This is a genomic window from Tenacibaculum profundicola (genome assembly GCF_057220795.1).
Genome location: NZ_CM170137.1, coordinates 3,009,902 through 3,471,274, shown reverse-complemented (window position 1 = coordinate 3,471,274; position 461,373 = coordinate 3,009,902). Strand labels below are relative to the sequence as shown.

319 protein-coding genes, 3 tRNA genes and 1 pseudogene (2 of these 323 only partly in view) are annotated in these 461,373 nt (G+C 35.1%); 160 read left to right on the top strand and 163 right to left on the bottom strand.

From position 1 onward, the window contains the following. The 4 genes from alaS to AC2TDS_RS14535 form a co-directional block, all read left to right on the top strand. Positions 1–2,531, top strand: the 3' portion of a protein-coding gene (alaS, locus tag AC2TDS_RS14550) for an alanine--tRNA ligase (protein ID WP_484736304.1). The gene continues 85 nt to the left of window position 1, outside the view; only the last 2,531 of its 2,616 coding nucleotides appear in the window; its start codon lies off the left edge, out of view; its stop codon occupies positions 2,529–2,531. Between the two features lie 114 nt (positions 2,532–2,645). Beyond that, on the top strand, positions 2,646–2,912 hold the full coding sequence (locus AC2TDS_RS14545; protein ID WP_484736303.1) for a hypothetical protein: 267 nt from the start codon (positions 2,646–2,648) through the stop codon (positions 2,910–2,912). Positions 2,913–3,081: 169 nt separating this feature from the next. Continuing rightward, positions 3,082–3,432 carry a hypothetical protein gene (locus tag AC2TDS_RS14540; protein ID WP_484736302.1) on the top strand — a complete coding sequence of 117 codons (351 nt, stop codon included), beginning with the start codon at positions 3,082–3,084 and terminating at the stop codon, positions 3,430–3,432. A 377-nt stretch (positions 3,433–3,809) separates the two neighbouring features. Continuing rightward, positions 3,810–4,760: a GSCFA domain-containing protein gene (locus tag AC2TDS_RS14535; protein ID WP_484736301.1), complete on the top strand. Its 951-nt coding sequence runs from the start codon at positions 3,810–3,812 to the stop codon at positions 4,758–4,760. A gap of 166 nt (positions 4,761–4,926) precedes the next feature. Here AC2TDS_RS14535 and AC2TDS_RS14530 read toward each other — a convergent pair whose 3' ends face one another. Together AC2TDS_RS14530 and AC2TDS_RS14525 are read right to left on the bottom strand one after the other, a co-directional pair. Further along, the gene (locus AC2TDS_RS14530) at positions 4,927–5,202 is read right to left on the bottom strand and encodes a rhodanese-like domain-containing protein (RefSeq protein ID WP_484736300.1); all 276 of its coding nucleotides are present in this window, start codon (positions 5,200–5,202) and stop codon (positions 4,927–4,929) included. A 34-nt stretch (positions 5,203–5,236) separates the two neighbouring features. Further along, complete coding sequence (locus AC2TDS_RS14525; RefSeq protein ID WP_484736299.1) at positions 5,237–6,994, bottom strand: aromatic amino acid hydroxylase; 1,758 nt, start codon at positions 6,992–6,994, stop codon at positions 5,237–5,239. A gap of 113 nt (positions 6,995–7,107) precedes the next feature. Here AC2TDS_RS14525 and AC2TDS_RS14520 point away from each other — a divergent pair, with 113 nt between their 5' ends. The 13 genes from AC2TDS_RS14520 to AC2TDS_RS14460 all read left to right on the top strand — a co-directional run bounded on the left by AC2TDS_RS14520 (position 7,108) and on the right by AC2TDS_RS14460 (position 20,870). Next, positions 7,108–7,911, top strand: a complete 804-nt coding sequence (locus AC2TDS_RS14520) for a M48 family metalloprotease (RefSeq protein ID WP_484738962.1) — start codon at positions 7,108–7,110, stop codon at positions 7,909–7,911. Between the two features lie 448 nt (positions 7,912–8,359). After that, the gene (gene gpmI, locus AC2TDS_RS14515) at positions 8,360–9,877 is read left to right on the top strand and encodes a 2,3-bisphosphoglycerate-independent phosphoglycerate mutase (RefSeq protein ID WP_484736298.1); all 1,518 of its coding nucleotides are present in this window, start codon (positions 8,360–8,362) and stop codon (positions 9,875–9,877) included. Between the two features lie 16 nt (positions 9,878–9,893). Continuing rightward, positions 9,894–10,424 (top strand): TlpA family protein disulfide reductase, encoded by a 531-nt coding sequence (locus AC2TDS_RS14510; RefSeq protein ID WP_484736297.1) that lies wholly within the window; start codon positions 9,894–9,896, stop codon positions 10,422–10,424. Positions 10,425–10,453: 29 nt separating this feature from the next. Then, positions 10,454–11,272: a type I methionyl aminopeptidase gene (map, locus tag AC2TDS_RS14505; RefSeq protein ID WP_484736296.1), complete on the top strand. Its 819-nt coding sequence runs from the start codon at positions 10,454–10,456 to the stop codon at positions 11,270–11,272. Between the two features lie 2 nt (positions 11,273–11,274). Beyond that, entirely contained in the window at positions 11,275–12,045 is a 771-nt protein-coding gene (locus AC2TDS_RS14500; protein WP_484736295.1) for a class I SAM-dependent methyltransferase, read from the top strand. A gap of 440 nt (positions 12,046–12,485) precedes the next feature. Continuing rightward, a complete protein-coding gene (locus AC2TDS_RS14495) occupies positions 12,486–14,093 on the top strand; it encodes a phospholipase D-like domain-containing protein (protein WP_484736294.1) in 1,608 nt (535 codons plus the stop codon). A 41-nt stretch (positions 14,094–14,134) separates the two neighbouring features. Then, positions 14,135–14,674: a hypothetical protein gene (locus AC2TDS_RS14490; RefSeq protein WP_484736293.1), complete on the top strand. Its 540-nt coding sequence runs from the start codon at positions 14,135–14,137 to the stop codon at positions 14,672–14,674. Continuing rightward, a complete protein-coding gene (locus AC2TDS_RS14485) occupies positions 14,671–16,338 on the top strand; it encodes a GMC oxidoreductase (protein ID WP_484736292.1) in 1,668 nt (555 codons plus the stop codon). Before AC2TDS_RS14490 ends, AC2TDS_RS14485 begins: the two co-directional genes overlap by 4 nt. Next, the gene (locus tag AC2TDS_RS14480) at positions 16,286–17,461 is read left to right on the top strand and encodes a ferritin-like domain-containing protein (protein WP_484736291.1); all 1,176 of its coding nucleotides are present in this window, start codon (positions 16,286–16,288) and stop codon (positions 17,459–17,461) included. The genes AC2TDS_RS14485 and AC2TDS_RS14480 overlap by 53 nt, the downstream gene beginning before the upstream one ends. Before the next feature lie 15 nt (positions 17,462–17,476). Further along, on the top strand, positions 17,477–17,920 hold the full coding sequence (locus tag AC2TDS_RS14475) for an SRPBCC family protein (protein WP_484736290.1): 444 nt from the start codon (positions 17,477–17,479) through the stop codon (positions 17,918–17,920). A 29-nt stretch (positions 17,921–17,949) separates the two neighbouring features. Next, a complete protein-coding gene (locus AC2TDS_RS14470) occupies positions 17,950–18,351 on the top strand; it encodes a hypothetical protein (RefSeq protein ID WP_484736289.1) in 402 nt (133 codons plus the stop codon). 273 nt (positions 18,352–18,624) lie between these two features. Beyond that, the gene (locus AC2TDS_RS14465; protein ID WP_484736288.1) at positions 18,625–19,206 is read left to right on the top strand and encodes a TMEM175 family protein; all 582 of its coding nucleotides are present in this window, start codon (positions 18,625–18,627) and stop codon (positions 19,204–19,206) included. Between the two features lie 800 nt (positions 19,207–20,006). Beyond that, positions 20,007–20,870 (top strand): class I SAM-dependent methyltransferase, encoded by an 864-nt coding sequence (locus AC2TDS_RS14460; RefSeq protein ID WP_484736287.1) that lies wholly within the window; start codon positions 20,007–20,009, stop codon positions 20,868–20,870. Positions 20,871–20,923: 53 nt separating this feature from the next. On the opposite strand, the gene AC2TDS_RS14455 is transcribed toward AC2TDS_RS14460, so the two are convergent. The 13 genes from AC2TDS_RS14455 to AC2TDS_RS14395 form a co-directional block, all read right to left on the bottom strand. Further along, on the bottom strand, positions 20,924–21,958 hold the full coding sequence (locus AC2TDS_RS14455) for a hypothetical protein (protein WP_484736286.1): 1,035 nt from the start codon (positions 21,956–21,958) through the stop codon (positions 20,924–20,926). Beyond that, entirely contained in the window at positions 21,955–22,785 is an 831-nt protein-coding gene (locus AC2TDS_RS14450; protein ID WP_484736285.1) for a SagB/ThcOx family dehydrogenase, read from the bottom strand. The genes AC2TDS_RS14455 and AC2TDS_RS14450 overlap by 4 nt, the downstream gene beginning before the upstream one ends. 4 nt (positions 22,786–22,789) lie before the next feature. Continuing rightward, positions 22,790–23,428, bottom strand: a complete 639-nt coding sequence (locus AC2TDS_RS14445) for a hypothetical protein (protein ID WP_484736284.1) — start codon at positions 23,426–23,428, stop codon at positions 22,790–22,792. Between the two features lie 11 nt (positions 23,429–23,439). Continuing rightward, positions 23,440–24,726: a YcaO-like family protein gene (locus AC2TDS_RS14440; RefSeq protein ID WP_484736283.1), complete on the bottom strand. Its 1,287-nt coding sequence runs from the start codon at positions 24,724–24,726 to the stop codon at positions 23,440–23,442. 1 nt (position 24,727) lies between these two features. After that, on the bottom strand, positions 24,728–25,603 hold the full coding sequence (locus tag AC2TDS_RS14435; RefSeq protein WP_484736282.1) for a hypothetical protein: 876 nt from the start codon (positions 25,601–25,603) through the stop codon (positions 24,728–24,730). Between the two features lie 391 nt (positions 25,604–25,994). After that, entirely contained in the window at positions 25,995–26,144 is a 150-nt protein-coding gene (locus AC2TDS_RS14430; protein WP_484736281.1) for a hypothetical protein, read from the bottom strand. Positions 26,145–26,346: 202 nt separating this feature from the next. After that, complete coding sequence (locus AC2TDS_RS14425; RefSeq protein ID WP_484736280.1) at positions 26,347–26,496, bottom strand: hypothetical protein; 150 nt, start codon at positions 26,494–26,496, stop codon at positions 26,347–26,349. Positions 26,497–26,695: 199 nt separating this feature from the next. Further along, positions 26,696–26,845 (bottom strand): hypothetical protein, encoded by a 150-nt coding sequence (locus AC2TDS_RS14420; protein WP_484736279.1) that lies wholly within the window; start codon positions 26,843–26,845, stop codon positions 26,696–26,698. Positions 26,846–27,043: 198 nt separating this feature from the next. Beyond that, positions 27,044–27,193 (bottom strand): hypothetical protein, encoded by a 150-nt coding sequence (locus tag AC2TDS_RS14415; RefSeq protein ID WP_484736278.1) that lies wholly within the window; start codon positions 27,191–27,193, stop codon positions 27,044–27,046. 82 nt (positions 27,194–27,275) lie between these two features. After that, positions 27,276–29,492: a TonB-dependent receptor gene (locus AC2TDS_RS14410; protein WP_484736277.1), complete on the bottom strand. Its 2,217-nt coding sequence runs from the start codon at positions 29,490–29,492 to the stop codon at positions 27,276–27,278. Between the two features lie 75 nt (positions 29,493–29,567). Then, a complete protein-coding gene (locus AC2TDS_RS14405) occupies positions 29,568–30,386 on the bottom strand; it encodes a tetratricopeptide repeat protein (protein ID WP_484736276.1) in 819 nt (272 codons plus the stop codon). Between the two features lie 12 nt (positions 30,387–30,398). Further along, positions 30,399–32,552, bottom strand: a complete 2,154-nt coding sequence (locus AC2TDS_RS14400) for a tryptophan 7-halogenase (RefSeq protein WP_484736275.1) — start codon at positions 32,550–32,552, stop codon at positions 30,399–30,401. Positions 32,553–33,087: 535 nt separating this feature from the next. Further along, the gene (locus tag AC2TDS_RS14395; RefSeq protein ID WP_484736274.1) at positions 33,088–34,068 is read right to left on the bottom strand and encodes an FAD:protein FMN transferase; all 981 of its coding nucleotides are present in this window, start codon (positions 34,066–34,068) and stop codon (positions 33,088–33,090) included. A 124-nt stretch (positions 34,069–34,192) separates the two neighbouring features. Here AC2TDS_RS14395 and AC2TDS_RS14390 point away from each other — a divergent pair, with 124 nt between their 5' ends. From AC2TDS_RS14390 to AC2TDS_RS14335, 12 genes are all read left to right on the top strand, one after another. Continuing rightward, positions 34,193–35,041 carry an OmpA/MotB family protein gene (locus tag AC2TDS_RS14390; RefSeq protein WP_484736273.1) on the top strand — a complete coding sequence of 283 codons (849 nt, stop codon included), beginning with the start codon at positions 34,193–34,195 and terminating at the stop codon, positions 35,039–35,041. 103 nt (positions 35,042–35,144) lie between these two features. After that, entirely contained in the window at positions 35,145–37,127 is a 1,983-nt protein-coding gene (locus AC2TDS_RS14385; RefSeq protein WP_484736272.1) for an LTA synthase family protein, read from the top strand. Positions 37,128–37,203: 76 nt separating this feature from the next. Beyond that, entirely contained in the window at positions 37,204–37,659 is a 456-nt protein-coding gene (gene rplM / locus AC2TDS_RS14380; protein WP_484736271.1) for a 50S ribosomal protein L13, read from the top strand. Then, positions 37,659–38,045, top strand: coding sequence for a 30S ribosomal protein S9 (gene rpsI, locus AC2TDS_RS14375; RefSeq protein ID WP_484736270.1), 387 nt, complete (start codon positions 37,659–37,661; stop codon positions 38,043–38,045). Before rplM ends, rpsI begins: the two co-directional genes overlap by 1 nt. A 119-nt stretch (positions 38,046–38,164) precedes the next feature. Continuing rightward, positions 38,165–38,980 carry a 30S ribosomal protein S2 gene (gene rpsB, locus AC2TDS_RS14370; protein WP_484736269.1) on the top strand — a complete coding sequence of 272 codons (816 nt, stop codon included), beginning with the start codon at positions 38,165–38,167 and terminating at the stop codon, positions 38,978–38,980. A gap of 87 nt (positions 38,981–39,067) precedes the next feature. Further along, the gene (gene tsf / locus AC2TDS_RS14365) at positions 39,068–40,036 is read left to right on the top strand and encodes a translation elongation factor Ts (protein ID WP_484736268.1); all 969 of its coding nucleotides are present in this window, start codon (positions 39,068–39,070) and stop codon (positions 40,034–40,036) included. A gap of 366 nt (positions 40,037–40,402) precedes the next feature. Beyond that, complete coding sequence (locus AC2TDS_RS14360) at positions 40,403–43,009, top strand: ligand-binding sensor domain-containing protein (RefSeq protein WP_484736267.1); 2,607 nt, start codon at positions 40,403–40,405, stop codon at positions 43,007–43,009. 156 nt (positions 43,010–43,165) lie between these two features. Continuing rightward, positions 43,166–45,238, top strand: a complete 2,073-nt coding sequence (locus AC2TDS_RS14355; RefSeq protein WP_484736266.1) for a T9SS type A sorting domain-containing protein — start codon at positions 43,166–43,168, stop codon at positions 45,236–45,238. 154 nt (positions 45,239–45,392) lie between these two features. Continuing rightward, entirely contained in the window at positions 45,393–46,103 is a 711-nt protein-coding gene (gene pyrH, locus AC2TDS_RS14350; protein ID WP_484736265.1) for a UMP kinase, read from the top strand. 48 nt (positions 46,104–46,151) lie between these two features. Then, the gene (gene frr, locus AC2TDS_RS14345) at positions 46,152–46,706 is read left to right on the top strand and encodes a ribosome recycling factor (protein ID WP_484736264.1); all 555 of its coding nucleotides are present in this window, start codon (positions 46,152–46,154) and stop codon (positions 46,704–46,706) included. 97 nt (positions 46,707–46,803) lie between these two features. Continuing rightward, positions 46,804–49,170 carry an efflux RND transporter permease subunit gene (locus tag AC2TDS_RS14340; RefSeq protein WP_484736263.1) on the top strand — a complete coding sequence of 789 codons (2,367 nt, stop codon included), beginning with the start codon at positions 46,804–46,806 and terminating at the stop codon, positions 49,168–49,170. Between the two features lie 244 nt (positions 49,171–49,414). Then, the gene (locus AC2TDS_RS14335; RefSeq protein ID WP_484736262.1) at positions 49,415–50,146 is read left to right on the top strand and encodes a LuxR C-terminal-related transcriptional regulator; all 732 of its coding nucleotides are present in this window, start codon (positions 49,415–49,417) and stop codon (positions 50,144–50,146) included. Here the strand turns inward: AC2TDS_RS14335 and AC2TDS_RS14330 are convergent. Both AC2TDS_RS14330 and AC2TDS_RS14325 read right to left on the bottom strand, forming a co-directional pair. Beyond that, the gene (locus AC2TDS_RS14330) at positions 50,141–50,713 is read right to left on the bottom strand and encodes a P-loop NTPase family protein (RefSeq protein ID WP_484736261.1); all 573 of its coding nucleotides are present in this window, start codon (positions 50,711–50,713) and stop codon (positions 50,141–50,143) included. The two genes, AC2TDS_RS14335 and AC2TDS_RS14330, sit on opposite strands and share 6 nt — an antisense overlap. Before the next feature lie 131 nt (positions 50,714–50,844). Further along, on the bottom strand, positions 50,845–51,198 hold the full coding sequence (locus tag AC2TDS_RS14325) for a hypothetical protein (RefSeq protein WP_484736260.1): 354 nt from the start codon (positions 51,196–51,198) through the stop codon (positions 50,845–50,847). Between the two features lie 111 nt (positions 51,199–51,309). Between AC2TDS_RS14325 and asnS the strand changes: the two genes are divergently transcribed. The 3 genes from asnS to AC2TDS_RS14310 all read left to right on the top strand — a co-directional run bounded on the left by asnS (position 51,310) and on the right by AC2TDS_RS14310 (position 54,905). Then, positions 51,310–52,752 (top strand): asparagine--tRNA ligase, encoded by a 1,443-nt coding sequence (asnS, locus tag AC2TDS_RS14320; protein ID WP_484736259.1) that lies wholly within the window; start codon positions 51,310–51,312, stop codon positions 52,750–52,752. 84 nt (positions 52,753–52,836) lie between these two features. After that, positions 52,837–54,303 carry an RNA polymerase factor sigma-54 gene (gene rpoN, locus AC2TDS_RS14315; protein WP_484736258.1) on the top strand — a complete coding sequence of 489 codons (1,467 nt, stop codon included), beginning with the start codon at positions 52,837–52,839 and terminating at the stop codon, positions 54,301–54,303. Further along, on the top strand, positions 54,303–54,905 hold the full coding sequence (locus AC2TDS_RS14310; RefSeq protein ID WP_484736257.1) for a hypothetical protein: 603 nt from the start codon (positions 54,303–54,305) through the stop codon (positions 54,903–54,905). The genes rpoN and AC2TDS_RS14310 overlap by 1 nt, the downstream gene beginning before the upstream one ends. On the opposite strand, the gene AC2TDS_RS14305 is transcribed toward AC2TDS_RS14310, so the two are convergent. From AC2TDS_RS14305 to AC2TDS_RS14280, 6 genes are all read right to left on the bottom strand, one after another. Then, on the bottom strand, positions 54,900–55,589 hold the full coding sequence (locus AC2TDS_RS14305) for a porin family protein (protein ID WP_484736256.1): 690 nt from the start codon (positions 55,587–55,589) through the stop codon (positions 54,900–54,902). The two genes, AC2TDS_RS14310 and AC2TDS_RS14305, sit on opposite strands and share 6 nt — an antisense overlap. A gap of 154 nt (positions 55,590–55,743) precedes the next feature. Beyond that, positions 55,744–56,214: an ExbD/TolR family protein gene (locus tag AC2TDS_RS14300; protein ID WP_484736255.1), complete on the bottom strand. Its 471-nt coding sequence runs from the start codon at positions 56,212–56,214 to the stop codon at positions 55,744–55,746. An 18-nt stretch (positions 56,215–56,232) separates the two neighbouring features. Continuing rightward, positions 56,233–56,859, bottom strand: a complete 627-nt coding sequence (locus AC2TDS_RS14295) for an ExbD/TolR family protein (RefSeq protein WP_484736254.1) — start codon at positions 56,857–56,859, stop codon at positions 56,233–56,235. A 6-nt stretch (positions 56,860–56,865) separates the two neighbouring features. Continuing rightward, positions 56,866–57,306, bottom strand: coding sequence for a hypothetical protein (locus AC2TDS_RS14290; protein ID WP_484736253.1), 441 nt, complete (start codon positions 57,304–57,306; stop codon positions 56,866–56,868). A gap of 9 nt (positions 57,307–57,315) precedes the next feature. Continuing rightward, entirely contained in the window at positions 57,316–58,041 is a 726-nt protein-coding gene (locus AC2TDS_RS14285; protein ID WP_484736252.1) for a MotA/TolQ/ExbB proton channel family protein, read from the bottom strand. Positions 58,042–58,290: 249 nt separating this feature from the next. Beyond that, positions 58,291–59,325: an asparaginase gene (locus AC2TDS_RS14280; protein ID WP_484736251.1), complete on the bottom strand. Its 1,035-nt coding sequence runs from the start codon at positions 59,323–59,325 to the stop codon at positions 58,291–58,293. A 93-nt stretch (positions 59,326–59,418) separates the two neighbouring features. Between AC2TDS_RS14280 and AC2TDS_RS14275 the strand changes: the two genes are divergently transcribed. The 4 genes from AC2TDS_RS14275 (at position 59,419) to AC2TDS_RS14260 (ending at position 64,693) form a co-directional block, all read left to right on the top strand. Next, entirely contained in the window at positions 59,419–60,120 is a 702-nt protein-coding gene (locus AC2TDS_RS14275; protein ID WP_484736250.1) for a zinc metallopeptidase, read from the top strand. Between the two features lie 326 nt (positions 60,121–60,446). Next, positions 60,447–62,798, top strand: a complete 2,352-nt coding sequence (locus AC2TDS_RS14270; RefSeq protein ID WP_484736249.1) for a TonB-dependent receptor — start codon at positions 60,447–60,449, stop codon at positions 62,796–62,798. Between the two features lie 108 nt (positions 62,799–62,906). Then, positions 62,907–63,908 carry a sensor histidine kinase gene (locus tag AC2TDS_RS14265; protein WP_484736248.1) on the top strand — a complete coding sequence of 334 codons (1,002 nt, stop codon included), beginning with the start codon at positions 62,907–62,909 and terminating at the stop codon, positions 63,906–63,908. Positions 63,909–63,928: 20 nt separating this feature from the next. Further along, entirely contained in the window at positions 63,929–64,693 is a 765-nt protein-coding gene (locus AC2TDS_RS14260; protein ID WP_484736247.1) for a LytR/AlgR family response regulator transcription factor, read from the top strand. 61 nt (positions 64,694–64,754) lie between these two features. Here the strand turns inward: AC2TDS_RS14260 and lepA are convergent, their stop codons facing one another. Then, positions 64,755–66,551 (bottom strand): translation elongation factor 4, encoded by a 1,797-nt coding sequence (gene lepA / locus AC2TDS_RS14255; protein ID WP_484736246.1) that lies wholly within the window; start codon positions 66,549–66,551, stop codon positions 64,755–64,757. Between the two features lie 326 nt (positions 66,552–66,877). Here lepA and AC2TDS_RS14250 point away from each other — a divergent pair, with 326 nt between their 5' ends. From AC2TDS_RS14250 to dusB, 5 genes are all read left to right on the top strand, one after another. Further along, entirely contained in the window at positions 66,878–67,243 is a 366-nt protein-coding gene (locus tag AC2TDS_RS14250; RefSeq protein ID WP_484736245.1) for a hypothetical protein, read from the top strand. Between the two features lie 5 nt (positions 67,244–67,248). After that, positions 67,249–67,785, top strand: coding sequence for a YceI family protein (locus tag AC2TDS_RS14245; RefSeq protein ID WP_484736244.1), 537 nt, complete (start codon positions 67,249–67,251; stop codon positions 67,783–67,785). Continuing rightward, positions 67,763–68,152, top strand: a complete 390-nt coding sequence (locus AC2TDS_RS14240; protein ID WP_484736243.1) for a hypothetical protein — start codon at positions 67,763–67,765, stop codon at positions 68,150–68,152. The genes AC2TDS_RS14245 and AC2TDS_RS14240 overlap by 23 nt, the downstream gene beginning before the upstream one ends. After that, positions 68,137–69,006, top strand: coding sequence for a DUF5777 family beta-barrel protein (locus AC2TDS_RS14235; RefSeq protein WP_484736242.1), 870 nt, complete (start codon positions 68,137–68,139; stop codon positions 69,004–69,006). Before AC2TDS_RS14240 ends, AC2TDS_RS14235 begins: the two co-directional genes overlap by 16 nt. 607 nt (positions 69,007–69,613) lie before the next feature. Beyond that, positions 69,614–70,597 (top strand): tRNA dihydrouridine synthase DusB, encoded by a 984-nt coding sequence (gene dusB, locus AC2TDS_RS14230; RefSeq protein ID WP_484738961.1) that lies wholly within the window; start codon positions 69,614–69,616, stop codon positions 70,595–70,597. A 34-nt stretch (positions 70,598–70,631) separates the two neighbouring features. Here the strand turns inward: dusB and AC2TDS_RS14225 are convergent, their stop codons facing one another. From AC2TDS_RS14225 to AC2TDS_RS14205, 5 genes are all read right to left on the bottom strand, one after another. Continuing rightward, complete coding sequence (locus AC2TDS_RS14225) at positions 70,632–71,837, bottom strand: ABC transporter permease (protein ID WP_484736241.1); 1,206 nt, start codon at positions 71,835–71,837, stop codon at positions 70,632–70,634. A gap of 60 nt (positions 71,838–71,897) precedes the next feature. After that, the gene (rbfA, locus tag AC2TDS_RS14220; protein WP_484736240.1) at positions 71,898–72,293 is read right to left on the bottom strand and encodes a 30S ribosome-binding factor RbfA; all 396 of its coding nucleotides are present in this window, start codon (positions 72,291–72,293) and stop codon (positions 71,898–71,900) included. A 40-nt stretch (positions 72,294–72,333) separates the two neighbouring features. Continuing rightward, entirely contained in the window at positions 72,334–72,981 is a 648-nt protein-coding gene (locus tag AC2TDS_RS14215; RefSeq protein ID WP_484738960.1) for a response regulator transcription factor, read from the bottom strand. Positions 72,982–73,031: 50 nt separating this feature from the next. Further along, positions 73,032–73,781 carry a sensor histidine kinase gene (locus AC2TDS_RS14210; RefSeq protein WP_484736239.1) on the bottom strand — a complete coding sequence of 250 codons (750 nt, stop codon included), beginning with the start codon at positions 73,779–73,781 and terminating at the stop codon, positions 73,032–73,034. A gap of 597 nt (positions 73,782–74,378) precedes the next feature. Next, positions 74,379–75,050: a hypothetical protein gene (locus AC2TDS_RS14205; protein WP_484736238.1), complete on the bottom strand. Its 672-nt coding sequence runs from the start codon at positions 75,048–75,050 to the stop codon at positions 74,379–74,381. Between the two features lie 471 nt (positions 75,051–75,521). On the opposite strand from AC2TDS_RS14205, the gene AC2TDS_RS14200 reads away from it, so the two are divergent. The 9 genes from AC2TDS_RS14200 (at position 75,522) to AC2TDS_RS14160 (ending at position 81,369) form a co-directional block, all read left to right on the top strand. Then, positions 75,522–76,142 (top strand): DUF2589 domain-containing protein, encoded by a 621-nt coding sequence (locus AC2TDS_RS14200; protein ID WP_484736237.1) that lies wholly within the window; start codon positions 75,522–75,524, stop codon positions 76,140–76,142. Positions 76,143–76,212: 70 nt separating this feature from the next. Further along, positions 76,213–76,884, top strand: coding sequence for a hypothetical protein (locus tag AC2TDS_RS14195; protein ID WP_484736236.1), 672 nt, complete (start codon positions 76,213–76,215; stop codon positions 76,882–76,884). Between the two features lie 2 nt (positions 76,885–76,886). Continuing rightward, a complete protein-coding gene (locus AC2TDS_RS14190; protein WP_484736235.1) occupies positions 76,887–77,432 on the top strand; it encodes a hypothetical protein in 546 nt (181 codons plus the stop codon). A gap of 29 nt (positions 77,433–77,461) precedes the next feature. Further along, complete coding sequence (mce, locus tag AC2TDS_RS14185) at positions 77,462–77,860, top strand: methylmalonyl-CoA epimerase (RefSeq protein ID WP_484736234.1); 399 nt, start codon at positions 77,462–77,464, stop codon at positions 77,858–77,860. A 114-nt stretch (positions 77,861–77,974) separates the two neighbouring features. Next, a complete protein-coding gene (locus tag AC2TDS_RS14180) occupies positions 77,975–78,853 on the top strand; it encodes a cell division protein FtsX (RefSeq protein WP_484736233.1) in 879 nt (292 codons plus the stop codon). A 58-nt stretch (positions 78,854–78,911) separates the two neighbouring features. After that, positions 78,912–79,154 carry a DUF3098 domain-containing protein gene (locus tag AC2TDS_RS14175; RefSeq protein WP_484736232.1) on the top strand — a complete coding sequence of 81 codons (243 nt, stop codon included), beginning with the start codon at positions 78,912–78,914 and terminating at the stop codon, positions 79,152–79,154. A gap of 3 nt (positions 79,155–79,157) precedes the next feature. Then, entirely contained in the window at positions 79,158–79,952 is a 795-nt protein-coding gene (locus AC2TDS_RS14170; protein WP_484736231.1) for an undecaprenyl-diphosphate phosphatase, read from the top strand. Then, positions 79,953–80,645, top strand: coding sequence for a tRNA pseudouridine(55) synthase TruB (gene truB, locus AC2TDS_RS14165; protein ID WP_484736230.1), 693 nt, complete (start codon positions 79,953–79,955; stop codon positions 80,643–80,645). A 445-nt stretch (positions 80,646–81,090) separates the two neighbouring features. Then, positions 81,091–81,369, top strand: coding sequence for a hypothetical protein (locus AC2TDS_RS14160; protein ID WP_484736229.1), 279 nt, complete (start codon positions 81,091–81,093; stop codon positions 81,367–81,369). Positions 81,370–81,373: 4 nt separating this feature from the next. Here AC2TDS_RS14160 and AC2TDS_RS14155 read toward each other — a convergent pair whose 3' ends face one another. From AC2TDS_RS14155 to AC2TDS_RS14145, 3 genes are all read right to left on the bottom strand, one after another. After that, positions 81,374–81,853, bottom strand: coding sequence for an ABC transporter ATPase (locus AC2TDS_RS14155; protein ID WP_484736228.1), 480 nt, complete (start codon positions 81,851–81,853; stop codon positions 81,374–81,376). 71 nt (positions 81,854–81,924) lie between these two features. Next, the gene (locus AC2TDS_RS14150; RefSeq protein ID WP_484736227.1) at positions 81,925–82,515 is read right to left on the bottom strand and encodes a thioredoxin family protein; all 591 of its coding nucleotides are present in this window, start codon (positions 82,513–82,515) and stop codon (positions 81,925–81,927) included. Positions 82,516–82,599: 84 nt separating this feature from the next. Then, positions 82,600–83,559: an L-threonine 3-dehydrogenase, SDR-type gene (locus AC2TDS_RS14145; RefSeq protein WP_484736226.1), complete on the bottom strand. Its 960-nt coding sequence runs from the start codon at positions 83,557–83,559 to the stop codon at positions 82,600–82,602. A gap of 254 nt (positions 83,560–83,813) precedes the next feature. On the opposite strand from AC2TDS_RS14145, the gene AC2TDS_RS14140 reads away from it, so the two are divergent. Both AC2TDS_RS14140 and AC2TDS_RS14135 read left to right on the top strand, forming a co-directional pair. Then, the gene (locus AC2TDS_RS14140; RefSeq protein WP_484736225.1) at positions 83,814–84,242 is read left to right on the top strand and encodes a hypothetical protein; all 429 of its coding nucleotides are present in this window, start codon (positions 83,814–83,816) and stop codon (positions 84,240–84,242) included. Positions 84,243–84,353: 111 nt separating this feature from the next. Continuing rightward, the gene (locus AC2TDS_RS14135; protein ID WP_484736224.1) at positions 84,354–87,776 is read left to right on the top strand and encodes a T9SS type A sorting domain-containing protein; all 3,423 of its coding nucleotides are present in this window, start codon (positions 84,354–84,356) and stop codon (positions 87,774–87,776) included. A 51-nt stretch (positions 87,777–87,827) separates the two neighbouring features. On the opposite strand, the gene AC2TDS_RS14130 is transcribed toward AC2TDS_RS14135, so the two are convergent. The 5 genes from AC2TDS_RS14130 to AC2TDS_RS14110 all read right to left on the bottom strand — a co-directional run bounded on the left by AC2TDS_RS14130 (position 87,828) and on the right by AC2TDS_RS14110 (position 95,468). After that, positions 87,828–88,301, bottom strand: coding sequence for a regulatory protein RecX (locus AC2TDS_RS14130; RefSeq protein ID WP_484736223.1), 474 nt, complete (start codon positions 88,299–88,301; stop codon positions 87,828–87,830). A gap of 567 nt (positions 88,302–88,868) precedes the next feature. Further along, positions 88,869–92,333 (bottom strand): efflux RND transporter permease subunit, encoded by a 3,465-nt coding sequence (locus tag AC2TDS_RS14125; RefSeq protein WP_484736222.1) that lies wholly within the window; start codon positions 92,331–92,333, stop codon positions 88,869–88,871. An 11-nt stretch (positions 92,334–92,344) separates the two neighbouring features. Then, positions 92,345–93,523, bottom strand: coding sequence for an efflux RND transporter periplasmic adaptor subunit (locus tag AC2TDS_RS14120; protein ID WP_484736221.1), 1,179 nt, complete (start codon positions 93,521–93,523; stop codon positions 92,345–92,347). Between the two features lie 7 nt (positions 93,524–93,530). Beyond that, positions 93,531–94,853: a TolC family protein gene (locus AC2TDS_RS14115; RefSeq protein WP_484736220.1), complete on the bottom strand. Its 1,323-nt coding sequence runs from the start codon at positions 94,851–94,853 to the stop codon at positions 93,531–93,533. 3 nt (positions 94,854–94,856) lie between these two features. Next, complete coding sequence (locus tag AC2TDS_RS14110) at positions 94,857–95,468, bottom strand: TetR/AcrR family transcriptional regulator (RefSeq protein ID WP_484736219.1); 612 nt, start codon at positions 95,466–95,468, stop codon at positions 94,857–94,859. 126 nt (positions 95,469–95,594) lie between these two features. Between AC2TDS_RS14110 and AC2TDS_RS14105 the strand changes: the two genes are divergently transcribed. From AC2TDS_RS14105 to AC2TDS_RS14075, 7 genes are all read left to right on the top strand, one after another. Beyond that, positions 95,595–96,566, top strand: coding sequence for a polyprenyl synthetase family protein (locus tag AC2TDS_RS14105; RefSeq protein WP_484736218.1), 972 nt, complete (start codon positions 95,595–95,597; stop codon positions 96,564–96,566). A gap of 52 nt (positions 96,567–96,618) precedes the next feature. Then, positions 96,619–96,695, top strand: a tRNA-Ile gene (locus AC2TDS_RS14100). 84 nt (positions 96,696–96,779) lie between these two features. After that, on the top strand, positions 96,780–96,884 hold the full coding sequence (locus AC2TDS_RS14095) for an ATP-binding cassette domain-containing protein (protein ID WP_484736217.1): 105 nt from the start codon (positions 96,780–96,782) through the stop codon (positions 96,882–96,884). 252 nt (positions 96,885–97,136) lie between these two features. Continuing rightward, the gene (locus tag AC2TDS_RS14090; RefSeq protein ID WP_484736216.1) at positions 97,137–97,679 is read left to right on the top strand and encodes a DUF1572 family protein; all 543 of its coding nucleotides are present in this window, start codon (positions 97,137–97,139) and stop codon (positions 97,677–97,679) included. A 461-nt stretch (positions 97,680–98,140) separates the two neighbouring features. After that, on the top strand, positions 98,141–98,476 hold the full coding sequence (locus AC2TDS_RS14085; RefSeq protein WP_484736215.1) for a hypothetical protein: 336 nt from the start codon (positions 98,141–98,143) through the stop codon (positions 98,474–98,476). Positions 98,477–98,993: 517 nt separating this feature from the next. After that, positions 98,994–100,262 carry a glycosyl hydrolase family 18 protein gene (locus AC2TDS_RS14080; RefSeq protein WP_484736214.1) on the top strand — a complete coding sequence of 423 codons (1,269 nt, stop codon included), beginning with the start codon at positions 98,994–98,996 and terminating at the stop codon, positions 100,260–100,262. 361 nt (positions 100,263–100,623) lie between these two features. After that, the gene (locus tag AC2TDS_RS14075; protein ID WP_484736213.1) at positions 100,624–101,898 is read left to right on the top strand and encodes an alpha/beta hydrolase-fold protein; all 1,275 of its coding nucleotides are present in this window, start codon (positions 100,624–100,626) and stop codon (positions 101,896–101,898) included. Between the two features lie 810 nt (positions 101,899–102,708). Here the strand turns inward: AC2TDS_RS14075 and AC2TDS_RS14070 are convergent. The 3 genes from AC2TDS_RS14070 to AC2TDS_RS14060 form a co-directional block, all read right to left on the bottom strand. Next, positions 102,709–103,038: a GNAT family N-acetyltransferase gene (locus AC2TDS_RS14070; RefSeq protein ID WP_484736212.1), complete on the bottom strand. Its 330-nt coding sequence runs from the start codon at positions 103,036–103,038 to the stop codon at positions 102,709–102,711. Positions 103,039–103,107: 69 nt separating this feature from the next. Further along, positions 103,108–104,220, bottom strand: coding sequence for a GNAT family N-acetyltransferase (locus tag AC2TDS_RS14065; protein ID WP_484736211.1), 1,113 nt, complete (start codon positions 104,218–104,220; stop codon positions 103,108–103,110). Then, a complete protein-coding gene (locus AC2TDS_RS14060; protein ID WP_484736210.1) occupies positions 104,217–105,194 on the bottom strand; it encodes a polysaccharide deacetylase family protein in 978 nt (325 codons plus the stop codon). Before AC2TDS_RS14060 ends, AC2TDS_RS14065 begins: the two co-directional genes overlap by 4 nt. A 418-nt stretch (positions 105,195–105,612) precedes the next feature. Between AC2TDS_RS14060 and AC2TDS_RS14055 the strand changes: the two genes are divergently transcribed. Then, positions 105,613–109,116 carry a molybdopterin-dependent oxidoreductase gene (locus tag AC2TDS_RS14055; RefSeq protein WP_484736209.1) on the top strand — a complete coding sequence of 1,168 codons (3,504 nt, stop codon included), beginning with the start codon at positions 105,613–105,615 and terminating at the stop codon, positions 109,114–109,116. Positions 109,117–109,120: 4 nt separating this feature from the next. Next, on the top strand, positions 109,121–110,563 hold the full coding sequence (locus AC2TDS_RS14050) for a rubredoxin (protein ID WP_484736208.1): 1,443 nt from the start codon (positions 109,121–109,123) through the stop codon (positions 110,561–110,563). 87 nt (positions 110,564–110,650) lie between these two features. On the opposite strand, the gene AC2TDS_RS14045 is transcribed toward AC2TDS_RS14050, so the two are convergent. The 4 genes from AC2TDS_RS14045 to AC2TDS_RS14030 all read right to left on the bottom strand — a co-directional run bounded on the left by AC2TDS_RS14045 (position 110,651) and on the right by AC2TDS_RS14030 (position 114,419). Further along, complete coding sequence (locus AC2TDS_RS14045; RefSeq protein WP_484736207.1) at positions 110,651–111,238, bottom strand: precorrin-2 dehydrogenase/sirohydrochlorin ferrochelatase family protein; 588 nt, start codon at positions 111,236–111,238, stop codon at positions 110,651–110,653. Between the two features lie 9 nt (positions 111,239–111,247). Then, positions 111,248–112,051: a uroporphyrinogen-III C-methyltransferase gene (cobA, locus tag AC2TDS_RS14040; RefSeq protein ID WP_484736206.1), complete on the bottom strand. Its 804-nt coding sequence runs from the start codon at positions 112,049–112,051 to the stop codon at positions 111,248–111,250. A gap of 93 nt (positions 112,052–112,144) precedes the next feature. Next, on the bottom strand, positions 112,145–113,563 hold the full coding sequence (locus AC2TDS_RS14035) for an MFS transporter (RefSeq protein WP_484736205.1): 1,419 nt from the start codon (positions 113,561–113,563) through the stop codon (positions 112,145–112,147). Between the two features lie 232 nt (positions 113,564–113,795). Continuing rightward, complete coding sequence (locus AC2TDS_RS14030) at positions 113,796–114,419, bottom strand: Crp/Fnr family transcriptional regulator (RefSeq protein ID WP_484736204.1); 624 nt, start codon at positions 114,417–114,419, stop codon at positions 113,796–113,798. 212 nt (positions 114,420–114,631) lie between these two features. Here AC2TDS_RS14030 and nirB point away from each other — a divergent pair, with 212 nt between their 5' ends. Genes nirB through AC2TDS_RS14005 form a run of 5 tightly spaced genes read left to right on the top strand, consistent with a single transcriptional unit; the run spans position 114,632 to position 120,636 of the window. Continuing rightward, entirely contained in the window at positions 114,632–117,145 is a 2,514-nt protein-coding gene (gene nirB, locus AC2TDS_RS14025; protein WP_484736203.1) for a nitrite reductase large subunit NirB, read from the top strand. 21 nt (positions 117,146–117,166) lie between these two features. Then, positions 117,167–117,544, top strand: coding sequence for a nitrite reductase small subunit NirD (nirD, locus tag AC2TDS_RS14020; RefSeq protein ID WP_484736202.1), 378 nt, complete (start codon positions 117,167–117,169; stop codon positions 117,542–117,544). 27 nt (positions 117,545–117,571) lie between these two features. Continuing rightward, positions 117,572–118,153 (top strand): DUF4202 domain-containing protein, encoded by a 582-nt coding sequence (locus AC2TDS_RS14015; protein ID WP_484736201.1) that lies wholly within the window; start codon positions 117,572–117,574, stop codon positions 118,151–118,153. After that, complete coding sequence (locus AC2TDS_RS14010) at positions 118,150–119,934, top strand: ATP-binding protein (protein ID WP_484736200.1); 1,785 nt, start codon at positions 118,150–118,152, stop codon at positions 119,932–119,934. Before AC2TDS_RS14015 ends, AC2TDS_RS14010 begins: the two co-directional genes overlap by 4 nt. A gap of 54 nt (positions 119,935–119,988) precedes the next feature. Beyond that, positions 119,989–120,636 (top strand): response regulator, encoded by a 648-nt coding sequence (locus AC2TDS_RS14005; RefSeq protein WP_484736199.1) that lies wholly within the window; start codon positions 119,989–119,991, stop codon positions 120,634–120,636. Between the two features lie 99 nt (positions 120,637–120,735). On the opposite strand, the gene AC2TDS_RS14000 is transcribed toward AC2TDS_RS14005, so the two are convergent. Both AC2TDS_RS14000 and AC2TDS_RS13995 read right to left on the bottom strand, forming a co-directional pair. Then, positions 120,736–122,265, bottom strand: coding sequence for a patatin-like phospholipase family protein (locus tag AC2TDS_RS14000; protein WP_484736198.1), 1,530 nt, complete (start codon positions 122,263–122,265; stop codon positions 120,736–120,738). 144 nt (positions 122,266–122,409) lie between these two features. Further along, on the bottom strand, positions 122,410–122,997 hold the full coding sequence (locus AC2TDS_RS13995) for a riboflavin synthase (RefSeq protein WP_484736197.1): 588 nt from the start codon (positions 122,995–122,997) through the stop codon (positions 122,410–122,412). Between the two features lie 57 nt (positions 122,998–123,054). Here AC2TDS_RS13995 and pdxA point away from each other — a divergent pair, with 57 nt between their 5' ends. From pdxA to AC2TDS_RS13950, 9 genes are all read left to right on the top strand, one after another. Further along, complete coding sequence (gene pdxA, locus AC2TDS_RS13990; protein ID WP_484736196.1) at positions 123,055–124,089, top strand: 4-hydroxythreonine-4-phosphate dehydrogenase PdxA; 1,035 nt, start codon at positions 123,055–123,057, stop codon at positions 124,087–124,089. 72 nt (positions 124,090–124,161) lie between these two features. Further along, positions 124,162–124,698, top strand: coding sequence for a YceD family protein (locus AC2TDS_RS13985; RefSeq protein WP_484736195.1), 537 nt, complete (start codon positions 124,162–124,164; stop codon positions 124,696–124,698). A gap of 8 nt (positions 124,699–124,706) precedes the next feature. After that, positions 124,707–124,901: a 50S ribosomal protein L32 gene (gene rpmF, locus AC2TDS_RS13980; protein ID WP_068702687.1), complete on the top strand. Its 195-nt coding sequence runs from the start codon at positions 124,707–124,709 to the stop codon at positions 124,899–124,901. 152 nt (positions 124,902–125,053) lie between these two features. After that, positions 125,054–126,049 (top strand): beta-ketoacyl-ACP synthase III, encoded by a 996-nt coding sequence (locus AC2TDS_RS13975; protein ID WP_484736194.1) that lies wholly within the window; start codon positions 125,054–125,056, stop codon positions 126,047–126,049. Positions 126,050–126,074: 25 nt separating this feature from the next. After that, the gene (accB, locus tag AC2TDS_RS13970; RefSeq protein WP_484736193.1) at positions 126,075–126,563 is read left to right on the top strand and encodes an acetyl-CoA carboxylase biotin carboxyl carrier protein; all 489 of its coding nucleotides are present in this window, start codon (positions 126,075–126,077) and stop codon (positions 126,561–126,563) included. 66 nt (positions 126,564–126,629) lie between these two features. Continuing rightward, a complete protein-coding gene (gene accC / locus AC2TDS_RS13965) occupies positions 126,630–127,967 on the top strand; it encodes an acetyl-CoA carboxylase biotin carboxylase subunit (protein ID WP_484736192.1) in 1,338 nt (445 codons plus the stop codon). 73 nt (positions 127,968–128,040) lie between these two features. Further along, positions 128,041–129,279: a 3-deoxy-D-manno-octulosonic acid transferase gene (locus AC2TDS_RS13960; protein WP_484736191.1), complete on the top strand. Its 1,239-nt coding sequence runs from the start codon at positions 128,041–128,043 to the stop codon at positions 129,277–129,279. Continuing rightward, positions 129,279–129,839: a YeeE/YedE family protein gene (locus AC2TDS_RS13955; RefSeq protein ID WP_484738959.1), complete on the top strand. Its 561-nt coding sequence runs from the start codon at positions 129,279–129,281 to the stop codon at positions 129,837–129,839. Before AC2TDS_RS13960 ends, AC2TDS_RS13955 begins: the two co-directional genes overlap by 1 nt. A gap of 1 nt (position 129,840) precedes the next feature. Next, on the top strand, positions 129,841–130,254 hold the full coding sequence (locus AC2TDS_RS13950) for a YeeE/YedE thiosulfate transporter family protein (protein ID WP_484736190.1): 414 nt from the start codon (positions 129,841–129,843) through the stop codon (positions 130,252–130,254). Here the strand turns inward: AC2TDS_RS13950 and AC2TDS_RS13945 are convergent. After that, positions 130,251–130,859, bottom strand: a complete 609-nt coding sequence (locus AC2TDS_RS13945; RefSeq protein WP_484736189.1) for a DUF4230 domain-containing protein — start codon at positions 130,857–130,859, stop codon at positions 130,251–130,253. The two genes, AC2TDS_RS13950 and AC2TDS_RS13945, sit on opposite strands and share 4 nt — an antisense overlap. A gap of 70 nt (positions 130,860–130,929) precedes the next feature. Then, complete coding sequence (locus tag AC2TDS_RS13940) at positions 130,930–131,502, bottom strand: lipoprotein signal peptidase (protein ID WP_484736188.1); 573 nt, start codon at positions 131,500–131,502, stop codon at positions 130,930–130,932. A 594-nt stretch (positions 131,503–132,096) separates the two neighbouring features. Here AC2TDS_RS13940 and AC2TDS_RS13935 point away from each other — a divergent pair. Continuing rightward, the gene (locus AC2TDS_RS13935) at positions 132,097–132,516 is read left to right on the top strand and encodes a thiol-disulfide oxidoreductase DCC family protein (RefSeq protein ID WP_484736187.1); all 420 of its coding nucleotides are present in this window, start codon (positions 132,097–132,099) and stop codon (positions 132,514–132,516) included. A 28-nt stretch (positions 132,517–132,544) separates the two neighbouring features. On the opposite strand, the gene AC2TDS_RS13930 is transcribed toward AC2TDS_RS13935, so the two are convergent. The 10 genes from AC2TDS_RS13930 to AC2TDS_RS13885 form a co-directional block, all read right to left on the bottom strand. Then, positions 132,545–134,440 (bottom strand): M61 family metallopeptidase, encoded by a 1,896-nt coding sequence (locus tag AC2TDS_RS13930; RefSeq protein WP_484736186.1) that lies wholly within the window; start codon positions 134,438–134,440, stop codon positions 132,545–132,547. A 118-nt stretch (positions 134,441–134,558) separates the two neighbouring features. Then, positions 134,559–135,206, bottom strand: a complete 648-nt coding sequence (locus AC2TDS_RS13925; protein ID WP_484736185.1) for a hypothetical protein — start codon at positions 135,204–135,206, stop codon at positions 134,559–134,561. 67 nt (positions 135,207–135,273) lie between these two features. Further along, the gene (locus AC2TDS_RS13920; protein WP_484736184.1) at positions 135,274–135,651 is read right to left on the bottom strand and encodes a TraR/DksA family transcriptional regulator; all 378 of its coding nucleotides are present in this window, start codon (positions 135,649–135,651) and stop codon (positions 135,274–135,276) included. 4 nt (positions 135,652–135,655) lie between these two features. Next, entirely contained in the window at positions 135,656–139,060 is a 3,405-nt protein-coding gene (gene ileS / locus AC2TDS_RS13915) for an isoleucine--tRNA ligase (RefSeq protein WP_484736183.1), read from the bottom strand. 118 nt (positions 139,061–139,178) lie between these two features. Continuing rightward, entirely contained in the window at positions 139,179–141,110 is a 1,932-nt protein-coding gene (locus AC2TDS_RS13910) for an OmpA family protein (protein ID WP_484736182.1), read from the bottom strand. Between the two features lie 20 nt (positions 141,111–141,130). Next, complete coding sequence (locus AC2TDS_RS13905; RefSeq protein ID WP_484736181.1) at positions 141,131–142,054, bottom strand: PorP/SprF family type IX secretion system membrane protein; 924 nt, start codon at positions 142,052–142,054, stop codon at positions 141,131–141,133. Positions 142,055–142,071: 17 nt separating this feature from the next. After that, the gene (locus AC2TDS_RS13900) at positions 142,072–157,206 is read right to left on the bottom strand and encodes a T9SS type B sorting domain-containing protein (protein ID WP_484736180.1); all 15,135 of its coding nucleotides are present in this window, start codon (positions 157,204–157,206) and stop codon (positions 142,072–142,074) included. A 364-nt stretch (positions 157,207–157,570) separates the two neighbouring features. Continuing rightward, a complete protein-coding gene (locus AC2TDS_RS13895) occupies positions 157,571–159,523 on the bottom strand; it encodes an OmpA family protein (RefSeq protein ID WP_484736179.1) in 1,953 nt (650 codons plus the stop codon). A 21-nt stretch (positions 159,524–159,544) separates the two neighbouring features. Further along, on the bottom strand, positions 159,545–160,468 hold the full coding sequence (locus AC2TDS_RS13890) for a PorP/SprF family type IX secretion system membrane protein (protein WP_484736178.1): 924 nt from the start codon (positions 160,466–160,468) through the stop codon (positions 159,545–159,547). Between the two features lie 18 nt (positions 160,469–160,486). Then, positions 160,487–182,779 (bottom strand): PKD-like domain-containing protein, encoded by a 22,293-nt coding sequence (locus tag AC2TDS_RS13885; RefSeq protein WP_484736177.1) that lies wholly within the window; start codon positions 182,777–182,779, stop codon positions 160,487–160,489. Positions 182,780–183,579: 800 nt separating this feature from the next. On the opposite strand from AC2TDS_RS13885, the gene AC2TDS_RS13880 reads away from it, so the two are divergent. Beyond that, positions 183,580–183,798 (top strand): hypothetical protein, encoded by a 219-nt coding sequence (locus tag AC2TDS_RS13880; RefSeq protein ID WP_484736176.1) that lies wholly within the window; start codon positions 183,580–183,582, stop codon positions 183,796–183,798. A gap of 275 nt (positions 183,799–184,073) precedes the next feature. On the opposite strand, the gene AC2TDS_RS13875 is transcribed toward AC2TDS_RS13880, so the two are convergent. The 3 genes from AC2TDS_RS13875 to AC2TDS_RS13865 are packed head-to-tail and all read right to left on the bottom strand — an operon-like array spanning position 184,074 to position 218,171. Then, positions 184,074–186,020, bottom strand: coding sequence for an OmpA family protein (locus AC2TDS_RS13875; protein ID WP_484736175.1), 1,947 nt, complete (start codon positions 186,018–186,020; stop codon positions 184,074–184,076). 18 nt (positions 186,021–186,038) lie between these two features. Next, complete coding sequence (locus AC2TDS_RS13870; protein ID WP_484736174.1) at positions 186,039–186,962, bottom strand: PorP/SprF family type IX secretion system membrane protein; 924 nt, start codon at positions 186,960–186,962, stop codon at positions 186,039–186,041. 18 nt (positions 186,963–186,980) lie between these two features. Then, positions 186,981–218,171, bottom strand: coding sequence for a lectin-like domain-containing protein (locus AC2TDS_RS13865; protein ID WP_484736173.1), 31,191 nt, complete (start codon positions 218,169–218,171; stop codon positions 186,981–186,983). Positions 218,172–220,244: 2,073 nt separating this feature from the next. Between AC2TDS_RS13865 and AC2TDS_RS13860 the strand changes: the two are divergent. Next, positions 220,245–220,406 (top strand): annotated as a pseudogene (locus AC2TDS_RS13860) (IS3-like element ISPto4 family transposase); the annotation flags it as partial. Positions 220,407–221,313: 907 nt separating this feature from the next. On the opposite strand, the gene AC2TDS_RS13855 reads toward AC2TDS_RS13860, so the two are convergent. The 10 genes from AC2TDS_RS13855 to AC2TDS_RS13810 form a co-directional block, all read right to left on the bottom strand. Next, positions 221,314–223,266 carry an OmpA family protein gene (locus AC2TDS_RS13855; RefSeq protein ID WP_484736172.1) on the bottom strand — a complete coding sequence of 651 codons (1,953 nt, stop codon included), beginning with the start codon at positions 223,264–223,266 and terminating at the stop codon, positions 221,314–221,316. Positions 223,267–223,284: 18 nt separating this feature from the next. Beyond that, on the bottom strand, positions 223,285–224,208 hold the full coding sequence (locus AC2TDS_RS13850; RefSeq protein WP_484736171.1) for a PorP/SprF family type IX secretion system membrane protein: 924 nt from the start codon (positions 224,206–224,208) through the stop codon (positions 223,285–223,287). A gap of 18 nt (positions 224,209–224,226) precedes the next feature. Beyond that, complete coding sequence (locus AC2TDS_RS13845; RefSeq protein WP_484736170.1) at positions 224,227–240,813, bottom strand: Calx-beta domain-containing protein; 16,587 nt, start codon at positions 240,811–240,813, stop codon at positions 224,227–224,229. A gap of 342 nt (positions 240,814–241,155) precedes the next feature. Beyond that, positions 241,156–243,105 carry an OmpA family protein gene (locus tag AC2TDS_RS13840; protein ID WP_484736169.1) on the bottom strand — a complete coding sequence of 650 codons (1,950 nt, stop codon included), beginning with the start codon at positions 243,103–243,105 and terminating at the stop codon, positions 241,156–241,158. Between the two features lie 17 nt (positions 243,106–243,122). After that, on the bottom strand, positions 243,123–244,046 hold the full coding sequence (locus AC2TDS_RS13835) for a PorP/SprF family type IX secretion system membrane protein (RefSeq protein WP_484736168.1): 924 nt from the start codon (positions 244,044–244,046) through the stop codon (positions 243,123–243,125). Between the two features lie 19 nt (positions 244,047–244,065). Further along, entirely contained in the window at positions 244,066–258,594 is a 14,529-nt protein-coding gene (locus tag AC2TDS_RS13830) for a T9SS type B sorting domain-containing protein (RefSeq protein ID WP_484736167.1), read from the bottom strand. Positions 258,595–259,913: 1,319 nt separating this feature from the next. After that, on the bottom strand, positions 259,914–261,842 hold the full coding sequence (locus AC2TDS_RS13825) for an OmpA family protein (RefSeq protein WP_484736166.1): 1,929 nt from the start codon (positions 261,840–261,842) through the stop codon (positions 259,914–259,916). A 20-nt stretch (positions 261,843–261,862) separates the two neighbouring features. Beyond that, complete coding sequence (locus AC2TDS_RS13820) at positions 261,863–262,786, bottom strand: PorP/SprF family type IX secretion system membrane protein (RefSeq protein WP_484736165.1); 924 nt, start codon at positions 262,784–262,786, stop codon at positions 261,863–261,865. Between the two features lie 18 nt (positions 262,787–262,804). Then, positions 262,805–272,458 (bottom strand): lectin-like domain-containing protein, encoded by a 9,654-nt coding sequence (locus tag AC2TDS_RS13815; RefSeq protein ID WP_484736164.1) that lies wholly within the window; start codon positions 272,456–272,458, stop codon positions 262,805–262,807. 946 nt (positions 272,459–273,404) lie between these two features. Continuing rightward, positions 273,405–274,157, bottom strand: coding sequence for a TerB family tellurite resistance protein (locus AC2TDS_RS13810; RefSeq protein ID WP_484736163.1), 753 nt, complete (start codon positions 274,155–274,157; stop codon positions 273,405–273,407). A 201-nt stretch (positions 274,158–274,358) separates the two neighbouring features. Here AC2TDS_RS13810 and AC2TDS_RS13805 point away from each other — a divergent pair, with 201 nt between their 5' ends. From AC2TDS_RS13805 to AC2TDS_RS13785, 5 genes are all read left to right on the top strand, one after another. Next, on the top strand, positions 274,359–274,769 hold the full coding sequence (locus AC2TDS_RS13805; RefSeq protein WP_484736162.1) for a BrxA/BrxB family bacilliredoxin: 411 nt from the start codon (positions 274,359–274,361) through the stop codon (positions 274,767–274,769). Positions 274,770–274,932: 163 nt separating this feature from the next. Beyond that, entirely contained in the window at positions 274,933–275,394 is a 462-nt protein-coding gene (locus AC2TDS_RS13800) for an Lrp/AsnC ligand binding domain-containing protein (protein WP_484736161.1), read from the top strand. Then, entirely contained in the window at positions 275,394–275,975 is a 582-nt protein-coding gene (locus tag AC2TDS_RS13795; RefSeq protein ID WP_484736160.1) for a HupE/UreJ family protein, read from the top strand. The genes AC2TDS_RS13800 and AC2TDS_RS13795 overlap by 1 nt, the downstream gene beginning before the upstream one ends. 59 nt (positions 275,976–276,034) lie before the next feature. Continuing rightward, positions 276,035–276,460: a deoxycytidylate deaminase gene (locus AC2TDS_RS13790; RefSeq protein ID WP_484738958.1), complete on the top strand. Its 426-nt coding sequence runs from the start codon at positions 276,035–276,037 to the stop codon at positions 276,458–276,460. Further along, positions 276,453–278,057, top strand: coding sequence for a S41 family peptidase (locus tag AC2TDS_RS13785; protein WP_484736159.1), 1,605 nt, complete (start codon positions 276,453–276,455; stop codon positions 278,055–278,057). The genes AC2TDS_RS13790 and AC2TDS_RS13785 overlap by 8 nt, the downstream gene beginning before the upstream one ends. A 127-nt stretch (positions 278,058–278,184) precedes the next feature. On the opposite strand, the gene AC2TDS_RS13780 is transcribed toward AC2TDS_RS13785, so the two are convergent. From AC2TDS_RS13780 to thiL, 15 genes are all read right to left on the bottom strand, one after another. After that, positions 278,185–278,736 carry an MOSC domain-containing protein gene (locus tag AC2TDS_RS13780; RefSeq protein ID WP_484736158.1) on the bottom strand — a complete coding sequence of 184 codons (552 nt, stop codon included), beginning with the start codon at positions 278,734–278,736 and terminating at the stop codon, positions 278,185–278,187. Between the two features lie 4 nt (positions 278,737–278,740). Continuing rightward, positions 278,741–280,234 (bottom strand): GH3 auxin-responsive promoter family protein, encoded by a 1,494-nt coding sequence (locus tag AC2TDS_RS13775; protein WP_484736157.1) that lies wholly within the window; start codon positions 280,232–280,234, stop codon positions 278,741–278,743. Further along, entirely contained in the window at positions 280,235–281,098 is an 864-nt protein-coding gene (locus AC2TDS_RS13770; RefSeq protein ID WP_484736156.1) for a M23 family metallopeptidase, read from the bottom strand. It lies immediately after the preceding gene. A 75-nt stretch (positions 281,099–281,173) separates the two neighbouring features. Then, positions 281,174–282,055 (bottom strand): hypothetical protein, encoded by an 882-nt coding sequence (locus tag AC2TDS_RS13765; protein ID WP_484736155.1) that lies wholly within the window; start codon positions 282,053–282,055, stop codon positions 281,174–281,176. A gap of 73 nt (positions 282,056–282,128) precedes the next feature. Beyond that, positions 282,129–282,572 carry a hypothetical protein gene (locus tag AC2TDS_RS13760; protein WP_484736154.1) on the bottom strand — a complete coding sequence of 148 codons (444 nt, stop codon included), beginning with the start codon at positions 282,570–282,572 and terminating at the stop codon, positions 282,129–282,131. A gap of 40 nt (positions 282,573–282,612) precedes the next feature. After that, positions 282,613–282,993, bottom strand: coding sequence for a hypothetical protein (locus tag AC2TDS_RS13755; RefSeq protein ID WP_484736153.1), 381 nt, complete (start codon positions 282,991–282,993; stop codon positions 282,613–282,615). 6 nt (positions 282,994–282,999) lie between these two features. Then, positions 283,000–283,563, bottom strand: coding sequence for an RNA polymerase sigma factor (locus tag AC2TDS_RS13750; protein WP_484736152.1), 564 nt, complete (start codon positions 283,561–283,563; stop codon positions 283,000–283,002). A gap of 146 nt (positions 283,564–283,709) precedes the next feature. Continuing rightward, a complete protein-coding gene (locus AC2TDS_RS13745) occupies positions 283,710–284,555 on the bottom strand; it encodes a hypothetical protein (RefSeq protein WP_484736151.1) in 846 nt (281 codons plus the stop codon). Positions 284,556–284,610: 55 nt separating this feature from the next. Continuing rightward, entirely contained in the window at positions 284,611–285,198 is a 588-nt protein-coding gene (gene nadD / locus AC2TDS_RS13740) for a nicotinate (nicotinamide) nucleotide adenylyltransferase (RefSeq protein ID WP_484736150.1), read from the bottom strand. 18 nt (positions 285,199–285,216) lie between these two features. Next, a complete protein-coding gene (gmk, locus tag AC2TDS_RS13735) occupies positions 285,217–285,813 on the bottom strand; it encodes a guanylate kinase (protein ID WP_484736149.1) in 597 nt (198 codons plus the stop codon). Positions 285,814–285,815: 2 nt separating this feature from the next. Continuing rightward, a complete protein-coding gene (locus AC2TDS_RS13730; protein WP_484736148.1) occupies positions 285,816–286,682 on the bottom strand; it encodes a YicC/YloC family endoribonuclease in 867 nt (288 codons plus the stop codon). A 31-nt stretch (positions 286,683–286,713) separates the two neighbouring features. Beyond that, entirely contained in the window at positions 286,714–287,613 is a 900-nt protein-coding gene (locus tag AC2TDS_RS13725) for a DMT family transporter (RefSeq protein WP_484738957.1), read from the bottom strand. Between the two features lie 227 nt (positions 287,614–287,840). Next, positions 287,841–288,311, bottom strand: coding sequence for a peptidoglycan-binding protein LysM (gene lysM, locus AC2TDS_RS13720; protein ID WP_484736147.1), 471 nt, complete (start codon positions 288,309–288,311; stop codon positions 287,841–287,843). 85 nt (positions 288,312–288,396) lie between these two features. Continuing rightward, complete coding sequence (locus AC2TDS_RS13715) at positions 288,397–289,182, bottom strand: hypothetical protein (protein WP_484736146.1); 786 nt, start codon at positions 289,180–289,182, stop codon at positions 288,397–288,399. Between the two features lie 71 nt (positions 289,183–289,253). Then, positions 289,254–290,306: a thiamine-phosphate kinase gene (gene thiL, locus AC2TDS_RS13710; RefSeq protein ID WP_484736145.1), complete on the bottom strand. Its 1,053-nt coding sequence runs from the start codon at positions 290,304–290,306 to the stop codon at positions 289,254–289,256. Positions 290,307–290,466: 160 nt separating this feature from the next. Between thiL and AC2TDS_RS13705 the strand changes: the two genes are divergently transcribed. The 8 genes from AC2TDS_RS13705 to sufD all read left to right on the top strand — a co-directional run bounded on the left by AC2TDS_RS13705 (position 290,467) and on the right by sufD (position 299,220). Next, complete coding sequence (locus tag AC2TDS_RS13705; RefSeq protein ID WP_484736144.1) at positions 290,467–291,930, top strand: choice-of-anchor B family protein; 1,464 nt, start codon at positions 290,467–290,469, stop codon at positions 291,928–291,930. Positions 291,931–291,937: 7 nt separating this feature from the next. After that, positions 291,938–293,263 carry a hypothetical protein gene (locus AC2TDS_RS13700; RefSeq protein ID WP_484736143.1) on the top strand — a complete coding sequence of 442 codons (1,326 nt, stop codon included), beginning with the start codon at positions 291,938–291,940 and terminating at the stop codon, positions 293,261–293,263. Between the two features lie 3 nt (positions 293,264–293,266). Then, positions 293,267–294,019 (top strand): MbnP family protein, encoded by a 753-nt coding sequence (locus AC2TDS_RS13695; protein WP_484736142.1) that lies wholly within the window; start codon positions 293,267–293,269, stop codon positions 294,017–294,019. A 7-nt stretch (positions 294,020–294,026) separates the two neighbouring features. Beyond that, the gene (locus AC2TDS_RS13690) at positions 294,027–295,082 is read left to right on the top strand and encodes a cytochrome-c peroxidase (protein WP_484736141.1); all 1,056 of its coding nucleotides are present in this window, start codon (positions 294,027–294,029) and stop codon (positions 295,080–295,082) included. Positions 295,083–295,197: 115 nt separating this feature from the next. After that, positions 295,198–295,527, top strand: a complete 330-nt coding sequence (locus AC2TDS_RS13685) for a HesB/IscA family protein (RefSeq protein WP_484736140.1) — start codon at positions 295,198–295,200, stop codon at positions 295,525–295,527. 21 nt (positions 295,528–295,548) lie between these two features. Beyond that, positions 295,549–296,997, top strand: a complete 1,449-nt coding sequence (gene sufB / locus AC2TDS_RS13680; RefSeq protein WP_484736139.1) for a Fe-S cluster assembly protein SufB — start codon at positions 295,549–295,551, stop codon at positions 296,995–296,997. A gap of 78 nt (positions 296,998–297,075) precedes the next feature. Then, complete coding sequence (gene sufC / locus AC2TDS_RS13675; protein WP_484736138.1) at positions 297,076–297,828, top strand: Fe-S cluster assembly ATPase SufC; 753 nt, start codon at positions 297,076–297,078, stop codon at positions 297,826–297,828. 78 nt (positions 297,829–297,906) lie between these two features. Beyond that, positions 297,907–299,220, top strand: a complete 1,314-nt coding sequence (gene sufD, locus AC2TDS_RS13670; RefSeq protein WP_484736137.1) for a Fe-S cluster assembly protein SufD — start codon at positions 297,907–297,909, stop codon at positions 299,218–299,220. Positions 299,221–299,298: 78 nt separating this feature from the next. Here the strand turns inward: sufD and AC2TDS_RS13665 are convergent, their stop codons facing one another. Further along, positions 299,299–301,635, bottom strand: coding sequence for a trypsin-like peptidase domain-containing protein (locus tag AC2TDS_RS13665; RefSeq protein ID WP_484736136.1), 2,337 nt, complete (start codon positions 301,633–301,635; stop codon positions 299,299–299,301). 398 nt (positions 301,636–302,033) lie between these two features. Between AC2TDS_RS13665 and AC2TDS_RS13660 the strand changes: the two genes are divergently transcribed. Continuing rightward, entirely contained in the window at positions 302,034–302,744 is a 711-nt protein-coding gene (locus tag AC2TDS_RS13660; protein WP_484736135.1) for a DUF547 domain-containing protein, read from the top strand. Between the two features lies 1 nt (position 302,745). On the opposite strand, the gene AC2TDS_RS13655 is transcribed toward AC2TDS_RS13660, so the two are convergent. The 3 genes from AC2TDS_RS13655 to AC2TDS_RS13645 form a co-directional block, all read right to left on the bottom strand. Further along, a complete protein-coding gene (locus tag AC2TDS_RS13655; RefSeq protein WP_484736134.1) occupies positions 302,746–303,426 on the bottom strand; it encodes a PA14 domain-containing protein in 681 nt (226 codons plus the stop codon). An 85-nt stretch (positions 303,427–303,511) separates the two neighbouring features. Continuing rightward, on the bottom strand, positions 303,512–304,720 hold the full coding sequence (gene odhB / locus AC2TDS_RS13650; protein ID WP_484736133.1) for a 2-oxoglutarate dehydrogenase complex dihydrolipoyllysine-residue succinyltransferase: 1,209 nt from the start codon (positions 304,718–304,720) through the stop codon (positions 303,512–303,514). Between the two features lie 72 nt (positions 304,721–304,792). Further along, entirely contained in the window at positions 304,793–307,519 is a 2,727-nt protein-coding gene (locus AC2TDS_RS13645) for a 2-oxoglutarate dehydrogenase E1 component (protein WP_484736132.1), read from the bottom strand. Between the two features lie 271 nt (positions 307,520–307,790). Between AC2TDS_RS13645 and AC2TDS_RS13640 the strand changes: the two genes are divergently transcribed. Together AC2TDS_RS13640 and AC2TDS_RS13635 are read left to right on the top strand one after the other, a co-directional pair. Beyond that, positions 307,791–307,864, top strand: a tRNA-Asn gene (locus AC2TDS_RS13640). Between the two features lie 54 nt (positions 307,865–307,918). Then, positions 307,919–307,992 (top strand) — tRNA-Asn (locus AC2TDS_RS13635). Positions 307,993–308,193: 201 nt separating this feature from the next. Here the strand turns inward: AC2TDS_RS13635 and AC2TDS_RS13630 are convergent. Both AC2TDS_RS13630 and AC2TDS_RS13625 read right to left on the bottom strand, forming a co-directional pair. Next, entirely contained in the window at positions 308,194–308,274 is an 81-nt protein-coding gene (locus AC2TDS_RS13630) for a hypothetical protein (protein WP_484738956.1), read from the bottom strand. 257 nt (positions 308,275–308,531) lie between these two features. Further along, on the bottom strand, positions 308,532–310,496 hold the full coding sequence (locus tag AC2TDS_RS13625; RefSeq protein ID WP_484736131.1) for a putative porin: 1,965 nt from the start codon (positions 310,494–310,496) through the stop codon (positions 308,532–308,534). A gap of 70 nt (positions 310,497–310,566) precedes the next feature. Here AC2TDS_RS13625 and rnhB point away from each other — a divergent pair, with 70 nt between their 5' ends. After that, positions 310,567–311,166: a ribonuclease HII gene (gene rnhB, locus AC2TDS_RS13620; RefSeq protein WP_484736130.1), complete on the top strand. Its 600-nt coding sequence runs from the start codon at positions 310,567–310,569 to the stop codon at positions 311,164–311,166. A gap of 411 nt (positions 311,167–311,577) precedes the next feature. Here rnhB and AC2TDS_RS13615 read toward each other — a convergent pair whose 3' ends face one another. After that, positions 311,578–312,105, bottom strand: a complete 528-nt coding sequence (locus AC2TDS_RS13615) for a DUF8685 domain-containing protein (protein WP_484736129.1) — start codon at positions 312,103–312,105, stop codon at positions 311,578–311,580. 57 nt (positions 312,106–312,162) lie between these two features. Between AC2TDS_RS13615 and AC2TDS_RS13610 the strand changes: the two genes are divergently transcribed. After that, positions 312,163–313,212, top strand: coding sequence for a nucleoid-associated protein (locus tag AC2TDS_RS13610; protein ID WP_484736128.1), 1,050 nt, complete (start codon positions 312,163–312,165; stop codon positions 313,210–313,212). A 302-nt stretch (positions 313,213–313,514) separates the two neighbouring features. Here the strand turns inward: AC2TDS_RS13610 and AC2TDS_RS13605 are convergent, their stop codons facing one another. Continuing rightward, entirely contained in the window at positions 313,515–314,105 is a 591-nt protein-coding gene (locus tag AC2TDS_RS13605; RefSeq protein WP_484736127.1) for a PhnA domain-containing protein, read from the bottom strand. A gap of 62 nt (positions 314,106–314,167) precedes the next feature. Here AC2TDS_RS13605 and AC2TDS_RS13600 point away from each other — a divergent pair, with 62 nt between their 5' ends. From AC2TDS_RS13600 to AC2TDS_RS13575, 6 genes are all read left to right on the top strand, one after another. Beyond that, positions 314,168–314,671 carry a GNAT family N-acetyltransferase gene (locus tag AC2TDS_RS13600; RefSeq protein ID WP_484736126.1) on the top strand — a complete coding sequence of 168 codons (504 nt, stop codon included), beginning with the start codon at positions 314,168–314,170 and terminating at the stop codon, positions 314,669–314,671. Between the two features lie 347 nt (positions 314,672–315,018). After that, a complete protein-coding gene (locus AC2TDS_RS13595) occupies positions 315,019–315,939 on the top strand; it encodes a TauD/TfdA dioxygenase family protein (RefSeq protein ID WP_484736125.1) in 921 nt (306 codons plus the stop codon). A gap of 29 nt (positions 315,940–315,968) precedes the next feature. Further along, positions 315,969–316,541: an FcoT family thioesterase gene (locus tag AC2TDS_RS13590; protein ID WP_484736124.1), complete on the top strand. Its 573-nt coding sequence runs from the start codon at positions 315,969–315,971 to the stop codon at positions 316,539–316,541. Next, positions 316,534–317,415: a class I SAM-dependent methyltransferase gene (locus tag AC2TDS_RS13585; protein ID WP_484736123.1), complete on the top strand. Its 882-nt coding sequence runs from the start codon at positions 316,534–316,536 to the stop codon at positions 317,413–317,415. The genes AC2TDS_RS13590 and AC2TDS_RS13585 overlap by 8 nt, the downstream gene beginning before the upstream one ends. 14 nt (positions 317,416–317,429) lie before the next feature. After that, positions 317,430–318,476, top strand: a complete 1,047-nt coding sequence (locus AC2TDS_RS13580; protein ID WP_484736122.1) for a Rieske 2Fe-2S domain-containing protein — start codon at positions 317,430–317,432, stop codon at positions 318,474–318,476. A 367-nt stretch (positions 318,477–318,843) separates the two neighbouring features. Next, positions 318,844–319,269 carry a c-type cytochrome gene (locus AC2TDS_RS13575; RefSeq protein WP_484736121.1) on the top strand — a complete coding sequence of 142 codons (426 nt, stop codon included), beginning with the start codon at positions 318,844–318,846 and terminating at the stop codon, positions 319,267–319,269. A gap of 6 nt (positions 319,270–319,275) precedes the next feature. On the opposite strand, the gene rimM is transcribed toward AC2TDS_RS13575, so the two are convergent. The 3 genes from rimM to AC2TDS_RS13560 form a co-directional block, all read right to left on the bottom strand. Further along, positions 319,276–319,803, bottom strand: coding sequence for a ribosome maturation factor RimM (gene rimM / locus AC2TDS_RS13570; protein WP_484738955.1), 528 nt, complete (start codon positions 319,801–319,803; stop codon positions 319,276–319,278). Between the two features lie 18 nt (positions 319,804–319,821). After that, positions 319,822–320,331, bottom strand: a complete 510-nt coding sequence (locus AC2TDS_RS13565; RefSeq protein WP_484736120.1) for a 30S ribosomal protein S16 — start codon at positions 320,329–320,331, stop codon at positions 319,822–319,824. A gap of 153 nt (positions 320,332–320,484) precedes the next feature. Further along, complete coding sequence (locus AC2TDS_RS13560) at positions 320,485–320,676, bottom strand: cold-shock protein (RefSeq protein WP_484736119.1); 192 nt, start codon at positions 320,674–320,676, stop codon at positions 320,485–320,487. A gap of 240 nt (positions 320,677–320,916) precedes the next feature. On the opposite strand from AC2TDS_RS13560, the gene dnaE reads away from it, so the two are divergent. Then, a complete protein-coding gene (gene dnaE / locus AC2TDS_RS13555) occupies positions 320,917–325,245 on the top strand; it encodes a DNA polymerase III subunit alpha (protein ID WP_484736118.1) in 4,329 nt (1,442 codons plus the stop codon). Positions 325,246–325,249: 4 nt separating this feature from the next. Further along, complete coding sequence (locus AC2TDS_RS13550) at positions 325,250–325,606, top strand: hypothetical protein (protein WP_484736117.1); 357 nt, start codon at positions 325,250–325,252, stop codon at positions 325,604–325,606. A gap of 122 nt (positions 325,607–325,728) precedes the next feature. On the opposite strand, the gene AC2TDS_RS13545 is transcribed toward AC2TDS_RS13550, so the two are convergent. The 15 genes from AC2TDS_RS13545 to AC2TDS_RS13475 all read right to left on the bottom strand — a co-directional run bounded on the left by AC2TDS_RS13545 (position 325,729) and on the right by AC2TDS_RS13475 (position 340,940). Then, positions 325,729–326,595, bottom strand: a complete 867-nt coding sequence (locus tag AC2TDS_RS13545; protein WP_484736116.1) for a tetratricopeptide repeat protein — start codon at positions 326,593–326,595, stop codon at positions 325,729–325,731. Continuing rightward, complete coding sequence (locus AC2TDS_RS13540) at positions 326,586–327,755, bottom strand: hypothetical protein (protein WP_484736115.1); 1,170 nt, start codon at positions 327,753–327,755, stop codon at positions 326,586–326,588. The genes AC2TDS_RS13545 and AC2TDS_RS13540 overlap by 10 nt, the downstream gene beginning before the upstream one ends. A 3-nt stretch (positions 327,756–327,758) precedes the next feature. Further along, on the bottom strand, positions 327,759–329,054 hold the full coding sequence (locus tag AC2TDS_RS13535) for an HlyD family secretion protein (protein ID WP_484736114.1): 1,296 nt from the start codon (positions 329,052–329,054) through the stop codon (positions 327,759–327,761). 1 nt (position 329,055) lies between these two features. Continuing rightward, positions 329,056–331,248, bottom strand: coding sequence for a peptidase domain-containing ABC transporter (locus AC2TDS_RS13530; RefSeq protein ID WP_484736113.1), 2,193 nt, complete (start codon positions 331,246–331,248; stop codon positions 329,056–329,058). 128 nt (positions 331,249–331,376) lie between these two features. Next, on the bottom strand, positions 331,377–331,532 hold the full coding sequence (locus tag AC2TDS_RS13525; protein WP_484736112.1) for a hypothetical protein: 156 nt from the start codon (positions 331,530–331,532) through the stop codon (positions 331,377–331,379). A 340-nt stretch (positions 331,533–331,872) separates the two neighbouring features. Then, positions 331,873–332,070, bottom strand: coding sequence for a hypothetical protein (locus AC2TDS_RS13520; protein WP_484736111.1), 198 nt, complete (start codon positions 332,068–332,070; stop codon positions 331,873–331,875). Between the two features lie 10 nt (positions 332,071–332,080). Then, positions 332,081–332,272 carry a hypothetical protein gene (locus AC2TDS_RS13515; protein WP_484736110.1) on the bottom strand — a complete coding sequence of 64 codons (192 nt, stop codon included), beginning with the start codon at positions 332,270–332,272 and terminating at the stop codon, positions 332,081–332,083. 856 nt (positions 332,273–333,128) lie between these two features. Next, positions 333,129–334,022, bottom strand: coding sequence for a gliding motility-associated ABC transporter ATP-binding subunit GldA (gene gldA / locus AC2TDS_RS13510; protein ID WP_484736109.1), 894 nt, complete (start codon positions 334,020–334,022; stop codon positions 333,129–333,131). 2 nt (positions 334,023–334,024) lie between these two features. Next, a complete protein-coding gene (locus AC2TDS_RS13505; RefSeq protein WP_484736108.1) occupies positions 334,025–334,975 on the bottom strand; it encodes a dihydrofolate reductase in 951 nt (316 codons plus the stop codon). After that, positions 334,957–335,139 carry a hypothetical protein gene (locus AC2TDS_RS13500; protein ID WP_484736107.1) on the bottom strand — a complete coding sequence of 61 codons (183 nt, stop codon included), beginning with the start codon at positions 335,137–335,139 and terminating at the stop codon, positions 334,957–334,959. The genes AC2TDS_RS13505 and AC2TDS_RS13500 overlap by 19 nt, the downstream gene beginning before the upstream one ends. 90 nt (positions 335,140–335,229) lie before the next feature. Next, positions 335,230–336,054 carry a thymidylate synthase gene (locus AC2TDS_RS13495; RefSeq protein WP_484736106.1) on the bottom strand — a complete coding sequence of 275 codons (825 nt, stop codon included), beginning with the start codon at positions 336,052–336,054 and terminating at the stop codon, positions 335,230–335,232. 587 nt (positions 336,055–336,641) lie between these two features. Continuing rightward, entirely contained in the window at positions 336,642–338,405 is a 1,764-nt protein-coding gene (locus tag AC2TDS_RS13490) for a NupC/NupG family nucleoside CNT transporter (RefSeq protein ID WP_484736105.1), read from the bottom strand. Positions 338,406–338,424: 19 nt separating this feature from the next. After that, positions 338,425–339,036 (bottom strand): bifunctional nuclease family protein, encoded by a 612-nt coding sequence (locus tag AC2TDS_RS13485; RefSeq protein ID WP_484736104.1) that lies wholly within the window; start codon positions 339,034–339,036, stop codon positions 338,425–338,427. A gap of 137 nt (positions 339,037–339,173) precedes the next feature. Continuing rightward, positions 339,174–340,127, bottom strand: coding sequence for an electron transfer flavoprotein subunit alpha/FixB family protein (locus tag AC2TDS_RS13480; RefSeq protein WP_484736103.1), 954 nt, complete (start codon positions 340,125–340,127; stop codon positions 339,174–339,176). Between the two features lie 72 nt (positions 340,128–340,199). Then, positions 340,200–340,940: an electron transfer flavoprotein subunit beta/FixA family protein gene (locus AC2TDS_RS13475; RefSeq protein WP_484736102.1), complete on the bottom strand. Its 741-nt coding sequence runs from the start codon at positions 340,938–340,940 to the stop codon at positions 340,200–340,202. A 428-nt stretch (positions 340,941–341,368) separates the two neighbouring features. Between AC2TDS_RS13475 and AC2TDS_RS13470 the strand changes: the two genes are divergently transcribed. Together AC2TDS_RS13470 and AC2TDS_RS13465 are read left to right on the top strand one after the other, a co-directional pair. Further along, positions 341,369–342,349 carry a pyruvate dehydrogenase complex E1 component subunit beta gene (locus AC2TDS_RS13470; RefSeq protein WP_484736101.1) on the top strand — a complete coding sequence of 327 codons (981 nt, stop codon included), beginning with the start codon at positions 341,369–341,371 and terminating at the stop codon, positions 342,347–342,349. A 557-nt stretch (positions 342,350–342,906) separates the two neighbouring features. Then, on the top strand, positions 342,907–343,434 hold the full coding sequence (locus tag AC2TDS_RS13465; protein WP_484736100.1) for an inorganic diphosphatase: 528 nt from the start codon (positions 342,907–342,909) through the stop codon (positions 343,432–343,434). Positions 343,435–343,624: 190 nt separating this feature from the next. On the opposite strand, the gene ahcY is transcribed toward AC2TDS_RS13465, so the two are convergent. Then, positions 343,625–344,941 carry an adenosylhomocysteinase gene (gene ahcY, locus AC2TDS_RS13460; protein ID WP_484736099.1) on the bottom strand — a complete coding sequence of 439 codons (1,317 nt, stop codon included), beginning with the start codon at positions 344,939–344,941 and terminating at the stop codon, positions 343,625–343,627. Positions 344,942–345,003: 62 nt separating this feature from the next. On the opposite strand from ahcY, the gene AC2TDS_RS13455 reads away from it, so the two are divergent. From AC2TDS_RS13455 to arfB, 4 genes are all read left to right on the top strand, one after another. After that, entirely contained in the window at positions 345,004–345,627 is a 624-nt protein-coding gene (locus tag AC2TDS_RS13455; protein WP_484736098.1) for a 4'-phosphopantetheinyl transferase family protein, read from the top strand. 969 nt (positions 345,628–346,596) lie between these two features. Next, positions 346,597–347,229: a nicotinamide riboside transporter PnuC gene (pnuC, locus tag AC2TDS_RS13450; RefSeq protein ID WP_484738954.1), complete on the top strand. Its 633-nt coding sequence runs from the start codon at positions 346,597–346,599 to the stop codon at positions 347,227–347,229. Then, the gene (locus AC2TDS_RS13445; protein WP_484736097.1) at positions 347,190–347,840 is read left to right on the top strand and encodes an ATP/GTP-binding protein; all 651 of its coding nucleotides are present in this window, start codon (positions 347,190–347,192) and stop codon (positions 347,838–347,840) included. The genes pnuC and AC2TDS_RS13445 overlap by 40 nt, the downstream gene beginning before the upstream one ends. A 3-nt stretch (positions 347,841–347,843) precedes the next feature. Continuing rightward, positions 347,844–348,245: an alternative ribosome rescue aminoacyl-tRNA hydrolase ArfB gene (arfB, locus tag AC2TDS_RS13440; protein ID WP_484736096.1), complete on the top strand. Its 402-nt coding sequence runs from the start codon at positions 347,844–347,846 to the stop codon at positions 348,243–348,245. Between the two features lie 113 nt (positions 348,246–348,358). Here arfB and AC2TDS_RS13435 read toward each other — a convergent pair whose 3' ends face one another. From AC2TDS_RS13435 to AC2TDS_RS13425, 3 genes are read right to left on the bottom strand one after another with little or no spacing between them, the layout of a single operon-like run. Next, on the bottom strand, positions 348,359–349,900 hold the full coding sequence (locus AC2TDS_RS13435) for an acyl-CoA carboxylase subunit beta (protein WP_484736095.1): 1,542 nt from the start codon (positions 349,898–349,900) through the stop codon (positions 348,359–348,361). Continuing rightward, positions 349,890–351,338 carry an acetyl-CoA carboxylase biotin carboxylase subunit gene (accC, locus tag AC2TDS_RS13430; RefSeq protein WP_484736094.1) on the bottom strand — a complete coding sequence of 483 codons (1,449 nt, stop codon included), beginning with the start codon at positions 351,336–351,338 and terminating at the stop codon, positions 349,890–349,892. Before accC (AC2TDS_RS13430) ends, AC2TDS_RS13435 begins: the two co-directional genes overlap by 11 nt. 1 nt (position 351,339) lies before the next feature. Next, positions 351,340–351,828, bottom strand: coding sequence for a biotin/lipoyl-containing protein (locus AC2TDS_RS13425; RefSeq protein ID WP_484736093.1), 489 nt, complete (start codon positions 351,826–351,828; stop codon positions 351,340–351,342). Positions 351,829–352,204: 376 nt separating this feature from the next. Here AC2TDS_RS13425 and AC2TDS_RS13420 point away from each other — a divergent pair, with 376 nt between their 5' ends. Further along, positions 352,205–354,568: a TonB-dependent receptor gene (locus tag AC2TDS_RS13420; RefSeq protein ID WP_484736092.1), complete on the top strand. Its 2,364-nt coding sequence runs from the start codon at positions 352,205–352,207 to the stop codon at positions 354,566–354,568. Positions 354,569–354,607: 39 nt separating this feature from the next. On the opposite strand, the gene AC2TDS_RS13415 is transcribed toward AC2TDS_RS13420, so the two are convergent. Then, positions 354,608–355,030 carry a hypothetical protein gene (locus tag AC2TDS_RS13415; RefSeq protein WP_484736091.1) on the bottom strand — a complete coding sequence of 141 codons (423 nt, stop codon included), beginning with the start codon at positions 355,028–355,030 and terminating at the stop codon, positions 354,608–354,610. A 125-nt stretch (positions 355,031–355,155) separates the two neighbouring features. Between AC2TDS_RS13415 and AC2TDS_RS13410 the strand changes: the two genes are divergently transcribed. Next, positions 355,156–355,857 carry a Bax inhibitor-1/YccA family protein gene (locus AC2TDS_RS13410; protein WP_484736090.1) on the top strand — a complete coding sequence of 234 codons (702 nt, stop codon included), beginning with the start codon at positions 355,156–355,158 and terminating at the stop codon, positions 355,855–355,857. A 179-nt stretch (positions 355,858–356,036) separates the two neighbouring features. Here the strand turns inward: AC2TDS_RS13410 and AC2TDS_RS13405 are convergent, their stop codons facing one another. The 6 genes from AC2TDS_RS13405 to AC2TDS_RS13380 all read right to left on the bottom strand — a co-directional run bounded on the left by AC2TDS_RS13405 (position 356,037) and on the right by AC2TDS_RS13380 (position 361,376). Then, positions 356,037–357,575 carry a polyamine aminopropyltransferase gene (locus AC2TDS_RS13405; protein WP_484736089.1) on the bottom strand — a complete coding sequence of 513 codons (1,539 nt, stop codon included), beginning with the start codon at positions 357,573–357,575 and terminating at the stop codon, positions 356,037–356,039. A gap of 5 nt (positions 357,576–357,580) precedes the next feature. Next, the gene (locus AC2TDS_RS13400; protein ID WP_484736088.1) at positions 357,581–358,342 is read right to left on the bottom strand and encodes a hypothetical protein; all 762 of its coding nucleotides are present in this window, start codon (positions 358,340–358,342) and stop codon (positions 357,581–357,583) included. A gap of 132 nt (positions 358,343–358,474) precedes the next feature. Then, a complete protein-coding gene (locus tag AC2TDS_RS13395) occupies positions 358,475–358,957 on the bottom strand; it encodes a DUF4178 domain-containing protein (RefSeq protein WP_484736087.1) in 483 nt (160 codons plus the stop codon). A gap of 5 nt (positions 358,958–358,962) precedes the next feature. Further along, entirely contained in the window at positions 358,963–359,763 is an 801-nt protein-coding gene (locus AC2TDS_RS13390; RefSeq protein WP_484736086.1) for an ion transporter, read from the bottom strand. Further along, entirely contained in the window at positions 359,763–360,125 is a 363-nt protein-coding gene (gene speD / locus AC2TDS_RS13385) for an adenosylmethionine decarboxylase (protein ID WP_484736085.1), read from the bottom strand. The genes AC2TDS_RS13390 and speD overlap by 1 nt, the downstream gene beginning before the upstream one ends. Positions 360,126–360,164: 39 nt before the next feature. Beyond that, positions 360,165–361,376 (bottom strand): aminotransferase class V-fold PLP-dependent enzyme, encoded by a 1,212-nt coding sequence (locus AC2TDS_RS13380; protein WP_484736084.1) that lies wholly within the window; start codon positions 361,374–361,376, stop codon positions 360,165–360,167. 89 nt (positions 361,377–361,465) lie between these two features. Between AC2TDS_RS13380 and AC2TDS_RS13375 the strand changes: the two genes are divergently transcribed. Next, positions 361,466–362,791, top strand: coding sequence for a serine hydrolase domain-containing protein (locus tag AC2TDS_RS13375; protein WP_484736083.1), 1,326 nt, complete (start codon positions 361,466–361,468; stop codon positions 362,789–362,791). A 3-nt stretch (positions 362,792–362,794) separates the two neighbouring features. Beyond that, positions 362,795–363,136 carry an SdpI family protein gene (locus tag AC2TDS_RS13370; RefSeq protein WP_484736082.1) on the top strand — a complete coding sequence of 114 codons (342 nt, stop codon included), beginning with the start codon at positions 362,795–362,797 and terminating at the stop codon, positions 363,134–363,136. A 5-nt stretch (positions 363,137–363,141) separates the two neighbouring features. Here AC2TDS_RS13370 and AC2TDS_RS13365 read toward each other — a convergent pair whose 3' ends face one another. Further along, positions 363,142–363,819, bottom strand: a complete 678-nt coding sequence (locus AC2TDS_RS13365) for an SCO family protein (RefSeq protein WP_484736081.1) — start codon at positions 363,817–363,819, stop codon at positions 363,142–363,144. Between the two features lie 157 nt (positions 363,820–363,976). Between AC2TDS_RS13365 and rseP the strand changes: the two genes are divergently transcribed. Both rseP and dinB read left to right on the top strand, forming a co-directional pair. Next, positions 363,977–365,323, top strand: coding sequence for an RIP metalloprotease RseP (gene rseP, locus AC2TDS_RS13360; RefSeq protein WP_484736080.1), 1,347 nt, complete (start codon positions 363,977–363,979; stop codon positions 365,321–365,323). Between the two features lie 100 nt (positions 365,324–365,423). Next, on the top strand, positions 365,424–366,506 hold the full coding sequence (gene dinB, locus AC2TDS_RS13355; RefSeq protein WP_484736079.1) for a DNA polymerase IV: 1,083 nt from the start codon (positions 365,424–365,426) through the stop codon (positions 366,504–366,506). On the opposite strand, the gene AC2TDS_RS13350 is transcribed toward dinB, so the two are convergent. The 4 genes from AC2TDS_RS13350 to rplU all read right to left on the bottom strand — a co-directional run bounded on the left by AC2TDS_RS13350 (position 366,507) and on the right by rplU (position 370,728). Further along, positions 366,507–368,426, bottom strand: a complete 1,920-nt coding sequence (locus AC2TDS_RS13350; protein WP_484736078.1) for a tetratricopeptide repeat protein — start codon at positions 368,424–368,426, stop codon at positions 366,507–366,509. A gap of 5 nt (positions 368,427–368,431) precedes the next feature. Beyond that, on the bottom strand, positions 368,432–369,166 hold the full coding sequence (locus AC2TDS_RS13345; protein WP_484736077.1) for a LytR/AlgR family response regulator transcription factor: 735 nt from the start codon (positions 369,164–369,166) through the stop codon (positions 368,432–368,434). A gap of 649 nt (positions 369,167–369,815) precedes the next feature. After that, positions 369,816–370,076: a 50S ribosomal protein L27 gene (rpmA, locus tag AC2TDS_RS13340; RefSeq protein WP_484736076.1), complete on the bottom strand. Its 261-nt coding sequence runs from the start codon at positions 370,074–370,076 to the stop codon at positions 369,816–369,818. A gap of 34 nt (positions 370,077–370,110) precedes the next feature. Beyond that, entirely contained in the window at positions 370,111–370,728 is a 618-nt protein-coding gene (gene rplU, locus AC2TDS_RS13335) for a 50S ribosomal protein L21 (protein WP_484736075.1), read from the bottom strand. Between the two features lie 216 nt (positions 370,729–370,944). Between rplU and AC2TDS_RS13330 the strand changes: the two genes are divergently transcribed. Together AC2TDS_RS13330 and AC2TDS_RS13325 are read left to right on the top strand one after the other, a co-directional pair. Next, positions 370,945–372,261: a M16 family metallopeptidase gene (locus AC2TDS_RS13330; protein ID WP_484736074.1), complete on the top strand. Its 1,317-nt coding sequence runs from the start codon at positions 370,945–370,947 to the stop codon at positions 372,259–372,261. Between the two features lie 20 nt (positions 372,262–372,281). Beyond that, entirely contained in the window at positions 372,282–374,339 is a 2,058-nt protein-coding gene (locus tag AC2TDS_RS13325) for an insulinase family protein (protein ID WP_484736073.1), read from the top strand. A 53-nt stretch (positions 374,340–374,392) separates the two neighbouring features. Here the strand turns inward: AC2TDS_RS13325 and AC2TDS_RS13320 are convergent, their stop codons facing one another. Continuing rightward, positions 374,393–375,265 carry a DMT family transporter gene (locus AC2TDS_RS13320; RefSeq protein ID WP_484736072.1) on the bottom strand — a complete coding sequence of 291 codons (873 nt, stop codon included), beginning with the start codon at positions 375,263–375,265 and terminating at the stop codon, positions 374,393–374,395. 92 nt (positions 375,266–375,357) lie between these two features. Here AC2TDS_RS13320 and AC2TDS_RS13315 point away from each other — a divergent pair, with 92 nt between their 5' ends. Next, positions 375,358–375,711, top strand: a complete 354-nt coding sequence (locus AC2TDS_RS13315; RefSeq protein ID WP_484736071.1) for a cation transporter — start codon at positions 375,358–375,360, stop codon at positions 375,709–375,711. A 513-nt stretch (positions 375,712–376,224) separates the two neighbouring features. Here the strand turns inward: AC2TDS_RS13315 and AC2TDS_RS13310 are convergent. From AC2TDS_RS13310 to AC2TDS_RS13300, 3 genes are read right to left on the bottom strand one after another with little or no spacing between them, the layout of a single operon-like run. Next, complete coding sequence (locus AC2TDS_RS13310) at positions 376,225–378,036, bottom strand: lysophospholipid acyltransferase family protein (RefSeq protein ID WP_484736070.1); 1,812 nt, start codon at positions 378,034–378,036, stop codon at positions 376,225–376,227. Positions 378,037–378,077: 41 nt separating this feature from the next. Then, entirely contained in the window at positions 378,078–379,343 is a 1,266-nt protein-coding gene (locus tag AC2TDS_RS13305) for an aspartate kinase (RefSeq protein ID WP_484736069.1), read from the bottom strand. Between the two features lie 3 nt (positions 379,344–379,346). Next, positions 379,347–379,829: a GNAT family N-acetyltransferase gene (locus tag AC2TDS_RS13300; RefSeq protein ID WP_484736068.1), complete on the bottom strand. Its 483-nt coding sequence runs from the start codon at positions 379,827–379,829 to the stop codon at positions 379,347–379,349. A gap of 159 nt (positions 379,830–379,988) precedes the next feature. On the opposite strand from AC2TDS_RS13300, the gene fbp reads away from it, so the two are divergent. Together fbp and AC2TDS_RS13290 are read left to right on the top strand one after the other, a co-directional pair. Then, entirely contained in the window at positions 379,989–381,023 is a 1,035-nt protein-coding gene (gene fbp / locus AC2TDS_RS13295; protein WP_484736067.1) for a class 1 fructose-bisphosphatase, read from the top strand. Positions 381,024–381,146: 123 nt separating this feature from the next. After that, positions 381,147–381,755, top strand: a complete 609-nt coding sequence (locus tag AC2TDS_RS13290; protein WP_484736066.1) for a superoxide dismutase — start codon at positions 381,147–381,149, stop codon at positions 381,753–381,755. 88 nt (positions 381,756–381,843) lie between these two features. Here the strand turns inward: AC2TDS_RS13290 and AC2TDS_RS13285 are convergent, their stop codons facing one another. From AC2TDS_RS13285 to AC2TDS_RS13275, 3 genes are all read right to left on the bottom strand, one after another. Beyond that, positions 381,844–382,713, bottom strand: a complete 870-nt coding sequence (locus tag AC2TDS_RS13285) for a cupin-like domain-containing protein (protein WP_484736065.1) — start codon at positions 382,711–382,713, stop codon at positions 381,844–381,846. Positions 382,714–382,839: 126 nt separating this feature from the next. After that, positions 382,840–383,940, bottom strand: coding sequence for a biotin synthase BioB (bioB, locus tag AC2TDS_RS13280; protein ID WP_484736064.1), 1,101 nt, complete (start codon positions 383,938–383,940; stop codon positions 382,840–382,842). A gap of 64 nt (positions 383,941–384,004) precedes the next feature. Next, a complete protein-coding gene (locus AC2TDS_RS13275) occupies positions 384,005–385,162 on the bottom strand; it encodes a beta-ketoacyl synthase N-terminal-like domain-containing protein (protein WP_484736063.1) in 1,158 nt (385 codons plus the stop codon). A 118-nt stretch (positions 385,163–385,280) separates the two neighbouring features. Here AC2TDS_RS13275 and AC2TDS_RS13270 point away from each other — a divergent pair, with 118 nt between their 5' ends. Beyond that, positions 385,281–385,706 carry a cytochrome c oxidase assembly factor Coa1 family protein gene (locus tag AC2TDS_RS13270; RefSeq protein ID WP_484736062.1) on the top strand — a complete coding sequence of 142 codons (426 nt, stop codon included), beginning with the start codon at positions 385,281–385,283 and terminating at the stop codon, positions 385,704–385,706. Here the strand turns inward: AC2TDS_RS13270 and bioA are convergent. The 4 genes from bioA to bioF all read right to left on the bottom strand — a co-directional run bounded on the left by bioA (position 385,692) and on the right by bioF (position 389,228). Then, on the bottom strand, positions 385,692–386,957 hold the full coding sequence (gene bioA / locus AC2TDS_RS13265) for an adenosylmethionine--8-amino-7-oxononanoate transaminase (RefSeq protein ID WP_484736061.1): 1,266 nt from the start codon (positions 386,955–386,957) through the stop codon (positions 385,692–385,694). The two genes, AC2TDS_RS13270 and bioA, sit on opposite strands and share 15 nt — an antisense overlap. Continuing rightward, a complete protein-coding gene (bioD, locus tag AC2TDS_RS13260) occupies positions 386,954–387,565 on the bottom strand; it encodes a dethiobiotin synthase (protein WP_484736060.1) in 612 nt (203 codons plus the stop codon). The genes bioA and bioD overlap by 4 nt, the downstream gene beginning before the upstream one ends. Next, a complete protein-coding gene (locus AC2TDS_RS13255) occupies positions 387,565–387,942 on the bottom strand; it encodes a putative signal transducing protein (protein ID WP_484736059.1) in 378 nt (125 codons plus the stop codon). Before AC2TDS_RS13255 ends, bioD begins: the two co-directional genes overlap by 1 nt. Positions 387,943–388,076: 134 nt before the next feature. Further along, the gene (bioF, locus tag AC2TDS_RS13250) at positions 388,077–389,228 is read right to left on the bottom strand and encodes an 8-amino-7-oxononanoate synthase (RefSeq protein ID WP_484736058.1); all 1,152 of its coding nucleotides are present in this window, start codon (positions 389,226–389,228) and stop codon (positions 388,077–388,079) included. Positions 389,229–389,552: 324 nt separating this feature from the next. Between bioF and AC2TDS_RS13245 the strand changes: the two genes are divergently transcribed. Next, a complete protein-coding gene (locus tag AC2TDS_RS13245) occupies positions 389,553–390,290 on the top strand; it encodes an AAA family ATPase (RefSeq protein ID WP_484736057.1) in 738 nt (245 codons plus the stop codon). Further along, positions 390,271–391,002 carry a YggS family pyridoxal phosphate-dependent enzyme gene (locus AC2TDS_RS13240; RefSeq protein WP_484736056.1) on the top strand — a complete coding sequence of 244 codons (732 nt, stop codon included), beginning with the start codon at positions 390,271–390,273 and terminating at the stop codon, positions 391,000–391,002. The genes AC2TDS_RS13245 and AC2TDS_RS13240 overlap by 20 nt, the downstream gene beginning before the upstream one ends. 14 nt (positions 391,003–391,016) lie before the next feature. On the opposite strand, the gene AC2TDS_RS13235 is transcribed toward AC2TDS_RS13240, so the two are convergent. After that, a complete protein-coding gene (locus AC2TDS_RS13235) occupies positions 391,017–392,681 on the bottom strand; it encodes a Na+/H+ antiporter NhaC family protein (RefSeq protein ID WP_484736055.1) in 1,665 nt (554 codons plus the stop codon). Positions 392,682–392,760: 79 nt separating this feature from the next. Between AC2TDS_RS13235 and AC2TDS_RS13230 the strand changes: the two genes are divergently transcribed. Further along, complete coding sequence (locus AC2TDS_RS13230) at positions 392,761–393,783, top strand: metal-dependent hydrolase (RefSeq protein WP_484736054.1); 1,023 nt, start codon at positions 392,761–392,763, stop codon at positions 393,781–393,783. A gap of 156 nt (positions 393,784–393,939) precedes the next feature. Here the strand turns inward: AC2TDS_RS13230 and AC2TDS_RS13225 are convergent, their stop codons facing one another. After that, positions 393,940–395,157 (bottom strand): aminotransferase class I/II-fold pyridoxal phosphate-dependent enzyme, encoded by a 1,218-nt coding sequence (locus tag AC2TDS_RS13225; RefSeq protein ID WP_484736053.1) that lies wholly within the window; start codon positions 395,155–395,157, stop codon positions 393,940–393,942. A 164-nt stretch (positions 395,158–395,321) separates the two neighbouring features. On the opposite strand from AC2TDS_RS13225, the gene AC2TDS_RS13220 reads away from it, so the two are divergent. Continuing rightward, complete coding sequence (locus AC2TDS_RS13220) at positions 395,322–395,780, top strand: Lrp/AsnC family transcriptional regulator (protein ID WP_484736052.1); 459 nt, start codon at positions 395,322–395,324, stop codon at positions 395,778–395,780. A 2-nt stretch (positions 395,781–395,782) separates the two neighbouring features. Here the strand turns inward: AC2TDS_RS13220 and AC2TDS_RS13215 are convergent, their stop codons facing one another. After that, entirely contained in the window at positions 395,783–396,256 is a 474-nt protein-coding gene (locus AC2TDS_RS13215; RefSeq protein ID WP_484736051.1) for a retropepsin-like aspartic protease, read from the bottom strand. 44 nt (positions 396,257–396,300) lie between these two features. On the opposite strand from AC2TDS_RS13215, the gene AC2TDS_RS13210 reads away from it, so the two are divergent. Together AC2TDS_RS13210 and AC2TDS_RS13205 are read left to right on the top strand one after the other, a co-directional pair. Beyond that, positions 396,301–397,065: a TatD family hydrolase gene (locus AC2TDS_RS13210; RefSeq protein WP_484736050.1), complete on the top strand. Its 765-nt coding sequence runs from the start codon at positions 396,301–396,303 to the stop codon at positions 397,063–397,065. A gap of 154 nt (positions 397,066–397,219) precedes the next feature. Further along, positions 397,220–397,714 carry a methylated-DNA--[protein]-cysteine S-methyltransferase gene (locus AC2TDS_RS13205; protein WP_484736049.1) on the top strand — a complete coding sequence of 165 codons (495 nt, stop codon included), beginning with the start codon at positions 397,220–397,222 and terminating at the stop codon, positions 397,712–397,714. A gap of 79 nt (positions 397,715–397,793) precedes the next feature. Here the strand turns inward: AC2TDS_RS13205 and AC2TDS_RS13200 are convergent, their stop codons facing one another. After that, positions 397,794–398,240, bottom strand: coding sequence for a nucleoside deaminase (locus tag AC2TDS_RS13200; protein WP_484736048.1), 447 nt, complete (start codon positions 398,238–398,240; stop codon positions 397,794–397,796). Positions 398,241–398,342: 102 nt separating this feature from the next. Between AC2TDS_RS13200 and AC2TDS_RS13195 the strand changes: the two genes are divergently transcribed. After that, positions 398,343–399,095 carry a UDP-2,3-diacylglucosamine diphosphatase gene (locus AC2TDS_RS13195; RefSeq protein WP_484738953.1) on the top strand — a complete coding sequence of 251 codons (753 nt, stop codon included), beginning with the start codon at positions 398,343–398,345 and terminating at the stop codon, positions 399,093–399,095. Positions 399,096–399,527: 432 nt separating this feature from the next. On the opposite strand, the gene AC2TDS_RS13190 is transcribed toward AC2TDS_RS13195, so the two are convergent. After that, entirely contained in the window at positions 399,528–402,179 is a 2,652-nt protein-coding gene (locus tag AC2TDS_RS13190) for a TonB-dependent receptor (RefSeq protein WP_484736047.1), read from the bottom strand. Between the two features lie 235 nt (positions 402,180–402,414). Between AC2TDS_RS13190 and AC2TDS_RS13185 the strand changes: the two genes are divergently transcribed. From AC2TDS_RS13185 to AC2TDS_RS13120, 14 genes are all read left to right on the top strand, one after another. After that, complete coding sequence (locus AC2TDS_RS13185) at positions 402,415–403,404, top strand: AAA family ATPase (protein WP_484736046.1); 990 nt, start codon at positions 402,415–402,417, stop codon at positions 403,402–403,404. Between the two features lie 73 nt (positions 403,405–403,477). Next, positions 403,478–403,807: a hypothetical protein gene (locus AC2TDS_RS13180; RefSeq protein WP_484736045.1), complete on the top strand. Its 330-nt coding sequence runs from the start codon at positions 403,478–403,480 to the stop codon at positions 403,805–403,807. A gap of 3 nt (positions 403,808–403,810) precedes the next feature. Beyond that, complete coding sequence (locus AC2TDS_RS13175; protein WP_484736044.1) at positions 403,811–404,677, top strand: DUF58 domain-containing protein; 867 nt, start codon at positions 403,811–403,813, stop codon at positions 404,675–404,677. A gap of 26 nt (positions 404,678–404,703) precedes the next feature. Next, the gene (locus AC2TDS_RS13170) at positions 404,704–405,792 is read left to right on the top strand and encodes a hypothetical protein (RefSeq protein WP_484736043.1); all 1,089 of its coding nucleotides are present in this window, start codon (positions 404,704–404,706) and stop codon (positions 405,790–405,792) included. Then, a complete protein-coding gene (locus AC2TDS_RS13165) occupies positions 405,782–406,786 on the top strand; it encodes a vWA domain-containing protein (protein ID WP_484736042.1) in 1,005 nt (334 codons plus the stop codon). The genes AC2TDS_RS13170 and AC2TDS_RS13165 overlap by 11 nt, the downstream gene beginning before the upstream one ends. A gap of 13 nt (positions 406,787–406,799) precedes the next feature. Then, positions 406,800–407,843, top strand: coding sequence for a vWA domain-containing protein (locus AC2TDS_RS13160; RefSeq protein ID WP_484736041.1), 1,044 nt, complete (start codon positions 406,800–406,802; stop codon positions 407,841–407,843). Continuing rightward, on the top strand, positions 407,824–408,639 hold the full coding sequence (gene batC, locus AC2TDS_RS13155; protein ID WP_484736040.1) for a TPR repeat aerotolerance protein BatC: 816 nt from the start codon (positions 407,824–407,826) through the stop codon (positions 408,637–408,639). Before AC2TDS_RS13160 ends, batC begins: the two co-directional genes overlap by 20 nt. Positions 408,640–408,765: 126 nt before the next feature. Beyond that, on the top strand, positions 408,766–410,523 hold the full coding sequence (gene batD / locus AC2TDS_RS13150) for an aerotolerance protein BatD (RefSeq protein ID WP_484736039.1): 1,758 nt from the start codon (positions 408,766–408,768) through the stop codon (positions 410,521–410,523). Then, on the top strand, positions 410,520–411,284 hold the full coding sequence (locus AC2TDS_RS13145; protein WP_484736038.1) for a tetratricopeptide repeat protein: 765 nt from the start codon (positions 410,520–410,522) through the stop codon (positions 411,282–411,284). Before batD ends, AC2TDS_RS13145 begins: the two co-directional genes overlap by 4 nt. A gap of 56 nt (positions 411,285–411,340) precedes the next feature. After that, on the top strand, positions 411,341–411,631 hold the full coding sequence (locus AC2TDS_RS13140) for a hypothetical protein (RefSeq protein ID WP_484736037.1): 291 nt from the start codon (positions 411,341–411,343) through the stop codon (positions 411,629–411,631). A 172-nt stretch (positions 411,632–411,803) separates the two neighbouring features. Then, complete coding sequence (locus AC2TDS_RS13135) at positions 411,804–413,333, top strand: SulP family inorganic anion transporter (RefSeq protein WP_484736036.1); 1,530 nt, start codon at positions 411,804–411,806, stop codon at positions 413,331–413,333. Positions 413,334–413,344: 11 nt separating this feature from the next. Then, positions 413,345–414,136, top strand: a complete 792-nt coding sequence (locus AC2TDS_RS13130) for a universal stress protein (protein ID WP_484736035.1) — start codon at positions 413,345–413,347, stop codon at positions 414,134–414,136. A gap of 106 nt (positions 414,137–414,242) precedes the next feature. Then, positions 414,243–416,105 (top strand): SulP family inorganic anion transporter, encoded by a 1,863-nt coding sequence (locus tag AC2TDS_RS13125; protein ID WP_484736034.1) that lies wholly within the window; start codon positions 414,243–414,245, stop codon positions 416,103–416,105. A gap of 11 nt (positions 416,106–416,116) precedes the next feature. Next, entirely contained in the window at positions 416,117–416,746 is a 630-nt protein-coding gene (locus AC2TDS_RS13120; RefSeq protein ID WP_484736033.1) for a carbonic anhydrase family protein, read from the top strand. A gap of 311 nt (positions 416,747–417,057) precedes the next feature. Here AC2TDS_RS13120 and AC2TDS_RS13115 read toward each other — a convergent pair whose 3' ends face one another. From AC2TDS_RS13115 to AC2TDS_RS13100, 4 genes are all read right to left on the bottom strand, one after another. Then, complete coding sequence (locus tag AC2TDS_RS13115; RefSeq protein ID WP_484736032.1) at positions 417,058–419,007, bottom strand: DUF3858 domain-containing protein; 1,950 nt, start codon at positions 419,005–419,007, stop codon at positions 417,058–417,060. Positions 419,008–419,093: 86 nt separating this feature from the next. Next, positions 419,094–421,346, bottom strand: coding sequence for an inorganic phosphate transporter (locus tag AC2TDS_RS13110; protein ID WP_484736031.1), 2,253 nt, complete (start codon positions 421,344–421,346; stop codon positions 419,094–419,096). Positions 421,347–421,419: 73 nt separating this feature from the next. Beyond that, positions 421,420–422,661 (bottom strand): porin, encoded by a 1,242-nt coding sequence (locus AC2TDS_RS13105; RefSeq protein WP_484736030.1) that lies wholly within the window; start codon positions 422,659–422,661, stop codon positions 421,420–421,422. 248 nt (positions 422,662–422,909) lie between these two features. Then, entirely contained in the window at positions 422,910–423,794 is an 885-nt protein-coding gene (locus AC2TDS_RS13100; RefSeq protein ID WP_484736029.1) for a metallophosphoesterase, read from the bottom strand. 228 nt (positions 423,795–424,022) lie between these two features. Here AC2TDS_RS13100 and AC2TDS_RS13095 point away from each other — a divergent pair, with 228 nt between their 5' ends. After that, the gene (locus tag AC2TDS_RS13095; RefSeq protein ID WP_484736028.1) at positions 424,023–426,104 is read left to right on the top strand and encodes a M20/M25/M40 family metallo-hydrolase; all 2,082 of its coding nucleotides are present in this window, start codon (positions 424,023–424,025) and stop codon (positions 426,102–426,104) included. A gap of 64 nt (positions 426,105–426,168) precedes the next feature. Here AC2TDS_RS13095 and AC2TDS_RS13090 read toward each other — a convergent pair whose 3' ends face one another. Together AC2TDS_RS13090 and AC2TDS_RS13085 are read right to left on the bottom strand one after the other, a co-directional pair. Next, on the bottom strand, positions 426,169–427,479 hold the full coding sequence (locus tag AC2TDS_RS13090; RefSeq protein WP_484736027.1) for a DUF5689 domain-containing protein: 1,311 nt from the start codon (positions 427,477–427,479) through the stop codon (positions 426,169–426,171). 30 nt (positions 427,480–427,509) lie between these two features. Continuing rightward, positions 427,510–430,278: a carboxypeptidase-like regulatory domain-containing protein gene (locus tag AC2TDS_RS13085; RefSeq protein ID WP_484736026.1), complete on the bottom strand. Its 2,769-nt coding sequence runs from the start codon at positions 430,276–430,278 to the stop codon at positions 427,510–427,512. A 166-nt stretch (positions 430,279–430,444) separates the two neighbouring features. On the opposite strand from AC2TDS_RS13085, the gene AC2TDS_RS13080 reads away from it, so the two are divergent. Then, on the top strand, positions 430,445–431,494 hold the full coding sequence (locus AC2TDS_RS13080) for an endonuclease/exonuclease/phosphatase family protein (protein ID WP_484736025.1): 1,050 nt from the start codon (positions 430,445–430,447) through the stop codon (positions 431,492–431,494). A 28-nt stretch (positions 431,495–431,522) separates the two neighbouring features. On the opposite strand, the gene AC2TDS_RS13075 is transcribed toward AC2TDS_RS13080, so the two are convergent. From AC2TDS_RS13075 to AC2TDS_RS13065, 3 genes are read right to left on the bottom strand one after another with little or no spacing between them, the layout of a single operon-like run. Further along, the gene (locus AC2TDS_RS13075; RefSeq protein ID WP_484736024.1) at positions 431,523–431,867 is read right to left on the bottom strand and encodes a hypothetical protein; all 345 of its coding nucleotides are present in this window, start codon (positions 431,865–431,867) and stop codon (positions 431,523–431,525) included. A gap of 51 nt (positions 431,868–431,918) precedes the next feature. Continuing rightward, entirely contained in the window at positions 431,919–433,604 is a 1,686-nt protein-coding gene (gene recJ / locus AC2TDS_RS13070) for a single-stranded-DNA-specific exonuclease RecJ (RefSeq protein ID WP_484736023.1), read from the bottom strand. Positions 433,605–433,609: 5 nt separating this feature from the next. Then, complete coding sequence (locus AC2TDS_RS13065) at positions 433,610–434,035, bottom strand: OsmC family protein (protein ID WP_484736022.1); 426 nt, start codon at positions 434,033–434,035, stop codon at positions 433,610–433,612. Positions 434,036–434,159: 124 nt separating this feature from the next. Between AC2TDS_RS13065 and AC2TDS_RS13060 the strand changes: the two genes are divergently transcribed. Both AC2TDS_RS13060 and AC2TDS_RS13055 read left to right on the top strand, forming a co-directional pair. Beyond that, positions 434,160–434,750: a carboxymuconolactone decarboxylase family protein gene (locus AC2TDS_RS13060; RefSeq protein WP_484736021.1), complete on the top strand. Its 591-nt coding sequence runs from the start codon at positions 434,160–434,162 to the stop codon at positions 434,748–434,750. 211 nt (positions 434,751–434,961) lie between these two features. Continuing rightward, on the top strand, positions 434,962–435,966 hold the full coding sequence (locus AC2TDS_RS13055; protein ID WP_484736020.1) for a hypothetical protein: 1,005 nt from the start codon (positions 434,962–434,964) through the stop codon (positions 435,964–435,966). Between the two features lie 35 nt (positions 435,967–436,001). Here the strand turns inward: AC2TDS_RS13055 and mscL are convergent, their stop codons facing one another. The 3 genes from mscL to AC2TDS_RS13040 are packed head-to-tail and all read right to left on the bottom strand — an operon-like array spanning position 436,002 to position 438,159. Then, on the bottom strand, positions 436,002–436,403 hold the full coding sequence (gene mscL / locus AC2TDS_RS13050) for a large-conductance mechanosensitive channel protein MscL (RefSeq protein WP_484738952.1): 402 nt from the start codon (positions 436,401–436,403) through the stop codon (positions 436,002–436,004). A gap of 54 nt (positions 436,404–436,457) precedes the next feature. Then, a complete protein-coding gene (gene alr / locus AC2TDS_RS13045) occupies positions 436,458–437,558 on the bottom strand; it encodes an alanine racemase (RefSeq protein ID WP_484736019.1) in 1,101 nt (366 codons plus the stop codon). Then, the gene (locus AC2TDS_RS13040) at positions 437,551–438,159 is read right to left on the bottom strand and encodes a thymidine kinase (RefSeq protein ID WP_484736018.1); all 609 of its coding nucleotides are present in this window, start codon (positions 438,157–438,159) and stop codon (positions 437,551–437,553) included. The genes alr and AC2TDS_RS13040 overlap by 8 nt, the downstream gene beginning before the upstream one ends. A gap of 101 nt (positions 438,160–438,260) precedes the next feature. Between AC2TDS_RS13040 and AC2TDS_RS13035 the strand changes: the two genes are divergently transcribed. The 3 genes from AC2TDS_RS13035 to AC2TDS_RS13025 all read left to right on the top strand — a co-directional run bounded on the left by AC2TDS_RS13035 (position 438,261) and on the right by AC2TDS_RS13025 (position 440,840). Further along, on the top strand, positions 438,261–439,109 hold the full coding sequence (locus AC2TDS_RS13035; protein WP_484736017.1) for a DUF8457 domain-containing protein: 849 nt from the start codon (positions 438,261–438,263) through the stop codon (positions 439,107–439,109). A gap of 73 nt (positions 439,110–439,182) precedes the next feature. After that, positions 439,183–439,791, top strand: coding sequence for a DUF4254 domain-containing protein (locus tag AC2TDS_RS13030; protein WP_484736016.1), 609 nt, complete (start codon positions 439,183–439,185; stop codon positions 439,789–439,791). Positions 439,792–439,799: 8 nt separating this feature from the next. Then, the gene (locus AC2TDS_RS13025) at positions 439,800–440,840 is read left to right on the top strand and encodes a glycosyltransferase family 9 protein (RefSeq protein WP_484736015.1); all 1,041 of its coding nucleotides are present in this window, start codon (positions 439,800–439,802) and stop codon (positions 440,838–440,840) included. Positions 440,841–440,893: 53 nt separating this feature from the next. Here the strand turns inward: AC2TDS_RS13025 and infB are convergent, their stop codons facing one another. From infB to rimP, 3 genes are all read right to left on the bottom strand, one after another. Beyond that, complete coding sequence (gene infB, locus AC2TDS_RS13020; protein ID WP_484736014.1) at positions 440,894–443,881, bottom strand: translation initiation factor IF-2; 2,988 nt, start codon at positions 443,879–443,881, stop codon at positions 440,894–440,896. A 122-nt stretch (positions 443,882–444,003) separates the two neighbouring features. Beyond that, the gene (gene nusA, locus AC2TDS_RS13015; RefSeq protein WP_484736013.1) at positions 444,004–445,260 is read right to left on the bottom strand and encodes a transcription termination factor NusA; all 1,257 of its coding nucleotides are present in this window, start codon (positions 445,258–445,260) and stop codon (positions 444,004–444,006) included. A gap of 14 nt (positions 445,261–445,274) precedes the next feature. Beyond that, the gene (rimP, locus tag AC2TDS_RS13010) at positions 445,275–445,736 is read right to left on the bottom strand and encodes a ribosome assembly cofactor RimP (protein WP_484736012.1); all 462 of its coding nucleotides are present in this window, start codon (positions 445,734–445,736) and stop codon (positions 445,275–445,277) included. Positions 445,737–445,894: 158 nt separating this feature from the next. Here rimP and AC2TDS_RS13005 point away from each other — a divergent pair, with 158 nt between their 5' ends. Beyond that, on the top strand, positions 445,895–446,722 hold the full coding sequence (locus AC2TDS_RS13005; RefSeq protein WP_484736011.1) for a universal stress protein: 828 nt from the start codon (positions 445,895–445,897) through the stop codon (positions 446,720–446,722). A gap of 85 nt (positions 446,723–446,807) precedes the next feature. Here AC2TDS_RS13005 and AC2TDS_RS13000 read toward each other — a convergent pair whose 3' ends face one another. After that, the gene (locus tag AC2TDS_RS13000; protein ID WP_484736010.1) at positions 446,808–447,521 is read right to left on the bottom strand and encodes an outer membrane beta-barrel protein; all 714 of its coding nucleotides are present in this window, start codon (positions 447,519–447,521) and stop codon (positions 446,808–446,810) included. A gap of 222 nt (positions 447,522–447,743) precedes the next feature. Beyond that, positions 447,744–448,583 carry a MaoC/PaaZ C-terminal domain-containing protein gene (locus AC2TDS_RS12995; RefSeq protein ID WP_484736009.1) on the bottom strand — a complete coding sequence of 280 codons (840 nt, stop codon included), beginning with the start codon at positions 448,581–448,583 and terminating at the stop codon, positions 447,744–447,746. A gap of 973 nt (positions 448,584–449,556) precedes the next feature. Here AC2TDS_RS12995 and AC2TDS_RS12990 point away from each other — a divergent pair. Beyond that, positions 449,557–449,994 (top strand): hypothetical protein, encoded by a 438-nt coding sequence (locus AC2TDS_RS12990; RefSeq protein ID WP_484736008.1) that lies wholly within the window; start codon positions 449,557–449,559, stop codon positions 449,992–449,994. A gap of 272 nt (positions 449,995–450,266) precedes the next feature. Beyond that, entirely contained in the window at positions 450,267–451,424 is a 1,158-nt protein-coding gene (locus AC2TDS_RS12985) for an alpha/beta hydrolase-fold protein (RefSeq protein WP_484736007.1), read from the top strand. A gap of 1,017 nt (positions 451,425–452,441) precedes the next feature. Here the strand turns inward: AC2TDS_RS12985 and AC2TDS_RS12980 are convergent. After that, complete coding sequence (locus tag AC2TDS_RS12980; protein ID WP_484736006.1) at positions 452,442–452,777, bottom strand: winged helix-turn-helix transcriptional regulator; 336 nt, start codon at positions 452,775–452,777, stop codon at positions 452,442–452,444. Positions 452,778–452,870: 93 nt separating this feature from the next. Here AC2TDS_RS12980 and AC2TDS_RS12975 point away from each other — a divergent pair, with 93 nt between their 5' ends. The 3 genes from AC2TDS_RS12975 to AC2TDS_RS12965 all read left to right on the top strand — a co-directional run bounded on the left by AC2TDS_RS12975 (position 452,871) and on the right by AC2TDS_RS12965 (position 455,073). Continuing rightward, positions 452,871–453,548, top strand: coding sequence for an NAD(P)H-dependent oxidoreductase (locus tag AC2TDS_RS12975; RefSeq protein WP_484736005.1), 678 nt, complete (start codon positions 452,871–452,873; stop codon positions 453,546–453,548). Between the two features lie 33 nt (positions 453,549–453,581). After that, positions 453,582–453,884: a DUF1330 domain-containing protein gene (locus AC2TDS_RS12970; RefSeq protein ID WP_484736004.1), complete on the top strand. Its 303-nt coding sequence runs from the start codon at positions 453,582–453,584 to the stop codon at positions 453,882–453,884. Positions 453,885–454,569: 685 nt separating this feature from the next. Then, the gene (locus tag AC2TDS_RS12965) at positions 454,570–455,073 is read left to right on the top strand and encodes a hypothetical protein (protein ID WP_484736003.1); all 504 of its coding nucleotides are present in this window, start codon (positions 454,570–454,572) and stop codon (positions 455,071–455,073) included. 1,188 nt (positions 455,074–456,261) lie between these two features. Here AC2TDS_RS12965 and AC2TDS_RS12960 read toward each other — a convergent pair. Beyond that, complete coding sequence (locus AC2TDS_RS12960; RefSeq protein ID WP_484736002.1) at positions 456,262–457,146, bottom strand: glycosyltransferase; 885 nt, start codon at positions 457,144–457,146, stop codon at positions 456,262–456,264. 518 nt (positions 457,147–457,664) lie between these two features. Here AC2TDS_RS12960 and AC2TDS_RS12955 point away from each other — a divergent pair. The 4 genes from AC2TDS_RS12955 to AC2TDS_RS12940 all read left to right on the top strand — a co-directional run. Beyond that, positions 457,665–458,291, top strand: coding sequence for an HAD family hydrolase (locus AC2TDS_RS12955; RefSeq protein ID WP_484736001.1), 627 nt, complete (start codon positions 457,665–457,667; stop codon positions 458,289–458,291). 91 nt (positions 458,292–458,382) lie between these two features. Next, positions 458,383–458,766: a hypothetical protein gene (locus AC2TDS_RS12950; protein ID WP_484736000.1), complete on the top strand. Its 384-nt coding sequence runs from the start codon at positions 458,383–458,385 to the stop codon at positions 458,764–458,766. Between the two features lie 371 nt (positions 458,767–459,137). Continuing rightward, a complete protein-coding gene (locus AC2TDS_RS12945) occupies positions 459,138–460,586 on the top strand; it encodes an MBOAT family O-acyltransferase (protein ID WP_484735999.1) in 1,449 nt (482 codons plus the stop codon). Positions 460,587–460,590: 4 nt separating this feature from the next. Next, a protein-coding gene (locus tag AC2TDS_RS12940) for a hypothetical protein (protein ID WP_484735998.1) crosses the window boundary here: on the top strand, positions 460,591–461,373 show its 5' portion. It continues 156 nt past the right edge of the window; only the first 783 of its 939 coding nucleotides appear in the window; its start codon is at positions 460,591–460,593; its stop codon lies beyond the right edge, outside the window.

Sequence of the window (461,373 nt, the reverse complement as noted above, 5' to 3'; positions counted from 1 at the left end):
TAAAGAACGACCCTACCTTAATGTTTACCAACTCTGGTATGGCGCCTTTTAAGGAATACTTTCTTGGAAATGCCACCCCTAAGAACAACAGAATATCCGACTCTCAAAAATGTTTACGGGTTTCTGGTAAACACAACGATTTAGAGGAAGTAGGCTATGACACCTATCACCATACCATGTTTGAAATGCTAGGTAATTGGAGTTTTGGTGATTATTTTAAAAAAGAAGCTATCGCTTGGGCATGGGAATTACTTACCAAAGTATACAAAATAGACAAAAATATTTTATACGTAACTGTTTTTGAAGGTGATGACAAAGACGGTACTAAAATGGATCAAGAAGCCTATGATTTTTGGAAACAAATTGTTTCTGAAGATCATATTTTAATGGGGAATAAAAAAGATAACTTTTGGGAAATGGGTGAGCAAGGCCCTTGTGGTCCTTGTTCTGAAATTCACGTAGACATTCGTTCAGCTGAAGAAAAAGCCAAGGTTGACGGGAAATCGTTAGTGAATAAAGACCATCCTCAGGTAGTAGAAATCTGGAACCTTGTTTTTATGCAATACAATCGCAAGGCAGACGGCTCTTTAGAAGAACTGCCTTCTAAGCATATTGATACAGGTATGGGCTTTGAACGTTTATGTATGGTTTTACAAGGAGTTCAATCAAACTACGACACCGATGTTTTTACGCCGTTAATTAGAGAGATCGAAACAATTACGGGGGCTTCTTACGGAAAAAACGAAAAAATTGATATTGCCATTCGAGTAATAGCAGATCACGTTCGTGCTGTAGCTTTTGCTATTGCCGACGGTCAGTTACCTAGTAATAACGGAGCTGGTTATGTTATTCGTAGAATTTTACGTAGAGCTATTCGTTACGGATTTACATTCTTACAGCAAAAAGAGCCCTTTATCTATAAGTTAGCCGAAACATTATCACACCAGATGGGTGAAGCTTTTCCGGAAATTAAAAAACAAGATACGTTAGTACATAATGTTATCAAAGAAGAGGAGCAATCATTTTTACGTGCCTTAGATCAAGGATTACTGCTGTTAGATAAGGTTATTGAAACAACCGAAGGAACCGTTATTTCAGGAAAAAGAGCTTTTGAACTCTATGACACTTATGGTTTTCCTTTAGATTTAACCCAGTTAATCGCTCGTGAAAAAGGATATACGGTTAATGAAGATGAATTCAACGCTGGTATGAAAGCTCAAAAAGACCGCTCTCGTGCAGCTTCTGTTAGTGAAACGGGTGATTGGGTTGTTTTAATTGATGATGAAATAGAAGAATTTGTAGGTTATGACACCCTGAACGCAAATGTAAAACTCACACGTTACCGAAAAGTTACCAGTAAAAAAGACGGTGAACAATATCAATTAGTCTTTAATTTAACTCCGTTCTATCCTGAAGGAGGGGGACAAGTAGGTGACAGGGGAGCTATTGAAACACCAAATGGTGATGTTATCTATATAACAGATACCAAAAAAGAGAACAATGTAATTATTCATTACGCAAAAAATTTACCAGAAAACCTGCATGAAACTTTTAAAGCAGTGGTAAATGACGAATTTAGAAGATTATCAGCGAGTAATCATTCAGCTACTCACCTATTGCACCAAGCTTTACGAGCAGTGTTAGGTGACCACGTTGAACAAAAAGGGTCGTTAGTAAACCCTAAGCATTTACGATTTGATTTTTCGCACTTTTCTAAAGTAGACAAAGATCAATTACAAGAAATCGAAGCATTTGTCAATGCTCGTATTCGTGAAAACCTTTCGTTAGAAGAAAAACGAAACATTCCAATGCAACAAGCTATTGATGAAGGTGCTATCGCTTTATTTGGCGAAAAATATGGGGATAGTGTCCGTACAATTCGTTTTGGCCAATCGATGGAATTATGTGGAGGTACCCATGTACAGCGAACAGGTGAAATTTGGTATTTTAAAATCAAATCAGAAGGAGCCGTTGCAGCTGGTATTCGTCGTATTGAAGCAATTACCAATATTGCTGTGGGCGACTATTTTGAAGAGGTAGAACACAAGTACAATTCAGTAAAAAAATTACTGAAAAACCCAAAAGACATTACCAAATCGGTAAGCTCTTTACAAGATGAAAACAGCAGTTTAAAGAAACAAATTGAACAACTGTTAAAAGACAAAGCTAAAAACTTAAAAGGAGACATTAAAAACCAACTAAAAGAAGTTAATGGAGTACACTTTTTGGCAACTAAAGTTGATTTAGACCCTGGTAGTATAAAATCTTTATTATTTGAACTAGGTGGAGAAATAGACAATTTATTTTTGTTATTCGCTGCTTCTCCTTCCGCTGAAAAGGTCATATTAACCTGTTATATCTCCAAAGATTTAGCCAATGATCGTGGTTATGATGCGGGTAAGGTAGTTAGAGAATTAGGAAAATATATTCATGGTGGCGGAGGTGGTCAAAACTTCTTTGCTACCGCAGGAGGTAAAAACCCAGGAGGAATTCCAAAAGTATTAGATAAGGCTATTGAGTATATCGTATAAAGAGGAACGATATAGCATCGTGTTTTTTCTTTTCTCACTTTTGTTTACATCCAAAATATAATAAAAGGTTCAAAGACCCTTACTTTTTGAACCTTTTTTAGTTTATAAAAAACTATGAAAAATGAAGCTTCTTATGTATCTCTTTTAAAAAAAAGTATACCTTTTATTCTTTTATTGATTCTAAAAATAGTGTTCGGATTTGATATTAGCGATTATCTTAATTCCATCCCTAAACAATATGTGACAATCGGATTGTCATTGATACTATTATTAAGTATTCTAAATCTATTCCGAAAAAAAAGAAATAACCGCGAAGACACCTTGTTTCTGGCTAGTCAAAATGACTATAGTAATACCATTTACCATTTGAGTTTATCGTAATAAAACGTCCTTTTTCCCTTTCTATTTCAATATAAAAAGAAATCATAGCTACTGCTATTATTGATTTTTCTATCTTATATAAAGAAAAAATTATTCATTTTCTTTTACAGTAAACTCAAACAATAACTGGTATAACAAAGACGGATCCATCATATTTAGTACTTTTATTGTGATTGGAATATGTTTTTATACCCTTACTTTTAAAAACCACGATATAAATACAATTCTTTTATTAACCATCCTCCTATTTTGGTCAATTAACGGAAGTTTTTTAAGTAAAACCGCATTTTTTAAACTAGCAGATGATACATTGTACTTTAAAAACCAAAAAGAAAACCGCATCTTTAACATAAATGAAATCCGAGAAATCGTAGTTTCTCAGAAGGAAATAAAAGTCATCTACACAGACTCAGAAAAATTAATCTCCTTTTTAGAAATTAAAGAAAAAGACTACCAAGATTTTAAATGTTGGATGCAACGAAAAAACCCTAATATGCAAGTTAAAAAAGACTATTTATAAAATTATCATAGGCCCTACCAAACACATAACTAACAACCCCTAACAGGCGTTCTCTTTTTGTGTTTATTTTAATGAAAATCAACCCTATATAGAGCTACAGTACGTAAACAAAAAACCAAGCCATTAACTCAAATCAACGCAGTATGGTTATGGTTACATCTAAAAGTTGAACATTTAAGTTAAAGATAATACTCGTTTCTAAATAGCGAATAGAACCCACAAAGCCTAGCTGGCAATCCTCTTAATAAATTCCTTCTTCCCTTTTAAATCAATCATAGGAGTTTAATCAATTATTCACTAATTTTACTTCTTAGAAAAGATCCTTTTGTATATACAATAAATAATTCCTTTTCCTACTTTAGTTGAATTAGCCCACTATGAACTTACAAACACAAATACCATTAAAACCTCAACAAGAAAACCAAATAGGCTATCCTTCCCAACTACTATTATTAGGCTCTTGTTTTTCAGAAAATATAGGAAATAAATTGTCGTATTATAAATTTCAGGCTATTCAAAACCCTTTTGGTATTTTGTTTCATCCTAAAGCCATAGAACAACTAATCAAAAACGCGATCGATAAGAAAATATACACAGAAGAAGATGTCTTTTTTCATAATGAACGATGGCATGCCTTTGAGGCACATTCTTCTTTAAGCGCAACAAGTGCAGCTCAAATAGTACACCATTTAAATCACCATATAGCTTCAACCCTCAAACAACTAAAAAACGCCACGCATATTTTGATAACCTTAGGTACTTCGTGGGTGTATCGTTTTATCGAAACAGACACTATTGTTGCAAACTGCCATAAGGTTCCTCAAAAAAAATTCGTCAAAGAAATCTTATCTATTGAAGAAATTTCTGAAAGTTTATATACGATAAACTCCCTTATAAGATCCATTAATAAAAATGCATCTATAATTTATACCGTATCACCAGTTAGGCATCTAAAAGATGGCTTTATACAAAACCAACAAAGCAAAGCTCACCTATTAAGCTCTATACACCAAACAGTTAGTGGAAATAAAAACAATTATTATTTTCCTTCTTATGAAATTATGATGGATGAACTGCGTGATTACCGTTTTTATTCAGAAGATATGATTCACCCAAATACAACAGCGATCACCTATATTTGGGAAAAATTTAAACAGGTATGGATTGCTGAAAACGCACAAAAAACCATGCAAGAAATAGCAACAATACAGAAAGGATTACAACATAAACCATTTAATTCAAGCTCAGAGCAACATCAGCTTTTTCTAAAAAAACTAACTCAAAAAAAGGAAACACTTCAAAAAGTATTTCCTTTTATTAGGTTTTAACACCAATTATATTTTGAAGTTACCGTAAAAGAAAATGATGTTATTTTCTTTATAAAAATTAAGCACCCCTTAGTTTATTTCTTTTTCTAATGAAGAAGAATGTGTAAAAGGATGTTTTATTATCGTAATTTCAATTTATAAATAAATAATATAACATTGAATTTTTCTATAAATATTGATCCACATTTTGCCAAGGACCCCCATTAATAACATCAACTCCTTGCTGTACCAAAAATTCAGTTGCTTGTGCGCTTCTTCCTCCGCTTCTACAAACAGCAATTACTGAGGTATTCCAAGACTTTATTTCTTCAACTTGTTCGGGTATCGTATTCAACACTATATGCTTCGCCACCTCAGAATGGCCTTCATTCCATTCCGCCAGTGTTCTCACATCTAGTATTACCGCTCCTTTTTCTAAGTATTCTTTAATTTGGTTATCCATATTTTTCTTTCTAAATAAATTAAATAGTCCCATATTAGGCTTGTTGCAAATTCTTCAGCAAAAATAGCCCGTTTTCTATTAATTTACTGTATTCTTCATTACTTTTAAGTGTTTCCAAATACTTTTTGAGTTCCGTTTGTATCGAAAACCCATTACTCAAAGCAAGCTCTAACAACTCAAGAGGCAGTAACCAATCATTTTTAAACTTCATTTGTAGTTGCTCAAAAATTAGTTTTATCTTTTCTTCAGAAGCTGTATTACCTTCTCTCATTGTTCTTGCCAACTCATAAAGTGAATACAACTCTTTATCTGAAGTAGAATAATCAATTTTATGAGTTTTAGTTTCAGAAACCTTACCCAAATCTCCAAATGAACTTACATCTGCTGGTCCTGCATAAGCAGAGACAACCTCAACTCCTACTGCCATATCATAAATTCCCCAATTTGGATGAAATAACACTTTATCTCCATAGGTAACCATACAGTTCTTAAAAGAAATTAACAAAATTCTACCCCGTAAATCCCTTGTTCCTGTGATCACTTCACCAACTACTTTTATTCCTCCTTCAAACTCTAAAGTTACCTGTTTACCTTCATAAATACCATAGGCATCAAGATCTCTCGGACTCATGTTTTCAATAGGTATATTAATTCCTCTTAATTTTCCTATCGGACTTCCAAATCCTTCAGCATGATGTGTAACCCCATGACCTATAAGCTCCTTATCTCTACTAGACAAGGCTGTATTTCCGGTAGTTTGTATGTATATAGGTCGGTTTTTTTCATCAGAAATCACATTGCTAAAAATACCTGAAATTTGAATCCCAGTACTTAACTCAATAGTTCCTAGATTTTTAGATGCGATCAGTTTTTGAACCCCATTAAGACCACCTGTTCGAATGGCCATTTTATTAGCAAACTGCTCTAAAACTAAACTCAAATGTGCAAAATCAGGGGTCACAAATAATTGTGGCTGAGGCTTTGTAATATCAAAACTAACGGTAGCCGTATCTACCGAATACGGTAGCTTTTTAACATCTTTTTGCATACACCATTTACTCTCTCCAATTGAAGACAGCAATCCTGCTCCGTAAATCTTAGGATTTTCAACAGTACCTATCAACCCATACTCTACGGTCCACCAATGTAAATTTCTTATTTGAGCCATCTCAGACAGGTCTCCTAAATTATCTTGTAACCATTCAACCTTCTCTTGCGCCTCCTTAATCGATTTTTTACTTGAACTTGGATCTTCTTTTAAAATAGACAATAATCTCACTGCTTCATACATTTCATAATCCTTTGCTGAAGATATTGCCTTGGCTCCTATTTCTCCAAAACGACGCAAGTATTCGGCATATTCCGGATTAGCAATAATAGGTGCATGCCCAGCAGCTTCATGAATAATGTCAGGGGCAGGTGTATATTGAATATGATCAATGGTTCTCATATCCGAGGCTATAACCAATACATTATACGCTTGAAATTCCATAAAAGCATTTGGCGGAATAAACCCATCAACTGATACGGCAGCCCAACCAATTTCTTTCAAAATTCGATTCATCCCTGCCATATAAGGAATATGCTCTACTGAAATACCCGTTTTGTTCAACCCATCTAAATAGGAGCTGTGAGCTACTCTACTCAAATAATCTACATTCATTCGCATCACATAACGCCACACCGCCTGATTCTGTGCTGTATAATCGTCATAAGGTTGTTTTACTATAAATTTATGTAAATGTTTTGGTAACTTTTTAGTTACCTCATTCAATTCCAACTGAGTTTCCATGAAATGCTATTTTAACAGTGTAAATTTAGTTTTTTTATACTTCACAAAAAATCGATATCCGTTAAAATATATATTTTGTATATTTACCTGTAACGCTAAAAATGGCTTATAAAATGAGAAGAGGTGGGTTTAAGGTTCGTTTATTTATCGGTCTAATTATTATTGCCTTTGCTTATTTAAAAAAATGTAGTCAACAAACGGAAAACCCCTACACTGGTAAAACCCAATCCATCAGTCTCTCCCCTCGACAAGAAATCGCAATTGGTTTACAACAGGCACCTTCAATGGTACAACAACACGGAGGGCTTCATCCAGATAATAGATACCAACAACTAGTTGATCAGATTGGTAAAAACCTAGTAAATAATACCGTTGCAAAACAATCTGGCTATCAATATGATTTTCATTTATTAAAAGACGACAGAGCTATTAATGCTTTTGCTTTGCCGGGTGGTCAAATTTTTATTACCTATGCCCTGTTTTCAAAATTAACAGATAACAGCGGACGTCTCAACGAAAATATGCTTGCTGGTGTTTTAGGACATGAAATTGGGCATGTTTTAGGGAAGCATTCCAATGAAAGAATCACAGAAGCAAATTTTTGGAAATTATTAACCATGGGCGCTTCTGTAGGAGCCGACTTGGGGCAATTAGCCAATAATATCGGACAACAAACTTTATTAAAAAACGGGCGTGGTGACGAATTAGAAAGCGACGAATTAGGCGTTCGATTGATGATTAATGCAGGGTATGACCCTCGGTATTTGATCAATGTAATGGAAATTTTAAAAGCAGCTGCCGGTGCGAATAGAGTTCCGGAATTTCAAAGCACACATCCTGACCCTGAAAACAGAATTGACAAAATAAAACAAGCTATAAAAAAATATAGCAACTCAAATTATATACAACATAACTAACTGTAAATAAAAACCCTAAAGCACACCTTAGAAATACTTTAAAGTATGTTGCGTTTGTAACATTTTCATGATTCTCGGTACTAATACTATAAAAACACGTGAGAGGAAGAAATTTTAACGCAATAGCAAGTTTGACTGGTCTAAAATCCAATATAGGATCCAGTATGATTACCCGTTTAAATAATAATACACGAAGAAGGGAACCTAATTACCCGAAGAAAGGCTTCGGAAATATGATCTCTAAAAATATTGTATTCAATAAAAAGGCTACGCCTAAACAACTAAAAAGAATTCGCGAAAATTTGCAACGAGAAAACAGAAAACAAATTATAATCAATCTTTTATTGTTTACTACTGTTTTCATTGTACTCCTATCCTTAATCGGTTTCGTTATTTTTTAATAATTCACCAGAAATCTTTCTTATTTTTACGGTTCAATTTTTAGAGAATGAACAAGAAAGTAATTTTAATGATTTTAGATGGTTGGGGGATTACTCAAGACCCTAAAGTATCTGCCATATTCAATGCTAAAACACCTTATATTAATTCATTGTACCACAAATTCCCAAATGCAGAGTTACGGACTGATGGTGAACATGTTGGACTACCAGAAGGACAAATGGGAAATTCTGAAGTTGGGCATATGAATTTAGGTGCTGGTAGAATTGTATATCAAAATCTTGCGAAGATTAACAAAGCGGTTACAGAAGGAACCTTGGCTAAAGAACCTGAATTATTAAAAGCTTTCGAGTATGCCAAAGCAGCCAATAAAAAAGTTCATTTTTTAGGTTTGGTTTCTAACGGTGGTATTCATTCTCATATCAACCACTTAAAAGGCTTGCTCAGCGCAGCTGACCAATACGGGCTTGAAAATGTTTATTTACATGCGTTCACTGATGGACGAGATTGTGACCCTAAATCTGGCAAGTTCTTTATCAATGACATTCAAGAGCATATGAAAAATACCACAGGGGCTTTAGCTACTATCACTGGGCGTTACTTTGCAATGGATAGAGACAATCGTTGGGAAAGAATTGCACTAGCTTACAACGCTTTAATCCATGGAACTGGAAAGGCTTCTAAAAACGCCGAAGAAGCCATTCAAGAAAGCTATGACAAGCAGGTGTCAGACGAGTTTATCAAGCCGATCATTATGGTTGATGATAACAACGAACCTAAAGCAACAATTCAGTCTGATGACGTGGTTATCTTTTTCAACTTTAGAACAGATAGAGGTCGACAATTAACAGAGGTACTAAGTCAAAAAGATTTCCCAGAGTATCAAATGAAAAAATTACCATTGTACTTTGTTACATTGACAAACTATGATGATCGATTCTCCAATATTGACGTTGTTTACGATACTAAAAATATCGAAAATACGCTTGGTGAGGTCTTACAAAAAGCAAACAAAACGCAAATTAGAATCGCTGAAACAGAAAAATACCCACATGTCACTTTCTTTTTCTCTGGAGGTAGAGAAAAAGAGTTTGTTGGAGAAAACAGATTATTATGTCCTTCTCCCAAAGTAGCTACTTACGATTTAAAACCGGAGATGAGTGCTTACGATATTCGTGATGCTATAATTCCTGAACTCGAAAAAGGAAACGTTGATTTTGTTTGTTTAAATTTTGCCAATGGTGATATGGTAGGACATACAGGTGTATTTGAAGCGGCCGTTAAAGCCTGTGAAACTGTAGACCATTGTGTTCAGGATGTGGTAACAACAGCTCTTGACAATGATTACACGACTATTTTAATAGCAGATCACGGAAACTGTGAGACCATGATGAACCCAGATGGAACGCCTCATACTTCACATACTACAAACCCGGTTCCAATGATTTTAATCGATAATAACTTAAAGTCGATAAAAAGTGGTATTTTGGGCGATATTGCCCCTACTGTTTTACATTTGATGGGAGTGGAACAACCTATCGAAATGACACAACAATCGCTTATCTAAAAATATATTTATCATTATGAAAAACATACTTTTTATAATATCTATTGCACTATTTGCCTCTTGTGCTACTGTAAAAAAAGTCCCTGCAACAAAAAACAATAATGGCGATCTAATTGGTGTTGCTACCAAAAAGGATTTTCAACAAGAACCTTACGGAAGTGAATGGTTTAATGATTTCTACGGTTACTACGAGGTGAACAAACAAACGAGCGCACAATTAAAAAAGTATTTAAAAAACATTACTATAAAAGGGTTTATGGGAACTTGGTGTGGTGACAGTAAACGTGAGATTCCTAACTTTTATAAGCTTCTAGACGAAGTTGATTTTAATTATAAAAATTTAGAATTAGTTACCGTAAACAGAAAAAAAGAAGCCCATGGTTTAGAGAAAGGATTCAATATCATAAGAGTCCCTACTTTTATATTTTACAAAAAAGGGAAAGAAATAGGTCGTTTTGTTGAACATCCACTTGATGGATCGAGTATTGAAAAGGATATATTAAAAATTGTTTCAGGGCAACCTTATACACATCCATATCAAAAATAATCGTAATTTTGCGCTTCAAAATTTTCAATATGATCAAGCCAAAAACTAAAGAAGAAATAGAACTCATGCGCGAAAGCGCTTTAGTAGTCTCAAGAACATTAGGTATGTTGGCCAAAGAGGTTAAACCCGGAGTAACCACCCTATACCTTGACAAACTAGCGGAAGAATTTATCCGTGAACAAGGAGCTATTCCTGGCTTTTTAGGCTTATATGATTTCCCGAACACATTATGTGTAAGTCCTAACTCGCAAATAGTGCATGGGATCCCTAATGACACACCACTGAAGGAAGGAGATATTATTTCTATTGACTGCGGTGCTTTAAAAAATAAGTTTTATGGAGATCACGCCTATACCTTTGCTGTTGGAGAAATAACTCCTGAAACACAAAAATTACTTGAGATCACCAAAGAAAGTTTATACGTCGGAATTCGAGAGTTTAAAGCTGGAAATCGTGTTGGAGATGTTGGTTTTGCTATTCAAAATTTTACAGAAAAACATGGATTTGGAGTTGTTAGAGAGTTGGTAGGCCATGGGTTGGGGGAAAAAATGCACGAAGATCCAGAAATGCCAAACTACGGACGCAGAGGTCGTGGTAAAAAATTTGTGGAAGGTATGGTAGTAGCCATTGAACCTATGATTAATATGGGTACACACAAAATTTTCCAGCATAAAGATGGCTGGACAATCACTACTCTAGATAATAAACCAAGTGCTCATTTTGAACACGACATAGCCATCGTTGATGGTAAGCCAGAACTACTTTCTACTTTTCAATACATATACGAAGCTTTAGGTATTGAAAGTAATGAAGAAAATGAATTTAGACAACAACCTTTAGCTTTATAGATGTGTCACTTTTTAAAACAATTTTAAACACTATTCCTAGGCCTTTTTTAATAAAGGCAGGCTACTGGGTACGCCCAGCTATTGCTTGGTGGTTAAAAGGTGATAATTATACTGACCCGATAGATGGGAGGTCTTTTACTCAATTCCTATCCTATGGGTATGGAAGCCAGCGGAAAAACGCATTGTCTCCTTCCACTTTTTCTTTAGAGAGGCACCGTTTATTATGGTTGTTTTTAAAAAACGAAACAGAGTTCTTCTCCTCAAAAAAAAAGTTAAAAGTACTTCATATTGCACCCGAACAATGTTTCTTAGATGTTTTCAAAAAACAAAAAAACTTAATATATATCACTTCAGATATAGAGTCACCTATTGCAGATATTAAAGCTGATATTTGTAACCTGCCTTTTAAAGAGAATGAGTTTGATATTGTGTTATGCAATCATGTGTTAGAACACATAGCTGATGACACCAAAGCAATGCAAGAATTATACAGAGTCATCAAACCAAATGGTTTCGGTATTTTTCAAATTCCGCAAGACATGAATAGAAAAATCACCTTCGAAGATGACTCTATTACAGACCCTAAAGAACGTGCTGCCATTTTTGGTCAATACGACCATGTAAGAATTTATGGGGTAGATTACTTTGACAAACTACGCTCTATTGGTTTTACAGTAGATGAAGTTGACTACACAAAAAAAATGCCTCCTGCATTAGTGGAGCGATGTGCTTTAATAGAGGGAGAAATTTTACCTGTTTGCCATAAGTATTAACAAAAGCTACGAATCACTTTTTTACTGAGTACTCGCGAACCTTTAAACCTAATATTTATAAACATTTACGGCGTAAAATTACGATAATTACATTTTTGTAACTTTTACTTTTATCTATTATACGATTTACAAATTAAAATTCCTGCAATAAAACACCCAATTTAAACTTCTATAACCTACCTAAAAAATGATCATTTTACGGCTAAAACCGAAAGATTACTTAACGCGTTAGTTATGAATAACATACGCTTATACCTAAAATCCCATGCTTTAAGGAAATCACGAGTTATTTAAAGTCATTCTAAAAGTGTGTAAACACAGTACTTTAGCTTGTATAAATCTAGAAATGTTCATTTTACATACAAATCGCTAAGGAATTCAATCTCATTTCACATTATTAATTCTCTATTTTTACTAGAACTAACCAAACTAAAAACAATATGAGAGCACGAAACCAAGAAAGTGGTGTTTCTTTGCATGTCATAGCTGGAACACATGTGGTGTTACTTTGCTTAGATGTAGAAACAAATGCAAGAAAAAAACTACTAGGGTTTATCCTAAAACGAAAAGACATTACTACAGGAGAAACAACTAATTTACAAGGATTTAAAGAATTCAAAGAACATAAAAAAGATAACGATAGAAGTATTATTCAAGCCTTTCTTTGGGGTGATTACAATGCCAATCCTAACACTCAGTACCAATATTCAGCAACCCCCGTATACGGTAAACCAAATAAAAGAAGAAACGGAAATGAGATTTTGGTAAATATCACTACTGAAAATCCTGATTCTGGCACACATGGTGTCTATTTTAATAGAGGCACAGTAGGCCAAGCTTATGCTAGAAAATTTGACAATAAAAATCCAGATAAAGTACCAAACAATAAAGCCTACAAATGGTTATCAAGAGGTTTAGAAGAGGCATTACTAGCCTTTATTGCTGAAGCCAAAGGAACAGATTATTCATTACGAGTTGCTGCCTATGAGTTTGATTACGTACCTGTTATTCAAGCTTTATACGATGCATCAACAACGGGTGCTGATGTTAAAATTTTATACGATCATTCATCAAGAGGTCCATGGGAAAACACGAGCAAAGCAATTGCTAAAGTTCCAGGTATAGAAAAACTAATGACCCCGAGATCTGCCAATTCTTCTATCAAACACAACAAATACATTATCCTGTTATACAAAGGATTACCTATAGAGGTATGGACGGGCTCTACTAATTTCACCAAAGGTGGAATATTTGGACAATCTAATGTTGGTCATATTGTTAGGGATATTAAAACTGCTTCAGAATATATGGAATACTGGGCACGTCTTTCAAAGAATCCTCAAATGAAAGAAATACGTCCTGAAAATGACAAACACACCCCAACACCTAAAGGTAAAGCAAGCAAAGGGATTACCCCAATATTTAGCCCAAGAGAAGATTTAAGCGTTCTTGAGTGGTATGGCGAACAAATTAAAACAGCAAAACAATCAATCGGCTTTACAGCCGCATTTGGTGTCAATCAGGATTTTGCAGAGATCATAAGCAAAGAAGACGATTCCCTTCGATATATTTTATTGGAGCATGAGGGCAATACATTTGACGACTTTAAAAACACTCCAAACAACAGAATTGCCTTGGGAGCCCTTCTTAATAAAGAAGAAATTAAAGAAGAGGAACTAAAAAACTGGGAGGAAGAGCATCTTACAGGTTTAAATGATCACGTTAAATATTTACATACAAAATACCTTTTCTTAGATCCGTTAACAGACGACCCAGTATTGATCACTGGCTCTGCTAATTTCTCTAAAGCATCTACCCAAAATAACGATGAAAACATGATCATTATTCGTGGTAACTCTAATGTTGTTGATGTATACCTTACCGAATTTACGCGTCTTTTTGGTCATTATAAATTTAGAGATCAGATGTCTGATAACGGTTTAGATGAAACTTATTTTAGCGATTATCTAGCAACCGATAATTCTTGGACCAACATCTATTTTAAAGAAGGAACTCAACATTTAATGGAGCGTAAATTATTTCGTTAATACAACTAACTAACAAAAACTAACAAAACTATTTACACATTATGATTGGAGGTCCAGTATGTAATGAGAAACTTCCTGCAAATTTAATTTTTGCTGAAGGTCAACATCTCACACACCAAAACAAAGAAGGTTTATGGGAAATTTTTGAAGCAATAGGTATCAATTGGTCAAATACCCTTTACGATTCTAATAACCAACGTAGTTCTTGGTACGAAATGCTAAAAGCCAAAACAGAAAACGCGCCGAATTATACCGGAGAATATGTGAACGCTATCTACGTAATTAATGAACTTAAAGCCATCTATGGAAAAGGAGGTGCTTATAAGAAATTGTTCTTTGAGAGCGGTATTGACAACGATGCTCCACCAACTACAAGACTAGCACATTGCAAATACTATGTTGTTAACGAATTTATCCGAATGCAAATTACCGCAGGCGGCTTTAAAAGCTGGGGCACAAAACACGGAGGAGAACAAGCCAAAAACTACCATGGTTTCTTGGGAGGAACGCGCTACAATCGTATTTCGAGAGTGCGTGCCTACGAACCTAATTCCGATAATTTAAAAAACGACAACGCATGAAAGAACAATTTGACTACGTAATTGTTGGCGGTGGAGTTGCTGCTGCAACAATTGCCAAAAACTTGCTCGAACACAACAATGATACTTCTATAGTAATTTTAGAAGCAGGTCCTGAAATTATCGCTAAAGACAGGCGTTTTTGGTGGGATTATATAACGCGTGATGAAAGACCGTATACTTTTACTTACGATCAAAAATTCGAAGCAGACTCAACAGGTAACATTGATTACCAAACCGATGGAGTAAGGGTAAAAGCTTACGGAGGCTCGACCATGCATTGGGGAGCATGGTGTTTACGATTTAGGCCAGAAGATTTCAACCTCTTTTCTAATACGGGTGAAGGGGCCGATTGGCCAATTAACTATAACGACATAGAAACCTATTACAACGATGCCGAAGCTTTCTTATCTGTTTGTGGTGATAACAACGCGAATTGGATTCCTAGATCAAAACCGTATTCGGTTCCTTCTTTTGAATGGACTGCTGCCGATGGAGAAATGATCAAAGCATGGGAACAATTAGATGTAGTATATCAAGAAGGCGATACAAACCCCGGAACAAACAGTAAAATAAAATCAGGTAAAATGCCCATAGCGCGCTATAGAAAATGCATGACTACCGGTACCTGTAAATACTGCCCTATTGGAGGTCGATTTAGCGCGCAATATGTATTAGATGATTTAAAAACTGACCCTAGATTTGTGAATTTTGAGGTTCGTGTAAATTCACCTGTACATAAAGTAAACGCTCTAAGTAAATCAAAAATGGAGTCCGTTACATATATCGATAATTTAACAGGAAAAGAACATATCATAAAAGGAGGTAGCATCATTTTAGCTTCTGGTGCCTATAATGTTCCTAAACTATTAAGAGCTTCTAAAAATAACTTTTGGAAAGACGGTATCGGTAACGATCATGACTTGGTAGGGAGGTTTGTAGTATCGCACTCTATGTTGAAAGTTACAGGAAAAGCAAAGTCAAATCCGAACGGATGGTTTCAAGAATATGATTTCCCGACCCTAATGTCTCATAGTTATAATACAAAAGAACATCAGAAAAAAGGAAAAATTTTTATGTTTAAAAATCGAACTACCCCTAATACAGACATTGCCAAATTAATGATCGAAGGTAAAACCAGAAAAGAAATTGATGCTATTATTTATGGAGAAATGACAATTGAAATTCAAGCTTTTTTAGAAGAAAAGGGAAAACATAGTAATCGTTTAGAAGCAAAACCAGGAGTAGACCGCTTCGGCTTGCCACAAACTACAGTACATTTCAGTAGAACAGACGAAGAAATGAAAAATGCTCATGACCGTTTGAAGTTATTAAAAGAAATCATTGAAAAAATGGGCTTAGAAGTAATCTCATCGAGTGTTGACAATCCCGGCGGACATCATACCACTGGAACCGCTCGTATGGGAACCAACCCCACAAATAGTGTTACTGATAAATTCATGAAAGTACATCATACTGACAATTTATATGTATGTTCTAATGCTGCTTTTCCAACGGGAAGTGCCGTAAACCCCACTCTTACCCTAACAGCTATGGCTTTTAGACTGGCACATCATTTGAACCAAAAAGAACTAACAAAAACGAACCAAAAGAATGTCTACGAAAACAATACAATTAAAGAACTCATTTCAACAGAAAACCTCTAACATCACCAATGTACAAGAGCTAATTCAGCACTCTAAATCGGTACAAGATAAAAGAGATGGCCAATTACACGTTCTTAAAGAACTATTAAATTGTGCAGTAATCTTAGAGTTTGCCACCATTCCTATATACTTACAAGCAATGTGGAGTATCAAAGACAACAACTGTGAAGTAGCAAAGTCTATCCGAAATATTTTTCAAGAAGAAATGTTACATATGGCAATGGTGTGCAACATGATTGCAGGGATTGGTGGAGAACCTAAAATATACAATACAAAAAACGGACTTACCTTTCCTTCTGGGCTACCTGGGGGGGTGCATCCAGAACTATTTTTGTATCTGGAAGGGTTAAATGATTGCTCACTTAGAAACTTTATGGAAATAGAACTGCCTGAAAAAATTGCTAAAATTTACGACTACGATACCGATGAACTAGTCAGCATAGGCGGGTTATGTGACAAAGATGGAAAGACCAGTACCAAGGCTCATATTCAAAGTTTCGAGCATAACAACACTATTGGCGAACTATATGATCGAATTAATGAATTGTTTCAAGAGCTACAACCCAAAATGGATGTAGAACGTCAGTTGACAGGGCCCTTATCTTGGTGGGTTATGGCAGACGCTGAAAGCGTTTCTAAGGCGATTGACATGATTAAAGAACAAGGGGAAGGCGCTGCCCCCTCTAACATGGTTAAGGAGCAAGAAACAAGCCCTGAAGATGTATCTCCAATCGTTGAAGGTGATGATTTAGCACATTTCTATCGTTTTTGGGAAGTGTATTACCAAAAACGAATTGTTCAAGAAGGTAACAAATATTACTTTAAAGACCCAATGACAAGGCCAGAAACGTACAATATTGCGCGTATTCCTGAAGGTGGTTACCAAAAAGAAGACGTAGCCCCAGAAGTATGGCACCTAACCAATGAGTTTGACAAAGCATATACAGACTTGGTGAAATTATTACAAGACGCTTGGGCTATTGATGGCAGAGGGCAAGCCTCTCTAGTCAATGCTATTGAAGTCATGTTTAAGTTAGAACGATACGCCTTACCCTTGATAAAAACTCCGATTCCAGGAAACAAAAACGGACAACATTACGGTCCTTGTTTTAGAATGTTATAAACAAAAAATATTAGTATGAATAACAAAGAATATAAAGATTGGCGAGTAATTACAGTATGTGAATTGAATGCACCAGCAGCCACAGTATGGAATATGGTAGGTGGATTTTACAACATCAACCAATGGCATCCAGATATTGCTGTTTCTGAAGTACCAGAAGAGCAATACAAAGACCGAAACATTCGTAGAAAATTAACATTTCCAGGGCAACCGCCCACGTGGGAAGAGTTGGTATCTATCGACAATGAAAACATGTTTTATAAATACAAATGGCATAAAGGTAAATGGGGTGAAATGATTCAAAAGTATCACGCTCAAATACAAGTAATAGAAAAGGATTTAGACAAAACTTGCCTCCTACAGTGGTCTTCAACATTTTATTATCCTGAAGACGGTCTCACTGAATTCTATCATAATGGCTTTGATGGATTAATAAAAATGTACGGAGGAAAATATTAACTAACATAAAAATTTAAAACATTATAAAAATGGGAAGTTTCGTAGAAATTAATGACACCCTTGAATTAACCGCAGACCAAGGGTTTCCAGTAGATATTTTCAATATAGAAAAACACAGGAGTAATCCTTTAACATTAAAAGATGTAGAAGGCAAGGTTTTTGAATTTAAAAACAAGCCGAGCCCACGTATTTTTCAACTAGATCCAGTTAGGGTATATTATGTTCATAATATCGATGGCAAGTGGTTATTTTGGGGTCGAGTATTAATCCAATCACAAAAAATAGAAAAACAATTGGATGACAAGGGTATTTGGGATGGTCAATCATGGAAAACCTCTGGAACTTATACGATATTGAACGTATATAATCCAAAGTACCAACAGGAATTCACACTGGATGAAGCCCCTAATGGCAGAAATTATTTCAAATAAACTTTTAAACCTTGAGTTCGATTATTAGTATGATGCACTGGTACGAAGTTGTTATAATTACTACGGTAATCATGGCATACTCTTCTGTTAATTACAACAGTTTCAAAATGTATTTACTCAGTAATACTAAATCTCCCTAAAGTAGATGAAAAGATCATCATTTGGTGATTGTTTCAAGCAATCGAGCTCAGGGTTATACTAAAACTCATCTATATAAACACCATTATTTAGAGAGGTAATTACCTAATTCACCCTCTTAATCCCGATAAACAAATGACCTCAAAAAGATTAGAAGCTTTTAGTGATGGCGTTCTTGCCATTATAATCACCATAATGGTTTTAGAACTGAATTCACCAAACGAAACAACACTCAAAGCATTGTATGCAACATTTCCTGTTTTTATCAGCTATTTAGTTAGTTTTTTATACATAAGTATTTACTGGAATCATCACCATCAATTATTTAAAATAGCCGATAAAATAAACGGAAACATTCTCTGGGCCAACTTACATTTATTGTTTTGGCTATCTCTTATTCCGTTTACCACTTCATGGATAGGTGACAATCATGTAGAAGACATTCCTGTAACACTCTACGGTATCGTTCTTATAATGAGCGAACTTTCTCTACTTATACTAAAAACTAGCATTATTAAACTTCATGGAAAATCATCAAAAGTTAGTGAACGTTTGAGCATGAGCAAAAAAAACATGCTCTTCTTTGGTATTCATATAGTCGGTTTATCTCTCATGTCTATTAATGACTATATTCCTTTGGTATGCTTTTTAATTGCCGGGCTTGTTAAAGTTGCTGAACTAAAAAAAGTATATGATCATATGCATGCCCATGAATAGAATAAATTTCATTAAAAATCACATCAGAATTAATGGGGTGATATCTTTTCACCTAACTTCTAAATTAGAAACCCATATCCATTTTTCAATTAAAAATTTTTCAGAATGTAGCATACTCGTTTGTTATCTTAAGATCCGAAAAATAATGAACTTTTAGATATATAATACCTAACCTTACACCATTATATTTAAGCATAAATAACACAATTGTCCGTACTAAAAGTCACTTGTCATGAAAGTAATAGCATTTACCGTATTAAACGTCCTTTTTCCATTTCTATTTCAATATAAAAAGAAATCATAGTTCCTGCTATTATTGATTTTTCTATCTTATATAAATAAAAAATCACTCATTTTATTTTACAGTAAATTCAAACAACAATTGGTATAACATCTCCTTTTGTAAGTTCGAATTATACGATTTACAGATAAATATTTCGCATATAGGTATTGAATTATTTTAAGTTAGTTTAAGGCCTAAAACTTTAGCATAGCCAAGCTATGATTAAGTTTTATAACGCAAAAATAGCTACAAAAGAAATAATAGATATGCGAAATATTTATCTGTAAATCGTATTGATACTTTAATCAACATAAAACACCCTTATCTTGCATACTTAGTAATATTGTAAAACATTCTATATATTTGCCTAACCACAACTAAACTACTTTAAACTAACGCATTACACGAAATGTATTAAAATGCGATATTTGGTATATTTTACTACTACCTTCTTAATACTAAACATCACTGGCTAATGAGTATAAGATTATACTATGCCCAAAATATTTTATACAAGATGAAAAAAAATATACAAGACATTTCAGAAACCGCATTTTGGGTTGCACAATATAGAGTTAATGAAAGCAAAAGAAAAGATGCAATATTCAAAGACCCATATGCAGAAATACTAGCTGGAGAAAAAGGAGAATCAATATTTAATGCAATACCGCATAGTAAATCACAATCTTGGGTGTTTGTTACAAGAACTTATTTGTTTGATGAATTTATCAAACAGTGTATTACTGAACATAACATTACTTCTGTTATTAATTTGGCTGCTGGCCTAGATACTAGACCTTACCGATTACCAATACCTGTAGATATTGAATGGGTTGAAGTAGACTTTAAAGAAATTATAGATTTAAAAGAGAATTTATTAAAAGACAAAGAAGCGAACTGTAAACTTACGAGGATAGCTTGTGATTTATCAGACAAAACCGAAAGAACATCATTATTTGAAAACCTGAAAAACATTTGTAAAAACTCTCTAGTAATCACAGAAGGGTTATTGATTTATTTAACAAATGACGAAGTTTCTAACTTAGCACAAGAACTTACAGAACAACCATATATTTATTTTTATGCTACCGATATAATTTCCATCGCATTAAAAAAACAGATGTTAAAAAAACAAGGTAACAACTTCAATTTCACTAACAATATTATAAAATTTGCTCCGGAAAACGGCCCATATTTTTTTGAAAAGTTTGGATGGAAGCCCCTTAAAATTAGATCTATGCTCAAAACCGCTGCAAAACTAAAAAGATTATCATTATTTCATAGAGTTTTGGCTTTATTACCCGATTCGAAGGGGGAAAAACCAACTATTCCATGGGTAGGAGTTTGTTTATATATAAAAGACAAGTATACCTCTACATAACACGTATTAGTATAACCTATAGATACACAAAACGGAAGAATAATTATTACTTTCTAGAAAATAAATGGAATCCAATAGTGAAATATTATGCCTAAATAAAATATTATATTTAAAACTAATATTACAGAAAATAATAAAAAGTCTATTGTATATTCTAATTTCATCTTATACTTCCTTAAAAACTGAACAAATAGCCAAGCTCCTTTTTTCACGAAATAAAGAGGCTCATAACCCAATAGGTCTTTTGCAATATAAAATCCATCCGTTTTTCCAATTAAAGGATTTATATTAATCAGAGTTCTATAGGCAGTAAGAATTAGGTAATACGGGTCGAAATTTAAAACAATCATTCCTATAAAGAGTATCAAATCAATAACAATTCCACCAGAAGAAACAAAAACCTTTTCCCACTTTCTGAAATGTATAATTAATAAATCGTAGCAATACATCATAGGATAAACGTAAAAGAAAAGACCCCCACCAATTTTTCCACCTTGCCCTTTTAATAACTTATAAATTATGAGATGACCTAATTCATGTGCTGCAGTTGACAGCAGCACAAAGGGCAAAAACAAAATCACATAACTAAAGAAAATACTATTACTTTCACCCACTAAATAATTAATAGCATATAACCCTGAGAAAATAACAATTAAAGCTGTAAAAGAAACACTCAAAACTCTCTTAGAATTCACAGTAACGCTTACAAATTGAAAAATTCGATTCTTTTTAATTACCTGAAATTTAACTGTAAAAAGTGGAGATAACCAAAACAACAAGCTATTGAATTTAAACGACAAATAATTTGAAGGTAAATTATCCTCTAATTGATCTAGCACGAGCAACTCCATTTTTTTTGCTCTAGACACAATCTCAAAAATAATTTCTTCATTAGCCAACTCATACTTATCTTTAAAAAATAAAAAGCAGTCTTTTATATTGTTAAGCTGAACATATTTTTCAATAACGTCCATTTCAGCTCTCGATAATGTAACAATTTTACCGTTTTTCTCATTAAAAATAACTACGGAATCTTTGTTATGAATATTCTGTATATCTAAATACTGATTATCTAACACATATTTCATTCTTTCCCGATTAACATTGTCGTTACCACATTATGGTACCATGCTTTTAAATCCAGTGCCTTTTCAAACATTTCGTCATTATATCCTCCGCAAGCCACGCACCCTATATTTAACGCTGCTGCCGTTAACCATAAATTATTCAATATAGCGCCTGTATCTATATACGTTAATTTTAAACCGAAATCATTATATTTAAAAGATGCTTTATTTACAATACCAATAAAAACAATAATTCCTGAGGCATCGTGATAATCTATGTCATCCTTATAATCAGTGAAATACGCTTTTTTCATAAAATCCATCATATCCCTTTTATCCATTTTATTAAGAAGATCTAAAGATTCTCTTTGCACGTTGTAATGATAAAGTCCCTTTGGCAAACCAATGGTAGAAATATTAAAATAAAACAGTTCTATTGGATAAATTCCTCCACCAGAGGCAATATTCCTTTTCTTTCTACCTTCTTTTGTGATATGCTGAAAATAAGCCCCTTTTAAAAGAGTAAACAATTCTTTTTTATTCATTTTTTTCGAGAAAACCCGTGTACTTTTTCTCTTTTTCATTATGTTCTCCAACGCGTTAACCTCTTCGTTATTTTCAATTTTATCAACTTTAAAAGACTTCTCCACTCTACCTATCTCAAAGCTAGAATTAATAATTAAATCTTTATAAGCAGGATTTTTATTTACAATAGCAATTTTATCATTAAAATTATTACTCATTACCTGGAATGGTCTAAGTTTCATGCTTTCTATAAAATTGTACGCATGTTCTGTTAAACCTACACTAAAAACCAAGTTTTCAAGTTTATCTCTTTTTGTAATCATTTCTTTAAAATTTAATTATACTATTTATATATTCACTAGTAGGATAAAATTTCAACGCCTCCTCTTTATACTGATTATAGGAATTAGTGTCTTCATTTCTCTTATAAAACAGTAATAGGAACGCATAACACCAATCTTCGCCCCATTTTACCGGATTTTGAGCGTCTAGCTCGCTCCTGATTATTTCAATAGCATCTCGAAGGTAGTCTATCGATTTTTTATAGTCAGTATTTCTATTCAACTCCATGTGCACCACAGCAAGTGCATAGTGCGCCCTGATGTTGAACTTATTTAAACTTAATGAAGCGGAAGCAAACATCTTTGTTTTTGTAATAATGTTTTTGTGCAAATTCAGTGCCCTTTGCCCTTTTAGAGTTATTCCATAGAAAAGAGCCAATAAAGCGAAGTCTTCTGAGTTTTTCTTTTCTTGCCTTTCTAACACTTTGATTGCATTATCAACAATACTTCTATTTTGATTAATGCTGTTATATCTCATTACAAGAAGTCCTGTAAACAAATCAAAAACCATTTGGTAATAGGGGCTTAATTTGTCTTTGTCTTTAAAATTCAGCAGCATGTTCTCATCTTCTTTTATTAATGCCGCGTTAAACAGCTTATAAATAATATTTTCTTGATCGTTCATAATTATTATTTTTAAGGAAAAAAATGTGGCATTTCAAGAAACAGGTTTCTTCCTTTAAACAAATCATAATTTATATAAGGAATGGCGTGATTTCCTGTTAACAGTACCAAATCAGGTGTTAAAACTCGACAAACATAATAACCAAGCTCTGCTATATCTGGATCCGTAAAATCTATAACTATTAAATTTTCTACACCAGAATGCACTTTAAATGTTTCAAAATCTTTTATTATTAGATCACTGTGATCTATAACTGGCGAGTAATTATCTTTTTTAAGTTCATTAAAAATAGGAACAAATTTTCTTTGTGATGGGTAAGCATGGTAAAACCAAAAATGTTTATTAAACTGGTTCAGTGTTTTTTTAAGATTCATAAATCTAAGAGGTTTTCTCTCCTCTTTGAACCTCTGTTTTAAGATGTACCCATAACCAATTCCTTGATAAGCCTCTAAACCAGCTTTTATAAGCGCTTCCTCTTGTGTAAATCTAGAAGCACATCCCAAACTATATTCGTATTTCCCTTGATAATGGTATTCAACAAACACAAAATAAGTAGGCGTATAAGTGAACTCTGTTAAATCAAAAATGGTATGTTTAACACGTTTATTATCAAAAATAGCTTTTATCTTTTTATTGTTTGGAAAAAAATCCAACACCATTTGTGCACTATGCTTTTTAAATTTTATTTCCTTTTGGAGATACCAAAATTGTGAGAATCCATGCCTTTCGATAGCCTCTAACAATGCACCGTTTTTTGCATCTTCAAATGTTGCACCAGCAGCCATTCCAGTAGTGGTAGAATAAAAATATCGTTCCAAAGAATGGTTTGAAAACCCTGCAACCTGCTCTGGAACTAAAATCTCTTTTTGAGTGATATGATCAAAACCCTCTACCCAATACATATCTGTATCAGAATTAACTCGAGGTATAGATATGCTTTCCGAATCATGAATGGCTTCATCAAAATATTGAAATTTTTTAGGATTTATGATGTTATATTTATCCCTAAACTGATTATAACTACCGAAATAGGTTGGGTTTTTAGGTATTTGTGAGCAATACCTTTCAAATATTTCCCCAAAAGCTGCTCTAAAAGCATGTTCTTGCCCAAAACCAATAGCGTTACCATCTAGTTCTTCAAAACCATATAAACCAATGTAATGCAAATTATCTCCTTTTACCGAGGCTGTACTTAATTCTTTGGGTAGAAAAAATTTATTACCTGGTAATATTATGGTTCCATTTAATAAACCAGCTGTTCTGTTCGCTAGGTTGTAAAAATCTTTTAAACGTAACATATTAGTTGAAAGGTGTTATAATTGGTGTTTCTTCGTAACTTAAATTATATGCTTTTAACACAATGCTTTTACTCATTTCAAGAGTATATATATCCAATTGGAAATTAGCTCCGAGTAAATTAGAGAAGTTCTCTGTATAATAATTGTTTAATTCTCTTTTTAAAAGATTAACACCGATCTTTTGGGTTACCGTTGATATTGGTTTTTTGGTTGTTGTTTTGTCTAATGCAATAACATTTAGAAATAAATCCGGATTTTGTAAATTAGAAACCTTTCGCTTCATAAAAGATTCTAAACAAGGTGTTTGAATATGTTTTTTACAAATGGGTCCTATTTCAATTATCGCTTGTCTATCAAGAGAGAAATAGGCTAAAGTCACATCTTCATTGTATAATACGGAGTTGATTTCTATAAGCTTTTCGCTATTTTCAATCAAATCTCCATCGAATATTACTAGATCTTGTTTTTTTAATTCCTCCAGATCATAATTATCGTAGTCATAGGTATTGGTATGGTTATAAGTAACAATAGATTCGTTACTCTCTGTCTCATTCAAGACATCAATCAAAACTTCATTTTGATAATTTCCAACAACACTATAATTAACGTTTATATTACTTTTATCTGTTTCTTTTAAAATAAACATATCTTTCAGGAAAGAGAATATTTTTCGAAGTTTGTTTTTTGAATATTTATTCTTGAAATGCTCAAAAACTTCATCTTCTCCCTTCTGACCTTCCTTAAGGAATTCTATTACTTCTAGGACTATTTTTGAATCTTTACCGATTAACTCGAACAAAAATAGATCATCTACGAATACATAATTCTTACCTTGACCTTTATAAATTTTGAACGAATTGGTATTATATTGTTTCATAATAACGAATTAATTTTATTAATGTAAAGTAGCTTGTCTCAGTACTAGGTACTATCTTACTTATATGATCTTGTTCAACGTATTTTATATTATTAATGTAGAACATTCTAAATCAAACAAATCTTTTGTCTCCTAAAACTATATTTAAATCAGACACTGAAGGCTAAACAATTATGTTTCGATAGATCACTCTAATGGTTACTTTTTATTTATTGATTTGTAATTGTATTTAAGATTTAAATACACTAGTAAAATACCCATCTAAAAGAATGTTTTCCTAAATATGTTAATGTCTAAGAAAACATTCTTATAGTAACTATCTACAAACATCTTAGCTATAATCTTTGAATTAGTAAAACTAATGGTGGTACTAAACAAAGATTACCTCAGACTACCAAGAACAAGTTGAACTTGTACTACATGATGTAGACAATGAAGTTAGCTGAAAAGTTTTTTCAGCACCCATGGCAGCACCTAAACCTGTTGCTGAGGGCAAACTTCTGTTTTCTACTTCTCTGATGGTAACATTAAGTTTTTTCATAATGTGTAAAAATTTGTTTTATATATTATCATTATCATAGTTTAAATTTTCATTAAACATACATTTTAACCATTTATATACTTATATAGTAAACACATAAACATTAAATAAAGAATCAAATTCTAGTCTCTTATAATCTTGAGTTCTAAAAAAGCTTTCGAATCTTTAACTCAGAACATCAATATCCTAAAAGACTAAAATTTTACCAAGAGCAAGAGCTGGTTGTGCTACATGATGTAGACAATGAGGTTAACTGAAAAGTTTTTTCAGCCCCCATAGCAGCACCTAAACCTGTTGCTGAGGGCAAACTTCTATTTTCTACTTCTCTGATGGTAACATTAAGTTTTTTCATAATGTGTAAAAATTTGATTTATATATATTGTCATAGTTTAAATTATTATTAAACACACATTTTAATTATTTACATATCAAAACATTGCATACATAAATATTAAATAAAGAATCAAATTCTAGTCTTTGTTTTAATCTTGAGTTCTAAAAAAATTTCGAATATTTAACTCAGAACATCAATATCATAAAAGACCAAAATTTTACCAAGTACAAGAACTTGTTGTACTACATGATGTAGACAATGAAGTTAACTGAAAAGTTTTTTCAGCACCCATGGCAGCACCTAAACCTGTTACTGAGGGCAAACTTCTGTTTTCTACTTCTCTGATAGTTACATTAAGTTTCTTCATAGTTTATAAAATTTAGAATTATTAGTATTTAAGTTTAACTGACTTGTTAAACACACATTTCAATATTTTTTACATTTAATAGGTTAAATACAAAAAGTATTAAATGAAGTATCAAATTTGAATCTTTTCTAATCATTGGCTCTAATAAAATCTTTCGAATCTCTAGCTCAGAATACCATTGTTACAAAAGGCTAAAATTTACCAACTACAGGTCGAAGAACAAGTACATGATGTGGATAATGAAGTTAACTGAAAAGTTTTCTCCGCTCCCATCGCAATACCCAAACCACTTGCAGAAGGTAAACTTCTATTTTCTACCTCCTTGATCGTTATTTTTAATTTGCTCATAAAAAATTGAATTAATTAGTTGTTAATTGATTAATATTACTGCATTTTACTAGTGTATACATTTGTTATATAAATTGTTTAATTAAAAACTTAAAATCACTCCAAAATACGTGTTAAACCCCTGGTAGTGATCAAATTCAGACTGACTAAAATCTTTATTAAAAAAAATATTTCTTTGATTTTCTCTATCAAACACGTTATTAAAAGACACAAAACTTATTATCCTTAATTTTTTCATAAAAATCATGTGGTTAACATTAATATTTAATATGCTATAATCAGAAAATTTACGATTGTTTGGTTCCGTATTGAAAATTGGTTTATAAGCATCAAGGTCAGCTATATAATCTACTCCTTCAACACTAGTGTAGTGTGTCCCATCTTTCAAATTATAAAGCGCAGAAAATGTAAACTTATCTAACTTATATATGAGAGAAAACTTAAAATTATAATTCATATTATTTTCTCCAGGATAGTCAGAAATAAACTCAGTCATATTACTAATCGAAGCCGTACTGTAAGAAAAATAGGTGTCTAGCCGGTTATCAAAAAAACTCTTTCTTATGTAATATTCAAAACCAAGAATATTTATGGAAACATCCTCAGAATCCACTAAACTCACAAAGTCATTTTTACCCAAATCACTTTCCGTATCTTTCTTATAAAACAAAGCCGATGCTATTTCTAATCGATCATTTTTAAAACCATAATCTAAGCTCAATTGTTTAGATTGATAAAATTTCAGGTTTCTATTAAGTATATTCGGTTCACTTAAACTATTATATTTCCCACCCGAAAACGCAATACTATGATTTCCTGTTTTATGTTTCAAATTAACCTGATAGCTCAGATAATCCTCTTTAATAGTCCTCCCCAAAACATCCCAATTACTTGGGATATTTTTTCTCAACCCGACAGACATATTAGTGTTTTTCAATTTCCATCTAGCTCTTAAAAACGCCTCATACATTGTTACATCAATGGAGCTATCGAAGGTTTCTGTTGGGTACTCCTCAGCTATTGTATAATGAAAAAATGGCCTTTCACCGGAATAAGAGTATTTTTTCAACAAAGCACTAACACCAGTATAAATCTTATGTGCTATTGGGCTTTTAAATTCTGTTTCTAACGAGTAAGAGTAATTACTATTTTCATTAGCAATGTCGTAACCTCCTAATTTAGTTGTACCTTCTGTGTAATCGTGCCCTAAATTACCGGTAATTTTCACATTATCACTGGTCTCATACACAAGATTTGTAATATTAAATAATCGTTTATTTCGAGACGTATTAGCTTCTAATGAATTTAACAAATTAATATCGCTATCAATATTCTCTCCAATACCGTAAGTAAAGCTATTCATGTAAAATTGTGATGTGAACCTATAATTAAAATTAAAGCCGGCATCTGTACTCTCAAAACTATCAATGTTATCAAAAGCATTTTTATTCACTGTTAAATAAGCATCAGAAAATTGATAATTGCCGTAGACCTGAAAAAAAGCTTTCTCATTTATTTTATCTGAATAAAAAAAACCAATATTTGCTAAAGTTAGCGAGAGGCTAAAAAACTTATCTACCTCCCTGACTGTAGACAGGTCAATTACCCCTCCACTAGAATTACCATAGTTTAATGGTGGGTTACTAGGATAAATAAACTCTTTGTCAATTAATTCTAAATTAAAAATACTAAAACTACCTATACCTGTAAGCTGATTATTTCTAACTGGGTTACTTACCAAAACATTGTTTAAGTATACCATATTCTGGCTAGGATTACTTCCTCGTAATGCCGGATTAGCAACTTCCAAATTAGCCGTAGAATAAGGAAAAATATTTAAAGCTAATAAGGGATCCGCAGAAGTTCCAGGTATACTATATATGTCCATTTTATTCATTTTTTTCAAGGCAAACACCTCTTCATTACCACTTATTGGTTTGAGAACTACTTCAGACAAAATGTTTTCATTTAACTCAAGATATATTTCTAAAAACGATGTATTAACCTCGACAACCTTCTTTTTATACCCTAAAAAATGAACTATAAGCGACATTTTATTCTTAAATAGATTTTCTGGTATTTCTATCCTAAACTTTCCATTGTCATTTGAAATAGCTGCCAGTGTGGGCATCCCTTTAACTAGTATTTCTGCATACATCAAAGGCTGCATTGTTTCGTCATAAATCACTCCAGAAACGGTCCTATCTTGACTGTAAACAGAATTATTATTAAATAAAACAAGTATGTAGATTCCTAATGAATGTATATAAATACACTCACTGAAAGTTTTAAAAAACATAACTATTATTATTAAATTGAAACTACCTTATAAACAAAATCTCTTTTGTTTACATACTATAATCATTATCCACTTTTAAATAAATTTTTTTGCCAATTGCCCAATTCTATATTCATTAGGGTATTTTGACAAAGCTTCTTTGTAGTAACGTTTGGCTTTAGTAACTTGATTTTCTTTTAAATTATGATCCACTAATAATTCATAAATATCAATACGCCCCCAAGAAGGCATTACGGGACTATCTATCGTTTTGTCATTACAAGCTAAACCTTTTTCCAAAATTTCATTAACTTTTTTTCCTCCACCGTATTTTTTCGGGGTATAAAAATCAAGTCTTGCTAAACCCAGATATGCTCTAAGATTCTTATTGTTTAGTGCTAACGATTTTTTAAAATATTTTTCCGTATTCTTCACAACAATCATTTTTTTTAGATTTGTTTGAAAATCAATACTCAAAGAGGTTAAAGTAGCCAAAAGGGCATACGACTCTGATGATTTAGAATCATTTTTCAGAATATGAATACCTTCTTCTACATTCTCTTTAATTATAAATTCATCAGGTAGCGGATCGTTCTGCGTAATCACCAATCCGTAGATAGCTTTTTGATAACAAATATACGCTTTCCAGTATTTTTCAAGAGGGGTCTTTGCCTCTGAAAACTCTTTGTATAGGTTGTTTAGTGGATTAATTTTTTTTTGAACAATAGCAACGGTTAAAGAATCTGTAATTCTTTTCTCTATATTTTCAAGTTTGACTTTGTTAGTCCCTGAATCCAAGAAAAACGTAGTAGAGATATCTGATTTTCCGTTACTTCCATAACAATTCTTCAAAGTTGAAAAACCCGCAGTTCCCATTAAAACAATTAAGATTAAAAAAAGTAATTTTTTCTTCATTTTTTCTTAAAATTAAATTAAATGTGTATGTTTAAGTAAATACTTCAAATCCTCTCCCACTGGGATAGATTTTTCAGATATCTGATTCCATGTATTTTTATTAAAATTCCATAAATCAGGTGCGTAAGGTTTAAGTTCTTTAAATTTATTTGGAATTAAACCTAAACCCAGAAGAATAACATCAATCCCAAGAAACCCCCAATTATTATCCACCACATATTTCGTTAAATTATCTTTAAGTTCTGTACTAAGAATAGAGAAAGGACCTTCTTCTTTATAAATATCTATTAAAAACTCAAACTCATGAACGTTAATATTCGTGTTACAATCATTCCAAAATTCCGTATTTAACTTTGTATTATATTTAAAATGAATAGACAAAAACCATTTCAAATAATCCCATCGACTAGCAACACTTTCATTAATTACCTTAGAGACAACACAATATCCTTTTGGTTTTATAGCGTCAATGTTTTCAACCATTTCTTTTATATGCCTAATAATCATATGGATACCTGTTGACTCAAGAGGCTCTACAAAACCGTAGGAATTTCCTATAAAAAAAGTATTCGCAACTATAAACTTATCTCTTCTTCCTGATTGAAACTTTAAAAATCTGTACTCTTCATTCAAGTATGGATACTTGTTTTTGAGCTCAATAAGAGCTTCTTCTTTACTACAATATTTATCTGAAAACACATACCCAACATGATTTTCATGCCTTAGAGAAATATCCCAACACCAACCATTATTCATTGTTATAGCAGAGGTATAAGGAGTTATGTTCCCATTATTTTTATACGCACTTACTATAGCAGAATTTGTAAACAAGCAATCATCGAAGCTATAAAATTGATTATCTAGTTCTTTTGAAAACAACGATTTAAAACCAGTACAATCAACATAAAAATCCTCGTAATATTGTAAACCTTTTTCATCTTTAATATACTCAACTCCTCTAGAATCTTTATTGAGTGAAATTTCGTTTATTGTACCATATTTAATTTCAATACCTCTTTCTAAGAGTAGTTTTCTAAGGAAACTAACAAACAGTTTATTATCTAAATGATAGGCATGTTTAATGCTATTTGTTTTTGAAAAAGAATTGAATTTACCTGCTTCATTTTTCCAAATAAATGATTTTTCTTTTTCCATCAATATTGAAGTTAACGACCCCTGATTTACATCTCCATGTACTTTAGCACTAACAATATCGTGTATTCCAAAAGGGTAATTGAATCCTTTTTCATTGCTTCCCCAAAAATATTTTATACCTAATTTCCATGTAGGTCTAACATCTTGAAAAAAATCAACCTTATTAATATCCAAATAATTAAAAAGAAAATCAATTATATCTGGAGTGGTAGCTTCTCCTACACCTATGATTGGTATTTTTTCAGATTCAATAACTTTAACATGAAAATGAGGCATTTTTTTCTTAAGTGCTAAGGCTGCTAAATAACCAGATGTACCTCCTCCAACTACAGCAATACTCTGGTTGTCCTTAATTTTGCCTACATAATTATAGGCATTATCCTTTGATATATCATCTACTAAACGAAAATTAAAACCTGTATCTTTAAAAACAGAAGCTGTGTCTTCAAGTATAGGATATATTTTTTTTGAAAAAGTCTTATGGTTTGAAATGTTAATTCTTTCGATTCTATTAACGAACTCCCCTCCTTCGTTACCTTCAATTTTGAAGTCAACAAATTCCTTAATTAATCTATTCAAAATAGTCGTATAATTTTCTTCCAAAAAATCATCGGTGAGAATATCATCAAAACTAGAAAGGTTAATTTCTTTAAAATCTTTATCTTCTAGCCCTCCTTTAAGTAAACTAAAATGGTAGTACAGGTAAGAATCAACCCCAGCGCTTTTAGAAGGCTTGTAATTAGGCCCTAACACAAGAGTAGTGTCATCAAGGGCAGTTATAAACATAACATTACCCGTCAATTTAGTTCTAAAATAGAAGCAATAATCTAAAGCTGTTTTAAGATTGTCTTTCTCTAAAAAAAAGTAGCTAAATGAATCACCATTAGGCTCATCTAGATCTCCACTAGAAATATCTACCTTAAAAAAACTCTTTAGATCTTTCCTTATTCTCTCTGTAATTTTACTTTCTCCAAAAACAAAAATGTTTTCGGCCCCCCTGTAAATTTCCATGACTCTAACCTAAATTAAACGATACATTGTTGACTAACAGATCTTTACCGTTTTGTTGACGCTAAACTATAAAAAAAAATTAATTTATCAAACTTTTAACTTTTTTTATTTATTTAATTAATTAAAAATTAAAAAAAATTAAAAATTAATCAATAAAAAGCATAATTTAATAAGTATATCGCAAAAATAAGACGAAAGAAACTTCATGTATTGAACCTCTCACAATGATGTTTTCAAAATTTTAGATTAAATAATTAAAATATATGACAAAATTTTCGTCTCAACAAAGCTTATTTTACTTGAAACAACAACATAAACAACTAAATAACAACAAAGTAACTCTTTTAAAAGAAAGAAAGAAAGAAAGAAAGAAAGAAACATTACATCTAAAAACATACAATACAGTAAATTACTTACCATGCTACCATTTTAATAAGCGTAAATTTTCACTAGTACATCATTATTTGCATGCACTAATAAAAAATATCATATTGTTAACAACAATAACAAACTTTGAGAGGATTGGTTTTTCATTTTAATTAGAAAAATCTCTAATGAACCCCTCTTCATCCAAATACATCAAAACCACTTTTAGTTCAGGGTGTTGTTGCAGAAACTCTTTAGATTTTTCCAATCCCATAGCCATAAAAGCCGTGGCATAAGCATCAACATCCGCACAATCCATCGTACCGTAAACGGTAGCACTTAACAAATTACTTTCAATAGCAAAACCAGTTTTAGGGTTAATGGTATGTACATATTTTTTTCCATCCTCTCCTATTCTGTATTTACGATAGTTCCCTGAGCCTGCCATCGACTGATTGTCCAACTCTAATAATTTCGAATAACTTCGAGTACCATCTGTATTAGGGTCATCAACTCCAACTGCCCATAACTTGCCATTATGCTTTTTCCCTCTTGCTCGAATCTCTCCTCCTATTTCTATAAGGTAGTTGGAGATATTTTTACTCTCCAAAAACCGTCCAACAACATCAACACCGAAACCTTTTGCTATTGAATTAAAATCTAAACACACTTCAGGATATTGCTTTTCAATTTTTCTATCAATCATGTTAACTCTATTAAACCCAACAAAAGTCATCAATGCTTTTACTTGAGCACTATCCAAATCATTCTTCTCTTCTTTATAGCCAAAGCCCCAAGCATTAACTAAATTACAAACTGTAGGATCAAAATACCCATCAGTTTCATTATATACACGTTTCGATTTCTGAAAAACTTCAAAAAACAAATCATCTACCACAACCGTTGTGTCCCCTTTATTTACCATTGAAATATCAGAATCAGGCATATACGTTGACAACGATTTATTCATTCGTTGAAATACACTATCAATTGATTTTTGATAATTATTCTCATCTAAATACTTGATCTTATAGTTAGTACCAAAAACAGCACCCTCTAGTTTTGTTATTGCCTTTTCTTTCTCTTGTTTACATCCTACACAAATCAGCAATACCAATACACTTAGATAAAAAAACCTCTTTATTTTCATTTTATTAAATTTGATTGCAAAAATAAAATATTTGATCTTCATAAAAGATTGTTAATTATCTTTTTTGTATGTGCATTTTTATAACTTTGTCGTATATTTTCACTCAGAATAAACTTATTTTAAAATGAAAAAAGCATTTTTATTATTCACACTAACCTTAGTGTTGGGGTCTTGTAGTTCAACCAAAGAGTTGGAGGCTATGAAAGCTAATCACGAAAAAACAAAAAAGGAATTAATCGCTACAAAATCCAACCTAACCAAATGTTTAGTTGAAAAAGAACGCTATCAAGAAAAATCTGCTTTATTGCAAACAACTATTGAAGATTTACGCAAAGACAAAAAGGAGACGTTAAAACAAGTAGGAAACTTAACCGTTTTAACACAAGGAGCTAATGACAATATAAAAGAAACACTTGCTCAGTTAAGTAAAAAAGATAAATACATTAATAAGATCCGAGCTGCTGCTTCGAAAAAAGATTCATTAAACCTAGTCGTTGCTTTCCACCTTAAGAAAGAATTACAGCAAGGAATTGATGATGAAGACATCGAGGTAAATGTTGAGAAAACGGTGGTTTTCATTTCAATATCTGATAAATTACTATTCAAGAGTGGTAGTTACACCGTAAATGACAAAGCATCAAAAGTATTAGAAAAGGTTGCTACTGTTGTAAACGGTCAACCAGAAATGGACGTTATGATAGAAGGGCATACGGATGACACACCTGTAAGCAGTAACTCTAGCCTACAAGATAACTGGGACTTAAGTGTAAAGCGTTCTACTGCTATCGTTCGTGAATTACAAAACAAATACAAGGTTGCACCAAACAGACTCATTGCCGCGGGTAGAAGTAGTTTCATTCCTTTAGTTAAAAATGACACTCCTGCTAATAAAGCAAAAAACCGACGTACTAAAATAATTATTCTTCCTCGTTTAAATCAGTTCTTTGATTTACTTGATCAAAAGGTCGAATAAAGATAAACTTTAAAATTCATCAAATAAAAAACTGCTTTCTAGCAGTTTTTTTTTGTTTTATAAATATTCCCTTTCTTTGCACGATTAACGTTTTAACAATAATATGTTAACAAAAATATTACCTAAACGCTTTGCGCTATTAAAAACATTTGCATTGACAATACTAAGCTTTGCTCTTTTAATCAGATGCTCTTTGTATGCTTTGTCATTAGATACACTAGACTTTTCAATAATAAATCTAATTAAAATAATTTGTATCGGGCTATTTTATGATATCGGTGTACTCTCCTACCTTTTTTTGTTCTATACAATTTACATTTTACTCATTCCTAAAAAATTCCACGGAAGTAGGCTTGACAGAGTAGTAACAAAGTTTTCTTATGGTTTGTTCCTATTTGTTTTTATTTTTTCGTTTTTAGCAGAAATTCCATTTTGGCAAGAATATCAAAGAAGATACAACTTTATTGCTGTAGACTATTTATTGTATACGTATGAAGTCATCGAAAACATACACCAGTCATTTCCTTTACCCTTTTTGATTGGACTTATTATACTTATCGTATTTTTTAGTATAAAATTTGCTAAAAAGAAAAACGCTTACCAACTAACCTTCGATAGTACTGACTCTTTTTTACAAAAGATTCTTCCAGCATCACTCATTGGAATTATCTTTTTATTTTATCATTTCAAAATACAAAATACCGATGCGGAAATATTTTTTAATATAAATGAAAATGAGTTGGCCAAATCAGGCATGTATTCATTTTTCGCAGCATACAAGAGCAATGAATTAAACTACAAAGAATTTTACAATACCATTCCTCAAAAAGAAGCTAACACCATCTTAAGAAAAAACATACAAGAACCAAACACCAACTTTATAGCATCTAGAGGTATTAGAAAATACATATCGAATAAGGGAGTAGAAAACAAACCTAACGTTATATTTATAGGGTTGGAAAGTTTAAACGCTAGGTTCATGACAACCTTTGGTAATGATAAAATATGGACCCCTACTTTAGACTCACTCGTAAAGGAGTCTCTATTCTTTTCTAACATATATGCAACTGGCACTAGAACCATTAGAGGGCTTGAAGCTATTAGTTTATCTATCCCACCAACACCCGGCAGAAGTATTGTGAAACGCACAAACAATGATAACTTATTTACTATAGGTGAGATATTTAAGCAGAAAGGATACTCCCGTACCTTTATTTACGGTGGCGATGGGCATTTTGACAACATGACCAATTATTTTAGCCATAATGGATTTGATGTTGTTGACAGAAGAAAACTTCATCGAATAAACGAAGAACTCCCCACAAAAAGAACCCGTATAGAAGATGATGAAATGACTTTTGAAAATGCATGGGCTGTTTGTGACGGTGATTTATTTAAGAAAGTTTTAAAAACAGCCGACGAACAACATTTGAAACAACAGCCTTTCTTTGATTTTGTTATGACAAGTTCAAACCACAAACCTCACACCTATCCAGAAGACATAGTTGATATACCATCTGGAACAGATATTAGAGGCTCTATGAAATATTTAGATGAAAGTCTTAGACAATTTTTAACGGAAGCGAAAACAAAACCATGGTTTAAAAATACAGTTTTTATTATCATGGCTGACCACTGTGCTTTTAGTGCCGGTAGAACAGAAATAAATGTTGAAAATCATCACATACCTGCATTTATATATAATCTACAAGAAAAGACACCGGAAACCATAGAAAAGTTATGTTCACAAATAGACATATTCCCAACCCTATTTGGCTACCTCAATTGGTCGTATACTTCGAATTTATTCGGAAAAGACATCAATAACATGACTATTAACGAAGAGAGAGCCTTTATTGGTAACCATCGAAAAGTAGGATTATTAAAGCCCGGGAAGCTATTATTACTAGAAACACAAAAAACAAATTCCTTCTACGATTGGAATAAACAAAAAAATGAATTACATCCCATTGAAATAGACAGCACTTATTTAAAAGAAACGGTGTCCTATTACCAGTCTGCCTATGAAGCGTTTAAAAATAATAAACTAAAATTAAACTACCCTAACTATTTGTCAATAAAATAAATAATTGTAATTTTGCAGTCCTTTTTAAAAGGAAAGTAATAATATTAATCATTAGACAAAAACTAATCGTGTAATTATGAACACATTAAGTTACAAAACAGTATCGGCTAACAAAGCTACCGTAAACAAAGAGTGGGTTTTAGTTGATGCGGACGGACAAACATTGGGTCGTTTAGCTTCTAAAGTTGCAAAACTTATAAGAGGTAAGCACAAGCCAAACTTCACTCCTCATGTAGATTGTGGAGACAACGTTGTTATTATCAACGCAGAAAAGATCAATTTAACAGGTAAAAAGTGGACAGATAAGTCATATATCCGCCACACAGGTTATCCAGGAGGTCAAAGATCACTTACTGCTACAGAAATGTTCGATAAAGATCCTACTAGGATTATCGAAAAAGCAGTAAAAGGAATGTTACCTAAGAATAAATTAGGTAGCGCTTTATTCAGAAATTTATATGTATATACAGGTACTGAGCACATGCAAGGAGCTCAAAACCCTAAAGCTATTAACCTTAACGATCTTAAATAATGGAAACTGTACACAAAATAGGTAGAAGAAAAACAGCTGTTGCTCGTGTTTATGTTTCACAAGGAAGTGGAAATATCACTATCAACAAGAGAGAGTTTAAAAACTATTTCACTACGTCAACCTTACAATATAAGGTTCAACAACCTTTAATGTTAACAGAAAACTTAGAAGCATATGACATTAAAGTTAATGTTTTCGGAGGTGGTGTAACTGGACAGGCTGAAGCGATTCGTTTGGCTATTACTAGAGCGCTAGTAAGCATTAACGAAGAACACAAAACTGTCTTAAAACCAGAAGGATTGTTAACTCGTGATCCAAGAATGGTTGAGCGTAAGAAATTCGGTCAAAAGAAAGCACGTAAGAAATTCCAGTTCTCTAAACGTTAATCGTTTATTAGAACTGTTATATAAAATAATATTTTATCAACAGTTTAGTATCTAAATATTTCAGATGTAAGTAACCTACTGAAATATTGCGAAAACAGAACGTAAACACATTTATCAAAATGGCAAACATTCAAGATTTATTAGAAAGTGGCGTACACTTCGGTCACTTAACAAGAAAATGGAACCCAAATATGGCTCCATACATTTATACAGAACGTAATGGTGTTCATATCATTGATTTGTATAAAACATCAGCTAAAATTGACGAGGCTTCTAAAGCTTTGCAAAAAATAGCAAACTCAGGACGTAAAATATTGTTCGTTGCTACCAAAAAGCAAGCAAAAGACATCGTTGCTGAAAAAGCGAAAGCAGTAAACATGCCATATATTACTGAGCGTTGGCCAGGTGGTATGTTAACAAACTTCGTTACTATTAGAAAAGCGGTTAAAAAAATGACTTCTATTGATAGAATGAAGCAAGATGGTTCATTTGATGCTTTATCTAAAAGAGAAAAATTACAAATTAATCGTCAACGTGAAAAATTAGAAAAGAATTTAGGTTCAATTTCTGATATGACTCGTTTACCTGGAGCTCTATTCATCATTGATGTTAAAAAAGAACACATTGCTGTTGCTGAAGCTCAAAAATTGAATATTCCAATTTTTGCTATGGTAGATACAAACTCTGACCCTAGACCAATTGACTTTGTAATTCCTTCAAATGACGATGCTTCTAAATCTATCGATAAAGTATTATCGTATATTACTGACGCTATTGCTGACGGTTTAACTGAAAGAAAAGCCGAAAAAGAAAAATCGAAAGAAGTAAAGGAAGTAAAGGAAGCTAGTACTGAGGCTCCAAAAGCTGAAGAAACAAAAGCTGAAGAAACAAAAGCGGAAGCTCCAAAAGCGGAAGAAACAAAGGAAGCAAAATAATTTTAATTTAAAGGTTTCATTACATTGAAACCTTTAAATTTCTATACCTTGTACAACAAATAATTACAACAAAAAACAACGATAGAAATGTCAGTAAAAATAAGCGCTGCAGACGTAAAGAAATTAAGAGAGAGTACCGGAGCTGGTATGATGGATTGTAAAAATGCATTGGTTGAAGCAGAAGGTAATTTCGATAAAGCCATTGAAATCTTACGTAAAAAAGGACAAAAAATTGCTGCTAAGAGAGCAGATCGTGAGTCAACTGAGGGTGTAGCAATTACTAAAATTAGCGAAGATAATACTTATGGTGTTGCCATTGTATTAGCATGTGAAACAGATTTCGTATCTAAAAATGATTCTTTTAAAGGATTAGCTTCTCAATTTGTTGATATCGCTTTTAACTGTAAAACAAAAGAAGAGTTTTTAGCTGCTGATTTTGGAGGTGTTACAGTTGCTGAAAAATTAATTGAGCAAACTGGAGTTATCGGTGAAAAAATCGATATCACTTCTTTCGAAAGAATTGAAGCACCATATGTAGGCGCTTACACTCACGTTGGTAAAATTGCTGCGATGGTTGGTTTAACAGCTCCTGTAGACAAAGCAGAAGTTTTAACGAAAGACCTAGCTATGCAAGCTGCTTCCATGGGAGCAACTACCTTATCTTATAAAGATTTTGACCCTACCTATGTTTCGGCTGAAACCGAAGCTAGAATCGCTGCAATAATTAAAGATAACGAAGAATTGGTTCGTTTAGGAAAAGCTCTTAAAAACGTACCTCAATTCGTTTCTAGATTACAATTGACTGATGATGCTTTGGCTAAGGCTGAAGAAACTGCAAAAGAGCAATTGAAGGCAGAAGGTAAACCAGAACAAATTTGGGATAAAATTTTACCAGGTAAAATGGAAAGGTTTATTTCTGACAACACTACTTTAGATCAAGAGCAGGCTTTATTAGATCAAAAATTCATTAAAGATGAAAAGAAAACCGTAGCTGAATATGTTCAGTCATTCGGTGATGTTGAAGTTAAAACCTTCGTTCGTGTAACTTTAGGATAATCACGAAAATCCATATAAATAAAAACCATCCAGATCTGGATGGTTTTTTTTGTGACAATAAATAATACTTAATTCCTATTTAATTTATTGGTTTCAATTATATGGAAAAAAAACAAATTGTTTAATGCTATACATCAAATATTACTATCCTAGGCTTTACCTATATTACTACTAATCAGTCATTTTTTCACATCAAATAATTTTTAACTTTACCCTCTATAAAATCGCTATATCTTTAAAAATAGAAAAATGGAGAAAAAACATTTATCTTCAACCTTCGGTGCAAATGGATCCTAAATTAAATAAACGGTATCAAATCATAAATACCCCTTAGGTAAACAATCCGAAACCCTAAATAGTTACAAAATGTATTTTAACCTACTTTCCAATAAAAAAACTTTTCTCTTTCTTTTAGCTACATTCATCCACACCCTTTGTATTGCACAAGAGTTCATTTATGAACAATTAGGAGTAGATGAGGGATTACCAAGTTCACAGATCTATAATGCCTATCAAACTAAAGATGGATACATATGGTTTGCCACAGATAAGGGTATATCTAGGTATAACGGATATGAGTTCGAGAATTTCGATACTAATGATGGCTTAACAGGTAATGTGGTGCTTCGTTTTTATCCTCAAAAAAATGGACAAATATGGTGTTATTCTTTCCATAATAAATCACTTTTCTATTTTGATGAAATTTTTAACGGTTTTAAACCTTATGAACACAATAAGATTCTTCATGAAAATCTAAAAACTGAGAGCATTGTGAAAAGTGTTTATCTAGACTCAGATGACAACTTACATATTGGCGGATATTATATCAATGGACAATTAATTATTGATAAAAAAGGGAACGTAAAAACCAACTATAACCATAATGATTACTTTCTTTCAGTTACAAAATTTGAAAAATCCATTGTTTTACAAAAAGATAATAACCATAGCCACGTTCCATATTTTTTCACCACGATAGATGCTACAAAAATCAATTCATCTATGTCTTCTTCCATTCACAAGACTACCCGCATTATGGCGGATTGGTTAGAGCCAGAAGAAACAGCTGTATTTATGAATGATAGTATGGTGAAAATAGTAAACAACAATCAGCGTACTATCACCATACCGAACAAACACTCGCCTCTAGGAATCAAAATTATTGACAAGGAACATTTTTTTATTGGGTATGAGTTTGGAGGAGGAAAATTCGTAAACAAAAAAGGATCTATTTTAAAGTCGTTTTTATACGGTAAATCTATAACTGACTTGTTAATTGATCATGAGGGAGGCTATTGGTTTACAACCCTAAACTCTGGGATATATTATACTAAAACCCCTCTAATAACCATTCACAAACTCAACAATCAGACTAACAACCACGTTAACAACCTAACGAAAACAAAAAACGGAGAGCTTTTAGTAGGTTGTAACAACGGAAACATAATAAAAATTTTAAAAAACAGAACATTCACTGTAATTGATCAGCCAAAAAATAATATCCGCGCATTTGTTGAAAATGATTCTATATCTAATCACACATATTTGTACAACAATGAAGCTTTAATAAACTATCAAACAAAAGAGACATTACTGGAGCACTATATATTAAAAATATCAGAGCCCATCGACAGTACAATTTTTGTTTCTAGCTTAAGACGATTTAATGTGATTAAGAACAACAAACTCATCACAACACACGACAAATTACCCTTTAGAGTGCATGATGTAACCGTATGGAAGAACGACACCATTTTAGCCACTCCTTTAGGTGTTTTCAAATTTAACAATAACGATATTACTCCGCTATCGAAACAATCGATATTTTTTAATTTCAGGAGTGATGATATCGATATCAGCAAAAACAAAAATATACTATATGTTGCAACTCAAAATGCAGGTTTAGTTATTAATGATGGTCAACATATATACAACATCACTAAAAAAGACGGATTATTCAGTGATATTATAAATGAAATCTCTATAGAAAATGACACTACTATTTGGCTATGCACCAATAAAGGTATAAACAGAGTAGTTTTTAGCAAAACTGATTACCAAATCACAGGTATTAATAAAGAAAACGGTTTATTAAGTAATGAAATTGAAGATCTTGAAATTATAAGTGATACGGTATGGGCAGCAACTAAACAGGGATTATGTTTCTTTCCAAAAAATCAACTTAATCTAAAAAAAACCAACAACCATTACTTTAAGCTAAAGAAAGCATATATAAATAATAACCCAAAACAAAGCATTGAGAACAATGCCAAATTATCTTACAAAGAAAATAAAATTGATTTTATTGTGGAGGGGATATCATTTGCCAATAAAAACAACCTCTATTATCAATATAGATTAAATAATACTAGACTTTGGACTTCTACCAAGGAAAGGAAAATTCACTTTACCTCCCTAGCTCCTAATAATTATACTCTTGAAGTCAAAATGTGTATGGATAATGAGAAGTGTTCTGAGAAAATAATATCCTACTCATTTCGTATTCTTCCTCCATTTTGGAAAACAAACTGGTTTACAAGCATTTGTCTTTTGACTATCTGTTTTTTAATTTATATTTTCTTTAAAACACGAGTACTGTCATACAATAAAGACATTGTTAGGGAATTGTTACGATTATTGATAAAATATATGAAAAGAAAAGAAGAAGTTTCTTTTTGTTTTAAAGAAAACGGAAATTTGGTAAGAGTTAAATCGAAAGACATTTTATATATTAAATCAGCAGGAAACTACATCGAAATTCATACCGAAAGAAAAAAACATACTATCAGAATGAATATCGGAAAAATCTTAGATAGCCTTCCCGATAAACTTGAATATGTAAGAATTCATCGTTCCTATGTAGTTAGAATAGATAAAATAACCGCCAAATCTAAAGAGCAACTAAAAGTTAATGATATAAAACTTCCTGTAAGTCAGAGTTATCTTAAAAACTTACAAAACATTCATTTCTAAACCCATATAATTCACCCCTAAAACCATAGTATCCGTAACACCCCCGTTTTAAACGATAACTATTTCACATATATCGGTAACAAAGGCAAGTAAAGCTTGTGCTCAATTTTTATAATTAGAATAGATTTGAAGTACTAATTATACAAAAATCTAATTATGAAAAAAATACTTTTAACGATTATTCTCATTACAACTTGGACTCATTCATATAGTCAACTCAATTGTTGTGAGAATGGTAATTTAATTAAAAATGGTCAATTCGAATTAACGGCAACTCCCCCAACTAACATAAACAACACCATTCAATTAGCGTTATTTTGGAATCCTATATGGGGTAACCTGGGTACTGGAAGTCAAGCAGATTTATACGATCAAAATCATTCTCCTTTTATTTCTTTGCCAAACCCTACAGATGGAAATTATGGGTCTTGCTGGATTGATAATAGATTAGTTGAGAATCCATCTATGAGAGAAGGTATGAAAGTAAAGCTAGGTGATTCAAATACGCCAATTACAATTTCTCCTAATTCAGGAAATTATAATTTGTCATTTGAAATTGCTTGTTTAGGAGGTTGGGGAGCATCAGAAATAGGTATTTACGGGTTGTACAATTCTACAAACCCAACACCCTACCACCCTATGTCCTCTCATAATCCAACCAATTTAGAATTATATGGAATAAATAACACTGTATTACTAGGTACTATTTCAGTTCCGAATACTACAAATGGAACTAAACAACAAGAAATTATAACATTTTCATCTAGTTCCCCTGATTTTCCCGCTAATGGAATAGATCATATTTTCATAACCAGGAGCAGCACAGTTTTACATGGTAGTCGCTATGTTGCTTTTGATAATTTTTGCCTTTATGAGAAAACAACCACAATCACTGATTATGAAATACTAATGTGTAGTGGATTTGAGGCAATTTGCGGCCCAATGGCTCCCATTGACTCCACGTACAACTACCAATGGTACGGTCCAGATCATGATCCAACTTCGATTATTCTTTTAGGAGAAGACATTTGTTTTACCCCATCACAAACAGGAAACTATACTTTAATCATTACAGATGAAAATGGGTGCACAGCTAATCAGATCTATACAATATTAGATGAAATTCCTCAACCAAATTTAGGCAATGATATTTATATAGAATGCGAACAAAACCCCGTTGGAAATATTAACATATTAAACCAAGGTTTTGATAATTCAAATTATACAATTACCTGGTATCATAATAGTCAAATCATACAACAAGGCGGAGAAACATTGATGACCTCAATTGCTGAAGGTGAAGTTACTGTCGTTATTTCTGTAGAAGGATGCGAGTCTGTATCAGATACTATAATGATTACCAAAAAGTATTGCTGTCCAGAGGATTTAAAATTGGTAATGGACTGCGAAACAAAAGAACTGCGGATAGAAAACCTTCCAAATGATATAACAATCGACACTATTTTCTGGGATTTAAATAATCAGACAATACCAAATGCCAATAGCACAACACTCCAAGTAACCGAAGAGGGCACATACTCTTTCGGTATTATCTTTACCTTTCCTGATGGAACAGAATGCCATCATTATATTCATTTTGAATACAGAGAAGATTATTGCTGCGATATTACCGGTTCCCAAGCCGCAGTAAGTATGTTAAATGTAAATATTTATTACAATGTGCCAAATACGCCATATGGCTCTATGAATATACCGGTAATGTGTGAAAGAGTAGCTCTCGATGGATCATTAAGCATATGTGAGGAAGGCTATTTTATCTCTGTAACTCCGTTTAACCCATATTCATGGAGTAATACAGATATTCCTATTTATGAAGGCTGGACATTAGGACAGGCACCTAATAATATAGATTTAACGCAGTCTCCTTTTAATTTAACATTTGATAATCAAACATTTTATATAATACAATTTGCTGTAGGACCAAATTGGGATGCCGAATATATTTTGTTCTATTACAATTGCGATGTAAAAAAAGAAATGATCATTGCACCCAACCCAACCCAAGGTGAATTTAAAGTTTCAATGACTAATAATAAAGAAAAAGGAATCTTAGAAGTTTTAGATATAGGAGGAAATGTAATCCAGAAAAGAAGCATAGTAGGTGAAATACCAACTAAAATAAATATTTCTAGAGTAAAACCTGGGGTCTACGTTGTAAAAGTTTATATAAATGAAAAAGTGTATTCAGAAAAGGTCATAAAAGAATAATGAAAACGATTGAAAAAGAAAAGATAGTCATAATTTAATCATGTTTGTTCTATCTAAACACAATATCAAAACCATCCTGATCAGGATGGTTTTTGTTATACATAAAAGTATAGTCAAAAAAAATCCTTAATTTTGCCCAACTTTCAATAAAATTATGCAATACAAAAGAATTCTTTTAAAATTAAGCGGTGAAGCTTTAATGGGTGAACGTCAATATGGTATTGATCCGAAAAGGCTTAAGGAATACGCACAAGAAATAAAACAGGTAGTTGAAAAAGGTATCGAAATAGCCATTGTTATTGGCGGTGGAAATATTTTTAGAGGCGTTGCAGGAGAATTAAATGGAATGGATAGAGTTCAAGGAGATCATATGGGAATGCTAGCCACATGTATAAATGGATTAGCCTTACAAAGCGCTCTTGAAGACGAAGGCGTTCAAACCAGGTTACAAACAGCTATCGAAATAAAAGAAATTGCCGAACCTTATATTAAACGAAGAGCTAATCGCCATTTAGAAAAGGGACGTGTTGTTATTTTTGGAGCTGGTACTGGTAATCCTTATTTTACAACGGACACGGCAGCTGTTTTAAGGGCCATTGAAATTAATGCTGATGCCATTTTAAAAGGAACACGCGTGGATGGAATTTACACAGCCGATCCTGAAAAACACAAAGACGCCATTAAATTTAATACTATTACCTTTAAAGACGTCATTGAAAAAGGTTTAAAAGTTATGGATATGACAGCCTTTACATTAAGTGAAGAAAACAAGTTACCTATCATTGTTTTTGACATGAATAAAACCGGAAATTTATTGAAGCTTATCTCTGGTGAGCAAATCGGTACAGTAGTTGATAACCAATAAAAAATAATCACCTCATAATAGAATAAGAGGTTTCTAAATAGTAACAAAATGAATGAAGAGATTGATTTTATTTTAGATTCAGCCAAAGAGGCTATGAACAAGGCAATAGATCATTTAGTACAGGAACTAAGAAGCATTAGAGCAGGTAAAGCATCTCCCGCCATGTTAGCCAATGTTCAGGTTGACTATTATGGGGCAGCTACCCCATTAAGTCAAGTAGCGAATGTCAATACTCCTGATGCACGTACAATTTCCATTCAACCATGGGAAAAGAACATGTTACAAGAAATTGAAAAGGCAATAATGATCGCGAACCTTGGTTTCAACCCAATGAATAATGGGGAAAATATCATTATAAGTGTACCACCTTTAACTGAAGAGCGCCGTAAAGACTTAGTAAAACAGGCTAAGGCTGAAGCAGAACATGCAAAAGTAGGTATTCGTAATGCTCGTAAAGAAGCTAATAACGAGATTAAGAAAACTGAAATTTCAGATGATATGAAAAAAATCGCTGAGGATAATATTCAAAATTTGACTGACCAATTTGTAAAAGAAATTGATGATAAACTAGCAGTCAAAGAGAAAGAAATTATGACGGTATAATTGGCTCCTAGCTTAAAAATTTTAAAGAGTGTTTAATACACTCTTTTTTTTATATTTATTACACTCATTTAACTACCTTTGTTAAAATTTTTTTTGGATGACTTTCTGGACAAAAATCGCAGGCTTTATATTGCGTAACCGTTACTTAGTTTTAGTTTTTATCGCTGTTATTACTGGGCTTTTAGTCACTCAAATGAAACATATGCGCTTCTCTTATACTGAAGCAAATCTTCTACCTTCTGACCATGAGGCTAACCTAGAATACAATCAGTTTTTAAAGATTTTTGGGGAAGAAGGGAACCTTATCATTCTTGGGGTTAAAGACAGCACTATTTTTTCTCCAAAAAAATTCAATGCTTGGAACCAATTAACAAAGTCATTTGATAGTATTTCTCAAGTTGATTTTACTGTTTCTATATCTGATGTTCAGCAATTAAAAGCTGACAGAAAAAAAAGAAAATTTATCATTGAACCTCTTTTCAATGTCCCTCCTAAAACAAAAGAGGAAGTGGATAAAATAAAAGAACAACTTTTCGAAAAACTACCTTTCTACGAAAATCTTCTTTACAATGAAAAAGGGGTATTACAAACAGCTATTTATTTAAATAAAGATATTATAAACTCACCAGCGAGAGCTGATTTTATTACGGAAATTTTAATTCCAAAAATAGATGCCTTTAAAAAGCAACAGGGTATTAACGTTCGTGTTTCAGGAATGCCATATATACGCACCCTTAATTCATTAAACATTACGAGAGAAATGGGAATCTTTGTGCTAGGAGCGTTACTCATTACAGCCTTAATTTTCTTTTTCTTTTTCCGTTCATTTAGAGCTACATTTATTACACTCCTTGTAGTAGGTATAGGCGTAGTTTGGGCATTTGGCTTTATTGGATGGTTTCGTTACGAAATCACTATTCTTTCTGCTTTAATTCCACCTTTGATTATTGTTATCGGGGTGCCAAACGCCGTTTTCCTTATCAACAAATACCAACAGGAAGTCAAAAAACATGGTAATCAGGCAAAATCATTACAACGTGTAATTTCAAAGATTGGTAATGCTACCTTAATGACCAATATTACCACCGCTTCCGGTTTCGCAACTTTTGTTTTTGTAAAAAGTCAACTTTTACGCGAATTCGGAATTCTTGCATCGGTAAATATCATAAGTATTTTTATCCTCGCTCTTTTAATTATTCCGATTATTTACAGTTTTATGCCTCTTCCAGAAAAAAAACACCTAGGGCACCTAGAAAAAAGATGGATTGAAGACGTTGTAAACTGGATGGAGCATACGGTTAAAACACAAAGAATCGCTATCTACATCACCACTGTTGTAGTCATTATTCTTGGTATAATTGGGGTATATCAAATAAGAGTTTCAGGTAGCCTAATTGAAGATATGCCTAAAGGTAAGCAGTTTTATAAAGACATCAAATTCTTTGAAAGAGAGTTTGGAGGCATCATGCCTTTGGAAATTTTAGTTGACACTAAAAAAGAAAAAGGGGTCATGAAACTATCTACCCTTAAAAAAATTGAAAAACTCAACGAAACAATTGAAACCTTTCCGGAGTTATCTAAACCTATCTCTATCACAAATTTAGTTAAATACTCTAAACAAGCTTATTACAACGGAAACCCTAAATACTATCAATTACCCACCAGCCAAGAGAAGAGTTATATATTTTCATACACAAAAAACTCGGGTACCAATGCTGGCATGTTAAAAAACTTTGTTGATTCAACTGGTAGATATGCTAGAATTACCACTTTTATGAAAGATATTGGTACGGATAAAATGGATATTATTCAGGAACGTCTTCAGGCTGTGATTAAAAAAGAATTTCCAGAGGAAAAATTTAAGGTATCAATGACGGGAAAAGCCTTGGTTTTCTTGAAAGGCACCAACTATCTTATTAGAAACCTTGTTATTTCCTTATCACTAGCCATATTGCTAATTTCAATTTTTATGGCTTGGATGTTCAGATCGCCACAAATGATCTTGATTTCTTTGATTCCTAATATGCTTCCACTACTGATAACAGCTGGTTTAATGGGGTATTTTGGCATTGCTATAAAGCCTTCCACTATTCTTGTTTTTAGTATTGCTTTCGGTATTTCTGTAGATGACACCATTCATTTTTTGGCGAAATATCGACAAGAGCTTCTGGCGAACAAATGGAAAATAAAACCTGCTGTATATGCCGCTCTAAGAGAAACAGGAGTAAGTATGTTTTATACTTCAATAGTACTGTTCTTCGGCTTTTTAGTCTTTACCATCTCTAGTTTTGGTGGTACAATAGCCTTAGGAGGTTTAGTTTCAGTGACGCTACTTTTAGCTATGGTTTCCAATTTATTATTACTTCCATCTTTATTACTGTCTTTTGAAAAAAAGATCGCTAATAAAAAAGTACTTAAAGAAACTAACTTTAAAATATTACCTCCGAAAGATGAAGACAAATAAAAATCGACTTTACGTCGATTTTTATTGTGCTCTTTTTCGAATTCTCCCCCCCGGTTCGTAATTCTTTCTCTTTCCCTGCTAATATAAAAATTTAGCTTGTCAAATATAATTTAGGAAATTTAATTTGACATTTTTATATTTTTTTTCTACTTTGTCATAAAAAATTTTAGGTAAAGATAACGGTAAGTTATTATATTTTCAACTGTGTTTTTTCGCAGGTTTACTATTTAAAAGAAATTGCTATATGAAAAATAATAAGTACGGGGAGTATACTCGCCAAAAAGTATCAGACATTCCAATAAATAAAGAAAGTGAATCTTATAAATATTACAAAAAAACACTCCCAAATTTTACAGGAGAAGCAGTATATATATACTCGTTTAAAGAAAATAGAATGATCTATGCTCATGGTTGGGAGAGTTTATTGGGCTATCCAGATGATGAAATCACTATGTTAACTATTGTTAGTATAACTTCTCCGAGACATTTCAATTTTTCAAACGAATTCAATGATAAAGCTCTTCTCTTCATCAATACTAAGACCGAAAATTTAGAAAAATATAGTTTCACGCTAGAAGTAGAAAAAATTCACAAAAACGGCAGTATAGTCCCCTTATTTTCCAGAGTTGGTGTTTTAAAAGCAGCTAATGGAGAAATTGAAGAAATTATTGGAACCTCTCAAACGATCAAATCAATTAAATATGGTGATATAGTTCAATACGGAGTTTATGGTCCAGATAAATCTGACTTTGAAGAAACTTTAAGTAAAATATTATTTAATCATTTGGGCATTTCCACAAAAGAAAAGGAAGCATTAACTTTAGCCTCTAAGGGTTTTACTTTTAAAGAAATCGCCGATCAATTAGCTGTGAGTCAATCTGCGATCGAAAAAAGAATCATTCCCTTATATAAAAGATTTAATGTCAAAAGTTTACCGCATTTAATAAGTTTTGCATACGATAATCATATTTTATAAGTAATCATCTAAATTAAGTAGGGCTATTTTACGTGGATCCACCCCTATTTCAATTAGCATCTTTCTCCAACTGGATTTCTCTTTATCATATTCCCCCAGTATCCAAACTATATTCTTATTCACCAATTTATCGCAAACATCTTCATTAGCCTTTCCTGTATTTGTAGGGTCTAAAAATCGTAAAAATTGTGTAGCGTCTACGAAATCATTTTTCAACGGACTCCCCGGATTAATATCATCAATAACCATATAGTTTACATCTTTCCATGTCCAAATTTTAGGAGCTTTAAATAAGATTCTGTCTTCAATAAAAAACAAAGGGTATAACTTCATTGCACTGACATACAAACACAATTTATGCTTTATAGAAAGTTCATTCAATATTCCAACCCCAAGGCTTGTCTTTCCAGAATATTGAGATCCATATAATAAAAGATGATTCCCATTATATTTTGATTTGATAAAGTGATATACTTTTAATTTATCACTTTCATTTATTGGATAATTCCATTGACTTAATCTAAACTGAAATGGATAATTAGCGTGATGTTGATACATTTTTGTCAAGAACCAATGCTTTGAAGCGATAAATAAAAACAAACTAAACGCAAGAATAATAATTAAGCAATAAAGATCGTTGGCCCCATTAGTATACAGAGAAAAGCTAAACGCTCCAAGTCCGAAAAATAGTATGTCTGTTACGGTATCATAAGCAATATTACTCCATCTAGGCTGAAACGTATATTTATCTTTTTTGGCATAAAAATAATGCTGCTTAACGACATTTTACAGGTTAGTAATGGCCCTAAAAAATTATATAATTCAAACACAAACCAAAAAGAGAATACCATAAAGCTCGAGATTATCGGATTTTCATAGCCCACATTTTTCTTCAAATTATCAAACACAAAAAATGTCGGGATAAAACCTAAAGAAAAATGCCCAAATTGATTGGCTAACCAAGCATAGCTAAGCGTTATTCCTCTATAGGAATCCTTACCTATTAAATCCAATTTCACTTGATCTAAAATTCGCTGTTCACTAATTCGCATTAAAATAAACCTATAGATTATTGACTAACAAATTTATAATATAATTCCTAATTGCTCAATTAGTCTCAAAAAAGTATCTTTGCTTGTTTTTATACAAGAATTTGAGAAATAATGAATAGAAGTAGCGTAAAAGAACTATTACAGTCAGATAAGTTTTTACAAGAAGTACATGTAAAGGGATGGGTTAGAACCTTTAGAAGCAATCGTTTTATTGCCTTAAATGATGGTTCTACCATTAACAACATTCAATGTGTAGTAAATTTTGAAAATACTGACGAGGCTTTATTGAAAAGAATTACCACAGGTGCTGCCGTTAGCATAACAGGTTGTTTGGTTGAAAGTCAAGGAAAAGGTCAAACCGTAGAAGTTCAAGTTACGAACATAGAAATATTGGGTGATGCAGATCCTGATGAAGTTTCTAAAACCATATTGCAACCAAAAAGGCATTCTTTAGAAAAACTAAGAGAACAAGCACATTTACGTATTCGTACCAATACATTTAGTGCCGTAATGCGTGTTCGTTCGGCTTTATCTTTTGCCGTACATCAATATTTTCAACAAAATGGCTTTTACTATGTAAATACACCGATAATTACGGGTTCTGATGCAGAGGGTGCAGGTGAAATATTTAAAGTAACCAATTTTGAAGCTAATAAAGCTCCTCTAACTGAAGAAGGCGATATTGATTATAGTCAAGATTTTTTTGGAAAAGAAACCAATCTAACAGTGTCTGGTCAGTTAGAAGCTGAAACCTATGCAATGGCTTTAGGAAAAGTATATACTTTTGGACCAACGTTTAGAGCTGAAAACTCAAACACTACACGCCATTTAGCAGAATTCTGGATGATTGAACCAGAGGTTGCTTTTAATGATTTAGATGCCAATATGGATTTATCTGAAGATTTTATAAAATATGTACTACAATATGTCCTAGATAATTGTGAAGATGATTTAAAATTCTTAGATAACAGATTAACACAAGAAGACAAAACGAAACCTCAAGCAGAAAGGAGTGACATGTCGTTAATAGAAAAACTACACTTTGTAGCTGACAATAACTTCAAAAGAGTTTCCTATACTGAAGCAATTGACATTTTACGTAATTCAAAACCTAATAAAAAGAAGAAATTCCAATTCCCTATTAATGAATGGGGTGTTGACTTACAATCGGAACACGAACGCTATTTGGTAGAAAAGCACTTTAAATGTCCAGTAATATTATTTGATTATCCAGCCAATATTAAAGCATTTTATATGCGTTTAAATGAAGATGGTAAAACGGTAAGAGCTATGGACGTTTTATTTCCTGGAATTGGTGAAATGGTTGGAGGATCACAGAGAGAAGAGCGCTTAGATGTTTTAAAAGAAAAAATGGCTGCTTTAGGTATTGAAGAAGAAGAATTATGGTGGTATTTAGACACACGTAAATTCGGTACGGCAGTGCATTCTGGATTTGGTTTAGGTTTTGAGCGTTTGGTATTATTCACCACAGGGATGAGTAATATTAGAGACGTAATACCCTTCCCTAGAACACCTCAAAACGCGGAGTTTTAAAAAAAACACAGCATCGTAAATATACAGTCGTCATTCCTTAAAGAATGGCGATTTTGTTTTACTCAAATTCATATCTTTGTAAATATGTTAAAACAAAGTTTACATCAAAAATTACTTCAAAAATTATCTCCTCAGCAAATACAGTTGATGAAACTAATTCAGTTGCCTACACAAGCTTTTGAAGAGCGATTAAAGCAGGAAATTGAAGAAAACCCAGCATTGGATACAGGTAAAGAAGAAGAAGATACAAATATTGATGAGACGCTTACCAATGATCTTGAATATGATGATACTGGTAATGAAAAGATAGATACTGACGACATTAATATTGATGAGTATTTAAGTGATGATGAATACCCTAGTTACAAAACCCATGCAAATAATTATTCAGCGGATGATGAAGAAAAACAAATACCTTACGCAGCAGGAACCTCTTTTCATCAATCATTAAAAAACCAATTAAGTACTTTCAGAATTAATGATGAAGAGAAAGCTATTGCTGAATTTTTAGTTGGAAGTATAGATGATAGTGGCTATATACGAAGAGAAATTATAGATCTAGTGGATGATTTAGCGTTCACTCAAAATGTTTTCACAACTGAAGACAAAGTAAGAACTGTGCTCACTAAAGTAGTACAGAATCTTGACCCAATAGGTGTTGGTGCTTTAAATTTAAAAGACTGTCTAATCATCCAATTAAAAGCTAAATCGGAAAAAGAAAATACCGCTTTAGCAATAAGAATACTAGAAGAAGCTTTTGACCATTTCGTAAAAAAGCACTTTCAAAAGCTTTTGGAAAAATTTAATATTTCTGAAGAACAGCTAAAAGAAGTCATCAATGAGATCGGAAAGCTCAACCCAAAACCAGGTAGTTCATATGCTGGTAATAATAAAATTGCAGAACAAATAGTTCCTGACTTTACCATTAGAATTATTGAGGGGGAATTAGAACTTGTTTTAAACTCACGTAATGCACCTGAACTTCATGTTTCCAGGGAGTATAATAATATGTTAAGAGGCTATCAAGATTCTAAAGATAAAAGTAAATCACAAAAAGACGCCGTATTATTTATAAAACAGAAGCTAGATGCCGCTAAATGGTTTATTGACGCTATAAAGCAACGCCAACAAACTTTATTGGTAACTATGAGTTCAATTATGCACTACCAAAAAGAATATTTTTTAACAGGTGATGAGCGTAAATTAAAACCAATGATTTTAAAAGATATTGCAGATGAAATAAACATGGATGTATCCACAGTCTCAAGAGTTGCTAATAGTAAATATGTTTCTACACCGTATGGAACAAAATTGATTAAAGAATTCTTCTCAGAATCAATGAAAAACGATCAAGGAGAAGACGTTTCAACACGAGAAATAAAAAAAATTTTAGAAACTGTCATTACTGACGAAGACAAGCGCAAGCCTCTTACTGATGAAAAACTTTCTAAGCTTCTTAAAGAGAAAGGCTACCCTATTGCAAGACGAACGGTAGCAAAATATAGAGAACAATTGGATATTCCTGTTGCTCGTCTAAGAAAAGAAATTTAATGCGTTGGCAAAAATTTATATCCGCGATTTTACATCCAATTGTAATTCCTACTATTGGCATTTTTTTGTATCTAATTTTTTCTCCAATTACGCTTAATCAACAACAACAGTTAACAGTTCTAGGCATTGTTTTTATTTCTACTTATGTTATACCTTTGTTACTTTTAGTGGTGCTTAAAGCCACTGGTTACATAAATTCATATAGTGTTTTTAGTATTAAAGAAAGAAAACTCCCTTTATTTTTAATGATCACCCTTCTTTACTTCTTAGCCCAATTATTTCAAAAATTAAGTATGGTAAGAGATTTAAGCTTTCTCTTTTACGGTATCGTATTGGCTTTGATTATTACGTATATTTTATTTTTCACCAAACTAAAGTCAAGCTTACACCTGCTATCTATGGGGGGAGCAATAGGATATTTTCTTATTTTTCAACAGATTCATAATGTACGCATATTACCAATTATAATGGCTCTTATTGTGCTTTCTGGTCTTTTAGCCTCTTCACGATTACATCTAAAAGCTCACACTCCTACAGAAGTATATTCCGGCTTTTTTCTGGGTTTCATCTCTCAATTTATTGTCTATTTTTATTTCTTATAAGAGATAGAAACTTAACCCGAGTTTATAGATTTTCGTATTTATTGGGTTTGTAGTATTTATCAAGGCATTTTTGAATATAGGTGACAGTCCATAATAAAGATGAAAATTAAATGCTCCATACCCTGCAGAAATAGTAAGTCCCGTTTGCCATTTATTGAAAACATGAATATTTTTAAAATTCACCATATTTTCATCTTCTGTATAGCTAAATTCATTACTAAAGTTATACGTAAGCTTACAGCCTATATAGAGCCTCCAAAACGAATATTTATTGACTTCTGAATCTCTTACCCTAATTTGTAAAGGTATTTCAAGATTATGCGCTATAAATGCGTTGTCTATTATATTATCAATTGCTGTTTCGAACATGAGATCGCCATCTGTATCCGTTATTTTTAAACCATGACTAAACGCATCATACCCATACCCTAGTCCAACTGCTAACGCAAACCTTCCGCTATCAGCTAAGGGTATATCTCTCATATAACCTGCAGAGACACCATAAGAAAAACCACTAGCATTGGCCTCGTCTGGTTGATGGAATAATACATTATAAGTTACTTCTAAATATAACTGATCTTCAAAATAGGTATCTCCAATTTGCAATGAATCTTTTTGACCAAAAAGACAGGTAGTGCAAGTTATTAAAATCAGTAAGAATATATTTTTTAAATAGTTATACATGAAATTTGTATTGATTTCTTGTTTGTTTCGATTACCATCAAGTATCTATTCGCCAATTAATGTAATAATAAAAAAGGATAAAATAAATTCTATTATATAAAAAGAGTGCAATCTTGACGACTGCACTCTTTTTTATATCATTAAATACGTGTACTTACTTTTTTATTGCGCTCCCTTTATGGGTTGACAAACTTAATTTAAGGGCATTTACATCTCTTAATTTTTCACGAATATCGGCTAATGTACCTACACTCGATTGTTTATCTGCTTTAATAGAAGTAGTCATAAATGGAATTTCAGCTTCAGAAATATTACTTCTTTCTAAAAAAATAAAAGAAGGTACATCTTCAGGTGTAGCTATCTTATCATTTAACTGAATTCTGTTATAACCTGTACCATATTTCACATCTTTCGCTTTACCAACGTAAATTGTACTTACTAAGCTTTTACGCTCCAACTTTTTCACCTCAGTAGAACTAGGTAAACTAGGTGCATCAATTAGTAAGTCCGTTTCTCTCATCGTAGTTGTTACCATGAAAAAGAATAATAACATAAAAACAATATCTGGTAAAGACGCCGTTGATACCGCAGGCAAACCTTTTTTCTTCTTTCTAAATTTAGACATAATTCTTGCTTTTAATTATTATTGAACATTAGTTGGCTCGGTATCAGTAATTACTTGAGGATACCTATCTTTTATATACTTTACCTTTTCCTTCAAATCTAAGTCCTTTCTAGCACTATCCTTAAAGGCTTGTTCAAGCTCTGTAAAACTAATTCCGTACTTCTCTTGAGACAATTTGTTACGTAACTCTGTATAAGCTCTTAACAACTCATTCTGCACGGTTACATAAGTTCCATATTCAGTACCTCTATCACTCTCTACAGCAATAATAGCTTTATTAGGGTGGTCTGAAGACTCAGGATCTCTACTACCTTTACAATAGTCACATGCTTGTGGATCACCTTCACCTCCGATCGGGTTTCCTTTGCCACCGCCATTGTCTATGAACTTAACTGCAGCATCTTTTAAGTCTTTTAATTCTAAAATATCGCCTTCTACAAAAAGTTGATTATTTCGGTTAATACTAACTTGAAAGATGTTTTTCTCTTTTACAATCGGTGGTTTAACATCCGTTTTTTCAGCCAACTTTTTAGGAATACCTGAATCGACATCCATCGTAGTTGTTACAAGGAAAAAGATAAGTAGCAAGAAGGCAATATCTGCCATTGAGCCTGCATTAATTTCTGGGTTTTCTCTTCTTGCCATACTATACTATGATTTAATTAAACCCTTCAGGAGGTCATATACAAAAAATGATCCTGCTATCACTACTAAAATGATGCTATACCAAATACCAGTACTTGAAAATTTAGAAACATTACTATCAGCAACTGCAATAACTCTTTCATTAGCATCTATCACCTCAGATCCACTAGAGAAAATATAAGACACTACAAATAAAACAGCCAATACTACTAGACCTAATAATGATTTTTTTAGCGCACTAGAATTTTTAAACAAACTCCACAGTGATGCCAATACTGTTACTGCAACCGTTAGGCCCAAAAGCACTAACGAAAAAGTAACCAAAGGCGAAACCGCTCCTGACATTTCTTGAGAATTTCCTTCATCAACTCCCATAACTCTAGCGAAAAAGATTATGCCGACAAGTGAAAGTAATGCTACAATTATTGTTATTAATTTATTATTCATAATGAGCTCCTATTTTTTATATTTAGCTAACAAATCAATTAAAGAAATTGAAGCATCTTCCATATTGTTTACGATACTATCAACTTTAGAAATGATATAGTTATAAAAAATTTGTAATATAATAGCTACTACTAAACCGAATACTGTTGTTAAAAGTGCTACTTTAATACCTCCTGCTACTACCGCTGGAGAAATATCGTTTGCAACAGCAATTGCATCAAACGCTCCAATCATACCAATTACAGTTCCCATGAAACCTAACATCGGTGCTAATGCGATAAACAAAGAAATCCAAGAAATATTCTTTTCTAATAAGCCCATTTGTACTCCACCGTATCCAACTACAGCTTTTTCAGCAGCATCTAACCCTTCATCAGTTCTTTCTAAACCTTGATAAAATATTGAAGCAACTGGCCCTTTTGTATTTCTACAAACTTCCTTAGCAGCTTCAACTCCACCAGAACTCAATGCTTCATCTACTTTCGCTACTAACTTCTTAGTATTTGTTGTAGCCATGTTTAAATATATAATTCTTTCAATTGCAATAGCTAAACCTAAAATTAAAGCTACCAATACGATTCCCATAAAGCCTGGACCCCCTTCGATGAAATATCTTTTTAATATTTGATGAAAAGTTTCACTTTTTTCAGCTGCTGCTTCCTGAGCGTACGTTGATTGAATAGCTCCTAAAAACATAAATCCTGCTATAGTTAGGATATTTACTACTTTTTTCATTTTGTTATAATTAATTTTAAATAGTTAACGGGTTAAAAATACAAATTTTACTATGATTTTAATACAAAAACGCTAACAAGTAATAGTTTTGAGTGCACTTATTGCATTTTTATATTTCAGACTGGCAAGTAACAAAAAAATGTTGGTTCTTAAAAAAAAAATAACGATTTTATATATTAACATTACTAAAACGTCCTTTTTTCAAGAATTTCAGGCATTTATACATCCTAAAATAAGCCCATTTTTAAGTTATTCACTAATCTCTCCTCTCAAAGACATCTCGAAATAATCTTTAAATTGTTCTTTTGTCAAGTTTTCACCTAACAAATACATCATTTTTGCTACCGCAGTTTCGGTGGTTATATCTTTACCATCAATAATACCAATCCGTTTCAAATTAGTACTAGTTTCATAGTGACCTAAAATAACACTCCCTCCTGAACATTGAGTCACATTTACAACGTGACCTCCCTGTTTTATAAAATCTTCTAGTAGGTTTACAAACCATTCTTTTGTTGGCGCGTTTCCTGCTCCGTAAGTTTCTAAAATGACTCCTCTTAACCCTTCTATTTTCAAATAACTCCTTACTACAACTTCAGTTATCCCAGGAAATAATTTCAAAATAACAATATTACTATCTAATTTTTTTCTAAAAATTAACTTTTCTTCTTTATTATATTTTCTAAGTAATATAGGATAGTTAAAATTCAAGTGTACACCACTCTCTACTAAGGGCGGATAATTCATTGACGAAAAAGCCTCAAATTGTTCTGCGCTAATTTTTGTGGTTCTATTCGCTCTGTACAACTTATATTCAAAATACAATCCGACCTCTTGAATTACGGGCTCATTATTTTCTAAGGTAGACGCTATTTCAATAGAGGTTATTAAGTTTTCCTTTGCATCGGTGCGCAAATCTCCAATTGGCAATTGAGATCCTGTAAAAATTACTGGTTTTTGTAGGTTTTCAAACATAAAACTAATAGCCGAAGACACATAAGACATAGTATCAGAACCGGTCAAAACAACAAAGCCATCAAATTTGGTGTAATTATCAGCAATTATTTCGGCTATTTCAATATAATAGCCAACATTCATATTTGACGAATCTATCGGCTCCTTAAATGAAATAGTTTCTATATCACAATGTAACTGTTGCAATTCAGGAATCTTATTTGAGATTTGACTAAAATCAAATGCTTTCAAAGCCTTGGTTTTATAATCTTTGACCATTCCGATGGTTCCTCCTGTATATACGATAAGTATTTTTGGTTTTATTGCCATTTTGACATATAATTATTAGTTGTTATATTATGGAATAATTTATGCGGTAAATTTATTAAACAAAATCGACACAAAATTTAAACTTTAGAGAATATGTTAGGATTTTATTTATTAATGGGAATTATTTCTCTTTTCAGTTGGATGGTAAGCAATACTTTAAAGAGAAAATTTAAAAAATACTCTCAAATACATCTTAGAAATGGGATGAGTGGTGCTGAAATCGCTGAAAAAATGTTACACGATCACGGTATTTACGACGTTAAAATCATTTCAACTCCAGGGATGTTAACGGATCACTATAACCCTAGAAACAAAACTGTTAATTTGAGCGAAAGTGTCTATAACCAACGTAATGCTTCGGCGGCTGCAGTTGCTGCTCACGAGGTAGGACACGCGGTTCAACATGCAAAAGCATATAAATGGTTGGAAATGCGTTCGAAATTGGTGCCTGTGGTTAGTATATCTTCACGTTTTTCACAATGGATGATTATCGGGGGTATAATGATTGCCTTAGGCTCTGGTGCTCCGCAAATTGGTATGGCTATTGGTTATGCGGGTCTTGTTTTTATGGGCCTTGGTACTTTATTTAGCTTTATCACCTTACCTGTTGAATATGATGCTAGTAATAGAGCACTAGCTTGGTTAGAAAACAAACATATAGTTACAAGAGAAGAGTTATCTGGTTCAAAAGACGCCTTGAAATGGGCGGCTAGAACTTATCTGGTAGCTGCTCTTGGATCATTAGCAATGCTACTTTACTGGGCATTTCGCTTAATGGCTGCTAGTAGAGATTAATAACCAAATATTCACACTGAAAAAGGTCTGTATTTTCCATACAGGCCTTTTTTAGTGTTTGAGAGATTATCCCACGTCCTAAATCACCTAAAAACATTCAAGAATTAAACTGGAAATATTCAATAGAAAAGAAACCATAAGCTACGGCTATACTTAATTTTTAAAAGAAAAAAAATAGTCATTTTCTTTTACCCTGATTTCAAGCCATAAATGGTATAACAATAAAAAGAATGTTTTTATCGTAAAATTACCCCACCTCATCAGAATTTGATTTTAATCTAAGGTCATTATATCCATTTTTGTACTCAGTTCATCAAAAAAAAACTATGAAATATCTAAATACGCTATTCATCATGTGCTTTGGCATTTTTGCATGTTATGCTCAATATTCCGTATCGGGCAAAATAATCGACGAAAACAGCCAACCTATTCCTTTTGCCAATGTAATTTTACATTCAACAAAAGCAAACAGTTCGCCTATTGGTGAAATCACCAACAATGAAGGGGAATTTATATTTTCAAAGATAAATGAAGCTTTCTACCATATTGAAGTTTCCGTTTTAGGATTTGAAATAGAAAAAACCAAGGCATTTGAATTATCAAAAAATAAGACTATAAATTTCACTTTAAAAGAAAAAAATCAAACCTTAAATGAAGTTGAAATTAAAGCAAAACGACCAGTAATAAAACAAACTGCTGAAAAACTCATCGTTGACTTAGAACAATCCGAAATGAAAAACTCGAACTTACAAGATGTTATGAAACGAGTTCCCGGAATTATCGTTTCCAATAATGGAATCAATTTTGCTGGCAGAAGTGATGTCAGGATTCTAATTAATGGTAAGACCACTGATTATATGGATATAGACACGTTATTAAGAGACATGCCTGCCGATAATATCGCAAGAGTGGAATTAATAGAGCAACCCGGATCTGAATTTGATGCAGAAGGTTCTGGCCCTTTGATAAATATCATTTTAAAGAAAAACATTACACTAGGAACTCATGGAAACATTTCCGCTTGGATTGGAGAAGATCAAGGTCTTGAATACGGCACAAGTGCAGCAATTTCAAGTTATAAAAACAAATTAAACTGGCAAATAAGTATAGGACATTCAAGCCCTACTTGGCGAGAAGATCTTTTTATAAAACGTACTATAAAAGATACCATTTACGATCAAGCCACAAAAGAGCCATACAATCCGAAAAGGTTCCGAGTTGGAGCCAACATCGATTATTATATTCATGATCATCATTCTATCGGAATCGGACTACAACGCAATGCTACCAAATCGGACAGAACTTCTAATAGTACGACATATATCACTAAACCGACACTATTAAACACCCTACGTTCAGAAAATAATTTTGACAGAGATCAGATTGTATACAATATTAATCCTTTTTACCAATTCTTAAATGACAAGCACAAATTGGTAGCTGATTTTAATTATGTTGATTACAGTAACGACAACGTTAACAACCTATACAAAACTAGTGGGAATCTAGATATCACCAACCGACGCTATCTACAAAATGGAAAATATCAGATAAAAGCCTTTAAAGTTGACTATACCAGAACTTTTTCCGAAGATATTAAACTACATTTCGGGAGTAAGATTGCCTTGGTCGACACCGAAAATGACCTTGAATCATTTATTGAGAATAACTCTGGGGCATTCGATTATCAGCCTACTGAAAGTAATCGTTTTTTAGTAGATGAAAACATCATTGCCTTCTATACTAAACTAAACTACGCTAAAGGGAAATGGTCTTTTTCTGGTGGGTTACGTTTCGAAAAAAGCGACACCAAAGGGACTTCAACTCACGATAATGAAACCAAAAGCAACGTAATTTCTAAACTGTTCCCAAGTATTTCATTTAGTAGAAAACTAACAAAATCATTAGGCGCAACCCTATCATATAGTTATCGAATCAGAAGACCCAATTACAATACGTTAAATTCTTTTGTAACCTACTATGATCCACTTTCTTCAGAAATAGGAAATGAAAATTTAAAGCCGTCTTTTACAGACAATTTTCAATTCAACCTAACCTTTGATGAGCAACCTTTTTTTACTATTGGATATAGTGAAACCCAGAACTCTATGTTTAAATACATTTCTCAAAATGATGCTACCGCCGAAATTAACAGAACTACGATTAATTTAGATGACAGGAAACACTGGAATTTCAGGTTATTTGGCCCTTTAAACTTTATCGATGGCCTTGAAGGGTACACTGGAGCAATAGTAGGATATAATAATTTCACCTCTTTTCAATATAATTTAGATCTTTCAAAATGGAATTTAATCTGGTTTCTGAATGCAAGCTATGAATTACCTTGGAAAATAAATGCCGAAATAAATGGTAGTTATGGTACTGGAACGCTGGAAGGTAACATGGATGTGAAATGGTTTGCCGACGCAAATCTTTCATTAGGAAAAAATTTTATGAATGACAAATTAAAAGTAAATTTAGGGCTTTATAAAATCCTAAATAGAGGATATGTTGGTTCTATCAATCAAAATAATTTAAACGCCCAAGTAGAGAGCAACCAATCTAGGCAAAATATTCAGTTACGATTGATATATAGTTTTGGTTCAAAATTCGGAAAAAAGAAATCGGAACGGAACTCATCAAAAGAAGAAGAGAATAGAATAAATGACAATAATTAAACCCATAGAAAATAACTAACCAAACAGCACTCATTGCTGGTTAAATCCTTGAAATAATTGAATCATTTTTATTGACAAAAAGAAGGGTTATTTAAAAAAGCACTTTTAATGAACACCAAACTAAATAAATCTGACATTTATATTTTAATTGTATACTTTGTTGTTTCCTTTTCCATCCAAGGGAAAGATTATTACCAAAGAGAAGCCCTTCTACGAGAATATTTTATAGATTTTCCTATTGAACTTCTTTGTGTATGCGGTATTATTTTTGTTTTTGTTTATTGGTTAATCCCGAAAGTAGTTAGAGAAAAGAAATACTTATTTTTCACCATTACAGGTATCATCATTATGGTATCGTTAACAGCCATAGATTATACGATCGGTTTTTGGTCAGGAAACAACTCATGGAAATACTACCCCAAAGGATTGGATTTTGTATTAGAAATGTTAGACAAAGGGGCAAGTGAAACTTCTTTTCCTTTTGCCTTATTGTTAACCAAGAAATTCTACGAAGGTAAAAATCAATATCTACAGATTGAGAAACAACAAAAAGAAAATGAACTAAAACTGTTACGTTCTCAGATCGACCCTCACTTTTTATTCAACAATTTAAACACCTTAGACTCTTTAATAGATAGTGACCCAGAAAAATCAAAAGAATATATCCATAGATTATCGTTAATCTACAGATACCTAATTCAAACGAAAGATAGTGAAGTAATGGAACTAAACATGGAACTCAGTTTAGCTGAAAATTATATTTTCCTAATAAAAACAAGGTTTGAAGACGATTATTTATTTACTATTGACACTGCGATAAAAACAAAAGACATGTTTCTTCCAACAGGAGCTGTTCAAACCTTACTAGAAAATGTAGTAAAACACAACAAACCCAATGAAGACCCCATTCAAGTGAATATTACTATGCATAAGGGATACCTAATTATTGCTAATACTAGATCCACTCTTAAAACTAAAAGTGTATCCTTTGGCACAGGCTTAGATAATTTAAAAACCCGTTACGGTCATCTATCCAATAAAAAAGTAATTATTCATGATACTAAAGATCAATTTAAAGTAATGATCCCTGTAATAAAATTGACTGACTAACCTTAAACACAAAAATGAGTATGACCATTTTAGTTTTAGAAGACGAGATTCCAGCTTATAAAAAATTAAGTTCTTATATCGAAGAGTTTTTCAAAAACGACTGCGAGCATCACTGGGCTCGATCTATAAAAGAAGGGATGAAGTTTATAAAAGAAAACACGTATGACTTTATTATTTCTGATATACAATTATTAGATGGAATTTCATTTGATTTATTTGAAGAATCCCCCATAAATTGCCCTATAATCTTCTGTTCAGCTCATGATGACTATTTATTTAAAGCTTTTAACACTAACGGAATTGCATATATTTTAAAACCCTACACTAAAACAGATTTTACCAAAGCTATAGAAAAATACAAAACCCTATTTCAACAAGGAACTTACAACTCTTTAAACAGCGAAACAATTCACAGCTTAAAATCAGCGTTACATCAAGAAAACACAAATTATAAAAAGAGGTTTGTAATTAAAAAAGCTAGCGGGATTCAGCTTCTAAACATAAGTGATATTAGTTTAATTGAAGCCTCCGGAGATTTTTGCATTGCTATTGATCATAATGGCAAGCGCCATATAATAAACCAAAATTTAGGATCAATAAGTAAACAACTAAATCCTTATAAATTTTTCAAAATAAACAGAAGTGAGATTGTTAATATCAATTATATAGAGCACATCGAAAGTCATTTTAAAAACCGTCTATTAATAACGATTACAGGTGGAAAAGAAAAGGTAATGACGAGCTCTTCTACAACATCAGACTTTAGAAAATGGTTGGAGAATTAATAAAAAACTCCCTTGATGTGTAATTCAAGAGAGTTTATTATATAAATTATTACAATTCTGTTTAATCATTTAATTTAAGAACTGCCATAAACGCTTGCTGTGGTATTTCTACATTACCAACTTGACGCATACGTTTTTTTCCTTTCTTTTGCTTTTCTAAAAGCTTACGTTTACGAGATATATCACCTCCATAACATTTAGCTGTTACATCTTTACGCAATGCTTTCACGGTTTCACGAGCTATAATCTTCGCCCCTATGGCAGCTTGAATAGGAATATCAAATTGCTGACGTGGAATCAATTCTTTTAATTTTTCACAAATACGTTTTCCTATACCATAGGCATTATCAGCATGTAATAACGCTGAAAGTGCATCTACAATTTGACCATTTAAGAGCATATCAACTCGCACCAGTTTCGATTTTTTCATACCAATTGGATGGTAATCAAAAGAGGCATATCCCTTAGAAACTGTTTTTAAGCGGTCATAGAAATCAAATACAATTTCAGCTAACGGCATTTCAAAAATTAGCTCAACACGCTCTGGTGTTAAATACGTCTGATTTATAATTTGCCCTCGTTTTTCAATACATAAACCCATTACTTGTCCGACGAAATCGGATTTTGTAATGATTGCAGCTTTAATGAATGGCTCTTCTACTCTATCCAATTTAGATGGATCTGGCAAATCCGTTGGATTATTTACGATAATAATTTCGTCTACATATTTCTTTGTAAAGGCATGGTATGATACGTTAGGAACCGTTGTAATAACGGTCATATCAAACTCACGTTCTAAACGTTCTTGTATAATTTCCATGTGCAGCATTCCTAAAAAACCACAACGAAATCCAAATCCAAGTGCTGCAGAACTTTCTGGCTGAAAAACCAACGAAGCATCATTTAGCTGTAACTTCTCCATAGAGTTACGTAACTCCTCGTAATCTTCAGTATCAACAGGGTATATACCAGCAAAAACCATCGGTTTTACATCTTCAAAACCTTCAATATTTTTCGCCGTAGGGTTTTTAAAATCAGTAATTGTATCTCCTACTTTCACCTCTTTAGCCGCTTTAATACCTGTTATCAAGTACCCTACATCACCTGTTTTTATCTCTTCCTTTACAACTTGCTGTAATTTCAAAGTTCCTACTTCATCAGCACCATAGTCTTTTCCAGTTGCCATGAATTTAATTTGTTGGTTCTTTTTAATAGAACCATCCATTACCCTAAAATAGGTTTCAATTCCTCTATAAGAATTGTAAACACTATCAAAAATTAAAGCTTTCAACGGTGCATTTGGGTCACCAGAAGGTGCCGGTATTTTAGCTATAATGGCTTCTAATATCTTATCAACTCCAAAACCAGTTTTTCCACTAGCCGGTATTACATCCTCTGCATTACACCCAAGTAAATCAACAATATCATCTGTTACTTCTTCTGGACTTGCACTTGGTAAATCAACCTTATTTAATACTGGTATAATTTCTAAATCATTCTCTAAAGCCAAATACAAATTAGAAATTGTTTGTGCCTGGATACTTTGAGCAGCATCAACGATTAACAAAGCTCCTTCGCAAGCTGCAATTGAACGAGACACTTCATACGAAAAATCAACATGTCCTGGCGTATCTATTAAGTTCAAAATATAAGGCTCTCCATTGTGAATATAGTCCATCTGAATGGCATGAGATTTTATGGTAATACCACGCTCACGCTCTAAATCCATATTGTCTAATAATTGATCTTGCTTCTCCCGCTCAGTAACGGCTCCTGTAAAATCCAACAATCTATCCGCCAATGTACTTTTCCCATGGTCAATATGCGCAATGATGCAAAAATTTCTAATGTTTTTCATGTACCTAATTCTATCTACTGATGACCGACAAAGATACGTTATTTAAAGCCGTAAGCAAATAAAAAGTAAGGCTTAGATATAAAAAAAAGAAACCATCTTCTTCATTTACCTAAACGAAATAATATTCGATATTTCAACACAAAAAAAGTCCCGTTTAGACCATATTTTTCCCTTTTATCTAGCTTTTATACCCTTTTAACGAGTTTAACAATATATAAATCCACAATTATTCCTTACTTTACCTGAACAAACCTAAAAATAACAAATAAAAAAGTAAGAAAATCGCAATAAAAGCGACTTTTACATAACACAAAAACAACAATTCAATGAAAACGTTAACAAAAACAACCGTGCTTTTAGCCTTAAGTCTATTTTTTTACCAATGTTCATCATCGGAAATAGACGATACTAGCGACCCAACCCCACCACCAACATCTTCAAAAACAACCTATGATCAAGATGTGAAAACATTGATCAATAATAGTTGCACAGCATCTGCTTGTCATGATTCAGTTGACCCAAAGGAAGGACTACCTTTAACAAATTACACTGAGGTAAAAAACGCGGCTGAAAACGGCAATCTTATTGCGCGAATTAATAGCAGCTCTAACCCTATGCCACCATCGGGTCAAAATAGTTCAATTATTTCTATTATAGAAAAATGGAAAAATGACGGTTACCTTGAAAATTAATACCAATGAAATTCACTTTATTTCTATTACTAATTTCTCAAATAGTCTTTTCTCAAAAACTATACACAAGAACTGGTACAACGGAGTTCAAAGCATCAATAGATGCTTTTGAACCTGTTGAAGCTATCAATAAGAGTACTTCTGTTATCTTAACAAAAAACGGAAATATTGCTTCTCAACTTTTTATTAGTGCCTTTCATTTTAAAGTAGCATTAATGCAAGAACACTTTAATGAAAACTATATGGATTCCAACCAGTACCCAAAAGCAATCTTCAGAGGAAAAATAAATAACTTTGATCTAGCAAACATTGGTAATGAAAACAATTTTAACATCAATGGAGACCTTACAATCAAAGGCGTTACAAAACAAATTTCATTTCCCATAAAAATACTCAAAACGAAAGATAACAAGCTAGAAGTGACAGGTGATTTTTCCGTAAATCCGAGTGATTTTCAAATCAAAATCCCTAATATTGTGAGAAATAAAATCGCTGATCAGATTGTGATTAGTATTCATTATGAACTCTTTGAAAAAAAATAAATGGTTATTATTGGTACTTGCCATACTGCTGCTGTTGGTTGGTGTCGCCAATATTTACAAACAGATTTATAAACCTCATCAAACTACTGAGGAAAAGGATGCTCTTTATACGGGAGGCTCTGAGAATTTCATCATTGAACTTCAAAAAGACCCAAATAACTGGAACCATAAAACAGTGGTATTAAACGGTATGATTACAGACATTGTAACGGGTGGACTAATTATAGATGGCTTTATTTTCTGTCAATTGAGAGGAGATATTATGATCACCCAAAATAAAAATGAACAAATAACTATTAAAGGGGTTGTAATTGGCTATGATGACCTCCTTAATGAATTAAAACTTAACCAATGTATTTTACAGTAACCCTTTTAAAAAAAGCAACGGTTCTTTTACTATTACTAAAAGCATCATCACTTACGCTATTTGCTCAAGATGATTTATTAAAAGAACTAGACAGTATTACAACCGAACACCTGTATGAATTACCTGCCTTTAAAACTTTAAAAATTGGCAATTTACAATCAACTAAAATTGCTGATAAAGGTGATTTGTACCTATTTGTCTCACATCGATTTGGCCCTCTTAAAGACGGATTCGATACGTTTTTAGGTCTCGATAATGCAAATACTAAAATTGAGTTACTCTACAGTTTTTGGAAAGGTGTTCAATTTAGTTTAAGTAGGGAATCTTTTGATAAGACATATACGTTTGCTACCAAATTTGGAATTACCCAACAATCATTAAAGTTCCCTATAAACCTAGTTGGTTTTGCTTCCATCAACAGAAATACTTTAATTAATAAAACTACCTTTCCGGAATTAAAAGATTCAGACAGGTATAGTTATGCACTGCAATTACTAGCTTCTAGAAGAATGTCTAAGAATTTTTCTATTGAACTAGCCCCTACTTTTATACGTGAAAATTTACAAAATCTCAACAACACCATCACACCCAATAACAATCAATTTGCCATAGGCATAGGAGGCAGATATAAGTTAAGTAAAAGAGTAAGTTTAAATGCCGAATATGCACACAATTTTAATCGTCATAAAAACTCAAAATTTACAGACCCATATACTTTTGGGGTTGATATTGAAACAGGAGGACATGTATTTCAACTCTTATTTACCAACTCCCAATCTGCCAATGAACCAGGATATATCAGTAAAACAGAAGGAGATATTGCTTTCGGATTCAATATTGTCAGGGTGTTTTAAAAACAAATATACTTAGGCAGTTACCATTATTTACCTTAGGACGTGATAGTAATTCACGAAACTCCTTTTAATATCAAGTCGAGCACAGTTCTCGACTGTTATTGATAATTTTAGTAAACATAACCTATCGAATACACTTCCACAGATACTCTAGTTTATTAACTAAAAAATGATTTGCATAGAGCTTGTACCAGTTATTGTTTGAATTTACTGTAAAAGAAAATGAGTCTTTTTTCTTTTTATAAGATAGAAAAATCAATAATAGCAGTAGCTATAATTTCTTGTTATACCGAAATAGAAAGGGAAAAAGACGTTTTATTGCGGTAAATTCAAATGGTAAATAGTATTACATTCTTATATGATGTTAATTTACCACTCGCATTGGTTTACTATAAACACCATCTATAGAAAAACAAAAGCACGAGTGAAAAAATGATTGAATCATATATTCAAAAAAAAGTATCAACGACCGTTATTTTATTAAATCTGCCACTATTCTTCAATTATTTACATTAATTTTTGTTTAAAATCCGATACACTTACTTTCCTATAAGAAACCTTTTTTGTAGCTAAAAAATAAAGCCTAAATTTGCCAAAATTTTTAGGTTTGGTTAAGATTGATAAAATACAGCTCCCAGATTTCCCTTTGCTGCTAGCTCCAATGGAAGATGTAAGCGATCCTCCTTTCAGAGCTTTATGCAAAGAGAATGGTGCTGATATGGTGTATACAGAGTTTATTTCTTCAGAAGGTTTGATTCGTGATGCTGCGAAGAGCGTTATGAAATTAGATATTTATGAGAAAGAAAGACCTGTAGGGATTCAAATTTTTGGAGCGAATTTAGACTCTATGTTACGTTCGGTTGAAATCGTAGAAAAAACCAAGCCTGATGTTATTGATATTAATTTTGGTTGCCCTGTAAAAAAAGTAGTTTCTAAAGGAGCTGGTGCTGGGATACTAAAAGATATTGATTTAATGGTAAAGCTTACTGAAGCAATGGTAAAACATACGAGCTTACCGATTACCGTAAAAACTCGTTTAGGTTGGGATCACGATTCTATCCGGATAGTAGAAGTTGCTGAACGACTGCAGGATGTTGGTTGTAAAGCGATTTCAATTCACGGTCGTACACGAGCACAAATGTATAAGGGGAATGCAGATTGGGCACCTATAGCCGAGGTAAAGAATAACCCCAGAATGCATATACCTGTTTTTGGTAACGGTGATGTTGATTCTCCTGAAAGAGCGCTAGAAATGCGCGACAAGTATGGATTGGATGGATGCATGATAGGTAGAGCCTCTATAGGTTACCCTTGGTTTTTCAATGAGGTTAAGCATTATTTCAAAACAGGAGAACACTTACCAAAACCAACCATTACTGAACGTGCTGAAATGGCTCGTCGTCACTTAGAAATGGCCATTGATTGGAAAGGTGAACATTTGGGTGTTGTTGAAACAAGAAGACATTACACCAATTATTTTAAAGGAATCCCTCATTTTAAGGAATACCGTTTAAAAATGGTTACTAGTGATGACCCAAAAGATGTTTTTGAAACGTTTGAATTCGTTAAAGAAAAATTCGGGAATCTTTAACTGAGACAAAGCTGTTCTGAACAAACCTTTTACGCTATTTATTTATAAAATTTTCGGAAATTCTAGAACTTGCAATCTTTGCGGAAAGATAGCCAAGTACACTAATAGTTGCAAAAACCACCCATACATTAAACCACCTAAACTCAACTGGATAAGGCAAGTTGTACGTGATCATAAATATACCATAATGGAGCTGTAACAATACCAATACTATACCGAGCACTAATCCAATCACCATTCCAATGATCACCAATAAAAACCCTTGATAAATAAAAACTCCCTTAATTTCCTTAAGCCCTGCACCCAGATTTAGCAATGTCTTTAGGTTCTTTCTTTTATCAATAATCATCATTATTATAGATCCTATTACATTAAATAAGGCAATGATTATTATTAATGTAAAAATGAGGTATGAAATAAAATTTTCAGTATTCACAACCTTATAATACAGTGCATTTAACTCCTTCTTCGTTTTCACAACATACTCATCTCCTAAACTATGTTGCAACTCATCTCTAAGCTCATCATTATCGAAAGACTTTTTTGATTTTATTTCAATACCAGTAACTGTATTCTGATCGTAATTCAACAATTCTCTAGCTAGTGCTATATTGGTAAAAACATATTTATTTTGAAATTCTTCTGATCCAGTATAAATACCAACAATTTGTGTATCCACCGAGTTAAAGGCTTTCTTAAAACTCCTGATAAATCTTGTTCCCGGTTTTGGAACAAAAACCTGCAACATTTCACCAAAGTTATAGGCACTAAGTGATAGTTTATACGAAATTCCATAACCAATAACAGCAGTGTTTTTATATTCTTTATCCAGCCAGACCCCAACATTCAAAGCACTATCTATAGGAACAATTTGATTATAATACTCATCTACCCCCTTAATATAAGCAATATGGTTTTTATCTTTATATTTTAATGAAACCCGTTCTTCAATTACTTTCGAAAAAGCTTTTACTCCTTTATTTTCAGCAATAATTTCTTCCACCTTATCGGTAAACAAAAAGGTTTTTCCTTTGGCTGCAGTTATCCTTATGGGAGGATCTGAGGCCCTGAGTAAGGAATCACTAAAGTTACGTAAGCCAGAGAAACCTGATAAGACAACAAACAAAGCCATGGTTCCTACAACAACTCCGAATGTTGCAATAAACGTAATTATGTTTATTGCATTAGTACCACTTTTTGAAAACAAATACCTTTTGGCTATGTATAAAGGAAAGTTCAATAGATCATTTAGAATTTATTCAATTCAAAAATAGGTGTTTTTTTATACCTCCGCAACCTACTAACGTTTTTGACGTTTTGGAAGAATATCCGGGTTTTTAATAGGGTTACCATCTTTCCCTTTCAACGAATTGTCTATTTCCTCTATATAGTCTAAACTATCATCTCCAAAAAACAACAACTCAGGCATCCTTCTTAATTGATTTCTAGTACGTTGCGCTAATTCATGGCGAATTAACGGTGTATTTGATTTTACTCCCTCAATAATTTCATCCCTTTTTTCAGAAGGAAATACACTCAAGTATATTTTTGCCACACCTAAGTCTGCCGTTACCGATACTTTCGATACAGATATTATGACCCCTCTCATCCCATCTTGAGCGGCTCGTTGCAAAACGTCTACCAAATCCTGTTGCAGTACGCCAGCAATTTTACGCTGTCTATTCGTTTCTTCCATACTGCAAATTTACGGATTATTTTCTTCTTGATGTCAGGTTTTAAGGAGTATAAATTTTGTTTTTTATAGCATACATCACCAATCCTACCCTATTTCTAACATCTAATTTTGTGAATAAAGTATCTCTATAGCCATCAATTGTTTTGGGACTTAAAAACATTTTTTCAGCAATTTCCTTGTATGTCAACTCAGAACAAGCCAGTCTCATAAAAGTTAGTTCATTATCTTTAAACTGAATAGTTGCTCTTCCGTTTTTACCTGAAACAGAATCTAGCAATAAATTAGTCACTTCTTTTGTGTGGAAAAAACCATTTTCCAACAATTCTAGCAATGCTTTTTCCAATATTTCCTTTTGAGCATCTTTCAACAAATACCCTACCGCTCCGGCTTTTAACATTTTTAAAATGGTAACATCTGCATCTTCTACTGATAAGGCTAAAACATGAACTTTGGGATAATTTTCTACAATCCATTGCGTTGTTTCTATGCCATTCATAACGGGCATATTCACATCCACAAGTACTATATCTGGTACATTTTTAGGTGAACCTAAAAATTTCCCTGATAATTCCTTTCCGTTTTTACAGGTGTATAGAACTTTAAATTTATCAAAGGTATTTACCATACCTTCAATTGCTTGCGACAACAACGTATGGTCGTCTACAACAACTACTGAATATTTCATAATATAGTAAGGTTAGATTACATTACACTTTATATTTGCATTCTGGGGAAAGTTTAAAGATAATACTTTATTATTAAAGTTGTGCCTTTTTGAGATTCCGATTTTAACATTATTTTAGCATTTACCAGCTTTATTCTCGCTTTTATATTTTGCAGACCAATGCCTTTTACGGGTATTTTATCTACTTCAAAACCTATACCATTATCCCTTGCAACAATTTCTAAAACACCTTCTTCAAACTTCAAAAACACCTCTAAATCAGTAGCTTTAGAATGTTTTATAGTATTAGAAAAGAACTCCTGTAACACTCTAAAAATGATAATTCCATGCTTTTGATTTATCTCTTTCTCCTCTCCTAAAACAGTTAAACTTGCATTAATATAATTCAACCTATTAAACCGTTCAACTTCCAGTTTTACGGCCTCCATAAACTTAATATTGTTAATAAACTCAGGATTTATTGATCTTGATAAGGCCCGTATTTCGGCAAGACTCTTCGCTATTGTTTCTGTGACATCCTCTAAATTATCCGCAGAAACTTGTTGTAATTGTATTTTGGCTAAGGCAAGAAGTTGCCCTATATTATCGTGTAACTCCCAGCTTATATTTCGCAATGTTTCCTCTCGTATCTCTATTTGTGTTTCAGCAAGTTCTTTTTCAAAATTCTTTTTAATCTCTTCCCGTTCTAATAACAATTTGTTTTTACGACGTTGAAATACCGTAAATAAGATTACAAGAAAAACAACTATAATTACAATAATTACAGTTGTTACAATCAGTACTTCTCCTCCTTCTTGCTGCATATTAAGCCATATATAATTATGAGGTTCATAAATATAATCAATATATTTAACACAAAAAACAAACCTCTTGTTTTCATGTAATTAAGCATACTAAAAAACGGTACGGAAGGTAGATAAAACACTAAAAACCCAACTGATACCCAAAAAGGTAATAATTTCTTATAATTTAAAATTCTATCAGAAATTAATAATTCTCTGAGATAAACAAAAACATAAATACTAGTATTAAATGACCCGATAATAATTAAATAGCTTATAGAAATATAACTACCAATGAATAATACAATACCTGTATTAAAAAAGACACTCAACGCGACGATTAACCTAACCTTCCATTTTAACTTTAGCACCACAAAATAGAAGGTAGAAATTAAATTAAAAAGCAAAAAACTATAAATAAGGTATAAATTAGATCCCGACTTCCCTATTTTAACGTTATAGTACCCCAAGAATTCAACCACAGCTGTCACGCCTAAAATAGAGAGAAGGATATAATAATATTGTATTTTATACTTATTCAAATAAGAAAAGCTGAACAAAGCAGTAACTACTTGAACGAAAAGAGAAAGGAGAATAAGTTCATTTTGCATAAAATAATTAATTATATGGAGGTGTAATATTTCCAAAATTACCAGCACCACTAGTATCGCTAAAACCATCATCGGAAATCAAAGACTTCGCAACAGTTTGCTTTTCTAGCAATTGTGAACTATAGTTATTGTTTTTTCTTTTTTCTTGCGCATACTTTTCTGCGGTATCATAAATCCAATTATACCCATACTTTTCAAGCATTTCCTTAAAGGTTACCACCTTACCTTGTTTAGCAGATTGCACAGGGTCAAATAGCACCTCATTTCCGTCAACAAGAGTACTTGGCATATATATTAAACTAGTATATTGTTTTCCATCTATATCCTGAGCTTTTACCCCAGCAATAAAGCTTATTCCTGATATTCGAATATGTGTCTTTTTACTCAAATTTTCAATATGCCCTAAATACTTCTTAAATTGATTAAAATCAAAGGTGTTTATTCGAGTATCTTCATGGCCCAACGCTCTTTCCATCGGTTCTATTCTTGTAGTATCATAACTTTTTAGCATTTCAATAATCTCTGAGTAGCTCAACATCTCTTTTGTTCTTCCTTCATCCTTATAACAAAAAACACCTTGATCACCTCCTTGCTCTAGACACTCTTTACACGCATTTTTCTTATTAAATAAACCCATTAACTGATCTATAAACTTGTTTAAAAAATTATTTTTTTTCATGATAGTTGGCTTTTATTTCGTTCAAATATACATTCTTGTTCTTTGTAAAAACAAATCATTTTTAGCCTTACCATAGCAAATCAAGGACTTACGTTTAATTAACAGGGAAAACACCCTAAAACCAATAGTACTTAACCTCAGAAATTATACAGTCTTCTACTCTTGTTTTAAAAAATCAAGCATTAAACAAAAAAATACTTCGTCGTAACCTCCCCAAAATGAAGAATAGAACACAAAACAACCTCTATTCTTCTTCGCAAATATATACCTCCATTATGCCCCCTCTAAACCACGCTGCGCCTCACAGGTAAAACACTACCAAAAACTACAGTATATCACACTGATATACTAGCCAATACACTAGCCAACAGATCAATTGTTTATCTCAATTTTGTCATTAGTTATTTCAAATCACAAAGGGCGTAAACCGAAAAGCCTTAAAAGAGTAGGTACCAAAAAAAACATAATAATATGCCTAATTTAGTTCCAGAGTTAAACAGTTTAGACTTCAATGTATATATTGGAGGCCCATTACAAGCAGCTATACAAGCACAAACCGCCGCATCTATGTCAACCGTAAACTTTATTAAAGAAGTTGGTTTTGAAGATGATGGAGACCCAGCAACCGTAGATTCACTTCGCTACGTAGATTTTCAATACAAAAAATCGGTACCAAATCCACACTTAGGAAAAACCGCTCAACAGCTATCTGATGAAGGTCTTCCAGCCTCTACTGACACCACCAATACATTTTTAGAAAATGAAGTAGAAATAAAGGTGCCATTTTTAACCATGCTAACCATTCCTTCGATCCGTATTGACGAAGTTAATATTGATTTCAATGCTAGATTGAGCTCAACAGAAACACGTAATATCTCTTCGGAGTTTGCCGCAAGCGCAGAGCTAGGGATAAACTATAAAATGGTAAACTTTAAAGCCTCTGCCTCTTATAAAAGAAACACCTCACAAGGTGTGAAAGTTGACAAAACTTACAATTTAGGAGTTAAAGTAAAAGCCGTTAATGATGAGCTTCCTGAAGGGTTAAGTAGAATATTAGACATGCTTGAAGACAGCATCGCTGCTATTGCTTAATTTATAAATAACTAAAGAGGTTACCACTGAATTAGCTCCAGTGTAACCTCTTTCAAAATAACAAACTATTATGGTAAACTTACATGAATATCTAGGTGGTATTGCCACAAGTATCTCTGAAGCACGACTGATGTCTGACCTAAAATCATTAGAGATTGCAGAAAAATTTTCAAAACACGAATTATTAAAACATTTTTCAATACCAAGGTTCAAAGCACAAAACGTAGAATTAACAATACCTGTTGCGATAGCAGAAGTTGAAAAGAATTACGAGAAAGACTATGAACCTATTAATAATATAGAATTTAACTCACAAGCCTATAATATTTTAAAAGACATTTCAAAAACAAGTGCTTTCAGTAGAAAAATTTCAAATACAATTCGTTCATTTATTGCTGAGGAAACAGACTTATTAGAGAAAAACATCAAAGCATCAGAACATAAAGACCAATCTTTACAACAATTTTCAGAAAGAGTTACTGAAAGATTCATTGCTATATTTAATCAAAAAATTGATTTTAAACTACTAACACTCCATTTGTTTTCAGAACTGAAGCCTCTAATCAAAGAAAAGGCACTCATACAACAAAATACTAAAGTAATTGTGGAAGCCCATAAGCTACAGGAAATAAGGCCAGAAAATATGGTGCAAATTAAAATGACTTTGAATGAAGAGGGTTTAGAATGGTATACTTCTGAAAATAACGACGGAGAAAGAGAATCAAAATTATTACCTGAGTAAACATGAGAAAATCTGTTACTAAAATCACTAACAATTTACAAGAGCAATTATCAGAAATCCATTCTATTGTTAATCAGATAGAAAAAAAGAGTTCGCAAAGCATACGAAATTTCGGGACCTGGTTACTGGCTACGGAGCAAGTATACCAAGAACTCAACTTACCTGAAGCTTCAAAGTTTTCTGTTAAAAGAAGTGAACTCTCTTCTTTTATTCCCTCAAGCAATGGAAATAAGAGAAAAGAACACCTTCAACTGGCTGCTTCGCTTTTAACACAAGCACAACAAGACCTATGGGAAACTTATTCATTATATACTAAAAAGATTGAAAATGCTACCACGGGCATACAACAACTGTTGGGGCTGATTTACCAAACAAAAGAATTTAAATATGATCCTAATGAGGATTTTACACTTTTCTTAAATCAAATTTGGAGTTTCTGCTGCAACCACGAACAATTAAGAGCTATTACTATTCAGATCTCCTCAGAAATAAACAGATCAGATATAATGATGATATTGGCAGACAAAATAGCTTTAGAAAACCTATAATAATACGGTATATTTTATATTTTTACCCTATGAATAAAATAGAACACATAGGGATTGCTGTGAAAGATTTAGAGAAATCTAATCAGCTATTTACTTCTCTTTTGGGAGTACCACATTATAAAACCGAAACAGTAGAAAGCGAAGGAGTAAAAACTTCATTTTTTAAAACAGGTCCAAACAAAATTGAACTGTTAGAAGCAACTAAACCCGATAGCCCTATTGCAAAATTCATTGAGAAAAAAGGGGAAGGCATTCATCATATTGCCTTTGATGTAGACAATATTGAACAAGAAATTAAACGTTTGCAAAAAGAAGGATTTACCGTTTTAAATGAAACCCCTAAGAAGGGAGCTGACAATAAATTGGTTGCTTTTTTACACCCTAAAACAACCAATGGTGTACTCATAGAGCTTTGCCAAGAGATTTAGAAAGAAATAAACGTCTATTGAAAAATATGCAGTAATAAACAACAGCTGACAATTGATAATTGATTACTGGCAACTATTTATTATCTTGCGGCGTTAAATACAGCTTGTAAAAAAATGACTACATCTTTTGATTCTTTTCAAAAACGACGCTTGCAATCTTCTTACGTTTCTGTGGTAGTAAGTATTTCACTGGTTCTTTTTATGATGGGGATTCTCGGTTTGATCTTACTAAAATCAAACAAAGTAGCGAATCATTTTAAAGAAAAGGTAGTGATGACCCTTTTTTTAAAAGATAACTTATCAAAGAAACAATTAGAACAATTTAAAGCTAGTATACAAAAAGAGAATCACACAAAACGACTTTTCTATATAACCAAAACAGCAGCAGCCAAAACTTATAAAAAAGATTTAGGCGAAGATTTTTTACAATTCTTAGGAGACAATCCTTTAAAAAATGGTTTAGACATCTACTTAAACGCTGATTATGTTACTCCGGAAAAAATGGCTGCAATTGAGAAAAAATATGAAAAAAACAATTTTGTGGCAGATGTTCACTACGATAAATCTTTGGTTCAATTATTAACAAAAAACATTCAACGAATCAGTTTTTGGCTATTAGTGCTAAGTGGCTTTTTTGGGTTGGTAGCTATCATTTTAATAAATAGCTCTATCAGACTAGCGATCTATTCTAAACGTTTTAATATAAAAACAATGCAAATGGTAGGCGCTACCAAGCACTTTATAAGAAGACCTTTTATTTGGCAGAGTATTAAACTTGGATTGTTAGGAGCTGTAATTGCCTTAGTTGGCTTATTTATATTAATTTATTATGTCGATAAGTACATCCCGACTATTGAATTGATCAGAGATTACATTTCTTTAATTTATGTTGTTTGTGGTGTATTTTTAATAGCTTTTGTTATTACTTGGATAAGCACCTTTTTTGCTACCCAACGTTTTTTAAACCTTCAAACAAACGATTTATATTATTAAAAACAATAAGCTTTGATGTATCCTAATTTTATCAATAGCATATAAAACCTTACTATCAATGAAAAACGATAAGAAAACGAAACAAGAATTTTTATTTGGTAAACGAAATTATTTGATCATGCTTATTGGGCTAGCTATAATTGCTCTTGGTTTTATCTTAATGGCAGGCGGCGGCAGTGACGATCCTGCAATTTTTAATCCAGATATATATAGTTGGCGTCGAATTCGTTTAGCACCTGCATTAGTAATTATTGGACTTGGGATAGAAATTTATGCTATTTTAGCAAATCCAAAAAAATAAAACATGGACTTATTAGAGGCTATTATACTTGGAATTATTCAGGGTTTAACTGAATTTTTACCCGTATCATCGAGTGGTCATTTAGAGTTAGCAAAGGCATTATTTGGAGATACTTCGGTACCTGAAGAAAGTCTAACGTTTACCGTGGTGCTTCATGCTGCCACAGCGCTAAGTACAGTGATCTATTTTAGAAAAGAAATTGTTCAAATACTCAAAGGGCTTTTTCAATTCACTTGGAATGAAGAAATGCAATTTTCAGTAAAAATTATTCTTTCAATGCTTCCTGCCGTTGTTATTGGACTTCTCTTTGAAAAACAGCTAGAGAGTTTTTTTGGAGGCAGAATATTATTTGTTGGTTGTATGCTTTTAGTTACAGCCCTATTATTATTATTGGCTGATAAGGCAAAAAACACTCATAAAAGTGTATCATTCTCAAGCGCAGTTCTTATTGGTATTTCACAAGCCATAGCCATGTTACCAGGTATATCACGTTCAGGAGCTACAATTTCAACTTCTGTTTTACTAGGTGTTGATCGAACCAAAGCGGCACGTTTTTCTTTTTTAATGGTCGTTCCTTTAATATTTGGTAAAGTAGCGAAAGACCTATTAGGAGGAGAGATTAGCTTCCAAAATACTGAGATAATTCCATTATCGGCTGGTTTTGTAGCGGCTTTTATTGCTGGCTTATTAGCGTGTAACTGGATGATTACTCTAGTGAAAAAAAGTAAATTATCATACTTTTCAATGTATTGTGCTATCGTAGGTTTAATTGCCATAGGGTATTCTTTATTTTCTTAAATGACAGCTGAAGATTTTAAAAACGGACAGGTTTTACTAATTGATAAACCTTTAGAATGGACTTCCTTCCAAGTGGTTAATAAACTTCGTTGGAACATTCGTAAACAATTTAATATTAAAAAAATTAAAGTGGGTCATGCTGGTACTTTAGATCCCTTGGCTACTGGGTTGCTAATTATTTGTACAGGAAAACAAACGAAAAGTATAGACACATATCAAGGCCAAATAAAAGAATATACTGGAACTTTTGTTTTAGGAGCTACCACTCCAAGTTATGATTTAGAAACAGGCATAGACAATACCTACCCAATTGATCATATCACAGAAGAATTAATACACACATCAGCAACGCGATTTATTGGTAAAATACAACAAAAACCCCCAATCTTTTCAGCTATTAAAAAAGATGGAAAAAGATTGTATGAATTGGCCAGAGCAGGTAAAACCACAGAAATAAAGTCTAGAGAAATAGAAATTACTGAGTTTGAAATTACTAAAATTACGTTGCCAGAAGTTCATTTTAGGGTTGTTTGCAGCAAAGGAACCTACATCAGGTCCTTAGCGCATGACTTCGGCGTGTCATTAACATCAGGAGCTCATTTATCTTCTTTAAGACGCACCAAAATTGGAAATTATTCTGTAGACAACGCCCAAAGTATTGATGGATTTATCAACGCTTTAACAAACGAATAAGTTCGTTATACTTTTCATCTTACAGAAGCCTTTGACGTAGTTCCCTCTAATCATGTCTTTCTATTTATTATACTAATTCTTAGGTAAAGTTACCCAACAACATCCTTGGCACCATGTTTTTCTTTTACCTATGGATGCGTTTTCACCATAAACAGTTACGATCGATAAATTAATCTCTAAAATGATATTAACACCATTTACCATTTGAATTTACCATAATAAAACATCCTTTTTTTCCCTTTCTATTTCAATGCAAAAAGAAATCATAACTACTGCTATTATTCTATTAATACGATTTACAGATACATATTTCGTATATAGGTATTGAATTATTTTAAGTTAGTTTAAGGCATAAAACTTTAGCATAGCCAAGCTATGGTTAAGTTTTATAACGCAAAAATAGCTACAAAACAAATAATAGATATGCGAAATATTTATTTGTAAATTGTATAATTCCATACCAGCCCATGCCAGTTTGCGATACCATATTAGCGCTAAAACTAGTAAAGCTTTTTTTATTGAAACCAGTTATGATAAAATGTTTCGTTTATCGACAAAATTCTACAACGGGAACTACTACAAAACAGCAGTTAACCTTCTCTCTTTAGGTGATAATCGTTGGAACGGAATACTGCGGTTACATTTTAATCGAAAGAAAATAGCGGAGTTCAAAATTGGTAATCTTGACAGTATTGCTATCGGAATTGGTTTTTCTTTATTCTAAGCTCTTATAAAAATCGATTATACCAACTTTCAGTAATAGGTACTTCCCAATAATTTTCAAGCTCATACTTAGTTTGAATCAAACTGTCAAAAACAACCGTTTTTGGTGAAACCGCTTTACTCTTTAGCATTTTTTTAAAAGCCTTTAGATCCTTGTACTGTACAAATTCTCCTTGCTTAAAACACACATTCATTTTATCAAGAAGTTGAACATTGTATGTATTCTGCAACTCTAAAATAAAACCTACTTGCTGATCAATATCCGAATTGGTTAATTGTACATTTTCTTCAGCGTATACAATCACAAATCGATCATACAATAATTTATAAGAGGCCTTAAAGTCACTATCCTCTGCTTTCCACTGCGCAATAAAACTTTCCGTCTTATTTTTCAACTCATCTATCTCCTGAACATAAAACTTTCTACTCGAAGGATACACCCAAACTCTCGCATTATCAGACAATAAATCACTATCTACAAACATGTTGTTTTTTTCGCAAAGATACCAAAAGAAAAACCCCATTAACCATATTGATCAAATAGATTTTAAATTAATTATCGCAACAATAGCACTAGCTCCTCTTCTATATTCTTGCCTTTGTTCTTATTGTACCAAATTTGCAAATCTTTTTTGAACTCTGCATCCAATGCCCCTTTTTTCTCTTTGTATTCTTTTACCATTTGTGTTGCTTCAGAAGGTCTTGGCCCCCATGTTCCTATCACTTTATTTTCTTCGTCCAAAGCAATCAATTTTGGGATAGACTTATTCCCATTGGTTAAAAATTGATCCATGAGTTCTACATTCTCATCTCTTAAAACCAAAGTAAGGTTTATATAGGGACTTTCCATTGCAATTTTATTTATAACAGGCAAACTGTGAGCAGCATCTCCACACCAGCCTTCTGTCAGAACCAACCAAGTCTGCTGTTTATTCATTTTTTTTACTCCTTCTAAAACCTCCTCAGATATCGTAATTTTTTTATCTAAACGACTCATTCTCCTATCGTTTAGCACACTATAATTCAACAGTTCTTCCGATTGCCTTTCTCCTGTAGATTTACCTTCTGCTACAAGTGAGCTTACTAAAAACCTATATGCGTCATACGAAATCCCTTTGTGTAATGATTTTTCTATAATTTCTTTCATCTAACTATTCTTTTATCAAAAGCAACCTATCAAAAACAGCTGCCTATTCGGTATATTTTACTTAGACGTGGTTTTCATAGTTACTTACACATGTAAATCTTTATGCTCTTTAAGCTTGGTAATAATTTCTTCTGTCATTGAAGCTAAGTTGTATGTATGCTCCCATCCCCAATCTTTTCTAGCTTTCGAATCGTCAATAATTCTCGGCCATGAATTGGCTATTTCTTGCCTAAAATCAGGATTATATGTAATTGAAAAATTAGGCACATGTTTTCTTATTTCATCAGCAATTTCTTTTGGAGTAAAACTTATTGCCGCTAAATTATACGATGTTCTTATTTTAATTTTATGAGCTTCGGCCCGCATGATATTAATCGTAGCATTGATAGCATCCTCCATATACATCATAGGGAGTCTTGTGTCTTCACTTAAAAAGCATTCAAACTCACCTTTTTTCAATGCTTCAAAATAAATATCAACGGCATAATCAGTTGTCCCTCCTCCTGGTAAAGTTTTCCAACTAATTATTCCTGGATAGCGAATGCTTCGTACATCAACTCCATATTTTTCATGGTAGTAGTTACACCAATGTTCTCCAGCAACTTTACTTATACCATAAACTGTTGATGGTTCCATAACCGTTTGCTGTGGTGTATTTATTTTTGGTGAAGTGCTGCCAAATACAGCCATCGAACTTGGCCAATAAACTTTCTCAATGTGTTTCTCTTTTGCCAGGTCTAATACCGCTAATAATGAGGTCATATTTAGATCCCACGCCTTTCGTGGATATTTTTCAGCAGTAGCCGACAACATGGCTGCCATTAAATACACAACATTAACGTTGTATTTTTTTATAACTTCTAAGATTCGATCTTTATCCACTGCATCGACAATCTCAAAAGGTCCAGAAGCAATAAAATCCTCACTTCCTTCTCTAATATCGGAAGCAATTACAGATTGTTCTCCATAAACCACTCTAAGCCTTTCAGTTAATTCTGTACCGATCTGACCACAGGCACCAATTATTAATATCGTATCACTCATTATCAAAAATTCAAAAAGATAGGCTTACAAAAGTATTAAATTTAACATTTGATAAAACAAAAATATTGCTTTTTAAATATTAATAAAATTAAATTACAGTTTGTACGTCTGCTATAAATATGTAATTTTACCCTATGATGTATTTTAAACGACTTTTAGTTAAGTGCTTCCACCTATTTTTCATAACCGCTTTGTTGTTGAGCTGTTCTCCCAAGGAAAATAAGACCCAAAAAAACAATTTGAAGTATAATGGTATGAGTATCGTAAACTCATATCAATACAAAGAGCTGGACGGTTCATCACTCAAAAAAATAGCTGAATGGGCTGAATATTTTGATTTGAAAAACTTTCTTGATGAATACACTGAAATATCAGCTCGAGAGGCGCTAAATAATGCTTTAGAGTTAAAAGGTTTAACAAAAAAAGCAAAAAGCAGTAATAAAGTAAAAATTTTGCAAACAGACGCTTTTAAAGCTAGAATCAATGTTTTTGAAAACGAAGTTTTACGATTAGCCGATATGACATATATCCCTTCTATAACCTCACATCAAGTAAACAAACAAATAGCCAAAATTTTCACCACCTTTAATAGCCTTAACTCGAAAATCAACGCAATCTATAGAAAAAAGATCATTAACAGCTCTGTTAAAATTGACAGTATTTTTAAGAAAATACAGAAATAATGCAAAAAAAAAACACTATCGTTTAAGGTTAAATACAATTAAACATATTAAATTTGTGTTATAACTATGTTAATTTGACATAATAATACTAACTATTACAATTTTTTTAGGATGAAAAAAACAATTACCCTATTATTTTTCATGCTGTCCTTATGTTTTTATGGGCAGATCCAGAAAAATAGTCCTTGGATGCAAGAAAACAACGAATTATCTAAAAAACAATCAATTACCTTAAAAGATGTTTCTAAAGCAGCTGAAGCCTATTTTGAAACGTTAGACCGCACTAAAAAAGGTAGCGGATTCAAACCATTTAAAAGATGGGAATACCATTGGTCTCACTACTTGAGACCTGACGGAACTATTGCCCCTGCTTCTGATTTATGGGATGCTTGGAGACAAAAAAAAGAATTAAGTGCTCAAAACAAAACGAACAATGGTGAATGGTTACCTTTAGGGCCTTTCGAAAATTCAAACAGATACAGTGCTTATAATTTTAAACAAACCGGACAAGGTCGTGTAAATGCCATTGCTGTAGACCCAAGTAATTCTAATACTTATTACGTTGGATCACCAGCCGGTGGTATTTGGAAATCTACAGATGCAGGTTTGAACTGGGAGCCTTTGACCGATTATTTACCTCAAATTGGTGTGTCTGGTATTGCTGTTCACCCAACCGACTCAAAGACCATATATATCGCAACAGGTGACGACGATGCTACTGACTCTTACGCTGTTGGTGTATGGAAATCAACTGATGGGGGTGCTACTTGGAACAATACAGGTGCTATACCAGGAAACCCTGGTTCTATGAATGAAATTTACATCAACCCGAACTCGACTGAGACTGTCTTAGTGGCAACGAGCTCAGGGGTTCAAAAAACGACCAATGGCGGTACTTCATGGACTACAAAACTTAGTGGGAATATTTTAGACATTAAAATGAAGCCAGGTGACTCAAACATTTGGTATGCATTGAGTCGTGATAAATTCTACAAATCAACTAATGGAGGAGAAAGTTTCACAGAAAAAACTGTAACAGGATTGAGTAATTCTTCAAGAATGACTATGGATGTAACTATTGCAGACCCAAGTGTTGTTTACCTTGTTAGTGCAGGTACTAGTAATAGTAATTTTAACGGGATATACAAATCAACAAATAGCGGTGATTCTTTTACCAAAACAACCGAAACTAATAATATCTTTGGTAGCTCACAGGCATGGTTCGATTTAGCAATAACAGTATCAGCTAACAATGCAAATATTGTTTATGTAGGTGTACTTGATGTTTGGAAGTCTACGAACGGAGGAAATTCTTTTTCAAAACTTAATAATTGGGCAGACCCAAATACTACTTCATATACGCACGCTGACATACACTTTTTAAGATTTATTGACGGCAAGTTCTTTGCAGGTACCGATGGAGGAATTTACATGTCTACAGATGAAGGAGTTAATTTTACAGACCTTACCAAAAAGATCGCTATTAGTCAATTTTACAGAATTTCAGTATCTCAACAAAAAGCCGACGCTATTGCTGGTGGACTTCAAGATAACGGAGGTTTTGGTTTAACCGATGAAAATTGGTATAATTATCATGGTGGCGATGGTATGGAAGGAGTTGTGGATGTGAATAATGCGAATATCTATTATGGTTTCACTCAATACGGAGGACGATTAAATGTTTCTGAGGATGGTGGAGTAAGCCAGGCCTATTCAGTGGTTGCACCAGCAGCTGAACGAGGCGTAAATGACTCAGGAGGTAAATGGATTACACCTATGTCTATGAACAGCTCAGGAGAACTATATTCAGGTTATAGTCAAGTATATAAGCTAGAAAACAAAGACTGGGTACAAGTATCGAATAACGCTCCATTTGGTGGAGATTTAGACAACTTAGAAATAGACCCGAATGATGATAATTTCATGCTAGCCTCAACAGGCTTTAGTTTGTATAAAACAACGGACAAAGGGGTTAATTTCACGAAAATTCCTGCAGCCTTAGGAGAAATACAATCTATCGAAATTAGTAATACTGATTCGAATACGGTATGGATCGCTACATCTACTAGTGTTTTTAAATCAACCAACATTAAAAGTGCTTCACCTACGTTTACTAACATTACTGGAAACTTGCCTTCTGAGTCTAAAACAGTAATAAAACACCATGAAAGAAGTGGTAACAATACTGTATATTTAGGAACAACACTAGGTGTATACTATATCAATGATGACGAAAGCGAATGGCTAACTTATGATAGTGGATTACCCAACACGAAAATTAGAGATCTAGATATCAACGAAGAAGAATCAACATTATATGCCGCAACTTATGGTAGAGGTATTTTTTCTACGGATATCCCTAGACAATTACCTGCAACTGATGTTCGATTAGTATCAATTCTAGCTCCTTCTGGTGCAATCATAAACACCTCCGGAGATATCCAGCCTAGCATAAAAGTAAAAAACCAAGGAACTGAAACTATTTCTGACATTGCTATTGAATATCAATTCAATAGCGGAACCGTAAAAACTCAAAATTGGAGTGGAAGTTTAGCTTCAGAAGATGAATTACAAATAGATCTTCAAGCCGAAACACTATCGCTAGGAAAATATGTATTAAGTGTTACAACTACCACCAATAATGATACCTATGTATCAAACAACACTACTGACATTTCATTTATGGTCAATAATTTTGATAGTACACCAACTACAATTAACTCTTTTGAAAATGCAGAAGATGCATTACTCACTGAAAATGACATGTGGGAGCTTGGTAATGTAAATAAAGTATTATTAAAAACTCCTAGCGGGTCAAATGCGTACGCTACAAAGCTAGTAGGCAATCATCCTGATCAGACTACAGGATATCTTTATACACGATACTATAATTTAACAGAAATTACCAATCCTGTATTAAGGTTTAAAATGGCTTTTGATATTGAGAACGAATGGGATCATATGTATGTTGAATACTCAAATGACAAAGGAATTAATTGGACTATTTTAGGTACGGCAAACGACAGCAATTGGTATAATAGCGGCGCTACTTCAACACCTATTTTTACACCATTACCAGGTAAACAATGGACTGGAGAAGGGGAAAACAATAATCCTTTAGGAGGCACGAATGCCACGGTGCATGATTATAGCTACGATTTAGCTGCCCTACAAGGTGAATCAGAAATTCTTTTCAGATTTGTATTTGTTGCTGACCAAGCTACAAATGAAGAAGGCGCAGTTATTGATGACCTTGTAATTGAAGGAACCCTGTCGAATACTGACATAACATTTTTAGACGCTATTTTAGTTTCGCCAAATCCATCTAAAGACATTTTTAACTTACAGTGGAAATCACAAGGAGATGTTATGAATCTTTCGGTTTTTGATGTTACCGGTAAAAAAGTATTCTCGAAGAAAAAGATCCAAGAAGACAGTTTCAAGCTAGATATGACTAGCTTTACTAGTGGTATTTATTTCTTAAACATGAATACAAATGGAAAATTTGCTACTAAAAAACTAGTTTTACAATAGTTAAAAACCACATAAAACTGAAAAGCTTCCTGATTACATCAGGAAGCTTTTTTAGCTAAAATCATAAGTATTGAGAACCTTCATAATCAAATCACTTTCAAAACCTTTATATTTCAAAAAGTCATAAAGTTTCTTCTTACGCTTATAAAGGTCTATTTCTTTTAATAGTACCTTCTTTTTTTCTAACAATGTATGTATGGTATCAAGGTAATCATCCGAATCGATCTCTTTAAGGGCTTGTTTTATATTATAAACAGAGATATCTCTAAGCTTCAACTCTCTGACTATTCTTTCTCTACCCCATTTTTTTATTCTAAACTTACCCCTTGCAAAACTTTTGGAAAATCGCTCTTCATTCAAAAAATCATCTTGTAACAAGTGTAATAAAATATAATCTCTCGCTTCTGGTATTAAATCAAAGTCGTTAAGTTTCTTTTCCACCTCTTTATGACACCGATCTTGGTATACACAATACTGTTCAATCTTTCTTTTAACTTCATTTACCGTAAACACTTTTTTCTTCATGAATTAACACTTAACAACTTCTCAAAATCTCTCATACCGATTTTAGTTAGATTTACTCAATCATTTCCTTGTAATCAAGCTTTTATGCTATCTATAGATCGGCATTTACCATAAACAATTATGAACGATAAATTTACATCAGAAATGTTATAAGATTCTAACCTTAGGAAGCAAAGATATTTCAAACCATTAAAACCAAGAAAGAACAGTTACCTAATTTTACTCAAAAATCGTTTTATCTTTTATCTTATACAGGTTCATAGGCAAAAACACTCAATCATTTCCTGGCAGTCATACTTGTCTTTTATACCGATTGGAATTTGAAACTACCTCTTAATTTCATTTTAATCATTAAAAGATTCCAAATAACGAACAGCATTACCTCCTCAAAGTAGAGGAATATCAGTGCATAATAGTATCATATAAAGACCGGCATTTACCATAAAATTATGATCGGTAAATTAACAATAGAAATGGTATCACTAGATCATCTGGGTGCATTGCCATCATAAAAAAAAGGCTAAAGATTCAGTATCTTTAGCCTTTAATAGTTAACAAATAAATCAATTATACAACACTACGTAACCACATTTTAAACTTTGTGATCAAATAGAATAATATAGGTACTACCACCAACGTTAAGAAGGTAGCTATCAATAATCCATAAATTACGGTCCATGCTAATGGCCCCCAGAAAATCACGTTATCACCACCGATATATATATTAGGATCAAAATCACCAAAAAGGGTAAAGAAATTAATATTAAACCCTGTTGCCAATGGTATTAAACCTAAAATAGTAGTAATTGCAGTTAATAAAACAGGGCGTAAACGGGCTCTTCCTCCTCTAATGATCGCCTCTCTTAACGTAACCACGTCTACAAAGTCATTTGGATCAATATTGTTTTCCACTTTTTTACGATCAATTAACAACTGTGTATAATCTAATAATACCACGCCATTATTTACTACAATACCTGCAAGTGAAATAATTCCCATCATGGTCATCATAATAACAAACGGTTTCGCCGTAATAATTAAGCCTCCAAAAACACCAATTAAGCTCAAGAAAATTGCCAACATAATAATAGCCGGTTTAGACACTGAATTAAATTGGAAAATTAGAATAAAAAATATCAATCCTAAGCCAACAAAGAATGCTCCCATTAAAAAGTTCATTTGTTTCTTTTGTTCTTCAATTTGGCCAGTATAGTCAATTTTCACTGTAGATGGTTGTTCTGTGAACGTTTTCATCTCATTCTTAATCTTTTCTACAATAGCACTTGCGTCTGTATAGCCAGGAGCTAATGCCGAATATACCGTCACAACTCTCTTCGCATATTTATGCTTAATCGCACTAAATCCAGAAGTATTGGTTTGGTTTGCTACTACTGATACAGGAATTGTTTTTATTTGACCATTTGACGGATCTCTAAATGTTATTTTTTGATTGAATAAAGCACTGGTATTATACCTCTCTTCTTTATTAAATCGAACATAAATATCGTAATCTTCGCCATCTTCTTTATAGATTCCTGCTTTTGCTCCGAATATAGCGTTACGTAATTGTTGACCAACTTGTGCAGAGCTTACGCCTAATTCGCCAGCCTTTTTACGATCTACATTCACCAACATTACAGGTTTAGACTTATTTACGTCAATTTTTAATTCATCAATACCCGGAATACTTTTAGAATTGATAAAGTCACGCATTTTTTCTGCAGTATTAATCAATTCACCATAATCTTTCCCTTCCAATTCAACATTAATAGGATATCCGGCTGGTGGCCCAACAGCTTCCTTTTCAACAGAAATAGCCAAACCTGGATAAATTCCTTTCAGAGCTTCCGTTACTTTCTTCTGTAACTCCTTACTATCGGCACCTCTACGATACTTAAACTCTCTCATTGATGCGGTAATTTTACCTCTATGCGGCATTTCTGCAGTAGAGCCTCCATCTGTTTGAGGGTTTCCTGACCCTGCCCCTACCTGAGAAACAGCACTTTCCACTAGAAAATTATAACCGTTATCTAGATATTCAGGAGAGTTCAAGACCTTATAAACACGTTCTTCCAAATCTTTCATGATTGTGTTTGTCTTGCTGATATCTGTTCCCTGCGGATATTCTATATACACAATGATTTGGTTAGGTGTATTATCAGGGAAAAACTCAACTTTTGTTCGTTGACTCTTAATTGACGCACCAAAACCTCCAAAAGCGATGAATAATAACACCACCGTTATTCCTGAAATCACATAGGGCCTGTATCCTTTTAAAACCGTTCGTAACGATTTTTCATAAAAAAGTTCCCAACGTGGTAATATTTTATTTTGAAAAGCATTCGCCCAAGGTCGTAATGCAATTCGGTATACCCATAACATAATTGAGGTAAAAACCATTACCGTTCCTAAGCCTCTGTATTCACCTCCTACGACAACAATTAATAAACCTATCGCGAATAAGATTAAGGACAACGTAATGATACGTTTTAACGGCATATTTTTATCTTCTGTACTCATTAGTTGTGACACCATCACTGAGTTAAAGAAAATAGCTACAAATAGAGAAGACCCAAGAACTACGGATAGTGTTATTGGGAAGTAAATCATAAATTGCCCCATTGTACCTGGCCACATTCCTAAGGGAACAAAAGCCGCTACTGTTGTCAATGTTGAGATAATTATAGGAAAGGCAATTTCTCCAATTCCTTTTTTTGCTGCCTCAATTCTAGGCATTCCCTCGTCCATTAAACGATACACATTTTCAACCACTACAATTCCGTTATCTACTAACATTCCAAGTCCCATAATCAATCCAAAAAGGATCATGGTGTTCATAGTATAACCTAACCAGTTTAAAATCATTAACGACATAAACATCGACATCGGAATGGCAAAACCAACAAATAGCGCATTTTTAAATCCGAGGAAAAACATAAGTACTAACACCACTAATATTACCCCGAAAATAATATTGTTTACTAGATCATCTACTTGACCTATGGTTTTAGATGATTGATCATTGGCTATAGTTACCTTTAAATTGCTAGGTAACACATCAGCTTTCGCATCTTTAACAATTTGCTGAATTTTTTCAGCAGCTTCAACCATGTTTTTACCCGAGCGTTTCTTAACGTCTAACATCACAACTGGGGCACCAAACTCACGTGCGTAAGTGGTCTTATCCTTGTCTTTAAAAGTAACTACAGCTAAATCTTTTAAATAAATTGAATTCCCTTTTTCAGATTTCACTACAAAATTCTGTAATTCTTGTGGTGTTGCTATCTCACCTATAATACGAATGGTACGTCTTTGGCCACTAGCAATCAGATTACCTGCCGACATCGTTAAATTTCCACCATTTACCGCATTGATAATATCTTGGAAACTAACTTTAGCTGCCATCATTTTATAGATATCAACCGCGATTTCTACTTCTTTCTCTTCAGCACCACGAATATCAACCTTTTTTATTTCTGGCAAATTCTCTATTTCTCCCTCTAAATACTCACCATATTCCTTTAATTTATCAACTGGATAGTCACCAGAAATATTTATGTTTAAGATGGGCATTTCTTCAGAAATACTTAATTCAAAAACATTCGGTTCTACTTTGGCACCATTAAAGGTAGGCCAATCCTCTCCCGATGTTTTCTGCTCTATTTCATCCTTTACTTTTTGTTTTGCTTGATCTACACTAATGTTTTCATCAAACTCTACAATAATCATGGAATAATCTTCTTGTGAGGTAGAGTTGATTTTTACCACATTACTTACCGTTTTCAACTTATCTTCTAACGGATCCGTAATTAGTTTCTCTACATCTTCTGCTGTATTTCCTGGGTATATTGAGCTAATATAAATTTTAGTTTCTCTAATCTCAGGAAAATTCTCTCTGGGCATGTTTAAAAAGGCCGAAATTCCTAATATAAGAATAAGGGTAATTAGCACGTAAATGGTCGTTTTATTACCAATTGCCCAAGAAGATAAGCCAAATTCTTTATCGACTTGTTTTTTTTGCTTTTCAGTCATTCGTCTTGATTTTATGATTCTTTAACAACCTTTAATATTTTAACCTCTTGTTGGTCTTTAACACTACGTGCTCCTTCCTGTATTATTTCGGCTCCTGTTTCTATACCAGATAAGACCTCGATAATATCTCCTTGTGTTTTTCCAGTTGTTATAATCACTTGTTTTGCTTTCCCTATATTATTTTTCACATCTTCCACTATATAAACATATTGTTCGCCTTCTGCATTCTCAGAAATAACACTCTGTGGAATTAAAATAGCTTTTGGGTTAGTATAGTCGTTAATTTTCAGTTTAGCTGTTAAATTCGGCTTGATGCTTCTATCCTTATTCGGAACTCCTATTTCTACTTTAAACGTTCTGTTTGCTGGATTTATAAAATTTCCTGCCTGACGAATGGTTGACTTAAGCACCTTATCAAGTATTGGAAATTCCACTTCCACTTCTTTTCCTTTTACAACCGATGTTATATAATTTTCAGGAACATCCGTTTCAATATACATATCTTGCAAATTCACCACTCTGAACACCTCAGCTCCCTGCCCAGGTGCCACAACAGTTCCTTCTTCTTTTATTACATCATCTACAATACCTGTAAAAGGAGCTTTGATCACACTTTTACCCAATTGTTGCTTTAATTGATTCACGGTTCTTGACAATGCCTCATAATTGGTTTTTGTTTGCAAATACTGAATTTCTGAACCAATTTTTTGCTCCCATAGTCTTTTCTGACGATCGTAGGTAGTTTTTGCCAAACTCGCTTGTGCTTCTGCCTGCGCTACTTGTTGACTTAAACCTCCATCATCAATTTGAGCTAATCGTTGCCCTTTAACTACGTATTGTCCTTCTTTTACAAAAATTCTAACCAATTGCCCTGGCATTTCTGGATATACTAACACATTCTTTTTAGTTTGAACATTACCTTGTAAATCTAAACAATGGACAAATGATTTTTCCTGAATCTTAATGGTAGTAATTAACGGTACTTTTTTATTGGTATCTAATTTTGATATCTCTGTATTCAGTAATTTAACTTGAGTAGCTAATTCTTGTTGTTTTTTACTTAACTCGTCTTTTTTAGCACGAATTGTCTTTAAATCTTGGGAGTCTATTACGCTCTCCACTGATTGCTCTTTACTTCCACATGAAGCCAAAAGTGTAACTGATAATATTATGGTTGCAATCCTTCTCATTAATTGTTTATTTAAGCGGTATATTTAATGCGTTTTCTAATTGGGCTTTTTTAGCAATGACGTTTAACATTGACTGTATATAGTTATTTTGTTGCGAGTACAACTGGTTCTGTGCTTGCAACAAATCGAAGCTAGACGAAATTCCTTCAAAAAACTTTATTTGTTGTTTTTTTTCTATACGCTCTGCTAGAGCAAGGTTCTTCTTAGCGGTGTCGTAATTTTCTAGGCTTAATTGGTATTCGCTTTTTGCTGCATTTGCTTCAAGGTTCAACTTTTGTTTTACTTCTTCTTTTTTTATTTCAGAATTTTCCAACTCAATTCTAGCTCTCGCAGTTTTTGAGCGTCTTCCAAAACTACTGAATATGGGCACATTTAAGCTCACACCAAAAACAGACGTAGGAATCCATCGTTGAGATGATTCAAAAAAAGTAAATGTTTCAGAATTTGCGAGGTATGAATAGTTAATAAACGTACTTAAACTCGGTAACGCTTTACTTTGTTCTAATTTCATTAATAACCTTTTACTTTCCTTATCATTCTCGGCCATTCTATAATCAATATGATTTTCAACATTGAAAATCTTAGCCAATAAGGTTAGATCTGTATTTGTTACCACTAAACTATCTAAAGAGTCTGTCAATACTAACTTTCTATCAATTGAATTTCCTAATGCAATATTTAACATTTGATACGCTAACTCTTTCATTCTTTTTGAATTACTCAAATTATTTTCAACATTACCAAGGGTAATTTGTAATTGTTCTACATTTTCCAACTCGGTTAATCCGTTATTATATATTTTTTGAGTTTCGTTTAGATTTTTTTGGAGAACTCTTTTATTATTCTGTAAAATTTCAATTGACTTTTCAGTAACCAGCACATTTCCATACGCATTGATAATAGCTTCTCGTGTTGCTAAGGCCGTCTTCTCTTTTACTTGTTCAGAGATTTTTAAATATGTTTTAGCTGATTGCAGACCTACCAAATAAGAACCATCAAAGATTAATTGTTTTAAGGTCACCGTTGCATTTAACGAATGTCTGGCTCCAAAATCGATAGTTCCATCCTGATTAAAATCAACCCCTGGAAATTGTCTTTTCAAGTTGTTTTGATAATCAACCTTACCGTCAATTTGTGGTAAACCGATAGTCGTTGTTTCCCATTTTCTCTCCTTAGCAGCTTCTATATTTTTCGAAGCAATTTTATTGTCGTAGTTATTTTTCATGGCATACGCTATAGCTCCTTGCATAGATATGCGCATTTCTTTTTCTTGTGCGAGTAAAAAACTCGTAAAAAAGAATACAAATACACTGTAGATGTATTTTCTCATTGGTTATTTATTTTGATTTATGATTTTTAATTGTTTCTCTAATTCTTCTATACCCTTTTCTGTGGCAATTGCTCTAATATGATATTCAAGCACTTCATACTCTATTTTCAGTACTTCCTGCATTTGATCACTGTAAGATTCGCTTTCAAACACACCAAAAATCAATAAAAAATAGAAGTTGCCTATCAGTTCTTTCTTAATGTTCTTTCTATACAATCCCTGCGCTATCCCTTTGGTCAAATTGTCAATATTACAATCTTTAAACATACATACTTCCTTTTCCATAAGTCGTGTGTAGGTTTCTGGATAGTATTTTTTTAATTGATACATGGGAGACGTTTTGGCATTTTTAAACATTTCTTTAAAAATTGCCTTTACCGCAAACTCCTCTTCAATAGCATTGTAATTCTGTTCCTTTATATAGAGTATTGTATTATCTATCTCTCGCTGCACTAATTCGGTTGCCCCATCTACCAAAGAGGCTTTGTTGGAAAAATATTTATACAATGTTTTTTTAGAAATTCCTAATTCATTAGCAATATCGTCCATCGTAATACTTTTAAACCCTAAGTTTAAAAACATCTGTCCTGATTTCTCTAAAATTTTATCTTTCATAATTAATTGCAAATGTACGTCAGGAAACTTTAGAAACAAAAAAAGTTTCCTAAGTTTTAATCTTTTTTTAACATTATGTTATGTTTACATTTTATGTTTACCTTATTTTTACAAAAAATTTCAGATTTGGACTTATTAAAATATCAATCAGACTTTTTAAACTACTTAGAAAAGCAGCGCTTTACCCGAGAACCTAAAAACCTTTATGAACCTATAGATTACATCTTACAATTAGGCGGAAAAAGAATTAGGCCAATGTTGACATTAATTGCCTGCGATGTTTTTTCAGGAAAACATACAAATGCTTTACCAGCAGCGCTTGCGATAGAAGTTTTTCACAACTTCACCTTAGTACATGATGATATTATGGATGATGCGCCTTTGCGAAGAGGTCAACAAACCGTACATGAAAAATGGGACATCAACACAGGTATTTTATCTGGTGACGCAATGCTTATTTTGGCTTACCAGTATTTTGAAAATTATGAACCTGCCATTTTTCAGCAATTAGCTTTGCTCTTTAGTAAAACGGCTCTGGAGGTTTGTGATGGTCAGCAATTAGACGTAGATTTTGAAACTAGAAACGATGTTACGATTGATGAATACATTACAATGATACGTTTAAAAACTTCTGTATTAGTAGGAGCTGCCCTAAAAATGGGAGCTATCGTTGCCAATGCCGATAACGAACAAGCCGATCATTTGTACAATTATGGGTTAAATTTAGGTATCGCATTTCAACTTCAAGACGATTATCTCGACACCTTCGGAAATCCGGAAACCTTTGGAAAACAAGTAGGAGGAGATATCATTGAAAACAAAAAAACATACTTGTATCTAAAATCGCTTGAAATAGCCAATGAAACTGATAAAAAAGAACTTTTAAATTTTTACAATGGGCATGAAAAAAGTATTGAAGAAAAAGTAAAAAACGTTACTTCCATTTTTGAAGCAAATGACATTCCTAATCACACACATCAACTTATTGAGTATTATACAAATAAAGCATTCGAATACTTAGAGCACCTACATATTTCCGATGCTGCGAAGCAGGGACTTCGAGCATTCGGTCATAATTTAATGAGCAGAAAAGTGTAAAAATTGTTTGTTATTTTAAAAAAGTTTTTATCTTTGCACACCCAAAATAACGGGTCCTATAGCTCAGTTGGTTAGAGCACCTGACTCATAATCAGGGGGTCCATGGTTCGAGCCCATGTGGGACCACCATTAAAGCATCAACTTTTGTTGATGCTTTTTTGTTATTAGTACTTAACTACTAAAGTTTTTGCACATACCTTTCAAGATTTCAACTTGAAAATAAAAAAAGGAAATATAACCACCATTATTGGAGAAAGTGGCTGTGGTAAATCTACTTTAATTTCTTTGCTACAAAAAAACATCCTTTACAAAACGTAGACGTTTCAGAACAAGGGAATCATAAAGCATTATATAATAAAAAAGGGCACTTCTTTAAGTCATGGAAACTACAAATACCAACTATAGAATAACAAAAAAATAATTGTCAACAACTAAGCATATGACGTATCGTATTCTATAATTAAAACAAATACAAGTTGTTACAAACCTTTATTCAGTTGCCTAAAATCAAGTATATTTAACCCATAAAATCGGTCATAAAAAAAGGCCGTCAATTAAAAATATAAAAAAGTGATAGAAGACTATTTAAAAAATATAAAAAAGCAATTTGAGTCATATAAACAGGTAGCAGATAAAACAATTTCACAATTAACAGAGAAAGATTTGTATTGGAAATATAATGAGGAAAGTAATGATATCGCGTGTATCATGATCCATGTGTCCGAAAATATGTTATCAAGGTGGACGGATTTTTTTGAAAGCGATGGAGAAAAAGAATGGAGAGATCGAGAAAGTGAGTTTGCAACGCAGCACTTAAGTTCTTCCGAGTTACTTGAAAGATGGGAGAAAGGATGGAATTGTCTTTATAATGCTTTAAATACTATTGACGAAAGTAATTTTGACAAACCCATTTTAATACGAAACAAAAAAGTCAAATTAATTGAGAGTATAACTCGACAAATAGCTCATTATCCATATCATATAGGTCAAATAACTTTTATTGGAAAAATGATTTTGAATACAAAATGGGATTCACCGTCAATACCAAAAGGGAAGTCCAATGAGTATATTCAGTTAGAATTTGAAAAAAATGCTACTAAAAACGAACTATAACAACTATGAACATGGCCTGCCGTTAAGAATTTACGAACACTAACCTAAAGGTATTCTCTGATTAAACAAATAAATACAACTTGTCACAAATCATTTTTAAGTTGCCTAAAATCACATATATTTAAAGTCCATGGGCAATAGTTATGAAAAAGAGATTTTGCTCAAGCCCAGTTAGCAGCAAAATAAAAACCTATTTTAATGAGAAAGAAAATACTGTTTTTTATTAAAAGTTAGCTTGTGATTTTGTTTTTCGGAATTATTTCTTGTGAAGATGATTGCGTACCATTTCCTAACAAATTTAAAATTTCCTCGTTAGGTTTTAATATAATGCAAATTGATATTGTAAATGAAAAACATGAAATTAGATTATCAGAAATTGAGACTAATTCTGTTTCATACAGAGAATACTCGATCATAATAAATGCTCAAATGGAAACATACTTTGCCTACAACAGAAAAAAATGAAAAGTGTTTTTATTGCGAGTTCTCATGCTTGCAATACAGCTCCCCCTAGTACTTATGAAAAAATAACAAATATTGAAATATTCACAAACAATGATTATAATTCATTAAATGAATCAGGGCAAAATATAAATCACTTATTTGATGTTTTAGTATTGAATTATAACAATGTTTTACCATATTATATTAAGTTTGACTTAATAGCGTATATCAACTCGACTCCAAGCATTGCTGATGAATTAATTTTTATTCTAAAAGAAGCTCCCGAAAACACCTCTAGTTTTAAATTTGAAATAAGATATCATCAAGATGGTATAGATTTGAATTATTTATAATTTTGAGACTACAGAAATTGAAATCAGAAACAATTAACAGCAATTTTCAGCAATTTATATACTGAATAAGTAACCTTAGGAATGCAAACACATCATACAAGAGACGTTGTCCGCAAGCAGAGAAAATCAAACATCAAGGTTTAAAATTAACGGAATCGCAAACCATATAGGGTTTTAATAACTGGGGTTATTATGAATCTGACATCAGGAGCTGATTGAATTTATACACGTATCCCATTTACCATTTTAACATACCTTAATAAAACGTCCTTTTTAGCTTTTATTTATTGTCGGTAAGAAGAATTACAATAGTCATTTTTTAAACGTTTAAAAAACGGATGACATTAAGGTTTTGAATACTGTTTTTCTCCATAATATTAAAATCTATAAGGCGAATATTTTAAGTACCTAGCACCAATTATATCCTTAGAAAAACATTTATAACCTACGCTTAAATAATTATATTTGGATATGAAATATATACAATTGCGTATATATGCTAGTTATACAAAACTAAATGAAGATATTCTTAATTACCATTGTTTCATTACTATTATTAACAAGATGCAACCATAATAAAACCGCTGAAAATAAGGATGTACATTTCGTATCAAACAACAGCAATTTTATCAGTCAACGACATTTGCACGAAAAAACATTTGAAGGTTTCAATTTTAAGACAGAGCAGCAATGGGATAGTCTGAACAAAATCCCCCAGAAAAAAACACTTTTCAAAAAAGGAAAAGTTCACCCAGATATCCGAACCTTTGGCTGGCACATATATTCCAATGGTTCTTCATGGAAAAACTACAATTTTTCCATGTTATGGGGTCTTTCTTATTTTTCGTACACGATCGAGCCAGAAACTGGAAACTATAAAAGTATTCATCAATGGAAAACTACTGCTTTGATTGATAGTGCTAAAGCATCTAATTGCAAGGTATTTCTTTCGGTTTCGAATTTTGGACATAACAACAACGCTATTTTTCTCGAAAATCCTAAAGCGCAAAAAACACTCATGGATAGCATTTCAAATTTATTAAAGCTGAGGTCGGCCAATGGTATAAACATTGATTTCGAAGGCGTATCGAAAAATAACAAAAAGAGTTTTACTAAATTTATTGTTGATATTTCAAATAGACTAAAGCAAGACGATCCAAACTACATGATATCTCTTTGCCTTTACGCAGAAGACTGGAACGATATTTTCGATATTCAAGCCATTGACCCCTTTGTAGATTTTTACACCTTAATGGGGTATGATTATTACGGGTCATTTAGCAAAACTACTGGACCAGTAACTCCTTTTAATCAAAGTATAAAATTTGGTAAAGGCCTAAAAAGTTCTATTAACTATTACGAAAACAAAGGAGTAGATCTCCAAAAATTAATAGTTGGACTTCCTTATTACGGTGCACAATGGAATACCAAAAAACCTATCCCAGGAGCCACTGTTTCAAAATTTATAGACCATCCACCCTACAATAGGATTCGGAAGTTCTATATTGACTCATTACAAACTCCAATAAAATTTGATTCCATAAGTGCTTCCTCCTATTTAATTGTTAAAGATCATAACTACGGGTATCGTCAACTCTTTTTCGAAGATAAAAAATCACTTTCGATCAAATATGATTGGATAAAAAAGAATCAAGTAGGAGGTGTGGGAATTTGGGCTCTAGGATATGACAATGGGTATTCAGAGCTATGGAATCTTTTAACTGAGAAGTTTTCAGCAGAACAAAATATAACTTTTCACAATCAAGTAGATAGCTCGCCTCGGTAAAGAAGAGAGTGCGCCTCTCGCACAACGTACATAAAGTTATAGCATGCAGCAGTTCATGCATAATGACACCCAAGTTATTTTCAACTTATATCATTGCCGATAGTTATTTGAAACATTTTAATGAATGAAACGAAATTAGTGAGTAACCTTTTTACCTAAGAATAGGCATCACAAGTTTGTACAAACCATTTTCAAATTGCCTAAAATCACTTATATTTATGCCGTTTATGACTAAAATCTGCATAAAAAAGGGACTTAAATTGGTATTAGGCCCTATGCGCAGTAGTTATGAAAAAAATGGAGTTTGTTCGCAGACTCACGTTAGACTTAGTAAAAAAATAAAACTTATTAAAACAATAAAATGACAAGTAGTTTAAGGATAGTATTAACAATAATAATCGTAGTTTTCTTTCAACAATTTGGAAAAGCTCAAGAAGATCATAATCAACAATATTTGCAAAAAGTTGGGGTTTTAGATAGTGTATATTCCAAAAACCTAAAAGAGCACAGGAAAATTTATGTGCAACTACCTGCAAATTATAATCCAACTACAAACCAAAAATATCCTGTATTATATGTATTGGATGGAGAAGTATTCCTACCCACTGTTACTAATGTTCACAATTTTTATAGTGGTGGCTTTGTACCTGAAATGATTATTATTGGCATTTCTAACAACAGTAACAGAACACGTGACTTAACAACTTCAAAAGTAACGGAGATGTACGGAATGCCTTTTGAACAAGTAAATGGAGAAGCGGCTAATTTCAGTAAATTTATAGAGACTGAACTAATTCCATTTGTAGAAAATAAATATCCCGTTACTAATTTCAGAACTTTAATAGGGCATTCCTATGGAGGTTTATTCACAATTTACACACTGATTAATAATTCACATTTATTTTCAAATTATTTAGCCATTGACCCAAGTCTAGATTGGGATAGTCAAAAATTATTAAACGAAGCAAAAGAAAAACTCGCAAGGAAGAGCTATAAAGGGAAATCCCTCTTTATGTCTTTAGGTGGTCAATTGCATATGCAAAACCCTAAAGTTACTATAGAGAATGTGATGCAAGACACATCAGATTTCACCCTATTTGCAAGATCAAATATTACTTTTTCAAACATAGTAAAACAAAACAAAAACAATGGGTTAGCATTCAAATGGAAGTTCTATCCATATGATTTACACGGGACTATTTCATTTCCATCTATAATGGATGGGTTAATCTTTGATTTTGAATGGTACCAGATGGAAAATACGGACAAATTCAATTCTCCAGAGACTTCAAAAGAAGAATTATTTACTATCATAAACAATCGTGCCGACAAACTTAAAAGTTATTTTGGCTATGCCGTTCCGCCCTACCCACAAGAATTATTGAACATGTCGGGGTACATGAGTTTAGATATGAAGCAATTAGAAAAATCTAAAATGTTTTTTGAATTAGCTATGAAATATTATCCAAATAGCGCCAACGTTTATGATTCTATGGCAGATTATTACGAAAGAAACAATGATTACAAAAATGCTTTGAGTTTTGTAATCAAAGCTTTTAAAATAAGCGGTGAAGAACGTCATAAGCAAAGAATTGAAAACTTAAAAGAGAAAATAGCAGAGACGACTAACAACTAGGAATATGGCTTTCCGTATTCTATGATTAAAATAAATACAATTCAGTACACACCTTTTTCAGTTGCCTTAAATCAAGTGTATTTAAACCCTATGCGCAGTAGTTATGAAAAAACATCGATACCGAATTATATAACTTTCTGTTAAATTCAGCAGAAAAGCTAGCAACTTTATCTGATTCCGAAAAAGAGAAAACACCACTAATTTTTAAGGCTATTGAAAAAATCTTTAATGAATTAGACGATTCAGATAAAATCACTGAAATCTATTTTCACGAAGGTCAGCATGCAAAAACTTCAAGAGAAATACAAGAACCAATTTTACACTTGACTGATTATGGAAAGGATGATATTATTGAAGAGATTCTGGTCAAAAGTGGGCTTTTTGAATACGAAACTAAAAGATCTTGGTGGAAGTTTTGGAAACAAACTATTTCCTGCTAATTATATGACGTGCCGTATTCTATGACTAAGACAAATAAACACCATCAACTATTTTAGAAAAAACTTCCCCTCTTACCCGACTTGACAATCACAAATAACCGAAAACACCAAACTGGTTGATTATTGAATTAGTGAAAAGAAAATGATGTTTTCTTTCTACGAATTATACCTTTTCTGATGTTACACCATTTACCATTTTGAATTTACCGTAAATTCAAACAATAACTGGTATTAATTCCTAAGCGGTTTAAAATACATTTTCATTCCTTCGTGTGATCGCTCGAAACCTAAATCTTTATAAAACCTAATTGCTTCTGGCCTCCTTTTATCGGTGGTCAACTGTAGGAGATGCGCATTCCTTTCTTTAGCCCTAGCAATTGCCCCATCGGAACATTTCTTTTCCAATACCCCGCCCTCTTTTATCCTTTCTAATTCTAACAGCCTGAATTTGCGCCCTAATTCCTCCCCTATAAGTTAGATAGTGTATAAATGATAATTGCAGTGTTCCAATAATCTCCATAGCTTCATTTTCAACAACTATTAATTCTTGATTTTCATCGGAATTTATTTTCTCAAAAGCTTTCATATATTCAGATGGCAAAGGAATTTTAAAATTTTCCCTTGTCTCTCCCAGTTCATCATCCGCAATCATTTTCACAATTATTGAAACATCCTCTTCCCTTGCCTTTCTATAATTCATTTTAGCCTTTTGTGTGTTTATATAATATTACCCATACCAGTAGCAAACTATTACTCCATAAACTTTATACTAAGCAAAAGAACAATCACCATCACCAAAATTAACTCTATAGTTGTCAAAATTAGTTGTATTGTATACTTTTGAAATAATTGATTGTTTGACCTTTTTTCTTTTGTATAAGAAAATAGCAGATTGTTTTAAATGAGCACAAATCGCATCTTCATAACAAATAATCTCTCTCGTATTTTGACTCATAGCTTGTAACTTAATAATGTTTGACATATCTACTCCATGTTTTGACATATCTCCATAGGTATACAGAACTTTACATACATAATTTCTTTTTTGCAATACTAAAAAACCAATACAACTATTTTCTTTCATAATTTTTATCAACGAATATTCAAATTCATTGTCGTACATAGAAAACTCATATTTGTTATTGTTTGTTAAGTGTAATAAAGGCGCTTTTTGAACCCAATTGTACGCTTTTAACCACTCAAAGAACTCTTTATCTTTAATAGCAATATCACTTTTATTATTATGATGAATACAATTTAAGGTATCATCATCAATATAATTTAGATATTCTAGTTGTATGTCTTTTAATTTTCTTGATATTCGTTTCTTTTGAATTTTTAATTTTAAATTAATAAAACCATTAATTAGATGGTCTATTCGATTCAAGGTTCGTGCGATGTTTTTAGTTTTTGGAAACACTATCGGAACCACAAACTGTAAGTTACTTCTCAACACCGCTTTAATCCCTTTACTTTCTTTTAGCGTTGTAAAATACCCCGATTTATCATACACTCTTTTTGCGCTAGGAGTAAACTGAGAAATACCAATCTTACCTTCATTTTCAGTATACATGGTATTTAAAATTTTACGTCCAATGCCCATGCCCTTAGTTTTGGGATGCACCCACCACGTGGATAGCCAACCAATTTTTTCAAAACGATTGTCAATGCGTATTTGATCAACAAACAATCCCATATAGCCAACTAATTCATCGTTTAAGTACGCTAACAACAAAACAATATCATCATCTTCAAGAACAGGATTTTTATAATGCGCAAAAAGTCGATGTTTACTTATAGCTAAAAAAGAAGAATTCCAAAAGGCACTATTTGATAATAATGCTGGAATATCTTTTTTGAATATTTTTTTAATTACACTCATTTTCTTTTAATCTTATATGTACCGATTCCTTTATTGAAATATTTATAAAGGTTTTCGGTAACAAGTTGTTTCTTTGTTTGTTTTTCTGGGTTTTCTAATGAAAATCGTTGGATAATTCTATGGTCAATATCTTTTTTTAACCCCGAATTCCCAAATAACATGATCGTTTTATCATATTCAAATAAGGCTTCTATTAATTTTTTGGAAATAGGTTTGTCTGAAAACGGAAAAGAAAAAAACGAATACTTGATATTAAAATTATCCTTAAGCCATTCCATAGAATCGACGATTTCCTTTTTTTGTTCTTCATGAGATAACTGATTCAAAGGTGGGTGCGCCATGGTATGACCTCCGAAATAATGGCCGTCATTTATCATTTCCTGTATTTGCTCTTTGGTTATATATGGCCTAGACTCTCGCAAATATTTTTTTATATCAATGTTTAACAGCCCTAAAATATCGTTTATTTTATTCCTATCAGAATACTGAATACTTTTAATTTTTTGCTTAAACTCCTCCATTGAATTAAACGTAAAGGATAAATGTCGACTTATTTTTTTTAACATAGCGCGATCAAAATTCTCGCTTTTTAAATGCGTTAGTATGATGCTAATATAATGTTTATACAGCCCTTCATGATTATCAATAAAATTTGGATTGATAAAGAATATAGCTTTGATATTACGTTCTTTTAAAATTGGATAAATTACAGAATACACCTCCTGCAACCCATCATCAAAAGAAATTAAAAATCGATTATTAAAACTTTTATCTTCAAATAAATCACCAGGATTCATAGGTTTGTAATTCTTAGAGAGTATCTCCAAATCATGCAAAAATTGTTTGCGGTTTTTATAAGGATATAAATGTTCTACATGAGCAACTTGATTATCGTTCACTAGGTGGTAATATGGAAAAACACTTTGATTTCTAAAAACGGACAAGAACCTTTCATTGGAAAGTTTGTATAACATATTTTTAACTATACCCATAGATGTATCTTATTTAGAAAAATGTGATTTCAAGTTTTGTTTTACTGCTATTGTACTTTTCAAAAATAAGCACTATTTACTGTTTCCCAAAAAAGCTTTTGTAATGAATTCGTCCAGAAAACATATCCCATCAAAACTACTCTTAATTTATAATTCGATTACTTAAATATTGAACATAAAAAAACACCTCTAAAGATTCTGTTTGTGATAAATCCGTAACTTACTGCCTTCCATCAACTTATAACTCTTCAAAACTCAACAAAAAAGTCAATATACACAGTAGATATTTTTCAAACTACTCACCATAATCCCTAAATGAATCCTATAGCAAATAAGTAACGTCTAATTTTATACGTATTTTTTTACGTATAAATACTTATTTTCATTAACTTGCAAACGTATGACACATCAAAAAACAAAAACCACTTGTTGTTATTGCGGCGTTGGTTGTGGGATAGAGGTTACTAAGAATATACATGGAAAAATTACGGTAGAAGGAGACAAAACCCATCCAGTTAATAAAGGAATGCTATGCTCTAAAGGAATGAACCTACATCATGTAGTCAATGATACTTCTGATCGAATACTTTATCCAGAAATGCGATGGAACAAATCGTACCCCAGAGAAAGAGTCAGTTGGGAAGTAGCTATGAATCGGGCTTCACAAGTATTCAAAACTTTAATTAAACAACATGGCGCTGACAGTGTTGGAATTTATGTTTCTGGTCAATGCCTTACTGAAGAATATTATATTGCTAATAAACTCACAAAAGGTTTTTTAAAAACGAATAATATAGACACAAATTCTAGGCTCTGCATGAGTTCGGCAGTAGTAGGTTACAAAAGCACATTTGGTGAAGATTCCGTTCCTATCAGTTACGATGATATAGAACTAGCTGATTGTTTTTTAATAACCGGAGCTAATCCGGCATGGTGTCACCCCATAGTATTCCGCAGATTAGAAAAACACAAAGAAGAAAACCCTTCTGTCAAAGTAATTGTAGTCGACCCTCGTAAAACAGATACCGCAAAGTTTGCCGACTTGCACTTGCAAATCACCCCGGGTACCGACGTCACTTTATACAATGCCATCGGAAGATATCTAATCGATAAAAGAAAAATAGACACTAAATTCATTAAAAATCATACCGATCATTTTGACGCTTACAAACAACAAGTAAGGAGCACTTCATTGAAAGAGGCTTCAAAGTTATGCGGTGTACCCATCGCTCAAATAAAAAAAGCTGCTTCCTTTATTGGAAATGCCACAGGTTTTATTAGCATGTGGGCCATGGGGCTAAACCAAAGTACTGTTGGTGTCCATAAGAATTATGCCCTGTTAAATCTCTCGTTAATTACAGGTCAGATAGGAAAACCAGGGGCGGGTCCTTTTTCTCTTACCGGTCAACCAAATGCCATGGGAGGCAGAGAGGTTGGAGGCATGGCAAATCTGTTGGCGGTTCACAAGGATTTATCCAATCCTGTACATCGAAAAGAAGTAAGCAATTTTTGGGGTGTCGATTCTATTTCTCCAAATCCCGGGTACACAGCTACTGAGATGTTTGATGCATTAGAAAGTGGAAAAATGAAGGCAATTTGGATCATTTGCACCAATCCGATGGTAAGCATGCCCAATATGCATCGGATCGAAGCTTCTCTAAAGAACGCTAAATTTGTTATTGTACAAGATATTTCAAATCGATCTGATACGTTGGCATATGCCGATTTAGTACTTCCGGCTGCAGGTTGGTTAGAAAAAGAAGGTACAATGACCAATTCAGAAAGACGAATTTCTTACCTCCCCAAGTATATTGATGCACCGGGAGAAGCGCGACCTGACGTTGATATTCTTTGTGATTTTGCACAACGAATGGGATTTAATGGATTCAATTACCCCCAAACGGAAGATATTTATAAAGAATACTGCGCCATGACACGAGGAACCCGTATTGACATCTCCCATCTAAACTATGATCGCTTAAAGAAAGAGGGTACCTTCCAATGGCCTGTTAACTCATATGGCAGTAGAGGCACCGTTCGTCTTTTTGAAGACAACAAGTTTTACACTCCTTCTCAAAAAGCCTCTTTCAATATTCCAGACATCAGTAAAACTAGTTCCGAAAAAACGAATGAACAATACCCTCTGATTCTAACAACAGGCAGAATCAGAGATCAGTGGCACACCATGACTAAAACAGGTAAAGTGGCAAGATTACAAACCCATTACTCTAGCCCTGTCTTAGAAATCAATTTAGTAGATGCTTTTCTCCAAAAAATCAAAGACGGGCAAGTAGTTGAAGTAACTAGTGAAAGTGGAATGGTTCGTCTAAGGGCAAAAGTTACAGAAAACATTAAACAAGGAGTTGTGTTTTTACCCATGCATTGGGGCAAGCAATTGCATAGCGATCTTAACCGTGCTAATAACCTCACAAAAACAGCACTTGATCCTATTTCTAAACAACCCGATTTTAAGCATACCCTAGTTTCGGTATCAAAATATGAAAAAAAACCAGAAAAGATTGTAATCATTGGCGCAGGAGCCGCTGCTTTTCGATTTGTGCAAAATTATAGAGAACATATTGAAAAAGATGAAATACACGTATTTTCTAAAGAAAAGCATTCTTTCTACAACAGAGTTCTTCTTCCAGAGTATGTAACCGACGAATTGTCTTGGGAAGAACTCAAAAAAATAAAGAAACTCACAGCGCTTCGTATTCATATGTACGATGAAACTTTTATTGAACACATACATCGAAACGATAAAATAGTTATCGATAATTTTGGAAACAAACACACCTATGACACCCTTATTTTAGCCACAGGAAGTAGAGCTTTCGTACCCAATGAAGTCCAATTAAATTTACCAGGTCGTTTCACCATAAGAAGCAAAGCGGATGCCGATAAATTCAAAACCTATTTAAAAGGTATACATACCCCTGAACCCAACAAACATGTTACTATCGCAGGAGGAGGGTTGCTGGGACTAGAACTAGCAGCTGCTTTGAGGGAACAAGAAATCAAGGTAAGCATCGTACAACGAAGTTCTCGTTTAATGGAACGCCAACTAGATACTATTGCCAGTAAACTAGTAGCTAGGCATGTGCATGATTTAGGCATTCAAGTGTATTTTTCTAATGAAGTAAGCACTGTATTTGACAGCACTAAATCAGGAATACTAAATATTACCTTAAGAAGCGGACGTTCCTTCCAATCTAATGCTATTGTTTACGCCATTGGAACGGTTCCTAATATTGAAATTGCCAAAACTGCGGGAATTCTGTGCGGTAGAGGTATAAAAGTAAACCAACACTTACAAACCTCTGACCCTAATATCTTTGCTATAGGAGAAATTGCCGAGTTTAGAAGCAAATTACTAGGTATCACCTCAGCAGCCGAGGAACAAGCGGGTATTTTAGCCAATTATTTAGCAGGAGATGTTAGCAGCTTATACAAAGGTTCTGTAGCCATGAATATTCTTAAATTCAAAAACTTAAACCTATGCAGTTTAGGTGAAGTTAATATGCCTGATGATGACCATGAGGAAATCATATTGAAAGATATACATAGGCACTATTACAAAAGATGCATTGTCAAAAATGATCAACTCGTGGGCGCAGTTCTGGTAGGAGACAAGAGTGAATTTGCAGAGTTTAAAACACTCATTGAAGGAAAGGTTGAATTGTCAACGAAACGAGAAACCCTTTTGCGCGGAACAACTTCTGAAACTATAGTTAAAGGAAAGCTAATCTGCTCCTGCAGCCAAGTAGGAAAAGATAATTTAGAAGAAGCCATTACCAATGGCTATACTGACTTTACGGAACTGTGTAACCAAACAGGAGCGGGCCTTGGTTGCGGTAGCTGCAAAACAGAAGTAAAGGAACTCCTTGACATTAAAAAGAACTAATAGCATGAAACAACTAACACGATTAATCATAAAGGGAGGCATACTATCTCCTGGAGAATTGAAATCTATTTGTAACATAGCCGAAAACGCTGGCTTGGATGCTATTTCATTTGGATCAAGGCAAGACATTATCTTTCCCGGAAGTGTTGATGAAAAACAATTGCACTCTTACTCGGATTTTGAGATCATTTCCCCCAGTGATGCTAGAAAACAAAACATCGTATCTTCTTATGTTTCTAGCTATATTTTTCCGTATACGCAATGGCTTACTAGTGATACTTATTTGTATATCTTAGAACAATTTAAGGAAACCCCTATCTTAAAAATTAATATTGTTGATCCAAAACAGCGTTTAATACCACTTTTTACGGGTCACCTCAACTTTGTCGCCTCTGAGCACGAAGATTACTGGTATTTATATGTAAGACTCCCGAAATGGAAAAAGAAATCCCTATATCCGGCGTTAATTTATAGTTGGGATATTGCCAAAGTGGCGTCAGTAATTGAAACTATCTTGATAGAAGAATTGGAAACAATAGACATGGTATTTGACATCGTTAATGACACTATAGATTCTCATAACTTAACCGTAGACAAGCCCTTAAAAATCCCATTTCATCCTTTCCCTTATTACGAAGGCATGAATAGAATTGGCAACGATAAATACTGGTTGGGCTTATACTGGAGAAATAATCGATATGACTTAGATTTTCTACAAGCAATGTGCGACCTGTGCTTGACTTGCGAAATTGGCAAAATATCTATCACACCCTGGAAATCATTTATTGTAAAAGACATCCCTCTTACTTCAAAATTACAATGGGAAAAGTTATTAGGGAAGTACGGTATCAATGTACGGCATTCTTTATTAGAATTGAATTGGCATCTACCTATAGCCGATGAAGAAGCCTTGCAACTTAAAAAGTACCTAGTTTCTTATTTTGATCAAAATGATATTAGCACTTACGGATTGACTTTCGGCATTACACAATATATAAAAACCACGTATTACTTTACGTCTATTGTCATAGAAATAAACCCTGCTCCTACCCTTCAACCTAACAACAAAACCAGACATACCTATAATTTACTATACGCCAAAAATTTTGATCCGAACGAACAAGAATACATCCTATATGTACATGCAGTAGACAAAGTAGAACTCCCTGCACTCCTCATGGAGTTAAGCCGCCTTTATTTTGAGCAATTAGGTGCAGAAAAAGAAGAATCAGAAGAACGCAATACTCCTTCTGAGTCGATAGCGCATGACATCTTTCAGTGTATTGAATGTCTTACTATTTACGACCCTAAACAGGGCGAACCTGCAAAGGACATTCTCCCAAATACTCCTTTTGAAGACTTGCTTGAAAGCTATACTTGCTCTCTTTGCGAGGCCCCAAAAAAGAAGTTAGAACGAAAACTTTCACCGACAAAAGATTTCTCATAGCTAATTTTAAACTATTATGAACAACCATTGAAATTATACGACAACAATACTTGGTTAAAACCAAAAGATAAAGCGGTCTAACTTTACCTAAGAATTGGGATTACTAAGAAGGCTTTTAGTTACCCTATTCATTATAGTAACTTTTTCTTGAAAATCATCCTTTAATGTTCTTCTATAAGAATTGAGATTATTAACCAATTCATGAATATCATTAGGAAGTGTGTCTTCAAAAAGTTGTCGAAGACGTTTTGCCATGGTAGGTGATTTACCATTCGTAGAAATCGCTATTTTAACATTCCCCTTGGTTACAATACCCCCCAAATAAAAATCACATTGATCAGGTGTATCTGCTATGTTCACCAATAAACATTTTGCCTTAGCATCTCTATTGATTTGCAAATTTACCTCCAATTGATCCGTACAACCAATTACCATGTGCTTCCCAAGTAAATCAGACCTATCGTAGGCTTTTTGGGTTAAACTAACCCCAGTGTGTTTCATTGCCAAAACTTTAAGCTTTTCTTGAAAAGAAAGAGCAACTAGCTCTACCTGTGCATTTGGACTCGACTTTAACAAAAACGACAATTTCTCGAGTGCCACATTTCCTCCCCCAACAATTAAAACATTTAATTCATTAACTTTTACAAATATAGGATACAACTCATTGTACTTCATTTTTCTCTATTAAAGGGTTATACCTAAGTTCTGATAAATAAAATCTTCTTCCATAAAGGCATCTGTAAAGTAGGTCAATTTACTTTCATACCCTTTTACCACTTCTCCTATGATAATAATCGCTGGTGAGGAAATTTTCTTACGCGTTACTATCCTCTCTATAGACGCTATAGTACCTACAACTGATTTTTGTTCGTCTTTGGTACCATTTTGAATAACTGCAATAGGAAAATCACTCCTTTTATGATGTGTATATACCGAAACAATTTCCCTCAACTTACTCATTCCCATCAATATGATCACCGTTGCCTGCGAAGTAGCTGCCAAGGCAATATCCTGAGAAATTTTACCTGATGATGTAGTTCCGGTAATGACCCAGAAACTTTCAGCTAACCCTCTTTGAGTTACGGGTATACCTAACGCCCCAGGAACAGCAATCGCCGAAGTAACCCCCGGAACAATGGCGGTTTCTATACCAAAGGACTCCATATAATTGGTTTCTTCTTTTCCTCTTCCAAAAACAAAAGGGTCCCCACCTTTCAATCTTACTACGCAACCATACTCAAAGGCATATTGCACCAAAAGATTATTGATTTCATTTTGTGAAAAATGATGATACCCTTTTCGCTTACCTACAAATACATGTATAGCCTTAGGCGCATACTCTAATATAGATTCATTGACTAAAGCATCATAGAGAACTACTTTGGCTTTTCGTAAAGCATTTATAGCCTTTAGCGTAAGCAATTCAGGATCTCCTGGTCCCGCTCCCACTAGCACCACTTTCGGTGTTTTCATAATTATTTCATTCATGATTTGTATTCATTTTTTAAGTTTCTAAGGCGTTTAATACCATTCCGTATATATTTTTCTCTATATCACAATTACTCCTACTTACCAATGACATTATTTGTCAGCCGCATATTGCAAAGAAGCTTCCATTTCTTTAGCAATAACTTCTTCATCAGCTGTAGAAAATTTAATTACAGAAGCCAAGATTGCAGCCCCCATAATCACCCAGCCAATTATCATATAACCATTAGATACTGCATTTGAAGAAACAGTCGCCTGTAACGCCTGAATAGTTTCCAAACTAACTCCCTTATGAGTAGCAATGACAACCTGTTCTGCCGCTGCCGATTTTGACTTAAGTAATATTGCCGCTAAAAATGCACCAACATTACCACCAGCGCCTACAATTCCAGCTATTGACCCAACAGCTTTCTTGTTAATAAAAGGAACTACTGAAAAAGTAGCACCTTCTGCCATTTGAACTGTTAAACTAAAAGCTATTAAAAACACGATAGCTACTGGTAAGAATGAAATAGTAGAAAATATTGATAACATCATTCCTTCTAAGGCTAAAATAACAGTTAAGAATATTACTCGCCCTCTTAACCCCTTCCTTTCACCAAATTTATCACCGAACGCGCCACCTAGTGTTCTCGCAAATATATTCATCAAAGCAAAGGAAAGAACAATATTACCTGCAGTTACTCTATCTAATTTAAAGGTGTTTTGCAGGTAATCATCCATTGTTCCGTACACGGTTAATTCAATACCAAAACAAGCCGCATACACTATAAATAAAATCCAAACTCTATAATCGTTCAAGACTTCTAGAAAACCAACTTCATCTTTTTTCTCCTGAGGTAATTGTCCTTTTGCTTTCAGTTCTTTATAATTTCCATCTAAGGTGTCTTGCGTAAAGAAATAATAGACCCACCCCATGATAAAGCATACCGCCCCAGCAGTAACCATCGCATAGCGCCAAGCATTCTCTGCCTCAGCAATTCCTAAACTCACCAAAACAGCAGCAACAAGTGGCATTCCTAATCTATTTGCTCCTCCCCCTAAATTACCCCAACCTGCGGAAGTTGCATTCGCTGTACCAATAACATTAGGCGCAAACATAAGGGAAGTATGCACCTGAGTAATGACAAAAGAAGCTCCTATAAAACCTATAAATAACCTACATAGCAAAAACTGTACAGGCGTTTGAACAAACCCAATTAAAATCACTGGGATAGCACCAAGTACTAACAACCAAGTATAACACAAACGTGGTCCGTATTTATCACATAATTTCCCAATTAAAAGTCTAGAAAACACGGTTCCTGACACCGCTAAAACAATGGAGTTCCATTTTTGATCAGGAGTCAAGCCTAAGTCTTTAACTACATCTGGCATAAAGGGTACAATTCCAAACCAAGAGAAAAAACAAAGAAAAAAGGCGATTGATGTTATCCAAAAAGTTCTTATCGATATACTTTTAAAATTCAATAGCGTTAATTTGGTGGCTTTTTGTTTTATTGGTAATTCCATAATATTGTCATTCAATTATGTAAAAAATACGTATTAATACTTATTTTTCAAAAATATAACTCCTCTAGCAAACAAATCATGACAAAAGGTTTAGTTAAACAAGTTTAACACCATATTTTTTCCTGCGATAAAACATCTTTTCCATGTAACGCCTTTTTAATCAGAATAAAAAAACACACACATTACTACACCACAACGATTAAACCTTCTCTTGATTTACCCAAAAGAACAACTAAACACCTAAGAAAAAATTATGTTCAGCAATTTCACGTTTTAACAACTCAACATTCACTATCTTAATTTGCTTACCTTGAGTCGTAATTAATTTTTCTTTTTTTAAAGATGACAAGCCTCTTATAACCTGCTCGTCAGTAGTACCTGCATAATCAGCTATCTCTTTCCTACTTAACTGAATAGCGACAAACCCTTTCTTATTTAAACCAAATTTTCTATAGGCGTACAACAAAGTATCCACAACACGCTCTCTTACGGTCATTTGAGCAAGTTTTTGAACTCTTTCTTCATTGGCATGTAATTCATTAACATAAAATGACATAAATGTATAGGTGAAAACAGCAGTTTTCATAAGAACTTCTTGCAAAAGATGCTTTGAAAAGTAACACAAAACAGCATCATCAAGACTCTCTGCAGTAATTGTATACTCCTCTACAACACCAAAACCTCTATGCCCAATAACCTCCCCATCATTAGCAAATCGAATAATTTGATGTTTACCATTGAGTCCCGTCCTGAAAATTTTTGCTTTTCCTTTTTGCAAAAAAAACAAACCGTTTACTGGCGCCCCCTCTAGGATAAAAGACTGCCCTTTTTTACAGGCAATAATATTTTTTTTCAACGAAATATTTTCAACATCCTTAATTCTGATATTCTGTCTGATTATACAATTCCTATTTAAACAATCTAAACAACCAACCTCGCTTACCTTCATTAGTATTGAATTATAAATTAATGATTCTATTTTTTAAAAGTACGTATTATATATGTAAAAATACTTATATTAAGTAAAAATACTTATATTCGTGTCCGAATATTAAACCAAATTGTATTATGGTTACCATTATAGTAGTAGGAAACGGAATGGTTGGTTGTAAGTTTTGTCAAAAACTCGCACTTCATTCAGAAAATAAAAATTTTAAAGTGATAGTTTTCGGAGAAGAGCCTAGACCTGCTTACGACCGTGTTCATCTAAGTGATTTCTTTGAAGATCAAGACGCAAAAAAACTAGAATTAAAATCCAAAAGCTGGTATGCTGAAAATAACATTGATTTACACATTGATGAGAAAGTAACAAACATTCGAAAGAACACTAAAACGATCACAACGTCTAAAAACAAAGAATACAAATACGATTATTTAGTATTAGCTACAGGCTCTACCCCTTTTGTTCCACCCATACAAGGTACCACTAAAGAAGGTGTGTTTGTCTATAGAACTATAGAAGACCTAGAGAACATGACCTCCTTTGCCCACTCTTTAAAACAGCGAAAAAACAACCCAAAAGCAGCCATTATCGGTGGTGGATTGTTAGGCTTGGAAGCAGCAAAAGCAGTAATGGACATGGGACTAGAGCCCCACATAGTAGAATTTGCCACAAAGCTTATGCCAAGACAACTCGATACTCGAAGCAGTAATATTTTAAGACTAAAGTTAGAGTCTTTGGGCATCCATATACACCTAAACAAATCGACTACCAATATTGCAGGAAATCAATCAATCGAAAAAATTGAATTTGGAGACTACGACGATTTAGCAGTAGACATGTTAATCATTTCAGCCGGCATTAGGCCACGCGACGAATTAGCAACATCTTGCGGATTAAAAACAGGTGTTCGCGGTGGTATCGTTGTCAACCCCAAAATGCAAACTTCTGACCCGTTCATTTACGCCATTGGTGAAGTTGCTTTATATAATGACATGATTTACGGTTTGGTAGCACCAGGCTTTGAAATGGCGGAAGTAGCCGTTGAACAAATTATTGGCGAAGGCGGCAAAGTCATGAGCTCAGATGTTGATATGTCAACCAAATTAAAATTAATAGGAGTAGATGTAGCAAGCTTTGGCGAACCTTATATTTCGGCAGAAAAAGGAAACTCTATTCTATTTGAAAATAAAACAAGCTATCTATACAAACGCATCAATGTTAGTCATGATGGAACAAAATTATTAGGCGGTATTCTCATTGGAGACACTAGCAACTACAGCATGCTCCATCAAATATACCTAAATGGAATGCCATTACCGACTGCCATCGAAGATCTCATTATTCAAGCTAACTCAACCAAAGGAGATTCTTTTGGAAATGTTATGGATCTTCCAGATACAGCCCAAGTATGCTCTTGTGAAAATGTACTTAAAAAAGATATCTGCAACGGTATACAGAAAGGCACTACTCACAGTATCAAAGACATAATTACACAAACCAAGGCAACTACAGGCTGTGGTGGATGTAAGCCCATGGTAACAGAACTGATCAATGAATCTTTAAAATTAACAGGAAAAGAAATAAAAGAAAACATCTGTGAACATTTCAACTATTCACGCCAAGAGCTATACAGTATTATAAAGGTAAAAAGGCTTACCGTATTTAACGAAGTACTTGATAGTTTTGGAAAAGGAGACGGATGTGAAATCTGCAAACCTTTAATTGCATCGATATTTGCAAGCCTATACAATGACACGGCGAACAAAGAAGTAGTTATCCAAGACTCTAACGACCGGTTTTTAGCGAATATACAGCGAAATGGCACCTACTCAGTAGTGCCAAGAATTCCGGGAGGGGAAATCACTCCAGAAAAATTAATTGTACTCGGAAACACAGCAAAGAAATATGATTTATACACCAAAATTACAGGAGGACAGCGCATCGATTTGTTTGGCGCAGAACTACATCAACTCCCTGCTATATGGAAGGAATTAATAACAGCTGGCTTTGAAAGTGGCCATGCCTATGGCAAATCACTCCGCACCGTAAAAAGCTGCGTGGGTTCAACCTGGTGTCGATACGGAATGGATGAAAGCGTGAGCTTTGCCATTGCTTTAGAAAACAGATACAAAGGCTTGCGGTCTCCCCACAAACTCAAAGGAGGGGTTTCAGGATGCATCCGCGAATGTGCCGAAGCTAGAGGAAAAGATTTTGGGGTCATTGCTGTGGAAGGAGGCTGGAACCTATATGTTTGCGGTAATGGTGGAGCTACCCCAAAACACGCTCAGTTATTAGCAGAACGAATAGATAATAAAACCTGCATCAACTATTTAGACAGGTTTTTAATGTATTACATTCGTACAGCAGCCCCTTTGATGAGAACCTCAGCATGGTTGGAAAAACTAGATGGAGGCATCAAACAACTCAAGAATATTGTTATAAAGGATAGCTTACATATTGCTAAGGAATTAGAAGAAGAAATGCAAGAACTCATAAAATCTTATGAATGTGAGTGGACACAAGTAGTCAATGATCCGAAATTACAAGATCGCTTTACACATTTCATCAATTCGGATGAACGTGATGATAACTTAGTTTTTGTTCCTATGAGAGAACAAAAAAAGCCGCAACCATGGTAAACTATTAATAACAATTAAATTATGTCAGTGATAAACTCAATATATAATGCAGTTCACAAAACAGAGGTACAAGTGTGGTTTGAAGTAGGAAAGAAAGATCAATTCCCAGAAAATGGAGGTGTTTGTGTAAAATATAAAAATAAGCAAATCGCTGTGTTTAATTTTACTAGACAAAAAAAATGGTACGCGTGTCAAAACCTTTGCCCTCACAAATTAGAAATGGTACTCTCACGAGGAATAGTAGGAGACGATGGAGGAATTCCAAAAATAGCCTGCCCGATTCATAAGAAAGCTTTTTCACTAGAAACAGGAGAAAACATAAATGACCGCTTGGAAACAATAGCAACCTATCCAGTAAAAATAGAAAACAATATTGTTTATATCGGATTTTCAGAATAGATTTGACCTTATTACACCCGCATCACTATGCTATTAGAACAAGCACTAGAGCTAATCGACAAAAAGAACTCACAAGACCCTAACAAAGAAGTTTTTGAAGGAATGGAACACCCTAAAGAATTATTATATTCTCAACGAATGTATACCCAACTCCACAAACTACACCCACAGGCCTCTGAAGCTTTAAAAATAGCTGTTAGAGCGCAACATATTGGAAGATGGGAGATCCCCAGAAAAACATATCCTACAACAAAAATTGGATATATTACTTGGAGAAATGAATTAAAGATAAGACACGCTTCTTTAACAGCAGAGATTTTAGGAAAAGTAGGATATCCTTTAAATTTCATAAAGAGAGTTTCATTTCTGATCACAAAAAAAGCCTTAAAAAAAGACAAGGACACTCAAAACCTAGAAGACGTAGCTTGTTTAGTGTTTTTGCAATACTATTTTGAAGATTTCTCAAAAAAATACGAAGAAAAAAAAGTACTAGATATCTTAAAAAAAACATGGGGAAAAATGTCTCAAAAAGGACAACAACATGCCTTAGAACAAAAACGATCATCGTCAAGCAAAACTTTAATACGTAAAGCGTTAAAAACTTCATGAAAAAAGCTGGAATTAATAGAAAAAAGCTCCACAAACTAAGCAGACTCTATATTATAGGGTTAAGCACCATAGCGCTATCCGTAATTATTAGTCAACTGATTATTCATAGTCATCTAAAAAATCAACAAACAGATTCCTCTTTAATCAACATCTCCGGAAGGCAACGTATGCTAAGCCAGAAGCTAACCAAAGAAACCTTACTCATTAAGCAAGAAACCACCTCTAAGAATAAAAAACTTTTACTTCATCAATTTGAACAAACTCTTCATCTTTGGCAAAGTTCACATCACAGTCTGTTACGAAGAAACACCAACCCAAATCTAGCCGGAAAAAATAGTCAAGAAGTTAGGGATCTATTTAAAAAAATGACCCCCTACTATGAATCCATTAGCAAAGCCTGTGATCATATTATACAAAACAATATTAATCCTACTTTGGTTCAGTCCATTCTACAAAATGAACCTCTCTTTTTAGAATTAATGAACAAAATCGTCTTTCAATACCATCAGGAAGCACAACAAAAGCTGAAAGACCTAAAAAATGTAGAATTACTATTAATGTCCATTACTTTACTTGTATTATTGATAGAGTTTTTCGTTGTTTTTTGGCCTACAGCTAACGCTATTAACATTACTATTTCTCGACTAACAAATTCTGAAAAAGAAGCAATAGAAATGGCTAAAAAAGCAGATTCATTACGAAAGAGTAAAGAGAACTCCATGCAGGAATTAGTAGAACTCACAAAAGCTATTGATAAAACCCTACTTTTTGCACGGGTCACCTCAGAAGGAAAAATCCTACATTTAGGGGATAATTTTTCAAAACGATTTGCCATCTCTAAATTACATCATTGGACTACTTTCCCTGAAATTATTTCTACCCATAAGGACGAACAAGAAAATCTCAGAAATCTACTACGCTCCTATGCTAAAACCAGCTGGCAAGGAGAAATCAAAGCAACCACCGAATCAGATGAAACCATATGGTTAGAAATGCATATGATTCCTTTTTTCTCCTCAAATAATTCAGATGAGATCATCATCATTTCTTCAGATATTACGCTTCGTAAAAAAGCGAATTTAGAAGTAGAAGCACTTACCAAAAAGAATTTCAAGGAAGAAATGGATCGACAAGGAAATATTTCTGGAAAGATCATCGCCAATCAAGAAAAAGAACAAAGCCGTATTGCCAAAGATATTCATGATGGCATAGGACAAATGCTTACAGGGTTAAAATTCACCTTAGAAAGCGTGGATCTCGAGAACAAAGAATTAACTGAAAAAAAAATAGAGCAACTAAAAACACTTGCTGCTGATATTATTCAAGGAGTTCGCACTGCAACATTTAATCTTACCCCTCCAGAATTAAGTGATTACGGAATTTCTTCTGCCTTATCCAAAATGGCATGGGAACTAAACCGACTGACCGGACAGAATATTTCATTTTTAAACACTTCAAATTTTAATGATCGTTTAGAGCCCCTTAATGAAATCAACATCTACAGAATTGTACAGGAAGCCGTAAATAATGCCATTAAATACGCTAAAGCTTCTCATATTATTATCACACTCGCACACCGGGATCGTATTATGAGCATAACTATTGACGATGACGGAGTTGGTTTGCCTGTTCAAAAAGGTCAACACAAAAAAGAATACGGCGGAATGGGAATGACCTTTATGCAAGAACGAATAAAATTTGTAAAAGGTAGACTTTTCATCAGTTCATCTACTGCTAAAGGTACCCGTATTACTTTAAACATTCCCTTAGATAAAAATTAGGTATATTTACGTAAAAATTCATACTTTGGCTCTATAAAATAAGAGAAGATAGACATGATAAAGATTATGTTAGTTGATGACCATGTATTGGTTCGAGATGGAATCAAAGCATTGCTAGAACACGAAACAAAATTCGAAGTAATCACAGAGGCTTCTAACGGGCAAGAAGCACTAAAATTAATTCCCCTACACTCTCCTGATCTATTAATTGTAGACATAACTATGCCAGAAATGAGCGGAAATGAATTAATTGCTATTACCACAAAACAATACCCTCAAATTAAAACCCTTATTCTTTCGATGCATGATGCTCGCGAATATGTGCTACAATCTATTGAAGCAGGAGCGGATGGATATATGCTGAAAGGAGCAAGCAAACCAGAATTTCTAAAAGCGCTTCAAACCATTGCTACAGGAGGAAAATACTTTTCAGGAGACATCTCTTCCATTTTATTGCACAGTATAAATCCTAAGCAAGAACTACCTGACACTCAAACCATCGAAAATAAATTCAATCTTACCAAAAGAGAAAGACAAGTACTAGCAATTATTTTACAAGGAAAAAACAACAAAGAAATAGGAGAAGTACTCAATGTAAGTAAACGAACGGCCGAAGTACATCGTTACAACCTAATGAAAAAATTAAACGTTAAAAACCTTATTGAACTTGCCAACAAGGCTCGCGAACATAAGCTAACTTAAAACTGGTTTAGGTTCATTTAAAATTTTGGAATATTAAAAATATTTGAGACAATAACATTTTTATCACCACTCAGGAGACACTCGTAAAGAAACGAACCCTTAAAACTCTTCCTTTCTTTTATCAATTAAAAACATGGGGTTTTGTTGAAATTCTTCCCAGAGTAGCATCAACTCATTAAACACCTTTATTTCCGATGCTTTATCTCCATAGATCTTAATCATATGAGCTAATAAGTTATAACATGCCGTATATTCTCCACAAGCAATGATACGATCTAACATATAATCATCTTTGTCTTTTTTCGTAAACCACAACGTAGTACCAAAAGAAGCACTTTTATGAGTGTTTTCAATAATCTTATTACTAATATAACCCGTGTGGTCAACTATCTTGTCCCAATTCTTTTCATTCTCTGGCTTATTCATTTGTTGACCTGAAAAATCTTGACATCTCAATTCATAAACAGTAGACGATATTACCTTATTGGGAAAAGCGTTAAAAATAGCATATGCATGTTGTCGTCTGTCATTTTTAAGAAAAACAACCCCTGCCATTCTTAATAATGACTTCACTCTGTTCATTATAAAGAAACCTACTCTTCTTGGCGGTAAATACAACTTCTGATCTATTCCTGTCTCCTGTTGCATCCATCTGGATAAGGAAAAGAACAATAAATGAACACCTATTAAAAAAGCCAATAGCACTACGCTTATAGTGTATAAAACGAGCCATTTTTTAAGAAAGAAAAAAACTGTAGAGAGCAATACTACTAGCAATGTAAATGCACTTAATATAAAGGACGAATACTTGCTAAACTTACTCTTTGAAGCAAACTCAAAACCTTCTCCTGGATATGGAGAAGACACATCACTTAAAAACAGTAAATCATGCTGTTTTTCTTGATTTCCATTATGAGCATCAGAAACAAACACTGAAGCCCCTTGATTATCAACAATTCCTCCATCCATCAATCCTATCTCACCTAACTCTTTATATTTTGAAGTAAAATCTGATGGAAAACCTATTGGTTCAAAACCTCCAGGAAAAGCAGAGGAAGCCGCAATTATATCACCCAGCTTCACATCGTCTATAACATGTTTGTATGTACTATGTACTTTTGCATTTCCAAATCGCTTCTTGTTACTTTTAACATTTTGAAACCGGAACTGATACGTACTATTAAAATCAGTTGCGTTAAATATAACACGTTCCAAATGCGTTTTGGAGTTTTCATCACTAATCAAATCTTGTATCTGGCCAAGTGTTACATGATTTGTGAAATTATTATACTCAATAGCATACGCATTTATTGGGTTCTTTCGTTTATGCTTGTTCTCAGGTTGATTCCAAATCAAAGACCATCGTAAATGACTTAAGGCATTACTTGTGAGTTCGTCTTTGTTCAACCAGAGATAATAATCCTTAAAAAAAACATCAAATCTTTTTTGTTCTATTTGAGATTGCACATATTTCACACCAGTAATCGTGCCTCCAGACACTGTTGAAATAGCTTTTACATTTTCTAACAACCCCACTCTTTCTAGCAAGGATAACGTACCTAAAGAAAAACACGCAGCCCGATAACCACCTCCTGAAAAGCACAAAGCAATTGACTTAAATAATTCCATAGAAATTAATTTACACGGCTCCTTAAATTAACCTCAACAAGAACAGTAGTTGTGTTCATCCAGTTATTCTTCTTCGTACTAATTTCTAAACCTAATTGTGTGACTTTCTTTTCTATTTGTGTGATCTTGTTCATACTGCAGAAACTAACTAAATTCCTGTAATCTTGCCACATACTTACCTATAACATCAAATTCTAAATTTACAACGGTTCCGTTTTTAAAATTCTTAAATGTTGTATGCTCATATGTATAAGGAATGATTGCTACACTAAATTCATTTGCTTTCGAATTAACCACTGTTAAACTAACGCCGTTTATAGTAATAGATCCTTTTTCAATAGTAATGTTATTTCTTTCCAGATCATACGAAAATGTAAATACCGTACTTCCATCAGCATCTTTTATATGTGTACAAACTCCAGTTCTATCAACATGCCCTTGCACAATATGACCATCTAGTCGATCTCCAAGTTTCATACCTCTCTCCAAATTCACCTCATCTCCAACGTTTAACCTTCCTAAATTTGTTTTTTCCAAAGTTTCATTTATGGCAGTAACAGTATACTCATCATTGGTAATATCAACTACCGTTAAGCAAACTCCATTGTGCGCCACACTTTGGTCTATTTTCAACTCATTTGTAAAATTACTTTTAACCGTTAAGTGCAAATTTCCTTTCTCTTTTTCAATTTTCGTTACAATCCCAAGAGTTTCAATTATTCCCGTAAACATTGTCTAAATTTTAGTTACTTTTGTGAGCATCAAAAATACAATATTACAAAGTATACTATGGATAAATCAAACAAAATTATTGTTGGTATTTCAATTGGAGATGTAAACGGTATTGGTATCGAAATCATTTTAAAAACTTTTGAAGACAAACGAATGCTTGAGTTTTGCACCCCTGTTTTGTTTGCTTCGAACAAAACTATTTCTTACCATAAGAAAGTTTTAAAACTCAACCCCAACGTCCATGGTATTCCTTCTATCGACAAAATTACTCACGGAAAGATCAATATAGTCAATGTTTGGAGAGAAGAAATAAAATTCGAATTAGGCAAAAGCACCTCTATTGGAGGTGATTACGCCTTAAAATCTCTGGAAGCAGCCACTGAAGCGTTAAAGAACGATCAAATTGATGTTATTGTAACCGCTCCTATCAATAAAGAAAACATCCAATCGAAAGACTTTGAGTTCCCTGGTCATACCGAATACTTAGAAGATAACTTCGAAGGAAAGAGCTTAATGATCTTAATGACCGATGAATTACGTATTGGTTTAATTACAGGGCATATTCCTATTTCTAAGGTAGCTGAGACCATTACTTCAGAATTGATTAAAGAGAAGGTTGAAACCATGCACACTTCTTTACAACAAGATTTCAACATCAATAAACCAAAAATTGCCATACTTGCTTTAAATCCGCATTGCGGAGATAAAGGGGTTATAGGCAACGAAGACGACGAAATAATTAGACCTTCCATTAAAGAAATACAAGAAACAGGTAAATTAGTTTTTGGCCCGTATGCTGCTGATGGATTTTTCGGTTCAGAAACCTACACACAATTTGATGGTGTTTTGGCTATGTACCACGATCAAGGTCTGGCACCATTTAAAGCTCTTTCTTTTGGTAAAGGAGTGAATTTTACGGCCGGATTAAATAAAGTACGTACCTCACCAGACCATGGAACCGGGTTTGATATAGCAGGCAAAGGCAAAGCAAACTCTACATCCTTTAAAGAAGCACTATTTACCTCGTTACACATATATAAAAACAGAATGGAACATCAAAACCTTGTTAAAGGTGCATTAAAAACAAAATAGTAAAAAAACATTTTCAAAATTTAAATATAAAAACATTTTTTATATCTTTGCACGCTCAAATTGATATTGTAGATGAAAGACTTAAAAGAATTCACCATCCCTTTTATAGGGTTAAAAGAAGGAAGTCATTTATTTGAATACCATATTAATAAGAAGTTCTTTGAAACTTATAAGTTTGATGATTTTAACGATTGTAACATCAAAGCGACCGTAACTTTTGTAAAAAAGAGCAATTTGATAGAGCTTGATTTTGCTATTAACGGTAGTGTTAATGTTCCATGCGATGTTACAAGCGAGTTATTTGATCAAGAGATAGAAGGCACTTTACATTTAGTGGTAAAGTTTGGTCAAGAATACAATGATGACAATGATGATATACTCATTATTCCACATGATCATTACCAAATAACTATCTCCCAGTACATTTATGAATTGATTGTACTATCGGTTCCTAGTAAAAGAGTGCATCCTAAAGTTGTGGATGGCACGATGGAATCTGAGGCTTTAAAGAAACTTGAAGATTTACTAATAAAAGAAGATAAAATTGTTGCAGAACAAGCAACAGACCCTAGATGGGATAAATTAAAGGATTTACTAACAGATAAATAAGACATAAAATGGCACATCCAAAGAGAAAAATATCTAAAACTAGAAGAGATAAAAGAAGAACTCACTATAAAGCTTCTGTTCCTCAGATTGCTGTTGATCCTACCACTGGCGAAGCTCATTTATACCACAGAGCACACTGGCACGAAGGTAAATTATATTACAGAGGTCAGGTAGTATTAGAATCAGCTGTAGCGGAAGCATAATTTAATAGTTTTAAAAATATTAAAAACCCTCTTTTTTGAGGGTTTTTTTAGTACTTTTAAACCAAAGAAGTAAGTTTTTGCTTCTTTTTCTTTAAAGAAATGAAATAATTTTCATTTCTTTGGAATCTCGTTTTACAACAAAACAAACAACTATGACTAAAATAACTGCAGCTATCACAGCAGTAGGAAAATACGTTCCGGAATACACTCTTACAAACAAAGAGTTGGAAACCATGGTAGACACTAATGATGAGTGGATAACATCCAGAACAGGAATCAAAGAAAGAAGGATCTTGAAAGAGGAAGGTGCTGGCACTTCGTTCATGGCTATTAGGGCTGCTCAAGATTTATTAGAAAAATCAGGAGTAGACGCATCAGAATTAGATTTGGTAATTGTGGCTACTGCCACACCTGATATGCCTGTCGCTTCAACGGCAGCTTATACTGCTTCAAAAATTGGAGCTGTGAATGCCTTTTCTTACGATTTACAAGCCGCTTGTTCGAGTTTTTTATATGGTATGTCAACAGCTTCTAGCTATATTGAAAGTGGTCGTTATAAAAAAGTACTTTTAATAGGGGCCGATAAAATGTCTTCTATTCTTGATTATACGGATAGAGCAACATGTATTATCTTTGGCGATGGAGCTGGAGCGGTTCTTTTCGAACCCAACTCTGAAGAACTAGGTTTGCAAGACGAATACCTGAGAAGTGACGGAGTTGGAAGAGAGTTCTTAAAAATTGATGCTGGCGGATCTATCTTACCCGCTTCTGAAGAAACCCTTCGTAACAAGCAACATTTCGTGCATCAAGAGGGTCGTACAGTGTTCAAATTTGCAGTATCTAACATGGCTGACGTTGCCGAAAAAATGTTAACAAGAAACAGCCTTACAAAAGAGGATATACAATGGTTAGTGCCGCATCAAGCCAATAAAAGAATTATCGAGGCTACAGCAAACAGAGTGGGCTTGGAAGAAGATAAAGTAATGATGAATATTCATAAATATGGAAACACAACTTCTGCCACGCTACCGCTATTACTTGCCGACTATGAAAAAGAATTGAAAAAAGGAGATAATTTAATTTTCGCCGCGTTTGGAGGAGGCTTCACTTGGGGAGCAATCTACCTTAAATGGGCATATAATTCATAAAACAAACAACTTAAATTTTAGGAAAATGGACATTAAAGAAATTCAAAGTCTTATAAAGTTTGTAGCTAAATCTGGTGCAAGCGAAGTAAAGCTAGAAATGGACGATTTAAAAATCACCATTAAGACAGGGAGTGCTACACCTGAAACAACAATCATTCAAGCAGCTCCAGTGGCAGCAGCGCCACAAATGGTAGCAGCGGCTCCAGTGGCTCAGCCTACTGCTCCTGCTCCTGTAGCATCTTCAAACGAAGCTTCTTCTGAAGATGACTCAAAATATATCACTATTAAATCACCTATAATTGGTACTTTCTACAGAAAACCTTCACCAGACAAACCTTCATTTGTTGAAGTAGGTACTGATGTAAAAACAGGCGACACCGTTTGTGTAATTGAAGCAATGAAACTATTTAATGAAATTGAATCTGAGATATCAGGTAAAATAGTTAAAGTGTTAGTAGATGACTCTAGTCCTGTAGAATTTGACCAACCTCTTTTCTTAGTTGACCCATCATAATAGCTATTAGATATTGATTCTATAGAAATTCTATACAATCAATTCTAAGCTCATAACTTTTATATTATGTTTAAAAAGATATTAATTGCCAATAGAGGAGAAATTGCATTACGTGTAATTAGAACCTGTAAGGAGATGGGAATAAAAACCGTAGCCGTTTACTCAAAAGCAGATGCCGAAAGTTTACATGTTCGCTTTGCTGATGAAGCTGTTTGTATTGGCCCTCCTCCTAGTAGTGAATCATACTTGAAAATGGCGAACATTATTGCCGCCGCTGAAATTACCAATGCTGATGCCATTCATCCAGGCTATGGATTCTTATCAGAAAATGCTAAGTTTTCAAAATTATGCGAAGAGCACGATATTAAATTTATAGGTGCCACTGCAGAAATGATTGATCGTATGGGAGACAAAGCCTCTGCGAAATCAACTATGATTGCTGCAGGTGTACCTTGTATTCCTGGGTCTGAAGGGATATTAGATTCATTTGAAGAAACAGAAACTTTAGCCAAAGAAATGGGATATCCTGTAATGCTTAAAGCTACTGCCGGTGGTGGTGGTAAAGGGATGCGAGCTGTATGGAAATCAGAAAACTTACGTGATGCATGGGATTCTGCTCGCATGGAGGCAAAAGCCTCTTTTGGAAATGACGCTATGTACATGGAGAAACTCATTGAAGAACCTCGTCATATAGAAATCCAAATTGTTGGAGATGCTTACGGAAAAGCTTGTCATCTTTCTGAAAGAGACTGTTCGATTCAACGTAGACACCAGAAGTTGACCGAAGAAACGCCTTCTCCATTTATGACGGATGAGTTACGTCACGCCATGGGAGAAGCTGCAGTTAAAGCTTCAGAATATATAAAATATGAAGGTGCTGGTACCGTAGAGTTCTTAGTTGACAAACATCGTAACTTCTACTTTATGGAGATGAATACTCGTATTCAAGTTGAGCATCCGATAACCGAAGAAGTTGTAGATTACGATCTAATTCGTGAACAAATTTTAGTCGCTGCTGGTGTACCTATTTCTGGTAAAAATTACACACCACAGTTGCACTCAATCGAGTGTAGAATTAATGCTGAAGATCCGTATAACGGATTTAGACCAGCACCAGGTAAGATAACCTCTTACCACGCTCCTGGTGGTCATGGTGTGCGCGTAGACACACACGTATATACAGGATATATGATTCCACCAAATTACGATTCTATGATTTCTAAGTTAATCGTTACTGCTCAAACTAGAGAAGAAGCTATTAATAAAATGAAACGTGCCTTAGATGAGTATGTAATTGAAGGTGTAAAAACAACCATTCCATTCCATAGACAGTTAATGGATCACCCAGACTATGTCGCTGGTAATTATACGACCAAGTTTATGGAAGATTTTGAATTAAAATAATTATATTATAAATTTAATTGTATAAAAAATCGGTGAGTTTCTCACTGATTTTTTTATTTCATAACTTTGCATTATGCGTTTTCTTTATAATTCCATTGTACATCTTGTTTATTTTTTATTGCAAATAATCGCTCTTTTTAACAAAAAGATTCATCTATTCGTTGATGGAAGAAAAGATTCCTTTACTAAACTAAAAGCCCTGTCGGAAAAAGACAAGGTACTTTGGATTCACGCAGCCTCTTTAGGAGAATTCGAACAAGGCAGACCTATTATTGAAAAGTTGAAATTCACTTTTCCAAACCATAAGATAGTACTTACTTTCTTTTCTCCTTCTGGCTATGAAGTTAGAAAGGACTATGCCTTTGCCGATGTTATTTGCTATCTACCCTTCGACACCAAGAAAAATGCACAACGATTTATAGAAACCATTCATCCAGAAATAGCCATTATTATTAAATACGAGTTCTGGCCGAATTTACTAGACGAGTTGCATAAAAAACATATCCGAACAATTTTAATTTCTGGTATTTTCCGAAAAAACCAATCCTTTTTTAAGTCTTATGGCAGTTTTATGCGCAAAAAATTACTCGCATTTGATCACTTCTTTGTTCAAAATAAAACTTCTAAAACCCTATTAAACACAATTAACTTACATAATGTCACAGTTAGCGGTGATACTCGTTTCGACAGAGTATATGATATTTTACAACAAGACAATACCTTAGATTTCATTGCGTCATTTAAGCATAAATCATATACCGTTGTTGCTGGTAGCACCTGGAAAGAGGATGAAGAATTACTAGTTGATTATATTAATAATCACGCTACAAATGATGAAAAATTCATCATAGCACCACATATCATTGACTCTAAAAAGATAAAAGAACTCCAAAAATCAATTGTAAAAAAAACAGTAGTATACTCTGAAAAAGAAAACGTACATTTAGAAGAACATCAAGTTTTAATAATTGACACGATTGGTATCTTAACCAAAATATATGCTTATGCTGATGTAGCCTATGTTGGCGGCGGCTTAGCAACAGGGCTTCACAATATCTTAGAGCCTGCTACTTATGGTATTCCGGTTGTATTCGGTGGTAATAAATATCAAAAATTTCAGGAAGCTAAAGACCTGTTAAAATCGAATAGTGTTACCATTGTTACAAATAAAAAGAAAATTTCTCGTATTTTTACAACGTTAAAGGCTGATAAAGAGCTGAGAACACAAATGGGGCGTACCAATCATGACTATATAAAAAGTAATCTTGGTGCAACTGAGAAAATATTAACTTATATAAAAAATCACGTATGATCGATACTATTTTACAACCATGGCCATGGTATGTATCAGGGTTCTTAATTGCGGTAGTGCTTTTTTTAATTTTCTTCTTTGGTAAGAGCTTTGGGGTTTCTTCAAATTTAGAAACTTTGTGCACTATGGCCGGAGCAGGAAAAATCAACAAGTATTTCGATACTGATTGGAGAGATAAAAAATGGTCATTAGTTTTTATTTTAGGTCTAATTATTGGCGGGTTTTTAAGTAGTCAATTTCTAGTTACTACTACTGCTATTGATTTAAATCCAGCAACGATAAACGAGTTAGAGCAATTAGGGTTTGATAACGCTGGCACTTCTTTTGTTCCGGGTGAAATTTTCAGCCTACAAAATATGCTCACTGTCAAAGGCTTTAGCATCTTACTTATTGCAGGTTTTTTAATTGGATTCGGTACGCGATATGCAGGTGGTTGTACATCTGGACATGCCATTACAGGCCTGAGTAGTCTTCAATTCCCTTCTTTAGTTGCGGTAATTGGTTTTTTTATGGGTGGTTTGTTTATGACTTGGGTATTATTCCCTTTAATTTTTGGTTAGTATGAAGCATATAAAATTTTTGTTTATCGGTATCCTGTTCGGAATTATTTTAACAAAATCTGAAGCTATTTCATGGTATAGAATCTATGAAATGTTTAAATTTCAATCGTTTCATATGTATGGCATTATTGGAACGGCAGTCGGTTTATCTACCTTTATCATGTATTTCTTCAAAAAAGAAATTATAAAAGATTACTACGGAAACGCCATTCTAATAAAAGATAAGAAAAAAGGATATATTCGCACCTTAGTTGGCGGCAGTCTCTTTGGTTTAGGATGGGCATTAGCTGGTGTTTGTCCAGCTCCTATTTTCGTATTAGTAGGTCATGGTATTTTTTCAATTCTCCTTGTTTTAGCTGGAGCGCTTTTAGGTACCTTTGCTTACGGTTTATTAAGTAAAAAACTACCCCATTAATCTTTTCCAGACATTGGTTGTGAATGTATAAACAATGAATTGGTATTATCTACCACCTTCCAATTATAGATTTTTGATAATTGATATATTTTAGATAATTCTTCGAATAAGCGATTTTTAGCCTCTTTTTTCAGTGTTGCTATAGCTACGGTGCTCTTTATCTTTTCGATTGCTTTACTACTTAGCTTATTGAGTTCTTCTTTGGAAAATGAATTGAACTTACTTTGTTGCAAATCAAAATATTTAATATCAGGCACTATAACTAAGTGTTCTTTGGGTATTGCGTTTATTATTATTTTCTTCCCTATAGTATCTATTTGAATATCCAATTTTGACAAATCATAACCTACCTCCACTTTGGCATTCACGGATAAAATAGCCTTTTTTTCAAAAGAGAGGTAATCATAGAAATACTTTTTAGTATCAGAAAAGCTATACATTTCAGAAAAATTTGCTTCTGAAACCACTAATTTACTAAGGTTTTGTATCCCGTTTAAAAAAACTTCAATCTCTTCCTTATGATGGCTTGTTTCCTTTTTATCATACCACAATTTCGCAATTAAAAAGCCTAATAAAAAGACCGCTGTATATTTTATAAAACGCATAACAAATGTAAATTTAGGTGAGTCTTAAATTATCAACCAATTTACTAAAAATAGTCAGCATCAGAGAGAATTAATTTTCTTTTGGAAATGCTTGTTTATTAAATATAAAAAGCAACGCTACACCGATGGTAATCCAAGAGTCCGCTCCGTTAAAAATGGCATTAAAAAAAGTAAAACTTTCTCCTTCGTATATAGGAAAATATAGCATATCCACAACTTTTCCATAGAACAATTCTCCATAAGGCTTATCGGCAAACATGGTAGCTATTTTACCATATGAAGAATCAAAAATAACACCGTAAAAAACAGAATCAATTATGTTTCCTACTGCGCCTGCTAAAATTAACGAAATTGCCACAATAACCGCCGTATGTGTTCTCTGTTTTATATTTTGCCATAACCAATAAACAATTCCTGTAACGGCAACTAATCGGAACAGTGTTAAAAATAGCTTCCCTGCTTTACCTCCAAATTCAAAACCCCATGCCATGCCATTGTTTTCTGTAAAATGAATTTTAAACCAATCGCTAAAAACAATTACTTCTTCTCCTAAAGTAAAATGTGTTTTTACATAGATTTTACTTATCTGATCTATTAAAATTGCTAAGATTACTGTTAGAATCGCTATATTTTTTTTTGACATTTTTTTTATTTAATAGCTACAAAAATAAGAAAAGTATTGGTATTCGTTTCCTTGTACTTACTGTTTCTTAATCCTCTTTGTAATCCGTGTTAATCTTTTAGTTTTCCATGGCATATATTCTATTTGAAACCGCACTATCAAATGATAAGTATACGAGCTTAATTTACACTTAATAGATTATTTGTTCACATGTATATATACATGGCCTAAAAAGAGAACTCATTTAAAATCACAGAAATAAAGGATATTTGAACAGATGGATATTGCATAAAAAAAATACCATCCATTTCATCAAAATACGCATTAGAAAATCTATGATCACAGAAGTTGCTTTATTTCACATAATAACATCTAATTCCGTCAAGTAATTAATTTCTGTGATCAAAAGATAATCTAAAAATATTTTATAAATAACACTAAAATTAATACCTTTAAAATTAACAAACGAAGTCGCGTTATTTTTTTATTACCACAATCCATTATCCCGATCGTACTTCGATGAGCCGTAAGTACGTTTAAAAACAATACAGAAAAAGGCTATTCGCTAGCCGAGGTATTTAATGAATCCGTGACTATCCTTATAATAGATAATTTATGCTACCCAATATACCAGAAAATAAGCAGCTTATTATTTTTGACGGGGTTTGTAATCTCTGCAGTTCAAGTGTTCAATTCGTTCTGAAACACGATAAAAAAGAAAAATTTCTTTTTACTTCTTTGCAAGGAAAAACAGGAGTTGGAATTATCAAACACTTTAACATTGATCCAACTAAAACAGATTCTATTTTATTGTATTCGCCTCATAAAAAAGTGTATTCGAGATCAACTGCCGCTTTAATGATTGCTGCCAAATTAGGGCTCCCGATAAGTATCTTGTCTATATTTTTGATAATACCTTCTTTTATAAGAAACATAGTTTACAACTATATAGCTAAACATCGCTACAAATGGTATGGTAAAACAGAAGCTTGCTTCATGCCTACACAAGAATTAAGCTCGAGATTTTTAAGTTAACTCCCATTGTCAAATTAAAAATATGGTATTATCCTTTTACCCATGCATTTCGAAGTTCTTTCTGACTTTGTGTCGCATTTGAAATTTCCTTTAAACTACTTCCAATTGTATACGATTGAGTTAAGGTAGTTTTTATAATGACTTCCTTTCCTTCTCTAACTAATTTTACTTCTACATCGGTTCCTGGCTGCCACATAAACATGGTAGAAAATACTTGATTGGCACTTTCTCTAGAAACTACAACACCATCAACTTCTTTAATTATATCATTCGGTTGAGCACCATTTTCTACCCAAAAACTATTGTTTTTAACTGCCTCGGAAAACCGAATCGTTTTTGTCTTACTATCTGGTCTGACAATTATTGCTCCGTCATTTTGAATATAATTTGTTTTCACTTTAGATTCTTTAATATGTAATCCTGCTTTTCTAAAAAACGTATTATAATCAATAGGTGTATTTCCCACTACATGCGTATTTAAAAACTCTCCAATAGAGGGATAGGTCATTTCTGTAATTTCCTTTATCAAATTGTCATCATTAAAGGGCTTATTTTTTCCGTACTTTAATGACAATTCTTTCATTAAAGATAGCACACCACGATTACCACTACTTTCTTCTCGCATTAAAATATCTATACACATTCCTATCAATGCTCCTTTCTGATAAACATTATAATACTGTGAAGCGTAAGGTTCATCTAAGACATTCTCGCTCATTTCAGTAAAACTCATCGTATCATTCATTGAGGATGCAGCTTTTATCTTCCCCATGATTTTACTATAAAACTCATCTTTTTTAACTAAACCTTGATTTACTTGAAATAAGGTTGCAAAATACTCAGTGATTCCTTCGTACATCCAAAGATGCTTCGAAAAAGTAGGCTGATTATAATCAAAATAATGCACATCTTCTGAATGCACACTTAACGGTGTTACTATGTGAAAAAACTCATGAGAAACCACATCAACCATGCTTTTGGCTAAAGCCTGATCAGACATTGACTCTGGCAATACCACCACGGTAGAGGTATGATGCTCTAAAGCTCCAAAACCTTTTGGAGCTTTTTCAGTTCCATCCGATAAATACAAGTAAATATCATACCGAGCTGTACTATTTATGCTGCCCAAATATTTCTTTTGCGCCTGCATCATTTTCTCCATTACCTCCTTTATTTTTTCTGCAGAATGTTTCTTATTTGGAGAATATACACTTAATACAATTTTTATATCTTCTACCTTAAACTCCTGTACATCGAGTTCTCCGTAAAACATAGGATTATCAGTAATATCAAAATAACGCGGAGCAACATAACTCGCTGTTAATACGGTTCCATCTTCATTTGTGTTTGTAGCTACTTCTTGCAAGGCTGATGTTCTTTTAAATGTAGCAGGAGACATTATATCTAATCGATATTGGTTCTTTTTTAAGGTGTCAAAATAACCTATAAATCCGTGTAGGTTCAATACAAAATTAGTATCTTCTATATTTGTTCCTGCAGGAGAAAAAGGAACATCTCCGCCAATTCCTCCAGAAACCTCCATGTCAAATGTATCATTTACTTCATAAGTTATTTTATCGAGTTTAATAGCATTTGCTATTTCCCAAGTATTCGTATCAATTTTTGTAACAGGTAGCGTATTCCCTTTATAATCTAACGCTTTAAAATTATCAACATATTTACCAAAATCACTAACCGAATAGGTTCCTTGTACAACTCTTGGCAATCTGTAAATAGTTTTTTCAGATGTAAATCGCCCCGGATTTATCGTTACTGGAACTTTGTCATTCTTTACATTGGTAAGATCTAATGTAGTTGATATAGGATTTTGTATGGCTAAATCATTTGTTGTAGTTGTTTTTGAAGAACTACACCCCACTAATAACATAACCGCTATTGCTGCAATAAATATTTTTCTATTCATTATTTTACTGTAATGTGTTTTTTATATGACTATAAAAAACAGCATCTGTTACTTTAATTTTTATAAAATTTAGTTAATTATTCAACCTTAGAGAAATAGCATACGTATCAAAAAACTATTATTTTGACTTCATAATGACATCGGCATGGATAGATTTTACCGTAAATTTCCATAATGAATTCACATGTTTTTTCAACAGAGGGGACATTTTACTTTCTTTATCAAGTGTTATGCCTCCCCTATTGGTTGCAATATTAAGGTCAGTCTTTGATTGTATTGAGGCAGTAATATTGCCCTGAAAAACAACGACTCTCGCAACACCCATTATTGTATTTAAATTGACATTACCCCGATCGATAAATATATTTACATTTCCTTCATAACTATTTGAAATAACTCCCATGGTTTGACCATGAATAGTTACGTTTTTATGTTTAGGAACTTTTATCAATACTCTAGCTCGCTGAAGTCTTTTCGTTATATACTTTTTAAAAATATTTTTCTCATATGTATCCAATGCCAAATCGAAACTGATTTTAGTTATCGATTCCTCTTGTATTATATTTATAGTATGTGAGTTTGGTTTTTCCTCTAATAAAGTAACCTCCAACACATTAGTATCAGAGTTTTCTATTACAACATCATCTAAGCCAAATGCTATAATTTCAACATCGATAGATACTATGTTTACTTTTTTAATCATTTTCCCCTGTGAAAACACAAAAATATTGGTAAACAGAGCCCAAAAAAGAATTTTATACTTCATACAAAAAAGACCCCTCAAGAGGAGGAGTCTTATATTAGTTCTTTTTATTTTACTATATTATTTATAGTTATTGTTTACGTTTTGCTTCAATACTTAACGTTGCATGTGGCACTAACTTTAAACGCTCCTTTTGAATTAATTTACCTGTAACTCGACAGATACCATACGTTTGATTTTCAATACGTATTAAGGCATTGTTTAAATCCCGTATAAATTTCTCTTGTCTAATGGCTAATTGCATGTTTGCCTCCTTGGCCATGGTATCAGAACCCTCTTCAAAAGATTTAAATGTTGGTGACGTATCATCTGTACCGTTGTCAGAACCATTTTTATACGAATCTTGTAACATTTTCAAATCTTTCTCAGCACTCTCAATTTTTTCTAAAATAATTGCTTTAAACTCCTGTAAATCGCTGTCTGAATATCTCGCTTTAACATCATCCATAATGCTATATTTTTTCAATTAACATTCTACTTTTTATGGCATCAAACTCTATATCAATACCATGCTCTAACGCTTCTACAAAAACCAACTCGTTGGTTAGTGTTTCTGCCTTGATGTAAGATTCATTTGCTAATACCGATTCTTGTAGGTCTGTAAAACTTAAGAAAGTTAATTTAATTCTATCTGTTACCTCTAACCCGGTTTCTTTACGCGCGTTTTGAATTCTATTGATCAATTCTCTAGCAACTCCTTCTTTTCGTAAATCATCTGTTATTGTAACATCTAAAGCTACCGTTAATCCTTCTGCATTTGCTACTAACCAGCCTTCGATATCTTTTGATAAAATCTCCACATCGTTGGCCTCTAATTTAATCATTTTCTCATTAATTTCAATAGTTATTCCTCCTTCTTTTTCAAGGGTTGCAATATCTTCTTGCGTAAATAAGTGTATCTTATTAGCAATCAACTTCATATCCTTTCCAAACTTAGGCCCTAAAGCTTTAAAATTTGGTTTGATTTGCTTTACTAGAATACCTGAAGCATCATCTAACAGCTCAATTTCCTTCACATTTACCTCAGATTTTATCAGTTCTGCGACCGCTAAAATCTCTTCCTTTTGAGTTTCATCTAAAACAGGTATCATAATCTTTTGCAATGGTTGACGCACTTTAATTTTTTCTTTGGCTCTTAATGACAAGACCAAAGAAGAAATTGTTTGAGCATTTTCCATTTTACGTTCTAATGATTTATTCACAAAAGAGTGATTATATTCAGGAAATTCTGCTACGTGAACACTTTCATAATTTTCTTTCTGACTTGCTGCGACTAAATCTTTGTATAATCTATCCATAAAGAAAGGGGCTACTGGAGAACCTAACTTAGCTACGGTTAACAGACATGTATACAAAGTTTGGTATGCAGATATTTTATCTTGTGCATATTCTCCTTTCCAAAAACGCCTTCTACATAAGCGTACGTACCAGTTACTAAGGTGGTCTTGTACAAAATCTGATATTGCGCGAGTAGCTCTTGTTGGCTCATATTCTGTGTAAAAAGAATCTACTTTCTTTACTAGGGTATTTAATTCTGATAATATCCAACGATCAATTTCTGGTCTCTCATCAAGTGGTATTTCTTCTTCACTATAGGTAAAATTATCAATATTTGCATACAAGACGAAAAATGAATACGTATTGTAAAGCGTACCAAAGAATTTACGTTTTACCTCACCAATACCTGCAATATCAAACTTTAAATTATCCCAAGGGTTTGCATTTGAAATCATATACCAACGCGTAGCGTCAGGACCATAATCTGCTAATGTTTTAAACGGGTCTACAGCATTTCCTAAACGCTTTGACATTTTTTGCCCGTTTTTATCGAGTACCAATCCATTCGATACCACATTTTTATAGGCTACTGAATCGAATACCATAGTTCCTATGGCGTGCAATGTATAAAACCATCCACGTGTTTGATCAACTCCTTCGGCAATAAAATTGGCTGGATAGCTTTCTTTATTATCTATTAATTCTTTGTTTTCAAACGGATAGTGCCATTGGGCATACGGCATTGAACCTGAGTCAAACCATACATCAATTAAATCCGCTTCTCTGTGCATTGGTTTTCCAGAAGCCGCAACCAAAATAATCTCATCAACCACATTCTTATGCAGGTCTATCTTATCATAATTATCGTCAGACATATTTCCTACTTCAAAATCAGCAAAGATATCCTCCGACATAAGACCCGCATCTACTGATTTTTGTATTTCATCCTTTAATTCAGCAACAGAACCAATACAAAGCTGCTCAGTACCATCTTCTGTTCGCCAAATTGGTAGTGGAATTCCCCAGAAACGAGATCGTGATAAGTTCCAGTCATTCGCATTCTTTAACCAATTTCCAAAACGTCCTTCCCCTGTAGATTTAGGTTTCCAATTTATGGTTTCATTTAGACCAAACATTTTATCCTTAACATCGGTTACTTTAATAAACCAAGAATCTAATGGATAGTATAAAATAGGTTTATCTGTACGCCAACAGTTAGGGTAACTGTGCACATATTTTTCTACTTTAAAAGCCTTGTTTTCAGTTTTAAGTTGAATTGCTAGTTCCACATCAACCGATTTATCTGGAGCTTCGCCATCTGCATAATATTCATTTTTCACGTACTTCCCTGCAAAGGCACCTAGTTCTGGTCTGAATTTACCTTGTAAATCTACTAAAGGAACTGGGTTTTCATTTTCATCTAACACCAACATTGGTGGCACTTCTGGTGTTGCTTGTTTTGCTACTAAAGCATCATCAGCACCAAAAGTTGGCGCCGTATGAACGATTCCTGTACCGTCTTCAGTTGTCACAAAATCACCGGCGATTACTCTAAACGCATTTTCGGGGTTTTGATAGGGTAAAACAAAATCTAATAATTGTTCATAACGTATACCTACCAAGTCTGCTCCTACAAACTCTTTTTCAATCGTATAAGGTATTTTCTTAGCTCCTTTATCATAATTGGCAATATCTTCATCCGATTCTGCTAAGAAAAACTTCCCGCTAAATTGTTTAGCTACTAAATTTTTCGCCAAAACTACTTGAATTGGCTCAAAAGTATATTGATTCACTGTTTTTACTAATACATACGTAATCTTTGGCCCTACGGTTAAAGCGGTATTGCTTGGTAGTGTCCAAGGAGTTGTAGTCCATGCTAAAAAATGAACCTCTCCTTCAACTTGTAAAAAATCAGGTAGTGTTTCTTTAATGGTTTTAAACTGGGCAACGACAGTTGTATCAGTAATATCTTGATATGTTCCTGGTTGATTTAATTCATGTGAACTTAAGCCTGTTCCTGCTTTCGGAGAATAAGGCTGAATGGTGTATCCTTTGTATAGTAAATTCTTCTCATAGATTTGTTTTAACAGCCACCAAACAGACTCCATATATTTGGATTTATAAGTAACATATGGGTTTTCCATATCTACCCAATACCCCATCTTTTGCGTTAAATCATTCCAAATATCCGTATAACGCATAACCGCTTTCTTACAAGCTATATTGTATTCTTCAATGGTAATTTTTGTTCCAATATCTTCTTTGGTAATTCCTAGTTCTTTTTCAACACCAAGTTCAACCGGCAGTCCATGAGTATCCCAACCTGCTTTTCGTTTTACTTGATATCCTTTTTGAGTTTTATAACGACAAAAAATATCTTTAATGGTACGTGCCATTACGTGGTGAATTCCAGGTAAGCCGTTCGCTGAAGGAGGTCCTTCAAAAAACACAAATGGTTCGTTTCCTTCACGACTAGTAATACTTTTTTCAAAGATGTTGTTTTCTTCCCAATAGTTTAATATTTCTTCTGCTACTTTTGGTAAATCCAATCCTTTGTATTCAGTAAACTTTTTACTCATTTTGACATTATATTTATTGAATGTGCGAAATTACGTATTTTCTTGTAATTGTAGTGTTTGACAAACAAAAAAACACCTCTTAAAAGAGGTGTCCGTTCATATATTACCAAATTATTTCTTACTCATTACCTGATTTTACATTGTTTGCTCTGTTTACTATATAAAAATACGATCTTCTATTTTGTTGATGATCTTCCTCACTACATCCTTCTTTACAATCAATTAATGGCTTAGATTCTCCATATCCTATAGCACTGGCTATTCGACTCCCATCAATGCCACGCATCACTATATAATCACGTGTGGCCTTGGCTCTTTTATCTGATAAAATTCTATTGTACGCTTTCAATCCTCTACTATCGGTATGCGATTCTATTTTGATGATCATGTCAGGATATTGTTGCATCACACTCACAATATGTTCTAATTCATACTCGGCATCTTCTCGAATAGTATACAAACCAAAATCAAAATAAATTGGGCTGATCACGATCTGGTCTTCCTCTATCAACGATTCTAAAACGATATCTTTTTTTAGTGTTTTCTTATTTATATCCAATGTCATTTGCTCTTTATGAACTGACTTATAATCATTTTTTGAAGCCACCACTACAAAATTCTTTTCACAATCTAAGGAATCAAAAGTATAAACTCCGTTGCTCTTAGTTACCTGTTCTGATAACGGTTCTCCTTTGTCATTTAACAAACGTACAACCACCTTGTCAATCGGTAATCTTGTTTTTGAATCTGAGATCACTCCTTTGATTATTTCCTTACATCTATAAATCTTAAAACTATAAATATCATCATCGCCTGCACCGCCTTCTCGATTTGATGAAAAATAACCCGCCGTTCTTTCTTCATTAATCACAAATCCAAAATCATCTAAGGGTCCATTTACAGGTGAACCCAAATTCACTGGTTTTAGATAATTATCTCCTTCTAATTTGGTCTCAAAAACATCCAAAGCTCCTAAACCTATATGTCCGTCTGAAGAAAAATACAATCGATCATTCGATCCTACGAACGGAAACATCTCTCTCCCTTCCGTGTTAACAGTATTTCCCAAATTTTCTGGTTCACTATAGGTACCATCAGACAAAATTGAGACCTTGTACAAATCTGTACCTCCATAACCTCCAGGCATATCCGATACAAAATATAATGTCTTCTCATCGGAACTTAAGGCTGGATGCCCAGTAGAATATCCATTATTATTAAAAGGTAACTCCTCAATATCCCCCCAATCTTTATAAAATTTCTTTGCCTTATATATTTTTAAATGTGCTTTATTTTCGTTGGCTCTAATCAATTTGCCAGTATCATAATTGTCTCTAGTAAAATATAGTGTATTGCCATCTTTAGTAATAATGGCATTGGATTCATGATACTTACTACTTAACGAAACAATCTTTTCTGCCGCCTCTACATCTAAGATCATATTCTCCCCTAAACTTACCTCTTTCGATTTATAAATGTTCAAGTATGGCTGCTTGTTCCATTGATACAACTTCTTGTTTTGTGCGTCGGGACGTGTTGACCAAAAATAAAAATATCCTTTATGAATAAAACCTCCAAAATCTGAATACTGGGTATTAACCGATAAATTATGAATATGAACGTAAGTCTTCGGTCTATTCGTATAGGTCACAAAATAATCCTTATTATTTTCCAAGTCTACAGCACGACTATCATCCGCTTTTATCTTCTTTAACTTCAACATCCAAGCATCTGACTCCTTTACCTTTCCATTACTCTTTAACACCTGTGCATATCTAAATAAATGTTCTATAGAAGCAATACCTTCGTATTCCTTCATCAACTCCCCATAGTACTTCTCTGCCTTTTGAAAGGATATGGTATGATAGTAGGAATCTGCCAACCTACTCAAGACTAAATAAGAATCATCATCCTTATCATAAAGTTGTTGATATAATTCTGCCGACTTTTTATATGCATATTCCTTAAAATAGCGATCTGCGGCATACCTGCGCTGTCCGTAACCTATTACAGTAAATAATAATAGTAGTATTAATAGTTTTCTCTTCATATATCTTAGCTTTTATACATTTAAAAAAATCTTGGTGATACCATGGGCTGTCCTTTAGAAATCTCATATCTAAGCATCAATTCATGGGTTCCTGAATTATAATTGCTATAATTCGATGTTGTTAAATCATAGGCATAGCCAATTTGAAATGATCTACTTATTTGAAATCCTAATAATCCACTTATTGAATCGCCCCATCGCCATGCAATTCCTGCTCGAAACTTCTCATGAAATAAAAAATTTGCGGAAACATCTAATGATAAAGGAGCTCCACTTACAATCTTAGCCAACCCTGCTGGTTTAAACTTGATATCCTCGTTCAACTCGAACACATAACCTCCTATTAAGTAATAATGCATACGTTCAGTAGCAACACTTCCGCCACTAATCGAATCATCATAATGTTCTGTCCTTAAAACATTAGGTACTGCCAAACCTAAATACCAATTGTATTTGTGAAAATAAACCCCTGCTCCTATAGTAGGTAAAAACTTATTAATTGGTTCGGACAACTGATTATCTGCCTTATCTCTGTAAATACCTTTACTCCAATCTACATTAAAAAACCTGCCACCAATTCTCATTCCAAAGGCTAAATTACCTTCTTCACTTGTTCGTACCGTATAAGATACATTGGCGTCTAAATAAGTTTCGGTGGAAGGCCCTATAACATCGTTCACAAGATTAACACCTAGCCCCACTCCGCTATAGCCTAAGGGTGTGTCATAACTTAAAGTTTGGGTGTCGGGGGCTCCATCTACTCCTACCCATTGTGTACGGGCTAATACATTAATAACACTATGACCTTTTGATCCTACATAAGCCGGATTCACACTCATCGTATTAAACATATATTGCGTGTATTGCGGATCTTGTTGTGAATACAATTCATTACCAATGATCAGACCACTTAGTACCATTATATACTGTAATATCTTGTTCATTTCTTTCTAAATTTTGGTTAATCTCTATTGATATATATCCAACCTACTTTAGGTTTACTACCATCTCCTAAATTTAACATATAGTAATAGGTTCCTGATGGCAATTGTTCATCTACACGAATATTCATGCGTCCCTTTGAACTACCTCTCCACGTATTATCATACCTTTCTTTACTATACACCAGATTACCCCAACGGTTATATATTTCTAGTTTATTATTCCTATAACGGTCATCTTCTATACAAGATATTACTAGAGTATCGTTATGACCATCGCCATTTGGAGTAAACTCATTATAAACTGTTAAACACTCCAATGTATCTGAGTCTAAATAATCAGGAATACCATCGTCGTCTGTATCTAAAGCATCATTTGGATTTCCATCTCCATTGACATCTGGGTTTTCATCTATAGTCTCAATTCCATCATCATCATCATCCGTATCTAAATAATCTGGAATACCATCACTATCACTATCATCGTTGGTTGGATCTTCATCTCCATCAATATCTTCCTCTGAAGTTAAGATACCATCGCCATCATCATCCGTATCTAAATAATCGGCAATACCATCGTCATCACTATCATCATTCATAGGATCTCCGTTTGCATCAATATCCTCATCGGAAGTTAAAACACCATCACCATCATCATCTATATCCAAATAATCTGGAATGCCATCCCCATCACTATCATCATTCATTGGATCTCCGTTTGTATCAATATCCTCATCGGAGGTTAAAACACCGTCGCCATCATCATCCGTATCTAAATAATCGGCAATACCATCGTCATCACTATCATCATTCATAGGATCTCCGTTTGCATCAATATCCTCATCGGAAGTTAAAACACCATCACCATCATCATCTATATCCAAATAATCTGGAATACCATCGCCATCACTATCGTCGTTCGTTGGATCTCCATCATTATTAATATCTTCATCAGACGTTAAAACACCGTCGCCATCATCATCCGTATCTAAATAATTTGGAATACCATCACCGTCACTATCATCGTTGGTTGGATCTCCATCATTATTAATATCCTCATCAGAATTAAGAACACCGTCGCCATCATCATCCGTATCTAAATAATTTGGAATACCATCACCGTCACTATCGTCGTTGGTTGGATCTCCATCATTATTAATATCCTCATCGGAGGTTAAAATACCGTCGCCATCATCATCCATATCTAATGCATCTATTACACCATCCCCATCTGTATCGTCAGGACCATTTCCATCTCCATTTGCATCATGTTCCGTTCCATTATCTACCCCATCACCATCGCAATCGCCAGTAGCTATAGCAAAAACATCAGGAATACAGGGATCAGTCGGATCAGGATCCACGGTATCACAAACACCATCTCCATCAGCATCAACACTATCTGGAATACAAGGATCAGTCGGATCGGGATCTACAGTATCACAAACACCATCTCCATCAGCATCAACACTATCAGGAATACAGGGATCGGTTGGATCAGGATCTACAGTATCACAAACGCCATCTCCATCGGCATCCGTATTATCTGGAATACAAGGATCAGTCGGATCAGGATCTACGGTATCACAAACACCATCTCCATCAGCATCAACACTATCTGGAATACAAGGATTAGTCGGATCAGGATCTACGGTATCACAAGTACCATCTCCATCAGCATCCGTACTATCAGGAATACAAGGATCAGTCGGATCGGGATCTACGGTATCACAAGTACCATCTCCATCGGCATCCGTATTATCTGGAATACAAGGATCAGTCGGATCAGGATCTACGGTATCACAAGTACCATCTCCATCAGCATCCGTATTATCTGGAATACAAGGATCAGTCGGATCAGGATCTACGGTATCACAAACGCCATCACCGTCAGCGTCAGCACTATCTGGAATACAAGGATCGGTCGGATCAGGATCTACAGTATCACAAGTACCATCTCCATCGGCATCCGTACTATCAGGAATACAAGGATCAGTCGGATCAGGATCTACGGTATCACAAGTACCATCTCCATCGGCATCCGTATTATCTGGAATACAAGGATCAGTCGGATCGGGATCTACAGTATCACAAACACCATCTCCATCAGCATCAACACTATCTGGAATACAGGGATCGGTTGGATCGGGATCTACTGTATCACAAACACCATCTCCATCGGCATCAACACTATCTGGAATACAAGGATCAGTCGGATCAGGATCTACGGTATCACAAACGCCATCTCCATCAGCATCAACACTATCTGGAATACAGGGATCGGTTGGATCGGGATCTACTGTATCACAAACACCATCTCCATCAGCATCAACACTATCTGGAATACAAGGATCGGTTGGATCGGGATCTACGGTATCACAAGTACCATCTCCATCAGCATCCGTATTATCTGGAATACAAGGATCGGTCGGATCAGGATCTACGGTATCACAAGTACCATCTCCATCGGCATCCGTATTATCTGGAATACAAGGATCAGTCGGATCGGGATCTACAGTATCACAAACACCATCTCCATCAGCATCAACACTATCAGGAATACAGGGATCGGTTGGATCGGGATCTACTGTATCACAAACACCATCTCCATCAGCATCAACACTATCTGGAATACAAGGATCGGTTGGATCGGGATCTACGGTATCACAAGTACCATCTCCATCAGCATCAGCACTATCTGGAACACAAGGATCGGTCGGATCAGGATCTACGGTATCACAAACGCCATCTCCATCGGCATCCGTATTATCTGGAATACAAGGATCAGTCGGATCGGGGTCTACAGTATCACAAACACCATCTCCATCAGCATCAACACTATCAGGAATACAGGGATCGGTTGGATCGGGATCTACTGTATCACAAACACCATCTCCATCGGCATCAACACTATCTGGAATACAAGGATCAGTCGGATCAGGATCTACGGTATCACAAACGCCATCTCCATCAGCATCAGCACTATCTGGAATACAAGGATCGGTTGGATCGGGATCTACGGTATCACAAACACCATCTCCATCAGCATCAACACTATCAGGAATACAAGGATCAGTCGGATCAGGATCTACGGTATCACAAACGCCATCTCCATCAGCATCAACACTATCAGGAATACAGGGATCGGTTGGATCGGGATCTACTGTATCACAAACACCATCTCCATCAGCATCAGCACTATCTGGAATACAAGGATCAGTTGGATCGGGATCTACGGTATCACAAACACCATCTCCATCAGCATCAACACTATCTGGAATACAAGGATCAGTCGGATCAGGATCTACTGTATCACAAACGCCATCTCCATCGGCATCCATACTATCAGGAATACAAGGATCAGTCGGATCAGGATCTACTGTATCACAAACGCCATCACCGTCAGCGTCAGCACTATCTGGAATACAAGGATCGGTCGGATCAGGATCTACAGTATCACAAGTACCATCTCCATCGGCATCCGTACTATCAGGAATACAAGGATCAGTCGGATCGGGATCTACAGTATCACAAGTACCATCTCCATCAGCATCAACACTATCTGGACAAGGATCAGTCGGATCAGGATCTACGGTATCACAAGTACCATCTCCATCAGCATCCGTATTATCTGGAATACAGGGATCAGTCGGATCAGGATCTACAGTATCACAAACACCATCTCCATCAGCATCCGTATTATCTGGAATACAGGGATCAGTCGGATCAGGATCTACAGTATCACAAACACCATCTCCGTCAGCATCCGTATTATCTGGAATACAAGGATCGGTCGGATCAGGATCTACGGTATCACAAGTACCATCTCCATCAGCATCCGTACTATCAGGAATACAAGGATCAGTCGGATCGGGATCTACAGTATCACAAACACCATCTCCATCAGCATCGGTACTATCAGGAATACAAGGATCGGTCGGATCAGGATCTACAGTATCACAAGTACCATCTCCATCGGCATCCGTATTATCTGGAATACAAGGATCGGTCGGATCAGGATCTACAGTATCACAAACGCCATCTCCATCGGCATCCGTATTATCTGGAATACAAGGATCGGTCGGATCGGGATCTACAGTATCACAAACGCCATCTCCATCGGCATCCGTATTATCTGGAATACAAGGATCGGTCGGATCGGGATCTACAGTATCACAAACACCATCTCCATCAGCATCCGTATTATCTGGAATACAGGGATCAGTCGGATCAGGATCTACGGTATCACAAGTACCATCTCCATCAGCATCCGTATTATCTGGAATACAAGGATCAGTCGGATCGGGATCTACAGTATCACAAGTACCATCTCCATCAGCGTCAGCACTATCTGGAATACAAGGATCAGTCGGATCAGGATCTACGGTATCACAAGTACCATCTGAATCAGCATCCGTATTATCTGGAATACAAGGATCAGTCGGATCAGGATCTACGGTATCACAAGTACCATCTCCATCGGCATCCGTATTATCTGGAATACAAGGATCAGTCGGATCAGGATCTACGGTATCACAAGTACCATCTCCATCAGCATCCGTATTATCTGGAATACAAGGATCAGTCGGATCAGGATCTACAGTATCACAAGTACCATCTCCATCGGCATCCGTATTATCTGGAATACAGGGATCAGTCGGATCAGGATCTACGGTATCACAAGTACCATCTCCATCAGCATCAACACTATCTGGAATACAAGGATCAGTCGGATCAGGATCTACAGTATCACAAGTACCATCTGAATCAGCATCCGTATTATCTGGAATACAAGGATCAGTCGGATCAGGATCTACGGTATCACAAGTACCATCTCCATCGGCATCCGTATTATCTGGAATACAAGGATCAGTCGGATCAGGATCTACGGTATCACAAGTACCATCTCCATCAGCATCCGTATTATCTGGAATACAAGGATCAGTCGGATCAGGATCTACAGTATCACAAGTACCATCTCCATCGGCATCCGTATTATCTGGAATACAAGGATCGGTCGGATCAGGATCTACGGTATCACAAGTACCATCTCCATCGGCGTCAGCACTATCTGGAATACAAGGATCGGTTGGATCAGGATCTACAGTATCACAAGTACCATCTCCATCGGCATCCGTATTATCTGGAATACAAGGATCAGTCGGATCGGGATCTACAGTATCACAAGTACCATCTCCATCAGCGTCAGCACTATCTGGAATACAAGGATCAGTCGGATCAGGATCTACGGTATCACAAACGCCATCACCGTCAGCGTCAGCACTATCTGGAATACAAGGATCAGTCGGATCAGGATCTACGGTATCACAAGTACCATCTCCATCGGCATCCGTATTATCTGGAATACAAGGATCGGTCGGATCAGGATCTACGGTATCACAAGTACCATCTCCATCGGCATCCGTATTATCAGGAATACAAGGATCAGTCGGATCGGGATCTACGGTATCACAAGTACCATCTCCATCAGCATCCGTACTATCAGGAATACAAGGATCAGTCGGATCAGGATCTACAGTATCACAAGTACCATCACCGTCAGCGTCAGCACTATCTGGAATACAAGGATCAGTCGGATCAGGATCTACCGTATCACAAGTACCATCTCCATCGGCATCCGTATTATCTGGAATACAAGGATCAGTCGGATCAGGATCTACGGTATCACAAGTACCATCTCCATCGGCATCCGTATTATCTGGAATACAAGGATCAGTCGGATCAGGATCTACAGTATCACAAACGCCATCACCGTCAGCGTCAGCACTATCTGGAATACAAGGATCAGTCGGATCAGGATCTACCGTATCACAAGTACCATCTCCATCGGCATCCGTATTATCTGGAATACAAGGATCAGTCGGATCAGGATCTACGGTATCACAAACGCCATCTCCATCAGCATCAACACTATCTGGAATACAAGGATCAGTCGGATCAGGATCTACGGTATCACAAACGCCATCTCCATCGGCATCCGTACTATCAGGAATACAAGGATCAATCGGATCGGGATCTACAGTATCACAAGTACCATCTCCATCGGCGTCAGCACTATCTGGAATACAAGGATCGGTTGGATCAGGATCTACAGTATCACAAGTACCATCTCCATCGGCATCCGTATTATCTGGAATACAAGGATCAGTCGGATCAGGATCTACAGTATCACAAACGCCATCACCGTCAGCGTCAGCACTATCTGGAATACAAGGATCAGTCGGATCAGGATCTACGGTATCACAAACGCCATCTCCATCGGCATCCGTATTATCTGGAATACAAGGATCAGTCGGATCAGGATCTACGGTATCACAAGTACCATCTCCATCGGCATCCGTATTATCTGGAATACAAGGATCGGTCGGATCAGGATCTACGGTATCACAAGTACCATCTCCATCGGCATCCGTATTATCTGGAATACAAGGATCAGTCGGATCGGGATCTACGGTATCACAAGTACCATCTCCATCAGCATCCGTACTATCAGGAATACAAGGATCAGTCGGATCAGGATCTACAGTATCACAAGTACCATCTCCATCGGCGTCAGCACTATCTGGAATACAAGGATCAGTCGGATCAGGATCTACTGTATCACAAACGTCATCTCCATCGGCATCCGTACTATCAGGAATACAGGGATCAATCGGATCGGGATCTACAGTATCACAAGTACCATCTCCATCGGCGTCAGCACTATCTGGAATACAAGGATCGGTCGGATCAGGATCTACAGTATCACAAGTACCATCTCCATCAGCATCAACACTATCTGGAATACAAGGATCAGTCGGATCAGGATCTACGGTATCACAAACGCCATCTCCATCGGCATCCGTATTATCTGGAATACAAGGATCAGTCGGATCGGGATCTACAGTATCACAAGTACCATCTCCATCGGCGTCAGCACTATCTGGAATACAAGGATCGGTTGGATCAGGATCTACAGTATCACAAGTACCATCTCCATCGGCATCCGTATTATCTGGAATACAAGGATCAGTCGGATCAGGATCTACAGTATCACAAACGCCATCACCGTCAGCGTCAGCACTATCTGGAATACAAGGATCAGTCGGATCAGGATCTACCGTATCACAAGTACCATCTCCATCGGCATCCGTATTATCTGGAATACAAGGATCAGTCGGATCAGGATCTACGGTATCACAAGTACCATCTCCATCAGCATCAACACTATCTGGAATACAAGGATCAGTCGGATCAGGATCTACGGTATCACAAACGCCATCTCCATCGGCATCCGTACTATCAGGAATACAAGGATCAATCGGATCGGGATCTACAGTATCACAAGTACCATCTCCATCAGCATCAACACTATCTGGAATACAAGGATCGGTTGGATCAGGATCTACAGTATCACAAGTACCATCTCCATCGGCATCCGTATTATCTGGAATACAAGGATCAGTCGGATCAGGATCTACAGTATCACAAACGCCATCACCGTCAGCATCCGTATTATCTGGAATACAAGGATCAGTCGGATCGGGATCTACAGTATCACAAGTACCATCTCCATCAGCGTCAGCACTATCTGGAATACAAGGATCAGTCGGATCAGGATCTACGGTATCACAAGTACCATCTGAATCAGCATCCGTATTATCTGGAATACAAGGATCAGTCGGATCAGGATCTACGGTATCACAAGTACCATCTCCATCAGCATCAACACTATCTGGAATACAAGGATCAGTCGGATCGGGATCTACAGTATCACAAGTACCATCTCCGTCAGCATCCGTATTATCTGGAATACAAGGATCAGTCGGATCAGGATCTACGGTATCACAAACGCCATCTCCATCGGCATCCGTATTATCAGGAATACAAGGATCAGTCGGATCGGGATCTACGGTATCACAAGTACCATCTCCATCAGCGTCAGCACTATCTGGAATACAAGGATCAGTCGGATCAGGATCTACGGTATCACAAGTACCATCTGAATCAGCATCCGTATTATCTGGAATACAAGGATCAGTCGGATCAGGATCTACGGTATCACAAGTACCATCTCCATCAGCATCAACACTATCTGGAATACAAGGATCAGTCGGATCGGGATCTACAGTATCACAAGTACCATCTCCGTCAGCATCCGTATTATCTGGAATACAAGGATCAGTCGGATCAGGATCTACGGTATCACAAACGCCATCTCCATCGGCATCCGTATTATCAGGAATACAAGGATCAGTCGGATCGGGATCTACGGTATCACAAGTACCATCTCCATCAGCGTCAGCACTATCTGGAATACAAGGATCAGTCGGATCAGGATCTACGGTATCACAAGTACCATCTGAATCAGCATCCGTATTATCTGGAATACAAGGATCAGTCGGATCAGGATCTACGGTATCACAAGCACCATCTCCATCAGCGTCAGCACTATCTGGAATACAAGGATCAGTCGGATCAGGATCTACGGTATCACAAGTACCATCTGAATCAGCATCCGTATTATCTGGAATACAAGGATCAGTCGGATCAGGATCTACGGTATCACAAGTACCATCTCCATCAGCATCAACACTATCTGGAATACAAGGATCAGTCGGATCGGGATCTACAGTATCACAAGTACCATCTCCGTCAGCATCCGTATTATCTGGAATACAAGGATCAGTCGGATCAGGATCTACGGTATCACAAGTACCATCTCCATCGGCATCCGTATTATCTGGAATACAAGGATCAGTCGGATCGGGATCTACAGTATCACAAGTACCATCTCCATCAGCATCGGTACTATCAGGAATACAAGGATCGGTCGGATCAGGATCTACAGTATCACAAGTACCATCTCCATCGGCATCCGTATTATCTGGAATACAAGGATCAGTCGGATCAGGATCTACAGTATCACAAACGCCATCTCCATCGGCATCCGTATTATCTGGAATACAAGGATCAGTCGGATCAGGATCTACGGTATCACAAGTACCATCTCCATCAGCATCAACACTATCTGGAATACAAGGATCAGTCGGATCGGGATCTACAGTATCACAAGTACCATCTCCGTCAGCATCAACACTATCTGGAATACAGGGATCGGTTGGATCGGGATCTACTGTATCACAAACACCATCTCCATCGGCATCAACACTATCTGGAATACAAGGATCAGTCGGATCAGGATCTACGGTATCACAAACGCCATCTCCATCAGCATCGGTACTATCAGGAATACAAGGATCAGTCGGATCAGGATCTACAGTATCACAAACGCCATCTCCATCGGCATCCGTATTATCTGGAATACAAGGATCGGTCGGATCAGGATCTACGGTATCACAAGTACCATCTCCATCAGCATCAACACTATCTGGAATACAAGGATCAGTCGGATCGGGATCTACGGTATCACAAGTACCATCTCCATCAGCATCCGTACTATCAGGAATACAAGGATCAGTCGGATCAGGATCTACAGTATCACAAACGCCATCTCCATCGGCATCCGTATTATCTGGAATACAAGGATCAGTCGGATCGGGATCTACAGTATCACAAGTACCATCTGAATCAGCATCCGTATTATCTGGAATACAAGGATCAGTCGGATCAGGATCTACGGTATCACAAGTACCATCTCCATCAGCATCCGTATTATCTGGAATACAGGGATCAGTCGGATCAGGATCTACGGTATCACAAGTACCATCTCCATCAGCATCCGTATTATCTGGAATACAAGGATCAGTCGGATCAGGATCTACGGTATCACAAGTACCATCTCCATCAGCATCCGTATTATCTGGAATACAAGGATCAGTCGGATCGGGATCTACAGTATCACAAGTACCATCTCCATCAGCATCGGTACTATCAGGAATACAAGGATCGGTCGGATCAGGATCTACAGTATCACAAGTACCATCTCCATCGGCATCCGTATTATCTGGAATACAAGGATCGGTCGGATCAGGATCTACGGTATCACAAGTACCATCTCCGTCAGCATCCGTATTATCTGGAATACAAGGATCGGTCGGATCAGGATCTACGGTATCACAAGTACCATCTCCATCAGCATCCGTATTATCTGGAATACAAGGATCAGTCGGATCGGGATCTACAGTATCACAAACACCATCTCCATCAGCATCCGTATTATCTGGAATACAGGGATCAGTCGGATCGGGATCTACAGTATCACAAGTACCATCTCCATCAGCATCGGTACTATCAGGAATACAAGGATCGGTCGGATCAGGATCTACAGTATCACAAGTACCATCTCCATCGGCATCCGTATTATCTGGAATACAAGGATCGGTCGGATCAGGATCTACGGTATCACAAGTACCATCTCCGTCAGCATCCGTATTATCTGGAATACAAGGATCGGTCGGATCAGGATCTACGGTATCACAAGTACCATCTCCATCGGTATCAGGGCTAACTGTAATAGTTCCTGTAGCACTTACAGTTCCACAACCACCTGTTAGCGGAATACTATAATTAAACGTTCCGCTTGATGTTGGTGTTCCTTCTATTGTAATCGTATCTGCATTCCACGAAGCTGTTACTCCAGAGGGTAAGTCTGTCGCTGAACCAATACCCGTTGCCCCGCTTGTTGTGTGGGTAATATCTGTTAAAATTGTATTGATACATAAAGTGGGGGTGCTTGAAGCAACATTCGATATATTATCTGGGGTAACTGTAATAGTTCCTGTTGCGCTTACATTTCCACAACCACCTGTTAGTGGAATACTATAATTAAACGTTCCACTTGATGTTGGTGTTCCTTCTATCGTAATAGTATCTGAATTCCATGAAGCTGTTAGTCCAGAGGGTAAGCCTGTCGCTGAACCAATACCCGTTGCACCACTGGTTGTATGGGTAATATCTGTTAAAACCGTATTGATACATAAAGTGGGCGTGCTTGAAGCAACACTTGCTGTATTGTGAGGTGTTATTGTTAAAGTAGCCTCATTACTTGTAACACTTTCACATACGTTCTTTGTGCTTGTTAATACTAACCTGTATTTATTGGTAGATGCACTAAATGGTGGATTCGTAAGCGTTAAAGAAGCGGCGGATGTATTACTGTAAACACCTCCATCACTTAGATTATTCCATGCGCCTACCCCTCCTGTTTGCTTCTGCCATTGGTATACTAATCCTAAAGTTGTTGGTGTGCTTCCTGTATAATCTGGTGTCGTATTTGGTGTTATTCCTGAAAAAGTTGTACTACTTAATGACGAAGCAACTCCTGTAAAAGTTGTATCTTCTCCAAGACAGATAGTTGAATCACTAGGTTGTGCATCTATTTGAATTGTAGTAGCCTCTATTTCATCTCCAGTAACTCCATCATAACCTCCTACCCCACCCATTACTTTACCGTCGCTATCAAACCCAGTTCCATCTAAAACACCATCTGCTGGTGCTGTATCAGTTCCTCCTGACTCTATCACATCATAACAACCATCATTGTCACTATCTTCATCTAAATAATCTGGTGTACCATCACCATCGGTATCACATGAAATTAGAGAAATAGAAATTTCATCTAATAATAAGGTGTTGAAAGGTGCATCTGTGTTGTTGTTATAAATTTCAATTGTAACCGTTGCTGTTGTTGACGTAAATAAAAACTCAAATCTTTCCCAGGTTAAACTAAGAGTACCTGTATCTATTATTTGTAAAACAGAACCTAATCCATCTTTTATTTGCATTCTAACATCTGGATAAGCACTTGCAGGCTGACCACTTTCTTCCTTTGCTGCGACTGCAAAAAGACTATATGAATACTCCTGATTAGGCTGAACAGTTAAACTTTCTTGATAAACTAATACAGGAGCTACTCCATTAGGATTGTCTAATGCTAAATATCTTCCCTCTGTGTCTCCTGTTGCATCTGCTCCCGAAATAGATTGATACCACGATTGACCTGAAAAGTCTGTATTTGTGCCAACCCTCACATTATTGACATTCGAAGCTGGAACATTTGGATGACTTGTTTCAGGACTCCCCGTACCTGAACCAAAATCATCTGAAAAAGCATAACATGGTCTTTCATTAATATCTAAAATCCCATCATTATCATCATCTAAATCACACACGTTATTAACCCCATCTCCATCCGGATCATTAGCTGTTGGTGTTCCAACTATCGCACCATTGCTACATGAATCCAAAATGGTTAGGGTAGCACTATTTTGAATATCTACACACACATTATTTGGATGTGTTATTATTAAATTATAAACTTTACCTGATAAACCTGTTACATCTGAAATATTAAGAGTTGATGTATTCACACCAGAATACACTCCGGTATTTGATAAATTAACCCCGTCTTCTTGCCACTGATAAACAATTATTCCAGAAACATCTATTGCAGAAATATCAAGGTAATTAGGTGTTGTAGCAGGGGCCGTTCCTGTAAAAGCTGTAGTGCTAGTTGCTGTTGCTGATGTAATCGTAAAACTAGTACCACTACCTTCAAAAACTGTTTGATCTATCAATGCTGTAGTATCGACAACGACGAGTGTTGCTACGTTTTCATCTCCTGTAACTCCATCATATCCACCACTACCTCCTATTACTTTACCATCACTATCAACACCTGTTCCATCTAGAACCCCATCATTATCACCATCTACCCCGCCAGACTCTTTTACATCATTACACCCATCATTATCACTGTCTAAATCTAAATGATCAGGAGTACCATCATCATCGAAGTCACCGCAAGGCACCGTAACACTCACTTTTAAATCTGAATAAGGATTCCCTGAATTCATGGTTAAGGTTAAATCATCGACCTGATTTAACTCAATACTCCAACCTGTAGGGTTAAACCCTCCTGAGGTAGAAAAAACAATAATACTTCCTACATTAGAAATAATATGTAACTCATTACTTGGATCTGAAACAACAAAAGTTCCATTGGTTGATGAAAGGGTCCATTGATCACCTGAATCAAAACTTCTTCCTGCATTCGTTGCTCCCGAAATTATAAAGCTTGATGTATTGGATACTGAGATAGAAGTAGTAGCCCCATTACTACCTAAGGCTAGGTTTCCGTCATTATCGGTATTTCCAGAATCTACGAATCCTGTAGAACTTTGTGAAATGGTAGTTTCTGCTATAGTGTAGTTTTGTAACGTTGATGACAGTCCTAAAAATTGAAGAGGAGAAAAGTTTAAACATTCTGATGAATCTAATATACCATCATTATCATCGTCTAAATCTTCGAGATCTCCAACACCGTCAGAATCATTATCAGTATCTGTTAAAATCACATCAAAAGAAACGCTATCGGTACATTGTCCGTCATCTGCAGTTACAGTAACTGTTGTTGTTCCGGGTGACAATAGATGAAAGCTCAAAAAATTACCACTGACAGAAAAAGTAGCTACAGAGTTATCCGTATTACTTACCGAAAAAGAAAGAGGATCATCACTTACTGCAAAACCTTGTGTTAAATCAAAATCACTGATAGTTTGTGTATATAATGCATTGAAATCATTTATAGACCCAGCAATTGGGCACACATTTGGTGTTTGAGTGCAAAAAACTTCACTATAAACCAAATCACCCATACCATAAGGAGGATCCATATCATTAGGGTTATTACTCCCCGTCCATTGTATTTGATCTCCCTGCGTTAATTCTATAGTAGAAGCATATGCTAAAAGGCCTCCTATATTTAACACATATACCTCTCCAGATTCTCCTGTGGTTAAATTGGTGATATCACAATGTGCTTGTGAAATGATTGATTCTCCAGAAGGTTTAGTTAGTAATGTTTGAGTACTAAAAGGATTTAATATAGATACCGGTTGATAAAAAGTTACTGGATTCACCAAAGTTTGTAAACCATTGGTATCTTGCCCAACACCCTGAACACCTTGGCTGTTCTGATCATCATTAAGATACGCATCATTATCTAGAACAGTAATATATGTTGATTTAAACGATCCTAAGGTAAATGTTTCAGTTGCATTGGGTAGTAATGAGGCTTCTAATGAACCTACAAAACTAGATGGCGCCTGTATATCAATTGAATATAATTTCATAGCGTATTCACCCTGGCTTGTATCACAAACTGTACTAGAATCAGAAATTGTAATATCAAAATCAGAACTCACCGTGCAACTGCCATCATTAGCACTTATAGTTACCGTACTTGTACCAGCTCCTAAAGCTGAAATGGATATTATATTTGTACCACTGTTGAAAGTAACACCAGCTACATTTGAATTACTATTAGAAACAAGATTATAGGTTAATGGATCTGAATCTGGGTCACTAAAAATATCCGTAACATCAATATCAATACTTGACGAATAATCATCATAAAAATACATATCAGACTGTTCATTACTAATCACTGGACATTGATTTGTTATTTGCACGCACACTGATACAGGTAACCTTGGACTTTCACAACTTCCGACAACGTTAGAAATGTAATAAGTGGCTCCATCAACTAACAAGTTTGAAGAAGCTAATTCTGTTCCACCTTGCTGTGCTGTGTAATATTTTAAAGAACCCGTTGCTGAAACGTTTAAATCTGCTAAAGTATCTCCTTGATTGTAACAACTATTGTCTTCTGTAAGATTACATTTATTACCACTATAACTTTGCACAGTTTGCGTTTCCGTCATAACAGCACAATTCGGGTTTACTTCAACAAGCTCACAATATTTAATAATATTATATGGAAAATTACCCCCTTCCCTTGGTTTTACAGTAATTGAATTCGAATTAGTTGGATTGTTTGGCGCTTCAAGGATTAACTTCTTTACAAATAATCTAAAATTGATATTAAACACTGCATCGAGCTGCCCCCCATTAGAAGCCCTATTAACAATGCGTAAGACATCTACCACACCATTATTAGTTTGGTTGATATTTATGGTATTTACCATATATCCGTTTTGCTGACTATTACCAAAATATTCCAATACAACCTGATCTCCATTATTATTAGCAGGCATTGGAACAGCACCACAGTTGGTTGTATATGCTATATTCTTTTTTCTACGATTGTCATCAAATTTGGGAGGAAAACAATCAAGTTTATTTGTAGTATTAATGCTGTATTCGCCATATTCGCTGAGAAGAACATGCATCTCCAGATTTATAGTACTGTAACTTATTATAGTTGTAAAAAGAACAAAAAAAGAACAAATTCTATACATAATAACCTCTAATTAATTATGTTAAAATTATTAGAACCTACTTTGTGTTTTCTGCCTTTTTAGACTAATGAGAATTAAATTTAGGTGAATGGTAACTTATTGTAGATGGAGCAACCTACAATAGCTTTAGTAATTTATGCACCCGTTCAACGCTTTATAATATCTTGTAAAAACATCGGTGAAATCACCTTAAAAAGGAATGTTATAATTGCAAAAAATTGTATTTGATGTAAACAACGAAACACCTTGTCACGAATGTAACAAGGTGTTTTATTAATTCTTGTACTAAATTAATTTATTGATTCATTGCTTTCACATTTTCCCCACCGCTTACTATGTAAAAATATGATCGTCTGTTTTGTTGATGGTCTTTTTCTGTGCATTTTCGTTGATTATCATCTCCACAATCATTAAGTAAGTTATCTTCTCCATACCCTATGGCACTTGCTATTCTTTCTGGAGCTATTCCTCGCATCACTAGATAATCACGTGTGGCCTTGGCTCGCCTGTCTGATAAAAGTCTATTATATTCCTTTAACCCTCTGCTATCGGTATGGGATTCTATTTTGATGACCATATCAGGATGATTTTGCATCACAGTCACGATATGTTCCAATTCATATTCCGCATCTTCTCGTATAGTATACAAATCAAAATCAAAATAAATAGGATTGATCATGATCTGGTCTTCTTCTATCAATGATTCTAAAACAATATTTCTCTTCAGTGTTTTCTTATTTACATCTAATGTAACCTGCTCTTTATGAACTACTTTATAATCATCCTTCAAAACTAGTAATGCAAATTTTTTGTCACAATCTAACGCATCAAAACTATAAGTCCCATCGGTTTTGGTTATCTGTTCTGATACAGGTTCACCGTTGTCATTTAACAAACGTACAGTCACCTTGTTTATCGGTAACCCTGTTCTTGAATCTGAAATCACTCCTTTAATGGTTTCCTTACAATTATAAACTCTAAAACTATAAATGTCATCATCACCTACGCCTCCTTCACGATTTGATGAAAAATAACCCGCTGTTCGTTCTTCATTAATCACAAACCCAAAATCATCTAAGGGCCCATTTACTGGAAAGCCTAGATTATGCGGCTCTGTAAATCCAGTACCTTCTAATTTGGTCTCGAATACATCCAAAGCACCTAACCCTAGATGACCGTCTGAAGAAAAATACAGTCGGTTATCAGCCCCTATAAAAGGAAACATTTCTCTTCCTTCTGTATTGATGGTATTACCCAAATTCTCTGGTTCACCATAACTGCCATCTGGTAAAACTGAAACCTTGTACAAATCTGTGCCTCCATACCCTCCAGGTCTGTCCGACACAAAATATAATGTCTTCTCATCGGAGCTTAAGGCTGGGTGACCAGTAGAATACTCATCATCATTAAAAGGCAACTCCTCTACATTGTCCCAACTATTGTTATGCATTTTTTTTGCCTTATACATCTTTAAGTTAGACACGTTCTTTGTATCTCCTACTAATTTATCTTTATCATGGTTGTAATTATCTCTAGTAAAATATACCGTATTGCCATCTTTAGTAATAACCACATTAGATTCATGATACTTGCTGCTCAACGATATAATTTTTTCTGCCGCATCTACATCTAACACCCTGTTCTCTTCTAAAGTCTGCTGTTTTGATTTATAAATATTCAAATACGGCTGATTGTTCCATTGATACAACTTCCTGTTTTCTGAGTCGGGACGTGTTGACCAAAAATAAAAATATCCGTCATGTAAAAAGCCTCCAAAATCTGAATATTGTGTATTAATCGATAAGTTATGGATATGAATATAGGTTTTTGGTCTATTAGTATAAGACACAAAATAATTTTTATTATCCTCCAAATCTGCAACACGACTATCATCTTCTTTTACCGTCTTTAGCCTCAACATCCAATCATCTGATTCTTTAAGCTTTCCATTACTCTTTAAAACCTGTGCATACCTAAATAGATGTTCTGGAGAAGCAACTCCTTCATGTTGTTTCATCAATTCCCTGTAGTATTCTTCTGCTTTTTGAAAGGATATTGTATGATAATACGAATCTGCCAATCTACTCAAAACTAAATAAGAGCTATCTCCCTTATCGTAAAGTTGTTGATACAACTCTGCCGACTTCTTATAAGCATATTCGTTAAAATAGCGATCTGCTGCATACCTGCGCTGTCCGTAACCTAATACAGTAAATAATAATAATACTATTAATAGTACTCTCTTCATATATCTTAGCTTTTATCTTTTTTAAAAAAATCTAGGTGACTTCATCGTCTCTCCTCTAAATATCTCATATCGTAACATCAATTCATGCGTTCCCGAATTATAATTGCTATAATTTGACGTTGTCAAATCATACGCATAACCAATTTGAAGCGACCTACTCACTTGAAAGCCTACTAACCCACTTATTGAATCATCCCATCTCCATGCTAGCCCCGCTCGAAACTTCTCATGAAATAAAAAATTGGCCGAAATATCCAACGATAATGGTGCTCCACTTACAATCTTGGTCAGCACCGCTGGTTTAAACTTGATCTCGTCGTTCAGATCAAACACATACCCTGCTATTAAAAAATAGTGCATCCGTTCTGTAGCCGCACTTCCACCATTATTCGAATCATCATAATGCTCTGTTCTTAAAATATTAGGAACTGCCAGGCCTAAATACCATTTCAACTTGTAATAATAAACCCCTGCTCCGATAGTAGGTAAGAACTTGTTAATCGGCTGGGATAATTGTTTATCTGCCTTGTCTCTGTAAATACCTTTACTCCAATCCACATCGAAAAAACGACCTCCTAGTTTCATTCCAAAAGCTAGATTACCTTCCTCACTTGTTCGCACGGTATAGGATGCATTGACATCCAAATAGGTTTCCGTAGAAGGTCCTATTGCATCGTTCACTAGATTAATCCCTAACCCCACTCCGCTATAGCCTAAGGGGGTATCATAACTTAAAGTTTGGGTATCGGGCGCTCCATCTACTCCTACCCATTGTGTACGGGCCAATAAATTAACAACACTATGACCCTTTGATCCCACATACGCCGGATTCACACTCATCGTATTAAACATGTATTGCGTATATTGCGGATCTTGCTGTGAATATAGCTCGCCACTTATGATTGCCGTGCTTAGCACTATTATAGATAGTAATATCTTATTCATTTCTTACAAATTTTGCGATTAATCTCTGTTGATATATATCCAACCTATTTTAGGTTTGCTACCATCTCCTAAATCTAAGACATAATAATAAGTCCCTGAAGGTAATTGCTTATCTGTCTGAACATTAAAACGACCATTAGACGTACCATCCCAACTATTATCATACCTGTTTTTACTGTACACTATATTACCCCAACGATTATATATTTCTAATCGATTGTTCTTATACTGATCGTTTTTTATACAAGATATCACCAAGGTGTCGTTATAACCGTCATTATTGGGTGTAAATTCATTATATACTGATAAACAGCTTAAAGTATCTTTATCTAAATAATCAGGGATACCATCTTCATCAGTATCTAAGGAATCATCTGGGATACCATCACCATTAAAATCAGCATTCTCATCTGCCGTAGGTATATCATCACCATCATCATCACTATCTAAATAATTTGGGATACCATCGCCATCATTGTCGTCATTGGTTGAATCTCCATCTCCATCAATATCTTCTTCTGCGGTTAAAACACCATCACCATCATCATCATCATCCTGATAATCGGGAGTTCCATCACCATCGGTATCGGTAAGATCATCTCCATCTACCAAATCTCCTGAATCGACCTCTCCATCACCATCACTATCAGTTCCTCCAACCTCTATTACATCATTAACACCATCACCATCACTATCTAAATCTAAATAATCTGGAATGCCATCACCATCACTATCTGGCGTATCTGCTGGTGTACCGTCATTGTCTGGATCAACTACATCTGCTATTCCATCACCATCGGAATCTTCCATCTGATCATCTATAACACCGTCATTGTCAAAATCTAATGATGCATCGGTACCACCTTCTACTAAATCAGAAATACCATCATTATCACTATCTACATCTTGGAAATCTGGACTACCATCACCATCAGTATCAACTGGATCAGTTGTTCCTCCTGCTGCAATATCTGTATCATCGACATCAGCTGCATCCATAATCCCATCATTGTCATTATCTACCGTGCTATCCAGTACGCCATCGCCATCGGTATCCACTACACTTACATCCTGACCACTTTCTTCTAAATCTAAAATACCATCACCATCACTATCTAAATCCAATCGGTCTACAATACCATCTCCATCGGTATCTCTATTTGGATCTCCATTTTCTTCAACGCTATCTAAAACACCATCATTGTCATCATCTAAATCGTATATATCTGGGATACCATCACCATCACTATCAACCTGTTCTTCATCACCAAAGCCGTTTAAGCCATCTACTGAATCTGGGATACCATCACCATCACTATCGGTATTATCATCTATGACACCATCACCATCTGCGTCTAAATTCCCTGGTAAATCCGAATTGTTTGGTTCTACTACATCTGGTATACCATTACCATCACTATCTGGTAAATTATCGCCGTCTACTAAATCATTCGTGTCTATCTGACCATCACCATCTGCATCGGGTCCTCCTGCTTCCTCTACATCATTTATTCCATCGTTATCACTATCTAAATCTTGATAATCTGGAGTACCATCACCATCAGTATCTGGTATATCTGCTGGTGTACCGCCATTGTCTGAATCTACTGAATCTGGCAATCCATCTCCATCACTATCCGTTTGATTATCTATAACACCATCATTGTTGGTATCTAAACCACCATCGGTGCCACCTTCTACTAAATCAGAAATACCATCATTATCACTATCTAAATCTAAATAATCTGGAGTACCATCACCATCAGTATCTGTTGGATCACTAGGGTCTGTTCCTATTTCTTCGCTTGTTGGAATACCATCGCCATCATCATCGGTGTCAAAAACATCGATAACACCGTCATTATCCGAATCATCCGGACCATTACCATCCCCATCGACATCATACTCAGCGCCATTAGAAATACCATCCCCATCACAATCACCTGTAGGAATTGCAAAAGGATTCGGGATACAGGGATCTGTCGGGTCAGGATCAATAACATCACACACACCATCTGAATCTGTATCGGTATTGTTAGGATTACACGGATCGGTTGGATCAGGATCTATACTGTCACAAACACCATCATTATCTATATCTGTTGCATTAGGGATACAAGGATCTGTTGGGTCAGGATCTATAATATCACAAACACCATCCATATCTTCGTCATTACTGTTTGGATTACAAGGATCTGTCGGGTCAGGATCTACCGTATCACAGACACCATCACCATCGGCATCCGTTGCATTTGGAATACATGGATCAGTTGGATCAGGATCTACCGTATCACAGACACCATCACCGTCATTATCTATATTGTTAGGGTTACATGGATCTGTCGGGTCAGGATCTACCGTATCACAAACACCATCCATATCTTCGTCATTACTATTTGGATTACAGGGATCGGCTGGGTCGGGATCTATAGCATCGCAGATACCATCACCATCACTATCTGTTGCATCTGGTGAGCATGAATCTGTTACATCGGGATCTACCGTATCACAGACACCATCACCATCGGCATCCGTTGCATTTGGAATACATGGATCTGTTGGGTCAGGATCTACCGTATCACAAACACCGTCACCATCGGCATCTGCTCCATTGGGATTACATGGATCACTAGGATCAGGATCTACCGTATCACAAACACCATCACCATCTGAATCTGCTCCATTAGGATTACATGGATCAGTAGGATCGGGATCTATACTGTCGCATACACCGTCACCATCACTATCGGAAGCCCCAACTGGGCATGGATCTGTTACATCGGGATCAACCGTATCACAAATACCATCACCATCTACATCTGTTGCATCTGGAACACAAGGATTCATTGGGTCGGGATCAATACTATCACAAACACCATCACCATCGGCATCCGAACCATTTGGGATACATGGGTCAGTAGGATCAGGATCTATACTGTCACAAACGCCATCACCATCGGCATCTGCTGAATCTGGATCACATTCATTACTCGGATCTGGATCAATACTATCACAAATACCATCACCATCTGAATCTGTTGCATCTGGAATACAGGGATCGGTTGGATCAGGATCTATTATATCACAATACCCATCACCATCTGAATCTGCTCCATTAGGATTACATGGATCACTAGGATCAGGATCTATACTGTCGCATACACCGTCGCCATCAGCATCCGTTGCATTTGGTATACAAGGGTCTGTTGGATTAGGATCTACTATATCACAGACACCATCACCATCTGAATCTGCCCCATTTGGGTTACAAGGATCATTAGGTCCGGGATCTATACTATCGCAAACACCATCACCATCGGTATCCGTTGCATTTGGAACACAAGGATCGTTAGGACCTGGATCTATACTATCACAAATACCATCACCATCTGAATCTACTCCATTAGGATTACATGGATCACTAGGGCCTGGGTCTACTGTATCACAAACACCATCACCATCACTATCCGTTGAATTTGGAATACAAGGATCCGTAGGGCCTGGATCTATACTATCACAGATACCATCACCATCGGTATCTAAATCATCTTCCGTACACAAATTCGTGACTTCTGGGTCAACTGTATCACAAATACCATCACCATCGGCATCCGTCCCATCTGGTAAACATGGGTCAGTAGGATTGGGATCTATCGTATCACAAACACCATCACCATCCGTATCTGTATTATCGGGTACACAGGGATCCGTAGGACCAGGGTCTACCACATCACAATATCCATCTCCATCACTATCCATACCATTTGGTATGCAGGGGTCGGTAGGATCGGGATCTATCGTATCACAAACACCATCACCATCTGCATCTACTCCATTAGGATTACATGGATCACTAGGACCTGGGTCTACTGTATCACAAACACCGTCACCATCACTATCCTTACTGTTTGGTATGCAGGGATCGGTAGGGTTAGGGTCTATCGTATCACAAACGCCATCGCCATCCGCATCTGTATTATCTGGTATACAAGGATCGGTAGGACCAGGGTCTATCGTATCACAAATACCATCGCCATCACTATCTGCTCCATTAGGAATACATGGATCGGTAGGATTGGGATCAATCGTATCACAAACACCATCACCATCTGCATCCGTATTATCAGGAATACAAGGATCTGTTGGATTAGGATCAACTATATCACATACACCATCGCCATCCGTATCCGTTGCATCTGGTAGACAAACGTCATTGACATCATTATCTGTAATTGTCCCAATTCCTTCAAAATCACTCATCGTAATAGACATGTAAGGAGTAGATACATTACTTAAGGTAACGGTATATTGTTCATCTGTTTCATATACATTATTATCTATCGTTGTAATAGGAATGATAACAGTGGTACTACCTGCAGGTATTGTGTAACTAACATTATGAGCGATATAATCACTTCCAGCTAATGCTGTTCCATTACTTGTATTTACTTCAAAAGTTATATCACAAGATATTGCTTGACTTATAGAAACTGTAAAATTTGCAACATCTCCTTCAACCACCATGGTATCATTAATACTAATAGTTGGTAAAGGGTCAACTGTTACTGTATACGTGTATGAATCACCAACACAGTTATCTGAACTCGTTGGGGTAATCGTATACACTACTGTTTGAACACTTCCACTAATATTGGTTAATGTATCGGTAATACTCGTCGCAGTTGAGGCACTTGTTGTGGCTCCTGTAATATTTGAATTTGCCGCAGCAACCCAACTAAAGGTGCTACCTGATAAATTTACATCTGTCGTTAAATCATGGCTTAAGGCTACATCACTACAAACCGTATCGGTTGGGGCTGTAGCTACAAAAGGCTCTGGATTTACCGTTACTGTATACGTGTATGAATCACCAACACAGTTATCTGAACTCGTTGGGGTAATCGTATACACTACTGTTTGAACACTTCCACTAATATTGGTTAATGTATCGGTAATACTCGTTGCAGTTGAGGCACTTGTTGTGGCTCCTGTAATATTTGAATTTGCCGCAGCAACCCAACTAAAGGTGCTACCTGATACGTTTACATCTGTCGTTAAATCATGGCTTAAGGCTACATCACTACAAACCGTATCGGTTGGGGCTGTAGCTACAAAAGGCTCTGGATTTACCGTTACCGTATACGTGTATGAATCACCAACACAGTTATCTGAACTCGTTGGGGTAATCGTATACACTACTGTTTGAACACTTCCACTAATATTGGTTAATGTATCGGTAATACTCGTCGCAGTTGAGGCACTTGTTGTGGCTCCTGTAATATTTGAATTTGCCGCAGCAACCCAACTAAAGGTGCTACCTGATAAATTTACATCTGTCGTTAAATCATGGCTTAAGGCTACATCACTACAAACCGTATCGGTTGGGGCTGTAGCTACAAAAGGCTCTGGATTTACCGTTACTGTATACGTGTATGAATCACCAACACAGTTATCTGAACTCGTTGGGGTAATCGTATACACTACTGTTTGAACACTTCCACTAATATTGGTTAATGTATCGGTAATACTCGTCGCAGTTGAGGCACTTGTTGTGGCTCCTGTAATATTTGAATTTGCCGCAGCAACCCAACTAAAGGTGCTACCTGATAAATTTACATCTGTCGTTAAATCATGGCTTAAGGCTACATCACTACAAACCGTATCGGTTGGGGCTGTAGCCACAAAAGGCTCTGGATTTACCGTTACTGTATACGTGTATGAATCACCAACACAGTTATCTGAACTCGTTGGGGTAATCGTATACACTACTGTTTGAACACTTCCACTAATATTGGTTAATGTATCGGTAATACTCGTCGCAGTTGAGGCACTTGTTGTGGCTCCTGTAATATTTGAATTTGCCGCAGCAACCCAACTAAAGGTGCTACCTGATAAATTTACATCTGTCGTTAAATCATGGCTTAAGGCTACATCACTACAAACCGTATCGGTTGGGGCTGTAGCTACAAAAGGCTCTGGATTTACCGTTACTGTATACGTGTATGAATCACCAACACAGTTATCTGAACTCGTTGGGGTAATCGTATACACTACTGTTTGAACACTTCCACTAATATTGGTTAATGTATCGGTAATACTCGTCGCAGTTGAGGCACTTGTTGTGGCTCCTGTAATATTTGAATTTGCCGCAGCAACCCAACTAAAGGTGCTACCTGATAAATTTACATCTGTCGTTAAATCATGGCTTAAGGCTACATCACTACAAACCGTATCGGTTGGGGCTGTAGCTACAAAAGGCTCTGGATTTACCGTTACTGTATACGTGTATGAATCACCAACACAGTTATCTGAACTCGTTGGGGTAATCGTATACACTACTGTTTGAACACTTCCACTAATATTGGTTAATGTATCGGTAATACTCGTCGCAGTTGAGACACTTGTTGTGGCTCCTGTAATATTTGAATTTGCCGCAGCAACCCAACTAAAGGTGCTACCTGATAAATTTACATCTGTCGTTAAATCATGGCTTAAGGCTACATCACTACAAACCGTATCGGTTGGGGCTGTAGCTACAAAAGGCTCTGGATTTACCGTTACTGTATACGTGTATGAATCACCAACACAGTTATCTGAACTCGTTGGGGTAATCGTATACACTACTGTTTGAACACTTCCACTAATATTGGTTAATGTATCGGTAATACTCGTCGCAGTTGAGGCACTTGTTGTGGCTCCTGTAATATTTGAATTTGCCGCAGCAACCCAACTAAAGGTGCTACCTGATAAATTTACATCTGTCGTTAAATCATGGCTTAAGGCTACATCACTACAAACCGTATCGGTTGGGGCTGTAGCTACAAAAGGCTCTGGATTTACCGTTACTGTATACGTGTATGAATCACCAACACAGTTATCTGAACTCGTTGGGGTAATCGTATACACTACTGTTTGAACACTTCCACTAATATTGGTTAATGTATCGGTAATACTCGTCGCAGTTGAGGCACTTGTTGTGGCTCCTGTAATATTTGAATTTGCCGCAGCAACCCAACTAAAGGTGCTACCTGATAAATTTACATCTGTCGTTAAATCATGGCTTAAGGCTACATCACTACAAACCGTATCGGTTGGGGCTGTAGCTACAAAAGGCTCTGGATTTACCGTTACTGTATACGTGTATGAATCACCAACACAGTTATCTGAACTCGTTGGGGTAATCGTATATACAACTGTTTGAACACTTCCACTAATATTGGTTAATGTATCGGTAATACTCGTCGCAGTTGAGGCACTTGTTGTGGCTCCTGTAATATTTGAATTTACCGCAGCAACCCAACTAAAGGTGCTACCTGATAAATTTACATCTGTCGTTAAATCATGGCTTAAGGCTACATCACTACAAACCGTATCGGTTGGGGCTGTAGCTACAAAAGGCTCTGGATTTACCGTTACTGTATACGTGTATGAATCACCAACACAGTTATCTGAACTCGTTGGGGTAATCGTATACACTACTGTTTGAACACTTCCACTAATATTGGTTAATGTATCGGTGATACTCGTCGCAGTTGAGGCACTTGTTGTGGCTCCTGTAATATTTGAATTTGCCGCAGCAACCCAACTAAAGGTGCTACCTGATAAATTTACATCTGTCGTTAAATCATGGCTTAAGGCTACATCACTACAAACCGTATCGGTTGGGGCTGTAGCTACAAAAGGCTCTGGATTTACCGTTACTGTATACGTGTATGAATCACCAACACAGTTATCTGAACTCGTTGGGGTAATCGTATACACTACTGTTTGAACACTTCCACTAATATTGGTTAATGTATCGGTAATACTCGTCGCAGTTGAGGCACTTGTTGTGGCTCCTGTAATATTTGAATTTGCCGCAGCAACCCAACTAAAGGTGCTACCTGATAAATTTACATCTGTCGTTAAATCATGGCTTAAGGCTACATCACTACAAACCGTATCGGTTGGGGCTGTAGCTACAAAAGGCTCTGGATTTACCGTTACTGTATACGTGTATGAATCACCAACACAGTTATCTGAACTCGTTGGGGTAATCGTATACACTACTGTTTGAACACTTCCACTAATATTGGTTAATGTATCGGTAATACTCGTCGCAGTTGAGGCACTTGTTGTGGCTCCTGTAATATTTGAATTTGCCGCAGCAACCCAACTAAAGGTGCTACCTGATAAATTTACATCTGTCGTTAAATCATGGCTTAAGGCTACATCACTACAAACCGTATCGGTTGGGGCTGTAGCTACAAAAGGCTCTGGATTTACCGTTACTGTATACGTGTATGAATCACCAACACAGTTATCTGAACTCGTTGGGGTAATCGTATACACTACTGTTTGAACACTTCCACTAATATTGGTTAATGTATCGGTAATACTCGTCGCAGTTGAGGCACTTGTTGTGGCTCCTGTAATATTTGAATTTGCCGCAGCAACCCAACTAAAGGTGCTACCTGATAAATTTACATCTGTCGTTAAATCATGGCTTAAGGCTACATCACTACAAACCGTATCGGTTGGGGCTGTAGCTACAAAAGGCTCTGGATTTACCGTTACTGTATACGTGTATGAATCACCAACACAGTTATCTGAACTCGTTGGGGTAATCGTATACACTACTGTTTGAACACTTCCACTAATATTGGTTAATGTATCGGTAATACTCGTCGCAGTTGAGGCACTTGTTGTGGCTCCTGTAATATTTGAATTTGCCGCAGCAACCCAACTAAAGGTGCTACCTGATAAATTTACATCTGTCGTTAAATCATGGCTTAAGGCTACATCACTACAAACCGTATCGGTTGGGGCTGTAGCTACAAAAGGCTCTGGATTTACCGTTACTGTATACGTGTATGAATCACCAACACAGTTATCTGAACTCGTTGGGGTAATCGTATACACTACTGTTTGAACACTTCCACTAATATTGGTTAATGTATCGGTAATACTCGTCGCAGTTGAGGCACTTGTTGTGGCTCCTGTAATATTTGAATTTGCCGCAGCAACCCAACTAAAGGTGCTACCTGATAAATTTACATCTGTCGTTAAATCATGGCTTAAGGCTACATCACTACAAACCGTATCGGTTGGGGCTGTAGCTACAAAAGGCTCTGGATTTACCGTTACTGTATACGTGTATGAATCACCAACACAGTTATCTGAACTCGTTGGGGTAATCGTATACACTACTGTTTGAACACTTCCACTAATATTGGTTAATGTATCGGTAATACTCGTCGCAGTTGAGGCACTTGTTGTGGCTCCTGTAATATTTGAATTTGCCGCAGCAACCCAACTAAAGGTGCTACCTGATACGTTTACATCTGTCGTTAAATCATGGCTTAAGGCTACATCACTACAAACCGTATCGGTTGGGGCTGTAGCTACAAAAGGCTCTGGATTTACCGTTACCGTATACGTGTATGAATCACCAACACAGTTATCTGAACTCGTTGGGGTAATCGTATACACTACTGTTTGAACACTTCCACTAATATTGGTTAATGTATCGGTAATACTCGTCGCCGTTGAGACACTTGTTGTGGCTCCTGTAATATTTGAATTTGCCGCAGCAACCCAACTAAAGGTGCTACCTGATAAATTTACATCTGTCGTTAAATCATGGCTTAAGGCTACATCACTACAAACCGTATCGGTTGGGGCTGTAGCTACAAAAGGCTCTGGATTTACCGTTACTGTATACGTGTATGAATCACCAACACAGTTATCTGAACTCGTTGGGGTAATCGTATACACTACTGTTTGAACACTTCCACTAATATTAGTTAATGTATCGGTAATACTCGTCGCAGTTGAGGCACTTGTTGTGGCTCCTGTAATATTTGAATTTGCCGCAGCAACCCAACTAAAGGTGCTACCTGATAAATTTACATCTGTCGTTAAATCATGGCTTAAGGCTACATCACTACAAACCGTATCGGTTGGGGCTGTAGCTACAAAAGGCTCTGGATTTACCGTTACTGTATACGTGTATGAATCACCAACACAGTTATCTGAACTCGTTGGGGTAATCGTATACACTACTGTTTGAACACTTCCACTAATATTGGTTAATGTATCGGTAATACTCGTCGCAGTTGAGGCACTTGTTGTGGCTCCTGTAATATTTGAATTTGCCGCAGCAACCCAACTAAAGGTGCTACCTGATAAATTTACATCTGTCGTTAAATCATGGCTTAAGGCTACATCACTACAAACCGTATCGGTTGGGGCTGTAGCTACAAAAGGCTCTGGATTTACCGTTACTGTATACGTGTATGAATCACCAACACAGTTATCTGAACTCGTTGGGGTAATCGTATACACTACTGTTTGAACACTTCCACTAATATTGGTTAATGTATCGGTAATACTCGTCGCAGTTGAGGCACTTGTTGTGGCTCCTGTAATATTTGAATTTGCCGCAGCAACCCAACTAAAGGTGCTACCTGATAAATTTACATCTGTCGTTAAATCATGGCTTAAGGCTACATCACTACAAACCGTATCGGTTGGGGCTGTAGCTACAAAAGGCTCTGGATTTACCGTTACTGTATACGTGTATGAATCACCAACACAGTTATCTGAACTCGTTGGGGTAATCGTATACACTACTGTTTGAACACTTCCACTAATATTGGTTAATGTATCGGTAATACTCGTCGCAGTTGAGGCACTTGTTGTGGCTCCTGTAATATTTGAATTTGCCGCAGCAACCCAACTAAAGGTGCTACCTGATAAATTTACATCTGTCGTTAAATCATGGCTTAAGGCTACATCACTACAAACCGTATCGGTTGGGGCTGTAGCTACAAAAGGCTCTGGATTTACCGTTACTGTATACGTGTATGAATCACCAACACAGTTATCTGAACTCGTTGGGGTAATCGTATATACTACTGTTTGAACACTTCCACTAATATTGGTTAATGTATCGGTAATACTCGTCGCAGTTGAGGCACTTGTTGTGGCTCCTGTAATATTTGAATTTGCCGCAGCAACCCAACTAAAGGTGCTACCTGATAAATTTACATCTGTCGTTAAATCATGGCTTAAGGCTACATCACTACAAACCGTATCGGTTGGGGCTGTAGCTACAAAAGGCTCTGGATTTACCGTTACTGTATACGTGTATGAATCACCAACACAGTTATCTGAACTCGTTGGGGTAATCGTATACACTACTGTTTGAACACTTCCACTAATATTGGTTAATGTATCGGTAATACTCGTCGCAGTTGAGGCACTTGTTGTGGCTCCTGTAATATTTGAATTTGCCGCAGCAACCCAACTAAAGGTGCTACCTGATAAATTTACATCTGTCGTTAAATCATGGCTTAAGGCTACATCACTACAAACCGTATCGGTTGGGGCTGTAGCTACAAAAGGCTCTGGATTTACCGTTACTGTATACGTGTATGAATCACCAACACAGTTATCTGAACTCGTTGGGGTAATCGTATACACTACTGTTTGAACACTTCCACTAATATTGGTTAATGTATCGGTAATACTCGTCGCAGTTGAGGCACTTGTTGTGGCTCCTGTAATATTTGAATTTGCCGCAGCAACCCAACTAAAGGTGCTACCTGATAAATTTACATCTGTCGTTAAATCATGGCTTAAGGCTACATCACTACAAACCGTATCGGTTGGGGCTGTAGCTACAAAAGGCTCTGGATTTACCGTTACTGTATACGTGTATGAATCACCAACACAGTTATCTGAACTCGTTGGGGTAATCGTATATACTACTGTTTGAACACTTCCACTAATATTGGTTAATGTATCGGTAATACTCGTCGCAGTTGAGGCACTTGTTGTGGCTCCTGTAATATTTGAATTTGCCGCAGCAACCCAACTAAAGGTGCTACCTGATAAATTTACATCTGTCGTTAAATCATGGCTTAAGGCTACATCACTACAAACCGTATCGGTTGGGGCTGTAGCTACAAAAGGCTCTGGATTTACCGTTACTGTATACGTGTATGAATCACCAACACAGTTATCTGAACTCGTTGGGGTAATCGTATACACTACTGTTTGAACACTTCCACTAATATTGGTTAATGTATCGGTAATACTCGTCGCAGTTGAGACACTTGTTGTGGCTCCTGTAATATTTGAATTTGCCGCAGCAACCCAACTAAAGGTGCTACCTGATAAATTTACATCTGTCGTTAAATCATGGCTTAAGGCTACATCACTACAAACCGTATCGGTTGGGGCTGTAGCTACAAAAGGCTCTGGATTTACCGTTACTGTATACGTGTATGAATCACCAACACAGTTATCTGAACTCGTTGGGGTAATCGTATACACTACTGTTTGAACACTTCCACTAATATTGGTTAATGTATCGGTAATACTCGTCGCAGTTGAGGCACTTGTTGTGGCTCCTGTAATATTTGAATTTGCCGCAGCAACCCAACTAAAGGTGCTACCTGATAAATTTACATCTGTCGTTAAATCATGGCTTAAGGCTACATCACTACAAACCGTATCGGTTGGGGCTGTAGCTACAAAAGGCTCTGGATTTACCGTTACTGTATACGTGTATGAATCACCAACACAGTTATCTGAACTCGTTGGGGTAATCGTATACACTACTGTTTGAACACTTCCACTAATATTGGTTAATGTATCGGTAATACTCGTCGCAGTTGAGGCACTTGTTGTGGCTCCTGTAATATTTGAATTTGCCGCAGCAACCCAACTAAAGGTGCTACCTGATAAATTTACATCTGTCGTTAAATCATGGCTTAAGGCTACATCACTACAAACCGTATCGGTTGGGGCTGTAGCTACAAAAGGCTCTGGATTTACCGTTACTGTATACGTGTATGAATCACCAACACAGTTATCTGAACTCGTTGGGGTAATCGTATACACTACTGTTTGAACACTTCCACTAATATTGGTTAATGTATCGGTGATACTCGTCGCAGTTGAGGCACTTGTTGTGGCTCCTGTAATATTTGAATTTGCCGCAGCAACCCAACTAAAGGTGCTACCTGATAAATTTACATCTGTCGTTAAATCATGGCTTAAGGCTACATCACTACAAACCGTATCGGTTGGGGCTGTAGCTACAAAAGGCTCTGGATTTACCGTTACTGTATACGTGTATGAATCACCAACACAGTTATCTGAACTCGTTGGGGTAATCGTATACACTACTGTTTGAACACTTCCACTAATATTGGTTAATGTATCGGTAATACTCGTCGCAGTTGAGGCACTTGTTGTGGCTCCTGTAATATTTGAATTTGCCGCAGCAACCCAACTAAAGGTGCTACCTGATAAATTTACATCTGTCGTTAAATCATGGCTTAAGGCTACATCACTACAAACCGTATCGGTTGGGGCTGTAGCTACAAAAGGCTCTGGATTTACCGTTACTGTATACGTGTATGAATCACCAACACAGTTATCTGAACTCGTTGGGGTAATCGTATACACTACTGTTTGAACACTTCCACTAATATTGGTTAATGTATCGGTAATACTCGTCGCAGTTGAGGCACTTGTTGTGGCTCCTGTAATATTTGAATTTGCCGCAGCAACCCAACTAAAGGTGCTACCTGATAAATTTACATCTGTCGTTAAATCATGGCTTAAGGCTACATCACTACAAACCGTATCGGTTGGGGCTGTAGCTACAAAAGGCTCTGGATTTACCGTTACTGTATACGTGTATGAATCACCAACACAGTTATCTGAACTCGTTGGGGTAATCGTATACACTACTGTTTGAACACTTCCACTAATATTGGTTAATGTATCGGTAATACTCGTCGCCGTTGAGACACTTGTTGTGGCTCCTGTAATATTTGAATTTGCCGCAGCAACCCAACTAAAGGTGCTACCTGATAAATTTACATCTGTCGTTAAATCATGGCTTAAGGCTACATCACTACAAACCGTATCGGTTGGGGCTGTAGCTACAAAAGGCTCTGGATTTACCGTTACTGTATACGTGTATGAATCACCAACACAGTTATCTGAACTCGTTGGGGTAATCGTATACACTACTGTTTGAACACTTCCACTAATATTAGTTAATGTATCGGTAATACTCGTCGCAGTTGAGGCACTTGTTGTGGCTCCTGTAATATTTGAATTTGCCGCAGCAACCCAACTAAAGGTGCTACCTGATAAATTTACATCTGTCGTTAAATCATGGCTTAAGGCTACATCACTACAAACCGTATCGGTTGGGGCTGTAGCTACAAAAGGCTCTGGATTTACCGTTACTGTATACGTGTATGAATCACCAACACAGTTATCTGAACTCGTTGGGGTAATCGTATACACTACTGTTTGAACACTTCCACTAATATTGGTTAATGTATCGGTAATACTCGTCGCAGTTGAGGCACTTGTTGTGGCTCCTGTAATATTTGAATTTGCCGCAGCAACCCAACTAAAGGTGCTACCTGATAAATTTACATCTGTCGTTAAATCATGGCTTAAGGCTACATCACTACAAACCGTATCGGTTGGGGCTGTAGCTACAAAAGGCTCTGGATTTACCGTTACTGTATACGTGTATGAATCACCAACACAGTTATCTGAACTCGTTGGGGTAATCGTATACACTACTGTTTGAACACTTCCACTAATATTGGTTAATGTATCGGTAATACTCGTCGCCGTTGAGACACTTGTTGTGGCTCCTGTAATATTTGAATTTGCCGCAGCAACCCAACTAAAGGTGCTACCTGATAAATTTACATCTGTCGTTAAATCATGGCTTAAGGCTACATCACTACAAACCGTATCGGTTGGGGCTGTAGCTACAAAAGGCTCTGGATTTACCGTTACTGTATACGTGTATGAATCACCAACACAGTTATCTGAACTCGTTGGGGTAATCGTATACACTACTGTTTGAACACTTCCACTAATATTGGTTAATGTATCGGTAATACTCGTCGCAGTTGAGGCACTTGTTGTGGCTCCTGTAATATTTGAATTTGCCGCAGCAACCCAACTAAAGGTGCTACCTGATAAATTTACATCTGTCGTTAAATCATGGCTTAAGGCTACATCACTACAAACCGTATCGGTTGGGGCTGTAGCTACAAAAGGCTCTGGATTTACCGTTACTGTATACGTGTATGAATCACCAACACAGTTATCTGAACTCGTTGGGGTAATCGTATATACAACTGTTTGAACACTTCCACTAATATTGGTTAATGTATCGGTAATACTCGTCGCAGTTGAGGCACTTGTTGTGGCTCCTGTAATATTTGAATTTGCCGCAGCAACCCAACTAAAGGTGCTACCTGATAAATTTACATCTGTCGTTAAATCATGGCTTAAGGCTACATCACTACAAACCGTATCGGTTGGGGCTGTAGCTACAAAAGGCTCTGGATTTACCGTTACTGTATACGTGTATGAATCACCAACACAGTTATCTGAACTCGTTGGGGTAATCGTATACACTACTGTTTGAACACTTCCACTAATATTGGTTAATGTATCGGTAATACTCGTCGCAGTTGAGGCACTTGTTGTGGCTCCTGTAATATTTGAATTTGCCGCAGCAACCCAACTAAAGGTGCTACCTGATAAATTTACATCTGTCGTTAAATCATGGCTTAAGGCTACATCACTACAAACCGTATCGGTTGGGGCTGTAGCTACAAAAGGCTCTGGATTTACCGTTACTGTATACGTGTATGAATCACCAACACAGTTATCTGAACTCGTTGGGGTAATCGTATATACAACTGTTTGAACACTTCCACTAATATTGGTTAATGTATCGGTAATACTCGTCGCAGTTGAGGCACTTGTTGTGGCTCCTGTAATATTTGAATTTGCCGCAGCAACCCAACTAAAGGTGCTACCTGATAAATTTACATCTGTCGTTAAATCATGGCTTAAGGCTACATCACTACAAACCATATCGGTTGGGGCTGTAGCTACAAAAGGCTCTGGATTTACCGTTACTGTATACGTGTATGAATCACCAACACAGTTATCTGAACTCGTTGGGGTAATCGTATACACTACTGTTTGAACACTTCCACTAATATTGGTTAATGTATCGGTAATACTCGTCGCAGTTGAGACACTTGTTGTGGCTCCTGTAATATTTGAATTTGCCGCAGCAACCCAACTAAAGGTGCTACCTGATAAATTTACATCTGTCGTTAAATCATGGCTTAAGGCTACATCACTACAAACCGTATCGGTTGGGGCTGTAGCTACAAAAGGCTCTGGATTTACCGTTACTGTATACGTGTATGAATCACCAACACAGTTATCTGAACTCGTTGGGGTAATCGTATACACTACTGTTTGAACACTTCCACTAATATTGGTTAATGTATCGGTAATACTCGTCGCAGTTGAGGCACTTGTTGTGGCTCCTGTAATATTTGAATTTGCCGCAGCAACCCAACTAAAGGTGCTACCTGATAAATTTACATCTGTCGTTAAATCATGGCTTAAGGCTACATCACTACAAACCGTATCGGTTGGGGCTGTAGCTACAAAAGGCTCTGGATCTACCGTTACTGTATACGTGTATGAATCACCAACACAGTTATCTGAACTCGTTGGGGTAATCGTATACACTACTGTTTGAACACTTCCACTAATATTGGTTAATGTATCGGTGATACTCGTCGCAGTTGAGGCACTTGTTGTGGCTCCTGTAATATTTGAATTTGCCGCAGCAACCCAACTAAAGGTGCTACCTGATAAATTTACATCTGTCGTTAAATCATGGCTTAAGGCTACATCACTACAAACCGTATCGGTTGGGGCAACACTATTTACAGGCTTGGGATTAATTGTAATAGTAAAATCATCAGTACCTAAACAACCATTGACATCTATATATTTTAAAACACCATTATAAGTTCCTGAGGGAGCTCCTGATGGAATTGCATATGTAGCTCCTGATAAACTTGCTGCTGTTGTTATGTCTGTAAACCCTTCTGACTCTGCTACCGAATCATAATCTATCGTATACGTTGTTGGTTTTCCTGATGTTGTAGTTAAACTAATTGCCGAACTAGTGGTCCCTGAACAAACTGAAATGTCATTTGTGGTTGCTACTGGATTAGAAACTATTACTTCTGCTTCATCTGAAGTAATTGGGCTAGTACAACCAGAAGTAGTATCAGTTATTATAACTCTATAATAGGTGGTAGCCGCTGTAGTAGTTGGCGCTGAATAATTCGCTGAAGTTGCTCCGACAATATCACTAAACCCTGAACCGTTAGTGCTCGAATGCTGCCATTGGTAGGTTAAATTCACACCTCCTACTGCTGTTACACTCACACTTGCTGTTCCATCAACACAAAACGTTTGGTTTGCTGTTGGTTGACTACTTATACTTGGATCAGCATTCACTATCACTACTGCTTCATTTGAAGTAACTTCAGAACAAGCTCCATTTTGAACAACTGCTCTATATTTAGTAGTTGCTGTTAAATTCGTAGCTGTTAAACTTGTTGTAGTATTCGAGATATCTGTATCCGTTACAAAGTTATCTGTTGAACTTTCCCATCGTACAATACTTCCCGTATGACCACTTAAGCTTAGTGCTGTACTATTAGTTCCTGTACATACACTAGCACCTCCTGCAATGATTCCTCCTACACTCATTGGATCTACTGTAATGGTAGCAACTGATGAGAGAACTTCCGAGCAAGTTCCATTCTGAACAACTGCTCTATATTTAGTAGTTACTGTTAAATTCGTAGCTGTTAAACTTGTTGTAATATTCGAGATATCTGTATCCGTTACAAAGTTATCTGTTGAACTTTCCCATCGTACAATACTTCCCGTATGACCACTTAAGCTTAGTGCTGTACTATTAGTTCCTGTACATACACTAGCACCTCCTGCAATGATTCCTCCTACACTCATTGGATCTACTGTAATGGTAGCAACTGATGAGAGAACTTCCGAGCAAGTTCCATTCTGAACAACTGCTCTATATTTAGTAGTTACTGTTAAATTCGTAGCTGTTAAACTCGTTGTAGTATTCGAGATATCTGTATCCGTTACAAAGTTATCTGTTGAACTTTCCCATCGTACAATACTTCCCGTATGACCACTTAAGCTTAGTGCTGTACTATTAGTTCCTGTACATACACTAGCACCTCCTGCAATGATTCCTCCTACACTCATTGGGTCTACCGTAATGGTAGCAACTGATGAGAGAACTTCCGAGCAAGCTCCATTTTGAACAACCGCTCTATATTTAGTGGTTGCTGTTAAGTTCGTAGCTGTTAAACTCGTTGTAGTATTCGAGATATCTGTATCCGTTACAAAGTTATCTGTTGAACTTTCCCATCGTACAATACTTCCCGTATGACCACTTAAGCTTAGTGCTGTACTATTAGTTCCTGTACATACACTAGCACCTCCTGCAATGATTCCTCCTACACTCATTGGATCTACCGCAATGGTAGCAACTGATGAGAGAACTTCCGAGCAAGTTCCATTCTGAACAACTGCTCTATATTTAGTAGTTACTGTTAAATTCGTAGCTGTTAAACTCGTTGTAGTATTCGAGATATCTGTATCCGTTACAAAGTTATCTGTTGAACTTTCCCATCGTACAATACTTCCCGTATGACCACTTAAACTTAGTGCTGTACTATTCGTTCCTGTACATACACTAGCACCTCCTGCAATGATTCCTCCTACACTCATTGGATCTATCGTAATGGTAGCAACTGATGAGAGAACTTCCGAGCAAGTTCCATTCTGAACAACTGCTCTATATTTAGTAGTTGCTGTTAAGTTCGTAGCTGTTAAACTCGTTGTAGTATTCGAGATATCTGTATCCGTTACAAAGTTATCTGTTGAACTTTCCCATCGTACAATACTTCCTGTATGACCACTTAAGGTTAGTGATGTACTATTCGTTCCTGTACATACACTAGCACCCCCTGCAATGATTCCCCCTACACTCATTGGATCAATAGTGAAAGTAACAGCATCACTTATAACTCTTTCACATAAGTTCTTTGTACTGGTTAATACTAACCTGTATTTATTGGTAGATGCACTTAATGGTGGATTCGTAAGCGTTAAAGAAGCGGTAGTCGTGTTGCTGTATACGCCTCCATCACTTAAGTCATTCCATGTCCCTGCTCCTTTAACTTGTTCTTGCCACAAGTATTGTAAACCATCAGTATTTGAAACACTTCCACTATAATCAGGAACGGTTGTTGGTGCTGCGCCTGTATAACTAGTAGTACTTAATGAAGATCCTGACGCACTAAAAGTAACATTCTCACCTAAACACGCAGTAGTGTTACTTGGCTGATTATCTATTTGAATCTTTGTTGCTTCTATTTCATTTCCTGTTACTCCATTATAACCTCCTACTCCTCCTGTTACTTGGCCATTGCTATCAAAACCAGTTCCATCTAGAATTCCATTGTTATCTGCATCTATACCTCCTGATTCTATAACATCATAACAGCCATCATTGTCGCTATCTAAATCTAAATGATTTAAAATCCCATCGTTATCGGAATCTGCTTCAAGGGGCAGATCATTACAGAAATCACTAAATCTAATTTTTTGTTTATTGTTTAATCCTCCTGTTGAAGCTGTATATCCAAAATACACCAAGCTCTCTCCTCCAAAATAATCAGTAACAACATCGCCTGAATAGCTACCTGCTAAAATTCCATTTACGGTATACATGATTGTAGTAGTTTCACTATCCCAAATTATCTCTACTGGATACCAAATACCATTCTCTAACTCGCCAAGAGAAACTGATTGTGATAGAATATCGGAAAGATTGTCATCGTTATCAGATGGCCAAATAGAACCGTGATCCTGTGCTATATCAGATGCAACAAGCCCATCATTTAAATTATTATACGTATCTATTTCTAAAACAATTCCATTCTTTATAGTCTGAGCTCCCAGACCTGGTCCATCATTTCCTTGAGCCGATGAACCACGCGGATCATTATGGAAAATAATGGCGATACCATCTGCACCATTCCTAGCTCCTAAATAGGCCTCAAATTCAATCTTGAAATCTTTATCAAAAGATATTTTATTCTTTGAAATCGCACGACCAGATTTTCTATTTTCTTCGGGAGTTAATTGTATTTCACCTGAATTTACTTTAGAAGCACTACCCCCTAAAACAAATAAATCATCAATCTCGGTAGCAGAATCAATATTCACTTCAGCGCAATCCAAAATTCCATCATTATCACTATCGAGGTCATCGCTGCCGTAAACATTGTCTCCGTCGTTGTCTATAAAAATTATTTCAAAAGGATCATCTGGTGTATTATTAGAATCTATTTGATCTTGTGTATTGGTTATCTGATTAATAATAAAGTTAGAAGTTACATCATTATCAACTTTTGCGGTGATTATTAAGTCTTCTTTTTGCCCAGAAGTCATCGTTCCGATATTCCAATTTGGTTCAGACCAACTACCAAAGGTTGTCGATACGCTCTCTAAAGTTAGTCCATCGGGAATATTATCTGTAATAACCAAATTATGTACGTCATCAATCCCTCTACTTTCCACTGTTATAGTAAAAATGACTGTATCTCCAAGTTCGTAAGACGTCTTATTTGCCGTTTTGCTTAATACAATATCTGGACTACAACCATAGACTTTAATAGAACTGGACTTAAACTCACAACCAGCTTTTGTTACAGCTAAATATAAATCTGCATAAGTAACATCGTTTTCTGGTGTATATGAAGAGCTAGTCGCCCCTGGTATGAGTTCGTTATTACTATACCATTGATACCCAGTAAAGCTCCCTGTGGTTTCCTCAATTGTTCCGCCTGGTAAACAGCCTCCGTTAGTAATTTGTAAATTTACTACTGGAACCGTATCAAAACCAGAAAAATAACCTCCTACACCAGCACTATTATTTGCTCCCAAAAAACCAACTGCAATAGGACCTGTTGCAGAAACTGAGACATCTCCTTTAACACCTGCCACATAAAATGTTTTCCAAGCATCTGTTCCTTCTACTGGTTTGGCCGTTGGAAGTGCTTTTTGACCAAATTCATCGGTCACCACGATATCCGTGTCATTTATATCGGTAGAAGCTATTATTGTTATACCTCCATCAACAAAAGTTCTACCAGCAATATTGTCAATATCAGGAATACTATTTAATGAACTAGGTAGCAAACAGTTAACCGGAGCAATAAAATTAAGCCCCCCCGTAGCCTCATTAGCGCTTCCACCCAGCGCCTGATATGCATAAATCTTTTCGTTTGCTGTTACTAGCATGTTATCTCCAGATCCAGAAGGAGAACCTGAATAATAAGTACCGGATACTTCAAAATAATCTCCTTCATTTATAGTTGTGACCTCTACTCCATTTACACTAATTGAAGTATTATCTTTCGTAGCAATAATAATTGGTCTTTCCAGTTCATCTACTCCATTCCCACGCACAAAAACATATTCTGTACCAATTATTTCTTCAGGAACGGGCTGGTCAATCCCCGCATCTCGCTTAGACTGCGGAAAACCTTCCTTATAATAGATTTGACATAACATCCCTCCATTACTAATTACGATATTTTTATCTGATTCTACTAGCGCTCCTATCCATCCATCTTCATTAATTGGCTCTTCATCTCTCTTGGCCTCAAGTACGTATGATTGTCCTTCATTTAAAGTAACTGTAATACTATCATCTGTTATCCCGTCAGGATCTGTACCTCTTCTAAAGACACAACTCGGGTCGTACCCAGAAATGGTAACAGTAGTACCATCTTCTGTAGCCATTATTCCTAAGGTAGCCGATTGCGCTTCATGTTTACTTGATCGTAAAGGCATCCCTCCCCATCTAAATCTTTTCCCCAACGCTGCTCTTCCTTTAGATGTCAAAGAAGCAGCTTGACTATTTGTACTACCTCTATAATTAACATAAAACCTCTTCCCTGGAGGCCCCTCGATACGCAACCCGGCATTACTTACTACAACACCAGTATCACTATTACTAACTAAAGTTGGCGCGTCATCTCCTATTTCTAAAAGTTTTTCAATCGAATTACTCCTAGATAAGCCATTTAAAGTCATAAAAGGAGTAGTAGAGTTCCCTATATATACTTTGACATCAAAAGGACTTACTTCTGGTGTCGACAAATAAATACCTTGTTCTTTAATTGCTATACCATGAGAAACTTGCTTAAGAGGCGGAAGGTAATGTAAGTCACTCAATTGTGCTTGCACATTACTACTAAATAGAAAAGTAAGAATTAGTATTGAAAAATAAGTTCTAATTTTCTTTTCTATTAATTGGGGACAGGGAGGTAACATCATAACTGACTATATATGAATTAATTAAATTTAATAAAAGGATATACTTTCTCAAATTCGACATTATTTAACAGTTATCTAATCCCAAAGGACAAACAGTCAAAAACATACGGTGATCTTCCAGTATCATTCGATTAAAATTACCCACTCAAAAAACCAATATTCAAGCTAATTAACCCAAATGGCTTCATTTCTTGTATATCAATTTAGTTATACAATTCTCCCTCTATACCTATTGTTATGAATCTTTTTTACCCAGCCTCCTAAAAAGACTAATTCGACCCTAATAAGTATCAAGCAAGCATACAAGTCTCTGTGATTAAGATTGTCATTTTTTAAACAAAATTATACACGCACAGAAAACCGATAAAAGTATAAACTTGAACCTCAAAATGTTATATTCTACTACATGAAGGATTGATTATTAGTATAAAATCCTAAACCTCTCCTAAACATTTGTTGTTTATGAGTAACTTTTTACGTTACATGTAATAGTAGTTAGTAGTTGCAACTAATCATCAGAAAAGAGATATTTTTCATTCTTTTTTAAATGATTATTTGTCTCTAAATGATTCAATGTTGCTTTGCGAATATAGGAAATTAACGTTTGTTAACAAATTTTTGTGTAAAAAAAGCAATTTAAATTTATGACGCTAGTTTATCATGTTCTTTTTGTCTTGTATTTGTGTCCAAGAGGCTTTGTTATGTTTATTTGATTTCCTTCAAACAAAACAACTCACCACACCAAATAAACACCTTATTATCAATATTCAATAAAAAAAATAAAAAAAACGAACATTGCTATGAACTTGATTTGGTATTCAACTTCATCATTAACAATAGTGATTCATCAGTATCATTTTAATCCTGTTGAAATTACTATTGACTCAAAATATATTATGGAAATGACCGTATTATACCGATTCTTAGGTACAGTTACACAAGTATTTCCTTGCAGTCATACCTGTGTTTTACATCGATTGGAATTTGAAACTACCTTTTTATTCCACTTTACTCTTTAAAAGGTTTCAAATAACCATCGGCATGAGTCTATATGATAAAAACATCAATCTACTTTGAAATAATATTGATCGTATCCCTTATATAAACTGAAAACATTTATAAAGAGTGTATCCTAAAAGCGTTTCTTCAACTCTGAATTAACTGCTTTTCTGTTCAATACAACAAACTTTTATCGCTCTTAACTCCAATTATTACTCTTTTACCATTTGAATTTACTGTAAATTCAAATGGTAAAAGAGTAATAATTGTCATAGATATATTTAGATCATTATTGTTAATACGTTGTTTTCACATTCTCGGCACCAATCACTATGTAGAAATATGAACGTCTATTTTGTTGATGTTCCTCTTCAGTACATCTTCGTTGATTACCATCTCCACAATCATTAAGTAAACTATTCTCACCATACCCGATGGCGCTCAATATTCTTTTGGGATTTATTTCTCGTGAAATAATATAATTCTTAGTAGCATGAGCTCTTTTGCTTGACAAGTATTCGTTATACTTCTTAGACCCTCTGCTATCAGTATGAGACTCAATTTTGATGATCATATCTGGATGGTTTTTCATCACATTAACTATATGATCTAATTCATTCTTTGCGTCCTGTCGAATTGTATAGGCATCAAAATCAAAATATATTGGATTGATTACTATCAAATCCTTTACTATTAAGGGTTCTAATACTAGACTTACCTGTCCAGCTTTATTCTTCTCATCAGATGTTTCTTTAAGTGGTTTCACTATTTTATAATCATCTTTTAACGCTACCACCACAAAATCCTCTTCACAATCTAGTTCTTTAAAACTATAGGCTCCATCATTTTTGGTTACCTGTTCTGATACGGATTCTCCCTTTTCATTTAACAATCGCACAATTACGTTATCTATTGGCATTCCTGTTTTTGCATCTGATATCAATCCATTAAGGTCTTCCTTACAATTATAAATTCTAAAACTATAAATATCATCATCACCTACGCCTCCTTCTCGATTTGATGAAAAGTAACCCGCTGTTCGTTCTTCATTAATTACAAATCCAAAATCATCTAAGGGGCCATTTATAGGTGAGCCTAGATTCTCTGGCTTTGTAACATCGTTACCTTCTAATTTGACCTTGAACACATCCAAAGCACCTAAACCTAAATGACCGTCTGAAGCAAAATACAGTCGATTATCAGTACCTATAAAAGGAAACATTTCTCTTCCTTCGGTATTGATGGCATTACCCAAATTCTCTGGCTCACCATAACTGCCATCTGATAAAACTGAAACCTTGTACAAATCTGTTCCTCCATATCCTCCAGGTCTATCCGATACAAAATATAATGTCTTCTCATCGGAACTTAAGGCTGGGTGACCAGTAGAATACTCATCATCATTAAAAGGCAACTCCTGTACATTGTCCCAAGTGTTATGTAATTTCTTCGCCTTGTACATCTTTAAATTTGCAATATTCTTCACATCACCTACTAATTTGTCTTTATCTTCGTTATAGTTGTCTCTGGTAAAATATATGGTATTGCCATCTTTGGTAATAACGGCATTAGATTCATGGTACTTGCTACTTAACGATACGATTTTTTCTGCCGCATCTACATCTAACACCTTATTTTCTTCTAAGGCCTGTTGTTTTGATTTATAAATATTTAAGTATGGCTGATTATTCCATTTATACAACTTCTTGTTTTCTGCGTCAGGACGTGTTGACCAAAAATAAAAGTACTCACCGTGTAAAAAACCCCCAAAATCTGAGTATTGCGTGTTAATCGATACATTATGAATATGAATATAGGTCTTTGGTCTATTGGTATAGGATATAAAATAATCTTTATTATGCTCCAAGTCCGCAACGCGACTATCATCTCCTTTTACCGATTTTAACTTTAGCATCCAATCATCTGAATCTTTTATTTTTCCATTACTCTTTAAAACCTGAGAATACCTGAATAAATGTTCCGCAGAGGCAACACCTTCATGTTGTTCCATTAACTTTTCGTAATGTTCTTCAGCTTTTTGGAATGATATTGTATAATAATAAGAATCTGCTAACCTACTCAAGACTAAATAAGAGCTATCACCCTTATCATAAAGTTGTTGATATAATTCTGCCGACTTCTTATAAGCATATTCCTTAAAATAGCGATCTGCTGCATACCTGCGCTGTCCGTAACCTATTACAGTAAATAATAGTAGTACTATTAATATTATTCGTTTCATATCTTATATTTTATACTTTTAAAAAAACCTCGGTGACTTCATTGTATGCCCTTTAAAAACCTCATATCGCAACATCAATTCATGCGTTCCTGAATTGTAATTGCTATAATTTGACGTTGTCAAATCATAGGCATAGCCAATTTGAAGTGATCTACCCACTTGAAATCCTATTAATCCACTTATTGAATCATCCCATCTCCATGCTAGTCCCGCTCGAAACTTCTCATGAAATAAAAAATTTGCCGAAACATCCAACGATAAGGGGGCTCCACTTACAATCTTGGTCAGTACCGCTGGTTTAAACTTCACACGCTCGTTCAAATCAAACACATACCCTGCTATTAAAAAATAGTGCATACGTTCAGTAGCAACACTTCCGCCACTACTTGAATCGTCATAATGATCTGTTCTTAAAACATTAGGAACTGCCAACCCTAAATACCAATTCGACTTATAATAATAAACTCCTGCTCCTATGGTAGGTAAAAACTTATTAATGGGTTGGGATAACTGATTGTCTTCCTTATCTCTGTAAATACCTTTACTCCAATCTACATTGAAAAACCGACCTCCTAATTTCATCCCAAAAGCCAAGCTACCTTCTTCACTTGTTCGTACCGTATAAGATACATTGGCATCCAAATAGGTTTCTGTAGAAGGTCCTATCACATCGTTCACCAGATTAATCCCTAACCCAACTCCGCTATACCCTAAGGGTGTGTCATAACTTAAAGTTTGGGTGTCGGGGGCTCCATCGACTCCTATCCATTGTGTACGGGCTAATAAATTAATAACACTATGACCTTTTGATCCTACATAAGCCGGATTCACACTCATCGTATTAAACATATATTGTGTGTATTGTGGATCTTGCTGTGAATATACTTCGCTACCAATGATCATTGCACTTAGTACTATTGTATACTGTAATATCTTGTTCATTTCTTATTAATTTTGTGATTAATCTCTATTGATATATATCCAACCTAATTTGGGTTTATTACCATCTCCTAAGTCTAAGGCGTAATAATAAGTCCCTGAAGGTAATTGCTTATCTACCTGAACATTAAAACGACCATTAGAAGTACCATCCCAACTATTGTCGTAGCTGTCTTTGCTGTACACTAAATTACCCCAGCGGTTATATACCTCTAGTCTATTATTCTTATACTGATCATTTTCTATACAAGATATTACTAAGGTGTCATTATAACCATCGTCATTGGGTGTAAACTCATTATAAACTGTTAAACACTCCATAGTATCTGGATCCATATAATCTGGGGCACCATCTTCATCCGTATCTAAGGCATCATCTGGATTACCATCACCATTTAAATCAGCATACTCATCTGCTGTATCTATACCATCACCATCATCATCCGTATCTAAATAATTTGGTATGCCATCACCATCACTATCATCGTTGGTTGAATCTCCATCGCCATCAACATCTTCCTCAGAAGTTAAAATACCATCACCATCATCATCATCATCTTGATAATTTGGATTACCATCACCATCAGTATCGGTGAGATCATTTCCATCTACTAAGTCACCTGAATCGATCTCTCCATCACCATCACTATCGGTTCCACCAGCCTCTATTACATCATCAACACCATCACCATCACTGTCTAAATCTTGATAATCTGGGGTTCCATCATTATCTGTATCTGGTATATCTATACGAGTACCTTCATTATCTAAGTCTACAGAATCGGCAATACCATCACCATCGGTATCTGTTTGAACATCTAATACACCATCGTTATCCATATCTAAGGCTCCATCGGTACCTCCTTCTACTAAATCTGAAATACCATCATTGTCGCTATCCCTATCTTGGAAGTCTGGAGTACCATCACCATCACTATCTGTTGCTGTTGCTGTTGTTCCTGCTGAAACATCAGTATCATCGGCATCGGCTGAATCTACAATTCCATCATTATCATTATCCGTTGTACTATCCAATACTCCATCGCCATCAGTATCTACTACCGAAGAATCTTGACCGCTCTCTTCTATATCTAAGATCCCATCGCCATCACTATCTAAATCCAATCGGTCTACAATACCATCGCCATCGGTATCTCTATTAGGATCTCCGTTATCTTCTACACTATCTAAAATACCATCGTTGTCATCGTCTAAATCATAAAGATCTGGAATACCATCGCCATCATTATCAGCATCTATTATAGAATCATCTCCAAAATTGTTAGGATCTCCATCAATCACATCAGGAATACCATCACCATCGGTATCGGTATCATCATCGACTACCCCATCGCCATCGGCATCTACACCTCCTGGTAAATTTGGATTGTTTGGATCTATTACATCGGCAATACCATTACCGTCACTGTCCGGTAAATTATCACCATCTACTAAGTCACCCGTATCAATCTGACCATCGCCATCACTATCAGTGCCTCCTGCCTCTTCTACATCACTAAGACCATCATTATCACTATCTAAATCTTGATTATCTGGAATACCATCGCCATCGGTATCAGGCGTGCTTGATGCTGTACCTCCATTGTCTGGGTCTACTGCATCGGCAATACCATCACCATCAGTATCTGTTTGGTCATCTAATACACCATCATTGTCAGCATCTAAGGCTCCATCGGTACCTCCTTCTACTAAATCTGAAATACCATCATTGTCGCTATCCCTATCTTGGAAGTCTGGAGTACCATCACCATCACTATCTGTTGCTGTTGCTGTTGTTCCTGCTGAAACATCAGTATCATCGGCATCGGCTGAATCTACAATTCCATCATTGTCATTATCCGTTGTACTATCCAATACTCCATCGCCATCAGTATCTACTACCGAAGAATCTTGACCGCTCTCTTCTATATCTAAGATCCCATCGCCATCACTATCTAAATCCAATCGGTCTACAATACCATCGCCATCGGTATCTCTATTAGGATCTCCGTTATCTTCTACACTATCTAAAATACCATCGTTGTCATCGTCTAAATCATAAAGATCTGGAATACCATCGCCATCATTATCAGCATCTATTATAGAATCATCTCCAAAATTGTTAGGATCTCCATCAATCACATCAGGAATACCATCACCATCGGTATCGGTATCATCATCGACTACCCCATCGCCATCGGCATCTACACCTCCTGGTAAATTTGGATTGTTTGGATCTATTACATCGGCAATACCATTACCGTCACTGTCCGGTAAATTATCACCATCTACTAAGTCACCCGTATCAATCTGACCATCGCCATCACTATCGGTGCCTCCTGCTTCCTCTACATCACTAAGACCATCATTATCACTATCTAAATCTTGATTATCTGGAATACCATCACCATCGGTATCAGGCGTGCTTGATGCTGTACCTCCATTGTCTGGGTCTACTGCATCGGCAATACCATCACCATCAGTATCTGTTTGGTCATCTAATACACCATCATTGTCAGCATCTAAGGTTCCATCGGTACCTCCTTCTACTAAATCTGAGATACCATCATTGTCGCTATCCGCATCTTGGAAATCCGGAGTACCATCACCGTCAGTATCTACTGCTGTTGCTGTTGTTCCTGCTGAAATATCAGTATCATCGGCATCGGCTGAATCCACAATTCCATCATTATCATTATCTGTTGTGCTATCCAATACTCCATCGCCATCGGTATCAACTACCGAAGAATCTTGACCGCTCTCTTCTATATCTAAGATCCCATCGCCATCACTGTCTAAATCCAATCGGTCTACAATACCATCGCCATCGGTATCTCTATTAGGATCTCCGTTATCTTCTACACTATCTAAAATACCATCGTTGTCATCGTCTAAATCATAAAGATCTGGAATACCATCGCCATCATTATCAGCATCTATTATAGAATCATCTCCAAAATTGTTAGGATCTCCATCAATCACATCAGGAATACCATCACCATCGGTATCGGTATCATCATCGACTACCCCATCGCCATCGGCATCTACACCTCCTGGTAAATTTGGATTGTTTGGATCTATTACATCGGCAATACCATTACCGTCACTGTCCGGTAAATTATCACCATCTACTAAGTCACCCGTATCAATCTGACCATCGCCATCACTATCGGTGCCTCCTGCTTCCTCTACATCACTAAGACCATCATTATCACTATCTAAATCTTGATTATCTGGAATACCATCACCATCGGTATCAGGGCTATTTGATGCTGTACCTCCATTGTCTGGGTCTACTGCATCGGCAATACCATCACCATCAGTATCTGTTTGGTCATCTAATACACCATCATTGTCAGCATCTAAGGTTCCATCGGTACCTCCTTCTACTAAATCTGAGATACCATCATTGTCGCTATCCGCATCTTGGAAATCCGGAGTACCATCACCGTCAGTATCTACTGCTGTTGCAGTTGTTCCTGCTGAAATATCAGTATCATCGGCATCGGCTGAATCCACAATTCCATCATTATCATTATCCGTTGTACTATCCAATACTCCATCGCCATCGGTATCAACTACCGAAGAATCTTGACCGCTCTCTTCTATATCTAAGATCCCATCGCCATCACTGTCTAAGTCCAATCGATCTACAATACCATCACCATCGGTATCTCTATTAGGATCTCCGTTGTCTTCTACACTATCTAAAATACCATCGTTGTCATCGTCTAAATCATAACGATCTGGAATACCATCACCATCACCATCCGTTTCAACTACTGTGGCATCACCAAAATTGGTAGGATCTCCATCAATCACATCGGCAATACCATCACCATCGGTATCGGTATTGTCATCGACTACCCCATCACCATCGGCATCTAAAACTCCTGGTAAATTTGGATTGTTTGGATCTATTACATCGGCAATACCATTACCATCATTGTCTGGTAAATTATCACCGTCTACTAAGTCACCCGTATCAATCTGACCATCGCCATCATTATCGGTGCCTCCCGCTTCTTCTACATCACTAAGACCATCGTTATCACTGTCTAAATCTTGATTATCTGGAATACCATCGCCATCGGTATCAGGCGTGCTTGATGCTGTACCTCCATTGTCTGGGTCTACTGCATCGGCAATACCATCACCATCAGTATCTGTTTGGTCATCTAATACACCATCATTGTCAGCATCTAAGGTTCCATCGGTACCTCCTTCTACTAAATCTGAGATACCATCATTGTCGCTATCTGCATCTTGGAAATCCGGAGTACCATCACCGTCAGTATCTACTGCTGTTGCTGTTGTTCCTGCTGAAATATCAGTATCATCGGCATCGGCTGAATCCACAATTCCATCATTATCATTATCCGTTGTACTATCCAATACTCCATCGCCATCGGTATCAACTACCGAAGAATCTTGACCGCTCTCTTCTATATCTAAGATCCCATCGCCATCACTGTCTAAGTCCAATCGATCTACAATACCATCACCATCGGTATCCCTATTAGGATCCCCGTTGTCTTCTACACTATCTAAAACACCATCGTTGTCATCGTCTAAATCATAACGATCTGGAATACCATCACCATCACCATCCGTTTCAACTACTGTGGCATCACCAAAATTGGTAGGATCTCCATCAATCACATCGGCAATACCATCACCATCGGTATCGGTATTGTCATCGACTACCCCATCACCATCGGCATCTAAAACTCCTGGTAAATTTGGATTGTTTGGATCTATTACATCGGCAATACCATTACCGTCACTGTCTGGTAAATTATCACCGTCTACTAAGTCACCCGTATCAATCTGACCATCGCCATCACTATCGGTGCCTCCCGCTTCTTCTACATCACTAAGACCATCATTATCACTATCTAAATCTTGATTATCTGGAATACCATCGCCATCGGTATCAGGCGTGCTTGATGCTGTACCTCCATTGTCTGGGTCTACTGCATCGGCAATACCATCACCATCAGTATCTGTTTGGTCATCTAATACACCATCATTGTCAGCATCTAAGGCTCCATCGGTACCTCCTTCTACTAAATCTGAAATACCATCATTGTCGCTATCCGCATCTTGGAAATCCGGAGTACCATCACCATCAGTATCTACTGCTGTTGCTGTTGTTCCTGCTGAAACATCAGTATCATCGGCATCGGCTGAATCCACAATTCCATCATTATCATTATCCGTTGTACTATCCAATACTCCATCGCCATCAGTATCAACTACCGAAGAATCTTGACCGCTCTCTTCTATATCTAAGATCCCATCGCCATCACTGTCTAAATCCAATCGATCTACAATACCATCACCATCGGTATCCCTATTAGGATCCCCGTTGTCTTCTACACTATCTAAAACACCATCGTTGTCATCGTCTAAATCATAACGATCTGGAATACCATCACCATCACCATCCGTTTCAACTACTGTGGCATCACCAAAATTGGTAGGATCTCCATCAATCACATCGGCAATACCATCACCATCGGTATCGGTATTGTCATCGACTACCCCATCACCATCGGCATCTACACCTCCTGGTAAATTTGGATTGTTTGGATCTATTACATCGGCAATACCATTACCATCATTGTCTGGTAAATTATCACCGTCTACTAAGTCACCCGTATCAATCTGACCATCGCCATCATTATCGGTGCCTCCCGCTTCTTCTACATCACTAAGACCATCGTTATCACTGTCTAAATCTTGATTATCTGGAATACCATCACCATCGGTATCAGGCGTGCTTGATGCTGTACCTCCATTGTCTGGGTCTACTGCATCGGCAATACCATCACCATCAGTATCTGTTTGGTCATCTAATACACCATCATTGTCAGCATCTAAGGCTCCATCGGTACCTCCTTCTACTAAATCTGAAATACCATCATTGTCGCTGTCCGCATCTTGGAAATCCGGAGTACCATCACCGTCAGTATCTACTACTGTCGCTGTTGTTCCTGCTGAAACATCAGTATCATCGGCATCGGCTGAATCTACAATTCCATCATTATCATTATCCGTTGTACTATCCAATACTCCATCGCCATCAGTATCAACTACCGAAGAATCTTGACCGCTCTCTTCTATATCTAAGATCCCATCGCCATCACTATCTAAATCCAATCGATCTACAATACCATCACCATCGGTATCTCTATTAGGATCCCCGTTGTCTTCTACACTATCTAAAACACCATCGTTGTCATCGTCTAAATCATAACGATCTGGAATACCATCACCATCACCATCCGTTTCAACTACTGTGGCATCACCAAACTTGGTAGGATCTCCATCAATCACATCGGCAATACCATCACCATCGGTATCGGTATCATCATCGACTACCCCATCGCCATCGGCATCTACACCTCCTGGTAAATTTGGATTGTTTGGATCTATTACATCGGCAATACCATTACCATCATTGTCTGGTAAATTATCACCGTCTACTAAGTCACCCGTATCAATCTGACCATCGCCATCATTATCGGTGCCTCCCGCTTCTTCTACATCACTAAGACCATCGTTATCACTGTCTAAATCTTGATTATCTGGAATACCATCACCATCGGTATCAGGACTATTTGATGCTGTACCTCCATTGTCTGGGTCTACTGCATCGGCAATACCATCACCATCGGTATCTGTTTGGTCATCCAATACACCATCATTATCACTATCTAAGGCTCCAGCGGTACCACTTTCTACTAAATCTGAAACACCATCATTGTCGCTGTCCGAATCTTGGAAGTCTGGAGTACCATCACCATCAGTATCTACTGCTGTTGCTGTTGTTCCTGCTGAAACATCAGTATCATCGGCATCGGCTGAATCCACAATTCCATCATTATCATTATCTGTTGTGCTATCCAATACTCCATCGCCATCAGTATCTACTACCGAAGAATCTTGACCGCTCTCTTCTATATCTAAAATCCCATCACCATCACTGTCTAAGTCCAATCGATCTACAATACCATCGCCATCAGTATCTCTATTAGGATCCCCGTTATCTTCTACACTATCTAAAATACCATCGTTGTCATCGTCTAAATCATAACGATCTGGAATACCATCACCATCACCATCCGTTTCAATTACTGTGGCATCTCCAAAATTGGTAGGATCTCCATCAATCACATCGGCAATACCATCACCATCAGTATCGGTATTGTCATCGACTACCCCATCACCATCGGCATCTAAAGCTCCTGATAAATCTGGATTGTTTGGATCTATTACATCGGCAATACCATTACCATCATTGTCTGGTAAATTATCACCATCTACTAAGTCACCCGTATCAATCTGACCATCGCCATCACTATCGGTGCCTCCCGCTTCTTCTACATCACTAAGACCATCATTATCACTGTCTAAATCTTGATTATCTGGAATACCATCGCCATCGGTATCAGGCGTGCTTGATGCTGTACCTCCATTGTCTGGATCTACTGCATCGGCAATACCATCACCATCAGTATCTGTTTGGTCATCTAATACACCATCATTATCACTATCTAAGGCTCCATCGGTACCTCCTTCTACTAAATCTGAAATACCATCATTGTCGCTGTCCGCATCTTGGAAATCCGGAGTACCATCACCATCAGTATCTACTGCTGTTGCTGTTGTTCCTGCTGAAACATCAGTATCATCGGCATCGGCTGAATCCACAATTCCATCATTATCATTATCTGTTGTGCTATCCAATACTCCATCGCCATCAGTATCTACTACCGAAGAATCTTGACCGCTCTCTTCTATATCTAAAATACCATCGCCATCACTATCTAAATCCAATCGGTCTACAATACCATCACCATCGGTATCCCTATTAGGATCCCCGTTGTCTTCTACACTATCTAAAACACCATCGTTGTCATCGTCTAAATCATAACGATCTGGAATACCATCACCATCACCATCCGTTTCAACTACTGTGGCATCACCAAAATTGGTAGGATCTCCATCAATCACATCGGCAATACCATCACCATCCGTATCGGTATTGTCATCGACTACCCCATCACCATCTCCATCTAAAACTCCAGGTAAATTTGGATTGTTTGGATCTATTACATCGGCAATACCATTACCATCATTGTCTGGTAAATTATCGCCATCTACTAAGTCATTCGTATCAATCTGACCATCGCCATCACTATCGGTGCCTCCTGCTTCTTCTACATCACTAAGACCATCATTATCGCTGTCTAAATCTTGATTATCTGGAACACCATCACCATCGGTATCAGGCGTGCTTGATGCTGTACCTCCATTGTCTGGATCTACTGCATCGGCAATACCATCACCATCGGTATCTGTTTGAACATCTAATACACCATCATTATCAGCATCTAAGGCTCCATCGGTGCCACTTTCTACTAAATCTGAAATACCATCATTGTCGCTATCCGTATCTTGGAAGTCTGGAGTACCATCACCATCAGTATCTACTACTGTTGCTGTTGTTCCTGCTGAAACATCAGTATCATCGGCATCGGCTGAATCCACAATTCCATCATTATCATTATCTGTTGTGCTATCCAATACTCCATCGCCATCAGTATCTACTACGGAAGAATCTTGACCGCTCTCTTCTATATCTAAAATACCATCGCCATCACTATCTAAATCCAATCGGTCTACAATACCATCACCATCGGTATCTCTATTAGGGTCTCCGTTATCTTCTACACTATCTAAAATACCATCGTTGTCATCGTCTAAATCATAACGATCTGAAATACCATCTCCATCACCATCCGTTTCAACTACTGTGGCATCACCAAAATTGGTAGGATCTCCATCAATCACATCGGCAATACCATCACCATCCGTATCGGTATTGTCATCGACTACCCCATCACCATCTCCATCTAAAACTCCAGGTAAATTTGGATTGTTTGGATCTATTACATCGGCAATACCATTACCATCATTGTCTGGTAAATTATCGCCATCTACTAAGTCATTCGTATCAATCTGACCATCGCCATCACTATCGGTGCCTCCTGCTTCTTCTACATCACTAAGACCATCATTATCGCTGTCTAAATCTTGATTATCTGGAACACCATCACCATCGGTATCAGGCGTGCTTGATGCTGTACCTCCATTGTCTGGATCTACTGCATCGGCAATACCATCACCATCGGTATCTGTTTGAACATCTAATACACCATCATTATCAGCATCTAAGGCTCCATCGGTGCCACTTTCTACTAAATCTGAAATACCATCATTGTCGCTATCCGTATCTTGGAAGTCTGGAGTACCATCACCGTCAGTATCTACTACTGTCGCTGTTGTTCCTGCTGAAACATCAGTATCATCGGCATCGGCTGAATCTACAATTCCATCATTATCATTATCCGTTGTACTATCCAATACTCCATCGCCATCAGTATCTACTACCGAAGAATCTTGACCGCTCTCTTCTATATCTAAAATACCATCGCCATCACTATCTAAATCCAATCGGTCTACAATACCATCACCATCGGTATCTCTATTAGGATCTCCGTTGTCTTCTACACTATCTAAAATACCATCATTGTCATCGTCTAAATCACAGCTATCAGCTATGTTATCTGAATCTGTATCTGTAAATCCTGATACTGAAGCATCACAACAAGACGTGCTATCGGAAGCATCTACCACTGCAACTGCAGTTTCTTGACCCTGATTTGAATCAGTATCCGCAGCTCCTCCTGAATTTACCAAGTTAGGAACTCCATTGGTGTCTACTCCGCCATTAGTTGCATAATCAATTCTTCCATTGACATCTAAATGTGATGAAATAACACTTCCTGCTCCTTCTAAGGCATCATAACAACCATCACCATCACTATCTAAATCTAAATAATCTGGTGTACCATCAGAATCTGTATCACAATAGGTTCCAATATCAGCGCCTAATACAAAATTGCAAAAATTCTCTGCTGCCCCATATTCAAATGTAATAGATGAATGCTCTCCTAAAACCTTAACGATTGCATACCCTTCTTCTCCGGTAATCTGCGTAGGAGAATCGACACTTACGTCCTTAGACCAAATTAACTGTATGGGTGAACTGAAGATAATAGGTACAAAAAGCCCTGGTTGCCCTATAGACGTAAAGACTAACACTGGATCTTTAATAGGTGATGAAAATGTAACCGTATTTACATCCGCCTCAAGATTTCTAATTGATGGATTCGTATTTGGAACCCCATATTCTGCAGGGAATTCACTTTGTCCATAAAGGTTTCCTGTTAAAGTTATATCAGCCGTAGATGAATACGTTACATTGATCCCTGCAATTGTTGACGTAATCTCCTTGGGATCAGCAGTCGTAGTATATGAATTAGCCCACTTAAAATCGGAACTATAACACTCTTGCTCATTCAAAATCCCGTCATTATCAGCGTCTAAATCTAACTCGTCACTAACGCCATCACCATCGGTATCACTATCGGTTCCAATTACTGTAGCATTACCAAAATTGGTAGGATCTCCATCAATCACATCAGGAATACCATCACCATCCGTATCGGTATTGTCATCGACTACACCATCGCCATCGGTATCTACAACTCCTGATAAATTTGGATTGTTTGGATCTATTACATCGGCAATACCATTACCATCATTGTCTGGTAAATTATCGCCATCTACTAAGTCATTCGTATCAATCTGACCATCACCATCACTATCGGTGCCTCCTGCTTCCTCTACATCACTAAGACCATCATTATCACTATCTAAATCTTGATTATCTGGAGTACCATCGCCATCGGTATCTGGCGTGCTTGATGCTGTACCTCCATTGTCTGGATCTACTGCATCGGCAATACCATCACCATCGGTATCTGTTTGAACATCTAATACACCATCATTATCACTATCTAAGGCTCCATCGGTACCACTTTCTACTAAATCTGAAATACCATCATTGTCGCTGTCCGTATCTTGGAAGTCTGGAGTACCATCGCCATCAGTATCTGCCGCTGTTCCTGTTGTTCCTACTGAAAAATCAGTATCATCGGCATCGGCTGAATCCACAATTCCATCATTATCATTATCTGTTGTGCTATCCAATACTCCATCGCCATCAGTATCTACTACCGAAGAATCTTGGCCGCTCTCTTCTATATCTAAGATCCCATCGCCATCACTATCTAAATCCAATCGGTCTACAATACCATCGCCATCGGTATCTCTATTAGGATCTCCATTGTCTTCTACACTATCTAAAATACCATCGTTGTCATCGTCTAAATCATAACGATCTGGAATACCATCACCATCCGTTTCAATTACTGTGGCATCTCCAAAGCTGGTAGGATCTCCATCAATCACATCTACAATACCATCACCATCCGTATCGGTATTGTCATCGACTATACCATCACCATCACCATCTAAAGCTCCTGGTAAATTTGGATTGTTTGGTTCTATTACATCGGCAATACCATTACCATCATTGTCTGGTAAATTATCGCCATCTACTAAGTCACCCGTATCAATCTGACCATCGCCATCATTATCGGTGCCTCCCGCTTCTTCCACATCACTAAGACCATCATTATCACTATCTAAATCTTGATTATCTGGAATACCATCACCATCGGTATCAGGACTATTTGATGCTGTACCTCCATTGTCTGGGTCTACTGCATCGGCAATACCATCACCATCGGTATCTGTTTGGTCATCCAATACACCATCATTATCACTATCTAAGGCTCCAGCGGTACCACTTTCTACTAAATCTGAAATACCATCATTGTCGCTGTCCGAATCTTGGAAGTCTGGAGTACCATCACCATCAGTATCTACTGCTGTTGCTGTTGTTCCTGCTGAAACATCAGTATCATCGGCATCGGCTGAATCTACAATTCCATCATTGTCAGTATCCGTTGTACTATCCAATACTCCATCGCCATCAGTATCTACTACCGAAGAATCTTGACCGCTCTCTTCTATATCTAAGATCCCGTCACCATCACTGTCTAAATCCAATCGGTCTACAATACCATCACCATCAGTATCTCTATTAGGATCCCCGTTGTCTTCTACACTATCTAAAATACCATCATTGTCATCGTCTAAATCAGAAATATCTGAAACACCATCACCATCGCTATCAGTATCTACTACTATAGCATTACCAAAATTGGTAGGATCTCTATCAATCACATCAGGAATACCATCACCATCAGTATCGGTATTGTCATCGACTACACCATCACCATTGCCATCTAAAACTCCTGATAAATTTGGATTGTTTGGATCTATTACATCGGCAATACCATTACCATCATTGTCTGGTAAATTATCGCCATCTACTAAGTCACCCGTATCAATCTGACCATCGCCATCACTATCGGTGCCTCCTGCCTCTTCTACATCACTAAGACCATCATTATCACTGTCTAAATCTTGATTATCTGGAACACCATCGCCATCGGTATCAGGCGTGCTTGATGCTGTGCCTCCATTGTCTGGATCTACTGCATCGGCAATACCATCACCATCGGTATCTGTTTGAACATCTAATACACCATCATTATCAGCATCTAAGGCTCCATCGGTACCTCCTTCTACTAAATCTGAAATACCATCATTGTCGCTATCCGCATCTTGGAAGTCTGGAGTACCATCGCCATCAGTATCTACTACTGTTGCTGTTGTTCCTGCTGAAACATCAGTATCATCGGCATCGGCTGAATCTACAATTCCATCATTGTCATCATCCGTTGTACTATCCAATACTCCATCGCCATCAGTATCTACTACCGAAGAATCTTGACCGCTCTCTTCTATATCTAAGATCCCATCGCCATCACTGTCTAAGTCCAATCGATCTACAATACCATCACCATCGGTATCCCTATTAGGATCTCCGTTATCTTCTACACTATCTAAAATACCATCGTTGTCATCGTCTAAATCATAACGATCTGAAATACCATCTCCATCACCATCCGTTTCAACTACTGTGGCATCACCAAAATTGGTAGGATCTCCATCAATCACATCGGCAATACCATCACCATCGGTATCGGTATTATCATCGACTACCCCATCACCATCTCCATCTAAAACTCCAGGTAAATTTGGATTATTGGGATCTATTACATCGGCAATACCATTACCATCATTGTCTGGTAAATTATCGCCATCTACTAAGTCATTCGTATCAATCTGACCATCGCCATCACTATCGGTGCCTCCTGCTTCTTCTACATCACTAAGACCATCATTATCGCTGTCTAAATCTTGATTATCTGGAACACCATCACCATCGGTATCAGGCGTGCTTGATGCTGTACCTCCATTGTCTGGATCTACTGCATCGGCAATACCATCACCATCGGTATCTGTTTGAACATCTAATACACCATCATTATCACTATCTAAGGCTCCATCGGTGCCACTTTCTACTAAATCTGAAATACCATCATTGTCGCTATCCGTATCTTGGAAGTCTGGAGTACCATCACCATCAGTATCTACTACTGTTGCAGTTGTTCCTGCTGAAATATCAGTATCATCGGCATCGGCTGAATCCACAATTCCATCATTATCATTATCTGTTGTGCTATCCAATACTCCATCGCCATCAGTATCTACTACCGAAGAATCTTGACCGCTCTCTTCTATATCTAAGATCCCGTCACCATCACTGTCTAAATCCAATCGGTCTACAATACCATCACCATCGGTATCTCTATTAGGATCTCCATTGTCTTCTACACTATCTAAAACACCATCGTTGTCATCGTCTAAATCATAACGATCTACAATACCATCTCCATCACCATCCGTTTCAACTACTGTGGCATCACCAAAATTAGTAGGATCTCCATCAATCACGTCTGCAATACCATCACCATCGGTATCGGTATTGTCATCGACTACCCCATCACCATCGGTATCTAAAACCCCTGGTAAATTTGGATTGTTTGGATCTATTACATCGGCAATACCATTACCATCATTGTCTGGTAAATTATCGCCATCTACTAAGTCATTCGTATCAATCTGACCATCGCCATCACTATCGGTGCCTCCTGCTTCTTCCACATCACTAAGACCATCATTATCACTGTCTAAATCTTGATTATCTGGAATACCATCGCCATCGGTATCAGGCGTGCTTGATGCTGTACCTCCATTGTCTGGATCTACTGCATCGGCAATACCATCACCATCAGTATCTGTTTGAACATCTAATACACCATCATTATCAGCATCTAAGGCTCCATCGGTGCCACTTTCTACTAAATCTGAAATACCATCATTGTCGCTATCCGTATCTTGGAAGTCTGGAGTACCATCACCATCAGTATCTACTACTGTTGCTGTTGTTCCTGCTGAAACATCAGTATCATCGGCATCGGCTGAATCCACAATTCCATCATTATCATTATCTGTTGTGCTATCCAATACTCCATCGCCATCAGTATCTACTACCGAAGAATCTTGACCGCTCTCTTCTATATCTAAAATACCATCGCCATCACTATCTAAATCCAATCGGTCTACAATACCATCACCATCGGTATCTCTATTAGGATCTCCGTTGTCTTCTACACTATCTAAAATACCATCATTGTCATCGTCTAAATCACAGCTATCAGCTATGTTATCTGAATCTGTATCTGTAAATCCTGATACTGAAGCATCACAACAAGACGTGCTATCGGAAGCATCTACCACTGCAACTGCAGTTTCTTGACCCTGATTTGAATCAGTATCCGCAGCTCCTCCTGAATTTACCAAGTTAGGAACTCCATTGGTGTCTACTCCGCCATTAGTTGCATAATCAATTCTTCCATTGACATCTAAATGTGATGAAATAACACTTCCTGCTCCTTCTAAGGCATCATAACAACCATCACCATCACTATCTAAATCTAAATAATCTGGTGTACCATCAGAATCTGTATCACAATAGGTTCCAATATCAGCGCCTAATACAAAATTGCAAAAATTCTCTGCTGCCCCATATTCAAATGTAATAGATGAATGCTCTCCTAAAACCTTAACGATTGCATACCCTTCTTCTCCGGTAATCTGCGTAGGAGAATCGACACTTACGTCCTTAGACCAAATTAACTGTATGGGTGAACTGAAGATAATAGGTACAAAAAGTCCTGGTTGCCCTATAGACGTAAATACTAACACTGGATCTTTAATAGGTGATGAAAATGTAACCGTATTTACATCCGCCTCAAGATTTCTAATCGATGGATTCGTATTTGGAACCCCATATTCTGTAGGGAATTCACTTTGTCCATAAAGGTTTCCTGTTAAAGTTATATCAGCCGTAGATGAATACGTTACATTGATCCCTGCAATTGTTGACGTAATCTCCTTGGGATCAGCAGTCGTAGTATATGAATTAGCCCACTTAAAATCGGAACTATAACACTCTTGCTCATTCAAAATCCCGTCATTATCAGCGTCTAAATCTACTTTATCACTAACACCATCACCATCACTATCAGCTTCGGGTTCAACTATCGTGGCATCTCCAAAATTAGTAGGGTCTCCATCAAGCACATCAGCAATACCATCACCATCACTATCTGTAGTATCATCAACTATACCGTCGCCATTGGCATCTAAAGATCCAGATAAATTAGGATTATTGGGTTCTAATACATCCGCAGTACCATTGGCATCGGTATCTGGTAAATTATTACCATCTACTAAAGTTCCACTGGTATCAACTTGTCCGTTGTTATCACTATCAGTACCTCCTGCTTCTTCTACATCATTAAGACCATCATTATCACTGTCTAAATCTTGGTAATCTAGCACGCCATCACCATCAGTATCAGGGGTACTTGATGCTGTTCCTCCATTGTCTGGATCTACTACATCGGCAATACCATCACCATCACTGTCTGCTCCGTTATCTAATACCCCATTATTATTTGCATCTAAGGCTCCATCGGCGCCTCCTTCTACTAAATCTGAAATACCATCATTGTCGCTATCTAAATCTAAATGATTCGAAATACCATCATTATCTGTATCAGCCTCTAGTGGTAAATCTGCACAGAAATCAGCAAATCTAATTTTTTGCTCATTCGTCGATCCTCCAGTGGAAGCTGTATATCCAAAGTATACCAAGCTCTCGTCTCCAAAATAATCAGTAACAACATCGCCTGTATAGCTACCTGCTACAATTCCATTTACCGTATAAGCGATTGTTTTGGTTGCACTATCCCAGGTTATCTCTACTGGATACCAAGTATCATTCTCTAACTCGCCTAGAGAAACTGAATTTGATAATATCGTAGAAATCTTGTTATCATTATCAGATGGCCAAATTGTACCATGATCATCAGACATATCTGAGGATACTTGACTGTTTTTAAAAGTATCTATTTCTAAAACAATTCCGTTTTCTATCGTTAACGCTCCTAAACCAACACCTACGGTTCCTTGCGCTGATGAACCTCTTGGATCATCATGGAAAACAATAGCAATACCATCCGCTCCATTTCTAGATCCTAAATAGGCCTCAAATTTAATCGTGAAATCTTTACCAAAAGATATTTTACCATTCGAAATTGCTCGACCAGATTGGTCTTTTATAGACTCTGTTAATCGTATTTCTTTTGGCCCCAATTTTACCGAACTACCGCCTAAAGCAAATAAGGCATCAACCTCTGTTGTAGATGTTATATTGGCCTCGGCACAATCTAAAATACCATCATTATCATCATCTAAATCACAATCATTAATAATGCCATCTCCATCGAAATCATTTGCTGTGACCGTTCCTGCAGTGGCTCCCAATGTACATGGGTTTATATAACAAAGTGAACTACCTGCATCTATTACCGCAGCGACATCTCCTGTACTATACCCAGCGGCTGTAACAGTACCATTCGCATTCACTCCTAAACCTACCTTTAACGGCTCTGTCAAATCTGCAGGGTTATAATATGTATATCCTGCCCCATCAGTATCTATATTATCATAGGCTTCATTGGCATCACTACAACCATCACCATCACTATCTGAATTAACGTGATCTGAAATCCTTCCTGTTGTTGTTCTTGGTAAGATCCCCGCATCTTCTCCGTTGACTCCTTCTATCGAATCCGCTAAACCATCTTGATCCAAATCTGCACTGCCAGAGACATCATCCATCCCATCAACTCGTCCGTCATTATTGGCGTCTAAATTTAAAGCTCCTACTTTTCCGGCCTCTATAATGTCATAGATACCATCATTATCACTATCTAAATCTATATGATTCGGAATACCATCATTATCTGTATCGGCCTCTAGTGGTAAATCTGCACAGAAATCAGCAAATCTAATTTTTTGCTCGTTCGTGTCTCCGCCTGTCGAAGCTGTATACCCGAAGTATACCAAACTCTCGCCTCCAAAATAATCAGTAACAACATCGCCTGAATAGCTACCTGCTAAAATTCCATTTACCGTATACCTGATTGTAGTAGTTGCGCTATCCCAGGTTATCTCTACTGGATACCAAATATCATTCTCTAACTCGCCTAGAGAAACTGAATTTGATAATATCGTAGAAATCTTGTTATCGTTATCAGATGGCCAAATAGAACCGTGATCATCAGACATATCTGAAGACACTTGATTGTTTTTAAAAGTATCTATTTCTAAAACAATTCCATTTTTTATCGTTAACGCTCCTAAACCAACACCTACTGTTCCTTGAGCGGATGAACCTAGCGGATCATTATGGAAAACAATAGCAATACCATCTGCTCCATTCCTAGCTCCTAAATAGGCCTCAAATCTAATCTTGAAATCTTTGTCAAAAGATATTTTATCATTCGAAATTGCTCGACCTGATTGGTTCTTAATTGACTCTGTTAATCGTATTTCTTTTGGACCCAATTTTACCGAATTACCGCCTAAAGCAAATAAGTCATCAACCTCTGTATTCGACGTTATACTCGCCTCTGCACAATCTAAAATACCATCATTATCATCATCTAAATCATACAGATCTGAAATACCATCGCTATCACTATCGGCTTCTATGACTATAGCATCTCCAAAGTTACCTAAATCTCCATCAATCACATCGGCAATACCATCACCATCACTATCTGTAGTATCATCAACTATACCGTCGCCATTAGTATCTAAAGGACCTGGTAAATTAGGGTTATTGGGCTCTAATACATCCGCAGTACCATTGGCATCGGTATCTGGTAAATTATTACCATCTACTAAAGTTCCACTGGTATCAACTTGTCCGTCTCCATCACTGTCGGTACCTCCTGCTTCTTCTACATCATTAAGACCATCATTATCACTGTCTAAATCTTGGTAATCTAGCACGCCATCACCATCAGTATCAGGGGTACTTGATGCTGTTCCTCCATTGTCTGGATCTACTACATCGGCAATACCATCACCATCACTGTCTGCTCCGTTATCTAATACCCCATTATTATTTGCATCTAAGGCTCCATCGGCGCCTCCTTCTACTAAATCTGAAATACCATCGTTGTCGCTATCTAAATCTAAATGATTCGAAATACCATCATTATCTGTATCAGCCTCTAGTGGTAAATCTGCACAGAAATCAGCAAATCTAATTTTTTGCTCATTCGTCGATCCTCCAGTGGAAGCTGTATATCCAAAGTATACCAAGCTCTCGCCTCCAAAATAATCAGTAACAACATCGCCTGTATAGCTACCTGCTACAATTCCATTTACCGTATAAGCGATTGTTTTGGTTGCACTATCCCAGGTTATCTCTACTGGATACCAAGTATCATTCTCTAACTCGCCTAGAGAAACTGAATTTGATAATATCGTAGAAATCTTGTTATCATTATCAGATGGCCAAATTGTACCATGATCATCAGACATATCTGAGGATACTTCATTGTTTTTAAAAGTATCTATTTCTAAAACAATTCCGTTTTCTATCGTTAACGCTCCTAAACCAACACCTACGGTTCCTTGCGCTGATGAACCTCTTGGATCATCATGGAAAACAATAGCAATACCATCCGCTCCATTTCTAGATCCTAAATAGGCCTCAAATTTAATCGTGAAATCTTTACCGAAAGATATTTTACCATTCGAAATTGCTCGACCAGATTGGTCTTTTATAGACTCTGTTAATCGTATTTCTTTTGGCCCCAATTTTACCGAACTACCGCCTAAAGCAAATAAGGCATCAACCTCTGTTGTAGATGTTATATTGGCCTCGGCACAATCTAAAATACCATCATTATCATCATCTAAATCACAATCATTAATAATGCCATCTCCATCGAAATCATTTGCTGTGACCGTTCCTGCAGTGGCTCCCAACGTACATGGGTTTATATAACAAAGTGAACTACCTGCATCTATTACCGCAGCGACATCTCCTGTACTATACCCAGCGGCTGTAACAGTACCATTCGCATTCACTCCTAAACCTACCTTTAACGGCTCTGTCAAATCTGCAGGGTTATAATATGTATCTCCTGCCCCATCAGTATCTATATTATCATAGGCTTCATTGGCATCACTACAACCATCGCCATCACTATCTGAATTAACGTGATCTGAAATCCTTCCTGTTGTTGTTCTTGGTAAGATCCCCGCATCTTCTCCGTTGACTCCTTCTATCGAATCCGCTAAACCATCTTGATCCAAATCTGCACTGCCAGAGACATCATCCATCCCATCAACTCGTCCGTCATTATTGGCGTCTAAATTTAAAGCTCCTACTTTTCCGGCCTCTATAATGTCATAGATACCATCATTATCACTATCTAAATCTATATGATTCGGAATACCATCATTATCTGTATCGGCCTCTAGTGGTAAATCTGCACAGAAATCAGCAAATCTAATTTTTTGCTCGTTCGTGTCTCCGCCTGTCGAAGCTGTATACCCGAAGTATACCAAACTCTCGCCTCCAAAATAATCAGTAACAACATCGCCTGAATAGCTACCTGCTAAAATTCCATTTACCGTATACCTGATTGTAGTAGTTGCGCTATCCCAGGTTATCTCTACTGGATACCAAGTATCATTCTCTAACTCGCCTAGAGAAACTGAATTTGATAATATCGTAGAAATCTTGTTATCGTTATCAGATGGCCAAATAGAACCGTGATCATCAGACATATCTGAAGACACTTGATTGTTTTTAAAAGTATCTATTTCTAAAACAATTCCATTTTTTATCGTTAACGCTCCTAAACCAACACCTACTGTTCCTTGAGCGGATGAACCTAGCGGATCATTATGGAAAACAATAGCAATACCATCTGCTCCATTCCTAGCTCCTAAATAGGCCTCAAATCTAATCTTGAAATCTTTGTCAAAAGATATTTTATCATTCGAAATTGCTCGACCTGATTGGTTCTTAATTGACTCTGTTAATCGTATTTCTTTTGGACCCAATTTTACCGAATTACCGCCTAAAGCAAATAGGTCATCAACCTCTGTATTCGACGTTATACTCGCCTCTGCACAATCTAAAATACCATCATTATCATCATCTAAATCATATAGATCTGAAATGCCATCGCTATCACTATCGGCTTCTATGACTATAGCATCTCCAAAGTTACCTAAATCTCCATCAATCACATCGGCAATACCATCACCATCACTATCTGTAGTATCATCAACTATACCGTCGCCATTAGTATCTAAAGGACCTGGTAAATTAGGGTTATTGGGCTCTAATACATCCGCAGTACCATTGGCATCGGTATCTGGTAAATTATTACCATCTACTAAAGTTCCACTGGTGTCAACTTGTCCGTCTCCATCACTGTCGGTACCTCCTGCTTCTTCTACATCATTAAGACCATCATTATCACTGTCTAAATCTTGGTAATCTAGCACGCCATCACCATCAGTATCAGGGGTACTTGATGCTGTTCCTCCATTGTCTGGATCTACTACATCGGCAATACCATCACCATCACTGTCTGCTCCGTTATCTAATACCCCATTATTATTTGCATCTAAGGCTCCATCGGCGCCTCCTTCTACTAAATCTGAAATACCATCGTTGTCGCTATCTAAATCTAAATGATTCGAAATACCATCATTATCTGTATCAGCCTCTAGTGGTAAATCTGCACAGAAATCAGCAAATCTAATTTTTTGCTCATTCGTCGATCCTCCAGTGGAAGCTGTATATCCAAAGTATACCAAGCTCTCGCCTCCAAAATAATCAGTAACAACATCGCCTGTATAGCTACCTGCTACAATTCCATTTACCGTATAAGCGATTGTTTTGGTTGCACTATCCCAGGTTATCTCTACTGGATACCAAGTATCATTCTCTAACTCGCCTAGAGAAACTGAATTTGATAATATCGTAGAAATCTTGTTATCATTATCAGATGGCCAAATTGTACCATGATCATCAGACATATCTGAGGATACTTGACTGTTTTTAAAAGTATCTATTTCTAAAACAATTCCGTTTTCTATCGTTAACGCTCCTAAACCAACACCTACGGTTCCTTGCGCTGATGAACCTCTTGGATCATCATGGAAAACAATAGCAATACCATCCGCTCCATTTCTAGATCCTAAATAGGCCTCAAATTTAATCGTGAAATCTTTACCAAAAGATATTTTATCATTCGAAATTGCTCGACCGGATTGGTCTTTTATAGACTCTGTTAATCGTATTTCTTTTGGCCCCAATTTTACCGAACTACCGCCTAAAGCAAATAAGGCATCAACCTCTGTTGTAGATGTTATATTGGCCTCGGCACAATCTAAAATACCATCATTATCATCATCTAAATCACAATCATTAATAATGCCATCTCCATCGAAATCATTTGCTGTGACCGTTCCTGCAGTGGCTCCCAATGTACATGGGTTTATATAACAAAGTGAACTACCTGCATCTATTACCGCAGCGACATCTCCTGTACTATACCCAGCGGCTGTAACAGTACCATTCGCATTCACTCCTAAACCTACCTTTAACGGCTCTGTCAAATCTGCAGGGTTATAATATGTATCTCCTGCCCCATCAGTATCTATATTATCATAGGCTTCATTGGCATCACTACAACCATCGCCATCACTATCTGAATTAACGTGATCTGAAATCCTTCCTGTTGTTGTTCTTGGTAAGATCCCCGCATCTTCTCCGTTGACTCCTTCTATCGAATCCGCTAAACCATCTTGATCCAAATCTGCACTGCCAGAGACATCATCCATCCCATCAACTCGTCCGTCATTATTGGCGTCTAAATTTAAAGCTCCTACTTTTCCGGCCTCTATAATGTCATAGATACCATCATTATCACTATCTAAATCTATATGATTCGGAATACCATCATTATCTGTATCGGCCTCTAGTGGTAAATCTGCACAGAAATCAGCAAATCTAATTTTTTGCTCGTTCGTGTCTCCGCCTGTCGAAGCTGTATACCCGAAGTATACCAAACTCTCGCCTCCAAAATAATCAGTAACAACATCGCCTGAATAGCTACCTGCTAAAATTCCATTTACCGTATACCTGATTGTAGTAGTTGCGCTATCCCAGGTTATCTCTACTGGATACCAAGTATCATTCTCTAACTCGCCTAGAGAAACTGAATTTGATAATATCGTAGAAATCTTGTTATCGTTATCAGATGGCCAAATAGAACCGTGATCATCAGACATATCTGAAGACACTTGATTGTTTTTAAAAGTATCTATTTCTAAAACAATTCCATTTTTTATCGTTAACGCTCCTAAACCAACACCTACTGTTCCTTGAGCGGATGAACCTAGCGGATCATTATGGAAAACAATAGCAATACCATCTGCTCCATTCCTAGCTCCTAAATAGGCCTCAAATCTAATCTTGAAATCTTTGTCAAAAGATATTTTATCATTCGAAATTGCTCGACCTGATTGGTTCTTAATTGACTCTGTTAATCGTATTTCTTTTGGACCCAATTTTACCGAATTACCGCCTAAAGCAAATAGGTCATCAACCTCTGTATTCGACGTTATACTCGCCTCTGCACAATCTAAAATACCATCATTATCATCATCTAAATCATATAGATCTGAAATGCCATCGCTATCACTATCGGCTTCTATGACTATAGCATCTCCAAAGTTACCTAAATCTCCATCAATCACATCGGCAATACCATCACCATCACTATCTGTAGTATCATCAACTATACCGTCGCCATTAGTATCTAAAGGACCTGGTAAATTAGGGTTATTGGGCTCTAATACATCCGCAGTACCATTGGCATCGGTATCTGGTAAATTATTACCATCTACTAAAGTTCCACTGGTGTCAACTTGTCCGTCTCCATCACTGTCGGTACCTCCTGCTTCTTCTACATCATTAAGACCATCATTATCACTGTCTAAATCTTGGTAATCTAGCACGCCATCACCATCAGTATCAGGGGTACTTGATGCTGTTCCTCCATTGTCTGGATCTACTACATCGGCAATACCATCACCATCACTGTCTGCTCCGTTATCTAATACCCCATTATTATTTGCATCTAAGGCTCCATCGGCGCCTCCTTCTACTAAATCTGAAATACCATCGTTGTCGCTATCTAAATCTAAATGATTCGAAATACCATCATTATCTGTATCAGCCTCTAGTGGTAAATCTGCACAGAAATCAGCAAATCTAATTTTTTGCTCATTCGTCGATCCTCCAGTGGAAGCTGTATATCCAAAGTATACCAAGCTCTCGCCTCCAAAATAATCAGTAACAACATCGCCTGTATAGCTACCTGCTACAATTCCATTTACCGTATAAGCGATTGTTTTGGTTGCACTATCCCAGGTTATCTCTACTGGATACCAAGTATCATTCTCTAACTCGCCTAGAGAAACTGAATTTGATAATATCGTAGAAATCTTGTTATCATTATCAGATGGCCAAATTGTACCATGATCATCAGACATATCTGAGGATACTTCATTGTTTTTAAAAGTATCTATTTCTAAAACAATTCCGTTTTCTATCGTTAACGCTCCTAAACCAACACCTACGGTTCCTTGCGCTGATGAACCTCTTGGATCATCATGGAAAACAATAGCAATACCATCCGCTCCATTTCTAGATCCTAAATAGGCCTCAAATTTAATCGTGAAATCTTTACCGAAAGATATTTTACCATTCGAAATTGCTCGACCAGATTGGTCTTTTATAGACTCTGTTAATCGTATTTCTTTTGGCCCCAATTTTACCGAACTACCGCCTAAAGCAAATAAGGCATCAACCTCTGTTGTAGATGTTATATTGGCCTCGGCACAATCTAAAATACCATCATTATCATCATCTAAATCACAATCATTAATAATGCCATCTCCATCGAAATCATTTGCTGTGACCGTTCCTGCAGTGGCTCCCAATGTACATGGGTTTATATAACAAAGTGAACTACCTGCATCTATTACCGCAGCGACATCTCCTGTACTATACCCAGCGGCTGTAACAGTACCATTCGCATTCACTCCTAAACCTACCTTTAACGGCTCTGTCAAATCTGCAGGGTTATAATATGTATCTCCTGCCCCATCAGTATCTATATTATCATAGGCTTCATTGGCATCACTACAACCATCGCCATCACTATCTGAATTAACGTGATCTGAAATCCTTCCTGTTGTTGTTCTTGGTAAGATCCCCGCATCTTCTCCGTTGACTCCTTCTATCGAATCCGCTAAACCATCTTGATCCAAATCTGCACTGCCAGAGACATCATCCATCCCATCAACTCGTCCGTCATTATTGGCGTCTAAATTTAAAGCTCCTACTTTTCCGGCCTCTATAATGTCATAGATACCATCATTATCACTATCTAAATCTATATGATTCGGAATACCATCATTATCTGTATCGGCCTCTAGTGGTAAATCTGCACAGAAATCAGCAAATCTAATTTTTTGCTCGTTCGTGTCTCCGCCTGTCGAAGCTGTATACCCGAAGTATACCAAACTCTCGCCTCCAAAATAATCAGTAACAACATCGCCTGAATAGCTACCTGCTAAAATTCCATTTACCGTATACCTGATTGTAGTAGTTGCGCTATCCCAGGTTATCTCTACTGGATACCAAGTATCATTCTCTAACTCGCCTAGAGAAACTGAATTTGATAATATCGTAGAAATCTTGTTATCGTTATCAGATGGCCAAATAGAACCGTGATCATCAGACATATCTGAAGACACTTGATTGTTTTTAAAAGTATCTATTTCTAAAACAATTCCATTTTTTATCGTTAACGCTCCTAAACCAACACCTACTGTTCCTTGAGCGGATGAACCTAGCGGATCATTATGGAAAACAATAGCAATACCATCTGCTCCATTCCTAGCTCCTAAATAGGCCTCAAATCTAATCTTGAAATCTTTGTCAAAAGATATTTTATCATTCGAAATTGCTCGACCTGATTGGTTCTTAATTGACTCTGTTAATCGTATTTCTTTTGGACCCAATTTTACCGAATTACCGCCTAAAGCAAATAAGTCATCAACCTCTGTATTCGACGTTATACTCGCCTCTGCACAATCTAAAATACCATCATTATCATCATCTAAATCATACAGATCTGAAATACCATCGCTATCACTATCGGCTTCTATGACTATAGCATCTCCAAAGTTACCTAAATCTCCATCAATCACATCGGCAATACCATCACCATCACTATCTGTAGTATCATCAACTATACCGTCGCCATTAGTATCTAAAGGACCTGGTAAATTAGGGTTATTGGGCTCTAATACATCCGCAGTACCATTGGCATCGGTATCTGGTAAATTATTACCATCTACTAAAGTTCCACTGGTATCAACTTGTCCGTCTCCATCACTGTCGGTACCTCCTGCTTCTTCTACATCATTAAGACCATCATTATCACTGTCTAAATCTTGGTAATCTAGCACGCCATCACCATCAGTATCAGGGGTACTTGATGCTGTTCCTCCATTGTCTGGATCTACTACATCGGCAATACCATCACCATCACTGTCTGCTCCGTTATCTAATACCCCATTATTATTTGCATCTAAGGCTCCATCGGCGCCTCCTTCTACTAAATCTGAAATACCATCATTGTCGCTATCTAAATCTAAATGATTCGAAATACCATCATTATCTGTATCAGCCTCTAGTGGTAAATCTGCACAGAAATCAGCAAATCTAATTTTTTGCTCATTCGTCGATCCTCCAGTGGAAGCTGTATATCCAAAGTATACCAAGCTCTCGCCTCCAAAATAATCAGTAACAACATCGCCTGTATAGCTACCTGCTACAATTCCATTTACCGTATACGCAATTGTTTTGGTTGCACTATCCCAGGTTATCTCTACTGGATACCAAGTATCATTCTCTAACTCGCCTAGAGAAACTGAATTTGATAATATCGTAGAAATCTTGTTATCATTATCAGATGGCCAAATTGTACCATGATCATCAGACATATCTGAGGATACTTGACTGTTTTTAAAAGTATCTATTTCTAAAACAATTCCGTTTTCTATCGTTAACGCTCCTAAACCAACACCTACGGTTCCTTGCGCTGATGAACCTCTTGGATCATCATGGAAAACAATAGCAATACCATCCGCTCCATTTCTAGATCCTAAATAGGCCTCAAATTTAATCGTGAAATCTTTACCAAAAGATATTTTACCATTCGAAATTGCTCGACCAGATTGGTCTTTTATAGACTCTGTTAATCGTATTTCTTTTGGCCCCAATTTTACCGAACTACCGCCTAAAGCAAATAAGGCATCAACCTCTGTTGTAGATGTTATATTGGCCTCGGCACAATCTAAAATACCATCATTATCATCATCTAAATCACAATCATTAATAATGCCATCTCCATCGAAATCATTTGCTGTGACCGTTCCTGCAGTGGCTCCCAATGTACATGGGTTTATATAACAAAGTGAACTACCTGCATCTATTACCGCAGCGACATCTCCTGTACTATACCCAGCGGCTGTAACAGTACCATTCGCATTCACTCCTAAACCTACCTTTAACGGCTCTGTCAAATCTGCAGGGTTATAATATGTATCTCCTGCCCCATCAGTATCTATATTATCATAGGCTTCATTGGCATCACTACAACCATCGCCATCACTATCTGAATTAACGTGATCTGAAATCCTTCCTGTTGTTGTTCTTGGTAAGATCCCCGCATCTTCTCCGTTGACTCCTTCTATCGAATCCGCTAAACCATCTTGATCCAAATCTGCACTGCCAGAGACATCATCCATCCCATCAACTCGTCCGTCATTATTGGCGTCTAAATTTAAAGCTCCTACTTTTCCGGCCTCTATAATGTCATAGATACCATCATTATCACTATCTAAATCTATATGATTCGGAATACCATCATTATCTGTATCGGCCTCTAGTGGTAAATCTGCACAGAAATCAGCAAATCTAATTTTTTGCTCGTTCGTGTCTCCGCCTGTCGAAGCTGTATACCCGAAGTATACCAAACTCTCGCCTCCAAAATAATCAGTAACAACATCGCCTGAATAGCTACCTGCTAAAATTCCATTTACCGTATACCTGATTGTAGTAGTTGCACTATCCCAGGTTATCTCTACTGGATACCAAGTATCATTCTCTAACTCGCCTAGAGAAACTGAATTTGATAATATCGTAGAAATCTTGTTATCGTTATCAGATGGCCAAATAGAACCGTGATCATCAGACATATCTGAAGACACTTGATTGTTTTTAAAAGTATCTATTTCTAAAACAATTCCATTTTTTATCGTTAACGCTCCTAAACCAACACCTACTGTTCCTTGAGCGGATGAACCTAGCGGATCATTATGGAAAACAATAGCAATACCATCTGCTCCATTCCTAGCTCCTAAATAGGCCTCAAATCTAATCTTGAAATCTTTGTCAAAAGATATTTTATCATTCGAAATTGCTCGACCTGATTGGTTCTTAATTGACTCTGTTAATCGTATTTCTTTTGGTCCCAATTTTACCGAATTACCGCCTAAAGAAAATAAGTCATCAACCTCTGTATTCGACGTTATACTCGCCTCTGCACAATCTAAAATACCATCATTATCATCATCTAAATCATATAGATCTGAAATGCCATCGCTATCACTATCGGCTTCTATGACTATAGCATCTCCAAAGTTACCTAAATCTCCATCAATCACATCGGCAATACCATCACCATCACTATCTGTAGTATCATCAACTATACCGTCGCCATTAGTATCTAAAGGACCTGGTAAATTAGGGTTATTGGGCTCTAATACATCCGCAGTACCATTGGCATCGGTATCTGGTAAATTATTACCATCTACTAAAGTTCCACTGGTATCAACTTGTCCGTCTCCATCACTGTCGGTACCTCCTGCTTCTTCTACATCATTAAGACCATCATTATCACTGTCTAAATCTTGGTAATCTAGCACGCCATCACCATCAGTATCAGGGGTACTTGATGCTGTTCCTCCATTGTCTGGATCTACTACATCGGCAATACCATCACCATCACTGTCTGCTCCGTTATCTAATACCCCATTATTATTTGCATCTAAGGCTCCATCGGCGCCTCCTTCTACTAAATCTGAAATACCATCGTTGTCGCTATCTAAATCTAAATGATTCGAAATACCATCATTATCTGTATCAGCCTCTAGTGGTAAATCTGCACAGAAATCAGCAAATCTAATTTTTTGCTCATTCGTCGATCCTCCAGTGGAAGCTGTATATCCAAAGTATACCAAGCTCTCGCCTCCAAAATAATCAGTAACAACATCGCCTGTATAGCTACCTGCTACAATTCCATTTACCGTATAAGCGATTGTTTTGGTTGCACTATCCCAGGTTATCTCTACTGGATACCAAGTATCATTCTCTAACTCGCCTAGAGAAACTGAATTTGATAATATCGTAGAAATCTTGTTATCATTATCAGATGGCCAAATTGTACCATGATCATCAGACATATCTGAGGATACTTGACTGTTTTTAAAAGTATCTATTTCTAAAACAATTCCGTTTTCTATCGTTAACGCTCCTAAACCAACACCTACGGTTCCTTGCGCTGATGAACCTCTTGGATCATCATGGAAAACAATAGCAATACCATCCGCTCCATTTCTAGATCCTAAATAGGCCTCAAATTTAATCGTGAAATCTTTACCAAAAGATATTTTATCATTCGAAATTGCTCGACCGGATTGGTCTTTTATAGACTCTGTTAATCGTATTTCTTTTGGTCCCAATTTTACCGAACTACCGCCTAAAGCAAATAAGGCATCAACCTCTGTTGTAGATGTTATATTGGCCTCGGCACAATCTAAAATACCATCATTATCATCATCTAAATCACAATCATTAATAATGCCATCTCCATCGAAATCATTTGCTGTGACCGTTCCTGCAGTGGCTCCCAATGTACATGGGTCAACATAACAAGCCAAAATATCTGAAGTATCTGTAACCGCCGTCGCTGTTTCTTGACCTTGATTTGAATTGGTATCTGCAGCTCCTCCTGAATTTACCAGGTTAGGAACTCCATTTGCATCTACTCCGCCGTTATTTACATAATCAATTCTTCCATTGACATCTAAATGTGATGGGCTAACACTTCCTGATCCTTCTATAGCATCATAACAACCATCACCATCACTATCTATATCTAAATAATCTGGTGTACCATCAGAATCTGTATCACAATAGGTTCCTATGTCGGCACCTAATACAAAATTGCAAAAATTCTCTGCTGTTTTATATTCAAATGTAATAGATGAATGTTCGCCTAAAACCTTAACGATTGCATACCCTTCTTCTCCAGTAATTTGCGTAGGAGAATCAACAATTACATCCTTAGACCAAATTAGCTGTATAGGTGAACTGAAAATAATAGGCACGGAAAGCCCTGGTTGTCCTATAGACGTAAATACTAACACTGGATCTTTAATAGGTGATGAAAATGTAACAGTATTTACATCCGCTTGAAGATTTCTAATTGATGGATTTGTATTTGGAACCCCATATTCTGCAGGGAATTCACTTTGTCCATAAAGGTTACCTGTTAAGGTTATAGCGACCGTAGATGAGTAAGTCATATTAATCCCAGCAATTGTTGACGTAATCACCTTTGGATCAGCAGTGGTAGTGTATGAATTAGCCCAATTAAAATCGGAACTATAGCACTCTTGCTCATTCAAAATCCCATCATTATCGGCATCTAAATCTACATCGTCGCTAACGCCATCACCATCGGTATCTGTTATTTGTAGATTATAGCGATAATCAGGTATCTGAATAGGATGTATTGCCTTACCGACTTCTAAATCCCAATCTCCTTGAATTCCTGTTATATTGATGGATGCAGCAATTGAAACCATTAGCTTTCTTTCTAAATACATCACTGCTTGTTTTCCTTTTTCCCCTTTCGCGAAATTACAGCCATAAATACTTAAATTCTTAAGTGTTGACCTATCTATAGGCAACTCTAATAACCAACGATATATTTCTTCTTTATTCAACCACCTACCATTTAAAAATAATTTCCCTGGTTGTGCATGACTAAATATTTGAAGATTTTCTATAGCATTTAATCCAACTCCTAAAATTTCACGATCAGAATATTTAGAGAATTCTTTTTTGTCCACCAATTCCCCCACTATTTGTTGAGGGGCCTCTAAATTATTATCTATAAAAGTTAAAAAATTCTTTTTGCCACTTTTCCAAAAGTATATATCATCTTTTGACTTCGGCAGATTACTTAAAGTAGTATTAGACCTCAGTGATTCATTTGAAATAGTATTTGCCCTTAACTCATTTCTCGAGTACTTATGACTATTAAAAATTAGTGATTCTCCAATTGATCCTTGCATGAAATCTTGAATTATTTCACTGGTTCTTTTTATATCTAGCCTATAGAATTCTCTCTTATCAAATTCATCCATAGAAGGATATATTTCTTTATCCCATCTAGTGATCATCTGTTCTACGGAAGACATCCAATAGGAATCTTGCTCAGCAAAAAGGGATAGATCATCAGCATTCCGAAATGTATTCACCTCTGAAGTGTATCTATCTATGGACTTTGCCTTCTTGTTCTTTATCCATTTAGAATTAAAAACACCATCAGTATTCTCAAGGGAAACTGTTGGTGGAATGGACTTTGCTGTCACAAGTTGGTTGAAAGAAAAAATTATAATAAGGACAATTATAAACTTTGGGAAATAAATATACTTCGTTCGGTGGTACGTGAATTTTATCATGAATTCTACTTTTATCTAATTATTCTTTAAAGTTTTAAAAGGATATATTATCTCGAACTACGTGAATAAATGTCAGAGATATGCCTGTAGGCATCCGATTATTGGAGGGTATGAGAACCTAAACTAGTGTTCGCTTTACCTATCTTCTGTTTTATTATTCCGATGACATCTTTAATGGGGTGAAAGCACTGTATTGAATGACTAAGAGAATTCATATTTACATCTATTTTACTATTTCTTAAACGAAAGACATAATTTCATCAACTACAAAAAAAAGGTGAAATACACATTTTAAATATCAGAATATCAAATAATTAAAACACCATAAATCAACTATTATTCAAGCTTTATACAACCACAAAACACAAGTAGTTTTCACTCTTTTAATTTGGTTAAAAACAGCTAGTTTTCTAGATGTATCTCATAGATCAAAACACCTAGAAAACACTAAAAAAAGGATTTAAAAATAACAAAGGCACTACATCAGGAGATATACAAGAGGGCTTAACTTCTTACTTGTGAATTACGAAGAACACATTAAGAGACTTTTCCATAGAGTAAAAAAAAGAATAATTAACTCCTTTAATGACTAGAAATCATTGTAATAAAGCGCCTTTTTTTTGCTCTTTACCTTGTTAACCTAAGTTCGATTTATCTCACTTCCACAGAAGCCTTAGGAATAGTGATATTTGATTTAAAAACACGTAGGATGTGATATTTAATTTAAGACTTATTCGAGTAAAGACTGTTGTTTGTCAGGCTTTGTTCCATTAATTTTGTTTTTTCTTATGCGCTATTATGGTTTTTTGAATTTTAAATAGTCCTTCAAAACCATCCCTAGTCTAAGAAAATAAAATTAACGGTGAGTGTAAGATAAATCGAAATCAGGTTATTAAAAAAAGAACGCATTGATTAAAACTATTCTTGATTTCAATAATGCTTATAAAGAAAACAATCATTCTTTTTTATACCCTAATTTAAGATCACAAGTGGTAAATTAAATTTATTGAATTGACCAAATCGGTTCGTATAGCAATACCTAATTAAACCCGAATTATGCAATAGGAAATCTATTACAAAATGAAATGTCTAGTTTTGTTGGTATGAATAATCAAGCCCATTTGGTTAGATTTGAAAAATATGGGAAGACGAACATTTGATAACGAATTTAAAACAACGATTTTATAGCTATTTAATTCAGAAAAAAGATAAAAGAAGTATGTACCGAGTACAACTTATACGATTTACAAATAAATATTTCGCATATCTATTTATTTCTTTTGTAGCTATTTTTGCGTTATATAACTTAACCATAGCTTGGCTATGCTAAAGTTTTATGCCTTAAACTAACTTAAAATAATTCAATACCTCTATAAGAAATATGTATCTGTAAATCGTATTAAACGATAATATAGTTAGGCGTTGGTGTCGTGAATTTGCCAATGATACTGGCGCCTTTAAAGATGCATCAACCTTATCTTTAGAACAAGAAATCAAAACTTTAAAAATAAAGTTAAAAGGTACACAGGAAGAAAAAGATATCTTAAAAAAAGCCGCAAGTATCCTCTCCGTGGAAGACAAGTAAAACATCAATTCATACTTGAGTATAAAAAGCATTTTTCTGTTGAGAAGAGGTGTAAATGTATGTGCGTTAGTAGTAACTCCTATTACACTTGGTTACGAAATAAAAATATTGATGATCAAAATAAATCAACATGTATCTGAAACAATCTATCAAAATATTATTTGATAAAAATCGGCAAGTATAGGCTCTGTAATAATACAAAAATCATTGGATCATTGGAGAAGGAAGGATTATTTTACAGTAGATCTTACCTAGCTTTTTTAATGAAACAAATTAATTTAAAAAGTGTACTATTAAGAAAATTTTAGAGTAGTTACTACTTATTCAAATCATTTACAACCAGTAATAAAAGTCTATTAAACAGAAATCTTGAAAGCTTTAAATTAGGTCAAAAATGGGTATCTGATATCACGTATTTCAAAACAGCTAATAACTGGAGTTACCTAACAACTATTATTGATTTGGCTGATAGAAAAATAGCTGCTTGGAGTCTTAGTGAGGACATGACCACAGAGAAGGCTGTTTATAAGGCATGGATAAAAGCTAGAAAAAACATCTGATCATATATTCATTCAGATAGAGTAGTTCAATACGCTTCTCAGAAAATGAATTTAGTACTAAATAAAAACAACAAAATCTCTCAGAGTATGAGTCGAAAATAAAATTGTTGGAATAATGGTATTGCAGAGAGCTTTTTAAAACACTTACATATGAATGTACTCATAGATATCGCTTTAAAACATCTTGACAAGTCTTTAAAATTATTCAAGAGTATGTATACAACTATAAAAGAATACATTCAGCAATAGGGCGCAAAAATCCTGCTAAAAGAGAACGAGAAATTAACATAATTAACTTTAAAATGTAGCTTAGAAAATTATACCAAATTTATTAGGTAGTCCAACTCTTTGTTTTAGGCAAGATAATGTCAATACTATAGAACATTTAAAACGTAAGGTTTTTTAGCAAAGGAGTGAAATTACAATTTTGAATTTTTAAGACCCCAAAACTCTTAGTAAAATAAAGATCGAAACTTATAAGAAGAGTTTATATCATTCACAATGAATTCAAATTTTGGATATAGAATCTAAAAACTCACATTTTTATGAAGGTGCCCGTTTTTAATTTTGTTCTCTTTAAATCATAGCTATAGCGATTCAGATCAAATTGATGCTATAGATCAATACAAATTACTAGGTTTGGTTTATATTGTACATCAACTTTGTTCTCGTTGGTATAAATTGTTTGAATTTTTAAGTCAAGGAGTCATTAACCTTGGCTTTTATTATACACTGTTTTTTCTTTTAAATTGTATTTTATCTCATAGATCGACATTTACTATAAACAATTATGGTCGGTAAATTAACGTAGGTTGTATTAGAGATTACCTCAACAGTGATATAAAACAATCTTGGTCAATATTTATGCTATCATACTATTTCTGAACGTCACATTCAACCGTTATAACTATTCATTACTAGATTTGACTTTCTTCCCACCACTTACGATGTAAAAATACGATCGCCTGTTTAATTGGTGTTCCTTTTCTGTACATTTTCGTTGATTATCGTCTCCACAATCATTCAGTAATTTTTCTTCTCCATATCCTACGGCATTCGCAATTCTCCCTACAGCTATTCCTCGCATTACCAGATAATCGCGTGTAGCTCTAGCCCTTTTAATTGATAACATTTCGTTATACTCTTTTACCCCTCTACTATCAGTATGAGATTCTATCATGATGACCATATCTGGATGGTTCTGCATAACACTCACTATATGTTCTAATTCATACTCTGCATCTTCACGAATAGTATACAAATCAAAATCAAAATAAATGGGATTGATCACAATCTGGTCTTCTTCTATCAATGATTCTAAAGCGATATCTGTCTTTCGTGTTTTCTTGTTTATATCTAGTGTTATTTGCTCTTTATGCACTCCTTTATAATCATCCTTCGAGGCTACTAACACAAAATTATGATCGCAATCTAAGGCTTCAAAACTATAAGCTCCATCACTTTTTGTTACCCGTTCTGATACCGATTCTCCCTTATCATTTAATAAACGTACAACCACTTTCTCTATAGGTAACCCTGTTTTTGAATCTGAGATCACTCCCTTAATCGTTTCTTTACAGGTATAAATTCTAAAACTATAAATATCATCATCGCCTGCTCCCCCTTCTCGATTTGATGAAAAATAACCCGCTGTTCGTTCTTCATTAATTACAAACCCAAAATCATCTAAGGGGCCATTTACAGGGGAACCTACATTCTGAGGGTCCATATAATTGTTACCTTCTAGTTTAGCTTCGAATACATCCAAAGCACCTAAACCTAAATGACCATCTGAAGAAAAATACAATCGGTTATCAGACCCTATAAAAGGAAACATTTCTCTTCCTTCTGTATTGATACTATTACCTAAATTCTCTGGTTCACCAAAACTACCATCTGGTAAAATGGAAACCTTGTATAAATCTGTTCCTCCAGACCCTCCAGGTCTATCCGACACAAAATATAATGTATTCCCATCGGAACTTAAGGCTGGGTGACCGGTAGAATACCCATCATCATTAAAAGGTAGCTCCTCTACATTATCCCAACTATCGTTATACGTTCTTTTTGCCTTATAAATCTTTAAGTTAGATATGTTCTTTGTATCTCCTACTAATTTCTCTTTATCATTGTTATAGTTGTCTCTGGTAAAATATATGGTATTGCCATCTTTGGTAATAACGGCATTAGATTCATGGTACTTGCTACTTAACGACACGATTTTTTCTGCCGCATCTACATCTAATACTTTATTTTCTTCTAACTCCTGCTGTTTTGATTTATAAATATTCAAGTATGGCTGATTGTTCCATTTATACAACTTCTTATTTTCTGCGTCGGGGCGCGTTGACCAAAAGTAGAAATACTCGCCGTGTAAAAAGCCCCCAAAATCAGAGTATTGCGTATTAATCGATACATTATGAATATGAATATAGGTCTTTGGCCTATTGGTATAGGATATAAAATAATCTTTATTATGCTCCAAATCTGCAACACGACTATCATCTCCTTTTACCGCCTTTAGCTTTAGCATCCAATCATCTGAATCTTTTATTTTTCCATTACTCTTTAAAACCTGCGCATACCTGAATAGATGTTCTGGAGAAGAGACCCCCTCATGTTGCTTCATCAATTCCTTGTAATATTCTTCCGCGTTTTTAAAAGATATCGTGTGATAATATGAATCTGCCAATCTACTCAAAACTAAATAAGAGGTATCTCCCTTATCGTAAAGTTGTTGATATAATTCTGCCGACTTCTTATAAGCATATTCCTTAAAATAGCGATCTGCTGCATACCTGCGCTGTCCGTAACCTATTACAGTAAATAATAGTAGTACTATTAATATTATTCGTTTCATATCTTATATTTTATACTTTTAAAAAAACCTTGGTGACTTCATTGTATGCCCTTTAAAAACCTCATATCGCAACATCAATTCATGTGTTCCTGAATTATAATTGCTATAATTTGATGTTGTCAAATCATAGGCATAGCCAATTTGAAGTGATCTACTCACTTGAAACCCTATTAATCCACTTATTGAATCATCCCATCTCCATGCTAGTCCTGCTCGAAACTTCTCGTGAAATAAAAAATTTGCCGAAACATCCAACGATAAGGGGGCTCCACTTACAATCTTGGTCAGTACCGCTGGTTTAAACTTCACACGCTCGTTCAAATCAAACACATACCCTGCTATTAAAAAATAATGCATACGTTCAGTAGCAACACTTCCACCACTACTTGAATCGTCATAATGATCTGTTCTTAAAACATTAGGAACTGCCAACCCTAAATACCAATTCGACTTATAATAATAAACTCCTGCTCCTATGGTAGGTAAAAACTTGTTAATGGGTTGGGATAACTGATTGTCTTCCTTATCTCTGTAAATACCTTTACTCCAATCTACATTGAAAAACCGACCTCCTAGTTTCATTCCAAAAGCTAAACTACCTTCTTCACTTGTTCGTACCGTATAAGATACATTGGCATCCAAATAGGTTTCTGTAGAAGGTCCTATCACATCGTTCACTAGATTAATCCCTAACCCAACTCCGCTATATCCTAAGGGTGTGTCATAACTTAAAGTTTGGGTGTCGGGGGCTCCATCGACTCCTATCCATTGTGTACGGGCTAATAAATTAATAACACTATGACCTTTTGATCCTACATAAGCCGGATTCACACTCATCGTATTAAACATATATTGTGTGTATTGTGGATCTTGCTGTGAATATACTTCGGTACCAATAATCATTGCACCTAGTACTATTGTATACTGTAATATCTTGTTCATTTCTTATTAATTTTGTGATTAATCTCTATTGATATATATCCAACCTATCCTGGATTTATTACCATCTCTTAAATCTAACGCGTAATAATAAGTTCCTGAAGGTAATCGTTTATCTACCTGAACATTAAAACGACCATTAGAAGTACCATCCCAACTATTGTCGTAGCTGTCTTTACCGTACACTAAATTACCCCAGCGGTTATATACCTCTAGTCTATTATTCTTATACTTATCATCTTCTATACAAGATATTACTAAGGTGTCATTATAACCATCGTCATTGGGTGTAAACTCATTATAAACTATTAAACATTCCTCGGTATCTGGGTCTAAATAATCCGGAGTACCATCACCATCACTATCTAAAGCATCATCTGGGATGCCATCACCATTCAAATCAGCATTCTCATCTGCGGTATCTATACCATCACCATCATCATCGGGATCTAAATAATCTGGAATTCCATCGCCATCAGTATCGTCGTTGGTAGGGTCTCCATCGCCATCAACATCTTCTTCAGAGGTTAAAACACCATCACCATCATCATCAGCATCCTGATAATCGGGAGTTCCATCACCATCAGTATCGGTAAGATCATTTCCATCTACTAAGTCACCTGAATCAATCTCTCCATCACCATCAGTATCGGTTCCACCAGCCTCTATTACATCATCAACACCATCACCATCACTATCTAAATCTTGATAATCTGGGATTCCATCATTATCCGTGTCTGGTATATCTGCAGGAGTACCTCCATCGTCTGAATCTACTGAATCTGGCAATCCATCTCCATCACTATCTGTTTGGACATCTAATACCCCATCATTATCCATATCTAAGGCTCCATCGGTGCCACCTTCTACTAAATCAGAAATACCATCATTATCACTATCTAAATCTAAATAATCAGGTATACCATCATTATCCGTATCTGTTGGATTACTAGGGTCTGTTCCTATTTCTTCACTCGTTGGGATTCCATCTCCATCATCATCAGTATCAAAAACATCGATAACTCCATCATTATCTGAATCATCTGGACCATTACCATCACCGTCTGCGTCGTACTCGGATCCATTAGAGATACCGTCACCATCACAATCACCTGTAGCAATTGCAAAAGGATCTGGAATACAAGGGTCTGTTGGATCAGGATCAATAACATCACAAACACCATCTGAGTCAGTGTCAGTATTGTTAGGATTACACGGATCTGTCGGATCGGGATCTACCGTATCACAGACACCGTCATTATCCATATCTGTTGCATTAGGAATACATGGATCTGTTGGGTCAGGGTCTACTGTATCACATACGCCATCACCATCAGCATCTGTGCTATATGGTACACATGGATCGGTAGGGTCGGGATCTACAGTGTCACAAACACCGTCCATATCCTCATCATTGCTATTTGGTATACACGGATCTGTAGGGTCGGGATCTATCGTATCACAAACACCATCACCGTCACTATCAGCATTGTTAGGATTACATGGGTCAGTCGGATCGGGATCAATTGTGTCACAAACACCGTCCATATCTTCGTCATTACTATTTGGAATACAAGGATCGGCTGGGTCGGGATCAACAGTATCGCAGATTCCATCTCCATCACTATCCGTTGCATCTGGTGAGCATGGATCTGTTACATCGGGATCAACAGTATCACATACCCCGTCCATATCTTCATCATTCCCATTTGGTATACATGGATCAGTTGGGTCGGGATCAACAGTATCGCAAACACCATCATCATCAGCATCTGTATTATCTGGAACACAGGGGTCAGTAGAATCAGGATCTATCGTATCACAAACACCATCGCCATCAGCATCCGTAGCATTAGGTATACATGGGTCGGTTGGGTCGGGATCTACGGCGTCACAAACACCATCACCATCACTATCAGGAGCACCTACAAGACATGGGTCTATTACATCTGGATCGACAGTATCACAAATACCATCACCATCTACATCCGTTGCGTTTGGAACACAGGGGTCCATTGGGTCAGGATCTATCACATCACAAACACCATCGCCATCGGCATCCGTAGCATTAGGTATACATGGATCAGCAGGATCAGGATCAATACTGTCACAAACACCATCACCATCAGCATCTACTGAATTTGGATCACAAGGATTGCTCGGGTCGGGATCAATTACATCACAAACACCATCACCATCTAGGTCTGTTTCATCTGGTATACAGGGATCAGTAGGGTCAGGATCTATCACATCACAGTACCCATCACCATCTTGGTCTGCTGAATCTGGAATACATGGATCAGTAGGGTTGGGGTCTATCGTATCGCATACACCATCACCATCGGCATCCGTGTTATCTGGTATACATGGATCGGTAGGATTAGGATCAACAGTATCACAAACACCATCGCCATCTTCATCTGCGCCATTAGGAATACATGGGTCGGCAGGGTTAGGATCTATTACATCACAGACACCATCGCCATCTTCATCTACCCCATTAGGAATACATGGATCCGTAGGGTTCGGATCTATTACATCACAAACACCATCACCATCTTCATCTACCCCATTAGGAATACATGGATCCGTAGGGTTCGGATCAACTGTATCACAAACACCATCACCATCTAGGTCTGTTGCATCTGGTATACAAGGATCGGTAGGGCCTGGGTCTACACTATCACAAATACCATCACCATCGCTATCTAAATCATCTTCTGTACACGAATTCGTAACCTCTGGGTCAACTGTATCACAAATACCATCACCATCTAGATCCGTTGCATCTGGTAAACATGGGTCCGTAGGATTGGGGTCTATCGTATCACAAACACCATCGCCATCACTATCTGTATTATCGGGTATACAGGGATCCGTAGGGCCAGGGTCTACCACATCACAATATCCATCACCATCACTATCCGTACTGTTTGGTATGCAGGGATCGGTAGGATTGGAATCTATTGTATCGCATACACCATCACCATCTGCATCTGTATTATCTGGTATACATGGATCCATTGGGCCGGGATCTACCACATCACAATACCCATCACCATCACTATCCGTACTGTTTGGTATACATGGATCGGTAGGGTTAGGATCTATTGTATCGCATACACCATCGCCATCAGCATCCGTATTATCTGGAATACATGGATCGTTAGGGCCAGGATCTATCGTATCACAAACACCATCGCCATCACTATCTGCTCCATTAGGAATACATGGATCGGTAGGGTTGGGATCAACCGTATCACAAACACCATCACCATCTGCATCCGTGCTATCTGGTATACATGGATCCTTAGGATCAGGGTCTATCACATCACAATACCCATCACCATCACTATCTGTTGCGTCTGGTAGACAAGCATCATTGACATCATTATCGGTAATTGTTCCTACTCCTACTAAATCTATATTGGTTATACTCTCAGGAGTCGGTGAACCAATACTTACATCACTCAGCGTAACTGTATAATTTTCACTAGACTCATATATATTATTATCTATAGTTGTGATAGGAATTGTAACCGTAGTACTACCAGCTGGTATTGTATAAACAACCCCTGATTGTTCTATGTAATCAGAACCAACTAGAGCCGTATCATTATTTGTGTTAACATTGAAAGTAACATCATACTGTGCTGGATTGGTTAACGTCGCCGTAAAATTGGCCGTTGTTCCTTCTACAACTTCTATATCATCAATACTGATGGTTGGAGCGCGATCTCCATCATCGGTAATGATTCCGTTTCCTTCTAAATCTGCCAAAGTAATGATCTCTGGTGTTGGACTAACAATACTTACCTTACTCAGCGTAACTGTATAGCTCTCATCAATAGGCTCGTATACAGTATCATTGGACGTTTTTACTGGAATCGTAACACTTGTATTGCCTGCCAAAATCGTATAAAGAACACCACTTTGAGGGGCGTAATCATTTCCACCTATAGCTGTACCATTATTTGTAGTGATATCAAAAGTAACATCATACTGTGCTGGATTGGTTAACGTTGCCGTAAAGTTGGCCATTGTGCCTTCTGTTACTTTAACATCGTCGATACTGATTGTTGGAGCACGATCTCCGTCATCGGCAATGATTCCTGCTCCTTCTAAATCTGTCCCACTAATACTCTCTGATAATGGGCTATCAATCGTTACCTTATTCAGTCTAACTGTATAGGTCTCATCAGTCGGTTCGTATACATGATCATTGGACGTTTTTATTGGAATGATAACACTTGTATTGCCTGCCAAAATCGTATAAAGCACACTGCTTTGAGAGGTATAATCACTTCCACCTCTAGCTGTACCATCAAACGTAGTTACATTAAAGCTAACATCATATTGTGCTGGATTGGTTAAAATCACCTCAAAATTGGCCATTATGCCTTCAGTTACCTTAACATCATCGATACTAATCATTGGCGCACGATCACCATCATCGGTAATAATGCCGGTTCCTTCTAAATCTGTCATGATAATAGCCTCTGGTATCGGACTAGTAATACTTACATCACTCAGTTTAACTGCATAGGTCTCATCAGTAGGCTCATATACAGTATCATTGGTTGTTCTTATTGCAATCGTAACACTTGTATTGCCTGCCAAAATCGTATAAGGTGCACTACTTTGAGAGGTATAATCATTTCCTGCAACCGCCGTACCATCTCTTGTGTGTACATTAAATGTAATATTGTATTGAGCTGGAATACTTAAAGTAGCTGTAAAGTTAGCCATTGTGCCTTCTACTACCGTAATATCATCGATACTGATCGTTGGAGCACGATCTCCATAATCGGTAATCGTTCCTAATCCTTCTAAATCTGTCGTATTAATAATCTCTGACATTGGGCTTATAATACTTACCTTACTTAATGTAACTGTATAGGTTTCATCAGTTGGTTCGTATACAGTATCATTGGTTGTTCTTATTGGAATTATTACACTTGTATTACCTGCCAAAATCGTATAACTTACATCGGTTTGAGAAGTGTAATCATTTCCTGCAATAGCTGTACCGTCTCTTGTAGTGACATTAAAGTTAACATCGTACTGTGATGCATTGCTTAAAGTAGCCGTAAAGTTAGCCATTGTGCCTTCTGCTACCGTAATATCATCGATACTGATCGTTGGAACACGATCTCCATCATCAGTAATGATTCCCGCTCCTTCTAAATCCGTCATGCTAATGACCTCTGGTGTTGGACTACCAATACTTACCTTACTCAGTCTAACCGTATAGGTCTCATCAGTCGGTTCGTATACAGTATCATTAGTCGTTCTTATTGGAATGATAACACTTGTATTACCTGCCAAAATTGTATAATGAATATTACTTTGAGAGATGTAATCATTTCCGCCTGTAGTTGTACCATCAACAGTAGTTATACTAAAGTTAACATCATACTGTGCTGGATTGGTTAAGCTCACCGTAAAGTTGGCCATTGTGCCTTCTATTACCCTAATATCATCAATGCTAATTGTTGGTGCGCTGTCACCATCATCGGAAATCATTCCTAATCCTTCTAAATCTAACATAGCCTCTGATATCGGGCTAGCAATACTCACATTACTCAGTTTAACTACATAGGTCTCATCAGTCGGTTCGTATACAGTATCATTGGTTGTTCTTATTGGAATTATTACACTTGTATTACCTGCCAAAATCGTATAAGTCACACTACTTTGAGAAGTGTAATCATTTCCGCCAACGGCTGTACCATCAACCGTAGTTACATCAAAAGTAACAGCATACTGTGACGGATTGCTTAAAGTCGCGGTAAAGTTGGCCATTGTGCCTTCTATTACCGTTATATCATCGATACTAAGGGTTGGTGCACGATCTCCATCATCGGTAATCGTTCCTAGCCCTTCTAAATCTGTCGTGTTAATAATTTCCGGTGTTAAACTGCCAATACTTACCACACTCAACTTAACCGTATACGTTTCATCAGTCGGTTCATATACAGTATCATTGATCGTTCTTATTGGAATCATAACACTTATATTGCCTGCCAGAATCGTATAACTTACATCAGTTTGAGAAGTGTAATCATTTCCAGCAACGGCTGTACCATCACTTGTGGTGACATTCAAAGTAACATCGTACTGTGATGGATTGGTTAATCTCGCCGTAAAGTTGGCCATTGTACCTTCTATCACCTTAACATCATCGATACTGATCTTAGGAGCACTATCTCCATCATCGATTATGGTGCCAGCTCCTTCTAAACCTGTCGTAGTAATAGCCTCTGGTGTTGGACTGCCAATACTTACCTTACTTAGTCTAAGCGTATAGGTCTCATTAGTCGGTTCGTATACAGTGTCATTGGTCGTTCTTATTGGAATGACAACACTTGTATTGCCTGCCAGAATCGTATAAAGAACATCACTTTGAGAGGTGTAATCATTACCGCCTACAGCTGTACCATCAATCGTAGTCACATTAAAGGTAACATCATACTGTGATGCATTGGTTAAACTCGCCGTAAAATTGGCCATAGAACCCTCTACTACTTTAATATCATCGATACTAATTGTTGGTGCACTATCACCATCATCCGTAATTGTTCCTAACCCTTCTAAATCTGTCAGACTAATAATCTCCGACGTTGGACTACCAATACTTACCACACTCAGCCTAACTATATAGGTTTCTTCAGTAGGTTCGTATACAGCATCATTAAGCGTTCTTATTGGAATCGCAATACTTGTACTTCCTGCCAGAATCGTATAAAGTACATTACTTTGAGAGGTATAATCATTCCCGCCTACAGCTGTACCATCGATCGTAGCCACTTTAAAAGTAACAGCATATTGTGATGGGTTCGTTAAACTTGCCGTAAAATTAGCCATAGAACCCTCTACTACCTTAATATCATCGATACTGATTTTTGGCGCACTATCACCATCATCAGTAATCGTTCCTAACCCTTCTAAATCTGTCAGACTAATAATCTCTGACGTTGGACTACCAATACTTACCGCACTCAACTTAACCGTATACGTTTCATCAGTCGGTTCATATACAGTATCATTGAGCGTTCTTATTGGAATCATCATACTTGTACTTCCTGCCAGAATCGTATAAAGTACATTACTTTGAGAGGTATAATCATTTCCACCTACAGCTGTACCATCAATCGTAGTCACATTAAAAGTAACATCATACTGTGATGGATTGGTTAATCTAGCTGTAAAATTAGCCATTGCACCTTCTACTACCTTAATATCATCGATACTAATTCTTGGTGCACTATCACCATCATCGGTAATCGTTCCTAATCCTTCTAAATCTACCGTGCCAATAGCTTCTGGTGTTGGACTTCCAATACTTACCTTACTCAGCTTAACCGTATACGTCTCATCAGTCGGTTCGTATACAGTATCATTGATCGTTGTTATTGGAATTGCAATACTCGTACTTCCTGCCAGAATCGTATAAACAACACTGCTTTGAGCTGTATAATCATCACCTGAAACGGCTGTACCATTGCTCGTAGTTACATCAAAAGTAACATTATACTGTGATGGATTACTTAAGCTCGCCGTAAAATTGGCCATTGTACCTTCTATTACCTTAACATCATCGATACTGATCGTTGGAGCACTATCTCCATCATCGGTAATCGTTCCTAATCCTTCCAAATCTACCAGGTTAATAGCCTCTAGTATCGGGCTGCCAATACTTACCTGACTCAGCTTAACTACATAGGTCTCATCAGTAGGTTCGTGTGTAGTATCATTGGTCGTGCTTATTGGAATGTTAACACTTGTACTTCCTGCTAAAATCGTATAAAGCACATCACTTTGATGGGTGTAATCATTTCCGCCTACGGCCGTATCATCAATCGTAGTCACATTAAAAGTAACATCATATTGTGATGGATTGGTTAAACTCCCCGTAAAGTTGGCCATTGCACCTTCAACTACCTTGATATCATCTATGCTAATTGTCGGTGCTCTATCACCATCATCAGTAATCGTTCCTAACCCATCTAAATCTACCATAGTAATAGCCTCTACCGTTGGACTACCAATACTTACTACGCTCAACTTAACCCTATAAGTTTCATCAGTCGGTTCGTATACAGTATCATTGGTCGTGCTTATTGGAATCGTAATACTTGTACTTCCTGCCAGAATCGTATAAAGTACATCACCTTGAACGGTGTAATCATTTCCACCTATAGCTGTATCATCAACCGTAGTCGCATTAAAAGTAATATCATACTGTGATGGATTCGTTAATTTGGCCGTAAAATTAGCCGTTGCACCTTCTACTACCTTAACATCATCAATGCTAATTTTTGGCGCACTATCTCCATCATCGGTAATCGTTCCTAACCCTTCCAAATCTACCAGGTTAATAGTTTCCGGTATTGGACTACCAATAACTACCTTACTGAGCCTAACCGTATAAGTTTCATCAATCGGTTCGTATATAGTATCATTGGTCGTTGTTATTGGAATCGCAATAGTGGTATTTCCAGACAGAATCGTATAACTTACGCTAGTTTGAGATGTGTAATCAGCACCTGAAACGGCTGTACCATCACTTGTATTTACATGAAAAGTAACGTCATACTGCGATGGATTGCTTAAGGTCGCGGTAAAGTTGGCCGTTGAACCTTCTGTTACCTTAACATCATCGATGCTGATTCTTGGTGCACTATCTCCATCATCGGTAATCGTTCCTAATCCTTCTAAATCTGTCATGGTAATAATAGCGCCTGTTGACGTTTGTACACTACTTAAAGTCACCACAAAAGTCTCATCGGTTGGCTCATACATATTATCATCTAGTGTTATTATCGGGATGTTAATCGCTGTACTTCCTGCTGGAATTGTATAACTTACATTTGTTGTGGCTATATAATCACTTCCTGCTACTGCACTACCATCACTCGTCTTTATATTAAATGTAACATCACAACGAACTGACTGACTCAACGTTGCTGTAAAAATAGCTGTATTGCTTTCAACCACTGTAATATCGTCTATACGAATGGTCGGCACGGGATCAACCGATATAACCCCACTGGCATTTACATTTCCACAACCACCTGTTAATAGAATCCTATAGTTAAATATTCCACTTGAAGTGGGCGTTCCACTTATCGTTATTACATCTGCTGACCATGAAGCACTTACTCCTGAAGGTAAATCTACTACTGTTCCTATACCTATCGCTCCAGTTGTGGTATGTGTGATTTCTGTTAAGACCGTATTAATACATAAAGTTGGTGTGATAGATGCAATACTCGCTGTATTATCAGGTGTGACTATAATCCTTCCTATCGCACTTATAGTTCCACAGCCACCCGTCAATTCAATATTATAATTGAATGTTCCACTAGAAGTAGGAGTTCCACTTATCGTTATTACATCTCCTGCCCATAAAGCGCTTACTCCTGAAGGTAAACCTACTGCTGTTCCTATGCCTGTCGCTGCGATTGTACTATGTGTAATATTTGTTAAAACGGTATTGATACATAAAGTCGGTGCAATAGATCCGGTACTCACTGTATTATCAGGTGTGACCGTAATGGTTCCTGTCGCACTTACACTTCCGCAACCACCTGCTAATAGCATACTATAATTAAATGTTCCACTCGAAGTGGGTGTTCCACTTATCGTTATTACATCTCCTGCCCATGAAGCAGTTACTCCAGAGGGTAAGCCCATTACAGAACTGATACCTGTAGCGCCTGTGGTTGTACGGGTAATATCTGTTAAAACGGTATTGATACATAAAGTTGGTGTGCTAGACACCACACTTGCCGTATTATCAGGGATGACTGTAATAGTTCCTGTGGCACTTATATTTCCACAACCGCCTGTCAATACCATACTATAATTAAATGTTCCACTCGAAGTGGGTGTTCCGCTTATCGTTATTACATCTCCTACCCATGAAGCAGTTACTCCTGAAGGTAAATCTACTATTGTTTCTATCCCCGTCGCTCCAGTTGTGGTATGGGTGATATCTGTTAAAACCTCATTGATACATAAAGTTGGCGCGATAGATCCTGCACTCGATGTATTTTTGGGAGTTACTATTAAAGTAGCGATGTCAGTTATAACACTTTCACATAGATTCTTTGTACTAGTTAATACTAACCTATATTTATTGGTAGATGCACTTAACGGTGGGTTCGTTAGTTTCAAAGAAGCTGTACCCGTATTACTGTAAAGACCTCCATCATTTACATCATTCCATGTCCCTATTCCTGCTACTTGTTCTTGCCATAAGTATTGCAAGCCAGTTGTACCTGCGGTACTTCCGGTATAATCAGGGTTCGTTGTTGGGGATGTTCCAGTAAAACTAATTGTACTTAATGAGGAACCTGACATGCTAAAAGTAATATCTTCACCTAAACATATAGCAGCGTCGATTGGCTGACTATCTATCTTAATCATAGTTGCTTCCCTTACTGCTATCGCTGTTGGTTGCCCTTGATTTGCATCGATATCTGCTACTCCTCCTGAATTCACCAGATTAGGAACTCCATTTGCGTCTACACCAAAAAAATTCGCGGTATCGATACTTCCATTTCCATCTAAATGTAATGAAGTAACATTTCCAGCCCCTTCTATAGCATCATAGCAGCCATCATTATCACTATCCAAATCTAAATGATCTGAAACTCCATCGTTATCGGTATCTGCCTCAAGTGGCAGGTCGCTACAAAAGCTAGTAAATCTAATTTTTTGTTCATTGTTTAAACCACCTGTTGAAGCTGTATAACCAAAGTATACTAAATTCGCTCCTCCAAAATATTGAGTAACGATGTCTCCTGTATAGCTTCCTGCTAGTATTCCTCTTACTGTATATTTTATTGTCATAGTTGTACTATTCCAGGTTATCACCACTGGGTGCCAAGTATCATTTTCTAACTCGCCAAGAGAAACAGCTTTCGATAGAATATAAGTAAGTTTTGGGGTATTCTCAGATGGCCAAATCGCCCCATGATCATCTTCTATATCCTCTAAAAACCCTTCATACATCTTATTATCATACGTATCTATTTCTAAAACAATTCCATTCTCTATATGCTGAGCACCCATACCTGCCCCATCAACTCCTTGAGCTGATGAACCATGTTGGTCATTATGGAATACAATGGCAATACCATCTGCTCCATCACTTTCTCCGAGATATGCCTCAAATCTAATCGTGAAATCTTTATCGAAAGCTATTTTGTCATTTGATATCGCTCGTCCAGCCTGGCGATTGATATCCTGAGTCAATCGTATTTCAAAAGCATTTAATTTAATAGCATCACCTCCTAAAAGAAATAAATCATCAACCTGAGTAGCTCCATTAATATTCACTTCAACGCAATCTAAAATTCCATCATTATCATTATCCAAGTCACAATTATCTGCTATATTATCAGAATCTATATCCGTAAACCCTGAAACTGATGCATTACAACATATAGTACTATCAGAGACATCTGTTACTGCAGCTACTATTTCTTGCCCTTGATTTGAATCTGTATCTGCGGCCCCTGTTGAATTTACTAAAGCAGGAACTCCATGAGCATCTACTCCGCCATTATTTGCATAATCGATTCTTCCATCTACATCCAAATAAGATGACGTCACATTTTCTGCTCCTTCTAAGGCATCATAACAACCATCATTATCACTATCCACATCTAAATGATCTGAAATCCCATCATTATCTGTATCTCTTGGACAAAAAGAAGTAAATTCATACAACCGAACATAGTCAATAACTGGTGAAGCAGAAGTAGCACTTGCTCCTCTTATTAAAATTGCTGAAGATATTGTTGTTACTGGTGTGATCTCAAAGAAAACTTCCTGAGCTATTCCATCGGTTCCTTCAGCTGCAGTAATTTCAAACTTTTGTGTAACTCCTCCAAAGCCAATCTCAATAGCATTAGCTGCATTAACATCGTCTGACCAGAGATCAACTCGAACGAGATATCTTCTTCCTGCAACTAAATCAAACACCGCACTTGACGTAATTTCTGATGATTGTCCATTTAACCAAACTGATTGAACTCCATGACTCGTTGCTATTGTTGCATCACTAGGATCATCTGAAATCACCCATACAGAACCAACACCGCCTGTCTTATTCCATCCATCTGGTATTAACTGAGATGAGGGTATCAGTACGGACCCTAATTCAGTACTACTAGTAGAAGTACCTCCAGGGTTTACTGTGGTTTCAAATGAATCTATAAACAATAAATTACCCACCCCTTGCTGTAATAAATCTTTTACAGAACAAGTATTGTCAGTCTCATAAGTATCTAAAATTCCATCATTATCATCATCAAAATCACAAAAATTATTTAACCCATCGGCATCTGGATCATTTGCGGTTACTGTGCCTTGCGTAGCCCCTCCTATACATCCATCTATTGTCGTTAAAGAAGCTTGATTTTGGATAGCAATACATGAATTATCTTGATGTGAAATTATTACATTGTATTCTTTTCCTGATAAACCCGTTACATCATTTATATCTAATGATGCCGTATTGGTCCCTGAATAGACTCCTGTATTGGTTAAATTAACCCCATCTTCTTGCCATTGATATACAATACCTTCTGACACATCAACAGCAGAGGCATCCAAATAATTAGGAGTAGATCCTGAAGATAACTTAGTAAATACACTCGTACTTGTTGCTACCGCAGACCCAACTGTAAAAACAGCAAAACTTCCTTCACTAATTGTTTGATTCACCAAACTTGTAGCATCTACTTCTACTTGAATTGCTTCTAAGCTTTGAGATGTCATATCTTGACCAGTATCCGCTCCAGTATTCACAAGTATAGGAATACCATTTGCATCTACCCCTCCTTGATTGGCAATATCAATAGATCCATTCAAATTTAACTGATCTAAGGTTACATTCCCATCTGCTTCTATCGCATCAGGGCAACCATCATTATCACTATCTAAATCTAAGTGATTGGGTATGCCATCTAAATCGGTGTCATCAGAGGATGTACAATCAACAAATTCGGTATACCCTATGGTAGGAGCATTCACAAAACCAAGATCGAAGGTGTTTTGATTATTATTAATATTTTTGAGACCAGACTGAGAGGCCGTTAAACCCTTGAATCTAATAGTATACTTCACTTCATTTTCGCCAGGACTCGTTCCACTATATACCGCTTTAATAAGATTCGCTGGATTCATCGGGCCACCAGGCGACGATCTAGCGTGAACACCAGGAGTCATTCCTCCTAAACCATCCATAAATTCAGAATGTATTTCAGTATCATTTATTAATAAAGATAATTGGATAGCCTTAGGTCCATTTTTTAAAACATCTACATAGACAGAAACATGTAATGGTTTACCTGGAGTTACACTCACCATTTTAGACATCTCATGGTACGTTGAACCGATTTGATAATTACTTGGGTTAAACGTCTTCTCATCAATTGTGATAAAGGCGAACATTGGTGTAGCACTCCCATTAGCATGCAAGAAATCATATCTTAAAGACCATCCTTGATCAGGATTCCATGGTACACAACCATAAACATCTTGAAAAAAAGGTTGAGCATTATTACAAATAGAGGGATTCGGAAATGGTTGATAATGATAAACAACATCCACTCTCCAATCATTAGGATTGGTAGCATATGGGGCGCCTGATTCAGATTCTGCTAAATTGAAAAAATCACAAGCCCCTTCATCCTCATCTAAAATCCCATCGTTGTCGTCGTCTAAATCACAGGTATTATTAATTCCATCGGCATCTGGATCGTTGGCGGTTACTGTACCTAGGATAGCTCCCTCTGTACATGGGTCTACTATCGTTAAAGATGCTTTATTCTGAATATCAATACAGAGATTATCAGAATGTGTAACTATTAAATTATATTCTTTTCCTGATAAACCGGTAATATCACTTATCTGCAATGATACTGTATCGGTTCCGGAATATACACCTATGTTTGTTAAATTAACCCCATCTTCTTGCCATTGATATATAATATTTCCTGACACATCAGTAGCTGATGCATCTAAGTAGTTAGGAGTAGATACTGAAGATCCCACCGTAAATACACTTGTACTTGTTGCCACGGCGGACGTCACTGTAAAAACAGCTGAACCTCCTTCGGTAATTGTTTGGTTTACCAGACTTGTTGCGTCTACTATTACTTGAATTGCTTCTAAAGTTTGAGGTGTTACATCTTGACCTTCATCTCCTCCGCTATTCACAAGCGTAGGAACACCATTTGCATTTATCCCTCCTTGATTGGTAATATCAATAGCCCCATTCAAATTTAACTGATCTGAGGTTACATTTTCATCTGCTTCTATTGCATCAGGGCAACCATCGTTATCACTATCTATATCTAAATGATTTGGCACGCCGTCTAAATCAGTATCATCTGATGATGTACAATTAACAAGTTGACAAGCACCTTCATCCACATCTAAAATTCCATCATTGTCATCATCTAAATCACAGACATTATTAATTCCATCGGCATCTGGATCGTTCGCGGTTACTGTACCCAATACAGCACCATCTATACAGGGGTCCACATAGCACACAGAGTTATCTAACCATCCGCTAAGCACCATTGATCCCTGTGTTATAGCCCCTGTACTGTACGTTGCTGCTATCACGGTTCCATCTGAACTTATACCAGCCCCTACTGAAAGCGGTTCTAATAGCCCTCCTGGGTTATAATAGGTGTCTCCATTGTTTGAATCGTTATATGCCTCATTTGCATCACTACAACCATCACCATCACTATCTGAGTTTAAATAATCTGCTTTGCCTCCAGCCGTTTCTCTTGGTCTAACCCCCTCATCTCCGTCTCCTTCAACAAGATTAGCTAATCCGTCATTATCAGTATCTTCGCCAGCACCTGGAGTATCCATATTATCTATTCTCCCATCATTGTTATTATCTAAGCTTATTTTTCCTATTTCAACAATATCATAAATTCCGTCATTGTCACTATCTAAATCTAAAGAATTTGGTATACCATCTTGATCAAAATCACATACCCCTGACCCTTTCGCTAGGGTAATTTCAAGCCCTCTATACTCGAAATCATTTCCAGTTCCATTCCCTTGATTGTTATAAAACTCAAAATTAAGCACTGTAGCTGATCCACTATTCCAAACATATGTTGTCTTTTCATATTCTTCTCCCGCGGCACAAGTGGCAACTTGAACTCCATTTGCTTTAAATACGAGAAGCGGTGCAACAGCAGATGAATTATTATACGATACGTCAAGAATTTCTACAGAAAACGTGTAATCGGTATTCTGAGTAACAGCAATTGGATCTTTCGGTTTAGATACAACGCCCATATAATTCACAAATGTACTCGTCTGTGTGCCTGTATACCAAGAAAACCCTTCATAATGACCTGAATCAAAGTCCCATACTCTTTTAAATCCTTGTGAATTTAAGAACGTATCGTATGCATCGTAATATTTATCATCATTTGGCTCCCATAAATCACAACAATAATAAGGACCGATAGAAATGGAATAATTTTGATCGCTTTCAAAATTTATTGAATCATCTGTAATCTCTTCGCTAGTAATAGCAAAGCCAGTACCTCTCCATACGCCTATAAAAAGATCATAAATATTTGGCCTCCAAACTATCTGTTTTTGACAGTCATTTTCCACCTCGTCAAGTATTCCGTCATTGTCATCATCTAAATCTACATCGTCGTTAACACCATCACCATCGGTATCTGTTGTTTGTAAATTATATCGATAATTAGGTATATCAATAGGGTTTATTACGCTTCCTACTTCTAAATTCCAATCCCCTTCAATTCCCGTTATATTCGTGGATGCGGCAATTGAAATCATTAGTCTTTTTTCTAAATAAACTACCGCTCGTTTTCCTTTTTCACCTTTCGCAAAATTACAGCCATAAATACTTAGGTTCTTTAGTATTGAGCTATCTATCGGCAACTCTAATAACCAATGGTATATTTTTTCTTTATTCAACCATTTCCCATTTATAAATAATTCCCCTGGTCGTGCATGACTAAATATTTGAAGATTTTCTGCTGCCTTTATTTCAACTCCTGTAGATTGCTTATGTGAATATATAAAGTACTCTTTTTCACTTACCAATTCCTCTATTATTCTTTGAGGCTCCGTTATGTTATGGTCGATAAAGGTTAGAAAGCTATATTCTTCTTTTTTCCAAAAGAACATATTACTTGTTGGGTTTGGCAAATTATATTTAGCAGAATTTAATCTACTTACTTCTTTTGAAACGATTAAAGAAGTTATGTCATATTTTTTGTTATCGCTACTGCTAAAAACCCTTGTTTTTCCTTTTGACATGTCAACTGATTGTTGTGTCGTTTCCATTGCTCTTTTTATCTCAGATTTTAAGGAGTTCCTTTCAATCAAGACACCTGTAGTATCGTTTGTTTCTGTATCCCAGCTAGAATTAGAAATACCTACAGAGCATATAAGGGAACCTGTTGATGAGATGGTCTTTGCTATTGTAAATTGATTTATAGAAAAAATTATACTAAGGACAATTATAAATTTTGGGAAATAAATATGCTTCGTTCGGCGGTACGTGAATTTTATCATGAATTCTTCTTTTATCTAATTATTCTTTAAAGTTTTAAAAGGATATAGTATCCTGAACTACGTGAATAAATGTCAGATATGTACCGGCAAGCATCCAGTTATAGGAGGGTATTAGAACCTAAGATAAAGCTAGTGTTCGCTTTACCCATCTTCTGTTTTATTATTCAAATGACCTCTTTATTACGATGAAAGAACAGTACCGTATGGTAACAGCACTTAGCGTTTTAAGCTGTTTTCTATTGAATAGACCAGAAAATAAACACAGAATTCACTAGAATTTTGCACAAAAAAAACGCTCCATATATGGAGCGTTTTTTTCTTTTTTTACATTAAATATTCTTACTATTCATTACTGGATTTTATATTCTTTCTTCCGCTTACTATGTAAAAATACGATCGCCTGTTTTGTTGATGTTCTTCTTCTGTACATTTTCGTTGCTCATTCCCTCCACAATCATAAAGTAAGTTATCTTCTCCATATCCTATGGCGCTTTCTATTCTCTCTGGAGCTATTCCTCGCATCACTAGATAATCACGTGTGGCTTTGGCTCGCCTGTCTGATAAAATTCTATTATACTCCTTTAACCCTCTACTATCAGTATGCGATTCTATTTTGATGACCATATCAGGGTGATTCTGCATCACAGTAACTATATGTTCTAATTCATATTCCGCATCCTCTCGAATGGTATACAAATCAAAATCAAAATAAATCGGATTGATTACGATCTGGTCTTCTTCAATCAACGACTCTAAAACAATATCTTTCGTTAATGTTATCTTATTTACATCTAATGTCATTTGTTCTTTATGAACTCCCTTATATTCAACCTTTGAAGCTACTAACACAAATTTTTTCTCACAATCTAAAGCTTCAAAACTATAAGCTCCATCATTTTCGGTTACCTGCTCTGATATCGATTCTCCCTTATCGTTTACCAAACGTACAACCACTTTGTCTATCGGCTGTCCTGTTTTTGAATCTGAGACCACCCCTCTAATTGTTTCCTTACAGTTATATACTCTAAAACTATAAATATCATCATCACCTACGCCCCCTTCACGATTTGATGAAAAGTAACCAGCCGTTCGCTCCTTATTAATCACAAACCCAAAATCATCTAAGGGTCCATTTATTGGCAAACCTACATTAATCGGTTCTGTATAACTACTACTCTCTAATTTGGCCTCGAAAACATCCAAAGCACCTAATCCTAAATGACCATCTGAAGAAAAATATAGTCGATTGTCTGATCCTATAAAAGGAAACATCTCTCTCCCTTCCGTATTAATCGTATTGCCCAAATTCTCCGGTTCTCCATAACTGCCATCAGAGAACACAGAAACCTTGTACAAATCTGTTTCTCCATAGCCTCCTGGTCTATCAGAGACAAAATATAATGTCTTCTCATCGGTACTTAAAGCTGGATGCCCGGTCGAATAGCTATCATCATTGAAGGGTAACTCCTCAACATTACTCCAAGTATTATGCATTTTTTTCGCCTTGTAAATCTTTAAGTTGGATACGTTCTTATCATCTCCTACTAATTTCGCCTTGTCATTGTTGTAATTATCTCTTGTAAAATAAACCGTATTGCCATCTTTGGTAATAACCGCATTGGATTCATGGTACCTGCTGCTTAACGATACGATCTTTTCAGCAGCATCTACATCTAACACCTTGTTTTCTTCCAACTCCTGCTGTTTTGATTTATAAATGTTCAAGTATGGCTGATTGTTCCACTGATACAACTTTTTATTTTCTGCGTCGGGACGTGTTGACCAAAAATAAAAATACCCGTCATGTAAAAAGCCTCCAAAATCTGAGTACTGTGTGTTAACCGATAGATTATGGATATGGATATAGGTCTTAGGTTTATTAGTATAAGACACAAAGTAATCTTTGTTATTCTCCAAATCTGCAACACGACTATCATTTTCATTTAACGATTTCAACTTCAATATCCAATCATCTGAATCCTTTACTTTTCCATTACTCTTTAAAACTTGTGCATATCTAAATAAATGTTTAGAAGAAGCAATACCCTCATATTTTTTCATCAACTCTGCATAGCATTCTTCTGCCTTTTGAAAGGATACTGTATGATAATACGAATCCCCTAACCTACTCAAGACCAAGTAAGAAGAATCACCCTTATCGTAAATTTGTTGATATAACTCTGCTGATTTCTTATAAGCATACTCTTTAAAATATCGATCAGCAGCATACTTGCGCTGTCCATAACCTATTACGGTAAATAATAATAGTACTGTTAATAGTATTTGTTTCATATCTGATATTTATACTTTTAAAAAAATCTTGGTGACTTCATTGTTTGTCCCTTAAACCATTCATACCGCAACATCAATTCATGAGTTCCTGAATTATAATTGCTGTAATTTGATGTTGTCAAATCATAGGCATAACCTATCTGAAGCGACCTATTCACCTGAAAACCAAACAACCCACTTATTGAATCACCCCATCTCCATGCTATTCCTGCTCGAAACTTCTCATTAAATAAAAAGTTTGCCGAAACATCTAATGATAAAGGAGCACCACTTACAACCTTACTCAGTACTGCAGGCTTAAACTTGATATCATCATTCAAATCAAATACATAACCCGCTATTAAGAAATAGTGCATACGCTCAGCAGCAACGTTTCCACCACTATTGGCATCATCATAATGCTCTGAACTTAGTATATTAGGAACTGCCAATCCTAAATACCAATTCGACTTGTAATAATAAACTCCTGCACCTATAGTAGGTAAGAACTTGTTAATTGGCTGGGATAATTGATTGTCTTCCTTATCTCTGTAAATACCTTTACTCCAATCCACATTAAAAAATCGACCTCCTAATTTCATCCCAAAAGCTAGATTACCTTCATCACTTGTTCGCACCGTATACGATACATTAGCATCCAAATAGGTTTCTGTAGAAGGCCCTATTGCATCGTTTACGAGATTAAACCCTAGCCCCACTCCACTATGTCCTAAAGGACTATCATAGCTTAAGGTCTGGGTTCTTGGTGCACCATCTACTCCTACCCATTGTGTACGAGCTAATAAATTAATAACACTATGACCTTTTGATCCTACGTAGGCCGGATTTACACTCATCGTATTAAACATGTATTGTGTATATTGCGGATCTTGCTGTGAATATACTTCGCTACCAATGATCACTACACTTAGTACTACTATATACTGTAATATCTTGTTCATTTCTTACTAATTTTTTTAATTAATCTCTATTGATATATATCCAACCTACTTTAGGTTTCTTTCCGTTTCCTAAATCTAACATATAATAATAAGTTCCAGTAGGTAATTGTTCATTTACACGAATATTCAGACGTCCATTAGATGTACCATCCCAACTATTATCATAACGATCCTTAGCGTACACTAAGTTACCCCAACGACTATATATTTCTAATCGATTATTCTTATACTGATCATCTTCTATACATGATATAAACAAGATATCATTATAGCCATCACCATTCGGTGTTATCTCGTTATATACTGATAAACAATCTAAAGTATCTGGATCTAAATAATCAGGAACACCATCTTCATCGGTATCTAAGGCATCATCTGGAGCACCGTCATCATTTAAATCAGGATCCTCATCTGCTGTATCTACACCATCTCCATCATCATCAGTATCTAAATAATCTGGAGTACCATCTCCGTCACTATCATCGTTTGTAGGGTCATCATCGGTATCAATATCTTCATCGGATGTTAAAATCCCATCGCCATCATCATCGGTATCCAAATAATCTGGAGTACCATCTCCGTCACTATCATCATTCATAGGGTCATCATCGGTATCAATATCTTCATCGGATGTTAATACGCCATCGCCATCATCATCAGTATCCAAATAATCTGGAGTACCGTCTCCGTCACTATCGTCATTCATAGGATCATCATCTGAATCAATATCTTCATCCGACGTTAATACACCATCACCATCATCATCAATATCTAAATAATCTGGAGTACCATCTCCATCACTATCATCATTCATAGGATCATCATCGGTATCAATATCTTCATCCGACGTTAAAACCCCATCGCCATCATCATCGATATCCAAATAATCTGGAGTACCATCTCCATCACTATCATCATTCATAGGATCATCATCCGAATCAATATCTTCATCTGACGTTAAAACTCCATCGCCATCATCATCAGTATCTAAATAATCTGGAGTTCCATCACCATCACTATCATCATTCATAGGATCATCATCCGAATCAATATCTTCATCCGACGTTAAAACACCATCGCCATCATCATCAATATCTAAATAATCTGGAGTACCATCTCCGTCACTATCATCATTCATAGGATCATCATCCGAATCAATATCTTCATCCGATGTTAAAACCCCATCACCATCGTCATCTGTATCCAAATAATCTGGAGTACCATCTCCATCACTATCATCATTCATAGGATCATCATCTGAATCAATATCTTCATCCGACGTTAAAACACCATCGCCATCATCATCAATGTCTAAATAATCTGGAGTACCATCATTATCGGTATCAGGAAGCGTATCTCCATCTACCAAGCCACCTGAATCAATTTCACCATCTCCATCATCGTCCGTTCCTCCCGATTCTACAACATCATTAACACCATCATTATCACTATCTACATCTTGATAGTCAGGGATTCCATCACCATCGCTATCTGGGGTATCTGCGGGAGTACCACCATCATCTGGATCAAGAACATCAATTATTTTATCACCATCGCTATCTGTTTGATCATCTATAACTCCATCATTATCGGCATCTAAAGTCGGATCCGTTCCTCCTTCTACTAAATCTGAAATACCATCATTATCACTATCTGTATCTTGGAAGTCAGGTTCTCCATCATTATCAGTATCTACTGGATTGGTAGAGCCTCCGGCTAAAATATCATTGTCATCATTATCTGCCGTATCCATGATTCCATCGCCGTCTACATCTATATTACTATCTAACTGTCCGTCGCCATTAGTGTCGACTACTGAGGGATCTTGCCCACTCTCTTCTATATCTAAAATACCATCTCCATCACTATCCAAATCTAAACTATCCGGAATACCATCTCTATCCGTATCTCTTAATGGATCACCATTTTCTTCGACACTATCTAGAATTCCATCGTTGTCATCATCTAGGTCATTCATATTCCATACTCCATCTCCATCTGTATCATAATCAACTAAGATTGTCACTGTAACAAAATCACAATTGGGTGGCACTGCGCCATTCTCACAAATCTCGTATACAACTGTATATGTACCAGATGGAGCTCCTGAATTTACCGTGATCGTTCCATCACCATTTAATGTAAGTTCACTTGGTACAGTAGTACCCGTTAACGTTACTTGACCTGGATTGGTTCCTAGTACTACTGGACTACCATCCAAGGTATCATTCAATATAATACTTGTTGTTGATTCCCCTTCGGTTATCGGGGTACTACTAAAGTCATCTGCTACAGCATCAATAACATTCGATACGACTATGGTAACCGTTGTGCTTGCACAATTGGGTGGAACTGCGCCATTCTCACAAATCTCGTAGGTAACCGTATATGTTCCAGATGGAGCGCCTGCATTCACAGTGATCGTTCCATCACCATTTAACGTAAGCTCACTTGGCACAGTAGTACCCGTTAACGTTACTTGCCCTGGATTGGTTCCTAGTACTACTGGACTACCATCCAAGGTATCATTCGCCGTAATATTTGTTGTTGAATCTCCTATAGTGATCGGGCTGCTGCTAAAGTCATCTGCTACAGCATCAATAACATTCGATACGACTATGGTAACCGTTGTGCTTGCACAATTGGGTGGAACTGCGCCATTCTCACAAATCTCGTAGGTAACCGTATATGTTCCAGATGGAGCGCCTGCATTCACAGTGATCGTTCCATCACCATTTAACGTAAGCTCACTTGGCACAGTAGTACCCGTTAACGTTACTTGACCTGGATTGGTTCCTAGTACTACTGGACTACCATCCAAGGTATCATTCGCCGTAATATTTGTTGTTGAATCTCCTATGGTGATTGGGCTACTGGTAAAGTCATCTGCTACAGCATCAATAACATTCGATACGACTATGGTAACCGTTGTGCTTGCACAATTGGGTGGAACTGCGCCATTCTCACAAATCTCGTAGGTAACCGTATATGTTCCAGATGGAGCGCCTGCATTCACAGTGATCGTTCCATTACTATTTAACGTAAGTTCACTTGGCACAGTAGTACCCGTTAACGTTACTTGCCCTGGATTGGTTCCTAGTACTACTGGACTACCATCCAAGGTATCATTCGCCGTAATATTTGTTGTTGAATCTCCTATGGTAATTGGGCTGCTGCTAAAGTCATCTGCTACAGCATCAATAACATTCGATACGACTATGGTAACCGTTGTGCTTGCACAATTGGGTGGAACTGCGCCATTCTCACAAATCTCGTATACAACTGTATATGTTCCAGATGGAGCGCCTGCATTCACAGTGATCGTTCCATCACCATTTAACGTAAGCTCACTTGGTACAGTAGTACCCGTTAACGTTACTTGACCTGGGTTGGTTCCTAGTACTACTGGACTACCATCCAAGGTATCATTCGCGGTAATATTTGTTGTTGAATCTCCTATGGTGATTGGGCTACTACTAAAATCATCTGCTACAGCATCAATAACATTCGATACGACTATGGTAACCGTTGTGCTTGCACAATTGGGTGGAACTGCGCCATTCTCACAAATCTCGTAGGTAACCGTATATGTTCCAGATGGAGCGCCTGCATTCACAGTGATCGTTCCATCACCATTTAACGTAAGCTCACTTGGTACAGTAGTACCCGTTAACGTTACTTGACCTGGATTGGTTCCTAGTACTACTGGACTACCATCCAAGGTATCATTCGCCGTAATATTTGTTGTTGAATCTCCTATGGTGATTGGGCTACTACTAAAATCATCTGCTACAGCATCAATAACATTCGATACGACTATGGTAACCGTTGTGCTTGCACAATTGGGTGGAACTGCGCCATTCTCACAAATCTCGTAGGTAACCGTATATGTTCCAGATGGAGCGCCTGCATTCACTGTGATCGTTCCATTACTATTTAACGTAAGTTCACTTGGCACAGTAGTACCCGTTAACGTTACTTGACCTGGATTGGTTCCTAGTACTACTGGACTACCATCCAAGGTATCATTCGCCGTAATATTTGTTGTTGAATCTCCTATGGTAATTGGGCTGCTGCTAAAGTCATCTGCTACAGCATCAATAACATTCGATACGACTACGGTAACCGTTGTGCTTGCACAATTGCCTGGCACTGCGCCATTCTCACAAATCTCGTAGGTAACCGTATATGTTCCAGATGGAGCGCCTGCATTCACAGTGATCGTTCCATTACTATTTAACGTAAGTTCACTTGGCACAGTAGTACCCGTTAGTGTTACTTGACCTGGGTTGGTTCCTAGTACTACTGGACTACCATCCAAGGTATCATTCGCCGTAATATTTGTTGTTGAATCTCCTATAGTGATCGGGCTACTACTAAAGTCATCTGCTACAGCATCAATAACATTCGATACGACTATGGTAACCGTTGTGCTTGCACAATTGCCTGGCACTGCGCCATTCTCACAAATCTCGTATACAACTGTATATGTTCCAGATGGAGCGCCTGCATTCACAGTGATCGTTCCATTACTATTTAACGTAAGTTCACTCGGTACAGTAGTACCCGTTAACGTTACTTGACCTGGATTGGTTCCTAGTACTACTGGACTACCATCCAAGGTATCATTCGCCGTAATATTTGTTGTTGAATCTCCTATAGTGATAGGGCTGCTGCTAAAGTCATCTGCTACAGCATCAATAACATTCGATACGACTATGGTAACCGTTGTGCTTGCACAATTGCCTGGCACTGCGCCATTCTCACAAATCTCGTATACAACTGTATATGTTCCAGATGGAGCGCCTGCATTTACCGTGATCGTTCCATTACTATTTAACGTAAGTTCACTTGGCACAGTAGTACCCGTTAACGTTACTTGACCTGGATTGGTTCCTAGTACCACTGGACTACCATCCAAGGTATCATTCGCCGTAATATTTGTTGTTGAATCTCCTATAGTGATCGGGCTGCTGCTAAAGTCATCTGCTACAGCATCAATAACATTCGATACGACTATGGTAACCGTTGTGCTTGCACAATTGCCTGGCACTGCGCCATTCTCACAAATCTCGTATACAACTGTATATGTTCCAGATGGAGCGCCTGAATTTACCGTGATCGTTCCATTACTATTTAACGTAAGTTCACTCGGTACAGTAGTACCCGTTAACGTTACTTGACCTGGATTGGTTCCTAGTACTACTGGACTACCATCCAAGGTATCATTCGCCGTAATATTTGTTGTTGAATCTCCTATAGTGATCGGGCTGCTGCTAAAGTCATCTGCTACAGCATCAATAACATTCGATACGACTATGGTAACCGTTGTGCTTGCACAATTGCCTGGCACTGCGCCATTCTCACAAATCTCGTATACAACTGTATATGTTCCAGATGGAGCGCCTGAATTTACCGTGATCGTTCCATTACTATTTAACGTAAGTTCACTTGGCACAGTAGTACCCGTTAACGTTACTTGACCTGGATTGGTTCCTAGTACTACTGGACTACCATCCAAGGTATCATTCGCCGTAATATTTGTTGTTGAATCTCCTATAGTGATCGGGCTGCTGCTAAAGTCATCTGCTACAGCATCAATAACATTCGATACGACTATGGTAACCGTTGTGCTTGCACAATTGCCTGGCACTGCGCCATTCTCACAAATCTCGTATACAACTGTATATGTTCCAGATGGAGCGCCTGCATTCACAGTGATCGTTCCATTACTATTTAACGTAAGTTCACTTGGCACAGTAGTACCTGTTAACGTTACTTGACCTGGGTTGGTTCCTAGTACTACTGGACTACCATCCAAGGTATCATTCGCCGTAATATTTGTTGTTGAATCTCCTATGGTGATTGGGCTGCTGCTAAAGTCATCTGCTACAGCATCAATAACATTCGATACGACTATGGTAACCGTTGTGCTTGCACAATTGCCTGGCACTGCGCCATTCTCACAAATCTCGTATACAACTGTATATGTTCCAGATGGAGCGCCTGCATTTACCGTGATCGTTCCATTACTATTTAACGTAAGTTCACTCGGTACAGTAGTACCCGTTAACGTTACTTGACCTGGATTGGTTCCTAGTACTACTGGACTACCATCCAAGGTATCATTCGCCGTAATATTTGTTGTTGAATCTCCTATAGTGATCGGGCTGCTGCTAAAATCATCTGCTACAGCATCAATAACATTCGATACGACTATGGTAACCGTTGTGCTTGCACAATTGCCTGGCACTGCGCCATTCTCACAAATCTCGTATACAACTGTATATGTTCCAGATGGAGCGCCTGCATTCACAGTGATCGTTCCATTACTATTTAACGTAAGTTCACTCGGTACAGTAGTACCCGTTAACGTTACTTGACCTGGATTGGTTCCTAGTACTACTGGACTACCATCCAAGGTATCATTCGCCGTAATATTTGTTGTTGAATCTCCTATAGTGATCGGGCTGCTGCTAAAATCATCTGCTACAGCATCAATAACATTCGATACTACTATGGTAACCGTTGTGCTTGCACAATTGCCTGGCACTGCGCCATTCTCACAAATCTCGTATACAACTGTATATGTTCCAGATGGAGCGCCTGCATTCACAGTGATCGTTCCATTACTATTTAACGTAAGTTCACTCGGTACAGTAGTACCTGTTAACGTTACTTGACCTGGGTTGGTTCCTAGTACTACTGGACTACCATCCAAGGTATCATTCGCCGTAATATTTGTTGTTGAATCTCCTATAGTGATCGGGCTGCTGCTAAAATCATCTGCTACAGCATCAATAACATTCGATACGACTATGGTAACCGTTGTGCTTGCACAATTGCCTGGCACTGCGCCATTCTCACAAATCTCGTATACAACTGTATATGTTCCAGATGGAGCGCCTGCATTCACAGTGATCGTTCCATTACTATTTAACGTAAGTTCACTCGGTACAGTAGTACCCGTTAACGTTACTTGACCTGGATTGGTTCCTAGTACTACTGGACTACCATCCAAGGTATCATTCGCCGTAATATTTGTTGTTGAATCTCCTATAGTGATCGGGCTGCTGCTAAAGTCATCTGCTACAGCATCAATAACATTCGATACGACTATGGTAACCGTTGTGCTTGCACAATTGCCTGGCACTGCGCCATTCTCACAAATCTCGTATACAACTGTATATGTTCCAGATGGAGCGCCTGAATTTACCGTGATCGTTCCATTACTATTTAACGTAAGTTCACTCGGTACAGTAGTACCCGTTAACGTTACTTGACCTGGATTGGTTCCTAGTACTACTGGACTACCATCCAAGGTATCATTCGCCGTAATATTTGTTGTTGAATCTCCTATAGTGATCGGGCTGCTGCTAAAGTCATCTGCTACAGCATCAATAACATTCGATACGACTATGGTAACCGTTGTGCTTGCACAATTGCCTGGCACTGCGCCATTCTCACAAATCTCGTATACAACTGTATATGTTCCAGATGGAGCGCCTGCATTTACCGTGATCGTTCCATTACTATTTAACGTAAGTTCACTTGGCACAGTAGTACCCGTTAACGTTACTTGACCTGGATTGGTTCCTAGTACCACTGGACTACCATCCAAGGTATCATTCGCCGTAATATTTGTTGTTGAATCTCCTATAGTGATCGGGCTGCTGCTAAAGTCATCTGCTACAGCATCAATAACATTCGATACGACTATGGTAACCGTTGTGCTTGCACAATTGCCTGGCACTGCGCCATTCTCACAAATCTCGTATACAACTGTATATGTTCCAGATGGAGCGCCTGAATTTACCGTGATCGTTCCATTACTATTTAACGTAAGTTCACTCGGTACAGTAGTACCCGTTAACGTTACTTGACCTGGATTGGTTCCTAGTACTACTGGACTACCATCCAAGGTATCATTCGCCGTAATATTTGTTGTTGAATCTCCTATAGTGATCGGGCTGCTGCTAAAGTCATCTGCTACAGCATCAATAACATTCGATACGACTATGGTAACCGTTGTGCTTGCACAATTTCCTGGCACTGCGCCATTCTCACAAATCTCGTATACAACTGTATATGTTCCAGATGGAGCGCCTGAATTTACCGTGATCGTTCCATTACTATTTAACGTAAGTTCACTTGGCACAGTAGTACCCGTTAACGTTACTTGACCTGGATTGGTTCCTAGTACCACTGGACTACCATCCAAGGTATCATTCGCCGTAATATTTGTTGTTGAATCTCCTATAGTGATCGGGCTGCTGCTAAAGTCATCTGCTACAGCATCAATAACATTCGATACGACTATGGTAACCGTTGTGCTTGCACAATTGCCTGGCACTGCGCCATTCTCACAAATCTCGTATACAACTGTATATGTTCCAGATGGAGCGCCTGAATTTACCGTGATCGTTCCATTACTATTTAACGTAAGTTCACTCGGTACAGTAGTACCCGTTAACGTTACTTGACCTGGATTGGTTCCTAGTACTACTGGACTACCATCCAAGGTATCATTCGCCGTAATATTTGTTGTTGAATCTCCTATAGTGATAGGGCTGCTGCTAAAGTCATCTGCTACAGCATCAATAACATTCGATACGACTATGGTAACCGTTGTGCTTGCACAATTGCCTGGCACTGCGCCATTCTCACAAATCTCGTATACAACTGTATATGTTCCAGATGGAGCGCCTGCATTCACAGTGATCGTTCCATTACTATTTAACGTAAGTTCACTTGGCACAGTAGTACCCGTTAACGTTACTTGACCTGGATTGGTTCCTAGTACTACTGGACTACCATCCAAGGTGTCATTTGCGGTAATATTTGTTGTTGAATCTCCTATAGTGATCGGGCTGCTACTAAAATCATCTGCTACAGCATCAATAACATTCGATACGACTACGGTAACCGTTGTGCTTTCACAATTGGGTGGCACTGCACCATTCTCACAAATCTCGTATACAACTGTATATGTTCCAGATGGAGCGCCTGCATTCACAGTGATCGTTCCATTACTATTTAACGTAAGTTCACTCGGTACAGTAGTACCCGTTAACGTTACTTGACCTGGATTGGTTCCTAGTACTACTGGACTACCATCCAAGGTATCATTCGCCGTAATATTTGTTGTTGAATCTCCTATAGTGATCGGGCTGCTGCTAAAGTCATCTGCTACAGCATCAATAACATTCGATACGACTACGGTAACCGTTGTGCTTTCACAATTGGGTGGCACTGCGCCATTCTCACAAATCTCGTATACAACTGTATATGTTCCAGATGGAGCGCCTGCATTCACAGTGATCGTTCCATTACTATTTAACGTAAGTTCACTCGGTACAGTAGTACCCGTTAACGTTACTTGACCTGGATTGGTTCCTAGTACTACTGGACTACCATCCAAGGTGTCATTTGCGGTAATGTTTGTTGTTGAATCTCCTATAGTGATCGGGCTGCTGCTAAAGTCATCTGCTACAGCATCAATAACATTCGATACGACTACGGTAACCGTTGTGCTTTCACAATTGGGTGGCACTGCGCCATTCTCACAAATCTCGTATACAACTGTATATGTTCCAGATGGAGCGCCTGCATTTACCGTTATCGTTCCATTACTATTTAACGTAAGTTCACTTGGCACAGTAGTACCCGTTAACGTTACTTGACCTGGGTTGGTTCCTAGTACTACTGGACTACCATCCAAGGTATCATTCGCCGTAATATTTGTTGTTGAATCTCCTATGGTGATTGGGCTGCTGCTAAAGTCATCTGCTACAGCATCAATAACATTCGATACTACTATGGTAACCGTTGTGCTTGCACAATTGCCTGGCACTGCGCCATTCTCACAAATCTCGTATACAACTGTATATGTTCCAGATGGAGCGCCTGCATTCACAGTGATCGTTCCATTACTATTTAACGTAAGTTCACTCGGTACAGTAGTACCCGTTAACGTTACTTGACCTGGATTGGTTCCTAGTACTACTGGACTACCATCCAAGGTATCATTCGCCGTAATATTTGTTGTTGAATCTCCTATAGTGATCGGGCTGCTGCTAAAGTCATCTGCTACAGCATCAATAACATTCGATACTACTATGGTAACCGTTGTGCTTGCACAATTGGGTGGAACTGCGCCATTCTCACAAATCTCGTAGGTAACCGTATATGTTCCAGATGGAGCGCCTGAATTTACCGTTATCGTTCCATTACTATTTAACGTAAGTTCACTCGGTACAGTAGTACCCGTTAACGTTACTTGACCTGGATTGGTTCCTAGTACTACTGGACTACCATCCAAGGTATCATTCGCCGTAATATTTGTTGTTGAATCTCCTATAGTGATAGGGCTGCTGCTAAAGTCATCTGCTACAGCATCAATAACATTCGATACGACTATGGTAACCGTTGTGCTTGCACAATTGGGTGGAACTGCGCCATTCTCACAAATCTCGTAGGTAACCGTATATGTTCCGGATGGAGCGCCTGCATTCACAGTGATCGTTCCATTACTATTTAACGTAAGTTCACTCGGTACAGTAGTACCCGTTAACGTTACTTGACCTGGATTGGTTCCTAGTACTACTGGACTACCATCCAAGGTATCATTCGCCGTAATATTTGTTGTTGAATCTCCTATGGTGATAGGGCTGCTGCTAAAGTCATCTGCTACAGCATCAATAACATTCGATACGACTACGGTAACCGTTGTGCTTGCACAATTGCCTGGCACTGCGCCATTCTCACAAATCTCGTATACAACTGTATATGTTCCAGATGGAGCGCCTGCATTCACAGTGATCGTTCCATTACTATTTAACGTAAGTTCACTTGGTACAGTAGTACCCGTTAACGTTACTTGACCTGGGTTGGTTCCTAGTACTACTGGACTACCATCCAAGGTATCATTCGCCGTAATATTTGTTGTTGAATCTCCTATGGTGATTGGGCTGCTGCTAAAGTCATCTGCTACAGCATCAATAACATTCGATACGACTATGGTAACCGTTGTGCTTGCACAATTGCCTGGCACTGCGCCATTCTCACAAATCTCGTATACAACTGTATATGTTCCAGATGGAGCGCCTGCATTCACCGTGATCGTTCCATTACTATTTAACGTAAGTTCACTTGGCACAGTAGTACCCGTTAGTGTTACTTGACCTGGGTTGGTTCCTAGTACTACTGGACTACCATCCAAGGTATCATTCGCCGTAATATTTGTTGTTGAATCTCCTATGGTGATTGGGCTGCTGCTAAAGTCATCTGCTACAGCATCAATAACATTCGATACGACTATGGTAACCGTTGTGCTTGCACAATTGGGGGGCACTGCGCCATTCTCACAAATCTCGTATACAACTGTATATGTTCCAGATGGAGCGCCTGCATTCACAGTGATCGTTCCATTACTATTTAACGTAAGTTCACTCGGTACAGTAGTACCCGTTAACGTTACTTGACCTGGATTGGTTCCTAGTACTACTGGACTACCATCCAAGGTATCATTCGCCGTAATATTTGTTGTTGAATCTCCTATAGTGATCGGGCTGCTGCTAAAGTCATCTGCTACAGCATCAATAACATTCGATACGACTACGGTAACCGTTGTGCTTTCACAATTGGGTGGCACTGCGCCATTCTCACAAATCTCGTATACAACTGTATATGTTCCAGATGGAGCGCCTGCATTCACAGTGATCGTTCCATTACTATTTAACGTAAGTTCACTCGGTACAGTAGTACCCGTTAACGTTACTTGACCTGGATTGGTTCCTAGTACTACTGGACTACCATCCAAGGTGTCATTTGCGGTAATGTTTGTTGTTGAATCTCCTATAGTGATCGGGCTGCTGCTAAAGTCATCTGCTACAGCATCAATAACATTCGATACGACTATGGTAACCGTTGTGCTTGCACAATTGCCTGGCACTGCGCCATTCTCACAAATCTCGTAGGTAACCGTATATGTTCCAGATGGAGCGCCTGCATTCACAGTGATCGTTCCATTACTATTTAACGTAAGTTCACTCGGTACAGTAGTACCCGTTAACGTTACTTGACCTGGATTGGTTCCTAGTACTACTGGACTACCATCCAAGGTGTCATTTGCGGTAATATTTGTTGTTGAATCTCCTATAGTGATCGGGCTGCTGCTAAAATCATCTGCTACAGCATCAATAACATTCGATACGACTACGGTAACCGTTGTGCTTGCACAATTCGCTGGTACAGCGCCATTCTTACAAATCTCGTAGGTAACCGTATATGTTCCGGATGGAGCGCCTGCATTCACAGTGATCGTTCCATTACTATTTAACGTAAGTTCACTCGGTACAGTAGTACCCGTTAACGTTACTTGACCTGGATTGGTTCCTAGTACTACTGGACTACCATCCAAGGTGTCATTTGCGGTAATATTTGTTGTTGAATCTCCTATGGTGATTGGGCTGCTGCTAAAATCATCTGCTACAGCATCAATAACACTTGTTACCGTGATGGTCCCTAAAGCTGCAACTGTTCCACAGCCTCCTGTTAACGGAATGCTATAATCAAACACACCACTTTCCATTGGTGTTCCACTTATGGTTATCACATCATTTAACCATGCTGCAGTTACACCTGTTGGTAAATCTGTTGCTACTCCAATACCTGTTGCTACTGTTGTGTCATGAGTAATATTTGTTAATAGGGTATTGTATGGTAACGTTGGCGTACTTGAAGGCACAGTAACTGTTTTACTAGGTAGTATTGTCAAAGTAGCTGGAGTAGATATTAAACTACTACAACCGTTCTTAGTACTTGTTAAGACCAACCTATATTTATTGGTAGATGCACTGAGAGGCGGATTGATTAATAACAATATTGGTGTATTTACATTATTATATACCGTTCCATTGCTTAGGTCATTCCAAACAGATGAGTTCCCTACTTCTACCTGCCATTTATACACTAATCCTGAAGTAGACTGGGTACTTCCACTATAATCAGGCACTCCTGATGCAAATACCGTTGTACTTAAAGAATGTGCTATTACAGAAAATCCAGCATTGTCTCCTTGGCATATAGTTAAATCCGGTTGGCTACTATCTATTTCAATTTTAGTAGCTTCCACCTCATTTCCCGTTACACCATCATAACCACCAGTACCTCCTATAACCTGTCCATTACTATCAAAACCTGTTCCGTCTAGAATACCATCAGCAGGGCTTGTATCAACACCTCCTGATTCTATCACATCATTACAACCATCATTATCACTGTCTAAATCGAGATGATCTAATATTCCATCTCTGTCCGTATCACATACTCTCAGCTCAATAAAATATTCGTCATTTCCAGTTCCTGTAGAAAAAACTTCTACCTCTTTGGCACCCGCAGAAGTAGCTTCCCATTGAAATCTAGTAGCATTAGTAGTTATTACCCCTCCTGCTGGATTCAAAACCCCGTAGCTATAACCTACAGTCGTCTCAACAAAATCATCTGTCAATGACGGTGTTGTTAATGCAAAATGCTTGGTGTCATTAGAAATAAAACCTTTATCTGCATTGGAATCAAGATTGTTATCATGAGCTACTCTCAAAAACGCCAAATCAGCATAGGGTCCAGAAAACACAAATTCTGTATTTCCTGTTGCCGTATTTATTTTCCATGAGTTTCCTGAACTGCCAGTAGCTCCATTTGTAATAGATACAAAAAGACTTCCTAAAGGAAGATTATACAAACTACTAACATCTTGATTAACAATATTTATACCAGTAGCATTTGCTCCCGGAGGCGATGTTAAATCTGTGGGGTTAAACCCTATAAAGCTACATTCATTATCATCTAGAATACCATCATCATCATCATCCAAATCAGCATCATTTCCAACACCGTCATTATCATCATCACCCACCAATTTAATCGCATTTAATGTTACTGAAATTTGAACGGATTCAAAGGTCGCGGGAGATCCTCCAGAGTTTTTCCCCGGAAAAAGCTCAAAACTCATAGTTGTAGCATCTGCCACAAATCTCAGTCGTGAAATACCCCATGTTTCTTGCGTTATCGGTGAAACTTCCACTATAGGCAAGGCTCCAACTCTAAAGCGAAAAGCATCGTTATAAACTGGTGAATAAACAGATACCGAAGTTAAACTAAACACCTGTATTTCATACAATTCACCTATAATCAGACCAGTCATTGTTGTACCCACAATTTCTTCCGTATTGGAAGGACCTAAATCTCTAAGAGATATCCAATGAGTATGACCGTTAGGAGGTAAGGGCAAAGGTCCATTAGTCCATGGATTACCTCCATTAAAAGTACCTGAAATGGCTGCCGTCGTGCTATTTGACACGTCTGGTGTTCCTAAATTGACCGTCCATCCTGCGTTTGGCGCACAGGTATGACAATTAGCCGAACCAGCACTTGACGGGATTGTTTGCGCAGTTACAAATTCACTCAAAAAAAAGAGCAAAACGAAGGAGAGCATAAGTTTTGATAAACGAATATACTTTCCTGACAGAAAATTAAACTTCATCATAACTCTATTGATTTATATAATTGTAGATCAATAGATAACAAACTCAATATAGGAATTGAGTTATTGCTTGTAGGGTAGTTTTTACTCATGGTTTAGTCCTTAATATTACTTAATTTTATGCTTACAATTCTATAGTAATCATAACAAAACCAACGTGTTTAGAATAACTAAACACTACCAAGTAATAAAAAAAAACAAATTCAATGTCTTTTTTACATAAACCAAAAATTAACAACACATGATGGAACTCCTATTTGATTAAACCATAGGAAATAAAACAGCAATAATAATATAAGAGGGGGAGGCTTACTTATCAGAAGTTATTTTAACTTGAACATATTCAAAATAAATATTTTTGAATATAGTTTCAATTAAAATATGTAATCAGGTCTCATATATCTTTTTAGCGTTTGGTTTGGGGTTTTATAAATTACACACATATTAACTTGATCTCCAAGACAATAAATTATCTTGAATCCTAAATCAACATTTTAAATTCCTAAAATAGTTCCTAACCAAACTATTAAAAAATATTCTATGCAAATATATGAGATTAATACCTAGAAGCAAAATTTTTTTTATAAAATCCGATGTTTTTTAGTCTATTATTCCTTTTTACCCTAAACAACATCAAAAAGTATCATCTTTATTTATGATTTAAAATTATTGAAAACATAAATAATTACTTTTTCTTTTTACGAATTTCACAAAACCAAGCCTAGCCTAGGTATATCGTTTCTTTTTCTAATATATTGAAGAGGTAAAAAGCGGGTTTTACAATGGTGATTTCAAATGATAAATGGAGTCAAATACTAGTAATACATTTTACAAATAAATATTTCGCATATCTATTATTTCTTTTGTAGCTATTTTTGCGTTATAAAACTAACTTAAAATAATTTAATACCTGTATACAAAATATTTATCTGTAAAATCTTAGTGTTCTATAGCCTTGCCAAACTAGAGATTTGTGATTCCTATATTTTGGAAATAACCTAAAGATAAATCCGGTTTTCTGTCTTAGCACTCATAGCAAACCTGCAACCCGAATTATGCAATAGAAAATCTATTACAAGATGAAATCACTGTAAAATCAACCACTTCGTTCTACTTTTAAATGTAACCATACCAGTGCATACTAAAATTGAGAAAGCACTTACTTCTATTACGCTTACCTCTCTCAGAACAAAAACCTATTGTACAATTCTGGTTTGAAAACATCGCATCGTGTCTTTATAAAAGAAGAAAATAATTTATTCATGACAGTCAACTATTTTCTTCTTCCACCTATTTCTTTAACGGTTATCTGTTTTTACATTTTATCCACCGCTTACTATATAAAAATACGATCGTCTGTTTTGTTGATGCTCTTTTTCTGTGCACTTTCGTTGATTATCATCTCCACAATCATTAAGCAGGTTATCTTCTCCATACCCTATGGCACTTGCTATTCTTTCTGGAGCTATTCCTCGCATCACTAGATAATCACGTGTGGCCTTGGCTCGCCTATCTGATAAAAGCCTATTATATTCTTTTAACCCTCTGCTATCGGTATGAGATTCTATTTTGATGACCATATCAGGATGGTTTTGCATCACAGTCACGATATGTTCCAATTCATATTCCGCATCTTCTCGAATGGTGTACAAATCAAAATCAAAATAAATAGGATTGATCACAATCTGGTCTTCTTCTATCAATGATTGTAAAATGATATCTGTCTTCAGGGTTTTCTTGTTTACGTCTAATGTCACTTGTTTTATATGAACTCCCTTATAATCATCCTTCGAAACTACTAGTACAAATTTTTTCTCACAATCTAACGCATCAAAACTATAAGTCCCATCGGTTTTGGTTATCTGTTCTGATACAGGTTCATCGTTGTCATTTAACAAACGTACAGTCACCTTGTTTATCGGTAACCCTGTTCTTGAATCTGAAATCACTCCTTTAATGGTTTCCTTACAATTATAAACTCTAAAACTATAAATGTCATCATCACCTACGCCTCCTTCACGATTTGATGAAAAATAACCCGTTGTTCGTTCTTCATTAATCACAAATCCGAAATCATCTAAGGGCCCATTTACTGGAGAGCCTAGATTATGCGGCTCTGTAAATCCAGTGCCTTCTAATTTGGTCTCGAATACATCCAACGCACCTAATCCTAGATGACCGTCTGAAGAAAAATACAGTCGGTTATCAGCCCCTATAAAAGGAAACATTTCTCTTCCTTCTGTATTGATGGTATTACCCAAATTCTCTGGTTCACCATAACTGCCATCTGGTAAAACTGAAACCTTGTACAAATCTGTGCCTCCATACCCTCCAGGTCTGTCCGATACGAAATACAATGTCTTCTCATCGGGACTTAAGGCTGGATGCCCGGTAGAATACTCATCATCATTAAAAGGCAACTCTTCTACATTGTCCCAACTATTGTTATGCATTTTTTTTGCCTTATACATCTTTAAGTTAGACACGTTCTTTGTATCTCCTACTAATTTCTCTTTATCATGGTTGTAATTATCTCTAGTAAAATATACCGTATTGCCATCTTTAGTAATAACCACATTAGATTCATGATACTTGCTGCTCAACGATATAATTTTTTCTGCCGCATCTACATCTAACACCCTGTTCTCTTCTAAAGTCTGCTGTTTTGATTTATAAATATTCAAATACGGCTGATTGTTCCATTGATACAACTTCCTGTTTTCTGCGTCGGGACGTGTTGACCAAAAATAAAAATATCCGTCATGCAAAAAGCCTCCAAAATCTGAATATTGTGTATTAATCGATAAGTTATGGATATGAATATAGGTTTTTGGTCTATTAGTATAAGACACAAAATAATCCTTGTTATTCTCCAAGTCTGCAACACGACTATCATCACCTTTTACCGTCTTTAGCCTTAGCATCCAATCATCTGATTCTTTTATTTTTCCATTACTCTTTAAAACCTGTGCATACCTAAATAGATGTTCGGCAGAAGCAACTCCCTCATGTTGTTTCATCAATTCCCTATAATATTTTTCTGCTTTTTGAAAGGATATTGTATGATAATATGAATCTGCCAATCTACTCAAAACTAAATAGGAACTATCTCCCTTATCATAAAGCTGTTGATACAACTCTGCCGACTTCTTATAAGCATATTCCTTAAAATAGCGATCTGCCGCATACTTGCGCTGTCCGTAACCTATTACAGTAAATAATAATAGTACTATTAATATTACTCTCTTCATATATCTTAGCTTTTATACTTTTAAAAAAATCTAGGTGATTTCATCGTCTGTTCTCTAAATATCTCATATCGCAACATCAATTCGTGCGTTCCTGAGTTATAATTACTATAATTTGACGTTGTCAAATCATACGCATAACCAATTTGAAGTGATCTATTCACTTGAAAACCTACTAATCCACTTATTGAATCATCCCATCTCCATGCTAGCCCCGCTCGAAACTTCTCATGAAATAAAAAATTTACCGAAACATCCAACGATAAGGGTGCTCCACTTACAATCTTGGTCAGTACCGCTGGTTTAAACTTGATATCGTCGTTCAGATCAAACACATACCCTGCTATTAAAAAATAGTGCATCCGTTCTGTAGCCACACTTCCGCCATTACTCGAATCATCATAATGTTCTGTTCTTAAAACATTAGGAACTGCCAGACCTAAATACCAATTCGACTTGTAATAATAAACCCCTGCTCCTATAGTAGGTAGGAACTTGTTAATTGGCCGGGATAATTGTTTATCTGCCTTATCTCTGTAAATACCTTTACTCCAATCTACATTGAAAAACCGACCTCCTAGTTTCATTCCAAAAGCTAGGTTACCTTCCTCACTTGTTCGTACAGTATAGGATGCATTGGCATCCAAATAGGTTTCTGTAGAAGGCCCTATCTCATCCTTCACTAGATTAATTCCTAACCCCACTCCGCTATAGCCTATGGGGGTATCATAACTTAAAGTTTGGGTGTCGGGAGCTCCATCTACTCCTACCCATTGTGTACGGGCTAATAAATTAATAACACTATGACCCTTTGATCCTACATACGCCGGATTCACACTCATCGTATTAAACATATATTGAGTATAATGCGGATCTTGTTGTGAATATAGCTCGCCACTTATGATTGCCGTGCTTAGCACTATTATAGATAGTAATATCTTATTCATTTCTTAAAAATTTTTCTATTAATCCCTATTGATATATACCCAACCTGCTCTTGGCTCACTGCCATCTCCTAAGTCTAACGCGTAATAATAAGTTCCTGAGGGTAATTGTTTATCTACTTGAATATTAAAACGACCGTTAGACATTCCTTTCCATGTATTATCGTAGCCATCTTTACTGTAAACCAAATTACCCCAACGATTATATATCTCTAGTCTATTATTCTTATACTGATCATTTTCTATACAAGAGATTACAAAAGTGTCATTATCACCATCATCATTAGGTGTAAATTCATTATAAATAGTTATACACATCGGAACTACACTAGCACTCGCTACATCATCTGAAGCATCAATATCAAGTTGATCTAGACTAGCTAAAGAAACGATATTCTCATAATCACCAGATGATTGCACTAAGACTGTAATATTTAGCTCTATTGTAACACCTGAAACTAAACTGGGTATTTCCCAAATTCCAGAAAAATTATCATATGTACCTGCATCCGCTTCGTAAGAAACAAATTCATAGCCAGATGGTAAATTCTCACTTATTTCAACATTCGTGGCAACACCTGGGCCCCAGTTTGTTAATGTGATTGTAAAAACTACCGTTGAATTTACCGATGGTTCGTTGTTATTTACTTCTTTTGTTAACGACAGATTAACCGGCTGCATTATTATTGTAGCACTATCTTCATCATCTTCACTCTGGTCTCCATCATCATTATTAACATTACTATCTGGGTCGTATTGATCACTTCCTGTTACCTGAGCTATATTCTTATATTCACCTTCCTCTCCTGTAGGAGAATTGACCGTGGCCTCATAACTTAACGTCAGACCATCCGTACTTACGGACAAACTACTCCAAGTAATCGTGTTTCCTGTTAAACTTCCTCCATTGCTAATGTTTGTTATTGAGCCATAACCTACTGGTAAAACATCTTCTATATTTACCCCTGTTGCTGTATCCAACCCTCCGTTAGACAATGCTATCTCAAAAGTGACTATATCTCCTACGTTAGCCGTGCTATCGCTAACAGTTTTTGACAAACTCAAATCTGCAACTTGAGGCACTGTCGTAGCACTATCTTCATCATCTTCATTCTGGTCTCCATCGTCATTATCTACAGCACTGTCAGGATCGTATTGATCACTTCCTGTTACCTGAGCTATATTTTTATATTCATCTACAGCACCCGTCGGAGCATTCACAGTGGCATTATAACTTAACATTATACCTGTAGTACTAACAGACAAACCACTCCAAGTAATCGTGTTTCCTGTTAAACTCCCCCCATTGCTAATATTTGTTATTGTACTATAACCTGACGGTACGATATCTTCTATATTTACCCCTGTTGCTGTAACCACTCCTGCATTAGACAATGCTATCTCAAAAGTGACTATATCTCCTACGTTAGGCGTGCTATTGCCAACAGTTTTTGACAAACTCAAGTCTGCACTTTGAATCACTATCGTAGCACTACCTTCATCATCTTCACTCTGGTCTCCATCGTCATTATCTACAGCACTATCAGGATCGTATTGATCACTTGCTGTAACCTGAGCTATATTCTTATATTCATCTACAGCACCCGTCGGAGCATTCACGGTGGCATCATAACTTAACGTCAGACCCGCAGTACTAACAGATAAACCACTCCAACTAATCGTGTTTCCTGTTAAACTTCCTCCATTGCTAATGTTTGTTATTGAGCCATAACCTACCGGTAAAACATCTTCTATATTTACCCCTGTCGCCGTATCCTCTCCTGTGTTAGACAATACTATCTCAAAAGTAACTATATCTCCAACATTCGGTGTGCTATTACTAACAGCTTTTGACAAACTCAAATCTGCAACTTCAGGCACTATCGTAGCACTATCTTCATCATCTTCATCCTGATCTCCATCATCATTATTAACATTACTATCTGGATCGTATGAATCACTCGCTGTAACCTGCGCTATATTCTTATATTCATCTTTTCCTCCAGTGGGAGCATTAATTATGGCATTATAACTTAAGGTCAGACCTGTAGTACTAACGGATAATCCACTCCACGTAATCGTGTTCCCTGTTAAACTCCCCCCATTGCTAATGTTTGTTATTGAGCCATAACCTACCGGTAAAACATCTTCTATATTCACCCCTGTTGCTGTATCCAACCCTGCGTTAGACAATGCTATCTCAAAAGTGACTATATCTCCTACGTTAGGCGTGCTATCGCTAGCAGCTTTTGACAAACTCAAATCCACAACCTGAGGCACTGTCGTAGCACTACCTTCATCATCTTCACTCTGATCTCCATCGTCATTATCTACAGCACTATCAGGATCGTATTGATCACTTGCCGTAACCTGAGCTATATTCTTATATTCATCGACAGCACCCGTCGGAGCATTTACCGTAGCATTATAACTTAACATCATACCTGTAGTGCTAACGGACAAACTACTCCAAGTAATCGTGTTTCCTGTTAAACTTCCTCCATTGCTAATGTTTGTAATTGAGCCATAACCTACTGGTAAAATATCTTCTATATTTACCCCTGTTGCTGTATCCAACCCTCCGTTAGACAATGCTATCTCAAAAGTGACTATATCTCCTACGTTAGGAGTGCTATCGCTAACAGTTTTTGACAAGCCTAAGTCCGAGCATTCTTGAACGACAATAGTAAAATCATCGGTATCTAAACAACCATTTCCATTCATATATGTTAAAACACCATTATAGGTTCCTGGCAGAGCTCCTGATGGAATTGCATAAGTAGCTCCTGTTAAACTTGCTGTTGTTGTTATGTCTATAAACCCCGCTAACTCAGACATCTCGTCATAATCTATCGTATACTCTGTTGGGATTCCCGATGTTACAACCAAATTAATAGCTGAACTGGTAGTTCCTGAACAAACTACTATATCATTTGTGGTTGCTAATAGGCTCGGATTGATCGTTATTGTTCCTGTGGCGCTTACATTTCCGCAACCTCCTGTTAGCGGAATACTATAATTAAACATTCCGCTTGATGTTGGTGTTCCTCCTATCGTAATCGTATCTCCATTCCATGAAGCTGTTACTCCAGAGGGTAAGCCTGTTGCTGAACCAATACCTGTTGCCCCACTTGTTGTGTGGGTAATATCTGTTAAAACCGTATTGATACATAAAGTCGGGGTGCTAGACGCTACACTTGCTGTATTATCTGGGGTAACTGTAATAGTTCCTGTAGCACTTATATTTCCACAACCTCCTGTTAGCGGAATACTATAATTAAACGTTCCACTTGATGTTGGCGTTCCTTCTATCGTAATCGTATCTGCATTCCATGAAGCTGTTACTCCAGAGGGTAAGCCTGTTGCTGAACCAATACCCGTTGCTCCGCTCGTCATATGGGTAATATCTGTTAATACCGTATTGATACATAAGGTGGGTGTGCTAGACGCTACACTTGCTGTATTATCTGGCGTGACTGTAATAGTTCCTGTGGCGCTTACATTTCCACAACCTCCTGTTAGCGGAATACTATAATTAAACATTCCACTTGATGTTGGCGTTCCTTCTATCGTAATCGTATCTGCATTCCACGAAGCTGTTACTCCAGAGGGTAAGCCTGTTACTGAACCAATACCTGTTGCTCCGCTCGTCATATGGGTAATATCTGTTAAAACCGTATTGATACATAAAGTCGGCGTGCTTGAAGCAACACTTGCTGTATTATCTGGAATGACTGTAATAGTTCCTGTAGCACTTACATTTCCACAACCTCCTGTTAGCGGAACACTATAATTAAACGTTCCGCTTGATGTTGGTGTTCCTTCTATCGTAATCGTATCTGCATTCCATGAAGCTGTTACTCCAGAGGGTAAGCCCGTTGCTGAACCAATACCCGTCGCTCCACTTGTTGTATGGGTAATATCTGTTAAAACCGTATTGATACATAAAGTCGGCGTGCTAGACGCAACACTTGCTGTATTATCTGGCGTGACTGTAATAGTTCCTGTAGTGCTTACATTACCGCAACCACCTGTTAGCGGAATACTATAATTAAACATTCCGCTTGATGTTGGCGTTCCTTCTATCGTAATCGTATCTGCATTCCATGAAGCTGTTACTCCAGAGGGTAAGCCTGTTACTGAACCAATACCTGTTGCTCCGCTCGTCATATGGGTAATATCTGTTAAAACCGTATTGATACATAAAGTCGGCGTGCTTGAAGCAACACTTGCTGTATTATCTGGAATGACTGTAATAGTTCCTGTAGCACTTACATTTCCACAACCTCCTGTTAGCGGAACACTATAATTAAACGTTCCGCTTGATGTTGGTGTTCCTTCTATCGTAATCGTATCTGCATTCCATGAAGCTGTTACTCCAGAGGGTAAGCCCGTTGCTGAACCAATACCCGTAGCTCCACTTGTTGTATGGGTAATATCTGTTAAAACCGTATTGATACATAAAGTCGGCGTGCTAGACGCAACACTTGCTGTATTATCTGGCGTGACTGTAATAGTTCCTGTAGTGCTTACATTACCGCAACCACCTGTTAGCGGAATACTATAATTAAACATTCCGCTTGATGTTGGTGTTCCTTCTATCCTAATCGTATCTGAATCCCATGAAGCTGTTACTCCAGAGGGTAAGCCTATTGCTGAACCAATACCCGTAGCTCCGCTTGTTGTATGGGTAATATCTGTTAAAACCGTATTGATACATAAAGTCGGGGTGCTAGACGCTACACTTGCTGTATTATCTGGGGTAACTGTAATAGTTCCTGTAGCACTTATATTTCCACAACCTCCTGTTAGCGGAATACTATAATTAAACGTTCCACTTGTTGTTGGTGTTCCTTCTATCCTAATCGTATCTGAATCCCATGAAGCTATTACTCCAGAGGGTAAGCCTGTCGCTGAACCAATACCCGTTGCTCCGCTCGTCATATGGGTAATATCTGTTAAAACCGTATTGACACATAAAGTCGGGGTGCTAGACGCAACACTTGCTGTATTATCTGGGGTAACTGCAATAGTTCCTGTAGCACTTATATTTCCACAACCTCCTGTTAGCGGAATACTATAGTTAAACGTTCCGCTTGATGTTGGTGTTCCTTCTATTGTAATCGTATCTCCATTCCACGAAGCTGTTACTCCAGAGGGTAAGCCTGTCGCTGAACCAATACCTGTTGCTCCGCTCGTCATATGGGTAATATCTGTTAAAACCGTATTGATACATAAAGTCGGCGTGCTTGAAGCAACACTTGCTGTATTATCTGGAATGACTGTAATAGTTCCTGTAGCACTTATATTTCCACAACCTCCTGTTAGCGGAATACTATAATTAAACGTTCCACTTGTTGTTGGTGTTCCTTCTATCCTAATCGTATCTGAATCCCATGAAGCTATTACTCCAGAGGGTAAGCCTGTCGCTGAACCAATACCCGTTGCTCCGCTCGTCATATGGGTAATATCTGTTAAAACCGTATTGACACATAAAGTCGGCGTGCTAGACGCAACACTTGCTGTATTATCTGGGGTAACTGTAATAGTTCCTGTAGCACTTATATTTCCACAACCTCCTGTTAGCGGAATACTATAATTAAACGTTCCGCTTGATGTTGGTGTTCCTTCTATCGTAATCGTATCTCCATTCCACGAAGCTGTTACTCCAGAGGGTAAGCCCGTTGCTGAACCAATACCCGTCGCTCCGCTTGTTGTATGGGTTATATCTGTTAAAACCGTATTGATACATAAAGTGGGTGTGCTAGACGCTACACTTGCTGTATTATCTGGGGTAACTGTAATAGTTCCTGTAGCACTTATATTTCCACAACCTCCTGTTAGCGGAATACTATAATTAAACGTTCCACTTGATGTTGGTGTTCCTTCTATCCTAATCGTATCTGAATCCCATGAAGCTGTTACTCCAGAGGGTAAGCCTGTCGCTGAACCAATACCCGTTGCACCACTGGTTGTATGGGTAATATCTGTTAAAACCGTATTGATACATAAAGTCGGGATGCTAGACGCTACACTTGCTGTATTATCTGGCGTAACTGTAATAGTTCCTGTAGCACTTATATTTCCACAACCTCCTGTTAGCGGAATACTATAATTAAACGTTCCACTTGATGTTGGTGTTCCTTCTATCGTAATCGTATCTGCATTCCATGAAGCTGTTACTCCAGAGGGTAAGCCCGTTGCTGAACCAATACCCGTCGCTCCGCTTGTTGTATGGGTAATATCTGTTAAAACCGTATTGATACATAAAGTCGGGGTGCTAGACGCTACACTTGCTGTATTATCTGGCGTGACTGTAATAATTCCTGTAGTGCTTACATTTCCGCAACCACCTGTTAGCGGAATACTATAATTAAACGTTCCGCTTGATGTTGGTGTTCCTTCTATCGTAATCGTATCTGCATTCCATGAAGCTGTTACTCCAGAGGGTAAGCCCGTTGCTGAACCAATACCCGTCGCTCCGCTTGTTGTATGGGTTATATCTGTTAACTTTGTATTGATACATAAAGTGGGGGTGCTAGACGCTACACTTGCTGTATTATCTGGCGTGACTGTAATAGTTCCTGTAGCACTTACATTTCCACAACCTCCTGTTAGCGGAATACTATAATTAAACATTCCACTTGATGTTGGCGTTCCTTCTATCGTAATCGTATCTGCATTCCATGAAGCTGTTACTCCAGAGGGTAAACCTGTTGCCGAACCAATACCCGTTGCTCCGCTCGTCATATGGGTAATATCTGTTAATACCGTATTGATACATAAGGTGGGTGTGCTAGACGCTACACTTGCTGTATTGTGAGGTGTTATTGTTAAAATAGCCTCACTACTTGTAACACTTTCACATACGTTCTTTGAGCTGGTTAATACTAGTCTATATTTATTGGCAGATGCACTTAATGGTGGATTCGTCAGTGTTAAAGAAGCGGTACCTGTATTACTATAAACTCCCCCATCACTTAGATTATTCCACATCTCTACGCCTGCCACTTGTTCTTGCCATAAGTATTGTAAGTCGTCGGTACTTGACATGCTTCCGCTATAATCTGGATTGGTTGTTGGCGCCATTCCGGTAAAACTGGCTGTACTTAATGAAGAACCCGACATGGTAAAAGTAACATTATCACCTAAACATATAGTTGTGTTACTCGGCTGACTATCTATCTGTATAACAGTAGCCTCCCTTACCACCATCAATGTTAGTTGCCCCTGATTTGCATCGATATCCGCAGCTCCTCCTGAATTTACCAGATTAGGAACTCCATTTGCATCTACTCCACCATTACTTGCATAATCAATTCTTCCATTGGCATCTAAATGTGATGAAGTAACATTTCCAGCCCCTTCTATAGCATCATAGCAACCATCATTATCACTATCCACATCTAAATGATCTGAAATCCCATCGTTATCCGTATCTGCTTCAAGTGGCAGATCATTACAGTAATTAGTAAATCTAATTTTTTGTTCATTATTTACCCCTCCTGTTGAAGCTGTAAAACCAAAGTGCACTAAGCTCTCTCCTCGAAAGTAATCAGTAACGATGTCTCCTGTATAGCTTCCCGCTACCATTCCACTTACTGTATATTCTATTGTATTCGTGGAGCTGTCCCATGTTATCTCTACTGGGTGCCATTCACCATCTTCTAACTCACCAAGAGAAATAGCTTTGGATAATATTTTCGTAAGTTTTGGAGTATTTTCAGATGGCCAAATCGTCCCATGATCATCTTCTATATCCTCGAAAAACCCTTCATAGACACTATTATCATACGTATCTATTTCTAAAACAATTCCACTTTTTATATGCTGAGCACCCATACCTGCTCCATCAGCTCCTTCAACTGATGAACCACGTTGGTCATTATGGAATATAATGGCAATACCATCTGCTCCATCACTTTCTCCGAGATATGCCTCAAATCTAATCGTGAAATCTTTATCGAAAGCTATTTTGTCTTTTGACATCGCTCGTCCAATCTGCCGATCGCTATCCAGAGTCAATCGTACTTCATTAGCCTGTAATTTAACAGCATCGCCCCCTAAAACAAATAAATCATCAACCTCGGTAGCAGAATTAATATTCACTTCAACGCAATCTAAAATACCATCATTATCATCATCTAAATCACATACATTATTAATGCCATCTCCATCAGGATCATTAGCTGTTGGCGAGCCTGTTATAGCCCCCCATGTACATGGGTCTCTTACCGTTAACCTTGCACTATTTTGAATATCCGTACATGCATTCTCTGGATGTGTAACAACTAAAGTATATTCATTTCCTGACAAGTCAGTAACATCACTTATCTGTAATTGTGACGTATCAGTTCCTGAATATACGCCTGTATCAGACAAATCGACTCCATTTTCTTGCCATTGATATACAATATCTTCCGACAGGTCAATAGCCGAAGCATGGTCATAATCAGCCTCTGATGCTAAAGTAGACGCAGAAAACTCAGTTGTCGTTATTGCTGTTGCAGTAGTAATTTCAAACACCGTTGGATTTCCTAGATCTAATATTTGATCCACTAATGTCGTTGCATCTACTGTTATCCGTGTAGCTTCTAAGGTTTTATCCAGTGTGTTTTGACCAACATCTCCATCATTATTGACAAGAATAGGGACTCCATTAGTATCAACCCCACCTTGGTTATAAACGTCAATGGCTCCCACACTATCTAACTGGTCTGAGGTAACGTTTTCATCTGCTTCTATTGAATCAGGGCAACCATCATTGTCACTATCTACATCAAAATGATTAGGAACGCCATCGTTATCAGTATCAAAAACATCTACTATACCATTATTATCATTATCTACATAGTCTGTATTTGAACCATCACCACCATTACCATTATCAACAATATCAAGGTAATTTGGAATTAAATCACCGTCTTCATCTCCATCAGGATCACGGCCAATTACCTCATAAATATCAAGAATTCCATCATTATCGTCATCTTTGTCTTCAGAGTTAATAAGGCCATCATTATCAATATCTGAGTTACTACACAAGAGGACGCGTAAGGAAGTTCCATTATCGTTAAACAATTCGTAATCCCTTAAATCCAAATCAAATTGCTTTACTAATGTTTCGGAGGACGCCCTCATTACTCCACGAATACTCGCGACATTTAAAAATGAAAACTGTGCACGATTGTCTATGATATTATTTTCGCCATCTGCTAGAATCCCACCATTTACTTCTAAAAGCTTCACATTTTGCTCTGCCCTCACGAACACAACCCTATCTGAACAAGAAATAAAAATTTCTTCCTCGCTATCTATATCATCTACTACAAACGAATAGTTCCCGAATACTGGAGTCGGTTCACCATTAACAAGTTCTATAAACTCCAATTGAAACTCTACATCATTGGTGTCACTATGTTCAAAATACAAATTGCCTTGAATATGAATAAAATCACCACTACCACGAAGTATAGTCGATCTTACCGCTATAATATTAGGATTAGAGTTTGATTTAGCTGGAAAAATTTTTCTACCGTTTGTATCCGGACCACTATTAGCAAGCACCACTATGTCTGTATATTGGGACTGTGCTGTTTTAGACGAAAAACACAGAAATAATATTAATATAACTGCAAAAACACTACTTAACTTATAGGAACTTTTTTTAATCATAATATGATTGTTAAAATTTAACAAATATCTTTCAGACCAAATCATTAACTCATTGAACTAAAAGAACTTCTTTCTTCTTTTCTCTATTAAGTAGTATTCAAAATATTATACTTCCAGACCTTGGTTAGTTGTATCTAGTCGTTGGCTTTTTCTGTTTTGATTGTTCTTAAATCATTTTTATTTAATTTTCATGTTAACACAAACAACTTCCATCCTTTTTCTAAATTGTAAAAAGCTGTAATTATCATTTCTCTATTTCTATTTATTCAAAATAGCTTGACAATAAGTTTGCAGAGGGAGGTAACTATAAACTAGCCCATCTTCATACCTACTAGAAATTTTCAATCTCTAATTATAATTGTATGTAAACGGAAGTTTTAGCTATATTTCGAGACATAACATCCTAAAGACCAACACGACAACTAATCCTGTCATGTTCAACTCAGTTGAATATTAAGCTATTAAAAAAAGTGTTTCCCCCTCTAGACATCAAACCTTACAGTCAGTCAACTTTAAGATCAAAAAATCTAATTGTATTATAATTTACACTACTCAATAATTTAAAGAGTTTCCTCTTGTATTAAATCAACTTTAATCATATAAGTTTATCACGATACAGTTGCTTCTAAGTTTGAGTAGCATTAATACTTGTAGTAATTCGTTTAGCAGTATGGAACTTCTTTCTATTTTAAAAAAAAGTTACGTAACAAACTATATATTCTTTATTTTAACTTAGACAGAGTAACATATTCAAATTTACTCTGGCTGTAAAAACCACAAATTCAATAGGTTAAGAATAACCTGATATTCAATACGCTTACACCATTTACGGGAAAACATATTGAACTTACTTTTATCACAAACAATTTATAAAATTCCTTTCACCTAATTTTATTGCCACTAATATATAAAAAAAAAATAAAACATCTTCTATGAATCTGAAAAATTAAAGCCCTCTTTCTTTTTTTATTGCCTCATATGCTTGTGTAACCTTTTGGAATTTTTGTTTTGCAACGGTAAGATGCTCTTTGCCGAGTCCTAAAAGTTTATCTGGATGATACTTTTTAACCATTTTTCTATATGCTTTTTTCACCTCTTCATCCGATGCATTTTTAGGGATTTCTAGAATTTTGTAAGAACTTTCAGCCTCATTAAAAAACATAGCCCTTATTGACTGGTAATCTCGCTCATTAACATAAAGATAAGAGGCTATTTTTTGTATTATCTCCTCTTCTGTAGTTTCAATATTACCATCTGCTTTAGCAATCCCAAACAAAAAATGCACTAATTGCAAACGAGATGGATGTGGCATATAGTTTCTTATTTGTACACATACTTCTCTCGTGGACACTTCGCTTTTTACAATCCCTTTAAAAAGTTTGAATGCGTGATTAGCCCTTGTTTTACCATAAAGATTCACAAAATACTGCCTAACAAAATCTAGCTCTCTTTTATCAATACGTCCATCCGATTTTATAACGATGGAAGCTAAGGTCAGTAAACTAATTTCAAAATCTCCTGATTGAAAATATTGCCCTTCTTGTGTTTTTCTTCTGTTGAATTCTTCTTGTTCCTTTGACAAATCATCAATGGAAAGCCCGTCAATAAAGCTCCCTACTACAAACCCAATGATGGCCCCAATAGGACCTCCCATCGTAAATCCTGTACCTGCTCCTAACCATTTTGCAAATTTCCCCATATTATTTATTTTTAATCAAAGATAAATACTCCTTTTCAAATTTTGATTATGAGCCATTATAAAAATATATTTTTTTGGATGCCGAAACAAAATACACTTAACCTCCTTACCTATGCTTATTTCTTAAATACCTTTCTTTTGTATTTTTGAAGGTTTGTCCTTATTATTTAAAAGAGGTATCTTTGTCCAAAATTTTTATTTATGTATCCAGAAGAATTAGTAAAACCAATGCGCGATGAATTGATCAACGCTGGTTTTGAAGCCCTATATACGGCTAACGATGTAGACAATGCCCTAACAAAAGAAGGAACTACTTTAGTAATGGTTAATTCTGTTTGTGGTTGTGCAGCTGGGACTGCTAGACCTGGTGCTATCGCTTCATTAGGAGCAGACAAAACACCAACTCATTTAACTACGGTTTTCGCAGGTGTAGAAAAAGAATCGACGGCAAAAGCAAGGGAACATATGATTCCATTCCCTCCGTCATCTCCGGCCATTGCGCTATTTAAAGATGGGCAGTTAGTACATATGCTAGAACGCCATCATATTGAAGGTCGATCTGCACAAGCCATCGCTCAAAATTTGGCAGCCGCTTACGCAGATTTTTGTTAATTTGTATTGAAAAATTACTCGTCAATAGATCCATAAAAAATCACTCTAAGGAGTGATTTTTTTATTCATGGCCAATAAACGCATCACTTCTAAAAATTCTAACTTTATACTACTAATTAATTCAAAAAATAAAAATCTAACATAGTTTCATTATTTTTGTAACATGACGAAAAAATCAAAAATTGACGGTATCGATAAAATCATTATCAAACGACTGGTTCAAGATGCTCGTACTCCGGTATTGAGCATCGCTCGTGAGGTTGGTATTTCTGGAGCTGCTATTCACCAAAGATTAAGAAAGCTAGAGGAATCTGATTTAATTAACGGGTATAAAATGATTTTAAATCCAAAGGCCTTAGGATACACAACCATGGCTTTTGTGGGCGTTTTTTTAGATTCTTCTAGCTTATATTCATCAGCGATAAAGCGCTTAAAAGAAATACCTGAAATTGTAGAAAGTCATTATACAACCGGAAATTACGCCGTTTTTATAAAAATAATGTGTAAAAACAATGAAGATTTAATGCATTTACTCAACAAAGATATCCAAACTATTAAAGGAGTTTCAAGAACAGAAACTTTTATTTCTTTAGACCAGCAAATTAATAGACAAATTAAAATTTAATGAACGATTTTATATTTTATTTTAAAATGGGTTTATTTCATGTTCTTGATATAAAAGCCTATGATCATATACTCTTTTTAATTGTATTAGCCGTTGTTTACCAATTTAAACAATGGAAAAAGGTACTTTGGCTAATCACTTTGTTTACCATTGGCCATTCTGTTACCTTGGCACTTTCGGCTTATGGCATTTTAAATGTTCGCGCCGATCTTGTTGAATTTTTAATTCCTCTCACCATATTTATTACTGGTGTAGCGAATGTGTTAACGGCTAAAAAGGCCTCTGTAGGAAAAGAAAATCAAAATTTATTGTTTGCCCTGTTTTTTGGTTTAATTCACGGGTTAGGTTTTTCTAATTATTTTAAAATTATGATTGGTAAAAGCCAGGATAAGCTAATTCCGTTGTTGGAATTTGCTTTAGGCATTGAAGCTGCCCAGATAATCATAGTGCTCTTAATTTTATTAACTGGTTCTTTACTACAGTCATTACTAGGTGTTAACCGTCGTGATTGGATACTCGTCGCCTCTTCTATTGTAATAGGCTTTGCCTTGCAAATGATGATTGACCGTGTTTTTTGGTAAAAATTAACAACACAAGTTTATAATTCTAACTAAATTAGCTATCTATCTAAACTTTTTAGATCTTGAATAAAAAACAACGTAAATACGATCTCGCTTATTTAAAAATGGCCAAAGAATGGGGCCAATTGTCTCACTGTGAACGCAAGAAAGTAGGCGCTCTCATTGTTAAAGATCGAATGATCATTTCTGACGGATACAATGGAACTCCTTCAGGTTTCGAAAATTGTTGCGAAGATGAGGAAGGGGACACGAAATGGTATGTTTTACACGCCGAAGCCAACGCCATATTAAAAGTTGCCTCCTCCACTCAGTCGTGCAGAGGAGCAACACTATATATAACGCTATCACCATGCCAACAATGTAGTAAATTAATCCACCAAGCAGGAATTAAACGCGTTGTTTATAGCAATGCCTATAAAGATCCTTCTGGAGTACAATTTTTAGAAAAAGCAGGAGTAGAATTGACACATTTACCAGATGAATAAAAACAACTTACCTATATATTTTTCAATCGCCGTAGTTTTCGGTATCCTTATCGGAACATTTTTCAATAAAGGAGAATCGATTCTCTCAACAAAAGTCTCAACCCATGAGCGTAAAGTAAGAAAGCTAATTGAGTATATACAAAGTGATTATGTTGACAATGTAAACACTGATAAATTACTAGACGATGCGATTGCAGAAATGCTAGACAAATTAGACCCTCATTCTGTGTATATTCCAAAAGAAAACATGCAACTTGTAACGGAAAATATGCGAGGTAATTTTGTAGGTATCGGCGTTCAGTTTAGGATGATTGGTGATTCAATTACCGTTGTGGAAACAATTAAAGGAGGCCCTAGTATTAAAGAGGGTATAAAGGCAGGTGATCGTATTTTATTGGCAGATAATGACACCTTATATGGTAAAAACTTACGCTCTACTGCTATTTTAAAAAAGCTAAAAGGCAAACCTAATACAAGTGTCCATCTCAAAATTTACAGAAAAACTAACGATAGTCTTTTCGACATTACCATACCTAGAGGTAAAGTAAATATTAAAAGTGTAGACATCGCTTACATGCTAAATAAAACTATAGGATTTATCAAGTTGAATCGCTTTGCACGCAATACTTATAAAGAATTTAAAATGTCTCTTGACGATTTATTGAAAAAGGGAATGACTACATTGGTATTAGACCTTAGAGGAAACGGTGGTGGTTTTATAGATATTGCCAATAAGATTGTGGATGAGTTTTTAGAAGACGATAAACTCATTGTTTACACCAAAAATAACAAAGGAGACATTAATGAATCTTTCGCTTCAGCCAAAGGTGATTTCGAACAAGGAAGACTATACGTGTTGATTGACGGAAATTCAGCTTCTGCTTCAGAGATTGTAGCAGGCGCATTGCAAGACAATGATAAAGGAACTATTATTGGTCGAAGATCTTTTGGCAAAGGTTTGGTTCAGCAGGAAATGGATTTAGGAGATGGTTCTGCTATTCGCTTAACTACGGCTCGTTATTACACACCAACAGGGCGCTCTATTCAAAAACCTTATTCTTCTCCTTTAGAGGTTTCCGATAAACAAACAACAACGGCAACATCCCAAAATTCATCTTATCAAGAAGAAGTAAACGAACGTTATAATAATGGTGAATTATTTAGTAAAGACAGCATTAAAATTGTTGACAGCTTGAAATTCACAACTCCAAAAGGCAAAATTGTTTACGGTGGTGGTGGTATCATACCTGATGTTTTTGTGCCTTTGGATACGGCAGACTATTTGCCTACTTTTCTATTTAGTCCGCTAGCTGAATTTGCTTTTGAATATGTTGATAACAATCGTAAGGAGTTATCCTACTTAACCATCGATGAGTTCATTGAGAATTTTGATACGGATCAAAAAATAACTACTCAATTTTTGAATAAGTTTAAAGATGCTGGCCTGACACTCGTCACTAAAAAGCAATTAAAAAAGAACCTCAAAACTTTAATCGCACGTGACCTATTTAACGATGAAGGCTTATACAAGCTCAATGAAAACCAAGACAAAATGATTCAAAAAGTTTTAGAACTTGAAAATAAAGAGTCGCAATAAGCGAGTTTTTTTATACTGGAAAATAAACAAAGATGTAACTTTATTCGTAAGCTTATTCTTTTGACAACAGTTTAGTATTCAATAACACGGGTACTTTCAGTAGACCAAATACAGTGTTACAGCATGCTTATTTTTTTGTTCTTTTCTGATGATATACCTCAGCAATTGTTTTATTATATGGGCAAGATTTTATTTGAATTAATTCTTCTCCTACTGCAACGCAGCCCGTTTGTAGAACTTTAAAATAAACGCCAGAAAAAGACTGTTTCCAAAACTGCTTTACAATTTTCATATCATTAAAACGCACCCCCAATTTCATACATGGTTCACGTGGTTTTGTTACTTCTAAAATTACCTCTCCAACTTTATAAGTATCTCCAACATGTGTAGTGGTCTCATCTAGATCGTCAATAGTTAAGTTTTCGCCAAACATACCGTATTCCCAGTCTATTTGAGGATATAACTCTTTCCAATAGTCATAATGTTTTAATGAATATGCATATACAGCTTGGTCAATCCCTCCGTGATATTCTCTGTTACAAATAGCATCTTCTTTTACCTTTTCCAAGTCTAAAAAAATAGGTCGTTGTACAGGATATTTAAAAATCCCTGTAGTTATCTTTTTTCCCTTCCAGTTAATCTCTCTTGATTCTCCTATATTGGTTGCAATTACTTTCATTTTATTACGACAATAACTTTTCTAATACCACCGCAATTTTTCTATTATCTGATAACTGAGGTATTTTATTTTGACCACCAAATTTACCAATAGACTTCATATATTCATGAAAACCTCCTCTTTGCACTTTTCGTATGACTAAGGGACGTAGTATATTTCCTTCTATTAAATCTTTATAATAAATATTTTGTGATTGCATTGATGCATCAATTTTAAGAGCTATCTCTTCAAGGTTTTCAGGCTCTTTTTCAAATTCTATGAACCACTCGTGATAAGGAAGTCCGTTTTCAGGGTTTACTTGAGGAGCTACTGTAAACTCACTAATACTAACCTCTGTATTTATTATGGCATCATTCAATGCCTTTTCAACTTCCTTTCCTATAACATGCTCACCAAATGCAGATATAAAATGCTTAATTCTACCTGTTACTTTAATTCTATATGGTTCTAAAGTGGTAAACTCAACAGTATCGCCAATATTATAGCCCCACAAACCGGCAGAAGTATTTAAAATGATCACATAATTCACGCCTAATTGTACTTCTTTTAAAGAAATTCGAGTAGGGTTTTCATCAAAAAATTCATTGGAAGGAATAAATTCATAAAAAATCCCTGAGTTTAGTTGCAATAACATCCCTTTGGCTTTTTGTGAATCTTGGTAAGCAATAAAACCTTCAGAAGCCGGATATAACTCTACATAATCAATCTTCTTTCCTATTAAAGACTCAAATTTATTCTTATATGGATCAAAGTTTACACCTCCGTATACAAAGAAATTAAAGTTGGGAAATATCTCCGCTATTGTTTTACCGGTTTTATCCATTAACTTCTCAAAATACATTTGTACCCATGAAGGGATACCGCTAATTACCGTCATGTTTTCGGGTAATGTTTCTTCTACAATTTTATTCACCTTGGTCTCCCAATCATCAATACAATTCGTTTCCCAACTTGGCAAACGGTTTTTCAGTAAATAATTAGGGACATAGTGAGCCGCGATACCACTCAATCGTCCTAATTTCACACCGTTCTTATCTTCTAAAACAGGGCTACCTTGCAGAAAGATCATTTTTCCGTTTACAAAACTAGCGTCATTGGTTTCTGCAATGTAAAATAACAACGCATTTCGTGCTGCTTTTATATGCGTAGGCATAGACTCTTTGGTGATAGGGATATATTTCGCTCCTGAGGTGGTACCAGAGGTTTTAGCAAAATAAAGTGGCTTCCCTTTCCATAATACATTTTCTTCACCAGCTACAATTCTATCAACATAGGTGCGCAATCCTTCATAATCATTAATAGGTACACGCTTTTTAAAATCATCATAATTATTAATTGATATAAAATCATGATCCTTACCAAAGGCTGTTTTACATCCTTCTGCAACAAGGTATTCAAATACTTTCTCCTGGGTTTTATGAGGATTATCAGCCCATTTATAGACACGTTTTCTTACTTGTTTCGCAAACGGTATTGCTAATTTTGATTTAATGCTCATTTACTGAAAATCTAAATAATTAGTTGGATTGACAGGATACCCATCACTCCATAGTTCGAAATGTAAGTGTGGACCTGTTGATAACTCACCCGTTGAACCAACGTTTGCGATCACCTCTCCCGACCTTACCATTTCTCCCTGTTCTTTTAAAAGAGTCCCGTTGTGTTTATATACAGAAATAAATTGGTCTGAATGTTGTAACATTAGTACATAACCAGTTTCGGCTGTCCATTCAGCTAAAATCACGGTACCATCTGCAATGGCTTTAACAGGAGTTCCTATTTGCGCAACAACATCAACGGCAAAATGTTTATCATTAACGTTATATACTTGTGAAATGCTACCTGTTAACGGAGAGAAGAACACATTTTTGACCCTATCGAAAACAGCTTCCGACAGAGGATATCTATCCTTACTTTCCACTTGTTCCCTAAATAAAGAATCTTGCTTTGTGGGCTTCAATTTACTTTCGTCAAAAATAAGTCCTTTTGCATCATTAATAATAGAATCAATTTGTTCATGCTTAATTTCTCCTGTTAACACAGGCCTAATTGCTTTTGAATAATTTTCTAGAATTGCTAACTCATTCTTTAATGAATCGGTTTCGTAAGTTAAACGAGTTGCTTGTTTTTTCAACCAAGTAGAAGAATATCCTGGTATATATTCTCTTAAAGAGGTAAACGCAATCAACAGCGTTGTTAAAGCAATTAATAAAATTGAAAACAAACCGCCTAATACAAATACGTTCAATCTAGATAACTTTAAAGAAAATCGTTCTTGAAACGTATCTTCATTTAAAATTACCAATCTGTATTTGTCGGTTAACTTTTGCTTTAACTTTCGTGTTTTATCTTTTTTAGCCACCGTAGTATAAGTTTGAGCCTCAAATATACAACGAAAAAATTTCAAATCTTTTCTTAAAAATAGATTATATTTCTATTACAAATCAAACAAATAGGCTACCGAAAACATAGTTGTGCCCGTTATTTTAAGATTTGTTTCTCCTTCTAAAGCAGTGGGTAAATTTAAAATATACCCTAATTCAAAATCAAAATTGGAAACAGAATACTGCAGTGGTAGTATTAATTGCGTATTCACCCATCCAAAATCATTATTTTCTTTATACAACGTAAACTCTCTACCTCTGAAAATAACAATTTGTGCCAATTGCACAGTTTGTTGAGCAATCACAAAACGCAATTCTGGACGCAGTTTTAGTTCGTGTTTTGCATTTCTTAACAAATCAACCTCACCATAACTCGATGATATCATTTGAAACGACTTATTGCTTCCAAACAATAACCCTATAGTAAGCTCAGTTCCTAAAGTTTTAGAAGTGTTATCTATTTCGACCCCTGCATTGATGGCATTTTTAAACGGATTATTTTCTGTATCTGAGAAAAAATATCGATCGTAATAAACCGACCATCTTAACTGTTTATTTCTACCAAATCGCCTTCCATAACCCAAAGAAAGAGACGTATAATCCCATTTAGGAGTTAATTCGTCATAGTATACACCTGAAGCACTTACAAAATACCCTTTTGCATGCATATAAGTTACCTGAGGCGTTACAGAAAATTGTTCTACCCCAATATCCCTTCCTGAAAAATATGTTCTATTTGTATAGTCTAAAGAAAAGTATATAAAATCAAGGTCTTCTGTCAATTCTAAAAAGTCATTTAGTGTTTCTTGATTCAATAAATTATCTATAATTTGATCTTCTTCACTAATACTATCAATAGTATTGTTAAGAATTTCTTGAGCACATAAGCTCTTCAAACTAAAGATTAGAATACATAATAAACTTATTTTTTTCATAAGAGCCCTCAAAATACAAAAAGTGGTTGAGATATTCAACCACTAAAATCAACCAAATATTTACGAAAAAAAATTAATTCCGCATTCTTTTTCTTTTATCTCTTCTAATTTTTTTTCTTATATTTTTTTTGACCCTAGCCTTCTTGTTGCCTAATCTTCTCTTTAATTGTTGTTTTTGTTTAGACGTAAGGGTTGCTCTAAATTTTGATTTTGCATTCTGAACACTACTATTATTTTGCTTAATAATATTTTTCTGAAATGGGGTAAGTGTCTTTTTTAATGCATTTTGTCTTTCTATTTTTGTTAATGAGCTATTTCTCAATATAGCTAACTGCTCAGGAGTAAGTGCCTCTTTAAAAGCTTCTCTATTCTTTTTTATTAACTCTTTTTGAGTTCTTAATAATTCTTTCTGTTGATCAGAAAGATTCAAATCGCTTTCTGAAGTTTGAGCAATTCCATTTAATATTCCCAATAAAAGGGCAATTAAAACAGTTACTATGATTTTAAATTTTTCCATCCTTATACTTTAGACCTATCTTTTTAGAAAAAGTTTTACTTTATTCTAAAAACACTTCCTTTGTTAATAATTCATCATTTATGTACTCATCTAACAATTCATCAACATCAGCATCTTTTGTCATTAAAGAAGCTATTAAAATGTCATTCTCTAGCTCATTTGTTGTATCTTCAAACGGGTTAAACACGGCCAAAGTAAGCAATAAGGCAACAACAGCTGCAGCCGACCATAAGTATACTTTCTTTGAAAAATGAATAATCTTACTCTTTTTTTCTAGATCAACAGTTTTTGACAATATAGACTTCTTTGACTGGGTAAAATAATCATCTGGGATGCTTAATCCTAAATCGATTTTATGTTTTCTTTCTGAGTTCACATCTAGTGTATTTCGATGGCTAAAGTTATTATTTTGTATGCTCATAACAAACTATGCTTTAATTTTTTCTATATAGGCTATAGTAGTTATATTTCTCTCTATGTGTTTTACAACCGCATAGTAGTGTGTTTTGATAGTGTTTTCACTAATTTTCAGCAATTCAGAAATTTCTCTAAATTTTAAATTATCATAATACTTCATCTGAAAAATTCTTTTTTGATTTTCAGTTAAACTACTCAACACCTCATGTAATTTACGCTGCGCTTCGTCTCCATCAAAAAAAGTATCACCTTCTAAACTACTTAAAAAATGGTCATTTACTTCCTGCAAGGAAGAAAAACTCTTTTTCTTCTCTCTTTCTAAAAACCTAATAGACTCATTATAGGCTATTCTATACATCCAAGTATGCAAAGAACTGTCTTGTTTAAAGTTGGGTAAACTCTTATATACTCTAATAAAGGTATTTTGCAAAACATCATCTGCGTTTTCATGCGTTCCTACGATTTTTCTAATATGCCAATACAAACGTTCTTGATACAAGTCTAACAATTTTGCGAAAGCCTTTTCTCTATGTTTTTTACTTGTTAATTGATGTATAAAATTAGCTTCACTCATATTAAAACATTAGAGGGTTTTATGCTTAGACCCCTAAAAAACAAAAAAGTTTAAATTCAACCCAAATTATATTAGAAGATCTATATTGTTCTGACATAACTTCAAAACCAAAAACCAGCCTTGATGCTGGTTTTTGGTTTTTATTTTTATTTTTTTCTGTCTTTTAAACTAATTTCCCTAGTATTTCCATCTGCATCTGTTAAGGTTGCTTTATTGTCGCAAGATCCATCTCCAAAATCTAAGGTATAATCGTTACTCCCTTTGGTTATTTCTACAATACCACTAACGATAAACTTACATGCATATTCTCTTCGTAAACTGGTGGTAATGGTTGCTTTCTTAGCTACTCCATCTTTATTTACAGATTCCCAATATCCAGAAATTAAGAACACATCATCTCCTCTTTCTGGGGTGTCAGCTCCTTCTATTTTTTCTTTTACTTTCTCTCCTTTTTTTACAATCACTTCTCCTGATTGTAACGTTATGGTGATATCTACGTTGTGTGTTCTTTCTGGATTTCCATTTACATTTTCATGGACCTTGCTCACTGACATTCCGCCTTCGATGGCATTTCCATTGATAGAAAAATTCTCAAAAGAGACTGTTTTAGAATACATGTCATCTACTCTTACATACTCTATAATAATTTTTCCAGCGAAAACCTTACCTCTTCTACCAGTACAACCTTCACCAAAATCTAAGGTTACAATTTTACCATCAGTTGTTTCTTCAACTGTTCTTTCTAAACAATCAGGATGATTACTTGGCGGAGACATACTTCTGCCCGCGTCTTCTCCTATTACTGAGTCATCTTCTATAACGTCATTCACATCTGCAGAGACATCATCTACTAACACAACATTTAGTGCTTCTTCTGTAGTCAATTCATCTGTAAGCAACTCTTCATTAGAGTTTGATTCACAAGAAGCCACTAATAATAATCCTATAAATGAAAGGTAATATAAATTCTTTTTTACAAAACTTAAAGTCATAATTTCTAATTTTTAAAGTTAATTAGCTTTTTGACCCTAGGATTTGAAAAAAGTTTTATTTTTTGTAAAAATTCATTTCATCAATGTACTTCCAAACACTTTGACTAAGTAACGGACGCACCTCTTTTCCTTCTTTGATAGCATTCCGAATCATTGTAGAAGATATTTGTACTATAGGTGCCTCTACCTTATATATATTAGGGTGATTCTTAAATTGTGTTGCTGCAATTCCTTCTGAAATTCTAGGGTATATGTATACTTTGTAGTTTTCTAATATCTCCTCATAGTTTTTCCATTTATGAAAACCCTTTAAATTATCTTCTCCCATAATAATGCTAAAAGAATTTGTTGGGTATTTTTCAGAAATCTGAACTAATGTGTGTATCGTATAATTAGGTTTTGGCAATTTAAATTCAAAATCGGAAGATTTAATTGCATCATATTCTTTGGTCGCTAAATACACCATTTCTAAGCGATGATGATTGTCTAACAAACTGTTCTTCTTCTTAAAAGGATTATGCGGCGTTACTACCATCCAGATTTCATCTAAATCAGAATTTTCAACCATTTGATTGGCTATAATTAGATGTCCGATATGAATTGGGTTAAACGTTCCAAAATACAACCCCACTTTTTTACCCATCGTCGCTATTTTTATTTGTTATGCTTCGCTTATTTTCGACCCTAAAAATTCATCTATCAAATCTTCAGCATCTTGCAACGCTACAGGTAAATCGTAATTTTTTATGATTTTATCAAACTGTGGCGCTGTGGCTAATTCGACTGAGGCCTTTGCTACACGCATATTAATTTTATCTTCACTTTCTTCTCCCCGATCCTTTAAGCGTCTTATAAGCTCATTAATGTCTGGTGGTTTAACAAATACTGCTAAAGTTTGCGTTGGGAATTTTTCTTTTATACGCAAGCCTCCAACCACGTCTATATCAAAAATCACATGCTTTCCTTTTGCCCAAATACGTTCAACTTCAGTTTTAAGTGTACCGTAAAAGTTATCTCTATATACTTCTTCCCACTCTAAAAATTCATTGTTTTTTATTTTTTTCTTGAAGTCTGTCAACGACATATAATAATAATCAACTCCATCTTTTTCGTTACTTCTTGGGCTACGAGAAGTAGCCGATATAGAAAACTCCAAGTTAAACCGCTCTTGAGCTAGTAAATGACGTACAATGGTTGTTTTTCCCGAACCTGACGGAGCAGAAAACACAAATAATTTACCTTGAAAGTCTTTTGCCATATTTATAATACGTTTAAGATTTGTTCTTTAATTTTTTCGAGCTCATCTTTCATTTGTATGACAATCTTTTGCATTGGAGCATAGTTTGCTTTGGAACCAGTAGTATTTATTTCTCTACCTATTTCTTGAACGATAAACCCTAATTTTTTCCCGTTAGAGTTAGGAGTTGCTAATTCTTGTAAAAAATACTCTAAATGATTTGCTAAACGCACTTTTTCTTCATTGATGTCCAATTTCTCTAAATAATAAATCAATTCTTGCTCAAATCGGTTTTCATCAATCTCAACCTTTAGTTCTGCAAGTGCTTTTTGTAATCTTTCTTTTACATGTTCAATTCTAGCGCCATCTAAATCTTCTATTTGTTCTAAAGCTAGTTTGATGTTCTCTATTCTTTGCTTAAAATCTTCTTCCAATGACTTGGCTTCATCTACCCTATATTGAATTATTTCTTGAAGTGCTTCATCAATTGACACCTCAATTTGCTTCCATTCTTCAACATTTAACTCTTCTCTTTCCGTCTTTAACGCATCTGGCATTTTAATAGCCATATGCAATAACTCCACGTCGTCGCTAGATCCAGTTTGAACAATGTTTCTTAATTGCTCCATGTACTCTCTTACAACCCCTTTATTTACGGTTGTAGAAGTTTCGTCAGCTGTCATTTCAACAAAAATTGAAAAATCCACTTTTCCTCTGACTAAACTACTTGCGAGTTTCTTACGCACACTGAGTTCTTTTTCTTTATAATACGAAGGAATACGTGTATTTAAATCTAAATTTTTACTGTTAAGCGATTTCACTTCAATAGTAACTTTTTTAGTAGGTAATTGTAACACAGACTTACCATACCCTGTCATTGAATGTATCATGATTTCAATTTAATGAGGTGCAAAGATACATTTATTTCTCGTTTGTTACAGCTATACGCTTCGTAACTAAAAATACTCCTAAGAAAATAAGAAGTGTCGCGAGAATTTTAACTGTATTCAAACTATCGCTTCCCACAAAAAGTGCATAAATCGACGCAACTACCGGTTGTAGATAAATAAATACACTTACCGTTGTTGGTTTTAATTTTGATAAAGCAAATAGATTAAATAAATAAGTAACACACGTTGCAAATAACACTACAAAACAGGCCTTTAAATAGATAGAGAAAGGCATTACTTGCCATTTCACCTCTAGCAGTTCGGTTATTCCAAAAGGGATTACCAATAACAACCCAAACAGATATAGCCATTTCACAAATACAATAGGATTATACTTTTGTATTACTTCTCTTACAATTACCAAATACATGGCGTAAGAAGCCGCATTTACAAATACTAAAAAGTTTCCTAACATCATATTTTCAGCATTGCTTCCGTTTTGGTTGCCATAAACGATAAGAACAACCGCTCCAACTAAACCTATAATTACTCCAAGTATTTTTCTAAGATATAAGGGTTCTTTTAGTAAAATACTAGCAAATATTAACACCAATATTGGCGTTGTAACCATCATTACTGAAGCACTAATAGGTGTAGTATAACTTAACCCCTTAAAGAACGTAAGCATATTCAATGCAATACCAAAAAATGCAGCGATAAAAATGCGTTTATAATCAACTTTTTCAATCGGTTCTTTTTTCAGAAACAGACCTAATAACCAGAAAACCCCTGTGGCTCCACCAACTCTTAATAAAATAAAACCATAAGGTTTAATATACAGTGGCATTACCTCTTTTGCTACGGTAAATGTAGCCCCGTAAATAAGTGTTGCAATAGAGGTTGCCATTAATGCTAATGTTCTTTGGCTCATCATTCATTATTTTGAGTTTCCGAGTACAAAGATGCACTTTATTCATCAACCTAATTTTATTTTTTTAGGAATAATATATTCCTTTTTATTGCTAAAATCAACATCTCAGTAACTCTAAATAATACTTTAATTTGAATCGTTTGTTACATATTTTAAGACATGATTATGAATTAAAACAGAAAAAGCACTACTTAGGTAGTGCTTTTTATCTTATATATTCCCTTTAATTAGTCTACTAAAGGTGGTATTCTTAAAACTTGCCCAGGATAAATTTTGTCTGGATGGCTCAACATCGGTTTGTTTGCTTCAAAAACAACTGGATATTTCATAGCATCTCCATAAAATGACTTTGCTATTTTACCTAAGGTATCTCCACTCACCACTGTATGAAATTGTGCAATATCTTCTTTTTTAATCTCTTCAACTTCAGCCACTGTCATGCTATCTTCTACTGATGCTATACCCTCAGTGTTTCCTACTACTAAAACTACTTTTTCTTTCGTTGCTAAATCGGATGCTTCTCCAGATATTGTAGCTTTATCATCATCTATATCAATTGACAAATCAGTCACAGATAAATCTAGAGCATTGACAGCGTCTACTAATTTTGCTGCTTTTGCTGCCGCTTCTTCTTCTGATGTTTTTCCAATTCCGAAAACCTTTGCTCCGGCATTTTTAATAAATGAAAAAATTCCCATTCTTTTTGATTTTTTGTTGATTAATACTCATTTTTCTCTGACCAATATACAATTTTTGTATCAAAAAACACCATGCAAAGCGCACTTAAAAAGTATACTCTAGACCAAACACAACTCCTTTAATATGTTCACTCCCTATACTGTAGTCATGGTACCCTGTATACAAAGCTGTTTTCTTCAAGTGGTACTTCACTTGAGTTTTAAAAAGACCAACTTGACCTGTATTAATAAAACTCTCTTTCCAAGATACATGAAGACTTACAGGCTTGAATGGATAAATTTCTGTTCCTAATGAATACGTAAAACCATACGCATCTACCTCATCACCAACGTACGTAGCCCCCAGCCCCCACCAAAGGGAAAAATATTCTTCTCGGAAACGGTAATAATTCACCACTACTGAACTAATATTCAAATACTCTTTTGATTGATATCTTTTCTCAGAAAAATTAAGATAGGATGCTTCAATTCCTATAATTGGAACCGGCTTATAAAGAGCGTTTACCTCTAGAGATCGAATAGAATTTATTAAATAATTAGTTCCTAATCTAAAATTAGTTCTTTTAGTTTCCTCTGAAAATTCCTTGGTATACTCTCCATTCGAATAATATGGATATGGATTTAATTCTCTTCTATCTGCCCCCCCAACAAAAATTCCAACCGTCGCATGATACATAATTTCTCTGACAAGACAGAGAAAAGGGTTATCATCATCACTGGCACTTGAATCACTCGAACTTGCATTATTCTCCGAGCTTTCAACATCGCTTGTAGTGCTTTCGTTAGATAAACTTTCCTTCGCTTTTTTTAGCTTTCCTTGTGAAAACCCTATTGAAGAGATTAACAAGAAAACAAATAGTAGTTTTTTCATAATAAATAATTAAATCGTTTTCTCCAAACATTCAATTATCATACCATAAAAACACGTTTAACTCATTTTAACTATTCTTGTTCTTCAAACGAATTCCAACCCTGAGCTTTCAATGCGATCTCTTGATTCGCTCTAGTCACTAAATTTAGCCCTTGATTTTCTTCCGTTATATGACCAATAACACTTAAATGCGGATTTCCTTTTATTTTATCAAAATCACCTACAGGTATTGTAAACAACAGTTCATAATCTTCTCCTCCACTTAAAGCGACCATTGTAGAATCAATATTAAATTCTTCACATGTTAAAATTACTTGAGGATCTAAGGGTAACTTATCTTCATAAATTTTACACCCTGTTTTACTTTGGCTACAAATATGCATTATCTCAGAAGATAATCCATCTGAAATATCAATCATTGACGTAGGCTTTACTCCCAATTCTTTTAATAATACTGGGATATCCTGACGTGCTTCTGGCTTCAACTGTCTTTCGATAATATAAGTGTAATTCTCTAGATTAGGTTGGTTTTTAGGATTTACAATAAAAACTTGTTTTTCTCTTTCTAAAACCTGTAATCCTAAATATGCTCCTCCTAAATCACCAGAAACAACAATTAAGTCCGTTGGTTTTGCTCCGCTCCTAAAAACAATATCTTCTTTGTTCGCTTTTCCTATAGCCGTTATTGAAATCAACATTCCTTTAGTTGAGGAAGTGGTGTCTCCTCCAATTAAATCAATCTTATAAGTATTACAAGCCAATTGAATTCCTGCATACAATTCTTCTAGAGCTTCCAAAGAGAATCTATTTGAAACAGCAATTGATACGGTTATTTGCTCTGCTGTTCCATTCATTGCATAAATATCTGACAAATTCACCATAACAGCTTTATATCCCAGATGTTTTAACGGCATATAACTCAAGTCAAAATGAACTCCTTCTACTAACAAATCGGTAGTTACTATTGTTTGTTTTTCTGAAGAATCAATGACCGCAGCATCATCTCCTATTCCTATTATAGTACCATTATGATATGATGAAAATTGCTTTGTTAAATGGTCAATTAAGCCAAACTCTCCTAATTGCGACAATGATGTTTTCTCTTGGTTTTTATCTTCTAACATGCTGCAAAGATACTATTACAATATCAAAATTAAATAATAATTGTAAACTATCATTTTCTGAATTTTAAAATACTTACCTTGGGGTTTTATGAAATTTAACTGTTATATTAACAGTTATCGTTATTTTTTTTAAATTTGCTTAACCCTTCAAAATTATCATATGGTTCATAAAAAACGTTTTGCAGCTATATCAATATTATTAATGTCTAGCGTTTTAACAGCGCAAACCCCATGTTCTAATGGAACCGCAGGAGATTATCCTTGTAATGGGTATGATCTAATGTCTCACACCTCAGTATCAATATTAGCTAATAGTAATAACAGCTCAAATGGGTCCTCCCCAGAAGGGAGTGATATATGGGGATGGACAGACCCCACTACACAAAAAGAATACGCCATTGCTGCGACAACCAATAGTACCGCTTTTGTAGATATCACCGACCCTGTAAACCCCTTGTTTTTAGGTAGATTAGACTCTAACGCAGGCAACAATTACTGGAGAGATGTAAAAGTATACGATAATCATGCTTTCATTGTCGCTGACAATGTAGGCGAGCATGGAATGCAAGTTTTTGACTTAACGAGATTGCGAGGGGTTACCAGCCCTGAGGATTTTACACCTGACTCCATTTATACAGGGGTTGGTAGTTGCCATAATATTATCATAAATGAAGACACGGCTACTGCCTACTTGGTAGGCTGCAGAAGCACCAATGGAGGAGGTCCGATTTTTTTAGATATCTCATCACCAAAAACCCCGGTAGATCTGGGTGATTATACGGATGACGGATACTCACATGATGCACAAGTGGTAACTTATAAAGGGCCTGATCCCGACTATCAAGGAAAGGAAATTTATATCGGAAGTAACGAAAATGAAGTGGTCATTCTAGATGTTACAGATAAAGAAAATATCATAAGAATATCAAGTATTGATTATCCTCAAATAGGATACACACATCAAGGTTGGTTTACAGAAGATTACAAATATTTTATTCTTGGAGATGAAAAGGATGAGCAAAATTTTGGTATGAATACCCGAACATTGATTTTTGATTTGCAAGACCTAGACAACCCAACCCTGTCTTCAACTTATGATGGCCCAAGTAAAGCCATTGATCATAATGGGTATGTTCAAGGAAATGAGTTTTTTCTAGCCAGTTATACGGCTGGAATGAGAGTTTTAGATATTTCTAATATTGCAGCTTCAACGAACTCAATGACAGAAATAGGGTATTTTGATACTTACCCTGCTGATGACAACACTTCTTTTAATGGAGTATGGAGCGTATATCCTTACTTTGAAAGTGGAAATATTATCATAAACGATATTAATAGAGGGCTATTTATCATACGAAAGAGCGATACACTTTCTACCGATGATTCAACACTAAAAAAGCTCAGCTTTTCTATTAGCCCCAACCCTACAAGTTCTTCTCCGATCATTACAGCACAAAACGGAACGATTAAATCTCTTGAAATTTACAGTATTTTAGGAGAACGGATATATGAAAACCAACATATCAATTCAACGCAATTCGTTGTGCCCATTAAAAAACTTTCTTCAGGAATTTATTTGTTTACAATAAATGATGTGGTTTCAAAAAAAATAATCTTTAAATAACCGAGAATTGACCAAAAACATACTATTCCCATCTCTCCTTGTCTTCCTCTTAGCACTTGGATGCAACAAAGATGAGATTATTATACAACCTATATTTTTACAAAAAATTGATTTTGTAAAAACAGTAGGTGGCACCAAAAATGACGTTGCTCAATCGATCGTAAAAACTAACGATGGAGGCTATACTATTTTAGGATATACGCAAAGTAATGATCATGATTTCGCTCAAAAAGAGAACACTAGTTTTGATTTTGTTGTACTTAAATATTCTTCCGATGATGTACTGGAATGGAAAAAAACATATGGTGGTTCTAATGACGACAGAGGAAGTAAAATCATCACGACTTCTGATGGCGGCTACGCCATACTTGGATATACTAAAAGCAACGATTTAGACATAACAAATAATGCTGGGGACAGAGATTATTGGTTGGTAAAAATTAATTCGACAGGAATGATTTTATGGCAACAAACTTTTGGCTACTCAGGAAGGGATATTGGAACCACCCTTGTCGAAACAAAAGATAATGGTTTTTTAATAGCTGGAGAGCTAGATGTAACTGCCTCTGAAGGTGAAGGAAATTCTAGTGCTAAAACACTACACGCCGGAGGTGACTTCTGGGCTTTAAAATTAAATAGTAGTGGCGAAAAGGAATGGAGTCAGTATTACGGCGGTACCTTTACAGACACCCCATATGGCATTGCAGAAACAACTGATAACGGTTTTATTCTTATAGGCACATCAGACAGTACTGATGTTGACATCTCAAACAACAAGGGTACCTATGATTTTTGGGTTATCAAAATTGACAATACAGGTACGCTTATATGGGAAAAGAACTTTGGTGGCTCAGAAATTGATGAAGCAAAATCAATTGTTCAAGCCGAAAACAACACGTTTCTAATTGTAGGTAATACAAGGAGTACGGATAAAGATGTTGATAAAAACATCGGTGGTGCTGACTTATGGGTTATTAAAATAGATATTGATGGAAACTTAATTTGGCAGAAAAATTATGGTGGTACTGGATTCGATGTTGGCAACTCAGTAAAGAAATCAAAGGATGGGAACTTTTTGATCTCTGGTAGTTCAAGAAGTGCTGACAATAACATCATCAATAGAGGTCAAAATGATGCTTGGATTTTAAAAATAGCCGCTAATGGTAACTTATTATGGCAGAAAACTATTGGAGGAACAGAAATAGATTTTTGTTATGATGCTACTGAACTCAATAACGGCACTGTAATTGGTGTTGGTGAAAGCAGCAGTGACAACAATGATATCAACAAAAATAACGGATTTACCGATCTTCTAATTATAAAACTAAAATAAACAATGAAAAATTACTTTTTACTTCTTTTCTCAATACTGTTTTTATCATGTAGCGCTGATGATGATGAACTGGTTAAACAAGTATCTATTTCTTTAAACTTTACCCATAATTGGGATGGCGATACGGTTTCGGAAAACGAGTTTAACGCGTTTGAGTTCGCTACAGTTAAAAATTCTGTAAGCATTGAAAAACTCCGTTATTTGATCTCGAGAATTCATCTTATTAACGCTGCAAATGACACCATAAAATTTGAAGGCTACAAACTTGTTGATTTGTCTTCTCCTGATGCTTTAACCCACGAATTACCTTTAACAGTATTAGAAGGAGTTTACACACTAGGTTTCACATTCGGTTTTAATAATGAAGACAACCAAGATGGTATTTACCCCGACCTGAACTCGGCTTCATGGAATGTACCTCAAAACCTAGATGGTGGTTATCATTTTATGCAACTCGATGGAAAGTATATTGACAACGAGCAAGAAGAAGCTCCATACAACTTTCACGCTATCAAAGCCTACGATATGGCTACACAAAACACAAAAGACACCTCTTTTATCGTAAATATTGGAACTGTGTCATTAACAAATAACGCATCCATTGAAATAAAGATGAATGTTGCTCAATGGTTTAAAGACCCTAACGAATGGGATTTAAATGAGCTTGCCACCAACCTAATGATGAATTTTGAAGCCCAGGAAAAAATATCAGAAAACGGAAACGATGTGTTCAGTTTGGGTACTACAAATCAATAATTAGCGCATGAAAAAAGCAAGTATACTCCTTTTCTTAATTTTCATGAGCTGCTCTCCAAAAAATGAAGAGCTGGAGTATACTCCCATACCTGTAGAATTGGAAATTCCAGAGATTTTTAAACAAAAATTGATTGCACCTATAACCCCCACTACAAACCCATTAACAAAAGAAGGCATTGCTTTAGGGAAACGCCTATTTTTTGATAAAATCTTATCAAAAAACAATTCACAATCATGCGCCAGTTGTCATGATCCGAAAAAATCCTTTTCTGATGAAATTCGCTTTAGTGATGGAGTAGATGGTGTTTCTGGAACACGCAATTCAATGCCACTATTTAACCTAGCTTGGAATTTTGATGAACGTTTTACCTGGGATGGTAAAGAGTTAAGTCTAGAAAGACAGGCCTTAGAACCTGTTAAAAACCCTCTAGAGATGCATAGTAATTGGCCTGATGTTGCAGCAAAACTCGAAAACCACCCTGAATACCCTACCTTATTTAAACAAGCCTTTGGCACATCCAAAATTGATTCTACACTGATCACAAAAGCCATCGCTCAATTTGAAAGAACATTGATTTCTGCAAATTCAAAATTCGATAGATATTTACTTGATCAAGAACAGCTAACCTCCAATGAATTAAATGGTTTCGACGTTTTTATGGATGAAGACAGAGGAGACTGTTTTCACTGTCATGGAAGTAACAACAATCCATTATGGACGGACAATGCCTTTCATAATAATGGATTGGATGCTGTATTTACCGATTTAGGCCTGGGTCAGGTAACAGGTGACCCTAATGACAACGGTAAATTCAAAACACCATCCTTACGAAACTTGCTATTTACAGCACCCTATATGCATGACGGTCGATTTGCTACTCTTGAAGAAGTTATCAATCATTACTCAGAAGGATTGCAGTCATCTGGAACCATTGACCCTTTGATGAAAAAAGTAGCTCAAGGTGGCGTTCAAATATCTGAGTCGGATAAAGCCGACTTAAAATCATTTCTCCTGACTCTTTCAGATCACTCCTTTATAAACAACGCTACTTTTCAAGAATAAATCGCCATTATCAGCAAATTTTATGCCACTATAAGCGATATTCATTTTAAAAAATGATAAAAATCATATTTTGTCACTATCTTTGTAGTTGATTAAGATTTAATCTATGTAACATATGATAAAAGTTTCAGACACTGCAAAAAAAAAGGTTGTAGAGTTAATGACTTACGATGGGTTTGATGCTACCGAAGACTTTGTAAGAGTTGGTGTAAAAAGTGGAGGTTGTTCAGGCTTATCATACGATTTGACTTTTGATAAAGATCAACAAGACAACGATAAAATATTTGAGGATAATGGTGTAAAAATCGTTGTCGACAAAAAAAGCTTCTTATACCTTGTTGGTACAACTTTAGAATATTCTGGAGGTTTAAATGGCAAAGGGTTTATTTTTAACAATCCAAATGCCAACAGAACTTGTGGATGCGGAGAAAGCTTTTCTTTATAAACAACTGTAAACTTAGAACTGATGAGTAAATATACTGAAGACGATTTACGAGAAGAACTAGAAAATAAAGAGTATGAATATGGTTTTTATACAGATATTGAAAGTGATACTTTTGCCAAAGGGCTCAATGAAGATGTAGTTCGAGCCATTTCAAAAAAGAAAAACGAACCAGAATGGATGACTGACTGGCGTGTAGAAGCTTTTAGAGTTTGGGAAAAAATGGAAGAACCGAATTGGGCAAATGTAACATACGAAAAACCTGACTTTCAAAACATATCATACTATTCAGCTCCTAAGAAAAAACCTAAGCTAGATAGTTTAGACGAGGTTGACCCTGAGTTAATCGCTACGTTTAAAAAACTAGGAATTTCTTTAGATGAACAAAAACGTTTAGCCAATGTAGCCGTTGATATTATTATGGACTCAGTTTCTGTAGCTACAACGTTTAAAGAAACATTAGCTGAAAAAGGTATTATTTTCATGCCTATTTCAGAAGCTATTCATGAGCACCCTGAATTAGTTAAAAAATATATTGGATCGGTAGTTCCACCAACCGATAACTTTTATGCAGCATTAAACTCAGCAGTATTTTCTGACGGTTCTTTTTGCTATATTCCAAAAGGGGTTCGCTGCCCAATGGAACTCTCTACATACTTCAGAATTAATGAAGGAGGTACTGGTCAATTTGAACGTACCTTGGTGGTGGCTGATAAAAGCAGTTACGTTTCTTACTTAGAAGGCTGTACAGCTCCGCAACGAGACGAAAACCAATTACACGCAGCTGTTGTTGAATTAATAGCTTTAGATGACTCAGAAATAAAGTATTCTACCGTTCAAAATTGGTTCCCTGGAGATCCATCAGGAAAAGGAGGTGTTTTCAATTTTGTTACGAAAAGAGGATTGTGTGAAACCAATGCTAAAATCTCTTGGACACAAGTAGAAACTGGATCTGCCATTACTTGGAAATACCCAAGTTGTATCCTTAAAGGAAATAATTCTGTTGGAGAATTCTATTCTATAGCGGTAACTAATAACCACCAACAGGCTGATACTGGTACCAAAATGATTCACCTTGGAAAAAACACGAAATCAACGATTATCTCAAAGGGAATTTCAGCAGGAAAATCACAAAACAGTTATCGTGGATTAGTGCAAATAAATTCTAGAGCCGACAATGCACGTAATTTTTCACAATGTGATAGCTTGTTAATGGGAAATGAGTGTGGAGCTCATACTTTTCCATATATAGAGGCGAAAAATAAATCAGCACAAATAGAACACGAAGCTACCACAAGTAAAATTGGAGAAGACCAATTATTTTACTGTAATCAGCGAGGTATTGACACAGAAAAAGCAATTGCATTAATTGTAAATGGTTTTAGCAAAGAAGTTTTAAATAAACTTCCTATGGAATTTGCCGTTGAAGCTCAAAAATTATTGGAAATTTCGCTAGAAGGTAGTGTTGGGTAAAACTTTCCTTCACCTAAATATTAAATAGAAAAACAATCCTTAAAGCATAAGCTAAAAAAATAAATAGCATAAATTAAGATGTTAAAAATAAAAAACTTACACGCACAAATAGAAGATAAGGTTATCTTAAAAGGAATTAACCTTGAAGTAAAAGCAGGGGAGGTTCACGCAATTATGGGACCTAATGGTGCTGGAAAAAGTACACTATCATCAGTGATCGCTGGAAAAGATGATTACGAAGTTACTACCGGAACAATTGAATTGGAAGGTGAAGATATTAGTGAATTAGCTCCAGAAGAAAGAGCGCATGCTGGTATATTTTTATCATTCCAATATCCCGTCGAAATACCGGGAGTTTCGGTTACCAACTTTATCAAAACTGCTATTAATGAATCACGAAAAGCTCGAGGCCTAGAAGAAATGCCGGCAAAAGACATGCTTAAAAAGATTCGTGAAAAATCTGAATTACTAGAAATCGACCGTAAATTCTTATCTCGTTCTTTAAACGAAGGTTTTTCTGGAGGAGAGAAAAAACGAAATGAGATTTTTCAAATGGCCATGTTAGAACCTAGTTTGGCTATTCTTGATGAAACTGATTCTGGTTTAGACATCGATGCTTTGCGCATTGTTGCAAATGGAGTCAACAAATTAAAAGCAAAAGACAACGCCGTTGTTATCATTACGCATTATCAACGTTTGTTAGAATATATAGTACCTGATTATGTACATATTTTATACGATGGTAAAATTGTAAAAACAGGAGATGCCTCTTTAGCATTAGAGCTAGAAGAAAAGGGATATGATTGGATTAAGGAAGAAGTGAATAGTTAACATAAAGAATTAAAGACGAGAGCGTTTGTACAATAGCTCTCATTAACTTTAACTTTAAAATTTTACAACTATCAATAAATGGAGTTAAAAGAAAAATTATTATCATCATATGTTGCTTTTGAAAACGGAATGGATATCAATTCTGACGTACATGATATTCGTTCAAAAGCACTAAAAAAGTTTGAAGAACTCGGATTTCCTTCAAAGAAACTTGAAGCATGGAAGTACACCTCTCTAAACTCGGTTCTAAAACAGGATTACAGCCTTTTCCCGGATCATGACATTGCAGTTGATTTAGCAGAAGTAAAGAGATTTTTTATTCACGATATAGACAGTTATAAAATTGTTTTTATCGACGGTAAATACAGTTCTTTCCTGTCTGAAACAACGCATGAAGGGATGGATATTTGCTTAATGTCTGCGGCACTTTCCAAGTCTAAATTCAAACCAGTAATTGAAAATTACTTCAATAAAATTGCCAAGGAAGACAACATGACTTCCTTAAATACTGCCTTTGCTAACGAAGGAGCCTTTGTTCATATACCGCGAGGTGTAGAAGTAGAAAAACCGATACAAATTATCAATTTTACTACTGGAAAAGAAGACGCTACTATGAATCAGCCAAGAAACTTGATTGTAGTGGATAATAATGCTCATGTACAAATCATAGAACGCCATCAGAGTTTAACAGACAAACCCGTTTTAACCAATTCGGTTACTGAAATCTACACAGATGTGCATGCTACGTTAGATTATTATAAGATTCAAAATGACAACATCAATGCTTCTTTGGTAGACAACACTTTTATTGAACAACAAAGAGAAAGTGTTTGTTCGGTTCATACCTTTTCATTTGGAGGTAATATTACTAGAAATAACCTTAACTTTTTCCAGAAAGGAGAACGCATCGATTCTATCTTAAAAGGAATTACTATCATTGAAGGAAAACAGCATGTTGACCATCACACGCTAGTTCATCATATAGAACCTAATTGTGAAAGTCATCAAGATTATAAGGGTATTTTTAACCAACGATCTACAGGTGTCTTTAATGGGAAAGTAGTTGTTAATAAAGAAGCACAAAAAACGAATGCTTACCAGCAAAACAACAATGTATTGATTAGTGACAGGGCTACTATTAATGCCAAGCCACAACTAGAAATTTTTGCTGATGATGTAAAGTGTTCACATGGTTGTACTATAGGACAATTAGATAATCAGGCATTATTTTATATGCAACAGCGTGGTATTCCACAAAAAGAAGCAAAAGCGCTATTGATGTATGCCTTTGCCAATACTGTATTAGAAAGTGTAAAAATACCAGAAGTTAAAAAACGAATCACCAAGTTAATCGCTAAGAAATTAGGGGTTAACATTGGTTTCGAATTATAAATATTTATACTATATAAAAAATAAAACTGCTCAGAATATTCTGAGCAGTTTTTGGTTATTAGTAAGTCTAATCTAATCCTAGTTACCTTGTGTTTTTATAAAACTTTTTGCATACGAAGTTTTATCAGTAATCACTTCGAGTATATAAAGCCCATCTTTGATACCGCTTACAGAAATTAGTTTTGACAAGGGACCTTCCTTGACAATGGCTCCCGTAATGTTAACAAGACGGTACGTACCGCTTAATTCTCTTTCAGGGATCCTAATATTTAAACTATTCTTAGTAGGGTTCGGATATAACATCAAATCAGTTATGGCTACCGATGACGGAATAAACTCTTCAATCTCTCCTTGAACAGTCTCTGAACCTACACAAAAATTAGTAGTATCAGTACTTCCAAATTCTCCACCTGAAGCTAATACCGTTCCGGAATCACTTGTTAACACATATGAACCCGCTCCATAAGCACAGCAAATTCCATCACCATAAGAATCATTAAATTGTAATGTGTAACAACCATTTGGAAGTGTTTCAGAAATTGAAAGTGAAGAACCATTGGCTTGACCGCTATAACTACTTCCTGACGCTACTACATTGTTAGCACTATCAGTAATTTGCCAACTAGTCTCAGAGGCATAATTATCAAAGATAATTTGGAGTGTAACAGTTGAGCTACCTCCACCTGATCCACCTCCATCAGTGGTTAACGAAAGGTTGTCTATTGCCATATCTCCCTGCCAAGTTGTTCCGGTTATACCATTAAAACGAAGCTGTATATTTGAACCGATAAAACTAGATAAATCAATAGAAGCCGATTGCCATGAGTTTCCTTGATTTCCTGATTTTTGCCAAATAGTATTCCACGTATTTCCTGTATCTGTACTTACTTCCAATTTTAAATAACCCATAGTACTTCGACCATACATATGGTACTTAAAATCAAAGGTTGCATTAGTTACCTGAGAAAGGTCGTAACATGGAGAAGTAATAATGGCATCTTTATTGGAATAATTAGGCGAAGAAGACTCCATATATAAATAATAGCTACCTGAATCTGCAGATGATGGTCCAGTATTACTAGAAGGCGTAGACCCAGAACGTAGCGACCAGTTAAAATCGTCCCCTGAATTCTGACTCCAATTCCCTATCGTATTTTCAAAACTTTGACTGTATGGAAAAGAAGTCACTGTATTTGAACATTCATCATTAGGTGGGTTACCTCCTCCACCATCACCATCAACTCCATTATTTGGCATATCACCTCCAATTGAGCTTATCAAATTATCACTTCTTCCATACGATCCATTAGGACATCCTCCTGTATTGTGGATCGCTATCACTAAATTAGAATTGTAATCTAAAACGGGCGATCCAGAACTTCCACCTTCGGTGTCGGCATAATACCTAACTTGTTGTCCAGCTCCAGAAGAACTTTCATACACTCTTGAATAACCATCTGGCGTTGGATCTCTATCCGAAATAACTGAAATTTCCTTTTTTCTTCCTCCTGGGTGTTGAGGTATATAAATTCTATCACCTTTCACGGGTGCCACTGAACTTAAAGACAAATACCCATAAGTATTGGTAGGGTTTACTGGTAGCTTAACCAACGTATAATCTAAAGAAGAATTTGTTTTGATAAATGTAGCAGATGATGCGACAACATCAGACTGCGCATTTGTACTCCCCGAACAACCTTGAGACTGATAGTTAAACATAAAGTCTGTGTTTTGGGCATCAGATGCTGATCCTATACAGTGATTATTGGTCATTAAATGCCCTTCACTACCCAATAGCCAGCCGGTACATAACGACGAACCACCTATCAATAGTCGACATACAGACTTTGCCTTCTCGTACATTTCAGTACCCTGATAGCAAGCAATCCGTTCTTTGTCGTCATTAGAGCAAATGGATCTCTGTTGCTCTAATATCTTATTCATTATTTTTTTCTCAGTGTAACCGTAAGCCACTTTAGATATTTCGAATCCCTTATGCTTACTAGCTTTTCCAGCGGAATACAATTTCACTACAATTCTATCATCAAGAAGAACTTTGGACCAAAAATCACTAATCATGGTCATTTTATCATCAATAATTTTACCTTGTTCTCCATAGATAACAGACTCATTACTATTACTACCGATTATTTCTAGATAATCTCCTGGTGCCAAGTCAAAATTTTTGAAATATAATTTAATGTACGATGAGTTTTTTGAATAAAACTCTTTCTGATAGACTAACTCCTTTTCTTCTGAGTTAGAACTTGATTTCTTGAATTCTTGATACGTTTTGATCACGTTAATATCAGAATCAAATTCATCACCTACTTTAAAAGGTTTCTGAGCTGCTAAATTTTGTGTACATAAAATCACAACGGCTAGCATTACCGTCTTGAAAAGAAAATTTTTCATTTTTAGAAGGATTAAATTAGTTAATTAATTGATACTAAGATATTGATATCAATGAACTTTACAAAATAAACAATGGAAATATAAAACCCTTAACCTTTTCTTAACCTTAAAAAGGTTAGAAATTCCGATTAATAATGTATAAATATAATTATAGCAAGTGACTCGCTACGATAATTAAAACATGAACAAAACAACACTTTACATCAATAAACCTATATCATTTTAAGTAATATAATCAACAATCGAAAGAAGATATAAGTTATTATGCTGCATAGTGCCAAAAACGAATACAACAAATAAACAATTTAACTAGCACATTACTTTTAAATAGAAAATGTAATGCGTTGACATTTTATCCGTCAAATTACTCATACAATCTATTATTAAACTAAAAAGACATGCGAAAAATTATAACTATATTATGTATAGCATTCATAAGCATTCAAACAAGCGCTCAAACAGATGTTTTTAATGCTTTGTTAAAGACCTACGTTGATGGCAAAGGAAATGTTGACTACAAAGGATTGCGAAAGAATAGGGCAGTACTAGATATTTACCTAAAACACTTGGAAAAAACGATTCCAGGCCAACGGTGGTCATCTAATAAAGCAAAAGCTTTTTGGATAAATGCTTACAATGCCTATACTATAAAACTCGTTTTAGATAGTTACCCTCTCAAAACGATTACTGACATAAAAAGGAAAGGCAGAAATGCATGGAAAATTCCATTTGCCGTTGTTGGTAGAAAGCCCTATACTTTAGATTATATTGAGCATAAAATATTACGCAGGTGGCATGATGATCCGAGAATACATGTAGGTATAAACGCCGCGTCGAAATCAGGTCCGAAATTTGTTGATTTCGCATTTACTGAAGATAATATAGATGAGAAACTGGACGTTTTGATGAAAAACTTCATCAATGATACCAGTAAAAACCAGATTACCTTAAACAAGGTTAAAGTTTCAAAAATATTTGAATGGTATCAAGAAGATTTTTCCATTAAAAAAACCTTAGTTGAATTCATCAACCAATACTCTACGATTAAAGTAAATGATAATGCGAAAATATCTTATTTGGAATATGATTGGAGTTTAAATGACAAGTAGTTTATTTTACAAAAAACTGATTGGCATTTATAGTGCTTCCCGTAGTATAACCATCTGGATTTGCACCCCAGGTAAACTCCATGAAATCGGCTCCGCTATTTTCATAATACCAAAATTCGATTTTGTGTTCTCCTTTTGCCAAGTCAACACTTGCTGATCTCGTAGTAGAACCTTGATCAAACCAGCTGTTAAGAACCATGATATTATCAATATAAATTCTAGAACCGTCGTCAGATTCCGAGGTAAAGGTAAAGTTCCCAGTATTGTTAACTTTCAAAACTCCTTTGATTAGAATAACATAACCTTCATTATCTGGGGCGATAAGCCCCCGTAAAGTATTGTCGAGCGCAGTTTGAACACTTCCTTGAGAAGTAGAGACACCACGATTTCGTGGATTATTTATATTGGGGGAGCTGGTGTTTGAAATATCCCAAGTATAGTACTGCATACCAATATCTGCTCCATAAAAAGGCAACCAATTAGTGCCATTAAAATAATATACCTGATCGTCTTCATTGTTAAATATCAAGGTTCCTTGCTTTGGACTTGAAACACTATTCATTTCTAACGTGGTATTCGCTTCTGGAAGCGTAAAAAGAGCATTTTGATCAAGTTGACTGAAAGAAATTACAGATTGTAAAAGAAAACATCCAAAAAGAACATTCGACATAAAATACTTCATGAGTGTTGTATATACATTTTTTAATTTAATTCAGTAAACTAAAAAAGCCCTACTTATTATAGCAGGGCTTTTATTTATTGAAATATTACATTTCTAAAGCTTTCATTGGATTGTTATCCATTAATAATTCAACAGGGTTCTCTAAGGCTTCTTTTACCGCTACTAAGAATCCTACTGATTCGCGACCATCAATAATTCTGTGATCGTATGATAACGCCACGTACATAATTGGTTGAATTACGACCTCTCCATTAACCGCCATAGGACGATTTACAATGTTATGCATTCCTAAAATTCCACTTTGAGGAGGATTGATAATTGGTGTGGACAACATAGAACCAAACACTCCACCATTGGTAATAGTAAAGGTTCCTCCTGTCATTTCATCAACCGTAATTTGACCATCACGAGCTCGTAAGGCTAAACGTTTAACTTCACTCTCTACCCCTCTAAAAGTTAAATTTTCAGCATTTCTTATAACAGGCACCATCAATCCTTTAGGTCCAGAAACTGCAATAGAAATATCTTGAAAATCGTGACTTATCTTATAATCTCCATCAATCATAGAATTAACGTCTGGATACATTTTTAGAGCTCTAACAATAGCCAATGTAAAGAACGACATAAACCCTAAACCTACTCCGTGTTTTGCCTTAAAATCCTCTTTATACTGAGCTCGTAGATCAAATATAGGTTGCATGTTAACTTCATTAAATGTTGTTAACATTGCCGTCTCATTTTTAACAGAGACTAAACGTTGCGCCACTTTTCTACGCAACATTGATAATTTTTTTCGTTCACTTCCTCTAGAGCCGTTCGTAGGTTGTGTTCCCATTGATGGAACCGCTTTTACAGCATCCTCTTTGGTTACGCGACCGTCTTTTCCAGTTCCTTTGATATCAGAAGCACTCATTCCTTTTTCAGCAAGCAATTTCTTAGCTGCTGGAGAAGCCGTTCCGGTTGCATAAGTCTCTTTAGGAGCTTCAACTTTCGGTGCCTCTTTCTTTTCTTCGTTTACAGACGCTACTTTTGGAGCATCACCTCCTTCTGGTTTTGCCGCATCCATATCAATTAAACATACTACAGCACCAACTTCCACAGCATCACCTTCCTCTGCTTTTAAAGTGATTATTCCGCTTTCTTCCGCAGGTAATTCCAACGTTGCTTTGTCAGAATCTACTTCGGCGATAGGTTGATCTTTCTCAACATAATCACCATCTTCTACCAACCACGTTGCTATTTCTACTTCGGTAATTGATTCCCCCGGAGAAGGAACTTTCATTTCTAAAACCATCAGTCTTAAATTTTATTTATCTGAATTATTTTTTTTCTATTTATTATCGTTTCCCTATGCAAATGTACGCTATTAATCAAAAACTGTATTAATAACTGCTTGATGACGGCGCTTAAAGCGTGCACTTGACCCTGCCGCTGGTGCAGAATGATAACCACGTGATGCACATTCTAATTTAGCAAGTTCAAAACGCTCTAACATATACCCCCAAGCTCCCATATTTTTAGGTTCTTCTTGAGCCCAAACATAACGTTCTACGTTAGGATACCTGTCCATAATCGCCTTAATTTTGTCATTGTGTAATGGAAATAATTGTTCTATTCGAACTAAAGCCACGTCCTCTCTACTCAATTCTTCTCGAGCTTCTAAGAGATCATAGTAAAATTTCCCCATACAGAAAACGATCTTTTTTACTTTCGTTGTATCAACTGTATCATCGATTACTTCTTGGAACGTTCCTTCTGCTAACTCTTCCATAGTACTAACCGCTTTAGGTAAGCGCAATAAACTCTTTGGAGTAAACACAATTAAAGGCTTGCGAAAATCACGTTTCATCTGACGACGTAAAATATGGTACATATTTGACGGTGTAGAACAATTGGCCACTATCATGTTATCTACTCCACATGATTGTAAAAAGCGCTCTATTCTCGCCGATGAATGCTCTGGTCCTTGCCCTTCATATCCATGTGGTAATAACACTACAAGTCCATTTTGTAATTTCCATTTATCTTCAGCAGAAGAAATGTACTGATCGAACATGATTTGTGCACCATTGGCAAAATCACCAAATTGTGCCTCCCAAATTGTTAAGGTATTCGGAGCTCCCATAGCATATCCATAATCAAACCCTAAAACACCATATTCAGATAGATGCGAATTATAAATCGTCATCTCTCCTTTATTATTTGGATTGGTATTCAACAAGTTTATTCTTTCCTCTGAAACTTCATCACGTAAAATTGCATGACGATGAGAAAAGGTTCCTCTCTCCACATCTTCTCCAGAAATACGCACATCATAGCCTTCTTCTAAAAGCGTTCCATATGCTAAAGTCTCTGCGGTTCCCCAATCTAATTTATTTGTTTCAAATGCTCTCTTAGCCCGATCGTTTAAGATACGTTCTGCTTTTCTCACAAATTTCACTCCTTCCGGAGCCGTTGATATTACCTTGGCTATTCCTTTTAACTTCTCTAAACTGTAAGTAGTATCTACGACTTGCAACATTGCTTCCAATTGCCTACGAATAAAGCCTTTCCATACTTCAGGCATAAATTCATTTACACGAGATACCTTTTGTTTTTTAGATTCTTGAAACTCTACTTCAAGCATCTCTTTAAACTCATCTGTAATTTGTTTTACAAAGGCTTCATCTACTCTACCCTCTGAAATTAATTTATCAGCGTATAGTATTTTTGGATTCTTATGTTTCGCAATAGATTTATATAAATTCGGTTGTGTAAATCTAGGTTCATCTCCTTCATTATGACCGTATTTTCTGTACCCTAATAAATCAATGAATATATCACGTTTAAACTTCATTCTAAACTCAACAGCTAGTTGCATAGCATGGCAAACTGCTTCTGCATCATCAGCATTTACATGTAATACAGGAGATAAGGTTACTTTGGCTACATCCGTACAATACGTACTAGAACGTGCATCGAGGTAATTGGTTGTGAACCCTACTTGATTATTCACTACAACATGAATAGTTCCACCAGTTTTATAACCATTTAACTGTGCCATTTGCACTACTTCATATACCACACCCTGACCTGCTATAGCCGCATCACCATGCACTAATATTGGTACTATTTTACTGTCATCACCATTATATTCGTTATCAATTTTTGCCCTTACAATACCTTCAGCAACTGGATCAACAGTTTCTAAATGTGATGGGTTAGGCACTAAATTCATTTTGATTTCTTCTCCCTCTTTGTATGTTTTACTTAGGGTTAATCCTAAGTGATATTTAACATCTCCATCAATACCTTGATCTTCAAAATCTTTCCCTTCAAATTCACTAAATAAATCACGAACTGGTTTCTTAAAAATATTCACCAAGGTATTCAAACGACCACGGTGTGCCATCCCTAACACTACTTCTTTTACACCATATTTTTCAGATGCATCGCGTAATGCCATACTAATACCAGGAATCAATGTTTCTCCTCCTTCAATAGAAAAGCGCTTTTGTCCTACGTATTTAGTTTGTAAAAAATTCTCAAACCCTACCGCCTGATTCAGTTTTGAAAGAATGTATTTTTTTGTATCATCCGAATATTTAGGGTGGTTGTCATTTTCATTTAGACGGTTTTGCCACCATTTTAACTCCTCAGGGTTTCTTAAGTACATATACTCTACCCCGATACTATCGCAATAGATCGTTGTTAAATGACTGATGATATCTGATAAGGTTTTCGGCCCAATCCCTAAAATTTCTCCTGCATTGAAAACGGTGGATAAATCCTTTTGTGTCAACCCAAAGTTTTCAATTTCTAATGTTGGCGTATATTTCCTTCTATCTCTTACAGGGTTCGTTTTGGTAAATAAATGACCTCTGGTACGGTACCCATTTATTAAATCAATTACTAAAAACTCTTTACGTACTTCTTCTGGAATTTGTATTGAATTTTCTTCATCTGTAAGTACATAATCTTCATTTGCTAGATCATATCCTTGAAAAAAACTTCTCCAACTGGGTTCTACTGCATCAGGGTTTTTTTGATATTGTTCATACAAATCACCTATAAAACCTGCATGTGCTGCGTTTAAGAACGAAAACTTGTCCATATTTTTTGCTATACTTTTCTTTATATAAGAATAATGTTGACAAAAGTACAACTTTTAGTAAAAACAAATATTTTTTTTATTCTTATTTTATGTACTAATAATGTAAACTACTGTTTAAAATGACTGAAAATATTTCTAAATAAAAACCTAATAAACAATCACTTTCTTCATAAGTATTTATATTCCTGTATTTTTTATTGTTTTTTATTTGGAGAAATAAAAAAAACACTTAAATTTGCACTCGCATTTTAAAACAACAATTGTTTTAAATTCCTCCTTAGCTCAGTTGGTTAGAGCATCTGACTGTTAATCAGAGGGTCCTTGGTTCGAGCCCAAGAGGAGGAGCAAAAGGCGTTTTGGAGGCCTTAATTTCCAAAAAACATAGTTCTACATGAACATTCCTCCTTAGCTCAGTTGGTTAGAGCATCTGACTGTTAATCAGAGGGTCCTTGGTTCGAGCCCAAGAGGAGGAGCAAAAAAAAGACTAACAATATTGTTAGTCTTTTTTTTAATGTTTATTTCTCTTTTCGGCACTATAGAACACTAAACTTATAGGATGTTTTTTTGGACAACTTATAAAAATTCAGAATAGCTTTAGTTTATTCCGATCCTTAGGTAAAGTTGCACTGCCATTTCCTTGTAGTGATATTTAGGATCATTCTCAAATCTTGTTGTTATGCAAAAATTTGCGTTAATCTGAATAGGAAGAACTCTACATTACTCACTCCTCTAAATTGTACTCTAAAGGCCTTTATTTTTGCATTAAAAGATTCTGCTGATCCGTTTGTGCTTTAATTGTCAAAATAATTGAGTATTGATTAATAATTTAACCTTATAGAGTTAGCTCTATATTGAAGGCTTTAAATCCTGAGTTTTCTACTCCTTTAAACCATTGACTAGATCTATTTTAAATACCTAACGGGGTTTACATCGAACGAAGATTATTAGGTTAGTTGATATTTTTATTTTAATCCAATTATACTTTATATAATCTAGTTAGATCTCTATTCACTTAGATAAACCAATTCCACACAATACCAAAACGAATTACAAAATCACGGTACGGGTATGTTGGTGCTGACAAATAGTTCTTTTCTAAAAAGAATGAACTTATATTATCAGCCTTAACGTATATTCTGGTTCTTTTTACCCTCCCATTAAAAAACACATCCAGCGTCGGATACCCAATATCTGTTTCATTTTGCAACATAAACTCTCCTAATAGCGGGTTATACGCATTTGCCTTATACTTTGAGAAGTATTTAAATGTAGCCCCTATTTGCACAAAAATAGGATCTCCTTTAAACCAATTATCTGCATAATACAGCGTATTTCTAGTTACTAGTTCTGGCACTCTTAAAACACTATCTCCACTAGCTACCTTTTGATACATTACGGTATTGTCTACTGCAAATTTCCCGAAAGTAAATTCCTTTGACAGCTTCATTTTCAGATAATTAATATTACCAGCATATTGCTCTGGAAGCCCTTCTTCATTAAAATAAGTATAATTATCAATATTGGTAATATCTAAAGATGCATCACCCCATTTACTAGCTATTTCACCTCCTAAAACTCTGGTTCCAATTGAAGCAAGGTTATTTTCCCAGTTATATTTGTTGTACTTACTTTGGTGCAATTGAAAATTAAAATTAGGCTGCTTATTACTAATAGTCATTTTCCCTTTTATCGTAAACACGCTGTCTTTTTTATAAAAAGCTTCTGCATATAAATTATTTCCAGCCAACCTTCCACTTCCAGGGATTAATGTTGCTTTTGCATTGACATAAAAGTTCTTTATGTTCCCATTCCAATCAGCTCCAACAGAAACTGCCTCACCTTTTAATCTATTTTTAGTAATGGAGACCAAATTATTATTCAGGTTGTCATACCCGTAATTATAGTTTACAAATCCTGTTTTTACTCTAAATTTTCCTAGGATATATTTCGAGTTAAAATCTAAAAACAACTGATTATCATATAGCAAATAATTTGTTTTACCACCAATCGCACCCGTTACCCTACTAGTGTCAAAAAAATCAGATCCATCTGCCTGAGAAAACACAAAATATTTAGAATATCGAGTAAAAGAATGCCCCAATTTTAAATTGGAAAAATCTTGATTACTAAGCGTATCTTTAGATGATAAGATCTTAAAGGTATGCTCAAAAAACAATCTCTTTGCGTCTAATACACTTTCGGCGTCACTTAAGTTTACATCTAATCGCCCTCTATTATCACTAAAGTTAGGATCATCTGTTAAAAAGTACTCCAAAGACTCATCGGTTAACCCTCCATTTTCTTGGTTTGTAAAATCTTGATTGACGGCATGTCCCTTTATCGCGTATTGCCCTTCGGGACTTTCATAATGAAAACTCATTCTAAAATTACCTGTGCTAGCCAAAGAGCGCCTATATGTTCCAAGCGATCGCAATCCCTTATAAGCAAATGCTATATTAAACTTCTTGGAAAAATTAGCCGTAAATAGGGCATCTAGTACCTGGCCTTGTTGTAGGCCAGTTCTATACAGTATTTCAGAAGTAGGCGTTGGCACCTCGTAGTATTTTACATCTTCAACATTAACATAGTTGTGTTGTTTCGCTCGAAATCCGATATCGGGAAAAAGGGATGTATTATTAAAATCGTAGGCTAAATTATTAAAGGTCTGCCCTTGATTATGAAAAGGCAACAATTCAAAATCATCTTTTCTTAAAAAGTTAAATTTGTAGTGCTTTTTTATTGTTAAGGTTGTGTCAACAATGGTTGTATCCTTTTTATGGGAAATTATTTTATAGTCGGTATACTTCGTCTTGCCACTCAGTATCACATCAATTTCGCCATTGTTTAAGGTGTCTATACGCTTATCACCGACTGCTGTTGAATTCGGGCTAGTATACCCACCATCAACTGTTTTTAATTGCGAAAACGCTTTAGCACCTATTAAACAGAAAATTACTAATAAAAAGATTTTCTTCATATGTGCAAAAGTAAAATAATAAAATGAAAAAAATTACCAATATTTTCTTTGAAAACTGTTAATTTGTAGTATGTTGAAACTTCGTTATAGTAATTATTCTTTAGAAGCAGGAACTGATGAAGCTGGTAGAGGTTGTTTATCAGGCCCCGTAGTTGCGGCTGCCGTAATTTTACCTGCCGATTTTAAACACGAATTATTAAACGACTCCAAGCAGCTTTCTGAAAAAAAACGACAAGCATTACGCCCTTTTATCGAAGAAAATGCCTTAGCATTCGGCGTAGCTTTTATACATCAGGGAGAAGTAGATCAATTAAATGTTTTGCAAGCTTCTATTGAAGGCATGCATCGTTCTATTAACAAACTCACAGTGCAACCAGAGTTCATCATTGTTGATGGCAACAAATTTAAACCTTATAACAAAACCCCCTTTCAAACAATTGTCAAAGGAGATGCAAAATACATGAGTATCGCTGCTGCTTCAGTATTGGCAAAAACATATAGAGATGACTATATGGAAAAAATTCATCTAGAATTTCCACAATACAATTGGAAAAAAAATAAGGGATACCCCACTAAAGAGCATAGAGATGCTATTCGTAATTTTGGAGCAACCATTTATCACAGAAAATCTTTTAAGCTACTACCTGACCAACTAAAGTTAAACCTATAGTTATTTCCTAATATTTACATAAAGTGTTTATCCATAACAGATTAAAAACCCAGAAATCAAAGTAAAAAAAAGCACAAATTCAAAATAGTGTTGGCTTTGATGGCAATTAAGTCGAATATTGCATTGGCACTCATCAGGCTTCATAACATTTGAACAAAAGCAGTTTTTAAATACTCTATGAATTAATTATAAACAAATATTTAAGTAAACAAACTATAATATAACACCAATTCTGATGTTAATTCGCCAACCCTAATGATTTATGGTAAATACCGATCTATAGGTGATACCATTGTACGCTGAATTCCCTCTATCACTGTGAGCGCATAATACCGATGGTTATTTGAAACCTTTTAATGAGTGAAACGAATTTAAGAGGTAGTATCAAATTCTAATCGGTATAAGCGTAATTTATTTAGATTTTGCCCCGATGAAATTATCAGATTTTAACTTAAACAATACATTAAAAGTTGTTAAACTACCGTAAATTCGGGTAATATATTGTTGTAACTCTACTTTATCTTGATCATCTAAAGTTTTACTCGCATTTATTTTTTGTTCCATCACTCTAATTCTATCTCGTACCATCACTATTTTATGAAAAAAGGTGTCAATCGGTATTTCTTTAGATGTCAGACTCGTATCAGCTGGCTCAATAATTAATTTCCCTCCTTTAAACTTATCGGCTATTGGTGCTATTTCTGTAATATCACTCCATTTTTTTAGTATCTTTCTCAAAGAGCTTTCTATTTCATAAAAGCTAACCGTATCTACCTCTTGATTTACAGCTTCTATAGTTTCAAACTCTTCGTTTAACGGAATCGTTTCGAGTCCTTTTTCCTGAAAAGTAACCCAATAATAATTACTATCTACATTGGTTACCACTCCAAATCCATATTCAGAATGATTAATTCTTGATCCTATTCCTAATAATTTCATATTCTTCTATTTTTAACGACACTAAAATACTTATTTTTGCTTTGTAATTTTTAGAAAATGATTAAAAGAACACGCACAGAACTCGGTAAGTGCATTATTCATAAAGTAGCCAATAAATACAATAGTGGGCAAAACGCTTTTTCAGAAAGTTTAGTTCGTTTTGACGAAGAAAGCTATGAGCTACTGGTTCCGTTTTTATTAAAACCTTTTGGTTCGGTAACGCAGAGTTATCGTTTTAATCATCATGCTGATGTTCGGTTAAACGAGATTAATAAGTATACCTCGGATATTTTTGAGAATGAAGAATCTTTTATTGAGCATTCTAAAAATATTGTCAATCATCTCTACGAGCAATCAAACTCGGCCAATATTAAAACTGGGGATGTGATTGTTGCTTATTTTGAAGGCATTGAATACAAAGATGTGTTAACGGAGGCTGTTGGTATTTTTAAAATTGAAAGTAAAGTTGATTTTTTCCAAACGTATCTAGATGATGAAAGCTATGATGTAGTGGTACAAAAGGGTATTTCAACGAAAAAACTAGATAAAGGGTGTTTGATCTTAAATTCTTCTGATACAGAAGGAACTGTGGTATTATCGGTTGATAATAATAACTATGACGCTCAGTATTGGATTAAGAATTTTTTAAATGCCAAATACGCGGATGATCGCAATTTACACACACAAAACTACCTAGAATTGTGTAAAGAGTTTTCAGAAGAGATTATTAAACCTGAATTTGGTAAACAGGAACAAAGTTCTTTTTTAGCCAATACGGTTGATTATTTTAAAGAGCATGAGAGTGTAGATTATCATTCTTTTAAAGATGATGTTTTCGCTGAGGACAAACATAAAGATATGTTTGAGGATTATAAAAGCCATTTTGAAAAGCTAAATGATGTACTCATTCGTAATAATTTTGAAGTTTCTGATGCTGTATTAAAAAAGGAAAAAAGTAAGTTTAAAACTGAAATTAAACTAGATACCAACATTCAAATTAAGATTGATGTAGATGCTCCTGATGCGCCTTCTGAATATTTAGAGCGCGGGTACGATGAGGAGAAAAAAATGAAGTTTTATAAGGTGTATTACAACGCCGAGAAATAACAACTTTTCTGAGGTTAATTTACCGCCCATACTTTTTTATGGTAAACACCAATCTATAAGTAACTCGCAAACATGACTGCAAGGAAATGATTGAGTAATTTTACCTATAAATCGATATAATACCGGAAATTAGATTCCACATAAAAAGGTTCAACATATGAAATGTTGAACCTTTTGTTTCTTTGAATTTATTATTTTGTTAGTTTCTAACCAGCTCTTTCACAATACTAAAAGATTAAATACAATTATACTGTATGAAAAGAGTCATGATTTCTGGAAATAAAACAGACTACCGCTTCTTTTTATTCCTTTTCAGCCATTTTTTTCACGTAATCTGTAATAATTACAATTTGTGTCCCTCCTACTTTTCCTTCGATATACTTGGCATTATCAGGATCTAAAGACACTCTGCGTACAGCCGTTCCTTGTTTTGCTACCATACTTGAGCCTTTTACTTTTAAATCTTTAATCAACACCACATTATCTCCAGCTTGTAAAACTACTCCATTTACATCTCGATGTATGATCTTCTCACTTTCATCTAAGTGATCTCCCAATGCTTGTGCAAAACGCAGCTCTTCACCTTCTAAATACATCATATCCAACAAATCTTGTGGCCAACCTTCTTTTTTTAAACGATTGAGCATTCTCCAAGCCATTACTTTCACGGCTCTAAACTCACTCCACATGCTGTCGTTTAAACATCTCCAGTGATTTACATCTATAATCTCTGGGTTGACAATTTGTTCAATACAAGTACCACATGCAAGTAAACTACCATCAACACCACCAGTTGAAATGGGTGGAACTTCATATATGTTTAAATCATTCCTTTCTGTACACAATTCACATTGTTTTCCACTTCTACTTTGTAACTCTTGTAATAAACTCATTTTTTGGTATAAATTAACACGACAAAAGTACATTATTAATTGTATTTAACTATTTTTAAACTATGTTAATACCCACCGAAAGACTGTTTTTAAAAAAGGCCTCAACCATTGATGCTCCTTTTTACTTTAAGTTATTCAACGATGCTGATTTTATCAATAATATCAATGATAAAAACGTAAAATCCGTTGATGAAACCGAGCTGTTTCTAAAGGACATTATGATTCCGAAGTTATGTAAAAACGGACTTGGTTTTTTTACTGTTTTCGAGAAAAAATCAAATCTACCCATAGGTGTATCAAGCATTTTAAAAAGAGAAAATATTGACGACTTGGATGTAGGGTACGCCTTCTTACCTATTGGCAGAGGTAAGGGTTATGCTATTGAAGCCACGAAAGGTATTATGAACTATGCAAACAAAACACTCAAACAATCTAAAGTTGTTGCGTTTACCTTACCCGAAAATAAAGCTTCTCAAAAAGTACTGACTTCTTTAGGCTTCACCTACAAAGGGTTACAGGAAATATTTGACGGAACTGAAGACAGTGTTTTCGAGTTTGTTTTTTAGTATAGCAGCATCCTACCCAACCTGTGTCTGTTTAAATTAAATCTCACCATTTCTTAAGCTTCTGTGGAAGTAAAATAAATCGAATTCACGTTAGTAATTAATTTCCTAGGGTTTCTAGGTACAACACGCTAGTAAAAACCCGTATAATCATTTCAGTGAAAATGAGTATTGTTTCGGCACTTATCTAACTATAATTTTACGGCCTAAAACGTACCAAACAAGACTAACTCTACTAGAACATATCCTATTTTTCAAAACTAATTTTTTACGTAGAAATAAGGTCATATCGTATGTTGTGTGTGTTTAAAAATTAAAATGATTACGAATACAACCAATCAATTAACTATATGAAATTAAAACCATTATCTATTGGCTCTGCCGTTTATGCAGATTTAGATCTTTCTAACGAAGAACTTATTAAAAACCTTAAAGATGCCTTGTATAAAAACCGCATTATTGTTATTAAAAACCAAGAACTCTCAGAAGAAGATTTCTGTAATTTGGCATATAAGCTAGGGGAGCCTATTCCTTATATCCAAGAAAACTATAATCACCCCGATCACGAATTGATCTTTGTTTCTTCTAACGTAAAACAAGGAAAAACACAAAAAATTGGTGTTCCAAGAACAGGTGGTTATTGGCATTCTGATACAGCTTTTGAATCAGATCCTAAGGCTATAACCATGTTAATGCCTAAAGTGTTACCCGTTAATATTCCACGTACCACAAGGTTTATTGATATGTCAGAAGTATACCGAAAATTACCTGCAAACCTTCTTAGTGAAATTGAAAATGCAGAATTTATACATAGTGGAAAATACAGGTACAAAATAAGACCCGATGACGTTGGGCTGGATGTTACAGAAATCTTAGAAATGGTCGACCATATTCAAGCACCCGTTGCTCACCCTGCTGTTCTCACCCATCCATATACAGGTGAAAAAACAATTTATGCAACCCGAGGGTTTACCATTGGTATCAAAGATAAAGGTATGGACAAATCCGCCGAAATTTTAAACGAGATTCTCGACTTTGCTGAGACAGATGAGTTTATAAAAGAAATTCGTTGGGAAAAAGGAGACGTTATCATTTGGGACAATCGGTTTTTAGCACATTCTTCTGGGAGAAAAAAAGCACCAACAGACAATATTCATCAAGAAGTCACCAAAGAAGAGGAAACCATGATGTATAGAATTACATTAAAAGACGGGTACCCTTTATCCAGAAAAGTAGATACTGAAGTGAGTCAAGAAATAAATGCTGTATAATTTTTGCCAATTTTCCTATAACTATATTCATGAATCCAAACGAAACACACACAGCAACAAGAATAATTGACCCATCCTTTATGTCACAAATACTCAGTCCATATAAGGAGTCAACCACTTACCTAAAATCATCTGAAATAGTAAGTTACTCGGACGACACAACAATAAAAGAAGAAAGTGACAGCTTAATTGTAGCAAAAGGAGAATTTTCAATTCCAACAAGTTGTTATATAGACGATACTGGGCATTTTAATTCAGTTGAATTTAACATCTGTTTTAACCAATTATCATACACCATGTTTGCCTATGCTTTTAAACATAAGCTAATGCATAACATATTTCCCGAATGGAGCGCTACAGGATTAAACTACGATACTTTTGTAAAAAATCAGTTGTCATCAATGCTCATCGTTAAGATAGAAGGTAAATTTTTGAATGCTATCGATTCCGACCAATTTTGGGGTGAACTTACACTCCGAAAAGTAATTCCAAGATCTAAGCTTATACTTTTTTATACGGATATCACATTTTATGATAATAATCAAGGTAAGTCAAAAGGATCTGTAGTACTTGCTTACAACCCAAACTTTAACCATGAATAAACAAAAAAGCCGCGCTATAAAGTCGGCAGAATCAGTCGCTGCTCTTAGAGCAGCGGCTTATAAAGAAAAAGACCAAGCATTGCGTTGTTCAGACCATATGGCCACTTATTTTTTACAAACAAAATACAAACTACTAACCTCTATACAGCCTCATTCAGTTTTAAAAAAGGTGCTTCAAAAAATATCTCCTGGTGGGTATTATTTTGCAATTACAAGAACGAAGCACTTTGACACGATATTGAAAAATGAAATCGCTAATGGAATAGAGCAATTGGTCATATTAGGAGCTGGGTATGATACTAGAGCTATTCGTTTCAGGGATGATTTAAAAAATGTACTTGTGTACGAAATTGACTTTGGTCCTACACAACAATACAAAAGAAAGGTACTACATAAAAAAGTTAAAGACCTCCCAAAAAACCTCAGCTTCATTCCGGTTGATTTCAACAAGAAATCATTCCAATCAGAACTAAAAATTCATGGTTTCAGCCCTCATAAACGAACCTTATTTCTTTGGGAAGGAGTTTCCTACTATCTTCCTGAATCAGTTGTGAGAGAAATTTTAACCTTTGTTGGGTCTTGTAAAAAAGGTAGTTCAATACTCTTCGACTATTCATTAGAAACATTTGTAAATGGTGATCACTCTACCTACGGAGGAAAAGAAATAGCTAAATGGTTAAAAAAAATAAAAGAGCCGTTTCTTTTTGGTCTTAATCCTAACGACACTTCATCTTTTGTGAACGAATGTAAACTAGACCTAAACTTAGACCTAGGTCCAGACGAGTTGGAAAGCCTCTATTTAAAAAATACAGAAGGAAAAATAGCTGGAAAAACGCTGGGTCATGTAAGAATGGCACATGCTATTGTTTCTTAACACCATATAAGCATATGAAAAACTTAGATAACGCTGATATACTCAGATTTCCCCACCCTGTATTAAAATCAAGCAAATTAAAGCAACGGAAAATACAAGAAGTGATTATTGATCAAAAACGCTTTGTGCTTTTCAGAGATCATAAAAATACACCTCAAGCTATTCCTGCCGCTTGTCCTCATAGGGGTGCTAATTTAGCCATGGGAAAAATCAATAAGAAAAATGAACTTGTTTGTCCATATCACGCTTGGAGTATTAATGGTGAGGGGCATGGATACAGTCCTTCTGTCCCAAAACGAACTTGTAAAACACATACTCTGAAAACATGGGAGAAACATGGCTATATATGGGTTGCAAACAAAAATGTCTCTGATGCTATTTTTCCAAACTTCACTAAAGATGGATTTAACCATATTGGTAGTTTTACTCAAAACTTTAAAGCTCCATTAAAAGTGGTTCTTGACAATTTTGGCGAAATAGAACACGCCTTTCAAGTACATAAATTTATTGGAGCTGAAAGAAAACACTTAGATACCGTAAATTTCTCAGTGCAAATTGAAGAAGAAGAAACTAAAGGTTTTAGCTCGTGTAGATACAGAGATCAACCATTTATATTTCGATGGTTTTACGGTTTAAATAAAGGGGATTATTATCATAATGATTGGACGTTTAGATTTAAACCATTGCATGGTTCTTATCATAATTATTGGACTGATAAAAATCATAAGATTATACGATCTAATGAATTCATCATCACCACTTTTTTAACACCTATAAACAATAACAATGTAAATTTACATGTGTTCGTTCAAATGAAAATAAAGAACCGTGCTCTTAAATTTTTGAAACCGGTAATTAGCTTTTTTACACTTCTAGTAACTAAATATGAAATATGGGAAGATGCCAAAATCGCAAGGTTTGCTCCAGAAAACCCAGAAGACGGAAGTTACTGGAAACTTACCAATCTTGACAAACAGCTATTTCATAATAGAAAAAAAACAGACACGTTATATTGGGGTAAAACCGATCATAATAAATCTGTATATCAAATTGACAACTAAATTACGATACTAATAATTTAATCTCGAATTATGTAATAGAGCTTCGTCATAAGAGAAGTAATCGGTACAAAAGCAAGTGCTTTCTCAATTTTAGCATAGCACCGCTATGGTTAAATTTACAAGACAACGAAGTGCTTGATGTTACCGTAGTTTCATCTTGCAATAGATTTTCTACTGCATAATTCGGGTTAAATGCAACCAATTTCATTATTGCTTTTCTCAAATTAAGCAAGCTCTTGTTCTGAAAGTATACTCTTGCCAAAAAAATACTTTCTGACGCAAGAGCTTCTATTTACAACTAAATTAAGGGCTATTTAGACAAAAAACAACTACCTTTCGTTGTACGTATTTTAAGTATTTGTTATCCATGAAAAATCAGGGAAATATCGCTCTTTCTATAAGCTGCTTCCTAACAATGCTCTTTCTTCTATTTTGGGTGATTTCAATTCAAACAAAATCATCTTTTCTAGTTGAAGAAAGTCATGTCTATAAAAAAGATTTGCTTTATTTCAACATTCAAACAGGTAAAACACTATTCAGAAAGGAAAATTGCAATACTTGTCATCCCTTAGGCAAATTTCATCATAATATATTAAAGAATCTATCAGAGAGAAGAAGTGAGGAGTTTTTGACTCCCCTAATAAGAAATGAAGATTCATTAATCGCTGCTAAAAACCAAGAAATAATTACCTTAAAAAAAGAATATAAAGGCGCTCAGGGAATACATAATAAAAAGCACTTAAGTACACGTCAAATAAAAGATATTCTTTATTACATCAGTAGCTTCGACTGAATTAGTTTACTCTAAGTACAATTCAATTAAGCCTTCTGGAGTTGTTACTTCAATAACACTATTTTCCTTATCTACTTTTTTTATGAAGTCATCAATCATCGGAATAAAAATTTCATTCCCTTCTCTATCTACTTCAAATAAAGGCTGTGCAGAAGTATCGTTTATATTTACAATTTCGCCCACCAATCCAAAATTGGTGTCAACGATAGAAAAACCTATTACCTCATGGTAATAAAACTTGTTTCCCGATAGTTTCGGTAATAAATTTAAAGGAAGATAGATACCAGCACGAACAATAGCATCAGCATCTTGTTCGGTATTTACATCTTCAAATTTCACACGAAACATAGTGCTTTTGCTTAAAGATGATTTTTCAATAAAAAAAGGAACCAGATTATTGCCTAAATCGACAAAAACTGATTCCAAATTTTCGTAAAGATCGGGTTCGTCAGTATCTAATTTGATAACTACTTCGCCCTTAAAACTATGTTTTTTAACGATTTTGCCGAGATAGAAACAATCTTCTTTTTGGATCATCGTTTTACAGTTTTTTTATTCTTCGCTATCTGCACCATCTTCGGCAACTGCCTCTGCATCTTCACTATCCGTTGCTACAGGCGCTTTTGCTGCTAAACGTGCTTCGTTTACTGCTCTTTCAGCTTCTAAAGCTTTAGCTCTAGCTTCTTCTTCAGCCTTCGCTAAACTTTCACTTTTATTAGCTACTGCACCAGTTTTAGCTTCTAACCAAGCATTGTATTTAGCTTCTGCTTGCTCTTCAGTTAACGCTCCTTTTCTTACTCCAACAACTAAATGATTTTTCAATAAAGCTCCTTTATAAGATAAAATAGCTCTAGCTGTATTAGTTGGTTGAGCTCCGTTTTGTAACCACTTAACAGCGCTATCTACATCTAAATTAACAGTTGCAGGGTTTGTGTTTGGGTTATACGTTCCTAATTTTTCTAAGAAACGTCCATCTCTTTTTGCTCTTGAGTCAGCTGCTACTAACCAGTAAAATGGTTTCCCTTTTTTACCGTGTCTTTGTAATCTAATTTTTACAGGCATAATTTTAATTTTTAAGGCACACGTACCTTGGTTATTAATTTAAGAGCGCAAATGTATGAAATATTTTTCATATTATCACTCTATTGAACATTATTAAACAATAAAAAAGCACCTGAAAAACAGGTGCTTAAAAAAATTAAATTGTGTGGTATATTAAATTACTCTAACACTAACAGCGTTTAATCCTTTTTTTCCTTCTTTTAATTCAAATTCAACTGTATCTCCTTCTCTAACCTCGTCGATTAATCCTGAGATGTGTACAAAATGTTCTGAGTTTGAATCAGATTCAATAATAAATCCAAAACCTTTAGATTCATTGAAGAACTTTACCGTTCCTTGTTTCATTGTAAAAAATATTATATTAAAATGCAAATGTACTTTTATTAATTGATATTTAATTACTTTTTTATTTATTTATTTGAATTCTTAACTTACTCATAATATTCACATAAGACTGTTAATAATCAACGGATTTAAAAGATTACTAAATACCCTCGTTAATAACTTCTAGCCTCAAGATATTAAATTCTTTGTACTTTTGTGCTTTGTTATTATCATAACGCTTCAACCAAGAAAACCACATCGATGTACTTAATTTTTGATACTGAAACAACAGGACTGCCGAAAAGTTGGAATGCCCCAATAACAGATACCAATAATTGGCCAAGAGCTATTCAAATAGCATGGCAGTTACATGATGAAATGGGGAATGTAGTAGAGCATAATGATTTTCTAATTCGTCCTGATGGTTTCAATATTCCTTATGATGCTGAGCGCATTCATGGAATTTCAACTGATTTAGCAATTGAACAAGGGATTTCTCTCGATGAAGGCCTGCTTTTATTTAACGAAGCCCTACAGAAAACTAAGTTTATTGTAGGACAAAATGTGGGGTTTGATGTCAATATTATGGGATGTGAATTCCATCGTATGGGAGTTGAAAGTAACCTAACAGAGCTTCTAGTTTTAGATACCTGTACCGAACATACGGCAAAATTATGTCAAATCCCAGGAGGTCGTGGAGGTAAATTCAAACTCCCAACACTTACAGAGCTACACAACTATCTATTTGGAACTGGTTTTGGCGAAGCCCATAATGCTACCGCAGATGTAGAAGCAACTACACGATGTTTCTTAGAATTAATTAGACTACGTCAATACACAGAAGAGCAACTAGATGTTAGCCCTGATTATTTGGATCGCTACTCAGAGGCCAATCCGATGCCTATGAAGGTTATTGGCTTAAAGCATTTAAACCTCAAGAAAGAAAGTGAAAAAATACGTAAACGTAAAACATCTGAGAATGAAACTACTTCAGCACGATCAACGTCTGAAGGTTTAGCTACGTTAAAAGATGTGCAATTTGCACATTTGCATAACCATACACAGTTTTCTGTTTTACAATCAACCATTCAAATCGGAAATATTGTAAAAGCTGCCGCCAAAGATGGCATGTCTGCCGTAGCACTTACCGATACCGGGAACATGATGGCTGCTTTTCATTTCGTAAATGAAGTATTAAGCTATAATAAGTCTGCCGAAACTCCTATAAAACCCATTATCGGTTGTGAGTTCTTTGTCTGTGAAGACCATTTAGACAAAACCAAAAAAGACAATGGCTACCAAATAGTGTTACTGGCCAAAAATAAAAACGGATATCACAACCTAGCAAAAATGTCATCAAAGGCATTTGTTGATGGTTTTTATTACGTTCCTCGCATTGACAAAGAAGTTGTAAAGCAATACAAAGAAGATGTGATTGTTTTAACTGGAAATTTGTATGGTGAAGTTCCTAATAAGGTATTAAACATTGGTGAACATCAAGCGGAAGAAGCCCTTCTTTGGTGGAAAGAACAATTTGGTGAAGATTTATATATCGAATTGATGCGACATGGACAAGAAGATGAGAATGTTGTGAATACCACCCTTTTGAACTTTGCTCAAAAACACGACGTAAAAATTGTTGCCACAAACAACACTTTTTATTTAGACAAAGAAGATGCCAATGCACATGATATTTTATTATGTGTAAAAGATGGAGAAAAACAGGCAACTCCGAAAGGAAAAGGAAGAGGCTACCGTTATGGCTTACCCAATGATGAGTACTATTTCAAATCATCGGAAGAAATGAAAACCATTTTCGCCGACCTTCCAGAAGCCATCATTAATATACAAGAAATAGTAGATAAAGTCGAGCCCTTTTCTTTAGCACGTGACGTTTTATTACCCGCTTTCGACATTCCAGAAGAATTTACCGACCAAAAAGACACCGAAGATGGTGGTAAGAGAGGTGAAAATAATTTTTTGCGTCATTTAACTTATGAAGGTGCTAAAAAACGCTACGGAGAAATAACTGAAAGTATTCGAGAACGTTTAGATTTTGAGCTAGAGGTAATTGAAAAAACAGGGTATCCGGGGTATTTCTTAATCGTAGAAGACTTTATTAGAGAGGCTCGTAATATGGGGGTATCCGTAGGCCCTGGACGTGGTTCGGCAGCAGGAAGTGTAGTTGCCTACTGTTTGTGGATTACCAATATCGATCCTATCAAGTATGATTTGCTTTTTGAGCGTTTCTTAAACCCTGAACGTGTATCAATGCCCGATATTGATATTGATTTTGACGATGAAGGTCGTAGTAGAGTCATGGATTATGTAATTGATAAATATGGGGCCAATCAAGTAGCTCAAATCATCACTTACGGTACCATGGCCGCAAAATCTTCTATTCGAGATACCGCTCGTGTACTCGATTTACCCCTATTCGAAGCGGACAGAATTGCCAAGCTGATTCCAGGAATGAAGTTAAAAAAGATCTTTTCTTTAGACGAAAAAGGACTTAAAGAAAAGCTTCGTTCTGAAGAAATAGAACTCGTTAACGAATTAAAACGATTGTCTGAGGGTTCTGATTTAACCGCAGAAACAATTAACAAAGCTCGTATTTTAGAAGGCTCTGTGCGTAACACTGGAATTCATGCCTGTGGAGTTATTATCACCCCTGATGATATTACCAAGTTTGTTCCTGTTGCTCTTGCCAAAGATTCGGACATGTATGTCACGCAATTTGACAACTCGGTTGTAGAAAGTGCAGGGTTATTAAAAATGGATTTCTTAGGGTTAAAAACACTAACCCTAATAAAAGATACTGTTAAAATTGTAAAAGCACGTCATGCAGTTGAACTCGATCCAGAAAACTTCCCGATTGATGATCAGAAAACGTATGAGCTGTTCCAAAGAGGTGAAACTGTTGGTATATTCCAATACGAATCACCAGGTATGCAAAAATACATGCGTGAATTAAAACCAACCGTTTTTGCTGATTTAATTGCCATGAATGCCTTGTATCGTCCAGGACCACTTGAATACATCCCTTCTTTCATTCGCCGAAAGCACGGAGACGAACCCATTGAATATGATCTTCCCGCCATGGAAGAATACTTATCTGAAACCTACGGAATTACAGTATATCAAGAGCAAGTAATGCTATTATCTCAAAAACTTGCTGATTTTACCAAAGGTGAGGCAGATGTACTTCGTAAAGCTATGGGTAAAAAGCAAATTGCGGTACTTGAAAAAATGAAACCTAAATTTGTAAAGCAAGCAGCAGCTAATGGTCACGACGAAGAAAAACTAGAAAAAATATGGAAAGATTGGGAAGCCTTTGCATCCTATGCTTTTAACAAGTCGCATTCTACATGTTATGCTTGGGTTGCTTATCAAACAGCTTACCTAAAAGCTCATTATCCTGCTGAATACATGGCGGCTGTACTATCCAACAATATGAACGATATTAAAACCGTATCGTTTTTTATGGAAGAATGTAAGCGTATGGGCTTAGAAGTTTTAGGTCCAGATGTTAATGAATCATTTTCTAAATTTTCCGTAAATAAAGAAGGAGCTGTTCGTTTCGGGATGGCAGCAATAAAAGGTGTTGGTGGCTCCGCAGTAAAAGCCATCATTAATGAACGAAGGGAAAATGGAAACTTCTCATCAATATTTGATGTATCGAAACGTGTTGACTTACGTGTTGCTAACAAAAAAGCCTTTGAAGGTTTAATTTTGGCTGGTGGCTTTGACTCGTTCTTAAATACACACAGGGCGCAGTATTTTGTGGAAGACGAGAAAAATCAAACTTTTTTAGAAAAAGCACTTCGTTTTGGAAATAAATATCAAGAAAACAAAAATTCATCACAAGTTTCCTTATTCGGAGAAGCTTCTAATGTAGAACTCCCTGAACCAATCATACCAGATTGCGATACTTGGGGTACTATGGAGTTACTTGCTAAAGAAAAAGAAGTTATCGGGATGTATATTTCTGCACATCCATTAGATGATTTTAAAAATGAGTTAAAATTCTGTAATGCCTCTCTTTCTAATTTCAAAGATCTATCAAAATACGAAGGGTTAGCGCTTAGTTTTGCAGGAATTATAACCGATGTACAACACCGTGTTTCAAAAGCCGGAAAAGGATGGGCTGCCTTTAGCGTGGAGGATTACAGCGATAGTTTTGAGTTTAGAATTTTTGGTGAAGAGTATTTACGATTTAAACATTTCCTCGTTCCAAACTCATTTGTTTTTGTTAAAACCATGGTTAAACCAGGGTGGACCAACAAAGAAGGTGTAAAGGGTGATCCCCGAGTTTCTTTTACGGACTTCAACTTGTTACATGATATCATGGACAAAATGTGTAAAAAAATCACCATTACCATAGCTCTAAAAGATATTAAAGAAGATATTATTAAAGATCTACAACACTTGTTCGTAACCAATAAAGGCTCACAAAGTTTATTCTTTACCATTTGGGATGTTGAAGAAAAAATTGAACTAAATTTACCTAGTAGAACAACGAAAATAAAAATTTCTAATGAGTTTTTAAAAGCTTTAGATGAACAGTTTATTAACTATAAATTGAATTAAAACGATGAAGCTCTCCGATTATAATAGCAGCCTTGATTTACTCCATAGTGTTGCTGATGAAAAGTTATATCAAGAGCTTATATTTCAGCTCAACAAGGATTTTTCTTTAGCTGGGTTAGACCATACTTTTTCAATAGACACCCTGCCTGTTCAGCTGAAGGAACGTCTCATTCTTATATTAAAGGAACTTATTACTAATGATTTTAACTCCTACCTAAACCTACTTTATCGAATCGACATTTCTGAAAAACAAGTAGCCAATGAAAATTCAAACGATATTGATACTTATTGCACCAAAGTAACATTTGAAATTTTAAAAAGAATTTGGAAAAAGATTTGGTTTAGGAATCAATTTTCTTAGCGGTTTTATACCGATTGGAATTTGAAGTTATACCGATTCAAACAAGCTTTCAAGATTCTTACTTCTCAGTTTTTTACCCTAAATTTTTAAGTCCATTTTCTTAAGCGAATTTCAACCATTAATCATTCCCCAGTTATTGTATTTTTTATTGATTCCAGTTCCTTTATAATCATATAAGGAAAAACCTCGTCAAATCGCTCTATATAGGGCTCTCCCATTTTATAATCTATAAGATCTTTAGCTTTTTTTAATAGTGATAGCGCCTGTGATAAGCTATTCTCTTTTTTATAAATTAACGCCATCTGATAATAGGCTTCAGGAAACATATTGTAGGAACCTTTTAAAGATTTTTGGAAATACTCTAGTGCTTTATCATGTTCTCCTTTCTCACTATAACATCTACCAATATAAAAGAAAACTAAATGATTTCCACTCACATCAAACCCTAATTTCTTTTCCTCTTCATTAACTCTTTTTAATGCTTCTATTGCCTTATCATATTTCCTTAGTCTATACAGAGCTTGTCCTTTATGTAAACCACAAGGTTCTCCCCAACAAATACTATAATTAGTACCTATAATTTTTTCAATTAAATCAACATCATTTATGACCCCCTTATAATCTCTATAATAATAAAGTAATGTCCATGCTCTATATTGCAAAGCACCTACTCTTCCCTGAGAGGTATCTTTAGTAACCGCCCTGTTCAATATTTCCATCGCTTTAATATGATCACCAACCTTTTTATAGGAATACGATAATCGTTGGATGTAATCAACATTATTTGGTTGTGCATTTATTGCTGAATCTTTATAAATTCTGTACAAATTAGAAGGTTGCAAGAAATAATCTGAAATTTCATGGTATCTTTTCGCTATGGAGTCTTTCTCTCTTTCAGTATATGTAGTATTTTCCCCATTCGGGTATTGATGACAACTTACAAAGCTTATAACAATACAAAAACTGACTATAATTTTTCTTATGGGCATAAATCTACTATTTTTCCATTCTCAATTTTAAACATTAAAAACGCATGAACATCCCTATATTTCCTCCAATAAGAGGAAGCTATGTTAGGCCAGTCTTTTAGGCTAGCTACCTTTCTTGTTATCTGTTTCACTATTTTTTTTGAAAAGGACGTTTTTTGGTAGGCTCTTGTCATCTGAATCAACCCAAAATCTCCTACCTCATGATCACAATTTATATTAAAATGTAGTATAATGTAACCATCCGTTGGCACGATATTAGGAGTGTTTTCATTGACAAAATCGAGTATATATTGATTTCCTTTACTAAAAGTTACATGGTCATTAAAATAATATTCTCCTTGATAACCATCAAAACAATTTTCGTATTTTCTAGCATTCTTGTACTTCTCTTGGTACGCAGTTTTATCAATATTCGCTTGATAAATATGTAGTTGTTTATTCCTTTTTATTCTAGAAGAAAAATCTTTTAGAACTATCTTATCTCCCTTTATTTTTATAATTTGATAGATAGGCTGTGGATTTTCATCACCCTTCTTAAGAGATAAAAAAATATGTCCAGAAATTTCAAAAAGATGATAACTATAAGATTTCTTTTGTGTTATAATTTCTTCATTTTGATAATAATAACTTGTTAGCTCATAAGCTTCTTTTTTGGTAAAAGAATACAATCTTTCAATTTCAAAATCTTGGTTAATTGTGGTATTCTCATCTTCCTCTAATATGCACTTCCACACCTTATTTTGCAATATGCTATTAATTTGGCATAGAGGCTTAGTAATATTACTATTTTCTAGTTCCATAAAGGTAGCAGCATATTTAGTAATAAGATCTCCATTTTTGTATCTTAAAAAATTAACCGTATCCCGTAAATTAAATAATTGTAGTCTCGCTTCCTTCTTTTTCAATACTAAAAAACTAGCCTGGTCAAAACTCAACGTATCATTTACTTTAATCGATTCTTCTATAGTACTATCAATTAAACTACCTTCATCATTGAACAACGATAAGGTATCATTTTTTTTGTGCAAAATATACGGGTAAGGCACTATTTGATCTAGTATGCGATAAGCTCCCATATAAACAGTGTTGTCAGTTTCTTCAGATTGCGTTGCGCAACCAAATAAAACTACCCCCAATAAAAGTATAATTATTTGCTTCATTAATTAATGTTTATTGAAAATTTTCTTAAACCTATAAAAAACACGTTCTATTAATCTTAAATCTTCTGTTACCACTTCGGCCACTCCCTGCATTTCTTGATTGAACTTTATATTTATATTATACGTGGTTACCAAGTTTTTAGGTAACGATACATCTAAAAGATACATGCCTTTTTCGCTTGGTATTAAAGCCACTTTTTCCAGCACACCCTTCAAAACTCCAAACTCATGATTTGGATAGCTACTGAGTTTTATATTTACAGATTGCCCAATTTTTAATTTCCCTGCGTTAATAACCGGCACCTCTACTTTACAAATATACTCAGAAATATCACTCGGTATAACAGTGAATACCAAATCATTAATATTTACAGCCTGATTTTCATTCCAAACATTTATAAACGAAACATACCCTCTTATTTTCGAAACAAAAAGATACTTAAACTCCCAATCTTTAATTACTTTTTTTAACTGATCAAATGATTGTAATGTTGTTTTTAATAAGTTTATTTCTCTTCTTCTATTTTCTATTTCTGATTGTTTTTTAATATTTCCTAAATCCCCAATCTGTTGTTTAATTTGAGTTACTGTAATTTTCAGATCATTAAAATTTTTTTTCACCTCTAAATACGCTAATTTTTCGAGTTCATAACGCTGTGCGGAAATTACACCTTTATCATAGAGTGTTTTCATTCTATCCAAATCTTTCTTCTGGTATACCAATTCCTCTAGATTAATTTTTTCCTTTTCTTGTACAGACCTCAATCTTGTGTTTAACTGTAACAGTGAATATTTATTATTATTACTTTCATATAAATATGAGTTTGATTCCTTATTTAATGAGTATTGAAGATAATTATTTTCAAATACAGAAAACGAATTTTCTATTTCTCCGAGAAAAAGCATCGGTAAGCTTTCTAACGGAAACTTAAAACCTGTTGTATCCATACTCAATGTATCAATAATATTTTTTAAATACATTACATCTTTATAATTAGCTGTATTTTCTATTAGGCCCAGATGTGTTCCTTCGGTTACCTTTTGGTTATTCTTCACAAAAACACGTTCTATTTTCCCAGCCATTCTTGCGTACTCTTTCTGAGGGGTGATTTTTGTTGTTAGCATTGCCTGACCAGAGACTATATCCGGGTATTTTATTACATATGCCAATAGCATAATCAGTAAGAAAAAAAAGAAAAGAATCGTATTACCCCAACGATAAATTACTCTAGGAGGTGCTGTTAATACATCTTTTACTTGTTCACTATAAATATTGATATCATCATTAAAGTCTTCCATCTTAATTCCCCAATTCTAATTGATTTTTTACTAATTCATAGTATTTACCTTTTTTGTTTGTTAATTCTTGATGGTTACCTTCTTCAACAATTTCGCCATCTTCTAGTACAATAATATTGTCTGCATTTTTCACTGTACTTAATCGATGCGCTACAATTACCGAAGTTCTATTTTGAATAAATTTACTTAAATTTTCCATAATAACTTTTTCATTATTAGCATCTAACGCACTCGTTGCCTCATCAAAAAACATAAAAGCAGGATTCTTATAAATTGATCTTGCAATCATAATTCTTTGTTCTTGACCTCCGCTGAGCCTAATGCCTGATGTTCCTAACTCTGTGTTGTATTTATTCGGTAGCTTCTCTATAAATGCTGAAATATTTGATATATGAGATGCCTTTTGTAACCGTTCTCTATCTATAATTTCATTTTGTTCAGATTCTGAAATATTTCCAGCAATAGTATCATTAAAAATAAATGTATCTTGAAGTACTGCGCCGCAATTCATTCTCCAAAAATCATTATTAATAATTGATAAATCTGTATTATCAATCTTTATTTCACCTTTTGTAGGTTCATAAAACTTGAGTAGTAATTTTAATAATGTTGTTTTTCCGCTTCCACTAGCCCCAACAAGTGCAGTTGTTTTTCCTTCAGGCAATTCACAATTTAATCCTTTTAGTACAAACGGTTTCGATTTCCCACCGTACCTAAACCATAGATTTTTAACAATAATATTTTTGTTTCGAGGCAATTCTTTTATTTTATTTTCTGAGATAACATCTTCATCTTTTTTATTATGAACTTGCAACAATCGTTCAATACTTATTTTTGCATCCTGCCATATTTGAATAAAACTAACAAAATTACTCAAAGGTAAATTTAATTGACCTACTATGTATTGTATAGATAACATCATACCTAATGTTATATTTCCTTGAACTACCGCCGTAGCTGATAAAAACGTAATCAATATATTTTTTAATTCATTAATAAAACCTGAGCCTATAGATTGGTATTGTGATAATTGCAAAGAGCTTAATGACGTTTTAAATAGGCTTATTTGTATTTGTTCCCATTTCCACCTGTTTTTCCTTTGCGAATTATTTACCTTAATTTCTTTCACTCCATTAATTATCTGAACAAGTGATGTTTGACTTTGTGATAGCTCATCAAATCTTTTGAAATCCAGTTCTGCTCGTTTTCTTAAAAAAAAGAAAGTCCATCCAACATACAAAATGGCTCCTATCAGAAATACGGTAAAGATTTTAAAATTGTAAAAGGCCAATACCCCACTGAACACCACAAACAATATAAGTGAATACACCATATTAAATGTAGAAGAAGACACAAAATCTCGAATTCTGTTATGATCTTGAACTCTTTGTAAATGCTCTCCTGTATTCCTCGTTTCAAAATAGGGTATTGGTAATTTCAACATTTTATGCAAAAAATCTGAAATTAATTTAATATTGAATCTACTCGTAACATGAAGCAATAACCATTCTCTAAAAATTCTAACCAAGGTTTGTGAAACAAATAATATTAGCTGCGCCATTAAGATTAGGTAGATAAAGGATATATCTTGCGTATTTACCCCAATATCTACTACCGACTGTATTAAAAATGGTAAGATAAACTGTATTGCTGTTCCAACAATTAAACCAATAAATAACTGATAAATTAGTTTTTTATATGGTTTTATATAAGGAATTAAAAATGAAAACCCTTGATTCTTACAATCATTATCTTCTAAACTATAAAACTTTGCACTCGGCTCTAACAGCAATACAAACCCATTGTTGTCAGGAGTGTTTGTCCAAGCCTTATGAAAATCTTCATGCGCATACTCTAACAATCCTTTTGCGGGATCTGCAACATACACTTTAGATGCAGAAGTTTTATAGACAACTACAAAATGCTTTTGTCTCCATGGTACAATAAATGGTGTTGGTGCTTCTTTTACTAAACTATCTATCGAAAGTCGCATACCCAAGGTACGCATTTCAATTATTTCTGCGGCATCCGCAATACCAGCCATCGTAACTCCTTCTCTTGTAATACTAGCCTTATCTCTCAAAAACTCCCTTGAAAAGCTTTTTCCATGAAATTTAGCGACCATTCTTAAGCAAGTAGGGCCACAATCTCTATTATCTAACTGTCGGTAAAACGGAAATTTTTTTCTTGCCATTTATTTATCAACTCTTAAAGAGTCTGCTATCCTATTTAGTTCTTTTTTCGGCAAAAAGTTATTATTGTAAAATACACCTTCAATATCTTTCAACGCATCTAAATTCTTAATCGGATTTTCATCCAATATTAGAAAGTTTGCCTCTTTCCCTTCTCAATTGTTCCATAATTTTCGTTGAAAAATGCAGCAAAATTATACGTTGCCATTTCTAATATTGCATAGTTACTCAATTTCGCATTTTTCAACAACCTCATTTCTCCTAGCATTCCAAATCCTGGCATCATATATTTAGCTGAACTATCAGGACCCAATAACAATTTAACACCTAATACCTATTCTTAGGTAAAATCATTCATACTCGTATCTTACGGTAAAATTACTCAATCATTTCCTTACAATCATTCTTGTGTTTTATTCCCTCAAAGTAATAGAGGAAATTCAGCGTACAATGGTATTACTTATAGTTCGAATTCACCTTAAACAAATATAACTACTGGTAAATTAACCTCAGAAACAGTTTTAGACAAAATTAAATAACACCTTTAAACTCAAATCGGATTAATACAACGAGAGGTTATATCTTAACCTCTCGTTTCTAGAAATATTGGTTATATTACTTTATTTCTATTTATCCTGAATTATTACTACAGGCTTGTCAGGGCCACTAGGGCTTCCTCCTGTACTTCCTCCTGTACTGTCTCCATCCTGAATTATGATTTTAGGCTTATCACGACGCCCACCTCCAGATATGGAATTTAACAACTCTGTTGTCACCACCGATTCTGCTCTACCTTGTAAAGCTTCTAAGCTTAATTTTTTCATAATATGATTTTTATTCATTACCATTACCAACTATAATATAAGGTTTTTTAGGTTTACTAGGGCGTCCTGTACTTCCTCCAAGGGTTCCTATTAAACATTCACCTTCGTTCACTTCTCGGCCTCCAACTAACAAACTCAATAACTCTGCTGTCACCACCGATTCTGCTCTACCTTGTAAAGCTTCTAAGCTTAATTTTTTCATATTTTTAAATTTAATTTTTAGCACTTACTCTATTTAAGGTTTTTCAGTGTCCACCTATTTATTGCGCAATAAAATATTTTTCACTATTCTAACCTTGGCTTTTCTGTTATTATGGTATAACAACGCTGATTTAACTCCTTTTAATGTGTAGCCCCAAATTAAAGCGTAATTATAAACTCCAATCGGCACTACATCAGTCTGTAACCAAAACCATAATACCTTTTTCTTTTATCATACTTGAATTTTATCAATAGATCAAACTGATACAATAACAAATATGATGTGCCAAAAAACATCAGAAATAGCATAATGTTTTCGTTTTATTTTTACAAAAGAATTTTAGGATAGCAAGTTTTGTCAAATAGCAAGTTTTGTCAAATAGCAAGTTTTGTCAAATAGCAAGTTTTGTCAAATAGCAAGTTTTGTCAAATAGCAAGTTTTGTCAAATAGCAAGTTTTGTCAAATAGCAAGTTTTGTCAAATAGCAAGTTTTGTCAAATAGCAAGTTTTGTCAAATAGCAAGTTTTGTCAAATAGCAAGTTTTGTCAAATAGCAAGTTTTGTCAAATAGCAAGTTTTGTCAAATAGCAACCCGATTTCTTTCTCTACGAATTTAATAAAAAAATAATTAAACTACTGAAATTTAACACTTTTAACACAAACCTATGCTTCTTAAACCACTTATAATGTAAAATCAGGGTCTAAGAAAATCATGTTTTTTCTTTATACCTATTATACCCATTTTTAGATAAAATCACACAACCTTTTCCTTACAATTGTGCTTACGTGACACCTACTATAAATCGGCATTTCTTAAACAATTATATTCGGTACATTGTTTTTTGCAAACACTATATCTTAACCTGTTACCTCTTGAAATAAGCTTTCTAGGTTCTTGTTTTCGGTGTTTAGCCCTAAAATTTTAAGTCCATTTTCTTGAGCGAAGTCAAATACTACGGGACGCATATCTTCTTTTGTTTCAAATACCAACACCCAATTATTCTCTGTTGTATTTTTAAACGAGGAAATGTTCGGTAAACGTTTAATAAATTGTTCTTCCAATTTATAATCAAACGTTACTCTTATAATTTGTTGACTACTTGTTTTAAGCTCTTCTAACGATGTATCGACAACTAATTTTCCTTTGTTAATAATGATTACCCTATCACAAACAGCTTCTACTTCTTGCATAATATGAGTAGATAATAACACCGTTTTATCTTTACCCAGTTCTTTTATTAATTCCCGAATTTCAACCAATTGATTAGGATCTAGCCCTGTTGTTGGCTCATCTAAAATTAACACCTCTGGATTATGTAAAATTGCCGCTGCCAACCCTACTCGCTGACGATATCCTTTGGATAGTTCGCCTATTTTTTTATGGGCTTCTATTGGTAACCCTACTTTTGTTATCACCTCTTCTATACTGTCTTTACCAACCTTATGTATCGCTCCTTGAAATTCCAAGTACTCTCGAACATACATATCTGTATATAGCGGATTGTGCTCTGGCAAATACCCAAGGGTTCTCTGTGCTGCTATCGGATTTTTAACAACATCGATTCCACTAACTAAAACCGTACCTTCCGTAGGCCTTATAAAACCAGTCAAGATTTTCATGGTTGTAGATTTACCGGCTCCATTCGGACCTAAGAAACCAACGATTTCACCTTTCTCTACCGAAAAAGAAATATCGCTAACTGCCTGCTGATTTCCGTAAGTTTTTGTTATTGAAGTAAGTTGTATTGACATAATTATTTTCTGATATAAGAAACGAAGCTATAATCGTATTTATTTTTATCATCAGCGCTAACATCTTGCCTTGTTATTTCTTTCCAAATAGTTGTATCTATTTTCGGAAAATATACATCCGCATCAAATGCTTCGTGAACATGGGTAATATCCAAGCGATCTACCAATCCGTTTTTCAATGCCTCTTTATACACTTGTGCTCCTCCGATGATAAAAACACTTTGGTCATTCTCAGCGAGTTTTAAGGCTTCTTCAATACTATTGGCAATTAAGCACCCTTCTCTAACATAGTTCGTGTTTCTTGTGATAATAATCGTTGTTCTATTCGGCAAGGGCTTTCCAATACTTTCAAAAGTATTACGTCCCATAATAATGTGATGACCAGTTGTTACTTTTTTAAACCGTTTTAAATCGGCTGGCAAGTGCCATATTAAATCATTACCCTTACCTAACTCATTATTTTTACCTATTGCTGCAATTACTGTAATCATTTGGGATACTATTTGTTTCGCATGATGTTTAAAATGTTCTATATACTGATGCGTGATTTCAGCAAAAGTATGAAACTCTTTTTTTTCTTTAGAAACATCTAACAAAGCGTTCATCTTTTCATTAGGGATGTTTTTCCAAAGCCACACTATTTGACGATTCAAAACTCGCCATAACTCTATGAGGTGCTTCACTGGTAAGTTCTGCCAGTTTTGAGCAATTACCCATTCATTTTGATCATACACCACATGTGGTTCTTGTTCATACTGAACACGGACATAGCGTTGTAAATTATTTAAAGCCGAATCTACCAAATGGCCCAATAATTCCTTTTTACTCCAATTTTCGTCGGAAGTTTTTGCTTCCCATTCTTTTTTTGAAATTACAACTATTTGTGATGGAAACGTATTAATAATTTTTTCTAATTCATCAATACAACTCGCAACTACATGTTTTTTACCCATTCCTTTATATAACTCGTGAAATCTTCCTTATCGGTAATTTTGTCTTTACTGCTATTTTCAACACTTTCAATTATTGTTTGAATAGCCAGCAATACTTTTTTATTATTGATTTCTGCTATCTTCTCGTAAAGAGCTTCTTTAATCACATCTATTTCTGTTGTCATTTTATTTTTTTTTGTACTCTAAGTTCAACTACTAAAATAACAACTATGTGTTAAAGTTTAACAAATTTCAACGATAAAAGAACGTTAAAATTAAACCGCCACTTTTCCTTTGATATGGGGATGCGACTCATAACCAACCAGTTCGAAATCTTCAAAGGTAAAATCTTCAATATTTTTAATCATTGGATTCATCTTCATTAATGGAAGCTTTTTCGGCTCTCTTGACAATTGTAACTGAAGTTGTTCTAAGTGATTATTATAAATATGTGCATCTCCAAAAGTATGAATAAACTCTCCGGCTTCATAGCCACAAACCTGTGCAACCATCATTGTAAGCAGCGCATATGAGGCTATATTAAAAGGAACTCCTAAAAATATATCGGCGCTTCTTTGGTATAATTGACAAGATAATTTACCATCGGCAACATAAAATTGAAAAAATGCATGACACGGAGGTAACGCGGCTTTACCATTAGCAACATTTTCTTCAAATGACTTAGAGGTATCTGGTAAAACAGAAGGATTCCATGCAGACACCAACATTCTTCTGCTGTTAGGGTTGCTTTTTAACGTTGCTATTAACTCTTTCAACTGATCTACCTCATCACTATTCCAATTGCGCCATTGATGCCCATAAACAGGCCCTAAATCACCGTTTTTATCTGCCCAGTCATTCCAAATTCGTACGCCATTATCTTGTAAATATTGAATATTGGTATCGCCCTTAATAAACCACAAAAGTTCATAAATAATTGATTTTAAGTGTAGCTTTTTAGTTGTTACCATTGGAAAACCTTGACTCAAATCAAACCGCATCTGATATCCAAAAACACTTTTAGTACCTGTTCCTGTTCTATCACCTTTTTCATTTCCGTTTTCTAATACGTGCTTTACTAAATCTAAATATTGTTTCATAATCCTATCTTGGTTCTCGAAGAAAAATTTATCGTGTAAAAATAAAAAAGCTTCAACACTTAATATTACAGCTTTCCATTTTTATATTCATAAGTTATTAACCAACTAATTTCTTTAAATTTTAACTTTAGCGATCCCTTCTTCTTTATCTTTTTGCGTTAAACGAATTACTTTTACTTCTTTACTTATATTTTCTCTTCCTTAATTCTTATAAATAGTAATTTTCATAAAAGTAGGGGTTTCTATCTTCTGCTTATTATCTCAGAAATATTTAATCTTCACATAATAAAACCCCTTTTGGGCTTTCTTTATACCGAGCTCAGGTAAATAACTAAAAACAGCACTTTTATCATAGTAAGCACTTTCTTATATTTAATGACTAATTTCATTCTTACCAAATATCAATACACAAAAAAACATCAACAGTACAAGAGTACATATTGATGTTTATTCTAATATTTTCTATACAATTGTTAGGTTATATTTCATAATCACCTCCTAACTCTAACACTTATCTCTAGATCGGTGTTCACCATGAACAATTACAATCGGTGAATACACATTATAAACAGCACTAAACACGTAATTTACCCAATAATCATACCTGCAATCGTTGCAGACATTAAGGATGCTATTGTACCTCCAATTAACGCTTTCATACCAAACTCTGATAATGTCTTACGCTGTCCTGGAGCTAATGATCCAATACCTCCAATTTGAATTCCAATAGAAGCGAAATTTGCAAATCCACAGAGCATATAGGTAGCCATTATAATCGATTTGTTATACGTTAAATGTGTAGCATTGGCTACATTCTTTAAATCAGCCAACTGAATATAACCTACAAATTCGCTAGCTGCCAATTTAATTCCAAGTAATTGCCCCATTAGCGCCATATCTTCACTGGCAACACCTACTAACCACATTAACGGTGCAAAAAGGTACCCCAATATAAACTCTAATGACAACGATTTATAAGGTGTGGCTCCTGTTATTAATTCGTTTAACGAGGTGAATTCCCAATTAAAATACTCAATCCCATCAAAACTTCCAATACCTCCTAAAACACCATTAATCATCGCTATAAAAGCGACAAAAACAAGTAGCATTGCTCCTACATTCATTGCCAACTGCAAGCCTTCAGAAGTTCCATTAGCTATCGCGTCTAAAATATTTGATCCTATCTTTTCTTGAGAAACTTTCACATCGGTATTTACTTCTTCATTTTGAGGATATAAAATTTTTGAAATTATAATAGCACCTGGTGCTGCCATTACAGATGCGGCTAGCAAGTGTTTAGCGTATAACAAACGTAATGCTTCATCGTTACCTCCTAAGAACCCAATATAAGCAGCTAAAACGGCACCTGCTACAGTCGCCATTCCTCCAATCATTACTAACAGCATTTCAGACTTATTCATCTTTTCAAGATACGCCTTGATTAAAAGTGGTGCCTCTGTTTGTCCTAAAAAGATATTCCCTGCTACCGACAAACTTTCTGCTCCAGAAATTTTGAGAATTTTACTTAACGACCATGCTAATATTTTAACAACCTTTTGTATAATTCCTAAGTAAAAGAGCAATGACGTTAGTGCTGAAAAGAAAATTATAGTTGGTAATATTTGAAAGGCAAAAATAAATCCAAAAGTATCCATATCAGAAATCAATCCTTCGAACAGAAATTTGCTCCCTGCTTTTGTGTACTCTAATATTTCTACGAAGCCTTTTCCTATAAAATTAAAAATCGACTGAACAAAAGAAACCTTTAAGACTCCGATAGCTATAACAATTTGAAAAATCAGACCTAAGCCTACTATTTTCCAATTAATTCCTTTACGGTTTGAACTAAATAGAAAAGCCAAAACCAATAAAACTATCATTCCTAAGACCCCTCGTACCATGCTTTTCATAGAAAAACCTTGACTGGGTACTATCTGTGAAGTAGTGTTGTTGTTTCCTTTAGTTATTGTTTCTAAAACGACTGGGGCTATTACTTCCGCAACTTCTTCGGATGAAAACTTATACAGTACATTATTCTCCGCGAGCGTTAATGTTTTATCAGTTAACTCTGTTATATTATAATAGCGCACCGTATCTTTAGGTTGTTGATATCTAAATATCAGCAAATTATTCTGATGGATATAACTTCCTGACGCTGCTAAATTTTCTTTTGCTTCTAAGGAATACTTGAATTTACCGTTTGATAACTCAAAAAAATCTGCTTTAGTAGCAGTCACTAATTCTTTGCCATCTAAAGTAGCTATTGACGAAAAGTTCCATTTTTTTTCAATACTCTGACCGTTTAGTAAAATGGATGCACAAAGCATTAAAAATACAAATACCTTCTTCATTATTATAATTTAAAATTATTTAAGAACGTTTACCAATCTCATCACGAATTTTCGCCGCTAATTCGTAGTCTTCATTTGCAACCGCTTCCTTTAATTGTTCCTGTAATTGTGATAAAGACAACTGGGCGAAGATTCCTCCATCGTCCACTTCTTCTTCGAAGGTTAATTCAAATTCATCTTCGTCTTCTTCTACGTCTTCTTCAGAGAGGTCTTCGTCTATTTTTAAATAAATACCTGCCTTATCTAAAATATTTTCATAAGTAAATATAGGAGCTTGAAAGCGAACGGCTAATGCTATCGCATCAGAAGTTCTGGTGTCAATTACTTCTTCCACACCATCTTTTTCACATAGTAAGCTCGAAAAGAAAACCCCATCGACCAATTTATGTATAATTACCTGCTTGACTTTTATTAAAAACCGATCCGCAAAGGTTTTAAACAAATCGTGAGTTAATGGCCTCGGCGGTCTAATTTCTTTTTCCAAAGCAATAGCAATCGATTGCGCCTCAAAAGCACCAATTATAATAGGTAATGTTCTTGTACCATCCATTTCACTCAATACCAAAGCATATGCTCCGCTTTGTGTTTGACTGTATGAAATTCCTTTAATCGTAAGTTTTATTAAGCTCATGTACTTTTATCAAAAAAAAAAAGGCTGTCTAACTTAGGCTTTATTAGGTTTTAGACAGCCTTTTTAAGTGGGCACAATTTACTAAAAATTATGAGTTCTTCTCTAATTTCTTTCAAAAGAAAATTTTCCCTTTATTTTTAAGCTTGCTTGAATTCTTTTAATTTTTCAATTAATTGAGGAATTACCTCAAAAGCATCACCCACTATACCATAATCAGCAGCCTTAAAGAAAGGTGCTTCTGGGTCATTATTGATAACCACTTTTACCTTAGAGGCATTTACACCTGCTAAGTGTTGAATAGCACCTGATATTCCGATAGCGATATATAAATTAGAAGCAACTGGCTTACCTGTTTGTCCTACGTGTTCACTATGAGGCCTCCATCCTAAATCCGACACCGGTTTAGAGCATGCTGTGGCCGCACCTAGTATATCTGCTAATTCTTCAACCATTCCCCAATTTTCAGGACCTTTTAATCCTCTTCCTCCTGATACCACGATATCGGCATCAGCAATCGTTACTTTCCCTGAGGCTTTGCTTATAGATTCTGATTTCACCCCTAACTCTGGCAATGAAGCTTCAAAGTTTTCCACAGAGCCAGACACTTGATTTTCATGAGCCCCGTATGAGTTTTTGGCAACTCCAACGATTTTAATATTGGTTGAAATTTCAGTGTTATTGAATCCTTTATTTGAAAAAGCTTTACGTTTCACAACAAATGGGCTCGTACTACTTGGTAAATCCACCACATTCGATGCATAACCAGCCTCTAAACCAACTGCCAATAAGGGAGATAAAGTTAATCCATCAACACTTGAATCTATAACTACAACATCAGCCTCTTTAGCTTCAGCTACTTGCTTTATAACAGAAGCGTACGACTTTGCATTAAAAGATGTCAAATCATTTTTAACTTCTATCACATTTTCTGCTCCGTAGGCATATAATTCGGACGCATCTCCTCCATTAATTGTCAACGTAAACAGGCTTGTTCCTAATTTCTCTGCTACTTTTTTTCCGTATGAAACAACCTCATAGGCTGTTTTTTTGAATTTTCCTTCCGACGAATCGGCAAAAACTAATACAGACATATTTTTTTAAGTTTTTACTTATCAGTCATTAATACACAGTATATCTGACTAATTAATTTTTATTATTATATTTTAAATTGCTTTTGCTTCGTTATGTAGTAAGTTGATTAATTCATCAACAGTATCTACTAACTTTACAGCTCCTTTAGGGGCTAGTTTTTCAAACGATTGTGTAACCGAAGTCACTGCAGTGGCCGTTGGTTCAACAACATTCAATGGTTTTTTACGTGCCATCATAATTCCTCTCATGTTAGGAATACGCAAATCTTTTTCTTCAACGATTCCTTTTTGTCCGGCAACCACCATTGGTAATGTCGAAGACACCTTTTCTTCACCTCCATCAATCTCTCTTTCTAACGAAACATTCGAACCATCTACTTCAATACCAACACAGCCATTCACAAAATTATAGTCTAATAACGACGCTAACATTCCAGGAACCATCTGCCCATTGTAATCGGCTGACTCTTTTCCAGCTAGTACTAAATCATATCCGCCATTTTTAACAATTTCAGCCAATTCTTTAGCTACCATAAACCCATCTGTAGGCTCGGCATTCACACGAATTGCATCATCAGCTCCAATAGCCAATGCCTTTCTTAATGTCGGCTCCGTTGAAGCACCTCCAACGTTAACAACAGTTACTTTAGCACCTTGTTTTTCTTTAAACCACATGGCTCTAGTTAAACTAAACTCATCGTACGGATTTATAACAAACTGAACTCCACTAATATCAAACTTAGTATCATTCTCTGTGAAGTTAATTTTTGAAGTGGTATCAGGTACGTGACTGATACATACTAATATTTTCATATATTGCTGTTTTAAAGAAACTTATTTTTGAACCACGAAGTTACACATTTTTTTTGTAATTTACTATGCATGCATAATAAAATGTTTTGGTATTTTAATCTTCCTTAACGAAAAGACTAAATATTTAAAACAACATCAATCATAAAGTTAAAACATTGACACATCAACAAATAAAACCTTGTTTTTTAACTTATCCACATTCCCAACGAAACCACTATTAAAAACAGTTTAAACAGAAATAATATAGTCTCTTATTTTATTGGAATCAGCTTGTATATCAGGCCTTTTTTAATCTTAAGGTGACTTATAACTTTTGCCCCTAGTCATTAGCACACTTAAAATCTTTGTTTTTTAAGAAAAATCTAACCTGTACTTTGTTTGTATTTTATTACTTTTGCAATCTTGATAAACAACTACTTATAAGACGTATGAAAACAGTACAATTTAGACAGGCCGTTTGCGAAGCAATGAGCGAAGAAATGCGCAGGGATGAAACCATTTATTTAATTGGAGAAGAAGTTGCTGAGTATAATGGTGCATACAAAGCTAGTAAAGGGATGCTAGATGAGTTTGGGTCTAAACGTGTGATCGATGCTCCTATAGCTGAATTAGGTTTTGGTGGTATTGCTGTTGGTTCAGCAATGAATGGAAACCGCCCTATTGTAGAATATATGACCTTTAACTTCTCTCTAGTAGGGATTGACCAAATCATAAATAATGCCGCTAAAATAAGACAAATGAGTGGAGGTCAATTTAATTGTCCGATTGTGTTTAGAGGCCCTACAGCATCTGCTGGCCAATTAGCAGCTACCCACTCACAAGCTTTTGAAAGCTGGTACGCTAACTGCCCAGGGCTAAAAGTTATTGTTCCTTCAAACCCTTACGATGCCAAAGGTTTATTAAAAGCTGCCATCCGCGATGATGATCCGGTTATTTTTATGGAATCTGAGCAAATGTATGGTGACAAAATGGAAATTCCTGAAGGTGAATATATTATACCTATTGGTGTTGCAGAAATAAAAAGAGGAGGGTCAGATGTTACCGTAGTTTCTTTTGGAAAAATCATCAAAGAGGCTTATAAAGCTGCCGATGAACTTGCTAAAGACGGGATTTCTATTGAAATTATCGATTTACGTACCGTTCGCCCAATGGATCATAAAACTATCATAGATTCTGTCAAGAAAACGAATAGACTTGTTATCTTGGAAGAAGCTTGGCCATTTGGAAGTGTAGCTTCTGAAATTACATTTAGAGTTCAAGACGAAGCATTTGATTATTTAGATGCCCCTATTAAAAGAATTACAACGGCAGATACACCGGCTCCTTACTCTCCAGTTTTATTGGAAAAATGGTTACCAAATGCTAATGATGTTGTTACCGCTGTAAAAGACGTAATGTATATCAAATAAAAGAATCCATATAACATACTATAAAATCCTTTTGATCTTCTTGATCGAAAGGATTTTATATTTAAAGGAACAATGACATCTTGTTTTTTCATCCCTAACTATAAATCATACCCGTTATTGTTTGAATTTACTGTAAAAGAAAATGGTAAATGGTATCACTACCCCTGATGATATTTGACTCATTTTGACAAAAGCATTCTTAAAACCTCATCTACAAATCAAAAAAACTAACAAATACTGGTCTTTCGGTATTCTGAATAAAAATCTCTACTCAAAACCAAGAATGATATAGGAAAAAATAATTGTATAATCCCCCCTGAAAATGGGCGTATGCCGTTTCGGTTTTTTACGTATCGTTGCAATTGAGAGGAGCTTGTATTCTCCTTCTATAAATTCTACGGCAACACCTACTTGTAAAATTACCATACACATAGGAATAAAACCAAGCTTATAACCATAGATTTAACGCTAAAATAACAATGAATTTTGTTCAGGGAATGTGAAAAAATAGCTACTTTTGCCTTCCGATTTTAAGAACTTAAGATTACTTTAAGAATATGACTGCAAAAGAAAGAAAAACAGTAGATGTTTTAATAGAAATACCTAAAGGAAGTAGAAATAAATACGAATATGATTTTGATTTAGGGAAAATACGTTTTGATAGGATGTTATTCTCTTCTATGATGTATCCAGGTGATTACGGTTTTATCCCTCAAACATTGGCATTAGATGGTGACCCATTAGATGTATTAGTTTTAGGCGCTGAACCTACCTTCCCAATGTGCGTTATGGAAGTTAAACCAATTGGTGTTTTCCATATGGCTGACGAAAAAGGTCCTGACGAAAAGATTCTTTGTGTTCCTGTATCTGACCCTATTTGGAATAAGTACAATGATATCACGGATTTAAATCCACATCGTAAAGAGGAAATCACACACTTTTTCCAGGTATATAAAGATTTAGAAAAAAAGAAAGTTGACGTAGGTGACTGGGGTGATTCAAACGAAGCGTATGACATTTTACAAAAATGTTTAGATCGTTATGAAGAAAGTGATCATAAAGCAAATGCTAACTTTATTATTTAATAAAGCGCTAATAAACTTTCAAAAGTTTACAAAATGTTATAAAAAAACTAGTGAGTTGATGTACAACTCACTAGTTTTTTCTTTTTATAGTATGTTATGGCTTAAATTAGGACTAGTGCCATACCTTGTTCTTTCACCTTTTGAATAGTTACTCAAAGCTAACACATATTCCTTTTAGCACACTACACTTCTAGTATCTATAATGCTCAGGTTTGTATGGCCCTTCTACCGTCACACCAATGTATTCAGCTTGATCCGTACGCAATTCAGTCAATTCAACGCCAATTTTAGCCAAATGTAATTTTGCTACTTTTTCATCTAAATGTTTAGGCAGCATGTATACTTCATTTTTATACGCTTCAGAATTCTTCCATAGCTCGATTTGCGCTAAGGTCTGATTTGTAAAAGAATTCGACATTACAAAACTTGGATGCCCTGTAGCACAACCTAAGTTCACTAAACGTCCCTCAGCCAAAACAATAATATCATTACCATTTACTGTATATTTATCTACTTGAGGCTTTATCTCAACCTTAGAATCTCCATGATTTGTATTTAACCAAGACATATCAATCTCATTATCAAAATGACCAATATTACAAACAATAGTTTTGTCTTTCATCGCTTCAAAATGCTCAGAACGTACAATATCTTTATTTCCTGTAGTTGTAATCACAATATCAGCGTTCCCAACAATCGTTTCTAACTTTTTAACCTCGAAACCATCCATCGCAGCTTGTAAAGCACAAATTGGGTCAATTTCCGTAACGGTTACAATACTTCCAGCACCTCTAAAAGAAGCCGCTGTCCCCTTACCTACGTCTCCATAACCACAAACTACAACACGTTTACCAGCTAGCATAAGATCAGTAGCACGGCGGATCGCGTCTACAGCAGATTCCTTACAACCATACTTATTATCAAATTTCGATTTCGTAACCGAATCATTTACATTAATGGCAGGCATAGGTAAAGTTCCATTCTTCATACGTTCATATAAACGATGAACTCCTGTGGTTGTTTCTTCAGATAATCCTTTAATTCCATCTACCAATTGTGGGTATTTATCTAACACCATATTTGTTAAATCACCTCCGTCATCTAATATCATGTTCAACGGTTTTTTGTCGTCTCCAAAGAACAATGTTTGTTCAATACACCAATCAAACTCTTCTTCACTCATACCTTTCCATGCATAAACAGCTGTTCCAGCGTCAGCTATGGCAGCAGCAGCTTGATCTTGTGTTGAAAAAATATTACAAGAACTCCAAGTTACCTCAGCACCTAATGCTTGTAGTGTTTCAATTAATACGGCTGTTTGTATGGTCATATGTAAACAACCTGCAATTCTTGCTCCTTTTAGGGGTTGTTCATCTTTATACTCCTCACGTAAACTCATTAATCCTGGCATTTCAGCTTCTGCCAATTCAATCTCTTTTCTTCCCCAATCAGCTAAAGAAATATCTTTAACTTTGTATGGTACGTATGTAGCTGTATTCGCGCTCATATTTTTTGTATATTTATTATCTAACTTTCGAGCTGCAAAGTTACGGAATAACTTTTTAATTTATGCCTCTTTATAAAACTCTAACAGTTAACAACAACACTAAAGTATTGATTTGGAAGATAGAAGAATCAATGCTTGATTTATCCGCAGGAATTGCATTATCTAACGAAAGTAAAGCTAGAGTTGATGGAATGAAATCAGAACTCCACCAACGAGGATTTATGAGTATACGTCATTTACTCAAAGAGGTAGGCTATACTGACATGGATGTTTATTACGATGAGTTTGGAAAACCTCATTTAAAAGACGGGAAATTCATTTCTATTACACATTCATTTACGTTTACAGGCATCAGTATCTCTGATAGTCCGGTAGGAATAGATATTGAAAAACAGCGTGATAAAATTGTTAAAATTGCCAGAAAATTTACGCCTATTGAAGAATACAAAACCATAGCCAATCATAGTGCATTAGTGAGTAAGTTAACGATTGTTTGGGGAGCAAAAGAAAGTTTATATAAAATTTATGGTAAAAAGAAATTACTTTTTAAAGATCATATATACATAGAAGATTTTGCTTTTACCGATGGAAAAACTACGGGTAAAATTGACTATAAAGGAGAAGCATCGAACTACGATATTAATTTTTTAGAATTTGACGGGTTCACTTGTGTATGTGCGTATTAAACTACCACTAATATAACATTGAGTTTGGTTATCAGCTGCTTGTAAACAGAAAAAAGTAAGGATGAAAATTGTATTGATCGTAACTGGCATCATTATCTTACTAATAGTTGGATTTATTATATATCGAAGTATAGCCTTTAGAAAGGAGAGTAATAGAAATGAATCGCTCAAATTTAAGAGAATACAGTCTCTTTATAACCAATTAGAAAAGGAAGAAACACCAATCTCGAAGAATTGTTTACATACAGTCCAGATATAGAAACAAGAGCAGCAACATTTTACCATTTGAATTTACCGCAATAAAACGAGTATTTTTTTCTTTTACATCAAATTCAAACAACAACTGGTACTAGGTGTAGTTGGGCCATATTTTGACGACAGTAAACCATATGATTTTCCACAAGCAACATTTAGCCGACTGAGTAGTAAGTATGGAAAAGTTGAACCAAAAGAAAAAGCAAAGTGGGTTCATGAAAACATATCAATGCGAAGGTAAAAATAAGCCCACACGCAATAAAAACTAAACCGTATTAAAACGCAGTTCAGCCAAAACGTTAGTAGTACATTTTTTAGCACTAACCACTTATTAAAACCTGAAGCCTTTCATATATAAAATTAAAGGATAATACCAATTCTTAAATAAAATTACTCACGTGTTCCCAGCAATCATGATTGTGTTTTACCGATAGATCAGCATTTACTCTTAACAATTATGATCAAAAAATTAACATCCGAATCAATCTAACTTCAAATTTTCATCAAAAAATTCCACATTAGAAATATTATAACAAATGATATTTGCACAATATCTTTATCTTTGTATCTCATTTTGTGGCGCTCTTAACAACAAGTAACCAGCCGCTCAAAAACAATGTCAAAACGTATTTGAATCAACAAGTCTATTTTTGTTTTTGAGTATATCGCTTACATTTATTTGGAGCGCAGCAACAACAACGAATGAACACAATTATGAGTGAGCTTTTCGATTTTCTTTTTGGCCAGTACGCCAATTCAACTACTCTTGACATCTCTTTAGAAATAATTGCCATTTTATTTGGCTTCACCTCTGTTTGGTGCTCTAAAAAGAATAATATTTGGGTATTTCCAACAGGTATGATTAGTACGGCTATTTTTGTGTACCTGCTTTTGAAATGGTCTTTATTAGGTGATATGATGATAAACGCTTACTATTTTATCATGAGTGTTTATGGATGGTATATATGGACACGAAAAGTCGATGAAACCCATGTCACTCCAATTTCGAAAACCACAAAAAAAGAAAAAAGAGTGAGCTTCCTTATTTTTATACTTACACTACTTTTTGTGTATATAGTTTATAAAAATTTCGACAAATGGAATAGTTGGACAGCATATATTGATACCATTACCACGGCTATTTTCTTTGTAGGGATGTGGCTTATGGCAAAACGAAAAATTGAAAATTGGATCTATTGGATTGTAGGAGATTTGATATCTGTTCCCTTGTATTTTTATAAAGGATATACCTTTACGAGTTTTCAATATTTATTATTTACTTTAATCGCAATTTTAGGTTATTTAGCATGGAAGAAAAACTTAGACAACAACCAATTAACCTTGTAAAGGTTGTTTTATTTGGCCCTGAAAGCACTGGAAAAACAACACTTTCAAGGCAGTTAGCACGTCATTACAATACTGTATGGACACCTGAATATGCCCGAAAATATTTGCAAAACAAATGGAATAACGAACGTAAAACATGTGAAGAAAGCGACTTGCTTCCTATTGCAGAAGGGCAAATAAAACTAGAAAATGAATTGGCTAAAAAAGCCGACAAACTATTAATTTGTGATACAGATTTGTTAGAAACCAAAGTGTATTCTGAAGAATTTTATGGCGGTTTTGTTCATCCAACTCTCAATAAAGTTGCGGTTGAAAACAGTTACGACCTTTATTTTCTAACCTATATAGACACCCCATGGGAAGCTGATGATTTAAGAGATAGACCTGAACAACGATTAGAAATGTTCAGTGCTTTTGAAAACACCTTGAAAAAGTACAATCGCCCATACATTTTGTTAAAAGGTGATCAAGAAACTCGTTTACAAAAGGCGATTACAACTATTGATGAAATTTTATCAAAAAAAGAAAATTTATATGCCTTCTCGGATACCCTAACTGATATTGACATGCATTTTATGTATCAACATATAGATACTCCCAATTATTTCTAGTTCATGAATATCGAAGAGCTTATAAAGGAACTTTATTTTAGTGCTGTAAGAAGTTCTGGCCCTGGAGGACAGCACGCCAATAAAGTATCTTCAAAAATTGAATTATCTTTTGATGTATTCAACTCTCAAACTCTCTCTGAAAAAGAAAAACACCTAGTCTCTACAAACTTAGCCCACAAACTTACAAAAAATGGTTATATAACATTAACCTGTCAAGAAAACAGATCACAACATCGTAACAAAAAAATTATAATTGAGCGATTTATTGAACTCCTAAAAAACAACATAAAGCAACCCACAGTTAGAAAAATAACCAAGCCCAATAGAGCTGCTCATCAAAAAAGACTAAACACAAAAAAACAGCTATCTGAGAAAAAAGAAAACAGAAAAAAACTTAAGTTTTAATCTGTTTATCTCTTAAAATAATATACTAATTTTCAGGAGTTTACAATACCGTAATAAAAGAAAATTCAAAACGTAAAATATATTACTTCTGCAAAGTAAAGGCACCCTTATATTTACAAAGGAATATTACCGTGTTTTCTTTTCGGTCTATCAACCTTTTTCCCTTCCAACATAGCAAACGCTTTAATCAACTTTCTACGTGTTTCCTGTGGTAAAATTACTTCATCGATAAAACCACGCTCGGCTGCCGTATATGGGTTTGCAAACAACCTTGCATATTCCGCTTCCTTTTCAAGTAACTTTGCTTCTTGGTCTGCTGCATCCGCAATTTCCTTTTTAAAGATAATTTCACTGGCTCCTTTCGCTCCCATTACTGCAATTTCTGCCAATGGCCATGCAAAATTCATATCTGCTCCAATATGTTTTGAATTCATTACATCATAGGCCCCACCGTAAGCTTTACGGGTAATTACACTTACGCGAGGCACCGTAGCTTCACTCAAAGCATATAACAGTTTTGCCCCATTGGTAATAATTGCATTCCATTCTTGATCTGTACCAGGTAAAAACCCTGGAACGTCTACCAATACCAGCAATGGAATATTAAAACAATCACAAAAACGTGTAAATCGTGCTGCTTTTTTTGAACTGTTCACATCTAAACACCCAGCTAAACTCATAGGTTGATTGGCAACAATCCCAATACTTCTTCCTGCCAAACGCGCAAATCCAACTACGATATTTTCAGCATAATCTTTATGTATTTCGAAAAAAGAATCTGCGTCTGAAATTCCATAAATTACCTCACGCATATCATAAGGCTTATTGGCATTTTCTGGAACAATGTTGGCCAACTCTTCGCGATATTCATCTCCTAATTCAAATGGAATTTTCAGCGTAGTTTCTCGGTTGTTCTGTGGCATATAACTTAACATTGTTTTTATATCTTCCAAACATTGTACATCATTGATAGCGGTTACATGGGTCACTCCAGATTTTGTAGAATGCGTGCTAGCCCCACCTAACTCTTCAGAAGTAACTTCTTCATTGGTCACTGTCTTTACAACATTCGGTCCAGTTACAAACATATAACTTGAATTTTCAACCATAATGGTAAAATCGGTCATTGCTGGAGAATATACTGCGCCTCCAGCACATGGACCCATTATGGCCGAAATTTGAGGGATTACTCCTGACACCTGCACATTTCTGTAAAATATATCAGCATAGCCCCCTAATGAGCGTACACCTTCCTGAATACGAGCGCCTCCCGAATCATTCAATCCGATTAAAGGAGCTCCTACTTTCAATGCTAAATCCATGATTTTACATATTTTTTCAGCATGAGTTTCAGATAACGAACCTCCAAACACAGTAAAATCTTGTGCAAATACATATACCAATCTTCCGTTCACCGTTCCGTATCCCGTAACAACCCCATCTCCATAGAACTTTTGATCTTTCATTCCGAAATCACTGGTACGATGTGTTACTAAAATACCAACTTCTTCAAACGAGCCTTCATCTAGCAAATAATCAATTCGTTCTCGTGCCGTTAACTTGCCTTTTTGATGTTGGCGATCTATGCGTTTTTGGCCTCCTCCTAATTTTGCTTTCGCTATTTTTTCTTGTAATTCTTCTATCTTAGATTTCACGGATTGGTACTTTTAGGGTTTGTTGTTCTTTTAAATACTGACTCAAAGCGACTTTAGCAGCAATTTCTGCTTCCTTTCGGTAGTTTTCTTCCAGACTATCAGGAGCATAATATTTCTTTACAAAATGTGTGTCAAAATCTCCTGACCTAAAAGCTTCGTGTTCACACACAAACTTACCAAATGGCAACGTGGTTTCTATACCTTTGATTTTATAATTAACAATTGCTTCCTTCATTAATTCAATGGCCTCCTCTCGTGTTTTTCCATAGGTAATTAACTTTGATATCATGGGGTCGTAATAAATCGGAATTTCCATTCCTTCTTCAAAACCATCATCCACCCTTATATTCTCTCCAATTGGGGAACAATACGTTTCCAACACACCAATACTCGGTTTAAAACCATCCAACGGGTCTTCTGCATATACTCGTAACTCCAGCGCATGTCCGTTAATCTTTATATCCTCTTGAGTAAATGATAAAGCTTCTCCTCTTCCTATTTTTATTTGCTCTTCAACAAGGTCAATACCCGTAATCATTTCAGTTACTGGATGTTCTACCTGCAAACGAGTATTCATTTCTAAAAAGTAAAAATTCTTGTTTTCATCTAAAAGAAACTCAACCGTTCCTGCTCCCAAATAATCACAAGCTTTCGCTACTTTAATGGCAGCATCTCCCATTTTTTTACGAATCTCTGGTGTTAATACACTAGATGGCGCTTCCTCTACTACTTTTTGATGACGTCTTTGTACCGAGCATTCACGCTCGAATAAATGCACTGTGTTCCCATGACTATCAGCCAATATTTGGATTTCAATATGGCGCGGCGCTGCAACATATTTTTCTATAAATACAGACCCATCTCCGAATGCAGATACGGCCTCTGATATCGCTCGTTCCATTTGTTCTTTAATCTCTTCAGGGTTCTCTACTACTCTCATTCCTTTACCTCCACCACCTGCTGACGCTTTGATAAGAACTGGATATCCAATTTCATTTGCTATTTTCTCTGCGTAAGCCACATCCGTTACAGCCTCGTCAATTCCTGGAACCATAGGAATGTCATATATTTTAACAGCTTCCTTTGCCGCCAACTTGCTCCCCATTATTTTTATCGCTTTTGATTTTGGACCAATAAACGTGATTCCGTTAGCCACGACAGCTTCTCCGAACTCGGCATTCTCGCTCAGAAAACCATATCCTGGGTGAATTCCGTCTACTCCTAATTTTTTAGCTACTTCAATAATTTTATCCCCTAATAAATAGGATTGATTTGATGGTGGCGGACCTATACAGACAGCTTCATCAGCAAATTTCACATGAGGTGAGTTCCTGTCAGCCTCCGAAAATATAGCTACCGTTTTAATGCCCATCTTTTTTGCAGTGCGCATTACTCGCAATGCAATTTCTCCTCTGTTTGCTATTAATATCTTCTTCATATTATTCTTCCATTTCAACTAAAATTGTATTTTTCTCGACTCTATCACCTGCTTCTACTGCAATTGATTTTATAACACCGTCTCTTGGAGCCAGTAACGTATTCTCCATTTTCATTGCTTCTAAAACTAGAATCCCATCGTTCTCTTTTACTTCTTGTCCGGCAGTTACATTGATAGAAACTATAAGCCCAGGCATTGGTGCTTTTAAATCGTTCTCCTTTCTTTCTTGAGCCCGCCCCATTCCAAGTTCATTTATTAATATATCTAGCTCATCAGAAATTTTTACCTCGTAACTATTCCCATTAATCTCAACTACATATAATTTGTTAATAAAATCGCTCTGAACAATCTCTGCTTCATAGGTTTTATTACTTTCTATAACATGATAACTTTTATCCGATTTTTCAACACTATCTAACCGCTCAATATCGGTCTTGTGAAACTCAAAATCGTACAATGTATTAACTTTTGTCTTAAAGGTTGTATTCATAAATAAATGATATTTCGGATACTAAAATATTAAATTAATCTTTGGTGTTATAATTCTTTTTACATATTGTTAATTTGAAAAATGAATGTACCTTCGCACCGTTCTCATAAAGGGGTGCCTTTTAAGTTGTTCATGTTAAGTTAATCGTTATTTGTTAACTTAAATAATGAAAATGATACTGGGCTGAGATCATACCCATTGAACCTAGAACAGATAATGCTGTTTAGGGAATTAACGTTATGACATTATAGTAACCTGAAAACATGTAACTATTTCACCTGTACTATTTTGTAGTAACTAACGCAGTTATTCAGTATTCAAACAAAGAATAATTACCTCTTTTTATTCGTTTTTATTTTAAGAAACTATGAGACCAATGTCTTTTATTAAAAAAGTGAAGATAGTAGCTTTTTTAATGGTATTATTTGCAACCTTATCAGCAAATGCGCAAACATTTACTTTATCAGGTAAAGTAGTCACTAAAAAACAAGAACCTTTAGAAGGAGCTACCATTGCTGTAAGAGCTATTAAAAAAGGAACCGTCTCTGACTTTGACGGCGTATTCAAATTAACATTACCAAAAGGCATACATTCTATTGAAATTTCTTATGTTGGTTTTAAAACACTTACACAAGACGTCGATATTCGCAAGAATCAAAATGTAGTATTTGAATTAATTTCAGATGAAAATGTTTTAGATGAAGTTTTGGTATCTGCTGTTCGTGTGAAAGCAGACGCACCTGTTACCCACACAAATTTATCTAAAAAAGAAATCGCTAAACGTAATTTAGGTCAAGATATTCCTTTACTCATGAATTACTTACCATCTGTTACCTCTTCTTCAGATGCTGGAGCTGGAATAGGGTATACCTATATCAGAGTAAGAGGTTCTGATGCTAGCAGAGTGAATGTTACTATTAATGGAATTCCTTATAACGATGCTGAGAGTCAAGGAACTTTTTGGGTTAATATGGGAGATTTTGCTTCATCGGTTCAAAGCCTTCAACTTCAACGTGGCGTAGGAACTTCCACTAATGGTGCTGGTGCATTTGGGGCTAGTTTAAATATTTTAACAGATGCTTCTTCCGAAGAAGCAGGCGGAGAGATTTCAAATTCTTTTGGCTCTTACGGTTCTCGTAAGCACACTGTAAAATTCACCACTGGCAAAATAAACGAGCATTTTGAGTTTGCCGGGCGTTTATCTAATATTTATTCAGACGGCTATGTAGATAGAGCATTTACCGACTTAAAGTCCTACTTTTTACAAGGTAGTTATACCGATGAAAACACCTTGATTAAAGGATTGGTATTCGGAGGTAAAGAAAAAACTTATCAAGCTTGGTATGGTTTGACAGAAGAACAATTAAAGGAAAACCGTCGTCAAAACCCATATACCTATGATAATGAAACTGATAATTACTGGCAGGATCACTATCAATTGCATTGGAATGAAAAATTATCTGAAAATTGGACAAGTAATGTTGGTTTAAACTACACTCGTGGAAAGGGTTATTTTGAGCAGTTTAAAGAAGGTGAAAATGCGATTGATTATGCAAATCTAATTGTAGACGAAAGTGATGTTATTGTTCGTCGTTGGTTAGATAATCATTTTTATGTCATAAATGTAAATGCTGCGTACACAAACGATAATTTAGATATTATTTCTGGTTCTTCTTACAGCCACTATACAAACGATCATTATGGAGAAATCATTTGGGGGAGCGACTTAGCAAATGACACCAACTTTGGGAATCGATATTACCTTAGTAATTCTAAAAAAACCGATTGGAATATATTTTCAAAAGCTACTTTTAATTTTACAGAAGCACTTAAAGGGTATGTTGATTTACAAGGCCGTTTTGTTCAGTATACAACTACTGGGTTAACCTCGGATAGAGCTCCTATTGATGTAGATACAAATTACCAATTTTTCAATCCGAAGTTTGGGCTGACGTATATGTTTGACAGTGAACATAGCATGTACGCTTCATACGCAAGAGCCAATAGAGAACCCAATAGAAGTGATTTTGAAGGCGGAAACAATCAGCATGAAAGTTTAAATGATTACGAATTAGGATGGCGATTTTCGACGGATATGGTTAAGCTAAACACCAATGTGTATTATATGGATTATCAAAATCAATTAATCTTAACCGGAGCCATTGATCCTAATACTGGAGAACCTTTGAGAACCTCAAGTGGAAATAGTTATCGATTAGGACTAGAAATTGACGCTGCTATTAAATTGTCTGAAACGCTTTCTATAAGGCCTAATATCGCTTTTAGTAAAAACACTAATCAAGATTATTATGAAGAAATTGATGGTGCATTGGTAAATTTAGGAAACACTCCTATTGCATTTTCTCCTAATATTATTTTTGGTAATGCCTTGGTGTATCATCCAACAACTAATTTCCAAGTAGCATTTTTGTCAAAGTACGTTGGCGATCAATTTATGAGTAACTTAAATAGCACTATCTCTGATCTTGATGTTTTAAAAGGTTTCTTTACCAGTGATTTGAACCTTGTTTACGAAATTAAAACGAATAAAGTATTTAAGTCTATTATATTCACTGGTTTAGTGAATAATATTTTCAACAAAGAATATGTTGACAGAGGGTACTACTATACCTATAGCGATGATTGGACTACACCAGGTTCGATCAATACGGTTGATGGTGCTGGTTTTTACCCACAGGCAACCCGAAACTTCTTATTGGGAGTTACCTTGAAATTCTAAGCATAAAAAAACCGAGTTCATCACTCGGTTTTTTTATTTTTATTCTGGCTTGCACAAACTGATCATTAATTTTACTATTTCTTTTAATTCAACAGGGGGATTCCCCGCGTCAAAGGTTACTGATGTATACTTTTTTTTATCAATTTTCACCATAACATTCGCCTGCAAAGCTTTATCAGAAGCCCTATCATTCGTCGGTGGTTTTAAATACTGAAGTTCGTTTAGATTCAACCCATTTAACAAATCAATTAAACGATCTCTATCGTGTTTAGAAGTTTTCACTTCAGTATGCAGATCATTACTCTCATAAATCACCTTATTGTTTGTTACTTTAATATTCACAAAACTTCCTCTTGTTTTAGCCTCATAAACAATAGCATCAAATTTTTCTATTTTATCTTGAGCAAATCCATTCATAACTGTAAGAAGCATTATGAGTGCCAACGTTGATACATATTTCATTTTAAACATTTTGGTAAAAATATATAAAATCATCTAAAGATATCAACTTGCAAAAAATCTTTTAAAAAAGAAATCAATATCCTATTTCTATAAAAATAGATATATTTACACAAATTTAAAATTTTATGGAAAATTCATTTAACAACAGAGTATTAGTAGCACAAGTATCAGAAACAGAAAGAATTGCTTTCTACAAAAAAACCTATGCCCATGTAGCCGGGGGTGTATTCCTTTTTATATTGTTTGAGTATATGCTTTTACAAAATGCTACGATCGTCGAGTTTGCCTTATCAATGACTCAAGGCTATAAATGGTTATTATTACTAGGCGGATTTATGCTTATTACAAATTATGCAGAGAGCACTGCTTTAAAAACTACCGATAAAAATCTACAGTATTTAGCTTATGCTGGCTATATTTTTGCTGAAGCTTTTATATTCATCCCTTTAATTTACATTGCTATAGCCTATACAAACAGTTTTGAATTGCTACAACAAGCTGGTATTGTTACCTTAGGATTATTTGCTGGCATTTCTTCTATAGTTTTTATTACTAAAAAAGATTTCTCTTTTATCAGAGCAGGATTATCTGTGGGCTTCTTTATAGCTATTGGATTAATAATTGCTGGTACCTTGTTTGGTTTTAACCTTGGTTTATGGTTCTCTGTTGGTATGTGTATTTTAGCTGGTGGTTCAATTTTATATCAAACTTCTAACCTAGTACATAAATTTTCTACTGATGATTATATCCCTGCTGCATTAGGGTTGTTCGCTTCTTTAATGTTATTGTTTTGGTATGTAGTTCAAATATTTCTATCAAGAGATTAGATAAAAAATTCATATATTTCAAAAAGCAACAGTATTACCTGTTGCTTTTTTTATGCACTGTTTTTATTGAAAGAAAAGCTGATATTAATTAACCGGCAATAATTGCTATGGTAAATAGTATAACTTTCTCTAAGACACAGAATGATTGCGTAATTTCAAAGTATCGTATAACTATCGTTCTAGTACAAATCCCAATTACCCGATTTATAGTAGGTATAAAGTTTCGGGGAAAAAATAGTATTCACCTTTATTCCAGTCGTATCTACCAATGGTTTACCGAAGGCTACCAACATTGGAATTGCGTCATTATTCAACCATTTCAGATCTAATTGGTTCAATTTTAACTTCAAGACTTCTTTTACCTCCAGTTTGTTTTTCTTTGCCATGACCCAACCCCATTCTCCTAGTGTAAGTACTTGATTGTGCATTGGTATTGTTTTAAACCCAGCTCCTTTTAAGGTTTTATCAATGCAATAGAATGCCTTAGTAGCATAATATGGGCTTCCCGCTTGTGTGATAAAAACCCCATTATCCTGTAGTTTTCGCTTACAAAGTTGGTAGAATTCTTTTGTATATAATTTGTTTAAATCTACCGTATTCGGATCAGGTAAATCCACAAATATTGCGTCATATTTCTCTTGAGTATTTTCTAAAAAATTAAATGCATCTTGTGAAATAGGAATAAGCTTAGGATTGTTCATAGCGTTCTGATTTAATTCTTTAAACACAGAATAATTTCTCCCTAAATAAATCATTTTTTCATCTAAATCAACCAATGTTATCTTTTCAACATCTTTATACTTAAAAATCTCTCTCGCCAAACAACCGTCACCACCACCTAAAATTAAAATATTATTATGTGAATTTGTCAACATCATAGGCACATGTACCATAGGTTCATGGTACAAGAATTCATCAAAAGATGATAATTGTTGATTTCCGTTGATATACAATGAATGCCATTGTTTCCATTTGGTTACTACAATTTTCTGATATTTGGTTTGTTGAGAGTACACAATTTTGTCTTTATACTTTACTTGTTCTCCAAACCGAACTATCGGATTGGCAAAACATACGCCCGCTATAATCAAAACTGACACCAATACATAAGCTACCTGTAAGTTTTTTCTGGATTTTACCGGAATATATTCTTTTAAAACCTTAAACAAGTAGTACGAAACCCCTAAGTTTAACATCCCTAAAACAAAAGGTGTATAGGTCAATCCTAAATACGGTAATCCTATAAATGCGAAAAATAATCCTCCTATCAAACTTCCGAAATAATCCTTTTCTAAGATGTTAGAAATATTTAAGCGAAGCTCTTCAAATTCATCATTTATTCTAGTTGCGAATGGTATTTCGAGCCCGATTAACAAACCGATACAAATTGATAATATATAAATCACCAACCAAGATATATCAGTCATCCCATAAACGATATATGCTATTAACGCCGAGAACGATACGAGTATTGATAATATTAATTCGGTAATTATAAAATATACGATTACCTCTTTCGTAAACCATTTACTAAATCTACTACCTAGCCCCATAGCAAATAGCATTATAGACACGATCAATGTAAACTGTAAAATGGCATTTCCTATAAAATAAGACGCTAACGTAGACAGAATGTATTCTGCTACAATACCACTAATACCTGTGGCAAACAAGGCGACTTTTAGGGCAAAAGATTTCTGTTTTTTACTGTATGACAAAACTATTATTTTCCATATCCTCCAGAACGTGATCTCGTAGAAGATCCATTAGAATACCTCGATGAATTTCTGGATGATTTATGAGTTAAACTATTCCATTTACTTGTATTTTGAGATTTTCTAGAAAAAAACGACCTCCTTGTGGATTTTTCATAATTACTTCTTGTACCATAGCTATAATTTCCTCTTGAACTGTTATTCCCATAATACGACCTACCGGCGTTGTTATGCGTTCGATAACCGTTATAATCATTTCTGTACGTATTGCGACTTGACGCTAACCAAAGCCAAAAAAACGGGCTCGTTGAATGTGTTCTCCATCTTCTTGATGAATGGTTGTTGCTTTTATTCACGGAATCATTTTGTACAGCTTCCCATTCTCCATGTTTTTCATTTCCTATTGCCCATCCAAAACCTATAGGTTGTGCCACTCTGGAGGTTTTCCCATCGTGTTTCGACACTATTTCCATTCCTAAATCATTTTCACGCTCTTTAAAGTACTTTTTACTAACTGTTTTCCATGCTAGCTCTTTTGCGTGCAATGAATCATTTTCTAATGTTAATACCTTATACTTGTGCTGGTACAACATATATTCAGGCTCTTCCTCAATTTTCATGTCATCTAAAACAATCGAAAAATCATTCCATTTATACTGTCTGATAATGCTTTCTATAGGTTCTATTGATACAGTTTTCGCTGGTTTTATGTTATCTGAACAGCTTATCATGACAAGAAAAACTATTAAACAATACACTATTTTTTTCATCTGCTTTACATTTTATAGTTAACTGAAAGGTAATGCCTCTTGCAACATCCACACCTTCTAAAGATTAGCACAAAATATTACATTCTTATTGCTTGTTAAGTAATGACTTTTTTTGAGCGCATTTTACATTTATTATTCTTTAATATTTTTAATTTTTTTTGCTTTCAATTCCTCTCCTAAAAACACCTCATAACTTCCATCACTCCATTTTTCTATGGTGATCAACTCATCATCATCTGCATAAAAAAGAAAACATTCTAAATACTCTCTTGAAGTACCCGTTGTTAAGCTTTGATAATCGCCATTATAACTTTCATCAAATTCATACATTTTATTATTATATCGCAATACTTTCGTGTCAATGGCGTCTATCAAAATAGCTTCTTCAATTGAAATAGCCTCACTATACGTCACTTCATACCTTCCTTTGTGATATTCCACTTCTAAAAAAGCTTCTTTATCAAATGATTGAATTGTATATTCTATACTAGAAGTATCCATCTTCCAATCGTATTGACCTACCTCCGTAATTCTCCAATTTGCAGCATTCAAATCAAAGGTGTATCCCACTTTTAACTTATCTAAATTATATTCTTTTGCATTTTTCCAAAACATAGTAATTAGTCTATTTGTTTTCCACAATGCGGACAGCTGCATTGTTCTTTTATATTTCTAAATTTTCTTATTTCTTCAATATATGCCGAACTAATAATTCCTGTCGGTAGCGCCACAATACCAATACCCAACAAAGCGATAAACGCACTTAAAACTTTACCGATTCCTGTTACAGGGTATATATCTCCATACCCCACGGTAGTCAATGTTGCCACTGCCCACCACATTGCTTGACCTATATTTTGAAATGCCTCTGGCTGGGCACTTCTTTCTATAGAATACATTAGTGTAGACGCCAATATTAACAAAATAAAAACCAAAAAAACGGTGACTGTTATTTCGTTTTTAGTTTTTGAAATTACATTTTTGATGATACTTAACGATTTAAAATATCTTTTCAATTTCAACAAACGTAATAGTCTAAACAAACGCAACGTTCTTAAGATTCTTAAGTCTATTTTAATGAGGTACGGTAAGAAAAACGGCAAAATGGAAATTAAATCGACCAACCCCATAAATGAGGTCATATATTTAACCCTTGCTCTTGTTGGTTTTAAATTAGGGTAAACCGAACCTGCCATCCATATTCTCCATAAATATTCTATGGTAAACACTGTAATGGAGAAAACCTCAAGTATATTAAAGTAAAAAAAAAATGCTGTATTGATATCGTGATATGATTCTAATACAATAGCAATCATATTAATAATGATAAGCCACGAAATAAAGTATTCTACGAATTTATCTCCTTTTGCGTTTTCTTTTTCCTTAGCTAATAATAATGCTGTTTTTTGTGTAATCATCATTATTGAATTTTATCTAGAAAACCTCTTTGATTTGATGTTATGTCTATTCTTTTAGCTTTAAATTGTTGCTGTATCCAAAGAATCCCTTCTTTTAAATCGAAGGACTTATTACAGGTAAAAAAATCTAAGGCAACATATTGATGCTCTGGCCATGTATGTATAGCAATATGACTTTCTTTAATTACAATTACGCCACTAATCCCTATCGGAGAAAACTCATGAATTGTCGTATTTACAATCGACAACTCCATAATCGTAGCAGCTTCTTCTAGAATATCTTTAATGGCTGTTACGGAATCTATGATTAAAGGATCACAATCATAAAAATCTACGGTAGTTTGATAACCTAAACTCTTTTTCATCAACCAAAGATACAGTTTTTTAGATAGTTAAGAAATTAATTAAGACAACATCATTTTTGCCTTTTTTACTGCATTCACTAATATATCAACCTCCTCTTTCGTATTATAAAAAGAAAAAGAAGCTCTCACTGTACCAGGAATTTTATAAAAATTCATGATGGGTTGTGTGCAGTGATGCCCTGTTCTAACAGCAACACCTAATTTATCAAGAATAGACCCTACATCAAATGGATGTATTCCTTCTAAATTAAAAGAGATAACAGATGTTTTATGAGTAGTTCCGTAAATCTTTAACCCTTCGATTTTTTCAAGTTCTTGCGTACCGTATATAAGCAATTCATTTTCTTGGTTGGTTATATTCTCAAAACCAATGGAATTCATATAGTCTATAGCGACACCAAAGGCTATGCCTCCACAAATATTTGGGGTACCTGCCTCAAATTTGTGTGGCAGACCTGCATAGGTAGTTTTTTCAAAAGTTACTGTTTCTATCATTTCTCCTCCTCCTTGATAAGGAGGTAACATCTTTAACAATTCTTCTTTACCATATAACAACCCTATTCCTGTAGGTCCACACATTTTGTGGGCTGAAGCTACATAGAAATCTACATCTAATGCTTGAACATCTGGTTTGAAATGAGGGCATGCTTGGGCTCCATCTATTAGTACATACGCTCCAAATTTATGAGCCGCATGAATAATTTCTTTTATGGGATTAATGGTTCCTAGGGCATTTGATACGTGATTACAAAATACTAACTTCGTTTTGGTATTCAACAACTCATGGTATATATCCATTTGCAATGATCCATCTTCTTCCATAGGAATAACCTTTAATATGGCTCCTGTTTTTTCACATAGCATTTGCCAAGGCACAATATTCGAATGATGTTCTAAAGCTGAAACTATAATTTCATCTCCTTCATTTAAAAGTTCGGAAAACCCAGAAGCAACTATATTAATACTATGCGTAGTTCCAGCAGTTATGATAATTTCATAGGAATGTTTAGCATTAAAATGTCGTTGAATCTTGTTTCTTGCCTCTTCATATTTATCCGTAGCTTCTTGACTTAAGGTATGTACACCTCTATGAATATTTGCATTGTAATTAGAATAATAATCAACAATTGCATCAATAACTACCTGAGGTGTTTGTGAGGTAGCTCCATTATCAAAATACACCAATGGCTTACCATGAACCTTACGCTTAAGAATAGGAAAATCTGCTCTAATCTTTTCTATGCTAAACATATTCTTTTAATTTATAACAAAGGTAATACTTGCTGTATTAAAAATTATAACAATCATTTAAATTATTACATTTGCTAAAAACCTCTGTAATGAAACTCTTAAAAAAACTCTTATTACTTGTTCTAGTCATCTTAGCTATTGTTTTTTACTACAACTACCCCAAATTAAATATATTGGCAGGGTATTCGGCGAAAAACACTGCTTCATCTGTCTATGTTGCAGGCAGAACATTAGCTTTTACCGATAGTACGGACAACAATTTCTCTCCTATTAATTTAACCACTGATAACATTAACAAAGAAGAAAAATCGGCTACAGGCTCTGCTTTTGGTTTACTAAAAAGAAAGGCTTTTTTTAGAAAAGGACTTGGCTGTGTTTTAGTAACAAACGATTTTGACATTTCAACGCCTTTTTCAATTCCTAAACGCTCAATCTCTCATAAATCGACACCTTATCCTTACGGTAATGCTCCTCAAAAAGATACTGTTTTTCAAAATATAGATTACCCGAAATTAAAGGAAACAGTAAACTCTATATTTAACAGCACTAATAAAACAAGAGCTGTTGTTGTTCTTTATAAAGACAAAATTATAGCTGAAAAATACGACACTGGATTTACCAAAGATTCTAAAATTTTAGGCTGGTCAATGACAAAAAGCATTACTGCTACCTTATTTGGCATTTTACAATGTCAAGGAAATATCGATGTAACGAAAAGAGCTTCTATAAAAGAGTGGCAAAATGACAATCGTAAAAACATTACCATACATAATTTATTACAAATGAATTCTGGATTGGAATGGGTTGAAGATTATAACTCTATTTCTGATGTGACGAGGATGCTGTTTTTATCAAAAGATGTTACCAAAACTCAAATCGACAAACCTTTAATTGGCAAACCCAATGAAAATTGGAACTATTCTTCTGGTACTACCAACTTACTATCTGGTATTTTACGAAAACAATTTACAACGCATCAGGAGTATTTAGATTTTTGGTATAGTGCTTTGATTGATAAAATCGGAATGAATTCTATGCTTGTTGAAGCCGATATGAGTGGCAATTATGTTGGGTCTTCATATGCTTGGGCTACGCCAAGAGATTGGGCGAAACTTGGTTTGTTATACCTTCATAATGGAAACTGGAACGGGGAGGCTTTATTTGATAAAGACTGGGTTACTTATGCCACCACCCCAACTCCAACATCGAACGGTCGTTATGGCGCTCAAATTTGGCTAAATGCAGGTGGCCGATATCCTGATGTCCCAAAAAACATGTATTCATTTAACGGTTATCAAGGACAAAATGTTTTTGTTCTACCCGATCAGGAAATGGTTATTGTTAGAATGGGACTAACTAAAAATGCCGATATTAATGTATTTTTGAAAGATATTATTTCAACCATAAAAAACTAAAGGATGAACCCTTATTATTATATATTATCTATTAATGGATTGTTATTTGTTTTCAGCGTTGTTTTTTACTTTTTCCCACCCCAAAAAACAACGTCTCTATATGGTTACCGAACCCACAAAACAATAAAGAATAAAACTATATGGAAATTTGCTAATAATTACTTTACCAAACAACTTTTAACCTATTCGGCAATTTCATTGTTGGCTGCCTTGAGTCTAGTTTTTTTAAATAAAAATATAACTTGGCAACCTATGGCAATCATGTTATTAACACTTGCTATTTCGGTAATAAAAACAGAACAAGAAATCAATAAAATTTTTGATGAGGAAGGAAACAAAAAGTAAAGAAATTACTTTTTGTATTCTTCTTTAAGCACAGTGATATCATCAATAATTTTTTGCATATTTTCCTTTTTGGTCCCATCATAAACCCCTCTAATACGGCGTTCCTTATCTATGAGAACAAAATTCTCAGTATGAATAAAATCATTTTCGTCACCATTGCCCTCGTCTAGCACAGCAAAGTAACTTTTACGAGCTAAATCGTATATCTGTTTTTTATCCCCTGTTGTTACATTCCACTTTCCATCAATGACTCCTTTTTTGGTTGCATATTCTTTTAAAACAGGCACACTATCTATTATTGGTGTTACAGAATGTGATAAAAACAACACATCATCATCATTTTTATAATGTTCTTGTAATTCAGTCATGTGATATGCCATAATAATACATATAGATTGGCAACGTGTAAAAAAGAAATCAGCTATATAGATTTTATTTTCATAATCTTCGTTCGTAATTATTTTTCCATTTTGATTCGTCAAACTAAAATCAGCAACTTTATGATTTTTCGTTTTGTTTCTTACCGACATATCCACTAGCTTCGGATTTACATCTGCAGGATTATAAATAGGTAATTTTTTATCTACTTTTACCAAATGATAAAACACTGGAAGAACTATTGCAGAAAATACCAATAAAAAAATTAAGGTGTTTCTTGACTTTTTAAAAAATTTAAGTTCCATTTTTACAGATTTTGATACAAAAATAAACTAAATAAAGTGTTTATAAATCCTTACTCCAAAAAGTTTGTTAAAACAAAAGTACTAGTAGCTTACAAACTTTTAGAACTCTTTTTAAAAACGTACCTTTGTCCGATTTAAATTTAGAAATAAACCATTTATGGAAATTTTAATAAAAGCATCTCAATTTATCTTAAGTTTATCGCTATTAATTGTGCTCCACGAGTTAGGGCATTTTATACCAGCTAAACTATTCAAAACCAAGGTAGAGAAATTCTATTTATTTTTTGATTATAAATTTTCTTTGTTTAAAAAGAAAATCGGAGAAACTGTTTATGGAATTGGATGGATTCCTTTGGGGGGCTATGTTAAAATTGCAGGGATGATTGATGAAAGCATGGATACTGAACAAATGAAAGAAGAACCTAAACCTTGGGAGTTCAGATCTAAACCGGCATGGCAACGCTTAATTATTATGCTAGGAGGTGTTACCGTAAATTTTATTTTAGGAATTGTCATCTATATATTGCTCATGTACACTTATGGCGAAAAGTTCTTGCCAAATGAAAGTGTGAAAGACGGTGTTTGGGTTCAAGATCAGCTCGCTATTGATTTAGGTTTACAAACAGGCGATAAAATTGTAACTATTGATGGTAATCCAGTGGAAAAATTTAGAGAGCTTCCTTTAGAGTTTATCAATGGAAATAATTATGCCATAGAAAGAAATGGTGAAATCATACAAAAAGAAATCCCTACAGACTTTATTTCTAAATTAGTAGATCGAGGCAAAAACGCTGGGGCTTTTATAACACCTAGGTACCCATTTATTATAGCTAAAGTTTCTGACGATTCACCGAATATTAATAGTGGCTTGAAAAGCAAAGATATTGTCGCTGGAATTAACGGTGTGCCCATTAAATATTTTGATCAAGCTAAATTGGAACTAGAGAGATTCAAAGGAAAAGAGATAAGCATTACAATTAAAAGAAACGATCAAAACATAAGTTTTCCTGTTAACGTGACCAAGGAAGGCAAATTAGGTGTTGCTCTTGCCAACCTCTCATTACCTGACTTAGAGAAACTTGGATATTATGAATTGGCTAATAAATCATATTCGTTTGCAGAGGCTATTCCTGCGGGTACTACCAAAGCTTGGACAACCTTGGCTAGCTATGTGAAACAACTTAAAAAAATAATTAACCCTAGCACAGGCGCATACAAAGGCCTAGGAGGCTTTATTTCTATAGGTAGCATCTTCCCCTCTCAATGGAGCTGGCAAACATTTTGGAGCATTACAGCCTTCTTATCAATTATGCTAGGTTTTATGAATTTATTACCTATCCCAGCTTTAGATGGTGGTCATGTGATTTTCACTTTATGGGAAATGGTTACAGGAAAAAAACCTAGTGATAAATTTTTGGAATACGCCCAAGTTGCTGGTTTTATGATACTCCTTTCTCTATTAGTATTTGCTAATGGAAATGATATATTTAGATTGTTCAAATAATTAAAGAACTTTTAAACTACTAAAAAGCCCTTATAAACTATTATAAGGGCTTTTTTGATGTCTCTTAACTATATTTTAGAGCTTTTTGTACTTTTACTGAATGGATTTACCAACGCCTTATAAAAAGATCATTCACGTTGACATGGATGCCTTCTACGCTTCCGTTGAACAACTAGATGATCCGGATTTAAGAGGGAAACCAATTGCTGTAGGAGGAAGTGACGTTCGAGGCGTTGTTGCAGCGGCAAGTTATGAAGCACGAAAATTTGGGGTACGATCTGCGATGAGTGGTGCACTAGCCAAACAAAAATGCCCGCATTTAATTTTTGTTAAACCTAGGTTTGAACGCTATAAAGAGATTTCATCAAAAATTCGCGCCATTTTTTACGATTACACTGACTTAGTTGAACCACTTTCCCTTGACGAAGCCTATTTAGATGTTACAGAGAATAAAAAACGCAACCCTTCTGCCAGTCGTATCGCCAGAGAAATTAGGCAACGAATATGGGATGAAATAGCACTGAGAGCTTCTGCTGGGATTTCTATTAATAAATTTTTAGCAAAAGTGGCTTCGGACATTAACAAACCTAACGGACAAAAAACCATAAATCCAGATGAGGTTATTGGCTTTTTAGAAAAGCTTCCGGTTAATAAATTTTATGGTGTAGGTAAAGTCACTTCTTCTAAAATGCATAATCTAGGTATTTTCACAGGATTAGACATAAAGCAAAAGTCACTCAACGAATTAGTAACTCTTTTTGGAAAATCAGGAACTCACTATTACAATATTGTAAGAGGAATTCAAAATAGCAGTGTAAAACCAAATAGAACTCAAAAATCAATAGCCGCTGAACGCACGTTTCGAGAAAACCTATCATCAGAAATATACATGTTAGACCGTTTGGATACCATCGCAACTGAACTAGAGCGCAGAATGATTCGTTCTAAAACCAAAGGAAAAACATTGACCTTAAAGATCAAATACAGCGATTTCACCCAACAAACGAGAAGTAAAACAGTCTCTAATTACCTGTATTTAAAGGTTGATTTTATGCCTATAATAAAAGAACTTCTATATCAAGAAAGCTTGAAAGAATCTGTTCGACTACTTGGTATATCCTTTGGCAATCTCAACACACCCAAAAAAGATCCTGTTTGGGTACAATTATCATTTGACTTTTAGCTAACTAATAGGTATTCTAAGGGATACTTTTGTTCCAATAGGCATATTCGACTTATCTAACAAATCTGTATAAACCAATGAGTAGCTATTTTGAAACTCATTAGAAAAGTTCTTCAATCGTTGCTTTGTTAATTCTATGCCAATTGATTTTCTCTTTAACGATTTACTTTTCTTTATCTTTAAAGCCGCTTCCCTACCAATACCATTATCTGTAATATCAATTTGAATAAAATTATCAGATATTTTCTCGATTTTTAAAATAACAATCTTTCTTCCTTTTTTTGACGATAGGCCATGCCAAATAGCATTTTCTAGAAAAGGTTGCAATATGAGTGGTGGTACTTTTACTTTTTCTAAATTAAGCTCCTCATCAATATATTCTCGGTAGGTGATTTCATTAGAAAACCTTATGTTTTCAATACTCATATATAAATTCATTGTTTTCAGTTCTTCTGATAATGTCACCTCTTTCGTTTTCGAGGATTCTAAAATACTCCTGATTAACTTTGAAAATTTATTTAAATAATATACCGCGTTTTTTTGCTCATTGTTGATGATGTATAATTTAATTGAGTTAAGAGCATTAAACACAAAATGTGGACTCATCTGACTCTGCAATGCTTCTTGTTCTAACATCAATATCTTTTTATCATTACTCAATAACCTTTGACCATAAATAGCATATAACAAAACCCCAAACAGCGCTATAGATACCAATGCGATAATTAAAACATTACGGTTTTTAGTAAGTTTGAGTTTTGTAATTTCATTTTCCTTTGCTAAACTTTTAATTTTATTACTCTTAACTTCACTATCGTACCTATTAATTAGGTTATTAACATACAAAACATTTCTATCGTTAAAAATTTTTCTATCCCCTTCAATAGATTTTTTATAAAAATTATATGCCGTTTTATAATCTCCTTTCAGCTTATAGATTTGAGACAAATATTCGTAGGAAGTATTTACATTCGTTGGGATAGTATATTTTAAAGCTATACCTAAAGCTTTCGTTATATTTTTCTCTGCCTCAACTAGCTCATTCAATTTTATCTGACAGTAACCTAGTGTATTATGTACTGCTGATATATAATAGCTATTCCCTATTTCATGTGATAATTTTTTTACTTCGGTTATTATCTTTAAAGCTATTTTGTAATCTCCCTTTAAAATTAAAACATTACTGATACTATTATGACATATAACCTTTCCTATTTTGGATTTGTTTTCTTCATTGTATCGAAGTGACTCATAATAATTTTTTAAAGCATTATCCAAATCCCCAAGATGTTGAAAAACCACTCCAATATTCTGGTGATTAATCGCTAACCCTTTATTATCATTTAACTCTCGTTGCGTTATAATAGCTTTTTCGAACTTTTCAAGAGCCAATTTATATTGCTTTAGTGTTAAGTATATGTTTCCAATACTATTTTCCGAAATGCTAATACTCTTTTTAAAATGAATAGATGGGTTTTCAATACTACTTGCCAACTCCAATGCGTATTGATGATAATTTAAAGCATATCTTATCTTATCTTGCCTTCTAAAAACAACACCTATTTGATTTAATGTTACAATTTCAGCACTAACTTCTTTAACTTTTCTTGAAAGCTCTAACGCTTCTTCATAATACCCTATAGCCTTCTTATATTCTGTTTTATTTCTAGATCTTCTTCCTTGCAAATTATAGGCATAAATTTTACCATAAATACTATTGAATTCTTCACTTTTATTTAAGAGTAAGTCCATTTTACGATCATCGAACTTACACCTTCTAAAATGTTCTTGTACTTCAAAGTAATTGGTGATCTTTTTGTCAAAAAAACTATCTATCAAACTATCCTGTTCCACAGAAGAACTCACCTGAGAATAACTATTGATACACAAAAACAAACTGTATATAAAAAAGAGCTTCATTAATACTAAAATTTATCCAAAAAGTCAGATTTCTTTTGCCTAGAAACCGGGATTTTATGATTATTTTCTAAAATAACGTAACCACCAGATTTTAAGAATTCCTTTATTTTGTTAAGATTAATAACATACGAATTGTGGATTCTAAAAAAATGATCTTCGGGTAATAAAGCATTCACTTCTTTCAATTTTTTGGTTACTACAATCTTTTTATTATTGGTTGTATATATAGAGCTATAGTTACCATCTGATTCTACAAATAATATTTCGGACTCTTCCAAAAAAATCAATTTCCCATCTGAACTAATAATTATCTTTCGCCGATTAAACTTTTTATTAAAGCTAGATAAGATCTGATCGAATTTAGTAGTGCTACTTGTTTTAGAATGATGATTTTTTATTCTATCTAATGTTTCCTCTAAATCGTCAGAATCTATAGGTTTTAACAAATAATCAATGGCTTCATTTTTCAATGCCTTAATTGCATACTCATTGTATGCGGTAGTAATAACCACCGCAAAATCTTTTTTATTCAACTTGTTCAATAACTGAAAACCATCCATGGTTGGCATTTCTATATCTAAAAACAAACAATCGAGCGGGTTTGCATTTATATATTCTATGGCTTTTTCAGCTTCATTAAAGGTCTCTACAACCTCTAAATCATTGCTAAAGTTTGATAATTCCCAAGTAAGCCCTTGTATGGCTTTAGGTTCATCATCTACAATTACAGCTCTTAACATTCTTACGTATTTACATCAAATGTAACCTATAATATGCGAAAATTAAAATCGAAAAAGCTCATTACCAAACAAAAAACACCCCAATTAAACCTGCTACACTTTAATACAAACCAATTACACAATATCATATACCATCAGTACATTTAGTTTTATTAAATTATTTTTTCATCCCATATTTGCCTAATAATATATAAGGGGAATCATTTCATTTTGATAATTGGGGGATTAATCAACAATGAGAATTGAACAGAAAAGCACTAAGTATTTAGTGCTTTTCTTTTTTTTATCTATTTATCAAAATAGGTAATTACTTAATTTACTGGTGTAAATTACATTTACAAATAACTACCAAACAAACGTTTAACACTTTTCAACCTAAAAATAAGTCAACTACACATTATCATCTACCAACTATACATTATAACTTTTGTAACTTCATTATTTACCTCATATTTGATGAGGAATATGTAGATAGATTCATTTTGATAATTGGGGGATTAATCAAAAATGATTATTAAACAAAAAAAGCACTAATTGGAGATTAGTGCTTTTTTTAATTGCCTTAACTGTGTGTGAACTAATTAGGCATATAAAAACAAAAACTGCCTTCAACAGACAGTTTTTGCTTTAATAAGATATCTTTACTATTCTATGCTTCAAATGGAAGTATAGAAACATATGATTTATTATCTCTTTTCTTTTGAAACTTAACAACACCATCAACTTTAGCATGTAACGTATGGTCTTTCCCCATATATACATTTTCACCTGGATTGTGTTGAGTTCCTCTCTGACGAACAATAATATTACCTGCAATAGCAGCTTGTCCACCAAAAATTTTTACTCCTAAACGTTTCGATTCTGATTCACGACCATTTTTCGAACTTCCGACACCTTTCTTATGAGCCATCTTAATTGAGTTTTTTTAGATTAAACTTACGGATTTATTTTTCAACGCCCCCGTCTAACTTATCTTGTAATTCTTTTAATTCATCCCACTTTCCTTCAGCGGCAAGACCTGCTTGCTTTGGCCAAGTATCAGTAACATGATTCCCACGTACATTTGCTATAATTTCAGAAATCTTAGCTGGTTCTGCTTTCGCCAAATCTGCATAAGTAACGATCCCTGCCTCAACTAAAGTTTCAGCAATTTTAGGTCCAATTCCTTCAATCTTCTTCAAATCATCTCCTTTAGATGCTTTTTTAGGAGCCGCTTTTTTAACTTCCTTTTTTGGAGCTGCTTTTTCTCCTGAAGTACCAATACTTTCAATTTGAATCTCTGTTAAGTATTGTCTGTGTCCGTTCTTCTTTCTGTAACCTTTTCTTCTTTTCTTCTTAAAAACGATTACCTTATCACCTTTTAAGTGACCTAAAATTTTTGCAGTTACTCCTGCACCTTTTATAGCTGGGGCGCCAATAGTTACATTTCCACTGTCTTCAATAAGCATTACTTTATCAAAAGTTACTTTTGATCCTTCTGCTTCTTGTAAACGGTGAACATACACCTTTTGGTCTTTTGCTACTTTAAACTGTTGCCCTGCTATCTCTACGATTGCGTACATACTTTTTATTTTGCGTTTATACATTAATACACAACTTCTTAAAGAAATTGCGGGTGCAAATATACGTATTTTTAAAAACTAAACAACCTACAAACCAGAAAATTAATACCCTAAACACCATATTTAAATTTTTATAGGTAAATTATTCCCGAAATTCACGTAACATAAACGTTACGGAAACGTCATATAAGTTATTAACAAACTAAACAGTAACCAATGAAAAAAATACTTTTAACCCTAACTGCAACCATGGCTTTTGTTTTTATAGCAAATGCACAAAAAGTTGAGTTTGAAGAGTACGATTTAAAAAACGGAATGCACGTTATTTTACACCAAGATAATACGGCACCAGTTGTCACTACCTCTGTAATGTATCATGTAGGAGCCAAAGATGAACAACCTAATCGCACAGGTATGGCTCACTTTTTCGAGCACCTTCTATTTGAAGGAACAAAACACATCAAAAAAGGAGAATGGTTCAAAATTGTTTCTTCTAATGGTGGAACGAATAATGCCAATACCACAGATGACAGAACCTACTATTATGAAGTTTTCCCATCAAATAATCTTGAATTAGGATTATGGATGGAATCAGAAAGGTTGCTACATCCAATCATCAAACAAGAAGGAGTTGACACCCAAAATGAAGTTGTAAAGGAAGAGAAGCGCCTCCGTGTTGACAATCAGCCTTATTCTCGTTTCTTAGAGAATGTAAAGAAAAACATGTTTAAAAAACATCCTTATAAAGGAACTACAATTGGTAAAATGGAGCATTTAGATGCTGCTACCCTTGAAGAGTTTTTAGCTTTTAATAAAAAATTCTACGTTCCTAATAATGCTACTTTAGTGATTGCAGGAGATATAAACATCCCTCACACAAAAAAACTAATCGACGCTTATTTTGGCCCAATCCCAAGAGGAAATGATATCGTTAGAAGCTTCCCTAAAGAAGCTCCCATAACAGAAGAATTTTACGCCAAAGCTTATGACCCCAACATTCAAATTCCTGCTATTGTTCAGGCGTATAGAACTCCTTCTATGAAAACAAGAGATGCGCGAGTTTTAGACATGATTTCATCTTACTTAAGCAGTGGTAAAAGTTCTGTACTCTACAAAAAACTAGTAGATGTTAAAAAAATGGCATTGCAAGCAGGAGCATTTAATTTGAGCCAAGAAGATTATGGAACTTATATTATCTATGCTCTTCCTTTAGGTAAAAATGACTTAAGCGATTTAACAAAGGAAATTGATGCAGAGATCAATAAACTTCAAAACAATTTAATTTCAGAAAAAGATTTTCAAAAATTACAAAACAAGTTTGAAAACAACTTTGTGAACTCAAATTCAAGTATTGAAGGAATTGCGAATTCTTTAGCTCGATACAATGTATTGTACGGTGACACAAACTTAGTAAATTCTGAAATTGATATTTATCGATCAATTACAAGAGAAGAGATACAAAATGTGGCTAAAAAATATTTAAATAAAAACCAAAGACTGGTAATGGAATATTTACCAGAATCAAAGAAATAATTCAGTAATAAGACAGCATTATGAAAAAAATAATATTATTAGCATTAGCAGTTGCAACCATGTCTTTTTCTGCAACCGGACAACAAATAGACAGAAGTGTACAACCAAAACCAGGGCCTGCTCCAAAGATTCAACTTGGCGAAGCTGAAAAATTCAATTTACCAAATGGTTTGAAAGTCATTATGGTAGAAAACCATAAGTTACCAAGGGTTTCTGCTTCTTTGACTTTAGATAATGAACCAATACTTGAAGGAAATAAGTCAGGTCTTTCAGATGCAATGGGCGCTTTATTAGGGAACGGAACCTCTAAGATTACAAAAGACGATTTCAATGAACGTATAGACTATTTAGGAGCCTCTCTTTCTTTTAATAGTGATGGAGCTTCTGCTCGTTCCTTAACGAAGTATTTCCCTGAAGTATTAGAATTAATGGCGAATGGAATTAAAGATCCAAAGTTCACGAAAGAAGAATTTGACAAATCTGTAGAAAGAACCTTAGACGGGATAAAATCTGAAGAAAAAAATGTCAAAGCAATAGCCAGAAGGGTAGAGAACGCCTTAGTATATGGGAAAAATCACCCTTATGGAGAGTTTGTGACCAAAGAAAGCATCAAGAACATTACTTTAGACGATGTTAAAAAACATTACACTAGTTATTTCAGACCAAACAATGCCTATTTAGTTATCGTAGGAGACATTAACCCTAGTGAAACTAAAAAAATGATTACCGCCTTATTCAGTACCTGGGAAAAAGGAAGTATTCCCGTTGCTTCTATCCCTACTCCAAAAAACTTGAATACTACCGAAATCAATTTTATTGATATGCCAAATGCCGTTCAATCAGAAATAGCGGTAGTTAACACGTTAGATTTAACTTTAGGAGATACTGATTATTATGCCGCTTTGTTAGCGAACAATATTTTAGGTGGAGGTGGAACTGCCCGTTTATTTATGAATCTTCGTGAAGACAAAGGGTACACCTATGGTTCTTATTCAAATATTTCTCAAAACAAGCTAAAAGGATTGGCTAAGTTTAAGGCAAGTGCTGCGGTAAGAAATATAGTAACAGACAGTGCTATGGTTGAAATCCAAAAGGAAATCAACAAAATAAGATATCAACAAGTAACTGCTGAAGAATTAAAAAATTCAAAGGCTAAATATATAGGAGACTTTGTAAGAAATGTACAGAAGCCAAGAACAGCGGCTCGTTTTGCGCTAAATATTGCTCGTTACAACTTACCAGATAATTTCTACGAAACCTACCTTGAAAACATAAACGCTGTAACTTTAGAAGACGTTCAAAACGCAGCATTAAAATATTTTAAAGGAGACAAGGCTAGAATAATTATTACAGGCAAAGGAATTGATGTGTTGAACAACTTGGAAAAAACAGCTAACTACAACATCAATTATTTTGACACATATGGTAATCCGACAACAAAACCAACTATGAGTTTACCTATTCCATCAGGTGTAAACGCCAGTACTGTAATAGATAATTATTACAATGCTATTGGAGGGAAAGACAAAATAGCTACCGTAAAATCATTATTCATAAATTCCAACGCTACTATTCAAGGCACTCCGGTAAATTTGGTTATCAAATCTGCCGCACCGAACAAACAAGCCAGTATAGTTTCTGTAATGGGTAACATTATGCAAAAAAGTGTTTTTAATGGTACTACAGGTTATCAAGAAGCTCGCGGACAAAAAACAGCATTAACAGGTACAGATTTAGAAGAAAGCAAGAACTTGTCAGCGCCATTTTCTGATGAAGCTTATAGAAATGGAAAATTAGACCGAATAGAAGCTATTGATGGTAATAATGCTTATGTTATAAAGTTCGGGAAAACCGAAGCTTTTTACGACGTAAAAACAGGTTTAAAAGTTAAGGAAGTTCGAACTGTAAAAGGACCGCAAGGAGAAATGGTAGTTCCTTCTACTCTTTCTGAATATAAAGAAGTAAATGGAATCAAATTCCCACATAAAATGGTTCAAGTAATGGGCCCAATGAAAATGGAGTTCATTACAAAAGAAATAAAAATAAACAAGGAAGTTTCTGATGAAGATTTCAAATAAACTCAGTTTTTTATAACCTTACACAAAAGAGTCAAACCAATGGTTTGACTCTTTTATCTTTTCTTGGTTACCAAATATACCCCAAACAGTATAACCCCACCAGAGATTAATTGAAGCCCACTAAGCTTTTCTCCGTCTATTAGCCCCCAAATTACAGCAACTATAGGAATTAAATAAGTTACCGATGTGGAGAAAATAGGAGACGAAATCTGGATCAATTTATTGAACATTATTTTGGCTACACCAGTTCCAATTATGGATAAAACAAAGATATAGCCCAGTGCTGGTGTTGTTTCTGAATTTAATTCAAATGAAGAAAAAAAATTCGTAAATGCTAACACTAAAATGGCCGGTATAATAATCAAAACAAAATTCCCCGCTGTTATCGCTAAAGCATCCAAGCTTTGCAAATATTTTTTTATAATATTCACGTTAAAAGCATAACCTAAAGACGATATCACCGGTAATAAAGCATACCAATAATTTTGATTTGGGTTTAAATCCGACCCTTCCATGAGTAACGCTACGGTTCCTAATAACCCAATTAAAATTCCAACCAACTGATATTTTCTAAATGGAATACTAAAAAAAGCCGATCCAATCCATAAAGCATTAAACGGTGTAATAGAATTTAATATTGACGCAATGGAGCTATCAATTCCAACAATGGCATACGCATATAAAAACGAAGGAAAAAAAGTACCTAACAATGCGCTTAAAAACACCCATTTCCATTGGTCTGTTTTTATTGTTTTTAACTTATTAAAACCAATTAACAGCAAGAACACAGCGGTAATCAGCACTCGTAAAGCCCCTAACTGTAATGGTGTTAAACCAATTAAGGCCTTTTTCATTAATATAAAAGAACTCCCCCAAACTAGAGAAAGTACTATCAAATACAACCATTTTTGTTGTTGTTTATTCATCCTTCAGTCTTAGGCGTACAAAATTCGACTATTTACCTATAAAATGTTAATTTTATTGATAAATTTGCCATATAACCTAATAATTAAAACTGATGAAAATCCAAAGAATAATATGTATAGTTGCTCTAGTTAGTTTTTTAGCTGTTAGCTGTAAAAATGAAGCAAAAAAAAATATTGAAAATAACACCGAAAAAACAACTCAAAACATTGAAGAGGCAAATTTCGCTATTTCTGGAATGACCTGTGAAATTGGTTGTGCCAAAACAATCGCTTCTAAGCTTTCTAAAAAAGAAGGAGTTATTGAGGCTAACGTTATTTTCAATGACAGTACTGCTATTGTAAAATACGATGCGCTCAAAACCAACAAACAAGATTTAATTGCTTTTATTGATGGTATTGCAGATGGGGGTACGTACAAAACATCTGAAATAGGCAAAAATAAATAAAACTACTTGTGCTATTGACTGTAAAAAAGAATGTTGCGACAAGAAAGCGTGCGCTAACGACTAATACTTGAAAACACATTGTTTACAGGTATATCTATTTAAGCTGAATAATGACTAATACCATTGTTCAGCTTTTCTGATTTATAGAATTTATTTCGACTCCGTTTCATTCTTATATTTACATCGGATTGAAGACACCTTGGAACACCATCTGTACTTTGTTTTTAAAGTACTCACCATTAAAATAAATAGTGTCTTGATCGTACTTCAAACAGACTTCATTATTCCCTTACAACTCTATTTTAACTAGAATTATGCAATAGAACTTCCTCATCGGAGAGGTCAGCGCGATAAAGGCAAGTGATTGATTTTACAGCAGCTTACTCTTGTAATAGAGTATCTATGGCATAATTCGGGTTTCAAGTACATTTCCCGATGGGTATTTAATAAGAAAGATTTCAACCAATGTTGAAATCTTTCTTATTAATATCGTGTATGATAAGCCTTATGCCATCATTTATTCATTCCGTTTTCCGCTGCTCTACGTTCTAATTCAGCTTGAAATTCTTCCATTACTGGTTTAACCGTACTGTCAGGTATATCAGAAACTTTTATATACATTAACCCATCTATAGCGTTGTTAAACTTAGGGTCAACATTAAACGCGACTAAGCGGGCATTTTGTTTTACATACTTTTTTATTAATACCGGTATACGGAGTGCGCCTGGCTCAATTTCATCAATGATTTTATCAAATTTTTGCATATCAGCTTTCGTAGCATCAAATACAAAGTCTTTGTCTGCATCTTTTAGCTTAACCTTAAACTCTTTTTTCGGATGAATATACTGAGCAATATAAGGATCATAGTAATGTGATTTCATAAACTCAATCATTAAAGACTTCGAAAACTCCGAAAACTGATTACTTATGCTTACTCCACCTATCAGAAATTTATGTTCAGGATGTCTTAAAGTTACATGAACAATTCCTTTCCAAAGCAAGAAAAGCGGCATTGGTTTTTGTTGATATTCTTTAATAATAAATGCTCTTCCCATTTCAATAGATGCCTCCATCATTGGGTGTAATTCGGGTTCAATTCTGAACAGTGTATGAATATAAAAGCCGTTAATTCCGTATTTTTTATAGATCTCCTTTCCTAAGCCCATTCTATACGACCCTGCTAAACAGTTGTTTTCTCTATCCCAAAGAAACATATGATAATAGTATCTGTCGTATTTATCCAAATCTATAGAACTATTCGTTCCTTCTCCAACTTCTCTAAAGGTTATTTCTCTTAATCTACCAATCTCATGCAAAAGATTTGGTATCTGTTTTGCGCTAGCAAAAAACACTTCATAATTCTTACTTTGAAGCAGTCGTACATCCAAATCTCTTAATTTGTCGACCTCTTTTATAAATAACTCAGGAGATCTCTGTATACTTATTTTTTTTGCTTTTTTTGGAATTTTTAAATTTTGTGAGGATAATATCTTTTGAGGTGTTTTCTCAAAAGGATTTGCCAACATATACGTTTTCTTACGCAAGAATTGATAAAAATTTGGAATTTCAGGATACAAATCTTGATCTTTCACAGAAATTGGTTTTCCTATCCTAACTTTAATCGTTCGATTCTTTTGAGACAATAATTCTGACGGTAGTTTAGCCGTTCTTAGGGTATCACTTATCTTCGATAAGATATAAAACAATTTACTGTTTTTTGCATGAAAGTAAATAGGAATTATTGGTACTTTAGCCTTTTTAATCAAACGCACTGCACCCTCTTCCCATTCTTTATCTACCATCAACTTACCGTCACGATACGTTGATACTTCACCCGCCGGAAAAATACCAAGAGGTTTTCCCTCACGCAAATGCAACAATGCATTTTTAATACCAATTACACTTGATTTCGCATCCTTATGATTTTCAAAAGGATTCACAGGCATAACGTATGGCTTTAGAGGATCAACTCTATGCAACAAAAAATTCGCTATTATTTTATAATCTGGTCGGTGCTCCACCAACAACTTAAGAAGTAATATACCATCTATCCCTCCTAAGGGATGATTCGAAATGGTAACAAATGCGCCATTTTTAGGAATCCGTTTTAAATCTTCTTCTGGAATTTCAAATTCAATTTGAAACTCATCCAAAAGCGCATTTAAAAATGGTAAATCCTTTTTATGTTTATGTTTATTGTATACTTTATTTGCTTTAGAAATTCGTAAAAGTTTCATTAACAACCAACCTGAAAATGTTCCTAAAACTCCATATTTATCAGTGCCGATTGCTTTCGCAATTTCCTTTGATGTTACTAAACCCATATTAAATAGCCGTTAGACATAAACGCAAATATAACTTAAATTTATGATCTTTGCAGTCTATCTTGGATGACTAATTGGGCTGTTTTTGTATTTATTTGACGCAAAATAGCTTGCCCTTTTTTTCTTATTAATAAAATAGCATCATCGTTAAAATGCCTTATTGTATACAATGTTGCGTTTTTGTATGATTTTATCAAATACATCCCTTGTAATTCATCATTGAATTCAGAAAAATTATTAAACTTATCATCTACGCACACAGAAAAGCTTAATGCTGAATTTTGTATTAGATTTACTTTGAGTTTATGCTCGTGTAATTTTTTAAACACATGACTAATATTATCTTCAACCATAAATGAAAAATCCCTGGCTGAAATGGAAATCAAAATTTGATTCTTCTTTACTATATAGCATGAAACAAATGGTTTTAAGAGTACTCCTTTGCTAATTTTTGTTCCTTTTTTAGTTAGGTCATCAAATGAACGAACATAAAGAGGTATATCTCTTTTCTCTAGAGGCTGAATGGTTTTGGGATGAATCACCGAAGCCCCATAAAATGCCATTTCAATCGCCTCTGTATACGATATTTCTTCCAATAGTTCTGTATCCGTAAAAACTCTTGGGTCAGCATTCAACACTCCTTCAACATCCTTCCATATTGTAACACTTTTTGCTTTTAAACAGTAAGCAAAAACTCCTGCTGTATAGTCTGACCCCTCTCTTCCTAAGGTAGTTGTTTCATTATTACTACCCCCTAAAAAACCTTGGGTAATATTTAACTTAGTGATATCTACTTTTGCCTGAATTACTTCTGAAGTGCGATCCCAATTAACCTTTGCATCTCTGTAGTTTGTGTCTGTTTTGATAAACTCTCTAACATCCAGCCACTCGTTATGAATACCTATGTTTTCTAAATATTCACTTACAATCGTTGTTGCTAACAATTCACCATACCCAACCATTTGATCATACACATAGTTATAGTTTCTGGATCTATTACGAATCATAAACCCGCTCAACTCGCCAAACAAATTATTAACTTTAACAACTACTGTTTCAGTTTTCTCCAAAAATAAATCCAGAATTATTTCTTGATGAAACTCTTGGATGAAAGTCATTGCTTCTTCTACATTATCCCTTTTATAAAAATAGGCATCGGTTAACACTTCAAAGGCATTGGTCATTTTCCCCATTGCTGATATCACAACCAATGTGTTTTCAACACCTTCATGTTGTAATACACGTGCAACATTTTTCACACTATGAGCATCTTTTACTGACGCTCCTCCAAACTTAAATATTCTCACAATTTAATTATTCTCAATAAATTCTTTTAACCTCGTTTCTTTCATCCGCACAACAAACCATCCGTTTTGAATTTCCGCACCAGTGCTTTCATAAAAATCAATGGCATTCTTATTCCAATCAAGTACTTCCCATCCTACTCTCTTATAGTTATTACGGTGCGCATATTCTAAAACTGCTTTGTATAGTGCTTTTCCAGCGCCTAAGCCTCTTTTAGTTTGTGTCACCATTAAATCCTCTAAGTGGACTGCCTTCCCTTTCCACGTGGAATAACGCTCATAAAAAAGGGCCATTCCAATAATAGCTCCGTCATTCTCTTCTGCAACAAAAGTTTCAAATTTCGGCTGATTCGAAAACCCATCTCTTATCAAATCCTCTACCGTTAACTCAACCGCATTAGGCTCCTTTTCAAACACTGCTAACTCAACAATTAAGTCATGGATCGCCTGAACATCTTTTCGGCTGCCTTTTCTAATAATAAAACTCATTCTCCTTTTTTTTTGTAAAGATACTTTTCAAAACTATTTCCTAAAAATAAACCTAAAAATTAAAACACATCGTTTTTATTTGTTGAAAATTTAAAAACATGAAATGGTTGTAGAAACGTAAAAAAGTTGGCATATTTGTAGGGAATTCAAAATTACATCATGAACAACAAGCATATGACGCTTGGTGAATTTATCATCAGCAATCAAAATTCTTTTAGATATACCTCTGGTGAGTTATCTCGTCTAATTAACTCAATTCGTTTGGCCGCCAAAGTTGTTAATTACGAAATAAGAAAAGCTGGATTAGTGGACATCACTGGTGCTGCTGGCGATGTTAATGTGCAAGGAGAAGAACAACAAAAACTAGATGTATTAGCAAATGATCTATTTAAACAAACGTTAATCAATAGAGAAATTGTTTGTGGTATTGCTAGTGAGGAAGAGGATGATTTTGTTGTAGTTGAAGGGAAAAACAGCACCAACGACAACAAATATGTTCTTTTAATGGACCCATTAGACGGTTCATCAAACATTGATGTAAATGTATCGGTAGGAACTATTTTCTCTATTTACAGAAGAATTTCTCCTGTTGGAACTCCGGTTACAATAGATGATTTCTTACAAAAAGGTAGTGAACAGGTAGCTGCTGGATATGTTGCTTACGGAACCTCTACTATGTTAGTTTTTAGTACAGGTAATGGTGTTAATGGTTTTACATTAAACCCTGCTATTGGAACATTTTATTTATCGCACCCCAATATGCGATATCCCGAAATGGGGAAAATTTACTCTGTGAGCGAAGGATATTTTACACATTTCCAAGAAGGAATGAAACGTTTTTTAATTCACTGTAAAGAGTTAAATAAAGAAGACAATAGACCTTACACTGCCCGTTATGTAGGCTCTTTAGTAACCGATTTTCACAGAAACATGATTAAAGGTGGTGTTTATATCTATCCTGCTACTGCGATAAATGCAAACGGGAAATTGCGATTACTTTATGAATGTAACCCTATGGCTTTTATTTGCGAACAAGCTGGCGGTAAGGCTTCTGATGGGTTTACACGTATTTTAGATATCGACCCTACGGAATTACACCAACGCGTTCCTTTTTATTGTGGAAGTAAACAATTGGTTGAAAAAGCGGAAAGTTTTATGAATGAATTTTCTACTGAGGAGAAACCGCAATACTAAAGAATAGATTTTACCAATACAAAAATAAATTTTCAATAGGGCAAACGGTTGTTTGCCTTATTTTTTTGATTTAACTTTACCGTTGAAAAAACAAAAAATTAACCATTTAAAAATTACATATTTATGGCTTTCGAATTACCAGAATTAGGATATGCTTATGATGCTTTAGAACCACACATTGATGCTAGAACTATGGAAATCCACCATAGCAAGCACCACAATGGTTACACTGCAAAATTAAACGGAGCTATTGAAGGTTCTGATTTAGAGAACTCGTCTATTGAGGATATTTTAGCAAATTTAGACATGAATAACATGGCTGTTCGTAATAATGGTGGTGGATTCTACAACCACTCTTTATTTTGGACTGTTATGAACCCTGAAGGAAAAGGACGTTTATCTGGAGAATTAAAAAGTGCGATTGAAGCAGAATTTGGTTCTTTAGATGGTTTTAAAGATGCTTTTTCAAAAGCTGCAGCTACACAATTTGGTTCAGGTTGGGCTTGGCTTTGTGTGCATAAAGGAGGAAAAGTAGAAGTTTGTTCTACTCCAAACCAAGATAACCCATTAATGCCAGGCGTAACATGCGGTGGAACACCAATTCTTGGTTTAGATGTTTGGGAACATGCTTACTATTTAAACTATCAAAATCGTCGTCCAGACTATATTGAAGCTTTCTTTAATGTAATTAACTGGAACGAAGTAGAAAGAAGATACGCTGAAGCTAAATAAACTTATATAAAAAGGACTTGATACAATACTTATCAAGTCCTTTTTTTTTGTGTTTGTCATCTCCGAAATTCATCAGTCAGAAAAAACCTCAACGGATTTTATTTACTCTATTGGTTCTAATGATGGCTTGTTTATTTTTCCAGTCAATCCATTTCTGACCTTGTATTCTTCTCATAATATTATCAACTGTTCGCATGATAAGAAGGTTATAGACAGCTTTTCCAAAATTCTTAGGCTTATGAGCAATTGCCCGTAAACTCATTGAAAACCCTGGAGTTATATAACGCATATAGTGCCACCATCCTTCTGGCATATAAAGCACATCTCCATGTTCCAATTCAGTTACAAAACCTTTAGCTTTCTTTAACGCCGGCCACTTCATAAAATCTGGGTCGTTAAAGTCAATATCTTCTCTTGTTATCAGTGAATGCGGTATTTTATATAGGTATTTATTTTGATTTTGATCAAATAAAACACACTTCTTTTTTCCATCAAAATGAAAATGGAAGATATTCGCCAAATCGATATCATAATGCATAAATGTATACGAATCTTTACCTCCAAAGAAAAGCATCGGCAAGCCTTTTATCAATTTCAATCCAAAGTCAGGGAATTTAAAATCATTTTGAAGTTGAGGTACTTCTTTCAGTACATTCCACAAAAAAATCCTAAACTTAGTAGGTTCTCGTTTTAACAAATCAACATACTCGCTCATTTTCATTCTGGCATGAGGTTCATTAAATCCGTCTTTATAATCCACAGGCCGATCATCATATAAAGGCACCATCTTATCTCCAGCCACTTCTTTCATATAATCTAAAGACCATTTAGAATATGCTGGCCAATCTTCAATAAAACGTTTGATTACCACAGGTTTTTGTGGCTTGTAATAATTTCTTATAAAGTCTTCCTTGGTAATAGTTTCGACTCTATCTATTTGCTCCAACTTTAGTGTCATTTATCCAATTTTTTCAGAACACAAAGTTAACAAATTGTTAGAATATATTATTTTACATAGTTTGAAAAAAAAACACTCAGTGCAATTAACACGAGTGTTTTTCTATAGATTTGTTATAAAGTGATACTATTTTTTTCGTAGAGCTAGGGCTTCTTGTTTCTTTAATTCATTTCTATCAATCTTATGGCCTGGTCTTGTCCATTTAGGCTTTTCACCTAATGCTTGATATTGTGATTCCTTTGCTTCTACAGATTCTCTTTGTTCGTGTTTATAAAATGCTTTTTGAGGGTTCAATCCTAAATCTTCAAACATTTTCATATCTTCTTTAATATCTGGATTTGGAGTGGTTAATAACCTGTCTCCTGCAAATATTGAATTTGCTCCAGCAAAGAAACACATTGCTTGTCCTTCTCTACTCATTTGCGTTCTTCCTGCTGATAGGCGTACCTGTGCTTCTGGTAACACAATGCGAGCAGTTGCCACCATTCGTACCATTTCAAAAATATTAACAGGAGGCTGCTCTTCTAAAGGAGTTCCTTCTACAGCTACTAAGGCGTTAATAGGAACTGACTCAGGGTGCGGAGAAAAGCGAGTTAGTGTTTCTAACATTCCAGCTCTATCTTCTAAACTCTCTCCCATACCAATAATTCCTCCAGAACAAACTGTCACATTGGTTTTACGTACATTCTCAATTGTGTCAATTCTATCTTTAAACGACCTTGTTGAAATCACATCGTCATAATAATCTTCTGAGGTATCTATATTATGATTGTAAGCGTATAAACCAGCCTCTGCTAAACGTTTTGCCTGATTTTCCGTAACCATTCCTAAAGTACAACATACCTCCATATCAAGTTTATTAATGGTACGAACCATTTCGAGTACTTGATCAAATTCAGGACCGTCCTTAACATTTCTCCAAGAAGCTCCCATACAGACTCTCGATGAACCTCCTGATTTTGCTCTTAATGCCTGAGCTTTCACTTGATTTACCGTCATTAGATCATTTCCATCGATATCTGTATGGTAGCGCGCTGCCTGCGGACAGTAACCACAATCTTCAGAACACCCTCCAGTTTTTATGGATATCAATGTACTAACCTGCACAGTATTAGGGTCGTGATGTTTTCTATGAATAGTGGAAGCGTCATACAAGAGTTCCATTAATGGTTTGTTATATATAGCTAAGATCTCTTCTTTCGTCCAATTATGTCTTACTTCGCTCATAAACTTAAGTTTATTAGTTAGTTGTTTGAAGATTCAAAAATACTAATAATATATTATATGTTTTTTACTTTTTACTCAATAAAATAGATACTGCATTCCCTCCAAAACCGACGGCATTAATCAACACTTTATTAATTTGCTTGGGACTGTGCTGTTTTTCTATATACGGTACCTGTATTGCTTCTTGATGCTCAGTCATTAAAATGGCTAGTTCTAAACTGAGCAATCCAGAAGAAGCAAATGTATGCCCTATTTTCCATTTATTCGTAGTTAAAAAAGGTAAGTCCGTGCCAAAAATGTTTTTTATGGCTTTCAATTCTGAGAGGTCTCCCTTAATAGTTCCTGGTGCATGCATCACAATGGCATCTACTTCTTCTAGTGAGGTATTTCCTAATGCCATTTGCATAGATTTTTGAAAACACTGCGCATCTTCAGAAATGGAGATATTATGCTTTAATACTTCAGTTGCATATCCGATTCCTTCTATATACCCTATAGCATTCTCTTTAACCCCTGCTTCTAAACAAACGACAGAGGCTCCTTCACCTAAAACCATTGTATTTCTGTCTTTATCTAAATTCAATGCCTTACACGGAAATGGATCTTTATTCTTTGCATATAACTTTAATGCTTGCATTTGTGCAATGGTAAAATCTGTTAAACAAGCTTCACTAGCCCCCACTAAAAACTTGCTTACCATTCCAGACCGAATCCATGCTACTCCATTCAACAAAGAATGTAATCCGGTTGAACAGGTTATAGAATGGGATATTTCAGGACCTTTGGTTTGTAAATCGTGTGCAACCCAAGAAGATATATTACCTAAAGTTGTTGTTGGAGAGCTTAGTGTAGAAGATTTCCCTGTTTCTAGAAACTCTTTATGATACTTTTCAAATAAAGTCGTTGCTCCTCGTGAAGAGCCAATATTTATCCCAAAATTATCGGAACCACTCCAACCTGCTTTTTTCATAGCTTTTCTAGAGACATATACGGCATACAATACGGATTCATCTAACTCTTTGTAATTGGGATCTGATTTCCTTAACTCCTCAATTTGCACTTTATCTAAATCTTTAATCTGAGCAACCCAAGTTCTACATCCACCAAAGTCTCTGACGCTTAAGCAGTGTTTATCTGCTTTATAATTTCCCCAAATTTCTTCCAACGAACTTCCTACTGCCGATACCGATGCTATAGATGTAATTGATATTCTACTCTCCAAAATTTAAAAAATTTCGACAAAAATAAAACTAATTATTACTATAACCCCCTTTAATTAGATGGATTTTGATTTGTTGTAACAAATTAAACATATTATAGTCTAATAGATAAAAAATAGTATGTCACATCAAAAAAGCTGGTTCGGTAGAAATTGGTTATGGTTTATTCCATTAAGCGGATGTCTTGGAATCATTTTATTGTTTATCATAGGAGTAGGAGCAGCAATATTTGGCGTTAGTAACATGATTAACAAAGTATCTCCTGTAGAATTTGCCATAGAACAAGCTGCTAAAAATGAAAAGGTACTTGATGTATTAGGCAACCATTTAAAAAAAGACGGATTTCCAAATGGGAATATTTCTATAAGTAGTGATGATGGAGAGGTAGATTTTTTAGTACCAATAAAAGGCGACAAAGGTGAAGGCTATATCATAGTAAAAGGAATTAGAAGTAATGGCAAGTGGATCTTTGAAGAATTATATGTACAAATTAAAGAAACACAAGAAGAAATCAACCTTCTTAAAGAAGTATTAGAAGGTATCTAATACTTCTTCAATGGTTGTATATATTTTCTGCATTTGTTTTTCTGTGATTACAAACGGGGCTAAAATATAAATGGTATTTCCTAAGGGTCTCAAGCACACTCCATTCTCCATAAAGAAACTAAATAGCTTGTAGCGCAAGTCTCCATAACGTTCCGTTTGGATATCTAAATCCATTGCATAGATTACCCCTAGTTGACGCGTTTCTTTGATTTTCGGATGGTTTTTGATTCGTTGGTCAAACATTTGATGTGCCTTTATAATACGCGCAATATTTTCTCTAATCTCGTTCCTTTGCAATAACTCAATTCCTGCTAAGGCCGCTGTACAAGAAATTGGATTTGCCGAATAAGTATGCCCATGAAAAAAACCTTTACCTAACTCATCACTCAAAAATGCATTATATACTTTTTGTGAACAACTCGTAATTGCCATGGGTACAAGCCCCGCTGTTAATGATTTCGAAAGACACATGATATCTGGCTTGTTTTGCATATGTTCTGATGCAAAATTCTTTCCTGTTTTACCAAAGCCTGTCATTACCTCATCTGCTATTGTCAACACCCCATTAGTTTGTGCGATACCGATTAACTCATCTAAAAAACAAGCATTATACATTTTCATAGCAGCTGCCCCTTGTACTAGGGGTTCATAAATAAATGCAGCTACTTTATGGTTTGAAATAAGTCGTTGAAATTTTGCTTTGACTTCCTCAAAATTCTCGTTGGTAGGTACAGCAATTCTTTCTACATCTATAAAAAAATCTTCAAAAGGCCCATTATAAACGGATAATCCTGAAACAGACATTGCCCCAAAGGTATCTCCGTGAAAACCATCCTCTAAAGCAATTATTTTTCCGCGTTTTTCTCCTTGATTAAAATGATATTGTAAAGCCATTTTTATGGCAACATCTACAGAGGTAGAGCCATTATCAGAAAAAAATAATTTTTGTTGATTTTCAGGTAAAATCTTTATTAATTCTTCAGATAATTTTATAGCCGGTTCGTGTGTAAATCCTGCAAAAACAACATGATCTAGTTGTTTCATTTGATCCGCCACCCGATCTGTAATATACTCATTACAATGCCCGTACATGCAGGTATACCAAGAAGCTATTCCGTCTATGTATTCATTGTTGTTGTCATCAAATAACATCACTCCTTTTGCTTTGGTAATTGCAATATGATCGGGATGTAATTTATGCTGTGTCAAAGGGTGCCACAAATGTTTTTTATCGCGTTCTTGAAGTGTCATAGTTTTTCTTTGAATATTTCTGCATATTCTTTTATCACGTTTTTATCAAAATATGGCTCTTCATCAATTCGTCCAATTACAGGAACGCCAGTCATCTTTTCAATGATGGCTTCTGTGGTCTTATGTTCTGATCCAGAGTATATAATTGAAACATCAATTCCTTTATCCTTCAATGCATTAATGGTTAACAGGGTGTGATTTATACTGCCTAGATAATGACGAGAGACTATTATTACTTTATAGTCTGGCTGGATAAGATCTAAAATTGTATCTGTATTATTGAGCGGCACCAACAATCCTCCTGCTCCTTCTATAACCAAATTATTTGTTGTTATTGGTTCCTTTATATTTTCTAGCGTGATGGTTACGTCGTCTAATTCAGCCGCCGCATGCGGACTCATTGGTGTTTGCAATGCATAGGCATTTTTATGAAAGGTAGATTTTTTATTCGATACTAATTTCTCTACTTTGTCTGTGTCGGAGTTATCCAACTCTCCTGCCTGAACAGGTTTCCAATAATCTGCTTCTAAAGCCTCGGTTATAATTGCAGAAGCAACTGTTTTACCTACTTCTGTTGAAATTCCTGTGATAAAATATTTATGCTGCATTAAAATATAGTTTTACATTCATTGCATATCAACCTCCTTTTTTCAAAAAAAGGAAATAGTCTATAAAATACGTTTTCTTGTTGTATCGGTGCTACTAAAATCTTTGAAGAATTACATGAAGGACAATTAATTTGATTTCCTTTTTGATCTTTCTCATACGTTCTGATTGCATTGTAAACAATCAATGCCCTGTCTAAATCATTGTTATAAACTAGCAACTTTACGCCTCCAATTGCCTGACTTATTAGAGGATCTGCATCAATAGTTTTCTCATCCATTAACATGGTTTCAATATTTTCAGAATCTAATTTAGATTTCAGTAATTGTGCTTCTGCTGAATATTCAAAAACTGTTAAAACTGTATAATCATCACGCATAACATCTAACTTATATAGTGGGGTGATTTAAACTTTTTTCAAAGATATAAAATAGGGCTATGCGACTGACGTTTTAGGTATAAAATATTGTTAAACCCCATTTCACCTCTAGCCTTATATAAAATCAAATCGATTTAATACAAGGAGGCAAGCTTCTCTAAAGCATGTGTCATTTCTTGTAGAGAATTATAACTATGCAAGCAAAAGCGCAAACGTTCTTTACCCTCTGCCACTGTAGGATATAGTATAGGTTTTATATCAAAGCCAAAACTTCTCATTTCTTGAGCCATTCCCTTGGTCCTTTTGTTTCCGCTAACAACACAACTTTGTATCGCTGTGCTACTAGGAATAAAATTCAGTTTCAATCTTTCTACTTCGGAAATAAAGTGTTTTATATTTTTATGCAACTTTTCTATACCGCTTTTACCTGTTTTATCAATTAGGTATTCATGGGCGGTTTTTATGGTAGCGACGGAATGTGGTGATAAGCCCGTAGTGTAAATAAAACTACGTGCAAAGTTCACTAAATACTGCTTCAGTTCATTACTTCCTAAAACCATAGCTCCGTGACAGCCGAGTGCTTTACCAAAAGTTACTATTCTTGCAAAAACTTCCTGCTCTAGCCCTAACTCTTGAATTAACCCAAACCCATTACCTCCCACAACTCCCAAAGCGTGAGCTTCATCAACTATAATATAGACCTTGTGTTTTTTACAAATGCTAACCATTTTCAACAAATCTGGCATATCTCCATCCATAGAAAAAACAGACTCGGTCACTACATAGATTGTTACTTCTTGTGTTTTTAAGCCGCCTCTAATAGATAGAATTTGCTCTTCTAAATGATCTAGATTATTATGACGAAATTTGTAGGATTTTGCATTTGATAGTCGAATACCATCTCTAATAGAAGCATGAGCTAATTCATCATACAAAATAAAATCACCTCTTTGGGGAATAGATGAAAACACGCCTAGGTTGGCATTGTACCCTGAATTAAACAACAAAGTAGATGGTGCTTTATGTAACTTACTCAATAATTTCTCGACCTTATTGTATAACTCATAATTTCCAGAAAGCAACCGCGACCCTGAGGCTCCATTGTTCAGTAGGTCAATATCTATCAAAAATTGATGTGTATCTTTAAACAAGTTTTCTGACTTGGAAAACCCAAGGTAATCATTTGATGAAAAATCAATCAATTCTTCATTAATACCAAGAGTTCTTAGTGAATCATTATTTTTTCGTTCTTCTAATTTTGCCTGAAGATTTTTTGGAAAATTCATACCGCAAAAATACAAGAGTTTTATAAAATAGTTCAATTATATTCTTCAGATTAGGAAACCTAACTACATTTATAATTCCAAATTTAAATTACAGGCTGCATGTAAAATTATAGAAGCGAGGATGTATTTTGAGTATTTAGAACATGTGTAACTAGAACAATTGTGCTCTTTTAACCCTAACGCAAAAAATAGGGTAAAAAATCAGTATTCCTAATTAGTATTAACAAAATATATGTAAGGATCATTTCATAATAGTGACATATTTATAAATTTCAGTATACACAATTACTACTATTTAAATCAAAAAAACATTAAAATTCAGTTATGCCTATATATGATATCACCACCAATCCAAACCAGATCTTCATTTCTTTGGAAGAAATTCATTTGAGTGATATTAACCATGAAAAAATTCATCAATTAATGGATGAGTTTACCTACTTGAGTATATTAGAAAAACACCGTTTATCACCGACAAATAAACTATTGTTTTACGGTCATACTGGATGTGGTAAAACCGCTACAGCAAAAGCAATTGCAAAAGAACTGAATAAAAAAATCATCACGCTTGATCTTAGCGAGTTTGCATCATCGAGATTGGGAGAAACTGCCAAAAATATTCATGCTCTTTTTAAAAAAGCTTCGAGTGAAAATGCTATTTTATTTATAGATGAGTTCGACTCTATTGGTAAAATGAGAACCTCTGACAACAAAGATTCAGGGGAAATGAAAAGGCTAGTAAACACCTTGATTCAATTGATAGACTATCTTCCGAAACATGTGCTACTCATTGCAGCTACTAATCATGAAAAAAGTATCGATACCGCCTTGATGAGACGTTTTGAATTGAAATTAGAGTTTACACTTCCTACCAAAGAAACTCTAGATGACTATTACGATTGTTTGTTAGAAAGTTTTCCCTCGGAATTACAGCATATAGAGAAAGCCTACCGTATTTCTTATGCAGAAGCTAGAGATCTTGTTTTCATACAAGTAAAAAAACAACTCATAAATCAAGAAAAAGCTAAAAAAAAACTGCATAATGTCAAACTTAATTACTAATAATTTAAAACTTATTCAAGAAAGAATACACAAAACTTGCCAACGTATTGATAGAAACCCTAAGGATATTAAATTACTACTAGCCACAAAAACGGTTGATGTTGACAGAATCAAAACAGTCTTAAAACAGGGCGAGACACTTATCGGTGAAAATAAAGTTCAAGAATTAAAACAGAAATATGAAGGGCTCGCTTCAATACCACATCAAAAACATTTTATTGGCCATTTACAAAGTAACAAAATAAGAGAAATTCTTAAACATAACGTTACCTGTATTCAATCTCTGGACCGTTTTAGTTTGGCTCAAAAATTACAGAAAAGATTAGTCTCTGAGAACAAACACATAAACGCTTTTATTCAGGTAAATACTTCGGCAGAAAACAGCAAGTTTGGTGTTTCTCCTGACCAGTCTATCTCCTTAGTAAAGCAAGTATCCGAACTTGACAGAATCCATATTAAAGGTTTAATGACTATTGGATTATTTACTGCAGAAGCAGAAAAAATAAGGAAATGTTTTAGGCTTCTAGCATCTATTCAGCAGGAAATAAAAGCCCAAAATATCCCTAACATACAAATGACAGAACTTTCCATGGGTATGAGTAGAGACCTGGAAATAGCCATTGAGGAAGGAGCTACAATTGTACGAGTAGGAACCGCTATTTTTGGAAAAAGAAAATACCAAGATAGTTACTACTGGAATGAAAATAAATAGAAGTATGACTGCTCCTATTTCTCTGCCAGTTGTCTTATTTTAATCCTAAATGCAGCAAAAAGCAAGGTCATAAATGGACTTAGCCAATTAAACATGGCATACATTGCATATTCACCTACACCCACGCCCAAAACTCCTGATTGATAAGCACCACAAGTGTTCCAAGGAATCAGTACAGAAGTAACTGTACCAGAATCTTCAAGAGTTCTACTTAGGTTTTCAGGAGCTAATCCTTTATCGTCAAATGCTTTTTTAAACATTTTTCCAGGAATAACCAACGCTAAATATTGGTCTGAAGCAACAACGTTCAATCCTAAGCAACTAACAACGGTACTTGCAAACAACCCAAAAACTGATGAAGCAAAAGATAATAGTACTTTCGTTATTTTAGCCAATGCTCCAATAGCATCCATAATACCACCAAAAACCATAGCACATATAATTAAATAGATTGTCCATAACATTCCATTCATACCACCGGAGCTAAACAATTTTTTCAATCGTTTAATAGTAATTAGTTTTTCTAAACTATCTACCTTGTCAGTTAATATTGTACTGTCAAGTTTTTCTGAAGAGAAAAAGCTGGTAAGTGTTGCCTTTGTAAAAACCCCTTTCAAATCATCGTCACTAAATAGGTTCTTAAGTTTATCATCAGACTGTATGTTCTCAATATCTTCTTGCGATAAAACGTTTACATATTTTGAATTGTCAATAGGGATAGAGGTATCTGTTAACATTGAGCTTACAACAGCACCTGTTTTTGAATCTGAGAGAGTATTAATTATACTCGATTGAAAAACGAAGGCAAATACTCCTGCTAAGATTACCCCGGTACCTAAAGCAACTAACGGTTTTGTTTTAAAAAGAATAAGAACAATAACAACTAACGGAACAATAAAAAGCAAGGGAGTGGTATTAAAATAACTATCTATTGTTTCTAAAATAAACGAAGTGTTTGTGCTCCCTGTAGTATCAATAGTACCACTTAAAATTGTAAAGAAAATTAACGTCACTATTATTGTTGGTACTGTGGTATATGCCATATATTTTATATGCGTAAACAAATCAGTTCCTGCCATAGCCGGTGCCAAATTTGTAGTATCTGAAAGAGGTGACATTTTATCTCCGAAATAGGCTCCAGAAATAACAGCTCCTGCTATCATACCAGAAGGAATTCCGAGAGCGCTTCCTATACCAACAAGTGCTATTCCAACGGTTGCCGATGTGGTCCAAGAACTTCCTGTTGCTATAGATATAATCGCTGCAATTATAACACATGCTGGTAAAAATATTTCAGGACTTAAAACCTGTAGCCCATAGTACACCATCGCTGGGATAATTCCACTTACAAGCCAAGTTCCAGCCAGCGCTCCTACTAAAAACAAAATCATTATTGGGACAAAAACACTTTTCCAGTTTTCAAAAATTTCAATCATCATCCTTCGTGCAGTCACCTTGTTGAAAAAACCAACTCCAGCGGCAATTACTCCACCAATTAGTAAAATATACTGATTTGAATAATCTCCTAACCAAACTCCATCTGCATAGAAAATATTATAAGCCAATAATCCCATCAAGATCACAACAGGAACCAACGCTTCCCATATATTTAATTCTTTATTTTCGATTATCTTTTGATCGTCAATTTTTATTTCAGATATATTTTTACCTTCTTTCATTTTTTTATTTTTTCAGGTGTAATGTTACGATTTTGTAAAGAATTATACAAATTGAATCAATTTAGTACATTTGTACACTATGGATTCCTTAACTCAAATAGTTTTAGGTGCAGCTTGTGGAGAGGTTGTACTCGGTAAAAAAATAGGAAACAAAGCCTTACTTTTTGGGGCTATTGGCGGTACCATTCCTGATTTAGATGTATTTATTGGTCGTTGGTTATATGGTAATCAAATCGATGCTATGGCCTTTCATCGAGGGTTTATGCACTCTATTGTTTTTGCCATTATTGGTGCTTTTTTATTTGGCTGGATCACCTATAAACTATACAATAAAGGAAAACGGAGCGAGACAACCACCTTACAAAACTGGATTTGGCTATATTTTCTTTCTATTTTTACACATCCCATTTTAGATAGTTTTACTCCTTACGGCACTCAACTATTCTTGCCTTTTTCAGATTATAGAGTCGCTTTTAATACCATTTCAGTGGTAGATCCATTATATACATTTCCTTTTTTACTCTCTTTAATCATTGTCATGTTTTATAACAGAAAGCGAACCCGAAGAAATTGGTGGGCCAAAGCAGGTATTTACACCAGCTCTCTTTATATGCTTTTTACTGTAGTGAATAAGATATATATAGATGCTATTTTTGAAAAATCATTTGATAATGCAAGTATCTCCTATACAAGGTATTCAACACAACCCACCATTATGAATAATATTCTCTGGTATGGCGTTGCAGAAACGAGTACTGATTTTAAAGTTGGCTTTTACTCCTTATTAGACTCTAAAAATGAATTAGACACCATCATATCCATTCCTAAAAGTCATAATTTAATTGACACCCAGCATCCAGATATTAAAACCTTATTATGGTTTAGTAATAGCTATTACAATTTTGTTCCGAAAGATTCTTCTAAAAACATTGAATATCTAGACTTACGCTACCCGCTATTAAATCCAAAAAACGCTAAAACGTCCATGTTTCGTTTTGAATTAAAACAAGAAGGAAAACGTTGGGATATCACACCATTTTCGGGAAGAAACCCCACTAGAGAAGATATAAAGCAGTTTCTTAATCGTTTTTACGGCATATAAGAAATCCCTGTATATATACAGGGATTTCTACGCAATTATTACCAGTTATTCTTCAAAATTACTATAGAAAATAATCATTTTCTAATTAATATAAAGGGAATAAAAGGGTGTATCATTTCGATAATTTGAACTAATAAAAAGCATAATTGCTTATACTTAAGAGACAATTGTTTCTTTTAAGACACCGACTTCTAACATACATTCTTTCATCATTTTATAGGTACGCTCTATGTCATTATCCAATCCAATAGAAAAACGTATTAATCCATCAGTAAGTCCCATTTCTTCTTGTTCGTCTTCTGGTATTTCAGAAGAAGTAGAAGTTCCTGGTGCAGAAAATAGTGTTTTATAAAAACCTAAACTCACGGCCAAATACCCAAGGTTTCTCTCTTGCATTAGTTCCATCAAGGCATTTGCCTTATCTAACGACCCTGCATCAATAGTTAACATTCCACCAAATCCGTACTCTTCATTCATCATTGATTTAAAAACTTCATGAGAAGGGTGAGACTGTAGTCCAGGATATACCGTTTTTATACCAGCCGCCTCGAATTTTTCCGCTAAATACGTCGCATTTTTACTATGTTGTTTTATTCGGATGTGTAATGTCCTCATATTTTTTAATATCGAAGCCGATCGCATAGAATCCATAGAAGCCCCTAATAACATACTAGCTCCATCAATTACGCTTTTTTGAGAATTAACAAACTCTGATGTTCCACATACTACACCTCCCATTGTATCAGAACTACCGTTAATGAATTTGGTCAAACTATGCACTACAACATCAGCCCCTAATTGCACAGGAGAAATAGATAAAGGTGAAAAGGTATTATCAACCACTAAGGTTAAACTATATTTCTTTGCTAATTTTGATAATGCTTGTATATCAGCAACCTCTAATAATGGATTACTAACTGACTCACAATAAATCATTTTAGTATTCTCATTGATAGCCGCTTCAACCACTTCTAGTTTTGTAATGTCAACAAAAGAGGTCTCAATATTCATTCTTGGTGTAAAATTCTTTAAAAAAGCATAAGTTCCGCCATAAATAGTTCTACTTGAAACAATATGATCACCAGCACCACATACCTGTAAAATTGTTGGCGTTATTGCTCCCATACCGGAAGCCGTTACATTCGCTGTTTCTGTTCCTTCCATTGCTGCCAAGGCCTCTCCTAAATACAAATTAGAGGGAGACGTATGACGGGAGTATAAATAACATCCATCAGTGTTTCCTTCAAAAGTATCAAACATTGTTTTAGCTTCTAAAAAGGTATATGTAGATGAATCGGAGATCGAAGGGTTTACTCCTCCAAATTCTCCAAAATACTGTAAGTCTTGTATATTGTTTGCTGGTTTAAATTCCATATTATTTCAATTTCGTTGTTTATTTGACTACGAAATACCATAATTTTTGACAAAAAATCAATACTTTAGATATTTTTTAGATATTCTTTCTTTTTAAAGCTATAAAAAAGAAAATTTACAAACAAAAAAAAAGGTTCTCTATCAATAATTAGAATATTTTTCACATGAAGCTAGATATCATTGACAAAAAACTATTAACATTACTACAAAATGACAGTAAGCAAACTACTAAAAACTTATCACTGCAATTAAACTTATCGGTGACTGCGGTGTATGAGCGTATAAAAAAGCTCGAAAGAGAAGGAATAATTACACAATATGTTGCTCTAGTTGACAAAAATAAAATTGATAAATCGTTGCTCGTTTTTTGTCATATAAAACTAGAAAAACACACGGTAGAATTTATTGCCGATTTTGAAAAAGAAATAAATGATTTACAAGAAGTCACTGAATGTTTTCATGTAAGTGGGGAATACGACTATGTTTTAAAGATTTATATAAAAGATATGGATTCTTACAGAGAATTTATGATTAATAAAATAACAGGTCTGAAACATATAGGAAGCACCCATAGTGTTTTTACTATTGGAGAAGTAAAAAATACAATTGCGATAGCCTTATAAAACTAAAAAGGAAGTTTTATCACTTTTTTCTTTTTAGGTTTTTTAAGATACAAGATTTTTTTATTGTAATCAATAATAGCCTTCCCTGCTTCCAAAATATCAGCACCAATAATACCATGCACCTCTTTGGCATTATGCTGAGTTAACGCAGTATTTACATGTGATAAGTCAAATAACACTAAATCGCATTTTCTAGTTTTCCATTTCCCGATTTTCAATAAATTGTTTTCTGATTTTTGAGTTTCCATGTCAATAGCACCTGCCCCAGCCGCTTTGATTTCACTCTTTTCAGAAACTAGTTTAAAATAATCGATCAAATCTAAACCCACACAAGAATTGGAAGCACCGGTATCTAATATAAATCGTCCTTTTACCCCATTAATCTCCGCTTTTAATTCCAAATGATTGGTCTCAATTTGCTTTAGTTTCACTTTACTATACTTCTTTTTCTTCAATACTTTTTTCAAACTTGCCATTTCTCGTACTTTTGTGGGGCTAAGATACAATTCAATTATTAATAATGATTACTGATACACATACACATTTATACTCGGAACAGTTTGATAATGACAGAAATGAAATGATAGACAGAGCTAAAAATGCTGGTGTTTCTCGCTTTTTCATCCCTGCCATTGACAGTACTTACACCAACAAGATGCTCGATTTGGAAAAAAATTATCCAAATGAAGTGTTCTTAATGATGGGATTGCATCCGACCTCTGTAAAAGAAAACTACTTAGAAGAGCTTGCATTGGTCAAAGAATGGATTGACAAACGTAATTTCTATGCCATTGGTGAAATTGGTATTGATTTATATTGGGACACCACTTTTTTACCACAGCAACAGGAGGCTTTCAGAACCCAAATACAATGGGCGAAAGAAAAAAAGCTGCCCATTATTATTCATTGCAGAGATGCTTTTGAGGAAATATTTGATGTTTTGGAAAAAGAAAAAGGCGATGACCTATTTGGTATTTTCCATTGTTTTACTGGAACTATGGAACAAGCCAAAAAGGCCATTTCATATAATATGAAATTAGGCATTGGTGGTGTGGCAACTTTTAAAAACGGAAAAATAGACAAGTTTTTAAATCAAATTGATCTAAAGCACATTGTGCTTGAAACCGATTCTCCTTATCTAGCGCCTACACCGTATCGAGGTAAAAGAAATGAGAGCAGCTATATCACTAATGTTGTAGATAAACTTGTAGATATTTATGGAATACCTTTCCAAGAAATCTCAAAGATCACCACTAAAAACTCAATTGACATCTTTGGTATTTAATCAAACACCACTATTTCGTTATTTGTTTGTTATCTGAAAGACCCAAATGAATTGACTTGTTATATCAACTTTTCACGTCTGGTTGTTTTGGTGATTTACGTCATAAAAACAAGAGTTAACTCTTTTTACTTGTATTAATATATTACTAAAACTAATGCTCAACATTCAAATTATACACTGCAAAACACCCTTAGGCATAGCAGAAATCACTGGAAATGAAGAAGGGATCCAAACCGTTTCTGTTTTAAATGATGATGTTCAACCTTCAATGAAACAGCATTCAAATATTGCTGTTCCACTACTAGAATGCAAAAATCAACTCAACGAGTATTTCAATGGCACTAGAAAAGAGTTTACTTTAAAATTAAATCCTCAAGGAACAGCGTTCCAACAAAAAGTTTGGAAAGAACTATTACATATACCTTACGGAAAAACTAGATCTTATTTAGAGCAAACAAAACAAATAGGCCCTACGAAAGCCATAAGAGCTGTTGCCTCCGCAAATGGTAAAAACCCAATTTGGATCATTATACCGTGCCATAGAGTTATTGGCTCTAACGGGTCATTAACTGGATATGCAGGTGGTATTTGGCGTAAAAAATGGTTATTAGGACATGAAAGTAATTGCAAACAGCAATCACTTTTTTGATTTTAGGCCTACCTAAATTCAAGTCATATTCTACTCTTAATAACTTAAAAAAAAGACAATGCAATAACAGAAAAACACCCTAGTTTAGGTTACGTTTTTCTACAAAAAACTTTTTTATCAAAAAACTGCATTCCTCTTGTAAAACACCTGATACAACTTTAGTCTTTGGATGTAGTTTAGTTTGCAATACACTAAACCCTAACTTAGGCTCACTTGCTCCATAAACTATTTTCCCAATCTGTGCCCAGTAACTTGCTCCAGCACACATTTGACATGGCTCTAGCGTAACATATAATACACAATCCTTAAGATATTTCCCTCCTAAAAAATCTGCCGCAGCAGTAAACGCCTGCATCTCTGCATGCGCAGTTACATCATTTAAGGTTTCTGTTAAATTATGAGCTCTCGCAATTATTTGCTCTTTGAAAACAATAACAGCCCCTACCGGTACCTCTCCTTTATCATACGCTAATTGAGCTTCTTGCAAGGCTTTCTTCATAAAGTAAACATCATCGAACGGGTTCATTAGACTGACTTTTTAATAGAATTGAACAAAAGTAACCAAAAATTAAATGAGCCGACTCTATTCAAATTAGTTATTTTTGTCAAAAATTTAAGTTTGATTTCAATTCATATTCCTGAAAATAAGAAAATTTATTTCGCTTCCGATCAACATTTGGGAGCCCCAACTAAGGAAGTTAGTTTTCCACGCGAACAAAAATTTGTGAGTTGGCTAAATGACATTAAAAAAGATGCAGAGGCTATTTTTTTACTAGGCGATTTATTTGATTTCTGGTTTGAATATAAAACAGTTGTCCCTAAAGGTTTTGTTCGTGTTTTAGGGAAACTAGCTGAGATTAGAGATAGTGGAATTCCTATTTATTTTTTTGTAGGAAATCACGATTTATGGATGAGTGATTATTTTGAAAACGAACTAAACATCCCTGTGTATCACAAGCCTCAAGAATTCAAATTTAACAATGACACTTTTCTAATTGGTCACGGTGATGGTTTAGGCCCGCATGATAAAGGCTATAAAAGAATGAAAAAAGTTTTTACCTTCCCTCTGTTTCAATGGATGTTCAGATGGTTACACCCAGATATAGGTGTTAAATTAGGGCAATACATGTCAGTAAAAAACAAACTTATTTCTGGTGATGACGATGCTAAATTTTTAGGGGAAGAAAACGAATGGTTAGTTCAGTATTGCAAAAGAAAATTAACCGTCAAACATTACAATTACTTCATATTTGGGCATCGGCACTTACCGCTAGATATTGAATTACAAGAAAATAGTAAGTATATCAATCTCGGAGACTGGATTACCTATTTCACTTATGCTGTTTATGAAGACAATAAACTTTTCTTAAGAAAATATTAGTCCTAAGTATGACTAAAACCCTACCATAAAGAGAGAGGCTTTCTCTTTTATGAAATACTATTCAGATGTTAATTTAACGACCTTATCTTATACCATTGTGAATTAAACTTATCGCATCAGAAGATTCTATATTTTCCCTCTATACAAATCATATAAATCAAGTACAGCATTAGCTTATGATTTTTTCTGATAAAGCAAAAAGGAAGAAAAAGGCGTTTTACTACTGTAAACTCTAGTTATAAATGGCGTTATCTATTATGAATACCAATCTATGGATAACAACAAATATGAATAGAAAAGTATGATTGTGTAATTTTACTTACAAAACGAATGAGGTATTATTAAAACAACTATTATCATTTTAGTTTCTACCAAAAAAGAAAAAAAGCACCAGAAAATCCCGGTGCTTTTTCCATTTTAAACAAACATTAATTAAAATTCATAGTTCAATCCTACACTAAAATTAGTTCCTAATTGACCTAACTGTTGTACTTCTGAAGAGTACGTAAAACGATTTCCAGCCTGCGCTGTATTCGTCGATGGGTCAGTTGGATCAGGATATACATCAAATATATTGTTGATATTCCCGTTTAAACTAACTCTATTCGTTAATTTATAAACAAAACCTAAATCAGTAGATATTTTAGATGCCAAATCTTGATCTACACCTCCTGATTCTGGAGCGGTAACGGTAACTTTTCCAAAACCTGTATTGTTAAATGAAACATTCCATTTATCAATATCATAATTTAGACCTAAAATAAATTTAGACCTTGGTCTTGAATTTGTTATTAACCCTTGTTCTTGTCTATCAAAAATATTATACCCAGCACCTGCCAAAGCTGATGGAGTCGTAATAGCATCAAGTGTTGTCTTATTGAAATTCGCTGCTAAACTAGCTGTTAAACTCCCTTTACCAACCTCTATATTCCTGTAATTCAACACGATGTCTGCACCTGTTGTTTTTGTATCACCTGCATTAATAAAAAACTGAACAGCAACCACATTGTTATCACTCAAAATTTGCTCAACAGGGTTTGTTATTACCGCTGGATTACCATTTGAAGGTGGCGCTCCATCTTTATATCCAATTTGCGAAGAGAACAAAACTCTATCTTCTACGTTGATTTGATAAAAATCAAACGACACTGAAAAATCTTTATTAAATTTATAGGTAGCTCCTGCTGATATGTTTTTCGAAAGTTCATGCGTTAAACTAGGAACCCCTAAAGCCTGTATTGCAGGGTTATCATTTGCCAAAGTACCTTGCAACAATGGCTCTGAAGAACCTGCAACAATAATATACTGACTATTCGTTAAATGGGTTTGATGCAAAGAAGGAGCTCTAAACCCAGTACTATATGAAGCTCTTAACGCTCCTTTATCACCAATTTTATATCGTCCGTTCACCTTCCAAGAAAAGTTACTACCCGCATCAGAGAAATCCTCATAACGACCCGCTACTCCAAATAAAAACTTATCCGTGATATCATAATCTAATTGCCCGTAAGCAGCAAAGTTGTTCCTTGACCACATACCTGCTTCAGCTGGCTTAATCCCAGCAAATGAATCTGAACCTCCTCTGTAATAAGAAAAAGGATCTCCTTCAAAAGCTCTAAAACTCTCATCTTTATATTCAAGACCTAAAGCAGCACTTAATTGCTCTGAAATAATTCCTGTAATATCGAAATTCCCTACTACATTGGTAAACCTATATCCACCCGGCTTAAAACTCCTAGGAGATGTACCGTGATCATTTAAATAATCTCTGTTTACAGAGTTATTCACTGTATAAAAAACATCGTTTGCTCCATACGTTATACTAGCATCAGCATTCCAATTATCTGAAAAAGGAAACTTAATTCCAACCGCGTTAATATGGTCATCTATTTCCGTTTCAAAAGTTGGCTGATACCCAACAAAATCTTCTGGTCTAGACGTAATAAAATTAGCATCCGCTACACCACTTCTCCAGTAAGGGGCTCTATAATAAGCAAAACTCTTACCTGTTCTAGTCGTATAACCGTGGAATGTGTATAAGTTCGCTTTTTCACCAAGCGGGTGCTCTATATTTATGAAAAGATCTTTCTTTTTCATCTCTGGTTGCCCAACTGTCATACCAGCTGTTGGATTTGCTGCTAACCAAGCTACTTCATAAGGTCTTGTTGCCCCTTCACTTGCCGCGTTCACTACCCCTGCTCTATTGGTTGATTTTTGATTATAATACCCTAAAGTAATATTCGCAAAACCACCATCACCAAAATTAAAAGCAGTATTAAAATCTGCCCCAAAGTTAAATCCATCTCTTTCTGAAGTAATACCTGTTCTTGTGGTAAACGTAGAATACTCAACGTTTTTCTTAAGAATAATGTTCATCACTCCTGCAATAGCATCAGAACCATATAATGCAGATGCTCCATCTCTAAGAACTTCTACTCTTTCTATTGCTGCTGTTGGGATACTTTTTAAATCGACACCTACTTCTCCTTTTCCTGGTGTTCTGTTTAAATACACCTGAGCACTTTGGTTTTTACGTTTTCCGTTCACAAGTACTAATGTTCTACTAGGTCCTAAACCTCTCAAATCTGCTGGATCGTAATGTGCTGTTGCATCTGAGATTGCTTGATTCTGAGCATTAAAAGATGGCACTTTAAACACAAGCATTCTATCAAAAGTTGGTTTCCCACTTGCTTGTAGTTCTTTAACATCAATATTATCAATAGGCACTGGTGAATCTAAAATTGTTCTTGGTCTAGACCTGTTTCCTGTTAAAACAACTTCATCAAGAACACCACTGCTTTCTTTCAGCACAACCTTTAGGTTGGTAGCAGAAGTAACAGTAATCTCATTTGTATCATACCCCATAAAAGAAAACACAAGAGTTGCTGGCGTTTTTTTCAATGTAATAACGAACTCACCAGTGTCATTGGTATTTATTCCATTTGTGGTGCCTTTCTCGACGACATCAACAAAAGGGAGGGGCTCTCCATTTTCATTAGTTACTTTCCCCTTAATGGTTTGTCCTATCGAAATAGTAAAACACATTAAAGCGATAGCTGTAAATAGTTTGTTAGTTTTTTTCATAATTTCAAGGTTATAAATAATTAATTTTGTGTTAAAATGATAATACACAATTAACGTATTATTAACAAAAGACCTAAAATTTAATTTTATAACCATTATTTTTTATAAAATTTTTATTTTTATTTATTTATTTCACATTTCTTATCAGTTTTTAGGTTTAACCATACTTTAACATTTGTTAAAGTCTTAATATTGTAGTTTTGTTTAATAAAAGCTAATATAATTTAGAACACATATGGATGTAGATGTAAGAGTAATTAATGAAAAAATAGAACAAGAAAGTGCTTTTGTAGATTTGTTAACTGCAGAAATGAATAAGGTGATTGTTGGTCAAAAACACATGATTGAGCGATTGCTTATAGGTCTTTTAGGAAACGGACACATACTATTGGAAGGTGTTCCAGGACTAGCAAAAACATTAGCTATTAACACTCTTTCAAAAGCAGTTCATGGTAGTTTTAGTCGTATTCAATTTACACCTGACCTGTTGCCTGCTGATGTGGTAGGTACCATGATATACAATGTAAAAGAAAATGATTTTTCAATTAAAAAAGGTCCTATTTTCGCAAACTTTGTATTAGCCGATGAAATTAACCGTGCTCCAGCTAAAGTACAATCTGCTTTACTAGAAGCTATGCAAGAACGCCAAATCACCATTGGAGATGAAACCTTTAAACTTGACGAGCCTTTTTTAGTAATGGCTACGCAAAACCCTGTTGAACAAGAAGGAACTTACCCGTTACCAGAGGCGCAAGTAGATCGTTTTATGCTTAAAACAGTTATAGACTACCCTAAATTACAAGAAGAACAAATTATTTTGCGTCAAAATCTAAGCGGAAGCTTTGCTAAGGTTAATCCTGTTGTTTCCATAGAACAAATAATTAAGGCACGCCATGTAGTTAATGAAGTATATATGGATGAGAAAATCGAAAAATACATCTTAGATATTGTTTTCGCTACACGTTATCCTGAAAAATACAATTTAGAGAAACTGCAAGGACTCATAAGCTTTGGTTCTTCTCCTCGTGGAAGTATTTCTCTAGCGAAAGCCGCTAAATGTTACGCTTTTATTAAAAGAAGAGGCTATGTGATTCCTGAAGATGTTAGAGCTATTGTTTATGATGTTTTACGACATAGAATAGGAATTACGTATGAAGCCGAAGCCGAAAATATTACGTCAATAGACATTATTAACACCATTATTAACGAAGTTCAAGTTCCCTAATTTTAATTAACCAAACTTAATTTTAACTAACCATACTCACTAGAGAAATATTCACCCCTTAAATTAACTAGCGATGATATGCAAATTAACAACGTACAAAACGTTAACAGGAACAAAGAAAATTTTAGAACTGCCCAAGAAAAAGAGGACAGAAGCCATTATTTACCAAAACAATACACCTACATTTTACGTAGATTGTTTTGATTTACAAACAGAATCAAATGTGATGATGAATAGTTTGGTTCTCGGTCAAAAAAGAAGTATATCAAATGTAATTAAAGAAATTGCAGAAAAAAACAATGTAGAACTATCAGTAAAAGAGGCTCCTACAATTTCAATTGAGAAATCATTTGAATTAAAGGAGGTAGAATTACCTCCCTTGCCCGAAAATTGGTTAAAATAATTAATGGACACAAAAGAATTACTTAAAAAAGTTCGTAAAATAGAAATTAAGACACGTAGATTGTCTAATCATATTTTTGGAGGCGAATACCATTCGACCTTTAAAGGACGAGGTATGACCTTTTCTGAAGTAAGGCAATATCAATATGGAGATGATATCCGTGCTATTGACTGGAATGTTACTGCCAGATATAACGAACCTTATGTAAAAGTATTTGAGGAAGAACGAGAACTTACCATGATGCTAGTGGTTGATATCTCAGGTTCTGAGTTTTTTGGCACCACACAACAATTCAAAAAGAATACTATCACTGAAATTGCTGCCACCTTAGCTTTTTCAGCTATTCAAAACAACGACAAGGTTGGTTTGATTTTATTCTCTGATCAGGTAGAATTATTTATCCCTCCTAAAAAAGGAAGAAGCCATGTACTTCGGATTATTAGGGAACTTATTGAGTTTAATCCTAAGAGTAGGCAAACCAATATTACGGAAGCTTTAAAATTTTTATCAAACGTACTAAAAAAAAGAGCTATCGTTTTTATTCTTTCTGATTTTATTGATGACAACTATGAACATACTCTTAAACTCGCAGCGAATAAACATGACGTCACCGGAATTAGAGTATTTGATAAACATGATCAAGAAATTCCAAATCTTGGAATGGTTCCAATGTTAGACTCCGAAACTGGTAATGTCCATTTAGTAAATACAAGTTCCTCATCGGTAAGATCTCAATACAAAGCCAATGGGTTGAAATTAGAAGATTATTTTAAAAATGCATTTAGAAAAAGTGGCGCTGGTGTTATTAGCACACGTGTTGATGAAAGCTATGTAAAGAAATTACTTGGATATTTTAAACAAAAAGGATAATTGTCACAAAAAGATGGCACCAAACAATGAAGTATAAATTATTTTACATATTACTCTTTCTTACCGTATCAGTTAGTTATGCTCAATCATCGATGGTTAAGGTAGAGACTGATACGACGAGCATTAGAATTGGAGAGCAATTTGAGTATCGAATCACCGTGAATGAGACTGAAAATGTTATTATTCCAAAACTCGAAAATTTAAACGCATTAGAAGTTGTTGATTCTTTAAAAATAGACACCCTCAATAATAAACTCATAAAAAAATATATCCTTACTGGATTTGATAGTGGAGCTTACTATATTCCGAAACAGCAGATTTTCGTAAAAAACCAAGCTTACTTAACAGATAGCTTATTGATCAGTGTTGTTACGGTTCCTATAGATACAGCAAAAATCAAGAAATTCCCTATTAAAGGAATAAAAGGTGAACCTTATCAGTTTGATGATATTAAATTATATATATACTGGGCTTTAGCCATTTTATTAATCGTAATTACAACACTGTATTTTGCTCTTAAAAGAACGGAGAACGACACCACTAAAACAGCAATTCCAAAACTAGCTCCATACCAAGAAGCTCTCAGAAAACTTCAACTTCTTGACGAGAAATTATTATGGCAAAATAATAAAGTAAAATCTTTCTATAGTGAATTAACAGACATAGTTAGAGGTTATATAGAAAAAGAACTTCATATTCAAGCCTTGGAGCAAACAACCAATGAATTAGTTGAAAGTTTAGCGGATTTTAGTGACGCAAAAGTGATTGTTACCGAAAAAGAAACCATTAAAAAGCTAGAAAAACTACTACAACAATCTGACCTTGTGAAGTTTGCTAAATCCAAACCTTTAGCTCAAGAAATTGAGACTGACAGAACTATAGCTGAATATATTATTAATCATATAAAACCATCAACAACTGAAGAAAATTCAGAAATAAGCTATAGCAAACCTGTAGCAATTGTTCAAAAGCCAGAGGTAAAAAAGCCTAACCTTGTTACAAGGCTCCTATTAATAACAATAATGTTAGTGTTTATTTTATTAATTTCTTTTGGAATCTCTAAAATAATATCCATGTCTAACCTATCAAAACAACCAGTAGAAAATGTTCAATAATTTTGAATTCCATAGTCCAGAATTTTTATGGTTGCTGTTGTTCATACCGCTGTTAGCTACATGGAACTTCTTGACAAGAAAAAAGGATAGTGCGCAGTTAAGAATAGCAAGTTTAAAAGGGTTTTCAATAAAATCATCATTCGTATCAAAACTTAAACCTGCCCTATATATTCTCCGCATACTTGCCTTAACGGCAATTATTATTGGATTAGCACGACCTAGAAATGTTGATATAAGCAAAAAGACAAAAACGAACAAAGGTATCGACATTGTTATGGCAATTGATGTATCTGCCAGTATGCTCGCCAAAGACTTAAAACCAAATAGGTTAGAAGCTTTAAAACGAGTTGCTACTGATTTCATAAATAGAAGACCCAATGATAGAATAGGTATTGTGGTATATGCTGGGGAAAGTTTTACACAGACCCCTATAACCAGTGATAAATCAATTGTAAAACGAACTATCGCAGAAATTAAATGGGGGCAATTAGAAGGTGGCACTGCAATAGGAATGGGGCTAGGATCTGCTGTTAACCGTTTAAAAGAAAGTAAAGCCAAAAGTAAAGTCATCATACTTTTAACCGATGGCGTAAATAATGCTGGGTTTGTAGATCCAAAAACCGCTACCGAATTAGCTAAAGGTAACAACATTAAAGTATATACTATTGGAATTGGAACTAACGGTATGGCTCCTTTCCCTTGGGCAAAGGACCCGCGTACAGGTAAAATTTCGTTTAGAAACCAACAAGTTGAAATTGATGAGAGTTTGTTAAAACACATTGCTCAAGAAACTGAAGGAAAATACTTTAGAGCAACGAACAACACAAAACTTAAAGCTATTTATGATGAAATAGATAAACTCGAAAAAACAAAAATTGAAGAATTTAAGTACTATAATTATACCGAACAATACAGGTTTTGGGTATTCATAGCGGGTATGTTTTTGCTCCTCGAGTTTTTGTTAAAAAACACAATTTTTAAAAGTTTTATATAATTAGCATTGATTTATGTATAAAATAGAAGAGCCTATATATTTTTACTTTTTCGCAATTATTCCAATAATAGTTTTAATTTTCTTATTGGTTTTATGGTGGAAAAAAAGAACGCAAAGAAAGTTTGCTTCTTCAGATTTGTTAGCAAAATTAGCTCCAAATTCTTCCAACTTTAAATCAATTTTGAAATTAGTTTTCTTTTTGTTGGGTTTATCATTTTTGATCATCTCACTTGTAAACCCTAAGATGGGAACTAAGTTAAAAACTGTAAAAAGAGAAGGAGTAGATGTTGTTTTTGCTTTAGATGTTTCAAAAAGTATGTTGGCAGAAGACATTGCTCCAAATAGATTAGAAAAATCTAAACAAATTATTTCTAAAATTATCGATAAGCTGGGCAGTGATAGAGTTGGTATTATTATTTATGCAGGTAACGCCTACCCCTTGTTACCGATTACAACGGATCACGCTGCTGGCAAAATGTTTTTACAGAACGCAAATCCCGATATGGTTTCTAGCCAAGGCACCGCCATCAACGAAGCCCTAGATTTAGCCAAAACCTATTATAATAATGACGAGCAAACCAATCGTTTTTTAGTTATAATTTCTGATGGGGAAGACCATCAAGAAGAAACCAAACAGATTGCGCAAAACATAGCTAACGAAGGTGTAAAAGTTTACACCATTGGTGTTGGTAGTGAAAAGGGAGGGCCTATTCCTATTAAATTAAATGGCTCACTTATTGGCTATAAAAAAGACCGACAAGGTGAAACCGTTATTACGCAAAGAAAAGCCCCTATATTACAAGAGATTGCCGAAATAGCCAATGGAAGCTATATTGACGGAAACAAAACAGAAACACCCGTAAAAGAGATAGTTGACATTATCGCTAATGCCCAAAAAAGCGAATTTGAAACGAAACAATTCTCTGATTACAAAGATCAATTCCAATGGTTTTTAGGTCTTGGGTTATTGTTTTTAATACTTGACATATTTTTATTTGAGAGAAAAACCAAATGGTTAAAGAAAATAGATTTATTTAATGAAGAAGTTAAAAATTAGGAGTGTGAACAATTTATTAAAAACCTTATTCAGTCTGTTATTGGCAACTATTTCGATAGTTGCGAATGCACAACAAGACACTTTGCAATTGCAACGCGACGCACGCAATTTACTGCGTGAAGGAAACAAACTATATAATAAGCAAAAGTTTGATGAGGCTTCTATTGCCTACAGAAAAGCTTTAGGTAAAAACAGTAAGTATGATAAAGCTAGCTATAACTTCGGTAACTCTTTATATCAAAACAAAAATTACAAAGAAGCTGTTTCCCAGTTTGAGTTAACAGCAAAAACGGCTAAAGATAAATTTTCTAAAGCAGAAGCCTTTCACAATATAGGTAATGCCATGCTCGAACAAAAGCAGTACCAACAAGCGGTTAATGCTTATAAAAACTCTCTAAGAAACAACCCTAATGACGATGAAACTCGTTACAACTTAGCTGTTGCTCAAAAAGAACTGAAAAAACAGCAACAAAACCAGAAGGACAACAAAGACAACAAAGACAACAAAGACAATAAGAAAGACCAGAAGGACAAAAAAGATCAAAAGGACAAAAAAGACAAGGAGGATAACAAGGATAAAAAAGACCAAAAGGACAAAAAAGATCAAAAAGATAAAAAGGAAGGAGACAACAAGGATAAAAAAGATCAAAAACAAAAACCTCAACAAGGAAAAATGACTCCAGAGGAAATGAAACAATTGCTTGAGAGTTTGAACAATGAAGAAAAAAAGACTCAGAAGAAAATGAATGTAAAAAAATCTAAAGGAAAAAAGGTTAAGCAAGAAAAAGACTGGTAAGTTTTTGACTGTATTTCGGTTAAAGTTAATCTAAACACCGTTTCTATATTCAAAAATTATGAAATTTTTATATTAAAATGCATAGTTAAAATGTTATTTTTGCGCATGTTAAAAATGATTAGTAATTTGAAATTTTACATAGTAGTACTCTTAAGTGTTTTTACCTTTGCAGTTAACGCTCAAAAAAGTGAATTTAAAGCAAGTGTTAGCAAAAACAAGCTCGGTGTTAATCAACGGTTTAGAATTCAATTTACAATAAACAAACAAGGAGCCGATAATTTTAAATCTCCGAATTTCACCAACTTTAAAGTCGTTGGTGGGCCAAGTCAATCGGTAAGTCAATCTTGGATTAATGGTAAGATCTCTTTCTCTCAAAAGTATACCTATATTCTACAACCCAAAAGAAAAGGAGAGTTTAATTTGCCTCCAGCTTCTATAGAAGTTGATGGTAACGTTCTAAATTCTAATACCGTAAAGATAATAGTTTTAGATGCTATTGAATTACCCAAAAACCCAAACGATCCAGACTATATTGCCTCTCAAAATATTCATTTAGTTGCTGAAATTTCAAAGTCAAAACCTTACGTAGGTGAAGGGTTGTACGTTGAATATCGTTTGTACTTTAGTGAAAATGTTGCTATTTACGAAAATGCCATTACAGAATCGCCTCAATACAACGGTTTTTGGAATCAAGAAATAGATAGAAACGGAACTCCGGTAAAAGAAGGAACTTACAATGGAGAGAACTATAGATATGCTATTCTACACAAAGCATTGTTAATTCCCACGAAATCTGGCAGATTAACCATTGATCCGATGAAAATGGACATTGTAGTGGGGGTACCTACGGGTCGTGCCGATTTTTTTGGCAACGTAATTACGCGTCGTGTACGTAAAGAATTCTCCTCTGCTAAAAAAATAATACAAGCGAAATCATTACCTACTAAAAACAAACCTGTTGACTTCAATGGAGCTGTTGGTCAATTTTCATTTGATGTTTCCCTAAGCAAGCAACTATTAAAAGCTAATGAATCATCACAAATAAAAGTAGCTATTAAAGGTAAAGGGAATATAAAATTATTTGAACTCCCAAAAATAGAAACACCGAAAGAACTTGAAGTATATCAACCTGAAAGGAAAGAAAACGTAAGTATAACTTCTAGCGGCTTAAAAGGTTCAATCACTGATAATTACACCTTAGTCCCTCAATTTAAAGGAAAGTATAAAATACCTTCAGTTAGTTTTTCATATTTTGATCCTAAAGAAAAGGTATATCAAACCATTCAATCTGAAGATTTATTTGTAAATGTTTTAGAGGGTAAAGAATTAGCCTCAAATTCAAACAAAAACTTTGCAAACAAACAAAACATAGAACTCACGGGTACTAATTTTAGATATATTCAAACATCTTCTAATTTTGTTACCAGTACTACTTCAGACTTTTTCAAATCATCGTTGTTTTATATTCTTTTATTGTTGCCAATAATTGCCATTCCTTTACTAATTCTCTTGAATAGAAAAAAAGAAGAAAGAACTAAAGATATTCTAGGAAACAAACAACGAAAAGCAGATAAACTAGCTAAGAGATATTTATCAACCGCTTCTAAACAACTAGGTAATAAAGAAGCTTTCTATGAAGCGCTAGAAAGAGCATTGCACAACTATTTAAAAGCAAAATTGAAAGTAGAAACTTCTGATATTAGTAGAGAAAAAATAACTTCTTTATTAACAAACAAAAACGTTAGTAACGACACTATAAATCAATTCATTGAGGTTCTTAATGATTGTGACTTTGCCCGTTATACACCTATTGACAGCGTGCAAATGAATCAAGAATTTGAAAAAGCGAAATTAGTAATTACTCAATTAGACAAACAGTTATGATAAAGCGTATTGTTGCCCTTTTAGTATTTTTTTCAACTATTTTTGTATCTGCGCAAACTTCTGATGCCTTATTTAACACGGCAAATGATTTATACAAAGATGGTAAATATCAAGAAGCAATTGATCTTTACCAACAGATAGAGCATAAAAACGTAGTTTCTTCTGAATTATACTACAATTTAGGGAATTGTCATTATAAACTAAACAAGGTTGCCCCTAGTATTTATAATTATGAGAAAGCATTATTGCTCGACCCATTAAATGAAGATGCTAAAAACAATCTAATCATTGCCAATAAGCTAACATTAGACAGGATTGAAGAACTCCCCAAATCATTGTTTCAAAAACTTACTACCAATTATCTAGAAAAGTTACATTATAATTCTTGGGCATATCTCAGTGTTTCTTTCTCAATAATTGCCAGTATCTTGTTTTTACTTTTCTATTTTTCTAGTAACCCACCAAAAAAACGATTTTACTTTGTTACGAGTTCTATAGGTTTCGTATTGTTATTTTTAACATTAATAATAACCTTTCAACAATACACAAAAGCTATTAAGACAAAGCACGCAATTGTTTTTGCTGAAGAAGTTGCTGTGAAAAATGCTCCAACCTTACATTCGGATAGAATCTTTACGTTGCACGAAGGCACTAAGGTTTCTGTTTTGGATATGGTAGATGATTGGAAAAAAATCAAATTGATCGATGGAAAAATTGGTTGGTTACCATCAAATACTTTAAAAATTATACCTAATATTTAATTATTTTTTAACACAAATTTAATTACCAAATAGTACTTTTACCTTCCGAAAAAACCATGGGTAAAAACGTATTAATATACTTACTAACTGCTGTACTAATTACAACGATAGCGCTACCTGCGTACATCAGCCTATCTGAAAAAAAATGTGAGTCTTCCAGAGTTATTAGTGACTCAGATGGAGATGAAAGCATTGAAGAAGAATTAGAAATAAAATTATACTACGTAAACACGATAGCATCTTTATATAAGCATAAAACTACACACAAAGAAGTGCCTTATATTTCAAAAGATTATGCCTCTATTAATCTACAATTAGAATCTCCACCTCCGGAATTTCTTACCTAATATTCGGCTTACGATCTGAAATACTCAGTAGCAAAAACTTAGCTAAACCAGTTAAGTGCTAGACGTTCTATGACCAAATCGAAAACTATAGAATTTTTTGTTACCCCATTCAGATTATTTATGTATAATTTTTAAAAACCATCAACTTAAAAGTTGATAAAATTTTCTTTTCATGTTCAAATCAATTAAAAATGATTTACCCGCTAGTATAGTGGTATTTTTTGTTGCCTTACCTTTATGTTTAGGTATAGCACTAGCAAGTGGAGCTCCCTTATTCTCTGGAGTCATTGCTGGTATTGTTGGAGGTATTGTTGTTGGGAGCCTAAGTGGCTCAAAAATTGGAGTTAGCGGACCTGCGGCCGGTCTTGCCGCCATCGTTTTATCCGCTATCGCAACCTTAGGTAGTTATGAGAACTTTCTTGTAGCTGTGGTTTTAGGTGGCGTAATACAACTATTATTAGGTGTATTGAAAGCAGGAGTCATAGGATACTACTTTCCTTCTTCTGTAATAAAAGGTATGTTAACCGGTATTGGAATTATTATTATAATTAAACAAATACCGTTCTTTTTTGGCTACGACAAGACAGCTGAAAGTTATTCTATGGAGGCAATAAATTTAGGGTCTACCATTGTCGGAGTAATAGGTTTAGGAATTCTTATCCTTTGGGATAAGGTACTATCTAAAAAAGGTAAAATTTTTCAATTAGTACAGGGACCATTGGTTGCTGTTGTCATTGGGATCGTATTTTATATTATTACTCAAGGGAATGAACAACTAGGTATTAGCACTGCACAATTGGTAAAAGTGCCAGTACCTGAAAATTTAGACACGTTCTTTAATCAATTTAGCTTTCCAAACTTCAATGCTATTGGGAATAAAGATATTTGGATAGTTGCTTTTACCATTGCTTTAGTAGCAAGTTTAGAAACTCTTTTATGTGTAGAAGCAACCGACAAAATAGACCCAAATAAAAACGTTACTCCAACCAATCGAGAATTACTAGCTCAAGGAACCGGAAACATTATATCTGGTTTAATAGGTGGTTTACCTATTACCCAGGTAATTGTTCGTAGTTCAGCGAATATTCAATCAGGAGGTAAGAGCAAATTATCAGCGATAATTCATGGATTCTTTTTACTCATCTCGGTTATCTTGATTCCTAGTCTTTTAAATAAAATTCCTTTGTCAGTTTTAGCGGCTGTGTTGTTAATTGTAGGTTTTAAACTGGCTAAACCTGCCCTGTTTTTATCAATGTATAAACAAGGATTAAAACAATTCCTTCCATTTATAGTAACGGTTTTAGGTATTGTTTTTGCAGATTTATTAATTGGTATTGGGCTAGGGCTATCAGTAGGTATTGTAGTGATTCTTTTCAAAAGTTACCAGAACTCACACTTCTTACATATTGAAGATAAAAGTAACGGTCTTCATAAAATAAAAATGACCCTTGCAGAAGAAGTAACTTTCTTTAATAAGGGTGCAATTCTAAAAGAATTGGATAATCTTCCGAAAGATACTTATTTAGAATTAGACGTGAGAAAAACTCGTTATTTAGATAACGATATCGTTGAAATTCTTGAAGATTTCGCTTTTAAAGCAAAAGAAAGAAATATTGACATCAAATTACACTCTGAACGAGGGGTCGTAGAAAACCCATCGAGTTTTATTGAATTCTTTAAATTAAGACCAAAAACAGCCTAAAAACAAACTAGATGAACAAAAATAGCGCAAAATATAAAATAGCGGTGTTATCTGATTTAGGAAATGGCACGACAACAGCTTTAAGAACATCAATTAGTTTGGCAAAACTAATTGATGGAAGTATCGAATTCTTTCATGTGAAAAAACCTACCGATATTGTTCGTACTGACAACCAATTATCGGCTGCTAGGAGCATTAACTCTGAATTCACCAAGACAAGCAAGGCAATAAGCCAACTAACATCACCCTTTTCTGAAAAGTATAACGTTTCTATAAATACGTCATTCACTTTCGGGAATATAAAGGAGGAAATCAATCGTTTTTTAGAAGAGAACAATCCAGATATTGTGGTAATAGGTAAACGAAAACCCATACGATTATTGGGTGACAACATTACTCAATTCATTCTTAAAAAGCATCGTGGTTCAATGATCATAGCTTCAGAGCAAAATGAATTGAATCCTAACGAAGAAATATCACTAGGAATCCTAAATGGGTCTAAGCAAGACAACACTGATGATTTTGTGAAAGATATCATACAAAACATTCAAAAACCGCTAAAGCTGTTTAGGATTATAAACTCTCATGAAAATGGTAGTATAACAGAAAAACAGGATAACGACCAAGTGAAAGAATTTGTTTTCGAGAAAAATAATGATATTCATAGTAAACTATCGACTCATTTATTAAACAACGGCATTAATTTATTGCTAGTTAATAAAACAAGTAAAGAAAAAATGACCGCAAATTCAGTAAATGAATTAGTACATAAACTAGGTGTTTCTTTGGTGGTAGCCAACTAAATTAAAAATGAACTGCAAGACTTAAACTAATAGTTAAATTAACTATCGGTTTCTTGCAGATTCTTAATTTTTTAGTATATTTATTTCCTACTCAACACGTGAAAAAATGAAACAATTATTTTCGAATCTAAGGGGCGATCTCTTTGGAGGTATTACAGCAGGTATTGTTGCCTTACCTCTGGCATTAGCTTTTGGGGTTTCTTCAGGGCTAGGACCTAGTGCAGGGCTATATGGCGCTATATTTATTGCTTTTTTTGCTGCCCTTTTTGGCGGTACAAGCACCCAAATATCAGGGCCAACAGCACCAATGACAGCGGTGAGCATGGTCGTTATTGCTAGTATTATCGCAACAAATGATGGTGATCTAAACCAAGCACTACCGACAATTTTAACCGTATTTTTAGTAGCTGGGTTATTTCAAATAATGCTAGGTATTCTTGGTTTGGGTAAGTATATACGATATATTCCTTATCCTGTAGTTTCTGGTTTTATGACCGCTATCGGTGTTATTATTTTGGTAACACAAATTTTACCATCGGTAGGCTATTATCCAAAAGAAGATACGGAATTTGTAGAGCGATTCAAACCACAGGCTGAAGAAATAATTTTAGAAAACATCTTGAAAGATGAGGCAGGTGAAGGAATTTTAGTCTTAGAAGATTTTAAAGAAACCATTCGGCGAGCTGAAGCCACAACACAGGCTGCCATATTAAAAGAAAGCAAAACTCTTGCTGGCAAAGAAGCTTCCGGAGTTTTAGGTACCTTTAAGGTTTTACCAAGAGCATTACAAAATATTAGCTGGCTGGAAATCATATTAGCATTAGGTACTATTTTTATTATTTATGGGTTTAAGCGAATCACAACAACTGTACCAAGTACGTTAGTTGCGTTGGTTGTAATGACCAGTATAGCCATTGGTTTCGGTCTTAATTACAGACCTATTGAAGAAATTCCTGGAGGATTCCCGCTCCCTAATATGGAAATTTTCTCTGGTTTCAGCCTAGCTGGTATTACACCGTATATTTTCACGGCACTAACGCTTGCACTATTAGGAGCGATTGATTCTTTGTTAACATCTGTTGTAGCTGATAACATGACCAAAACGAAACACAAACCTAATAAAGAGCTTGTTGGTCAAGGAATAGGTAATACTATTGCTGCAGTTTTCGGAGGTATTCCAGGTGCTGGAGCAACCATCCGAACTGTGGTTAATATAAACTCTGGCGGTAAGACAAAATTGTCTGGAATGATTGCTGGTATTATGTTACTTATTATTTTATTAGGCTTAGGTCCTATTGCTTCAAGAATACCCGCTGCGGTATTAGCTGGAATTTTAATTACTGTTGGTATTGGGGTTATGGATTATAAAGGGTTAAAAGCCATTCCTAACTTGCCAAGAGACACCAAAATTGGACCGTTTAGGATTAGCTCGGAAGTGATTATAATGATTGTTGTATTGTTACTTTCTACTTTTTGGAATTTGGTATATGCCGTAGGGATTGGTTTGGTTATTGCTTCTTTAATGTTTATGAAAAAAATCGGGGATTTAACTGGAAAGCGCTCTGATGTAAAGCCTCTGAAAGAGGAAGCCTGGGCCGATGAAAAAGATTTCCCTAAAACTCTAGCAGAAGAAGTATTCATAAAACACATTAAAGGCCCGTTATTCTTTGGTTCTACCAGTAATTTTCAGCAATTAGCAAAACAAATTCCAGTAAATGCCTCCACCATTATTATAAGAATGGATAGAATGCAGTATCTAGACCAGTCTGGATTATATGCTTTGGAAGACATTTTAGTTGATTTGAAAAAAGAAGGGAAAAACATACTCTTCGTAGATGTACTAGAGCAACCCCGATATATGATGGAACGTATTGATATTATCCCAGATCTCGTTCCTGAAACATCAATTTTTAACAATTTCAATGATTGTTTAATCTGGGTAAAACAACATGTAAAAGACAAACATTAAAAAACATTAAAATGAGAAATATAGCGATTACAAAAGACATTCAAAACTCCCTAACTCCTGATACAGTATTACAGGATTTATTAGATGGGAATAAAAAGTATGTAAGTAACAACTTAACTAATTCTAACCTTACTGAACTAGTAAAACAAACTACCGAAGGGCAGTTTCCAAAAGCTGTTATCTTATCTTGTATCGACTCAAGAGTACCTGTAGAAATGGTATTTGACCAGACGATCGGAGACGTTTTTGTGGCTCGTGTTGCTGGAAATTTTGAAAACACGGATATTCTAGGAAGTATGGAATATTCTTGCGCTGTAGCAGGAAGTAAATTAGTACTTGTACTAGGTCATGAAAGTTGTGGAGCAGTTAAAGCTGCCTGTGATGGTGTAGAATTAGGAAACATTACTGCCATGTTAGATAATATTGTTCCTGCTGCCAAACTAGCCTCAGAACAGGTTGAAGGTGCCAGTGATTCATCGAACAGTGCATTTGTTGCTAAAACTGTCGAAAACAATGTTAAGTTAACCATTGAAAGAATTCGTGAAAAGAGTAAAATACTTCAAGAAATGGAAGATAATGGTGAAATAAAAATAGTTGGTGGTGTTTACTCGCTCAAAACAGGTAAAGTAACTATGTTATAATAGTACTTGTTATCAATTAAAAGAGGCTGTATAATTCTAATTATACAGCCTCTTTTTTTTATATAGAAACAGTCTAGATCGATCAAACATGAACGAAATATGCCCATTATTAGGTGAAATTACCCATCATTTCCTTGCTGCCATCTTATGTTTTATACCCGCGAACTATTAGAGAAAATTAGGCTTAAAATTCTATCACCTATTGATTGAAATTTACCATAAACAATTATGGGCGGTACATTAACATCAGAAATAATATAAAGCACTTAACAAAATCGTTAAAATCTATTCATAAACACAAAACGGTTTTATTAGTTTGGTACTATTTCTAACATGGTATCTTGTGTTTTTATTATATTATTAAAAAACTCTTTTAACGCATAATATTCATCACTACTATAAATACTTTTATTTAAGCTTAACTTAGCAAACAAAATAATTACATTATCCTTTATTTTTACATTAATAAAAAATCTCCCACCCTTATAGGGTAATCTAAATGCTTTGTTTTTAATAGCTCTTTTTACGGTATACCCTTCGGGAATTTCCAAATAAAATCTATACGTATTTGCAATTGGATACCCAAAATCAACAGGATAATCACGTTTATTTAATTTAAAGGGGTTTATCGTCCATCTCTCCACTAAAAAAGGATTTACACCGTAGCTATTCTCTTTCTCCACATCATCCATCGTAATACTATACTCCTCACGTAAACGCTCTTCTGCATCCTCTAAATCAACCACATTAAACGAATCTACCGCTAGATATGGATACTCCGCTTCAAATGCATCCAAATAAGATTCTTCATTTTGAGATTTTAGTTCTTCTCTCCTATTTAACGCATAGTATCCTCTTGAATTTATTATCAGTTTCCCTGTGATCATACCACTAGAATCAAGGTTTAATTTGGCACTTATATTTTTGGTTGCCTTGTTATTCATCGTAATAGTTTCCCAAAAACTACCATTTTTAAAATCGAGTACCCTTCCATCACCATTCAAGGCATCAAACTGAACCAAACCAAAAGGTAAGTCTTTTTTAGTAGCATCTAAATAATAAATTTGACCATCAATGATAACTTTTACAAAAAGATAATTAAAATCATTAATTACAGGATATAATTTATTCGGCACTGCTCTATCTCTAGTAGAAGTCAATACCAAAAATGATTCTATGTTGGCTGCTTGGAGTGAGTTATAAAGAGCCAAATTGATGTCAAAAATAGTTCCGGTTTTATTCTCGAAAGCTTTCTTTATCCGCACCTTTCTTGAAGGCCAGTATTTCTCGTTCCAATTAAAATGATTTTTAATATATGTATAAATCTCCTTAGCTTTAACCAAGCGGTCTTTAATTTCAAAAAAATTAGATGGTAATTTTCTTTTGAAAAAGCTTTTCTTAGAAGCTTGATTATCCAGAAAATTCAATTTCAACCTTTTATCAGCATCTTTCCATGTTTTTGTGAAATTGGTTACTCCTCCACTTGTATCAAAAAAAGATTGCAGTTCAAAAGTAACTTTCCACATGAAATTATCCGCGCTTAACATATGATCTTCTTCTTTGAATGCAGGTATATCATCCATACCATATAAAACACTCAAACAATCTCCTCTTCCCACTCCTCTAACATACATACAATCTTTTATAATCTTTGCCTCATTTCTATCCAATTTTAAAAAACCAATAAGACCAGCATTATATTTCCAATTTCCTAAAATAGATGCGGTAAAATCACTCTTTTGTTTTGGAATATCAGATTGGAATAACCAATCATCTATATGTGAATAAGGAGAAGTTATCGTATAGGTGTATTCTATAACGCTGCCTACCTTAACATTAGGCATTGTAAACGTTATTTCTTTGAAGTTCTTATTATGTTGTTTTTCGTAAATGTTGCCATCTATTAAATCAGTAGATTTTATGGTATTTATACTTGAATGATTATAGGTGACTCCTTTTATCCTATATATTTTTTCTTTTTTATATGCTGGAATCCTAATTGTTGCTTTATCAAAACCTTCCTTCTTAAGAATTTTAATTTTAAAATAGTAATCAGTTGTTCGTTTATAATCACGTTCTTCATCAATATAATAATTCGCATGCTCATACAATACTACTGCATTCGCAGTAGTATCTTTATCATAAACAGACATTTCCAATTCTTCAGTTAAAATAGTTCCTATTTTAGATGATCTCTCTTTTTGAGAATAACATTTAAAAATAGCAAAAACTAGGGCAATTAATATACTGTTTCTTTTCATAGCTTTTTGTTGTAAAAAATAACCCCTTGAATACGTCAAGGGGTTGCAATTTATAACTTTTTTTTATATTATAATATGAAAATCAATTAGATAACACTCTTTGTACTTACATGAAACTCTTCATACGTTTCTAGTAAACTCATTAAACCAGATACCAGATCTTGTGTTTCAATTAATATACTAAAGTACAAGGTAGTATTCTTAGGACTCGTTTCATCAGTTCTAATTCTTTCAACTTGCTTTTCTATTGAATAAGAAACTTCTTTTAACAGCTCTTTCTTTTCATCGATAATATGCACTAAATTATCAAAGCTCCTATCTACAAAGGTAGTACTAATGTCTTCCAATATTTTAGATAATTTATTATCAATAGATTTTAAATCTTTTAATTGTCCTTTTTTGAGATTTTTATGATTGTTATTTACATGTTTATATGTCGCTCTTGAAATATAACTAATTGACTGAGCTACATCTTGTAAATACCCTAAAATTAAAATATAAAAACGACTCGCTTGAACAGAAGTATCGTCTAAAGATTTAATAAAATAAAACACACCATCTTTCAAACTATCAATTTCGTCATTTAACTTTGTAACATGCTTATCAGTTTTTCTAAGCTTGATCAGGTCATGATTTGCCAAATCGTTAACCACACTCGAATACAACTTATTAATTCTATTGGCTACTCCAGCGATATGACTAGAACTTTCTTCAATAACACCATTTATAGTAGTTAATTCAGCTCTCTCCATATGAACCTGTTTCTTTTCTTCCTTTGATTTCCTTCTATGGATTAACGTATTTCTACCTATTAAAAGTCCAACAACTAGTAACAATACCGGAATCATCATTTTATCCCAACTAATTAAATACGCTACAATCGCCGCAACGACAAAAGCGGTTAAGGCAGTTAAAAACCAACCACCAACAACATTGATCACTCCTGCAACTCTGTACACGGCACTTTCACGCCCCCAAGCTCTATCTGCTAACGATGTACCCATAGCTACCATAAACGTTACATAGGTAGTTGACAACGGTAATTTCATAGAGGTTGCTATAGATATTAAAATACCCGCTACTATCAGATTAACAGATGCTCGAACCAAATCGAACGCCGGCATCTCATAGGTTTTATCTTTAGGTAACACAATTACTGGTTTTTGAAATTTAGAATCTATATATTCAGTAACTTGAGATGGCAAAATAAAGGTTATTCCTTTATTTATTCCCATGGCTGCTCTAACCACAACTCTAGATAAGGGGTTTGGCTGAAATTTTTCATGTCCTTCACCTTGTCTTGATAAGTCAATACCCGTTTTAATTACATTTTTAGCTTTACTCGACGTCCATAATGTCACTACCATTATACCACCTGCCAAAAGTAATAACCAGACATTTGACGGCACTTTTTTAGCTAAAATCTCCATAGAAAATGCATCCGGTGCAACACCAGACACTTCCCAAGCCTGATATGAATTCCAAGCGGCTATTGGTACCCCAATAAAATTAACCAAATCATTACCTGAAAAAGCCATTGCCAAAGAAAATGTACCAACGCCAATAATCAATTTCAAAACGTTTACCTTAAACAAGCTGATTAACGCCTGAGACAACAAGCTCCAAACCACAAAACTAATAGCGATAATAAGCAGTGTATTCCCTTCAACTAAATGCTTTACATCTTTATAGAAAGGAGTTCCTTTCATTCCTTTTATAATAATAAAATAAGTGATAGCTGTAATAGCAAACCCTCCAAATAAAGCATTTATATAACTTGCTCTTTTTTCAAAATTAAAGGAATATATTAATCGGGACACAAACTGAACAAGTGCTCCTACAGAAAAAGCCACTACGACGGACAGTAATATTCCATTAATAATTTCCACCGCCTTTTTATGGTTAATATAATTCCAAATATCAACTAGGGTTTGGCTGTCATTCTGAGATATCTTAATTAAAGATATACAAACCGCCGCTCCTAATAATTCAAATACAATAGACACTGTTGTCGATGTAGGCATTCCTAATGAATTAAAGACATCTAGCAATAAAATATCTGTAATCATTACCGCCATAAAAATGAACATAATATCCTGAAACATAAACATATTAGGATTGAAAATCCCTTTACGTGCAACTTCCATCATACCGCTGGAAGTTACTGCTCCAAAAAACACCCCAATACTGGCAATTATCATTATATTTCTAACTTTGATTGCCTTTGAACCAATTGCTGAGTTTAAGAAATTAACTGCATCGTTACTAACCCCGACGACTAAATCTACTATAGCTAAAACAGCTAAAGCGACTAACATTAAAATATATGGATCTCCCATTCTTTGTATATAATTAAGTTTTGCAAAATTAACAACACTGCATAGTGCTTATGTTACCTTTATGTTAATATTTTTAGAAGTGAACGTCTACTTGTAGTCTAAACATTAATTCGTTTGTTTTGTCTCCAAAATCAAAATAACAAACATCCGTTTGTACTTTTAGCTTATGCCCCGCTATATATCTAGACAACCCCATCGTATATTGATTTTCTACACCTATTCCGGTAACATCTTTATCTAATGTTACTGTGGTATATCTACCTGATACTTCCCAGTTATTTAAAAACAAATAGCCGGCATGTACATTTAACCCTTTCCCTACCTGAACAACTATAGGTTTATTTTCGTCATCTAACAATATAGAACCATCTGAATTTTTAGCTATTGGGTCATTTGCTTTTCTGTGAGCATACTCTCCCATAAATGAAAAGCCTTTATATTTAAACATCGTGTCTACAAATAGCGTTGAAATGTTGGTTTTATAAAACCCGATATCATTCTTCATATAAGTTCCTTGATTACTTCTATTTTTTACAGCATTGTGATTCAAGTCATAACTTACTCCGAAAGCTAGTTTTGGTATCGGTTCTCTAGCTAAATCACCTCCTTTATAATCACCACCATTTTTAAATTTACCAAAAGGCAACAGCTCTATACGTCCTGTATACTGATGTCCACCCAAATTTCCTGTTGTTACATCCCTTCCTTCTCCTTGTGCAATTGAAAAAACTTCCTTCACTATAAAACGATCAGATATATTGAAATGATGCTGTAATTGCATTCCAATATCTCTATCTATATTAAATCTTTTGTTCAACAACGATCTATCTACCAATTGCAGATTCGCAGAAGAAACTACACGTTCTCTATTTCCTGGTAATTTCGCTTGTCCAAGCCATAATTCGAAGTTTTGGTAAAAACTCCATTTTACAACGGCATCCAAAATGTATCGCGGTGCATCATTTGTATATTCAGAAGCCCCACCAATATCTTGGTTGGTTAGGCCTAATTCGAATTTGTACTTCAATTTAGGAGAAAAGGCGAAGCCATTAAATTTTAAACGAGCGCGTCTTACTAAAAACGAAGTTGAGGGTGAAGACAACCCTTCAGAAGAAGCATTCCATTTTACGCTATTCAAAAATTGCATTCTTATTCCAACTTTCATAGACCAGGTGCTATCCTTTCCAATCAAATTAAACAGTCCTTTTCCAAATTTTGGAGATTCAGCTCTAAATCTTGGAGATTGCGTTTGCTGTGCTTGGGTACAAAGCAGTACAAACATACTTACTACAGTAAGTAATGTCTTAATTTTCATCAGTATTAGTTTTTGTCGCAGCAAATAACCAACACCCATGTTAAGTTAGTGTTAACACAACATTAAATAAAGACTGCCCTGACCAAGGGCAGTTAAGTCATTATGATATAGTCGACAAAAACTAAATACCTGATGACTAAAAGTATCGTATTAATAAGATGCGGCAAAAATAATCACCTAATTTTATTAAAATTTTAAGCAATCTTTAAATAATTGTTACGTATATCAATTTCATAGCTCTAAACACCCTACATATAGTATGACAAATTCTCAGGACCTTCTAACACCTGCCTTGTGATATGCATCATTCCGTCATCATTAACAAGAACGTGCCACTTAATAAGCGTTATTTCGTAATTTACAATCTCTAATCCTGTTATGCATCTCGGATGCACGCAACTTCCATCATTAAAATGTGGCAATTCATCTACTGCAGGAAACCTAGGACGATGCGTATGACCCGAAATGGTCATCTGATAATTATTGTCTTTAATCCAGTCTTCTATTCGCCTTTCTACTTTAATCAATTCCTTATAATTTTGAGCAGGGCTGGTTGGGTCTTTAACCCCAATGACTTGCAATGGTCTCCATAAAAAACGCACTAAAAAACGACTTAATTTCCAACAACGATAATTAAACCAATCCGCCTGATGTCCATGCAGTAACAAGATCGACTTACCATCTGATTGCTCTAACCTAATAGCTTCGGAAAAAGAAGCTCTAGCCATGAGTTCCTTTTCTTTACTATCAGCTGTATCATAGTAAGTATGTAAATTTTTAGCGATATGTTTTTTATTTTTATAATCCATATCATGATTTCCCCAAATAAAATGCAACCTATTGTCATCATGAAATTTTTTTAGCAAAAGGTAAACATCTTTATTAGCTTTAAATATTGCCGTAAACTCATTCTCCCATAGCTCATCACCATCACCTAACTCTATATAGGTAAACTTCTCTTTAAAATAATATGACAAAGCATAATGGTAAATATTTCTGTTATGAGAAAAATCATCAGCAAAGCTATTGTCTCCCCGATGGCAATCAGAAAATAAAATATACTTAGACTCTTGGGAGAGATTTAATTTTTTTGCATTTAAAAAAGCTCTAGTTATTCTATGTTTAGAAGACATTCTTGCTAAATATTTACAGCATAAATATGCACAAAAAATATGATAAATAAAATTAAAGATTACTCCCTATAAACTTTAGGTACTTTAAACAAAGAAATATTGCTTACATTTAAGTTTTTAAAAAATAACCAAATATTAAATACTCATTTTAAATAACTTACGTTTACACCTAAACTTAAGCCTATTTATTAAGTATTAAAAATCAATTTAATTAAAACCCTTCTAAAAATGAAAAAACAGTACGTATTAATTTCGTTACTATGTTTGTGCCTTAGCATTTCTTATGTATATGGCCAAGAAAAAATGTTTTACGGTACTATTACCACAAAAGACGCTTTAAAACTTCAAGAAATTGCCCCCACAGATATTAAAATTATATCCTCCATGGATGGTTTTAGTGCGGTTAAATTAGATGATGACGCCGCAGAAAAATTACATCACATGATTTTAACGCATGGTCCTGGGTTTATTTATGAAGCATCAGAAAAGCAGGCTGTTGAAACTATTCAAAAACTACAAAGTAAAAATCGGGTTCAGAAAAGAGCTAGCTATAGTATCTCTGAAGACCAATTGGTAACTCAAAGCATTGATTTAGTAAATAACACGAATATTGAAAACCATATTAAAGAACTTGAAAGCTATGGCACTAGGTATCATACCACAGCAAATGCCACACAATCTGTTATCGATTTAAAACAAAAATGGGAAACCATGGCTAGTAATCGGTCAGATGTTTCTGTTAGGCTGGTGAATCACACTAGTACTACCATGCCATCAGTAATCATGACAATTCAAGGAAAAGAAGCCCCTGATGAATATGTAATCATAGGAGGGCATATAGATTCTGTGAGCCCAGAGAGAGAAACCAATGCCCCCGGTGCAGATGATAATGCTTCAGGGATTGCCACCATCACAGAAGTTGCAAGAGTTCTTTTTGACATGAATTTCAAACCTATAAGAACGATTGAATTTATGGCCTACGCCGCTGAAGAGGTAGGCCTAAGAGGTTCAAAGGAAATTGCCGAAGACTATAACAACAGAAATGTCAACGTTGTATCTTATTTACAATTTGACATGACGAATTACAAAGGTTCATCTAAAGATGTTTATATCTCAGACGATAGTTATAATAGTAGTTCATTGAATTCATTTCTGGCACAACTAATGGATCATTACAATTCTTCTGGAAATCATCAATTTAATTATGACTATACGCGTTGTAATTACGGATGTTCTGATCATTATAGTTGGTCTCAACAAGGTTATGAAACGGCTTTTCCTTTTGAGGCCTCTTTTAACGATTCTAACCCTTACATTCATACGGTTAACGATACATTTGATCGATCTCCGACGTCAAATGCTACGCATGCAGCGAAATTTGCCAAACTTGGTTTAGAATATTTAATTGAAGTTGCTAAAAATGAAACAAACGTAAGCACTCCTGTCTACTGCTCCTCAGCTGGTAATAGTGTTTCCGATGAATACATTCAACGAGTAGTTTTAGGAACAATTGATAATAGCTCAGGTGCTACAAATGGATATCAAGATTTCACTAGTCTATCTACGAGCCTAGAACAAGGGATTTCTCAAAATATTACGATAACACCAGAATGGACAGGAACTAAATATAGAGAAGCATATGCTGTTTGGATAGACTATAATCAAGATTCAGATTTTGAAGATCAGGGAGAACAAGTATGGACAAAAGCTCCATCACTAGACACTTATGTTAGCGGTTCTTTTGTAGTTCCCTCAACGGCAAAACTAGGAAAAACAAGAATGAGGGTAACCATGAGATATAATACCACTCCAACTTCCCCTTGTGGCTCTTTTAATTACGGAGAGGTCGAAGATTATTCTGTTACGATACTCGAGGGCGATGGTAGTACTGGCAATATTTGTGACGGTGTTGCGCCTTATAGTTCTTCTACTAGTTATCAAACAGGAGACCGTGTAACTTATTTTGGTAATTTATACGAAAGAACTAGCACTGGCTGGCAAATGATAGGTAGCTGTAGTAGTAGTAAGGTATCAAAAAACAATTCAAATAACATCCTTGTCAATGATAAAGAAGTAATACTTTTCTCTCCTAACCCAGCAGATGGAACTACAATTTCACTGACTATAAACAATGAATTATGGAAAAATAAAGCTGTACAAATATATGATTCTAATGGAAAATTAGTTCAAAAGATACGTCTGGCTTCTAGAACGAAAACTGTTACCATTTCGCATCTAAAAACAGGTGTCTATTTCATATCTCTTGAAAGAACTGGAAAGACGTATACACAACACCTCATCAAAAATTAAAATTAAATCTGAGTAAAAAAAAGCCGAGTTTAAAACTCGGCTTTTACTATTACATGGCTCGCACTTAATTTGCGATAACTTTAACATTGTCAATTTCAAATGTAGCTGCTGCCGACGTTGTTGATACATACTTAAAAGCAATAAATAAATTACCTCCTGCCGCTGCTGACACGTCCAAATCTCCAGACGATGTCCACGATGTCCAACTTCCTGAATTTGTATCTATCGTTGGTGCTAATTGAGTCCATACATTGGCTGAATCATTTGGGTTACCTCCATTGTAGTTGGTAGAGTAATATACCTCAATATCATCTCCAGAATATCTTTTTACATTATCAAATGTAAAAGTTGCTCCAGAAACCTCTGTTAAATCTATAGCTTTACTAATTAACCAATCTTCATTTTCTTTTGCTCCTCCAGAAAAACCAGAAATTTTAGCACTTGGTGCAGGGTTTCCAAAGTTAACTACTTCCCATGTTTGATCACCAATAACATCTTGAAGGGTCCATTGATCTAAGTTATTCGAAGAAAAGTTCTCTTCAAACAATGGATCACATCTGTTTTCTGTAAAATCAACATCATTCGTATCTCTAATAAATAACTGGAAGTCACTACTGTATTTACCTACTACCGCTGTTACAATTCCTTTTGTGTTAGGGATAGACTCTGCTTTAAAATCTGAGTAACCACTGTTTCTCATGATAATGGTTGCATCATCAGCACAACTCTTAAACATTCTATTTACTGTATAGGTATCAGTTAAATTCGCATAGGTTTGATTCTTTTCTTGTGTTTGCATGTCACTTAACTGAACTAACATACCAATATGAACATCATTTATATCACTAATGCTAGCTACTTCTTTAGGCACTATATTCGCTACTTCGGTAGATCGTAAAATATGTTTTTTATACTCTGTTGAAGCAATTCTTTCTATACTTGATCCGTTAATTTGACCTATTTCTAATACTCCACTATTACTATGCATTCCTAAACCCTTAAGCTTTACATACACTTTTCTTCCTACTTCATATAATGTATATAAATCTGTTCCGTCTACAGCTATTTGTATTGCTGCGGTTGGGTTTTCTGGTCTATCTTGAATGGAAAGTACTTTGTAAAAGTTCCCTGCTTCATCACTTGAAACCACATAACCTTCAAAAACCATTTCTCCATCGTTATTCACTTCATTAAAATCAACAATACCACTTCCTGTATAGGTGTTTTTTATTGATTGTAATGTATTCGTAACTGTTACATCAGGCTCTTCAACTGTAACTTCCGGTAAACTATAGTCATTATTGTCTACACATGAGCTTACCGTTACTAAAAGAAACGCTAAGGTCGCTATTTTAAATATATTTGTTGTTTTCATTTTTTTTAATACTTTATATTCTTTTTAAAATTAAAATCTGAAATACACATTCATAAAATATGTTGTTCCCCTACCATACCAATACTTGTTTCCAAAAACAGGTGTTGATAGTTCGGCATCCGCTTTAGAAGTTCTGTAATTAGCATTTCTACCTTGCTCAAAACCTCCTGATTTATATTTTTGATTTAGTATATTGTTGATACTCGCAAAAAACCCGACATAGTAATCACCTACTTTCCAAGATTTTCCTCCTACCGCATTTACAACGATATAATTGTCAAACTCTTCTTGAGCCAATAATTCTCTCGCAACAGCAGGGTCATAATCAGAAAACTGAATCTCATCTGAGTCTAAAGAAAAATCAGCTGTTCTTTTTAACGGAGCTACATCAACATATGTATCATCTAAATAGTTTGCAGTTGCTCCAAACCACCAATATTCTGGATCACGATATTCGAATCCAACAGAATATGCCTTTTGAGGCCCAGACGCTATTCTATAATTTTCTAGATAGGCTGGCTGAGGTGTCTTTAATCTCTCTGGTAAGGGAGAATCAGACCTCAAATAAATAGACGGATTATTATTATAAGTATATTGACCAATGTTCGCAGCTCCTTTTAATTTAATCGTTGGCGTTACCTGTGCTTCTATTCCTAGTTCCGCACCAAAATGTCTCTTTTCGATTCCAGTAAGTACTTCTTGCACAAAAGCAGTATCATCACCTCCAATTCCATCAGCGAAGAAAAATGAAATCTCGGTTGCATCTTTAATACCTGTATAATACCCCGTCACTTTTGCTTGAATAATTGGTGATCTTAAAATATAACTCGCATCAACTGTCATTACTTTTTCACTTGTTAAGTTCATTACAGTTTCGTTATTTTCTCTTGGATTTGAAAATGAGTTACGCAAAAAAGGTGCTTTAGAAATATACCCTCCATTAACATCTACTAAATGACGCCCAGAAATCTTATAGGTAACCCCTGCCTTTCCGCTAAAGTTAGTAAACTCTAATTTTTCAGATTTCCCTAATGAGTTATCTGGAAAAGCTCCATTTTGATACAATCCTTCTCTTTGATGCGAGGTTCTAGACACATCTCCAGCCAAATAAAAATCAACTTTATTATATTTAAATTGAGCTTGTAGAAAGGCATTGTAAATATCCGAATTCAATTTATAGTTATAGCTAAAACGATCTCCTAGTCCCACCATTCTATTTGGGTTTAGCAAATCACTTTGCTTTCCATCAGAAGTAGCTCCAAAAGTATCTATATCTAGAAAACTTGACCCTCCTAATAAGTCTAAAACATTGGCAAAGTTTTCAGATTTTAGTTGCGTGTATTGCACTTTACCATTTACAGTAATATTATCGTTTATTTGAGTTTCAACAATTGTATTTACCGTAAATTGTTTATCATCGTTTCTGTCTTCGTACAAGATGTACTTCGAGTTCGTGCTCTCAGAACCAGCTAAATTTTGACGAATCATTTCATCCCAATCTAATTGACCATCATTTAAAAACTCTTGTAATAAAGCATACTCATTACCCGTACCATTTCTTAAGGCATAACTAGGTAAATTTTGATAATAGGTTGGGTCTGGGTTTGAACCACCACCTACTGGTATATCATTTACTAAACGTGAGCCCGTGTAACTAATACGGCTATTCCCTATTTTACCAAACTGATAAGAAACATTGGTAGTTAAGCTTGTGTTATCCGTAACATTCCAATAATGATTCAACATCACTATCGGCTCATACAAATCTCTAACACGAGAATTTCTCATTTTGCCATTTTGGTATCCCCAGTAAGCGTTGTACTTAATTCCTTTTAGATCAAAAACTTCTTCAGTGTTAGGTGAAGATTTACCCCTTTTGTTTTCTGCTGCAAGTACCGTTAAATTTATGCTATGCTTATCATTCAATACTTTTTCAAAAGAAGCAAAAATGGAGTTTGCATCATAAAACGTACCATCAACATAGCCTTCATTTCCAGCTCTTCTACTTCCAGATACAGCAACTGCCCATCCATTTTTCATCAAACCAGAAGTATAGGTACCCATTACACGATGCACATAACTTCTATTAGAAGAAGCATATGAAATTCTTGTACCTTTTCTGTATTCAGATGCTCTTGTACTCATATTCGTTGACCCGAGTACTCCACCAAAAGTAAAACTTGAAGGAGTTAAACCATTGCTAAATTCTTGGTTGCGCAACACATCATTCATTCCTCCCCAGTTACTCCATTGAGGCCTTCCGTTGTAAAGCTTGTTCATTTCAATTCCATTGATTAAAACTTTACCATTTTCAGAATCTAACCCCCTTATTCGATAAAATGATGAACTCCATTCGAAAGCAGCTGTTCGCAAATACACATCTCTTGATGATTGTAATAATCCAGAAATATTATCTGCTGAGCTGGTATCGTCATTTAGCTCATCATCAGTAATGGTAATTGTACTAAGATCTTGATCTTCAGACATATCTTCATACATCATAATCATTCCTAAATCAATTACTTTACCAGTCATTTGGATTGGAAAGTTTTGGGTTTCATACCCGCTTAATGAAACCATCACAATGTGTCTTCTAGTAGTAGTAGGTATATTCTGTAAAGAAAAACTCCCATCAATCTTCGTTGATTGAGTTATCCCTACATCTTTTATACTAATAGAAACACCTTGGAGAGGTTTTTCAGAATCGCCGTTAATAACGATCCCCTTTACAATATTTTGTGCCCCCACACTTAAACTGAACAGAAACAGCATACATATTGTAATTCTAAAATTTCTCATAAAATATTGGTTATTAATACTTGGTTAATCCTCTCTTTCTTTCAAAAAAAGGGACGCAAAACTACAAAAAAAGCAATCATTCGTATATTAAATAATTGTTACGTATAAAACAATTCTATCTTTTTTGTTTCTTTTTTCTGTTATTTTGCGGCGTAAAATTAACAAAATGAAGAAAATTATTTCCCTTTCTATATTAAGCGTTGTGTTATCATATAGTTATGCACAAAAAACAAAAAACAAATTTAAAATAAGAACCGTTGCTTTTTACAACTTAGAAAACCTATTTGACACAGTTAATGACACTGAAAAAAATGACGAGGCTAGTCCTATGATGGAATTAGAAGGTGATAAAGAAAAGGTTTATTGGGATAAAATTGACAAATTAAGCACCGTGATTAGTCAATTGGGAAAAGAAAAGGCTCATACGAGTCCAGCAATTTTAGGCGTTGCAGAAATTGAAAACAAAAAAGTTTTGGAAGATTTAGTAGAGTCTGAAAAACTAAAGAAAAAAAGGTATGGCATTATTCATTTCGACTCACCAGATAAACGAGGAATCGATGTAGCTTTATTATATCAGCAACGCTATTTTAAACCTATCCATTTCGAAACTTTTAATCCCAACATCTACGTAAACAATAGAAAAATCTATACTAGAGATATTTTGTTAGTTTCTGGATATCTTGATGATGAATTAGTACATATAATTGTAAATCACTGGCCATCTCGAAGAGGGGGCGAGGCTAAAAGTAGGCCTTTACGTGAAAAAGCTGCCTATAAAGTAACTCAGATTATTAATAAGATCAAAGAAACACATCCTAAGCCTAAAATTTTAATCATGGGTGATTTTAATGACGATCCGGTTAATTCAAGTTTTAAAACAGTATTAAAAACAAAATCTAAGAAGAAAAACGTTGAGGAAGGAGATATTTTCAATCCTTTTGAAGACATGTTTCGTAGAGGATTAAACACATTAGGATACAGAGACAACATCAATTTATTCGATCAAATTATGTTTACCTCACCACTACTCAATAAAGATAAAAAGGACTTCTCTACGTATAAAATGTTCAAATCGATGATTTATAATAAACGTTTTTTAACGCAAAAAAAAGGACGGTATAAAGGATACCCTTTTAGGAGTTTTTCTTACGGAAAATATACAGGAGGTTATAGTGATCACTATCCTGTTTATCTATACTTAATTAAAGAGAATTAAAAAAAGAGCTTGCAAGTTGCAAGCTCTTTTAGTTTTTACACAGATCATTCAAATAATTGTTCATCCTTATTTGAAACAAAGTTCCTCTAAGTAAATCTTCAATTTGACCAAGCTCAACGTATGATACCGCCATACTCACTTTATTTGAAGGCGTTTGAAGCAGTACCGATCTGCAACCACCTGATATTTCACAATTTTTACATGGTTTTTGCATTTTAGCATCCGCTATCTTAGTTATAAACAACTCAATTTCTTCGGTATTTAAGTGAAACCCTGTGTCTCTAAAGATTATTTGCGTTAAATTGGTTTTCACTTCTTTCCAACGAAATGAAATCCCTATATCGTTATCATATATTTTGTATATACTCTCCATAATCATTCAATTATGGAGCAAATATAATTAATTTAGAACAGTTCTAAATAGTTATTTTAAATCTTTTACTAATAATTGAATTGAGGTATTGCCGTTCCATGTATTCTCATCCAAATTATATACAATATCGAAATCATTATCCACCTTATTTATACTGCTTCCTAGACCAAACCCAATAGCTCCATAGGTATTTCTATCGGCGCCCGTTATAATATTAAGTTTTAAATGGCTTTTGTCAACTCCTACTTGTTTACCATAACCATTATCTCTAACGGATGAGGTATAAAATATTGGCTTCATATTTTGTGGCCCAAACGGTCCCATTTGTTTTAGTATACGGTAAAATTTTGGTGTAATACTAGACAATTCTAATTCAGTATCGATCGAAATTTCAGGTATTAATAATTGTTTATCAATGGTAGTGGCAACCACCTCTTCGAACTTATTCTTGAAATTTTCATATTGTTCTGGAACTATCGTTAAACCCGCTGCGTATTTATGCCCTCCAAATTGTTCTATAAATTCAGCACAAGCTTCTAAGGCATTATACACATCAAACCCTTTTACGGATCTGGCTGATGCTGCTAATTTATCTCCACTTTTTGTAAACACTAATGTCGGTCTGTAATAGGTTTCTATTAATCTTGATGCAACAATACCAATAACTCCTTTGTGCCATGTTTCATCAAAAACAACCGTAGTAAAGCGCTCTTCCTCATTGTTTTTTTCAATTTGTAATAAGGCTTCCTTGGTTATTTGACGATCTAACTCTTTCCTATCAGCATTCAATTGATCAATATTCGATGCTTCCATTTTTGCGGTATCAAAATCTAATTCAGTGAGTAAACTTACTGCAAAATTTCCGTGTTTAATCCTACCCGCTGCATTAATTCTCGGTGCAATAATAAAAACGACATCTGTTATGGTGAGGTCTGTTTTGTCTAATTGATGAATTATAGCTTTTATACCATTTCTAGGATTTGTATTGATTATTTTTAAGCCATAATAGGTAAGCACTCTATTTTCACCGGTAATTGGAACGATATCAGCGGCAACGGCAGTTGCTACCAAATCTAAATAGGTTACTAATTCTGCTATCGTTCCACCTTTTTTATGATTCAATGCTTGTATAAGCTTAAAACCAACACCGCAACCACAAAGTTCTTTGTAAGGGTATTCACAATCTATTCTTTTAGGATTCAATACTGCAATAGCATTGGGAATTTCTTTTCCTGGTTTATGATGATCGCAAATAATATAATCTATGCCTTTTTCCCTGGCGTAAGCTACTTTATCAATTGCCTTAATTCCACAATCCAATGCAATAATTAACGTCATATTATTATCGGCTGCAAAATCAATACTTTGGTAAGAAATTCCATATCCCTCCTTATATCTATCGGGAATATATGTTGCTATATTACTATATTCTTCTCGCAGATAAGAAGCCATTAATGATACCGCTGTTGTACCATCCACGTCGTAATCACCATACACCAAAATATTTTCGTTCGTGTCAATAGCTCGTTGAATTCTATCCACGGCTACTATCATATCCTTCATTAAAAAAGGATCGTGTAAGTCATCTAAAGACGGTCTAAAAAACTGTTTTGCTTTTTCAAAGCTATCAATACCACGTAGGATTAACAATTTTGCTAATGTTTTATCTATTCCTAATGCTCTAGCTAATTTTTGTACACTTTCTTTATTTGGATTTGTCTTAAACGTCCAACGCATAAAGTTTATTTTTTATGAAAATGAATTTTAATGTTAATGGTTGCAAATTTTCTAAACATTTCCATTACCCCACAGTATTTATCAACTGATAAATTTACAGCCTTACTTATTTTTTCCTTATTCAAATCATCTCCTGTAAAATGATAATCAACTGAAACACTATCATAGTATTTAGGATGCTCTTCTGTTAAATTACCCGATACCTCCATTGTAAAATCATCTACCTTTACTCTCATTTTGTTTAATAAAGAAACTACATCCAATCCAGAACAACCGGCCAGTGATGACAGCATCATTGCTTTAGGAGCTAATCCTGAATTATCTCCCCCATTTTCTTTCACAGTATCTATCAAAACCTTGTGCCCACTTGGATTATCAGATTCAAACTGCATATTTTCCTTCCAAATAGTTGTTACTGTATGTTTTCCCATAATTTATTTACTTTTGTTTTTCTTGTAATTTTGTGCTTATCTAATAACTCCTATCGTTATTATTGAAGTTTTAAAACAAACTTACAGCAAAAAAACATTAATAAAAACTAAAAAACAACCAACTATGCCATTAGTAACACCATTATCTGCTGATCACGATTTAGAAACACAGGAATTAGCAGCCTTTTTTAATGAAACTCTGGGGTTTTGTCCAAACTCTGTTTTAACAATGCAGCACAGACCAGCCATTTCAAAGGCTTTTATTAATTTAAATAAGGCTGTAATGACCAATGAAGGCAAGGTTACTTCGGCACTAAAGAGAATGATTGCTTGGATATCGAGTAACGCAACGGGCTGTAGGTATTGTCAAGCACACGCCATAAGAGCTGCTGAACGCTATGGTGCAGAACAGGAGCAATTAGATAATATTTGGGAATATAAAACACATCCTGCCTTCAATGAGGCAGAAAGAGCTGCCTTAGACTTTTCTCTAGCCGCTAGTCAGGTTCCTAATATGGTTGATGATACGATAAAAGAAACTTTATACAAACACTGGAATGAAGGCGATATTGTTGAAATGCTTGGAGTTATATCATTATTCGGTTATCTAAATAGGTGGAATGATTCAATGGGCACAAGTCTTGAAGAAGGTGCCGTAGAGAGTGGTGAACAGTACCTCGGTAAACATGGATGGAATAAAGGCAAGCATCTATAAAAAAATTCATATCTTGTAAAAACAAAAGTCTTCTCTGATCAGAGAGAAGACTTTCTTTTTAACCTTAAATAGATGTCCCCCCACAGTTCACCTAAAGTAAGTCTTATTAACAAAATAATAAAGATTTAAACAATAGACAGTTGCGAATACTGCAAAAAGATAAAATGTATTTTGCAGTATTTAAGACAGCCAAATCTATCTTAGGAAGAATATGGATATAGAAAAAGACAAACTCTTTAATATCATAAAAAAAGAGTTACCTAAAAACGTGTTAATTACAGAAGAAATCGCAGATGTATTGGATGTAAGTTATGATGCTTCATATAGAAGAATCAAGGGCAAGACCGCGCTTACATTTGAAGAGGCTATTAAGTTGGCAAAACATTACAAAATATCATTGAATGAATTATATGATTTACCATCCATTAATTCATTACTCATTAATAAAGCTAAATTTGAAGGTCATATTGATGGTTTAATTCAATTTTACAAAGAATTATCATCGTATACAAAATCTTTTAATGTCAATCAAAAAACAAATATAATTTATTCTGCGAAAGACATTCCTTTTTATCATGTAAAAACAAGCAATTTATATTGGAAGTTCAAAATATACGCTCACTTGAATTTGACACAAAAGAAGGCTATCAACAATAAAATATCTTTTAAAGATTTCACCCCTAAATTCAGGGTATTAGAAGAAGCTAATAATTTTAGAAATACGATTATACAATCGAATATCACTGACATATGGAGTGACTCAACAATTAATAGTTCTCTTTACCAAATTTTTTACTTTTACAAAACTAAAATGTTGAAAAAAGAAGACGCTTTGTTTTTATGTGATGAAATCACCTTAATATTAAAAGGAATTGAGAAAAATGCTGCCCTTAATATACTTAGCTCTAAAAGTCAAAAAACTGGCACATTTAAGCTATTTTACAGTAAGCTTTTAAACATAAATCATACCATATTTTTCAAAAACGAATGTAAAAAAGGCTTACTCATGCCCTATAGTTGTTTTTCTCATATTAAAATTGAGGATACCACTATTTGTGATGAAGTTGACATTCATCTTCACAAACATTTACAGTTGGCTAAAAAAATATCTGGAGATTCGGAGATTGAGCGAAAAGTTTTTTTCACCACCATGTATGAAAAAATTGAACAGTTACGCAATGAGATTAACTCCAAAATCCATATATCCTTTATCTAAAAAAAGCCTTGAGAACGTTCTCAAGGCTTTTTTACTTATTTCTTTAGTAAATCTCTAATCTCTACTAACAGCTGTTCTTGGCTAGGCCCTTTTGGAGCCTCTGGCAATGGTTCTTCTTTTCTTTTCATCGCATTTACCCCTTTCACTATCAGGAACATAACAAAAGCCACAATAATAAAATCGATTACATTCGTTAAAAAATCGCCATAATGAATAGCTACTTCACCTGCTATTTTGCCGGTATCATCGGCCATTCCTTCTTTAACAACATACTTCATATCTTTAAAGTCTGCATTAAACATTAAACCTATTAGAGGCGAAACAATTCCTCCTGTAAATGATGACACTACCTTGTTAAAGGCTGCCCCCATAACAAAACCTACTGCAATATCGACTAAGTTGCCTTTCATTGCAAAGTCTTTAAACTCTTTGAGCATTCCCATAATTTTTTGATTTTTTACTAGTTAAACTAAGCCTAAATTATGAAAAATTTATCTCTTAACCAATCTTTTAATTCGTTGAGAAAGTGCTGTTAATATCTCATAAGGGATTGTTTCACATTTATGGGCCATATACTCTACATGTTGCTGATCATTAAAAATAATCACCTCATCTCCTTCCTGACAATCTATTTGAGTAACATCGACCATCAACATATCCATACACACAACGCCAATTATTGGTGCCGTTTGATTATTTATAATCACAAATCCATTTTTGTTCCCTAACTTTCTTGAGATACCATCGGCATGACCTATCGCTATGGTTGCACTTCTAGTTGGCTTACTAGCCACAAAAGCTCTATTGTAACCCACTGTTTCTCCCGGTTGCACTATATGGATTTGAGAAATTATAGATTTTAACGTAAGTGTATTTTTTAATTGAACTGTTTCTTCTCTATCGTTTCCAAATCCATACAGACCTATTCCTAAGCGAACCATATCAAATTGGGCTTTAGGATAATTAATAATACCTGAGGTATTTAGTATATGGATCATAGGTTCATAACCTAAATGTTCGTAAATCTGTTTCACGATATACGCAAAATTATTTATCTGCCCTACAGTGAACTCATGCTCATTTAAATCTTCACTAGCCGCTAAATGCGAAAAAACAGATTGTACAATCACGTTATTAGACTTTTTTAGTTCCGTAATAATTACCGGTACATCTGAATGCCAAAAGCCCAATCTATTTAACCCCGTATTGAATTTGATGTGTATAGGATAATTCATTAACGGGTGCTCATCAGCAAGTTTTAAAAAGGCATCAAATATTTTAAAGTTATATAAATTCGGTTCTAATTGATATTTAACAATTAATTCCAAGTTTTGAATCTGTGGGTGTAACACCAAAATTGGCGTGTCAATCCCAGCCTCTCTTAACGTTACACCTTCATTTGCGTATGCAACGGCAAAATAATCAACCTTATCCTGAACAATCTTGGCTATCTCAACAGATTCACTGCCATAGCCGTAGGCTTTAACCACAACAAGCACCTTAGTTTGAGGCTGTAACTTATTTTTGAAATACGTTAAATTGTGCAAAACTGCATTTGCATTTATTTCTAAAACCGTTACATGGTTATTCATCTGCTATATCTTTTTCACTATTAGAACCTTGTATTGCTTTGTAATACGCAGCCCTACTTAATGGTTCATACTCTTCTGTTTCACCCAACAATACTAAGTCATCATTGGTTGATTTCCTATAACTATAATTGGCCAAATTTCCTGTACGTGTACAAACGGCATGTACTTTTGTAACATACTCTGCTGTAGCCATCAACGCTGGCATCGGGCCAAAAGGATTCCCTTTAAAGTCCATGTCTAATCCTGCAACAATCACTCTAATTCCTCTGTTGGCTAAATCGTTACATACGGCTACAATTTCATCGTCAAAAAACTGCGCTTCATCAATTCCAATGACGTCAACATTGTTTGCTAACAACCTTATATTAGAAGAAGCTGGTACCGGGGTGGATCTAATTCTATTTTCATTATGTGAAACGACTTCGTCATCGTCATATCTGGTATCAACAGCTGGTTTAAATATTTCTACGCGTTGTTTAGCAAATTGTGCTCTTCTCAAACGCCTTATTAATTCTTCAGTTTTCCCCGAAAACATGGAGCCACAAATTACCTCAATCCAACCAAATTGTTCTGTATGATTTACTGTATTTTCAAGAAACATTTTGTAATTTTAAGCTCTATTATTAATATTTGTTATTACTTTCGAATAAGGAACAAATTTATTAAAATTTAAGAGCAAAACTTAAAAACACATAACAACTTATGCACAAAAAATTAGCATCAGATTTAATCAGTTTAGCGCATAGTATCTTACAGATAAAAAATAAGGAAGACGTGTTACTCTTAAAAGAAAAGGCCTATGAGGTTTATGAAAAGCTTTCTGTTTTAGCATATGTAGAGGAATACATCAATACAACACCGAATGCTGAAGTTACCAAAGAAGAATTAATTGAAAAGATCATCGAAGCGGAAAAAAATAGAGATTCGCTATCGAAAGTCGATTCGAATACGGTAACCGAACTGCCTTTGGTTACGGATCAACAAAAAGATGAAATAAATATCAAGAACCCTACTGAGAATTCTCACAAAGATGGCGAAGTTTCCAATAAAGACACAGCTTCTTCACCTGACGAAAACCAAGAAGATGAGCTATTAGAATTAACTTCTGAACATAAAACCATCACAGAAGAGGTAATGGAACAACCTTTTGATGAGTTAGAAAATTTACTACTAGGAGATACTGATACGAAAAATGACGTCGATGATATTGGCGAGCGCAAAACGAAAACACTAGAAGACGAGCTACAAGATACTTTACCAGTTGATGTAATGGCTAATCTGTTTGAGAAAGCCGGGCCAAAGAAGTCATTAAATGATCACCTTCAAAGCACAATTCAAATTGGCTTAAACGATAGAATTGCCTTTGTAAAGCATCTTTTTGAAGGAAATCAAAACGATTTTAATCGCGTTATTTCTCAATTAAATACATTTAAAACAGAAAAAGAAGCGAAAAAATTCATTAGTAAATTAGTTAAACCAGACTATAATTGGTCTGACAAAGAAGAATATGAATTGAGATTACTAGAAATTATAGAACGTCGTTTTGTGTAAATCCAATATCTAATTTCATAAATTTCTTTTCACAATTATATAGTACATTTGTCGTTTAAAAGTTACATAAAATATGTTCACAGCAAAAGCCAATAAAATTTTTCAAGAAGTAATAAAAGACTACCATATCAAAGATAATGTTTATCAAGATTTTGTGAATAAATATGACAAAACAGAAGATTTACTTGGTCATCTGCTTTATAGAAAATGTTGGATTGATACGGTTCAGTGGCATTATGAAGACATCATTAGAGATCCTAATATTGATCCTGTTGCTGCCTTAGATTTAAAAAGAAAAATTGATGCTTCTAATCAAGATAGAACCGACATGGTTGAATACATCGATGCTTACTTTTTAGAAAAATTTAAAGACATCACTCCAAAAAATGATGCAACGATTAACACTGAAAGCCCTGCTTGGGGTATTGATAGATTGTCCATTCTTGCCTTAAAGGTATTCCACATGAACGAAGAAGCTACCAGGGTCAATGCTAGTGAAGAACACAGAAATTCTTGTCAGAAAAAGCTCGCTGTTTTATTAGAACAACGTACCGATTTATCATTGGCTATTGACACTTTACTCAATGATATCAACGATGGAGCCAAGTACATGAAGGTTTACAAACAAATGAAAATGTACAATGACGAAGAGTTAAACCCGGTACTTCGTTCACAAAAGTAGCTACTCATTTGAACACTAATAAAACGCATATTTTAGTTATTCGTCTCTCAGCAATGGGAGATGTTGCCATGACTGTTCCGGTTATCAGAGCCTTAGTACAACAGCATGATAATTTAAGAATAACCGTGTTAACACGATCTTTTTTTACTCCATTTTTTAAAGAGTTCACTAATGTTACCGTGTATACTCCGGATTTAAAAGGAAAACACAAAGGTTTTTTGGGACTGTTTAGGCTTCATCAAGAATTAGTGAAGCTTAATATTGATGTGGTCGTTGATTTACATAATGTACTGCGATCAAATATTCTTGTGAATTTATTTCGGGCCAGAGGGGTTAAATGTATTCAACTTAACAAAGGGAGAAAAGAAAAAAAACAGCTTACGATAGCGAATCCTAGTAAAAACATCTACCCTTTGAAAACGATGCATGAAAGATATGCTGACGTTTTTAATACCTTAGGTTACCCAGTTGATTTACGACCAGAATATACGGTTGTCAAAGGTGTGGTTCCAGACTTTATAAAGAAGAACGTACTTAAAGGCACAAAACTCATAGGAATTGCTCCTTTTGCTGCTTACAAAAGCAAATCTCTTCCCGTTCATATACTTCATGAATTAATTCAAGAACTACATCCCATTAAGAATACCACCATCTTGTTATTTGGAGGAGGGGCGAGTGAAAAATTATTATTAGATAAGATTGCCAACACGTATAGCAATGTCATATCTGCAGTGAAGAAAGTAAGCTTTGAAGAAGAACTACAGTTAATTTCAAACCTAGATGTAATGATTGCTATGGACTCTGGAAATGGTCATATTGCAGCGATGTATGGGGTTCATGTCCTTACTATTTGGGGAGTTACGCATCCTTATTTAGGATTTACACCTTTCAACCAACCTTTTGAAAATCAACTAATACCAAATATCAAGAAATATCCATTGATTCCAACATCTGTATACGGAAAAAGCTATCCTATGGAATATTTGAATTGTTTTGATACCATATCAGTGGAGCAAATAATAAGAGCTCTCAAACAGTATATTCAATAAAAAAAAGGTTGCTGTTAACAGCAACCTTATTTTATAATTCTGACTTTGTATTTCTACTTTAGTTTCTTTTTAACTGCTACTTCTGTGTAAGCCTCAACGGTATCACCTTCTTTGATATCATTATATCCTTTTATTTGAAGACCACAATCGTATCCTTTCGTTACTTCCTTAACGTCATCTTTAAAACGTTTTAAAGAAGTCAATACACCATCGTGCACTACGATTCCTTCTCTGATAATACGGATTTTTGCATCTCTAGTTATTTTTCCAGTCATTACCATACATCCAGCAATGTTACCAATTTTAGAGATTTTATATACTTCTCTAATTTCCACATTACCCAATATTTCTTCTTTCATCTCAGGAGATAACATTCCTTCCATTGCATCTTTCAAGTCGTTAATAGCATCATAAATAATAGAATATGTTCTGATGTCAACTTCCTCTCTATCTGCAACCGTTCTGGCATTACCTTGAGGACGCACATTAAATCCGACAATAATGGCATCTGATGCCGAAGCTAATAACACATCTGATTCTGTAATGGCTCCAACTCCTTTATGTAAAATATTTACTTGAATTTCTTCAGTAGATAGTTTCTGGAACGAATCTGTTAATGCTTCTACTGAACCATCTACATCTCCTTTAAGGATTATATTGAGTTCTTTAAAGTCTCCTAACGCAATACGACGTCCTATTTCATCTAAGGTTAACGTTTTCTGTGTTCTTACAGATTGCTCACGTTGTAATTGCGATCGTTTTGCAGCAATTTGTTTTGCTTCACGTTCATCATCAAAAACATTAAACTTATCACCTGCTTGCGGTGCGCCATCCAACCCTAATATAGAAACTGGCGTAGATGGGTCAGCGACCTTAACTTTATTTCCTTTATCATCGAACATTGCTCTTACCTTACCACTGTGTTTACCTGCCAATATGTAATCTCCAATTTCTAATGTTCCTGCCTGTACTAGTATTGTAGATACATAACCTCTACCTTTATCTAATAAAGCTTCTACAACAGCACCACTTGCATTTTTCTTTGGGTTTGCTTTTAACTCTAACACCTCTGCTTCTAATAATACCTTTTCTAACAGTTCATCTATTCCTTGCCCTGTTTTAGCAGATATTTCTTGAGATTGTACGTTACCACCCCAATCTTCTACTAATAAGTTCATAGCAGATAATTGTGTTTTAATATTATCAGGGTTCGCGTTTGGCTTGTCTATTTTGTTGATTGCAAAAATAATAGGTACTCCCGCAGCTTGTGCATGTGATATCGCTTCCTTTGTTTGCGGCATTACATCATCATCTGCAGCTACCACAATAATTACTAAATCTGTAACCTGTGCCCCACGAGCACGCATTGCTGTAAAGGCCTCGTGACCTGGTGTATCTAAAAATGCAATTTTCTGATCACCAACATTTACAGAGTAAGCTCCGATATGCTGTGTAATCCCACCTGATTCACCTTCAATTACATTAGCTTTACGCACATAATCTAATAACGAAGTTTTACCGTGATCAACGTGTCCCATTACGGTAACAATCGGTGCACGTGTTATTAAATCTTCTGGTTTATCTTCTACATCTTCAATTGATTCTTCTACTTCAGCTCCAACAAACTCAACTGTATAATTGAATTCTTCCGCAACGATAGCCAGTGTTTCAGCATCTAAACGTTGGTTCATGGTTACCATCATCCCCAACATCATACAAGAAGATATAATATTAGTTACAGGTACATCCATCATGGTTGCTACTTCACTTACTGTTACAAACTCAGTAACTTTCAACACTTTACTTTCTGCTTTTGCAGCTTGTAAGTCTTTTTCAACTTGTTGACGGTGTTGATCTCTCTTATCTCTACGGTACTTAGCTCCTTTACCTTTGCTAGATTTACCTTGCAGTTTCTCTAAAGTTTCTCTTACTTGTTTTTGGACCTGAGCTTCCGTTAATTCTTCTTTTTGAACAATTGGTCTTCTTCCTCTTTGTCCGCCGCGATTCTGACCACCTCTGTTAGGCCCACCAGAACGATTTTGACCAGGTCTATTTGGCCCACCTCCAGTGCGGTTCCCTTGTCCTTGTGGTCTAGCAGTATTGTTTCCTGAACCAGCATTTGGTTTGCTTATTCTCTTACGCTTTTTCTTATCTCCATCCTTGTTCGCACCACTTGCCTTCGGATCTGGTTTTTTCTTTTTAGGTCTTTCAAATTTCTTTAAATCAATTTTCTGACCCGTAATTCTAGGCCCATCAAGTTTTTTATACTGAGTTTTTATTTTTTCAGCATTCTCAGCAGTAATTTCTACTGCCTTTTCAACTTGCTTAGGTTTATCTACTTTTTTAACCCTATCGGTTTTTATTTGCTCTACCGCCTTATCGATTCCTTTTTTAGAAAACGTAGAAGTCTTAGATATTTCAGGCTTCTTGGTCACTTGAGATTTTTTGGTAACTTCAGACTTTTCTGTCTTCTTTTCCGCCACAGGTTTTTCTTCTTTTGGCTTTTCTTCTTTTGGCTTTACTTCTTTTGGCTCCACTTCTTTAGTTTTCACTTCTATAGCCTCTTTCGGTTGGTCTTCCTGTTTTTCGGGAGCTTTTACCTCCTTTTTCACTTCTTCTAATACAGGCTCAGCAACCTCTGGTTTTGGCTCTTTTTTCACCTCTTCTGTAATATTTTTACCAGTTTCTATATTTATTTTACCAACAGTTTTAAGTTCGAGTTTTGCTGATTTGGCTTTTAAAACTTCTTGTTTTTTAGCTTCTTCTTCCAAACGTTTCTTCTCTTGTTCTGCCTCCAATTGTTGTCGAATCGCCTCCTTTTCCTTTCTCTTCTCTTCGCTCACCTCTTTGGATGCAACTTTCTTAGACTTATCTGTTTGGAACCCATCAAGCAGCACCTGATATTCTGTATCAGAAATCTTTGTTGTAGGACGAGCTTCAACGTCATAACCGTTCTTAGCTAAGTGTTCTACAGCTCTATCTAAAGAAATGTTTAATTCTCTTAAAACCTTGTTCAGTCTTAATTTGTTGCCTTCAGCCATAAATTATTTTATTCATTTTATTAAAGAACACACTTTACAATTACACTTATAGTTATGTTCTTTTTCTTAATTTGTTATATTTAGCATAGATTATGCAAGGTAACTAACAACCTTTCTATATCTTATTCTTCGAATTCTTCTCTCAAAATTCGTTGAACATCCATAATTGTTTCCTCTTCTAGGTCTGTTCTTTGGATTAACATTGAAACGTCTTTTTCAAGAACACTTTTCGCTGTATCTAACCCAATTTTCTTGAACTCTGCTATTACCCAAGCTTCAATTTCATCAGAGAATTCTGTCAATTCAACATCTTCTTCTTCTAAACCTTCTCTTTGAACGTCTATTTCGTACCCTGTTAACTCACTCGCCAAACGTATATTAACTCCTGAGCGCCCAATTGCTTTTGAAACTTCTTCTGGCTTTAACAACACATTTACACGTCCTTTTTTACCACCTTTTTCCTCTTCAAACTTCTCAATTTTAACAGACACTACTTTTGCAGGGCTCAATGCTCTTGAAATAAACAATTGTTCATTTTTCGTATAGTTAATAACATCGATATTTTCATTCCCTAATTCACGCACAATACCGTGAATACGCGACCCTTTAACACCTACACAGGCACCTACAGGATCAATACGATCATCGTAAGAATCTACGGCGATTTTAGCTTTATCTCCAGGTATTCTGGCAACACCTTCAATGGTTATTAACCCATCAAATACTTCAGGTATTTCTTGTTCAAAAAGTTTCACTAAAAACTTAGGTGATGTTCTAGACAATATGATTGTCGGCTTATTCCCTCTAAGTTCTACAGATTTTATAACGCCTCTAACGGTATCTCCTTTTCTAAAAAAGTCTGAACGGATTTGTTCACTTTTTGGTAATACTATTTCATTCCCTTCATCATCCAGCAAAATTACCGCGTTATGACGAATATGGTGCACTTCCGCAGTATAAATCTCTCCTTCCAAGTCTTTAAATTGCTTAAAGATATTCGTGCTGTCGTGTTCGTGAATTTTTGATATTAAATTTTGACGTAATGCTAATATTGCTCTTCTTCCTAAATCTACTAATTTAACTTCTTCAGAAACATCTTCTCCAATTTCAAAATCTGGCTCAATTTTTCTTGCTTCAGCTAATTCAATTTCTTCATTATCGTCTTCAGACATTCCATCAGCCACTACGACTCTATTTCGCCAAATCTCTAAATCTCCTTTATCAGGGTTTATAATAATGTCGAAATTATCATCAGATCCAAATCTACGCTTCAAAGCAGCTCTAAACACCTCTTCTAATATAGACATTAGTGTTACTCTATCAATGCTTTTATTGTCTTTAAACTCTGAAAATGACTCGATTAACGCAATATTTTCCATCTCATTATCTTAAATTAAAATATAATCTTCACTTTTGCTTCTTTAATATCTTCATAAGGCAGTGTTTTTGTTTTCTCTACCGTATGTTTTCCTTTACCTATTGGCTTTGGTTCCCTTGTTTTCCAATGTAAGGTAACCTCTTTCTCTGTTACGCTGGTTAATGTTCCTTCGTACTCTTCAGATTCCGTCTTTACCTTTAATATTCTATTGACATTCTTTTTATACTGTCGTTTAACTTTAAGAGGGTGGGCAATATCTGGGGTTGTTACTTCTAGTGAAAAGTCTTCTTCTTCTCTATCTAAGTTATGTTCAATCTTTCTGCTAATACGTACACATTCACTCAGTGGCACTCCATTATCTCCATCAACTATTACTTTTATTTTATTATTGGCCAAAAACTGTAATTCTATTAAAAACAGTAAATCATTCTCGCCCAACGCTTCTTGTAATAATTCTTTGACTCTTTCTTGATTCATTATAGGTATAAAAAGAGGGGACTCACGTCCCCTACATCAATAAACTCTTTTAAATTCACTGCAAATATACTAACTTATTACTTAACACACAAGTAGGTTTTATCTAATTTTTTTCGTATTTTTAAGGAGTTACTTTCTTTTAACTCCTAATTTTAATTATGAAAAACATCTTAATTCCCATTGACTTTTCGAAACATTCAAAATACGCTTGTGCCCTTGCTGCCAAAATTGCAAAAAAAACTAGCGGTGACGTTCATTTGCTTCATATGGTTGAATTACCAACAGGTATTATAGACATGGGTTCTGGTAACAATTTCAGTATTCCTGAAAGCATGTTGTATATACGAAAAGTGCGAGACAATCTTCTCGATTTAAAAAGCAAGTATTTTTCTGACATCCCAAGGGCACATCATGCGATACGATTTCAAAATCCATATGAGGGCATCAAAGACTACTCAGAAAAATATGGTATCGATATGATCGTCATGGGATCTAAAGGTCATACTGCATTGGAAGAAATAATAATAGGCTCTAACACTGAAAAAACTGTTAGAAGCATGGGGATACCTGTTTTAGTGACAAAAAAAGAGAACGATGATTTTAAATTAAAAAAGTTTGTATTTGCATCAACTTTTGAAAAGGATGAAGCAAAAGCGTTTAGTAATTTCATCGATTTCACAAGCTATTTTAAAAGTAAAATATACTTGCTAAAGATAAACACTCCTCAAAATTTTGAAAACACCACAAAATCGATGAACAAAGTGGAATCATTTATAGAAAACCATAATATTCATAACTATTCTATATGTATATATAACGATAAAACAGTTGAGGAAGGTGTTCTCAATTTTTCTAAAGAAAAAAATGTAGATTTAATCTCATTAGCGACTCATGGTAGAGGCGGACTATCACGATTTTTTAACGGAAGTGTTTCCCTAAACTTATCTAAAAATGTATTAAAACCCGTTTTAACTTACAAAATATAAAAAACATAGCCTGAGCTATTAACTAACACTTATAACCCAAAAACAGTTGAATAAGAGACCTCTTATTCAACTGTTTTTTTATGCGTTAATAAAACCTGTATGCAATAGACAAACCTAGGTTAAACGACTGAATTTTTGGCTTATAGCTATTTGTTACCGCAACATTATCTTTCGATGTTACCACATCTGGTATCCTTACAAACCCCCTGCTAAAGGTATAGGTTGGCAATAACGAAAAGTGTTTACCTAAATCTCTACGAAAACCGAATCCTATCTCAGCCCCTAAGCCTAATCCTGTTTCAGAACTTCTGTTATAGCTCTTATTAAGAACCGTAGGTGAGCTGATATCAACACCTGGATTCGTAGCAACCAAGGGGCCTAAACCAATACGTGGAAAACAAACCATTTTCTCAGTAATTTTTACTTGATAAGCAAGACCAACCATAAAAGAATACACTTGCCATTTTTCATTACTCCCTGAAAAGTCAGCTTCTGGATTTTCAGAATTATATAGATCAATTAAATCACCGATTTCAGTATCATAGGTTTGATATCTAAACGCCCCGGTAAGTGTTATTCTTTCTTTTAATAAAAAACCTCCATATATGTCTAGTTTTTTACCGTTTTTAGCAAACCCTGCCTGCGAATTATTGATATCGGTATCTTTAAAATCACCCACAGAATAACTTGATCCATACGATGCTCCAAGATAAAATTTGAGTGTTTTTACCTCGTCTTGGGCCACCAAGGTTTCACTCCATAGTACTATTAAAAAAAGAAAACATATTTTTTTCATCATCCTAAAATTGATTTTTGGGGCACGAAATTAGGAAGTCTAACCACTAAAACTCTCAACAAATGTAAAGAAATTAATAAGCATACCTTTTGGATTCAACATCTCTATTGAAAAATTAACGCTAGAAAAATTTAATATCTAGTTAACAATTCCTTTACTCTTTTACGAAATCATAATAAATGATCTAAAATCAACATACTTGGAGTAAGTTCATTCTCATCCATACTATTTAATACTACCAGTTATTAATTCTTTTGATCCCGTAGCGTTCATCAAATGAAAATAGATTTGTTTATCTATCGGATTACTCCATTCAAGTATAGGTTCATTAGGTAAGAAAACAGGATTTTTAAAATTAACTATTATTTCTGAAATCTCGATGCTATATTTATTTAGCATCAACTGTTCTATTTTACAAACAGCATACCATCCATGCATGATTACACCTTTAAAACCAAGCATCTTTGCAAATAGCGTAAGAGTATGGATGGGGTTTTTATCTCCTGATATATTCGCATATATTCTGGCTGTATTTTTTTCTAAATTCCATTGTTCTTTCCTTAGATAAGATTTGTTGTCTGAGATTACTTGCTTTGTTTTCAGGTTGTTTTTAGATTTCCTTTTTACAATATACGTACTCTTACAGGACGCGATGTGTTTTCCACATTGAAAAACATCCACCTGAAAAACAGGAATAAGCGCTCCATCTCTTTTGTAATCAACATCAACTGCCATTCTGATATCTACTGCTTCATTTATCACATAGTCATTATACTTTATCAAGCTATTTTCAACATGAACCATTCCAGGAATTGCCAACGTAAATTCAGGATCAAGCATGATATAGGTTTGTGCTCTTTGTACCAAAACATATAGAAATGAAATAGGAGTTTGGTTACTAAAATTAAAGTATTTAATAAACTCATGAAGTTTTGAGGAGTCCATATAGATTCCTTCATACGTCCGTTTCATATGAATTCCTTCTTCAGATATCCTTTTTCCTTTTCGTAATGTTAGAAAAGCAGGTAAAATCATTGAAGCCATTCCGGGTAAATTGTTTTTCATGCTAATATTTATTTGTAATTATCTAAATCTGGTTGAGCAAAACCTACCATCATTGAAACCGTTATGTAAAATCCAATGATGTGTATGATTTCAATAATATCTTGTTCTGTAAAATGCTAACTCATATTTTCTGCAATATCGTTATTTACTTTTTATATTTTGACCAATAATTCAATGAGTTAGAACAGTATTAGGTCCGTTTCACCCCATGCATCTGGATAACATGTTGGATGAACTATATCAAAAACCTACTCCAATGACAGCCCCATCTTTAATGAAATAGTTTCTACGTAGAGTGCATATTCATGACTATAATTGCACACAATGTAGGTTCTCAAAATGATCTATTCTCTAGTAGACGTAGGCAATCTTTGATGGTCAAATACGCCTGTTTTACCGATAAAATTATTGTATACTAACTTCGTAAAAAGTCCTTGTTTTTAGCAATAATACGGTATAATACGATTTACAGATAAATATATTCGTGTATAGGTATTAAAATATTATAAGTTAGTTTAAGGCATAAAACTTTAGCATAGCCAAGCTATGGTTAAGTTTTATAACGCAAAAATAGCCACAAAAAAAATAATAGATATGCGAAAATTTAATTGTAAACCGTTTAAGTTGGGATTGGTAAGGAACTTGGAAAAATGGTGTCCATAATTTTCTGAATTTCCTTCTCCAAAGGAAATCCTAAAGGGGTAAATCTATTATTCATATACTGAACGACTGGTATGTTTTAAAATTAAAAAAAAGTATCGAATAAAGGATTACAACCATCAGACTTGGATGCTGCTATTGCCGGCTTTTCCAAAAACAGGTAATCCTTTAGCTTAACCATATACAATTATGTCGGTAGCAAACCCATAATATCACATTAGTTATCTTGTTTGTAGTATATTAACATCAAAAACATTTTCGTTACTATGTAGCTAAAACGAATAACTCGCGAAGGCAGACATTATATATTAGTATGAAATTAGAACTATTTATTAAAACACTACTTACATTATTCTTCCTTATTAGCTGTAAAAACAATGAAAAGAGAATTAGAAACGAGTTCTTTTACCCAAATACAGCAGAAGTTTCACAAAGAAAGTGCCAACCATTAGACGTAACATTGTTCACAGATTTAAACCATTTGGTTGACAGCCTTGAACGTCTAAAATATAACGGCAAAAAAGGATATTTAAAAATTAAAAAAGATAATTCAGTGTATCCAGTGGTAATTTCTACCACTCTTGGCAAATGCCATCCTAGTATTCTACAATTGAAAAATATTCTGAGCATATCAACAGATCATGTAAAAAAAGAAAAAGTATATCCAATTCTTGATTTAAAGCATGTTATAAAAAAAAATTTACTCAATTACGGAAAGACAATAAGTATTCAGATTCTCCAGAAAAACTAGTTATTTCTTTAACAAGCGAGCTATATGGATTGGAAGATTTAATCATCAAATTGGTTAAGGTATTTAAGGAAATTCAAAAGGAAGAATCAAATCTGTTACCTATAAATATTGTTATCAATAGAAAAATGGTACTATACCCACCATTACGAAAACATTAAACATTCAATAAGTACCTTTTTTCAACAATTTGTATATTGCCTTTTCTTTACATAGCATGAAAACACACTAAGTATACTATTACAAACATGAAATTACACTACCTGCATTTGATTATGTCCTTATTTATAGGGACAACAACTCTTAATTCTCAGAACATAGAACCTATTGTAATCGGAGAAAAACAATCCATTCAATCAGAAATTCTGTCCGAAGAAAGAGCCTATTGGATAAGCTTACCTACATCGTATCACGATAGCCATAAGACTTATAAAAGGTACCCTATTCTCGTTTTATTAGATGGTTCGGTACACTTCACATCGTCCGTTGGAATGGTTCAATTTATGAGTAGAGCAAAAAATGGCAGTAGACAAATTCCAGAAATGATCGTAATTGGCCTTATGAATTTAGATCGAGCAAGAGATTTTACGCCAGACAAAATTACTACTAAGAGAGCAAATAATACTGGGGGCGGTGATCAATTTTTAGCTTTTTTAGAAAAAGAACTCATCCCTCAAATAGATAAAAACTATAGAACCATACCTTATCGGATATTATTTGGTCATTCATTAGGAGGGCTGATTACCGCACATGCGTATTTACAAGAGCATACTATATTTAATGCCTTTTTATCAATAGACCCAAGTTTTGGCACATGGAACCATAGTGTAATGAATGAAAAACTAAAAAATATTAAAGAAAAAATATTTGATCGACCTATTTATATTGCTACGGCAAATTGGGGTAAAAGAAACATACGGAATAGAGATCGACATATACGCTTTTATGAGTCGCTAAATAACCTATGTAAAACCGATTACAAAGGTGCATTAGAATATTTCGAAAATGAAAATCATAGTACAGTATCGTTACCCGCATTTTACAACGGCATGTCTTATCTCTTCAAAGGTTATAATTATTCTTCTCGTAATGCTACCAATCCAGAAGACTTAATAAGTTCGTTTAAAAATATATCAAAAAACTTGTCTTATGAATTTATGGCGCCAGAAGAATTAGCGAATACCATAGGGTATAGAAAGTTAAGAAGCAACAGAAAGAAAGACAAAAAGATGTCAATTGATTTTTTTGACTTGAATGTAAAAAATTATCCAGCATCGTATAATGCGCATGATAGTTTAGGAGAAGCAGCATTGGAACTTGGATTACTGAAAAAAGCCCTTAAAAGTTACGAAACATCTTTACAATTAAATCCGAATAATGAAAATGCGAAAAACAAGATCAGCAACATAAAAAAAAGACTGGACACCAACTAAACTGGTAAACCATGAATAGGTTACATACTATATTAAGGCTGTACTTTCTCCGATATCATCATCGTATAATACTTATCCCTCACACCTTTTATAAGGTGTTTTTTTATGTCACGGATTTCAGTAAACAAATTAATCAATTAGTGGTAGTTTAATAAAGCTCCCTAAGGAGCTTTATGTGAACTATTTCTAAAACATTTCCCCATGTAAAAATGTCAAATAGATGACAAAAATAAGGAAAGGATGAGCGAAACAAAATAGAGAGAAACACTGAAAACAGGACAAGGGAAAACCATTAAAAAAAAGTAGAATCTCAGGTACTCAAAACTAAAATGTTCATTAACATAATGATGCTAAAAACCATACAATAACAATTTTATAAAATAGATCATGTTAGTGCTTTGAATTTTATTTTCTAACAACAACCTCAACTTTTTACCCGCTGACTTTCAGCTATATACACGCCCTTTGTGTTTAGAGAAATTTTAAAGACTACTCTTAAATTGCTATATTGCAGACGATATATAAACAGTTGACTATATACGTTAGTTATGTATAATCACTCCTATTGGCGGTGAAACCAATTAATTGCGAATTAAGCTAGATAAAATTGCTTACTCGGATGAAAAGAAGATTGATTATCATAACGTAAGCAGTACAATGATGAATTCCACAAAACAATTATGATTTGAAATTACTATAACAACATGATGATTTTATCTTTATACAAATTATAAAAATCAAGCATAGACATAGTTAATGGTTTCTGTTTCTAATGACAAAGAAAGGAAAAGAGCATTTTATACCAATTCTTAGGTGAATTTACACAACCATTTCCTTGCTGTCATGCTTATATCTTACCCATAAATCGGCATTTCCCATAAACAATTATTGTCCGTAAACTAACATCTAAATCAAATTATTACGATGACTATAATTTGTATATATTATTAGACCTTAGCGGTATGTTTATGAAAAAATAGAATTTTTGAAAAGATTTCCATTAGCAACAAACTAAAACTACTTAACGTAATTTGCAACAACAGATGTGCCCCAATCTGCAATAGATTGTATCAAAGGTATTAATGTTTTACCAAAATCCGTTAGGGAGTATTCCACCTTTAATGGCGGTTTAGTAGTATAAACTTTTCTTTTAATTATACCATCTTCTTCCAATGTTTTCAATTGCAAACTTAGTGTTCTTTCTGTAACAGTTGGCATTTCTTTTCTTAACTCATTATAGCGCAATGCGCCATCAATTAAATGGAATAAGATTACTATTTTCCATTTACCACCAATTATCCCCATTGTTAAACTAGCAGAACAAGGGTATTCTTTTCCTTTAAAATTATACATAATTTATACTATCCTTTTTGACCGTTATTGCAAAGATAAATGACCATACTTACTTTTGCAACTATAAAATTTATAGTAAAAAAGGTTAAACTTATGGAAACAACAAAAATTTCAAAAACAGACATTATAAATGCATTTGAATTTAGACACGCTTGCAAAGAATTTGATAGCACCAAAAAGATACCTAATGAGGACATCAATTGTATTCTACATACTGCAAATTTAACACCAAGTTCATTTGGATTAGAACCTTGGCATTTTATAGTTGTTCAAGATCATGAATTAAGGGAACTATTAAAGCCTGTAGCTTGGGGAGCACCTTTAAAATTAGACACAGCAAGTCATTTTATTTTAGGATTAAGTATGAAAGCACCAATGACCAAGTGGAATTCGGATTATATAATGCATATGATGAAAAACATAAAACAATTACCAGAAGATGTACTCAAAATGTATTCAAAATTTTACAGAGAATTTCAAGAGAGAGATTTTAATTTAGATACTGATAAAAAACTTTTTGATTGGGCGTCAAAACAAACCTACATCGCTTTAGGGAATATGGTAACCTCAGCAGCTTTACTCGGTGTAGATTCCTGCCCAATCGAAGGATTTCATCAAGAAAAAGCTGAAAAACTTTTAAAAGAAAAATTTGGTGTTGACACCCATAAATATGGTTTATCTTATATGATTGCTTTTGGATATAGAAAAAACGATCCTGCACACGAAAAATCAAGAAGAGATATACAAGATATAGTTACTTGGAAATACTAATTTGAAAATAACATAAACAATTAAAACAACAATATGATTTATTACTCAGTATTAGACGTTACACCTACAACAGATTCTTGGATCCCAGCATATCTTGCTGAAACAGGAAAATTAGTAAAAAAACACGGTGGCAGATATTTGTCTAGAACAACATCTCACGAACAATTAGAAGGCGAAAAAAATGAAGCAGAACTTAGAATTATCTTAGAATGGCCTTCTAAACAAAATGCTTTGGATTTTATGAACGACTCTGAATATGTTCAGCACTTAAAGGCTAGAACAAAAGGCTCTACCAGTCATCATTATCTTATAGAAGCAAAAGATGATTTGGGGTAATCATTGACAATAATTAAAGAGCTTTTAATGAATGTAAAAGCTCTTTAATAAAATCTAAAAAGAACAAAATAATATTAATAACAGTAAATCCTGGCGGAATTGGCAAGTTAACGTCAATTAAACTAGCAAAAGATGTACTTAAAATTCTTGTTCACGGAATAAATCAAGGATAGGTTGTTACTCTGGAGAGAAACCCTAATAAAACCCTGAAATTGAACGGAATATGGCTTTTTGAAATAATTCTAATCCAGAACCTTGAATGGCAATTAAAACAGTATAAGATATTCTAATCTCAAAAAAAACCTAATGATTAGATAAAAATAGAAAAGATACTTGGGATAACAATCAAAGAGGGCAATTCCATTTCTGGAAAAAAAGGTATTGAGAAATCAAAAAAGATTAGAAGATAAAGAATTTCCAACATAATTTGTTTCAGTTAAGTAATATTATGATGAATCTCTTTTCCAATAATTGAAATCACCCTCTATATTAATATTTTATCTTGCGATAAAATAAAGATGCCCATACTGGGCACACATACAAGGGTATAGTTCATCGTGGTTCTGAATCTTATTTAGTAAAATAATAGCTTTATCAAAGTTTCCATTTTATTTGTTAACTTAGACCCAAAATAACACAACAAACCATACCCCAAACGTTATAAACAAGCTGAAAAACCAAAACCATGATACATTTAATTTGGTCTATAATTAACGGAATGATTGTCTTATACTTCCTATATCTGATTGTTGGATTTATAGCTAAAGGAAAACGAATTTTTAAACCTCAATTTAAGGTTGTTTCAATTTTTATAATTGGAATTGGAATTGTTCAAATAATTTCTGCCTCTAATTCAGAAAAAAAACCAAACCGAATATCAATAACTGAAGATTATAAAAGAGAATATAACTCAGAAATTAAGCAAGTAGTGTTGGAAGACAATTGGACTTTTGACATAAATATGCTTGTACAATATTCCATTGAGCAAGACCAATATATTCCGATTGAAAGTAACAGCTTTTTGACAGGATTCGTAAGTGGCTACCATTGGGAATTTAATTCAATTGACACAGAGAATTTGAATCTGAATGGAAAAGCGGAATTTATAGCAAACGGAGTTTTAAAGTGGAATCTTTTTGGAATCACAGTATATAGTGAATCCAAAACATTTAAGGGTACAATTGAATAAAAGCCAGTTTACAATCGAATAGACGGCTCTCCTCGTTAAAGAAGAGAGTGCGCCTCTCACACCACCGTACATACGGATCTCGTATACGGCGGTTCATTATATCAGAACTTTACTTTATGGTAATACCCCAACAAAACATATAACTTAATTTCCCACAAAGCACCTTAAACAAGGTGTTTTTTATGCCCAATTTACTAGATAGTTCAAGAAAACGAATTATAAGAAAAGACTGCCATAAAAGACAGTCTTTATCTCCTCAATTTTTAAAGAAATCCCCTCAAAGAGTTCTTAATCGATAACTAAGACGAGATAAAAAATAAACCTTACAAAAAAGATAAAAACAGTAGTTAACGTAATCAGGTTTTAGGTCAAATTCAAACAAAAAAGCAAACCGTCTCCTAAAAAATCAATTAAGTGAGTTTGAAGGCGATGAAAAACCTACCTTTTCTATTCTTATATTTTTTTATAAAAAAAAACTTTACAAACTTAGGATCGTATTAGCTATTTCTAAGCGAGCCGTTTCAAAAAAATCTTTTTCCGTTGAAGGTTTCTTTACTCATACCGACATACCTACTTACAATGTTCTTCTTTCAAGATATCAGGGTTCTTTTATCATAAACGGAAAATCAATAACTATTGTACAAAAAATAAGCATTTATGAAATAGCACTCGGGTTTGTTTTCGAAGATATTAGGTATAAAGCAGCGTATTTTGCACCTATTAAACAAGGGCTTAATATAGATGAAGACATTTTACAGACCAAAAAGGAAGAGTAATAATAACCATATGCGAGTAATAACCCTGGAGACTCTATAATTTGAAATTGGTGAAAGCTCCTTTTATTAAGAACAGCAAAAAATCAACAGCTAATAACTAATACCATTATGTTTTAAGCGCATTTTTTATTGAAAACAAAAAAGCACAAGTTGACAAACCCCTATTTTTAATTATCTGAAATAATTTATAATATGATACATCCACAGTATTTATAAAAACATGTTTTTTTGGGCAGGTTCAGGTTGTACGCAATTCAGAAATATTTAATTAGAAAACCAATATCATCAAAATTTAATACTGGTTTTCTTTTATATCTACTTGCTTAAAAATGCAGCTAAAACTATTTTTAACACCTTTTCAAATACCTAAAAAGCGCTTACCACATAAATAATGGTAGCTAAACTTTACGGTTTATTCATCTAAAGCCGCATCAGACAATTGACGCACACTAAATAAATATGGAGGTACAATTTCAGCAACCGCCTTAGGGAGAGTAGCTTCTTTAGTTACCATCTCAAGTACATCATTAATTTGCTTATTATTTTTAGATCTACGCAAATCATTAATTATCTGCATTCCTGTGAATTCACCTGCCATTTCAAACGCAAAGTATTTATCCACAACCTCAGGATAAATAGTTGAGTAAAATAATGTAGGCACTCCAATCATTGAATTTAAAACACCTGTATTTTTGGCGGCTAGACTTCTCAAAAAGCTTCTCTTAACCTCCCAAAGTTTGTCCTTGCCAGGTAGCGAGATCGCGCTTGTTTCAACCTGCTGGTAGGTTAAGTTGTCATCTAAACTATCATAGTAATTCTCAGTGACTTTATTTAACTCAGCTTTATCAGTTTCTATAGTTTGGTCACCGTATCTAGTATAGGCTCCCACGAAAAACAACTCCTTTGTATTCAATTCATATTCTTCAGCTGTATAAAACTGTGGAAGTACCTCTATATCACAATCTAAATGAACTCCTCCAAATTGGTCAAGGTATTTCAATCTAACAAAATCAGAATAAAATGGTATTTGGCTGTTCTCTAAACTAACTACTTGCTTTTCGTTATAATCATCACAGAGAATCGATGCATCTTTAATCACTGCTCCCAAAGTCGTTAGTGACTTCCATTGCTTTTTGTCAAACTTAAGCTTTTTGTTCAATACAGCGTCTGTCCATATAATTGTTTCCCAACCATTTTTCTTTTTTACTTTTAGACTTTTTACCAGTGCTTCAAATGTGTTCTTTGGTATTGGACCTCCAGCCCAAAATCTGTGTATTAGTTTTGGAATTTTACTCATACTTTTTTTCTTTAATGTTAATGAAATTGTTACAGAATATCTTCATTGACTATAACAACTTAATAAATATTCCTACTCTATTCTTGCTTTTCGGATTCCGCATTGATAATCAAAAGAATAGATAGTAGCTACTCAATCAGATATCTTCTTTTAGTTACCATTTTAAATTTGTCGACTTAACTTTTTAACAATACAAAGTTGAGAAGTAGACCAAAAGAAATTAGAAAAAATGTCACGAACGGTTACATGAATGCAATAGAATGATCTAAGAAGTAAATTAAACTAAGTCTCCATAATTTTGACAACAAAAAATATAATGTATATTTAACCAATGTGGAATAGTTATGAAAAAAATGGGGTTTTTCTACAAAATCACGCTGTAACACCGATTCTTAAGTGAAGTTACATAACCATTTCCTTGCAGTCATGCTTATATGCTACCTATAGATCGGCATTTTCCCTAAATAATTAGGATCGGTAAATTAATATCAGAAATGATGTAATACATACTCACAAGAATGAAGAAAGCAATAATATATGACTTAGATCATACGCTATTTGACCCTAAAACAATAAATAATAGTATCTTTCATTCTTCCTTTGAAATTTTGAAAAAGTCTGAACTAATTCCAAAAAATAATTTTGACGAATTAGAAAATGACTTCTTCTCAATTTCTCTGCATTCATTCATTGAAAAACATCTTAATGAAGAATTAAAGAAGTTATTTATTCAAAGCTTGAGGCGCATCAATTTCCTTCCCAAGATAAAGACGTATAGTGACGGATACTTGGTTCCGGAAGTCAATACTATAAATTATTTGGTTACCTCTGGACTTAGAGAGTTTCAGAATTTAAAAATTGATTCTTTAGGAATTAGAGACTGGTTCAAAGAAGTTTATATAGATGATCCGATTCACCCAAAATGGAAAAATAAAGAAGAGATAATAAAACTGATTATGGATACATACAATTATAAAGCTTCTGAGCTACTAGTAGTAGGAGACAATCCGAAATCCGAAATAAAGGCTGGAAATAACCTTGGAATTGAAACTATTCAGATACTAAGAGAAGGCATTAAGAACTCCAAAGAAGCAGATCACAGAATTAAAAACTTGAATGAATTAAATAAATACATCTACCCGTAATTTTTATAATTAATTGGCTCCCATCAGAAAAGAAAACACACCATATAAGAGCCATTACCTATCGTTGAAAATTGAACATAAAATAAATAACATGAAAAAACTTGTACTTCTAACATTATTAATTATTTCTTCATTTCAAACAATTAATGCCCAAGAAAAAAATGAAAAAAATTTAATTTCATCTGGAAAATGGCATATTGAATACATGGAAATGGGTATTCAAAAAATAAATTTACCAACTGAAATACAAAAAATGAATTGGGTAATATTTCATAAAAACGGAAAACAAGAAGGAATGGAAAATGGACAAAAATATATTGGCAAATGGGAATTCGATAAAAAAAACAGAATACTAACAACCAATGATTTAAACGGAAGTACTGAACAAAAATTAATATCTGTAACAAAAAACAAATTAATTATTTCAGTGAAGGAACAAGGGACCGAAATGATTATGGGAATGAAAAAAAAATAACACCACTCAATACCTGTTACCACATTATTGATCAAAAAACAACTAAGAAAAAGCTTTGCAATGACCTTTTCATACGATCAATTGAAAAAAGGGTTTAAAGTAAAATGGCAATATTCATTCCTCTAATAAATTTCTGTAAAAATTATTTTTTGTCTTGGATTACTTGGCTGAAAACTTACAAAGTTTTTCGTAGTTGATTTTCTTTCCACTCATAGTACAAATTATTTGTATTTTTAGCAATACTTTTGCAACAAACACCATGTAAAAAAACACAACCAACTAGCGAGATGGCAACGTTTCTTATACTAAACAGTACCTCATGCAAGAAGAGCGATACTGCAAAAAAGAACAAATAAAATATTAGATCATAAATGCTTTTTAACTCAATTGATTTTGCGTTTTTTTTACCGATAGTTTTTATTCTCTATTGGTTTGTGACAAACAAAAATTTAAAACTCCAGAATTTTCTAATTGTAGTCGCAAGCTATACCTTCTATGGGTGGTGGGACTGGAGATTCTTAATATTGATTATTTTCAGTACAATAGTTGACTATACTGTTGGGCGAAAATTAAACAACAACAATAATCAAGTAAACAGAAAAATCCTTTTATGGACAAGTATCATTGTAAATCTTGGTTTCTTAGGCTTCTTTAAATACTATAATTTTTTTCTCGACAACTTCATTTCGGCCTTTTCATTTTTTGGAACGGAAATAACAGCGAACACATTAAATATTATTTTACCAGTTGGTATTAGTTTCTACACGTTTCAAACATTGAGCTATACAATTGATGTTTACAAAAGAAAACTTGAACCAGCGAAAGACTTCGTTGCATTTTCTGCATTTGTAAGCTTTTTCCCTCAATTAGTGGCAGGTCCCATTGAGCGAGCAACAAATCTACTACCTCAATTTTACAAAAAACGAACTTTTGATTATTCAAAAGCAGTTATCGGTATGCGCCAAATACTTTGGGGTTTGTTTAAAAAAATTGTCATTGCAGACAATTGTGCAGAGTTTGCTAATCAGATCTTTAACAATTCGGCAGACATGAACGGTAGCACGCTACTCTTAGGAGCTTTGTTTTTTACTTTCCAAATATATGGTGACTTTTCTGGTTATTCAGACATTGCCATTGGTACTTCAAGGCTTTTCGGGTTTAATCTAATGCGCAATTTTGCTTTTCCTTACTTTTCAAGAGACATCTCGGAGTTTTGGAGACGCTGGCACATTTCACTGTCAACTTGGTTTAGAGATTATTTATACATACCGTTAGGAGGTAGCCGCGGTGGCACGTTAATGAAAGTTAGAAACACTTTTATAATTTTCATTGTAAGCGGATTCTGGCATGGTGCAAATTGGACTTTTATCGTTTGGGGTGCATTAAATGCTATTTACTTTTTACCACTTTTATTAACCAACAACAACCGAAATTATTTGGAAATAGTAGCAAAAGATACACCTTTACCTACTGCCAAAGAATTATTGATGATGCTTATAACGTTTGGGTTAACCGTCTTTGCTTGGATATTCTTTAGAGCAGAAAATATCAGCCATGCTTTCAGTTATATATCAGAGATGTTATCCCCGTCACTTTTTGAAAGCCCAAAATTTAAAGATATGCGCAGTGCTTTGACAACCATTCTATTAACCGGATTTCTTGTTTTAATTGAATGGCAAGGAAGAGATCAGCAATTTGCAACTGCAAGCCTTGGTGTAAAATGGCCGAAGTATATTCGTTGGTCTTTTTATTGTTTAGTTGCAGTTATCATCTTTCTCTTTAGTGGTAAACAACAAGAATTTATTTACTTTCAATTTTAGAAGAATGAAGAAGTTTATATTACAACTATCAATAACTAGTATTACTACAATAGCTATAATTTTGATTATTCTTTCAAGTGCAGATGGCTATACGGACGCGTTTTATATACGCTTTACAACGCCGAAACAACAAAATATGATATTAGGCACTTCTCGTGCAGCCCAAGGATTACAGCCCAAAGTATTCAAGAAAATACTTAACAAAGACCTAAATAATTTCTCTTTTACAATTATTCATAGTCCTTTTGGTAAAGTGTACTACGAAAGCGTAAAGAGAAAACATAACAAAAAAAATGGGGGTTTATTTATTGTTACAGTAGACCCTTGGAGTATCTCTAGTTGGTGCGACCCTCCAAATGATTTGACCAAATTCAGAGAAAACAAGCTCTGTTTAAACAAAACAGAGCTTGTGGATGTTAACCCAAATATTCCCTACTTACTTGAGAACCTTTCGGGTAGATATTCAGATATTTTATACAAAAAAAATCCAAATATGTACTTACATAAGGATGGTTGGATGGAAATTAGCAATATCAAAATGGATAGTGCGTCCGTTGCAAATAGGGTTTCAAAAAAAATAAAAAAATATAGATATACACATTTGCCAAAAACCAATTTCTCTTCAGTTAGACTTAATTATCTGGTTAAAACAGTAAATTACTTAAAAGAATATGGCAATGTATACCTTGTGAGATTACCTATTTACAAAAGTATGATGGACATTGAAGAAGAATTAATGCCTGATTTTAATTTGAAAATAACAGAAGCTATATATGCATCAAACGGT

Excerpts from the sequence above, each read along its gene's own strand:
- AC2TDS_RS14545 (WP_484736303.1), top strand. The coding sequence starts at position 2,646 with ATGAAAAATGAAGCTTCTTATGTATCTCTTTTAAAAAAAAGTATACCT.
- AC2TDS_RS14535 (WP_484736301.1), top strand. The coding sequence starts at position 3,810 with ATGAACTTACAAACACAAATACCATTAAAACCTCAACAAGAAAACCAA.
- AC2TDS_RS14530 (WP_484736300.1), bottom strand. The coding sequence starts at position 5,202 with ATGGATAACCAAATTAAAGAATACTTAGAAAAAGGAGCGGTAATACTA.
- AC2TDS_RS14525 (WP_484736299.1), bottom strand. The coding sequence starts at position 6,994 with ATGGAAACTCAGTTGGAATTGAATGAGGTAACTAAAAAGTTACCAAAA.
- AC2TDS_RS14520 (WP_484738962.1), top strand. The coding sequence starts at position 7,108 with ATGAGAAGAGGTGGGTTTAAGGTTCGTTTATTTATCGGTCTAATTATT.
- gpmI (WP_484736298.1), top strand. The coding sequence starts at position 8,360 with ATGAACAAGAAAGTAATTTTAATGATTTTAGATGGTTGGGGGATTACT.
- AC2TDS_RS14510 (WP_484736297.1), top strand. The coding sequence starts at position 9,894 with ATGAAAAACATACTTTTTATAATATCTATTGCACTATTTGCCTCTTGT.
- map (WP_484736296.1), top strand. The coding sequence starts at position 10,454 with ATGATCAAGCCAAAAACTAAAGAAGAAATAGAACTCATGCGCGAAAGC.
- AC2TDS_RS14495 (WP_484736294.1), top strand. The coding sequence starts at position 12,486 with ATGAGAGCACGAAACCAAGAAAGTGGTGTTTCTTTGCATGTCATAGCT.
- AC2TDS_RS14490 (WP_484736293.1), top strand. The coding sequence starts at position 14,135 with ATGATTGGAGGTCCAGTATGTAATGAGAAACTTCCTGCAAATTTAATT.
- AC2TDS_RS14485 (WP_484736292.1), top strand. The coding sequence starts at position 14,671 with ATGAAAGAACAATTTGACTACGTAATTGTTGGCGGTGGAGTTGCTGCT.
- AC2TDS_RS14480 (WP_484736291.1), top strand. The coding sequence starts at position 16,286 with ATGTCTACGAAAACAATACAATTAAAGAACTCATTTCAACAGAAAACC.
- AC2TDS_RS14475 (WP_484736290.1), top strand. The coding sequence starts at position 17,477 with ATGAATAACAAAGAATATAAAGATTGGCGAGTAATTACAGTATGTGAA.
- AC2TDS_RS14470 (WP_484736289.1), top strand. The coding sequence starts at position 17,950 with ATGGGAAGTTTCGTAGAAATTAATGACACCCTTGAATTAACCGCAGAC.
- AC2TDS_RS14465 (WP_484736288.1), top strand. The coding sequence starts at position 18,625 with ATGACCTCAAAAAGATTAGAAGCTTTTAGTGATGGCGTTCTTGCCATT.
- AC2TDS_RS14460 (WP_484736287.1), top strand. The coding sequence starts at position 20,007 with ATGAAAAAAAATATACAAGACATTTCAGAAACCGCATTTTGGGTTGCA.
- AC2TDS_RS14455 (WP_484736286.1), bottom strand. The coding sequence starts at position 21,958 with ATGAAATATGTGTTAGATAATCAGTATTTAGATATACAGAATATTCAT.
- AC2TDS_RS14450 (WP_484736285.1), bottom strand. The coding sequence starts at position 22,785 with ATGATTACAAAAAGAGATAAACTTGAAAACTTGGTTTTTAGTGTAGGT.
- AC2TDS_RS14445 (WP_484736284.1), bottom strand. The coding sequence starts at position 23,428 with ATGAACGATCAAGAAAATATTATTTATAAGCTGTTTAACGCGGCATTA.
- AC2TDS_RS14440 (WP_484736283.1), bottom strand. The coding sequence starts at position 24,726 with ATGTTACGTTTAAAAGATTTTTACAACCTAGCGAACAGAACAGCTGGT.
- AC2TDS_RS14435 (WP_484736282.1), bottom strand. The coding sequence starts at position 25,603 with ATGAAACAATATAATACCAATTCGTTCAAAATTTATAAAGGTCAAGGT.
- AC2TDS_RS14430 (WP_484736281.1), bottom strand. The coding sequence starts at position 26,144 with ATGAAAAAACTTAATGTTACCATCAGAGAAGTAGAAAACAGAAGTTTG.
- AC2TDS_RS14425 (WP_484736280.1), bottom strand. The coding sequence starts at position 26,496 with ATGAAAAAACTTAATGTTACCATCAGAGAAGTAGAAAATAGAAGTTTG.
- AC2TDS_RS14420 (WP_484736279.1), bottom strand. The coding sequence starts at position 26,845 with ATGAAGAAACTTAATGTAACTATCAGAGAAGTAGAAAACAGAAGTTTG.
- AC2TDS_RS14415 (WP_484736278.1), bottom strand. The coding sequence starts at position 27,193 with ATGAGCAAATTAAAAATAACGATCAAGGAGGTAGAAAATAGAAGTTTA.
- AC2TDS_RS14410 (WP_484736277.1), bottom strand. The coding sequence starts at position 29,492 with ATGTTTTTTAAAACTTTCAGTGAGTGTATTTATATACATTCATTAGGA.
- AC2TDS_RS14405 (WP_484736276.1), bottom strand. The coding sequence starts at position 30,386 with ATGAAGAAAAAATTACTTTTTTTAATCTTAATTGTTTTAATGGGAACT.
- AC2TDS_RS14400 (WP_484736275.1), bottom strand. The coding sequence starts at position 32,552 with ATGGAAATTTACAGGGGGGCCGAAAACATTTTTGTTTTTGGAGAAAGT.
- AC2TDS_RS14395 (WP_484736274.1), bottom strand. The coding sequence starts at position 34,068 with ATGAAAATAAAGAGGTTTTTTTATCTAAGTGTATTGGTATTGCTGATT.
- AC2TDS_RS14390 (WP_484736273.1), top strand. The coding sequence starts at position 34,193 with ATGAAAAAAGCATTTTTATTATTCACACTAACCTTAGTGTTGGGGTCT.
- AC2TDS_RS14385 (WP_484736272.1), top strand. The coding sequence starts at position 35,145 with ATGTTAACAAAAATATTACCTAAACGCTTTGCGCTATTAAAAACATTT.
- rplM (WP_484736271.1), top strand. The coding sequence starts at position 37,204 with ATGAACACATTAAGTTACAAAACAGTATCGGCTAACAAAGCTACCGTA.
- rpsI (WP_484736270.1), top strand. The coding sequence starts at position 37,659 with ATGGAAACTGTACACAAAATAGGTAGAAGAAAAACAGCTGTTGCTCGT.
- rpsB (WP_484736269.1), top strand. The coding sequence starts at position 38,165 with ATGGCAAACATTCAAGATTTATTAGAAAGTGGCGTACACTTCGGTCAC.
- tsf (WP_484736268.1), top strand. The coding sequence starts at position 39,068 with ATGTCAGTAAAAATAAGCGCTGCAGACGTAAAGAAATTAAGAGAGAGT.
- AC2TDS_RS14360 (WP_484736267.1), top strand. The coding sequence starts at position 40,403 with ATGTATTTTAACCTACTTTCCAATAAAAAAACTTTTCTCTTTCTTTTA.
- AC2TDS_RS14355 (WP_484736266.1), top strand. The coding sequence starts at position 43,166 with ATGAAAAAAATACTTTTAACGATTATTCTCATTACAACTTGGACTCAT.
- pyrH (WP_484736265.1), top strand. The coding sequence starts at position 45,393 with ATGCAATACAAAAGAATTCTTTTAAAATTAAGCGGTGAAGCTTTAATG.
- frr (WP_484736264.1), top strand. The coding sequence starts at position 46,152 with ATGAATGAAGAGATTGATTTTATTTTAGATTCAGCCAAAGAGGCTATG.
- AC2TDS_RS14340 (WP_484736263.1), top strand. The coding sequence starts at position 46,804 with ATGACTTTCTGGACAAAAATCGCAGGCTTTATATTGCGTAACCGTTAC.
- AC2TDS_RS14335 (WP_484736262.1), top strand. The coding sequence starts at position 49,415 with ATGAAAAATAATAAGTACGGGGAGTATACTCGCCAAAAAGTATCAGAC.
- AC2TDS_RS14325 (WP_484736260.1), bottom strand. The coding sequence starts at position 51,198 with ATGCGAATTAGTGAACAGCGAATTTTAGATCAAGTGAAATTGGATTTA.
- asnS (WP_484736259.1), top strand. The coding sequence starts at position 51,310 with ATGAATAGAAGTAGCGTAAAAGAACTATTACAGTCAGATAAGTTTTTA.
- rpoN (WP_484736258.1), top strand. The coding sequence starts at position 52,837 with ATGTTAAAACAAAGTTTACATCAAAAATTACTTCAAAAATTATCTCCT.
- AC2TDS_RS14310 (WP_484736257.1), top strand. The coding sequence starts at position 54,303 with ATGCGTTGGCAAAAATTTATATCCGCGATTTTACATCCAATTGTAATT.
- AC2TDS_RS14305 (WP_484736256.1), bottom strand. The coding sequence starts at position 55,589 with ATGTATAACTATTTAAAAAATATATTCTTACTGATTTTAATAACTTGC.
- AC2TDS_RS14300 (WP_484736255.1), bottom strand. The coding sequence starts at position 56,214 with ATGTCTAAATTTAGAAAGAAGAAAAAAGGTTTGCCTGCGGTATCAACG.
- AC2TDS_RS14295 (WP_484736254.1), bottom strand. The coding sequence starts at position 56,859 with ATGGCAAGAAGAGAAAACCCAGAAATTAATGCAGGCTCAATGGCAGAT.
- AC2TDS_RS14290 (WP_484736253.1), bottom strand. The coding sequence starts at position 57,306 with ATGAATAATAAATTAATAACAATAATTGTAGCATTACTTTCACTTGTC.
- AC2TDS_RS14285 (WP_484736252.1), bottom strand. The coding sequence starts at position 58,041 with ATGAAAAAAGTAGTAAATATCCTAACTATAGCAGGATTTATGTTTTTA.
- AC2TDS_RS14280 (WP_484736251.1), bottom strand. The coding sequence starts at position 59,325 with ATGGCAATAAAACCAAAAATACTTATCGTATATACAGGAGGAACCATC.
- AC2TDS_RS14275 (WP_484736250.1), top strand. The coding sequence starts at position 59,419 with ATGTTAGGATTTTATTTATTAATGGGAATTATTTCTCTTTTCAGTTGG.
- AC2TDS_RS14270 (WP_484736249.1), top strand. The coding sequence starts at position 60,447 with ATGAAATATCTAAATACGCTATTCATCATGTGCTTTGGCATTTTTGCA.
- AC2TDS_RS14265 (WP_484736248.1), top strand. The coding sequence starts at position 62,907 with ATGAACACCAAACTAAATAAATCTGACATTTATATTTTAATTGTATAC.
- AC2TDS_RS14260 (WP_484736247.1), top strand. The coding sequence starts at position 63,929 with ATGACCATTTTAGTTTTAGAAGACGAGATTCCAGCTTATAAAAAATTA.
- lepA (WP_484736246.1), bottom strand. The coding sequence starts at position 66,551 with ATGAAAAACATTAGAAATTTTTGCATCATTGCGCATATTGACCATGGG.
- AC2TDS_RS14250 (WP_484736245.1), top strand. The coding sequence starts at position 66,878 with ATGAAAACGTTAACAAAAACAACCGTGCTTTTAGCCTTAAGTCTATTT.
- AC2TDS_RS14245 (WP_484736244.1), top strand. The coding sequence starts at position 67,249 with ATGAAATTCACTTTATTTCTATTACTAATTTCTCAAATAGTCTTTTCT.
- AC2TDS_RS14240 (WP_484736243.1), top strand. The coding sequence starts at position 67,763 with ATGAACTCTTTGAAAAAAAATAAATGGTTATTATTGGTACTTGCCATA.
- AC2TDS_RS14235 (WP_484736242.1), top strand. The coding sequence starts at position 68,137 with ATGTATTTTACAGTAACCCTTTTAAAAAAAGCAACGGTTCTTTTACTA.
- rbfA (WP_484736240.1), bottom strand. The coding sequence starts at position 72,293 with ATGGAAGAAACGAATAGACAGCGTAAAATTGCTGGCGTACTGCAACAG.
- AC2TDS_RS14210 (WP_484736239.1), bottom strand. The coding sequence starts at position 73,781 with ATGCAGCAAGAAGGAGGAGAAGTACTGATTGTAACAACTGTAATTATT.
- AC2TDS_RS14205 (WP_484736238.1), bottom strand. The coding sequence starts at position 75,050 with ATGAAAAAAAATAATTTTTTAAACAAGTTTATAGATCAGTTAATGGGT.
- AC2TDS_RS14200 (WP_484736237.1), top strand. The coding sequence starts at position 75,522 with ATGCCTAATTTAGTTCCAGAGTTAAACAGTTTAGACTTCAATGTATAT.
- AC2TDS_RS14195 (WP_484736236.1), top strand. The coding sequence starts at position 76,213 with ATGGTAAACTTACATGAATATCTAGGTGGTATTGCCACAAGTATCTCT.
- AC2TDS_RS14190 (WP_484736235.1), top strand. The coding sequence starts at position 76,887 with ATGAGAAAATCTGTTACTAAAATCACTAACAATTTACAAGAGCAATTA.
- mce (WP_484736234.1), top strand. The coding sequence starts at position 77,462 with ATGAATAAAATAGAACACATAGGGATTGCTGTGAAAGATTTAGAGAAA.
- AC2TDS_RS14180 (WP_484736233.1), top strand. The coding sequence starts at position 77,975 with ATGACTACATCTTTTGATTCTTTTCAAAAACGACGCTTGCAATCTTCT.
- AC2TDS_RS14175 (WP_484736232.1), top strand. The coding sequence starts at position 78,912 with ATGAAAAACGATAAGAAAACGAAACAAGAATTTTTATTTGGTAAACGA.
- AC2TDS_RS14170 (WP_484736231.1), top strand. The coding sequence starts at position 79,158 with ATGGACTTATTAGAGGCTATTATACTTGGAATTATTCAGGGTTTAACT.
- truB (WP_484736230.1), top strand. The coding sequence starts at position 79,953 with ATGACAGCTGAAGATTTTAAAAACGGACAGGTTTTACTAATTGATAAA.
- AC2TDS_RS14155 (WP_484736228.1), bottom strand. The coding sequence starts at position 81,853 with ATGTTTGTAGATAGTGATTTATTGTCTGATAATGCGAGAGTTTGGGTG.
- AC2TDS_RS14150 (WP_484736227.1), bottom strand. The coding sequence starts at position 82,515 with ATGAAAGAAATTATAGAAAAATCATTACACAAAGGGATTTCGTATGAC.
- AC2TDS_RS14145 (WP_484736226.1), bottom strand. The coding sequence starts at position 83,559 with ATGAGTGATACGATATTAATAATTGGTGCCTGTGGTCAGATCGGTACA.
- AC2TDS_RS14140 (WP_484736225.1), top strand. The coding sequence starts at position 83,814 with ATGAGTATCGTAAACTCATATCAATACAAAGAGCTGGACGGTTCATCA.
- AC2TDS_RS14135 (WP_484736224.1), top strand. The coding sequence starts at position 84,354 with ATGAAAAAAACAATTACCCTATTATTTTTCATGCTGTCCTTATGTTTT.
- AC2TDS_RS14130 (WP_484736223.1), bottom strand. The coding sequence starts at position 88,301 with ATGAAGAAAAAAGTGTTTACGGTAAATGAAGTTAAAAGAAAGATTGAA.
- AC2TDS_RS14125 (WP_484736222.1), bottom strand. The coding sequence starts at position 92,333 with ATGACTGAAAAGCAAAAAAAACAAGTCGATAAAGAATTTGGCTTATCT.
- AC2TDS_RS14120 (WP_484736221.1), bottom strand. The coding sequence starts at position 93,523 with ATGAGAAGGATTGCAACCATAATATTATCAGTTACACTTTTGGCTTCA.
- AC2TDS_RS14115 (WP_484736220.1), bottom strand. The coding sequence starts at position 94,853 with ATGAGAAAATACATCTACAGTGTATTTGTATTCTTTTTTACGAGTTTT.
- AC2TDS_RS14110 (WP_484736219.1), bottom strand. The coding sequence starts at position 95,468 with ATGAAAGATAAAATTTTAGAGAAATCAGGACAGATGTTTTTAAACTTA.
- AC2TDS_RS14085 (WP_484736215.1), top strand. The coding sequence starts at position 98,141 with ATGAAAAGTGTTTTTATTGCGAGTTCTCATGCTTGCAATACAGCTCCC.
- AC2TDS_RS14080 (WP_484736214.1), top strand. The coding sequence starts at position 98,994 with ATGAAGATATTCTTAATTACCATTGTTTCATTACTATTATTAACAAGA.
- AC2TDS_RS14075 (WP_484736213.1), top strand. The coding sequence starts at position 100,624 with ATGACAAGTAGTTTAAGGATAGTATTAACAATAATAATCGTAGTTTTC.
- AC2TDS_RS14070 (WP_484736212.1), bottom strand. The coding sequence starts at position 103,038 with ATGAATTATAGAAAGGCAAGGGAAGAGGATGTTTCAATAATTGTGAAA.
- AC2TDS_RS14065 (WP_484736211.1), bottom strand. The coding sequence starts at position 104,220 with ATGAGTGTAATTAAAAAAATATTCAAAAAAGATATTCCAGCATTATTA.
- AC2TDS_RS14060 (WP_484736210.1), bottom strand. The coding sequence starts at position 105,194 with ATGTTATACAAACTTTCCAATGAAAGGTTCTTGTCCGTTTTTAGAAAT.
- AC2TDS_RS14055 (WP_484736209.1), top strand. The coding sequence starts at position 105,613 with ATGACACATCAAAAAACAAAAACCACTTGTTGTTATTGCGGCGTTGGT.
- AC2TDS_RS14050 (WP_484736208.1), top strand. The coding sequence starts at position 109,121 with ATGAAACAACTAACACGATTAATCATAAAGGGAGGCATACTATCTCCT.
- AC2TDS_RS14045 (WP_484736207.1), bottom strand. The coding sequence starts at position 111,238 with ATGAAGTACAATGAGTTGTATCCTATATTTGTAAAAGTTAATGAATTA.
- cobA (WP_484736206.1), bottom strand. The coding sequence starts at position 112,051 with ATGAATGAAATAATTATGAAAACACCGAAAGTGGTGCTAGTGGGAGCG.
- AC2TDS_RS14035 (WP_484736205.1), bottom strand. The coding sequence starts at position 113,563 with ATGGAATTACCAATAAAACAAAAAGCCACCAAATTAACGCTATTGAAT.
- nirB (WP_484736203.1), top strand. The coding sequence starts at position 114,632 with ATGGTTACCATTATAGTAGTAGGAAACGGAATGGTTGGTTGTAAGTTT.
- nirD (WP_484736202.1), top strand. The coding sequence starts at position 117,167 with ATGTCAGTGATAAACTCAATATATAATGCAGTTCACAAAACAGAGGTA.
- AC2TDS_RS14015 (WP_484736201.1), top strand. The coding sequence starts at position 117,572 with ATGCTATTAGAACAAGCACTAGAGCTAATCGACAAAAAGAACTCACAA.
- AC2TDS_RS14010 (WP_484736200.1), top strand. The coding sequence starts at position 118,150 with ATGAAAAAAGCTGGAATTAATAGAAAAAAGCTCCACAAACTAAGCAGA.
- AC2TDS_RS14005 (WP_484736199.1), top strand. The coding sequence starts at position 119,989 with ATGATAAAGATTATGTTAGTTGATGACCATGTATTGGTTCGAGATGGA.
- AC2TDS_RS14000 (WP_484736198.1), bottom strand. The coding sequence starts at position 122,265 with ATGGAATTATTTAAGTCAATTGCTTTGTGCTTTTCAGGAGGTGGTTAT.
- AC2TDS_RS13995 (WP_484736197.1), bottom strand. The coding sequence starts at position 122,997 with ATGTTTACGGGAATAATTGAAACTCTTGGGATTGTAACGAAAATTGAA.
- pdxA (WP_484736196.1), top strand. The coding sequence starts at position 123,055 with ATGGATAAATCAAACAAAATTATTGTTGGTATTTCAATTGGAGATGTA.
- AC2TDS_RS13985 (WP_484736195.1), top strand. The coding sequence starts at position 124,162 with ATGAAAGACTTAAAAGAATTCACCATCCCTTTTATAGGGTTAAAAGAA.
- rpmF (WP_068702687.1), top strand. The coding sequence starts at position 124,707 with ATGGCACATCCAAAGAGAAAAATATCTAAAACTAGAAGAGATAAAAGA.
- AC2TDS_RS13975 (WP_484736194.1), top strand. The coding sequence starts at position 125,054 with ATGACTAAAATAACTGCAGCTATCACAGCAGTAGGAAAATACGTTCCG.
- accB (WP_484736193.1), top strand. The coding sequence starts at position 126,075 with ATGGACATTAAAGAAATTCAAAGTCTTATAAAGTTTGTAGCTAAATCT.
- accC (WP_484736192.1), top strand. The coding sequence starts at position 126,630 with ATGTTTAAAAAGATATTAATTGCCAATAGAGGAGAAATTGCATTACGT.
- AC2TDS_RS13960 (WP_484736191.1), top strand. The coding sequence starts at position 128,041 with ATGCGTTTTCTTTATAATTCCATTGTACATCTTGTTTATTTTTTATTG.
- AC2TDS_RS13950 (WP_484736190.1), top strand. The coding sequence starts at position 129,841 with ATGAAGCATATAAAATTTTTGTTTATCGGTATCCTGTTCGGAATTATT.
- AC2TDS_RS13945 (WP_484736189.1), bottom strand. The coding sequence starts at position 130,859 with ATGCGTTTTATAAAATATACAGCGGTCTTTTTATTAGGCTTTTTAATT.
- AC2TDS_RS13940 (WP_484736188.1), bottom strand. The coding sequence starts at position 131,502 with ATGTCAAAAAAAAATATAGCGATTCTAACAGTAATCTTAGCAATTTTA.
- AC2TDS_RS13935 (WP_484736187.1), top strand. The coding sequence starts at position 132,097 with ATGCTACCCAATATACCAGAAAATAAGCAGCTTATTATTTTTGACGGG.
- AC2TDS_RS13930 (WP_484736186.1), bottom strand. The coding sequence starts at position 134,440 with ATGAATAGAAAAATATTTATTGCAGCAATAGCGGTTATGTTATTAGTG.
- AC2TDS_RS13925 (WP_484736185.1), bottom strand. The coding sequence starts at position 135,206 with ATGAAGTATAAAATTCTTTTTTGGGCTCTGTTTACCAATATTTTTGTG.
- AC2TDS_RS13920 (WP_484736184.1), bottom strand. The coding sequence starts at position 135,651 with ATGGATGATGTTAAAGCGAGATATTCAGACAGCGATTTACAGGAGTTT.
- ileS (WP_484736183.1), bottom strand. The coding sequence starts at position 139,060 with ATGAGTAAAAAGTTTACTGAATACAAAGGATTGGATTTACCAAAAGTA.
- AC2TDS_RS13910 (WP_484736182.1), bottom strand. The coding sequence starts at position 141,110 with ATGAAGAGAAAACTATTAATACTACTATTATTATTTACTGTAATAGGT.
- AC2TDS_RS13905 (WP_484736181.1), bottom strand. The coding sequence starts at position 142,054 with ATGAACAAGATATTACAGTATATAATGGTACTAAGTGGTCTGATCATT.
- AC2TDS_RS13900 (WP_484736180.1), bottom strand. The coding sequence starts at position 157,206 with ATGCATGTTCTTCTCAGCGAATATGGCGAATACAGCATTAATACTACA.
- AC2TDS_RS13895 (WP_484736179.1), bottom strand. The coding sequence starts at position 159,523 with ATGAAGAGAGTACTATTAATAGTATTATTATTATTTACTGTATTAGGT.
- AC2TDS_RS13890 (WP_484736178.1), bottom strand. The coding sequence starts at position 160,468 with ATGAATAAGATATTACTATCTATAATAGTGCTAAGCACGGCAATCATA.
- AC2TDS_RS13885 (WP_484736177.1), bottom strand. The coding sequence starts at position 182,779 with ATGATGTTACCTCCCTGTCCCCAATTAATAGAAAAGAAAATTAGAACT.
- AC2TDS_RS13880 (WP_484736176.1), top strand. The coding sequence starts at position 183,580 with ATGAACTTGATTTGGTATTCAACTTCATCATTAACAATAGTGATTCAT.
- AC2TDS_RS13875 (WP_484736175.1), bottom strand. The coding sequence starts at position 186,020 with ATGAAACGAATAATATTAATAGTACTACTATTATTTACTGTAATAGGT.
- AC2TDS_RS13870 (WP_484736174.1), bottom strand. The coding sequence starts at position 186,962 with ATGAACAAGATATTACAGTATACAATAGTACTAAGTGCAATGATCATT.
- AC2TDS_RS13855 (WP_484736172.1), bottom strand. The coding sequence starts at position 223,266 with ATGAAACGAATAATATTAATAGTACTACTATTATTTACTGTAATAGGT.
- AC2TDS_RS13850 (WP_484736171.1), bottom strand. The coding sequence starts at position 224,208 with ATGAACAAGATATTACAGTATACAATAGTACTAGGTGCAATGATTATT.
- AC2TDS_RS13845 (WP_484736170.1), bottom strand. The coding sequence starts at position 240,813 with ATGATAAAATTCACGTACCGCCGAACGAAGCATATTTATTTCCCAAAA.
- AC2TDS_RS13840 (WP_484736169.1), bottom strand. The coding sequence starts at position 243,105 with ATGAAACAAATACTATTAACAGTACTATTATTATTTACCGTAATAGGT.
- AC2TDS_RS13835 (WP_484736168.1), bottom strand. The coding sequence starts at position 244,046 with ATGAACAAGATATTACAGTATATAGTAGTACTAAGTGTAGTGATCATT.
- AC2TDS_RS13830 (WP_484736167.1), bottom strand. The coding sequence starts at position 258,594 with ATGATGAAGTTTAATTTTCTGTCAGGAAAGTATATTCGTTTATCAAAA.
- AC2TDS_RS13825 (WP_484736166.1), bottom strand. The coding sequence starts at position 261,842 with ATGAAGAGAGTAATATTAATAGTACTATTATTATTTACTGTAATAGGT.
- AC2TDS_RS13820 (WP_484736165.1), bottom strand. The coding sequence starts at position 262,786 with ATGAATAAGATATTACTATCTATAATAGTGCTAAGCACGGCAATCATA.
- AC2TDS_RS13815 (WP_484736164.1), bottom strand. The coding sequence starts at position 272,458 with ATGATTAAAAAAAGTTCCTATAAGTTAAGTAGTGTTTTTGCAGTTATA.
- AC2TDS_RS13810 (WP_484736163.1), bottom strand. The coding sequence starts at position 274,157 with ATGGGGAAATTTGCAAAATGGTTAGGAGCAGGTACAGGATTTACGATG.
- AC2TDS_RS13805 (WP_484736162.1), top strand. The coding sequence starts at position 274,359 with ATGTATCCAGAAGAATTAGTAAAACCAATGCGCGATGAATTGATCAAC.
- AC2TDS_RS13800 (WP_484736161.1), top strand. The coding sequence starts at position 274,933 with ATGACGAAAAAATCAAAAATTGACGGTATCGATAAAATCATTATCAAA.
- AC2TDS_RS13795 (WP_484736160.1), top strand. The coding sequence starts at position 275,394 with ATGAACGATTTTATATTTTATTTTAAAATGGGTTTATTTCATGTTCTT.
- AC2TDS_RS13785 (WP_484736159.1), top strand. The coding sequence starts at position 276,453 with ATGAATAAAAACAACTTACCTATATATTTTTCAATCGCCGTAGTTTTC.
- AC2TDS_RS13780 (WP_484736158.1), bottom strand. The coding sequence starts at position 278,736 with ATGAAAGTAATTGCAACCAATATAGGAGAATCAAGAGAGATTAACTGG.
- AC2TDS_RS13775 (WP_484736157.1), bottom strand. The coding sequence starts at position 280,234 with ATGAGCATTAAATCAAAATTAGCAATACCGTTTGCGAAACAAGTAAGA.
- AC2TDS_RS13765 (WP_484736155.1), bottom strand. The coding sequence starts at position 282,055 with ATGAAAAAAATAAGTTTATTATGTATTCTAATCTTTAGTTTGAAGAGC.
- AC2TDS_RS13760 (WP_484736154.1), bottom strand. The coding sequence starts at position 282,572 with ATGGAAAAATTTAAAATCATAGTAACTGTTTTAATTGCCCTTTTATTG.
- AC2TDS_RS13755 (WP_484736153.1), bottom strand. The coding sequence starts at position 282,993 with ATGAGCATACAAAATAATAACTTTAGCCATCGAAATACACTAGATGTG.
- AC2TDS_RS13750 (WP_484736152.1), bottom strand. The coding sequence starts at position 283,563 with ATGAGTGAAGCTAATTTTATACATCAATTAACAAGTAAAAAACATAGA.
- AC2TDS_RS13745 (WP_484736151.1), bottom strand. The coding sequence starts at position 284,555 with ATGACTTTAAGTTTTGTAAAAAAGAATTTATATTACCTTTCATTTATA.
- nadD (WP_484736150.1), bottom strand. The coding sequence starts at position 285,198 with ATGGGTAAAAAAGTGGGGTTGTATTTTGGAACGTTTAACCCAATTCAT.
- gmk (WP_484736149.1), bottom strand. The coding sequence starts at position 285,813 with ATGGCAAAAGACTTTCAAGGTAAATTATTTGTGTTTTCTGCTCCGTCA.
- AC2TDS_RS13730 (WP_484736148.1), bottom strand. The coding sequence starts at position 286,682 with ATGATACATTCAATGACAGGGTATGGTAAGTCTGTGTTACAATTACCT.
- AC2TDS_RS13725 (WP_484738957.1), bottom strand. The coding sequence starts at position 287,613 with ATGAGCCAAAGAACATTAGCATTAATGGCAACCTCTATTGCAACACTT.
- lysM (WP_484736147.1), bottom strand. The coding sequence starts at position 288,311 with ATGGGAATTTTTTCATTTATTAAAAATGCCGGAGCAAAGGTTTTCGGA.
- AC2TDS_RS13715 (WP_484736146.1), bottom strand. The coding sequence starts at position 289,182 with ATGAAAAAACTACTATTTGTTTTCTTGTTAATCTCTTCAATAGGGTTT.
- thiL (WP_484736145.1), bottom strand. The coding sequence starts at position 290,306 with ATGTTAGAAGATAAAAACCAAGAGAAAACATCATTGTCGCAATTAGGA.
- AC2TDS_RS13705 (WP_484736144.1), top strand. The coding sequence starts at position 290,467 with ATGGTTCATAAAAAACGTTTTGCAGCTATATCAATATTATTAATGTCT.
- AC2TDS_RS13695 (WP_484736142.1), top strand. The coding sequence starts at position 293,267 with ATGAAAAATTACTTTTTACTTCTTTTCTCAATACTGTTTTTATCATGT.
- AC2TDS_RS13690 (WP_484736141.1), top strand. The coding sequence starts at position 294,027 with ATGAAAAAAGCAAGTATACTCCTTTTCTTAATTTTCATGAGCTGCTCT.
- AC2TDS_RS13685 (WP_484736140.1), top strand. The coding sequence starts at position 295,198 with ATGATAAAAGTTTCAGACACTGCAAAAAAAAAGGTTGTAGAGTTAATG.
- sufB (WP_484736139.1), top strand. The coding sequence starts at position 295,549 with ATGAGTAAATATACTGAAGACGATTTACGAGAAGAACTAGAAAATAAA.
- sufC (WP_484736138.1), top strand. The coding sequence starts at position 297,076 with ATGTTAAAAATAAAAAACTTACACGCACAAATAGAAGATAAGGTTATC.
- sufD (WP_484736137.1), top strand. The coding sequence starts at position 297,907 with ATGGAGTTAAAAGAAAAATTATTATCATCATATGTTGCTTTTGAAAAC.
- AC2TDS_RS13665 (WP_484736136.1), bottom strand. The coding sequence starts at position 301,635 with ATGAAAAATTTTCTTTTCAAGACGGTAATGCTAGCCGTTGTGATTTTA.
- AC2TDS_RS13660 (WP_484736135.1), top strand. The coding sequence starts at position 302,034 with ATGCGAAAAATTATAACTATATTATGTATAGCATTCATAAGCATTCAA.
- AC2TDS_RS13655 (WP_484736134.1), bottom strand. The coding sequence starts at position 303,426 with ATGAAGTATTTTATGTCGAATGTTCTTTTTGGATGTTTTCTTTTACAA.
- odhB (WP_484736133.1), bottom strand. The coding sequence starts at position 304,720 with ATGGTTTTAGAAATGAAAGTTCCTTCTCCGGGGGAATCAATTACCGAA.
- AC2TDS_RS13645 (WP_484736132.1), bottom strand. The coding sequence starts at position 307,519 with ATGGACAAGTTTTCGTTCTTAAACGCAGCACATGCAGGTTTTATAGGT.
- AC2TDS_RS13625 (WP_484736131.1), bottom strand. The coding sequence starts at position 310,496 with ATGAAGAAAATCTTTTTATTAGTAATTTTCTGTTTAATAGGTGCTAAA.
- rnhB (WP_484736130.1), top strand. The coding sequence starts at position 310,567 with ATGTTGAAACTTCGTTATAGTAATTATTCTTTAGAAGCAGGAACTGAT.
- AC2TDS_RS13615 (WP_484736129.1), bottom strand. The coding sequence starts at position 312,105 with ATGAAATTATTAGGAATAGGATCAAGAATTAATCATTCTGAATATGGA.
- AC2TDS_RS13610 (WP_484736128.1), top strand. The coding sequence starts at position 312,163 with ATGATTAAAAGAACACGCACAGAACTCGGTAAGTGCATTATTCATAAA.
- AC2TDS_RS13605 (WP_484736127.1), bottom strand. The coding sequence starts at position 314,105 with ATGAGTTTATTACAAGAGTTACAAAGTAGAAGTGGAAAACAATGTGAA.
- AC2TDS_RS13600 (WP_484736126.1), top strand. The coding sequence starts at position 314,168 with ATGTTAATACCCACCGAAAGACTGTTTTTAAAAAAGGCCTCAACCATT.
- AC2TDS_RS13595 (WP_484736125.1), top strand. The coding sequence starts at position 315,019 with ATGAAATTAAAACCATTATCTATTGGCTCTGCCGTTTATGCAGATTTA.
- AC2TDS_RS13590 (WP_484736124.1), top strand. The coding sequence starts at position 315,969 with ATGAATCCAAACGAAACACACACAGCAACAAGAATAATTGACCCATCC.
- AC2TDS_RS13585 (WP_484736123.1), top strand. The coding sequence starts at position 316,534 with ATGAATAAACAAAAAAGCCGCGCTATAAAGTCGGCAGAATCAGTCGCT.
- AC2TDS_RS13580 (WP_484736122.1), top strand. The coding sequence starts at position 317,430 with ATGAAAAACTTAGATAACGCTGATATACTCAGATTTCCCCACCCTGTA.
- AC2TDS_RS13575 (WP_484736121.1), top strand. The coding sequence starts at position 318,844 with ATGAAAAATCAGGGAAATATCGCTCTTTCTATAAGCTGCTTCCTAACA.
- AC2TDS_RS13565 (WP_484736120.1), bottom strand. The coding sequence starts at position 320,331 with ATGCCTGTAAAAATTAGATTACAAAGACACGGTAAAAAAGGGAAACCA.
- AC2TDS_RS13560 (WP_484736119.1), bottom strand. The coding sequence starts at position 320,676 with ATGAAACAAGGAACGGTAAAGTTCTTCAATGAATCTAAAGGTTTTGGA.
- dnaE (WP_484736118.1), top strand. The coding sequence starts at position 320,917 with ATGTACTTAATTTTTGATACTGAAACAACAGGACTGCCGAAAAGTTGG.
- AC2TDS_RS13550 (WP_484736117.1), top strand. The coding sequence starts at position 325,250 with ATGAAGCTCTCCGATTATAATAGCAGCCTTGATTTACTCCATAGTGTT.
- AC2TDS_RS13545 (WP_484736116.1), bottom strand. The coding sequence starts at position 326,595 with ATGCCCATAAGAAAAATTATAGTCAGTTTTTGTATTGTTATAAGCTTT.
- AC2TDS_RS13540 (WP_484736115.1), bottom strand. The coding sequence starts at position 327,755 with ATGAAGCAAATAATTATACTTTTATTGGGGGTAGTTTTATTTGGTTGC.
- AC2TDS_RS13535 (WP_484736114.1), bottom strand. The coding sequence starts at position 329,054 with ATGGAAGACTTTAATGATGATATCAATATTTATAGTGAACAAGTAAAA.
- AC2TDS_RS13530 (WP_484736113.1), bottom strand. The coding sequence starts at position 331,248 with ATGGCAAGAAAAAAATTTCCGTTTTACCGACAGTTAGATAATAGAGAT.
- AC2TDS_RS13525 (WP_484736112.1), bottom strand. The coding sequence starts at position 331,532 with ATGATGCCAGGATTTGGAATGCTAGGAGAAATGAGGTTGTTGAAAAAT.
- AC2TDS_RS13520 (WP_484736111.1), bottom strand. The coding sequence starts at position 332,070 with ATGAAAAAATTAAGCTTAGAAGCTTTACAAGGTAGAGCAGAATCGGTG.
- AC2TDS_RS13515 (WP_484736110.1), bottom strand. The coding sequence starts at position 332,272 with ATGAAAAAATTAAGCTTAGAAGCTTTACAAGGTAGAGCAGAATCGGTG.
- gldA (WP_484736109.1), bottom strand. The coding sequence starts at position 334,022 with ATGTCAATACAACTTACTTCAATAACAAAAACTTACGGAAATCAGCAG.
- AC2TDS_RS13505 (WP_484736108.1), bottom strand. The coding sequence starts at position 334,975 with ATGGGTAAAAAACATGTAGTTGCGAGTTGTATTGATGAATTAGAAAAA.
- AC2TDS_RS13500 (WP_484736107.1), bottom strand. The coding sequence starts at position 335,139 with ATGACAACAGAAATAGATGTGATTAAAGAAGCTCTTTACGAGAAGATA.
- AC2TDS_RS13495 (WP_484736106.1), bottom strand. The coding sequence starts at position 336,054 with ATGAAACAATATTTAGATTTAGTAAAGCACGTATTAGAAAACGGAAAT.
- AC2TDS_RS13490 (WP_484736105.1), bottom strand. The coding sequence starts at position 338,405 with ATGAAGAAGGTATTTGTATTTTTAATGCTTTGTGCATCCATTTTACTA.
- AC2TDS_RS13485 (WP_484736104.1), bottom strand. The coding sequence starts at position 339,036 with ATGAGCTTAATAAAACTTACGATTAAAGGAATTTCATACAGTCAAACA.
- AC2TDS_RS13480 (WP_484736103.1), bottom strand. The coding sequence starts at position 340,127 with ATGTCTGTATTAGTTTTTGCCGATTCGTCGGAAGGAAAATTCAAAAAA.
- AC2TDS_RS13475 (WP_484736102.1), bottom strand. The coding sequence starts at position 340,940 with ATGAAAATATTAGTATGTATCAGTCACGTACCTGATACCACTTCAAAA.
- AC2TDS_RS13470 (WP_484736101.1), top strand. The coding sequence starts at position 341,369 with ATGAAAACAGTACAATTTAGACAGGCCGTTTGCGAAGCAATGAGCGAA.
- AC2TDS_RS13465 (WP_484736100.1), top strand. The coding sequence starts at position 342,907 with ATGACTGCAAAAGAAAGAAAAACAGTAGATGTTTTAATAGAAATACCT.
- ahcY (WP_484736099.1), bottom strand. The coding sequence starts at position 344,941 with ATGAGCGCGAATACAGCTACATACGTACCATACAAAGTTAAAGATATT.
- AC2TDS_RS13455 (WP_484736098.1), top strand. The coding sequence starts at position 345,004 with ATGCCTCTTTATAAAACTCTAACAGTTAACAACAACACTAAAGTATTG.
- pnuC (WP_484738954.1), top strand. The coding sequence starts at position 346,597 with ATGAGTGAGCTTTTCGATTTTCTTTTTGGCCAGTACGCCAATTCAACT.
- AC2TDS_RS13445 (WP_484736097.1), top strand. The coding sequence starts at position 347,190 with ATGGAAGAAAAACTTAGACAACAACCAATTAACCTTGTAAAGGTTGTT.
- arfB (WP_484736096.1), top strand. The coding sequence starts at position 347,844 with ATGAATATCGAAGAGCTTATAAAGGAACTTTATTTTAGTGCTGTAAGA.
- accC (WP_484736094.1), bottom strand. The coding sequence starts at position 351,338 with ATGAAGAAGATATTAATAGCAAACAGAGGAGAAATTGCATTGCGAGTA.
- AC2TDS_RS13425 (WP_484736093.1), bottom strand. The coding sequence starts at position 351,828 with ATGAATACAACCTTTAAGACAAAAGTTAATACATTGTACGATTTTGAG.
- AC2TDS_RS13420 (WP_484736092.1), top strand. The coding sequence starts at position 352,205 with ATGTCTTTTATTAAAAAAGTGAAGATAGTAGCTTTTTTAATGGTATTA.
- AC2TDS_RS13415 (WP_484736091.1), bottom strand. The coding sequence starts at position 355,030 with ATGAAATATGTATCAACGTTGGCACTCATAATGCTTCTTACAGTTATG.
- AC2TDS_RS13410 (WP_484736090.1), top strand. The coding sequence starts at position 355,156 with ATGGAAAATTCATTTAACAACAGAGTATTAGTAGCACAAGTATCAGAA.
- AC2TDS_RS13400 (WP_484736088.1), bottom strand. The coding sequence starts at position 358,342 with ATGAAAAAAATAGTGTATTGTTTAATAGTTTTTCTTGTCATGATAAGC.
- AC2TDS_RS13395 (WP_484736087.1), bottom strand. The coding sequence starts at position 358,957 with ATGTTTTGGAAAAATGCAAAAGAATATAATTTAGATAAGTTAAAAGTG.
- AC2TDS_RS13390 (WP_484736086.1), bottom strand. The coding sequence starts at position 359,763 with ATGATGATTACACAAAAAACAGCATTATTATTAGCTAAGGAAAAAGAA.
- speD (WP_484736085.1), bottom strand. The coding sequence starts at position 360,125 with ATGAAAAAGAGTTTAGGTTATCAAACTACCGTAGATTTTTATGATTGT.
- AC2TDS_RS13380 (WP_484736084.1), bottom strand. The coding sequence starts at position 361,376 with ATGTTTAGCATAGAAAAGATTAGAGCAGATTTTCCTATTCTTAAGCGT.
- AC2TDS_RS13375 (WP_484736083.1), top strand. The coding sequence starts at position 361,466 with ATGAAACTCTTAAAAAAACTCTTATTACTTGTTCTAGTCATCTTAGCT.
- AC2TDS_RS13370 (WP_484736082.1), top strand. The coding sequence starts at position 362,795 with ATGAACCCTTATTATTATATATTATCTATTAATGGATTGTTATTTGTT.
- AC2TDS_RS13365 (WP_484736081.1), bottom strand. The coding sequence starts at position 363,819 with ATGGAACTTAAATTTTTTAAAAAGTCAAGAAACACCTTAATTTTTTTA.
- rseP (WP_484736080.1), top strand. The coding sequence starts at position 363,977 with ATGGAAATTTTAATAAAAGCATCTCAATTTATCTTAAGTTTATCGCTA.
- dinB (WP_484736079.1), top strand. The coding sequence starts at position 365,424 with ATGGATTTACCAACGCCTTATAAAAAGATCATTCACGTTGACATGGAT.
- AC2TDS_RS13350 (WP_484736078.1), bottom strand. The coding sequence starts at position 368,426 with ATGAAGCTCTTTTTTATATACAGTTTGTTTTTGTGTATCAATAGTTAT.
- AC2TDS_RS13345 (WP_484736077.1), bottom strand. The coding sequence starts at position 369,166 with ATGTTAAGAGCTGTAATTGTAGATGATGAACCTAAAGCCATACAAGGG.
- rpmA (WP_484736076.1), bottom strand. The coding sequence starts at position 370,076 with ATGGCTCATAAGAAAGGTGTCGGAAGTTCGAAAAATGGTCGTGAATCA.
- rplU (WP_484736075.1), bottom strand. The coding sequence starts at position 370,728 with ATGTACGCAATCGTAGAGATAGCAGGGCAACAGTTTAAAGTAGCAAAA.
- AC2TDS_RS13330 (WP_484736074.1), top strand. The coding sequence starts at position 370,945 with ATGAAAAAAATACTTTTAACCCTAACTGCAACCATGGCTTTTGTTTTT.
- AC2TDS_RS13325 (WP_484736073.1), top strand. The coding sequence starts at position 372,282 with ATGAAAAAAATAATATTATTAGCATTAGCAGTTGCAACCATGTCTTTT.
- AC2TDS_RS13320 (WP_484736072.1), bottom strand. The coding sequence starts at position 375,265 with ATGAATAAACAACAACAAAAATGGTTGTATTTGATAGTACTTTCTCTA.
- AC2TDS_RS13315 (WP_484736071.1), top strand. The coding sequence starts at position 375,358 with ATGAAAATCCAAAGAATAATATGTATAGTTGCTCTAGTTAGTTTTTTA.
- AC2TDS_RS13310 (WP_484736070.1), bottom strand. The coding sequence starts at position 378,036 with ATGGGTTTAGTAACATCAAAGGAAATTGCGAAAGCAATCGGCACTGAT.
- AC2TDS_RS13300 (WP_484736068.1), bottom strand. The coding sequence starts at position 379,829 with ATGAGTTTTATTATTAGAAAAGGCAGCCGAAAAGATGTTCAGGCGATC.
- fbp (WP_484736067.1), top strand. The coding sequence starts at position 379,989 with ATGAACAACAAGCATATGACGCTTGGTGAATTTATCATCAGCAATCAA.
- AC2TDS_RS13290 (WP_484736066.1), top strand. The coding sequence starts at position 381,147 with ATGGCTTTCGAATTACCAGAATTAGGATATGCTTATGATGCTTTAGAA.
- AC2TDS_RS13285 (WP_484736065.1), bottom strand. The coding sequence starts at position 382,713 with ATGACACTAAAGTTGGAGCAAATAGATAGAGTCGAAACTATTACCAAG.
- bioB (WP_484736064.1), bottom strand. The coding sequence starts at position 383,940 with ATGAGCGAAGTAAGACATAATTGGACGAAAGAAGAGATCTTAGCTATA.
- AC2TDS_RS13270 (WP_484736062.1), top strand. The coding sequence starts at position 385,281 with ATGTCACATCAAAAAAGCTGGTTCGGTAGAAATTGGTTATGGTTTATT.
- bioA (WP_484736061.1), bottom strand. The coding sequence starts at position 386,957 with ATGACACTTCAAGAACGCGATAAAAAACATTTGTGGCACCCTTTGACA.
- bioD (WP_484736060.1), bottom strand. The coding sequence starts at position 387,565 with ATGCAGCATAAATATTTTATCACAGGAATTTCAACAGAAGTAGGTAAA.
- AC2TDS_RS13255 (WP_484736059.1), bottom strand. The coding sequence starts at position 387,942 with ATGCGTGATGATTATACAGTTTTAACAGTTTTTGAATATTCAGCAGAA.
- bioF (WP_484736058.1), bottom strand. The coding sequence starts at position 389,228 with ATGAATTTTCCAAAAAATCTTCAGGCAAAATTAGAAGAACGAAAAAAT.
- AC2TDS_RS13245 (WP_484736057.1), top strand. The coding sequence starts at position 389,553 with ATGCCTATATATGATATCACCACCAATCCAAACCAGATCTTCATTTCT.
- AC2TDS_RS13240 (WP_484736056.1), top strand. The coding sequence starts at position 390,271 with ATGTCAAACTTAATTACTAATAATTTAAAACTTATTCAAGAAAGAATA.
- AC2TDS_RS13235 (WP_484736055.1), bottom strand. The coding sequence starts at position 392,681 with ATGAAAGAAGGTAAAAATATATCTGAAATAAAAATTGACGATCAAAAG.
- AC2TDS_RS13230 (WP_484736054.1), top strand. The coding sequence starts at position 392,761 with ATGGATTCCTTAACTCAAATAGTTTTAGGTGCAGCTTGTGGAGAGGTT.
- AC2TDS_RS13225 (WP_484736053.1), bottom strand. The coding sequence starts at position 395,157 with ATGGAATTTAAACCAGCAAACAATATACAAGACTTACAGTATTTTGGA.
- AC2TDS_RS13220 (WP_484736052.1), top strand. The coding sequence starts at position 395,322 with ATGAAGCTAGATATCATTGACAAAAAACTATTAACATTACTACAAAAT.
- AC2TDS_RS13215 (WP_484736051.1), bottom strand. The coding sequence starts at position 396,256 with ATGGCAAGTTTGAAAAAAGTATTGAAGAAAAAGAAGTATAGTAAAGTG.
- AC2TDS_RS13210 (WP_484736050.1), top strand. The coding sequence starts at position 396,301 with ATGATTACTGATACACATACACATTTATACTCGGAACAGTTTGATAAT.
- AC2TDS_RS13205 (WP_484736049.1), top strand. The coding sequence starts at position 397,220 with ATGCTCAACATTCAAATTATACACTGCAAAACACCCTTAGGCATAGCA.
- AC2TDS_RS13200 (WP_484736048.1), bottom strand. The coding sequence starts at position 398,240 with ATGAACCCGTTCGATGATGTTTACTTTATGAAGAAAGCCTTGCAAGAA.
- AC2TDS_RS13190 (WP_484736047.1), bottom strand. The coding sequence starts at position 402,179 with ATGAAAAAAACTAACAAACTATTTACAGCTATCGCTTTAATGTGTTTT.
- AC2TDS_RS13185 (WP_484736046.1), top strand. The coding sequence starts at position 402,415 with ATGGATGTAGATGTAAGAGTAATTAATGAAAAAATAGAACAAGAAAGT.
- AC2TDS_RS13180 (WP_484736045.1), top strand. The coding sequence starts at position 403,478 with ATGATATGCAAATTAACAACGTACAAAACGTTAACAGGAACAAAGAAA.
- AC2TDS_RS13175 (WP_484736044.1), top strand. The coding sequence starts at position 403,811 with ATGGACACAAAAGAATTACTTAAAAAAGTTCGTAAAATAGAAATTAAG.
- AC2TDS_RS13170 (WP_484736043.1), top strand. The coding sequence starts at position 404,704 with ATGAAGTATAAATTATTTTACATATTACTCTTTCTTACCGTATCAGTT.
- AC2TDS_RS13165 (WP_484736042.1), top strand. The coding sequence starts at position 405,782 with ATGTTCAATAATTTTGAATTCCATAGTCCAGAATTTTTATGGTTGCTG.
- AC2TDS_RS13160 (WP_484736041.1), top strand. The coding sequence starts at position 406,800 with ATGTATAAAATAGAAGAGCCTATATATTTTTACTTTTTCGCAATTATT.
- batC (WP_484736040.1), top strand. The coding sequence starts at position 407,824 with ATGAAGAAGTTAAAAATTAGGAGTGTGAACAATTTATTAAAAACCTTA.
- AC2TDS_RS13145 (WP_484736038.1), top strand. The coding sequence starts at position 410,520 with ATGATAAAGCGTATTGTTGCCCTTTTAGTATTTTTTTCAACTATTTTT.
- AC2TDS_RS13140 (WP_484736037.1), top strand. The coding sequence starts at position 411,341 with ATGGGTAAAAACGTATTAATATACTTACTAACTGCTGTACTAATTACA.
- AC2TDS_RS13135 (WP_484736036.1), top strand. The coding sequence starts at position 411,804 with ATGTTCAAATCAATTAAAAATGATTTACCCGCTAGTATAGTGGTATTT.
- AC2TDS_RS13130 (WP_484736035.1), top strand. The coding sequence starts at position 413,345 with ATGAACAAAAATAGCGCAAAATATAAAATAGCGGTGTTATCTGATTTA.
- AC2TDS_RS13125 (WP_484736034.1), top strand. The coding sequence starts at position 414,243 with ATGAAACAATTATTTTCGAATCTAAGGGGCGATCTCTTTGGAGGTATT.
- AC2TDS_RS13120 (WP_484736033.1), top strand. The coding sequence starts at position 416,117 with ATGAGAAATATAGCGATTACAAAAGACATTCAAAACTCCCTAACTCCT.
- AC2TDS_RS13115 (WP_484736032.1), bottom strand. The coding sequence starts at position 419,007 with ATGAAAAGAAACAGTATATTAATTGCCCTAGTTTTTGCTATTTTTAAA.
- AC2TDS_RS13110 (WP_484736031.1), bottom strand. The coding sequence starts at position 421,346 with ATGGGAGATCCATATATTTTAATGTTAGTCGCTTTAGCTGTTTTAGCT.
- AC2TDS_RS13105 (WP_484736030.1), bottom strand. The coding sequence starts at position 422,661 with ATGAAAATTAAGACATTACTTACTGTAGTAAGTATGTTTGTACTGCTT.
- AC2TDS_RS13100 (WP_484736029.1), bottom strand. The coding sequence starts at position 423,794 with ATGTCTTCTAAACATAGAATAACTAGAGCTTTTTTAAATGCAAAAAAA.
- AC2TDS_RS13095 (WP_484736028.1), top strand. The coding sequence starts at position 424,023 with ATGAAAAAACAGTACGTATTAATTTCGTTACTATGTTTGTGCCTTAGC.
- AC2TDS_RS13090 (WP_484736027.1), bottom strand. The coding sequence starts at position 427,479 with ATGAAAACAACAAATATATTTAAAATAGCGACCTTAGCGTTTCTTTTA.
- AC2TDS_RS13085 (WP_484736026.1), bottom strand. The coding sequence starts at position 430,278 with ATGAGAAATTTTAGAATTACAATATGTATGCTGTTTCTGTTCAGTTTA.
- AC2TDS_RS13080 (WP_484736025.1), top strand. The coding sequence starts at position 430,445 with ATGAAGAAAATTATTTCCCTTTCTATATTAAGCGTTGTGTTATCATAT.
- AC2TDS_RS13075 (WP_484736024.1), bottom strand. The coding sequence starts at position 431,867 with ATGGAGAGTATATACAAAATATATGATAACGATATAGGGATTTCATTT.
- recJ (WP_484736023.1), bottom strand. The coding sequence starts at position 433,604 with ATGCGTTGGACGTTTAAGACAAATCCAAATAAAGAAAGTGTACAAAAA.
- AC2TDS_RS13065 (WP_484736022.1), bottom strand. The coding sequence starts at position 434,035 with ATGGGAAAACATACAGTAACAACTATTTGGAAGGAAAATATGCAGTTT.
- AC2TDS_RS13060 (WP_484736021.1), top strand. The coding sequence starts at position 434,160 with ATGCCATTAGTAACACCATTATCTGCTGATCACGATTTAGAAACACAG.
- AC2TDS_RS13055 (WP_484736020.1), top strand. The coding sequence starts at position 434,962 with ATGGATATAGAAAAAGACAAACTCTTTAATATCATAAAAAAAGAGTTA.
- mscL (WP_484738952.1), bottom strand. The coding sequence starts at position 436,403 with ATGCTCAAAGAGTTTAAAGACTTTGCAATGAAAGGCAACTTAGTCGAT.
- alr (WP_484736019.1), bottom strand. The coding sequence starts at position 437,558 with ATGAATAACCATGTAACGGTTTTAGAAATAAATGCAAATGCAGTTTTG.
- AC2TDS_RS13040 (WP_484736018.1), bottom strand. The coding sequence starts at position 438,159 with ATGTTTCTTGAAAATACAGTAAATCATACAGAACAATTTGGTTGGATT.
- AC2TDS_RS13035 (WP_484736017.1), top strand. The coding sequence starts at position 438,261 with ATGCACAAAAAATTAGCATCAGATTTAATCAGTTTAGCGCATAGTATC.
- AC2TDS_RS13030 (WP_484736016.1), top strand. The coding sequence starts at position 439,183 with ATGTTCACAGCAAAAGCCAATAAAATTTTTCAAGAAGTAATAAAAGAC.
- infB (WP_484736014.1), bottom strand. The coding sequence starts at position 443,881 with ATGGCTGAAGGCAACAAATTAAGACTGAACAAGGTTTTAAGAGAATTA.
- nusA (WP_484736013.1), bottom strand. The coding sequence starts at position 445,260 with ATGGAAAATATTGCGTTAATCGAGTCATTTTCAGAGTTTAAAGACAAT.
- rimP (WP_484736012.1), bottom strand. The coding sequence starts at position 445,736 with ATGAATCAAGAAAGAGTCAAAGAATTATTACAAGAAGCGTTGGGCGAG.
- AC2TDS_RS13005 (WP_484736011.1), top strand. The coding sequence starts at position 445,895 with ATGAAAAACATCTTAATTCCCATTGACTTTTCGAAACATTCAAAATAC.
- AC2TDS_RS13000 (WP_484736010.1), bottom strand. The coding sequence starts at position 447,521 with ATGATGAAAAAAATATGTTTTCTTTTTTTAATAGTACTATGGAGTGAA.
- AC2TDS_RS12995 (WP_484736009.1), bottom strand. The coding sequence starts at position 448,583 with ATGAAAAACAATTTACCCGGAATGGCTTCAATGATTTTACCTGCTTTT.
- AC2TDS_RS12990 (WP_484736008.1), top strand. The coding sequence starts at position 449,557 with ATGAAATTAGAACTATTTATTAAAACACTACTTACATTATTCTTCCTT.
- AC2TDS_RS12985 (WP_484736007.1), top strand. The coding sequence starts at position 450,267 with ATGTCCTTATTTATAGGGACAACAACTCTTAATTCTCAGAACATAGAA.
- AC2TDS_RS12980 (WP_484736006.1), bottom strand. The coding sequence starts at position 452,777 with ATGTATAATTTTAAAGGAAAAGAATACCCTTGTTCTGCTAGTTTAACA.
- AC2TDS_RS12975 (WP_484736005.1), top strand. The coding sequence starts at position 452,871 with ATGGAAACAACAAAAATTTCAAAAACAGACATTATAAATGCATTTGAA.
- AC2TDS_RS12970 (WP_484736004.1), top strand. The coding sequence starts at position 453,582 with ATGATTTATTACTCAGTATTAGACGTTACACCTACAACAGATTCTTGG.
- AC2TDS_RS12965 (WP_484736003.1), top strand. The coding sequence starts at position 454,570 with ATGATACATTTAATTTGGTCTATAATTAACGGAATGATTGTCTTATAC.
- AC2TDS_RS12960 (WP_484736002.1), bottom strand. The coding sequence starts at position 457,146 with ATGAGTAAAATTCCAAAACTAATACACAGATTTTGGGCTGGAGGTCCA.
- AC2TDS_RS12955 (WP_484736001.1), top strand. The coding sequence starts at position 457,665 with ATGAAGAAAGCAATAATATATGACTTAGATCATACGCTATTTGACCCT.
- AC2TDS_RS12950 (WP_484736000.1), top strand. The coding sequence starts at position 458,383 with ATGAAAAAACTTGTACTTCTAACATTATTAATTATTTCTTCATTTCAA.
- AC2TDS_RS12945 (WP_484735999.1), top strand. The coding sequence starts at position 459,138 with ATGCTTTTTAACTCAATTGATTTTGCGTTTTTTTTACCGATAGTTTTT.